Below are 340,085 nucleotides of genomic sequence, written 5' to 3'. Positions count from 1 at the left end.
ACGTTCGATTACTTGCAAGACCAGCGCTTCTGCACTTTGTCGGCTTGCTTTCCTTCGCCGTTGTGTTTACAGCTTATTTCATTTCCTTTTCTCTTGTCAAATCCTCTGCTTTGGCTTACTGCCTGCGGAAAGACATATGACAAGACAATCCCATGACAATTAGAGGCCAAATTCCGGGCCGCTTTAGAGCGCACGAACTGACCGCTAGTTTTTGAAGGGGTTGGCTACCCTCACCGGGGCAACTCATGAAACATTACACGCCGCTCAGCATCGGAGCAAACTGAGCGGACGTTGTCTACGTCACCCCTGGCCGGACCCCTTCTGGACGCCGTTCCCCCGAGTCGCTACGGGGATCACTCCGCCCCTTTTAGCCGCCGGAGCCTCCCTGGAACCTGGGGCTACACGCAAGGCTCTGCCAACCGCGGTTCCTCGAGGAGGGTGTCTCCCCCCCCCCCCCCCCCCCCCCCCCCCCCTTCCGCCACTGTGCTTCCGAGCGGGTGAAGGATTTCCTGGTCCCCTGGCTGTCACGGTCCGATGAGTACTCGATTCTGGCTCTCGCGGGCCGGCAAGCACCTGGCCTCGGCCGTTATGGTCCGACAAGTGGAATGCCCTGGCAGGGCGGGGGCGGTGCCTCGCCCTCTCCACCCACTCGGCTTCGAGCCGTGTCTTGTACTGATGGGTGTATCCAGCGTCGGGTGCAGCTCCATCTACTGGTCGTCGGGAATGCGATCTGCCCGTCACCGGCGGAGCTTCGGCCAGGGAGTACCTGCTTGCCGGTCTGCGGGGTGCCCGCGGAGACCGCCGCCGGGATCGACCGGGGCTGGACCGAATCGGTACAGCACAGCTCGGTACGGCACGGCACGGCACGGCACGGCACGGCACGGCACGGCACGGCACGGCACGGCACGGCACGGCACGGCACGGCACGGCACGGCACGGCACGGCACGGCACGGCACGGCACGGCACGGCACGGCACGGCACGGCACGGATGACGTGAGCCTGCCCGAAGGCTTGGGCACACCCCGGCCGACAGACACCCTCTCCAGTTGCCGGCAGGCCATCGTTCCGTAGCCCGTGGCGCCTGCCTGTCACCAGCGCCGGGCGAGTGCCGGCGCTGCCTCTATCTGCGTATCGTCCATGTCGCGTCTTCGTACCGCAGCGCAGCCCAGTTACCCATACGTCACCAGTTGAAGGTTCCTACGGGGTACTCCCTGTCTCCCGGCTCTGAATGTTGGCGGTCGAGCAGCCCGAAGCCTGCTCGATCTTCACCGGGCCCCGTATCCGCGATGCCACGACGAAGAGGCGCACCTCCCGGCAGCGCCAACCTATCCGGCGTCGGGCGTCGCCCTTTGCACTGTCGCGGCCGACAAGCCTGCGGCAAACAAAGCAGCCTCCAATCGGAACGACGTACAAGGCGTGGGCGGCGGCGTACAACTGAGCGTGCTCCTTCACCGGACGGTGCTCCATCGCTCCATCCGCCCCGCACCTCGAGGTGTGGGGCACTAGGGGAGCGCCAGAATCCCCATCACAAGCAAGCCTTGGCGCGGGCGAAGCACGGCGCTCTCGGATCCTTCCCATGACGCGGTCATCCAACTGAGGAGTGCGGCCGCACCTACTGGCTGCAGTAGTCCGCCCACCCGCCGCCGACCTGAAGTGGCTCGACACTCCACCTGCGGCTTCTGCAACTCCTGCGGCATGGACCATTGAGGATCATGCGACCCGATCAGGCTCCTGCCGACCCCACATGAAGCAACCCCGCTGCCGGTTAGCGGCACCATCGCCGTCGCCGTCCACGTTCCTGGATGCTGAAGTGCGAGTGTGTTGCATGACTCGCTGATGCCGGGTCACCTGCCAAGCGGCTGTGGGAGTCGCTGTACGAGAGCTGAATGAGTAGCGTGCGCGGCCCTCATGGTTCAGGAGTACCTCGAGTGCAGGCGCCCGAGCTGGTGGCGCAGCGTCGGGCGGTCGGCGGACGGTCGGCGGACGGTCGGCGGACGGTCGGCGGACGGTCGGCGGGCGGTCGGCGGGCGGTCGGCGGACGGTCGGCGGACGGTCGGCGGACGGTCGGCGGACGGTCGGCGGACGGTCGGCGGGCGGTGCTGAGCGTGATCGTTGCGTGTCGGGCAGCGCATGTGCCGATCCGGAGCGGGTGCGCCGCCCCGATAGTCAGCCTTGCTAGCAGCAACAAGAATCAAAGTCGCCGGCCGCGGGTACTGGCTCAGACGTACCGTGGGTGCCGGCTTGGTGTGCTGAGCTATCCCAAGTGGTAGCGGACATCACCGTTGCCGACCCAGGTCGTCGGCGATACGGCTCCGGAACGGGTGCACGGCACGGTTAGTCGGTCCGGACTATCGGCAACACGAAGTAAGGCCGCCGGCCGCGGGTAGCGGCCAAGACGTGCAGTGCGTGCCGGCACGCTCTGGTGGCCGATCCCAAGTGGTAGCGGGCTTCACAGTTGCCGACGCAGATCGTCGGCGCTGCAGCTCAGGTGCAGTGCCCGGTCCGAATGGCAGCTCCGTATGCTGCTCAGGATGCCGGCGGCAGCGCAGCATCGACACAGGGGCGTGCGTCAGCCGCCGGGTGCGGCACCGTCACCGGGCGCGGGCATCGCCGCCAGCCGCGGCACCGTCACCGGGCGCGGGCGTCAGCCGCCGGATGCGGGCATCGTCACCGCCTGCGGGCGTCGGCCGTCATCGTTATCGAGCCGGCTTGTTGAGGCGAAAAGAGATGGTCCCGCGTGCCATCGCTACCGGCCAAATCTGGTGGTGGGCGGCCCTGTTGCTGCCTGTGCAGGACCGAGGTCCGCTTCTGGCGTTACTGCCAGCGTGCCGGGCTGTAGCTCTCTAGTGGTTCATGGGTGTTTCGGCCGGATCCGCCGACGTGCTGGCCCCGGGGTTGCCGCGCGGTTGGTTTGCCGGCGGCTGGGTGGCATTGTTGCCGGGCTGCCTATGCCGGACAGAGGTCCGCTCCTGGCGCTACTGCCGGCGTGCCGGGCTGTAGCTCTGATGCATGGGTGTTTCGGCCGGATCCGCCGACCTGCTGGCCCCGGGGCTGCCGCGCGGTTGGCTTGCCGGCGGCCGAGCCGCCCGGGTTGCCGGGCTTCCTGGGGTGTCTGGGGGTGGTTAAAGGGGTGAGGCCCCACCGGTGGTGGGGCCTCGTCCTTGTAATGGTTGTCCGGCGGTGTCCTACTCTCCCACACTCTCTCGGGTGCAGTACCATCGGCGCTGTGGGTCTTAGCTTCCGGGTTCGGAATGGGACCGGGCGTTTCCCCCACGCTATGACCGCCGTAACCCTTGCTACCTGCCTGACCGGGCGCCCTGACCCCGTGGTGGACTGTGGTGTGCAGTGTCCGTGGTGGGGTTTCGGGTTCGGTGGCGGTAAATCTGTGGGTGTTGGTCGTGTTGTGCTGGTTGGACCTATTCAGTTATGTGTGCCCCCTGGTGTGGGGCCCGTGTCCTTGCCTGCCCTGGTGGGGGCGGGGTGGGGACGGGTCCCGGTGGGGGTGGTTCCTGTTGTTGGTTGGGAACCGCATAGTGGACGCGTAGCATGTCGATCTTTCACCTGCCCCTGTGTCACCGTTCGTGAGGGTGGTTCGGGGTCCTGGTTGCCCGGGATCCCGTGGCCACCGTGTGAAGGGTGGGGGTGGGTGTGTGGTGTAAGTTATCGGCTTATTAGTACCGGTCAGCTTCACAGGTCTTTAGTCCCTGCTTCCACGTCCGGCCTATCAACCCAGTGGTCTGGCTGGGGGCCTCTCACACTCTTGGTGTATGGAAATCTCATCTTGAAGCAGGCTTCCCGCTTAGATGCTTTCAGCGGTTATCCCATCCGAACGTAGCTAATCAGCGGTGCACTTGGCAGTACAACTGACACACCAGAGGTTCGTCCGTCCCGGTCCTCTCGTACTAAGGACAGCCCTTCTCAAATTTCCTGCGCGCGCAGCGGATAGGGACCGAACTGTCTCACGACGTTCTAAACCCAGCTCGCGTACCGCTTTAATGGGCGAACAGCCCAACCCTTGGGACCTACTCCAGCCCCAGGATGCGACGAGCCGACATCGAGGTGCCAAACCATGCCGTCGATATGGACTCTTGGGCAAGATCAGCCTGTTATCCCCGAGGTACCTTTTATCCGTTGAGCGACGGCCATTCCACAATGTGCCGCCGGATCACTAGTCCCGACTTTCGTCCCTGCTTGAGATGTCTCTCTCACAGTCAAGCTCCCTTGTGCACTTACACTCGCCACCTGATTGCCAACCAGGCTGAGGGAACCTTTGGGCGCCTCCGTTACTTTTTAGGAGGCAACCGCCCCAGTTAAACTACCCATCAGGCACTGTCCCTGACCCGGATTACGGGCCGAAGTTAGATATCCAGAGTGACCAGAGTGGTATTTCAACGATGACTCCACGTGAACTGGCGTCCACGCTTCACAGTCTCCCACCTATCCTACACAAGCCACACCGAACACCAATACCAAACTATAGTGAAGGTCTCGGGGTCTTTCCGTCCTGCTGCGCGTAACGAGCATCTTTACTCGTACTGCAATTTCGCCGAGTTTATGGTTGAGACAGCGGGGAAGTCGTTACTCCATTCGTGCAGGTCGGAACTTACCCGACAAGGAATTTCGCTACCTTAGGATGGTTATAGTTACCACCGCCGTTTACTGGGGCTTAAATTCCCAGCTTCGTCCCACGCAAGCGTGAAACTAACCGGTCCTCTTAACCTTCCAGCACCGGGCAGGAGTCAGTCCGTATACATCGTCTTGCGACTTCGCACGGACCTGTGTTTTTAGTAAACAGTCGCTTCCCCCTGGTCTCTGCGGCCCCGATCCGCTCCGGCGAGCTAGTCGCCTTCACAGTTGGGGCCCCCCTTCTCCCGAAGTTACGGGGGCATTTTGCCGAGTTCCTTAACCATAATTCTCTCGATCGCCTTAGTATTCTCTACCTGATCACCTGTGTCGGTTTGGGGTACGGGCGGCTGGAACCTCGCGCCGATGCTTTTCTCGGCAGCATAGGATCACCGAATCCCCCCTTGACGGGGGTCCCATCAGATCTCAGGCTCGTGACTGAACACGAGGACGCGGATTTGCCTACGCCCTGCCCTACATCCTTAGACCGGGACAACCATCGCCCGGCTCGGCTACCTTCCTGCGTCACACCTGTTAATACGCTTACCTCCCGAGATCAGGTCCCGCGATCCACAAAAAACCACGTCACCACAAGGGTGGGCGGTCATGCTTCTGGCGGTTAGTATCCCTCGATCAGTATTGGCGGTTCTTCGCCGGTACGGGAATATCAACCCGTTGTCCATCGACTACGCCTGTCGGCCTCGCCTTAGGTCCCGACTTACCCAGGGCAGATTAGCTTGACCCTGGAACCCTTGATCATTCGGCGGACGGGTTTCTCACCCGTCTTTCGCTACTCATGCCTGCATTCTCACTCGTGTAGGCTCCACCGCTGGTTTCCACCGCGACTTCACTGCCCACACGACGCTCCCCTACCCATCCACATCCTTGAACCAAGAGAACAAGTCTCCGGCTTGGGATCTATGTGAATGCCACAACTTCGGCGGTGTACTTGAGCCCCGCTACATTGTCGGCGCGGAATCACTTGACCAGTGAGCTATTACGCACTCTTTCAAGGGTGGCTGCTTCTAAGCCAACCTCCTGGTTGTCTGGGCAACTCCACATCCTTTCCCACTTAGCACACGCTTAGGGGCCTTAGTTGGTGGTCTGGGCTGTTTCCCTCTCGACTATGAAGCTTATCCCCCACAGTCTCACTGCTGCGCTCTCACTTACCGGCATTCGGAGTTTGGCTGACGTCAGTAACCTTGTAGGGCCCATTAGCCATCCAGTAGCTCTACCTCCGGTAAGAAACACGCAACGCTGCACCTAAATGCATTTCGGGGAGAACCAGCTATCACGAAGTTTGATTGGCCTTTCACCCCTACCCACAGCTCATCCCCTCCATTTTCAACTGAAGTGGGTTCGGTCCTCCACGACGTCTTACCGTCGCTTCAACCTGGCCATGGGTAGATCACTTCGCTTCGGGTCTAGATCACGCCACTCACTCGCCCTATTCAGACTCGCTTTCGCTACGGCTTCCCCACACGGGTTAACCTCGCGACGTAACACTAACTCGCAGGCTCATTCTTCAAAAGGCACGCCATCACAGCTACAAGGCTGCTCTGACGGTTTGTAGGCACACGGTTTCAGGTACTGTTTCACTCCCCTCCCGGGGTACTTTTCACCTTTCCCTCACGGTACTGGTCCGCTATCGGTCATCAGGGAGTATTTAGGCTTACCAGGTGGTCCTGGCAGATTCGCACGGGATTTCTCGGGCCCCGTGCTACTTGGGATCCTCTCCAAACGGCGTCACGCATTACGGTTACGGGACTAACACCCTCTCCGGCCGGGCTTTCAAACCCGTTCACCTATACGCACGCACTCATTTCACCAGTCCGGCAGAACTGGAACGGAAAGTCCCACAACCCCAGTGATGCAACGCCCGCCGGCTATCACACACCACTGGTTTAGCCTCGTCCGCGTTCGCTCGCCACTACTAACGGAATCACTATTGTTTTCTCTTCCTGTGGGTACTGAGATGTTTCACTTCCCCACGTTCCCTCCACGTACCCTATGTGTTCAGATACGGGTCACCCGGTCACTCGCGCGCCGGGCGGGGTTTCCCCATTCGGACATCCTGGGATCAAAGTTCGGTTATCAACTCCCCCAGGCTTATCGCAGATTCCCACGTCCTTCTTCGGCTCCTGATGCCAAGGCATCCACCGTGTGCCCTTAAAAACTTGACCACAAAAGATCAAAAAACATATCGAGAAAACCAGGCCCGAACATACGTCCGAAACCAGATTTATCTTAGAAATTGCTTCTTTTTAAGATGCTCGCGTCCACTATGCAGTTCTCAACCAACAACCCCGTCACACCCGAACACCCGACCCCACACCCCCCACAATGAGGAGAACCAGGGAACAAACCGGGCGCGCAGCATGCGCGGGAAAACCAGAAACAACCAAACCCCACCCCCCGACACGCGGCACCAACCCCACACCAGGAACACCGACACGCACGAAGGAAGAACCACCCAAGGAATCCCAAAGGACCCCCCACGTCGCCTTCCTCGCACACGCACCCGGTACCCGGTCCACGACCGACACCACCCACGAAGAACAGGGCCCTGTTATCTCAGGACCCAACAGTGTGCCAAACGATTACCCGAACAAACCCCGACACGCGCTTTCCAGACACCAGCCGGCCACCATCCCCTTCCAGGGACACCAGCACCACCGGTGCGTACTCACACGCCACCAGGACCCCTCCGGGACCTATCCGTTGATATTCCACCCATGAGCACCCACCGCGGAACAAACGCCCGCGCTATGGGCTGACTCCTGCAGGCCACACACCCACCACTGAGGATGGACGACATGAACCTGAGGCGCTCCTTAGAAAGGAGGTGATCCAGCCGCACCTTCCGGTACGGCTACCTTGTTACGACTTAGTCCCAATCGCCGGTCCCACCTTCGACGGCTCCCTCCCACAAGGGGTTAGGCCACCGGCTTCGGGTGTTACCAACTTTCGTGACTTGACGGGCGGTGTGTACAAGGCCCGGGAACGTATTCACCGCAGCGTTGCTGATCTGCGATTACTAGCGACTCCAACTTCATGAGGTCGAGTTGCAGACCTCAATCCGAACTGAGACCGGCTTTTTGGGATTAGCTCCACCTCACAGTATCGCAACCCTTTGTACCGGCCATTGTAGCATGCGTGAAGCCCAAGACATAAGGGGCATGATGATTTGACGTCGTCCCCACCTTCCTCCGAGTTGACCCCGGCAGTCTCCCATGAGTCCCCGGCATAACCCGCTGGCAACATGGAACGAGGGTTGCGCTCGTTGCGGGACTTAACCCAACATCTCACGACACGAGCTGACGACAACCATGCACCACCTGTAAACCGGCCACAAGTGGCTGACACATCTCTGCATCATTCCGGTTCATGTCAAGCCTTGGTAAGGTTCTTCGCGTTGCATCGAATTAATCCGCATGCTCCGCCGCTTGTGCGGGCCCCCGTCAATTCCTTTGAGTTTTAGCCTTGCGGCCGTACTCCCCAGGCGGGGCACTTAATGCGTTAGCTACGGCGCGGAAAACGTGGAATGTCCCCCACACCTAGTGCCCAACGTTTACGGCATGGACTACCAGGGTATCTAATCCTGTTCGCTCCCCATGCTTTCGCTCCTCAGCGTCAGTTACAGCCCAGAGACCTGCCTTCGCCATCGGTGTTCCTCCTGATATCTGCGCATTTCACCGCTACACCAGGAATTCCAGTCTCCCCTACTGCACTCTAGTCTGCCCGTACCCACCGCAGATCCGGAGTTAAGCCCCGGACTTTCACGGCAGACGCGACAAACCGCCTACGAGCTCTTTACGCCCAATAATTCCGGATAACGCTTGCGCCCTACGTATTACCGCGGCTGCTGGCACGTAGTTAGCCGGCGCTTCTTCTGCAGGTACCGTCACCCACCCAAAAGATGGACTTCTTCCCTACTGAAAGAGGTTTACAACCCGAAGGCCTTCATCCCTCACGCGGCGTCGCTGCATCAGGCTTGCGCCCATTGTGCAATATTCCCCACTGCTGCCTCCCGTAGGAGTCTGGGCCGTGTCTCAGTCCCAGTGTGGCCGGTCACCCTCTCAGGCCGGCTACCCGTCGTCGCCTTGGTAGGCCATTACCCCCACCAACAAGCTGATAGGCCGCGAGTCCATCCAAAACCACAAAAGCTTTCCACCAACATGGCATGCGCCAGAAGGTCGTATCCAGTATTAGACCCGGTTTCCCAGGCTTATCCCAGAGTCAAGGGCAGGTTACTCACGTGTTACTCACCCGTTCGCCACTAATCCCCCCACAAGTGAGGTTCATCGTTCGACTTGCATGTGTTAAGCACGCCGCCAGCGTTCATCCTGAGCCAGGATCAAACTCTCCGTAAATGCATTACAGACACAACAACACCACCCGGGAAAACGGGTGACACCATTGCACAAAATTCGAAACCAGCCAAAAAAACCAGCCACCACACGGGGTGCGGCAACCAGCAAATTCAACCAATCAAAAAACAATCGGTATCAACAAACTTGGCACACTATTGAGTTCTCAAACAACAGGAGCTACCGGCACCAAACACAACCAAACCGTCATGTTCTCGCTCCGAAGCAACTTTACAAGCCTACCCGCTCTGTCTCGGTTTGTCCAAATCGGCCGGTTCCCACATCTCCCGTTCTCCGTTCCCGCCCAAGCGGACAGGAGAGGCATCCAGGTTCTGTGGTTGTCGGCCGACCAGATAACTTCATCAGCGCGGATATAAACAGTAGCACCCCCTGCCGGTGGATGCAAAACAGCGGCGGCCCCCGATGATCGGGGGCCGCCGCCGTCGTGCCGACTCGGGGATCAGGACGTCGCGGGCTTCAGGTACAGCACGCCGAGAGGCGGCACGCGCACGTCTCCGTAGGCAGGCTGCCCGTTGTGTGCGCCCTCCCGGGCAGTGATGGGGCTGGCGTTGCCAACACCCGATCCGCCGAACTCGGCGGAGTCGGTGTTGAGGACCTCGGTCCACTCGCCCGCCCACGGCAGTCCGACGCGGAATCCCTCGTGCGGCCCTCCCGCGAAGTTGGCGATACAGACGAGCGGATTGCCCTGGTGGTCCCACCGGATGAAGGACAGGGTGTTGTGCTCGCCGTCGTTCTCGTCGATCCACTGGAAGCCGGCCGGCTCGTTGTCCCTCGCATACAGGGCCGGGGTGTCCCGGTAGACCGTGTTGAGCGACCGGACGAGTTCCTGCACGCCCTTGTGGGAGGGGGTCTCGGTGAGCCACCAGTCGAGGCTGTGGTGCTCGGCCCACTCGGACTCCTGCGCGAACTCCGAGCCCATGAAGATCAGCTGCTTGCCGGGGTGCGCCCACTGGAAGGCCAGGTAGGCGCGGACGTTGGCGAGCTGCTGCCAGCGGTCACCGGGCATCTTGCGCAGGAGTGATCCCTTGCCGTGCACGACCTCGTCGTGGCTGATGGGCAGCATGAAGTTCTCGGTGTAGGCGTACACCATGGAGAACGTCGCCTTGCCGTGGTGGTGCACCCGGTTGATCGGATCCTCCGAGATGTACTGGAGGGTGTCGTGCATCCAGCCCATGTTCCACTTGATGCCGAACCCGAGCCCGCCCGAGCTGGTGGGCCGAGTGACGCCGTCGAACGCCGTCGACTCCTCGGCGACCATGACGATTCCCGGCGCCCGCTTGTAGGCGGTCGCGTTGACCTCCTGCAGGAAGGAGATGGCCTCGAGGTTCTCGCGACCCCCGAACCTGTTCGGGCGCCACTGTCCTTCCTCCCGCGAGTAGTCCAGGTAGAGCATCGAGGCGACGGCGTCCACGCGGAGCCCGTCGATGTGGAACTCCTCGAGCCAGTACAGCGCGTTCGCCACCAGGAAGTTGCGCACCTCGCGACGGCCGAAGTCGAAGATCAGCGTGCCCCAGTCCTGGTGCTCACCGAGGAACGGGTCGCCGTGCTCGTACAGCGTGCCGCCGTCGAACTTGGCCAGCGCCCACGCGTCCTTCGGGAAGTGGGCCGGGACCCAGTCCATGATGACGCCGATACCGGCCTGGTGGAGCGTGTCGATCAGGTACTTGAAGTCGTCCGGCGAACCGAAGCGGGAGGTGGGCGCGAAGTAGGACGTCACCTGGTAGCCCCAGGACCCGCCGAACGGGTGCTCCGCGACCGGCATGAGCTCGACGTGCGTGAACCCCTGCCAGGTCACGTACTCCGCGAGCTGCTCCGCCAGTTCGCGGTAGCTCAGGCCCTGGCGCCAGGATCCGAGGTGCACCTCGTAGACGCTCATGGGGCCGTTGTGCGGATCGGCGGCCGCACGGGCCTGCATCCACTCGTCGTCCTTGAAGGAGTAGGTGGATTCGACGACCTTCGAGCCGGTGAGCGGCGGGATCTCGGTGCCGCGCGCCATCGGGTCTGCCTTCTCGCGCCACTGTCCGTCGCTGCCGAGGATCTCGAACTTGTAGCAGGTGCCCGCGCCGGCCCCGGGAATGAAAATCTCCCAGATGCCCGAGCTGCCGAGGGATCGCATGGCGTTGACGGTGCCGTCCCAGCCGTTGAAGTCGCCCATGACGCGGACGGCACGTGCGCTGGGCGCCCACACAGCGAAGGACACGCCCTCGATCTCGCCGAGGACGGACGAGTAGTGGCGGACGTGCGCCCCGAGGGCGGTCCACAGGGTCTCGTGCCGGCCCTCACCGATCAGGTGCATGTCGATCTCGCCGAGTGTCGGCAGGAACCGGTACGGGTCGTCGACGGTGATCGGGTCGCCCTCGTACGTCACCTCGAGCCGGTAGTCGGGGACGTGGCCCGGGTTCTCCGCCGCGAGGGCGCCGACCCAGATGCCGTTGTGCTCGTGCCGGAGCTCCGTACGGCCGGACCCGGTGACGACCACGACGGACCGCGCGAGACGGCGCAGCGTCCGGACGGTGACGACGTCGTCGCTGTCGAGGTGGGCGCCCAGCACCGCGTGGGGCTGGTGGTACACGCCCTCCGACACCTGCTGCAGGACGGACTGCTCGACAGGGGCGGGCGTGAGGTCGGCGGTGCCGGCCTCGGCCCGCGGCGCCTCGGTCGGGCCGGAGCCCACCTCGCGGGCCTTGTCCGCGACCTCCGCGGCGGCGCTGATGGCCTTGTCCGCTGCGGCCCTTCGCTGTCCCGGCGACGGTCTTGGCCGCCTTGGCGACGAGATTCGTCTGGCCCGCACCCTTGTCCGGGCCGGTGTTCTTCGGAGTGTTCATGTCAGCTGCTTTCGTTGCGTCGGCACCGGACTGTGCGCCCAGGGCGCGACGGACGTCCCGTGCGGGCATCTCGACCCAGTCGGGCCTGTTGCGGATCTCGTAGACGACTTCGTACAGGGCCTTGTCGAGCCAGAGGGCACGGAACAGCGGGCCGGCGGTGTCCACGGGGGCACCGATCTCCTCCGCGTACCCCTCGAGGAAGGCACCGCGTGCGGCGTCGGACCACTGCTCGGTCGCGGCGGCGTCGGGGGAACCGAGCGGAGCGGCGCCGCGGGACGCGGCCGCGTATTCGAGCGAACGGACCATGCCGACGACGTCGCGCACGGTCACGTCGGGCACGCTCCGCTCGGCGGTGGGCCGGAGTGGCTCCCCCTCGAAGTCGATGATGAGCCAGGCGCCGTCGGGTGCCTGGAGCACCTGGCCGAGGTGGAGGTCCGCATGGATCCGCTGCAGCGGGGGGATGCCCTCGACGGCCTGGATCTCGCGGATGATGCGCTCGACCTCGCCGTCGAGGGGACCGACGACGTCGCCGGCCTCCTCCCATGCCCAGCGGATGCGCTGTGCGAGGGCGTCCTTGAACTCCTTCTCCTCCACCTCGGTGGCCGTCCGGCTGCCGAAGGCGCCGTCGAGCTGCTGGTGGATGCGTGCCACCGCCCGGCCGAGGCCGCGCGCCGCCGCCGTGAAATCAGCGGCACTCGAGGCGGCGGCCGACGCGGTGCGCCAGGCATCGGTGCTGCCCTCGACGAAGTCCCGCAGCACGCTGACGTGGCCCGTCACGTGCTGGCCGGGTTCGCCGTCGGGTACCTGCCAGGTCCCCGTGACCCAGCCGAAGGTGTCGGGCGTGTCGGTGGACCCGCCGGCGGTGAGCTCGGCGCTGATCTGCACGTCAGGGCTCTCGCCGGCTGCGAGCACCCGGAAGAATTTCACGATCATCGATCCCGGTCCGGACCCGTAGACCACGGAGGTGTTGGACTGCTCACCCTGCAGCACCTTCACGGGCTGCTCGGTGCCAGGCTCCTGGCCGGCGGGCGCCTTGACGACGACGCCGGCGAGCCGGCCGTCGGGCGTGGACCGCCGCGACAGGATGAAGTCCACCCAGAGGCGCACGAAGTCCGCGTCATGGGTGGCGTCGTACGCCCAGCGCGCACCGAGCTCCGGGTGGTCCACCTGGCCGATGAGGCCGGCTGCGGCGTCGTCGAGCGGTCCGGAACGGTAGCTGATGGGCACGCTGACGACATCGGTGCGCTTCCCGGAGGTCACGGCCAGGAAGTGCACCTCGAAGCCGGCGTCGCCGGCCGGGTCCTCGAGGACGGTCCCGCCGACGACCGTCAGGTCGACCGTCTCCCCCTTCACGGGGAACCAGCGCTGCGCCGGGAGCCATTCGGTGAGGATCTCGGGGATGAAGGGCGTATGGGCTGCCACTACCTGACCGCCTCCGACATGGAGATGACGGGCATCGCCTCGGTGAGGGGCGATGACGCGTTGGAGTTCGCCGAGCGGACGCGGAGCCAGAAGAAGTCGTGGCTGCCGAGCGTCAGCGAGATCTCACCGTCCTCCCCGAACGCCGGGAAGATCGCGCCGCCGAACAGGTCACGCAGTCCGCGGCCCGCGAACTGCGGAAGGCGCATCTTCGCCGCGACGGGGTGCTGCGAGAGGTTGAAGACGCACAGCACCGACTCGGCGGGCTCGCCCTCGACGTTGCCCTCACCGATCTCGCGGAGGAAGGCCAGGACGGACTCCGACTCCACCGGGACGTTGCGGTAGCCGCCCAGTCCGAAGGCGGGGTGGGTCTTGCGCACGGCGAGCATCTGGCGGACCCAGTGCAGCAGCGAGCTCGACGTCGCCATCTGCGCTTCCACGTTCACGTGGTTGAAGTGGTAGACGAGCGACTGCACGACCGGCAGGTACAGCTTGCCCGGGTCCACCGGGGAGAAGCCGGCGTTGCGGTCCGGGTTCCACTGCATCGGGGTCCGCGACGCGTCGCGGTCCTCGAGCCAGATGTTGTCGCCCATACCGATCTCGTCACCGTAGTAGAGGAACGGGCTGCCGGGCAGGGACAGCAGCAGGGCGTGGATCAGCTCCACCTCCGCGCGGGAGTTGTCCAGCAGCGGGGACAGCCGACGGCGGATACCGACGTTGGCGCGCATGCGCGGATCCGGCGCGTACCAGCCGAGCATCGCCTCCCGCTCCTCGTTGGTGACCATCTCGAGCGTCAGCTCGTCGTGGTTGCGGAGGAACGTACCCCACTGGGCGCCGACGGGGATGTCCGGGGTCTCGGCCATCGTCTCGATGATCGGGGCTGCCTTCTGGTCCCGCAGGGCGTAGAACAGCCGCGGCATGATCGGGAAGTGGAAGGACATGTGGCACTCGGGCTCGTCCTCGCTGCCGAAGTACTCCACCACCTCGTCCGGCATCTGGTTCGCCTCGGCGATGATGACGCGGCCCGGGTAGTTCTCGTCCACCATGGCACGGAGCCGCTTGAGGAACTCGTGCGTCTGCGGCAGGTTCTCGCAGTTGGTGCCCTCCTCCTCGAAGAGGTAGGGGATGGCGTCGGCGCGGAAGCCGTCGATACCCTGGTCCAGCCAGAACCGCACGACGTCGAAGATGGCCTCCTGCACCTTGGGGTTCTCGAAGTTGAGATCCGGCTGGTGGCTGAAGAAGCGGTGCCAGAAGAACTGGCGGCGCACCGGGTCGAACGTCCAGTTCGACTCCTCGGTGTCCACGAAGATGATGCGCGCGTCCTCGTACTTCTCGTCGGTGTCGCTCCAGACGTAGAAGTCGCCGTAGGGGCCCTCGGGATCCCGGCGTGACTCCTGGAACCAGTGGTGCTGGTCCGAGGTGTGGTTCATGGGCAGGTCGATGATGACCCGGACGCCGCGGGCGTGGGCCTCGGCGACAAGCCTCTTGAAGTCCCCGAGGGAACCGAACTCGTCGAGGACGTCGTAGTAGTCCGAGATGTCGTAGCCGCCGTCGCGCAGGGGCGACTTGAAGAACGGCGGCAGCCACAGGCAGTCCACGCCGAGCCACTGGAGGTAGTCCATCTTCTCGATCAGGCCGGAGAGATCACCGGAGCCGTCCCCGTTCGCATCGGCGAAACCACGGACCAGGACCTCGTAGAAGACCGCCTTGCGGTACCAGTGGGGGTCGTGGGCCAGTCCAGGTGCGTTGAGCTGGAAGGGGTTGGGCACTAGCGCTGCCTCCTGATTGAGAGAATGTGGGCGGGTTCCACGTAGGGATCGAGCCGGACGTAGTTGTGCTCGCCCCAGGTGAAGGTCTGACCTGTGAGGAGATCGTCCACGAGGAACGTACCGTTCTCGTCCATATCCGCGGCATCGAGACCGAGACGCGCGAGATCCAGCGACACCGTGCTCTCCCGGGTACTATGCGGGTCCACGTTGACGACGACGATGACGGTGTCCTTGCCCTCGGCCGTCTGCTTGTGCTTGGCGAAGACCACGGTGGCGGGATCGGTGCTGCCGTGGATGGTGAGGTTCTCGAGGTCCCCCAGTGCGGGGTGCGCACGGCGGATCGCGTTGAGGCGCGTGATGAAGGGGGCCAGGGAGCGGCCCTCCGCCTCGGCGGCGGCGTAGTCACGGGGGCGGTACTGGAACTTCTCGTTGTCGATGTACTCCTCGGCGCCCGGCCGGGCCACGTGCTCGAACAGTTCGTAGCCCGAGTACACGCCCCACAGGGGGCTGGCCATCGAGGCGAGCACGGCGCGGATCTTGAAGGCCGCCGGCCCGCCGTACTGGAGGTACTCGGTGAGGATGTCCGGCGTGTTCACGAAGAAGTTGGGCCGGAAGTAGGCCGGCGAGACCGTGCTGATCTCGGTGAAGTACTCCTCGAGCTCCGTCTTCGTGTTGCGCCACGTGAAGTACGAGTACGACTGCTGGAACCCGGCCCGGCCGAGGGCGTGCATCATCGGCGGCCGGGTGAAGGCCTCGGCCAGGAAGATGACGTCGGGGTGCTTCTTGTTCACCCGGGCGATCAGCCACTCCCAGAACTGCACCGGCTTCGTGTGCGGGTTGTCCACACGGAAGATCTTCACGCCGTGCTGGATCCACATCAGGACGATCCGCAGGATCTCCTTCGACAGTCCCCCGGGGTCGTTGTCGAAGTTGATCGGGTAGATGTCCTGGTACTTCTTCGGCGGGTTCTCGGCGTAGGCGATGGACCCGTCCACGCGCGTGGTGAACCACTCGGGGTGCGTCTGGACCCACGGGTGGTCCGGCGCGGCCTGCAGTGCGAGGTCCAGGGCCACTTCGAGATCGAGTTCCCGGGCCCGGGCGACGAACGCGTCGAAGTCCTCGAACGTACCGAGATCGGGGTGGATGGCGTCGTGGCCGCCGTCCGCCGACCCGATGGCCCACGGCGAACCGGGATCCGCGGGCCCGGCCGTCAGCGTGTTGTTCGGCCCCTTGCGGTGCGTCCGGCCGATCGGGTGGATGGGAGGCAGGTATACGACGTCGAAGTTCATGGCCGCCACGGCGTCGAGCCGTTTCGTGGCCTCGCGGAACGTCCCGGAGGTCCACTCCGCCGTCTCGGGGTTGTAGGAGGCCCCTTCGGAGCGGGGGAAGAACTCGTACCAGGCGGCCCGTCCTGCCAGTTCGCGCTCGACGTTGATGGGGTACGCCCGGGAGGCGGTCACCAGCGACCGGATGGGCTTGCGTGCGATGGCCTCGTGGATCTCGGGGGACAGCCCGGCGGCGAGGCGGGCGTCGACGCCCTGATCGGCGTCGGCCAGCACCTCCGCTGCACGGCGGAACAGCGTCGCGTCCCGGCCGGTCCGCTCCCCGGCGGCCCTGGTGAAGAGTGCCGCGCCCTCGGCGAGCATCAGCTCGACGTCGACTCCAGCGGCGATCTTGATGGTGGCGTCGTGCTCCCAGGTGCCGAAGACGTCCGACCATCCCTCGATGGTGAACGTGTGCAGCCCCTTGGCGCGCGGCGTCAGCGTGCCGGCCCAGCGGTCGAGGCCGGATCCCACCGGCGTCATGCGGACGCGCTGCACCTCCTTGCCGCGGGGATCGTAGAGGACGGCCGAGACGCCGAGCTGGTCGTGGCCCTCCCTGAAGACGGTCGCGCCCACGGCGATGTCCGAGCCGGGGATGCCTTTCGCGGGGAAGCGGCCGTCCTCGACGACGGGACTGACCGCCGTGATGGGAATGCGGCCGAAGCGCAGTCCCTCGGGATACTGGGCATTTCGATTCTGCTCGGTAGTGGTGGTCACCCGTACGACGTTAGCGAGTAATGGCCCGAATTGCTAAGGGGGCTTGGCGTAATGTCAGCGACCCTCCCGTATTAAGCAAGCGTTTACGCATCCGCTCCCCAGGGTGGGGCAAGTGCGCTAGCGTAATCGGGGTGAAGGCCATCCGCAGATTTACCGTCCGAACCGTCCTCCCCGAGAACATCGCACCGCTGGGCAAGCTCGCCAGCAATCTGCGCTGGTCGTGGCATCTGCCCACCTCGCGCCTGTTCGAGGAGATAGACCCCGCAGCCTGGGAGGCGAGCGACCACGATCCCGTGTCCTTCCTCGGGTCCGTGACGCGCGAGAAGCTTCAGCAGCTCGCCGCCGACGAGAAACTGGTGCAGCGCATCCAGGAGCTCGGCGCCGACCTCGACAGCTACCTGACGGAACCGCGCTGGTACCAGGGCCTCGGCGAGGACGCGCCCCGCAGCATCGCCTACTTCTCCCCCGAGTACGGCATCAGCGCCGTCCTGCCCCAGTACTCCGGTGGCCTCGGCATCCTGGCCGGCGACCACCTCAAGTCCGCGTCCGATCTCGGCGTCCCCCTGATCGGCGTCGGCCTGCTCTACCAGGCCGGGTACTTCAAGCAGTCGCTCTCCCGCGATGCCTGGCAGCAGGAGACCTACCCCGTCCTCGACCCCGACGGCCTGCCGCTGACCCTGCTCCGCGAGGAGGACGGCTCCGCCGCGATGGTGGTGCTGCCCCTGCCCAACGGCCGGCAGCTGTCGGCGCACATCTGGCGCGCCGACGTCGGCCGTGTCCCCCTCCTGCTCCTGGACTCGAACGTGGCCGCGAACGACGATGCGGCACGCAACGTCACCGACCGCCTCTACGGCGGCGGCGGGGACCAGCGCCTCCAGCAGGAACTGCTCCTCGGCATGGGCGGGGTCAAGGCCCTGCGCATCTTCCAGCGCCTCACCGGCACACCCGCGCCGGAGGTGTTCCACACCAACGAGGGACACGCCGGCTTCCTCGGCATCGAGCGCATCCGTGAGCTCATGGACCCCTCCAACGAGTCGCCCATGAGCTGGGAGGAGGCGCTCACGGCGGGACGGGCGTCGACGGTGTTCACCACCCACACCCCGGTACCGGCCGGGATCGACCGCTTCGAGCGCTCCCAGATCGAGCACTTCTTCCACGCGGGCCTTGCGCCGGCCGTGCCCACGGACCGCGTCCTCGCGCTCGGGGCCGAGAACTACGCGGACGGCGACCCGACGAAGTTCAACATGGCCGTCATGGGCCTGCGTCTCGCGCAGCGCGCCAACGGCGTCGCGAAACTGCACGGCGAGGTCTCCCGCGGCATGTTCTCCGGGCTCTGGCCGGGGTTCGACACCCGCGAGGTCCCCATCACCTCCGTGACGAACGGCGTGCACGTCCCGAGCTGGGTGGATCCGCAGATCGCGGACTTCGCCCTCGAGCACTTCGGCGCCGAGTCCGTCCTCGACCCCCAGTGGGCCAAGGTCTACGACGTGCCCGACACGGACATCTGGGCGCTGCGCCGCCGCCTGCGCTCCAACCTGGTCGACGACGTACGCCAGCGGCTGCGCTCCTCCTGGAAGAAGCGCGGGGCGGCCGACGCCGAACTCGCGTGGACCGACTCCGTGCTGGACCCTGACGTCCTGACGATCGGCTTCGCCCGCCGCGTCCCGACGTACAAGCGCCTCACGCTCATGCTGCGCAACCCCGCCCGCCTCAAGGCGCTGCTGCTGCACCCGGAGCACCCCATCCAGCTCGTGATCGCCGGCAAGTCGCACCCCGCCGACGAGCAGGGCAAGCGCATGATCCAGGACCTGGTCCGGTTCACGGACGATCCCGAGGTACGCCACCGCATCGTCTTCCTGCCCAACTACGACATCGCCATGGCCCGCACGCTCTTCCCGGGCTGCGACGTCTGGCTGAACAACCCGCTGCGGCCCCTCGAGGCCTGCGGCACGTCGGGCATGAAGGCCGCGATCAACGGCGGCCTGAACCTGTCCGTCCTCGATGGCTGGTGGGACGAGATGTACGACGGCGACAACGGCTGGGCGATCCCGACGGCCAACAACGGCGCCTCGGCCGACGAGCGCGACGACATCGAGGCCGCAGCCCTGTACGACCTCCTCGAGACCCAGGTGGGCCCGCGCTTCTACTCGCTCGTCCCCGCCGAGGGTGCGGGAGCGGCCGGGCCGTCGGAGCCCTCGCGCGACGGCGTCCCGCACCAGTGGATCGCGATGATCAAGCACACCATGGCCACACTCGGCCCGGCGGTGTCCGCCGAGCGCATGCTGCAGGACTACGTCGAGAAGCTGTACCGTCCCGCCTGGCGTTCCGGGCAGGAGGCCGCCGCCGATTCCTTCGCCCTCGCGAAGCGGACCGCCGCGTGGCGGTCCCGGGTCCAGGGCAACTGGCCGGCCGTCCAGGTGGAACACGTGGACTCCACGGGCGTCTCGGAGAACCCGCAGATCGGTGACTCGCTGACCGTCAACGCGTACGTGTCGCTCGGTGGCCTCGACCCCGACGACGTCACCGTCGAGGTGGCCTACGGCCGCGCCCTCGACAGCGACGAGCTGAGCGACGTCACGGTCGAGGATCTCGACGTCTCCGAGAACCTGGGCAGCGGACGCTACCTGTTCACGGGCGGCGTCCGGATCGACCACTCCGGGTCCTTCGGCTACACCGTGCGGGTGCTCCCGAAGCACGCGACGCTGGCCACGAAGGCCGAGCTGGGACTCATCGTCAACGCCTGATCGGCTGCCCGACACCCAGACCGAAGCCCGGGACCCTGCGGTCCCGGGCTTCGTCGTTCCCGGGTCCCCTGCGTGCGTCGCTCCGGCGACTCGTCGTCGTTCCCGGGTTTCAGCAGACTCGGCCCGTGTTGCCCGCGCCACGCCGCTGATCGGCGGCGTGGCGCGGGGAAAAGCGGGAACGACGGCGGCTCCCGCCCGGGGGTCAGCGGGTGCAGGGAGCCAAGGGGGGGGTCAGCAGCGGTAGATGCGCACCGAGTCGCCGGCCACGGTATCGCCGTCACCCGAGAGCAGGCGTACCCGTTCCCCGAGCGGGCCGGGGACCGCCGAGTCGAAGGTGGGGCTGAACCAGCGCGGCTGCTCCCCCTCGACGCCCTGGCCCTGCAGGATCCATGCCGAGGGCAGGTGGATCCGGGTGGCCTCGAGCGAGCCGTTGATCACCACGAGCCCGTTGATGGTGCCGCCCGTCGAGCCGAGGAGGAGTTGCACGGTCCTCGTGTGCGGGTCGTTCCACTCCTGCGAGGTCATGGGCAGCCCGGCGGCGTTGAACCAGAGCAGCGTGGACTGGTCGCGGCGGGAGGGGAACGTGGCGGGCTGCCGGGCCAGGAAGTCCCTCCGGATGGACAGCAGCGTGCGCGTCGCCCCGAGCATGCGGCGCGACGCGGCGTCGTCGGGCCAGTGCACCCACGTGAGCTCGTTGTCCTGGCAGTAGGCGTTGTTGTTGCCGCCCTGGCTGCGTCCGAGCTCGTCCCCGGCCATCAGCATCGGGACGCCCAGCGAGATGAGCAGCGACGCCATGATGTTGCGGGCGCTCCGCTCCCTTCGGGCGAGGATGGCCTCGTCCTCCGTACGCCCCTCGGCACCGTGGTTGTAGCTGCGGTTGTCGTTGGAGCCGTCGCGGTTCTCCTCCCCGTTGGCCTCGTTGTGCTTGCGCTCGTACGCCGTGAGATCCGCGAGCGTGAAGCCGTCGTGCGCCGTCACGAGGTTGATCGAGGCCAGTGCACTCCGGCCGGACGCCGCGAACATCTCGGCGGACCCGGCCAGGCGTCCGGCCAGTCGTCCCAGTGAGGCCCCGGTCCCGCCATGCTCGATCGCGGCCACGTCGTGCAGCCAGAAGTCCCGCACGGTGTCCCGGAAGCCGTCGTTCCAGTCCGCCCAGCCGACGGGGAACTGCCCGGTGCGCCAGCCGTCCGGCCCGAGGTCCCACGGCTCCGCGATGAGCTTGGTGCCGCGGAGGGCCTCGGAGGCCCTGACGGCCACGAGGAAGGGATGCCTCGGGGTGAACGCGTTGCGCTCGTCGCGGGCGAGGCTCACGGCGAGGTCGAACCGGAAGCCGTCGATCCTGAACTCCTCGACCCAGTACCGCAGCGAGTCGAGCGCGAACTCGACGACGCGGGGCTCGGAGAAGTCCAGGGTGTTCCCGCACCCCGTCGTGTCGTCGTACCGTCCGGCGTCGTCGTGCCGGTAGTAGTCGTGGTCCCCCAGCCCGCGCCAGCACAGCGCGGGGCGGTGCTGCTCCCCCTCGGCGGTGTGGTTGTAGACGACGTCGAGGATCACCTCGAGGCCGGCGTCGTGCAGTGCGCGGACCATGCCCTTGAATTCGTCGAGCACGGCGGACGGCCCCGCCGCCCGGGCCGCGGCCGTGGCGTAGTCGGTGTGCGCCGCGAAGAAGCCGAGCGTGTTGTAGCCCCAGTAGTTGCTGAGTCCCAGGGGCTCGAGGTGCGGCTCGTCGATGTGGAAGTGCACCGGGAGGAGCTGGACGGCGGTCACCCCGAGGTCCCGCAGATGGGCGATCATCACGGGGTGGGCGAGGCCCGCGTACGTCCCACGGAGTTCCTCCGGCACGTCGGGATGAAGCTTCGTGAGGCCTTTGACGTGGGCCTCGTAGATGACCGTGTCCCGCCACGGGGTGAGGGGCCGCTCGCCCGTCCCCCAGTCGAACGCATGCTCGAGGAACACCGAGTAGTAGGAGCGCGACGCCGACTCCTCCGGATCGGCCTGGACGGTCTCGATGGCCCGGGCGTACGGATCGAGGAGCAGTTGCGCCTCGCCGACGGACCCCGGCAGGTCCCGGCCCGTGGGCCAGAACGCGTAGAGGGCGCCCGGCGCCACCGGACCCACCACACCGTGGTGGACGCCGCCGTCGAGCCCGACCAGCGTGTCCGAGGTCCAGGTCCCATCCGCGCGGCGCCAGTGCACGTCCATGGAGGCGATGCCCGGCGCCCACACCGCCGCATTGACGTGGTCGTCCCGGCGCCAGGCCCCCCTGACGGGATGGAGTCCGAGCGGGAACTCGCGGGAAGCGCGCGGCAGGGGCGCGGGGTTCGTCATGCCCGGGGTCAGGCGGAGCGCTGGCGGGACACCTCGTAGAGCGTGATTCCCACCGCCATCGACGCGTTCAGCGACTCCATGGCGGAGTCGATGGGGATGGACACGATCTGGTCGCAGTTCTCGCGGACGAGCCGGGAGAGCCCCTTGCCCTCCGAGCCGACGACGATGCAGATGGGATCGCGGCCGAGCGACAGCTCCGGCAGTGAGACGTCACCGTCGCCGTCCAGCCCGAGGACGAAGATGCCCTTCTCCTTGAAGGACTTCAGCGCGGCATTGAGGTTGCCCACACGGGCCACGGGTACGCGCACCGCGGCACCCGCGCTGGTCTTCCAGGCGGACGCCGTCACGCCGACCGAGCGACGCTCGGGCACGATGACGCCGTGGCTGCTGAAGGCCGACGCGGAGCGGATGATGGCCCCGAGGTTGCGGGGATCGGTGATGCCGTCCAGCGCCACGAAGAGCGGGGCGTTGCCGATGTGCCCGCGCCGGAAACGTTCGATGGTCTCGTCCACGAGGTCCAGCGCGTCGGCGTACTCGTACGGCGGGATCTGCAGCATGAGCCCCTGGTGCACGGCGCCGTCGGTCATGCGGTCCAGCTCCGGCTTGCCGGTCTCCATCACGGGGATGCCGCGCTCGGCGGCCATCTTCAGCGACTCGCGGACGCGGTCGTCCACCTCGATGCGGATGGCGACGTGGAGGGCCTTCGCGGGGATGCCCGCCCGCAGCGCCTCCACGACGGAGTTGCGGCCGGTGACGACCTCCTCGGCCGCCTTGCCCCGGGTACGACCGGTGCCAGCGCCCTTGCCGTCGCGCTTGGCGGCCGAACGCTCCGCCAGCTCCTTGTTCTTGTACGCCTTGTGGTACGGGCGGTCCTCCGCCTTGGGCGTGGGGCCCTTGCCCTCGAGCGACTTGCGCCCATGTCCGCCGGTGCCGATGGTGGGGCCCTTTTTCGTTTTGCGAACCGCGCCTGGACGTCCGTGACTGGCCATGGGAGAACACCTTTATATAGAGGAAGAATCGCCTCCAGTTTACGCGGACCCGACGGGGTGGACCGGCACGGGCGTCCGTCCGGCCGCGCCGGCGGCCCGGCGCAGGACGCCGACCGGGCCGGTCAGTCGCCCGAGAGGGACCACCGGACGCCGTCGGCGGCGTCCTCGAGGACGATCCCGGCGGCGGCCAGCGCATCGCGGATGGCGTCCGCCCGCGCCCAGTCGCGCGCGGTCCGGGCGTCGCCCCGTTCGGCGATCCGATCCCCCACCAGCGCCTCGAGGGCGCGGGTGGCGGCCGCATCCGCGGCCGTACCGGCGACGGCGTCCCCGGCGTCGTCGAGACCGAGCACGGCGGTCATGGCGACGACGGCGGCGAGAGCCGCCCGGGTGGCGTCGTCGTCGCCCGCGGCCAGCGCCGTGTTGCCGCCGCGCACCGTGGTGTGGAGGACCGCGAGGGCCTGGGGGACGTTGAGGTCGTCGTCCATGGCCTCCGCGAAGGCCGCCGGGAGATCGGCGGCGCGGACGGCACCGCGGGCCGGGGCACCGACGCGCGAGGAGGCCTTCGCGATGAACCCGTCGATCCGCGCCACCGCGGACGCCGCCTCCTGCAGCGACGTCCCGCGGTAGTCGAGGACGGACCGGTAGTGGGCCTGGCCGAGGTAGTAGCGCACCACCCGGGGCCCGGCCGCGTCGATCATCTCCTGGGGGCTGACGGTGTTGCCGATCGACTTCGACATCTTCTCGCCGCCGTACGTGACCATGCCGTTGTGCATCCAGAACCGGGCGAACGCGTGGCCTGCGGCCTGCGACTGTGCCATCTCGTTCTCGTGGTGCGGGAAGCGCAGGTCGAGACCCCCACCGTGGATGTCGAACTCCGTGCCGAGGTACTTGGTGACCATGCTGGAGCACTCGAGGTGCCAGCCGGGCCGTCCGGTGCCCCACGGGCTCGACCAGGACGCGCTCGCGGGGTCGGTGTCCTTCGAGCCCTTCCACAGCGCGAAATCGCGTGGGTCCCGCTTGCCGCGCGGGTCGGCGTCGGGCGCGGCCTGCATGTCGTCGATGTCCTGGCGCGTGAGGCTGCCGTAGGCGGGCCAGGACCGGACGTCGAAGTAGACGTCGCCGGAGCCATCCGGCGCCGGATAGGCGTGGCCGCGCTCGATCAGCCGCTGGATGAGGGCGTGCATCTCGGGGATGTGCCCGGTGGCCCGTGGCTCGTAGGTGGGGGGCCGGACCCCGAGGGCGGTGTAGGCGCTGTCGAAGGCGCGCTCGAAGCGGTAGGCGAGGGCCCACCACTGCTCCTCGGGCACCACCGTCGGGTCGTCAAGGGACGCTCCGTCGCTGAACGAGTCGGCGGACTTGGCGAGGATCTTGTCGTCGATGTCCGTGACGTTCCGCACCACCGTGACGCGGAGACCCCGCGCTTCGAGCCACCGCGTCAGCTGGTCGAACGCGATCGCGGAGCGGACGTGGCCGACGTGCGGCATGCCCTGCACCGTGGCACCGCAGTAGTAGAGACTCGCCCTGCCCGGTTCGAGGGGTTCGAAGGGGCGCACCTCGGCGCGGGCGGTGTCATAGAATCGCAGGCTCACCGGTCCAGATTACCCGGCGGGTCGGCTCAGCCCTGCGGGCCCCCGGGCGTCGCCTGCTCGCGGGAGCGCACGACGACGGCGGTCGCGATGGCCGCGATGCCCTCTCCCCTGCCGGTCAGGCCCAGTCCGTCCGTGGTGGTGGCGGAGATGCTCACGGGTGCCTGCGCGGCGTCGGACAGGACGGCCTCCGCCTCGGCGCGGCGGGGACCGAACTTCGGGCGGTTGCCGATGAGCTGGACCGCGATGTTGCCGATGTCGAACCCCGCCTCGCGGACGATCGACGCGGCCGCACCGAGGAGCGCATGCCCGGAGGCGCCCGCGTACTCGGGGCGGTCGGTGCCGAAGTGCGTGCCGAGGTCGCCGACACCGGCGGCGGAGAACAGGGCGTCGGCCGCGGCATGGGCGACCGCGTCGCCGTCTGAGTGCCCCGACAGGCCCCGCTCCCCCTCCCACAGCAGGCCCGCGAGCCAGAGGGGCGCCGGCGCGTCGGCCGGCGCGTAGGCGTGGACGTCCACGCCGATGCCCGTGCGGGGAAGGTGGGTGTGTTCGCTCAGGTACACGGCTGCTCCTGGTGCTGGTAGGGGTCGGCGGCCGAATCAGCCGGCGATGCGGGAGGCGGCGGGATCCCGCGCGAGGACCGCCTCGGCGACGACGAGGTCCAGGGGCGTGGTGATCTTGAAGGCGAGGGGGTCGCCCTCGACGACCCGCACGGTGGCGCCGTGCGCCTCCATCAGCATGGCGTCGTCGGTGACCGCCGGATCGGCCGGACCGCCTGCCGCGTGTGCCGCCCGCAGTGCCGCCGCGTCGAAGCCCTGCGGGGTCTGCACGGCCCGCAGGCCCCCACGGTCCGGCGTCGCAGTGACGACGTCGCCGTCCACCACCTTGACCGTGTCCACGACCGGCAGCACCGGGATCACGGCCGGGGCGCCTGCGGCGACGGCCTCCGCGACGCGCCGGAACACGTCCGGCGGGGTGAGGGCCCGGGCGGCGTCGTGGACGAGGACGACGGCGGTCGGGGGAGGGAGCGCATCGAGGCCGGCGCGGACGGAGGCCGTCCGCGTGGTGCCACCGGTCACGGCGACGATGGCCGGGCCGCCGGTACGCCGTGCGGCGTCGGAGACCACGGCGGCGAGGACGGCGTCGTCCTGCGGCAGGACCACGACGACATGCGTGGCGACACCGGATGCGATCACGGCGTCGAGGGAGCGTTGGAGGAGGGTGCGCCCACCGCACAGGACACGGGCCTTGGGGATGCCCTGGCCCAGGCGCTGCCCGGACCCTGCGGCCACGACCACGACGCCCACCCCGGCGGGGAGGGGATGCTTCTTCTCGGACACCCCGTCACCCTATGTCAGGACCACGAAAAAGAGGGACCCGAAGGTCCCTCTTCCGCGCCGGCCCGTCTCCTAGGAGGCGAGGACGTCGTCGAGAACGCTTGCTGCCTTCTCTTCGTCGGTCTTCTCCGCGAGTGCGAGCTCGGAGATGAGGATCTGGCGCGCTTTCGCGAGCATCCTCTTCTCACCGGCCGACAGTCCGCGGTCGTGGTCGCGGCGCCACAGGTCCCGGACCACCTCGGCGACCTTGATGACGTCGCCGGAGGCGAGCTTCTCGAGGTTCGCCTTGTAGCGGCGCGACCAGTTGGTCGGCTCTTCCGTGAACTCGGCCCGCAGGACGTCGAACACGTGCTCGAGGCCTTCCTTGCCCACCACGTCGCGGACCCCTACGAGGTCAACGTTCTCTGCTGGTACTTCTATCGTCAGATCACCCTGTGCCACCTTGAGCTTGAGATACATCTTCTCTTCGCCCTTGATGACGCGCATCTTGATCTCCTCGATCTTCGCTGCGCCGTGGTGAGGGTAAACAACTGTTTCGCCGACCTCAAAAACCATGTGGACTTTCCCCTTTCCCGGCCATCAGTTTATCACGGTAACGACACGCCGATGCCGCGTTTTCGCAGGTCAGACGGCCGAAACAAGCGGAAAGAACTATAGTTCGCCCCTTGACGACCGGAGTTTTTGGTGATCCGGGCTGCGGGTGGGCCACGAAACCGACACCACGATTCGACGGCGTTGCCGATAGTCTGTTGAGTAGGTCCGCTCCGGATTATCCACCCGTCCCACCTGTAGAACCCCCAGGAGTCTGTGCTGTGAATAGTGCACCGAAGAACCGCGTGCAGCAGTCCGTTGCTGCCGGCGCCGTACTGCTGATGCTGGGCGTCTCCGGCTGCAGCTTCACCGCCGAGCAGTCGACGACGACGCGATACGCCGCGTCCGACGGCATCGTCAAGGACCTCGGCCCGGTGCTCCTGCGCAACATCCTGATCGTCGGCCGCGACGACGAGACGGCCGGGCGCCTCGTCGGCACCGTGTTCAACACGAGCGACGACCCCGTGAGCCTCTCCATCCGCGCCGGCGGAGCGTCCACCGACGTGACGATCGAGGGCCAGGGCCAGTTCAGGTTCGAGGAGGAGTCCTCGGACGACGCCACCCTCGAGGGCCTCGACGACATCCCGGGCTCCCTGATCGACGTCGAGTTCGACGTCGAGGGCGAGCAGGCCGTCTTCGAGGTGCCGGTCCTCGACGGGACGCTCGAGGAGTACCGCGAGTACGTCCCGGGCGGGTACACCCCGCGTCCGAGCGAGCCCGCCGCGACCGAGGAAGCCGCCGAGGGCGAGTAGCCCCGCCCCACGTAGACGACTGCCCGCCTCCGGGATCCGGAGGCGGGCAGTCGTGTGTCCGGGACCGTCCCGGCGCCGCTCAGGGCTCGTACTTGTAGCCGAGGCCTCGGACGGTGACGAGGTAGCGCGGGTTGGACGGGTCGGGCTCCACCTTGCCGCGGAGCCGCTTCACATGGACGTCGAGGGTCTTGGTGTCCCCCACGTAGTCCGATCCCCACACCCGGTCGATCAGCTGGCCGCGCGTCAGGACCCTGCCGGAGTTCCGGAGCAGCATCTCGAGCAGCTCGAACTCCTTGAGCGGCAGTGCCACCTGCTCGCCGTCGACGCTCACCACGTGGCGCTCGATGTCCATCCGGACCGGTCCGGCCTGGATGGTGTTGGAGATCAGCTCCTCGGGGTCGCCCTGCCGCCGGAGCACCGCACGCACGCGTGCCACGAGTTCGCGGGACGAGTACGGCTTGGTCACGTAGTCGTCGGCACCGAGTTCGAGGCCCACCACCTTGTCGATCTCCGCGTCCTTGGCCGTCAGCATGATGACCGGCACGCTGGAGCGCTGGCGGAGCTGGCGGCACACCTCGGTGCCGGAGAGCCCGGGCAGCTGGAGGTCCAGCAGCACGAGGTCCGCTCCCGAGCGGTCGAACTCCGTGATGGCGTCGAGGCCGTTGTCCACGACGGACACCTCGTACCCCTCCTTGCCCAGGAGGTAGGACAGCGGGTCGCTGAACGATTCCTCGTCCTCGACGATCATGATGCGGCTCAAGCCGTGACTCCCTGCTCGTGGGCAGCGGTGCTGCCCTTCCTCGCCGACTTCCTGTCGGCGCCCTGCACCACCGCGCCGTCCGATCCGGCCGATGCGTCGTCCTCGGTGGACCCCTCCATCTCGGGCAGGCGGACCGTGAACGTGCTGCCCTGCCCGGTCTGCGACCACACGGTCACCTCACCGCCGTGGTTCGAGACCACGTGCTTGACGATGCTGAGGCCGAGGCCCGTGCCGCCGGTCTGGCGGGAGCGGGCGGCGTCGATCCGGTAGAACCGCTCGAAGATGCGCTCCTGTTCCTCCGGGGTGATCCCCGGGCCCTGGTCCGTGACCGAGACCTGCACGAGTCCCTCCCGCGACCGGACGCCCACCCCCACACGGGTGCCCTCGGGCGAGTAGCGGATGGCGTTGTCGATGAGGTTGCGGAACGCCGTCATGAGCAGGTCGCGGTCGCCGTACACGGGGGTGGGAGCCGAGCCGCCGACGACGATGTCGATCTGCTTGCTCTCGGCGGGCAGCTTGTTGCGGTCCACGGCCTCGGCGATGACCGAGTTCAGGTCCACGGCCTTGCCGCGGCGCACCACGTCGGCGCCCTGCAGGCGGGAGAGCTCGATGATGTCCTGCACGAGCGCCGAGAGGCGCCCCGACTCCTTGTGCATGCGCTGCGCGAACCGGCGCACCGCCACCTCGTCCTCGGCGGCGTCGTCGATCGCCTCGGCGAGGAGGGAGATGGCGCCCACGGGCGTCTTCAGCTCGTGGGACACGTTCGCGACGAAGTCGTTGCGGATCTCCTCGCTGCGGGTGATCTCGGTGCGGTCGTCCGCCAGGATCAGGATGTACTCGGCGCCCAGGGCCGCCACGCGGACCTGGACCACGATCATGCCCTGGCCGAGGGGCCCCCGGGGGAGCTCGAGCTGCTGCTGCTCGATCACCCCATCGCGCCGGACGCGGGCGGTGAGCTCCAGGAGTTCTGAATGGACCACGGTGTGGCCCCGCACGAGCCCGAAGGCGTAGGCCGCGGGGCTGGCGCGCACGACGCCGTCGATCGCGTCCACGATGACATACGCGCGGCCGATGATCGACAGGACCTCGGCGGGCGCCGTCGGGCAGGGAGGGCTCGTCCTCGTAGAGGAGCCGGAGCCGCTGCGCCTCACTCGCACGGAACGCCGCCATGCCGCTCACGCCGAGGGCAAGGCCGACCAGCCCGGCCACGAGCGTCAGGAGAAGGGGGTCCACGGTCATAGCTTATGCGTTGCGATTTCCGGTCCCGGCCGATCCGGTGGCAATAGCTCAGTGGTTCAACTAACGTTCACACAAAGCGGGGCAACCGTTCATCGCCGGCTGGAACGCTCGTCGGGAGACTGCACCGTTGGACGACACAGAATGGGAAGGACGCCTACGTGCGTAAGGTTTTTCAGGCCGAGCTACATCAGATCGGCGAGGAGCTGATCGAGATCTCGCAGCTCGTGTCCGAGGCGATCCAGAAGGCCAACACGGCCTTCCAGGGAGCCGACACCGAGCTCGCACAGGAAGTCATCGCCGCCGACGCGCGCATCGACTTCCTCCAGAACTCCCTCGACGAACGGGCGATCGACATCCTCGCCCTGCAGGGGCCCGTGGCATCCGACCTGCGCATGATCGTCGGCGCGCTGCGGATGAGCGCCTCCCTCGAACGGATGGGGGACCTCGCCCGCCACGTGGCCCAGCTCGCCCGCCTGCGCTTCCCCGCGAACGTCATCCCCGAGGGCATCCGGGCCACCTTCGACGAGTTCGCCGAGCTCGACGTGCAGATCGCCGCGAAGGTCACGGAGCTCCTCGAGACGCGCAACCTCGACCTGAGCAACGAGATCAACGCCGCCAACAGCCGGGTGAACGAACTGCACGCCAGCGTGTTCAGGACCGTCGCCGCCGAGGACTGGAACGAGACCGCACCGACCACCGTCGATGTCACCCTCGCCAGCCGCTACTACGAGCGCTTCGCGGACCACGGCGTCTCGGTGGCCCGCAAGGTCACCTACCTCGTCACCGGCGAATGGCAGCCCAGCGCACCGCTGAACTGACGCCCACCCGAAGCGACTGTACGACAGAACGACGGCGGCCCTGCGAGGGGCCGCCGTCGTTCCTGCGAATGCAGGGGTCAGAGAGTGCAGGGGTCAGTGCTTGCCCTGGTTCGCGACCGCCTCGATGGCGGCTGCCGCAGCGTCGGCGTCGAGGTAGGTGCCGCCGGCCTTGACCGGCTTGAGGTCCTCGTCCAGTTCGTACACGAGCGGGATGCCCGTGGGGATGTTCAGCGAGGCGATGTCCTTGTCGCTGATGCCGTCGAGGTGCTTCACGAGGGCGCGCAGCGAGTTGCCGTGCGCGGCGATCAGGACGGTCCTGCCGGCCCTGATGTCCGCCGTGATGTCGGACTCCCAGTAGGGCAGGAAGCGGTCGAGGACGTCCTTGAGGCACTCGGTGCGGGGGACGTCGTCGCCGAGGTCCGCGTAGCGCGGATCGTTCGCCTGCGAGTACTCGCTGGCGTCGTCGAGCGGCGGCGGCGGGGTGTCGTAGGACCGGCGCCATTCCATGAACTGCTCCTCGCCGAACTCCGCGAGGGTCTGGGCCTTGTCCTTGCCCTGGAGCGCACCGTAGTGGCGCTCGTTGAGCCGCCAGTTGCGCTTGACGTCGATCCAGCTGCGGTCGGCGGCCTCGAGGGCGAGATTCGCGGTGATGATGGCGCGCTTCTGCCGTGACGTGTAGACGATGTCGGGAAGGATGCCGGCCTCGACCAGCAGGTGTCCGCCGCGGGTGGCCTCCTCGCGGCCCTTCTCCGTGAGTGCGACGTCCACCCAGCCGGTGAAGAGGTTCTTCTCGTTCCATTCGCTCTGCCCGTGGCGCAGCAGGATCAGTGTGTAGGTCATGGGTTCCAGTCTGCCGTATCGCACTGCCGGCGGTCATGCCGCAGGCGTCGTATGACGATGGTCACGCGCCGGCCCGCTGCAACGGCGTGGACTGGGCGAAGGGCCCCTGTGGGGGCGGCCGCGCGGCGCGGCAACCTGCCGGCGGTGCCCTACCCTTGACGGGTGCCTTCGCGTCCCCGTCCCCCGAAACCCCTCGGGACCATCACCCGCGGCACCACCAACCCCAACCGCCTCCGGCGCATGGACCGCTGGCTGGCCGGCCCCCAGGGGCATCGCCTCCGCCGCGCCGCGGACCCGCTCGTCGTCGACCTCGGCTACGGGGCGGCCCCGGTCACCGCCGTCGAGCTGTTCACCCGCCTGCGCGCCCTGCGCGACGACGTCGAGGTGGTCGGCATCGAGATCGACCCCGCCCGGGTGGCCGCCGCGGAGCCGCTCGCCCGCCCGGGCCTCTGCTTCCGGCAGGGCGGCTTCGAACTGCCGCTGGACGGCCGGCGGCCAGTCGTCGTGCGCGCCTTCAACGTGCTGCGGCAGTACGACGAGGACGAGTACGCCGCCTACTGGGACGAGGTGCGTGCCCGCCTGGCACCCGGAGGGATGTTCATCGACGGGACGTGCGACGAGATCGGACGCCGCGCCACGTGGGCGACCCTCGACCGCGAGGGCCCGGTGTCACTGAGCATCTCGCTGCGCTTCGGGGCCTTCGGGCTGCCCTCCGACGTCGCGGAGCGGCTGCCGAAGGCGCTGATCCACCGCAACGTCCCCAGCGAACGCGTCCACGCGTACCTCCGGGCCCTGGACAAGGCCTGGCTCGACGCCGCGGCACTCGCGTCCTTCGGCAACCGGCAGCGCTGGATGGCGACGTGCGCGGCGATGAAGGCGGACGGCTGGCCGTTGCTGGACGGTCCGTCCCGGTGGCGGCTCGGCGAGGTCACCGTGGCGTGGGACGCCGTGCGGCCGGGCTGACGCCCCGGCCGGACGACCGGCCTACCAGGGGCCGTACGGTCCGTAGTTGCCGCCGCGACCGGTGGTCTGGCTGACGGCCGGCTTGACGTCGGCGAGGTACACGCACGCCGCGATGATGGCGACGAGCTGGAAGAGGTTGAAGCCGCCCTGGCTGCTCAGCGTGGACAGCAGGCCGACGACGACGGCGCCGCCCGTGAGGGCGAGCCAGAAACCCTTGGTCCGCTTGAAGGCGGCCTCGAAGGCCGTCCCGGGGCGCCGCACGCAGTCGGTGAAGGCCCACACCTCGATACCGAGCGCGACCAGGCCGAGCGCGAGGTAGAGGTAGTACTGGGTTGCGTAAACGAGAGCCACGGGTTCAGCTTAGCTGGCCCGCCTCGCGGGATGCACGGGAGGCGGTGAGCTCCGGGAGGACCTCCCCGCCGGCGGCCCGGCGGAGGGCCTGGTCGAGGTCCTCCCAGAGGTCGTCGGGATTCTCGATGCCGACGGACAGGCGCACGAGCGCCTCGGGCACGGTGAGCGGTTCGGCGGGCTGGCGCCGTCGTCGCTCGACCAGCGACTCGACGCCCCCGAGGGAGGTGGCGGGGAGCCACAGGCGGACGGCCGCGACGAGCGCGTCCGCGGTGGCGACGTCGTCGAGCTCGATGCTCACGATCCCGCCGAAGCCGTTGAACTGCGACGCCGCACGCTCGTGGCCCGGATCCGATGGGAGGCCCGGGTACCGCACGCGGCGGACGGCGGGATGCTCGGCGAGGCGGTAGGCGAGCGCCAGGGCGGTGCCCTGGCTCCGCTCCATGCGCAGCGCGAGCGTGCGCAGCCCCCGGAGCGCGAGCCAGACCTCGAACGGTCCCGCGATCGCGCCGTGCAGCGTCCGGTGGGCCAGGAGGCGCTCGCGCAGCGCGGCGTCGGACGTCACGAGCGCCCCGAGCACGACGTCGGAGTGGCCGGCCAGCCACTTGGTGACGGAATGCAGGACGACGTCGACGCCGGCCTCCAGGGGTCGGTGCACGATGGGCGTGTTGAACGTGTTGTCGGCGACGACGACGGCGCCGGCCGCGTGGGCGGCATCGGTCAGGACGGTGAGTTCGGCGACCTCGAGCATCGGGTTCGTGGGGCTCTCGAGCCACAGCATCACCTGGCCGGCGTCGAACCGCCCCGCGAGCGCGGCCAGTTCCGCGAGGACGGCGGCGGTGTCCGCGACGTCGACGACGCGCAGCTCGAAGCGGCCCTGGGCGGCGAGATCGGCGGCGAGGCCGAGCGAGCCGGCGTAGGCGTGGCGCGGCATGAGGACCGCTCCCCCGCCGGGGACGAGTGAGAGGGCGGCCGCCGCGGCCCCGAGGCCCGAGGAGAAGACGAGCGCCGGCAGCTCCGCCCCTTCGAGGGCGCCGAGCGCCTCCTCGAACGGGTCCCAGGTGGGGTTGGAGCCGCGCGCGTAGATGCGGTCGCCCGGCTGGGGGGCGCGTGTCTCGTGGTAGGTCGTCGTGAGGACGATCGGCGCGTTGACGGGGGCGTCGTGCTCGCGGGGAGGGCGCCCCGCCGCGACGGTGAGGGTGTCGGGGGCCAGGTCGGAGCGCAGGGATGCCATGGGCCGAGCCTAGCGCCGTGGCCGATCCCGCCTGCAACTGTTACCGGGCCAAAGGTCGCCGCCACTCGGTAGGCTGAACCTGTGACCTCTCACCTCCCGCACGGACTCCCCGGGCTCTTCGTCGCCCTCGAAGGCGGCGACGGTGCCGGCAAGTCCACCCAGGCGACGCTGCTCTGCCGGGCCCTCGAGGCCGACGGCCACACGGTGGTCCGGACGCGGGAACCGGGCGGCACCCCGATCGGCGAGGCGCTGCGCTCCCTCGTCCTCGAGCACGGCCACGGCGAGATCGACGCGCGGACTGAGGCCCTCATGTTCGCCGCCTCACGCGCAGCACACGTCCACCAGGTGATCCTGCCCGCCCTGCGGCGCGGCGACGTCGTCGTCTGCGACCGCTACATCGATTCCTCCGTCGCCTACCAGGGGGCCGGCCGCGGCCTCGGGACGGCTCCCGTCCTCGACGTGAACCTCTGGGCCACCGAGGGCCTCCGCCCGGACCTCACCGTCCTGCTCGACGTCGACCCGGCGGAGGGCCGCAGCCGGCGCACCGCCGGCGCCGCTCCCGAGGACCGCCTCGAGTCCGAACCCGACGGCTTCCACGCCAGCATCCGGGCCGCCTTCCTGGACCTCGCGCGCCTCGCCCCGGAGCGGTACCTCGTGCTGAACGCGTCCGGCGCACCCGAGGAACTGCACGCGGCGATCCTCGGGGCCCTGCCCCGGGTGTCCGCGTGAGCGCCGTCCCGCACACCCTGCCGACCACGGGCGTGTGGGCCGAGCTGCGCGGCCAGGAGCAGGTGGTGGAGCAGTTGCGCCGCGCCGCGGAGTCCGGTGCCCCCACGCACGCCTGGCTCTTCACCGGCCCGCCCGGCTCGGGACGCTCCAACGCCGCCCGGGCGTTCGCCGCGGCGCTGCTCTGCGAGCGGGAAGCCCTCACCGAGCGCGGGTGCGGCGTGTGCAAGGCCTGCCGCACCGTGCTCTCCGGGACCCACGCGGACCTCACCAACGTCACCACGGAGAAGGTGACCATCAGCATCGACGAGGCCCGTGAACTCGTCCGCAAGGCGCAGGACAAACCGTCGACGGGCCGGTGGCGGATCATCATCGTCGAGGACGCCGACCGCATGCAGGAGCGCAGCACCAACGTGCTGCTCAAGGCCATCGAGGAGCCGCCGCCGCGCACCATCTGGCTGCTCTGCGCGCCCAGCCCCGGCGACGTGCTCGTCACCATCCGGTCGCGCTGCCGGTCCGTGGGCCTCCGGCTGCCCCCCGTGCAGGACGTCGCCGATCTGCTCGTGGCCCGCGACGGCATCGATCCGGCCACGGCCGAGGCGGCCGCCCGGGCCGCGCAGAGCCACATCGGCGTCGCGAAGCGCCTCGCGACCGACGACGGCGCCCGTGAGCGGCGCAACCAGATCGTCCGGCTCCCGCTGACCCTGCGCTCCGTGGCCGGCGCCATGCGTGCAGCCGCCGACCTCGTGAAGCTCGCGGAGGCGGAGGCGCAGAGCTCCTTCGAGCAGCGCGACGCCGAGGAGCGGGCCGCCCTGCTGGCCACGCTCGGCGCCCCCGAGACGGGGACCCTGCCGCCGTCCCTGCGCGCGCAGATCAAACGCCTCGAGGAGGACCAGACACGCCGTGCGAAGCGCACCAAGAACGACTACTTCGACCGCGCGCTGACGGACCTCATCTCCTTCTACCGGGATGTCCTCATGCTGCAGGTGTCCACGGGGCAGCCGCTCGTGAACGAACCGCTGCGGCCCGAGCTCGAGGAGTTCGCGCGCCGCGAGAGCGCCGAGGACACCCTGCTGCGGCTCGAGGCCATCAACGAGGTCCGTACGCGGCTCGTGAGCACCAATGTGTCGCCCCTCCTCGCCATCGAAGCGATGACCGTCAGCCTGCTGTCCCGGAAGGACCTCGACCGATGACCCCTGGAACGCTCTCCCCCGGCCCGGCGCCGCGCCGTCGCCCCCTGAGCGTCCTCGCCGCGGCCGCCGCCGTCGTGCTCGGCCTGTCCGGGTGCACGCTGTTCTCCCCCGGGGACGCCGACGCTCCCGCGACCGGCGTGGAGACCGCTGATCCGGCGGCCATCGGCGAGGTGCCCGGAGACCTCCGCGGCTTCTACACGCAGGAGGTGCACTGGGAGGACTGCGAGGGGTCGTTCTCGTGCGCCACGATCGAGGTGCCACTGGACTACAGCGATCCCGGCCGCAGCAGCATCGACATCGCGGCCATCCGGTCCAGCGCCACGGGCGAGGCGCAGGGCACCATCCTCGTGAACCCCGGCGGGCCCGGGGGCTCCGGCGTGAACATCGTGAAGGACTCCCTCGACTACGTCACGAGCGAGCGGCTGCGCGAGGACTACGACATCCTCGGCTTCGACCCCCGCGGGGTCAACCGCTCCAGTGCGGTGAAGTGCCTCACGGACGCCGAGCAGGACGAGGCCCGGCAGGAGACCTTTCCGGCCGACGCCTCCGAGGACCAGATGCTGGCGCTGATGGTCGCGGACGCCCAGGAGTACGCGGACGCCTGCGCCGACCGCACCGGCGAACTGCTCGGGTTCGTGGACACCGCGTCCGCGGCGCGCGACATGGACATCCTGCGCGCGCTCGTCAGCGATCAGAAGCTCAACTACCTCGGTTTCTCGTACGGCACCCAGCTCGGGGCGACCTATGCGGACCTGTTCCCCGGGCGGGTGGGCCGTCTCGTGCTCGACGGCGCGATCGACCCGTCCCTGAGCAACGAGAACATCACCCTCGGGCAGGCGGGCGGATTCGAGCGAGCGCTCAGGGCGTACGTGACGGCCTGCCAGCAGGGGGCCGACTGCCCGTACACGGGCAGCGCCGACGACGGCGTGCGCCAGATCCAGGACCTGTTCGCCGCCGTCGAGCGGGAACCCCTGACGGCGAAGGACGGCCGCCTCGTGCCGATCTCCACCTTCGTGCAGGGCTTCATCCTGCCGCTCTACGACAACGGCAACTGGCCCACGCTCACGCAGGCGGTCACCGAGGCCCTCGGCGGTGACCCGACCAGCATGCTGTACCTCGCGGACCTCGCCGCCGAGCGTCAGCCGGACGGGACGTACGCCTCCAATGCGACGGCGGCCTTCCAGGCGGTGAACTGCCTCGACTACCCCATGACGAGCGATCCGACGCAGATGCGCGCGGACGAGCAGGAACTCATCGCCGCATCACCGACCTTCGGACGGTTCCTCGCATACGGCGGCATCACGTGCGCGCCGTGGAAGTACCCACCGGTCCTCGGCCCGGCTCCCCTGCGGGCGGCGGGCGCGGACCCCATCGTCGTGATCGGCACCACCGGCGACCCGGCCACCCCGTACGCATGGTCGACGGCCCTGGCCGAGCAGCTCGAGTCCGGCGTGCACGTGACCTGGCAGGGCGAGGGGCACACCGCCTACGGGCGCTCCAACGACTGCATCCTGGACCTCGTCGACTCCTACTTCATCGACGGGACGGTCCCCGCGGACGGTACACGCTGCTGATCGGTGCCGGCCCCTGACGGGAGCCACTGCGGCAGGTGGCACATGGAGGGCAGCACGACGTCCGCCCCGGCGAGCCGCAGCTCGGCCTCCGCATACACACCCGTCAGGACCCCGACGACCGCCCCCGCACCCGCCCGCCGACCCGCGAGGACGTCCGATGTGGTGTCCCCCGCCACCAGGACCGAGCGGACGTCCTCGATGTCGAGGGCGAGGACCGCGGTGAGGATGATGTCCGGGTACGGGCGGCCCCGGCCCGCGTCGGAGGGGCAGAGGCTGAGGTCGGCAAGGCCCATCCAGCCGAGCGAGTCCAGGATCATGTTCTGGGTGTGGCGGCCGGCGCCGGTGGCGAGGCAGATCCTCAGACCCGCATCGCGCAGGGCAAGGATGGCCTCCTCGGCGCCGGGGACGGGCTGCACGCCGTACCGGGCGAGCAGGGTGTCGTACGCCGCCTCGAAGGTGCGGTTCGCGTCGGCGGCCGTAGCGGCGTCGTCGAAGAGGCGGCGGAAGACGAGCTCCCTGGGGGTGCCCATCGCGCGGCGGGCGGAGGCGGTCATGGCGTCGAAGGCGGCCGTGCCCTCGTGCACCCCCTGCGCGCCGAGCGCACAGGTGAGGGCCTCCTCCTGCAGGGCGCCGTCGTCCACCGTGGTCCCCGCCATGTCGATCACGGCGAGCGAGAATGTGCGGTCGTGGGCCACGCGGCGTCCCCCTGTGCTGCCGGATCCGCTCCGGTGCGGGCCTCGGGTCCCCTCAGGGTTCCCGGTCCTGCTGACGCTGCCGCCTACGCGAGGCGGCATCGGGGTGAACAGGACGCGAATTCCCGCCCTGCGCGGCCATTTTGACCGCGGGCCGGGCACTCCTATAAAGTTGTGGCTTGTGGATCGGCCCCGGGTACTTCCCGGATCCGGGAAGCATTGCCTCCTTAGCTCAGTCGGTAGAGCGTCTCACTCGTAATGAGAAGGTCGCCAGTTCGACTCTGGCAGGAGGCTCTTTTCGAAGCCCCGGACGGTACGCCGCCGGGGTTTTTTCGTGCGCCGCTGTCGCTCGCGCCGTGCCGGGCAGCTGTGGCGGGTCCGGCGGGCCGCACACCCGCCACAGCTGCGGGCTCGGGGTCGGGCCCCGGTCAGCCCATCGCCGGACCGGACTCCGAGGACCCGGTCAGCTCCCCCAGGAACGCGTGGCACTTCGCGGCCCGCTCGGAATCCTGGGCCATGACCTGCTCGAAGAAGTCGGCGATGTCGTCACGGCCGGCGTTGCGGGCGTCGCGCACGTACTGGCCGTAATCGTGACCGGCCTTCAGGGAGTGGTACTGCAGGGAGATGAGGTCGAACGAGACGTCGTCGAATCCGGTTTCTCCAGTAGCCATGAGGCACCTCCGTGTCGATGTGAACAGGTGGTGTCAGGCTAGATCCGTGGATTTTCGGCGGCAACGGCGAAATGGGCCGACAGCGATCCTCGCCACGCCCCGGAGAGTCTGTTAGACGCCGGGCGGGTCGTCCTGGCCGCCGTCGGTACTGACCACCGCTCCGGACTGCAGCAGGGCCTTCAGGGCGTCGGCACCCGCGGCGTCGGCGGCCGCGGCGGCGAGGTTCGCCTCCGTGACGGCACGCAGGACCTCCTCGCGCTGGATCTTCACGCCCCGCGGCGCGTCGATCCCGATGCGGATGCCGTCGCCGCGGGAATCGAGCACCGTGATGACGATGTCGTCGCCGATCAGGATCTGCTCCCCGACCTTTCGCGTTAGAACAAGCATCGTGTCACTCTATCCCGGCCGGCCGGGCTCGTCGGCGACCGCCGGGCCTGGTGCGTCCCGGCCGCCCGTCCTGCCAGCCCACCGGCAGTCCCAGTGCGAGGACGGTGTCGGGCGTCGACGTCGCCCCCTGTCCGACGACGGCGAGGCCCGCCGGCTCGAGCCCGGCGCGCTCCATGCTCCTGCGCAGCGCCCCGGCCCAGGCGGCGGTGTCCGCCTCCTTGCGCCCGGCGTCGACCGCGAGCCACACCTGGTCCGGGCGCAGGGCGAGCAGCAGGCGGGCATCCTCCACGGGATCACCGGACCACAGCGCGAGGAACACCGGATGCCCGCCGTCCACTCCTGCGGCGCGGGCGGCGTTGGCGTCGAGGTGGTCCCCGATCCTGCGGGCGTCCGGTCGCAGCCAGCCCGTGGTCTCCCCCGCGACCGCGACCGCGGCGGGGGCTCCCCCGCCGAAGGCCGTGGCCATCGCCTGGACGACCTCCCAGCTCGCGGCGGGTGACCCGATGACGGTCACGAGATCGCCGGGGTCCCGGAGGACGGCGGGGACGGGTATCCGTACGGCAGACCGGCTGATGGCGTGTCCGCCCAGATCGGGCAGCATCGCGGGGTCGCCCGGCGCCGCGGCGAGATGCGGGACGACAGCGGGCGCGTCGTCGGCCCCGGCACTGCCCGGACCCCCGACCGCACTGCCGGCCGCGGCGGCACCCGCGTCGGGCTCCGCTGCCGCCCGGGAAGGGCGCGCCGCCGGACGGGCGTGCTGATCTCCCGCCGGGACGGCCGGTGCCGGGACCGGGCCCGTGGGGGACGGCGCCGGGTCGGTCGCGAAGGTCAGGTTGTCCATGAGCGCGGCGAAGAGGCCCGAGTCGGTGGAGACGGCGACGGGCGCCGGCTCCCCCTGCGGTCCGGGACGGCTGCCGGTGCCTGCACTGCCGGTCCCGGTGAGGCGCACCTCGTCGAGTTCGGCCTGTTCCAGGAGCGCGTGGATGCCGGAGGGCTGCGCTGCGGCGCTGCGCCGCCCGCGTGGACGCTCGGCGGCCGGGGCGTCGTCCTGCTGCGGCACTTCCACGAGGATCTCGTAGTGCTTGCGCGCGAAGACGCCGCGGATCCCGCCGACCGTCACGAGTTCGGCGGAGACGATGAGCGCGCGCGGCCCGTACAGGGCGGCGGCCTGCGCCTTCAGTTCCTCGAGGGAGGAACCCTCAAGATGAAACAGCTGCTGTGCCACGCACCACTCCTACGGTCTCGATGGCCACGTTCGCACTGGTGACCTCCTGGTAGGACAGCACGGGCAGTCCTGCGGCCTGCGGCCCGACGAGCCGCTTCAGCGCGGGCCGCAGCGCCGGCGCGCAGACGAGCACGGCGCTCTGCCCGGAGGCCTCGATGTCTCCCGCCGTGGAGCGGATGGAGGCGAGGACGGCCTCGGTCCGGGCAGGGTCGAGGAGGATCTGCGTGCCCTGGTCGGACGGGCGGAGGCCCTCGAGCATGGACTGTTCGAGCAGCGGGTCGATCATGATGACGCGCAGCAGGCTGCCGTCGAGGTACTGCTGCGTCACGGCGGGTCCGAGAGCCAGCCGGGCCGCCTCGACGAGGCCCTCCGGGTCCGACGACGACTTCGCCTTCAGCGTCAGGGCCTCGTAGATGCGCGCGAGGTCGTTGATGGGTACCTGCTCCGACAGCAGGCCCTGCAGCACGCGCTGCACCTCGGCCAGCGACAGCAGACCGGGCACGAGTTCCTCGACGGCGGACGGGTTCACCTGCCGCACGCCGTCGGTGAGGACGCGGACGTCCTCGCGGGTCAGGAGGCGGGCGGCGTTCGCGGTGATGACCGCGGAGAGGTGGGTCACCAGCACCGACACGCGGTCGATGACCGTGGCGCCGGAGAGCTCGGCGTTGTGGCGGAGCTCGGACGGCACCCACTTGCCCGCGAGGCCGAACACGGGTTCGACGACCGCGGTGCCGGGCAGGTGGGCGAGGTGGTCGCCCAGGGCGAGGACCTTGCCGCGCGGAGCCTCGCCCCGCCCGGCCTCGACGCCGGCGATCTTGATGACGTAGGTGGCCGGCGGCAGGTCGATGCTGTCCCGTGTGCGGACGGGAGGGACCACGACACCGAGTTCGAGGGCGATCTTCCGGCGGAGTGCGCGGACGCGTCCGAGGAGGTCGTCGGGGGCGCCGGTGACGACGTCCACCAGGTCCGGGGCGAGCAGCACCTCGAGGGCGTGGACGCGCATCTGCTCGAGCAGGTCGTCCGTGCTGTCGGTCGAGGGTACGGCGGCATCGGCCTCGAGCGCGGCGGCCGCCGTCCTGGCCTCGGCGTCGGACTTCCTGATCCGCTGCGCGATCACGATGAGCCCCGCGCCCACCACGATGAACGGCAGCTTCGGCATGCCGGGGATCAGCGCCATGACGATCGCCGCCGCTCCGGCGATGCGCAGGGCGTTCTGTGACTGGCCGAGCTGCTGCGCCGCCGTCGAGCCCATGTCCGCCTCGGCGTTCGAGCGGGTCACGATCATGCCGGTGGAGACCGCCATGAGCAGCGCCGGGATCTGGGTGACGAGGCCGTCGCCGATGGTGAGCAGCCCGTAGGTGGTGAGGGCTTCGGAGATGGGCAGGCCGTCCTGCAGCATGCCGATCGCGATGCCGCCCACGATGTTGATGATGATGATGATGATGCCGGCGATGGCGTCGCCCTTCACGAACTTCGACGCGCCGTCCATGGCCCCGTAGAAGTCGGCCTCCGCGGAGACCTCCGCCCGGCGCTCGCGGGCATGGGTGTCGGTGATCAACCCGGCGTTGAGGTCGGCGTCGATGGCCATCTGCTTGCCCGGCATGGCGTCCAGGGTGAAGCGCGCTCCCACCTCGGCGACGCGCTCGGCGCCCTTGGTGACCACGACGAACTGGATGACGACGAGGATCAGGAAGACGACGGCGCCGATGATGATCGACCCGCCGACGGCGACGTGCCCGAACGCGGCGATGACCTCGCCCGCATAGCCCTCACCGAGCACCAGCCGGGTGGAGGCGACGTTGAGGCCGAGGCGGAACAGCGTCGCGACGAGCAGCAGGGACGGGAACACCGAGAAGTCCAGGGGCTTGCGCACGAACATGGTGTTCAGCAGGATCACGAGCGCCAGCAGGATGTTCACGATGATCAGCACATCCAGCAGCACCGACGGCACCGGCACCACGAGGAGCAGGATGATGCCGACGACCCCGACGGGCACCAGGAACTTGGGCAGGGAAGAACGCATTATCGGAGGCCTCCGGCGGCTGCGGGTCGGGCGGGCAGGGTATGGACGCCGCGGGCGGCCCCCCTGGTCTTCAGGGACATGACGAACGCCAGGATGCGGGCCACCTGGTCGTAGTTCTCGAACGGGATCTCCTGGCCGAGGTCGCACGCCGCGTGCAGGGCGCGTGCGAGCGGGATGTCCGCCACCATCGGCACGTGCTTCTTCTCGGCCTCCTCGCGGATCTTCGTGGCGATCACACCTGCGCCCTTCGCGACGACGCGCGGCGCGGACCGGCCCGGCTCGTACTTGAGGGCGACCGCGACGTGCGTCGGATTGACGAGCACGACGTCGGCCCCGCCCACCGCGGCGATCATACGGTTGCGGCTCATGGCGAGCTGGCGGGAGCGCCGCTGCGACTTGATGAGGGGGTCGCCGTCGGAGTTCTTGTTCTCGTCCTTGACCTCTTTCTTGGTCATGCGCGTCTTCTTGCGGTTGCGGCGCATCACCACGAGGACATCGAGCGCCGCGAGGGCGAGGCCCGCGACGACGGCGGCCTGCAGCAGGGCGGCCGTCCCTTCCCCGGCGGTGGACAGGAGCGAGGCGACGGAGAGCCCCCCGGCCGCCATGAGGGCCGGCATGAGGTTCTGCACGACGACGACGAGCACCAGGGCGACCACCCCGGTCTTCAGGAGCGCCTTCGCGCCCTGCCACAGTGCCTGGCCGCCGAGGATCCGCTTCAGGCCCGTGACGATGTTGAACTGCTCGAACTTGCCCGAGAACTTCTTCACGTGGATGCCGCCCTGCAGTGCGGCGGTGCCGAGCACGGCCACGAGTAGCACGCCGAGGAACGGCCCCAGGATGGTGGCGAGAGAGGCGCCGCCGTCGGCGAGGGCGTCGAGGGCCGCCGCGGGGTCGGGGTTCGCGATGGTGTCCGTGACGCGCACGAGCTGCTCCGTGGCGACATCCGAGGACCGCGCGATGAGGGACGGCAGCATGAGCGCTGCGGCGCCGACGCCGATCCAGGCCGTGAAGTCCTCGGACTTGGCGAGCTGGCCCTTGGAGCGGACGTCCTTCATCCGCTTGTCGGTGGCCTGCTCGGTCCGCTCGCCGGAATCCTCCGCCATCGTCAGCCCACCCCCATCAGGGCCGCTGCGGCCTCGTCGGTGAGGGTCGCGACGACGCGGGGCAGGGCCACGAACACCACGCCGCCGAGGCTGAGCGTGATGAAGATCTTGAGCGGGAAGCCGAGCGCGAAGGCGTTCAGAGCCGGGGCGACCCGCGTCAGCAGCCCGAGGCCGACGTCGGCCAGGAAGAGGACCACGATGAGCGGGCCGGCGATCTGGACGGAGGCGAGGAAGAGCCCGGTGACGGCGCCGGTGAGGGCCTCGGCGGGCTCGGCGAGGTCGAGTGCGCCGCCGAGCGGCAGGGCGTTGAACGTCCGCATCAGGCCGCCGATGATGAGCTGGTAGCCGTCGGAGGTGAACAGCAGCGTCAGGGCGGTGAGCTGGAACAGGCGCGCGAACTGGGCGCCGTTGACCATGGACTGCGGGTCGAAGCCCTGCGCCAGCGAGAAGCCGCCGAAGAGGTCGATCAGGGCGCCGGCGGACTGGATGGCGGAGAAGATCACGAGCACGAGGAACCCCAGGGCCGCACCGATCACGAGTTCGAGGACGAGCGCGCCGACGTACTGTCCCGTACCGCCCGTGGCGTAGCCCTCGGTGACCCGCGGGGACACCACGAGGGCGAGCCCGACGGCGAGCATCGCCTTGATGCGCGCCGGGATGCCCTTGTAGGAGAAGGGCGGGGCGATCACGAGGAACGCGACGATCCTCACGCCGGCGAGCATCATCGCCTCGATGCGGGCCTGGTCGAGCTCGATGTCCATGTCAGCCGCCCCCGAGCAGGCCCGGGATGCGCTCGAACATCTCGTGGGTGAACGAGATCATCTCGGCGATCATCCAATGGCCGCAGATCAGCAGGGCGACGCACACGGCGGCGGCCTTCGGCACGAACGAGAGCGTGACCTCCTGGATCTGGGTGATGGACTGCAGCAGCGAGATGGCGAATCCCACCACGAGGGCCGTCAGGAGGACGGGCGCGGAGAGTTTCGCGGCGGCCCAGATGCCGGCGAGGCCGATGTCGAGGACGGCGTTGGTATCCACGTCAACCGCCCTGGTAGCTGTTGATGAGCGAGGTGATGATCAGGCCCCACCCGTCCACGAGGACGAACAGCAGGATCTTGAAGGGCAGCGAGATCATGACCGGCGGGAGCATCATCATGCCCATGGACATGAGCGCGGCGGACACCACGAGGTCGATCACGAGGAACGGCACGAAGATGACGAATCCGATGATGAACGCGGCCCGGAGTTCGGAGATCATGAACGCCGGGATGAGCGTGGTCAGCGGCACGCTCGCGGCGTCCTGCGGGTTCGGTTGTCCGGCCGCGCGGGTCATGAGCGCGAGGTCCTCCTCACGGGTGTGGCCCATCATGAACGTCTGCAGCGGCCCAGCGCCGTCGGCCAGTGCCTGCGAGAACGTCGTCGCGCCGTCGAGGTAGGGCTGCACGGCGAGGTCGTTGATCTCGGTCAGGACCGGCGCCATGATGAACAGCGACAGGAACAGGGCCAGCCCGGCGAGCACCTGGTTGGGCGGGATGGACGGCAGCGAGAGGGCGTTCCGGGTCATCGCCAGGACCACGAAGATCTTGGTGAAGGACGTCATCATCAGCAGCAGCGCCGGCGCCACCGAGAGCAGGGTGATGCCGATGAGTGTGAGGACCGCCGAGCTCGGTGCCCCGTCCACGCCGTTGATCTCGACCGACAGGCCGTCGTCGCTCCCGGGCGGGGTGGGGGCCGTGGGGTCGGCGGGGGCGGACGGCGCCGTGGGTGCCGGGACGGTCGGGTCCAGCTCGCCGGCGTGCCCCGCAGCCGCTCCGAGGAGGACGACGACGACGGCCAGCACGAAGGCGGCCACCACGGCGAGGGCGCGGGAGCGGCGGGCGGGGCGCGCCGGGAGGAGTGCGGCCGCGGTCACCCCGCCCGTCCCTGGCGCAGGAACGCTGCGGTCTGCTTCCAGGTGGCGGGCGAGAGGATCGAGCCGTTGAGCGGCGCTCCGGGACGCGCCGACTCCGTGGCCCGGGCCGCGCGGCGGCTCGTCGGAGACGCGGTGGCCGGCGCCGGAGCGACATCGGCCGCCGGCAGGGTGTCGACCGCCCCGCCGGCCAGCTTCAGCGAGGCCGCGAAGCGGGCGTCGGACGTCTCCGCCGGCCCGGCGACGGCGGGGGCCGTGCGTCCTGCAGCGTCGTCGGAACCCGGGACCGCCTGCAGTGCGCGCGGGGCGGCCGATGAGTGGAGGACCGACACCGACTGCTCGGTGACCCCGAGGTAGAAGCGGGTCCCCTCGGCGTCGAGCACGACCACCGAGGCCTTCGCGCCGATGCCCTGGCGGGCCACGACGGACACGAGGCCCGCTCCGGCACGGTTGCCGTTGATCCTCGAGACCTTCCGGTGCAGCACGAAGAGCAGCGCGAGGACCACGCCGAGGGACAGCAGCACGCGCAGCGCGAGGACCACCACGTCCACTAGAGGGTGCCGTCCGCGACGTCGAGGATCTGGGTGATGCGCACGGCGTAGTCCTGGTCCACGACGACGACCTCGCCGTGCGCGACGAGGCGCCCGTTGAGCAGGACGTCCGCGGGAGCGCCGGCGGACCGGTCGAGTTCGATGACGGCGCCCGGCTCGAGGTCCAGCACGTCGCGGACGGACATGCGGGTCCGTCCGATCTCGACGGTCATGGCCATCTCGACGTTGCTGATGCGGCCGAGGTTGGCGGCCCCGGCGGGTGCCGACGAGCGGCGCGGAGCCGCACCGGGCCGGGCCCCGCGCAGCCGCACGGCGAACCAGCCGACCGTGCCGGACGGGCCGGCGAGGCGGAAGACGGAGGTCTCGGCGTCGCGGAATAGGGGCAGCGCGTCCTGCACGGCCGGGACGCCGAGCACGCCGTCGCCGAGGGAGTTCGAGGCGGCTTCGAGGGCGGGCACGAGCACGTCGGCCGGGGAGACCAGCGGTGACGACGTGCCGGCGGCGACGGCGAGGGGCTGCGCGTCGATCAGGACGACGGCGAGGTCCGCGGAGAAGGCCCCCACGAAGGAGGCGACGACGGCGGTCGAGGCACTCGCGGGACGGCACCTCGGCGGCGTTGCAGGGCTCGGCCGTGAGCGGACCGGGAAGCGGCAATCTCGCTGCGAGGGACGTGGCGGCCTGGTGCTCGGCGGTGGTGGTGTTCATGGTGCGGTGTTCTCCTCGGTGGTCACTACTACGCAGGCCAGGCGTGAGCCGTTCTGGCCCAGGGCTGCCTCGCCGAGCCGCTGTCCGCTGACGGCGAGCTCGAAGGGTCGGTGCTGCGGGTGCGGCAGCTTCAGCACGTCCCCGACGGCGAGGTCGAGGATGCGGGACGGCAGGACGGGCAGGGCGGCGAGCTGCACCGACACGTCGACGGGCACGTGTGTCACCTGCAGTTCGATCAGCTCGCGGGCGTCCTCGCTCGTGGCCGTCGGGTTCGCGTCGCCGAGCTGTGCGAGCAGGAGGTGCGCCGGGATGGCGATGGTCGCCCGGCTGACGCGGTCACCCACGCGGATCTCGAAGACCCCGACGATCATGAGTTCGGTGGTCGAGGCCGCCTGGGCGAACTGGGCGTTGTACTGGATCGAGTCGATGCTCAGCTGGTGGGACAGGACGGACCCGAGGGAGTAGTGCAGCCCTTCGAGGGCGTCGTCCATGAGGCGGCGGATCAGGGCCTGCTCGATCTGCGTGAACTTCCGCTCCTCGAGGGGAACCGCGCCGTGGCCGCCGAGCATCGAGTCCACCCAGTACAGTCCCGCCGATGCGGGGAACTGGATGACCGCCTTGCTCGCGTGGCCGGTGACCGCGCACAGCACCATCGCCGTCGTGGGTGGCAGGGAGGCCGCGTACTCGTTGTACGTCTGCAGGAGGAGCTGTTCGCTGGTCACCTGCGCGATCGCGCGGATCTTCGCTGTCAGCTGCGTACCCCACTGGCGGGCGAGTGTCTCGAATCCGAGTTCGAGCACACGGGAGTGTTCACGCGCGAGCGTGGTGGGCCGGCGGAAGTCATAGACATCCACCGCCCGGGGCGTTGCCGAGGGCACGCCAAAGGAGAGTTGTTCCTGGACCGTCACGCCATCGACTATCGGACGCCGGGCACGGGGTGTTAGTGATCCGCGCGCGCGGTCAGCCGGCGGCGATCTCCGGGATCAGGGCGCGCACGCTCTCCGGCTGGTCGGAGTGCACCACGATGTCCACGCGCCGGTTCAGTTCGAGCTCCGCCGCCGTGGTCCCGGGAGCGAGGGGACGCGACTCGCCGTACCCGATGGCCGAGAGCCGGGGTGCCGGGACGCCGCCCGTGTCGATGAGGTGCCGCACCACGTTGACGGCCCGCTCGGTGGACAGCTCCCAGTCCAGCGGACGCGGGACGGAGTCTGGCAGGCGGGCGGTGTGCCCTTCGACGCCCACCTCGTTGGGGATGGACGCCAGGATGGGCCCCACCCCCTCGAGCACGCGGAGTGTCTGGTCGGTGAGCTGCGCACTGTCGGGGAGGAAGAACGTCTCGGACCCGACGAGGCGGATGGTGAGGCCGCGCTCGTCGATGACGTAGCGGACGGCGTCGGCGAGGTCGCGTCCGCGCAGCTCCGCGTCGATCCGCTCCTGCAGGGCACGCAGGTTCTCGACCTCCGCGGTGGCACGCTCGCGGTCCGTGGCGGGCTCGGCGGCGTCACCGCCCGCGGACGGCGAGGGCGACGGCGTGGGTGCGGCGACGTCGGCCGCTCCCGGTTCCTGCTTCTGCGTCTCCGCGTCCGTGAGCGCAGCTCCCCCGGCGAAGGACTCGCCCTCGTCGTTGGCATGCTCGGCGGGGACGATGGTGCCCTCGGCGGTGTCCACGGTCGCCGTCTCGACGGCACCGAAGCCCGTGGCCAGGGAGGTGCGCAGCTGCTCGAACTTCTGCTGGTCCACCGTGGACATGGCGTACAGGACGATGAACATGCACATCAGCACGGTGACCATGTCCATGTAGGACGCCATCCAGCGCTCGTCCGGGTGCTCCTCGCCGTGCTCCTCGCCGTGCCGCTTCCGGTGGGGGCGTCTGCTCACGCTGCGGCCTTGCCCTGCGCGGTGATCGTCTCGTCCGATCCCTTCGCGCCCTTTCCGCCGCCCTTGCCGTCTTTGCCGTCTTTGCCGTCCTTGCCCTTGCCCTGGGCGTGCTGCGGCACCATGGCCTTCAGCCGTTCGCCGAGCAGCCGTGGCTGGCTCCCGGCCTGGACGGCGAGGACACCCTCCATGAGGAGGGTCATGCGGGCGGTCTCCATCTCGCCGAGGCGCTTGATGCGTGTGCCGATGGGGAGCCAGAGGAAGTTCGCCGAGAGCAGGCCCCAGAGCGTCGCCACGAACGCCGCGGCGATCATGTGGCCCAGTTCGTCAGGCTTGGAGAGATTCTCGAGCACGTGGGTCAGGGACACCACCGTTCCGACGATGCCCACGGTCGGGGCGTAGCCGCCGAGGCTCATGAAGAATTTGGATGCGGTGCGGTGGGTCGCCGACGCGGAGTCGATCTCGTCCTCAAGGATCTCGCGCAATTCCTCGCCGTCGGTGCCGTCGGCGATGTTCTGCAGGGCGCCGCGGAGGAACGGGTCGGAGACGGTGTTGGCCTCCTCCTCGAGAGCCAGCAGCCCCTCGCTCCGGGCCTTCTCCGCGAGGACCACCACGCTGTCGATGGTGTCCTGGGGCGGGGTGCTCCTGCCCATGACAGCAGGTGGGACGGCCTTCACGGCGACCAGAAAATCCTTGAGGGTGCCACCGGCGATGCCGACGGCGATCGTCGCGGCGAACACCAGGATCATGGGCGCGGGCAGGAGGAGGGACTGGACGTGCGCACCCTCGAGGGTGATCATCGCGTAGAGCGCCCCGAAGGCGAGGAGAATGCCGACGAGTGTTGCGGGATCCATTACGTGTTCCTTGGTCGGAGCGGGACGGGAGCGCCGGCATCGGTCGCGTCGGAGGACCCGGCGTCATCTCCTGCATCACGGACGATGCCGAGCGGACGCGGGCCCGCCGGGTCCTCGTCGGCCGGGCCGGGCATGAACCGGGCGAGCGAGATGATCCGCGCCCGGTAGTCGGCGATCAGGTCGACCACTTCACCGAGCGACTCGGTGACGATGTACTTGGCGCCGTCGACCATCACGAGCGTGGTGTCCGGGTTCTCGTGGATGCGCTCGATGAGGTCAGGGTTCACCGCGAACTGGCTCTCGTTGAGCCGGGTCACCACGATCATCGGACATCCTGGGGTCGGGACGCCCCGGACGGGGCCTCTTCCCTCCACTGTCGGCACCCGCCGCGGCTTCGTAAGCACGTCGGAGGTGTCGGGGGTGTCGGTGACGAGCGTGGACGGGCGGCTGCGGTGCGCGGGCGGGTCCCCGATCTCCAGGGATAGTCCGCGGGCGGTGTTACGAAGCGAGCCGCTGACCCGTCCCGGACGCGGAGCCGGCCGTCTCGGCGCCCGGCCTGTTGATCTCGGCCCACACGTCGTCGAGGGAGAGTCCGACGACGGCGGCGATGGCCGCGATGGTCGGGAAGGCAGGGGTGGCGACCCGGCCCGATTCGATCTTCCGGAGCGTCTCCGGTGAGACGCCGGCGTCCAGGGCGGTCTCGAGCATCGGGCGCTCTCCCCTGGCGCGACGCAGCAGGGTGCCGAGGCGCTGTCCGCGCTCGACGTCCGCGGGGGTGAGTGGCAATCTGACCATGAGACAGAGTCTAGTCCTGGGATACTATTACCGGGATAGTTATTGGTCCTTCGGAGAGTAGGCAACGCATGATCGAGATCCTGAGCCCCGCCGAAGTGGGCCGGGCGAGAGCCACGGGCGCCCTGGTGGCCGACATCCTGCAGACGCTCAAGGGCCGCGCCACCACGGGGACCAACCTGCTGGACATCGACCGGTGGGCCCAGGAGATGATCGTCGAGGCCGGCGCCCAGTCCTGCTACGTCGACTACGCGCCCTCCTTCGGACGCGGTCCGTTCGGGCACTACATCTGCACGTCCGTCAACGACGCCGTCCTCCACGGACTGCCGTTCGACTACGCCCTGGCCGACGGCGACCTGCTGTCCCTCGATCTCGCCGTGTCCCTGGGCGGGGTGGTCGCGGACTCCGCCATCAGCTTCCTCGTGGGCGGGTCCGCTGACCCGGCCGGCACCGCGATGATCGCCGCGACGGAACGTGCGCTCGCTGCCGGGATCGCCGCCGCGCGGCCGGGCGCCCGCATCGGCGACCTCTCCCACGCGATCGGCTCGGTCCTCCGCGAGGCGGGATACCCGATCAACACCGACTTCGGAGGTCACGGCGTCGGGTCGACGATGCACCAGGACCCGCACATCCCGAACACCGGACGGGCCGGTCGCGGCTACGAGCTGCGCCCCGGGCTGCTGCTGGCGCTGGAGCCGTGGGTCATGGTGGACACCGCCGCGCTCGTCACGGATGCCGACGGGTGGACGCTCCGCAGTGCCACGGGTTGCCGGACGGCGCACACCGAGCACACCATCGCCATCACCGAGGACGGCGCCGAGATCCTCACCCTGCCCAGCCGGTAGGGAGCTCCACCCTGGCCGGCCGGACCGTTCCCTCGAGCGGTGGCGCCGGCCGGTCCGCCCGGCCGGCACCTACGCCTAGCGCTTCAGGTTCGCGAGTTCCTGCAGCACCTCGTCGGAGGTGGTGATGATGCGGGCGTTCGCCTGGAAGCCGCGCTGCGCCACGATCAGGTTGGTGAACTCCTGCGAGAGGTCCACATTGGACATCTCGAGCGTGCCCGCGTCGAGCGACCCGAGGCCGTTGGCGCCGGCAGCGCCGATCTCCGCCGCACCCGAGTTCGCCGTCGCGCGGTAGGACGAGGCTCCGGCCTTCTCCAGGCCGGCGGGGTTCACGAAGCCGGCGAGCGCCACGCGGCCCAGCGGCTGGCGGCTGCCGTTGCTGAACGCCCCCACCAGGGTGCCGTCGGCGCCGACCGTGAAGGACTCGAGGGTGCCGGCGGTGCGGCCGTCCCGCTCCGAGATGGAGACGGTCTTGAGCTGCGCGAAGCCGGTGACGGCGGAGAGGTCGACGGCGATGCCGCCCACCGTGACCGAGGAGCCCGCGGCGGCCTGGCCGTTCGGCAGCAGGAGTTCCGTGCTGCCTGCCGCACCGTTCGCGTCCTGACCGGCGACCGTCCAGCCCGTGGCCGAGCGGGTGAAGGTGAGCGTGAGGTCGCGGGCCGTCCCGTCCGCGCCGTAGACCTCCTTCTCCTGCAGGATCTGCGTGCCGACGGCCGCGTCGGAGGGCAGGTTGCCCGTGACCCGTGCCGTCGTCGTCGCCTGGGCCGGGGAGACCGCCCCCTTGGGCATGCGCAGGTCGCCGACCGCGCCACCCTGCTGGACGACGCCGTTGACGGCGGGCCAGCCCTGGACGAGGGAGCCGTCCGGGGTCACGAGGCGGCCCTCGGCGTCGGGGGTGAAGGCGCCCGCCCGGGTGTAGAGGGTCTCGCCGCCGAGGCGCGTGATGAAGAACCCGTCTCCGGAGATCATCATGTCCGTGGCACGGCCGGTGGCCTGGGCCGAGCCCTGGGAGAAGTTGGTGACGATGCCCGCCACCTGCACGCCGAGGCCCACCTGGGCCGGGTTGGTGCCGCCGAAGGCTTCCTGGGGTGCGCCCGCACCCTGTGTCAACTGGGACAGGGTGTCCTGGAACTGGGTGGCGGACGCCTTGAAGCCCGTGGTGTTGACGTTGGCGATGTTGTTGCCGGTGACGTCGAGCATGGTCTGGTGGGAGCGGAGCCCCGAGATGCCGGAGTAGAGCGAGCGAAGCATGGTGGTGCCTTTCGGTGCGGAAGGGGCGGAGCGGAAGGGTGCGTGGATCAGGGAGCGGCCGGAGCCGGCAGGGCGCCGACACCGGACACGAGGTCGAGCGCGATGCTCCTGCCGCCGATGGTGACGGTGGGGACGGGGCCGCTGTAGGAGACGGCGGTGGCCAGGCCACGGGCCTCGACGCCGTCGGTCCCCGTGTAGGAGACCTCGTTACCGATGAGCGCGGCCGCCGAGGACCGCATCTGGAGGTGGAAGTTCTCCTCGCTGAGGCCGGTCATCTGCGTGATCTTCTCCATCATGGCCAGCTGCGTGGTCTGGGAGATCATCTGGTTGGTGTCCATCGGGGCACTCGGGTCCTGGTTGCGCAGCTGGCTCACGAGCAGTGACATGAAGACCTCGGAGTCCATGGCCTGCTTCCGGGTTCCGGCAGCGGGTGTCGTGGTGGGGGCGAAGGTCGCGGACGCGACCGGATCTATGGGCATGGCTGTCCTTCCGGGTTCAGGCGAAGAGGTCGAGGGTCGAGGTGCCCGCCGCCGGGCGGGCTGCCCAGGTGGGTGGAGCCGGTGCCGGGCGTACCTCTGCTGTCCGGGCGTGCCGTGGGCCGTGGTCCCGCGCTCCGTCCCGAGGATCGTCGGGGGTGCCGGTGCCGAGATCGAGCGACGCGGACAGGCCCGACGACGACGCCTCCCGGCGCAGGTCTGGCAGCGCCTGCTTCAGGGCCTCCCGCCCGCCGTCGGTGGCCGAGAAGAACTCGATCCTGGCTCCGTCCGGCGACAGGCTCGCGCGGATGGTGATGGGCCCGAGATCGTCCGGCGCGACGGTGACGGTGATGGTGCTCGTCCCGCCCGGTGCGCCGGCCGCCGCCTGTGCGAGCGCGAAGGCGGGCCCGCCGAGCTGCCGGGGCAGGGGCGCGGCGTGGCGTGCGGGCGCGGGGGCGTCCGCCGGTGCGACGACGACGGACGGCGTCTGCTGCAGGGGCAGCTCGGCGCGGGCGGCCGGAGGAAGCTGGGGAGCGCCGGCCTGCTCGGTGGTCCCCGCTTGCGGTGCGGCGGCGGGCGTGCCGGGCTCCGCAGTCTGTCCTGCGTCAGTCCGTCCTGCGTCCGTCCCTCCGGCTTCCGTCCCTCCGGCTGCTGCCTGTCCCGCCGCATCGGTGACAGGGTGAATGCCCACCGGGAGGGAGTGGGCGCTGGCAGCGCCTGCACCCGCGGGGGTGGGCGCGGTGGACGGCACTCCACCGGCATCTGCCGCTACCGGCACGGGAGTCCCCGGGGCAACGGCAACGGCTCCGGCTCCCGGGAGCGGACCCGCCGCCACGCCCTGCGCCTCCGGGGCCAGGGCTCCTGCCGCGGGGTGTGCCGATGCCGGCCCGGTCGGCCCCGACGTCGGAGGGACCGCGCCCGACCGGATCTCCGGGACGGGCGTCGCGGTCGCCGTGGAGGTGACCGGTGACCCATCTGCAGCGGCCGTCGGCGCGCTCGGGGCGGCCACCGTCGGCGTGGCAGCCGGGGTCGTCAGCGGGGAGGCCGGCACGCCGGCGCCGGCGGCGCCGGCAGGATCGGAGGCATCGGCAGGGTCCGTATCCGCCGTCGGCTCCACGGGGGCGGCCGTTTCGACCGTGACGTGTTCTGCCGTGATGCCGGCCTTGACCCCTAGGGCCGTCGGGACGTCACCGGACGGTGCCTGCGGGTCCGCGGAGGCCTGGCGTGCCGCATGTGCCGCCGGATCCGATGCCGTCACGGCACCTTCCGCGGCCGAGGACTGCCGTGGGCCGCGGCGGGAGTCGGACCTGATCGCCGACGACGGGACTGGCTCCGCCTCACGGCGTATCGGGCCCGTCGATCCCCCGAGTCCTGCAGGTGTTCCAGCGGGCCCACCGGAGCGGGCGTCGTCGGCGGTCCGGGTCATGGGCCGGTCCAGGCGCTCCGCATGCCGACGGTACGCCTCGCCGAAGGACGATGCCGACCGGGACGTGGACCGGGATGCCGACAGCGACGACACCTCGGAGCCGTCGCGATTCCCGGCGGCCGGTCGGACGGCACGCAGGGTGTCGCGCGGAGCGGCCGTGGCGGGAGAACCCTGGACGAGGCTCATCGGGCCATGCTCGCGAGGAAGGCGGCCTGCGCCGCGTAGGCCGCATCGGCGGATCCCGAGGCGCTCGACGTCGACACGGAGGACGCCATGGCGGCGGGCGCCATGGACGCCGCCCCTGCAGGGGCCGCGGGCAGGATACGACGGATGGTGGTGATGTTCGCGTCCGTCTCCCACATGTCGCGGACGGCGACGGTCTGCCCCGGCTGGGGGGCGTCGATGGCCTTGCCTCCCCCGAGGTACATGGACACGTGCCCGCCGTCGTGGCTGAACATCAGGTCCCCGGGCTGCGCCTCGGCGAGCGACGGGACGTGCGTTCCGGCATTCATCTGGTCCCAGGTGACGCGCGGCAGCTGGATGCCGATGTCCGCGTAGGCGCGCTGCACGAAGCCCGAGCAGTCCAGCCCCGTGGCCGGGTCCGTTCCGCCCCACACGTACGGGATGCCCTCGTAGGAACGCGCCGCCTCGATGAGCCGTGCGGCGTCGCCCGAGGCCGGCACGGGAACGGGGGTGGCGCCGGTGACCGTGGCGGAGGAGTCCGTTGCGGCAGGTGCAGTGGCACCCGCGAGAGCGTCGGCGAAGAGATCGGCCGTCGCGGCCGGGGCGGCGGTGGAACCGGCCCCCGTCGAGGAGCCCGTGATCTTCGAACCGACCGGCGGGGTGATGCCGGCCGTGGACCGTGCCGGTGCGGCGAGCATGGTGAGGGTGGACTGGATCTGCTGGATGCGGCCCACCGCGTCGGTCATGGTCATGCCCGGTCCTTCCCTGTGTGCTGGAGTCTTCCGGCCGCGGCGATCTCGTCGAGGACCCGCTGTTCGGCGCCGAGCAGTGCGCTCGCCTCGCCCTCGCTGTGCCGTGCCTCGAGCTTCTCGAGGCCCTTCGTGTCGGCCCGGGCACCCCGGTAGGTGACCTGGGCACGCTCCCGCTCGGCCTGCAGCCGGCCCTCGAGCGCGTGCAGGTCGGCGAGCATGCTGCGGGCAGATGCGCGGGCCGCGGCCACCGCGTACAGCGACGCCGACCCTGCCGGATCGAGGTCGGTACCCTCGAGGGCCTCGCTGACGCCATGGGTCCGGGCCCTCGATACCCGCAGGCGCTCGTTGGCGTCGGCGAGCCTGCCGGCGGCTTCGTCCTCGCGTAGCTGCTTCAGCCGGAGCAGGCCTGCGAGGGGGAACTGTCGTGCCATCAGGAGATTCCCATCGATGCTGTGAGGTGGGCGAGCCGGTTCCAGGCGTCGTCGAACGGGGTCTGCTCGTCCATGCGCTGCTGCAGGAACGCGTTCACGGCGGCCTCATGATCCATCGCGGCGTCCACGAGCGGATTGGAGCCGCGGGAGTAGGCGCCGACGTCGATGAGGTCCTGTGCGGCCTTCCGCGCGGCCAGGGCTCGGCGGAGTACGGCGGCGATCCCCGCCTGGTCGCGGCTGGTGACACGGGAGGCCACCCGCGAGATGGACGCGAGCGGGTCGATCGACGGGAAGTGCCCGGCGACCGCGAGCTTGCGGTCGAGCACCACGTGGCCGTCGAGGATGGAGCGCGCGGCGTCGGCGACCGGCTCGTTGTGGTCGTCGCCGTCGACCAGCACCGTGTACATGCCGGTCACGGACCCCGTGGCTCCGGTGCCTGCCCGTTCGAGGAGCTGGGCGAGGAGCGCGAAGGTGGACGGCGGGTACCCGCGCGTCGCGGGGGGCTCGCCGACGCTGAGGCCGATCTCGCGCTGCGCCATCGCCACGCGGGTCAGCGAGTCCATCATGAGCATGACGTCAGCCCCGCGGTCGCGGAACGACTCGGCAATCCGCGTGGCGACGAACGCGGCACGCAGGCGTAGGAGCGCGGGCTCGTCGGAGGTGGAGACCACCACGATGGACCGCGCGAGGCCCTCGGGCCCGAGGTCGTCCTCGAGGAACTCGCGGACCTCGCGGCCCCGCTCCCCCACGAGGGCGATCACCGAGACCGCGGCGTCCGTCCCGCGCGCGATCATCGACAGCAGCGAGGACTTGCCGACGCCGGAGCCCGCGAAGAGGCCCATGCGCTGGCCGCGGCCCACCGTGGTGAGCGTGTCCATGACGCGGACACCGAGTTGCAGGGGTTCGGTGATGCGGGTGCGCTCGAGGGCCGCGGGCGGCGTGTTCTCGAGGGACACCCAGGAGACGTCGGTGAGGGGACCACGACCGTCGATGGGGCGTCCGACGCCGTCGAGCACGCGGCCGAGGAGCCCCGGGCCGGCCGGCACGAGGAGGGGCCGTCCCTGCGCACGGACGGGTGCACCGGCCTGGATGCCGACGAGGTGGGCGTAGGGCATGCAGCGCAGCCCGGTCAGCGACGCGGCGACCACCTCGGCGTCCACGGGTGAATCGTCGCCGATGGTCACGAGGTCGCCGATCGCGCAGTCGAGGCCCACGACGTCCACGCCGAGCCCGACGACGGAGGCCACGCGGCCCACGCGCTGGGGCGCTGCGGCAGTGCTGGCGAGCCGGATGGTCTCGTCGAAGGTGAGTGTCATGCCGCACCCTCCGTCAGTGCGGCGCGGACGCGTGCCAGCGCCACCCCGAGGCGTGCGTCGACGAAGCCGTTCGGGCAGTCGGCGACGGCGTCGCCGCGGTGCAGGGTGGCATCTGCGACGAGGGCGACGCCGGCGGGGACCGCGTCGGGTCCCAGCACGTCGAGGTCGGCCGGATGCAGCCGGACCGCACGGACCTCCTCGCCGTCCGCTGCGGTGAGGGCCCGCACGACGGCGGCCCGCGCCGAGGAGGGTGCGTCCTCCAGTGCACGCCCGAGCAGGGCCTCCGTGATGGAGAAGGCGGCGTCGAGGATGCGCGAGCGGGCCTGGTCGAGGACCGGCGCGGTCCGCGCCTCGAGAGCGCGTGCGGCGGTCTCGAGCACTCCGAGCTGCTGCGCAAGGAGCGCGTCCGCGCGGGCGCGGGCGGCGGCGTGCTCGGCGTCGAGCCGTGCGCGGTGCTCGGCGAGTTCGGCACGTGCGAGGACCAGCCCGTCGGCGTACCCGGCGGCATGCCCCTGGGCGAGGGCGGTGTCGTGGGCGGCCCGGCCGGAGCCGGGACCGAGGCGCGGGAAGGAGATCGGGGTGAGTGCGTCAGTCGACAATCTCGTCCTCCTCCCCGCGCATGATGGTGATGGTGCCCTGCGCCTCGAGATCGCGGATGGCGCGCACCACCTCGGCGCGGGCCTCCTCCACCTGCGACATCCGTACGGGCCCCATGCCCCGGATCTCGTCGTCGAGGATCTCCCTGTTGCGCTCGGAGACGTTCGCACGGATCACGGTGATCACGGCTTCGGCGGCGCCCTTCATGGCGAGTGCGAGGACGGCGGAGTCGATACCGCGCAGCACCTGCTGGACGTCGCGGCGCTCGAAGTTGACGATGTCCGCGAACGTCAGCATGCGGGCACGCACCTCTTCGGCGAGCGCCGGATCGCGGCTCTCGAGCCCGTCGAGCAGTTCACGCTCGGTGCTGACATCCGCACGGTTGATGATGTCGACGAGGGGCTGGATGCCACCGATCCTGGACGCCCCACGGTCGGGTGCGGCGACGGCGCCGGCCCTGATCTTGATGGTCTCGGCGACGACGGACACCGCCTCCGGCGTCGCCGCTCCCATGGTCGCGATGCACTGCGCGACGTCGGTCCGGGTCTCGGGGGCGAGCCCGGCGAGGACCGTGGAGGCCCGCTCGGGCTTCAGGTGGGCGAGGACGAGGGCGATGGTCTGAGGCAGCTCGTGCTCGAGGACCGTCTGGATCTGGCCGGGCTCCACGGTGTCGAGGAACTCGAAGGACTTGCCCGCCACGGTCGAGGCCAGGCGTCCCACGACGCCGGCGGCGCGTTCGGCGCCGAAGGAGGACTCGAGGAGCCCGACGGCCACCTCCATGCCGCCGCGGGTGCGGCGCCGTCCGCTCGTGGTTAGTTCGTGGAACTCCGCGAGCGCCTCCTCGGCCGCGGCCGGTTCGACGCGGCGCAGGCGCACGATCTCCGCGACGATCTCCTCGGCCTCCGCCTCGGACAACTGCCGGAGGATCTCGGCGGCGCGGTCCTGGTCGAGCTGCATGAGGACCATCGCGGCCTTCTGGGTACCGGTGACCGCCCGTACGGCACTCATACGCTCTGCCTGTCATCCATCATGCTGCGCAGGAACTCGGCGGTCTTCGCCGGGTCCTGCGTGGCGAGGGCGTCGATGTCGGCGCGCATGCGGTCCAGATCGGATTCCGCCGACCCCGCCTGCAGGGCACTCTGCACTGCAGCGACGTCGATCGTGGTGGTGTTCGGGGCCGGTTCCAGCGGGGTGAGGAGCGCGACGGCCGGATCGAGGGCCGGTGTCCCGGGGCCCGGAAGGGCCGGGTAGACGCCCTGCAGCTCGCCGAGGTCGAGGGGCTCGCGCCGCTGGCGGCGTGAGCGGCGGGCGTACACGATGAGCGCGACGATGACGACCACGAGGATGGCCGCGACGATCGACAGCGTGCGGATGAGGTCCGCCCGCTGCTGCGCCGCCTGCGCCTCCTCCGCCTCGGCGAGGGCCTCTGCTGCGGCGTCCGCGCCTGCCTCGTTGAACGGCAGTTCCTCGACCGTCACCACGTCGCCGCGGGCGGCATCGACGCCCGCTGCGCTGGAGACGAGGGCAGTCAGCGCCGTGACGTCCATGTTGGCGGTGGCGCCCTGGTTCACCGCGACGGAGATGGTCTGGCGGTTGATGCCGCCGGCCGGCACGGTGGTGGACTCGGTGGTCTTGTTCACGGCGTTGTTGCGCGTGCTGGTCTCCGAGTTGAACGTGCCGTCACCGTTCGCGCCGTCCTCCGGGACGGCGATGTTGTCCGGTCCGAGGATGCCGGCATTGCCCCCACCGGCCCCCTCGTAGGCCTCGGTGGTGGTGGATTCGTTGAGGGCGGGCGCGTTCTCGGGCGTCGTGAAGCTCTCCTCGACGCGTTCTGCGCTCTCGAGCTTCATGTCCGCGGCCACGGCGACGGTGGCGTTGCCGGCTCCGACCACGCGGTCCAGCATCGACTGAACGGAGGCCTGAATGCGCTGCTCGTAGTCGGAGGCCTGCTGGTCCGCTCCCCCGGTGGCGCCGACGCCGACGGCGGAGAGCACGTGGCCCTCGGCGTCGATCACGGCGACGTCCGCGGCGTCCATGCGGTCGATGGAGGCGGACGTCAGGTGGGTGATGGCCTGCACTTGGTCGCTCGAGAGCGTGGCGCCGGGGTTCGTCTCGACGAACACGGAGGCGGTCGGCTTGCCCTGCTCCGCGACGAACACCGTGTCCTCGGGGATGGCGAGGCGCACGGTGGCGGCCTTGACGCCGTCGATCGCGGACACCGTGGCGGCGAGCTCGCCCTCCAGGGCACGCTTGTAGGTGGTGGACTGCTGGAACTCGGACGACGTGACGCCCATGTCGTCGAGCAGCGAGTAGCCTCCGGTGGACGACGACGGGAGGCCGGCCGAGGCCGCCTTGATCCGCTGGTCGTACACGACGCCCTCGGGGACGAGGATGGTGCCACCGCCCTGCGTCAGCTCGTACGGCACGCCGTCGGTCTGCAGCTGGTCCACGATGGTGCTGGCGTCCTCGCCGCTGAGCCCGGAGAACAGGGGCGTGTAGGAGGGCTTGGACAGCCAGGACGTGAGCGCGATCCCGCCGAGCACGAGCATGGCGACGCCGATGATGGCGATGGTGCGCTGGGCGATGGTGAAGCTCTTCACGGCGTCGCCGAGGCGGGTCGCGGTGGCGGACAGGGGGGTGGGCATCAGGCCTGCATCCTCATGATCTCGTTGAAGGCGTCAACACCCTTGTTCCGGACGGCCGCGACGAGCTCGAGCGTCACCTGGGCACGGGTGGAGGCGAGGGTGGCGTTGTGGATGTCGGTCAGGTCGCCGGTGACGGCCTGCACGGCGAGCTCGTTGGACGTCGACTGCAGGGACCTCACGTTGTCCACGGCGGAGGTGAGCGACGTGGCGAAGCCCTGCCCGCCGGCGCCGGACACCGGTTCCGTGCCGACGGACGGCAGGTAGGTGGTGGCGGCGGGCTGGACCGCGCCGATCGCGGGAACAGGCATCAGGAACGTCCAATCTGGAGGGCGGCCTCGTAGGTGGCCTTCGCGCGGTCGACGACGGCGGCGTTGGCCTGGTAGCCGCGCTGCGCCATGATGAGCTGCCCCATCTGCGCGCTCATGTCGATGTCGGGGTAGCGGACGTAGCCGTCCTCGTCCGCGAGGGGGTGGTCGGGTTCGTGCACCAGGCGGCCCTCGGCGCTGCCGAACTCGGCCCCGGCCACGTAGGCGCCCTGACCGTTCTCGTCGGCACGCGCCGTGATGTAGCGCTGCTGGAACGCGGCGCCGTCGGTGGAGGTGACCGTGTTGGCGTTGGCCATGTTGTCTGCGACGGCGTCGAGCCATTTGCGGTGCAGGGTGAGGCCGGTGCCGGAGATGCCGATCGCGTCGAAGGTCATCAGGACGTCCTGAGGGCGGTGCGGATGCTGGTGAAGGGCCCCTCGACGGCACGCGCGGCGAACTGGAAGCGCAGCACGGTGTCGATGTTCGAGAGCGTCTCGGTATCCAGGTTGACGTTGCTGCCGTTCAGCCGGGTCGGTTCGAGGGATGTCTCCGTGGTGGCCTGCGCGCTGCCGTCGCCCAGCGACACCGAGCGGGCCAGGGCGTCCTCGAAGCTGACACGCTGGGCGTGGAAGCCGGGGGTGTTGACGTTCGCGATGTTGTTCGCGGTGACGCGCTGGCGCAGGGCGAGCCCATCGAGGGCGCTGCGCATGGCGAGCGAGGACACGGAATCGAGCACGACTGCAGAACCTCTTCCAACAAGGTCGAGCGGCCGATCCATGGCCTGAGGGTGAGCGATCCGTGCTCACCGGCGACTATCGGATGGCAGCAGGCCACCTGTTAGGAGCTCGGACGAAGAACTTTCAGCCCGTGACGTCGAGGTAGATGGACGACTGCAGCGGGGCCGTCGCCGCCCGGACCGAGCCGATGGCGCTCTGATGGCGGCGCAGGGTCTCGGCGTCGCCGGTCAGCCGGGTGAGCACGGCCTGCTGGCGCTCGCGGATGCGCCGGGCCCGCGGCACGAGCGACGCGGGGATGGGACCGTCGACCTGCGGCGGTGTCCAGTCCACGGAGGCGGCGGTGCGGCGCAGGAACTCCGGGTCACCTGCGGTCGCTTCAGCGGTACCGGCGGTGGGCGCAGCTGCGGAATCAGCGGAGGTATCGGCTGCGGAATCAGCGGTGGACTCCGAGGTGGTGTCGCCAGCGGTGTCCGCGGCAGCTTCGAGAGTGTCGAGGATCCTCTCCAGCGCATCGAGGGCGGAGGTCCAGGCCGTGAGGGCGGAGTGCTGGCCGGATTCTCCTCCGGTGGCCGCATCGGTTCTGGGATCGTCAGCCAACGCCGAGGACTCCGAGTGAGCGTGGCGCGTCCTGGTTCTGGGCCACTGGCGCCGGCTGGCCCGTGCGAGCGGCCTCGTGCCATGCCTGACGCAGGGGCTCCAGGATCTCGGCGCATTCCGCGGTCCTGGTGCGGTCCCGCCGGGTGTTGGCCTCGAGGAGCGTCTGGCGTACGTAGGTGTAGAGGGACATCAGGCCCTCCGCTCCGTCCCACACGTCGGTGCGGAGCGAGGACATGAGCTCGCCGACGATGTCCTGTGCGTGCAGCAGGTTCGACGAGGCCGTGCCCCAGTCCCCCGCCTCCTGGGCGGCACCGGCCCGGGCGAGGTCGAGCAGCAGCCGGTCGTAGAGCATGGTCAGCAGCCCCGCCGGCGTTGCGGACAGGACGGCGTCCTGCACGTACTGCGAGCGCTTGGCCTGGTATCCGTTCATCTGCAGCATCTTGACTAGCTTCCGGTGGTGGGCAGGCCGGCCAGCTGGGATGACAGCCAGTCGCCCTGCGATTGGAGTTGTGACAGTTGGACCTCGAGCGCCGAGTATGTGCGTTCAAGGGTCGCCCGGCGCTTCTCGAGCCGCTGGTCCCAGCCGGACACCTGGTCATTGAGGTTGCGGACCGTCGACTCCTGGCTCTTGATCCGGCTCGTGAGTTCGCCGTCGTACTTGTCCGAGGCCGCCTTCCCTGCATCGGCTACGCGGACGGACAGCTGCGTGAGGGCGTCCTTCACCTGGTCCGGGTTGGCGGCGAGTGCTTTGGCGAACTTCTCGGCGTCGAATTCCACGGTTCCGGAGCGGGTCAGCGTGATGCCGAGCTCCGACGTCGACCGCCCGTTGATGGGCGCCGTCGCCGCGGTGAGCACGGACTGGGCGATGCCCCGGACGGCACTGTCACCCGTGAATCGGCCCGAGATGGGGGCAGCACTGGCCGTCGCGCCCGGCGTGACCTTGGTGTTGGTGTCCACGAAGGAAAAGACGCTGCGCAGCGCCTCCACCAGTTCCTTCGCCTTCGCCGAGGTGGCTTCGGCGTCACGGGAGACGGTCACGGACACGGGTTCGGTGGTGGTCTTGCTGACCGTGACGGAGACACCGGGGAGGATGTCGGCGAAGGTGTTCGACGACGACGTGACGGTCTGCTCGGCCGCCGTGCCACCCCAGAGGACCACCTCGGCGTTCCGGGCAGTGCGGACGGTGGCGGCGCCGGTCTCGGTGAAGAGGTTGGTCGCGGTCCCTGCGGTGACGTCGGCGGCAGTGCCGCGGAACACGGAGAAGCCGTGTTCGGTGCCCGATTCCTTCGCGGTGAACTGCAGCCGGTACTGGGCGACGCCGTCGGCGTCCTTCCCGGCGCTGACCTTCGTGGCCGTGATGCCGACGTCGGCCTTGTTCACCTGGGCGACGACGTCGTCGAGGGTGCCGGTGGTCGCCACCTCGGTGGTGGTGCCGTCCGCCGCACGCAGGGTCAGGGTGGTGGGTCCCGGCGAGAACGCCGTCATCACGCCCGTGACGGAGGACTGTGAGGAGGCGAGCTGCTTCACGGTGAAGTCGAGGGTGCCGGCGCCGGCGGACGAGGTCGCCGTGGCGGTGACGGTGTCACTCGTGGAGGCGGCCTTGTAGAGATCGAGCGCCTGGGGCTTGGCGGTCTTCGTCGCGAGCTCGGTCAGGGAACTCAAACGGGTGTTCAGTTGCTGCAGGACCGTGATGAAGCCCTGCGTCGAGGTTGCCTTCGCCTTGAGCAGCGTCTGAGGGCGTGCTTCCAGCTGCATGAGCTGGTTGATCATGTTCGTGGTGTCCAGCCCGCTGGCGATGCCGTCGATGGAGAACGCCATGGGTCTACCTCTCGGGGCTGGATGTACTGCCGGTCGATCTAATGGTCTGTCAGGACTGCTATCTGGCGAATGCGCGGTGGGGGGACCTCTCGGTCCAGGATCAGTCCCGCCACCGTGCACCTTTCGCCTACATACTCACCGCTTAGCGGAGGAGCTGAAGGACACCCTGGTTCATCTGGTTGGCCTGCGCCAGCATCGCGGTGCCGGCCTGCGAGAGGATGTTCGAACGGGTGAAGTCCGCCATCTCCTTCGCCATGTCGGTGTCGGTGATGCGGGACTTGGCCGCCGAGAGGTTCTCCTGCGAGACGTTGATGCTGTTGATCGCCGACTCGAAGCGGTTCTGCACGGCACCGAGCTCCGAGCGAGCCTGCGACACCTTCTCAATCTGCGCATCGATCGCTGTGATCGACTTAAGCGCCTCGCCAGCTGAGTCAAACTTCAACCCACCTGTCCTCGCGCCAGGAGTGCCGTTAGCATCAGCGGCGCCCGGGGTGCCGCCGATAGCATTCGCGATCGTCGTGACGTTAGTCAGCTTGACACTGACCTGATCGTTTGATGCTTTGTCACCGGCGCCGACCTGGAACGTCAGGGACTTGTCCGCGGCGAGGAGGTCGATGCCATTGAAGTTCGTCGAGCTGCCGATCCGGGTGAGTTCGTCCGCGAGTGCGGTGACCTCGGTCTGGATCGCGATGCGCGCCTCCGTGTTGTTCGAGTCGTTGCCCGATTGAACAGCCAGGTCGCGGACGCGCTGCAGGATGCTGTGGACCTCGGTCAGTGCACCTTCAGCGGTCTGGACAACGCTGATGCCGTCCTGGGCGTTGCGGGCTGCAACCCCAAGCCCGCTGATCTGCGAACGCAGGCCCTCGGAGATGGACAGGCCGGCAGCGTCATCGGCTGCACGGTTGATGCGGAGACCGCTGGACAGCTTCTCGAGCGACTTGGACATGTCGCCCTGGGTGCTGGAGAGGTTGCGGTATGCGGTGTTGGCCGCGGTGTTGGTGTTGATCTGGAAACCCATGATGTATTCCTCCGTGAAAGGGCTGCTATCGCCGGCCCATCCATGGGCCTGCAACCGTAGCTATCGGAGGCATGCGGGAGAACGTTAGAACTCGGCGCAAACTTTTTCCGACGTCGCCCCTGGGATCTGAATAGGCGCAAGGTAGCCCAAGGTTTGACAGCAAGTTGGAGCGCAACAGGCCGAATCCGGGTTTGCGCCCGCGCCACCGCCCTAAGCTCGTCGATGGTCAGGTTCCTGATCGTCGATGCGAAGGATGTGCAGGGTGGGTGCTGATGCCCGTGTGGCCGGCAGGGCTGGTGCGATGCGGGCGGATGTCTCCCGCGTCCTGGTCATCGTGACCGTCATGGCGCTACCGCTGTACATCGCCGTCCTCCTGCTCGGCGACCCCGCCCGGTTCAACCTGTTCGGCGCATGGCTCGGCATGGTCGTGGAACTCGGTGCCGTCGCCGTGTGCGTCAGCGCACTTCGGCGGACACGCTGGTCCCAGTGGCAGATCCTGTTCGGTGCCGCCGCCGTCGCCGTCTACACCGCCGGGGACCTCTACTATCTCGTGGCGGCGAACGGGGAGGAGTCCCTCGCCGTCGTCTCGGTCGCGGATGTGGCGTACCTCCTGTTCTATCCGTTCATGATCGGCGCCCTCGCCGTGACGGTACGGAAGCTGAAGGGCGTGGCCTGGCCGCTGCTGCTGGACAGCCTCGTGGGGGCATTGGCTGCCGCCTCCCTCATGGCCGTGATCCTCGCGCCGGTCCTGCGCTCCGGGGCGACCGGCGGCACCACGCTCGAAGTGGTCCTCGCTGTCATCTACCCCCTGCTCGATCTCCTGCTCGTCACCACCGTGGGCGGCCTGCTGGCCTCCCGTGGGCTCGATCTGGGACCGCGCTGGCCACTGCTCATCGCCGGCCTGATCCTCTTCTCCGCCGCGGACATCGCCTATGCGCTGGGCATGGCGGACTACGCGGTCGGCACGGTCACCGACGCCGGTTGGATCGTGGGGCTCGTGGGGATCGCGGTGTGGGTCGACGGCGTCGCCCGGTCCGATCCGTCGGTCCGCCACCGTGACCGTGGCCTGCCCGCCCTCACCACGCTGATGGTGTCCACGGTGTCGGCGCTCGCCGTCCTGATCATCGGCTGCCAGGTCTCCATCCCGCTGGTCGCCCAGGTGCTCGCCGCCCTCACCCTGCTCCTGACGGCTGCGCCTCTCCTCTTCCGGAACCGCATGCTGGGGATCCTCGCGACCACGGACGAGCTGACAGGGCTTCCGAACCGCCGGGGGCTGGTCGCCGATCTTCCCCGACGCGTGGGCGGGAATCGCGTCGGCGCCCTGCTTTTCATGGACCTCGACCGGTTCAAGGACGTCAACGACGCGCTGGGACACGACGTCGGCGACGCCCTCCTCGTGCAGGTCAGCGAGCGCTTCACCCGGCAGGTGCGGTCCAGTGATCTGCTGGCACGCCTTGGCGGTGACGAGTTCGCGGTGTTCCTGAACGACGTGTCGAGGGAGGAAGCCCTCATCGTGGCCCGGCGGCTTGAAGCGGAACTCGACGAGCCGATCCAGGTGGGCACGGCCTCCCTGAAGGTGAGCGTCAGCATCGGCATCGCGCTCACCCCGGACAACGGCACCGACGTCACCCTGCTGATGCGCAAGGCGGACATCGCGATGTTCCGGGCGAAGTCGGACCGGAGCGGGCACCACATCTACAGCTCGATGGACGACGACGGCGGCGCACGGAAACTGAAGACCCTCGAGGAACTGCGCCTGGCGCTCGTCGAGGGCCAGTTCGAGCTGAACTACCAGCCCAAGGTGAACCTGCCCGACGGCGCCGTGACCAGCGTCGAGGCCCTCATCCGCTGGAACCACCCCCTCCTCGGGCAGCTGCCGCCGACGTCGTTCCTGCCCCTCGCGGAGGAGGCGGGCCTGATGCCGGCGATCTCCGCGCTCGTGCTCAGGGACGCCGTGGAGCAGGCCGCCCGGTGGAGGGCCGAGGGACTGGAGATCAGCGTCGCCGTGAACCTGTCCGGTTCGTGCATCCAGGACGGACTCCCCCGGCAGATCCGCCTCCTCCTCGAGGAGTGCGGGACCCTGCCCGAGTGCCTCATGCTCGAGATCACCGAGGACATGCTGATGAGGAACCCGGCCCATACGGCGAAGATCCTCGCGCGGCTTCGCGCGAAGGGCATCCAGATCTCCATCGACGACTTCGGCACCGGGTACAGCTCCCTGGCGTACCTGCGCGATCTCCCCGCCGACGAACTCAAGCTCGACCGGTCCTTCATCACGGCCATGCGGACCGATCGGCGCGCGCAGGGTCTCGTAGGCTCCATCATCGACCTGGCGCACAGCCTGGACCTGCGGGTGGTCGCCGAAGGAGTGGACAACGAGGCGACCCGGGCGGAACTGCGGGCGCTCGGGTGCGATCTCGCGCAGGGCTTCCACTTCGCCCGGCCCCTTCCGGCCGCCGGCGTGGCCCCCTGGATCAGCGCCCACGCCCTGGCCACGGACCCCGACGGCAGCCCCCTGGTGGTCCAGCGGGGCTGACGGACAGGGAAAAGTATTCTCGGCGTACAGACCGGTACAGGCGGATGAACTTCCGCTGAACGGGTAGCGTGGGAGTACCAGTATTTTCCGAGCCCTAGGACGGGTTGGATGTCAAGGGCCTTCGGCGAACATCGGCATCCTGAACGCGAGGTGTTGCCATGATCAGCCGGATTCCCCACGTCACCCGACGGGTCGGTCTCGTCGGCGCGCACCTTCTCGTGTACCTCCTCATCTGGGCAGGGCTCGCGCTGCTCATCGCCGGCATCGGCATCCGCGCCTACTGGGGCGAGATCTCCGTGGGCCAGATGCTCCTGAACCTCGTCACCGTCGACCCCGATGGTGGGGGCGGCGCCATCGTCTGGACCGGCATCCTGGGCATCGGCGTCCTGCCCCTGCTCATCACCGTGGGCATCGCCGTGGGACAGCACCTCCGACGCCGCAGGCGCCGGAACGACGACGTCGTCCGCCCCCGCCGCTCGCAGTGGGTCCTGCGCACCGTCTCCACCGCCCTGGTCGCCGCCGTGGTCGTCGGCGGCACCACGGCCTTCGCCACCGCCGTGGGTGTCGGGGACTACATCAGGGCCACGAACTCCGAGTACGACATCGCGGACTACTACGCGGAGCCGACGGTCACCGGCACCGAGGACAAGCGCAACCTCGTGCTGATCTACCTCGAATCCGGCGAGGCGACCCTGGCGGACGACGAGCTCTTCGAGAAGGACGCGTTCACGCCCCTCGAGGATGCCACCGAGGCCTCGGACGGCTGGCGGGGCGTGGACGATCTCCAGCAGTACAAGGGCGGGGGGTGGACCATGGCCGGACTGATCGGCACGCAGTGCGGCGTCCCCCTGAAGGGCGCGGGAGCCACCGCGGGCAGCAGTTCCAGCGGGTCCACCGAGCCCGCCGACGACGTCGAGAGCTATTTGGGCGGTTCCACCTGCCTGGGTGACATCCTGGAAGAGAACGGCTACACCAACGTCTTCCTGGGCGGCGCCAGCGCCTCCTTCGCCGCGAAGGGCACCTTCCTGGCCGGGCACGGCTACTCCGAGGTGAAGGACCTCTCCGACTGGCGGGCCGCCGGGGAACCGGAGACGAATTTCCGCAGCGACTGGGGCCTGAGCGACGAACGCCTCCTGGCGCACGCCCGGGACGAGATCGACCGGCTGTACGCCGAGGCGGAGCAGACCGGTCAACCGTTCAACCTCTCCCTGCTGACGCTGGACACCCACGAGCCCGTGCACGTCTTCGACTACTGTCCCGTGGACACGCAGAACGAGGTCACCTCCGTGTTCTCCTGTTCGCTGACGCAGGTGGCCGGATTCGTGGAGTACATGGAGGAGAAGGGTTACCTCGACGACACCGCGGTGGTGATCATGGGCGACCACCTCAAGCACATGAGTGCCGGTGACGCCTTCCACGAGCAGCTGGACGACCACCCCAACCGCACCATCTTCAACCGGATCCGGGTCCCGGGCCAGGACGGGAACAGCACGCTGCGCCCCGCCGTGGACCAGCTGAACATGTACCCCACGCTCCTGGAGGCCGCCGGCCTCACCCTGCAGGACCACGAGGCCGGGCTGGGCGTGTCCGCCTTCGCCCCGGAGGTACCGGACCATTCGGCGCAGGCGCTGGAACCCGACACCTACGCCGAACTGCTCGACTCCCATTCCCCCCGGTTCTACACCGAGGCCTGGGCCGACGGGGACGACCCCCGGTAACGCCGCCGATGAGCAGGGCGCACGCGGCATCGCTTACAACCGGGCACCCGGTGCCGATAGTTCTCCCGGTTCCACATGACGGTGGCACCGGGAGAGGAGGGGCACCGTGAGCACACAGGATCTGTCCGCCCTGCTCTGGCAGGAGCGTGAACTGCTCGAACTCCTCGTCTTCAAGCTCGAGGAGGAGCAGCTGCTGCTCACCTCCGGCAAGACCCGCTGGCTGCACCACGCCACCCGGGAGGTGGAGCAGGTCCTCGAACGGCTGCGTGAGACCGGCCTGGCCCGCGCCGTGCACGCCTCCGGTGTGGCCACCGCGTGGGGTATCGACGACGGCGCCTCCCTCCGCGAACTGGCGGCGGCAGCCCCCGACGGGCCCTGGCAGGAACTGCTCTCCGCGCACCTCCAGGCCATGACGGCACTGGTCGCCCAGATCGCCGCGCTGCGCGACACCAACCAGCAGTTCCTGAAGGCGGCCAGCCGGTCGACCCAGGAGACCCTCGCGGGCATCGGCACGGGAGCAGGCACCTATGCCGCCGACGGTGCAGCCCTGCAGGGCCACGGCCAACCGACCCTCCTCAACAAGGATCTGTAGCGGAACAATGAGCACCTTCAGCGGACTCACCACGGCCTACTCCGGCCTCGCCGCCGCGCGCGCGGGCCTGGACGTGACCGGGCAGAACATCGCCAACGCGACCACCCAGGGGTACACACGCCAACGGCTCGAGACGTCCGCGGCAGCGCCGGTCCGGGCCACGCTCTTCAGCACCGGCACCCGTGCCGGTGAGGGCGTGCTCGCGCAGGGCATCGCCCGCCTCGGTGACACCCACCTCGAGGCGCGGGTCCGCATCACGGCCGGCGCCGCCGGCTACACCGCCGTGCGCGCCCAGGCGTACTCCGCGCTCGAGGACGGACTGAAGGAGCCCGGCACCAACGGTGTCTCCGACTCCCTCCAGAAGTTCTGGGCGGGCTGGCAGGGCCTGTCGAACCAGCCCGACAAGGACGCCCCGGCGTCCGCGCTCCTCGCCTCGGCAGGGCAGCTCACCTCCCGCATCGCGGCGGGCTACCGCGAGGTCCAGACGCAGTGGGAGTCCACCCGGTCCTCGGCCGCCGGACTCGTCACCGAGGTCAACGACGCCGCAGCGCAGGTCGCCGACCTCAACCGGCAGATCCGCTCCAGTGTCGCCTCCGGCGCCCCCGCCAACGAGCTCGTCGACCGCCGCACCACGCTGACGGCGACGCTCGCCGGCCTGACCGGGGCCACCGTCCGCGACAACGCGGACGGAACCGCTGACGTCCTGCTGGCCGGCAACCCGCTCGTCGCGGGCACCACCGCGCGCGCGCTGCAGGTCACCGGTCCCCTCCAGCTCGACGGCACCGGCACGGTCCAGGTCGAGTGGACGCACCGGCCCGGCGCCTCCGCCGGCGTGGAGAGCGGCGAGCTCGCAGCGACGCTCTCCCTCCTCGCCCCCGCCGACGCGGGCGGTGCCCTCGCGCAGGCCGCCGCCGGCTACGACGCCTTCGCCGTGAAGCTCGCCGACCAGGTGAATGCACTCCATGCGGACGCGGGCAAGGGACAGTTCTTCGCCTACCAGCCCGACCGCCCCGCCGCGTCGCTCGCCGTCGTGCCGACGCGCCGAGAGGACATCGCGGCGGGCGCAGCCGGCGCGGGCGCCTTCGACGGCTCGGTGGCGGACGCGACCTCCGGACTGGGCACCGGCACGGCATCCCCCGACGCCGCGTGGTCCGCCTTCGTCACGGACCTCGGCGCCGCAGCACGCGCCGAACTGCAGGGCAACTCCCTCGCGGAGGTGTCGGCCACCACCGCGCTGCAGCAACAGCTCGGCGCCACCTCGGTGAGCATGGACGAGGAACAGGTCAACCTGCTGGAGTACCAGCACGCCTACCAGGGCGCCGCGCGCGTGATGACGGCCGTCGACGAGATGCTCGACGTCCTGATCAACCGCATGGGAATCGTAGGACGGTAGGAAGGCATCATGATCACCCGCGTCACCAACCAGACCATGCTGCACGGAGCCCAGCGCTCCCTGCAGGTGAACCTCGCCCGCCTCGCGGACCTGCAGGAGAAGGCGTCCAGCCAGAAGGCCATCGGCCGCCCGTCGGACGACCCCGCCGCCGCGGCCGAGGCCCTCCGGGTCCGCGCCGAGATCGGCGCCAACCAGCAGTACGGCCGGAACATCGCCGACGGAGAAGGGTGGCTGACCCAGCTCGACAACGCGATGACGATGTCGAAGCGGGCCCTCGACACCGCGAACGACCTGACGCTGCAGGGCTCCAACTCGGCCCTGCCGCCGACCGCCCGCGAGGCGCTGGCACTGAACATCGAGTCGCTGCGCACCGAGCTCATGGCCCAGGCCAATGCCACCTATGGGGGCCGCTTCCTGTTCGCCGGGAACTCCGACGCCCCCGCCGCCGTCGCACCGGATCTCACGTTCACGCCGGGCGGGACCGTCGAGCGCCGGGTCGGCTCGCACGAGACCATCCGTGTCGACGCCGACGGCGCCGCCGTCTTCGGGAGCGGACCCGGCTCGGCCTTCGCCCTGCTGGACACCATCGCCGCGGACCTGCGGGCCGGCAAGGACGTGTCCGTGCACCTCGCACCGCTGCAGCAGCGCATCCAGGACCTCACCGCCCACCACAGTGAGATCGGCACCCGCCACGCACGCCTGCTCGGTGCCAAGGATGTCGTCGCCGATGCCTCGCTGGCTCTCGAAGGAGAACGCGCCGCCGTGGAAGACGTCGACCTCGCGTCCATCATCCTGGACCTCAAACTGCAGGAGACCGCCTACCAGGGCGCGCTCGCCGTCTCGGCCCGCGTCCTGCAGCCCTCGCTGATGGACTTCCTGCGATGAGGGCCGCCTTCGTCACCCCTCCCCCGGGCCTCGCGCCCCGCACACGCTTCGACCTCGAGCAGGTGCCGGGCGCGGACGGGCTGTTCACGCTCACCGCAGCCGACGAGCCGGGCGTCCGCCTGTTCCTCCTGGACGCCGCCACCTATGTGCCGCACTACAGCCCGCGCTTCTCCGACGCGCAGCGCGACGTGCTCGGCTCCGACGTGCCGGAGGCGCACCTGTTCGTCGTCGCCAACCCGGGAACCGGGGGCACCACCGTCAATCTCGCCGCGCCGATCGTCCTGGATCCCTCGACGGGGCGCTGTGCCCAGCTGATCCTGGACGGGGCGGATTATCCGCTGAAGGCGGCGCTGGCCCAGGCCGCCTGAGGCCACGGGCAGGAACGAGAAGAGCCGCCCGGCGCGATGCCGGGCGGCTTTTCTCGTCTTCGGTCGCGCTGCGGCGGAACCCCGCCGCCGTGCGACCCCCGCGACGCGGGGAGGAACTACCGGCGCACGGGCCGGCAGGGGCTAGGCGAAGTCCGAGGTTGCCGGATCGGCGCCGATGCGGCCTGCGGCACCCTTGTCGAGGCCGTTGATGGCCTCGATGTCCTCGTCCTCGAGCTTCACGTCGAGCGACTCCCAGTTCTCGATGATGCGGGACTCGGTGACGGACTTGGGGATGACCACGTTGCCGAGCGCGAGGTGCCAGGCGAGGACCACCTGGGCGGGCGTCGCGTTGCGCTTCTGCGCGATGTCCTGCAGCACGGCGTCGTCGAGCAGTCCCTTGCCGGAGCCGATGGGCGACCACGACTCGTGCAGGATGCCCTTCTCCGCCTCGAAGGCACGCAGCTCGGCCTGGTTCAGGTACGGGTGGGTCTCCACCTGGTTGATGACCGGGACCACGCCGGTCGCGTCGATGATCTCGGTGAGCGCTTCGATGGTGAAGTTCGAGACACCGATGCTCTTCACGCGTCCCTGCTTCTGCAGTTCGATGAACGCCTTCCACGTGTCCACGTACTTGCCCTGCTTGGGCTGCAGCCAGTGGATGAGGTAGAGGTCGAGCGTCTCGAGGCCCAGGCGCTCCATGGACTCGTCGAACGCCTTCAGCGTGCTCTCGTAGCCCTGGTCAGCGTTCCACAGCTTCGTGGTGATGAACATCTCGTCGTGGCTCAGGCCCGACGACGCGATCGCCCGGCCGACGCCTGCTTCATTCCCGTAGATCTTGGCGGTGTCAATGTGACGGTAGCCGGCCTTGAAGGCCTTGCCCACGACGTCCTCGGCCACATTGTCCTCGACCTGCCACACGCCGTACCCGAGCTGAGGGATCGTGAGGCCGTCATTGAACGTAAGGTTTGGTGATGTAGTCATATAGGCGGGAACGAACGGGTCCGTTCATTTATTTCTGTTTCCACCGACAACTATCAGCCCGCGAGGTATTCGCTCCCCGGAGCCCACCACGCGGACCAGCCTGCGATGACGGAGGTATGGGATGAGCGCGGCTGATGATCCGGAACGGATCACCCTCCATGACGACGCCTACCGGTACGCGTTCCGCCGGTCCCGGTCCGTGCGGCTCGCCGCGCAGGCGGCCTTCGACGCCGTCGAGGCCGTCGAGGCCGTCGAGGCTACTCGGGACACCCCGGGCGGGGAGTCCGGGACGACGTCCGACGGCGCGGCGTCCACGTGCATCCTCCTGGTCGGTGCGGCCCGGGCCGTCCTCGAACGTTATCTCCCGCCGTCCCTGCCTCCGCGGGTCCAGGCCGGGCCCGGCCTCCAGGCAGCCCTCGCCGCCCTCACGCCCGCCGAGCGCGAGTTCCTCCTCCTCTGCCACTGGGACGGCCTCGACGTCGACGCCGCAGCGAGGTCCTCGGGGGAGGACCCCGGACGGTTGCACGACATCGAGACCGCCTGCGCACGCCACCTGCCCGCCACCGCGGGATCGTCGGCCTCCCTCACCGCCTCCCTCGCCGCCGTCCTCGCCGACGCCGACCCGGCCCGCACCGTCGCCGAGGAGGACCTCGGGCGCAGCCGTCGCGCACTCCCGGCCCGGGAGCCGCCCTCGCCCGGGCCCGCGGCGGCGGCAGCCCGCGAACCCGCCCCTGCCGTACCGGTGGAGGAGGAACGGCCCGCCCGGCCCCACGCCGACGGCGGCAGGTCCCGGACGCGGCGGATCCAGCTGATCGTCGGCGCCGCGTGCCTGCTGCTGGTCATCGCGGCCCTCACCACGGCGCTTCTCCCCCGCCGGGCCGCGGGACCGGCGGAGGAGACGGCCCGCCTGTACGATCTCGCCGACGTGGTGGCCGTCGTGGCCGCCTCGAACATCCAGCCGACGGTCGTCGACGGGGAGGTGCGGATCCTGCGGAGCGCCTCCGTGGTGCAGATCATCAAGGGCGAGGAGACGGGCCGGGTCCTCACGATCGACGTCACGGGTCGGAGCACCCTCGAGCGCACGTACAGCCGCAGCTTCTTCCCGCCCAACCAGCTCATGTTCCTCGAGCACGCCGAACGCGGCGTCCTCGCGCCGATCGAGGGCGAGGGCTCCGTGCTGACCCTCGTGAACCGCCGGGCGCCGGAGACCACGACGATCACGGGCGAACCCGTCCCCCTGCCGGACGGGCTGCGCGACGCCATCCGGGCCCTACCGGCCGGAGAACTGCCGCTCGAGACGAGTGGTGAGGCTCCCGGGGCCCTGAACCCCGCGGCCGTCGTGGGCGTCGAGCCACCGCCGGGCCGCGATCCGCAGGACATGCCGGGCACCCTGCTGGGCACCTTCCGCATCGAGGCGGCGGACGGGGAGGCGTGCGTGCTCTTCACCTTCAACGGTCGCGCGATCCTGCTGCGCTGGCCGGAGGGCTTCACCGCCTACGAGCGGGAGCAGTCGGGCTACGCCGACGGCGATCCCGCCATCGAGCGCCGCGTCCTCACCGTCCTGAACGAACGCGGATACCCCTACGTGGACGACAACCGGGCGGCGCCGTTCATCCGCGGCGTGCCGACAGGTACGCGGGGCGACTGCGACGGGCGGGAGGTCGAGGTGTGGGACATCTCCGTCGACCCGGGGAGCACACTGCTCTTCTACTGATCCCCCCACCCGATCCCGGTGTGGTGCCGCGCATCACGGGACCTGCCGGCCGGCATCCGGCATGGCCCGTTCGGCCTCCTCGACGTCGTCCGCCACGAGCTGGGCGCGGCGCCGTACGTTGTCGAGACCGGAGGACGCGATGCCCCACCGTTCGCCGTCGAGCCTCGTCATCGCGGCGGCCTCGGCCGTCGTCGCGAGCGTGTTGCCGGCGCGGGACAGTGCCCGGTGCACCTGCATGAGCGCGCCCGGGATGTCGAGTCCGGTGCTCGGCGAGGAGCTCTGGGCACGCACGCAGAGCTCCCGGACGCGCGGGAGCATCGCGCTGAGGTCGTTGGCGATCCCCACGAGCTCGTTGTAGACGTCGTCGTCGTCGATGCCCTCGAGGATCTGGTGGTAGCGGTCGAGCCCGCGGCGGAAGCGGTCATGCGCCCGCCGCCACACCCCGGTGCCCAGCTCGGCGTCGTCCTTCCGCCCCTGCCGTGCCGCCGCGAAGAACGCCACGGACGCCCTAGAGGTACTGGCCGGGCCCGTGGGTGTCCGCGGGGGACGCCTGGGCATGTCGTGCAGGCGGGATGCGCCTCGGCTCGCCGTCCTCGCCGACCACCACGCCGGGAGCGATCACCGTGCCGGGCGGCAGTTCACGCAGCTGGAGCCGGGCGGCGAGCTGCTGGTTCGCCATCTGCTGGGCCGCGAGCGCGGTCTGGATCCCGTGGAAGAGGCCCTCGAGCCAGCCGACGAGCTGAGCCTGCGCCACCCGCAGTTCCGCGTCGGTGGGAACGGCATCGCGGTCGAACGGCAGGTTGATGCGGTGCAGCTCCTCCACCAGTTCCGGGGCCAGGCCGTCCTCGAGCTCCTGGACCGAGCGCTCGTGGATGGAGGCGAGGCGGGCGCGGCCGGCGTCGTCGAGCGGGGCGGACCGGACCTCCTCCAGCAGCTGCTTGAGCATGGTGCCGATCCGCATGACCTTCGCCGGTTCGTCCACGAGCTCCGCGAGCGAGGCGGGCCGGCTGTCCGGGGCGGCGGGAGCCTCGGGCCCTCCGGCCTGCGAGGTATCCGGCGGGCCGGGAGCAGGAACCACGGGACCGGCCGGCTGCTGTTCAGTCATGACGCAATGCTCCCACAACAGCTGGAGGCCGGGCACGTCAGATCCAGCCTTGTTCCCATGCCCGGGTGGCGGCCTCGTGGCGCGACGCCGCATCGAGCTTCGCCATCGCGGAGGACACGTAGTTCCGCACCGTTCCCGGCGCCAGGTGCAGTTCGCGGGCGATCGCCTGCACACTGGCTCCCTGGCGGCCGTGGCGCAGGACGTCGAGTTCGCGCACCGTCAACGGGCAGGACTCCCCCGTCAGGGCGCTCGCGGCGATGTCCGGGTCCACGTACCGTCGCCCGGCGGCGACGTCCCGGATGACGTCCGCCAGCTTGTCCGCGGGCGTGGACTTCGGCACGAACCCTGAGACCCTGCTGGCGAGCGCGCGCCGCAGGACACCCGGCCGGGCATGCCGTGTGACGATCACGACGCGCGTCGCGACCGTCCGGAGGATCTCCTCCGCCGCGTAGATCCCGTCGGTCGGGGGCATCTCGAGATCGAGCACGCACACGTCCGGGGAGTGTTCCTTCGCGAGCCGCACGGCGTCCGCCCCGTTGTCGGTGCTCGCCACGACCGCGAGATCGGGTTCGAGTCCCAGCAGGGCCTCCAGGGCGCCGCGGATCAGGTGCTCGTCATCGGCGAGGATCAGGCGGATCATCGCCGATCCCGCCCTGCGCCGGCCGCGGAGGCAGGCGCATCGACGCGCCCGGTGCCGACGGCGTCCGGTCCGTCCCCGGCACGCGACGCGTTCCGCGACGACGCATCGCGCGAGGACCCATCGGCGGGCCCGGGGGCGGAGGCGGCCAGCACGAACAGGCCACCCACGAGGCCGGCATCGACCGATCCCCCGACGGCCTCGAACCGCTGCCGCAGGCCCTCGATCCCGGAGCCGCCGGTCCGGGGCGCGGCGTCGGCGACGCCGTCGTTCGTCACGGAGAGCACCGATCCCGCTCCGGTCCGCACGAGGCGGAACGTCACGCAGGTGGCCTCGCTGTGGCGCAGGATGTTCGTGGTCGTCTCCCGGATGACGAGCCCGAACAGGGTCCGTTCCTCCGGCGGCAGCCCGTCGGCGTCCACCTCGACGGAGGCTTCGATGCCGGCGGCACGAAGCACCTCCGCCGCATTGGCCGCCTCTGCGGCGAAGGACACCGCCCGGTAGCCGTGCACCAGGGCACGGGTGTCCTCCAGGGCCGTGCGGGCGAGCTGCTGGGCCTCGCCGATCTGCAGGCGGGCGGCCTCGGGATCGGTGTCGAGGAGGCGTCCCGCAAGCTCCGTCTTGAGGGCGATGACCTGGAGGTGGTGGCCCTGGATGTCGTGCAGGTCCGCCGCGAAGCGCAGCCGCTCCTGCGCCACGGCGAGCTCCCCGGAGGTGCGGCGGCTGTCGTCGAGGCGCAGCACGATCTCCCACCACCAGATGCTGCCGAGGAACAGCAGGGGCGTCATCAGCGCCCAGAGGCCGACCGAGAACAGCCCCCCGGCGTCGGAGACGGGACCGCCGGCAGGGGTGCCGAGGAGGATCCCGAGCATCCCGTGGAGCACCAGGGCGGCGAGCGCCGCCCCGAGCACCCACCAGCGGGCGCGGCGGCCGAGGACGACGGCGAGGGCGTTGGCCGCGAACCAGAGCGGCAGCGCGGCGACCCAGAGGGTGTGGGACTGGAGGAGCCCCAGGAACCACAGACCGGCAGGTGGCAGCAGGAGCCACAGCGTGTACCCCCGCTCCGGCAGCCCGCCGCCGAGGCCGCTCCGGAAGAACCAGCCGTAGCGGGTCAGGGCGATGACGGCCACGACGGCGAGCACGATGAGGACGATATCGAGGAACTGCAGCCCGTAGTCGCCGCCGGAGAGCATGAACAGCGTGTTCACGGCGCTGATGAGGATGCCGTAGAACACGATCGACGCGATGGTGTACCGCCAGGTGGCGCGGACCCCGCGTCCGGTCTCGGGGACCGGCGCCGTACCGGCCGCCCCCGGGTCACCGTCCCGGTCCCGGTCCCGGTCGGAAGCCTTGAAGTGCGCCATGCCGTCCATCGTAGGACCATGACATTTGTCATGGTCCCGGTGTGAGGACGGACAGGGGAAGAGGTGACGTGCGGGCACTGACCTCGTGCTGGGCGGCCCGGAAGGATTGAACCATGACCACTTCACCCGGAACTCCGCCGCTTCCCGCCCTGCAGGACCGCCCGGCCCCTGCGGCACCCGTGGACACCATCGCGGTGTCCGCCGAGGGCCTGCGCTGCTCCTACGGTTCGTACGAGGCCGTCCGCGGCATCGACCTGTCCATCCGCAACGGCGAGTTCTTCGCCCTGCTCGGCACCAACGGGGCCGGCAAGACCACCACCATGGAGACGCTCGAGGGCCACCGTGCCGCGACATCCGGCGCCCTGAGCGTGCTCGGTGCCGACCCCTACCGTGACAAGGCCTCGATCAGGCCCCGCCTCGGCATCATGCTTCAGGAGGCGGGCTTCGCCGACGACCTCACCGTGGAGGAGACGTGCCGGCTGTGGCTCCGGCTGTCCACGGGCGATCCGCGCGGCAGGCCCCGCGAGGAGGTCATCGCACAGGGCCTCGACGTCCTGGATCTCAGCGCGAAGGGCTCCACCCGCGTCAAGATGCTCTCGGGCGGGCAGCGCCGCCGGCTGGACCTCCTCCTCGCGACGGCCAACGAGCCGGACCTCCTCTTCCTGGACGAACCGACCACGGGCCTCGACCCGGAATCGCGCGAGCGGACATGGGAGCTCGTCCGCGGCCTGAACGACGCCGGGACCACGGTGGTCCTCACCACCCACTACCTCGAGGAGGCGGAGAGCTACGCGGACCGGCTCGCGATCATGCACGACGGCGAGATCGCCGTCGACGGCACGCTCGCGGAGGTCCTGCGGCGCGAGCCGTCGACCATCTCCTTCGAGGTGGAGGCCTCCGTCGACGTCGTCGAGCTCACGCGTCTCGGTCTGTCCCCCGATTTCGTGCCCACCCCGGCCAGCACGCAGGTGGCCGTCCCGTCGCTCGACCTGCAGCAGGACCTCTGGAAGGTCCTGTCCTGGGCCGATGCCCACCGCATCCGGCTGGACCGCCTGTCCGCCTCCGAGGCGTCCCTCGCCGCCGTCTTCCACCGGGTCAGCGTCGGCGACGCCGCCTAGTCTCCGCACGCCGAGACCACCGCCCCGACCAGGAGAGAACCATGACAACCCTCACCCACGCCCCATCCCCCTCCGCCGCCACCCGCATCGGCGCGATCGCGCTCATGGAACTGCGCATCATCTTCCGCAACAAGACGGTGCTGACCGGCGCGGTACTCATGCCCGTCGCCATGGCCGTCTACATGTTCTACATCGGTGCCGACCAGATGACGGGCCCGTCGGGAGCGGCCGTGCTGGCCGGGCTGACCCTCATGATCGTGGCTCTCCTGGGGGTCTATCTGACCGCGACGACGACCCTCGCGACGCGCCGGCAGGAGCTGTTCCTCAAGCGGCTGCGCAGCGGGGAATCCTCGGACACGGTCATCTGGCTCGGCATGCTCACGCCCATCGTGGCGCTCGTCGCGGCGCAGCTCGCGATCGTGGCCGCCGGCTTCGGCATCGCCGGGGTCGACGTCCCGGCCCGGCCGCTGGTCGTGGTCGGCGCGGTGCTCGGCTTCCTGGCGCTGTGCGCGACCACCGGCATGCTCACCAGCATCTACACGCCCTCCGCCGCCGCGGCGCAGATCACCACGCTCCCGTTCCTCGTCGCCGTGATCGGCTCCTTCTTCTGGACCGCGTTCGACGACGGCTTCGAAATGGTCTCCCGGCTCACCCCGGGCGGCGCCCTGCAGAACCTCCTGATGGCGGGCTGGGGTGTCGAGGCCCTCGACGCCTCGGTGGCCGGCGCCGGCGTCGTGCTGCTGGCCTGGGTCGTGCTGCCGTACCTGATCGCCGCGAAGCGCTTCCGGTGGGAGAAGCGCTGACCGACGACGGAGCCGGCACCCCCCGAGGGGGATGCCGGCTCCATGTCCCCGACCGGCAGCGTGCTCAGCAGCAGCGGCCCTCGGGGTTGGCGTCCTGGCGGTCCGTCTTGTCCCGCCAGAACTCACGCTCGGTCATGGGGAGTCCGCCGGGGTGGGTCCGCTCGTGGTGGTCGAGGTAGGCCTGGTAGGCGTTCTCCCCCATGACCCCCTTGAAGAGCCATGCCAGTTCGCGGGCGGTGTCCCGTGCCCGGTGGAGCACCTGTGGCACGGTCATCAGTGCCCCGTCCTCGCCGGACGCCTGCCGGGCTCCAGGGCCGCCCACTGCGCCTGCAGTTCCTTCTCGGCGGGGGTCGCGATCAGCCCGGCCGGCGCGAAGATGCGCGAGGCCACCGGGGCGTCCTCGTTCTCCTTGCCGCCGCCGTGCCGGTAGGCCCTGATGGTGGCGAGGATCGCCGTCAGGATCACGATGATGGAGAGCACCACGAAGAAGATCGACAGCGTGCCCTGGATGAACGTGTTGCGGACCACCGCCTCCATGGCGGCCACCGTCTTCGCGGTGCCGAAGCTCTCCTCGCCGGCGGCCAGCGCATTCTTGAACGCCGTGTGCTGCGCCCAGTAACCCACCGCCGGGACGGGGGAGAAGATCTTCTGGAACGACGCCGTGATGGTCACCACCGAGGCGAAGGCCAGCGGGAGGGCCGGGATCCACAGGAGCCGGAAGAGTCCCTTCTTGGCGCAGATCGCCATGCAGACCGCGAGGGCGATCGCCGCGAGCAGCTGGTTCGCGATACCGAACAGCGGGAACAGCGTGTTGATGCCGCCGAGCGGGTCCGTGACGCCCATGATCAGGATCGCCCCCCAGCCAGCCACCATGATCGCCGTGCAGATCCAGGCCCCGGCACGCCACGAGGTGTCGCGGAAGCGGGGCACGAAGTTGCCGATGCTGTCCTGCAGCATGAAGCGCGCGACGCGGGTTCCGGCGTCGACCGCCGTGAGGATGAACAGCGCCTCGAACATGATGGCGAAGTGGTACCAGAAGGCCATCATCGACGGGCCGCCGATGACGCTGTGCATGATCTGCGCGAGGCCCACGGCGAGGGTCGGGGCCCCTCCCGTACGGGACACGACGGTCTCCTCGCCGACGTTCGAGGCGAGGGTGCTCAGCATGTCCGGCGTCAGGTTGACCCCGGTGAGGCCGAGCCCGTTGACGAACGCCACGGCACCCTCCACGGTGCCGCCGGTCGCTGCCGCGGAGGAGTTCATGGCGAAGTAGATGCCGCGGTCGATCGACAGCGCGGCGACGAGCGCCATGATGGCCACGAAGGACTCCATGAGCATGCCGCCGTAGCCGATGAAGCGGGTCTGGCGTTCCTTCTCGATCATCTTGGGGGTGGTGCCGGAGGAGATCAGCGCGTGGAACCCGGAGAGGGCGCCGCAGGCGATCGTCACGAAGAGGAACGGGAACAGCGACCCCGCGACGATCGGGCCGTCGGCGCGTCCCGCGTATTCGCTGAACGCCGGCACGCTGATCTCCGGGCGGACGATCACGATGGCCACGGCGAGCATGACGATGGTGCCGATCTTCATGAAGGTGGAGAGGTAGTCGCGGGGGGCCAGCAGGAGCCAGACCGGCAGGACGGCGGCGATGAAGCCGTAGATGATGATGCCCCAGGCGATGGTGATGCGGTCCAGGGTGAAGAGCTCCACGCCCCAGGTGGTCTCCGAGATCCAGCCGCCGCCGATGATCGCGAGCATGAGCAGGACGAAGCCGATGATGGAGACCTCGGTGACCTTGCCCGGGCGCAGGTACCGCAGGTACACGCCCATGAAGAGGGCGATCGGGATGGTCATCGCGACGGAGAAGACGCCCCAGGGGCTCTCGCCGAGGGCGTTGACGACGACGAGCGCCAGGATGGCCACGATGATGATCATGATGGCGAGGGTCGCGATCAGGGCGGCGGTGCCGCCGATGACGCCGAGTTCCTCGCGCGCCATCTGCCCGAGGGACCGTCCGCCGCGCCGCATGGAGAAGAACATGACGAGGTAGTCCTGCACCGCGCCTGCGAAGACGACGCCGATGATGATCCACAGGGTCCCGGGGAGGTAACCCATCTGCGCCGCGAGGACGGGGCCCACGAGGGGGCCGGCGCCGGCGATGGCCGCGAAGTGGTGGCCGTAGAGGACCCGGCGGTCGGTGGCGGCGTAGTCCTTGCCGTCGGCCTTGTACTCGGCGGGGGTGGCTCGCCGGTCGTCGGGCCGCAGGAGGTGGCGCTCGATGAACTTCGAGTAGAACCGGTAACCGATGAGGTACGTGCAGACCGCCGCGAAGACGAACCAGATGGCGTTGACGGTCTCGCCGCGCACGATGGCGAGCATGGTCCAGGCGATCCCGCCCAGGAGTGCGATGCCCACCCAGAGGGCGATCTTCGCCGGGGTCCACCGACGGTCTTCTGCTTCGATCTCCTGCGGGTCGACGGCGACCGCGGGCAGGTCCGGATCCGTCACCAGCACGTCGGCGTGCCGGTGCGACCCGTTCTGCTTCTTACTCATGATGCTCCTCGGGTGCGAGAGTGTGTGCACTCGAAGGTAGCAACGTAGTGAGGCCGGCGTCACACCACAAGCAGGCAGGCCCGGTCATTGCGCCGAACGGCCCCGAGGGTGCGGCGAGCGGCCGCGCACAGGCAGCGGCGGAGCTGCCTGAGGAAGGACGTCAGGAGGTGCGGCGGGTGCTGCCGTCGGGGCCGTCGTCGAGCACGGCGGGCGGCTCGTCGTCGTCGTTCGCGTTCATGCCCTCGCTGATGCTCGCGTGCGTCCGGGTGCGATCGTCCGCGGGCTCGTCCGCGTCGTCCGTCGGCCCGTTGTCGACGCCGTCGGGCACCTGGTCGCCGAGGTTCTCGGCGAAGCTGTCGGCTGCCTGCGCGAGGCCGCTCTCCTCGCCGTCGTTCTGCGTGCTGGCCACGGTGCTCTCCTTCGGATTGGCTGTCCTGCCAGCCTCGCACAGCCAGCGGATAATCGAAAGCATGCTGATTGTCTTGCTCCGGCGGCGCCCGGCGGCAGGACGGGAGTAGGGTTGATCGGTGGCATTCCGCCACCCGATGCCAGCGGCGCCGATCCCTCCGACCGGAAGTCCGCTGTCCGTGCCCCTCCTCCGCGACCTCGTGCACATGGCCCCCTCGGCCTCCGACCACCACCCGGCGCTCCGCTGCGCCGTCGGCGTGGGGGTCCCCCTCTTCGTCGTCCTGCTCCTCGGCCGGCTCGACCTCGCCGTGTTCGCCACCTTCGGTGCCTTCGCCGGTATCTACGGGCGGAACGAGGCCCACCGTCCGCGCCTCGCCACCCAGTTGCGCGGGGGCGGCCTCATGTTCGCGGTGATCCTCGCGGCGGCGCTGACCGCACGCGCCGACGTCGGCCCGTGGGGCCTGGTCCTGCTGACCAGCGCGGTCGCCGGACTCGGCACCTTCCTCGCGGGCCTGTTCCGCCTGCGCCCGGGCGGGTCGCTGTTCCACATCTTCGCCTTCGCGGCCATCGCGTCCGTGCCGGTCCAGCCACCGCTGGGGCAGGGGCTCATGACGGCGGCGGCCACGGTGGTCTTCGCCGTGGCCCTCGGGCAGGCGGGCAATCTCTGGCCGAGCCACCGCACGGGCTGGCGCAGGGCACCCGCCGACCGGCCGACGGCCCGGCACCTCGCGGCCCTCGGGCGTGAGGCGGCCCTCTACGTCATCGCGGCCCTGCTCGCGGGCAGCGCGGCCACGCTGCTCGGGATCGGCCACACCTACTGGGCCATGGTCGCGGCGACCGTCCCGCTGGTCGGCCAGTCGGCGCGGGCACGCGTGACCCGGGGTCTCCAGCGTCTCCTCGGCACCGTCGCCGGGCTGGTCCTGACCGGGCTGATCCTGCTTCCGGGGCTTCCGGCCTGGCAGCTCGTCGTCGTGATCGCCGTCGCGCAGTTCGCTGCCGAGATGTTCATCCTCCGGCAGTATGCGCTCGCGCAGGTCTTCGTGACGCCCCTCGCCCTGGTGTCCACGGAACTGGCCCACCCCACCTCACCCGCGGGCCTCCTGACGGACCGGGCCGTCGAGACCGGCATCGGGGCGTTCGTGGGAATCGCCCTGGTGCTCGCGCTGCACCTCCGTCAGCGCGCGGTGCAGACGCGGTCCCGCACCGCCTAGCCCATCACGAGCAGGACCTTGCCGGTATGTTCCCCGGAGTCGAAGTAGGTGTGCGCCTCGGCCACCCGGGCGAGCGGGAAGGTCCGGCCGACGAATGGCTTCACCGCCCCCGTGGCAACCAGCGGCCACACGCTGTCGCGGACCGCCTGCATGATGGCCGCCTTCTCCGCCACGGGGCGGGCCCGCAGCGTCGTGCCGGCCACGCTCGCCCGCTTGCCCATGAGCATCCCGAGGTCGAGCTCCGCCGTCGCACCGCCCTGCAGTCCGATGACCACGAGCCGGCCGCCGGTCGCGAGGGATGCGACGTTCCGTGCGAGGTACTTCGCGCCGACGACGTCGAGGATGACGTCCGCGCCCCGGCCGTTCGTCGCCGCCCTGAGTTCCTCGACGAAGTCCTGCTCGTGGTAGTCGATGAGCGTGCGCACGCCGAGCGAGCGGGCGATGTCGAGCTTCGCGGCCGACCCCGCGGTCACGTGGGGTACCGCGCCGAGGGCGAGGCTCACCTGGACGGCCATCACGCCGATCCCGCCGGAGGCACCGTGGATCAGGACGTCGTCCCCCGCGGCCAGGCCCGCCTGCAGGACGAGGTTCGACCACACGGTCGCGGCGGTCTCGGGAAGGCCGGCCGCCTCGACGAGGTCCACGCCGTCCGGCGCCGGGACCACCTGCCCGGCCGGGACGGCGACCCGCTCCGCGTAGCCTCCGCCGGCCAGCAGGGCGACGACGGCGTCGCCCACCGCGAAGGCGGAATCCCCCGCCTCCGCGATGCGGCCGGACACCTCGAGGCCCGGCACCGACGACGCACCCCGGGGCGGCGGGTAGAGGCCGCGGCGCTGCTGGACGTCCGCCCGGTTCAGGCCGGCGGCGGCGACGTCGATGAGCACCTCGCCCGCCTGCAGGACGGGGTCGGGGACGTCCCGCACCGCGAGGACCTCCGGCCCGCCGGCACCCTCGATCATCACTGCACGCATGCCGGCCTCCGGTTCCAGGTATTTGGGCGTCGCCAGCCCTTCATGAAAGACTAGCGGCGGAAGGTTGTCCGAGCGGCCGAAGGAGCTGGTCTTGAAAACCAGTGGGCGGTCACCCCGTCTCAAGGGTTCGAATCCCTTACCTTCCGCTCCAGGAGAGGCCCCGCACTGCGGGGCCTCTCCTTTTCTGTCCCCGGCGCTCGCCTGACCTCCGCGGGCATGTGCCCGCGGTCCGAAGTGCGGTACTGTCCCGAGAAGCAACAGCCGTGCCACGCCCGCCGTGGCCGATGACGGGGTCTCCATGCGTACTGGACAACACACGAGGACCGGGCCGCGCCGCGGGACGGCGGCCCTGGCCGTGATCGGCCTGCTCGCGCTCGTCCCCGGGTGCAGCGTCTTCGGCTCACCCGGTCCGGAACGCGGCGCGGACGGCGCCGTGACCGCCGAGGCGCGCACCGATGCCTTCTCCCTCCAGGTGGGCGACTGCATCAACGACCCCGGGACGGAGGACGTCTCGGACATCATCGTGCTGCCGTGCGACGAGCCGCACGTCTTCGAGCTGTTCGCCCGCACCGACATGCCCGACGGCGACTACCCGGGCGTGCCTGCGGCCAACACCGCCGCGAGCGAGTTCTGCGCGCCGGAGTTCGCCACCTACGTGGGCCTCGAGTACGACGCCTCGGTCCTGGAACTGCTCTACTTCTACCCGGTCGAGGACAGCTGGACCGCGGCGGACGACCGCGAGATCGTCTGCTTCGTCGCGGAGCAGGGCGAGAAACCGGTGACAGGGACACTCCGGGACGCCCGCCGGTAACGCAGGACGTCCACAAAAAGCAGCCAAGAGCCCCGAATCTTCCGTAGCCACTGGTGTTTTGGTAACCGGGAGTTAACGATGTTCTGGTTGGCTACCACTGGGGATGGAATGTCACCTGCGTCACATAAGGTGCTCATGCCGAACACGCTCACCCATCGACGGGTCGGCGGGCTACACTCGCGGCCGCTTCGCGGCCATCGTCAAGGAGAAGAACGAACGAATGGTTTATTCGTCATGGAAGGGAGCGCTCGGTGCGGCGCTGTCGGTGGGGCTGATCGCCTCACCGATGATCGCACTGCCGGCCAATGCCGTGGAGACACCACCGGCAACGGCGTCCGCCGCGGGAACCGGCGTCATCATCAATGAGGCCTATCTGTCGGGTGGCTCGGCGGGGACGCCGTTCACCAACAAGTACGTGGAGCTCTACAACCCCACCGATGCACCGGTGAGCCTCGACGGCTGGTCGCTGCAGTACCGTGCCCCGGGATCCTCCGCGACACCCGCCGCGACCGCCCTCCGCGGCACCATCCCGGCCAAGGGCTACTTCCTGATCCAGGGTGGCTCCAACGGCACGGCCGGGTCCGCCCTGCCCACCCCCGACCTCGCGACGGGCCTCAACCCCGGCGCCGCGGGCGGAGTCCTCGTGCTGTCCGATCAGGCCGCGACCGTCGGCGCCCTCCGTATCGGCAGCATCGTCGGTACGCCCGGCGTCGTCGATGCCCTGGGCTACGGCTCGGCCAACGCGTTCGAAGGAACGGCCGCACCGACACCCGGCGCCGGAAGCACGAAGTCCGCCAACCGCACCGGCTTCGCCGACACGGACGACAACGGTGCCGACTTCACGCTGCAGGACACGACGCCGATGAACAGCGCGTCCTCCGGCTCCACCCCGACGCCGACACCGACGCCCACCCCGACCCCGACGGTCCCTCCGACGCCGGGCGCTGTCGTCCCCATCCGTGACATCCAGGGCACCGGGTCCGCCACGCCGCTGTCCGGCCAGACGGTCACCACGCGCGGCAAGGTCACCGCGGCATACCCCACGGGTGGATTCGCCGGCTTCTACCTCCAGACCGCGGGCAGCTCGGCGGCAGCCGACCAGACCGCGTCGGACGCCATCTTCGTCTTCTCCCCCGACTCCGTCGCATCCGTCGCCGTGGGTGACTACGTGGAGGTCACCGGCACCGCCGGGGAGTTCTTCAACCTGACCCAGCTCACCGTCCCCGCCGGCGGCACCACGAAGCTCACCGAGGCTGCCGAGGAGCCCAAGGCCTCCGCCATCGCGCTGCCCGCCACCGACGCCGCACGTGAAGCCGTCGAGGGCATGCTCTTCCAGCCCTCCGGCGCCTACACGGTCGCCGACAACTTCACGCTCAACCAGTACGGCGAGGTCACCCTCGCAGCCGGCACCGAGCGCCTCCTCCAGCCCACCGACGTCGCGCGTCCGGGCACCCCGGAGAACGCGGCCGTCATCGCCGACAACGCGGCGCGGAGCATCCGGCTCGACGACGGCGCCACGACCAACTTCTTCGCCCAGGCCAACCGCGGCAAGGTGCTCCCGTACCTCACGGCGTCCCAGCCGGTCCGCGTGGGCTCCAGCGCGGCGTTCACCTCCCCGGTGGTCCTCGACTACCGCAACAGCACCTGGAAGTTCCAGCCGCTCGCCGAGCTGAACGGCGCGAGCCCCGACGCACAGCCCGTGCAGTTCGCCGGTGAGCGCCCGGCCGCGCCCCAGCCGGTCGGCGGCAACCTGAAGATCGCCTCCTTCAACGTGCTGAACTACTTCCCCACCACCGGTGAGGAACTCGCCGGGTGCAAGTACTTCACGGACCGCGCGGGCAACCCGATCACCGTCGACGGCGGCTGCGACTCCCGCGGCGCCGCGAACAAGGAGAACCTCGAGCGCCAGGAAGCGAAGATCGTCGCCGCGATCAACGGCCTCGGCGCCGACGTCGTCACCCTCATGGAGGTCGAGAACTCCGCCAAGTTCGGCAAGGACCGCGACTTCGCCCTCGCGACCCTCGTCGAGGCGCTGAACGAGAAGGCCCCCGGCACCTGGGACTACGTCCGCTCCCCCGCGGCCGTCCCCGCCCTCGCCGACGAGGACTTCATCCGCACCGCACTGATCTACAAGAAGGCCGTCGCGGAACCCGTCGGCGAGTCGGTCATCCTCAACGACAACGTGGTGTTCTCGAACGCCCGCAAGCCCCTCGCGCAGGCCTTCAAGCCGGTCGGCGGCAGCGACGCGGAGACCTTCCTCGCGATCGTCAACCACCTCAAGTCCAAGGGCTCCGGCCCGAGCTCCGGCGGCAACGCCGACACCGGTGACGGCCAGGGCGCCTGGAACGCCGCGCGCGTCGCCCAGGCACAGGCCCTCGTGACCTTCGCCGACTCGATGAAGACGGCGGCGAAGACCGACAAGGTCTTCCTGACCGGCGACTTCAACGCCTACACGATGGAGGACCCCATGCAGGTCCTCTACGAGGCCGGGTATGTCGACCAGGGCAAGAAGGACGGCAAGTACTCCTACGTCTTCTCGGGCCTCAGCGGATCCCTCGACCACATCCTCGCGTCACCCGCGGCGGACGCCACCGTCACCGGTGTGGATACGTGGAACATCAACTCGGCCGAGTCGGTCGCCCTCGAGTACAGCCGCTTCAACAACAACGTCACCGACTACTACGTCGCCGATCCCTACCGCGCCAGCGACCACGACCCCGTGATCGTCGGCATGGACCTCGCACCGGCCGACACCACGGCGGAGCTCAACCTGCTCAACATCAACGATTTCCACGGACGCATCGACGCCAACACGGTGCGCTTCGCGGGGACCGTCGAGCAGCTGCGCGCCGAGTTCGGTGAGGACAAGACGGCGTTCCTCTCCGCCGGCGACAACATCGGCGCGTCGCTCTTCGCCTCCTCGCTGCAGGAGGACAAGCCGACGCTCGACGTCCTGGACGCCCTGGAGCTCAAGACCTCGGCAGTGGGCAACCACGAGTTCGACAAGGGCTTCGCGGACCTGACCGGCCGCGTCTCCGACACGGCGGACTTCCCGTACCTGGGCGCGAACGTCTACACCAAGGGGACCACCGAGCCCGCGCTCGATGAGTACTCCATCATCACGGTCGACGGCGTCGACGTCGCCGTGATCGGCGTCGTCACCGAGGAGACCGCGTCACTCGTCAGCCCCGGCGGCATCGCGAACGTCGACTTCGGCGACCCCGTCGAGGCCGTCAACCGCGTCGCGCAGGAGATCGAGGACCAGGACCTCGCCGACGTGATCGTCGCCGAGTACCACGAGGGCGCCGGCGACGGCGTCGTCGAGAAGTCGACCCTCGAGCAGGAGATCGCCGCGGGCGGAGCCTTCGCGAAGGTCGTCACGGAGACCACTCCCCTCGTGGACGCGATCTTCACCGGCCACACGCACAAGCAGTACGCGTGGGACGCCCCCGTCCCGGGCATCGCGGGCAAGACCCGGCCTGTCCTGCAGACCGGCTCCTACGGCGAGTTCATCGGCCAGATCACGCTGACCGTCGACAAGGCCACCGGCGACGTCCAGTCCTACACGGCCCGCAACGTCGCCCGCACCACGGAGGCCGACGCGGCCCTCGTGGCCGGCTTCCCGCGGGTCGCCGAGGTCAAGACCATCGTCGACGCGGCCGTTGCGCAGGCGGCGGTCATCGGCAACCAGCCCGTCGGATCCGTCACGAAGGACATCACGTCCGCCTTCACCGGCACGACCCGTGACGACCGAACCTCGGAGTCGACGCTGGGCAACCTCGTGGCCGACTCCCTGCGGGCGAGCCTCTCCTCCGCCGAACGCGGCGGAGCGCAGATCGGCGTCGTCAACCCGGGCGGGCTCCGCAACGAGCTCTACTACGCGCCCGACGGCGTCGTGACGTTCGCCGAGGCGAACGCCGTGCTGCCGTTCGTGAACGACCTCTGGACCACCACCCTGACCGGTGCGCAGTTCAAGGCGATGCTCGAGCAGCAGTGGCAGCCCGACGGCAGTTCGCGGTCCTTCCTGGCCCTCGGCCTGTCGGACAACGTGAGTGTCACCTACGATCCCACGCTCGCTCGCGGTTCGCGGATCACGTCGGTCCTGATCGACGGCGTACCGCTCGACCCGGCGAAGGGGTACCGCATCGGTACCTTCAGCTTCCTGGCCCAGGGTGGCGACAACTTCACGGCCTTCCGTGAGGGCACCGACACCCGCGAGTCGGGGCTGGTGGATCGTGACGCGTGGATCGACTACATCCGGGCGAACAGCCCGCTGTCGCCGTCGTTCGACCGACGCAGCGTGCAGGTGCAGGGCGCGCCGACCACGGTGAAGGCCGGCACGGCCGTCTCCTTCACGGTGTCGAAGCTGGACCTCACCTCGCTCGGCAGTCCCGTGAACACCACGCTGGCCGCGAGCTTCGTGGCCGCGAACGGCACCACCACGCAGCTCGGGTCCGTCCCGGTCGCGGGCGGTAGCGCCACCGTGAACCTCACGGTCCCGGCGACGGCGAGCGGCCAGGGGCGGATCGTCCTGACGGCCGCACCGAGCGCGACGACGGTGACCCTGCCGGTCACCGTGGAGGCCGGCGTGGTCTTCTCCGACATCCAAGGCAACCTCCACGAAGATGCCATCAAGTGGTTGGCGAACCGCGGACTCGCCGAGGGCTACTCGGACGGCACCTACAAGCCGCTGGGTGCCATCAACCGCGACGCCATGGCAGCTTTCCTCTATCGCCTGGCGGGGGAACCCGAGTACACGGCGCCGAAGGTCTCGCCCTTCAAGGACATCTCCCCGGATGTCCAGTTCTACAAGGAAATGTCGTGGCTCGCGGAAACCGGTATCACCACCGGCTTCAGTGACGGTACGTTCCGTCCCGTCACCCCCGTGAACCGCGACGCGATGGCGGCGTTCATGAACCGCTTTGCCGGCGACTACTGCAATATCGCCCAAGCTGCGGACTACCCGAACCCCACGACCTCCTCCTTCACCGACGTTCCCGCGAACCTGCAGTTCGCACGCGAGATCGCGTGGATGAAGAAGTCCGGCATCAGCACCGGCTGGCCGGACGGCACCTACCGACCGGTGGTACCCGTCGCACGCGACGCCATGGCCGCTTTCATCCAGCGGCTGGACGCGTACGAAGGTGCGAACGGGGGGTGCAGGCCCTGACACGATGACCGGGTCGGTCCGCTGACCCGGTCATCCCCTCCATAGAGAAGGGGTTGGACCCGTCAAGGTCCAACCCCTTCTCTGCGTCCGGCCTGCCGCCTGTGATGCGCGACGGCCCGCAGTGCCTAGTTCGCTGCTCGCTCCAGGAGGGCTGCGGCAATCAGGTCGGCGTCGAGCAGGGTCCGGCCGCCCGCTTCCAGCGGGGCCCCGGCCTCGGCCGCGATGGCCGTCCCCCACTGGACCGAGGACAGCTGGAGGCCGATCACGAACAGGTCGTCCTGGGCCGTGCCGGTGCTGTCGACGGCGCGGTAGGGCGGCAGCGTGACGTCCAGCCCGGCAGCGGTCACCGGCACGCCGTCCTCCCCCATGAGGGTCCGTGGGCGGACCGTGCCGTCCTCGAGGAGGGTCCGCATGAGCGGGGACAGGCTCGTGGTCACCCGGTTCGCGGGCATCATGGCCTCCACGAGGTAGCGCGCCGTGAACGAGTCGCCATGCACCCAGGGGGAGGTCGCGCGGAAGAGCCCCTCGTCCTGGTCGAAGCCGAAGCTCGGATTCGGTCCCACGAACCGCACGATCCCGGCGCGCACGAGCGCGGCGAGCTGCGCGATCCGCACCGGCGGCGGTCCGCTCGCGAGGCCTTCGACGAGCGGCTCGAACCATCCGCGGAGCTCGGCGTTCCACGACGAGTCCGAGATCCCGCCGTCCGCCACGGCCTGCTTGATGACCGACCTCCCGGCGTTCATCGCGCCGATCGCCATCTTCAGGGGGTCGTCCTCGCCGTCCGCGGAGCCCGCGGCGTCGGCGTCGAGGTAGGCGAGGACGGCCGCCGCGTACTCCTCGCCGTCCGCGAAGCGTCGCCGCGCGAACGGCTGCGCGAGGGCTTCGACGTCGAGCCGGAGGTCGGCGGGGACCGCGCGGGCGACGGCGTCCCCGGCCGCGGCCTCCCAGGCCGGGCCCTCCAGGCCCAACGCGGTGTCCAGTCCGGCGAGGAAGGCCTCGGGTGCCGCAGGTGCGCGGCCGGTGGGGCGGCAGAGCGTCGTGTAGTACGCCCACAGCACGTCGCGGTGCAGCAGCGGCCACAGGTCGTGGTCGAAGCCGGGTTGCACCCCTGACTGCCGGAACGCGAGGACCCGGGCCGGCGTGCAGAAGCGCAGCGTGACGGTGCGGGGGATGTAGGTGTCGAGGGACGCCTTGGCCCGGTACGGCACCCCGCGGCGGGAGGCCGCGACGATCCGGGGTTCCCGGCCGGACGGGGCGTAGTCGAGCCGTCCCCCGTCCATGGGCGAGAACGTCCCCCCGCGGCCCTCGGTCAGCTGGATCATGGCATCGAAGAAGTTGAGCCCGAGCCCGCGGACCAGGACGGTCTTCCGTGCGGGGAGGCGGGCCCAGGCGACATCGGCGGGGACGGCAGGCGGCCAGTACTGGAGCCCGTGGCGTGCCGCGACGTCCTGCAGTCTCTCCTGCTCCGGCGTGAGGGTGGCCGCCAGGTGCCCCAGCGCCAGGACGACGTCGTCGGCATGGAGCCGCGAGCCGTCGTCGAGGAGGATGCGCCACCCGCCGGCGGACCAGGGTTCGTCGTCGTCCTGGAGGTCGTCCTCCGCGGCGTCCTCGAGCCGCCGGAGCCCGACGGCCTCCTTGCGGTGGTGGACGACGGTGACCCCGTCCGGGGCCTGGCGCACGACCTCCGCGAAGATCCAGGCGAGATACCGGCCGTAGAGCGCCCGGCTCGGGAAGTCCCGTGAGGCCAGGCGGGCGCATTCGGCGAGGTCGTCGTCGCCCAGTCCGGGAACCAGGCCGTCATTGACGCGCGTCCGCCACGCGTCGAAGGAGATACCGCCGGGCGAGGCGGCGACGTCCGCGGCGGCCGGGCCGGCGGGGACGACCGTCGGGTACAGGCAGGGCGTGTTCATGAGGAACAGCCGCGACTGGCCGGTCTGCCAGACGTGTCCCGGACCGGGCTCGTAGGGCTCGATCACGTGCAGGGCGAGGGCGGGAGCCCCCGGCCCCAGGTCACGATGCTGCGCGATCAGCCGCTCCACCACGGAGGTGCCACGGGGTCCGCCTCCGATGACGGCCACGCGCCTTGCCTCCTGGTTCTCCACGCCGCAAGCCTATCCAACACCGCTCCCGCACCCTGCCGCGAACGTCGTCCCGTGATCGCTGCGCCTCCGGAGGGCTGCATAGGATGGGCGGATGACGCACTCGACGGAGACCACCGCGCCCACGGACGATCCCTTCCTCTGGCTCGAGGACATCTACGCCGAGGAAGGCCTCGACTGGGTGCGCGCGCAGAACGCGCTGACCGAGGACGCCCTGCTCACCCCGGACTTCGGCGTCCGGGAACGCGGCATCCTCGAGGTGCTCGATTCCACGGACCGTATCCCGATGGCGGGCAAGCACGGGAGCCACTACTACAACTTCTGGCGCGACGCCGAGCACCGGCAGGGCATCTGGCGCCGGACCACCTGGGACAGCTACGCCTCCGACGCCCCCGACTGGGAGATCCTGCTCGACGTCGACGCCCTGAGCGCCGTCGAGGGGACGGAGTGGGTCTGGGGCGGGGCGCTCTTCCTCCGCCCGGCCGAGGGCGCACCGCACGAGCGGGTCCTCGTGGTCCTCTCCCCCGACGGCGGGGACGCCGCGCGCTACCGGGAGTTCAGCCTCGAGACCCTGGCGTTCGTCGACGGCGGCTTCGACATCCCCACGGCGAAGAGCCGCATCAGCTGGGCCGCCCCGGACGCCCTCCACGTCGGCACCGACTTCGGGCCGGGGTCCATGACGTCGAGCTCCTACCCCCGGACGGTACGGACCCTGCGGCGCGGGGCCGGCCTCGCCTCGGCCGAGCCGTACTTCGAGGTGGAGGAGGACCACATGATGGCCCTCGTGCTGCACGATTCCACGCCGGGGTTCGAGCGCGACATCGCCGTCGACACCATCGACTTCTACACGCGCCGCACCTACCTCCGGCAGGACGGCGACTGGCGGCTCATCGAGGTGCCCGAGGACGCCAGCATCTCCCTGCACCGCGAGTGGCTGATCATCCGGCCCCGCACGGACTGGACCGCCGGTGGGACCATGCACGCGGCAGGGTCCCTCCTCGTCGTCCCCCTGGACGCGTTCCTCGCGGGAGAGCGGACCTTCGTGACCGTCTTCGCCCCCGACCCCTCCACGTCCCTGCAGTCCTGGAGCTGGACCCGCGATTTCCTCCTGCTGAACCTGCTGCGCGACGTGTCCTCGGAAATCCGCATCCTGGACCCCGCGAAGGACTGGGCCGCCGACCTGCTCGACGCCTGCCCGCCGCTGCACTCCGTGGACGCCTACGCGGTGGACGACGAGGACGACGCGGCAGGCAACGACTACTGGCTCGTCGCCACGGGCTTCCTGACGCCGTCGACGCTCTACCGCGGGACCATCGGCGGCGGGTACACGGCCGTCAAGTCCTCGCCGTCCTACTTCGACGAGGACCGCTTCGCCGTCGAGCAGCACTTCGCGGTCTCGGCCGACGGTACGCGCGTGCCCTACTTCCAGCTCGCGGCGAAGGGCCTGGTGCTCGACGGCGGCAACCCCACCCTGCTGTCCGGCTACGGCGGCTTCGAACACTCGATGACGCCCGCCTACAGCGGCGTGATCGGGCGCGGCTGGCTCGAACGCACCACGGAGGACGGCCGGAACGGCGTCTACGTGCTCGCCAATATCCGCGGCGGCGGCGAGTACGGGCCGCAGTGGCACCTTGCCGCGCTGCACGCCAACCGGCACCGGGCCTACGAGGACTTCGCGGCCATCGCCGAAGACCTGGTGCGGCGCGGCGTGACCTCGCCGGCACTCCTCGGCTGCACGGGCCGGAGCAACGGCGGCCTGCTCGTGGGCAACATGCTCACCACGTACCCGCACCTGTTCGGCGCCATCTCGTGCGGCGTGCCCCTGCTGGACATGCGCCGGTACACCAAGCTGTCCGCCGGGTACTCCTGGATCGCCGAGTACGGCGACCCGGACAAGCCCGAGGAGTGGGAGTACGTGCAGACCTTCTCGCCGTACCACCTGCTGCGGGACGACGTCGCCTATCCGAAGACGCTCCTCTGGACGGCGACCAGCGATGACCGGGTGGGGCCGGTGCAGGCCCGCAAGATGGCCGCGAAGATGAAGGACCTCGGCATCCCGGACGTCTGGTTCCACGAGGCGCTCGAAGGGGGCCATGCAGGCGCGGCCGACAACCGGCAGGCCGCGAGGATGCACGCCATGAGCTTCGAGTTCCTCTGGCGGGCCCTCACCGGTTCTCTCTGACACCCGCGCTCCGCGAGCACCTGCCCGGCAACGCGCCGAGGGAGCGGGGCGGTTTTGCTCTTGCCGTCCCCTTCTGGGTAACCTTGGGAGGCTAGAGATAGCCGATGGAGACGTGCCAGAGCGGCCGAATGGGCTTCACTGCTAATGAAGTGTGGGCCTAAAGCCTACCGGGGGTTCAAATCCCCCCGTCTCCGCGTCAGGGCCCCCGGTATTCCGGGGGCCCTTCTGCATGTCCGGGGCGGCTGCTACGCCTTGAGCGCCAGGGCGAACGGCAGCACTCCCGAGGCGCCCGCGGTGCGCAGCGCCCGCCCCGCCTCGGTGATGGTCCAGCGGCTGTCCGCGAAGTCGTCGACCAGCAGCACCGGCCCGGGATGCTCGGCGAACCAGGCGGCGCCGCCCTCGGGCACCGCGAAGTGGTCCCACACCGAGGCCAGGCGGAACGCACTGTTGCCCCCGGGCTGGCCCTGCGGGAAGCCGTGCGGGGTGGCCAGCTGACCGAGGTATGGGATGCGGCCCACCTGGGCGAGCGCCCGGGCGAGGGACCCGATGAGCTCCGGGCGGCGCCGGGAGGGGACGCTGACCACGGCGACCGGCCGCTCGTCCCAGCCCCACTGCGCCAGGACGCGGACCACGGCCTCGATCACCGCGGGGTCCAGCGGTGCATCCGGGGTGGTGTCCGCCATCAGCTCGCGGAGTCGGTTGCCCCAGCCGAGGTCGGTGAGCCGCGCCAGCGCCCGTCCGGGCAGGCTGACCTCGCCCGGCTTCAGCTTCCCCTTCAGGGGCACGCCCAGCTTGTCCATGCCGGACGGCCACTGGCCGCGGGGCTCGAGTTCCACGCCGACCCGGCTGAGGGCCTGGCTCGCTGAGTCGGATGCCTCGTGCGCCACCTCGTCGGAGTACCAGGGACCGGCGCAGTTGTCGCAGCGGCCGCACGGGCTGGCTGCCGGGTCGTCGAGGGACCGCGAGAGGAACTCCATGCGGCAGCCGGCGGTGTTCTCGTAGTCGAGCATGGCCTTCTGCTCCACGACGCGGGCCTCACTGATGCGGCGGTACCGCTCGGCGTCGTAGGTCCAGGGCGCCCCGGTGCTCTCCCACCCGCCGGTCACCTTGCGGACGGCGCCGTCGACGTCGAGCACCTTGAGGAGGAGTTCGAGGGGTGAGCGCTTCAGGTTGACCCGCGTCTCGAGCGCCGGCGTGGACAGGACGACGCCGGGCTCGAGCGCCTCGAGCACCCGCAGGGCGGCGTCCTGCGAGGGCATGGACGCGGTGGCGAAGTACTCCCAGATGTCGCGGTCCTCGGCGCCGGGCAGCAGCAGCACATCGGCATTCGGCGTCCCGCGGCCCGCACGCCCCACCTGCTGGTAGTAGGCCACGGGCGAGGACGGAGCCCCGAGGTGCACCACGAAGCCGAGGTCCGGCTTGTCGAAGCCCATGCCGAGCGCACTGGTGGCCACGAGCGCCTTGACCTCGTTGGCCTTCAGGGCGGCCTCCGCCGCCTCGCGGTCCGCCGGGTCGGTGCGTCCCGTGTACGCGCGGACGGCGTGCCCGTTCTCGCGCAGCAGGCGGGCGGTGTCCTCCGCGGCCGACACGGTGAGGGCGTAGATGATCCCGCTGCCCGGCAGGTCCGACAGGTGCGTGAGGAGCCAAGCGAGGCGCGAGCGGGGGCTCGGCAGGCGCAGCACCCCGAGGCGCAGGGACTTGCGTGCCAGCTCGCCGCGCAGCGTGAACACGTCCGTACCGCCCGCGCCGAGCTGCTCCTCGACGTCCTTCACCACGCGGGAGTTCGCCGTCGCCGTGGTGGCCAGTACTGGCACCCCCTGCGGCAGGCCCAGGATCAGCTCTCGCAGGCGGCGGTAGTCGGGACGGAAGTCGTGGCCCCAGTCGGAGATGCAGTGGGCCTCGTCGATCACCAGCAGGCCCGTGCGCCGCATGAGCTCCGGCAGGTACAGCTCCCGGAAGGACGGGTTGTTGAGGCGTTCGGGCGAGACGAGGAGGACGTCCACCTCGTCGGCCTGGAGCTTCGCCTCGATCTCCTGCCACTCGGTCTGGTTGGCCGAGTTGATGGCCTCGGCGCGCACCCCGGCCCGAGCGGCGGCGGCCACCTGGTCCCGCATGAGCGCGAGCAGGGGTGAGACGATCAGCGTGGGGCCGGCTCCGCGGGCGCGCAGGAGCAGGCTCGCCACGAAATACACCGCGGACTTCCCCCACCCGGTCCGCTGGACGACGAGGGCACGCCGCCCGCCTTCGACGAGTGCCTCGATGGCCTCGAACTGCCCCTCGTGGAACTGGGCCTCCGGTGATCCGACGAGGGTGTGCAGGATGGCTGTGGCTTGCTCGTTCAGCGTGGTGGTCGACGACATCTGCCCAGTATCCCAGCCGCCTCCCCCAGTCCGGGCGGGCGGTCTGGCCATGTGTGCAGCCGGGCCGCAGCCCCACCGATACACTTTCCAGCGTGACTACAACCTTCGATCTCTCACCATCCTTCAAGGCCTACGACGTCCGCGGCATCGTCGGCGAGACCATCACGGTGGACTCGGTCCGCGCGGTCGGCGCGGCCTTCGTGGACTCCCTGGAGCTGGCGGGCGAGACCATCCTCGTCGGCGGGGACATGCGCCCCTCGTCGCCCGAGTTCTCGAAGGCGTTCGCCGAAGGGGCCACCCTGCGCGGCGCGAACGTGCTCTTCCTCGACCTCATCTCCACCGATGAGCTGTACTACGCCAGCGGCACGCTGCGCGCGGCCGGCGTGACCTTCACGGCCAGCCACAACCCGGCACAGTACAACGGCATGAAGATGACGCGCCCGGGCGCCGTGCCCGTCTCCTCCGAGACCGGCCTGAAGGACATCCAGGAACGCGCCGAGCGCTACCTCGCGGACGGCTCCGTGCCGGCCGCGGCCGTGCAGGGCACCACCAGCGTCCGCGACGTCCTCGACGAGTACTCGCGGTTCCTCCGCTCGCAGGTGGACCTCTCGTCGTCGCGGCCGCTGAAGATCGTGGTCGACGCCGGCAACGGCATGGCGGGGCTGACCACCCCCGCCGTCCTCGGCGACCGGATCCTCCCCGCCCTGCCGTTCGACATCGTGCCCCTCTACTTCGAGCTCGACGGCTCGTTCCCCAACCACCCCGCCAACCCGCTGGAGCCGGAGAACCTGCTCGACCTGCAGGCCGCCGTCGTCCAGCACGGCGCGGACATCGGGATCGCGTTCGACGGCGACGCCGACCGCTGCTTCATCATCGACGAGAAGGGCGAGCCCGTCTCACCGAGCGCCATCACCGCGATGGTCGCGCGCCGCGAGATCGCGCGCGCCCAGGCCGCCGGTGAGGCCGAGCCCGTCATCATCCACAACCTCATCACCTCCCGCGCGGTGCCGGAACTGATCCGGCACGACGGCGGCCGCCCGGTCCGCACGCGCGTGGGCCACTCCTTCATCAAGGCCGTCATGGCCGAGGAGGGCGCGGTGTTCGGCGGCGAGCACTCGGCGCACTACTACTTCCGCGACTTCTGGAACGCCGACACCGGCATGCTGGCCGCGATGCACGTCCTCGCGGCGCTCGGCGAGCAGGACGGCCCGCTGTCCGAGCTGGGCCGCGAGTACGAGCCCTACTTCTCCTCGGGCGAGGTCAACTCGAAGGTTCAGGACCTCCAGGGGGCCATCGCCCGGGCACGCACCGAGTTCGAGCAGGAGGGCGTGGTGGTGGACGACCTCGACGGCCTGACCTTCACCCCGGAGCACGGCGACTGGTGGTTCAACCTCCGCCCCTCGAACACCGAGCCCTACCTCCGGCTCAACGCCGAGGCCGTGGATCCGCAGACGCTCGAGGACCTCGTGCAGCGCGTCCTCGTGGTGATCCGCGACTGACCCGGATCACGAGCATGAAAGAGGCCCCTTCCCGCCGGGAAGGGGCCTCTTGTCGTCAGGGGCGGCTCAGGCGACGCTGAAGCGCTGCTTGAGCTCCTCGAGCTGTCCCTTGAGCTCCTCGGGCAGCGAGTCGCCGAAGCGCTCGTACCACTGCTCGATGCCCTCGAGCTCCTGGGCCCACTCCACGGCGTCGACGTGCACGGCGGCCTCGACCTCGGCGGGCGTCATGTCAAGCCCGGTCAGGTCGAGGGCGTCGCCCGTCGGGACGAACCCGATCGGCGTCTCGACGGCGTCGGCCGTGCCCTCGAGCCGCTCGATGACCCACTTGAGGACCCGCGAGTTGTCACCGAAGCCCGGCCAGGCGAAGCCACCCGAGGCGGTCCGGCGGAACCAGTTCACGAGGAAGATCTTCGGCAGCCGCGCCTGGTCCGCGCCGGCGCTGAGGGTGAGCCAGTGGCGGAGGTAGTCGCCGGCGTCGTACCCGATGAACGGCAGCATGGCCATCGGATCGCGGCGCACCCGCCCCACCTGGCCCGCGGCCGCGGCCGTGGTCTCCGAGGACAGGGTCGAGCCCATGAAGATGCCGTTGGCCCAGTTGCGGGACTGCGTCACGAGCGGGACGGTCGTCTTGCGGCGGCCTCCGAAGAGGATCGCCGAGAGTTCCACGCCGTCGGGCCGGTTGTACTCCTCGGCGAGCATGTCGATCTGGTCGATGGGCGTGCAGAACCGGGCGTTCGGGTGCGCGGCCGGGTGATCCATGTCCGGCGTCCAGTCCCGGCCCTGCCAGTCGGTCAGGTGCGCCGGCACCTCGTCGGTCATGCCCTCCCACCAGACACCGCCGTCGTCGGTGAGTGCCACGTTGGTGAAGACAGAGTTTCCCTTGGCGATGGCGCGCATGGCGTTGGGGTTGGTGCCCCAGCCGGTGCCGGGGGCGACGCCGAAGAGGCCCGCCTCGGGGTTGACCGCGCGGAGCTCGCCTTCCTTGCCGAAGCGCATCCACGTGATGTCGTCGCCCAGGGTCTCGACCTTCCAGCCCTCGATCGTGGGATCGAGCAGCGCGAGGTTGGTCTTGCCACAGGCGGAGGGGAACGCCGCCGAGAGGTAGTAGGTCTTGTCCTGGGGAGAGGTGAGCTTGAGGATCAGCATGTGCTCGGCCAGCCAGCCCTCGTCGCGGGCCATGACGGACGCGATCCGCAGCGCGTAGCACTTCTTGCCGAGCAGGGCGTTGCCGCCGTAGCCGGAGCCGTAGGACCAGATGGAGCGCTCCTCGGGGAAGTGGACGATCCACTTCTCCTCGTTGCACGGCCACGGGACGTCGGCCTCACCCTCGGCCAGCGGTGCGCCGAGGGAGTGGAGCGCGGGGACGAACGGCGCGTCGAGCTCCGTCATCCGGTCGAGGACGGCCGTGCCGATGGTCGCCATGATCCGCATGGAGGTCACCACGTAGGCGCTGTCGGTGATCTCGACACCGAACTTGGGGTCCTCGGCGTCGAGGTGGCCCATGACGAAGGGGATGACGTACATGGTGCGCCCGCGCATCGACCCCGAGAAGAGGCCCGTGAGCTTCGCCTTCATCTCGTCCGGGTCCATCCAGTTGTTGGTGAAGCCGGCCTCGCGTTCGTCCCTGGAGCAGATGAAGGTCTGCTCCTCCACACGGGCCACGTCCTTGGGGTCCGAGAACGCCGCGAAGGAGTTGGGGAACGTCTCGGGGTTCAGCCGGACGAACGTCCCGCTGTCCACGAGCCCGTCGGTGAGCCGCCTGTTCTCCTCCTCAGAGCCGTCCACCCAGACGACATCGGCCGGCTGCGTGAGCTCCCGCACCTCCCGCACCCAGTCGAGGAGGGCCGGATGAGTGGTCGGCGCTGCGCCGGAGGCATCCGGCAGCGAGCTGCCGTCAGGATTTATGGGGGGTGTGCCGACCTCATCAAGCTGACGCGCAGTATGGCCCATTAGTCTTCCCTTCGTCGGGTGTTCGGTGTACCGATGCTAGGGGCGCCGTATTTCAGGCAAAGGTCCCGCCTGCGAAACACTCCCCAGAGCATTTCCACGATCCGCGTCATGACGGCGATGTCCAGCGCTTACGTGACAGTCGTTTGTGACAAAGGTCACGTAGACCGGTCTAGTTGTGCCGGGAGGAATGAGCTGATTAGGCGTCCCGCGGATTCCACGCTAAAGTTGTCTACGGCCAAACGGCCCGCTTGTAGGACTCATCCGCTGGTCGGTTTGAAGGTCTACGGATGCGTGCGTAGCTCAACGGATAGAGCATCTGACTACGGATCAGAAGGTTGGGGGTTCGAATCCCTTCGCGCGCACCACGGTTGAGAACAACCACTGAAAGGCCCCGGCTCCGGCCGGGGCCTTTCCTGTTGGGTTGCTCCCCCGCAGGTCCGATGGAAGGCTCTGCCTATGAGCGAACCCCAGAGCATCGATGTCATCGTGATCGGAGCCGGCGCGGTCGGCGAGAACGTCGCAGGGCGGGTGGTCGAGAAAGGCCTCTCCGCCGTCCTGGTCGAGGCCGACCTCGTCGGTGGTGAATGCTCCTACTGGGCGTGCATGCCGTCCAAGGCGCTGCTCCGGCCCGGCACGGTCCTCAACGCCGCCCGCGGCGTCGCCGGGGCGCGCGAGGCGGTCACCGGCTCCCTCGATGCGCAGCAGGTCCTGGACCGCCGCACCTCCTTCACCTCCGACTGGGACGACTCCTCACAGGAGGAGTGGGTCGCCTCCGCCGGCATCACCCTGGAACGCGGCTGGGCGCGGATCTCCGGCGAACGGGAGGTGACGGTCAGCCACGACGACGGTTCCGAGACGCGCTACCGCGCCGGCCACGCCGTCGTCCTGGCCACCGGTTCGACACCGACCGTGCCGCCCATCGACGGTCTCGCCGAACTGGACTACTGGACCACCCGCGAGGCCACCTCGGCCAGGGAGGTGCCGGCGAGCCTCGCCGTCCTCGGCGGTGGCGTGGCAGGCGTCGAACTGGCCCAGGCCTACGCCCGGCTCGGCACGGAGGTCACGGTCGTCGCGCGCAGCGGCATCCTCGGCAACTATCCGAAGGAGGCGTCCGGTCTCGTCCTCGACGCGCTCCGCGGCGAGGGCATCACCATCCTGACGGACACCGCGACGGCGTCGGTCCGCAAGGAGGACGGCCTGTTCGTGCTCGACGTCGGCGACGGCCGGACCGTCACGGCCGAGCGGCTCCTGGTCTCCACCGGCCGCCACCCCCACACCGCAGGGTTCGGACTCGAGGAGCTCGGGCTGGACGTCAGGAAGATCCGGGCCGACGACACCGGACGCGTGCCCGGCGCCGGCGGCTGGCTCTACGCCGTCGGCGACGCCGGCGGCAGGGTGCAGCTCACCCACCAGGGCAAGTACGAGGCGCGCCTGACGGGAGACGCCATCGCCGCCCGGGCCGCCGGCTCGCTCGGTGACACCGCGGCGGACTGGAGCCCGTACACCGCCACCGCGGACCACGCGGCCGTGCCTCAGGTGGTCTTCACCGACCCTGAGATCGCGATGGTCGGCCGCACCCTCGACCAGGCACGGAAGGACGGCGTCAACGCGTCCGAGACATCGCTGCCCATCTCCGTGGCCGGCTCCTCACTCCACTCCGACGGCTACACCGGCTGGGCGCAGATGGTGGTGGACGAGGACCGCAAGGTGCTCGTCGGCGTGACGTTCGCCGGCCCCGAGGTCTCCGAGCTGCTGCATGCCGCCACCATCGCCGTCGTCGGCGAGGTACCCCTCGACCGGTTGTGGCACGCCGTCCCCGCCTACCCGACCATCAGCGAGGTCTGGCTGCGGCTGCTCGAGCAGTACGGGCTGTAGCGGCGGCGGACGGCTACACGCACGTCAGGCGGGCCGATCCGGAATTGCCCCGCCCAGCACCTCCGAACGACGGAGCACGGCGCACCCGTCCGGCGATCGGCGCGCCCGGGTGCGGTCAGCGCAGGGTCGACGCCCGGCGCACCACGAAGTCGGTGACCTCTGCGTCACGCCCGTCGAGCTCGGCCCACTCGCCGTCGTAGGACAGGACCGTGAGCCCGGCGGTGGGGTAGTCGGTGGCGAGATCCATGACGGCGTGCTCACTCGACCGCACCGACGCGAGGCGCATCGCGAGTTCCTGGATGCCGGGATTGTGCGCGATGACGAGGAGGCTCGTCACGGTCGGCGGCACGTGGTTGATGAGCGCCAGCATCTCCGAGGGATGTGCCGCGTACAGGTCGTCCTCGAGCTTGGGCGTGGGCGCCTTGTCCCCGAGTTCCTTGCACACCCAGGTGCAGGTCTGCCGGGTCCGGAGGGCCGAGGAGACGAGGATGAAATCGGGCACGGAGTCGTGTTCCACCATCCACCGGCCCACCAGCGGGGCGTCGGCATGCCCCCTGGAGCTGAGCGACCGCTCGTGGTCCGGGACACCCTCCTGGAACTCGGCCTTCGCGTGGCGCAGCAGCATGAGCGTCTTCCGGTGGTGGGCCATCCCCGCAGTCTATGGCGTCCGGGCAGCAGCCAGAGGCGCTAGATCGAGTACTCCGGAGCAGCCCAGACGATCACTTCGGGGTGGTCGTAGAAGCGGTAGCCCTGTCCGCGCACGGTGCGCACGGTGTTGGCCAGACGACCGAGCTTGGAGCGCAACCGCCGGATGTGGACGTCGATGGTGCGCTCGTTCGGCACCTCGTCCGCGTTCCGCCACAGCCCGCTGAGGAGTTCCTCGCGGCCCACGGTGCGGGTCGCGTTCTCGACGAGGTAGTTCAGGAGCTCGAACTCCTTGAAGGTGAGGTTCAGCGTCTCGCCGTCGAGGTGGACCTCGCGCCGGGAGAGGTCGATGAGCACACCCGTCGGACGCGCCGGCTGGGCCTGCGGGGCCGCCGGGGCGGCGTCGGGGCGGGGACGGCGGGCGACCGTGGGATCACCGAGCGCGGCACGGACGACGTCGATATCGGATCCGGGGGCGTCCGCCGGTGCGAGCGCAACGGCGGCATGGCTCTCCGCGGTCGGCACGAGCGAGCGCACATAGGCACGGACGTCCTGCGCGAGTTTCGAGAAGGTCGTCCCGGCGGCCGCGGCCGTGGCTTCGTCCAGCGCGACATAGAGCACGAAGCCGCGCGCTGTCGTGTCCCCCGTGACGACCTGCGGACCGGGGACCCCGTTGGGTGCGACGACGGGGACGGGAGCGCTCAGGTGCTGCACGTCGCCGGGCACCGCCTGGAGACGCGAATGCTGGCGCGGCACCTGCTGGCCCTGCTGGGTGAACGACGGCGCGAAGGACTGGCGTGTCTGCGCGCCCTGCGGGGAGCGGAGTGAGATATGGACGTAGCCCGGATTTACTGACATGAAAACCACCTCGTGAAGTGTGCCGTCATCGCGGCTCGAATGCGGGATGAGCCCGGTCGGGATGAAGAGGAATGCCCGCCGTTGGGCTCTAGGTGCGTAGGAAGAGGTTGGGTGTAACCGCTACGCGTGCATTCGACGACAGCGCGGCCCGTTCCCGGACATGACGTTCGGGGCAGCAGGCCACAGCTGCAGATGCGAGTGAGTGGGTGTTCACGCAAGGAATTATTGCATGTAACAATCGCCTACGCGCAAGTAACAAAGGAACTTTGTCCGCCATGCGAGACGGCTGAGGCAGCGGCCGGCGGTGACGCCGGCACCCGTGCCGGCTACTGCGACACGCGCCCCTCGCGCTTCCGCCCGGCGCGGGCTGCCAGGAACAGCCCCGACCCGACCACGATGTACACGATGGAGGCCAGCCAGACGACCCCGCTCTGCTGGGTCAGCAGCGCGATGCTCGCGATCATCGCGAGCATGGGCACGATCCGTGGGGCCGAGAAGTGCGCGTGCTCCACCTTGTCCTTCTTGAGGACGAGCACGCTGATATTGGCCGAGAGGAACACCAGCAGCAGGAGGAGCACCGTGGTCTCCGCCAGAGTGGCGAGGTCCCCGACGAGGGTCAGCACGATGGTCAGCCCGGCGACGACGACGATCGAGACCCACGGCGTGCGCCGGTTCGGCAGCACCCGGGCGAACGCGCGCGGCAGGAGGTCGGCCTCCGCGAGTCCGTAGCCGACGCGGCTGGCCATGACCATGAACAGCAGCGCGCCGTTGGCGATCGCGACCAGCGCGATCAGGCCGAACAGCCACGGAGGGATGGCCACCCCGCTGGCGTTCACGACGTCCAGCAGGGGTCCGGTCGACTGGGCGAGTTCGGTCGGCGGGAGGACGATGACCGCGCCGATCGCGATCAGGAGGTAGACGACCGCCGCCGTGCCGATGGCACCGAAGAGGGCCCGGGGATACGCCTTCGAGGGGTTGCGCACCTCCTCGGCCATGTTCGCGGCGGCCTCGAAGCCCAGGAAGGAGAAGAAGGCGATGACGGAGGCCGCGAAGGCACCCTCCAGCGGGGGCACGTCGGGGGCGAACTCGAGCAGCCGGGCCGGCTGCCCGTTGCCGCTGCCGAGGACGATGGCGGCAAGGACGATGACGAGGACGAGGCCGCTCACCTCGATGATGGATGCCACGAGGTTCGCGGTGAGGGATTCCCGGACGCCACGGAGATTGATCAGCGTCAGCAGGATGATGAAGACCACGGCGGCCGGAGCGGCCGGGACGTCGATGAGTGCGGCGAGGTAGTCACCGGCGAAGGCGTTCGCCAGGGCCGCCGCGGTGGTGATGCCCGAGGCCATCATGAGGAAGCCGACGAGGAACGAGACGTACGGGATGCCGAAGGCCCTGTCGATGTACCGGGCCGCACCGCCGGCGTGCGGGTACTTGGTGATGAGCTCCGCGTACGTTCCCGCAGTGAGCAGCGCCAGGACCAGGGCGATGAGCAGCGGCAGCCAGATCACGCCCCCGACGTCGTCGGCCATGGTGCCCACGAGCGTGTAGATGCCCGCCCCGAGGGTGTCGCCGACGATGAACGCGAACAGCAGCGGCGCACCGATCGCCCGCTTCAATCCGCCCTGAGTGCTCGCCTCGGTCGTGCCGCTATCGGTCGCCATCGCACCATTGCAGTCGTTCACACGCGCCGGCGCAACCCCTTGCGCGGTTCGGGAGGTTGTGTTGCCCGGGATGCGCCGGAGGCGGGAGAACCCGTCCGCGGCGCCGGCCGTCGCTAGCCGACGACGCCGTAGAGGCGGTCTCCCGCGTCTCCGAGGCCCGGCACGATGTACGACTTCTCGTTGAGCTTCTCGTCGATCGAGGCCAGCACGATGGTGACGTTGCGGCCCTCGAGCTCCTCCTGCAGCGTGGCGAGGCCCTCGGGCGCGGCGAGCAGGCAGATGCAGGTGATGTCGGCGGCGCCGCGGGCGAACAGGAACTTGATGGCCTCGCGGAGGGTGCCTCCCGTCGCGAGCATGGGGTCGAGCACGAAGACCTGGCGGCCCGTGAGGTCGTCCGGCAGACGCTCGGCGTAGGTGATGGCCTCGAGGGTCTCCTCGTTCCGGGCCATTCCGAGGAAGCCGACCTCCGCGGTCGGTACGAGGCGCGTCATGCCCTCGAGCATCCCGAGGCCCGCGCGGAGGATGGGGACCACGAGCGGGGTGGGCTTCACGAGCCCGGTGCCCTGGGTGGCCGTGACGGGCGTCTCGATGGACACGGTCTCCACGCGGACGTCGCGGGTGGCCTCGTAGGCCAGCAGGGTCACGAGTTCCTCGGTGAGGAGCCGGAACACCGGCGACGACGTGTCCTTGTCCCGGAGAACCGTGAGTTTGTGGGCTACCAGGGGGTGGTCGACTACCAGTACACGCATGGGTCAAAAGTACCATTGTGCCCATGAACCCCGCCCTGCCGCCCGTGGATCCCGAGCACCGGGCGTGGATGGGCCTGGCCCTGAAGGCCGCCCGGCTGACGAGCGTGAGCGCGGACGTGCCGATCGGCGCCGTCGTCATCGGCCCGGACGGTGAGGTGCTGGGGATGGGCTGGAACCAGCGTGAGGAGCTCGGGGACCCGACGGCGCACGCCGAGGTGCAGGCCATCCGCGCCGCCGCGGCCCGGCTCGGCGCCTGGCGGCTCGAGGGCTGCACCCTGGTGGTGACGCTGGAGCCCTGCGCCATGTGTGCCGGGGCGTCCGTCCTGGCGCGCATCCCCCGCGTGGTGTTCGGCGCCTGGGACGAGAAGGCAGGGGCCTCGGGTTCGGTGTTCGACGTGCTGCGCGAACGACGGCTGAACCACTGGACGGACGTCGTCCCCGGCGTGCGGGAGGACGAGTGCGCGGCGCTGCTCAGGGACTTCTTCGCCGCCCGCCGGTCCGGTTCCGGCGCTCTCTGATACTGCGTAGGCTGATGAATACGCAGCATCCCTTCGAGAAGGAGTAGACGTGGCAGATCAGCAGGACGGTTTGAAGGAAGTACAGGACATCCTCGGCAAGGCCGACATCGCGATCCTCACCACGGTGAGCCTCGACGGGCAGCTCGTGAGCCGTCCTCTCGCCCTGCAGGCGAAGGACTTCGACGGCGACCTCTGGTTCTTCACCGAGGACCCCTCCCCCAAGGCCGACGAGATCCGCGCGAACCCGCAGGTCAACGTCTCGGCGAGTACGGGCAAGGGCTATGTCTCCATCGCCGGCACCGCGACGCTCACGAAGGACCAGGCGAAGATCGACGAACTCTGGGGCCCCTCGGTCTCCGCATGGTTCGAGAACGGGCGCGACGACCCCGCCGTCGCACTCATCCACGTCGACGCCGACACCGCCGAGTACTGGTCGATGGACGCGCCGCGCGTCGTCTCTGCCGTGAAGATGGTCAAGGGTCTCGTGACGGGCACCAAGCCGGACTCCGGCAAGAACGAGGTCATCGAGCTTCCGTAGGTCCGTACCGGCCCGTTTTGGGTCTGGAGCGTTGCAACCGGTAACGTAGAGGCGTTGGTGACGTGTCCGAGCGGCCGAAGGTGCAACACTCGAAATGTTGTTTGGTGTAAAAGCCAACGTGGGTTCAAATCCCACCGTCACCGCCACCTGAGAAGGCCCCTGCTTCCCCGTATTCCTGGGGAGGGAGGGGCCTTCGCTTTGCCCGGAGAGATCAGGCAGGCTTGGCGTAGACGGCCGCGCTCATGACCTCGTACCCCACGAACGTCTCATCGTTCTGGACCCAGGCGTCATGACCGGCGGGGATCGAATAGGCGTCGCCGGCATGGATGGTGGTGCGGGTACCGTCTTCCATCTCCACTTCGAGCGTCCCGGCAGCGCAGACCCCCAGGTGGTTGTTCTGGCAGCTCTCGGTGTGCACCACCGTCTTGACGGTCTCGGACCATCGCCAGCCGGGCTCGAAGGTGAACCTGCCCAGTGTGGTGTTGCCGAGGCTGACCACGTCGACCTTGGTCTTGGGCGGACGGCGCTCCTCATCGGGATCGTCGAACGACCTGGACTCAAGGGCATTGACAGTGATTGCGGACATCGTGTCCTCCTCGGTGAGCGGGTTCCAACCATGGGTCCGGAGGAGAGACCGGGTGCTCCGGCGATGAGGGTTCGGCGACGACCGGTCGGGTCCGGGCCGAACACGTGCGAGCGAGGCTCACAGCCTGCTCCCGGCCGGAGCGGATGTCAGTGCACGTACACCGGCCTCATGACCCAGTACACCCGGCCCAGGATCACCTGGCCACTAGCGAACCATCCCCGGTGGGTGAACATCAACGCTGCACTCTCCCGGCTTCCTGGTCGAGCACTGCGGGTGATGTGGTGTTGAGATGGAGTGGGTCACCGACCCATTGAGGTGACCCGAACATCGGATGGGTGGCCGGAGAACCTCACCACCCCCACCTTCGACCCGGAGACAGGAAGCCCACATGAGCGAGGACCGCAGACGGGAACTGGGCGAATCGAACGCCCCGGTCGAGGACGAGCTGAAGGAGTCCTTCGACAAGACGGTGGGAGAAGGAGCCGAAAGACTCCACCGCACCCTGAGGAACGTCCTCGTGACCGGGGTGTTCGGAGGGTTCGAGATCGGCCTCGGCATCATGGCCTACCTGGCCGTCATGCATGAGACGGGCGATCACCTGCTGGCCGGCCTCGCGTTCAGCATCGGCCTCGTGGCACTCCTGCTGGCCCACAGCGAGCTCTTCACCGAGAACTTCCTCATGCCCGTCGCCGCCGTCGTCGCCAAGGAGGGAAGCATCGCACAGCTCGGAAAACTATGGGCTGGCACCCTCGTAGCCAATCTCGCCGGCGGGTGGGTCTTCGTCTGGATCGTCATGCAGGCCTTCCCGCAGTGGACCGACACCGTCAGCGAGAGCGCACACCACTACGTCGATGCACCCTTCTCCCTGCAAGCCGTGGCCCTCGCCGTCCTCGGGGGAAGCACCATCACCCTCATGAGCCGCATGCAGCAAGGGACCAGCAACGATGTCGCCCGGATCGTCGCTACCATCATCGGCGGGTTCCTCCTGGCCGGGCTCCAGCTGTTCCACTCCATCCTCGACTCGCTGCTCATCTTCGCGGCCATTCACGCGGGTGCCGATATCAGCTACGGGCAGTGGCTCGGCTGGTTCGGCTATACCCTGCTCTTCAACATGCTGGGCGGTCTGGTGCTGGTCACCCTCCTCCGGCTCGTGCGCACCAAGGAGCTCCTCGAGAAGCGCAGGGACGAAGCACCCACCGACCCGGCAGCACCCCACGACCGCTAGCTGAACCGTAGATCTTCCGCCTCGCCGTCCGACAGCCTCGGCAAGGGTCGTCCTCAGCGGCCGCGGAAATGGAGCTGCGAGGCCTGCGTCCGATCAGTCCAGCACGGCCGTGGCTTCGATCTCGACGAGGAGGGCGGGGGCCCACAGCGACTGGACGCCGATGACGGTGATGGGCGGCAGCGGCGAGCCGAAACCCTCGGACTCCTGGGCCCGCGCCGTACCCGCCCAGAGGTCATCGGCCCGCTCCGGTGTCCAGTCGACGACGTAGAAGGTCAACCGGGCGATGTCCCCGACATCACCTCCTGCACCCCTGACACCCGTTGCGACATTGCGCAGCGCGGAGTGGACCTGGCCCGCCAGATCCGTCGATGTCGGAGCCCCGGCGGATGTCACCGCCACCTGCCCGGCGAGCAGGAGCAGGCGGGTCCCGGTGGCCAGGGCGACGGGTGCGTAGTCGGTCTGCTCGAGCAGGCCGTCCGGATGGCTGAGGTGCACGGTCATCTGCGTTCCTTCGATCGATAGGGGTCGGGGCAGCAAGGGCCTCGCCCACACCAGCGAACACCCTGTCCCCGCCATAGGGTCAACGCGGGTGACCGGACCGTCGTGAGCCAGGGGGAGGCCGGGTGGCCCCTGGCGAGCGGTGTGGCGCATCCCTCATCCCGGGGCCTTGACCCTGTTGTCGGCACAGCCTCTTCAATGGTCATCACATGGAATAATCCAGCCCGGCACAACGCTCTTGACTTCACAAGCGAAACGTGCTAACAGGCGGTGGAGCAATCCGCGCTCACCGCCGGAGAGACGAAGGAGAACGAGATGGCCAACCCGTACGAGGGCATGCAGGAATGGGTGCAGCAGCTACCCGAGATCGTGCAGCCGTTGGGTGTTGCCGTTGCCGGCATGATCCCCTACATCGAAGGCGAGGGTGCTGCCGGGATCGGCATCATCCTCGGGATCAATCCGGTCGTGGCGGCGCTCGCTGCCATGGCCGGCAACTTTCTGAGCGTGCTCGCCGTCGTCGTCATCAGTTCCCGGGTCCGCGAGAAGGTCGTAGCCGGTCGAGGAGGAGAGGACAGAGCGGCGGATCCTGCGTCCGCCGCTCCATCGGCCCGGCGCGTGAAGGGACAGCGCCGCCTGCAGGGCTGGCTCTCCCGATTCGGTGTACCGGGCGCGAGCCTCCTCGCCCCGCTGGCCCTTCCCACGCAGCTCACCGCAGCCTTCTTCGCGGCGTCGGGGGTCAGGAAGGAGCGGGTCCTGTTCTGGCAGGCGATCGCCATCGTCCTCTGGACCGGCGGCATCGCGGTGCTCGCGACAGGGCTCGTCGGAGTCCTCGGGTGGTAACTTCAGGGCACCGTGGCCGGTGGGACGGGTTGTCCCGTGGAAGGCCGACCGTCGGACAGCAGGCGCGCCACGACCGGGCCGGCGACCGGTGACACGGAAGGACTGACGGGAATGGCGTGGAGCACCCGGGAGATCGCCGAGCTGGCGGGGACGACTGTGAACACCGTGCGCCATTATCACCAGGTCGGGCTTCTCGAGCAGCCGGACAGGATGTCCAATGGCTACAAGCAGTACCAGGTCAGGCACCTCGTCCGTCTCCTGAAGATCCGCCGCCTGCGGGATCTCGGCGTCCCGCTCGACCAGATCGACGACGTGACCCTCGATGGCGATTCCTCGTTCGAGGCGCTGAGGGCGATCGACGCGGACCTCGCGGTGAGCATCGAGAGGCTGCAGCGCGCCCGGGCGGAGATCCAGGCGATCCTCCAGGGCTCCTCGGTGACGGGCGTCCCGGCAGGATTCGAGGACGTGGCGCCGCGGTTGTCCAAGCCGGACCAGTCCCTGATGCTGATCTACTCCCAGCTCTACGACGACGACGCGATGCAGGACCTGCGGACCATGATCCGGGAGGATCCGGAGTCGCCGAGCAAGGAATTCGACGGGTTGGCCCCTGACGCCGACGAGACGGTACGCGCCGAACTCGCCGAACGCTACGCACCGACCATTGCAGGTGCCCTCAGGGACTACCCGTGGCTCTCGGAGCCCGGGAAGCACCTCTCGAAGAGCCTCACGGTGACCCGGGACACGATCGTCGAATCACTCTCGGCGCTGTACAACCCGGCGCAGCTCGACGTCCTCGCGCGGGCAAGCGTCATTGCCGGCGCCCTCCTCGAGCAGGAACAGGGCACGAAGGACGAGCAGACGCCCTGAGGCGGGCCACCCGCCGGCGGGCCTCCTCGGGCCCGAACGGCACCGGAACGCCGGAGCGCCGGCACATGAACCCTCACCGGGGGAACGACGGAGCGGACGCCGTGGCTCCCCCGGTGAGTCCGGCGGCCCTCAGTCCTCGTCGCCCGCCGCAGCAGCCTTGATCGCGTCCTTCTCGGCGCGCAGGGCCTCCGCCTCGTGCTGTTCCTCGGCCTTCTCCCGGTGGATGACCTCCGCGAAGAGCTTCTCCATCTCCTTGGCCACTCCGGCGGCCGAGGCCGGGTTCTGCCCGGTCACCAGCCGGCCGTCGACCACGACCTGCTCCTCGAAGACCTCAGCGGCGACGTGGGTGGCGCCCTGTGCCTCGAGGCGGTCCGCCAGGAAGAACGGGATGACCCCGTCCTTGCCTGCGGCGACCTCCTCGTCGTTGGTGAAGGCAGCCACCCTGCGGCCCTCGACGAGACGGAACCCGTTCCCCAGTTCCACGTTCACCAGGCCGGCCGGCCCGTGGCAGACAGCGCCCACCAGGCCGCCGGCGTCGTAGATCCCGGCCACCAGCTGCTGCAGCCCCTGGCTGTCCGGGAAGTCCCACATGGTGCCGTGGCCCCCCACGAGATACACGGCGTCGTACTGGTCCGGATCGATGACGTCGACGCGGGCGGTGTTGTAGAGGCCGGCGCGCGTGGTCTCGTCCTCCGTGAAGGCGACCTGCACGGGATCGGACGTGTCCACCTCGTCACGCGGGGGCACGCCGCCCTGGATGGATGCGAAGTCGACGAAATGCCCCGCATCCTTGAAGACCTTCCACGGATGGGCCGCCTCGGCCACGTTGTAGCCGGTCTTCTCCCCCGTATCGCCGATCTCGGAAACGCTGGTCAGAACCATGAGGATTTTCTTCATGAAGTGCTCCTTTCGCCCGCCCTCCACCCTAAGCCCGGGCGGGCCGCACCTCAGTGACGCGTCGGACTCACCTCCTGAGCCGCTGCCAGACGTCGTCGCGCCTCCTCCGGCGCCACGTACTGGCCCACGGTCGGGTAGGACCCGATGGTCGCGACCGACGAGACGACCGTGTGCGGGTAGACGTGGACCAGGTTGAAGCCCTGCGCCCCGTCCCGGCCCCGGATGCCGCCCTCCGGGACGTTGAGGTCCTGGGTGTAGCACGTGGACGACGCCACCGACACGGGGATCCCGGCGAACAGCGACGACGACGGGAAGTGCACGTGCCCGGCGAGGATCAGGCGGATGTCGGTGCCCGCCACGACCTCCGCGAGCCGGTCCTGCCGGCGGAGCTCCGTGAGCACGGCGAGGTCCTGCACCATCGGGATGGGCGGGTGGTGCAGGGCGAGGATGCTGCCCTCGGGCGCGGGCCGCGACAGTTCGGCCGCGAGCCAGGCGAGCTGGACGTCGTCGATCTCCCCGTGGTGGTGCCCGGGCACGGAGGTGTCCAGCGCGATCACGCGCAGCCCGCCGAGCCGGTAGCTGCGGTAGAGCGGCGTGTCCTCGGGCGGTTCGCCGAGCAGCGCGACGCGCAGGGCCGACCGCCTGTCGTGGTTGCCCATCAGCCAGATCACCGGCGCACCCAACGTGTCGGCGAACGGCTCGACGAGCTCGCGCAGGGTCGCGTAGGCGTCGGGGTCCCCCTTGTCCGTCAGGTCGCCCGTGAAGATCAGCGCATCCGGCCGGACACCTGAACCCCCGATCTCCGCCAGCAACTGGGCGAGCCGGCCGCGGGCGTCCACGCCGCCGTACAGCAGCCCGTCGGCCATGAAGTGGGTGTCGCTGAAGTGGAACAGGAGGTGGTCGGCGGGAGGATGCTCGCGGGACACCGGAGCGTCCTCCCGCCTGCTGTGGGTCGGCATGGCTGCTAGGCGGTTGCCTCGGCCGTGGCGCGCTCCGGCGCCGACCGCTCCTGATCGAACACCGTCTTGTCCATGAGCTCGGCGATCCTGTCCCAGTCGTGGCGCCTGAGCAGCGTGCGCAGCTCGGGTGACGGCGGTTCGCCGGCCCTGCCCCGGAGGGCCTCGCAGGCGGCGGCGAAGCCCGCGGCGTCGTCCTGCAGCTCGACGACGCCGGGGAAGTCCGCGACGACGTCGGGCACGCGCGTGGAGACCACCGGCAGCCGGGACGCCAGGTATTCGAGCGTCTTGGTGGGGCTGATCGACTTCGTGGCCTCGTTGAGGGCGAACGGCATCAGGGCGACGTCGAACTCAGCCATGAGCGCCGGCAGGTCCTTGTAGTCCTGCTGGCCGTAGTAGGTGATGTTCGGCGCCTGCGGCAGGTCCGATTCCTCGATCTTGCAGATGGGGCCGATCATCCGGATCTCCCACTCGGGCAGGCGCTCGGCGAGGCCCGCGACGAGGTCGAGGTCGAGCCGCTCGTCCAGCACCCCGACGTAGCCGGCCACCGGCTTGCTACGGTCGGGGGTCGCTGCCCGCGCAGCCGCCGCGTAGTGCGCCACGGACACGCCGCTGGGCACCAGGTGCGCGTCCTCCCGCCCCTGCTTGACCACGGACCGGTGCAGTGAACGGCCGCCCGCGAACACGACGTCGGCCCGCTTCAGCGCCTGGCGCTGCCGCACGAGCAGCTCGGGGGCCGCATTCCTGAACGCGGCGAGATCGTCCATGACGTCGTAGACGAGCGTGGTCGGCTCGAGGGCGAGCGCCGCCTCCAGCACGAGGGGCGTGTAGATCCACACGACCCGCTCACCGGTGGGCGGGCCGAGGAGCTGGGGCAGCTGCGCGATGTAATCGGGCATGACCTCGTCGAAGAAGCCCACATGGTGGCCCTGCTCCGGGATCTCGAGGTAGACGCGCGTCAGGCCGTCGATCTCCGTGGTCCCCAGCCGGTTCTCCGTCAGCTCGACGTCGGGCGGGGTGAGGGGTTCCTCGACGAAGTACGTCGTGCGTCCCGGCGTCCGGTTCAGGCGGGAGACCAGCTGCTGAGGCCGCTGCCAGACCCATTCCCACCGCAGGTGGGACAGAACAATGAGTTCACTGTGCATCGACGATCCTCAATTCCATTCGAGTGGTTGTACGGGGGAGACGCGAACCGAGATCGCTCTCGGGAGGCTGTTGCCAGTCCCAGTGGGACATCTGCTCCCGGTAGCCCTGCAGCCAGGTGGCCACGGGTTCACCGAGGAGATAGGCGGGGAGCTCGCCGGAACGCACTCCCCCGGCCGCGAGCGCGTACGACGTCGACATCACCGATGTACGCCGCTCGAGGTCCTCGTCGAGCCAGTACACGCCGACGGGGTCCACGTGGCCCTCGCAGCGGAAGAGCAGCGAGTTCCAGTCCGTGGAGTCGACGACGGGGAACCAGCACACCCCCTCCAGCACGACGCCGCGCGCCTGGGCCTCCTCGCACTGCTCGAGCACGTACTTGAGCCACGTGGCCCGATCGGAGGTACGCCCGCGCACGTTGGTCTCGGTGATCATGCAGGGCAGTCCGTAGCGCTGCCAGTACTGCTGGATCTGGTCGGCCAGGGGCAGCGGGGTGGGTGTGGGCGCCGTCCCTCCCTCCACTCCGAAGTTCCACTGGCAGTGCGCGTAGTAGTCCAGACCGAGGACGTCGATGGTCCCCGCGGGCAGGGAGAGCAGTCGCTCACCGCCCACCGGTGCCAGGTCGCGGCCGAGCTGGCTGTCGACGTCGTACCCCCGGCCGAGGAACGCGTCGAGGGCGAGGAAGCGGCGGTCGTTGGCCATGTCCGCGTACCGCTGCCCCGACGCGTCGGAGCCCGTGTGGAACTCGCAGGTGTCCACCCAGACGTGCCGGGCGCCGGGCAGCAGCTCGCGGTACAGGGCGCCGGCCTCGGCGACGGCCGGGAGCACGTTGACGAGGAGGTCCACGAACCCCTGCAGCCCGGAGTGGTACGGCGGCCAGATGGCCTCGTGACCGCAGAGGAAGAGCGTGGCGAACGGCTCGTTGAAGAGCGTGTACTCCTCCACCCACGGGTAGCGGCGGGCGAAGGCCTCCGCGTAGCGCAGGTACGCCGCGCCGAAGCGGGCGTCGGCGAAGCCATCGGTCAGCCAGACCGGGTAGCTCGTATGGTGCACGAGGTCGATGATGGGCCGGAAGCCGTGCTCGTGCAGGTGGTTCAGGACCTCGTCCGTGGCGGACCAGTCGAAGACCCCTTCGGACTCCTCGATGCGGTGCCACCGCACCGGGTAGCGCAGCCGCGTGATGCCCGACCGTGAGAGCAGGTCGAGGTCCTCGCGCCAGCGGGTGTCGTGTTCCGTGGTCTCGAAGATGTCCCTGTCGTGCGCGGGCATGAAGGTGCTCTCGAAACCGCCGATGATCTCCAGCGGCGGTCCTTCCCCGCCCCGGGGGGTCACGAGGCGTCCTCCGACGCGGTGCGGCGTGCACCCAGTTCCTCGTAGACGACGTCGAGCAGCTCGGCCGCCCGCAGGTTGAGCCGCCGTGACTCGTCGAGGTCGGCATCGAGCCGGACGACGTCCGCCCGCAGCTGTTCCACCTCGGCCCGGAGCGCCAGCAGCTGCTCCGCCAGGCCCTCCGGCTCGGCGAACTGCAGCTCCATGTCCTGGGCCGTGGTGTGGGTCGTGTCGGTCATGCCCTCTCCCTTCTCACGAGCACGCGACGGCTCGTCGCCGCGCCTGCTCCGTCGTCGTCCTGCTCCTCAACACTCAGCGAGTACCGATGGAGCTGCTCCTGGAATCTCCTCCAGTCCACGGGCTGGTATTCGACCCAGCTCGCCGACCCCTCCGCGCCGGCCACCCCGACCTCGAGGAACGCAGTGCTCCCGGGGGCGGCGAGCAGGTGCTTGATGAGCATCAGCGTGGTGTCCCAGCCGAGCGGGCTGAGGGCGTTGAAGAGGTGGTTGGCGTGGACGTGCACCGTCGTGTCGAGCTCCGCGCACCGTTTCCGCAGGTGCAGCGCGTGGCGGGCCATGGTCAGGTTCGCGCGTTCGAAGCTCACGCCGCCGTCGTGCGCGAGATGCTCCTTCGCCCAGGCGAGCGCGGGTCTGCTGTAGTCGACGGCGAGCACGCGATGGCCGTGATCGGCCAGGTAGCGGGCGTCCGTGCCGAGGCCGCAGCCGAGGTCCAGCACGGTCGACGACGCCGGCAATGAGCCGGCGGCGGCGACGGCGAGGCCCGACGGCGCCCGGCCAGGACCCGCCTCGATCTCGGCGCGGTGGTGGTCCTCCCAGTTCTCGCGGTCCACGTCGAAGTGGTTGAGCCACCAGTAGTAGCGGCGGAACGCGGCGGGCGGCGTGACGAAGGCGAACGTCGGGTCGGGCACCTCCCAGGACGGCCCGTAGATCGCGGCGAGGAGCTCCGCGGGCTCCGCGGGCCCCGGCAGCATCCGGCCGTTCACGGCCAGCGGCTTCAGGGGGTGGATGGTGACCGTCTCCGCGGGCTCCCGGGCGTGGAACGTCCCGTAGAACCAGCCGTCGCACTCGAAGTAGGTGAAGATGTCGAGGTAGAAGCGGTCCGTCACCGTCCCGCCGGGGAACAGCAGCTGCAGGTGGCCGCTCGAGTGCCGGACCGTCTCGTACCCGTGTGCCGCGAGTGTCCGCTCGATGCCGAAGCTCTCGAGGGCGACGTCGGACGGGTTGGTATGCCTGCTGAGGTAGGCGAGGTCGGCGTCGTCGTCGTGCGGGAGGATGCGCCCGTTGCGGACGGGGCCGAGGAGCGTGCCGCCCGTGACGAACAGATCGATCCCGAGGGTGCTGTGCAGCACCTGGATGAGGCGTTCGGCCTCGTCGAGGACCTGCTCGATGAGCACGGCGTCCCGGCCCTCGAAGGACCGGGCGATGCGGCCCCACTTGTTGACCACCTGCGGGATCCCCGTGCCGGGCTCGGTCAGGACGAACTCGGACGGGTCGTCGTCGAACGCGACCGTCGCCGCGGCGACCTCCCGACCCGCGTGCTCCACCGCGAGCCGCGCCCGTCCGGTGAGGCGTTCCGCGAGGGACGGCGGCCACGCAAGGCTCAGTGCACCGTCGTCGTCCCGTTCCGGCGCGCGGACCGTCCAGATGCGGCGTCCGCCCAGCAGGACGGAGAAGGCATCACCCGAGGGGATGCGGGCGTCGGGGATCACCAGCCGCTGCGCGTCGGCTGTGAGGGGCGCCGCCCTCACCGGACGCTTTCGAACTGGCTGGGCAGGGGGTCGACGTGCTGCAGGCGGACGTCGAAGACCTGCCCGGTGATGTCGGAGGCGAGGACCTGGCCGCAGACGCGGGCGACATCGCCTGCCTGGACGAGGGTGGTCTCGTCCTCACGGCCGAACGCCTTCTGCCGCATGGGCGTCGCGGTGCGGCTCGGGCTGATGCAGTTGACCCGGATCGCGTCGCAGCTCCACTCGTCCGCGAGCGCCTGGGTCAGGTTGACGAGCGCCGCCTTCGTGGCCGAGTACACCGTGTACTGGGCACGTCCGCGCGTGTAGGAGCTGGAGGAGAACAGCAGCAGCGATCCTCGCGAGGCCGCGAGATAGGAGTGCGCTTCCTGCGCGACGACGAACGCGGCCATGAGGTTGACGCCGACATCGTGCTGGAGCTGCTCGTCGCTGAGGGCCACGAGGTCGCCGATGGTCAGGACGCCCGCGGTGAGCACCACGTGGTCGATCCTCCCGTACTCGGCGGCGGCACCGGCCAGGGCACGCGCGACGGAGTCGCGGTCCTCCACGAAGGTGCCGCTGCCGGTCCTGCTGTGGGGGACGACGTGCGCGCCCTCGTCCTCGAGCTGCCGGGTGAGCTCGCCACCGATGCCCGAGCTGCCGCCGAACACGACCACGACGGCGTCGCGGAGCGAGGCGGCAGGGACCGGTACCGGGTCGACGTGCTGGTGCTTGAGCTGGAACAGCTTGTCGGCCAGGTGGATGTCGATGGGGTGCGTGATCTTGATGTTCGCCTCGTGGCCCGGCACCACGATGATCGGGACGTCCGGGCTGTACTTCAGGACCACCGAGCAGTCGTCGGTCGCGGCGAAGTCCGGGTCGGCGTGCGCCCGGCCGTAGGCCTCCATCAGGGTCTCCCACCGGAAGGCCTGGGGTGTCTGTCCTCGGCGGAGGGATGCCCGCGGCGGGACCGCGCGGATGATGTCGTGCTCGTCCACCTGGATGATGGTGTCCGCGGACGGGATGCCGGTGTCGACGGCGTCGTAGGTGTCGAGGGCATCAACGCACGCCCGGACGATGGAGGGGTCCACGAGCGGACGGACGGCGTCGTGGAAGACCACCTTCGAGCCCGGCGTCGCGATCTCCCGGAGGGCGAGGTAGGACGTCTCGTTGCGGTCGCGCCCACCCGGCAGCAGCCCGGAGAGCTTGGGGAAGCGGTCCCGCGTCACGAGCTTCTCGGCGCGGTCCATGGTGCCGGGATCCATCATGACGATGATCTCGTCGATGAACGGGCACTGCTGGAAGATGTCGACGGTGTGCTCGAGGCTCGTCCGGCCGGCCACGGGTACCAGCTGCTTGGGGATCTCGAGGCCCATACGGGTGCCGACGCCGCCGGCCAGGATCACGCCGACCGTTCGTCGTCGGGGGCGTGCCACGTTGTCCGCTGTGCTCGGTTCGTCGATTCGGCCGGTGATGGTCGACATTGCCGCCTCCCTCATGCGCTTCGGGGTGTTCGGTTGGGTTCCGTCAGCGTACTGACGGCCCTCCGCGCCGGGCAGGAAAACTTGGGCCCGCGAAATCCTTGTGCAAGCGCTTGTTCTTTGCCTCGTGTTCATCCGGCGTCCACCTCCGGCAGGGCCCGTTCCGCCCCTCCGGTGCCGTGTGGGCACCCGGATCGGGGCGATAACCTGAGGTCATGGCAATCCGGGTGCTCGCAGTGGGCCGCAAGCACGAGAGCTGGGTGTCCGAGGGCATCGAGCGCTACGCGAAGCGCCTGAAGAAGCCGTTCGACCTGTCCTGGCAGCTCATCAACCACTCAGCGCGCGAGCACGACGCCGCGCGCAGGGAGGAGTCCGAGCGGCTCCTCGCACGGCTCGGCACCGACTACGTGATCCTCCTCGACGAGCGCGGCAAGGCCATCGACTCGCCCACGCTCTCCCGGACCCTGCTGCAGCCGCTCGAGGCGTCGCGCAGTGTCACGGTGATCATCGGCGGCGCCTACGGCGTGGACCCGCAGGTGCACCAGCGGGCCGACTTCGTGTGGTCCCTCTCCCCCCTGGTCTTCCCCCACCAGCTGGTGCGCCTCATCCTCGCCGAGCAGGTGTACCGCGCCCAGGAGATCGCCGGCGGCCGCTCGTACCACCACGAATAGGCGGCATCGGCGATGCTGCAGGTCCTGGGCACGTAACGATCCCGGCACGGCCGTGTCCGCCTACTGGCGCTCCGGGATCCCGGGGCTAATGTGAGTCCATGACTAGTCTGCTGGGGAGCAAGCGTTGGATCGTGGCCGTTGCGGCCGCCGGAAGCCTGATGGCGGTGAGCGGCTGCGCGTCGTCCGGGACGGACGACGGCGGGACGGCGGCACCGGGCCCGTCGGCGTCCTCGACACCGTCGGCAGCGCCGACGGCCGACACCACGAGCGAGGCGCCGTCCGAAGCGCCGACGGCAGCGCCGTCCGCAGCTCCGTCCACTTCGGCATCGGCCGCACCGACGACGGAGGCGCCGTCACCCGTCACGCCCACAGCCGCGCCCGCTGCGGGCGGAGCCTGCACGGCCGCGCAGCTGACCGGGAGCGTCGAGGACCAGCCCGGCGGCGGCGCAGCGGGCAGCGTGTACCGCACGCTCGTGCTGACCAACGCCTCCGACCAGGAGTGCAGGGTGGACGGCTTCCCCGGGGTGTCCTTCGTCGATGCGGCCGGCACCCAGATCGGGGCCCCCGCGGACCGCGACGGCTCGGCGTCGACCGTCGTGTCCCTCGCCCCGGGTGCCTCCGCCGCCGCGACCCTGCGGCAGACCAACGCCCAGAACTACGGTGCGGACTGCGGACTCACGACCGCCGCCGGCCTGCGTGTCTACCCGCCCGGAGACACCGACTCGCTCGTGCTGCCGCAGGAGATCCCGGCCTGCTCCGCGGCGTCCGTGGTGCTGATGACCATCGGGACGCTGCAGCCCGCGTCCTAGCGGGCCGTTCCAGCGGGCGGCGTGGCCGGCGGGGCGTTCCAGCGGCGGGCTCTCACTGGCCGTCATCGCGGCGGCCCGGCCGGCGGGCCGTTTCAGCGGCGGCGTGGCCGGCTGCCCTGGAGGGCCGGCTAGCGGCCGGCTCCGGCGGGGAGTCCGGCCTGCATCCCCAGGAGCCGGAGCCGCCAGGCCGCGAACACGAGCAGGGCTGCGCTGGCCAGTGCGAGCACCAGGGTCGGCCACGGCGCGGCCGTGACGATGGCGCCGACGCCCAGCAGCGCTGTGCCCGCCCCGGCAGTGATCATGACGCGCCCCCGCTCGAGGTACCCGTACACCGCGACGCCGATCCCGAGCACCACCCAGGCGCCGAGCCCCCGGAAGGCCTCCACGGCCCCGCCGAGGAGCGCGCCGAGCTCCACGACGACACCGAGCACCAGGTAGGCGCCCGCACCGGCATGCAGCGCCGGCGGGTGGCGGAGGAGCCACGGCGTGGTCAGGAGGATGAGCACCAGGGTGGCCACCACGAAATAGACGGCCGTCCGGCCCGTGTCGCCCTCGAACACGAGCGCTGCCGCGGCGCCGCCGAGGAAGAGCGATCCGACGCCTGCCACGGGCAGCCAGTTGTGGGACACGTGCCCGCGTGGTCCACGGGTTCCAGCCGTCCCTGCTCCTGCTGCCATGGCCGCTCCTCCCCCGGCCGCGCGGCGCGGCTCCCCTGAAACCTACTCCCGCCGGCCCCGCGGCGGGGGGAGGCCTGCGGTGCGCCGCCCCTCCGGCGAGTGTCGGTGCGCTGGGGCATGATGAGTGGGTGACGACGCAGGTACTGACGAGATTCACCCCGGCTACGCACGAGTGGTTCGCCGGGGCCTTCTCCGAACCCACGCCCGCCCAGGAGGGCGCCTGGTCCGCCATCTCCGCCGGATCCAATGCCCTCGTCGTCGCGCCCACCGGCTCGGGCAAGACGCTCGCCGCGTTCCTCTGGGCCCTGGACCGCCTGATCGCCTCGGGCGGGAGCGGCGAGGCCGAGCCCGAAGCCCCTGCACCGGCGAAGGGGCGGAAGGCACCGGCAGCACCCAAGCGCAGTACCCGCGTGCTGTACATCTCGCCCCTGAAGGCCCTCGGCGTCGACGTCGAGCGGAACCTGCGGGCGCCGCTGATCGGCATCACGCAGACGGCCAAGCGGCTCGGGCTGCCCGCGCCCAGCATCACCGTCGGTGTCCGATCCGGTGACACCCCCCAGGCCGAACGCCGCGCGATGCTCACGAGGCCGCCGGACATCCTCATCACCACGCCCGAGTCCCTGTTCCTCATGCTCACGTCGAAGGCGCGGGAGACGCTGATGGAGGTGGACACCGTCATCATCGACGAGGTCCACGCCGTCGCGGGCACCAAGCGCGGCGCGCACCTCGCAGTGTCCCTGGCCCGCCTCGACGCCCTGCTGGACAAGCCGGTGCAGCGCATCGGCCTCTCCGCCACGGTGGAGCCCAAGGAGACGGTGGCCCGGTTCCTGTCCGGCAACGCCCCCGTCGAGATCGTCGCGCCGCCGTCGAAGAAGCAGTGGGACCTCACCGTCACGGTACCCGTGGAGGACATGACGGAGCTCGGTGGGGCCGCGTCGAACACCGACGACGACGGCGACGCCGTGCCGCAGGCGAGCATCTGGCCGCACGTCGAGGAGAAGATCGTCGACCTCATCGAGCAGAACAGGTCCACGATCGTGTTCGCGAACTCGCGCCGGCTCGCCGAGCGCCTGACCGCGCGGCTCAACGAGATCCACGCGGAGCGCCTCGAGCGGGACGCCGTCTGGGCGGCCGGAGGCAACCCGGCCGCCGTGGAGCCCGCCGCGGCGCCGTCGTTCGCGCACACCACGGCGACCCCCGCGCAGATGATGGCCCAGGCGGGGCAGAGCAACGGCGCCGCCCCGCTGCTCGCCCGCGCCCACCACGGCTCGGTGTCGAAGGACCAGCGCGCGCTCATCGAGGACGACCTGAAATCGGGCCGCCTGCGCTGCGTGGTCGCCACCAGCTCGCTCGAACTCGGCATCGACATGGGCGCGGTGGACCTCGTGGTGCAGGTCGAGTCACCGCACTCCGTGGCGAGCGGCCTGCAACGCGTGGGCCGTGCCGGCCACCAGGTGGGCGAGGTCTCGCAGGGCGTCCTGTTCCCCAAGCACCGCGGGGACCTCATCAACACGACGGTGACCGTGGAGCGCATGCTCGCCGGGCAGATCGAGCCCCTCTACATCCCCACCAACCCGCTGGACATCCTGGCGCAGCAGACCGTCGCGGCGGCTGCGCTCGGCACCATCGACGTCGAGGAGTGGTTCGACGTCGTCCGCGCCTCCGCGCCGTTCGCCACCCTGCCGCGGTCGGCGTTCGACGCGACGCTCGACCTCCTCGCCGGCCTGTACCCGTCCGACGAGTTCGCCGAGCTGCGGCCCCGCATCATCTGGGACCGCGTGGAAGGGACCATCACGGGCCGGCCCGGGGCGCAGCGCCTGGCCGTCACCTCCGGCGGCACCATCCCCGACCGCGGCCTGTTCGGCGTGTTCCTCGTCGGGTCCGAGGGCGAGGGACCGCGCGCGGGAGGCCGCCGCGTCGGCGAACTCGACGAGGAGATGGTGTACGAATCCCGGGTCGGCGATGTCTTCGCATTGGGAGCCACCAGCTGGCGGATCGAGGAGATCACGCATGACCGCGTGCTGGTCTCCCCCGCCTTCGGGCAGCCCGGCAAGCTGCCGTTCTGGAAGGGCGACTCCCTCGGCCGCCCCGTCGAACTCGGCCGTGCGCTCGGCGCCTTCAACCGGGAGATGTCCGGCGCCACGCCGGAGCAGGCGCAGGAGCGGTGCGCGAGGATCGGCCTCGACGCGTGGGCGTCGGGCAACCTCATCACCTACCTGACGGAGCAGCGCGAGGCCACCGAGGTGGTGCCCAGCGACCGGACGCTCGTCGTCGAGCGGTTCCACGACGAACTCGGCGACTGGCGTGTGGTGCTGCACAGCCCGTTCGGCATGCCCGTGCATGCGCCCTGGGCGCTCGCCGTCGGAGCCCGGCTCGAGCAGCGGTACGGCATGGACGGCGCCGCGATGGCGTCCGACGACGGCATCGTGCTCCGCGTACCGCTCATGGAGGACGAACCGCCCGGTGCCGATCTCTTCCTGTTCGACGCCGAGGAGCTCGACGGCATCGTCACCGCCGAGGTGGGCGGATCGGCGCTCTTCGCCTCCCGGTTCCGGGAGTGCGCGGCCCGCGCCCTCCTGCTGCCACGCCAGAATCCGAGCAAGCGGACCCCCCTGTGGCAGCAGCGGCAGCGGTCGGCGCAGCTGCTCGACGTCGCCAAGAAATACCCGACGTTCCCGATCGTCCTCGAGACCGTGCGCGAATGCCTGCAGGACGTCTACGACCTGCCCGCCCTGAAGGAGCTCGCCGCATCGATCGAGCGCCGGGAGCTGCGCATTGTCGAGGTCACCACGCAGCAGCCCTCGCCCTTCGCACGGTCCATGCTGTTCGGGTACGTGGCGTCGTTCCTGTACGAGGGGGATTCGCCCCTGGCCGAACGCCGGGCCGCGGCGCTCTCGCTCGACCCGACGCTCCTCAACGAGCTGCTCGGCCGGGCGGAGCTGCGCGAGCTGCTCGACGCGCGGGTCATCGCCGAGACGGAACTCGAACTGCAGCGCCTCCGGCCGGACCGCCTGGCCCGCGGGCTCGAGGGGGTCGCGGACCTGCTGCGCCTGCTCGGACCACTCACCGTGGAGGAGATCGCCGAGCGGCTCGAGGCCCCGGCGGACGAGCAGACCGCCCTCACGTCCGTTGTCCCCGGATCCTCGGCGGCCGCGGGCGGGCGGGAGTCCGTCGACGTCCCCACCGGATCCCACGCATCGCCGGAGGCGTCCCCGTTCGCACCCACCGATGAGGACGCCTCGGATGAGGCGCTCATGGCTGCCTCCGTGACACCGGTCCCCGGGCGGGCATCCGTCGAGGTGGTCGGCCGGCACGTCGCGGCCCTCGTGAAGGCGAACCGTGCACTGACCGTCCACATCGCGGGCATCGAACGGGTCTCGGCCGTCGAGGACGCGGCCCGCCTCCGCGACGCCCTCGGCGTCCCGCTGCCCATGGGCATCCCGCTGGCGTTCATCGAACCGGTGGAGGACCCGCTCGGGGACCTCGTGGGCCGCTACGCGCGCACCCACGGACCGTTCACCGCCGCGGAGGCCGCAGCCCGCCTCGGCCTCGGTGTCGCCGTCGTCGCCGGTTCGCTGCAGCGCCTCGCTGGCGCCGGGCGCGTGGTGGAGGGCGAGTTCCGTCCCGCCGAGTCGGTGCCCGTCCTCGACATCTCGGCCGCGTCGGGTGCCGCTCCCGGCACCATCACCGTGCATGCGCCGGCCGCGAGCGAGTGGTGTGACGCCGAGGTGCTCCGCCGCCTGCGCCGCCGCTCGCTCGCCGCCCTCCGGCAGGAGGTGGAGCCCGTGGACCCGGCGGCCTACGGTCGGTTCCTGCCCGCCTGGCAGCACATCGGCTCCAGCCTGCGCGGCCTCGACGGCGTGATCACGGTCATCGACCAGCTCTCGGGTGTGCCGATCCCCGCCTCGGCATGGGAGCCGCTCATCCTGGCGCAGCGCGTCGCGAACTACGCGCCCGCCATGCTCGACGAACTGACCGCGACAGGCGAGGTGCTGTGGTCCGGTGCGGGGTCCCTCGCGGGCAACGACGGTTGGATCGCCCTCCACCTCGCCGAGAACGCACCCCTGACCCTGCGGCCCGATCCGGCCTTCGAGCCCAGCGCGCTCCATACGGCCCTGCTGGACCTGCTGGCCGGCGGGGGCGGCTTCTTCCTGCGGCAGCTCACCAACCTGCTCGACGTGCAGGAGGCCACTCCGGACACGGCCGTCGTCACCGCGCTGTGGGATCTGGTGTGGGCGGGCCGGATCAGCAACGACACCTTCACGCCGGTGCGCGCGCTTCTCGCCCACGGCAAGACGGCGCACAAGCAGAAGCCGGTCCCGGCCCGCGCACGGACGTCACGGGCGGGGCGGCTCGGCCGGGCGCCGGGCAAGTCCCTCACCGGGGCCTCCATGCGCCTGAGCGCGGCGACCGACGACGGCGGGAGCTACCAGCGGCCCACCCCTCCCCTGGCCGCCGGGCGCTGGAACATGCTGCCCGGGGTCGAACCGGAGACCACGCTGCACGCCCATGCCACGGCGGAGCTCCTGCTGGACCGGTACGGGGTCGTCACGCGCGGCGCCGTCGGGCAGGAAGGCATCCCGGGCGGTTTCGGACTCATGTACAAGGTGCTGGCGCGCCTCGAGGAGATGGGCCGGTGCCGTCGGGGGTACTTCATCGAGCACCTCGGCGCCGCCCAGTTCGCCGTCCCCGCCACGGTGGACCGCCTGCGCTCGTTCAGTGCGGACAACCAGCTGCCCACCGCCCAGGACGTCCTCGGCGGGGAGGCCCCGCCCCTGAAGGCCGTGGCCCTCGCGGCCACCGACCCCGCCAACCCCTACGGTGCCGCGCTGAGCTGGCCCCAGGCCGACGGCGGGCACCGCGCCGGGCGGAAGGCGGGTGCCCTGGTGGTGCTCGTGGACGGCGCCCTCGCCCTCTACGTGGAGCGCGGCGGGAAGACCCTGCTGGCCTTCACCGAGGACACCGCGGTGCTGCGCGCGGCCGCGCTGGCCCTGGTCACGATCATCCGCCGCGGTGCCGCGGACAAGATGGCGCTCGAGAAGGTGAACGGCGGGGAGATCCTGGACACGGACATCGGCCGCGCCCTGGCCGACGCCGGCTTCTACACCACGCCGCGGGGGTTGAGGATCCGTGCCTGAGGGGGATACCGTCTGGCGGGCAGCCCGTGAGCTGCACCGTGCCCTCGCGGGGAAGCAGCTCACACGGTGCGACATCCGCGTGCCCAAGTTCGCCACCGTGGACTTCACCGGTGACACCGTGCAGGAGGCCGTCGCCCGCGGCAAGCACCTCCTGATCCGCGGCGGGGGCGACGACGGGTGGGACATCCATTCGCACCTGAAGATGGAGGGGCTCTGGCACGTCTACGCGCACGGGGAGAAGTGGCGCCGGCCCGCCTTCAAGGCGCGGTGCATCCTGGAGACGGAGGACGCCGTCGTCGTCGGGTTCGAGCTCGGGTTCCTCCGCGTGATCGCACGCGCCGACGAGGAGGAGGCCGTCGGCTACCTGGGACCCGACCTGCTCGGGCCCGACTGGGACCCGGACGAGGCGCTGCGCCGGCTGCTCGAACAGCCCGACCGGCCCATCGGCCTGGCCCTGCTCGACCAGCGGAACCTCGCGGGGATCGGCAACGTGTACCGGTGCGAACTGTGCTTCCTGGCCGGTGTCCACCCGCTCACGCCCACCGGTGAGGTGCCCAACCTGCCGCGCATGGTCGAACTGTCCAAGAAGCTCCTCGAGGCGAACAAGGCACGCACCACCCGGGCCACCACGGGACAGCTGCGCGGCAACACCCTCTGGGTGTACGGACGGTCGCGGCGGGGCTGCCTGCGCTGCGGTACACCCGTGGCCCTCGAACAGCTCGGGGACCGGGAGACCGAACTGCGCGAGCTCTACTACTGCCCACACTGCCAGCCGCGATTGGAAACCCCGGCCGGGGCGGCACTACCCTGACGGGGTGGACGGCGACGGGCGGGTGGTGCGGTGATGGCGATGCGCTCTCCCCTGCCCGTGCGCAACGGCGTCAACGCGACCCGGCTCCGGCTGCCCGCCGAAGGCCCCTGGGCGACGGCGCTCGAGTACATCCTCGACCGGTTCGACCACGTGGACCCGGACGGCATCGGTGAGCGCTTCGACCGCGGCGAGGTGGTCGCGCTCGGGGGCGAGGTCCTGACCCGGTCCACCCCGCTGGGCGAGCACACCTTCGTCTGGTACTACCGGGAGCTGCCCGTGGAGGAGCGCCTGCCGGTCGAGCTGTCGGTGCTGCACCGGGACGAGCATCTGCTCGTCGTCGACAAGCCGCACTTCCTGCCCACCACCCCGGGCGGGATGTACGTCGCGGAGTCCGCCCTCGTCCGGTTGCGCGTCGGGCTGGACCTCCCGGATCTCATCCCCATGCACCGCCTGGACCGGATGACGGCGGGTATCCTCATGTTCTCCGTCGATCCGGAGACCCGCGGCGCCTACCAGTTGCTCTTCGAGAACCGGCGCATCAGCAAGGAGTACCGGGCGGTGGCGCCCGTACGGCCCGAACTGCACCTCGACACCGAGCCGCTCGACGTCCGGAGCCGGATCGTGAAATCGCGCACCTACCTCCTGGCGCAGGAGGTCGAGGGGCCCGCGAACACCCACACCACTGTGAGCCTGCTCGACCAGCGCGAGGACCGGGGGCTGTACCGGCTGCAACCGCACACCGGCAAGACGCACCAGTTGAGGCTGCACATGGCGTCGCTCGGCCTCGGGATCATCAACGACCCGTTCTACCCCGTGCTCCATCCGCAGGCGCCGGACGACTACACCCGGCCGCTGCAGCTCCTCGCGCACAGCATCGCCTTCCGCGACCCGCTGACCGGCGCCGAGCGGCAGTTCGAATCCGGCCTCACCCTCAGCGAATTCGCCTGAATCATTCCCTGCCGTCCGGCCCGGAGGCGCGGCCCGGACGGTAGATTTGCAGGGTGGAACTGCCCGGTACGGACATCCCAGCACCGCTCTACCTCCTCGTCATGTTCGCGGTGATCTTCGTCGACGTCGTGCTTCCCGTCGTGCCCTCGGAACTCCTCGTGATCGGCGCCGGGACCATGTCCGCCCACAGCCGGCTCCTCCTCCCCTTCGCCGTCGTCACCACGTTCGCCGGGAGCTGGCTCGGCGACGTCGCGATCTTCCTCCTGTTCCGGCGGCGGCTCACCCACTTCCTCGACCGCTTCCGGTGGGGTCGCTCCATCCACCGGGGGCTGCGCAGCGCCATCGAGAAGGCCGGCACCTCGCCCACGTACGCCGCCGTCGTCGCCGTCCGTTTCCTCCCCGGCGGGCGCACCGCGAGTGTGGCCGCCGCGGGCATCGCGGAGCTCCCGTTCCGCCCGTTCATGCTCGCGGCGGCGGCCGGAGGCGTGCTGTGGACCGCATGGCTCATCGGCCTCGGCTTCGTCGCGGGAGCCTCCACCGGCCTGCCCACCGGCGTCAGCGCCCTGCTCGGAATGGCGGTCGGTACGCTGGTGGGAGCCATCACCGCGGCAACCCTCGCTGTGAAGAAACACCGGAAGGCCACCAAAGCGCATGAGCACCCCGAAGACCCCGGGACCCCGGCTCCCTGACAAACCCGTCCGGCCGCCGACGATCGACCACAGCACACCGGCGGCGGGGCCGCCCTCCGACACGGCGAGCGTCCTCGAACGCCTTCGAGCCGCCCAGCCGCGCGCCGTGGCCGTGGCCGACGACGACGGCCCCGACCGGGCGCGTCCGGCGTCGGAGGCAGCTCCTGCCCAGCCACGACAGGTGACGCCCTCACACGCAGCCGTGCGGGGATCGGACGGTTCCGGCGACGGTTCGGGGTCCCCGGACCGGCTACGGATCGCCTCGGAACGGGCCGCGGGCTCGGCGAGGGTCGTCTCGGAACGGGCTGTCGGTTCGGCGAGGGTCGTCTCGGAACGGGCCTCCGAGTCGGCCAGGGTCGTCGCAGGCAAGGCGAGGACCGCCGCGGACGCGACCTACCGGGCGGCGCGCCGCGGCAGCAGTACGGCTGTGCGCCATGCCGGTACCTGGGATCGGGACGTCGTGCGGCAGGTCGTCGTCACGGCCTGCGCCCTGGCCTGCGTCCTCGGCTCGGCGGCGGGCGTCGGCGCCTTCGGCGGTCCGTCGATCAGGGACGCCGCGGGCGGCCTGTTCGCTCCGGACGCGACGCTGCTCGCGCCGTCGTCGTCCGCCTTCTCCATCTGGAGCGTCATCTATGCGGGGCTCGTGGCCTACACGGTGTTCCAGTGGCTGCCGTCGCAGAGGCGGACCGGGCGCCAGCGGCGCCTGGGCTGGATCGTCGCCGCCTCGATGCTCCTGAACCTCGCGTGGATCCTCACCGCCCAGGCGGGCCTGCTGGCGCTGAGCCTCGTGGTGATCATGCTCCTCTTCTTCACCCTCCTCGCGGCCGTCCGGACCCTGAACGACCATCCGAGCGAGACGCGGCTCGAGGGCGCTGTCGTCGACACGCCGATAGGGCTCTATCTCGGCTGGGTGCTGGTGGCCGCGGCGGCGAACGCCGCAGCGGTCCTGACGGCCGGCGACGTCGACCTGTTCGGCTGGGGCGGCAGGGCGTGGGCCAACCTCGGAATCATCGCGGTCCTGATGACCGCCGCCGTGGTCTGCTCGACCGACCGCGGACGGCTCGCCGTCGCCGCGGCCACGTCCTGGGGGCTGCTGTGGATCGCCGTCGAGCGGGCGCTCGGGCAGCCGTCGGCGCTGATCGTCGCCTTCGTGGCCGCGCTGGCGATCTTCCTGCTGCTCATCACCGCGGGCTCGCGCCGGCACCGGGTGGATCACGCCTACCGGCGCTGGCTGCGCGCCGAGGAGGACGCCCAGCGGGAGCCGATCGACCTCACCGGGGACGACTACGAGGACTCGCGCTACTAGGGGCGTCTGTCCCCACGGACTCCGCGGGTCCCCATGGCGGCCGCGTCCCGCCTGCGGGCCCGTGCGGTGGGGATACCGGCCCCACCGCACGGCGCCGACCGGGGTCGATCGGAGGACGTCCGGCCGGTCAGTGCCCGGAGGCGCCCTGCCCGCCTACCGTGACGGCGATCTTGCCGCGCACGTGACCGTCGATGCTGCTGCGGAAGGCGTCGGCGGCGCGCTCCAGCGGGAACGTCTCCGCGAGGACCGGCTTCACGCTCCCCGCCTCGACGAGCTCGGTGAGCGCGAGGAGGTCGGCGGGGTTCGGCCGGACGAAGATGTAGCGGCCGCCCGTGTCCTTGGCCTCGGCGTCGGCCACGGAGGCCGCGCGCGCCTGGTCCTTGAGGAGCTCCAGGGACGCGACCCTGTCGTCGCCGCCCACGAAGTCGACGACGGCGTCGAGCCCCTCGGGCGCCGCCTCACGGATACGCTCCGCCAGGCCGTCGCCGTACGTCAGCGGCTCGGCGCCGAGGGAGCGCAGGAAGTCGTGGTTCTTCTCCGACGCCGTGGCCAGCACGCGGGCTCCCCACGCCTTCGCGATCTGGATGGCGTAGGTGCCCACGCCGCCTGCACCGTTGTGCACGAGCACGGTATCGCCCTCCCCGGCGCCGACCGCCTGGAGGGCCTGATAGGCGGTGAGCCCGGCGAGCGGCATCGTGGCGGCCTCGGCCCAGGACACGTTGCGAGGCTTCCGCGCCAGGGTCCGCACGGGAGCCGCCACCTGCTCGGCGAACGTCCCGAGACCCACGGTGTCCATGCGGACGTAGCCGATGACCTCGTCGCCGGCCTCGAACTCCGTCACGGAGGGGCCCGGCTGCACGACGACGCCGGCCACGTCCCAGCCCGGGATCACCGGGAAATGGGTGGGCAGCGCGCCGTCGAGGTAGCCCGCGGTGATCTTCCAGTCCACAGGATTGACCGATGATGCGCGCACGTCGACGAGCACGGAATCCGGCCCCACCTTCGGGTCGGGCTGGTCACCGTACTGCAGGACGCCCGGATCGCCGTACTGCTCGTAAAACACTGCCTTCATGGTGCTCCTCCTCGGGGGTGGTCCGGCTGCCGCCGTTCTGCTTCCAGAGGCGGCAACCCATGCCGTCCGGCCCGTATTCCGGCGGGGCACACCCGGATCGGAGGCCAGGACGGCGCCGGGCCCCGATCAGCCCGTGTTGCGCATCCCCGCGGCGACGCCGTTGATGGTGATCAGCATGGCCCGCTGGAGCTGCCCGTCGGGACCGCCGTCGGATTCCGCACGTACCCGGCGCAGCAGTTCGACCTGGAGGTAGGAGATCGGGTCGAGGTACTGGTCGCGGACGGCCAGGGACCGCTTGAGCACGGGCTGGTTGTCGAGCAGTTCGTGCTCGCCGGTGAGCCAGCGGATCTCGGCCAGCGTGAGCTGGTACTCCTCGCGGATCACGCCGAAGAGGTGCTGCAGCTCACCCGGCACCAGGGCCTCGACGTAGTGTGCTGCGATCTCGAGGTCCGTCTTGGCGAGCGTCATCTCGACGTTCGAGACGACCGTGCGGAAGAAGTGCCAGCGGTCGAGCATGTCCGTGAGTAACGCCCCGTGGCCCGCCTCCCGTGCGGCCCGCAGCCCGGACCCGACGCCGAACCAGCCCGGGACGATCTGGCGCGACTGCGTCCACCCGAAGACCCACGGGATCGCGCGGAGCCCACCGAGTCCGCTTCCCGAGTCGGGACGCTTGGACGGCCGCGAGCCGATGTTGAGCGAGCCGAGCTGCTCGACCGGCGTCGAGGCGAGGAAGTACGCGGGCAGGTCCTCGTGGTCGATCAGGGAGCGGTAGCGGGTGAACGCGGCGTCGGACACCGTCTCCATGACTTCGGCCCAGCGCCCGCGGTCGTCGTCGGAGGTTCGGGGCGTGCGGTGCAGCGCGGATCCCTGCATGACGGCGGCGAGGGAGAGCTCGAGGTTCTCGCGGGCCAGGGCGGGCAGCGAGTACTTGTCGCTGATCACCTCACCCTGCTCGGTGAACTTGATCTCCCCCTCGAGGACGCCGTTCGGCTGGGCGAGGATGGCATCGTACGTGGGCCCGCCACCGCGGCCCACGGATCCGCCGCGACCGTGGAACAGCCGGAGGCGCACGCCGTGCTTCGCGGCGACGTCGCGCAGGCGGCGCTGCGTCTTGTGGATCTCCCACAGGCTCGTGAGGACGCCGGATTCCTTGTTGGAGTCCGAGTAGCCGAGCATGACCTCCTGCAGGTTCCCGCGCAGGCGCACCACCTCGCGGTACGTCGGGTCGGAGAGCAGGGTGTCCACGATCTCGGCGGAGACACGGAGTTCGTCCACCGTCTCGAGGAGCGGCGCGAAGCCGATCTTCGCGAACGCGCCGGAGTCCGGGCCTCCCGAGCCGTCCCCGACGACGTCGACCAGTCCCGCCTCACGGGCCAGCACCACCGGCGCGAGGACGTCGTCCGCCCCGCGGGTCATGGACACGATGTACGTCTCGATGACGTCGGGGCCGTAGGTCTCCAGCGCCGAGGCGATCTCGCGGAAGACGTCGAAGGTGCGCCTCGCGCCGTCGTCGAGCGGCGGGTTCACCGTGGCGAGCGGGCGCCGCGATGCGAGTTCACGGGACAGGGCCCGGCGTCGGTCCTCACGGCCCAGCTCGAGGTAGGGCCTGTCGAGCTCGCCGAGGCGGTCGGCCAGCTGGGCGACGACGTCGTGGTGCATGTCCGCGTGTTCACGGACGTCGAGGGTCGCGAGGTGCAGGCCGACGGAGGAGATGACCCGTGACGCGGTGGCGAGCGCGCCGTCCGCCGCGAGGCCCGCGGAGTGCTGCCGGAGGGAATCGCCGACGAGCCGGAGATCCGCGAGCACCTGGGCTGTCGTGTTGTAGTCGCGCCCGGGCTCGTGCGCGGTCTGGTTCTGGACCCGGGTCGCGGTGTTGAGGAGCTTCGCCTTCACGCACGTGAGCTTGAGCCGGTAGGGCTCCTGTGCGTTGAGTTCGAGGACGCGCTTGTCGAGCCGCGGCAGGTTCTCGAGGTCGCGTTCGATGGACGCGGTCAGCTCATCGGACGCCGCGACGATCGCCGTCGACGAGGACAGCGACGAGATCAGCCGGTCGAGGAAGTGGATGGCGATCCGGACGGCCTGCTGGTTCTGGATCTGCAGGATCTCGCGGGTGACGGCGGCGGTGACGTTCGGGTTGCCGTCACGGTCACCACCGATCCAGGAGCCGAACCTGAGCGGCGCCCCCTCGGCCGGCAGGGCGACGCCGTGTTCGGCCAGGAGGTCCGAGAGGTCCTCGAGCAGCTCGGGCATGGAGGTGGTGAGGATGTCGCCGAGGTAGTAGATGGCGTTGCGGGCTTCGTCGATCGGCGTGGGCCGCACCTGGCGCAGCTCGTCCGTCTGCCAGATCAGGTCGATCACCTCGGCGAGTCTCCGGTCCTGGCGGCGCCGCTGCTGCGAGCCCTCGGCCGTGGTGTCCGCGAGGATGTCGGAGAGCCGGCGTAGCTTGTCCAGCACGGAGCGGCGCGAGGCCTCGGTGGGGTGCGCCGTGAACACCGGGCGGACGTCGAGGGCCTGCACGACGTCCGCCAGCGCCTCGGGCCCGGCGTCCGCCGCGATCCGCGACACCGTGTGCGCCAGCCAGCCGTCCTCCTCGGGCCGCGTGCGGAGCCCGCGCACGCGGTGCACCTGCTCGGCGGCGTTGGCGAGGTGGAAGTAGGCGGCGAAGGCCCGCACCAGCTCGGTGGCCCGGTCGATGGGGAGGGCGGCGAGCAGCTCCCGCACCTGTTCCGTCAGGGCGGCCCGCTCGCCGGCGTCGGCACCGCTGCCGGACTCCTTCGACTGCTTGGTGAGCAGGCGGACCCTCTCCACGAGGTCGAGCAGCTCCTGGCCGTGCTGGCGCACGAGCGATTCACCGAGCAGCGTGCTCACGCGCCGGACGTCGGCGCGGAGATCGGAACTGAGGTCACCCGCGGCACCGCCGAACGGGTCGGCGGGCTGCAGCGGGGACACTTCGAGGGGCACTGTCACAACGGCCTGCTTTCAGGGCATGGAAAACGGGCGTATGCGGCACTGGATACGACGGATTGCTGTTGGGATACTACCCAGTAATGTGGCGGGCGCCTCACCCCGTCCGTCATGTGAAGCAGCCGCCGGGTACCACGGTCCCGATCGGGCTGCCCACCCGCCGTCGTTCCCGGGTTCTGCCTGCAGCACACCCGAGGTGCGGCGTGTCGTCGTCCGACGCGCCCGTGGTGGCCAGGAACCAGGAACGACGGGCGCTCCGACCCACCGGCACACACCCCGGCCGGCGAGCACGATGGAGGCCGGATCAGGCGAACGCGGAGATGCCGGTCAGCGCCCGGCCCACGATGAGGCTGTTGATCTCGTAGGACCCCTCGTAGGTGTAGACCGCCTCCGCGTCGGCGAAGATCTTCGCCATGCAGAAGTCCGTCACGATCCCGTTCCCGCCGAGGATGCCCCGCCCGAGGGCCACGGTTTCCCGCATGCGTGCGGTGGTGAAGGACTTCGCGAACGCGGCCTGGGGCATGTCGGACACGCCCTGCTCCTGCAGCTGGGCGACCCGCGCCATCACCGCGAGGCTCGCCGTCGTGTTGCCCATCATGGTGACGAGCTGGTCCTGGACGAGCTGGAAGCCGGCGATCGGCCGGCCGAACTGCCGGCGCTCCACGGCGTACTGGCGGGCGACGTCGAACGCGGCCAGCTGCTGGCCGACGGCCTGCCAGCCCACGAGGATGCGGGAGCCGAGCAGGAGCTGCCGGGTGTCGTCGAAGGACTCGATCCCGGCGAAGCGGTCGGCCTCCGGGACGCGCACATCCGTGAGGAGGATGTCGGCGTTCTGCACCGTCCGCAGCGCCGTCTTGTTCCCGATGGCGGTGCGGGTCACGCCGGGCAGTGTCGCGTCGAGGATGAAGCCGCGCACTCCCCCGGTCGCCGTGTCCCGCGCCCAGAGGAGCATGTAGTCGCAGAAGGTCCCGTTGCCGATCCACCGCTTCGCGCCGTTGATGACCCAGGTGTCGCCGTCCCGCGTGGCGGTGGTGGCCATGCCGCCGGCGACGTCGGACCCGTGCAGCGGCTCCGTGAGCGCGAAGGCCCCGGTGATCCGCAGGTCCATGGCGTCCTGCAGCAGTCGTGCCTTCTGCTCCTCGCTGCCGAAGGTGTGGAGGGCCTCGACGAAGAGGTCGTGGTGGACCATGAAGAACGTCGCGATCGAGGTGTCGGCCCGGGTCAGCTCGGCGATCACCATGCCGCTGAACAGGTGGCTGTAGCCCTGCTGCACGGGGGTGCTGAGGTTCAGCCCGGCGAGTTTCGGCAGCAGCTCGTGGGGGAACTCGGCGCGGTTCCACCATTCGACGGCACGCGGAGAGACCTCCTTCGCGAGGAAGTCCCGGACGTCCTGGAGTTTCTCCCGCTCGTGGGTGGAGAGGAGGGATTCGAAGCCGAGGAAATCGGCGGTGGGCAGTTGGCTCTCCATCGAGCCGTCCTTTCGATCGAACTGAGACCGGGGCGTGCTCTACTTCGGCGCCATGCGGATGGCGCCGTCGAGGCGGATCGTCTCGCCGTTGAGCATCTGGTTCTCGACGATGTGCGCGGCGAGCGCCGCGTACTCGACGGGCTTGCCGAGACGTGAGGGGTGCGGGACCTGGGCGCCGAGGGAGTCCTGGGCCTCCTGCGGCAGGCCGGCCATCATGGGCGTCTCGAAGATCCCCGGGGCGATCGTGACCACGCGGATCAGGGACCGGGCGAGCTCGCGGGCGATGGGGAGGGTCATGGCGGCGACGCCGCCCTTGGAGGCCGAGTAGGCCGGCTGCCCGATCTGCCCGTCGAAGGCGGCGACGGACGCGGTGTTGATGATGACGCCGCGCTCGTCGGAACCGCCGAGGCCGGTCACCGGAGGGGTGGCGGCCATGGCCTCCGCGGCGAGCCGGATGACGTTGAACGTACCCACCAGGTTCACGTTGATGACGCGGGCGAACTCCTCGAGGGGCAGGACGCCGTTCCGTCCGAGGACCTTGCCCGGCGTGGCGATACCGGCGCAGTTGACGACGATCCGCAGCGCGCCGAGCTCCGAGGCGGCAGAGACCGCAGCCTGCACCTGGGCCGGATCGGCGACGTCGGCGGCGACGAACCGCACGCGGGCGCCGGAGGGGTCGAGGTCGGCCGCGGCATCCGCACCGGCGGACTGCGGGAGATCGACGAGCACCACCGAGGCCCCGTCGTCGAACAGCCTCCGGGCGGTAGCGAGTCCGAGTCCCGAGGCACCGCCTGTCACGAGCGCTACCGCTCCCCTGCTATCCATGCCTGGTCCTTCCACGACGGGAGGACCGCCGTTGGTCCGTCCCCGCGCTCAGCGTACTGTGACGTGGTTCACTGCGCACCCGGCGGGGGTCCGATTGCGCATCCTGCGCAATCTTCAGGGTACCGGGCGTGGCTAGGGTGGTCACATGCCCATCCCTGACGACGCCGCCTCCCTCGCCGCCAGCAGCGTCCGGCGTCTCTACGCCCGCCGGAGCCTGCGTGTCCCCGGGACGAGACTCGGCGCCATCGCCTTCCCGCCCCCGACCGACCCGAGGAGCCACTGGCACTACTGGTGGCAGGCGCACTACCTCGACTGCCTCCTGGACGAGCATCTGCGCGATCCCCTCGGTGATGGCCTGGGCGAGGCGCGGAAACTGGCCCGCGGCATCTGGCTGCGCAACGGCGGCCGGTGGCGCAACGCCTACTACGACGACATGGCCTGGCTGGCCCTGGCCCTCCAGCGCCTCGGCGCGGTGGAGGGACGACGGCGGCTCAGGCGCCGTGCGCGCGTCCTCGGAGGAGCCCTGGCATCCGCGCACACACCGGACCTGGGCGGTGGTGTCTACTGGAACACCACCCGCGACTACAAGAACACCCCCAGCACCGCGCCCGCCGCACTCTTCTTCGCCCGGGCCGGGGACACCGCCCGGGCCCAGGAGCTGCTGGACTGGCTCCGGTCGCGTCTGTACGACCCCGTCACGGGCCTGTACCTCGACGGCGTGAAAGCCGACGGGAGCGCCGAGGGGACCGTGGAGCGCACCGTGCACACCTACAACCAGGGCACCGTACTCGGCGCGCTCGTGGCGACGGGCGGCGGGGCGAATCTCGGGCACGCCGCGCGCCTCGTCGAAGCGGTCGCGGGACACCTGGCCGGCGACGACGGCGTCCTGCCGCTCTCCGGGGGCGGTGATGCCGGGCTGTTCACCGGCATCCTCGCGCGCTACCTCGCGTCCACCGTCCGTGCTCCGGGGATGGACCCACAGGCTGCAGCGACGGCACGGGGCCTCCTCGGAGCCACGGCGGAGCGCCTCTGGGCGGACCGCACGGAGGTCGGCGGTCCCCAGGGTCGTTCCGGGCAGGCGGGCACCCCGGCGCTCCTGTTCCCGCCGCGGCAGGACGGACCCGTCAGCCTCTCCTCCCAGCTCCAGGCGTGGATGGTCCTGGAAGCGGAAAGGGCGTGCCGGCACCGGATCGTCCGGCACTGACACGCCCTCCGGCGCCCAGCGGATCAGCCGTCCACCGCGCGGAGCGAGGCATTCGGTCTCATCGTGCTCGGTCGACCAGCTGGTCCAGGGTCAGTGCCTGACGCTCCTGCGCATTCTGCAGCCGCACGGCCCGCGGCGGCCGTCCTGAGACCCACACATAGGCGCCCGCGCCCAGGATCACGCCGCCGGCGGTGACCATCCACCATGGGAAGCCGGGCACGTCGGGGGCGTCGCCCGCCGCGTCGATGTCGGCCTGGGGGGTGGGGATCACACGCTCCCCCGTGACCAGGATGCGGTGGCTGTTGATCCCGAGGGGAGTGCAGGTGACGAGGGTGATCAGATCCTTGCCCGGCTGCACGAGGAGGCTCTCGGTGTCCTCGGGCTCTACGACGAGGGTCTCGGCGACACGGTAGGCGAGGATCTCGCCGAAGACCTCGATGGTGAAAGTCTCGCCGACCGTGACCTTGTCGAGGTTGGTGAAGAGCTCCGAGGTCGCGAGGCCCCTATGGCCGGTGAGCACGGAGTGGGTCGACGGCCCGCCGACGGGGAGCGCAGTGCCTTCGAGGTGGCCGACTCCACGTTCCAGGACGGCGTTGCTCGTGCCGTGGTAGATCGGCAGGTCGAGTTTGATCGAGGGAATCCTGATTCGCGCCATCAGTCCCTGGGAATCTCCCCGGAGCATCGAGAGGTACTGCTGCTCGTCCTCGGAACCCGGTTCGTTGGCGAGCGGGAGCCGTTCGTTCGCCGCGACGGCCGCCCCGCCCCCGTTCATCGCCTGGTTGTACTCGCGTGCTTCGGCGAGCCTCTCGCGCAGGGTGTCGGCGCCGAGATCGTGGATTCCCTCGGTGAGCTTGTCGATCTCGCGCGACTGCTCGACCGAGCTGAACCACCCGGCCGCGGCCGGGTAGAGGAGGAGTGCCGCTCCGGCGACGACCGCGATCGCGATCAGCAAGGGCAGCACCGGGAGCCGCCACCGGAGGATCCGGTTCCGCTCGCGCCTGGTCGGACCCGGCGGAGCGGCGGACGATGGTCCGGATGTCTCGTCCGGGACGCGCGAAGGCGGGGCGCCTTCCTGACGCCCCGCCTTCTCATTCACGGTGCTACGTTACGCGCTTGCGAGTGCCGACGTGGCACGACGGCGCGCAGCGATGACGCCGGTCCCGAGGGCGATCACGATGAGCCCCGTACCGCCGACGGTGAACCACAGGGCGCCGTCACCACCGGTGAGCGGGAGCGCGAAGGCCGGAACCTGGTCATGCAGGAACTCGACGTAGTTCTGGACCGGCGCGACGGTGGAGCTCGGACCGGGCACGACCCGGACCGGCGCCTGGCTCGGCCGCGGCAGCAGGAATCCGGCCGGAGGGGTGAGTTCACGCACGTAGTAGTTGCCGGGCGTGATGATCGGGATTGCGACCTGTCCGTTCGCCCCGGTCGTCCAGTTCTGGACGCCGTCGATGAAGACGGGGTTCTGGCTGTTATTGGCGTCGTTCTCGTTGAGGAACACCTGGTACACGGCACCGGCGAGCGGGTTCCGTCCGTTGTTCTGGAAGGCGGCCACGGTGAGCTGGCCGATCGGGGTCCTGCCCTCGACCGTCGTGGAGCTGCCGTTCACGACGCCCGTCGCCGTGTTGACGATGAAGCCGCTGGCGGGGATCGTCACTGCACGGCTCAGCACGGTGAGCGTCACCTTTCCACCCGGGAATGACGCCAGTCGGGTACGGCCGGCAGGGGTGAAGTCAGCGGTGAGATTACGCGCGGTCGCGTCGTACACGAGTGTGTAGTCCGTGCCGGCGGTGAAGCCCTGGGTGACGCCGGCCGCGTTGACGACCTGCACGGCCGTCGGGGCGACGCCGTCCGGGCCGTTCGCGAGGTACTCGAGGTCCGTGGGCAGCGAGTCGGTGAGTGTGAACGTGTCGAGGGAGGTGCCACCCGCGAGCGTCGGCACGCTCTGGGTGATCGCCCAGCGGACCAGGTCGGGATTGCGGGCCTCGACCGAGTTGGCCGGAGCCGGCACGCGGGTCTTCGTAAGATCGGTGACGGCGTTCTTCGGGTAGGCGTGCACGTCGTAGATCCACTGGTTCGCCGGAGCGCCGTCCGAACCGGTCGGGAACGGCAGCGTGACGAGGAACGGCGCGGCCGGGTTGGTCGCCCCGGTCGGCAGCTTGGTCTCGGTCACGAGATACAGACCCAGAGGGAGACTGGCGCCGTCGTTGAACCGCGCCACACCGTCGCTGCCGGTGGTTGCCGTGTAGGTACCGGCAGTGTTGACACGGCTGGCAGCCGTAGCAGGGGTCAGGCTGGACACGGTGGTCCAGCCTCCCGGCGTGGTGAGGTCGACACCCTGAACCTGGGCCGCCGTGAAGGTCGCTCCTGCGAGCGGCGTACCCGGAACCGTGACCTCCTGGCCGGTGCCGATCTGCTGCCCGTTCTCGGGGCCCAGCGCGAACTTGTGGATGGTCAGGGTGCGGGGGATATCGGGGTTGATATTGCCCGGTTGGGTGACGGCCGACGCCGGCGAGACGGCGACGAAGGCTGCCGCCGTGCTCAGCGCCAGCACGCCGAGGGCGGCCGAGACCCGCCGGAAAATGGGGATGGACACGTGATTTCTCCTATGAGTGAGGTGAGGAATGCAAGGGTGGGACCGATGCGAGCGAGCGGGAAGAGTAGGAACGTAGGACGGGAAGCGGTGCGCGTATCACCGGAAGGCGCCTCGCATTCGTCGACGCCCGTGCCACACGAGGAGGGCGAGCGCCAGGATGAGCAGCAATCCCCCTCCGATGTAGTACGCGTCGGTGCTCGTGCCGCCGGTGAGCGGCAGTCTGGTGGGCTCCACGGGGGCGTTGACGAAGCGGTAGACCGCCGTCTGGCCCGCCGCAGGAGCGGAAATGGTTCGTGACGGCACCAGGGTCCACGTCGACCCTGTCAGCTGTTCGAGACGAAGTTCCTGGTACGCGAGGGGCCGCGTAGGATCCGTGGCCGCCTCGGACAGCGTGTAGCCGTGGCCCGGTCTCACGAAGAAGGTGTTCGCCGGGTTGCCCGAGGCGACGTACTCGGCGCCGAGCCGGCTTTCCGTCGGCAGGACTCCGCCTGCCAGTGCGGCCGGTGTCGCGGTGACCCTCCAGTCCGGGGCTCGGAAGCCCGCCCGTGGGTTCTGGACCTGCTTGAGCAGCGTGATGGACGCTGTCGAGTTCGTCACCGTACAGGTGATCGTGGCCCCCGCGATCGGGGTGACTTCCCCTGCAGCCGTGACGTCGACAGCTGCCCCGGTTCCTGTGCGGCACTGCCACGCCCCGGTCTGCACATAGGTGAGCGGACCTCCGGTTTCGCTCAGGCGGTAGGCAGCACCGGGTGTGACAGCGATTCCCGAGGCTGCTGCGCTGCCCGACCGCCCGGACGGTCCAGGCAGGGCCCCGTTGGGGCCGGTCGCGCTCAAGGTCCAGTCGGTCGGCTGCGCAGACCCGAAGGCCACCTGCTTGACGAGCGTGAGGGATGACGTGGGCCGGTTGACGAACTGGCACTCGACTGTCGAGGAGGGTGCGACGTCCGTGAGGTTGGCACCGATGGTCGACCCGATTTGAGTGATGGTGACCGTGCGGGATATGCCGTTCAGCGTGATGCGGCACGAGCCGCTGACGAACGCGAAACCCGTCTGTTGGACCTCGGAGACGACGATCGTTGCCCGGGACGTCGTCGAGCCGTACAGCACCGTCCAGCTCGCCCTACCCTCGGCATTCGTCTGCTGTGTCAGCGCCGGCTGTGTCAGGGCCTGGCTGGGCAGGGCGGTCGCACTGCCCGTGGTGCCCGCAGTCGCCGTCGTGCCAACGGTCCATCCGACACCGGGGCGAGGGAGGCCGGAGAACTCCTGAATGGTTTTCGTGATCTGCACACTCGAGACCGGAGCCGGAGAGTTGAAGTACGTGCAGTTCACGGCTGCGCTGAGCCTGTTCGGTATCGTGACGGTGCCGGTCGCGGTGGTGCCGGTGCTCAGCCGCACGCCGTCGGAGTAGCACTCGTAGATCGTGGTGTACGCCGTGATGGGGGAGGCCGAGGTGCCGGCCATGGCTTCGTTGATCGTGACCGCGGTGCCGATCGGGACGGGGAAGGGCCCGATCTGCGCAGCCTGCGGGCCGTTGGCCGCGCCGCTCGTCGTTGCCGTGGCGACCGCCGTCGACGGAGATCCTACCGCTACCGTCAGCGTGAACTGGTCGTTCGTGCTCTGGCGCCCCACCACGTTCTTCTGCACTGTGATCGTCGCGGGCGACGAGCAGCTCGCGAGGTCGAAAGAAGTGGACGTGGAAGGGATCGGAATGCGCGGTGTGCCACTCACGCGACTCCATGTCGTGGCGTCGAACTCGTAGGCACTGGTCGCATCGGCCAGATAGACGGTGCCACGCGGTGAGAACGCGACACCTCTGAAATCGGTGAAGGTGCCGTCCGTGCCGCTCAATTGCTTGACCGTCGACGTACTCATCACGAGATCGCCGCCGTCGGCCAGGGCCTTGGCGGTGACCGTGTAGATCGCTGCATTGGTTGCGGAGCTGACCGTAGCCGCGCCGATCACGGACAGGTTGCCGTCAGCGTCGAACGCCATGTCTCCGTTCCCGTTCGGCGCGGTGCCGGTGGGAAACGAACCCACATAAGCAAAGCTGGGGGCGTTCAAGGTGTCGGTGAAGCTCCAGATATGGAACCGCTGGTTGACGAACTTGCCGAAGAGAAAGCGGCCGCTCTTCGGGTCCACAGCGCCGGCAACGATGTCACCGGCGATCTCGACCCCGCCGGCCACGGTCAGGTACGAGGTGTTCGTCAGCGTCGCGAACCCCCCACCCGGAGTCCACTTGAGAATCGACGTCACGTCGCTTCGATCGGCCGATTGGTCGATCGCGTAGGCGACGTTCCCGCCCGAGCCGATACCGAGGGCGTTGGCCCCTGCAACTCCCGGCCAGGTGCCGACCGGGGCAAGACCCCCCGACACGATGTCGCCCTGTTCCAGGGCACCGGCGGTCGTTATGGAGTAGAAGTGGTTCGTGTCGCAGAAGAGGCGCGCAGTCTGGGCGGTGTTCGTGAAGGTACAGGTGACGTCGGTCCCTGCCTCGTTGGGCATGGTGATGGTGCCTGCTGCCCCTGACCCGGACGCGATCACGGTGCCGGCACGGGTGCACTCGTAGGCGTTGGAGTAGCCGAGGCCCGCGCCGGTGGTCTGTGCCTCGGAGATCGTGTACGTCGAACCGGGCTGCACGAATGCGCGGCGGATCTGCGTCTCTTGGATGCCGGTGGCGGTGCCGGACGTCGTGACCGACGCGAGCACGGTCGTTCCCGTTCGCAGCGACAGGGTGAACTGGTCGTTCGCCGCCGTTCGCGTCGGCAGGTTCTTGCGGACTGTGATGGTCACTCCGAGGGTGACCGTCGGCGTGATGGTGGACGTCGCGGTGGCACCGGACTGGTTGGCGACGCGGTAGGTCACCGGGCGGGCCGTCCCTGAGAAGGCGGGAACGGGGGTGAAAGTGACGTCACCGGCGGCGCTGACGGTGTAGGTGCCCTCGCCCGCGATGGTGAGGGTGGTACCGAACTGGCCGGTCGCGGGATCGAGGAGGCGGACGGAGGCCTTGTTGATGGGCGAGTCGACTCCGTTGTCGTTGACCGTGGGGTCGAACGTGACCGGCACGCCCTGACTGGTCGTGGGGGTGTCGGCAACAGGGCCGGGCGGGTCGGCGGTGACGGTGACCGTGAGGGTGGACGTCGCGGTGGAGTTGTCGGAGTCCGAGACGCGGTAGTTGATGGGCGTCGCGGTGCCGACGAAAGTTGCTACGGGGGTGAAGACGACCTGGCCGATCGCAGCGCCGGTTGTGATGACCGAATAAACACCCTGTCCCTGCACGGTCAGTGTCTTACCGTCGGTGCTGACGGTAGCTCCGGCAATGCCAGGGGCGGAGAGGACCACGGAGCCGGGAACGAGGGCCTTGCCGGCGCTGGGTGCATCATTGGTCAGGATCGACGTGGTCACCGGGGTGTTGCGCTTGGTGGTGTTGGTGTCCGGGGCGGCGACGGGAACGGGCTGATCCTGTAGCGTGACGAAGGCGTTGTACGCGTCCACATTGGTTGCAGTGAGCGTCGCGGTGCCGCCGAAGACCTTGAGTCCCATCGCAAAGGAGATCTGCGTCAGTCCCGTGCCGTTGACGACCATGCTGCCGCAGCCCGCAGGGATCGGAGCATCACAGGTGACGCCGGGTTGGTTGACACTGGTGCGGAACTGGTTGCCATTGACGACCTCGAGGCTAGTGGAACCTGAGGCCGGAGTGCCGAGGGTTGCACCGGAAGGCACAGAGCTGAGCGTGCCGTAGGCCGAGTAGCTGGTGACGAAAGCACCCGTGGTGCCATTGGTGATGCCGCCGCCGAGTCCGGCGATGTGGAATACGGGGTTGTTGACGGGTTTGCTGAAGTTCACCGTGATAGTGCCGGAGCCCGAGCAATACCGGGTGGTCGTGGTCGCCGTGCAGTTCGCGGGCGGCCCGGTATCGATCTGCGCGACCACCGTACCGCTGGGCAGGGCCGGTGTGAATGTGGTTGCGGACGAACCGCGTGCGGGCAGTGACGACGTCGGCGTGGATGACTGCGCGGTCGCGCCCGTGAGTCCCCAGGTCCCCGTGATGTTGTCCGTGTTCGCTTGCGTGAACACCTGCGTGTACCCGGTGCCGTTGTCCGTCACGCCTGCAATCCGTGCTGCGGAAGCGTCCGGCGCACTCGCAAGGGACAGCGTGAAGACGGAACCCGCGCCGAGCACGACCGCGAGGCACATCACGATGATGCGCTGCAGAAGAGCTCGAGAGACCGTGTGCCGGTGAGACCGCCGGCGCCCGCGAAGTGGCGGCAAGACTTATACCCCTGTAAAGAATCGCCGCGACCCGCTGGTCCCTGCGATGGATGCGAATGGAATTGTGCCGGCTCAGCCTCTGCTCCCCAGCAGCACGGATGGCGGGGCCGGATGGTCCTTCGGTCGGTGGCTGCACGCAGTCCGACCAGGTGTTCGGTCCTGGTTCGTTGCTCCTTCCGGATCGGATGGGAGCATTTCAGGATTTTCTTGGAAACCGGACCAGTCCCTCGACCATAGCGAGCGGATCCGCGGGAAAACCAGCGGGAACCCTTAAGGTCTGGTCAAGAATGACCGAGGAGCGTACTATCGCGCGCCTTCACCGTTCCTCTTGCCCTGCGGATAGAAGGTCTCGCCCCTGGACAGCATGGCGACGAACTTCGCGATGTTCCGTTCCTTCGCCGCATCGGTCTTCAATTGGGACAGGCGGAAGAACAGGGCGAACCGGTTCTGCGACGTCAGGGTGCGGTAGGTCGCGAGCGCATCGGTGTCGGCCTCGATCGCGGCCAGAAGCTCGGGGGGCATCTCGGCGGTCGCGGGACCGGCGTACGCGCGCTCCCACCGGCCGTCGGCCTGGGCCGCCGCGACGGCCCGCTCCCCCGCCTCGCGCATCCGTCCCTCGGCACGCAGCCTGTCCACATAGGTCCGGTTGCGCGCCGACCACATGCTCCGCGGACCGCGGGGGGTGAAGCGCTGCAGGTAGCTGCCCTCATCGCGACTTCTCGCCTGCCCGTCGATCCAGCCGAAGCAGAGTGCCTCGTCGAGGGCCAGCGCGTAGGTGAGGGCCGTCGTCGTCCCGCCCTTCTTGTGCTCGATCAGCCAGACGCCGGGCGAGGAGGCGTGGTTCTCCTCCAGCCAGGTCCGCCATGCGGGGGCGTCGGGCAGCAGGAGCTCGGGGAGTTCGGCCTTCATGCCAACACCTTAGGGCTCCTCGCTCCGACCGCCTACCGACTTGCTAGCATCCTGGGCGTGACCGACGAACCAAAGGGGCAGTTCACCATGGACCTGCCCCCGGACCCGGGGCGCGAGGTGGGGCACCGCGGTATCGACGAGCCCCCCCCCCCCCCCCCCCCCCCCGCCTGTCCGCGTCCGTGGAACAGTCCTTCCGCGCCTATCCCAGGGAGAACTGATGCTCCGCGTGCGCCTTCTTGTCCACACCTCCGATGTCCCCGCGGCCGCCGGTTTCCTCCGGGCCCTCGGACTCCACCCCGCGCAGGAGCCCTTCCCGGACGCGTCCCCCTCCGTGTTCGACGCCGGCAGCGGCAGGGTGGCCCTGCGGTCCTGCCGGGCGGGGAGTGCGGAAGACGGCCGCACCGCCCTCGCGTTCGACGTCGGTGACGTCCGCGAGTTCGCACGCCGGACGGTGGAGGCCGGCACCGCCGTCGAGCTGTCCGCGGAGGGTGCCGGCCTCTCCGCGCGGATCACGGCACCCGACGGTACGTCCTTCCTCGCGGACGAGGGTCCACGCGAGACGGGCGCGCCCGCGTCCCCGTTGTCGGTCCTCGCCCTCTGGCACACGCCCGATGTCCTTCCCGCCACCCGGGTCCTGGGTGACATGGGAGCCAGGTCCGGGAACAACGCGGGCGAGGGCGCGCGGCACGACTTCCGCGCGAAGAACGGCGGCATCGTGTCCGTCCGGCCCGCAGGACACCGAGACGTGGAGCTCGCGTTCGCGTACGACGGCGACGTCCGGGACCTCGCCGGGGACCTCGGCGCCGGTGGCTTCGACCCCGTGGTGGCCGACGAGGGGCCCGGGCGGTCCGTGTGGATCCGCGCGCCCTGGGGTGCCGGGATCCGGATCCACGAGGAGCAGCGGGACTCCTCCGGATGAACCCTCCCACCACCGGCGATGCCACCGGTGATGCCGCGGGTGGGCGCGGCCGTCGGCCACGGGACCGGCCCCCGCGATTCAGCCACGGGCCGAAGCACCGCGTGCCGCAGGGAGCTTGTCGGGAGTCTGCTATAGAACTGGGGTATGAACGTACGCACCCCTGATCCCAACCCGGGCTGGCTCTCCGAAGAAGACCTGTACGAGGCCCGCCGCCGCCTGCCGATGGTCTACGTGGAGGCGATCCCGGTGCGTTGCGACGCCCTGGGCTACGTCAACGAGGTGGGGCTGCTCCTCCAGGCGAACGAGCAGGGCGAGATGCTGCGCACCTTCGTCTCCGGCCGCGTCATGTACCGGGAGACCATCCGGGCCGCGCTCCTGCGCCACCTCGAGAAGGACCTGGGGCCGCTCGCCCTGCCGCAGCTGGCGCCGTCGCCCCTGCCCTTCACGATCGCCGAGTATTTCCCGTCCCCCTCCGAGACCGGCCTGACCGACGACCGCCAGCACGCCGTCGCCCTCGCGTACATCATCCCCGTGACCGGCGAGTGCGCTCCGCGGCAGGACGCCCTCGAGCTGTCCTGGCTGACGCCCGCCGAGGCACTGGGCCCCGCCATCCAGGCCGAGCTCTCGGGCGGGCGGGGAGACCTGCTGCGCCAGGCTCTCGCCCACGCCGGCTGGGGTCGCTAGACGGGACCGGGCACCCGCCGGCACCCGCGTTGACGTATCGTGAAACGGGCGCTCCGGGGCGCCGAAGCACATCCAGGGGGCTACTGGCAGAGGTTGGCACGACGTACATGATGGACAAAGGAAGCAGGACAGGGCTGCGCGCGGTCCCGGCCGAGGCGCTCACGGCCGGCGACGTCCTGGCACTCCCCGACGGCGACACACTGGCGGAGGTCTCCGCGGTCGCCGTGGAGAACGACGATTTTGGCGTACCCGCGCTCGTCGTCGCGACGGTCGCCGAGGGGCGCCGCATCTCGATCGCCACGGGATCGATGGTCTACCTCGAACCGGCGGACGCCGAGATCGGCGTGTCCGCCGTCGCCGCCGACCACGGCTCCCCCGAGGCTCTCGTGGCGCAGATCGCGCTGGGACACCCGGACAGCGCGACGGTCCAGGAGGTTGCCGGACGACTGGCGCGCGGCATCAACCTCAAGTCCGGCAGCAATCTCCAGGACCTGCACCAGCTCGCGCTCGCCCTGCTGATCGACGAGGGTGACACGGCGTCGGCCCTGACCGTCGCCGATCTGCTCGCGGACCTGCCCTTCGACGGCAACTTCGGGCGGTGGAAGTGGATCGAGGGCGGCCTCGCGATCGCCGCGTACCTCACGCGGCACGACGACGCCCGCTCGGCCCGCTACTCGGCGGCGATCCGCGCGGCCGACGACGCCGAGACGGACCCCCTGCGGGCCAAGACCGCCGCTGTGTACCGGCAGCGCCAGCTCAACGAGCCCAACGTCTACGACCCGGAGATCCTGCGTGCCTCCGCGGCGGGGAAGACCGACGTCGAACGGGACTGGCGGGTGCTGCGCATCGGCGTGCTGCTGTACCTGCGGGCACACGGCGGGTCCGAGACGCTGAGCCGCGACGCCCTCGAGCGGCGCATCGCGGCCGAACTGGCCGCCGTCGGAGCGCTCAACGACCAGCTCGCCGCCGACTAGTCCGGCCCCGGCTCGGGCTCTGCGGCGGGCCGACCGCCCGCGGGCTGGCAAAATAGGGTGGTGCACCCACAGTCCCAGCAGTCCTCATTCGCCTTCTCCGTCTCCAGCCGCCTCGAGGACACGACGCCCGGGGCGGGGAGCGGCGGACGGCGGCACGGGCGGACCGGGACGATCACCACGCCGCACGGCGAGATCCGGACACCGGCGTTCATCCCCGTGGGCACCAAGGCCTCCGTGAAGGCGGTCCTGCCCGGTTCGATGGCCGAGCTCGGCGCCCAGGCCCTGCTCGCCAACGCGTACCACCTGTACCTGCAACCCGGCGCGGACATCCTCGACGAGGCCGGCGGGCTGGGCGCCTTCATGAACTGGCCCGGTCCCACCTTCACCGACTCCGGCGGCTTCCAGGTGATGAGCCTCGGCTCGGGGTTCAAGAAGGTCATCACCATGGATGTCCCCGTGGACGCCGAGAAGGCCGGCGCCGACGACCGCGTGGCCGTCGGGAAGGAGCGCCTCGCGCACATCGACGACGACGGCGTCTGGTTCAAGAGCCACCTCAACGGCGACCGCCATCGGTTCACGCCCGAGATCTCGATGCAGGTGCAGCACCAGCTCGGCGCGGACGTGATGTTCGCCTTCGACGAGCTCACCACGCTCATGAATTCGCGCGGCTACCAGGAGGAGTCCCTCGAACGGACGCGCCTGTGGGCGCTGCGCTGCATCGCGGAGCACGAGCGGCTCACCGCCGAGCGCAGCCACCGCCCCTATCAGGCCCTGTTCGGCGTCATCCAGGGCGCGCAGTACGAGGACCTGCGCCGGAAGGCCTCCGCCGACCTCGGCGGCATGAACTTCGACGGCTTCGGCATCGGCGGCGCGCTCGAGAAGGAGAACCTCGGCACGATCCTCGGCTGGTGCAGCGACGAGCTCCCCGAGGACAAGCCCCGCCACCTGCTCGGCATCTCCGAACCGGACGACCTGTTCACGGGCATCGAGAACGGCGCCGACACGTTCGACTGCGTCTCCCCGACCCGCGTGGCCAGGAACTCGGCCTTCTACACGCCGGACGGCCGGTGGAATCTCTCGAACGCCCGGTTCCGGCGTGACTTCACGCCGCTGGTCGAGGGCTGCGACTGCTACACGTGCACCCATTACACCCGCGCCTACATCCACCACCTGTTCAAGGCCAAGGAGATGGTCTCCGCGACGCTCATCTCCATCCACAACGAGCGCTTCGTGGTGCGCATGGTCGGCGACGCTCGGGCAGCCATCGAGGACGGCACCTTCTACGACCTGAAGGCGGAGGTGCTGGGGCGGTACTACGCCTAGCGAGTCCGCACTGTTTCTGAACGTGTTCAATTCAGGGCTACACTGCGAATTGAACATGTTCAGAAGAGGAGCCCGATGTCGACCCCGACCGCCAAGAGCGAAGCCACCCGGGAGCTGCTGGTGTCCACCGCGCTCCGGCTCTTCCGCGACGTGGGCTACGAGAAGACGACCATGCGCGCCATCGCCTCGGCCGCGAACGTCTCCACCGGCAGCGCGTACTACTACTTCGCGTCCAAGGACGATCTCGTGCACGAGCTCTACCGCAGCCTGCAGGAGGAGCACCGCGCGCGCGTCCTTCCGTTGCTGCGTGAGGGCCAGAACCTCGGCGAGCTCCTGCGGCTCGTGCTGAACTCCGGCATCGACGTCATGGCTCCGTACCACGACTTCGGCTCGAACTTCATCAGCATCGCCATCAAACCCTCGGCGACGACGAGTCCCTTCGGCAGCGAGTCCGCCGTCGCACGCGCCCGGGCCATCACCCTGTTCCGGCAGGCCGTCACCCTGTCGAGGCCGCAGCCGCCGCTCGCCATCCGCGACGACCTGCCCGAGCTCCTCTGGTACGCCTACATGGCCGTGACGCTCTTCTGGGTGTACGACTCCTCCCCCGACCAGGTCCGCACGCGCCGGCTCATCCACCAGGCAGCGCCCCTGATCTCGAAGCTCGTGATCCTCTCCCGCCTCCCCGTGGTCCGGAAGATCGTCGAGGACATCGTGCAGCTGATCCGGGGGACGCGCGGATGAGCGAGGCGGCCGGGACACCGGACCACGAACCACCGGACGACGACGCACGGCCGGCTGCGCTCCACCGCGTGACCTTCGGCCCGGGCGCCGTCGCCGTCGGGTTCCTCGTGGGGCTCACCGTCCTCGCGCTCGCCTTCGCCTCCTCGTGGGGGGCCGACGCACCCCGGGTCTTCCTGCTGGCGCTCTGGTACGGCCTCGGCGTGGGCCTGGTCACGGGACTGCCACTCGGGATCGCCCTGGGGTTCCTCCTGCGGCCGGTCCGGAACCAGTGGATCCACGTCGGGGCCTTCTTCGCGGGTTTCGCGGTCGTGGCCTTCCTCGTCACCACCCTGCTCTCCCCCTCCACCCTCCTCGGGGACAGCCTCCCCGCCGCCCTCATCATCGGAGGCGCGGCCGCTGTGGCCCGCGCCAGTATCTGGAAGCTGGTCCGTGAGCCATGAACATCACCCCGGGCACTCCCGCCATCGGCACCGTCGTCCTCGCCGGTGCCTCGGGCTTCATCGGCAGCCACCTGGCCCGCCGTTTCGCCGAGGCCGGCGCCGAGGTCCGGATCATCGGCCGCTCGGGACCCGCCGTGTGGGGTGACACGAAGGCCATCGCCACCGCACTCGACGGCGCCGATTTGCTGATCAACCTCGCCGGACGCAGCGTGAACTGCCGCTACACCAGGCGGAACGCGGACGCGATCTTCTCCTCCCGCGTGGACACCACGGAGGAACTCGGCCGCGCCCTCGCCCTGTGCCGGACCGGCGGTGGCACACCCCCGCCGGTATGGATCAACGCCAGCACCGGCACCATCTACCGCCACGCGACGGACAGGCCGCAGACGGAGGACGACGGCGACCTCGGCACCGGCTTCTCCGTCTCGGTGGCACGGGCGTGGGAACGGGCACAGGCAGACGCCGACACCCCGGACGTGCGGAGGGTCGCGTTGCGCCTCTCGATCGTGCTCGGGCCCGGCAGCGTGATGACGCCCCTGACCGTCCTCGCGCGGACCGGGCTGGGAGGCCCGATGGGGAGCGGCGCGCAGAAGTTCAGCTGGGTGCACCTCGAGGACGTCTTCCGCGCGGTGGTCTTCATCGCCGACACGCCGTCCCTCTCCGGGCCCGTGAACGTCGCAGCGCCCGAGGTGGTGACGAACGCGGACCTGATGGCCGCCGTCCGGCAGCGCCTGCGCATCCCCGGGGGCCTGCCGACCCCCGCCTGGCTCCTGGAGCTCGGCGGGAGGATCATCCGCACCGAGCCCGAACTCGTGCTCAAGAGCCGCTGGGTGAGCCCGCGCAGGCTGCTCGACGCCGGCTTCGACTTCACCTACCCCACCCTGGCGTCCGCGCTCGACGACATCCTCGTCCGGGATCCAGTGGCCGCCCCGGAGCCGGTTCGGGCAGACTAGGGGAATGCCCGAGACCCAGACTCCCGTATCGCCCGCCGTCACGCTCACCATCGCCGGTTCCGAGGCGACGGGCGGCGCCGGCGCCCAGGCCGACCTCAAGACGTTCCAGGAGCTCGACGTCTACGGCATCGTGGCGCTGACCTGCATCGTCTCCTTCGACCCGAAGAACGACTGGCAGCACCGTTTCGTACCCGTGGACCAGCAGGTGATCGCCGACCAGCTCGAGGCCATCCAGTCCTGCTACCCGCTGCGCACGGTCAAGCTGGGGATGCTCGGTACCCCCGCGACCATCGACACCGTGGCCACTGCCCTGAAGAGCCAGGAGTGGGACAACGTGGTCCTGGATCCGGTCCTGATCTGCAAGGGGCAGGAGCCCGGTGCGGCGCTCGACACCGATCAGGCCCTGAAGGCGGCCATCCTGCCGCTGGCTACCTTCGTGACGCCCAACCACTTCGAGGCGGAGTCACTCTCCGGCATCACCATCGAGTCCCTCGAGGACCTCAAGGAAGCCGCCCGCATCATCCACCGGCAGAGCGGCGCCGTGGTGCTCGCCAAGGGCGGCGTGCGCATCGCGGGGCCCGACGCCGTGGACGTCTACTTCGACGGCGAGACCCTGGAGGTGCTGTCCGCGCCGAAGGTCGGCGAGGTCGCCGTCAGCGGCGCCGGCTGCACGCTCGCGGCGGCCGTCGCCGCCGAGCTCGCCAAGGGCGCGGCACCGCTCGACGCCGCCCGCACCGCCAAGGCCTTCGTGACCGAGGGCATCCGCAACCGGATCGCGTCCAACGCGCCGTTCGACGCGGTGTGGCAGGGCGGCGCCCGCTCCTAGCAGGGAGGAACGGCGCATCGTGAGCTCCGCCGCAGACCAGCACGGGGATGCATCCCGGGACGAACCCGCCGCGGGGCCGGCGTCGGACGACGACGGACGCGGTGAGAGCAGCAACCAGCGGCTCGACCGGAACTGGCAGGAGATGCTGCAGGAGCTGCGGGTCATGCAGACCGGCATCCAGATCCTGACCGGGTTCCTGCTGACCCTGCCGTTCCAGAGCCGGTTCGCCGAGCTCGACGACACGCAGGTACTGGTCTACCTGTGCCTGGTCTGCCTGTCGGCCCTGATCACGGCCCTGGTGCTGTCCTCGGTCAACCTGCACCGCGTGCTCTTCGGCCTGCGCGTGAAGGCGACGCTCGTGCGGCATACCGCCGTCATCATCCAGGCGACGATCGCGTGCGTGGGGCTCGTGCTCGCGGGCACCGCCTGGCTGATCTTCGACCTCGTGGTCGGCCGGACTGCGGGGTTCGTCGTGGCGGCTACGATCCTGATCCTGGTGCTGCTGCTGTGGGTGGTCTACCCGCTGGTCCTCCGCCGTCGTGCCGTGGCGAACCGCTCCGCCCCCTGAGCGCTCACGGTGCCGTGGGCGCGGGGCTGGGGGTCGGCGTCGCGCCGTCCTCGGGCGCACAGGTCAGCCCCGCCGGTGTGATGTCCACCCTCTCCGGCGGTACGAGGCCGGCGTAGGCGGTGCCGAGGATGACGTCGACAGTCCTGTCCTCCCGCTCGTCGGCCACGTAGATGGAATCCGGGAAGGCGCGCTGCACCGTGAACGCGTTGGCCCGCCCGCCCTCGCCCGAGACGATGATCGCCGTCCTGGCGGAGGATCCGCCCTCGCGGTTGCCGATGTCGCGTACCGCGAACGCCCGGCTGCGGAGCTGCTCCGCCGCCGCCCCGGCGAGCCCGTCGATCGTCGTGCTGTTGTAGACGTTGACGGTGATCGCGCTCGGGTCCTGATAGTCGAACGGACCGGTCGGGCAGGTCGAGGTGGGCTTCGGGATGGCCTCGGCGGAGCCGAGGCTGATGTCGCCGCGCGCGAGGCCGAGGGCCACGACGACGCCGGCGGCCACCAGCCCGACGAGCACCACGAGGACCACTCCGTGGCGTATCCGGCGCATCGACGAGCGTCTCCGGCGTGCGGCGTCATCCTCCTCGAAGACGGCCCCGAGGTCGGTCTCGGTGACGATGCGGTGACCGTGCCACTCGGTCGGGTCCCGCTTCGCCTCGGCACGCTGCCGGCGCGGCGAGTCCTCCTGCCGTCGCTGCGACTCCTGGTCAGTCATCGAGCACGAGGACTCTCGCGTGCAGGATGCTCCTCTGGTGCAGTGCGGTCCGGACGGCACGGTGCAGGCCGTCCTCGAGGTACATGACCTCGTTCCACACCACCACGTGCGGGAAGAGGTCGCCGAAGAACGTGGAGTCCTCGGCGAGGAGCGCTTCGAGGTCGAGGGTCGTCTTGGTGGTCACGAGTTCATCGAGCCGCACCTGCCGTGGAGGTACTTCCGCCCAGTCCCTGGGGGTCACATGTCCATGGTCCGGGTAGGGCCGTCCGTCGTGCACTGCTTTGAAGATCACGGCTACAGCCTAGGTTGTTGCTTCAGCCGATGAAACGTGGGGGGCTCGGCGCCGCGATCCCGTGGCTCAATGGTTACGTCGTGGGTGCTGGGGGGAGCTCGCTCTCGAGCGTCGGGTAGGAGGGCTGCGCACCGGCATGCCGGACCGCGTAGGAACCGACCCGCACGGCGAACCGGACGGCGTCCCTGAGCGGCTCACCGGCCGCGAGCCGCGCCGCGAGCGCCCCGACGAAGGCATCACCGGCGCCGGTCGTGTCGACCGGGGTGACGCGCGGCGCAGGCACCGCCACCACAGGACCGCCGTCGGACACCAGGGCACCGGCACCGCCCAGCGTCATCACCACGGATGCGAAGCCGCACCCGAGGAGTGCCTCGACGACGGCCGGGTGGCCCGATGCGTCCCCGGCACCGAACTGCGCGAGGACCAGGGCACCCTCGTGCTCGTTGACGACCAGCGGATCCGCGCGCAGGAGCACGGCGGGGTCGACGGCGATGACCGGTGCGAGGTTCACGATCACGCGCCCCGAGGCCGCGCGCACGGCCGCCTCGGTCGCGGCGGCCGGCAGCTCGCCCTGGACGACGAGGACGGCCGCCTCGCCGATGAGGGCGGCGGATGCCGTGACGAGGTCCGCCGTCATCCGGGCGTTCGCGCCGGGCAGCACCACGATGGTGTTCTCGCCGTCGTCGGACACCTCGACGACCGCGACGCCCGTGCCGCCGTCGGTCCGCTCGAGGGCGCGCAGGTCGACGCCCGCCCCGGCCAGCGCCGAGAGGGCGGTGTCCGCGTAGGCGTCCGTCCCCACGGCTCCGACCATGAGGACGTCGCCGCCGAGCCGTGCGGCGGCGACCGCCTGGTTGGCGCCCTTGCCGCCGGGCAGCACCGTCATCGACCGGCCCAGCACCGTCTCGCCGGGTCCCGGGTGCCGTTCGAGCGTGACCACGAGGTCCGCGTTGATGGACCCGACGACGACGATGCCCGCTTGTTCATGCCAGCAGTCTGGCATGCGGCGTACGCGCCCTGCGGACAGGGGCGGATTCAGGGAGCGGGCGGCTCGGGAACATAATGGGATCATGCCTACGGATGCCCCTCTCGACCTGCTCCCCGATGCTCCCCCCGCTGCCGTGCCGGGTGACGGGAGGCCCGCACAGGGCCTGCTGCTCGACGTCGACGGTCCGGTGGCGAGCCCCGTCACGCGTACCGTGCCGGCGGGGATCCTCACCGACCTGCTCACGCTCGCCTCCGCGGGGTGGCCCGTCGTCTTCAACACCGGCCGCTCGGACGCCTTCATCAGGGAGCAGGTCATGGAGCCGCTGCTCGCCCTGGGCATCCCGGCCGGGATCACGTTCCACGCCGTCTGCGAGAAGGGCTCCACCTGGTTCTCGTTCACGGCCGACGGCGCAGGCCAGGTCTTCGTGGACCGCGACCTCGCCCTGCCGACCAGCTTCGCGGACGACGTGCGGGACCTCGTGGAGGAGAAGTACGCGGACCTCATGTTCTTCGACGAGACCAAACGGGGGATGGTGTCCGTGGAGCAGTCCCTCGACGCCACGAACGCCGACTACCTCGAGGGGCAGCGCGCCTTCGACAACGACGCCCTCGACATCATGCACAGCCACGACATGGGGGCGTGCCGGCTGGACCGCGAGGAACCGAACAGCAACGGGGACATCGAGTACCGCGTGGATCCGACCATCATCTCCACCGACATCGAGTCGGTGCGGGTCGGGAAGGATCTCGGAGCCGAGCGCGGCCTCACGCTCGTCGCCCCGCTCATGGAGATCCCGCGGACGTGGTGGACGGTCGGCGATTCCCGCACCGACTACGCCATGGCGGACTACCTGCACGACCAGGGGTTCGACGTCACGCACGTGGACGTGCGCCCCGCCGACGGCATCCCCGCGAAGCCCTACGAGGTGATCACCGAGGGTTCCCTGATCCACGAGGAGGCGGGAGCCGCCTTCCTCGCCCGCTGCGTGGCCTCCCTGGGCTGAGGCCGCCCGCCCGGGGCGGTGCCGGCCGGCCCGCGTCCCACGGGACAGGACGGTCCCGGGGACGGCTCAGGCGGGGCGTGCCAGGGCGTCCTCGATGGCCGCGACGACCTCGGGGGCGTCGGGCTCCACCGTGGGGGCGAAACGCGCGACGACGGCCCCCTCGCGGTCGACGAGGAACTTCTCGAAGTTCCACTTCACGAGCCCGGGCAGGACACCGTTCCTGAACTTCGTCAGCTGCCCGTACAGGGGGTGCTGGTCCTTCCCGCGGACGTCGCCCTTGGACATCAGCGGGAACGTCACGCCGAACGTGGTGGAGCAGAACGCGGCGATCTCGTCGTCGTTCCCCGGCTCCTGGCCCATGAACTGGTTGCAGGGCATGCCGAGTACCACGAGGCCCTCCCCGGCGTACTTCCCGTAGAGCTCCTCGAGCCCGGCGTACTGGGGGGTGAAACCGCATTTGGACGCCACGTTCACCACCAGGACAGGCCGCCCGCGGAACGCGCCGAAGGACGTCCGGGTGCCGTCGGTCATGGTGAGGTCGATCTCGTACAGGTCGGACGAGGACATGGCTGCTCCCTGGTAGGTGGTGGTCCCCCTGCTTCGTCCCGCTCCGCGGTCCGGATGGCCGGACCGGCCTGGCAGGAGCAAACGGGCGCGGGGATACGTTGGAAGGAAGGGCGGCCGCACCGGCCGCCGGATCCGCTGCAGGTCACCAACAGGATAGGTCGTGGCATGGGAATCATCGACACGTGGAAGCTCCAGCTCAGAACCACGTTCACCGACGGCGACCCCGCGATCCCCCAGTGGCAGTTCGAGTTCGAGAACGGCGACGACGTCGGCTTCTTCCCCGTCGGTTCGGCGGTGTGGACGGTGCACAGCTCGATGACGCCGACCGTCGCCGGCATCCGCGCACTCCTCCTGCAGACGCTGCACCCCGGCGCGATGGCCGGCGTCCACGCGCACTCGAGTTTCCGTGAGGAGCCACTCGGGCGGCTCGCCAACACCATCCGCTGGATCTTCACCGTCACCTACGGTTCGAAGGTCGCCGCCCGGGAGGGGTCCGCGTTCGTCCAGCGGCTCCACACCCGCGTCAAGGGCACCTATACGGACAGCCGCGGTGCGGAGCGGCCCTATTCCGCGGCCGATCCTGATCTCACCCGGTGGGTGCACCTGGCGTTCACCGACGCCTTCGTGGCCGCCCACGCCGCCTACGGTGGCCCGATCCCAGGGGGAACGGACCGGTACGTGGCGGAGTGGGCGCACGCGGGCCACCTGATGGGCCTCGAGGACCCGCCACGGTCCGAGGCGGAGCTCCGGGAGCAGCTCGCGGCGTTCGACGGCGAACTCAGGAACAGCGACCAGGTGCAGGAGGCGCTCACCTACATCCGCCGTCCGCCCCTGCCGCGCTCGCAGCGCCTCGGGTACCGGATCCTCTTCGCGGGGGCGGTGGCGACCCTCGAGCCGAGGCATCGCGAGATGCTCGGACTCCGGGTGCCGTCCCTCGGGCCGATCCCCCTGCCCATCCGGACGGCGGTCCGGCTGGTCCTCGGGGTGATCCGGCTGGGGCTCGGCCCCGAGGGTCCTGCGGAGGCCGCCGCGAAGAAGCGCATCCGCCGCCTGGGCGGTACGGCCGACCCGTCGATCGCCTGATCTCATCGGGCGCTTAAAGCAGCTGAACCCCGGCCGCGGGGCCGGGGTTCAGCTGTGCTTCGAGCGGAGGATGGGGGATTTGAACCCCCGAGGGCGTTAACCCAACACGCGTTCCAGGCGTGCGCCATAGGCCGCTAGGCGAATCCTCCTCATTTGGAGCAGATACCAGAATACCCATACAAGCGGATCCTGCCGAATCGTCGGTGGGTGGCCCGTCGCGCCGCGTCGCGGCCACGGGCCTTGGGGAGCCGGTGGGACTGACCCATACTCGAGGCATGAACGAGCAGTTCCGTGCCCCCTAGCGACCTCGCCCCGACGAGACGGGCCTCGCCCGATCGGCCGCCGAGCCGCCCCGATCTCGCCCGGTTCCCCGTGCTGTCCGCCATGCTGGCCCTCGCGCTCACGCTCGCGCTGACCAGTGGCGGTTACGGTTATCACCGCGACGAGTTGTACTTCAGGATGCTCGATCCCGCCTGGGGATACGTGGACCAGCCGCCCCTGACCCCCCTGATGGTGCAGGCACTCAGCGCCATCGTGGACCAGCCCTGGGCCATCCGCGTGCCGGCCATCCTCGCAGCCGCGGGGTCCGTGCCCGTCATGGCGCTGATCACCCGTGAGCTCGGAGGGGGCCGGAATGCCCAGTCCCTGGCCGCGTGGGGCTACGCGTCCGCGTCCACCCCGCTGCTCATGGGGCACGTCATGCTGACCGCCTCGCTCGACCTCCTGGTCTGGCCGGCGATCGGGCTCCTCATGATCCGCGCGTTCCTGCGGAACCAGGACAGATGGTGGTACGCCACCGGCGTGGTGGTCGGCCTGAGCATGTACAACAAGCTCCTGGTAGCGGGCCTCCTGGTGTCGTTCGCCGTCGGGCTCCTGATCACAGGACCACGCACGGCACTGTGGTCGCGGGGTGCCCTCGCAGCGGCCGGGCTGGCGCTGGTGGTCGGCGCCCCGAACCTGCTCTACCAGGCCACGCACGGCTGGCCGCAGGTCACCATGGGCGCGGCACTGTCCGGGAACAACGCCGGCGAGGTGCGGGCCACCATGTGGCTGTTCCTGGTGGTGCTCCTGGGTCCGTTCCAGGTGCCTGTCTGGATCGCCGGGCTGGTCTCGCTGTGGTGCCGCCCCACCTGGCGCCCCGTCCGGTTCCTCGCCGCCGCGTTCCCCGTGCTGCTCCTGCTCGCCTTCGCGGTCGGAGGCCAGATCTACTACCCGTCCGGCTTGCTGGCCGTCCTCTACGCCGCGGGGTGCGTGCCCGCCGCGGCGTTCCTGGCGGGGCGGACCGTCTGGCGTCGGACGATGGTGGCCGGCCTCGCCCTCAACGCGGTGATCGCGGGCGTGATCGCCCTGCCCCTGCTGCCCGAACCGGTCCTCGGCGTCAGCCCCGTGCCCGGGATCAACCAGCTGGCGGCGGACCAGATCGGCTGGCCCGCGTACGTGCGCCAGATCGCCGAGGTCCATCGGACGCAAGCGCCCGGGACCGTCATCATCACGAGCAACTACGGCGAGGCCGGCGCCGTGGCGCGGTACGGCCCGGACCTCGGCCTGCCCCACCCCTACAGCGGGCACAACGAGCTGTACTTCGCCGCGCAGCCGCCCGAGGGCTCGACGACGGCGATCATCGTCGGCGGCCAGGCGGATAGCGTGCGTCGGCTCTTCGAGGCCTGCAGGGTGGCCGCCACCCTCGACAACGGCGTCGGTGTCGACAACGAGGAGCAGGGCCGGCCGATCATGGTCTGCACCGAACCCCTCCGGCCCTGGAGCGAGACCTGGCCGTCGTTTCAGCACTTCGATTGAGAGCCTGTACACTATTTCCCGGCCCCTCATGTGGTGTCATCCTGTGAACTCCCCCAGGACCGGAAGGTAGCAAGGGTAAGCGGGCTCTGGCAGGTGCATGGGGGGTCTTCACTTTAAGCGAGCGCGGCGGGAGGTCGGACGTGGCAGGCAAGGGCGCCGGCCGGTTTGCCCCCAGCCCCTCCGGGCAGCTGCACGTCGGCAACCTCCGCACCGCCGTCGTCGCCTGGCTCTTCGCCCGCTCGACGGGCAGGAGCTTCCTCATCCGGGTCGAGGACCTGGACCGCGTCCGGGCCGGAGCGGAGGCCGAACAGCTGGCTGAGCTGTCCGCGCTGGGGCTCGCGTCCGATGAGCCCGTCATCCGCCAGAGCGAGCAGGCGGACCGCTACGAGCGGGCGCTCGAGCACCTGCAGGCACGTGGACTGGTGTACGAGTGCTTCTGCACCCGCCGGGACGTCGCCGAGGCCGCCAGCGCGCCGCACGGCCGGCCCGGCTTCTACCCGGGCACCTGCCGGGGGCTCAGCGAGGACGAACGGGAACGACGGCGTACGCAGCGGCGTCCGGCGCTGCGCCTGGCCTCCGCCGTCGGGACCTGGAGCATCGAGGACCTGCTGGCCGGGCAGGTCACGGCACCGGTGGACGATTTCGTGCTGCGGAGGAACGACGGCGTCATCGCCTACAACCTCGCGGTCGTCGTCGACGACGCCGCCCAGGGGATCGACCAGGTGGTGCGGGGGGACGACCTGCTCGACTCCGCTCCACGGCAGGCCTATTTGGCCTCCCTCCTCGGGCTGCCGGCCCCCACCTACGCCCATATGCCGCTGGCCGTCTCGCCGGAAGGCCGCCGCTTGGCAAAACGGGACGGCGCTGTGACACTTGAGGACCTCGCGCGGCTGGGGTGGTCACCGCTCGCGGTGCTGGACGTCATCCTGGCGTCGCTCGGCCTTCCCGGCGGGTCGCTCGGGGCGGCGCTCGCCTCGTTCGACCCCGTCCGGCTGCCGCGGAACCCGTGGGTCGTGGACCCTGCAGCGTTGTTCTCCACCCCCGCCGGCCCGGCATGCAAACCGTCAGCACCAACCGATAAGGTTCTTCCGTGAGTACAGCCCTCTACCGCCGCTACCGCCCCGAGACCTTCGCGGACGTCATCGGCCAGGAGCATGTCACCGAACCCCTGATGGCGGCCATCGACAAGGACCGCATCAACCACGCCTACCTGTTCTCCGGGCCCCGCGGGTGTGGCAAGACCACGTCGGCGCGTATCCTCGCCCGCTGCCTCAACTGCGCCCAGGGGCCCACCTCCACGCCCTGCGGCACGTGCGACAGCTGCGTCGAACTGGCCCGCAACGGGTCCGGCAGCCTCGACGTCATCGAGATCGACGCCGCCAGCCACGGCGGTGTGGACGATGCCCGCGACCTCCGCGAGCGCGCCACCTTCGCGCCCGTCCGCGACCGCTTCAAGATCTTCATCATCGACGAGGCGCACATGGTCACGTCGGCAGGCTTCAACGCCCTCCTGAAGATCGTCGAGGAGCCACCGGAGCACATCCTGTTCATCTTCGCGACCACGGAACCGGACAAGGTGATCGGCACCATCCGCTCGCGGACGCACCACTACCCGTTTCGGCTCGTTCCGCCCGAACCCCTCATGGCCTACCTGGAGCAGCTCTGCCGGCAGGAGAACGTCCCGGTGGCACCCGGCGTGCTCTCGCTCGTGATCCGCGCGGGCGGAGGCTCCGTACGGGACTCCCTCTCCGTGCTCGACCAGCTGATGGCCGGCGCCGGCGAGAACGGCCTCGACTACGAGCTCGCGGTCTCACTCCTCGGCTACACGCACGCCACGCTGCTCGACGACGTCGTCGAGTCCGTCGCCGCCGGGGACGCCGCCACCGTGTTCAACGCCGTCGACCGCGTGATCCAGACAGGGCACGACCCCCGCCGCTTCGTCGAGGACCTGCTGGAGCGCTTCCGCGACCTGATCGTCATCAACGCCGTGCCTGAGGGTGCCGCGTCGATCCTGCGTGGCGTCCCGGACGACCAGCTGAACCGCATGCGCTCCCAGGCCAACCAGCTCGGGGCGGGAGAGCTGTCCCGAGCGGCGGACGTCACCAACACCGCACTGACCGAGATGACGGGTGCCACCTCGCCGCGCCTGCACCTCGAGCTCCTGTGCGCCCGGCTGCTGCTCCCCGCTGCGGATGCCACCGTCCGCGGCACCCTGGCGCGAGTGGACCGCATCGAGCGCCGCCTCGAATATGCCGGCGGCGCGCCCGTCCCCGAGGCCGGCACCCCCGCCGACGACGTGCCGAAGGCGCCCGCACGCCCCCGGCTCGACGTCCCCAGGACCGCAGAAGAGGCGGCGGCCCGCTGGTCGCTGCCCGCCGCCGATCCCGCGGCACCCGCCGTCCCTGCCGCGGCTCCGGGCGCCCACTCCCCCGCCGTCCCTGCAGCCTCCCGCGTCAACGGGTCGGGCGCGGCGGCGACGGCCGACTCCTCCCCCGACTGGGGCGGGAGCTGGGGCGTGTCCACGGACTCCGCGTTCGCCGATCCCGAACCGAAGAAGGGTGGAGCGACGCAGCAGCCGACGGCGGGCGGGCCTTCGGGTACCTCCGGCCAGGCCGCGCCTGCACCGGGAGCTCCCGCGACCCCGGGGTCCGGCACGACGACCGACCGGCCGGCGGACGCCCGGAGTCACACCACGGGTGACCCGGCGGCCCGGGCTGCTTCGCCGGAGACCTCGGCACAGCCCGTAGCACCGGCACCCCTGGGCGCGCAGCACGACGGGCAGGCCCCCACGGGCGACCTCGAGCAGCGGGCGTCGGGCGCCGGGCAGCCTTCGGGCGCCGACCGGCGTTCCGGTGCCGCGGACGGTCCCACGGCCGAGGCCCCGGCTCGCGGTGGCGATACCGCGCCGTCGTGGGGTGCGCCAGCACAACCGCAGGGACGGAAGCAGAGCCCCGCGCAGGCCTCACCCCACCAGGGCCCGGCGCAGCCCCAGCAGGATTCGGCGCAGCATGGTTCGGCGCAGCATGGTTCGGCGCAGCCTGGTTCGGCGCAGCATGGTTCGGCGCAGCCTGGTTCGGCGCAGCCACAGCAGGGCCCTGTGCAGCCACAGCAGGGCCCGCAGGTCCCGGCGCAGCCGCAGCAGGGGGCCCGCCGCCCGGAACCGGTCCAGACGGGGCAGACCGGCGCGCCTGCTCCTTCGGGCGGATCCGGCGGCAGCGTCGAGATGATCCGCCGGGCGTGGCCCGAGATCATGGACGAGGTCGCCCACATCAAGCGGGCCACCTGGCTGATCGTCAATGTCTCGGCGAAGCCGCGCTCCTTCGAGGGCAACCAGCTGGTCCTGGCCTTCGCCAATCAGGGCAACGCGATCGGTTTCCAGCGTGGCCCTCACATGGACAACGTGAAGCAGGCCATCCACAAGGTCCTCGGACTCACGTGTTCCATCGAGGCGGTCCACGACGCCGGCGGGGCAGGTGAGTCGGGCCCAAAAGTACCGGCCCGTCAGGCGGCCCCGGACAGTAACCCGGGCCTCGGCACTCCCGCGCCCCCGGTCGACCGGGGCGCAGCCAGTGGTGCCGGCGGCGCCCGGCGCGGCGACGCGCAGGCTCCCGCAGGCGCACCCGTCGAACCGCAGCCGACTCCCGGCGGCACCCGGCGCGGTGACGCGCAGGCTCCCGCGGGCGCACCCGTCGAACCGCAGCCGACTCCCGCAGCATCCGTAGCCCCTCCCGCAGCCGCCGCGGCCCCTCCTGCGGCACCGTCCACACCTGCGCCGTCCGGCGGTGCCGGCGGTGCCGGCGTCACGGGCGGCCCGGCACCGTCCTCCTCCACACCGACGCGCTCCGGAAGCCATCAGGCCACCCGTCCCGCGCCCGGAGGACCCCGACCGGCCGATATGTCAGACCCGCAGGGCGGATCTGCGGGCGACGGCAGGCCGAGGCGGACCAGCGCGCCGGAACCCCGCCGTGACGACACCCGCCGTCCGGGTCGCGCCGCAGCCTCCGCCGAGGCTCCCGCGCCCGAGGCCGTCAGCGCGTGGGATCCCTCGATGTCCGACGACTCCTGGGCGCTCGTCGAGCCCCCGGAGGAGGCCTTCGACCCCGGGGGCGACTGGGGTTCGGTACCCGAGGATCCCTACGACCGGCGCCCCAGGGAACCGCAGCGCGCGGAAGCTCGCCCTGCCGGCGCGCCCCCGGCACGCGGGGGCGGCTCTGGTGACGCCATGCAGGCCTCCGCATCTGCCCCTGCACCTGCACCTGCACCGAAGCGCGGTCCGGAAGCCGCTCCCGCAGCACCGATGACGGGACCGGCAGCGGAAGCGGCGCCGTCCCGGTCGGTGGTCTGGAGCCCTCCCGTGGCCGCGACCCCGCCCGCCTCCCCGGCAGCGGCCACACCGTCGTCGCCCGTGCTGCCGCGCGGGCTGGCAGGCGCGGGCCCCCGCGGCCCCGTGCCGGACGGGTCCCACCGGAGCGCCGGGCCCGTCGTGGCCCCCGGGCCCGGTGCGACTCCCGCACCGAACGGCGTCGTGACCGCCCCCGACCGCCCGGCTCCGGCCGAGAACATCCGGCAGAAGCCCATCAGCCGCTACCAGCAGCTCCTCGACGAGGCCGAGCGGAAGCGCGCCGAGGAGGCATCGGCCGCCCGGGGTGCCGTCGACCGCCGGTTCGTCGAGGACGAACCCAGCGCCGACGACGAGACGATCGAGGAGTCGGGGCTGGTGGGCCGTACGGCGATCGAACGCATCCTCAACGGACGGCTCGTCGAGGAACGCAGTATCGACGGACAGTGACGCGGCACCGCCCTCGCCTGCCAGACATGCCGAGGGCGGAATCAGGCCGTGGTATGCCCCGCCCCCAGCTACCCAGGGCGGACAATGGAAGGGCGCTCCCATGCCCCGGTGACGTGAGCGCAGCATACCGACGTCCGTGACGACGCCGGCCGACCAGACAGCAGAAAAGGGAACACCGTGTACGAAGGCGCAGTGCAGGAGCTGATCGACGAGCTCGGACGCCTGCCCGGGGTAGGACCGAAATCGGCCCAGCGCCTCGCGTTCCACATCCTCGAGGCGGACGGCGAGGACATGAAGCGCCTCGTCACCGCGATCACCACGGTCAAGGAGCGCGTGAAGTTCTGCACCGTCTGCGGCAACGTCGCGGAACAGGACCTGTGCGCCATCTGCCGCGATCCGCGCCGCGACCCGTCCATGATCTGCGTGGTCGAGGAGTCCAAGGACGTGATCGCCGTCGAGCGCACGCGGTCCTTCCGTGGCAGGTACCACGTCCTCGGAGGCGCCATCAACCCGATCGCCGGCGTGGGGCCGGACCAGCTGCGCATCCGCGAACTGCTGGCCCGCCTCACGGACGAGCAGATCAAGGAGATCATCATCGCCACGGACCCCAACCTGGAGGGCGAGGCGACCGCCACCTACCTGGTCCGCATGCTCAAGACCATCGGCATCCCGGTCACCCGGCTCGCCTCCGGCCTGCCCGTGGGCGGGGACCTCGAGTATGCCGACGAGGTGACCCTCGGCCGGGCCTTCGAGGGCCGCCGCGTCATGTCCTGACCCTCGCGGCGGCTAGGCGATGCGCGTCCCCTGCGCGAGACGCCGGGCGGGCATGGTCAGCTTCCGGCGACCGATGAACAGGAGTACGCCCGCGAGCAGGAGCTGCAGTCCGAGGCCGAGCGGCCAGATCGGGGTCTGCTGTGGCAGCGGCCGGAGTGACTGGGCGTACTCCTCGCAGGTCTGGTCGAAGTCGGGCCCGGCCTGAGCCGCACGGACGCCCTGACTGATCGTCTCCATCACACCCGGCGTGTAGTACGGCCCGCCGGGCGCGTACCCGTAGGGCCCGCTTCCCGCCGGCTCGGGAAGATCCTCGACACTGTAGGGCACGGCATCGGCCACCACGACGAACGGGTTGGCCGCGAGGATCCAGGTGATGTAGTCCGTCCGCGGGACCGGTCCGCTGCTCGTCTGCGTGACGCATTCCATCTCGGCCCCCTCCTCGGGCACGCCCGTGCTGTCCAGGCTGCCGGGCGAGTAGGTGTAGTAGGCCGTCGTCATCGTCCGCTGCTCCATGACGAGCGTGGTGCTCAGGCCGAAGACGATCACGGTGCCGAGCGCCAGCAGGGCCACCAGCATGTAGGTGATGACGATGGAGAACAGGGGCCGGCCGGCCAGCGCCGAGACACCGACGCCGATGGCGCAGACGACGCCGAGCTCCACCGCCAGCATCAGCAGCGAGACCAGTGCTTCCGCCGCGTCCACACCACCCAGGGCCAGGGCCCAGAAGATGAAGGGGCTGCTGACGACGAGGAAGGCGATCGATCCCACCCAGGAGGCGAGCCATTTGCCGAACAGGAGTTGCCCCGGGGTCAGGAGGGTCACCTGGAGGATCGCGAGGGTGCCGCCGGCGCGGTCCCCGTTGACCGCGTTCGCGGACAGGCCCGGCGCCACGAGGAGGCCGAACAGCAGGACGAAGCCGACCACCAGGTCGAAGAGGATGCCGCCCTCGTTGTCGGTCGCCCCGAGGAACGCCGTCCCGAGCACGAAGATGAAGGCGATCACGACGAACCAGATGGCGAGCATCCAGTACCAGCCCTTGCCCCGCAACCGCTGCCGCATCTCGAGGGAGAACACGGTGCGGACAGCGGACGGGAAGGGCAGCCTGGTCGAGGAACGGACGGGCTGGGGGGTCGAGGGTTCGGTCGCGGTGCTCATAGTCTGTCCGTATCCAGGCTCATGTAGGTCTCTTCGAGGGCGCCGCCGGCGGGCGCGAACGCGGTGACGACGACGTCGCCCATCACCAGGGTGCGCAGCAGCCAGGAGGCTTCCGCGGTGCTGCCGAGCTGGACGAGGTACTCCTCACGCCGGGAGTCCCCGCGCGTCTCGAACCGGACCCCGTAGCTTCCCAGGGCGGCGGCGAGCGCCGACATGGGCTGCGCCTGGATGTAGTAGCGGCGCGTCTGGCTGCCTGCCTCGTCGAGCGTCTGGCTCTTGACCGACTGCCCCCGGCTGACGAAGACCGCGCGGTCGGCGATCTCGTCGAGCTCCGACAGGACGTGGCTCGAGACGACGACGGTCTTGCCCGCCGCGGCCAGGGAGCGGAGCAGGGATCTCAGTTCCACCCGGGAGCCGGGATCGAGTCCGGAGGCGGGCTCGTCCAGGAGCAGCACCTGCGGGTCGTGGATCAGGGCCCGGGCGAGGCTCAGCCGCTGCTGCTGTCCCCGGGAGAGCACGCGGGCCGGCCGCCGGCCGAACTCGGTCAGGTTCACGGTGACCAGCAGCTCGTCGGCACGGTGGGCGCTGTCCGCCGCACTCATGCCGTAGAGGGACCCGATGGTCTTCAGCACTTCGAAGGCCGTGAGGGATTCCCAGACGCCGAGGGTGTCGGGCATCCACCCGATCCGGCTCCTCACCTCCGCGGGCTGCTTGACGGGATCGAAGCCCGCCACGCGCAGGGTGCCGAGATCGGGCGCCAGCAGGCTCGCCATCATCAGCATCAGAGTCGTCTTGCCGGAGCCGTTGGGACCGATCAGAGCGGTCACTTCCCCGGGCGGAGCCACGAAATCGATGTCGCGGATCGCCTGGACGGAACCGAAGCTCCTGGCGACCCCCTCGACAACGATTCCCCCAAATTCGTTGGTCATGGTACGAGCGTAGGCGACGGCGCGGCGTTCGACCCGCAGGGCGGCACGAAAAGGACCGCCCGGACGCCTGTTCTTAATCGGACCCAGACTTTGAGTGCGCAATCAGCCCGCCGCTACACTGGCACGGGTGTCGGATTCCCGTCCGACGTCCCCGAGGCGCCGGCGCTGCCGCCCCTGGATTCCAGTCAGCACGGCGAGGTCACACCGCCGCCGTCGTCCCCAGTGAGCGAGTGCATGAGCCTCATAGTCCAGAAATTCGGCGGATCGTCCGTTGCCGACGCCGAGGGCATCAAGCGGGTGGCGCGGCGCGTGGTGGACACGCAGGCCGCGGGCCACCGGGTGGTGGTCGTCGTCTCCGCGATGGGCGACAGCACGGACGAGCTGCTCGACCTCGCCGGCCAGGTCAGCGCCACGTCCGACGCCCGCGAGATGGACATGCTGCTCAGCGCGGGGGAACGGATCTCCATGGCCCTGCTGGCCATGGCCATCCACGGGATCGGCGCGTCCGCCCAGTCCTTCACCGGCAGCCAGGCCGGCATGATCACCGATGCGATCCACGGCAAGGCGCGCATCATCGACGTCTCGCCCCACCGCATCCTGACCGCCATCGAGAAGGGCGACATCGCGATCGTCGCCGGCTTCCAGGGCATGAGCCGTGAGAGCAACGACATCACGACCCTCGGCCGTGGCGGGTCCGACACCACGGCCGTGGCACTCGCCGCGGCCCTCGACGCCGATGTCTGCGAGATCTACACCGACGTCGACGGCGTCTACACCGCGGACCCGCGCGTGGTCCCCTCGGCGCAGAAGATCGACACCATCTCGAGCGAGGAGATGCTCGAGATGGCCGCCTCGGGCGCGAAGATCCTGCATCTGCGCTGCGTCGAGTACGCCCGGCGCTTCGGGGTCCCGCTGCACGTCCGCTCCTCCTTCAGCCACAACGAGGGCACCTGGGTGCTTCCCAGCCCCGACGACCAGATCAAGATTCAAGAGGGAGAACCCTTGGAACAGCCCATCATCTCCGGTGTCGCCCACGACCGCTCGGAAGCCAAGGTCACCGTCGTCGGGGTACCGGACATCCCCGGCAAGGCGGCGGAGATCTTCGGGATCGTCGCCGGCGCCAACACGAACATCGACATGATCGTCCAGAACGTCTCGACGCACGGCTCGGGCCGGACGGACATCTCGTTCACCCTGCCCATCGTCGACGGCGCCGAGGCCCTCGCCGCGCTCGGCGAGGCGCAGGACCGCGTGGGGTTCGAGGCGGTGGAGTACAACGAGAAGATCGGGAAGCTCTCCCTGATCGGAGCGGGGATGCGGTCCAACCCCGGCGTCTCGTACCGCTTCTTCCGCGCCCTGTCCGACGCCGGCGTGAACATCGACATGATCTCGACGTCGGAGATCCGCATCTCCGTGGTCACGGGAGCCGACCTGCTCGACGACGCCGTCCGCGCCGTCCATGCGGCCTTCGAGCTCGACGGCGACGCCACGGCCACGGTGTACGCCGGGACGGGCCGCTAGCCCGTCTCCCACCCGCCGTCGGGCGAACGCACCGCGGCACGCCCGCCGTCGTTCCTGGTTTATGGCACCCACGTGCGCGTGGTACCGCGACGTGCCGGGGAACCCGGCCCTGGAGCCGGTAAAGGCAGGAACGACGGCCGGTGCGCCCGGGTACCGCGACGACGGCGGGCACCGGAAGGCATGAAGAAGGCCGGCGGATCGATGATCCGCCGGCCTTCTCTTATGCCCGTTGCGGGCAGGTACTGCTCCTGGTGCTACTTGTTGCCGGTCGGGGTGATCGACTCACGGGGACCGGTCAGGAGTTTGTCCGCCGCGTTGACGGTGGGGAGCTGGGCCGTGGCCGCACCCTTCCCGTCGACGACGACCGTCACGTAGGTCACGGCCGAGGAACCGGCGTAGGTCACGCGGCCCACATAGGAGCCGGCGGCGAGGCCGGTCCACTTGAGGGTCACGGCGCCCGTACTGCCGTTCGCCAGGGAGAGCGGGTTCGGCGTCAGGGTGGCGTTCTTCTCCGCGCCCGTCAGGATCGCCGCGTCGATGGTGCCGGCGGTCGGCGCGTTGCCGGTGCTGGCGTACAGGTTGGCGATGATGCGGTACTTGCCGGGCTCCGGGTTCTCGAGCGTGATGGTCTCACTCGCGTCGGACGTCGCCACCTGGGTGACGGTGCCGCCCGGCGTGACGAGGAACATGTCGAAGTCGGCGGCCGGATCGCTGGAGAGGACCGAGAACTTCGCGACCGGGGAGCCGGCCGGGACGGTGACGTCCTTCACGGCGTTGGAGGCGTCGTTCCCGTTGACCAGGCCACCGGGGACCAGGCTGATCGCCGACGAGTCCGCCTTGGCGAGGCCCTGCAGCGTCATCTTGATCGGGGTGTTGGTCCCCGAGACGACGTCGAACGTGCCGCTGCCGTCGGGGCCAGCGGAGGTGAAGGCCGCCTCGGCGGGAGCGTTCACGGCCTGGGGACGGACCGCCACCGGCGAGGTAACCGTCTTGCCCTGGCCTGCCCAGGTGAGCGAACCGGAGGTGAACTTGCCGAACGCCGCGCTCTGGTTCTCGAAGGAGACCTTGAACGTGCGGGTCTCGCCCGGGGCGCTGAAGTTGAGGATCGACGGCGTGACCGTGACCTTCACGCCGGGGACGTTGGCGGTCGCACGGTAGATACCGGGGGTGAGGGCGGTGACCGTGCGGGTCACCTCGGTGCGTCCGGTCAGGTTGCCGAGGGCGAACGACGGCACGTTGGTGTTCTTCGCGGCGACGGGCTCGATGCCCGGGATGCCGAGGTCGACACCGGTACCGGCGATGAAGCGCAGGTAGTCGTCGCTGCTCTGGTCGTACACGAGGCCGGGGCTGAGGACGGAGGCCGGGTTGATGTGGCCTGCACCCACTGCGAGGACGTCGGTCTCGACGCCGCCGGTGGCGGTCTTCAGCGGGGTGGCCGTGGTCATCATGGCGGACTTCACGGTCGCCGGCGACCAGGTGGGGTTCTTGCTCAGCACCAGCGCGCCGAGACCGGCGACGTGGGGCGAAGCCATGGAAGTACCGGACAGGAACCCGAACTGGGCGCCGTTGGAACCGACCGTGGAGACGCCCGCGAGGACGGCCACACCGGGAGCCGTGATATCCGGCTTCAGAAGATCGGAGTCGGTGGCGAGCAGCGGGCCGCGCGAGGAGAACCCTGCGACCTGCGGTGCGGGCGGCAGCGGCTTGCCCGTGGTGTCCGTGGGCTTCAGGGTGACCGTGAGCGCCGGGTTGGCCGCGACCTTCGCCTTGAGCTCGAGGGACTCGGGAGCGTTGACGTGGACCGTGGGGATGACGTGCTGGTCGGTGTCGGCGGAGGAGTCGACGAGGTTCACGAGGATCATGCCCACGCCACCGCCGCGCTTGACCTCTGCGCTCTTGGCGGTGCGGTCGACGACGCCGCGGTCGCAGACCACGATCTTGCCCGCGACCTTCGCGGGATCCAGGGTGTTGGGACCGCAGAGTTCAGGCGTCACGGCGCCCGCGGCTGCGGCGTTCGCAGCGAGGACGACGGGGCTGGCGGGGACGCCGGTGCGCATGATCGAGGCACCGCGGTACTTGCTGCCGTCGGAGAACTCGGCGGTGCCCTGCAGCTCGTTGTTGAACGTGCTCGCGGCGACCGTGGTCATCCACGGAGCGCCGTGGTTCACGGTGCTGGCGGTGGGGCCGGAGTTGCCGGCCGACGCGGCGACGAAGATGCCCGCGGACGTGGCCGAGAGGAAGGCCAGGGACACGGGGTCCGTCGTCGTCGTGGTGCTGCCCGAGATCGAGTAGTTGAGGACGTCCACGCCGTCGAGGATTGCCTGGTTGATGGCCGCGATGGCGGAGGAGGAGTAGCAGCCACCGGTGTCGGCGTCGTTGTCCTCCCAGCAGGTCTTGTAGACGGAGATCTTGGCGGCCGGGGCCACGCCCGAGGAAACGCCGAAGTCGCGCCCGTCGACCGTCTGGGTCACACCGGAGTTGCCGGCGGCCGTGCTGGCCGTGTGCGTGCCGTGGTTGTCGATGTCGACCGGGGAGAGGACCTCCTGGGGCGCGCGGTCGGCCTCGGGGACGCTCGCGAGGAAGGGATCCGCGAAGTAGCGGGCCGAGATGACCTTCGAGTTGCAGAGGCTGCCGTCGAAGTCCTCGCCGACCTGGCATTCACCGACGAAGGTGCTGCCGTCGGACTTCAGCATGGCGATGTTGCCGTCCGCGTCACGGTAGGGCTCGCCCACCTTGGGCTTGGACTTGCCCTTCAGGGGCTTGACGGGGCTGCCGGCGAAGAAGGGGTTGTCGGGCGAGTAGCCGGTGTCGATGACACCCACGACGGTGCCCGCACCGGCGTTCTTCTCGCCACCGAACTGGCTCTTCCAGATTCCCTTGTTGCCGCCGAGGCCGAGGAAGTCGATGCTCGAGTAGTCCGGGGCGTTCTCGACGTCCGGTGCCACGAGCAGGACCTTGTCGCTCTTGGCGAGCTCCACGGCCTGGTCCGTGCTGAGGTCCGCGGCGAAACCGTTGAGCGCGGCCGTGTAGGTGCGCGTGATCTCGACGTTCTTCTCGGCTGCGACCTCCTGCTGCTTGGTCTCGAGGAACTCGGAGTACTGCTGCACGTTCTCGGCGGCGGCGTCGAGCTTGGCGCCCTGCTCCGGCTTCGTCGGTGCGATCCCGTCGACGCCGCCCTCGTAGGTGGCTACCGGCTTGTCGGCGAGGACGACGATGTACTTGCCGTCCGGGTACTGCGCGGGGGTCCAGCTCCTTGGTCGGAGCCTTCTGCGGTGTGATCGAACTGGCCGGCACGGGCGCTGCGAACGCAGCGGGCGCTACGGCCGTCGATGTCACCAGTAGCGGCAGGCCCAGAACGATAGCCGTGGCGGTGCGCAGGGTGCTGCGCCCCTGCCCGGCTTTTCTCCGTTGTGTCATTGGAAGGTAGTGCCTCTCGTGAAAGTGCGGGACGGCCGTGGCCGTTGCCCCCTGCGCCGTGGACTCCCTGGATAGGACCCCCTACTTGTGATCGCAATCACAAGTGCCACAGCAGTCACAACTTACCTGAGGCAACACATGCTGACCAGCGCGCCGCGGGGACGTTTCCCAGAATTTACACAGGCCATTTACCAATGGGGGTCAGGGTGATAATGGAACAATGCACGCCGGCCTCCTGACCCGCCTCCCCGAGGCCGAGTGGCAGCAGCGCGAGCGGCAGCACCGGGAGCGGGTAACCCGCTTCTCCGAGCCCTACCTGGAGCGGCGGTCCCGCGGGGCGAAGCATCCCGTGGAGGACTTCCTCTTCACCTACTACAACCAGAAGCCGGGACAGCTCCTGCGGTGGCACCCCGGGGCGGGCGTCGTGCTGACGGGACCGGCGGCAGCGGAGCGGGCCGGCTGGAAGTACTACACGGCGGACGACGGCGTGTACGCGGACGTCGCCAGGTTCGCGGACGAGCGGCGCGACGCCCTCGATTTCGCCCGGCTGATCCTCGGCGGCACCGCGGCGCGGCCGGCCCAGTTCGGTTGCTTCGGCCTCCACGAGTGGGCCATGGCCTACCGGTCGTCCGTCAACGGCGTGCGGCACGAGTACCTCGAGCTGCGCCTGGGTGCGGACGGGACCGACGCCGTGGTCGACTCCTCCCGCATCCGCTGCACCCACTTCGACGCCTTCCGCTTCTACACCCCGGAAGCCGTGCCCCTCAACGAGCATGCCCCCACCCGCGAGAGCCAGCGCGACCTCGAGCAGCCGGGCTGCCTCCACGCGAACATGGACCTGTACAAGTGGGCGTACAAGCTCACGCCGCTCCTGCCGAGCGAGCTCGTCATGGACTGCTTCGAGCTCTCCTGGCGCATCCGCACCATGGACATGCGGGCCTCGCCGTACGACCTCGACGCCTGGGGCTACACGCCGATCAGGATCGAGACACCCGAGGGCAAGGCGGAGTACGTGCGCCTGCAGCGCGGCTTCGCCGAGGAGTCGCAGGCGCTCCGCGCGACCCTCCTCCAGCACCTCGAGCGGGCCCTGGACCTCACCTGACCACGGCGGCGCCCGGACGGCGGGACTCCCCGCCGTCGTCCTTCGTTGTGATTCCACCAGCCGTTACGCTGGGAAGCCAGCCGAAGGGGACCCAGTGATGACCACCGCACCGACGCCGAGCCGACGCCGCACCCGCCGCGCCGTCGTGCGCCTCGCGCTCCCCCTCGCAGCCCTGTCCCTCGCCCTGTCCGCCTGCACCCAGGGCGGGCCGACGGCCGAACCGACCGATCAGGAGACCGCCGTGCAGTCCCCCACGCCCCAGCCCTCGACCACCGGCTCCCCCTCAGCGGAGGGGAGCCCCGCGCCCTCCACGACGCCGTCCGCCACACCGCCCTCCGAATCCTCGGCCCCGCCGGCCGTCCCAACGGACAACGCCCTGCTCACCATCTCGATCCGGCAGGACGCCGGGGCGCAGCCCGTGCAGTACGTCCTCGAGTGCGTCGACGGCGCACCCGGCCCCGCCTCGACCCTTCCCGGCGCCGAGGCGGCCTGCGGCGCCCTGGCCCGGCTCGGTACCGCGTTCTTCACTGCACGGCCGAACAAGGACATCGCCTGCACGCAGCAGTACGGCGGGCCCCAGACCGCCAGTATCACCGGCGAACTGAACGGCACCTCCGTCCTGGCGTCCTTCGCCCTCACGGACGGCTGCGAGATCTCCCGCTGGGACAAGGCACGGGACCTCCTGGGGACGCCCGGAGCCCAGTAGGGGCGTAGCGGGGGAAGCCCCGGATGATCAGCGCAGCACCTCGACGAGGGCGACCCAGGAGAACATGATGCCGCCGACGATCGCGAGGACACACCCGACGGCGAGCCAGGCGAGCCCGGCGACGGGCACGCCGCCGAGAAGGAGCGCGGCGCCGGCAGCGAAGGGGACGAGCGGGAGCACCCCGGCGACGAGCTTCACGCCGCGTTCACCGGCCGGCCGGTCCGGTTCGGCGACGATGAGGCGGATGGCGTGCAGTTCGAGGCCGAGCACGACGAGGAATGCGGCGAGGACCTCGAGTCCGTGGGCCCAGGCGGGCTGCGCGGGAGCGAGTCCGATCGCGCCGACCACGATCGCGAGGGTGAGGGTGCCGATCGCCGCTGCGGCACGTGCCGGCAGCGCCGTCGAGTCGAGGATGGCGGAGATGTTGACCGACATCGCCACGATGAGCAGGCCCGCGAGCGCGGCGGTGGCCCCGACCATGGCGACATTGAAGTCCGACCACGCTGCGAGCGACTCCGCCATGCCCCGCATCCTACGTGAGGCCGACGCGGGCGGACCCGGGTGCGTTGCAGGGACGGTGCTGCGGGGCGCCGGTCGGCGGGACAGGCCCGGTCCGGATCCCCGGTAGACTGGGACGGCAAGCTCGCGGAGCGCCAGTGTCAACCCGGATCATCCCGGATACGGCGTGAGACGGCACTTCCGGGCTACCGCTTACCCTCTGCTCACTCACAGGAGTTGCCGGATGCCCCGGATTGTTGTCGACGTCATGCCCAAGCCCGAGATCCTCGACCCGCAGGGTAAGGCGATCGCCGGAGCGCTCCCGCGGATCGGTCTCACCGGTTTCGCCGGCGTCCGCCAGGGCAAGCGATTCGAGCTGACCGTGGACGGTGACGTCACCGAAGAGGTCCTCGAGCAGGCCCGCCACGCCGCCGCCACGCTGCTGTCCAACCCCGTCATCGAGGACGTCACGCGCGTGGAGGTCCTCGAGGAGGGCGCCTCATGAGCACCTCGAACATCGAGACGCCCCTCATCGGCGGCCCCCAGCCGGTGGCCTCGAACAACGAGGACAGCCCGCTGAACGGCGTGAAGGTCGGCGTGGTCACGTTCCCCGGGTCGCTCGACGACCGCGACGCCGTCCGCGCCGTCCGGCTCGCCGGCGGCAGCGCCGTCCACCTGTGGCACGGCGACCACAACCTCCAGGACGTCGACGCCGTGATCATCCCCGGTGGCTTCTCCTACGGCGACTACCTCCGGGCAGGCGCCATCTCCCGGTTCGCCCCGCTCATGGAACAGATCACCGCGGCGGCATCGGGCGGGGAGGACGCCCTTCCCGTGCTCGGCATCTGCAACGGCTTCCAGGTCCTCACCGAAGCCCACCTGCTGCCCGGATCGATGATCAAGAACAACCACCTCCACTTCATCTGCCGCGACCAGCGCCTGCGCGTCGAGAACGCCGGCACCTCCTGGACCTCCGACTACGCGGAGGGCGAGGAGATCGTCATCCCGCTGAAGAACCAGGACGGCCAGTTCGTCGCGGACAACTACACCCTCGACGTGCTGGAGGGGGAAGGCCGTGTGGTCTTCCGCTACGTGGACGGCAACCCGAACGGCTCACGCCGCGACATCGCCGGCATCTCGAACGCGGCGGGCAACGTCGTCGGGCTCATGCCGCACCCCGAACACGCGGTGGAGGCAGGCTTCGGCCCCGACTCCTCGGCACGCGGGACCGTCGATGTCCGTGGCGGCACCGACGGGCTCGGCATCTTCACCTCGGTACTCAAGAAACTGGTGGGCTAGTGACCGCAGAGACGACGTCCAAGAAGTTCAACATCGACACCGTCGCGAACGCCGAGGCCACGCCCGGCCAGGCGCTCCCGTGGGCCGAGCTCGGCCTGAAGGAGAACGAGTACCAGCGCGTCGAGGAGATCCTCGGCCGCCGCCCCACCGGCGCCGAACTCGCCATGTACTCCGTGATGTGGAGCGAGCACTGCTCCTACAAGTCCTCCAAGGTGCACCTGCGCCAGTTCGGCGACAAGGTCACCGACGCCATGAAGGAGCACCTACTCGTCGGTATCGGTGAGAACGCCGGCGTCGTCGACATCGGCGACGGCTGGGCCGTGACGTTCAAGGTGGAGAGCCACAACCACCCGTCCTTCGTGGAGCCCTATCAGGGTGCCGCCACCGGGGTGGGCGGGATCGTCCGCGACATCATCTCGATGGGTGCCCGCCCGGTCGCCGTCATGGATCCGCTGCGCTTCGGCGCGATCGACCACCCCGACACCGCGCGCCTCGTGCACGGGATCGTCGCGGGCATCGGCGGGTACGGCAACTCCCTCGGCCTGCCGAACATCGGCGGCGAGGTGGTCTTCGACTCCGTCTACCAGGGCAACCCGCTGGTCAACGCCCTCGCGGTCGGCGTGCTGCGGCACGAGGACATCCGGCTCGCCAACGCGTCCGGCGCCGGCAACAAGGTGGTCCTCTTCGGTGCCCGGACGGGCGGCGACGGCATCGGTGGCGCCTCCGTCCTGGCGTCGGAGTCCTTCGACTCCTCCAAGCCCTCGAAGCGTCCCGCCGTCCAGGTGGGTGACCCGTTCGCCGAGAAGGTGCTCATCGAGTGCTGCCTCGAACTGTTCAAGGCCTCCGTGGTCGAGGGCATCCAGGACCTCGGTGCCGCGGGCATCTCCTGCGCGACGTCGGAACTGGCGTCCAACGGCGACGGCGGCATGCACGTGGAACTCACCAACGTGCTGCTGCGCGACCCGTCCCTCACCCCCGGCGAGATCCTCATGTCGGAGTCGCAGGAACGCATGATGGCCGTCGTGACGCCCGAGAACATGGCGGCGTTCGAGGCGATCATGGACAAGTGGGCCGTGGAGTACTCCTGGCTCGGCGAGGTCACCGACACGGGCCGCCTCATCATCGAATGGGACGGCGAGAAGATCGTCGACGTCGATCCCCGCACCGTGGCGCACGAGGGTCCCGTCTACGAGCGCCCGTACCACCGCCCCGAGTGGCTCGACCGCGTGCAGGCGGACAGCTTCACGCCAGAGCGGCCCGCAGACCTGCGGGAGGCCGTCCTCGAACTCATGGCCTCGCCGAACATGTGCGCCAAGAACTGGGTCACCGACCAGTACGACCGCTACGTGCAGGGCAACACCGCGCTCGCCATGCCCGACGACGCCGGCGTGGTCCGCGTGGACGAGGAGACCGGCCTCGGCGTCGCCATCTCCACGGACGCCAACGGCCGGTACTCCTATCTCCACCCGTACGAGGGCGCCCGCCTGGCCCTCGCCGAGGCCTACCGCAACGTCGCGACGTCGGGTGCCGTGCCCCTGGCCGTCACCGACTGCCTGAACTTCGGCTCCCCCGAGGACCCCGAGGTCATGTGGCAGTTCGCCGAGACCGTGCGGGGCCTCGCGGACGCGTGCCAGGAGCTCGGCGTGCCCGTCACCGGCGGCAACGTCTCGCTCTACAACCAGACGGGCGGCGTGGCCATCCACCCCACCCCGGTGGTCGGCGTGCTCGGCGTGTTCGACGACGTCGCCCGGCGCACGCCGTCGGGCTGGCGCGAAGACGGCCAGGCCATCTACCTGCTGGGTACGACGGCGGACGAACTGGACGGCTCCGAATGGGCCAACCTGCGCGGCCACCTCGGCGGGCAGCCCCCGGCACTCGACCTGAGCGCCGAGAAGACGCTCGCAGCGATCCTCGTGAACTGCTCGCGGGACGGCATGATCGACGCCGCCCACGACCTCTCCGAGGGCGGGCTCGCCGCAGGGATGAGCGAGATGGCGCTGCGCTTCGGCGTCGGCGCGCGGATCGGCCTCGACGAGCTGTGCGAGCGCGACGGCATCGACGCGTTCACCGCGCTGTTCAGCGAGAGCCAGGGCCGCGCCGTCGTGAGTGTGCCCCGCTCCGAGGAGGTCCGCTTCAACGACATGTGCACGGCGCGGGACTTCCCCACCATGCGCATCGGCGTGGTGGACACCGAGAACCAGGCGCTCGACGTGCAGGGCTACTTCACCCTGCCGCTGGACGTGCTGCGCGAGGCCCACGAGGGGACCCTGCCGAAGCACTTCGGCTGACCCTCCTGGCACGGCCGCCGCACCGGGTGCTCCCATCCGGTGCGGCAGGCACCCCGTGACGGACTCCGGGCCGGCCTACGCCGAGGCGGCCAACTCCCGCGCGGCCTTCACGTAGCGCGACAGCACGTAGCGCTGCGTCAGCCGGGTCACCGGCGAGGCGAGCCGGAACACGAGGGTGGCCGGGACGCTGTAGGCGGAGCAGATGAAGACCAGGCGGTTGTCCGCCGTCAGCTCGGCGTAGAACCCCTCCTCCCCCTTCACGGGGTGGCCGGGCAGCGTGCCGTACCCGAATCCGCCGCGCTGGCCCGGCACGGCCCGACCGGTGCCGTCGAGCTGCGGCCCCCGCGTCCAGAGGACCCGGCAGGGCGCCTTGATGCGGGCCGGCCCGACACCGAAGCCGGAGACGACGCGCACGGCCGGGGCGGCCCGCTCGGCGCCGGCGTCCATGGTGAGCCCGGCGCGCCGATGCAGCTCCCACGCGAGGATGCCCTCCGTCAGGGCGATGAAGGCCGCGGAGGGATCCTCGGCCTCGATCTCGTGGGACTCCACCATCACGGTGTAGCCGGCAGGCCAGCCGCCGTCGAACCGCTCCGGGAAGGGCCGGTCCGTGGCTCCCCGCTCCTCGTACGTGAACTGGTCCATGCGTACCTCTTCCCCTGCAGCTGCGGCGCCGGGGATCGCGCCCGGATCTTTCCGACCAACCTAGCCCGAAAGGGCGCGGAGCACGGGAAGCAGTGGGAGGATGAGGGTCCGGACCGGCGAAGGAGGCGGACCACGATGGCATCAGGGATGGCGTCGAACAGGCAGAACAAGGACAAGGACAAGGACAACGGGAAGTACAGGGGGAACGGCGGGCCCAGGGACGCGGGCGACAAGGCGACCGACGCGGCCGAGGATGCCGTGAACTCGAAGGGCTTCGAGCTCGCTGCCCGCGCCGGCTACGTGGCCGCGGGCATCCTGCACCTGCTGATCGGGCTCATCGCGCTCGGCCTCGCGCGCGGCGGGTCCGGGAGCGCGGACCAGAGCGGCGCGATCGGACAACTGGCGGGCGGCCCGGGCGGGACGGCGCTGCTGTGGTTCTGCTTCGTCGGCTGCCTGGCCCTCGCCCTCTTCCAGCTCGGCCAGGTCTTCTTCGGCGTGCGCGGACGCAGCGGCAGGGACAAGCTCAAGGCCCGCCTGAAGAGCGGCGGGCAGGCGGTGGTGTACGCGGCGATCGGTGCGACGTTCGGGCAGTTCGCGCTGGGCGGCTCGAGCAGCAGCAGTGGCAGCACGCGCTCCCTGAGCGCGACGCTGATGTCCAGCCCCGCCGGCGTGGCGCTCCTCCTCGCGATCGGGGTGGGCATCCTCGTGGTCGGCGGCTACTTCGTCTACAGCGGTGCCACGCGCCGGTTCCTCCGGGAGCTCCGGGGCCTGCCCGCGGGTGGTGCCGGGACGGCCGTCGTGGCCCTCGGGTCCGTGGGCTACATCGCCAAGGGCTTCGCGCTCGGGGTCCTCGGCGTGCTGGTGGTCGTCGCCACGGTGACGAACAACCCGGAGCAGTCCACGGGGCTCGACGGCGCCCTGAAGACCCTGCGCGATCAGCCCTTCGGTGTCTGGCTCCTCGGCGCCGTCGCGCTCGGCCTGATGGCCTACGGGGTCTTCATGATCGTCCGGTCCAGGTACCAGCGCATGTAGGAGCCCCTCGGGAGGCCTAGAGACCGAACGCGGGGGCCTCGATAGCGGGGCACGTGTCCATGACGACGTCGAGCCCCGCTGCCGCGGCGCGGCGGGCGGCGTCCTCGTCGATCACGCCCAGCTGCAGCCACACGGCGCGCGCGCCGACGGCGATGGCCTGGTCCACGACGTCCCCCACGCGGGTCGAGTTCACGAAGCAGTCGACGACGTCGATGGTCCCGGGGACGTCCGCCAGTCGGGTGTAGCCCTGCTGCCCGTGGGACGTCGTCGCCCTTGAGGCTCACCGGGACGACCTGCATGCCGAGGCGGTCCATCAGGAAGCGCGAGACGCCGACCGCCGCCCGGCGCGGGTTGTTCGACAGCCCCACCACGGCCCACCGGCCGGGCTCCGTCAGGAGCCTCTTGATCACCTGCGGATCGTTCTCGTGCGCCACGGCGCCTCCTGCTCCTCGTGCCCGATGCCGGACCGTTTATTACAGCGTTTGTTACACGCCCTATTTTGCTCCCGATACGGCGCGGGCGTTTCATGGGAGTGACCATCCCGAGCGGCCGAGAGACCTGGATCAGTGAAGCCGCAGCAACCCTGGTCGTCCGATGTCCCCCTGACGTCGGACGATAACGAGGTTCGAGCCACGGGCACCACCGCACACCGGTGGCGAAGGCTCGGTCCGTAGGGTGCTACCGCCAGGACCGATGGAGACACCATGACCGCAGTTCTGGCACACGGCAGCACCCAGCCCCATTCCAAGCAGGCCCTCGGCGTCCACTTCGCCGGCCTCGGCCGGAGCTTCGGCTCGCCCGCGGATCGGCGCACCGTGCTGCGGGACGTCACCGTGGAGGTGAAGCCGGGCGAGATCCTGGCCATCCTCGGTACCAGCGGCTGCGGGAAGTCCACGCTCCTGCGCGCGGCCGCGGGCCTCGACATCCCCGACAGCGGGGAGGTCCTGATCGACGGGACGCCCGTGACGGGCATCGACGAGCGCTGCGCCGTCGCCTTCCAGGAGCCCCGGCTGCTGCCCTGGCACACGCTGCAGGCCAACGTGGCGATCGGGTTGCCGAAGTCCTCGAGCGCCAGCGCGGGCAAGGCGAAAGTCCTCGAGCTGCTGAAACTCGTGGGCCTGGACAGCTTCGCCAAGCACCGGCCGCGCGAGGTCTCCGGCGGCATGGCCCAGCGCACGTCGCTCGCCCGCGCCCTGGCACGCAACCCGGGCGTGCTCCTGCTCGACGAACCCTTCGGCGCCCTCGACGCCCTGACCCGCATCAAGATGCAGGACCTCCTCCTGGACGTCCACCGCGCCCAGCCCACCACGGTGCTGCTCGTCACGCACGACGTCGACGAGGCCCTCCAGCTCGCCGACCGCATCCTGGTCCTCGGGCGGGGCGAGGGCGACGAGGCGGGTTCCACCGTCGCCGAACTCGTCTCCGTCCCCGGCGACCGGCCGCGGGACCGCAACTCCGCGGACCTCGGGACGCTCCGCAGCTCGCTGCTCTCGATGCTGGGCGTGACCGGGCACTAGCCCTCCCCCTGCTCCCCGGTCCCGCCGTCGTCGTACGACCGGTGCCACCAGAACTTTCCCCTGCCGCTCCATCCATCCGAAGGACCCCCATGAATCGCCATGCTCTCCTGCCGACCCTCGCCCTCGCCACCGCCCTCTCCTTCGGACTGACCGGCTGCCTGGCCGGCGAGAACGCCGCCGACACGCAGGCCGCCGCCGACGGCGCTGCCACCGAAGGCGGCGTCCTCAACATCGACTTCGCCACCTACAACCCGCTGAGCCTCGTCATCAAGGACCAGGGCTGGCTGGAGGACGAGCTCGCCGGCCAGGACATCACCGTCAACTGGGTGCAGTCCGCCGGCTCGAACAAGGCGAACGAGGCCCTGCGCGCCGGAGCCATCGACGTCGGGTCGACGGCGGGCTCCGCCGCCCTGCTCGCCCGCTCCAACGGCTCCCCCATCAAGGCCATCGACATCTACTCCCAGCCCGAGTGGGCCGCCCTCGTGACACTGCCCGGGTCCGGCATCACCGGCGTGGAGGACCTGCGCGGCAAGTCCGTCGCCGCGACGCGCGGCACCGACCCCTACTTCTTCCTGCTGCAGGCCCTGGAGGCGGCCGGCGTGGACCAGTCCGAGGTGACCATCGAGAACCTCCAGCACGCCGACGGCCGCGCCGCCCTCGCGAGCGGCGCCGTCGACGCGTGGTCCGGTCTCGACCCGATCATGGCCGCCGCCGAGCAGGACGGCGCCCAGCTGTTCTTCCGTGACATCGACTACAACACGTACGGATTCCTCAACGCCACGGAGGACTTCCTCGCGGAGAAGCCCGACGTCGCGCAGACCGTCGTCGACGCCTACGAGAAGGCCCGCGCCTGGGCGAAGGAGAATCCCGAGGAGACCGCCGCCATCCTCGCCGAGGTCGCCGCGATCGATCCCGCCGTCGCCGACTCGGTGATCATCGACCGGACCAACCTCGACGTCGACCCCGCCCCGGGCGAGGCCCAGCGGAGCGTCCTCGAGAAGATCGGGCCCGTGTTCGTCGAGACCGGCGACGTGCAGACCCAGCAGCAGATCGACGACGCCCTCGGGTCCCTGTTCGACGCCTCGCTCGTCGAGAAGGCCGACCCGGCGTCCATCGGGTCCGGTTCATGAGCGCTGATTCCGCCCTGCCCGTCACCCGGGAGGGGACCGCGGCCGGCGGCCCATCCGTGACCGGCGCCGGCGCCGTCCGCACCGCCGGTCGGCGGAAGCCGGCGGACCGGCGGCTCCTGACCGTCCTGCTCGGACTCGTCGTCCCCGCCCTGATCCTCCTCGCCTGGCACCTGAGCACGGCGTCGGGGTTCTTCCGGCCCTCCCAGCTGCCGTCGCCGGCGTCGGTCCTCGCGGCCGCCGTCGACCTCGTGCAGCGCGGGCAGCTGGCTACGCACATCCTGATCTCCACCCAGCGCGTGGTCCTCGGGTTCCTCATCGGCTCGGTGCTCGGCGTGCTGGCCGGAGCCCTCCTCGGCCTCTCCCGCCTCGCGGACATCCTCCTCACCCCGACCGTCGGCGCCCTCCGCGCCGTGCCGTCACTGGCGTGGGTCCCACTGCTGGTCCTCTGGATCGGCATCAACGAGGACTCCAAGGTCACCCTGATCAGCATCGGCGCGTTCTTCCCCGTGTTCACCACCCTGTACCTGGGGCTCCGGCACGTGGACCGCAACCTCGTCGAGGCGGCACGGGCGTTCGGCCTGAACGGGGTCCGCCTGCTGGCCACGGTGCAGCTCCCCGCGGTCGTCCCCGCCCTGTTCTCCGGCCTCCGGCTGGCCCTCGCGCAGTCGTGGCTGTTCCTCGTGGCCGCGGAACTCATCGCGTCCTCGATGGGACTCGGCTTCCTCCTCACGGACTCCCAGCAGACGGGACGCGTGGACCGCATCATCCTCGCGATCATCCTGCTGGCCGTCATCGGCAAGACGACGGACGCGCTCCTCGGTATCGCCGAACGATGGGCGGTGCGGCGATGGGCGTAGGCGCGGCAGGACCCAGAACGACGGACGACCCCGCGGTGCTGCAGGACGAGGCAGACCGGCTCGCGTTCTGGGCGGAGCAGGCCCAGCGGCTCGAGTGGGACACACCGTGGGACACCCTCCACACGTTCCGGAAGGCCACGCCCCGGGAGGACGGGACGCTCAGCGTGCCCGTTCTCGAGTGGTTCGCCGGCGGCAGGCTCAACGTCGCGGCCAACTGCGTGGACCGGCACGTGCGTGCCGGCAACGGCGACCGGGTGGCGCTCCATTTCGAGGGCGAACCGGGCGATCGTCGGAGCGTGACCTACGCGGAACTGCAGGACGAGGTGTCCCGCGCCGCCAACGCGCTCCTGGCCCTCGGCGTCGGGCGGGGCGACCGCGTGGTCGTCTACCTGCCGGTCCTCGTCGAGACGGTGGTCGTCACCCTGGCCTGCGCCCGCATCGGGGCCGTGCACTCCCTCGTGTTCGGCGGGTTCTCGGCCGAGGCGCTCCGCTTCCGCGTCGAGGACACCGGGGCCAAACTGCTGGTCACCACCGACGGACAGTACCGCCGCGGCACGGCCGTCCCGGTCAAGGACAACGCCGACGCCGCCGTCGCGGGCAGGAACAGTATCGAGCACGTCCTCGTGGTCCGCCGGACGGGCTCCCCGGTCGCCTGGACCGAGGGCCGCGACGTCTGGTGGCACGACGTCGTGGACACGGCCTCGCCGCACCACGAGCCGGAGGCGTTCGACGCCGAGACGCCGCTGTTCATCATGTACACGTCGGGGACCACGGGGAAGCCGAAGGGCCTCGTGCACACCTCGGGCGGTTACCTCACCCAGGCGTCGTGGAGCTTCGAGCACCTCTTCAGCAACCCCGATCCCACGGCACGGGACCGCGACGTCCACTGGTGCACCGCGGACCTGGCCTGGGTCACCGCCCACACCTACGAGCTGTACGGGCCGCTGTCCAACGGGGCCACGCAGGTGATCTTCGAGGGCACCCCGAACACGCCGCACCCGGGCCGCCACTTCGAGATCATCGAACGCTACGGCGTCACCAGCTACTACACCGCCCCCACCCTCGTCCGCTCGCTCATGGGCTGGTTCCCCGACGGCGTCCCGGCCGGCTACGACCTCTCGAGCATCCGCCTGCTGGGCACGGTGGGCGAGGCTGTGAACCCCGAGGCGTGGCGCTGGTTCCGGAGGAACCTCGGCCGCGACGAGGTGCCCGTCGTCGACACGTGGTGGCAGTCCGAGACCGGCGCCACGGTGCTCTCCCCCAGCCCCACCGACACCGACTTCAAGCCCGGCTGTGCTGCACGCGCCCTGCCGGGGGTCAGCACGCGCATCGTCGACGAGGACGGCCGGACTGTCCCGCCGGGCGAGCAGGGGCTGATCGTCGTCGACCGCCACGGACCCGCGATGGCCCGGACGGTGTGGGGGGACCCGCAGCGCTACCTCGACTCCTACTGGCGGAAGTTCGCCGCCCAGGGCTGGTTCCTCGCGGGTGACGGAGCGCGGTACGACGACGACGGCGACACCTGGATCCTGGGGCGCGTCGACGATGTGATCAACGTCTCCGGCCACCGCCTGTCCACCATCGAGATCGAATCGGCGCTCGTGGCCCACCCGCTCGTCACCGAGGCCGGCGCCTGCCCGGTCCCGGACCCGCTGACGGGTCACGCCATCGCGGCCTTCGTGGTCCTCGCGGCGGGCGCGGACCCGGAGATCGACGTCCCGGCGACGCTCCGCGCGCATGTGGCCGCCGCCATCGGGCCGATCGCGCGGCCCGCGGCCGTGGTGGTGGTGCCCGATGTCCCGAAGACGCGGTCGGGGAAGATCATGCGCCGCCTGCTCACCCAGCTGTACGAGGGCACGCCGCTCGGGGACACCACGTCCCTGCAGAACGAGGGGTGCATCCCCGGGATCCAGGACGTCCTGGCCGCGCGGGTCTGAGGAACACCCGTTAAAAGAAGGAAGCGGCAGGCGCCCCGTCCAAGCACCCGCCGCTTCCCGTGTGTGGTTCGTTCAGGTATCAGACCCGGACGAAGGATGCTCCCGCGAGATCCGAGAGGGGGTGCTGCATGGTGAGGTTCGAACCGTTCATCCCGCTGCTGATGACCTGGCCACCGCCGGCGTAGATGGCCACGTGGCCGCCGGTGATGACGATGTCGCCGGGGGCGGGGGTCGCCACGGTCGAGCCGTACTGGAAGAACTGCGACGGGCCGAGATCGCCCACGGCGATGCCGGCGGCACGCAGCGCGTTCTCCACGAGCACCGTGCAGTCCTGGACGGCTCCGGCGGCAAGCTGCGCCTGCGCCGATGCCAGGAGGGTTCCGCCGACGCCGCGGGCGGCCGCCGGGGTGACGGCGGCCGAGGCCAGGTAGACGCCCGAGTCAGGAGCTGCCGACACGGCCGGGGCCGGGGCGACGGCTGCTGCCGGCTGCACGACAGGAGCCGGTGCGACGACCGCTGCCTGCTCGACGGGAGCGGCAGGAGCGACGGCGACGGGAACGGAGACCGTCTGCGCCTGGACCGCTCCACCCGCGGGGATCGCGATGGAATCGCCCGGGAAGATGATCGAGGCCAGGGACAGCCCGTTGGCCGCGAGGACCGCGGTCAGGTCCGCACCGTACGAGGCCGAGATGGCACCGAGGGTGTCACCCGGGACGACGGTGTGGGTCGTGCCGGTTGCAGCTGCCGCCGGAGCGGCAGGAGCTGCGGCCGGAGCGGCAGGAGCTGCCACAGCTGCGGGTGCGGTCGTCGTGCCCTGCTCTGGTGTAGGTACCGGCGTTGGCGGTGCCGACGACGCTCAGCGCGAGGCCCGACGTGACGGCGACGATGGCGACGGGGCGGCCGATCGTGGTGGCGTGGGCCTTCGCGGCGCGGGACAGTCCCTGCAGCGCGAGATTGCCGTCGATAACGGCACGGTGGCGCGCCGAAGAGATGTTTCGTGACATGGTTTTATACCTCTCCCATGCCTGCGGGGTGAGCTGTCGGGTTCGGATGGGAGTCACCCGGCCGCGTGCATCAACTGGTGAGCGATGTGGTGCGGCTTAACCCCAAGGACGGCGTCAGCTCTTGCTGCGCGTCCACTGGACCTGTGGTTCCCCCGTCCCCGCCGTGAGGTGATCGTATCCGGGACGACGGCAGGGCTCGGCATTCCGTCCAGGAGCGCCCCACATAGGCTGAGGCACCAGAAGAACATAGCCACTGCTCGGACGGTTTGTCACATTCGCATAACGCCGGTTACCCTGCCCCTCCCGTGCGGGCCGAGCGCCGCCGGCGGAACGCGAGCGCCGTGCCTGCGACGCTGAGGACGAGCAGCACCGATTGCTGGAGGTAGAACCAGGGGCCCACCGCCGGGTCCGCGCTGATCACGGCCGCCAGGAGGCTGCTGGCCAGGGCGAGGACCAGCGCCAGTCCGACGCAGACCAGCGTGCTCCAGAGCCTCCGCTCGTGGGCACGCTGCGCGGACTTCCAGCTCTCCATGCCCCCAGCCTAGGCGGGCAGGGTGTGCGCGGTTCCGTGGGCCCGCACACACCCCTGCCGCATCAGCGCCGGACGGGTGCGCCGGCGTTCCGGATCAGGCCGAGGGCCTGCTCGGGGAACCATCCCCCGGCGGAGGGATCCAGACGGCCTGCAGCGTGGAGACCATGGCGCTGAGGCGATCGGCCGTCGCACGGTCTCCCGCGGACCGTAGCTGCGCGATCTGGCGCTGTGCCTCGTGGTTCGTCTTCGGGACGTAGAACGCGGCGGTCGAGGGACGCCCTCACACGGGGACACATTGTTTGGTTCCCCGGCGCCTCGGTGTCACACTCGATCTGACCATCCCGAGCGGCCGAGAGATCTGGCTCACTGACGCCGCAGCAACCCTGGCCTCCGCATCCCCTGCGGCGACAGAAGGGTGCTACTGCCAGACCGATGGAGGATCCATGAGCGTCGCCGACCTGTCGACCCCCCTGAAATTCGCCTACTGGGTGCCCAACGTGAGCGGTGGCCTCGTGGTCTCGACCATCGAGCAGCGGACGGGCTGGGACTTCGACTACAACAGGAAGCTCGCCCGGATCGCCGAGGACGCCGGGTTCGAGTACGCCCTGTCGCAGACCCGCTACGCAGCCTCCTACGGCGCGGACAAGCAGCACGAGGCGACGTCGTTCTCCCTCGCACTGCTCGCCGCGACCGAGAAGCTGAAGGTCATCGCCGCGGTCCATCCCGGCATGTGGCACCCGGGCGTGCTGGCGAAGTTCATCATCACCGCGGACCACATCTCCAACGGCCGTGCCGCCGTCAACATCGTCTCGGGCTGGCTGAAGGACGAGTTCGTGAACTTCGGCCTCGACTGGCTCGAGCATGATGAACGCTACGTCCGCACGGAGGAGTTCATCCGCGTGCTGCGCGGCCTGTGGACCGAGGAGGGCTACAGCCAGGCGGGCAAGTACTACGACATCCGGGACTTCACCCTGAGCCCCGGCCCCGTGGACGTCCCCGGCCGCCCGCACCCCGAGGTCTTCTTCGGCGGCAACTCGACCGCGGCCCAGGCCACCGCCGGCCGGGTAGCCGACTGGTACTTCTCGAACGGCAAGGACCTCGAGGGCTTCAAGGACAACATCGCGGGCGTCCGGGCCTCCGCTGCCCAGGCCGGCCGCACCCCGCGGTACGGACTCAACGGTTTCGTCATCGCCCGTGACTCCGAGCGGGAGGCACGCGACACGCTGCGCGAGATCGTCGAGAAGGCGCACCGCCCCGCCGTCGAGGGCTTCCGCGACGCCGTCCAGGAAGCCGGCGCCTCGACGAAGGACGGCAGGGGCATGTGGGCCGACTCCACGTTCGAGGACCTCGTCCAGTACAACGACGGCTTCAAGACACAGCTCATCGGCACGCCCGAGCAGATCGCGGAGCGCATCGTCGAGTACAAGAAGATCGGCGTGAACCTCTTCCTCACCTGCTACCTGCACTTCCAGGAGGAGGTCGCCGCCTTCGGCACGGACATCCTCCCGATTGTGCGGCAGCTCGAGGCGGACGCCGCACGCGCAGCCGGGGTCGACTTCGATCCGGACGCCACCCTGACAGTTCACCAATCCACCAAGGCAGGTATCTGATGGCAGAACGTTCCTTCGGCTTCCGCACGCGTGCCCTGCACGCCGGCGGCACCCCCGACGCCACGCACGGCGCACGCGCCGTGCCGATCTATCAGACGACGTCGTTCGTGTTCAAGGACACCAACGACGCCGCCAACCTCTTCGCCCTGCAGAAGTACGGCAACATCTACTCGCGCATCGGCAATCCCACCGTCGCGGCGTTCGAGGAGCGCATCGCCTCCCTCGAGGGCGGGATCGGCGCGGTGGCGACGGCGTCGGGCATGAGCGCCGAGTTCATCACCTTCGCGGCGCTGTGCCAGGCGGGCGACCACATCGTCGCCGCCTCGCAGCTGTACGGCGGGACCGTCACGCAGCTCGACGTCACGCTACGCCGCTTCGGCATCGAGACCACCTTCGTGCCCGGAACCGATCCCGCGGACTACGCGGCCGCCATCCGGGAGAACACCAAGGCCGTCTACGCCGAGGTCATCGCGAACCCCTCCGGGGAGATCGCGGACCTCGCCGGGCTGGCGAAGGTGGCGCACGACGCCGGCGTCCCGTTCATCGTCGACTCCACGCTGAGCACGCCGTACCTCGTGCGGCCCATCGAGCACGGCGCGGACATCGTCATCCATTCCGCCACCAAGTTCATCGGCGGACACGGCACCACCCTGGGCGGCGTGGTCGTGGAGAGCGGCCGGTTCGACTGGGGCAACGGCAAGTTCCCCACCATGACCGAGCCCGTGCCCTCCTACGGCAACATCCAGTGGTGGGCGAACTTCGGCGAGTACGGGTTCCTGACGAAGCTGCGCACCGAGCAGCTCCGCGACATCGGCCCCTCGCTCTCGCCGTCGTCGGCCTTCCAGCTCCTGCAGGGCGTGGAGACCCTCGCGCAGCGCCTCGACGAGCACCTCGAGAACGCCCTGGCGGTAGCCGAATGGCTGCAGGCCGACTCCCGCGTGGAGTACGTGAACTACGCCGGACTGCCCACGCACGTGCACCACGAACGCGCGAAGACCTACCTGCCGCAGGGCCCCGGATCGGTGTTCAGCTTCGGCGTCAAGGGCGGGCGGAAAGCGGGCCAGAAGTTCATCGAGTCGCTACAGCTCGCCTCGCACCTGGCGAACGTCGGCGATGCCCGCACGCTCGTGATCCACCCCGGCTCGACGACGCACCAGCAGCTCTCGGCCGAGCAGCTCGCCGACGCCGGTGTCCCCGAGGACCTGGTCCGCATCTCCGTGGGACTCGAGGACCTGGACGACATCCTGTGGGACCTCGACCAGGCGCTCGAGATCGCCGTGCATTCCTCGGACGCATCGTTCGAGGACCTTCCGCAGGAGGCCGCCGGACAGGACGACGACGACGCATCGGCGTCACGGGCAGTAGGAGTGGGAGCATGAGCGGCACAGCAGCACCGGAACGCACCTGGGAGGGGCCGTCGGCGCCCGAACGCCTGGCCCTGCTGAGGAACGCACGGTCCGTGGCGATCGTCGGTGCCTCGGACAAGCCCTCGAGGGCCTCCTACTTCGTGGCCACCTACCTGCAGTCCTCCTCGCCCTACCGCCTGTACTTCGTGAATCCGGTGGCGAAGGAGATCCTGGGGCAGCCCGCCTACGCGTCGCTGCAGGACCTGCCCGAGGTCCCCGATGTCGTGGACGTGTTCCGCAAGCACGACGACCTGCCCTCCGTCCTGCAGGAGACGCTCGCCGTCGGCGCGAAGACGCTGTGGCTGCAGCTCGGCTCCTGGCACGAGGACGTCGCGAGGGACGCCGAGGCGGCGGGGCTGGACGTCGTGATGGACCGGTGCATCAAGATCGAGCACGCGCGCTTCCACGGAGGGCTCAACCTCGCCGGGTTCAACACCGGGGTCATCTCCTCGAAGCGGCAGATCACCTCGTAGCGGCCGGCACCTACCGGGCGTCGCCGCTCCTCTGCCTCCCCGACCCGGCAGCGGGAGGTACGCGGCCCGGTCCGGCGGCCCGCCGCCCTATCCGGCCGGCGGTGCAGCCACCGGCGTCGACGGCGTCGACCCGACGGGTGGCGTCGCTGGACCGGCGGGCCCGGTCTCCGGGACGTGGCCGGAGAGAGGCTGCTCGGGCAGCTCCCCCGGCAGCTCCTCGGGCAGCTGCGCCGGACGCTGGAGATCCCCCGGAGGTTCCTCCAGCAGGGGTGCACCTCCCGGCGGCAGCTGGTCCGACACGTCGCCACCCCCGGGCACAAGCTCCTCGGACTCGGGCGTCCCTCCCGGCAGCAGCGCGTCGGGCTCCGGTTCCTCGGACAGCGGGACCGCGTCCGAGAGGAACAGCGCGAGCCACTCGGGATCCAGGGCCACAGGTGCGTCGAGGAAGACCACGGCGTCCGACGGAGCGGCGGGCGCACGGAGCCAGGCGACGCCGGGTCCGGCAGGAGCCGTTCCGTCACCGCCGTCCGTCCCGGGCACGACCCCGGCGCCGTCCTTCGGTATCCTCCTGTCGTGCCCCTGGCCGGTCCTGACGGGTCCCGACCCGTCCGGCGCCCTGTCACGGCCGGGCTTGATCTGCCCCTTGCCCTGACCTTGGCCCTGACCCTGACCCTGACCCTGACCGATCGTGCCCCTGTCGGGCGGCGCCGCCATCCGCGGCGCCGTTCCCGTGACGTCCGGCTCGACCGGCACCCCGGCCTCCCGCGCTTCCGGGGTATCCGGCGTGCGGGCGGGGTCGGCCGGCAGTCCACCGGCCGGTACCGGCACCGGCAGTGCGTCGGCCGGGACCGTCGGGGCAGCAGCGCCGCCGGCATCCGCGCCGGGCGCCGCAGGAACGGGAACCGGCACGGGAGAACTCCCCGATCCGCCGGACCCGGTCGTGGGCGGAGGCACTGCCGGGCCGGAGTCCGACGGCATGCCGTCCTCGCCGTCCCCTGAAGGAGCGGCGACGGGGCCCCTCCCCCGCGCTCCGTCGGCCTGCGGGTACGGGGTGCGCACGGTCCGGTCGGCCTCGTCGCGGATGCTGAAGCGGGCGAAGGAATCGACAGCATCGCTGAATCCGTCGCGGAGGTGCAGTGTCCCGGCCGCGACCCCGGACATCCCCACGCCCATGGACACCGCGAGGGCGCCGCCGATGAAGGTGATACGGCGCTTGTGCCGGCGGCTCTTCGGCGCCCTGCCGCCGTCGGCCATCAGCTGCGCCAGCTCGGCGGAGGCCTCCGGTACGGGCTGGTCACCGAGCGCGCCGATGGTCCGCACGGCATGGACGAGCGCCGGGTCCTCGGGGAGGCCCGCCTCCGCGAGGAGGTCCAGCAGCGGGTCCGGCGACGGGGTGTCACGTCCAGTCATAGCGCTTCCGATGTCTTGGGTTGTGCGATTTCCTTCAGCTTGAGCAGTCCCCGGCGCTGCAGCTGTTTGACCGATCCCGCCGACTTCCCGAGGATCTCCGCGACCTGCTCGATCGGCAGTTCCGCCACGATGCGCAGCAGGATCACCTCACGCTGCTCGGCGTTGAGCGCTGCCAGCATGCCCGTCGTCCCGTGGGCGTCGAGATTGCCCAGCGCCACCGACTCGGCCGACTCGGTGGTCCGCGCGTCGCCGTCGGCCTCGTACCCGACGAGGACCGGTGTCCGCAGCTTCCTCCGCACCTCGTCCACGTGCCGGGCGTGTGCCACGGAGAAGGTGAAGGTGCGCAGTCCCCGCAGCCCTCCGGAGACGGAGTCCAGCTTCGAGAAAGACCGTGAGGAAGACGTCCTGTGTCAGCGCCTCGGGATCGTCCGACCCCCGTCCCGCGAAGTAGCCCAGCACGCTCGGGCCCATCGCCTGATAGATCAGGGAGAAGGCTGCGGGTTCTCCGGCCTGTGCGCGGGCGAGCGCATCATCAGGCAGCGGTGTGACCACGGTCTATTCCTTGCTCGAGCGGGCGGCCAGATCATCGTAACCGGTGGCTCCCGTCCCCTGCCGCCGGACCCACCAGGGCCGTGGCAAGAAAAAGGCCGCACCGAGGCCCGTTGGGGGATAAGCCTCGGTGCGGCGCTTACACAGGGGTAATCGACGGGGAGCCCGGAAAGGTTACGGCGGTCCCGGAAATTCTTCCCGACGTTCCTTCCCCGCCCTACTTCAGGGCGTTTGAGGCCCGGCGCTTGTTGAAGACGTCGAACCCGACGGCGAGCAGGAGCACCATGCCCTTGATGAACTGCTGGTAGTCGATGCCCACGCCGAGCAGCGACATGCCGTTGTTGAGCACGCCCATGATGAGGCCACCGGTGATCGCACCGATCACGGTGCCCACGCCGCCGGTGACGGCCGCGCCGCCGATGAACGACGCCGCGATGGCGTCGAGCTCGAACAGGTTGCCCGCGCCCGGTCCGGCCGAGTTGAGGCGGCCGGTGAAGATTAGCCCGGCGAGCGCCGCGAGGACGCCCATGTTGACGAAGAGCATGAAGTCGATGCGCTTGGTGTTGATGCCCGAGAGCTGCGCGGCCTGCAGGTTCCCGCCGACGGCGTAGATGTGGCGGCCGAAGACGCTGTTGCTCATGACGAGGCTGTAGGCGACGATCAGGATGCCGAGCACCACGAGCACGATCGGCGTCCCGCTGCGGGAGCCCGCCAGCAGGTACGTCACGCCGAGGATGATGATCGCGATGAAGGCGAGCTTCGTGAAGAACCAGGCCTGCGGCTCGTCCTCGAGCTTGAGGCGGGCACGCGTGGCGCGCCCCCGCAGCTGCGTGACGACGAGGAGGAGGACGGCGATGAGCCCCAGTCCCACGGTGGTCCAGTCGAGGAAGTTGGTCTCGGGAGGGAAGAGTCCAGGGAACAGGAAGCCGCCGCCGAGCTGGCGGTACTCCTCCGGGAAGCCCGTGATGCGCTGGTTCTCGAGCACGATCTGCGTGAGGCCGCGGAACACGAGCATGCCTGCGAGGGTGACGATGAACGCGGGGATGCCCACGTAGGCTACCCAGAAGCCCTGCCAGGCGCCCACGAGACCGCCGATGATCAGCGAGCCGACGAACGCCGCCCACCAGGGGAAGCCCCAGTCCTGGATCATGATGCCGGACATGGCGCCCACGAAGGCGGCCACCGATCCGACGGACAGGTCGATGTGCCCGGCCACGATGATCATGACCATGCCGATGGCCAGCAGGAGGATGTAGCTGTTCTGCACGATGATGTTCGAGACGTTGTCCGGCTGCAGCAGCGCGCCGCCGGTCAGCACCTGGAAGAGGGTGACGATCACGAGGAGGGCGACGAAGATACCGATCTGCCGCAGCCTGCTCGTCAGGAAGGAGATCCCGTGCTTGACGGGAGGCGGTGGCGTCGCGACGGCGGCGTCCTTGACGGTGGTAGCCATGGAGTCAGTCCTTTTCCTTGGTCATGTACTGCATGAGGAGTTCCGGGGTGGCCTGCTCGATGGGCACCTCCGCGGTGATGCGGCCCTCGGCCAGGGTGTAGATGCGGTCGCAGATGCCGAGGAGCTCGGGGAGCTCCGAGGAGATGACGATGACCGCCTTCCCCTCGGCGGCCAGGCGGTTGATGATCGTGTAGATCTCGTACTTGGCGCCGACGTCGATCCCGCGGGTGGGCTCGTCGAGGATGAGGACATCGGGGTCCGAGAACATCCACTTGGAGAGCACCACCTTCTGCTGGTTGCCGCCGGAGAGCTTGCCCGTCACGGCCGTGACGGAGGGCGCCTTGATGTTCATCGACTTCCGGTAGTCACCGGCGACGACGGCCTCCCGGCCGCTGTCCACCCAGCCGCGCTTCGCGAGCTTGCCGAGGGCCGCACCCGAGATGTTGCGCTTGATGTCGTCGATCAGGTTGAGCCCGTACCGCTTGCGGTCCTCCGTGGCGTACGCGATGCCGTGCCCGATGGCCTCACCGACGGTGCGCGTGGTGATCGGCGTGCCGTTCTTGTACAGGGTGCCCGTGATGCGCGAACCGTAGCTCCGCCCGAAGATGCTCATGGCGAGTTCGGTCCGGCCGGCGCCCATGAGCCCTGCGATGCCGACCACTTCGCCCGCGCGGACGTTGAGGTTCGCCGCGTCGACGATCACGCGGGCGCTCTCCTGGGGGTGGTGCACGGTCCAGTCCTCCACCCGCAGCACCTCCTCGCCGATGGCGGGGGTGCGCTCGGGGTAGCGGCTCTCCATGTCGCGTCCCACCATGCCGCGGATGATGCGCTCCTCGGTGACGGAGCCGTCGTGGAGGCTGAGCGTCTCGATGGTGCGACCGTCGCGGAGGATGGTCACCGAGTCGGCAATCTCCCGGATCTCGTTGAGCTTGTGGCTGATGATGATGCAGGTGATGCCCTCGGTGCGGAGTCCCTTGACGAGCCCGAGGAGGTGCGCGGAGTCCTCGTCGTTCAGGGCGGCCGTGGGCTCGTCGAGGATGAGGAGCTTGACGTTCTTGGACAGCGCCTTGGCGATCTCGACGAGTTGCTGCTTGCCCACGCCGATGTCGCCGGCCCGGACCACCGGATTGAGGTCGAGGCCCACGCGACGCAGGAGCTTCGCGGCCTCCACGTTGGTCTCGTTCCAGTTGATGAAGCCGCGCGTCTCGCGTTCGTTACCGAGGAAGATGTTCTCCGCCACCGACAGGAACGGCGAGAGGGCGAGCTCCTGGTGGATGATCACGATGCCGTCGCGCTCACTGTCGCGGATGTCCTTGAACTCCACGACGGAGCCCTCGAACTCGATGTCGCCGTCGTACGTGCCGTGCGGGTAGACCCCGGAGAGCACCTTCATGAGGGTCGATTTGCCGGCCCCGTTCTCCCCGCAGATCGCGTGGACCTCGCCACGCTCGACGTCCAGGTTGACGTCCTGCAGTGCCTTCACGCCTGGGAAGGTCTTGGTGATGCGGCGCATCCTGAGGATGTTCTCCGCCATGGTCGAGCCTCGCTTACTGAAGTGGAAGTCCCGGCAACGGCCGGGCGAGGGCGCCTGTGGCTCCGGACCAGGACGGTCCGGAGCCACAGGCGCCAGGAGTGCCGGAAGGCTACTTGAGGTCGTCCTCGGTGTAGTAGCCGGTCTCGATGAGCGCGGCCTTGTAGTTATCCGCCGTGACGATCTCGGACTCGAGCAGGTAGGAGGGGACCACCTTCACGCCGTTGTCGTACGTCTCGGTGTCGTTGACCTCGGGCTCCTCGCCCTTCATGAGGGCGTCGACCATGGTGACCGCCTGCTTGCCGAGCTCGCGGACGTCCTTGAAGATCGTGGAGTACTGCTCACCGGCCATGATCGACTTCACCGAGCCGACCTCGGCGTCCTGGCCCGTGACGACGGGCAGGTCGTCGGTGGCGTAGCCGCCGGAGGTCAGTGCCGAGATGATACCGATCGACAGTCCGTCGTACGGGGAGAGGACGCCCTCGAGGCGCTCGCCGCCGCCCACGGTGAGGAGGTCCTCCATGCGGTCCTGGGCCGTGTCGGGCAGCCAGCGGAGGATGGCGGCCTGCTCGAAGTCGGTCTGGCCGCTGGGGACGCGCAGCACACCGCTGTCGAGGTACGGCTTCAGCGTCTTGATGGCGCCGTCCCAGAAGAACTTCGCGTTGTTGTCGTCCGGGCTGCCGGCGAAGAGCTCGACGTCGAACGGGCCCTTCGCGCCCGTCTCCTTGCCCTCGGCGTCGAGGATGCCGAGGCCGGTCAGCAGCGAGGTGGCCTGCTGGACGCCGACCTCCTCGTTGTCGAACGTGGTGTAGTAGTCCACGGTGTCCGACTCGTTGATGAGGCGGTCGTAGGCGATCACCGGGATGTCCTGCGATTCGGCCTGATCGAGGACGCTCGTGAGGGTGGTGCCGTCGATCGAGGCGATGACGAGCGCCTTCACGCCGCCGTTGATCATGTTCTCGATCTGGCTGACCTGCGTGGGGATGTCGTCGTTGGCGAACTGCAGGTCCACCTCGTAGCCGAGTTCCTCGAGCTGGCTCTTGACGTTCTCGCCGTCGGCGATCCAGCGCTCGGACTGCTGCGTGGGCATGGCCACGCCGATCTTGGCGCCCTCGTTGGAGCCGCCTTCGGCCGCGTCGCCGCCGCCACCCCTGCTGCCACCGCAGGCGGTGAGGCTGAGGGTCAGGATGCTGGCGGCCGCGATGCCGGCCAGGTATTTCCGATTCATGGTGGAACTTTCTTGTGAGTGGTGTCCGGCGGCAGTGCCGGCTTTCGGGAGTGGCTCCTAGAGTTTCTGCGCCAGCCGGTAGTAGGCCGCGTTCCAGCGTAGTTCGCGCTGGAAGTCCCGCAGCTTCGTGTCGGCGTCGATGCGCAGCAGTTCGACCTCGGCGATGTCCGCGAAGTCCTCGAAGACCTCGAGGCCCACGGCGGTGGTGAGGACGGTGTGGTGTGCGGCGCCGGCGCTGAGCCAGGCCGCGGCGGACGTCTCGAGGCTGGGCTCCGGCTTCCACACGGCGCGCGCGACCGGCAGGTTGGGCAGCGGGGCGTCCGGCGGGACGATCTCGACGGCGTTGGCCGTGAGGCGGAAACGGTCCCGCATGTCCGACATCGCGACGACGACGCCGGCGCCGGCGTCCGTGTCGAACACGAGGCGCACGGGGTCCTCCTTGCCGCCGATCCCCAGCGGGTGCACCTCCAGCGACGGCTTCGACGTGGTCAGGGTGGGGCAGATCTCGAGCATGTGCGCACCGAGGATCTTCTCCTCCCCCGGCACCAGGTGGTACGTGTAGTCCTCCATGAGGGAGGCGCCGCCGGGCAGCCCGGCGCCCATGACCTTCGCGGCCCGCACCAGCACGGCGGTCTTCCAGTCACCCTCCGCACCGAAACCGTAGCCGCGGGCCATGAGCCGCTGCACGGCGAGGCCGGGGAGCTGCCGCAGCGCACCGAGGTCCTCGAAGTTGGTGGTGAAGGCGCCGAACCCGCCGGCCTCGAGGAAGGAGAGCAGCCCGAGCTCCTGGCGGGCGCCGTAGCGGAGGGACTCGTGGCGCTCCCCGCCGCTGCGCAGTTCGGGGACGACGTCGTAGGTCTCCTCGTACTCGGCCACGAGGGCGTCGACGTCCGCCTCGGACTGCGCCTCGACGGCGGCGACGAGGTCGTTGACGCCCCAGGTGTTGATCGAGACACCGAACCGCAGCTCGGCCTCCGTCTTGTCACCCTCCGTCACGGCGACGTTGCGCATGTTGTCGCCGAAGCGGGCGACCTTCAGCTCGTGCACGGCCGCCCAGCCTGCGGCGGCCCGCTGCCAGGTGGCGACCTTCGCGCAGACGTCGGGGTTGGAGACGTGACCGACGACGGTCTTCCGCGGCACGCCGAGGCGTGACTGGATGTACCCGAATTCGCGGTCGCCGTGGGCGGCCTGGTTGAGGTTCATGAAGTCGAAGTCGATCTCGCCCCACGGCAGGGCCACGTTGATCTGGGTGTGCAGGTGCAGCAGCGGCTTGCGCAGCGCGTCGAGGCCCGCGATCCACATCTTCGCCGGGCTGAAGGTGTGCATCCAGGCAATCACGCCGATCGCGGAGTCTGCCGCGTTGACCTCGAGGGCCATGCGCCGGATGGACGCGGAATCCTTCAGGGTCGGCTTCCAGACCACCTTCACGGGCAGGCCCGCGTCCCCGAGCATCCGCACGATCTCCTGGGACTGCTCGGCGACCTGCTGCAGCGTCTCCTCGCCGTAGAGGTCCTGGCTGCCGGTGAGGAACCAGACTTCGTAGGCGTCGAGGGTGGTGCTGAGGGGGCTCATGCGGGGGCTCCTGGGGTCGAGGGCTGGCCGTACACGTTCTGGTAGCGGTCGAAGAGTGAGTCGATGTGCTCGGCCTGGATGCCTGCGGGCGCGCCGAGCTGGCGGGAGATGTGGACGGTCCGGGCGACGTCCTCGAGCATGACGGCGGCCTTGACGGCGTCCTTCGCGTCCTTCCCGATCGTGAACGGGCCGTGGCTCTTCATGAGCACGCCGCGGGAGCGGTGCCCGGCCAGGGTCTCCACGATGCCACGGCCGATCGAGTCGTCGCCGATGATCGCGAAGGGACCCACCGGGATCTCCCCGCCGAACTCGTCCGCCATGGCGGTGATGACGCAGGGGATCGGCTCGCCGCGCGCGGCCCAGGCCACCGCATAGGTGGAGTGCGTGTGCACCACACCGCCGACGTCGGGCATGTGCCGGTACACGTAGGCGTGCGCCGCAGTGTCGCTCGACGGCGAGCGCTCCGAGCCCGGGGTGCCCTCGATGACGTTGCCGTCGAGGTCGCACAGGATCTGGTTCTCCGGCGTCAGCTCGTCGTAGCTGACGCCGGAGGGCTTGATGACGAACAGGTCCGCGCCGGGCACCCGGCCGGAGACGTTGCCGCCGGTCCAGACCACGAGGCCGTAGCGGACGAGTTCGGCGTGCAGGGCGGCGACGTCCTCGCGGACGGCTGCGACGGCCGCCTCGATCTCAGGGGAGAACCTGCTCATGCGGTCACCGCCTGCTGCGTGCGGGCCGCGCGGCGGAGGGCCTTGAGCCGGTGCATGACGTCGTTGCCGCCGCGTCCGAAGTAGTCGTGCAGTTCGGTGTACTCGCGGTACAGGGCGTCGTAGGCGGCGGCCCGCTCGGGGTCCGGCGTGTAGGCCGCGCGGTCCAGGCGGCCCATCGCGGCGGCGGCGGCGTGGATGTCGGCGTAGGCGCCGGCGGCGACGGCTGCGTGGATCGCCGAGCCCAGCGCCGGTCCCTGGGCACTGCCGATCACGGAGATGGGCATGTTCAGCACGTCCGCGTAGACCTGCATGAGGAACGGGTTCCGGATGAGCCCGCCGGCGGGCGACGAACTCGGTCACCGGCACGCCGGAGGCGTTGAAGGTCTCGACGATCTTCCGTGTCCCGAACGCCGTCGATTCCAGCAGTGCGCGGTACACCTCGTGCGGCCTCGTGGCGAGGGTGAGGCCCACGACGGTGCCGGAGAGCTCGTGGTCCACGAGGACGGAGCGGTTCCCGGAGTGCCAGTCGAGGGCCACGAGGCCGTGCGCTCCCACGGGCTCGGCCTGCGCCTGCTCGGTGAGGTATTCGTGCACGCTCAGGCCCCGGGCCGTCGCGGCGTCCCGGATCTCGCCGGGCACCTGGTGGGCCACGAACCACGCGAAGATGTCGCCGACGCCGGACTGGCCGGCCTCGTACCCGTAGAAGCCCTCGACGATCCCGCCGTCGACGACGCCGCACATGCCGGGCACCTCGCTGAGGCGGTCCGAGTTCATGACGTGGCATGTCGAGGTCCCCATGATGGCGACCATCTGGCCGGGATCCGTGGCCTGGGCGGCCGGGGCCCGTGACGTGGGCGTCGACGTTTCCGACGGCGACGGCGATCCCCGCCGGCAGCCCGGTCCAGCCCGCGGCCTCCTCGGAGAGCGTTCCCGCCTGCGAGGCGAGCGCCCCGATGGTGTGCTCCACCTTCTCGCGGGCGAACCCGGCGAAGTCGGGGTTGAGGGCCGCGAGGAAGTCATCGGACGGGTATGCGCCGTCCTGGTAGATGCCCTTGTACCCTGCGGTGCAGGCGTTCCGGACGTACTGCCCCGTGAGCTGCCAGACGATCCAGTCCGCGGCCTCGACCCAGTGGTCCATGAGGTCGTACAGCTCACGGTCCTCCTCGAGCAGCTGGAGCCCCTTCGCGAACTCCCACTCGCTGGAGATCAGCCCGCCGTAGCGCGGCAGCCACGCCTCGCCGCGCTCGGCGGCGAGTGCGTTGATGCGGTTGGCCTGGCCCTGGGCTGCGTGGTGCTTCCACAGTTTCACGTAGGCGTGCGGCCGGCCCTCGTAGCCCGGCACCTCGTTGAGCGGCGTGCCGTCCGCGAGGGTGGGCACCATGGTGCAGGCCGTGAAGTCGGTGGCGATGCCGATGACGTCCTGCGGGTCGACACCCGCCTGCCGTACGGCCGCGGGGACGGCCTCGCGGAGCACGTCGACGTAGTCGGAGGGCACCTGCAGGGCCCACTCCGGCGGCAGCTGCTCCCCCGTGGCCGCGAGCGTCGCGTCCATGACGGCGTGCGGGTATTCGAGGGTCGAGGCGCCGAGTTCGGCGCCGTCGGAGACACGGACCACGACGGCGCGCCCCGACAGGGTCCCGTAGTCGACGCCGATGACGTAGGTGGGCCGGCCGGCGGCCGGTGCGCCCGGGGTGGAGTCACTCAAGGGAAGGACCTCTTTGTTCTTCTCGAGACCGCGCAAGCAGTGCTCTGGTGGATCGTCGGTGCGCCCGGTCATGTGACCGTTCACATTCGGGGGTTCCAGTGTAGGCGTCCGGTGGTGGGGCGTGTCAACGATGCAAGCGGAGGAACCGCGTCGTCAGGAGCCCGCGGGAGCCGTCGACGCGCGGATCACCAGCTCCGGGACGACGTCGGGAACGGTGCCCGGCGCCGGAGCGGAAGGGCCCCGCCCGGCCGGGTCCTCGCCGATGAGGCCCAGCAGCCGGGCCACGCAGCGCCGCCCGAGTTCCGGGAAGTTCTGCCGCACGGTGGTCAGGGGCGGCCAGTAGTGCGCAGCCTCCGGGACGTCGTCGAAACCCACCACGCTGATGTCGCGGGGCGCGTGGCGGCCGTGCTCGCGGAACGCGTGCAGGAGCCCGAGCGCCATCTGGTCGTTCGAGGAGAAGACCGCTGTGACACCCAGGTCGCCGGCCAGGGCGAGTCCTGCGCGGTACCCCGACTCGGCCGTCCAGTCCCCCGACAGCAGGGCCTCCGGCTCGCAGTCCCACGCCTCCATCTCGCCGCGGTAGCCCCGCACGCGCGCCTCCGTCTCGAACCAGCCGTCGGGGCCGGCGATGTGCACGATCCGCCGGTGCCCGAGCTCCAGCAGGTGGCGGGTCGCGAGCGCGGCCCCGCCCGACTGGTCCACGGAGAGGCGGTGGTCGTCGTGCGCCCGTGCGGAGTGGACCGTCACGAACGGCAGGGTGATCGACAGGCGCTCGATCTCCGCGAGGGTCTGCGTCTGCGGCGCGAGGATGATCAGCCCGTCCACGTTGCGGGCCAGGAGACGGTCCAGTGCCGCGCGGATCGAGCCGCCCTCGGCGTCGTCGAGGTGTGCGACGTCGACGGCGTACCCCGCGACGCGCGCGGCGCTGTCGATCGCCTGCAGGCTGGCGGCCGGTCCGTACTCGAAGCCCTTGCTCACGAGCACGCCGATGGTGGTGGACCGGCTGGTCACGAGCGCGCGGGCCGCCCGGTTGGGCCGGAAGCTGAGTTCGTCCATGGCGGCCAGGACGCGGTCGCGGGTCTCGGCCCGGAGGCTGGGATGCCCGTTGATCACACGGGAGACCGTCTGGTGGGAGACCCCCGCCCTGCGCGCCACGTCACGGATGTTCGCCGCGCGGGCCGTCTCCGCGGGCCGGCCGCGGCCCTCCGCGGCGCCGGTCACCGCGGAGCCCGGGGCGTCAGTGGGAGTCGACAATGGTGTTGTTCCGGCCGAACCGCCGGTTCCTGAGCACGGGCAGGAACTCGCGGACGTCGTCGACCCTCCGGCGCGACACCTCGGTGGTCACGACGCCGCGTTCCTCGTCCTCGAGGTGGGCCTGGGCGATCCCCATGGGATCGAGGATGGCCGAGTGGCCGATCGTGTGGCTGCTGGAGGTGCCCGCGGCCGCCACCCAGAGCGTGTTCTCGATGGCGCGGGCCTTCAGGAGCGTCTCCCAGTGCTCGATCTTGTAGTCGCCCTTGAACCAGGACGCCGGCACGCAGAGGAGGTCCGCCCCGGCGTCGGCGAGCGCGCGTGCCTGCTCGGGGAAACGGATGTCGTAGCACGTCATGAGCCCCACCCGGACGTCCCCGATCTCGGCGACCGTGATGCCGCCGTCGCCAGGTTTGATGCGCGTGGACTCGGAGTAGCTGAAGGCGTCGTAGAGATGCAGCTTGCGGTATGTATCGACGATGCGGCCGGTGGCGTCGATGAGGACGAGGGTGTTGAAGGGCCGCTCCTCGCCGCTGGGCTCGTAGCCGCCGGCGACGATCCCCAGGTTGTGCTCGGCGGCGATGAAGGACAGCTGCTGCACGAAGGACGTCCAGCCGGCCTCGACCGCCTCCCGGAGCGGACCCTCGACCGCGCCGATCGAGAACATGGACTCCTCGGGGAAGACGATCAGCTCCGATCCCTGGGAGGAGGCCTCGGCGGCGAGCTCCCGCATGACCGCCAGATTCGCCGGGGGGTCTCCACCCGGCCGGAACTGCCCAACGCTGACCAACATGTTCCCGCCCTCACGTCTGTGCCGTGCCTTTCGTCCAGCCTACAGACTCCGTGTCCGGCACGCGGGAGTAGCCTTCTTCCCATGAGGAAACCGATGGAGGGCCGGCGGACGCCGCCCGGCCCCGGCCAGGAGTCCGTCTGGGACTACCCGAGGCCACCGCGGGTGGAGCGGGCGACGGCGACGATCGAGGTGCGCTTCGGCGGGCAGCTGATCGTCAGCACGGACCACGCGGTGCGGGTACTCGAGACGAGCCATCCGCCGGTCTACTACCTGCCGATCGCCGATTTCGCCCCGGGCGTCCTGGTCCCGGTCGAGGGCACCACACACTGCGAGTTCAAGGGTGCGGCGAGCTACTATGACGTCGTCTCGGGCAGCGCGCGCAGTCCGCGGGGCGCGTGGACGTACCCCTCACCGGTGAAGGGCTACGAGGAGCTCGCCTCCCGGGCCGCCATCTACCCGTCGAGGATGGAGAGCTGCACCGTGGACGGCGAGGTGGTGCAGGCGCAGGAGGGTGATTTCTACGGCGGCTGGATCACGGCCGCGATCGTCGGGCCGTTCAAGGGCGGCGCGGGCACCTGGGGCTGGTAGCCCCCGATCCTGGGCGCCGACGCCCAGCGCGCGCTCAGGGTCCGCCGAGGTGGCGGGCAGGGTGCGTTGCTAGCATTGTCGGCCGACCCCGCACGCGACGTTAGGAACAGCCATGGCCAGCTCACGATCGATCCGGCGCGGGTGGTTGCTGACAGCGGCCCTCGTGACCTCGGCAGCATTCCTCGGCGGGTGCAGCGCCCTGGGCGATGCACCCGAGGACGCACCGGCGTCGGACACGGCGGCCGCATCGGCTGCGCCGGAGCAGGCAGCCCTCCCCGAACCGGACCTCGAGGGCATCCCGGAGGTCGTGGCGGTCGTCAACGGCACCGAGATCAGCCGCGAGCTGTTCACCACCACCTACCGGGGCCAGTTCAGCCAGGCCGCCGCCCAGGCGCAGGCCGGCGGCCAGGAGGTCGACCAGGACCAGCTGAAGACCACCGTCGCGGACAACCTCGTCAGCACCGAACTGCTCCGGCAGGAAGCGGACCGGCGCGGCATCGAGGCGAGCCCGGAGGCACAGGCCGCGGTGATCGACGACCTGCTGGAATCGAACCAGCTCGGGTCGGAGGAGGAACTCCGCGCCGCAGCCGCCGAGCAGGGGCTCGACGGGGCCGCGTTCGACCGCCAGCTCACCGATCAGGTGAAGCTCGACGCCTTGATCGCCGAGGAGGCCGGCGACACCACCCCCACGGACCAGGAGATCCAGGAGGCCTACGACGCCGTGGTCGCGCAGCAGCAGGAGGGCGGCGCCACCGCTGCGGCGGTCCCGCCGCTGGAGGACGTACGCCCCCAGGTCGAGGAGCAGCTGAGGGGCGGAAAGACCTCGGAGGCCACGCAGGCCCTGATCGGGCAGCTCCGCGAGGACGCCGAGATCACGGTCAACCTGTAGCACCCGACGACGACGAAGGGCGGCTCCCCGGGGAGCCGCCCTTCGTGCTGCGTGGACGGTGGTGTCAGCCGCCGATGAGGTCGTTGATGACGATCGTCTGGTCGCGGTCCGGGCCGACGCCGATCGCGGAAAACCGGGTGCCGGAGAGCTTCTCGAGCGCCCGCACGTAGGTCTGCGCGTTGTCCGGCAGGTCCTCGATGGTCCGGGCCCCGGTGATGTCCTCGGTCCAGCCGTCGAAGTACTCGAAGATCGGCTGGGCGTGGTGGAACTCGGTCTGCGTCATGGGCATCTCGTCGTGCCGCACGCCGTCGACGTCGTACGCCACGCACACCGGGATGCTCTCGATGCCCGTGAGGACGTCGAGCTTGGTCACGAAGTAGTCGGTGAAGCCGTTGACGCGCGAGGCGTGGCGCGCCAGCACGGCGTCGTACCAGCCGCAGCGGCGCGGACGTCCGGTGTTGACGCCGAACTCGCCGCCGGTCTTCTGCAGGTACAGGCCCATCTCGTCGAACAGTTCCGTGGGGAACGGCCCGGCACCCACGCGCGTGGTGTACGCCTTGATGATGCCGATCGAGCGGGAGATGCGGGTGGGGCCGATGCCCGAGCCCACGGAGGCGCCGCCGGCGGTGGGGTTCGACGACGTCACGAACGGGTAGGTGCCGTGGTCCACGTCGAGGAACGTGGCCTGGCCGCCCTCCATGAGGACCACCTTGCCGGCGTCGAGCGCCTCGTTGAGCACGAACGTGGAGTCGATGACGAGGGGCTTGAGCCGCTCGGCGAAGGACAGGAAGTACTCCACGACCTCCTCGACCTCGACGTCGCGCCGGTTGTAGACCTTCACGAGGAGTTCGTTCTTCTGCTTGAGGGATCCCTCCACCTTCTGGCGCAGGATCGACTCGTCAAACACGTCCTGGACGCGCAGGCCGAGGCGGGCCACCTTGTCCATGTAGGCCGGGCCGATCCCGCGGCCCGTGGTGCCGATGGCACGCTTGCCGAGGAAGCGCTCGGTGACCTTGTCCAGCACCTGGTGGTAGGGCGCCACGAGGTGGGCGTTCGCGGACACGCGCAGCCTCGAGGTGTCGGCGCCGCGCGCCTCGAGCCCGTCGATCTCCTGGAACAGGGCCTCGAGGTTGATGACGCAGCCGTTGCCGATGATCGGGACGGCGTTGGGGCTGAGGATGCCGGCGGGAAGCAGCTTCAGCTCGTACTTCTCGCCGTTGACGACGACGGTGTGCCCGGCGTTGTTGCCGCCGTTCGGCTTCACGACGTAGTCGACCCGGCCGCCCAGCAGGTCCGTGGCCTTGCCCTTACCCTCGTCGCCCCACTGGGCTCCGACGATGACGATTGCTGGCATGGGATCCTCCCCCATTCGGCACGACCGCCTCCCGCGGAACCGCGGCATGCACGCCGTGCATCAGAACGCCCCAACCGGCCGCACGGTGTGCGCCCACTGGGGCTCTTACCGTCCGAGTTTAGCCGAGAGCCGCTCGGGAGGCTCCGAAAAAAGCCGTGCGTGACGATCACCGGCCCGTGCGGCCCGCCCGCCGCGCCTCGAGGGGCCGTGCAGAATGGGGTCATGGACCGCTTCGAAGGACAGATCGCCGGTATCGGCACCACCTCGGGGACGCGGCTGGTGATCGGCCGGTGGGACGCCTCCCCGTTCGGGGCGTTCACGGACGTGATGCTGGAGGACGCCTCCGGCACGCGGACCCTGCTCGCGCCGAGCCCGGAGGTCGCGGAGTACGTGCGGGCCACCTACACGTTCGACGACGTCGTGGTCACCCCCGTCACCTGCACGCTCACGAGCGACCGGCTCGTCGTCGACGCCGGGGAGCTGCGGGTCCGGGCGGGGATCGGCGGCGTCACCCTCCTCGGCCGCCTCCTCGGCCTCGTCCCCTCCCGCCTGGCCACGCATCCCCGGTGGCTGGCGCTCATCAACCCGGTGGCAGCACGCCTCGTGAAGGGCGTCGCGACGGCGGGCTCGGCAGGGCACGGACGTACCGAGTACTACGGTGTCACCTCCGCGCGGGCCGTCGCCGGCGTGACCGCCACCTGGCGCGGCGCCGATCTCGGCGCCCTGGCACCGGTGAGCCCGCCGGTGCGGTTCGGCTTCAGCTCGGCTCCTCCGCGCCCGCAGCTGGTGTCGGTGACGACGACGATCCGCCACCCGGACCGGTAGCCGGCGCGCGCCGCACCCGGGCCGCGGCCACCCGGTAGTGGGGCCAGTACCGGACACCCCCGGGCAGCAGGGGGACGGCGATCCGGGCGACCCGGCGGGCGACGGCGAACACCGCGCGTTCACGCCGGCGCCACGGAAGCCCGTAGGCGTCGCGCAGGACGGGCGGCAGGACCCCCGCGGCCAGGATCGCGGGCACGCCCCGGAGTGGCCACGGCACGATCGGCGGCTGGGGCGCGAGGACCTGCCGGGCGATCTGCTGCCCGGCCGCACCGACCTGGAGCGTGGTCCGGATCTGTGCATCCATGTACCGCTCGAGCGCCGCGTAGCCGTCGGGCAGCAGCCGGTCCGGGACGCCGAAGACGTGGGCCAGCTGCCGCATGTCCCGGTAGTAGGCATCCCGCTCCCCCGCGAGGACCGGCCGGTGGAAGGCCTCCGTCACCTCGAGTGCGGTCCGGACGAGGGTCGAGAACACCCAGAGGGCCAGCCCCGGGTCGGTCGCACTGTAGGGCGTCCCGGCGGGCAGCGGCCCGCCGGCAGCGGGGAGGGTTCCGCGGACGGGCCGGTGCCTGCGGGCCACGTAGCCGGCGGCGGCCCGCACCTGCCCCCGGTCCCCGAAGGTGACGGTGAGGACGGCGTCGAGGGTCCCCCGCAGGCGCTGCAGCGGATCGTCCGTGAATCCGCTGTGGGCACGCACCCCCTCGGCCACGAGCGGATGGGCCACCTGCAGCAGGAGCGCCGCCGGGCCGCCGGCCACGATCAGCCGCTCGCGGGCGATCCGCCAGGCGGTGGAGTCGGGGCCGAAGAGTCCGGTGTCGCCGGCGGCGCCGGGTGCGGGCGCCGCCGGGAAGAAGCGGTCCAGCCCCTTCATGCGCCCTCCATGCGCACCGCACGGCCCGCGTCGTCGGTGCCCCCGCCGGCCTCCCCGTCGTCGACCCACTCCAGCAGGTCGCCCGGCTGGCACTCCAGCACCCGGCACATGGCCTCGAGGGTGCTGAACCGCACGGCCTTGGCCCGCCCGTTCTTCAGGACCGCCACGTTGGCCGGCGTCAGGCCCACCCGTTCCGCGAAGTCACCCACGCTCATCTTCCGCTTCGCCAGTTCGACGTCGATGCGCACCACGATCGGCATCAGATCACCTCGTCCAGTTCGGTGCGCAGCCGGCGGGCCTCGGCGTCCCGGTCCACCGCCTGGACGAGCAGCGCCCTGAGGACCAGGACGATCAGCGCCACGGCGGCGATCGACACCGCCACCCCACCGATGAGCAGCACCACGCCGGGAGCCACGGCCTCGCCCGGAGCGAGCGCGACGCCGAGCCCGAAGGTCAGCAGGCTCGCGGCGGCGAACGCCCCGATCACCACGTCCACCAGGCGGAAGGCCCCGCGCGAGAAGACGGTGCCCCGCCGCACCATGGTCAGCAGTCCCCAGACGCAGACCATCGCGGCCTGCAGGGCGAGGATCACGAGCACGGTGAGGACCACGAGCGGGGTGCGGATGAGCGCCACCTCCGGATCGGCCTGGTCCAGGTCGACCCCGAGCAGGGGGACCATCACCACCTGGATGAAGACGGACCCGGCGAACATCATGCACAGCACGATCCGCAGCGCGAGCACCGTGGGTTTTCTCATGACAGCTCCTTCTACTGAATGTCAGTACGAAGCTATCGTTAATCGACACCTTTCACAAGGATATCGATCCTCTCCTTGGTGGCTTGCGGCGCTGCGGCGGGCCTGCGTGACCGCACGGGCACCACGCCGGCAACCGATCCTGGAGCCCTGATCCGCGAGCGTGCCGCGGGGACGGCCGCGACCTGCCACGCAGCGATCAGATCGTGTAGTCGGACCCGGGGTTCGCCGTGTCGATGTAGTCCCGCACCGCGCTCTGCGGCACGCGGTAGGACCGTCCGAACCGGATGCTGTGGATGGTGCCGGACTGCACCATCCGGTACACGGTCATCTTGGAGACCCGCATCATAGCGGCCACCTCCGCCACCGTGTACAACTGTCCCGTACTTGCGCTCGTCGCCATTTGAGCCCCACTTCCATTCGCCTCACCACGGTCTGTGGAGTGATTAACTCTGGTCGCGCTGGTAACAGCGGCACAAGGCGGAGGACTACTCGTTTATCGCGGGGTACATCGAGTATGGGCGCGCGCCCGGGAGGACCCCGGCCCACCCGCCGGCGGGGCGGGAGGCACGCCGACGGCCCCCGGCGACGACCCGTCCACCGGGCGCGAAGAAGGACATGACGGGCCCGCCAAGGCGGAACCCGTCATGTCCTGTCCTTTTGAGGACGACCGTGCCCGGAAGGGTGCGTCAGCCCGCCAGGCGGGTGCTCGCCTCGGGATCGGATTCCTTGAGGAACACCGCGATCCGCTCGGCCTCCTCGATCTCCCCGATGGACGCGGCGGCCCGCCCGAGTGCGTAGAGCGCGCGGAGGAAGCCGCGGTTGGGCTCGTGCGAGTACGGGATGGGGCCTGCGCCGCGCCAGCCGCTGCGCCGGAGCGCGTCGAGGCCGCGGTGGTAGCCGGTGCGGGCGTAGGCGTAGGACTCGATGGTCCGGCCCTCGCCGTACGCCTCGTCCGCGAGGATCGCCCAGACGAGCGACGACGTCGGGTGCTTCGCCGCGAGGTCCACGGCTTCGTCGCCGGCCGCGAGGCGCTCGACGACGTCGGGCTCCTCGGGCAGGAGGGTGGGCTCGGGGCCCATGAGGTTCTTCCGGAATTCGTCCGACATGGCTACAGCTTCTTCCCGGCGGACCCGAGGGACGCCGCGGCCTCGACCACGCGGGCGGCGAGGCCGGCTTCGGCGGACGCACCCCAGACGCGGGGGTCGTAGGTCTTCTTGTTGCCGACCTCGCCGTCGACCTTCAGGACGCCGTCGTAGTTCTTCAGCATGTGGTCCGCGACCGGACGCGTGAACGCGTACTGGGTGTCGGTGTCGATGTTCATCTTGATGACGCCGTAGGACACGGCGTCGGCGATCTCCTGCTCGGAGGAGCCGGAGCCGCCGTGGAACACGAGGTCGAACGGCTTGTCCTTGCCGATCTTCCGGCCCACCTGGTCCTGGATGTCCTTGAGGATCTCGGGGCGGAGCTTCACGCCGCCGGGCTTGTACACGCCGTGGACGTTGCCGAAGGTGAGGGCCGTGATGTAACGGCCGTGCTCGCCGGCGCCGAGGGCGTCGATCGTGGCCAGGGCGTCGTCGACAGTGGTGTAGAGCTTGTCGTTGATGGCGTTCTCGACGCCGTCCTCCTCGCCGCCGACGGTGCCGATCTCGACCTCGAGGATGATCTTCGCCGCTGCGGCGCGGGGCAGGATCTCGCGGGCGATCCGCAGGTTCTCCTCGAGGGTCTCGGCGGAGCCGTCCCACATGTGCGAGTTGAAGATGGGGTCGCGGCCGTTCTTCACGGCCTCCTCGGAAGCGGCCAGCAGCGGCAGCACGAAGTCGTCGAGCTTGTCCTTGGGGCAGTGGTCGGTGTGCAGGGCGATGTTGACGTCGTACTTCTTGGCCACCTCCTTGGCGAAGGCCGCGAAGCCGAGCGAACCGGCCACCATGTCCTTGACGCTCGCACCCGACCAGTAGGCGGCGCCGCCCGTGGAGACCTGCACGATGCCGTCGGAGCCGGCCTCGGCGAACCCGCGCATCGCCGCGTTGAGGGTCTGGGAGGAGGTCACGTTCACAGCCGGGAATGCGAACCCGCCCGCCTTCGCGCGGTCGATCATCTCGGCGTAAACATCAGGGGTTGCGATAGGCATGCTGAGGACTCCTTAGTCGTGGTGAGTGCTGGCTTCATCCTAGCGAGCGGGTCTACCGGGCGCAGGAGGGGCCGCCGGACGACGGCGGCAGGAACGATGGCGGGATCGGCGGCGGGATCGGTGGCGGTCGCACCCCGCTCCCCGCCTGGTGTCCACCGGGTGTCCGCCGGGTCCCCCTGGCGGAACGACGGCGGCGGGTGCGGTCAGACGTGCTGGCCGAATACGTGCCGGCGCACCCAGCCGTGCATGGCGATCGCGGCGGCCGCGGAGGCGTTGATGGAGCGGGTGGACCCGAACTGGGCGATCGAGAGCGTGGCCTCGGCCGCCTCGTGGACCTCGGGGGTGAGGCCCGGGCCCTCCTGCCCGAACACGAGCACGCAGCGCTCGGGCAGGTCGTAGGTCTCCAGGGGCACCGAGTCGGGGAAGTTGTCGATCCCGATCACCGTCAGCCCCTCGGCCGCCGCCCAGGCCGTGAAGTCGGACACCGTGGGGTGGTGGCGGACGTGCTGGTAGCGGTCGGTGACCATGGCGCCGCGCCTGTTCCACCGCCGTCGGCCGATGATGTGCACCTCGCGGGCGAGGAAGGCGTTGGCCGTGCGCACCACGGAGCCGATGTTGAGGTCGTGCTGCCAGTTCTCGATCGCGACGTGGAAGCCGTGCCGCCGCTCGTCGAGGTCGGCGACGATCGCCTCGTGGCGCCAGTACCGGTACCCGTCGGTGACGTTGCGGGTGTCACCGGCCGCCAGCAGGTCGTGGTCCCAGTGGTCGCCGTCGGGCCACGCGCCCTCCCAGGGCCCCACACCGACCGCCGGGGCGTCGGGGGCGGGCAGGTCGGGGCTGGAGTTCGGCAGGGATTGTTCCACCGTTCAAGCCTAGACGGCGCCGGAGGTGGGAGACTGGCACCGGACGGTCAACTCCCCCGGAAGGACGCCCATGCGCGAGAACGAACACATCGAGTGCTGGCTCACCGACATGGACGGTGTGCTGGTGCATGAGAACCAGGCCATCCCTGGGGCGGCCGAACTGATCGAGAGGTGGGTGGCCACCTCCAGGCGGTTCCTCGTCCTGACGAACAACTCCATCTACACCCCTCGCGACCTCGCCGCGCGCCTGAAGGCGTCCGGACTCGAGATCCCCGAGGAGAACCTGTGGACCTCGGCCCTGGCCACGGCGCAGTTCCTGCGCGACCAGCTCCCCGGAGGCCGGGCCTACGTGATCGGCGAGGCCGGGCTGACGACGGCGCTGCACGAGGCCGGCTTCGTCCTCACCGACACGAATCCCGACTACGTGGTGCTCGGCGAGACCCGCACGTACTCCTTCGAGGCGATCACCAAGGCCGTCCGCCTGATCCTGGAGGGCGCCCGGTTCATCGCCACCAACCCGGACGTCACCGGGCCCTCGAAGGAGGGCCCCCTTCCCGCGACGGGCGCCATCGCCGCCATGATCACCGCCGCCACGAGCCGCGACCCCTACATCGTGGGCAAGCCCAACCCGATGATGTTCCGCTCGGCCATGAACCAGATCGACGCGCACTCGGAGACCACCGCGATGATCGGCGACCGCATGGACACGGACATCATCGCGGGCATGGAGGCGGGGCTGCACACGGTCCTCGTGCTGAGCGGCATCACCCAGCCGGAGGACATCAACGCCTATCCGTTCCGGCCCGCGCAGATCTGCGCCTCCGTGGCGGACCTGATCGACCAGGTCTGACCGGGCCCGTGCGCCCCCGTCAGAAGGGGCGCTTCGAGCCGCCGCCGCGCGAGACGCGGATGTACTCCCGCTGCACGGCGGAGACGATGCCCTGGTAGATGCCCGGGTTCCACTGCGGGCTGGCATGGGCGGGCAGGGCGCCCTCCGTCACGTGGTCCACGGACACCACGTTGTCCGGCAGCGCCTGCGCCCAGCCGGCGCGGGCCGTCGCGTAGTCGACGACGCCGTCATCCGGGTTCCCGGCGAACACCACCTTCGTGTCACCGAGGGAAAGCCGGAACCGCGTCACGTCGAAGTGGTAGATGTACGAGGACTCCGACTGGATGAGCTCGCTGCTGGGGGCCAGCGGTGAGAGCTGCTCGAGGGTCTGGTCCACGATCTGGCTCCAGGTCCGCTCGTTCTTGTGGACGATCCGCTCCCCCAGCTCGTAGGTACCGCGCACGCTGATGGGCACCCGCACACCCGCCTCGTAGAGCAGCACCACGCCGTCGAACATGCGCTGGTCCCGGACGTCGTACCGGCTGGACGGGGAGGAGTCGAGCAGGATCAGTTCCACGGGGATCCCGCGGTCGCGCAGGCGCGCGGCGACCTCGACGGCCACCATGCCGCCGAAGCTGTGGCCGTAGAAGTAGAGCTTCTCGAGCCGGAAGTTCTCCACGTAGCGGTTCATGGTGGCCACGACGTTGTTGATGTCCAGGCCGCGGTTGGAGTAGCCCATCACGGCCATCTGCGCCCGACGCGACAGCACCGGGCGCAGCGAGTTCAGGATCCAGAGGCCCTCCTCCCAGCTGGTCTTGTAGCCGGGGAAGAGGACCCAGCGGTCGTTCGGGAAGCGGGCACGCGCGGCGTCGTCGTCGAGCGGCAGGATGCGGGTCTGCTCCCGCTGCGACTGGATGATCCGTGTGAAGGCCAGATCGGCGGTCACCACCGCGGCAGCCGCCGAACCCATCAGGAAGGACCGGCGCGAGGATTCACGGAAGGCCTGCGCCCGCTGCAGCACCCGGCCGTCGTCGTCCTTCACGCGCCGGTTCCCGCGGCCGCCCGGACGTCCGTCAGGCCAGGCCGAGCTCGTCCTTGCCGAACGCGAAGAGGTACGGCACACCGGCTTCGGCCTCGATGCGCTCCTTCGACCCGGTGTCCCGGTCGACGATCACGGCGACGGCCTGCACGTCACCCCCGGCGCGGCGCACACCCTCGACGGCGGTGAGCGCGGAACCGCCCGTGGTCGAGGTGTCCTCGAGCACGACGACGGGACGCCCCGACACGTCCGGGCCCTCGACCTGGCGGCCCATGCCGTGGGTCTTCTGGCTCTTGCGCACCACGAACGCATCGATCGGCCGGCCCGCCTGCGCCGCGGCATGCATGACGGCCGTGCCCACGGGATCGGCACCCATCGTCAGGCCGCCGGCCGCCTCGAAGGCGATCCCGGCGTCGTCGAGCAGCTGGAGCATGACCCGGCCCACGAGGGCGGACGCCTCGTGGTGCAGCGTGATGCGGCGGAGATCGATGTAGTAGTCGGCCTCGACACCGCTGGAGAGGGTCACGCGCTCGTGCACCACGGCGAGTTCCTTGATGAGCTCGAGGAGCCGGGTGCGGTCGGTGGTCTGCGCGGAGGTCTCGGCGGTCATGCGGCCAGTCTATCGACGGCCGGGTGGCGTCCCGACACGCCGCGTCGACCGCGGCCGACGGTTGCCGGAGCGGAGGTCAGCCCGCCAGGCGCGCGCTCGCCGCGTCGATCGCCTCGGGCGAGAGCACGTGCGAGATGGCTAGCACCGCGGCCCCCGCGACGCCGGCGTTCTGCCCGGACACCGACGGGACGATGCGCAGGTGCTCGGTGGCGAGCGGCAGCGAACGCGTGTACACGACCTCGCGGATGCCGGCGAGGAGGTGCTCGCCGGCCTGCGCGAGGGCCCCGCCGACCACGATCACCGAGGGGTTGACGAGGTTGACGCACGTGGCGAGCACGTCACCGATGTCGCGGCCGGCCTGCCGCACGGCCTGGAGCGCCTGGATGTCCCCGGACCTGACCAGCTCGACGACGTCCTGGCTGCCGGTGGGGGTCCGCTCCCCCGATGCGCCCAGCGCCGCGGCCAGCGCGGGCCCGCCGGCGATGGCCTCGAGGCATCCCGCGTTCCCGCAGCGACAGAGGGTCTCCCCGCCCCGCGAGACGCGCACATGGCCGAGGTCGCCGGCCGTGCCCTGCGCGCCGCGCTGCAGCACGCCGCCCAGGATGATGCCTGCTCCGATGCCGGTGGCCACCTTGATGAACATCAGGTCCGCCACGTCGGGCCAGCTCGCGTCCTGTTCCCCGAGGGCCATGATGTTCACGTCGTTGTCCACGAGGACGGGGACGGGGAAGTCGCGCTGGATGAACCCCGGCACGTCGAACCGGTCCCAGCCGGGCATGATGGGCGGGTTGATGGGCCGGCCGGTGTCGTGTTCCACGGGCCCGGGGAGGCCGATGCCGACGGCGGCGAGATCGTCCGCCGTGCGGTCGTCCCGTTCCAGGAGGCCGGTGACGGCCGTCGTCAGCCAGCCGAGGACCGCCTCCGGTCCGTCGCCGATGCTCATCTGCTGCTGGGCCCGTCCGAGCTCCCGTCCGGAGAGGTCCGCGAGGATCACGATCGCGTGCGTGGCACCGAGATCGGCGCCGATCACCACGCGCGCCCCGGGGTTCAGGGCGAACAGCGACGGCGGGCGCCCGCCCGTGGACGCCGCACCACCGAAGGGGGCCACGAACCCGAGGGACATCAGCGTGTCGATCCGCGCCGCGACGGTGGAGCGGGCGAGCCCCGTGACCTGCGCCAGTTCCGCCCTCGTGCGCGGCCGGCCGTCGCGGAGCACCTGGAACACCTCGCTGGCCCCGGATGCGCCCGGCGCGGACGGGCGCTGGGTGAATCCCCCATCGCTGGGCATCCGGGCCGATGACGTGGTGAGCACCCTTTCAGTAAAGCACCCGGCACTTCCAATGGCGCCCCCGAGCTTCCATAACATTCGCGGAGCATCTTTTGACGGTCCCTCGACAAAAGTGGAGGGCCGTGTCACAGTGGCCGCGTGGACGACGAAGTCAACACCCAGGGGGCTCGCACCCCGATCCTGCGCGTGACAGGGCTCACGAAGAGTTTCTTCGGAGTGCCCGTCCTGCAGGACGCCTCGCTCGACCTCTTCCCGGGCGAGGTCCACGGGCTGGTCGGTGAGAACGGCGCGGGGAAGTCGACGCTCATGAAGCTCCTCGCGGGCGTCTACGTCCGGGACGGGGGGCGCATCGAGCTCGACGGCGAACCGGTCGAGTTCACGCACCCGGTGCAGGCGCACCAGGCGGGCCTGTCCACCGTGTTCCAGGAGTTCAACCTGCTGCCGGAGCGCACCGTCGCCCAGAACATCTACCTCGGCCGTGAACCGAGGAAGGGCCTGCTCGTCGACCGCCGGGCGATGAACCGGGCCACCACGGAGCTGCTGGAGGAGCTCGGCATCACGAGCATCCGTCCCACGGCGTCGGTGAGCTCGCTGTCGGTGGCGCAGCAGCAGATCGTCGAGATCGCGAAGGCCGTGAGCTACGACGCCCGGATCATCTCCATGGACGAGCCCACCGCGGCGCTGGCGGGTCCGGAGGTCGAGCTGCTCTACGGCATCATCGACCGCCTCCGGAAGCGCGGGACGGCGATCCTCTACGTGTCCCACCGGCTGAAGGAGATCTTCGACCTGTGCGACACCATCACGGTGCTCAAGGACGGCCGGATCGTCACCTCGTCCCCCGCCTCCGGGCTCGACGACGCCTCGCTGGTCCGCGCGATGGTCGGACGGCCCATCTCGGCCTACTTCCCGGAAGCCCTTCCGGGCACCACGGTCGGCAGTCCGCTGCTGCAGGTCAGCGGCGGCGGCAACGACCAGCTCGACGACATCGACCTGACCCTCCACGCCGGCGAGATCGTCGGGGTGGCCGGGCTGCAGGGCTCGGGGCGGACGGAGCTGGTGGAGGCGGTCTTCGGGGCCGCCGGCTTCACGCGGGGCACGATGACCCTCGAGGGCAGGCCGTACCGGCCGCGCTCCCCGCGGGACGCCATCCGGCACCGGATCGCGCTCATCACCGAGGACCGCAAGGCCCAGGGGCTGAGCCTCAACCAGTCGATCCTCGACAATGCGCTCAGCGTGGTGCGCTCCGTGGATCCCATGCGCACCGCCGTCGCCCGCCGACGGGCGCCCGGCGTCTTCTCGTCCCTCGAGGTCGTGGCCCGCGACCTCGACCAGGAGGTGCAGTTCCTCTCGGGCGGGAACCAGCAGAAGGTCGTCCTCGCCAAGTGGCTGGCGATCGACCCGCAGGTGGTGCTGCTCGACGAGCCGACGCGCGGGATCGACGTCGGCGCGAAGGTCGCCGTCTACTCGCTGATGCGCCGGCTGGCGCAGGAAGGCAAGGCCATCCTCATGGTCTCGAGCGAACTCCCCGAAGTCCTCGGCATGTCCGACCGCGTGATCGTGATGCGGGACGGGCGCATCGCCGGTGAGATCCCGCCGGCCGCGTCCGAGGAGCAGGTCCTCCAACTGGCGACGGGCGCCCGGGGCGTGGCGCCGTGAACCGCCTGACCTCGACGCACATCGTCTACCTCGTGGCCCTGGCGACCATCATCGCCGGCACCGTCCTCGTCGGCTCCACCGGCCGCAACTTCTTCAGCACCGGCAACATCTCCGACATCCTCACCGGGACGAGCATCCTCGGCTTCATCGCCATCGGCCAGACGCTCGTCATCCTCGTGGGCAGCCTCGATCTCTCCGTCCCCTACGTGATCAGTCTCTCGAGCCTCATCGGCGCGGGGATCATGGCCAACCAGGCCGGGAACATCCTGCCCGCGGTGCTTCTGGCACTCCTCGTGTCCGCCCTGATCGGCCTCGTCAACGGCGCCGTCGTGGCAGGACTGAAGGTGCACGGCTTCATCGCGACCCTGGGCATGGGGCTGATCGTGAGCGGCTACCTCGGGTCCACCTACCAGGGCAGCGCGGGGCAGGCGCCGCTCGCGTTCCGCCTCATCGGGGCCACGGGGATCGGCCCCGTCCCCGTCTCGACCCTCATCATGCTCGCGTGCGCCGCCGTCGTGCTCGTCCTGCTGAACACCACGCGCCTGGGCCACGCCATGTACGCGGTGGGAGGCGACGCCCCGGTGGCGAGGATGTCCGGCGTCCGCACGCTGACACCGGTCATCGCGGCACACGTGATCTGTTCCACGATGGCGGGCCTCGCCGGGCTGCTGCTGGCCGCCCGCCTCGGCGTGGGCAGCCCGACCATCGGCTCGCAGGGCGGGTACGACCTGCTGTCGATCGCCGCCGTCGTGCTCGGCGGGACGCTGCTGGCCGGCGGGAAGGGCTCGCTCGTGGGCACGCTCGGCGGCGTCCTCATCTTCGCGATGCTCGACAACATCATGAGCGTGCTGCAGGTCAACCCGTTCCTGAAGGACGTGGTCCGCGGCGTCGTGATCGTCGTCGCCGTGGCCGTCTACGCCCGGCGCAGGACCGTGCACCGGCCCGCGCGGTTCGGCCGGGGACAGGCCCACAGGGGCGACGCCGCCCCGCCCCGCGGGCCGGGTGCCTCCCGGCAGGGCGACGGGCCGGCACGCGGCGACGGCACCGATGCACGGAACGAGGTGCCGGCATGAGTGTCGCCACCGAACGCGCCGTCCTCCAGCAGAACCGCTCGTCCCGCGGCGAGCGCCTCCTGCGGGCCCTGCGCACACCCAGCGGGGCCATCTTCGTGCTCGTCGCAGTCCTCTTCGTCGCCGTCCTGGCGGCGAACCCCTCCTTCGGCGAACCGGGCTCCCTGATCCGGTTCATCGGGCGGACGGCCCCCATCGCCATCGCGGCGATCGGACAGTACTTCGTCATCGTGTCCGGGGAGTTCGACCTCTCGATGGGATCGGTGGTGACCGCGCAGGTCATCATCGCCGGGAACCTGATCGGCCAGGACGAGGCCCGGGCCCTCCCGGTCCTGGCCCTGATGATCCTGTTCGGGGCCTTCGTGGGGCTGGTGAACGGCCTGGTGACCACGCTCCTGAGGGTGCCGAGCTTCATCGTGACCCTCGGGACCATGCTGGCGCTGCTCGGCCTCGTCCTGTTCTGGACCGGCGGCGCGGCCACCGGCAACCCGGCGGACAGCTTCCGGCAGATCGGCCGCGGCGGCGTCCAGGACATCCCCGTCCTCGAGGTGCTGCCCTACCCCGTCATCATCCTCGCCGTCGTCGCCGCCGCGGCCTTCTGGCTGATGCGCAGGCCCTACGGGCGCACGCTCGTGGCCGTGGGCGACAATCCGCGCGCCGCCGCCCTGACCGGCGCCCCCGTCTGGTGGATCAGGACGCGGGCCTTCATGCTGTCCTCCCTCGCGGCCACCGTGGCCGGCGTGATCCTCGTGGGGTACGCGGGCGTCCACCCCTCCGTGGGCCAGGGCTACGAGTTCACGGCGATCACCGCCGTCGTGCTGGGCGGGGTGGTGCTGGGCGGCGGCCGCGGCTGGGTCCTCTCCGCCGCGGCGGGTGCGTTCGCCCTCGAACTGCTGTTCACCCTCCTGAACTTCCTCGGCGTCGAATCGACCTGGCGCGACAGCGTCCAGGGCGTCATCATCATCGTCGCCGTCGCCGCAGCGTCCCGGAACTGGCAGCGCAAACGCCGCGGCGCGAGCAAGCAGGCCCATGACGAGCACCGTCCAATAGCAGCACCCACGCCCGCACCGGGCACAGATGAGGGAGGAACATGATGCGTGGAAGCATCCTGGGCAAGGTCACGGTGATCGCAGCGACGTCGCTGCTCGCCCTGACGGCCTGCACCACCGATTCATCCATCGAGAACCCGCCGGCCGCCGAGGGCTCCGCGAGCGCGGAATCCACCGAGGCCGCGCAGCCCACGGAGGACGGCACGGAGTGGTTCGACCAGGCCGTCTACGACGAGCAGGACGCGCAGCGCTCGGCCACCTTCGAGGGCGACCCGGAGAAGCCGTACCTGCAGTACATCGACGGCGAGATGACGGACACCGCGGCCTTCGCCGCCGACGGACCGCAGAAGGCGTGCTTCTCGAACGCCTCGATCTCCAACCCCTGGCGCCAGACGGGCTGGATCACCATGAACCAGCAGCTGAAGGTGCTGCAGGACGCCGGTGTCGTCTCCGAGATGGAGACACGCGACGCCCAGGACGACGACAACACGCAGATCGCCGACATCGACTACTTCATCGCCGAGGGCAACTGCGACGCCTTCATCATCTCCCCCAACTCGACGGCGGCCATGACGCCCGCCGTCGAGCGCGCATGCGAGACCGGCAAGCCGGTGATCGTCTTCGACCGCGGCGTGCAGACGGACTGCGCCGTCACGTTCATCCACCCCATCGGCGGCTTCGCCTGGGGCATCGACACCGCCGAGTTCCTGAGCGAGCGGCTCGGGGAGGGCGACAAGGTGGTGGCGCTGCGCATCCTGCCCGGCGTCGACGTCCTGGAGCAGCGGTGGGCGGCGGCCGAACGCATCTTCGAGGAGAACGGGATCGAGGCGGTGGACTACTTCACCGGCGCCGACCCCGTGGAGATCAAGTCCATCATCTCGGACGAGCTCGCGACCGGGGACGTGCAGGGCGTGTGGATGGACGCGGGTGACGGCGCCGTCGCCGCCATCGAGGCGTTCGAGGACGCCGGAGCGGACCTCCCCGTGATGACGGGCGAGGACGAGATGAGCTTCCTGCGCAAGTGGGACGAGACGGGCATCGACGGCCTGGCCCCGGTGTACTCGAACTTCCAGTGGCGCACCCCGCTGCTCGCGCTGCAAAAGATCTTCGCCGGCGAGGAGGTCCCCGCCGAGTGGGTCCTCCCCCAGTCCCCCATCACCGAGGACGAGCGCGGCGAGTTCCTGACCGCGAACGAGGGCATGCCGGACGGGCACTACGCCAAGTTCGGCGGCGAGGACCTGCCGGGCTACCCGACGGTGTGGCAGGAGCGCCAGATCCCCTGACGACGTGACGCATCCCTGAAGCACGACGACGCAGGACGCAGCACGACGCAGCACGATCGGGAACCGACGGGGAAGGAGGCAGGACCATGGACGACGGCGCAGCCCGCTCCATCGGCATCAACACGTGGGTGTGGACGTCACCGCTGACCGACGCGGACCTGCCTCCCCTCCTCCGGCACATCGCGGACCTGGGCTTCGACGGCGTGGAACTCCCCCTCGAGAACGCGGGGGACCTCACGGCCGCAGCGGTGCGGAACGCCCTGGCCGCGACGGGGCTCGCACCGGCCGTGGTCGGCGCGATGGCCCCGGGCAGGGACCTGGTCGGGGCCTCGCCCGCCGCGACCCGCGAGACCCAGCGCTACCTGCTCGAGTGCATCGACCTCGCGCACGCGATCGGGGCCAAAAGCGTCTGCGGCCCGTTCTACTCCGCCACGGGCAGGGTGTGGCGGATGGACGACGACGAGCGCGCCGCGGCGTACGCGGAGCTGCGGGAGAACCTGGCGCCCGTCGCCGACCACGCCGTCGCCGCGGGGGTGGAGCTCGGCATCGAACCGCTGAACCGGTACGAGACGTCCCTCCTGAACACCGTGGGCCAGGCACTCGAGGCACTGGGGCCGCTGCTCGGCAGCGGCGTGGGTCTCGCGCTCGATTCCTACCACCTCGCCATCGAGGAACGATCCTCCGCCGGGGCCGTCCGGGCGGCCGGTCCGCACCTGGTCCACCTGCAGGTCTGCGGCAACGACCGCGGAGCGCCAGGGGGCGACCAGACGGACTGGCCGGGGCTCTTCGCCGCGCTCGAGGACGTGCGGTACGACGGACCGCTGAACATCGAGAGCTTCACCTCCGCCAACGCGAGCATCGCCGTCGCGGCGTCGATCTGGCGTCCGCTCGCCCCGAGCCAGGACCGTCTGGCCCAGGACGGGCTGGCCTTCCTCCGCCGGACGGACCCCAGCCAGGCACGACGCCGTCCCGTGCCGACCCTGCAGGGCCAGGAACCCTGACAGGACGGGAGACCTGCGGACGGCCGGCCCTTTTCCACGGGCCTGCACTTCCGATCAGCGCCCACACACTAATCGCCCGTTTTCCACCACCTTTTGCTCACGGCCCGGCAAAAGTCCGCCATACTGGACGCGAACCAGCTCACGCGGTCACACCGCCGACGCCCCCTCGTATCCCGGGAGACACACCATGACATCCCCCCTTTCCGGTCAGGCACCGGACGATCCCGCACCCCGGCCACTCGGCGTCGCCATGATCGGCTACGCCTTCATGGGCAAGGCGCACTCGGCGGCCTGGCGTACGGTCGGCAGCCACTTCGACGTCCCCGCCACCGCGCGGCGCGTCATCGTGGGACGGAACGCCGGGCAGACCGCGGAGGCCGCGGCGCGCTACGGATGGGAGGACTCCTCCACCGACTGGCGGGAGGCGATCCACCGGGAGGACGTCGACATCGTGGACATCTGCACCCCTGGCTACCTGCACGCCGAGATCGCCATCGAGGCGCTGAAGGCGGGCAAGCACGTGCTCGTGGAGAAGCCGCTCGCCAACACCATCGCCGAGAGCACCGCGATGGTCGCCGCGGCGGCCGAGGCGCGGGACCACGGCGTGCAGTCCATGGTCGGATTCAACTACCGGCGCGTCCCGGCCCTCGCCCACGCCCGGCAGCTCATCGCCGACGGGCGGCTCGGCGCCGTCCGCCAGCTGCGCATCGCCTACCTGCAGGACTGGCTGGTGGACGCCGCCTCCCCGATGACCTGGCGGCTCCGCCGGGAGACCGCCGGTTCGGGGGCGCTCGGCGACATCGCCTCCCACGCCCTGGACCAGGCGCAGTTCCTCACCGGCCGGAACGTCACGGAGGTCTCGGGCCGCCTGCGCACCTTCGTGGAGGAGCGGCCCGGCCCCGACGGCCCGGAGCCCGTCACCGTCGACGACGCCGCCTGGATCACCGCCGAACTCGCCGGCGGGGCCGTCGCCACGGTCGAGGTCTCGCGTATGGCCACCGGGGTGAAGAACGGGCTCCGCATCGAGGTGTTCGGTGAGCGCGGGGCGCTGCGCTTCGACCTGGAGAACCTCAACGAACTGTGGCTGATGGAGGCCACCGGACCGGTGACCGAGCAGGGCTTCCGCCGCATCCTCGTGACCGAGCCCGGACACCCCTACCTCGACGCGTGGTGGCCGCAGGGCCACATCATCGGCTGGGAGCACACGTTCACCCACCAGCTGCGCGACTTCCTCACCTCGATCCGCACGGGTCGGCCCGCCCAGCCGTCCTTCGAGGCCGGCCTGCAGATCCAGCGCGTCCTCGCCGCCGTCGAGGAGAGCGCGGCGGCCAAGAGCGCCGTCGTGCAGGTCGATTCCACCACCCCCACCCACTCGTCCGTTCCAGCCAAGGAGACTGCATGACCCGCAACTTCACCCTGTTCACCGGCCAGTGGGCCGATCTCCCCTTCGAGAAGGTCGCCGAACTCGCCGGCCGGTGGGGCTACGACGGCCTCGAGATCGCCGTCTCCGGCGACCACCTCGACGCCTGGCGCTGGGACGACGACGCCTACATCCAGGACCGGCTCGACATCCTCGAGCGCAACGGCCTGAAGGTCTGGGCCATCTCCAACCACCTCAAGGGCCAGGCTGTCTGCGACGACCCGATCGACTTCCGCCACCAGGCGATCGTCGGGCCGAAGGTCTGGGGTGACGGCGACCCGGAGGGCGTGCGGCAGCGTGCCGCCGAGGAGATGAAGCTGACCGCACGGCTGGCGAAGAAGCTCGGCGTGGACACCGTCGTCGGCTTCACCGGCTCGTCGATTTGGCAGTACGTGGCCATGTTCCCGCCCGTCCCCGCGAGCATGATCGAGGCCGGCTACCAGGACTTCGCCGACCGCTGGAACCCCATCCTGGACGTCTTCGACGAGTGCGGGATCCGTTTCGCCCACGAGGTCCATCCCTCCGAGATCGCCTACGACTACTGGTCCACGCAGCGCACCCTGGAGGCCATCGGGCACCGCCCGGCGTTCGGCCTCAACTGGGACCCGAGCCACTTCATGTGGCAGCAGATCGACCCGGTGGCGTTCATCTCCGACTTCAAGGACCGCATCTACCACGTGGACTGCAAGGACACGAAGATGCGCATGGGCGGCGGCCGCAACGGGATCATGTCCTCGCACCTGCCCTGGGGCGATCCTCGGCGCGGCTGGGACTTCGTCTCCACGGGCCGCGGCGACGTGCCCTGGGAGGACAGCTTCCGGGCGCTGACGGCCATCGGCTACACCGGCCCCATCTCGGTGGAGTGGGAGGACGCCGGCATGGACCGGCTCCAGGGCGCACCCGAGGCCCTCGCCTTCCTCAAGGGCTTCGACTTCGCACCGTCGGAGACCTCGTTCGACGCCGCCTTCAGCCAGTAGGCCCCGGCCCACGGGCCGCCGCACCGGATCATCCGGCGCGGCGGCCGCCGTCCTCGTGGCGGACAGGCAGGATTTCGTAACCTCGTAGAAATCGAAGCGGAGTAGCCTAGGGGTCATGCGTGAACTCCAGGCCCAGATCATCGAGGAAATGGGCGTCAAGCCCACCATCGACCCCGCTGCCGAGGTCCGCAGCCGGGTCGCCTTCCTGAAGGACTACGTCCGGTCCACAGGCACCCGCGGGTTCGTCCTCGGCATCAGCGGCGGACTCGATTCCACCCTCGCCGGCAAGCTCGCCCAGCTTGCCGTCGACGAGCTGCGGTCCGAGGGTGTCGACGCCGACTTCATCGCGGTGCGCCTGCCCTACAACGTCCAGAAGGACGAGGAGGACGCCCAGGCCGCGCTCGCCTTCATCCAGCCCCGCACGTCGAGGGTCTTCAACGTGGCGCCCGCGGTCGACGGCTTCCAGCAGGAGTACGCGGACACGACCGGCGAACGGATCTCCGACTTCACCAAGGGCAACACGAAGGCCCGGGCCCGCATGGTGGCGCAGTACGCGATGGCCGGCCAGCACAACCTCCTCGTGATCGGCACGGACCACGGCGCCGAATCCGTGACGGGCTTCTTCACGAAGTACGGCGACGGCGGAGCGGACATCCTGCCCCTCTTCGGCCTCGACAAGCGCCAGAACCGCGCCCTGCTCAAGGAACTCGGGGCGCCCGCGGCCCTGTACGAGAAGATCCCGACGGCGGACCTGCTCGACGACCTGCCCGGCCGCGCCGACGAGAACGAGCTCGGGCTGACCTACGAGCAGATCGACGACTACCTCGAGGGACGCGAGGTGGATCCCGATGCCGCGAAGGCCATCGAGCACCGCTACTGGATCACACGGCACAAGCGAACGGTGCCCGTGACCATCTTCGATTCGTGGTGGCGGGAGTAAACACCGCCGTTGGTAACGTAGGGTCCGTGAAGATCGCCACCTGGAACGTCAATTCCCTCCGTGCCCGTGCCGACCGCGTCGAGGCGTGGCTGAACAGGTCCGACGTCGACGTCCTGGCCATCCAGGAGACCAAGTGCAAGGACGACAACTTCCCCTGGGAGTTGTTCGAGAACAGCGGCTTCGAGGTGGCGCACTTCGGCCTGAGCCAGTGGAACGGTGTCGCCATCGCCTCGCGCGTGGGGCTCGACGACGTCGAGCGCACCTTCCCCGGCCAGCCCGCCTTCGGCAAGCCCGGGACCGAGGCGGTGCAGGAGGCCCGTGCCATCGCCGCGACCTGCGGCGGCGTGCGTGTGTGGAGCCTGTACGTGCCGAACGGCCGGGCGCTCGACGACCCGCACATGCCGTACAAGATCGAATGGCTCGACGTCCTCCGGGGCCACGCCCGGCGCTGGGTCGAGGAGGATCCGCAGGCGCAGATCGCCCTGATGGGTGACTGGAACATCGCGCCGCAGGACGAGGACGTCTGGGACATCGACCTCTTCGTCAACGGCGGCTATACGCATGTCAGCCCGCCCGAGCGTGCCGCGTTCCAGGCGTTCCTCGACTCCGGGTTCACGGACGTCGCACGCCCGTTCACCCCCGGCCCCGGGCTCTACACGTACTGGGACTACACGCAACTGCGGTTCCCCAAGAAGGAGGGCATGCGCATCGACTTCGTCCTCGGCTCGCCCGCCCTGGCCGCCCGGGCCACGAACGCGTTCGTGGACCGCGAGGAGCGCAAGGGCAAGGGTGCCTCCGACCACGCTCCCGTCGTCGTGGAACTCAGCGGGCCGTGAGCCCGATGGGCGGTGCCGCCCGGCCGTTCCCCTACGTCTCCTACCTCCGCGTGTACGAGCCGCTGGATGCGTTCTCCGACGCGCAGCAGCTCATGATCCTCGAGCAGCGCGCCCGGGAGCGGGTGCTGACCGAGACCCTCGAGCACGAGCAGTCACTGCGGCGCATCCTGCGCAGCGTGTCGGACCCCTTCCCCCACCACGAGCCGGACCTCGTCCGGGTCACGCACTTCCCCGGCCTCACCGGTGCGACGGCACCCTACTACTGCCCCAACCAGCTGGCCGTCCGCACCACGCTCGCCGCCGAGTCGCTCGACCAGAGCCTGCGCGGACCCCTGATCGACGTCCTCGTCCCCGAGGCGGCGCGCGAGGCGCACCAGGCGAGGCTCGACCCCGACACCTTCGCCGACACCGTCGCCAAGCTGCACACCCGCTCGGCCACCTGGGGAGTGCCGTTCGCCTGGTTCGTCCTGATCCACGAGGACGACCTCACGGAGGTGGTCGAGGACGACGGCCGCGTGTCCACGGTGCGGATCTCCGCGAGGATCGGCGACTGCATCGACCGGGGCCGGCGCTCGGTGGCGCAGCTCGCCATCGGCGCACCCGAGATGGACCTGCTCGACGAACTCACGGAGATCGTCGAGTGGCTCGAGGTGTTCCGGCGCGACGCCGTGGTCGAGGTGGACTACGGCCCCGTGGCGGACCGCGTCTTCCCGGACGACTCGCCGATGGACGTGCGGCTCGGCATCGAGAGCCTGGCCGAGGCCGACATGATGGGCGCCGCCGCCTCCTACCGGCGCCTCGCCTCCCGGTGGATCCCGATCCGCCAGCTCGCCCGCGCCTCCTGACGCCGCGTACCGGCCGGAGACCCGCCGCGGCGGGCGCCGTCGTCCGGTACGCGGAGGAGCCCGGCGGCCCGGCCCGGGCCGCGCCTGGGCCGTGCCCGTGCCCGTGCCTAGACCGGGGCCGGTCCCGTGGATGCCCGCTCGACGAGCAGATGGGGGCGTGACGGCGGGTACTCCGCCGGCTCGTTGCGCAGCAGCTCCCCCAGCAGGAGGTCCGCCGCGTAGGCGCCCTGGTCCGCCGGGTCCTGGCGGATGGTCGTCAGGCCCATGGGTGCGGCGAACTCGTGGTCGTCGATCCCGATGACGGACAGCTCCCCCGGTACACCGATGCCCAGTTCCGCCGCGGCCCTCAGCACCCCGAACGCCATCTCGTCGGAGGAGCAGAACACGGCCGTCGGCCGGTCCGCGGGATCGGCGAGCAGGGCCAGGGCGGACACCCGCGACGTCGCGAACGTGAAATCGCCGAAGGCCGACCAGTCCTCGCGGATGCCGAGGCCGTGGTCCGCCATGGTCTGCCGGAACGCCTGCTCGCGCTGGCGGGGCACCTCGAAGTCGATATCGAAGGATCCGCCGCCGCGCATGTGAGCGATCCGTGTGTGGCCGAGCGCGATCAGGTGCTCGACGGCGTCACGCGCCGCCTGCGCGTCGTCGATCCCCACGTGGCGCACCCCCTCGACCGCCCCGCCCACCACGATGTGGGGGTACTCGAGCTGCTGGACGGCTTCCCGCTCCTCGTCCGTCAGGTGCATGCACATGACCAGCAGGGCATCGATGCGCTTGCGGAGGATGGAGCGGTGGAACACGCGGTCGCGGTTGACGCCGTCGCCGCCGAGGCTGAAAACGATCAGGTCGTATCCCGCGGCACGCAACCGGCGATCGACGCCCTCGAGCACCGCCGAGAAGTACCAGCGGTCGATCGCCGGGAGGAGGACCCCCATCGCCATGGTGCGGCCGGAGGCCAGGCCCGACGCGGCCGACGACGGCACGTACCCGAGCCTCTTCGCGGTCGTGGTGACCCGGGCACGCGTCTCCTCGGCCACCCCCGGGAGCCCGCGCAGTGCGCGGGACACCGTGGCTGTCGATACTCCGAGGGCCGCCGCGACGTCGTCGATGCTTGTCATGCCTCAGCCTTTCAGACCACCTGCCAGAAGTCCCCTCACGAAGTAGCGCTGCAATCCGAAGAACACGGCCAGCGGGACGATGATAGACACGAAGGCTCCGGCGGTCAGCCGCTGCCATTCACCGCCCCTGGAGCCCTGGATCTCGGCGAGGCGCTGCGTGATGGGCGCGACGTCCGCGCCGCCCCCGGAGAACACGAGGGCCACCAGCAGGTCGTTCCACAGCCAGAGGAACTGGAAGATGCCGAAGGAGGCGAGGGCGGGTGTGGCGAGCGGGATGATGATGCGCCAGAAGATCGTGCTGTGGCCGGCGCCGTCGACGCGTGCCGCCTCGATGACCTCGCCCGGGATCTCGGCGATGAAGTTGTGGAGCAGGAAGATCGCCAGCGGCAGCCCGAAGATGGTGTGGGCCACCCAGAGCTGCGCATACGTGCCGCTGGGCAGGAGCTGGAAGTCCCCGATCTTCAGGACCTGCGTGAAGAGCTGGAGGAGCGGGATCAGCGCCATCTGGAGGGGCACGATCTGCAGGGCGAACACGACGATGAAGAGGCCGTCCTTGCCCTTGAACCGGCCCCAGGCGAACATGTAGGCCGCCATCGAACCGAGGACCAGGGTGAAGATGGTCCCCGGGATGACGATGGCCAGCGAGTTCACGAAGTAGGACAGCAGGTTCGGGGACTGGCTGCCGCCGGGGCTGAGGACGTCGGCGTAGTTCTCGAGGGTGAACTGGCGGTCGGTGAGGACGTTCCACCAGCCGTTGCCCTTGATGTTGTCCTCGGGGCGGAAGGACGAGACGAGCAGGCCGAAGGTCGGGATGGTCCAGATGACGGCGATGATCACCGCGGCCGCCGTCGCGGTGCGGGAGGTCAGGCGTTGCCTGACCCGCTTCTGCAGGGCGGGGCGTTCCTCCGGCCCATCGCCCCCGACGCTCGGCAGGAGGGGCTTGGTGTTCTCCAGGGGCACAGTGCTCATCGGATTTCCTTCTGCTTGCGGAGCAGCCGTGCGTTGTAGACGACCACGGGCAGCACCATCAGGAACAGGACCAGGGCCAGCGCGGCACCCCGTCCGGGTTCACCCGCCCTGAACGCCTGGGTGTACATCTCGTTGGCCACCACCGAGGTCTCGTACTGGCCTGCCGTCATCGTCCTGACGATGTCGAACACCTTCAGCGTGCCGATGGTGATGGTGGTGACGACGACGATCAGGGACCCCCGGATGGTGGGGATCGTGACATTGGTGAACTGCTGCCAGGCGCTGGCGCCGTCCAGTCGCGCCGCCTCCACGATCTCGGTGGGGATCCCCTTGATCGCGGCCGACAGCACCACCATGGCGAAGCCGGTCTGGATCCAGATCATGACGGCGATGAGGAACAGGGTGTTCTCGGGGGCGTCGAGCAGGAACTGCTTCGGTTCCTGGCCGAACCAGACCAGGATCTGGTTGAGGAGCCCGATCTGGTCCTGCTCCGGCCCCTTGTAGGCGTAGACGAAGCGCCAGATGACGCCTGCACCGACGAAGGAGATGGCCATGGGCATGAAGACGAGGGCCTTGAGCGCCTTCTCGCCACGGGCGCGGTCGATGAAGACGGCGTAGGCGAGGCCGATCGACGAGGCCAGCAGTGGCACGAGGACCACCCAGATGACGGTGTTGCGCAGCGTCACCAGCGCCTCGGGCTGCGTGAACATCCAGACGAAGTTGTCGAGACCGACGAAGTCGCCGTTGCGGTCGGTCAGTGAGAGGTACGAGGTCTGCAGTGCGGGGAACACGAGACCGACGGCGAGGAGCACGAGTGCCGGCGCCAGGAATCCCGCGATCTGGATCTTCTCCCGCCCGGATTTCGGCGCCCGGTCGACGAGCAACATGATGAGCCCGATGATGGCGGCGAAGACGGCGAGCCCCACCACCACCTGTAGCCCTTTTTCTGCAATGTCTTCCACAGCACAGCCTCCTTGGTGCACGTGAGCGAAGTAGGGGGTGGGTGACAGGGCGCCGCGCCGAAGCGCAGCGCCCTGTCACCCGGACCGCGGCCGGTGCCGCCCCTCGGGCCGGCGCCGGCCGTCAGCGCATCAGGAAGCGGGCCAGCTGTCCTCGACGGTCTGCGTGACTTCCTCCGTGGAGGAACCGTTGAGCCAGTTCACGATGCCGCTCCAGAAGGAGTTGGCTCCGACCGCGCCCGGCATGAGGTCCGAGCCGTCGAAGCGGAAGACCGTCTCGGGATCCTGGAGCAACTCGATGGACTGGCGGTCGAGGTCCGACGTCGCGACCTCGGGGTCGAGACCCTTGTTCGCGCTGATCGCACCGCCCTGGGAGACACGGGCGTTGGCGAACTCGGCGCTGGCGAGGTAGGCCTGCAGCGCCTGGACCTCGGGGCGGTCGTCGTAGGCGCCGATGAGCTCGCCGCCACCGGTGATGGCGGTCCCCTGGGAGGCGTCGATCGGAGGAGTCATGAAGGCCCAGACGTCGCCGTCCTCGGCCACGTTGGTTCCTTCGGGCCAGTTGGCGGCCTGGAACGATGCCTGGTGGTGCATGGCGCACTGTCCGTCGAGCACGGGCTGGCCCGCCTCGGCGAACGGCGTGGAGAGGATCGAGCGGACGTCGCCGAAGCCGCCGTTGACGTTCTTGTCCTCCTTGAGGATCTCGCCGACGCGGTCGAAGGAGTCGACGATCTTGGGATCGTTGAACGGGATCTCATGGGTGACCCACTGGTCGTAGACCTCGGGTCCGTGTTCGCGCAGGACGGCGTCCTCGACCCAGTCCGTACCCGGCCAGCCGGTGGCCTCGCCCGATTCGAAGCCTGCGCACCAGGGCTTCATCTCGTCCTCGTCGGCGATCTTCTCGGTCAGCGCCGTCATCTCGTCCCAGGTGGTGGGGACCTCCCAGCCCTTCTCCTCGAACGTGGCGGGGACGTACCAGACGTACCCCTTGACGTTGGCGAGCATCGGCGCGGCGTAGAACGTGCCGTCCACCGTCCCGTACTTCTTCCAGTCCGCGGACCAGTTCTTGTCCACGAGATCCGAGACGGCCTGCGGTGCGGGCTTCAGGTTCGGTGCCTGGTCCGCCAGCAGGCCGGGCTGCGGGAAGATGGCCAGGTCCGGAGCCGTGCCACCCTGGGCACGGACGCCGATCTGGGTCTCGAACTCCTTGGACCCCTCGTAGGCCACCTCGATACCGGTGCACTCCGAGAAATCCGTCCAGGAGTTCTCGAGCAGTTCGGCCTCGACGTCGACGATGGTCGAGTAGACGCTGACCTCGGCGTCCTCGAACGTCCCGTAGGACTCGTAGGCGGCGCAGTCCGCGTCACCCGAACCGCCGGCGCTGTCGGACCCTTCGGAACCGCAGCCGGCGAGTGCGAGGAGGGAAACGCTGAGTGCTGCGGCAGGCAGCAGGAACTTCCGTGAGCGAGTGGTCGCCATTGAAACAGACTCCTTTGTCCTGGGGCGCGTCGAGGGACCACTCGCAAGCCCGGAAAAGGCCTGCCATCGGTGTCCGCCAGCGTCCCGAATGATGGAGTCAGCGTAAGCGCTTACAACCGGTCGCGTGGCCGAAATCGGCGCCCGTCACTGCTTCGATACGAAATTGTGATGTGCTGCACAGCCAGGGGGTCAGTTCACGCGTTCCGCGCGCGTGAGGCGCACCCGGGCGCCCGATCCGATGCTGATGAGGACCGGCGGACGTGAACCGGTCACGGCGTCGAGGGCCTCGACGAGGCGGGAGACCTCGGCGGCCACCACGTAGGGGGGCACGCCCTTCCGGGGGAAGACACGGACGCGCAGTCCCGGTACACCGCGGAGCTGCCAGGTGCTCACCGATGCGCCCGCGAGGTCGGAGCGCTCGAGCAGGGCGGCCTTCAGGACCTGCTCCGCAGCGGCAGCAGTGATCGTCACCGATCCCTCGGGCCCGCTCGCTCCGTCCGCTCCGCCGGAGGGAGTGCGCGGGACCCTGCCCGTCGCCGGCGCCGTGGCGGTCGCGAACAGGCCCGTCCGCCCCCTCCCCTGGGAGGCGATCCAGACGACGAGCAGCACGATCAGGAGCACCAGGAGCACCGCGAGGACGATCCACAGCCAGGTGTCCGCCTGGCCCTCGAGCGTGGTCCGGGTCCGGAGCCCGTCAATGGCCGCACCGGCCCGTGGAGCGGCTGCCGCCCACCAGGCGGCGACGGCGGGCAGCGCCAGGACAGCGAGCCCGGCGGCCCCGAGGAGGAGGACCAGGAGCCCGACGACGGCGAGCACGAGACGGTTGAGCAGCCGCGGCGTGGTGTTCACTGCCCGATCACCCCCGATTCGGCCACGACGACGGTGATCCTCGGCTCGGGTTCCACGCTGGAGCGCCGGAGGTCGTCCGCGACGGCCGCGGTGACCGCGTCGGCGTCGACGGGGACGCCGGAGGTGGGCCTGATCTGCACGGTGACGGTGCTGCGTCCCACCGTGACGAGGACCTGCTCGGGGGCCACGCCGGCCGCGATGCGCGCCCTGCGGGCCAGCGACGACGCCACGACCTCCGCGTCGACGACCACGGCGGCGCGTCCGTTCGGGATCGTGTACCGCGCGCGGCGTCCGGGCAGGAGGGCGAGCAGGAGCAGCAGCCCGCCGACCACCAGCAGCAGGACGGAGGCCGCCCCGAGCAGCGTGCCGGGTGTGCCACCGGGAAGGGTGCCGAGCCACCGGGCCGCCGCCTCGACGTCGAGCAGGAACGGCTCGTCCCCCACCGCCTTGAGCACGGCCTCGAACAGGAGCAGCAGGCACCCTGCGACCAGGAGGACCGCGACGACCACCGACGGGAGCGCGCGGGAGGAGTGCAGCTCCCGGCGTACGAGGCGGGACGTGGACGCCGGCGCGGACGCGGCGCCGTCACGGGGATCGGCGCTCACAGTACCCTCGCCCCCCGGGTGACGGTGCTGCCGATGATCCGGATGTCCACCCGGCTCAGCCGGGCGCCGCTGAGCTCCTGGATCCGCTCGAGGATCGGGCTGCGGGCCGCTTCCGCCCGGACCAGGAGGGGGCCGCCGAACGCGTCGACGATCGCGGGCTCGTCGAGGACGCGTGTCAGGGGCGGGACGGGCAGGGACAGTGCGAGGAGGAGTGCGAGCAGTCCGCGATCGTCCGTGAACGTGGCCCGGACCTGCCCGGGCTGCACCCCGAGCACGTCGGCGGCGGCGGCACGGGCGAGGCTCGTGAGCGCCTGCGTGGTGATGCGGTTGTGTCCGGCCGGTGGAGCAGGTCGCCGCGAGGGTGGAGCCGGCGTCGGGGTGCGGACGGGCGCGGGAACCGATCGGGTGGTCACGAGGACGAGCGTCGGCCGGACAGGGCGTCGAGGACACCACGGAGGTCGAGCTTGCCCTCGGCGATCCGCCCCACGACGGCGCCGCACAGGACCAGCACCAGGGTGAGGAGGAAGCCCCAGAAGCCGAAGATCAGGGCGGCGAAGGCGAGGACGGCTCCGGCCGCCATGCCGGTGGTGGTGGGCGTCATGGCTTCCTCATTCGACCGATGGCTTGAGCTGCGTGGATCCCGTGGCCGCCGTGGGGCCCGCCGTGCCGGCGGCTCCGGTGCGGACGCGCTCGGCCCCCCTGGTCTCGGCCGGCTGCGGCAGGTGCACGTCGACCACCTCGACGTTGACCTCGATGACCTCGAGCCCCACGAGGTCGGTGAGGGCGTCGTAGACGGCGGAGCGCACGGCGTCGGCGAGGGAGTGGAGGGCGTAGCCGTACTCGGCGACGAGGCTGATGTCCACGGCGAGCTGGGTCTGCCCCACCTCGACCTTCACGCCGTGGGAAGGGTCGCCCGCTCCGACGGCGTCGCGGATGACGCCGAGCGCGCGTCCGGCACCCGGTCCCAGGGAATGCACTCCCGGTACGGAGCGGGCGGCGATGGCCGCGATCTTCACCGCGGCGGGATCACCGATGACGGTCCGTCCGGCAGGTGCGTCCGGCAGGACGGGCAACGGCCGCCCCATAGGTTGCTCGATCATCGAAGAAGGCCCCTTTCCCTTGCCCCCAGCCTAAGCCACCCTGCCCGGCACGGGGCGGGAGGCGACGCGGCGTCGCACGAAGCGCCACGGCGGGCGGGGCCGGGCCTCAGGAGTTGGCGCAGTGCTCCCCGAGCCAGTCCTGCACCGGCAGCATGGCCCGCCGGAAGCGCTTCTCGTCGAAGGTGCCGGAACCCTTCGGAGGAGCCTCCACGGAGTAGGCGAGGGTGGTGAAGTCGTCGTGCAGCTCCGCGGGCACCTTCTCCCGCAGATCGAGGATCTGCTGCTCGAGGGCGAGGAGTTCGTCGGGGTCCGTGTTGGAGCGCAGGCTCAGGGGGGCGAGCATCGCGGTGGTGACCCCGCCGGCGACGATGACGCAGTGCTCGGACGGATCGGACGCCGTCCCCGCCTCTGCGTCGGTGGTTCCGTCGGCCCCGGTCCCCGTGGCCGGCCCGGTGCTGGCGCCGGGTTCCGCCGAGGGGCTGGCCGGCATGGTGAGTATCGTCTCCTCGGGCGCGGGAGCGCCCTGGCCGCATCCGGTGAGGGCCACTGCGAGCGCACACAGCGCGACTGCGGAGTGCAGGAGTCTCACTGGTGCCCTTTCGTCTCGGTGCAATCCCGGAGGTTCAACGCGCGAGACCTCCACTACTATCCCAGGTGGTTATCCCAAGCAACTGGAAGGGCGGCTCATCGGCGCCCGGCGGGAGGCATCTGCCGGACATGCTACGGCGCGAACCACGGCGTTGGCTGGGAGGACGAGGGGCGCGGCCCTGTGGCGGAGCGGATCCGGAGCACCGGGGACGCGGAGGGCCGGCGGGCATCCGCCCGGCACGTGCCCGGCACCCATGAAAAAACCCCGCGTCCCGGGAAGGGAACTACGGGGTTTTGCGGTGGCTCCGACCGGCGTCGATCCGGTGACCTTTCGATTTTCAGTCGAACGCTCTACCAACTGAGCTACAGAGCCTTGCGACCATCGCGATGATGATCACCGTATCCAGCCCGACCGGCTCCCCGGGGGGATCCAGTCGCCTGAGCGACCCTGACGGGACTTGAACCCGCGACCTCCGCCGTGACAGGGCGGCGCGCTAACCAACTGCGCTACAGGGCCTTGCTAACTTCACTTGCTCATTCGCAAGAGTTCCAGCCTACCAGCACTTTTCGTACCGTTTGACCGCCCCTGGGGGCTGCTCCTGCGTACCCCCAACGGGATTCGAACCCGTGCCGCCGCCGTGAAAGGGCGGTGTCCTAGGCCGCTAGACGATGGGGGCCCGGACCACACTTCGGGTTCCTGCGACCTTCCGGAGGACGAGCATTTCCGGCGGATCACTCCCTGTCGTGGACCTATAAAACTATAGGGGCACTTCGATGATTACACAAAATCGCCGGCGTACGGGCTGCGGACGGGGCGGGCCCGGCCCTGTCCGCGGCCCAGCCCCGAGGGTGTGGTCTGTACGATCGGGGCGTGCCGTTCCAGATATCGCGTGAAGAGTTCGAGGAAGCCGTCGACGACGCCATCGACCTGATTCCCGACGACCTCGCCCGTGCCATGGACAACGTGGCCATCTTCGTGATCGAGGAGTACGAGCCGGCGCCGGGCGAGCCCGCCGACACGGAGCTGCTCGGCCTCTACGAGGGGACGCCGCTCACCGAGCGGGATTCGTGGTGGGACGCCGGGTCGCTGCCCGATCGCATCAGCATCTTCCGGGGGCCCCTCATGCGCCTGTGCGCCTCCCGCGAGGAGCTCGTGGAGGAGATCCTGGTGACCGTCGTCCACGAGATCGCCCACCACTTCGGGATCGACGACGAACGGCTGCACGAACTCGGCTGGAACTGACGCGACACGCCGTCGTCGTCCGACCGAAATGACACCCATGTTGTTTACGATACTGATGTGACCCCTGTTGCTTATGTGACTGAGGCACCCTAGGGTCGTCCCTGTCGGTCATCCCATCGACGACGGACCCGGGCGAAAGAGCGGCACAGCGTGCAGTCATCGAGAACCACCCTCCTGCGCAGGATCGCCCCTGTCCTGGCCGCCGCCGTCCTGATCGGGTCCACGGCCGGGACATCACTGGCCTCCCCCGCACCCGCTTCGCCCCGCGCCGCGGACATCCCCTCCACCGACGAGATCAGGCGCGCGCAGGACGACGCCGCGGCCGCAGCGGGACTCGTCACGGACATCGAGGGCATCATCTCGGCGGCGGGCGAGCAGCTGCAGGAGGCCCAGCTCACCGCGTTCAAGGCCCAGAACACGTACAACGTGGCCCTCGCCGTCCTGCAGGACCGGCGTGCCGCCGCGGAGCTGGCCGACCGGCGGGCCACGGAGGCAGCGCAGGACCACGACGCCGCCGAGGAGCAGGTCGGCCGGCTCGCCGGGGACCTCTACCGGTCGGGCGGGATGAACCCCGGCATCGAGAGCGTCCTCGACGGCAGCGACCCGGACGAGGTCATGTACCGGGCCTCGACCCTGTACGGGCTCTCGAGCAGCAGCACGCGGACGCTCGAGGAGGCCGAGACCGCCGGCGAGGCGTGGGCGTCCCTGACAGAGGACGCGCAGGCCGCGCGCCGGGCCGCCCAGGAGGCGGCCGACACGGCGGAGGCGGCCGGTGACGACGCCCGGAGCGCGGCCGCGGATGCCGAGCAGCTGGTGGCCGTGAAGGAAGCCGAGCGCTCCACCCTCGTCGGTCAGCTCGCCGTCCTGCGGAACACCACCGAGGCACTCGAGGACAAGCGTGTCGCCGGTCTCGAGCAGGCCCGGCGCGACCGGGACCTCGCGAGGACGATCGCGGAATCCGCCGCGGCGACCACGCCGGCACCGGCGGCAGAGCAGCCCGGCGACGCCACGAGCACGCCACCGCTGCGCGCCCCCGCCCCGGCTGCCCCTCCCCTGCGGACCCCGCCGGCCGCCACGGCTCCGACACCCGCCGTCCCCTCGCGGCCGGCGCCTGCGCCTGCCGCCCCGGCCCCGGTCCAGGTCCGGCCCGCTCCCGCTCCGGTCCAGCCGGCGCCCGCTCCGACCCAGCCCGCTCCGGCCCAGCCCGCCCCCGCTCCGGTCCAGCCGCCGCCCGCCCCGGTCGCCCCGGCTCCCGCTCCGCCGGCCCCGGTCCGGCCCGCCCCTGCTCCGCCGTCGGGCAGTGGTGCGGGAGCAGCGGCCCTGAGCTACGCGCTGTCGAAGACCGGCGCGGCGTACCACTACGCGTGGGGAGGCAACGGGCCGCGCGGCTACGACTGCTCCGGGCTCACCCAGCAGGCCTTCGCCTCCGCCGGTGTGTTCCTGCCGCGGACCGCCGCGCAGCAGTACGCGGCCGTGCAGCATGTCCCGCTGTCGCAGCTACAGCCGGGCGACCTGGTGTTCTGGGGCAGCGGTGCCGACATCTGGCACGTGGCGATCTATCTCGGCGGCAACAGGGTGGTCAACGCGCTGAACCCCGAGCAGGGCATCCTCGTCACCGACCTCGCCGCCATGGGCGGCATGGGCCCCCTGAACCCCTCCGCGGGACGCGTCTAGCGGCTCCTACCGGGTCGGGGCGATCATCGGACCGAACGAGCTGCGGTCCTCGAGGCGCGGATCGGCCTTGTCCGGTACGACCAGCACGGGACCGCGGGCATGGTGCAGGACGCCCTGGCTCGTGGAGCCCATCAGCATCCCGGCGAATCCCCCGCGACCCCGTGTGCCCACCACGAGCAGTTCCGCGGTGGCCGAGGCCTCGATGAGCACCTCCGCCGGAGGCCCGTCCACGAGGTCCACGCGGATGTCGACATCGGGGAAGTGGCTCTTGAGCCAGTCGCGGCCGGCGGCGAGCTGCACGGCGAGATCCGCGTGCAGGGCTTCCCGGTCCACGGGCGCCGGCACCCAGGCGAGCGAACCGTTGAAGGGGGCCACCGAGCAGATGACGGACAGCGGCAGTCCGCGCGACCGGGCCTCCTCCGCGGCAGCGAGCGAGGCCGTCCGGGCCTGCTCGGAACCGTCGACGCCGACGACGACGATCGGCTCCACCGGCGCCGCCTGCTGCTCCCTGTCCCTGCGCGGCTTCCTGTCCAGCTCGGGATGCCCGAGACGTGCCCCCGAGCAGACGGGGACGACCACCGTGGGGCATTTGGCGTGGGCGGGCAGTGCGCTGCTGACGGAGCCGAGGAGACGGCCGACGAAACCGCCGCGGCCCCGAGAGCCCACGACCATGAGCTCGGCCTCCTCGGAGAGGTCCAGGAGCACGCCTGCGGCGTCGCCCGTCTCGATCCTGGGGTGCACGTCGACGGCCATGCCCTCGACGTGCGTCAGCGCTTCGTTGAGGACCGCCTGCGCGCTCTCGCGGATCACGTCGTCGTCGACCGTCGCGTAGCCGGCGTCCATACTCGACGCCGCGAAGACGGGGACCGTGTAGGCGGTCACCACATAGAGCGGGGAGGCGCGGCGCTCCGCCTCACGCGCGGCCCAGAGCAGGGCGCACGTGCTCTGGTCGGACCCGTCGACGCCGACGACGATCCCGTGCTGCGCCAGTCCGTGCGACAGGCCTTCTGCATGCTCGCTGTCCACGGCAAGCCTCCCTCGGTTGCGTGTCCCCACCGCCCCTCGCGGCCGGTCCATCCTTTGTAGCGCACGGGCTCGTGATCGGTCCATCCACCGGCCTGTTCAGGGTCTGAAAAGTTATATAGGCTGCGAAGACCCGTTGCGGGTGCGAAGGCCGTAGGCCTTCTGCTCCCGTGCGTAGTGCTCTTGGTTGACCCGTTCGCAGCCAAGAGCCCGTACGGTCCGGAAGAGGCGCCGGACCGTACGGAACCAATACTTCGTGGAGAGGTACCCCGGTGGATTCCTTGCCGCTCGACCCGGTCCGCTCTGCGTCCATGCCACCCGCATCCGCGGAGCATACGAGCACCGTGGTCATCGGCTCCGGGCTCTCCGGCCTTGCCGTCGCCAGCGAACTCAGCCGCCGCGGTATCAGCTCGATCGTGGTGGAGAGCCTCGAGTGCTCGGACTCCGGCGCCATGCGCACGGTCATGACGGACTCCGTCTCCCTCTCGGAACGCACCGAACTCATGCGGCTCCTCCGCGCCTACGCCGCCGCCCACCAGCTCGACGTCCGCCAGAGCACGGTGGCGGAGCACCTCAGCATCATCGGGCACCCGAAGCTCATCAAGGGTCCCGTGGGACGCAAGAAGTGGGCCGTGCAGACCGCCGACGGCGTCCTCCTCGCCGACCACGTGGTCCTGACCAAGTACCCCCAGAACGAGCTGCGGAAGTTCCTGCGCTCCATGGGCATCGCGATCGGCAGGGACCTCAAGGCGGCCCTGCGCGCGATCGGCCTGCACCTGGTCGGTGTCGGCGAACTCCTGACGCCGACCACGCGCGAGATCGTACGCCAGGCGAAACTCGTGAGCGACGCGATCGTGGCCCAGGGGCCCGCCGCGCTGAACCGGATCGCGCCGCCGGCCGCGGCGATCTCCCCGTTCGGCGTCTGACCCGTTCCCGACCGCGGACCGCCGGGCGGACTGCCGGCCCGGCCTACTTCCCGGCGCCGAGCCGCCTGCGGGCGGTGACCGCGAGCGCGGCGGCGATGACCACCAGGGCGGCGATCATCAGCACGATGCTCCACGGGAAATCACTCACCCCGGCCGTCTGCGTCTCGTTGGCGGGGGGTTCCTCCGTGTCCACGGGACCGGCGGTGCTGGCCGCGTCCGGTACCGTCGTCGAACCCTGCTGGGTCCTGAAGGCGAACGTCCCCTCGATCGGGTGGGAGTCCGAGCTCACCACGCGCCAGTTGACGGTGTACTCGCCGGCCGGCGCCCCCGCGCGCAGCGGCTGGGTGGCGGACCGGTCGACGATCGCCACCGGGCCGTCGGCCCAGTCGGTGCCCGACTCGTCGAGGACCTGCACCTGCGCGCCGATCCCCGAGGGCACGTTCGAGAAGTCCAGTTCCAGGGCCGGCGGGAGCACTTCGACGGTGGCACCCTCGGCCGGGTCGGTCCCGGTCAGTTCGTCGTGCGCGCTCGCTGCGCCACCGGCGCCGAGCAGCATGGCGAGTGCCAGCAGGACGGCGGAGACGAGCCCGGCGGCAGCCGGGAGGGGACGACGCCCCAGCCGCGGTGTGGCCGGGTGCTGGGCGGGCGGGAGGAGGGAGGCAACCATGCTCCAACCCTACGCGGAGACCCTGAGGGGGTGCTGGGGAACCTGCAGCCGGCCCGTCGGAGGGGCCCGTAACGGACGCCGGGTCCAGGCATGCCCGCGATAGAATGTATCGCGATTGCTCCCCGACCCTACCGCCCTAGGATCCCCCATGCTCAAAACTGGTTCCGTGCTGGATCGCTACTTCGACATCACGCAGCGGGGGTCCACCTTCTCGCGGGAGATCCGCGGCGGTCTCGCCACCTTCTTCGCCATGAGCTACATCGTGGTGCTCAATCCCCTCATCCTCGCCGGGGCCGACTCCTCCGGCGCGGAGCTGGGCTTCGAACGCGTCGCCGCCGTGACGGCGCTGGTGGCGGGCATCCTGACGATCGTCATGGGCGCCTGGGCCCGGTACCCCTTCGCCCTGGCCACGGGACTCGGCGTCAACGCCTTCGTCGCCATCACCGTGGCGACCAACCCCGGCCTGACCTGGCCGGACATCATGGGCCTCGTGATGCTCGCCGGGCTCACGATGCTCGTCCTGGTCCTCACCGGATTCCGCACCGCGGTCTTCAACGCGGTGCCCGAGAGCCTCAAGACGGCGATCGTGGTCGGGATCGGCCTGTTCATCGCCCTGATCGGCCTCGTCAACGCCGGGTTCGTCCGCCGCGTGCCCGACGTCGCCAACACCACGGTGCCCGTGGGTCTCGGCTTCGGCGGCGTCCTGATCGGCTGGCCGACCCTGGTCTTCGTCTTCGGCCTGATCCTGACGATCGCCCTCGTGGTCCGCAAGGTACGCGGCGCCATCCTCATCGGCGTGCTCGCCGCCACCGCCCTCGCCGTCGTGCTCGAGGCCGTCTTCGATGTGGGCGCGAGCGTCACGCCGGGCCAGGACCCGAATCCCGCGGGCTGGTCCCTCGTGGTCCCCGAACTGCCTGCCGGCTCCTGGGTGGGGGTACCCGATCTCAGCCTCGTGGGCAATGTCAGCCTGTTCGGCGCCTTCGGCCACCTCGGCGGTACGGCCGCCGTCCTGCTGACCTTCACCATCCTGCTCAGCATCTTCTTCGACGCGATGGGCACGATGGTGGGCCTGGCGAACGAGGCCAAGCTCGTCGACGCGAAGGGCAACATCCCCGGCGTGGACCGGGTCCTCATCGTGGATGCGCTCGGCGCGGTGGCCGGCGGGGCGGGCTCGGTGTCGTCCAACCAGATCTACGTCGAGTCCGGTGCCGGGATCGGTGAGGGTGCACGCACGGGGCTCGCGAACGTCGTGACGGGCCTGCTGTTCCTCCTCGCGATGTTCTTCACGCCGCTCATCAGCCTCGTGCCGTTCGAGGCCGTGGCTCCCGCCCTCGTGGTGGTGGGCTTCATGATGGTGGCGCAGGTGGGGCGCATCGACTTCGAGGACTGGGGCATCGCGATCCCGGCCTTCCTCACGTTCACGCTCATGCCGTTCACCTACTCGATCGCCAACGGCCTCGGCGCGGGCTTCATCGCCTTCGTGCTGATCCGCGCCATCCAGGGCCGCGGACGCGAGGTGCACCCGCTGATGTGGGCCGTCGCCGCCGCGTTCGTCGTGTTCTTCGGCATCGGGCCCATCGAGCAGCTGCTCGGCATCTGATCCCCGGGTCCGCCGGGCCGGGGGCACTCCTGTTCAGCGGGCGGACCAGCCCCCGTCCATGACGTAGGAGGAGCCCGTCACCATCGCGGCGTCGTCGCCCGCCAGCCAGGCGACGAGCGCGGCGACCTCCTCCGGTTCCACGAGGCGCTTGATCGCCGACTCGGTGAGCATGATCCGCTCGAGCACCTCCTCCTCGCTGATCCCGTGCACGCGCGCCTGGTCGGCCAGCTGATGCTCCACGAGGGGGGTGCGGACGTAGCCGGGGTTGACGCAGTTGCTCGTCACGCCGTGGGCGCCGCCCTCGAGGGCCGTGACCTTGGAGAGTCCCTCGAGGCCGTGCTTTGCGGTGACGTAGGCGGACTTGAACGGCGAGGCCCGCAGTCCGTGGACCGAGGAGATGTTGATGATCCGGCCGAAGCCCCTCGCGTACATCCCCGGCAGGGCGGCGCGGATCAGGAGGAACGGCACCTCGACCATGAGCCGCTGGATGCGGCGGAAGTCCTCCGGATCGAAGTCCTCCAGGGGGCTCACCGTCTGGATGCCCGCGTTGTTGACCAGGATGTCCGCCTCGAGGGTCAGCGACTCCAGCGCCCGCGTGTCGAGCAGGTCCACCGCCCACGCCTCCCCGCCGAGATCGGCGGCCAGGCCGACGGCACCGGCTTCGTCCCGGTCCGCGACGACGACGTGCGCCCCGCGGCCGGCGAGCGCACGGGCGCTGGCCGCGCCGATCCCGCTCGCGCCGCCCGTGATCAGTGCGCGCCGACCGGACAGGGGCCCGGGGGTCAGGGCCTGCGCCGGCTGGGACGCCGTCGTGCTCATGGCGTGACCCGGCCCGCGAGGGGCGTGTCCAGTCCGTGGCGCCGTGCGTCCTCGGCGTCGACCTCGCGGAGGGAGGCCCCGCGGGTCTCCTTCAGGGTCAGGACCGCGACCAGGGTGATGGCGCAGGCGACCACGAGGTAGAGGGCCACGGGCACCCAGCTGTCGTACTCCTGCAGGAGGGCCGTCGCGATGATCGGCGCGAGGGATCCCGCGAGGATCGACGTCACCTGGTACCCGAGGGAGACGCCGGAGTAGCGCATGCGGGTGGGGAACATCTCCGCCATGATGGCCGGCTGCCCGGCGTACATGAAGGCGTGGAAGACGAGGCCGATCGTGACCGCGAGGATGATCAGGAAGGCGTTCAGGGTGTCGAACATCGGGAAGGCGAAGAACGCCCACGTGGCGCCGAGGACCACCCCGACCAGGTAGACCGGCCTGCGTCCGAAGGTATCGGACAGCCTCCCCACCTGGGGGATGACGGCGAAGTGGACGGCGTGCGCGATCAGGAGGGCGAGCAGCAGCTGCGAGGTGTCGTACTGGTGGACGGTCTTGAGGTAGACGATCGTGAAGCTGACGATGATGTAGTAGAGGATGTTCTCGGCGAACCGCAGGCCCATGGCCCCGAGGACGCCCTTCGGGTAGCGCTTGACCACTTCGAGGACGCCGTAGCCGACCTCCTTCTCGGATTCGATCTTCTCGCGCGCCTCGAGGAAGATCGGGGCCTCGCTGACGTGCGTGCGGATGTAGTAGCCGATCACCACGATGATCGCGGAGACCCAGAAGGCCACCCGCCAGCCCCAGCTGAGGAACTGGTCCTGCGGGAGGATCCAGCTCATGCCCAGCAGGACGAGCGTCGCGAGGAGGTTGCCCACCGGGACGGCCGCCTGCGGCCAGCTGGACCAGAACCCGCGCGACCGGTTGGGGCTGTGCTCGGCGACGAGGAGCACGGCGCCGCCCCATTCCCCGCCGACCGCGAAGCCCTGGATGAAGCGCAGGATCACGAGCAGCGCCGGCGCCCAGTACCCGATCGAGTCGAACCCGGGGAGGCATCCCATGAGGAAGGTGGCGACGCCCACGAGGATGATGGTGACCTGGAGCGTGTGCTTCCGGCCGAGCTTGTCACCGATCTGCCCGAAGACGATCCCGCCGAGCGGCCGGGCCACGAAGCCGACGGCGTAGGTGATGAAGGCCGCGATGATGCCGTCGAGTTCCGAGCCCGCGTTGGGGAAGAAGAACGCCCCGAACACCAGGCTCGCGGCCGTGGCGTACAGGAAGAACTCGTACCACTCGACGACCGTCCCGACCATGGCGGCCGCGACGATCCGCTTGAGGCCGGTCGTCTCGTCCGACGCTCCGGGGTCCTGCTGGTTACCAGGGGTGTTCGAGCGCTGATTGACGCTCATGGGATCTCCTCTGTCGACGCTGACACGGGTGCCGGCCCACGTGGAGGCTCCGGCGGTTCCTTCTGAGTATCCCTGCAGCTTTCCGGCCCGCCAATGGCCAGATCGGCACCCGGGCCCTGCAATACTGCAGATATGTCCGTGCCCAACGCCCAGGATCTCGTGGTGCTGCTCGCCGTCGCCCAGAGCGGGCGCTTCACCACGGCCGCCGACGCTCTGGGGCTGAACCACACCACGGTGTCCCGGCGGATCGAGGCCCTCGAGAAGGCGCTCGGGGGGCGGGTGGTGTCCCGTGGCAGCGGAGGGTGGGAGCTGACGGACCTGGGCCGGCGTGCGGCGGACGCGGCGGCGGACGTCGCGGAGGCGGTCGCCCGGTTGGGGAACGACGACGGCGCGCTCGCGGGCGTGGTGCGCATGAGTGCCACCGACGGTTTCAGCGCCTTCGTCGCCGCGCCGGCGTTCGCCCGGCTGCGGGCGGACAACCCCCGGCTCAGTATCGAGATCATCACCGCGACCCGCCGGGCCTCGCAGACCCGGACGGGACTCGACTTCGAGGTGGTGGTCGGTGAACCGCAGGTGCACCGGGCGGAGGCGGAGCGGCTGGGCAGCTACGTCCTCGGCCTCTACGCGTCGCGGGAGTACCTCGCGGCGCACGGCACACCGGGCACCCTCGGGGAGGCCATGGACCACCAGCTCGTGTACTTCATCGATTCGATGCTGCAGGTGGACAGCCTCGACGCGCCCCGCCGGCTCCTGCCCACCATGCGCGATGCCCTGGGCTCCACGAACGTCTTCGTCCACGTCGAGGCCACCCGGGCCGGTGCGGGTCTCGGCCTGCTGCCGTGCTTCATGGCGGATCGGCACGCCGATCTCGTCCGCCTCCTCCCCGCCGAGGTCGCGGAGGAACTCGACTACTGGCTCGTGGTGCGGACGGACGCGCTGCGCCGGCCGGCGGTGGCGGCCGTCGTCGACGCGCTGCGGCACGCGACCGCTGCCATGGAGACGCAGCTGCTGGGCCGCCGCTGACCGTCCGCCGGGTCAGGAACCGCCACTCCGGGGCCGGAGGCGGGTCTCCTCGACGTCCAGGATGCGCTGGGCCTTCGCCAGCACGCGCGAGGAATAGGTGCCGCGGGCCCGGGCCGCCAGCAACGCCTGCCGCTCCGCGTCGAGCACGGCCAGCCGGAGATCGCGGTACTGCCGGTGCGGCGACCGCACGAGCTTCTGCTCGGGCAGCCGCGCCTTCTCCCATTCGAACTCGGACCGCATCCCGGTGTCCGTCCGGACGCGCTCAAGGACGTCGTCGTCCACCTCGATGTCCTCGCCCATGACGGCCTGCGGATCCTCCAGGACGCGCAGGCCCTCGGTGCGCAGCTCGTCGAACAGGGTGGCGGACTCCTCGCGGTCGGACCCGGCGTCGATCCCCTCGATCCTCAGCACCCGGATGAGGGCCGGCAGGGTACTGCCCTGCACCAGCAGGGTGGTGACCGCGACGGTGAACGCGATCAGCACGAGCTGCTCCCGGTACGCGAACGATTCCGGCAGGGACTGCGCCGCCGCCAGCGTCACCACACCGCGCATGCCGGACCAGCCGAGGACCGTGGCGCCCCTCCAGCCGAACCCCTCCCGCCGTTCGAGTTCCAGGTCCGCCTTCCGTCGCTCCAGCATCCGCGTCAGGGCGCGCTTGCGCCTCTCCTGCCGTGCATCGAGGGTGGGCTGTCTCTTGAGGCGGCCGAGGCCCCGCCGCAGCTGCAGCGTCCGGCGTTCGGCCCGGCTCGGCAGCCAGCGCATCAGCAGCACGAGGGGGAAGACCCAGAGGAAGCGCAGCACGATCAGGGCGAGGGTGGCGAGGAGACCGATCAGCACCGTCTGCCCCACCGTCAGCAGCGACTGGTCGATGTTCTGCAGCAGGCTCCGGAGCTCGAGCCCGATGAGCAGGAACACGCCGTTCTCCAGGAGGAACTGCACGGTCCGCCAGTTCACGTTGTCGCTGATCCGTGCGCGGGCATCGAAGTGGCTCGCGCTGCGGTGGCCCGTGTAGATCCCCGCGACCACGACGGCGAGCACCCCCGAGGCACCCAGCTCCTCGGCGGGTATGAAGGCCACGAAGGGCACGGCCAGTGACAGGGCGGTGTCCAGCACGGGGTCGCCGAGCCTGGAGCGGATGAAGACCGTCACCATCCCGACGGCGTAGCCCACCAGCACCGCGACGACGACGGCGAAGGCGAAGTCGGCCACCGCCGACCCGAAGCCGCTCAGCGCACCGGCGGACGCGGCGATGGCGCTGCGCAGGAGCACGAGGGCCGTCGCGTCGTTCACCAGGCCCTCGCCCTCGAGGACCGTGAGCAGCCGCGGAGGCAGCCCGAGCCGCCGCCCGATCGAGGTGGCCGCGACGGCGTCCGGCGGGCTGATGACCGCACCGAGCGCGATCGCCGCCGCGAGGCCGAGCCCGGGCAGCAGGGCGTGGAGGAGCAGCCCGGTGGCGAAGGCCGAGACGACGACGAGCGCCACGGACAGGCTGGCGATCGGCGTGAAGTTCCGGCGGAAGTCCGTGACGGGCGTCTTGATGGCCGCGGCGTAGAGCAGGGGCGGCAGGATGCCGGTCAGGATCCACTCGTCGGGGATGCTGAAGCTCGGCACACCGGGAACGAAGGAGAGCCCGATCCCCACGACGACGAGGATGAGCGGCGCCGCGACCCCCACGCGCTTCGAGACCACGGCCACGCCGACCAGGACGGCGATCCCGATGATGCCCAGCAGTCCCAGTTCCACCCCGCCAGCCTAGTGGGCGGGCCCGGGGACAGGAGCCCGTGCCCCGGGCCGGGGACCACCCTTGACGTCGCCCGGCCCCGGCCCGCCCTCAGTCCGTGAGGACCTGGGCGCCCGCCGCGAAGGCCCTCACGCGGTCGTCCTGCCAGAGGTGCGCCGGCACTCCCCCGCCGAGCAGCTCGCGGGCCAGCCCCGGGTCCTCGCCGAGGGGCGCGTCGCTCCCGGCGATGATCACGTTCCCGTAGCGCCGGCCCTTGAGCATCGCCGGATCGGCGATGATCACCGTGCTGGTGAACGCGGCGGCGAGGGTCGCGGCCTCCCGCCGGGCCAGGGCGAGGTCTGGGCTGTCGCCGCAGTTGACCAGGTAGACGCCGTCGGCGGCGAGGACCCGCTTGGCCGCCCGCGCGAACTCCAGCGTGGTGAGGGGGGCCGGGGTCACGGCGCCGGCGAACACGTCGCGGATCACGAGGTCGCGGCTGTCCTCGCTCAGGGACTCCGTCACGGCACGCGCCTCCCCCACGCGGATGCGGACGAGGGGTGCCCGCGGGAGGTCGAACCACACGCGCACGAGTTCGGCGAGGCGCCCGTCGAGTTCGACGACCACCTGGCGCGCCTGGGGATGGCTGGCCGCGAACCGCCGGGCCAGCGAGCAGGCTCCCCCACCGAGGTGCAGCGCGCGGAGGCGGTCCGACGACGCCCAGCGGGAGTCGACGAGCGACGCGATCCACCGCATGTACTCGAAGTCGAGGTGCAGTGGGTCCGCCAGGTCGATGTGCGAGCTGGGCACACCGTTGATGCGCAGCACCCAGCCGTTCGGGTTGTAGGGATCGGGTTCGAGCTCGCACGTCCCGGTGTCGATCGGGAACTCGCCGATCTCGGGGCGGGGCCCTGCAGGTCTCGCCATCAGGAGGGCCTCACTTCTGGTCGGGGCGGTGCATCCGGAACATCGGCCGGTGGTGCCAGGTGGGTCCGCACAGCATGGCTGTCCCGTCCGGCGTGAAACCGTTGCGGACGTAGAAGCGTTCGGCCCGCGGGTTGTCGTTCAGGATCCACAGGTAGGCCGCCCTCGTACCGATCGCGGTGTCCAGCAGCCGCTGCCCGAGCCCGGTGCCGTGCGTGGAGCGCAGCGTGTAGATGTGGTGCAGCTCGAAGTCGGGCCTGTCCTCGTCGCGTCCGGGGCCCGACGTCGCGATCGCGACGGGCTCGCCGTCGTCGTCGAACGCCAGCCAGCTCCGCGCGCTGCCGGGGGTGCGTCCCGCTGCCTGGAACGCCTCCCGCTGCCGCACGATCATCGCGGGCAGCTCGGCGTCGTAGAACGCGTGGTACTCCGGCGGCATGATCTGCTCGTACGTCTCGTGCAGCCCTGCCACGTGCGTGCGGGCGTAGGCCTCGGCGTCGTCGACCGTGGCAGGCCGGATCACGTAGGGCAGCGTCAGCAGGGGCTGTGTCACGATGCCAGTTTAGTGGCCTGAAGCCACCGATCGGGCGTCCGGCGTGGGTCAGGAGTGGCCCTCGAACTGCTCCTGCTCGGCGAGTGCCGCCTCCAGCCGCTCCACCTTGCCGGTCAGTTCGCCGGTGTACCCGGGCCGGATGTCCGCCTTCAGCACGAGCGACACGCGGCTGCCGTAGCGGCCGACGGCCTCGGTGGCGTGCTTGACCACCGCCATCACCTCGTCCCATTCGCCCTCGATGGTGGTGAACATGGAGTCGGTGGAGTTCGGCAGCCCGGACTCGCGCACGACGGCGACCGCGGCGGCGACGGCGGCGTGCACCGACCCGTCGGGATTCTCGCGGGAGAGGTCGGAGGAACCGGACGGGGCGACGCTGAAGGCTACGAGCATGGTCCCAGTCTGGCACGCGGGCATCGACGGCGGGAGGCCGGCTCGGGCCGGAAGCCCGGCGCGGGCGTCAGGCTCCCGTGACCGCCTTGACGAGCTCGTTCGCGCCGAGCACCAGGAACACGATCGTCGTGACCGCGAGGAACACGTTCGACAGCCACTTGTTGCGCCACTCCTTCGCCAGGCGCGTGCTGTTGAGCAGGACCAGGAGCGTGATGGCGAGGAACGGCATGAAGAGCGAACCGAGGACGCCGTAGAGCAGGATCAGGAAGAACGGCCGCCCGAGGAGGAGCAGGAGCATCGGCGGGATGGTGAGCCACAGCATGTACGCGCGGGCGGGCTTGCTGTGGGTGCCCGGCGCGTCGTCGTCGGAGAGGTCGTCCGCCTTCTTCCGGAAGTTGGCCCAGAAGTCCGCGAACATAAGGCTCACCCCGTGCCAGACGCCGAGGAGGGACGAGAACGAGGACGCCCAGAAGCCGATCAGGAAGACCTTCGCCCACACCACGCCGTACCGGTCCTCGAGGACCACGCCCATGTCGAGCAGCCCGCGGTCACCGGTCTGCAGGGAGATGTTCGCGGTGTAGAGCAGTTCGGCGCCGAGGATGAGCATGCAGATCACGAAGATGCCGGTCATCGCGTAGGCCACGGAGTTGTCCACCCTCATGACCTTCATCCACTTCGGCTTGTTCCACCCCTTCTCCCGCAGCCAGTAGCCGTAGGCCGCGAGGGTGATGGTGCCGCCGACGCCGCCCGCGAGGCCGAGGACGTAGAAGACCGATCCCTCGGGCAGGGTGGGCACCAGGCCCGTGAGCATGGAGGGGATGTTCGGTGTGGCGAGGACGGCCGAGCCGACGACGGAGACGAACATGATGCCGACCATCACCGTCATGATCTTCTCGAACAGGCCGTACCGGCCGAACCAGACGAGGGCGAGGCCGATCAATCCCGAGGCGACGGCGAAGACGTTGAGTGGGATCGCCGGGAACAGCGCCTGCAGGGGCAGCGCCGTGGAACTCATCGCCGTCGCACCGTAGACGAAGCCCCAGATGACGATGTACGGGCCGAAGTACACGCTCGTCCAGCTGCCGAGGGTGCGCCAGCCCTGGAAGATCGTCTTGCCGGTCGCGAGGTACCAGCGGCCCACACCCTCGACGAGGATGATCTTCAGGACGCAGCCGATCACCGCGGCCCACAGCAGGGCGTACCCGTACTGGCTCCCGGCGATCAGGGTGGCGACGAGGTCACCGGCGCCGACCCCGGTGGCCGCAGCGAGCAGCCCCGGTCCGACGAGTCTCCATTTGGGCTTCTCGAGCCCTTCGACATCCACACCTCTGCGTTCAGCCACCGCTGCCCCCTCGACGTCGTGTTGGTCGCATCGAGCCTAGCAAGCCCCCTGACCATCCCGTCCAGGACAGGGCGATGGCCCGGACGTCGGGCGTCCGGGCCATCGCGTCGTCCAGGGATCAGGGACCGGTGACCCGCAGGGCCTCCCAGCCGTGGAGCTCGCCGTCGTCCGTGAAGACGACGATCCTGTTGTTCCCCGGTCGGGTGCCGGCCGGCGTGGTCACTGTGACCTCGCCGTCGTCGGACGCCTGCCGCCAGCCGAGGCCGGTGCTGTCGAGGTAGACGTAGTACCACTCGCCCGCCTCGAGGTTCTCCAGCGTGACCTCGCGGGCTCCGCGGCCGAACTTCTCGCCGGCGAGCCCGAGGTCCACGCGCGTCGAGGCCTTCAGGTCCTTCGCTGCCGCCGGGCCCGGCACGAAGGCCGGCTCCGGGTTGACGAGCTCGCCCGGCCCGCCGTCCGCCCCGGTGTAGGCGATGCTCGGCGCCGCCGGCGCCTGCATGCCTTCACCCAGGAAGTACGAGGTGTGCGGGGGCTGGTTGTAGGCCGTGTTCTGCCAGGCGACCCCGAGCCGGTACACGGGATCCGACTGCAGCGTGCGGAGCCGGTGGTCCGTGACGTCGACGGTCGTGGCGATGCGCAGGGCGGACGAATCGTCCGTGCGCGTCACGATCTCCTCGCGCCAGTCACCGAACAGGTCCGCCTGCAGGGCGGGGTTCGCCTTGGTGGTGTTGTTGCTCAGCGTGCCGTCGGCCCGGTAGATCTCCTCGGCCGCCTGCGCCGCGGGGTTCCACTTCGAGATGGTGGGCACCCCGGCGGCCGCCGCGGTGTCGTACTCGTTGTCCGTGATCTCGCGCAGCAGGTCGCCGTCCCACCAGGTGACGAAGTTCGCCGCGGGGATCTTCTCCGAGAGCAGCTCCCCGGAGGACGAGCGGAGCTGACCGACGGGCGAGTTGTAGGCCGCGTCACCGCCGATCGCCCAGCCCTCCGCGCCGGGGTGGTTCGGGTCGATGTCCGCCATCGCCGCGCGCCCGGTGTCGCGCGTCGCCGGGATGGACCAGAGGATCTCCCCCGTCGCCGCGTCGCGGTAGGTGGCGCCACGGTTGCCGGAGGATCCCATGTCCTCGTGTGCCGCGAAGACCTCGAGCCCGGGGTTGGCCGGATCGAAGTCGGAGACGTGGAGCGCGTCGCCATGGCCGAGGCCCGTGGTGTAGAGCGCCTCGCCGTCGTCGTCGATGGTCATGGAGCCGAAGACGATCTCGTCCTTCTGGTCGCCGTCGACGTCCGCCACGGAGAACTCGTGGTTGCCCTGGCTCCGGTACTGGCTGCCCGACTCGTCGGAGTCGAAGGTCCAGCGCGAGGTGAGATTGGTACCGTCGAAGTCGAAGGCCGCGATCACCGCGCGGGTGTAGTACCCGCGGCTGAAGACGACGCTCGGCTTCTCGCCGTCGAGGTACGCCACACCGGCGAGGAAGCGGTCCACGCGGTTCCCGTAAGTGTCGCCCCAGGCTCCGACGTCGCCGCGGGCCGGGACGTAGTCGATCGTGTCGATCGCCGCGCCCGTCATGCCGTCGAACACCGTGAGGTACTCGGGGCCGCTCAGCACGTAGCCGGAGGAGTTCCGGTAGTCGGCGGCGGCGTCACCGATGACGGTGCCCGCGCCGTCCACGGTACCGTCGGCGGTCTTCATCGTGACCTCGGCCTTGCCGTTGCCGTCGAGGTCGAAGACCTGGAACTGGGTGTAGTGCGCACCGGCCCGGATGTTCTTCCCGAGGTCGATCCGCCACAGGCGGGTGCCGTCGAGCTCGTAGGCATCCACGTAGACGGTACCGGTGTACCCGGCCTGTGAGTTGTCGCGGCTGTTGGTCGGATCCCATTTGAGGATCACCTCGTACTCGCCGTCGCCGTCGACGTCCCCCACGGAGGCGTCGCTCGCCTTGTACGAGTACGGCTGGCCGTCCTTGGTGACGGCATCGGCAGGCTTCTGGATCGGCACGTCGAGGTACTGCTGGTCCCAGACGCCGAAGTCCTCGGTCACCCACCGCTCCACGCCGTCCACCACCGAGCTGACCCGGTACACGGAGTCCGCGGCGCCGTCGGCGTCCAGCAGGTTGGTGCTCGTGGCGACGGGCTCGTCGGTGATGCGCTCGCCGTCGCGGTAGACGTGGAAGGCGATGCCGTCGTCGTCCAGCCCGAGCATGCGCCAGCCGACGTAGGTGCCGCCCTCACCCTGCACGGCGACGGGCGCGCGGTCCAGCCGCTCGGCCTGCCGCTGCAGCGTGGTGGCTGCCGGCGAGGTGAGGGTGGAGGAGCGGTCGGAGGCGCCGCCCGCATTCACCGCCGCCACCGCGTAGGTGTATTCGATGGTCGTGAGGACGTCCGTGTCCGTGAAGGAGGCGCCGTCGGCCCGGCCGGCGAGCTCGAACTCCCCGAGGGAACCGTCCGCCGTCGGTTCGGCCCGGTAGACCTGGTAGAACAGGGCGCCGTCGGACGGTGTCCAGCTGATCGTCACGTCGTTCTTGTTGACGGCTCCGAGGGTGAGTCCGGTGGGCACCGGTGCTGTGGCCACGTCGGGGTCCACGGTGGTGAGCACCAGTGCGTCGGAGGCCACCGACTCGGTGCCGCCGGCCGCGAGCGCGACCACTGTGTACGTGTACTCGAGTCCGACGTCGGCCGTCCGGTCCGTGAATTCGGGGACGGTGGTGTCGCCGACGGCCACGCGGTCGGCGGATCCCGTGGCGGTGCGGTACACGCGGTACCCGGCGGCGCCGTCGGCGCCCGTCCAGCCGAGGGAGACGGCCACGCCGGCGCCGTCGATGGTGAGGGCCGTCAGGGCGAGGTCCGACGGCGCCAGCTGCAGCGGCGTGATCTCGATCCCGTTGAGGCGCGAGGAGGTCCCCGTCATCACGAGGTTCAGCTGGCCGTCCGTGACGAGCACGGGTTCGCTGGTCTTCTGCGCGACCGCGGCGCGCCCTGCGTTGGCGGACCCGAAGTCCTTGCCCTCGAGCTGCACGTTGGACCGGCTGGTGCCGATCCAGTCGCCGCTGTAGGTGCGGACGGCGTAGGAACCGTTGGGCAGGTCCAAGGCGAAGTCGTGGCTCGGCGTGGGGAGCAGGAAGTCCCGTTCGAGGGCCGTGGGCGGCGGGGTGAAGGCGATGCCGCGGTCCCTGCCGGTCAGTCCGGTGGTGTTCAGGAAGCCCCAGCCGCGCTCCGCGGAGTAGGCGCTGGTCTGGTTCACCTCGGTGTAGCCCGGTTGTACGGGGGATCCGGCCAGCTGGACGTCGAACCGGTACAGCGGGGATTTGGCGGTGATCCGCACGGCCGCGGACGGCGTGGATTCCCCGCGCCCGTTCACTGCGACGACCCGGACGTCGTACTCCTTGCCCTCCGTCAGGCCGCCGACCGCGGTCTGCGGCAGGGTCGACGTGGCCACGAGCGCGTAGCCGGCGTCGGGTGCTCCGGCATCCTTCCGGAAGACCCGGTAGATGTCGGCACCCTCGACGGCGCCCCAGGTCAGCTGTGCGCTCGCATTCGAGACGCTCGCGACCACGACGCCGGCCGGGGCCGCGGGGACGGCGGCCGGCGGTTCCGCCTCCTCGACCTCGCCGGCGAGCGGGATGTCGAGATCGGCGATGCCGCCGGCGACGAGCCTGGCCATCTGGATGGCGCCGTACTCCTGGAAGTGGGTGTCGTCCACGGTGCCCGTGGGCCTGCTCGGGTAGACGCCTGCGGGGACGTGGAGGTAGACGGACTTCGCCGTCTCCGCACCGATCTCGTCGAGGTAGCCCCGGCTGGAGGCGGCCAGGTCCACGAGCGGCGTGCCGGTGTCCGCAGCCAGCTTCTGCGCCGCCTCGACATAGGCGGGGAAGGAGACCACGGCCTTGCCGTCGGGTCCGAACGCCCGGCGGGACACGGGGGTGACCAGCACGGGGGTGGCGCCGCGCTGCCGGGCTCCGTCCACATAGGTGCGCAGGTACTCGTAGTAGTCCGCGGGAGCGGCGAAGCGGTCGTCGACGCCGTAGCTGTTGTCGTTGTGTCCGAACTGGACGAAGAGGTAGTCGCCGGGCTTGATCCCGCGGAGCACCTCGTCGAGCCGCCCCTGGCTGATGAAGTTCTTCGAGCTGCGCCCGCCGATCGCCCTGTTGTCCACGGCGACGTCGTCGTCGAGGAAGCGCTCGATCATCTGGCCCCACCCCGCCTGGGGGGCGACGTCGGAGCGGTACGTCTGGACCGTCGAGTCCCCCGTGAGCCACACCGTCGGTGTCGGTGCCTGCGCCCGCTCGGCCTGCCGCGTGAGTGTCAGGGCGTTCAGGTTGGCGGCGGTCCCCGCGAAGTCGAGGTTGAGCTGTCCGTCCACCACGGCGATGTCGAAGGACATCTCGAGGTACTGTCCGGCCGTCCGGGTGGTGGGCTGCACCTTGGTCATCTGCTCGGCCACGATCGCGATGTCCGTGGGGCCGGCGGCATCGCCGGCGACGAGGGCCACGGTGTAGTCGCCGTTGGGCAGGTCCACCACCAGTTCGGTGTCACCCACGGTCACGAAGTCGGAGCGGGTGGCGTCGGCGGTTCCGCGGTCCGTCGCGGTGACCTTCGACGGATCGACGAAGCCGGTCCGCGAGCGGGGCCCGTAGGCGGAGGATGCGCCCAGCGCCGTGGCCCCGGGCGCGACGGCCCCGGACCCGAGGTCGAAGGTGAGCAGGCCGCTGTCGGGCAGGGCGGGCGGATTGTTGAAGAAGCTGGACGCCGTCGCGGCCGAGGGCGCGGTGATGCCGTCGGCAGCGCGCGCCTGGACGCGGTAGAAGTGCGGCGCCGAGGTGTCCACGGAGCTGTCCGTCACGAAGACGTCGCCGCTCGTCTCGGCGACTCCGACGTACTCGCCGTCGACGGCGTCGGCACGCGACACGACGTAGCCGGTGGCTCCGGCGACCTCGTTCCAGCGGAGCATCACCGAGCCGTCGCCGACGTGCGCCAGGCGCAGGTTCGTCGGGGCGGGCAGCGACGACGGCGCTTCCGTGGCCGCCGGGGGTGGTGGATCGAGGGCCAGCGCGGGCGTCCCTGCGAGCGAGAGCCCGAGGATCGTCACGCCGGCGAGCAGCGGAGAGTGGAAAAGGGCGCGGTTGAGACCGGAGTGGGGCATGAAGGGGTACCTTCTCGTTTCGTCATTGAAAACGGTGTCGGGAGTCGTTCCCGCCCTGCTCCGACGCCGGGTACGGCGGCGTCGGACAGTGAGACAACGGGGACTTGCCGTCAGCCTAACGGCGACCGGGACGAGGATCAAGGAATTTGGGAAAACGCTTCCCAAACGCGTCCGGATCAGGCGGGGACCGGCACCCCGCCCGTGGATCCGCGCTCCACCAGGTGCGTCGGCAGGATGATCGCCGCGGGATCCTCGCCCCGGATGACACCGAGCAGGATCCGGACCATCTCGTGGCTGATGCGTCCGAACGGCTGGCGCATCGTGGTCAGGGCAGGCTCGGTGTCCGTCGCGACCGGGGAATCGTCGAAGCCGGCCACGGCCACGTCCTCGGGAACCCGCCGGCCGGCGGCCCGCAGCGCGTCGAGCGCACCGGCGGCCATGAGGTCGTTCGCCGCGAAGACGGCGTCCAGGTCCGGCGACTGCTCGAGGAGCCGGAGCATGGCCAGGCGGCCGCTCTCCCGGCTGTAGTCGCCGGGGGCGGTCAGCCGCTCGTCGAAGTCGGGGCCCATCTCCTCGCGGTAGCCGCGCAGCCTCCCGACGCCACCGGAGGTGTCCATGGGTCCGGTGATCGTCGCGATCCGCGCGCGGCCGAGCCGACGGAGATAGGCGACCATGTCGCGGGCTCCGGCGACGTCGTCGGCCGCCACGTAGCCGATCTTGCCCTCGAAACCGAGCGGGATGCCGCACGCGATCATCGGCACGCCCGATCGGTGGATCTCGCCGACGATGGACTGGCCGCGCGCGTGCGAGGAGACCAGCAGGACGCCGTCGACGTGCCCGGCCGTGATGAAGTCGCGGGCCCGCCTCTGTTCGTCCTTGGTGCCGGCCATGATGAGGACGAGGGAGACGTCGTGCTCCCCGAGCGCCTCGGACGCACCCCGCATGAGGATGGAGAAGTTCGGGTCCTCGAAGAGGCGCTCCTGGGTCTCGCTCAGCAGGAACGCCACGGTGTTGGCCTTGCTCGTCGCGAGGCTGCGCGCGTGCGGATTGATGCGGTAACCGGTCCTCTTGATGGCCAGCTCGACCGCTGCGAGGGCATCCGGGCTGACCCAGTGGCCGCCGTTCAGCACCCGCGACACGGTGCCCCGGGACACGCCTGCCGCCTTGGCGACGTCGTCGATGGTGGGCCGCTTGGAGCCCCGGGCGCTGGTCACGGACATAGCGTATCCCGCAGCCCGCTCACGCCTTGACGGCGCCGGCAGCGAGGTCGACGCGCCAGAAACGCTGCAGCAGGAGGAACATCAGGATCAGCGGCAGGATGGACAGCAGGGCCCCGGTCACCACGAGGGTGTACAGCGCGGGCGCCGACGCCCCCTGGTTCAGCAGTCCGTTGAGGCCCACGGTGATGGGGAACAGGGAGTCGTCGCCGAGCATGATGTACGGCAGCATGAAGTTGTTCCAGATGGCCACGAACTGGAACAGGAAGATGGTGACAAGGCCCGGGAGCATCATCGGCATCGCGATGCGCGCGAAGATCCCCAGCTCGCTGGAGCCGTCCGTCCGGGCGGCCTCGACGACGTCGGTGGGGACGGCCGCCGCCGCGTAGATGCGCGCCAGGTAGATGCCGTAGGGGCTGATGATCTGCGGCAGGAACACGGCCCAGTAGGTGTTGGTGAGGCCGAGCTGCGCCATCAGGAAGTACTGCGGGATGGCCAGGATGACGCCGGGTACCAGCACGCCCATCAGGAGGATGTTGAACACCGCACCCTTGCCGGGGAAGGCGAACTTCGCCAGCACGTAGCCGGACAGCGCCGAGACGACGGTCGAGGCGATGGCCCCCGCCCCCGCGTAGAGCGCCGTGTTGGCCATCCAGCGCCAGAACAGGCCGTCGCGGTACCCACTCAGTTCGGCGATGTTGGCGAAGAGGTGCGAACTGGGCGCGAAGGTGAACGTGGAGAAGAGCTCGGAGCCGTCCTTGGTGGAGGCCATGAGGACCCACAGCACCGGGAGCAGGCAGTAGAGCGCTCCAAGGAGCAGCAGGGCGGTGGCCACGGGGCTCGGCTTCTCGTGGCCGTGGACGCTGTCGCGGCGGGACCGCAGCGAGGGGGTGAGCGTGGAGGGGGTAGCCATGTCAGTCTTCCTGTCCGAAGGCGCGCTTCTGGACCACGCGGAGGAATACGAAGGAGATCAGGAGGGTCGCCGCGGCGATGATGATGGAGCTCGCCGCCGCCGAGTAGATGTCGTCGCGGGTGAACGCGTCGCGGTAGACCTTCATGAGCGGTGTCCAGCTCGTCGAGAGGGTGTTGGTCAGCGGTCGCAGGGTGGTGGGCTCGGCGAAGACCTGGAGCGTCGCCACGATGGAGAACAGGGCCGTCATGATGAGCGACGGCATCACGATGGGGATCTTGATCCGGAGCGCGATCTGCATCTCGGTGGCGCCGTCGAGCCGCGCCGCCTCGTAGATGTCGTTCGGGACGGCCTTCAGCGAGGTGTAGATGACGATCATGTTGAAGCCCACGCCGCCCCAGAGGGCGATGTTGGCGATCCCGAACATGATGAGCCCGGAGGAGAGGATCTGCGGCACGTCGAGGCCGAGCCGCTCCGTGACGTAGTAGAACGGGCTGACCGAGGGCAGGTACAGGAAGCCCCAGAGCAGGGAGCTGATGACGGCCGGCACCGCGTAGGGCAGGAAGATCGAGACCCGGGAGAACGTGGTGGCCCTGGACCGCCTCGAGTCGAGCAGGAGCGCGAACAGCAGTGCGAGTCCGAGCATGCACGGGATCAGGATGAGCCCGTACAGCAGCACCCTGCCCACACTGGCGGCGAACTCGGGGTCGGCCAGGGCCGCGGTGTAGTTGCCCAGGCCCGCGAACACCTGCTTCCGCGCCCCCGAGCCGAGCCCGAGCCCGGACACCTCGACGCGCTGGAAGCTCAGGTAGAGCGTGTAGAAGATGGGGGCCGCCATGAACACGGCGAACAGGAGGATGCCGGGAGCGAGCATCAGGTACGGCGTCAGGACGCGCGACCGGAAGCGGTGCGACCGGCGCCGCGCGGGGCTGCCGCCGGTCCGGCCCGACGTCGGTGGGTCACCTGCGGGCCCGGGCGCCCTGTCGGCGCGGGCGGCGGTGCTCCCGGATACTGCTGGCTGAACGCTCACGGTGTTCCCCTTCGAACGTCGGTGCCGCCGCCCGCCCCAGGGGACGGGGCGGCGGCACCGCTGGTACTGGTGCGGCTACTTGACGTTGAAGCCGTTGTCCTTGAGATCAGTGACGGTGATCTCCTGCATGGCCTTCAGGGCGTCGACGAAGGCTGTCTCCGTCTTCGCGTCGGCGGCCTTGGCGAACTCGTCGTTGTAGGCGCTGAAGGCGACGTTGACGTTCGGTCCGTAGGTGAACGGGCTGACCGTCTGTGCCACGCCCGCGGCGACGTCGTAGAAGTCGGGCTGGTTGCTGAAGAACTCGGGAGCGGCGGCGAGCGACGCCTCGGCCTCGTCGGTGGCGGCGGGGTAGATGCCCGTCTCGTCGACGAGGGCCTGGACGGCCTCGGGGTCCGTGTTCAGCCAGGTCGCGAACTCGGTCGCTGCCTCGACGTGCTCGCTCTGCGACGTGACGGCCGTGGAGGATCCGCCCCAGTTGCCGGTGGCCTCCTCGCCGTCCCACTGCGGCATGGGGGCGGCCTTCCAGAGGCCGGCGGTCTCGGCGGCGTTGCCGGACAGGACGCCCGGCGCCCACACGGCACTCAGCCATCCGACCTGGCTGCCGTCGTTGAGGCCGGCGTTCCATTCGGGCGTGTACATGGGCTTGTTGTCGATCGCGCCTTCCTCGACGAGTCCGCCCCAGAAGGAGGCGACCTTCTCGCTGGCCTCGCTGTCGATGTCGACCCCCCAGGAGTCGCCGTCGATGCTCCACCAGGATGTCCCCGCCTGCTGCGCCATGCCGGCGAACCAGCCGGCGTCGTTCGCGGAGAACGTGCCGAGGTAGCGCTTGGGGTCGGAGGCGTGCACGGCGCGGGCGACGTCGGCGTACTCCTCCCAGGTGGTGGGCACCTCGAGGCCGAGTTCCTCGAAGACGTCCTCGCGGTAGTAGAACATCATGGGCCCGGAGTCCTGCGGCACGGCGTAGAGCGCGTCACCGCCGAGGGTCACCGAGGACCAGACGCCCTCGGGGAACTTCTCCTCGAGCTCCGCGCCGCCCTCGGAGATGTTGGCCAGGGCATCGGACGCGACGAGCGTGGGGATCTTCTGGTACTCGGCCTGGATCAGGTCGGGTGCGCCGCTGCCGGCGTTGATGGCGGTGAGGAGCTTGGTGATCGCGGGGTCTCCGCCGTCCTGCTTGCTGACGGTGACCTTGATGTCGGGGTTCTCCTCGTTCCACATCTCCACCACCTTCTCGATGTTGGGTGCCCAGGCCCAGAAGCTGAGCTCCACGGGGCCTTCCGCAGCGGGTGCGTCCGCGGCAGGGCTTGAGCATCCCGCGGTGAGCAGGGCGGTGGCAGCGACGGTAGCCATGGCACCGACGCGAAGAATTGAACGCATTTCGTCCTCCTTGTCGAAAGCAATCCAGTACGCCTCTCGAACACGTGCGGCGCCAGACTGTGAGCGGTTCCAGTAGGGCACAGGCTTATTCGTGCTGTCAAGACGGCGGCTTGGGACTAACGCCCCCTGGTATGTCCGTGCTACAACTGGGAGCGCACACAGTCGAAAGGGATTTTTCCATGTCGCTTGACCACCACGCGGTCCTCACCCAGGACGCCGTCCCGGGCGCCGCAGTTCCGGACACCGCCACCGCTCCCGCCGGCCGGTCCTGGCCCGCAGGAACCCAGCAGCTCCGGTACGGCGGGGACTACAACCCCGAGCAGTGGCCCCGGCACGTGTGGCTCGAGGACATCGCGCTCATGCAGCAGGCCGGGATCAACCTGGTCAGCATCGGCATCTTCTCGTGGGCCCTGCTCGAGCCCCGCGACGGCGAGTTCGACTTCACCTTCCTCGACGACATCATGGACCTCCTCGCCTCCGCCGGCATCGACGTGGACCTCGGCACCCCGACCGCCGCGCCCCCGGCCTGGTTCTGGAAGAAGTACCCGCAGGCCCGCCCCGTGACCCGCGAGGGCGTGACCCTCGGCCACGGCTCGCGCGGCATGGCATCCCCCAGCTCCCCCGAGTACCGTCGCCACGCCGCACGCATCACCGCGGAGCTGGCACGCCGCTACGCCCCGCACCCGGCGCTGCGCATGTGGCACGTGCACAACGAGTACGGCGCCCCTATCAGCGAGTGCTACTCGGAGCAGTCCGCGCAGGCCTTCCGCGCCTGGCTCGGCAGGCGCTACGGCTCACTCGACGCCGTCAACGACGCCTGGGGTACCACCTTCTGGGGCCAGCGCTACGGTGCGTGGGACGAGATCGACGCCCCCCGCCTGAGCGCGTCGGTGGTCAACCCGGCCCACCGCCTCGACTTCAAGCGGTTCACCTCCGACTCGCTGCTCGAGTGCTACGTCCTCGAGCGCGACACCATCCGGCAGTACACGCCGGACCTGCCGGTCACCACCAACTTCATGGCCACCAGCTGCCCCTCCCTGGACTACTGGTCCTGGGCGCGCGAGGTCGACGTCGTCGCCAACGACCACTACCTGACAGCTGAACGGGAGGACAACCACGTGCTCCTGGCGCTCGACGCCGATTTCACGCGGTCCCTCGCCGGCGGCAGGCCGTGGATGCTCATGGAGCACTCGACATCGGCGGTCAACTGGCAGCCGAGGAACATCGCCAAGCGGCCCGGCGAGATGCTGCGCAACAGCCTCAGCCATGTGGCGCGCGGCGCGGACGCCGTCATGTTCTTCCAGTTCCGCGCCTCCCGCTTCGGCGCGGAGAAGTTCCATTCCGCGATGGTCCCGCACCAGGGCGCCGAGTCCCGCATCTTCCGGGAGGTGACCGGACTCGGACACGTCCTCGGGCGCGCCGCCGGGGTCCGCGGTTCCACGGTGGGCGCGCGTGTCGCGATCCTCTGGGACACCGAGTCCTTCTGGGCGCAGGACCTCGAGTGGCGGCCCTCCGAGGACCTCGACCACCGCGAGCGCATCGAGGCCTACTACACGGCGCTGTGGAACCGGGGCGTGACCGTCGACTTCGCCCACCCGGAGCAGGACCTCGGCGCGTACGACCTCGTGCTCGCGCCCGCCCTCTATGCCGTCTCCCCCGCCGCGCGGCTGAACCTCGAGTCCTACGTGGCCGAGGGCGGCAACCTCGTGGTGTCCTTCTTCTCCGGTGTGGTGGACGACCACGACGCCGTCCCCGCCGGCGGCTATCCCGGACAGCTGCGGGACGTGCTCGGCCTGACGGTCGCCGAATGGCTGCCGCTGCGCCGGCACGAGTCCGTGACCCTCGACGGCGGTTCCACCGCTGACGTCTGGGCCGAGGACCTCGAGCTCGACGGCGCCCGGACGCATACCGCCTACGCCTCCGGCCCGGCTGCCGGCAAGCCCGCGGTCACCGTGAACGCTTTCGGCAAGGGCACGGCCTGGTACATCTCCACCCGGCCCGCGGCGTCGGCCCTCGATGCGCTGCTGGGCGAGGCCCTGTCCGTTGCCGGGATCCCGGACGGCCCGTCCCCGGCCGGCGTCGAGACCGTCAGCCGCACCTCGGACCGGGCGACGTTCACCTTCGTGCTCAACCACACCGACGCCGACGCGCCACTGCCCGTCGGCGGCACCGACCTCGTGAGCGGCAGGACCGTCACGGCGGGCGAGCTCCTCGCGGCGGGTGGTTCCGCCGTCGTGGAGCAGCAGGAACAGCAGGAGCAGTAACCGCACCACCGGCAAGCCCCGCCCCGGGGAACCACGTCAAGGAGGACGCATGAGAACGCAACGCACAGCCGGACCCCGTTCCATCCACGGGCGGACGACGGCGGCCCTCGCCGCGTCGCTGCTCGCCACGCTCGCGCTGCCCGCGGGCATGGCGACGGCCGCCCCGGCCCCGGGGAACGTCGGCATCACCAACCCGGGTTTCGAGGCCGGCCTGACCGGCTGGAAGACCACGGGCAGGCCGGCCTCCACCACCGTCGAGCGCGACGCCGAGGGTGCGCACCTCGCGCAGCGGCTGGTCGGGGACGCCACGGTCACCGCCCGCCAGAAGACCGGCCCGCTGGCCGAGGGCTGGTGGACCGTCTCCGCCCGGGTGAAGTCCGAGGGGACGCTGAAGGCGTCCCGCATCGGGCTGCGCAACTGCGGGACCGACGGCGAGACCGTCATCCCGTCCACCGCGCAGGACGGCGCCTGGCTCACCATCGCGGCCGACGCCTACGTCACCAGGGGATCCTGTGAGGTGGTCATCGAGACGCGCGGCACCGCCGGCGACTGGGTGGTCGTCGACGACGTGACGCTGACGCCCGGGTCCGTCTCGCGCACCGTCCGCGGGGCCGACCTGTCCAACCTGGCCAAGAACGAGGACAACGGCGCTCTCTACTACGACGCCGCCGGCCGGCCCGTGGACGCGGTGCAGGCATTCGCCGGCGCGGGCGCCACGATGGTCCGCCTCAAGGTCTGGGTGGATCCCGCGGACGGCTACAACACCACGGACGAGGTGGTGGCGACGGCGAAGCGCGCGAAGGCCGCCGGCCTCGAGGTGCTCGTGGACTTCCACTACAGCGACCGCTGGACCGATCCGGGGGCACAGGGCATGCCGGCCGCCTGGGTGGGACTCGCACCCGATGCCGTGGCCGACGCCGTGTACCGGCACACGCACGACGTCCTGACCGCGCTCAAGGACGCGGGGGCGACCGCGGACGCCGTGCAGGTGGGCAACGAGATCAACCCCGGCATGATGTGGCCCCTCGGCCAGACCTGGGACGTCCTGCCCGGCGACGGCGTGGAGGGCGCGCAGTGGGACAACCTCGCGCTGTTCCTCTCCGCCGGTTCCCGTGCCGTCAAGGACGTCAGCGCCGACACCGACGTGATCCTGCACCTGACGAACATCAACAACGGCATCGGCGGCCTCACCTGGTGGTTCGACGAGGTCACGGCGCGTGGCGTGCAGTTCGACACCATCGGGCTCTCCTACTACGGCTACTGGCACGGCTCGCTGGCCGACCTGCAGAACGCCGTCACCACGCTGTCCGGGCGGTACGGCCGGGATGTGCTCGTGGTGGAGAACTCCTACCCCTTCACGCTGGCCGACGACCCCGAGCACCCGTGGGCGAACGTCATCGACCTCGAGTCCGAACTGGTATCGGGCTACCCGGCGACCCCGGAGGGGCAGGCCGCGAACTTCCGCGCGGTGCAGGACGTCGTCGCCTCCGCGCCCGGCGGCCGCGGCATCGGCGTGGTGAGCTGGGAGCCCGCCTGGACCGCGGTCGACGGCAACGGCTGGGACCCTGCCGACCCCGCGAGCGGCAATGCGTGGGAGAACCAGGCGATGTTCGACTTCCAGGGCCGCGCCCTGCCGGCACTGGCCGAATTCGCCCCCGACCCCGTACCCCGCCGCACGCCGTAACCTGCGGCCCGCAATCCCCTGATGCGTCCACCGCCCGGCGGTGGACGCATTAGGTTCTTAAGGGGGCGCCGCCCGGGAGGGCCTGCGGCGCGGAAGGAGGACGCATGCTGGGAGTGCTGGGCGGGTTCGTCGTCGTCGGCGCCGTGATCCTCGTCGGCTACATCGCCGGGCGGCTCGTCATCGGCGGACCGCAGGCCGGTCTCGCACTGAACCAGGTGGCGTTCTTCGTCACCAACCCGGCCCTGCTGTTCACGGTCCTGGCCGACGCGGACCTCGGGTCCGTGTTCTCGGAATACGTGCCGATCGCGATCATCTCCTCCCTCGCCATCGCCGCCCTCTACGTAGCACTGAGCAGGTTCCTGTTCCGCAGGCCCGCCGCCGAGACGGCGATCGGCGCCATGGCGAGCTCCTACGTGAACGCCAACAACATCGGCATCCCCATCACCGTCTACGCCCTGGGCGACGCGACGCTGATCGCCCCCGTACTGCTCGTCCAGCTGCTGCTGCTGGCCCCGCTCTACCTGACGGTCCTCGACCTCACCTCCAGCCGGAAGCCCTCCGTGCGGGCCCTGCTGACCCAGCCGTTCCGCAACCCGATGATCATCGCCTCGCTGCTGGGTGTCGCCGTGGCCGCCACCGGTTTCCGCCCACCGCCGCCGGTCTGGGACTCGCTGGCGCTGATCGGCGGGGCCGCCGTGCCCATGGTCCTCCTCTCGTTCGGCATGTCCCTGCCCGGGAGCCGCCCGCTCCGCGCCGGGCCGGACCGCCTGCAGGTCCTCACGGCCACGACACTCAAGAGCACCCTCATGCCGGTGGCGGCCTACCTGACCGCGCATCATCTCTTCGGGCTCGAGGGTGAGCGGCTCCTGGGCGCCGTCGTCGTCTCCGCCCTGCCCACGGCGCAGAACGTCTTCATGTTCGCCGGCCGCTACGGCCGGGGGATCCCGCTGGCACGCGACACCGTCCTGCTGTCCTCGGTGCTCGCCATCCCGGCGCTGGTCGTCGTCGCGGCCCTCCTCGCCTGACCTGCGCCCGTGGCCGCGGCCAGGGCCCGCACGCACGGTGTGCAGGACGGTGTGCAGGACGGCGTGCAGGACGGTGTGCAGGAGAGCGAATCGGACCGGCAGGAATGCGCCACGGGATCCCCGCGTTACCACCGGTGGAGTCACGTCCCGAACGTACTCGACTCCGCCACGCCTTCCGGTTCTCAACGGCGCAACCGGGGCGATGACCGCCGGCACTCCCCATGATTGGTACCCCTTGTCTGTCTCCTCCCCGCCGAACGCCACTGCGAAAGCCTCCGCGCCGTTCCCCTACCTGGGGCTGCTGTCCCTCGCGGGGGCGATCTTCGTCTCCGTGACCAGCGAGTTCCTGCCCACCGGCCTCCTGCCGGCCATGGCCCGTGACCTCGACGTCGGCATCTCCACGGCCGGCTACCTCGTGACCATCTTCGCCGGGACCGTCGTCGTGGCGACCACACCGCTGGCCGCCGTCACGCAGCGGTTCTCCCGCAAGTCGCTGATCGTCGTCGTGCTCCTCGTGATCGCCCTCGCGAACGTCCTCGCGGCCGTCGCCCCGACCTACGGGGTGCTCGTCGCGGCACGCATCCTCGGCGGACTCGCGCACGGCCTCTTCTGGGCCGTGGTCGCCGCCTACTCCGCGCACCTCGTCCCGGCCCATCAACTCGGCAAGGCGGTGGCCATCACCGCCGGCGGCGGGACGGCGGCCTTCGTGCTCGGCGTCCCGGTCGGCACGGCCATCGGCAACGCACTGGGCTGGCGCGCCGCCTTCACGATCATCGGCGTGGTCGTGGCCGTCCTCGCCCTCGTGATCGTGAAGTTCCTGCCACCCGTGAACCACCACGTGGAGCGGAAGGCCGGTGAGGTGCACGTCCCGCTGCGCCGGGACCCGAGCTTCCGCGGCGTCCTGCTCCTGTGCACCGTCATCCTGATCCTGCTGACGGGCCAGAACACGTTCTACACGTACATCGCCCCCTGGCTCACGGACGTCTCGTCCTTCGAGCCGGGGTCCGTGGCCCTGGTCCTGTTCCTGTACGGCGGGGCGGGCATCATCGGGCTCGTCGGGGCCGGCTACGCCGCCGACCGCTTCCCCCGGAAGGCCTTCGCCGGCGTCGTGCTGGTGGTCATGGCCGCCGTCCTCACCCTCGCCCTCGCCACCACCAACACGGTGGTGGTGCTGATCGCGGTGATCGTCTGGGGGGCGGCCTTCGGCGGCATCCCGGCCATGCTGCAGACCAGGATGCTGCGCACCGCGTCCTACCGCACGCGCGACCTCTCGGCCGCACTGCAGACGACGGCGTTCAACGTGGGCATCGGCGGGGGCGCGCTCCTCGGCGGGCTCCTGCTCGAGGGGATCGGCCTCGACGTCCTGCCCTTCGTGATGATCCTCCTCGTCGCCGTCGGCCTCGGCCTGAGCCTGACCACCGACACCGCGAGGGATCGCCGGGAGCGCCGGCGGCTCCGCCCGGCCTGACGGCGCAGCCCGATCACACGACAGCGCCTCTGCGATGCGGTCTTGGTCACAGTCGGTGCGTGGCGCGGGGTGCCCGGGCCGACGCCGGGACGGGCACCCTCCGACGCCCCCGGACGGCGGGTCCCCCAGCCCCGGCCGTCCGGGCCGATCACCCCCGGGATCGCTGCAATGGCGGGGAAGCAGGACGGCCGGACGGGCCCTGCCGCCGGCCGCACCCGACGGCCCGAGCTGGTCCCCGAACCACCGCCGGAGGGCTCCGGCAAGCGGGTTCTGGCCCGGAACCGGCCCGGACCCGGTCCTCACCGCCCGCGTACCGTAAGCCGTATGTCTAATTCCACCGAGCCCATTCACGGATCACCGCCCAGCGAGGACACGCCCTTCGAGGCTCCTCCCCGAGAGGCGCCCGCGAAGGCTGCGCTGGACAGGCCCGTCCTCTTCGTCTCGCTCTCGATCGTCATCCTCCTGATGCTCGTGGCCGTCATCTTCCCCACGGGGTTCTCGGAGATCACCACCTCCGTGCTGAACGGGCTCGTGGCCAACTTCGGCTGGGCCTTCGTGCTCACGGCCACGGGCTTCGTGGTCTTCGCACTCTTCCTCGCCTTCAGCAAGTACGGGCGGATCCCCCTCGGCAAGGACGGGGAGAAGCCGGAGTACTCGAGGGCATCCTGGATCGCGATGATGTTCAGCGCCGGCATGGGCATCGGCCTCATGTTCTACGGCGTCACCGAACCCATCTCCCACTACCTGACTCCTCCGGTCGACGGCATCGAACCGGGCACCCCGGAAGCGGCGCGCCAGGCCATGAACTACACGCTGTTCCACTGGGCCATCCACCCGTGGGCCATCTACGCGGTGGTCGGCCTGGCCCTCGCCTACTCGGCCTTCCGCAAGGGCCGGGGCAGCGGATTCAGCGGCGCCTTCACGGCCCTCTTCCGCGGCCGCTCCACCCCCAAGGCCCTGCGCGCCATCGACGTCTTCGCGATCTTCGCGACCCTCTTCGGGTCGGCCACCTCGCTCGGCCTCGGCGTGCTGCAGATCAACGGCGGGCTCACGGAGGTCTTCGGCATGGGCAGCAGCCTGCCCCTGCAGATCACGCTGATCGCGATCCTCACCGTCTGCTTCATCGTCTCCGCCGTCAGCGGCGTGAGCCGCGGCATCAAGTGGCTCTCCAACGGCAACATGATCCTGGCGCTCGCCCTCCTGTTCTTCCTGTTCGTCGTGGGCCCCACGGTCTTCATCCTCGAACTCATCCCCGCCTCGGGCGGGAACTACCTCATCGGCCTGCCCCAGATGGCCTCGCGCACCGGCGCCTTCGGTGGGCACGAGTGGCTCGCCGCGTGGACCATCTTCTACTGGGCCTGGTGGGTCTCGTGGACGCCCTTCGTGGGCTCGTTCCTCGCCAAGATCTCGCGCGGCCGCACCATCCGCGAGTTCATCATCGGCGTCGTCGCCGTCCCCAGCGTCATCAGCGTGATCTGGTTCGGTGTCTGGGGCGGCTCCGCCCTCAACCTGCAGGACAACGGGGTGGACATCGCGGCGGCGAACGCCGAGAGCCAGGAGTCCGCGATGTTCGCGCTCCTCGCCCAGTACCCGCTGGCCTCCGTGACCTCCATCCTCGTGGTCGTCCTCGTCGCCGTCTTCTTCATCTCGGGAGCCGACGCGTCCTCGATCGTGCTCGGCTCGCTGTCCTCCTTCGGTGCGGCGGTCCCCCGCAAGTGGCTGACGATCCTCTGGGGTGCGCTCACCGGCGGTGTGGCCGCCATCCTCCTCTCCGTGGGGAGCCTGGAGGCCCTGCAGACGCTCACCATCATCGCCGCGGCGCCGTTCCTGCTCGTGATGATCGGGCTGTGCGTGGCACTCATGATGGATCTCGCGAAGGATCCCCTCATCACCGGTGCGCGGCGCACGGGTTCGCGCGCCGCCCGGAGGGTCCCGCCGCCGCAGGGCTGAGGGACCGGGCCCGCGGGCCCGGTGCGATGCACCGGGCGGGGAACGCGCGGGGCAGAATGGTGCGATGCGCGCTGTCTGCTTCGACGAGTTCTCCGCCCGCCCCGTCCTCCGGGACGTCCCCGCGCCCGTGCCCTCGCCGGGTGGCGTCGTCGTCCGCGTCGAGGCCACCGGCCTCTGCCGCAGCGACGTGCACGGCTGGCTGGGGCATGACGACGGCATCACCCTGCCGCATGTGCCCGGCCACGAACTGGTCGGCACCATCGAGGCCGCGGGCGCGGATGTGCACCGCTTCTCCGTGGGGGACCGCGTGACCACGCCATTCGTGTGCGCGTGCGGCCGCTGCCCGGAGTGCCTGTCCGGCAACGGCCAGGTGTGCCGCAACCAGACGCAGCCCGGATTCACGCACTGGGGCTCCTTCGCCGAGTTCGTGGCGCTCCACGACGCGGACACGAACCTCGTCGCCGTCCCCGGGTCCCTCGACGCAGGAGCCGCCGCGCTCCTCGGGTGCCGCTTCGCGACGTCGTACCGCGGCCTCGTCCACCAGGCCCGCCTCGGGGACGGCGAGGCCCTCGTGGTGGTCGGGTGCGGCGGGGTCGGGCTGAGCGCCGTCATGATCGGCGCGGCGCTCGGCGCCCGCGTGGTGGCCGTGGACATCGACGGCGCCGCCCTGGAACGCGCCGCCCGCTTCGGCGCCGTCCGCACCATCGACTCGTCCGGCCTGTCCCGCGCCTCCGTGCTCGCAGCCCTGGCCGAGGCAGCCCCCGCCGGCTTCGACGTCTCGGTGGACGCCCTCGGGCGGGAGGAGACCGCCGCCGTCGGCATCCTCTCGCTCCGGCCCCGCGGCCGGCACGTGCAGATCGGTCTCTTCCCCGCCGATCCCGTGATCCCCATGGGTGCCGTGATCGGCCGGGAGCTGTCCGTCCTCGGCAGCCACGGCATGCCCGCGCGGGACTATCCCGGGCTGCTCGATCTCGTGGCGGCGGACCGGCTGCGCCCGCAGGATCTCATCGAACGCCGGATCGCGCTCGACGAGGTCCCGGACGCCCTCGTCGCGATGGCCGGCGACCGCTCCGCGGGCGGCGTGACCGTCGTCGACCTCGGGTGGACCCCGCCTACGCGGTGAGGTCGAGGACGAAGCGGTAGCGCACGTCGTTGCGGCGTAACCGTTCCAGCGCCTCATCGACCTCGCCCACGGGCAGCACCTCGACGTCGGCCGTGATGCCGTGCTCACCGCAGAAGTCCAGCAGCTCCTGGGTGGCCCTGGTGCCGCCACTGCCCGCCGACGCGAGGCTCTTGCGCCCGATCAGCAGGGCCATGGGGTCGAAGTCGAGGCGCTCGGTGATGCCCAGGGCGCACAGGGTGCCGTCCATGGCCAGCGCCCGCAGGTAGGGCGTCAGGTCGTGCGGGGCGGGCGCCGTGTCCAGGATCAGGTCGTGGCTGTCGAACTGTGCCGCCATGGCGGCGTCGTCGGTGGTCAGCACGACGTCGTCCGCACCCAGCAGGCGGGCGGCGTCGGCCTTGGCGGGTGACGTGGTGAAGACCGTGACGCGTGCACCGAGTGCCTTGGCGAGCTTGACCGCGAGGTGCCCGAGCCCGCCGAGCCCGACGACGCCCACGGTGCTGCCCGGTCCCACCTGCCAGCGCCGCAGCGGTTCCCAGACGGTCACCCCCGCGCACATCAGGGGCGCGACGCCGGCGGGATCGAGCTGCGGCGGGACGGAGTAGGCGAAGTCCTCCCGGACCACGTACTCCTCGGAGTAGCCGCCCTGCGTGGGCAGCCCGTCGTGCCGGTCCACCCCGCCGTAGGTGAGGGTGGGGAATGCGTGGCAGTAGTTCTCCTGGTGGGCCAGGCAGGCCGCGCACTTGCCGCAGGAATCGACGATGTTGCCGACCGCGACCCGCCGGCCGACGGTGAAGCGCGTGACGTCGGAGCCGATCTCCGTGACCGTCCCGGTGAATTCGTGGCCGGGGACCAGCCGGCCACGACCCCGGGCTGCCGACGCGATCGCGTCGAGGTCGCTGTGGCAGACGCCGCAGTAGTCGATGGCCACGAGGATGTCGTCCGGGCGGAGCTCCCGCCGCTCGAAGGTCCACGGCGTCAGGCCGTCGCTTCCCGGGGCCGATGCGAATCCGTTGATGTGCCTCATGGGTCCTCCTAGAACCAACTGTTTGGTTTGTTGCACCCTACCCGGCGACGGAGCAGAAAGAAACCAAACGGTTGGAATAGGGTGGAGGAATGGGTAACAGCGAGGCGACCAGGCAGCGGATCCTCGGAGCGGCCACCGCGGAGTTCGCCGAGCGGGGGATCGCAGGTGCGCGCATCGACCGCATCGCCACCGCGGCCCGCGCCAACAAGGCGCAGCTGTACGCCTACTTCGGCAACAAGGAGCAGCTGTTCAGCGCCGTGCTCCGGGACCAGCTGCGGGCCATCGTCGACGCCGTGCCGATCGACGGCGAGGACCTCCCCGGGTACGCGGTGCGCCTGTACGACGACTACCTCGCACATCCCCTCGTGGTGAAGCTCGCCGCCTGGACGCGGCTGGAGCGCGCGCCGTCCGGCGGGCTGGGACCGGAGATCGGCATCCTGGACCGCCCGAAGTTCGAGGCCATCGCCGCGGCGCAGGAGCGCGGACTCGTCGATCCGGGGATCCCCCCGGCCCACCTGTTCTCCCTGGTGATCGCGCTGTCGATGACGTGGTCGCCCGTGAGCACCACCGTCGCCGCCTCGCCCGACGACGACGAGGCGCAGCACGAGGAGCGCCGGCAGCTGATCCGGCTGGCCGTGCGCCGCCTCATCACGCCCGACAGGTAGCACCCGGGGTTCCGGTGGGAGGTCGCACGTGGTGATACTGGGTCATGAATGCTCCCTCCCCCGCCGTGGACGCGCTCCTCGAACAGTCCGACCACCCGCTCCGGGACGCCCTCCTGTGCCTCAGGTCCTCGCTGCCGGCCCTGCCCCTCGCCCTCGGAGAGCACGTCACGTGGAACGCGCCGAGCCATGTGCATGACGGCGACGAGCTCGTGCTCGCCTGGCTCCGGGCGTAGGTGGCCGGCATGGAGACAGCAGCGAACTCCGTCACCCTGCGGTTCCTCGCCTCCCCCACCGACCTCGGCCACAGCGGATCCGTGGACGCCGGCACGGTGCTCGAGTGGGTGGACAAGGCCGCCTACGCCGTCGCCGTCGGGTGGGCGAAGACGTACTGCGTGACCGCCTACGTGGGGAACATCCATTTCGCGGACCCCGTGTCGGTCGGCGACCTCGTGGAGGTCGAGGCCACGATCGTGCACACCGGCACCTCCTCCATGCACATCCGCACCGTCGTCTCGTCCGGTTCGGTGTCGGGGGACGGTGGCGGGAAGCGCACCGAGTGCCTCGTCATCTTTGTGGCGGTCGGGCCGGACGGCAGACCTGTCCGCGTTCCCCCCTTCGAGCCGGGGACGGACGCCGAACGCCTCGACAGCGAGCACGCCGTGGCACGCATCGAGGTCCGGAAGCAGATCGTGGAGGAGATGCGCCGCCAGGTGTACACCGGTGCCGGCACCGCGGAGCGGACGGTCCTGCGGTTCCTCGCCGCACCCACCGATGTGAACTGGGGCGGGAAGGTGCACGGCGGCACGGTGATGGACTGGATCGACGAAGCGGCCTACGTCTGCTCCACGCGGTACTGCGGCCTGGACACCGTCGCCGTGTTCTCGGGCGGCGTCCGGTTCCTGAAGGCGCTGCACATCGGGGACGTCGTCGAAGTGGAGGCGCGCCTCGTCTACACGGGCGTGAAGGGCATGCACGTGGCGGTCCACGTGCGGTCGGGCAGCCCCCGGTCGCGGGAGATGGACCTGACGACCACGTGCCTGACGGTCATGGTGGCGCGCGACGACGAGGGTTCGGCGGTCCCGGTGCCGCCCTGGGTGCCGCGCTCCGAGGAGGACCGGCGCCTGCACGAGCACGCCCGGAACCTGGCCCTCATCCGCAGCAGGGCACCGGGCAGCCTCCTGCCCACCCATCTGAGGACGGCGGCCGATCCGGCGGAGGACCCGGCCGCGGGGTCGGTCAGCGGATCGGTCAGCGGATCGTCGCGGACCGGGCGGGCACGCTGAGCGTCTTCCCGTAGGCGGTGACGGAGCGGGTGGCGTTGGTGGTGTTGACCGCCACCACACTCCCGTTCGAGAGTTTCACGACGTTCACCCCGGTGAACCTCAGCGGTCCGGCGGCGGCATAGGCCCCGCTCGTCACGGCCTGGGTGAGCGCCGCGACCTGGGCGTCCGCGGCGTCGGTCGACGCCGTGGTGACGGTCTCGAGGTACGCGTCGTCGTCCCAGGCGTTGTCCTGGCAGGTGGGTTCCGCCTGCGAGAGGGTGGCCGTCATCGTCCGGGCGGCGGCGGTCCGGGTCTGCAGCAGGTGCCCGAGCGTCATGCGGTGGTCGAGTGTGCGGCGGACCGTGCCCGCGGTCACGACCGCGGCCCTCGATCCGTACCCGTCGCGCAGGCACGGGGCCGACGAGCCGACGTCGCTGCCCTGGCGGTAGGCCGTCGTCGGGAGTTCGCGCAGGGGTACGGAGTAGTCGTGTTCCACCACCGGCATCCCGGCGGCCGTGATGGCCCGGTACGCGGCGGTGGCCTGCTCCAGGTCGACGAGCGGCGCCGGGCGTCCGGTACCGTCGGCGACGACGTGCTCACGCAGCGCGAAGTCCACGCTGCGGGTACCGGCCAGCTGCCGCGCGAGGTCCACCTGGTTGCTCCACGCCGGGTAGACGCCGAGATTCACGGCCACGGGGACGTCGCGGCCCATGGTGCGGGTGAGCGTCGCGTCGAAGCGCTGCACGGCGGCGATGAGGGCCCTGCCGTAAGCGTCGTCACTGGCCCACGGTCCCCACTGCCCGACGTCGACCATGTCCTGGCCGTGCGAGGGCGACATGGAGGCGTCGTCGAGGAAGATGCCGTCGAACCGGGCGGGAGGCGCGTTCGTCGTGCCCCGCTGCGCGTCGGTGGTGAGGATGGTGCGCGCCGTGGCCGCACACGCATCGGCGTAGGCCGGGGACAGGTCCGCGACGGTCAGGTAGGAGAAGCCCGGATAGGTGGCGAAGCCGTCCTCGTTCCGGGCGACCTTCGGGTTGGGGGTGGTCACGGCGAACCGCTTCCCCGCCGCCGTCGCCGTGTCCGCACAGGAGTTCCGGAAGACACCGTTCCAGGTCTCGGCATCCCGCATGGCGCCGATGTTCAGGTAGGCGAGGAACCTGGTGCGTGGATTGGCGGCCTTCATGTCGGACAGCGTGCAGTCCCCCGGAGCGTCCGTGGTGGCCATCATCGGATCGACGATCGCCACCGACACCTTCCCGGTGAGCGCGGCCCCCGGACAGAGCAGCTGGCCCTGGCGGTAGCCCTGCAGGTAGGCGGGCAGCTGCTGCCCGGAGCTCGTCGTCAGGCTCGCCGCGTTTCCGGGTGCGGCGGACGAGCACACGGCGATGAGGGCGGCGAGTGCCACGGAAACGAGGGTTGCCCCGACGGCCTTCGGTGTCATATCCACATGATGGATGGGCCCGGGCGGTCAGGACAGGGCAGCCCCGCGACCGTCGGCAATCCTGAGCAGAACCTGCGCAAGGGCCATCAGGACCGGCCCGCAGCGGTCACGCGTCGGGGCGGCGGAACAGGACGCCGCGCTGTGGCTGCAGGACCACCGACGACGGCGCGGGCCGGCCCTCGCCATCGACGAGGCCGGCCGGGACCGGCACCCTGCGGCGTCGCCTGCCGTCCCGGTTGAAGTTCACCGCGGCGAAACCGCCCTCGAACTCCCGCCACCAGGCGTGGTTCCCGCCCTGCGGAGCGGTCCGCGGGGCGCCGAGCTGCCAGTCGAGCTCGGGCGCGTACTGGGTGCGGCTGTAGTCGTCGTGGGCCGTCGCCGAGTAGGCGCCCCGCCCCTCCCCGAAGATCCAGAACGCCGACAGGCCGTAGGTGAAGTTGGGATGCCTGTCGTTGCCGTCGGTCGGCACGCGGAGGATGGAGAGCCCGGGCCCGGCGGCCTGCGGCAGCTGCGCTTCGGCCGTGACCGGATCGAACAGGTGCACCGGGTCGTACCCGAGCCAGACCTCCTCGAAGCCGCCACCGAAAGCGGCGTGCGCGGTCCAGCGGCCGGGTTCCCGGCGTGCCTCGGCGATGTTGGGGACGAGGATCTTCCCGGCAGCGTTCAGGGCCGTGCCCGCGGCGTGCACGAGGTCGCCGAGAGCCTGCCGGAGGCCGGCGGGATCGGCGGCACCGGGAACGGGCAGGCGCAGGCCGTAGTAGTCGTCGAAGACGTCGTTGTCGGCCATGACGCCGTCGAACGGCGAGTCGCGCAGCTCCCCGACGACGTTGTCCACCCAGCGGCGCCGGTAGCCGGGGTTCCACACCTGCATCTGCCAGTGGCCCGGGTAGCGCTCCCACTCGATGCGGGTGCCGTCGAGGCGCGTGGCGAACCAGGCACCGTCCTCTTCCGCTTCTGCCTCCAGGGAGGAGACGCCGGAGGTGAAGATGGGCCCCGGCTCGTAGCTCCGCGTGGAGGACAGGCACTTGTAGCAGAGCACCGTCATGTCCGGGCGGAGCCGTTTCAGCTCCTCGGCGGCGTCGACCTCCCAGGGCTGGAGGATCGCCACCCGGTAGTGCCGGGCCGCGAACGCGAGCTGGTCCGGCAGCAGGGGGTCGCCGTACCGGATCCAGGCGCCGACGCCTGTCATGCCTCCGCCTGGACCAGGTCCCCGAGTTCCGCGATCGTGAGGTTGCGGAACGTGCCGATGTCCCCGACGTTCCGGTAGATCTGGTTGTAGGAGGACATGACCTCCTTCATCTGGAAGAACTCGTGGACACGGACGCGGGCGTTGTCCGCGTACTCGTCGTACAGGTCCGGGTTGCCGATCACCAGGCGGATGCTGTCCGCCATCTGCTGCACGTCACCGGCGACCACGAGCTCCCCGCACGCGCCGACGGAGCGCCCGTCCAGGGTCTGCAGCTGCTCGCCGACCAGCTGGCGCATGCCGCCCACATCCGTGCCGACCGTCGGGATGCCCGCCGCCATGGCCTCGAGCACCACGATCGGCTGCCCCTCGTTGTAGCTCGGCAGGACGAGCACGTCGAACCGGTCCAGCATGTCGCGGACGTTGACGGTCCCGTGGATCGTGACGTGGTCCTGCAGGCCCAGGCTCTCGATCTTCGCGAGGCACGCCTCGTAGTACTCCGGTACGTGCTCGGTGGGACCGAGGACGTCCAGGTGGAGGTTGGGGAAACCGCCGCGGCGCATGATGTCCATGCTCGAGAGGAGATCGAGCAGTCCCTTGATGGGGACCACGCGCGCGATGTAGACGAGCCTCCAGACATGCGTCGCCGCGTCCTCGGCGAGGTGCTGCCGGGCGGCGAGCCGGGCCCGGTACTTCTGCTCGAACTCCTCGATGACCATGGCGTTGGGCACGACGACGGACTTCTGCACGTCGGACCCGAGGCGCGCGGCCTCGGTGATCGCCGTCGGGTACAGGTAGGTGATCAGGCTGGCGCTGGGATAGCAGAAGTGGCCCATCTCGGTCCACCACGCCATCCATGCCCTCTGCTCGGCGGTGACATCGAACGTCCGGTAGTCCTCCGAGGTGATGGAGAGCGCCATGTTGCGGTCCAGCAGCGTGTTCACGGTGTCGCGCACGTACAGGTTGTGCTCGGTGAGCAGGAACGACGTGCCGTGGTCCCGGGCCGCCGCAGCCCCCAGGAGTGACGCGTAGCCCGTGGTGTGGGCGTGGTAGACGCGGGCCTTCGGCATGGTCTCGCCGAGGATGGCGTAGGCGAGCGAGAGGAAGTTCCGCAGCAGCCAGAACGAGTCCGCGAGGGACAGGTCGAGCTGGGGCATGCGCACGGAGAGCGCCTCCATGAACTCCTTCGACCCCAGCAGGGCCCAGAGCGGATAAGTGCGGGTGCTCTGGGTGAAGCCCTCGTCGATCAGCTGCCAGAGGGGCTCCACCTCCTGCTGCTCGGACAGCGCGTACAGCGCGTCGAACACGCGGTCCGCGAGCGCCGAGCGCTCCGCCGGGCTCATGCCGAGGTCCCGGGAGGAGACGGCCATGAAGTCGTGCCGGTGTTCCTGCATGCTCAGGTAGACGGGCCGCACCCAGGCCACGTTCTCGGGCATGCCGTACAGGTCCTCGTGGGGTGAGGAGGCGTCCCACGTGATGTGGATGATGCCGTAGGTGAGGTCCGGGTTGTGGGTCACGATGTCGTGCACCACCGCCGAGACGCCGCCCTTGAGATACGGGTAGGTGGACTCCATGACGATGGCCACGTCGACGTCCGCGTAGTGGGCCTGCGCCACGGCCTCGGCCGGCTGGAGTGCGGCCGGTGGCTGCTGGAGGGCGGCTCGACGGGCTTTCGGGGTCTTGAACACGTACATGGTTCTTCCTTGTCGCTGGGAGCGGGTCGGGCGGATGTGCGGGCGGCTACCAGGAGGGTGGCGTGGCGCCAGAACAGCGTGTACTCGGGCTGGGTCCAGTGGCGCTTGTAGAGGACCCAGGCGACGGCGACGAGCACGAGGTCCGCCACCACCAGTGCACCGTAGGCGAGCGGGGCGCCGATGGAGTTCTGCGTCACGCCGACCAGCAGGAAGGCGACCGCGCAGAGTGCCAGGTGGATGCCCCCCAGGACCTGCGGCAGGACCTTCTCGCCGATGTAGTCCAGTTCGTAGCTGAGGAGCGTGAGGATCATGAAGGCCCACGACGCGACGCCCACGGAGACGGCCAGGAGCACGTTGACGGGCTGGATCCCCCCGAGCAGCAGGGAGATGACGAGGGTGAGGACCATGCCGACGGCGCCCGTGCTGAGGATCGCGCGGTCCACGGTCCGGCTGAGCTGCCGGGACCTCGCCGCGAGCACGGTGAGCGGCTCCTCGGCGATGGTCCGGTGGAGCATGGCGACGGCCCGGTCCACCCGGGGGGCGAGGCTCACGAAGTAGTAGTTGTAGGCGATGACGGCGGGCAGCATCGCGAGGAACACGATCACCACCTGGAAGTTCCCGTCCGTCACGAGGAACAGGACGAACTTGTCGGCCCAGAGCACGGCGCCGAGCAGGAGCCCGCGGAGGAGGTCGGTCGAGAAGTCGCGGGCACCGAGCCGCCGCACGAGCGTGACCGCGGCCAGTCCGCGGCCCATGGCGGCGATCTGCGTGGACGCCCCGAGCAGCGGCGGGAGCCACCAGAGGGTGGGCGCCGCGAAGAGCGCCACGGCGTACGCCACCCAGGCGAGGGCCCAGAGCCCGCGTCGCTCCCCCACGTTGGCGAGGATGAGGGACTGGACGAAGAGCAGGTGGAGGGCGCAGAGGGCGGCGTAGGTGGCGAGCGCCGGGACGGACCAGCGCGTGGCGAGCCAGAGCGGCACGGCGAAGACGACGACGAGCGGCAGGGACTGCACGAACATCGCCGGCCAGGTGGCGCAGAAACGGCGCGTGATGGCGGCCATGTCCCGTTCCGCCATCAGGTCCCCGATCGCGCGGTACGCCGGGAGGCAGGCGGCCTGCGCCAGCCACGGGACGGTGATGGAGGATGCGAGCACCACGAGGGTGAGCTGCACGCCGCCGACGTCGACCGCTGCCATCGCGGGGCTGACGAGGGGGTACACGAGGTTCAGCAGGATGACCGGCGAGAGGTACAGCAGGAGCCCGGCGCCGCGCCGGTCGCCGTGATCGGAGTCGGCCGGTTCGGGCCCGGCACCGGAGATGACGGGGCGCGCGAGCATCAGCAGCACGACCATCACCACGAGGACCGCGGCGGCCAGCAGCACGGAGGACCAGCCGGCGGGGAGGACGGAATCGGCGAGCGGGACGAGGGCCGTCAGGACGAGCGCGACGATGATCGCCACCGTGCGACGCCGGGCGAAGGAGTCCTGAAGGAGGGACTGCAGAGAAGTCATGGTTTCCCCTGGGCCGCTCGCCGACGGAAGGGCGGGATCGGCCTCGTGTGAGACGGAAGGAGGACAGGAGGTCTTCCAGCGGCCACACCGGCGGAGGCCGGTCCGGTAGCTGCGTGCCTGCACGAGGCAGGACCGGTCCGTTCGCGTCCCCGAAGGGGGAGGGTGCGTCGTCGCCGGCTCTGCGGCGAGCACCTGGTTCAACGTATCCAGCAGGCGGCGAGCGCTTCACGAGTAGGGGTCCCCCGACCTCAGAGGGCCACCTGCGTCACTTCCTCCTCATGCCTACCTGCGCTCGGGTACGTGCGTACTCGCGAACCGGCCCCGGGACTACCTGCATCCCCGCCCGGGCGGGGATCCCGTCCGGCTGCTGCAGCCCCGCCGCGTGACGAAGCGCACAGACCTCCGCCAACTGGGGGATCACCGGCGGGAGGACGCCTGCCCGGCGATCCGGTACGACTCCTGGATCAGCTCCTCCAGCTGCCCGTGGTCGAGGCGGCCCAGGCGCACGAGCACCAGGGAGTCGTACCGCTCGTGGTGGGGGTGGAGGAGGAAGGCGTCCGGCTGCAGGGCCAGCAGCGCGGCACGCTCGTCCGTCTTGACCGTGAGGACGGCGTCGTCCCACATGCGCGCGAAGAGGGTCCGGGCGAACCAGGCCGGCCGGTTCCAGCTCAGCCGCTCCGACGCACCGGGCAGGGCGAGGCACGCGGACCGGACGTCGTCTTCGCTGACCATGGACCAACCTTCGCACCGGGTAGCCGGCCGGTCCAGTGCCTCCGGGACCGGCCGGGACGTCACGGATCGCTCACGGAGTGCACACGGAACCGCAACGATCCGGCAGCCCGGGCCACGGTTGTGTCTCCGGCCTGTTCCGACGCCGGGGCAGGCCGCATCATGGAACGACCCGCCCACGATACACAGGAGTAGCCATGGGTCGCCGTACCGCGCTCGTGCTGGTGCCAGCCGGGGCCCTGGGCCTCGCCGTCCTCCTCGCTTCCTGCGGTTCCGGTCCCCGCACCCCGCCCGGGGACCCGGTGTCGCAGGGGCCCCCGGCCCGTGCCGGCCGCCTCGACGGCGCCGCCGACCCCGGCCGCCGAGCCCCCGTCCGATGCCACGACGCGGGCGGACGGGTGGGCGACCTATACGACGGCGGACGGTGGGCTCTCCTTCGACCATCCGGACGGGTGGACCGTCGCCGATGCCCCGGAGCCACCGCCCGCCGGTGTCTCAGTCGTCGTCGGGGATGCCACGGGCCGGCATCTGGCGACGCTCAGGACGGACCTCGTCACCGGAGCGGTCTGTCCCGCGGAGATCCCCTACGCCCTGCTCGACGCGGAGCCGCTCCCGGCCCTCACCCAGGGCACGGCCACCCCGCGATTCGTGTTCGAGGGGCGCACCGACCCCGCGGTTCCCGATCCGGTGACGTCCTCCACGCTCGCCTACGGCATCACGTCGGCACCCGAACCGACGGGTCCGACGGCCTGCCCCATCGCCCACTTCTTCTCCTGGCCGCCGTCGGGTGCCGCCTTCGGCGGTGTCTACGACCCGCACCTGGTCTACCCGGGGAAGCCGCCGCACACCGACACGCCCCAGGCCTACATGGAGACGGAGGAGTACCGGGACCTCCGGGCGATGATCACGTCGCTGCGTCCCGCGGGCTGAGCGTCCCGGCGGCCGGCCGGTCCGCTCCGGACGCTCCGGACGCTTTGGGGACCATCCTCCGGCGCCGGTTCACCGGACGATGACGGTCGGCCGCTGACGGGCAGCACCGGGCAGCGCGAACGCGGCGATGGCGGCCGCGATCTTGGCCCCGCCCTGGACGGAGGGCTCGATGGGGTTCGCGTAGTCGCCGTCGTCGTCGCACACCAGCCGCAGGTCGACGACGGACACGCCGCGCGCGAAGGCCGCCCGGGTGATGCAGTCGTTGAAGAAGGTGAGTGCCGTGCGGATCACCGCGGCTCCCGGTTCGGAGGACGGCGTGTCGTAGATGGTGCAGACGCTCGTGGGCAGGCCGGCGGCCAGGACGGCGTCGAGCATGGCGCCGTAGTCCTCCGCGAACACCGTGCGGGGCGCCTCGAAGGCGAGCAGTGCCTCCACGACGCCGCCCACCGGGCGCTGCAGCAGGTGGCGGTACCCGAGCGCGTCGTTGCCGCCGGCGCTGACCACCAGGTGTGTGGCATCGGGCGGCAGGGCACGCAGCTGACGTGCGACGCCGGAGATGACGTCGCCGTCGACCGCGAGCAGGGTGGCCGCCCAGCCCGCGGGCAGGGCGGCCCGGACCTGCGCGACGACGTCGGGCCCGCCGTCCACGTACCGTCCGTTGTCGAGGATGGAGTCCCCGAGCAGTACCACGTGTCCCGTGCGGCCTCCTGGTGCGGTCATCCTCCCATCGTGGCCCTCGCCTCGGCTCGACCGCCAGCATGCAGTGCACGCACCACGACACCCGGATCGGGGTACAAGCGGTCGGAGCCCACCGTGCCCGCGGGGCGCCCGGGGGCGGATCCCGGCCCGCCCGCCGGCGATCCTGCCGCCGGACGGATGCCGTCATCCCGGCCGGCCGCGCGGCATGATGGTGGGAGGAACGGCGCAGCACCGCTCCCCGACCCCTGAAGGAAGTGCCGTGAAGACCCTGTCCGTCCGCAACGCCGTCGAGCTGCAGGGGATCCTGCCCCGCCCCGTCGACGGCGGACGGGCCCTGCTCGGGATCGTCGGCGCCCCGGGAGCCGGGAAGTCAACCGTCGCCGCCGCTGTCGCCGCGCTGGACCCGGGCGCCCATGCCCTGGTGCCCATGGACGGATTCCACCTGGCCGACCAGGCCCTGTCGGGTCTCGGGCTCCTCGACCGGAAGGGCGCGCCCGAGACGTTCGACGCCCACGGCTATGCCGCCCTGCTGGAGCGTCTGCGGAGGAACCCGGACCACACCGTGTACGCGCCGGCCTTCGAACGGGACCTCGAACAGCCGCTCGCCAACGCCCTGCCGGTCCCGTCGTCGTCGTCCCTCCTCGTCACGGAGGGCAACTACCTCCTGCTCGACGAACCCGGCTGGCGGGATGCACGGGGCCTCCTCGACGAGGTCTGGTTCGTCGATGTCGACCCGGAGGTGCGCCGCCGGCGGCTCGTGGCCCGGCATATCCTGTTCGGGAAGACACCGACCGCCGCCGAGGAGTGGGTGCGCCGCGTGGACGAACCCAACGGGGTGCTCGTGGCAGCCACCCGCGACCGCGCCGACCGCGTCCTGGACGTCTCCGACTGGCACCTGACCTGATGCCCGTCCCCTACTACGCGAAGGCGCCATGACCCAGCCCGCAGCCTCGGCCACCCCGCTCTCGGACTCGACGATGGCCTCTTTCGGCTCCACACTGCCCGTCCCCACCTATGACAGGTCGGGCCTGACCGCCGGCATCGTCCACTTCGGTGTCGGCGGGTTCCACCGCGCGCACCAGGCCATGTACCTGGACCGCCTGCTCAGCGGCGGGCAGGCCCGCGAGTGGGCGATCCTCGGCGTCGGGGTGCTCCCCTCGGACGCGCGGATGAAGAGCGTGATGGACAGCCAGGACGGCCTGTACACCCTGGTGTCCAAGGCGCCCGACGGTTCCCGGGACGCCCGGGTCATCGGGTCGATCATCGGTTATCTCCTCGCGCCGGAGGACCCGGAGGCCGTCATCGAGGCGATCGCCGCGCCGACGGTGCGGATCGTGTCGATGACCATCACCGAGGGCGGCTACTGCATCGACCCCGTGACCGGCGGGGTGGACCCGGACCATCCGGCGCTGCGCGCCGACCTCGCACCGGGCGCGGTGCCGTCCACCGTCTTCGGCCTCGTCACCGAGGCGCTGGCCCGACGCCGGGACCGCGGCCTGCCGGGGCTGACCGTGATGTCCTGCGACAACATCCAGGGCAACGGCGACACCGCACGGTCCGTCTTCGCCGCCTTCGCCCAGCGGCGCGACCCGGACCTCGCCGCGTGGATCGGGCGCGAGGTCACGTTCCCGAACTCCATGGTGGACCGCATCACCCCGGCGACGACGGACGCGGACCGCGAGCAGATCGCGGCAGACCTCGGGATCGCCGACGCCTGGCCCGTGGTGTGCGAGGACTTCGAGCAGTGGGTCCTCGAGGACGATTTCGCCCAGGGACGCCCCGCCTGGGAGGACGCGGGCGTGCAGCTCGTGGACGACGTCGAACCGTACGAGCTCATGAAGCTCCGGCTGCTCAACATCAGCCACCAGGCGCTCTGCTACCCCGGCTACCTCGCCGGGTACCGGCTCGTCCACGACGTCTGCCAGGACGCCGATTTCGCCCGGTACCTCCTGAACTACATGGAGCAGGAGGCCACCCCCACCCTCCGGCCCGTGCCCGGCGTGGACATCGACGCGTACCGGCACCAGCTCATCTCCCGCTTCTCCAACGCGGCCGTCCGCGACACCGTGCAGCGCCTCTGCGCCGAGAGCTCCGACCGCATCCCGAAGTGGCTCGTGCCCATCATCCGGGAGAACCTCGCTGCCGGCCGGAGCATCCGCTACGGGGCCGCGATCATCGCTTGCTGGACACGCTACGCGGAGGGGACGGACGAGGCGGGCGGGACCATCGAGATCGTCGACCGGTTGCGCGGGCAGGTCATGGAGGCGGCCGCACTGAGCCGGACGGAGCCGCTCGCGTTCCTCCGGCAGCAGGACCTGTTCCTCGACCTCGCCGAGCAGCCCGTGTTCGTGCAGGCCTACCTCGAGGCGCTCGGGATCCTGCGAACGCGGGGCGCCGCAGCGCTCGTCGGCGGCCTGGCGGGCTGAGCCGGCCGGGCCGGGCGGTCAGCCCAGGAACCAGTCCCGGGCCGGGTTCTCCACGCCCGGCGCTGCACGGCGCGCCCGCTCGGCGCTGGGCTGCGCCACCCAGTCGGTGGCATTCGCGAGGACGCGCTGGACCTGCGGGTGGTGGTAGACCGGGTACTCCTGGTCGCCGGGGCTGAAGTAGAAGATCCGGCCCTTGCCGCGCGAGAACGTGACACCGGAGCGGAACACCTCGCCGCCCTCGAAGGAGCTGATGAAGATCAGGTCGTCGGGTTCGGGGATGTCGAACAGCTCCCCGTACATCTCCTGCTCGGGGATGAGGATCGGGCTCTCGGTGCCCGCGGCGATCGGGTGCGACGGCTTGACCGTCCAGACCAGCTCGCGTTCGCCGTCGTTCCTCCACTTCAGCGAGCACGTGGTCCCGAGGAGGCGCGTGAGGATCTTCGAGAAGTGGCCCGAGTGCAGCACCACGAGGCCCATGCCGCCGAGGACGTGGCGGTGCACCCGCTCCACGACGTCGTCGGCCACCTCGCCGTGCGCGATGTGCCCCCACCACAGCAGCACGTCCGTCCCCGCGAGGCGCTCCTCGGTGAGCCCGTGCTCCGGATCGGCGAGGGTGGCCGTGGTGATGTCCGATCCGGGGAAGTAGCCGGCGAGGAACTCCGCGATGGCCCCGTGGATGCCCCGCGGGTACATCTCACCGATCGTGGCCGGTTCGTTGCGGGCCTCGTGGACGCCCTCGTTCCACACGACGATGGTGGGTTTGCCGTCGAAGGTCGTGGTGCTCGTTGCGGTCGTCATCAGAGCTGCACCTCCCGCTGCTGGGCTGCCGAGACGTAGCAGGCGTCGATGACGCGGGCACGGCTGAGCGCGAGCGAACCGTCGTGCCCACCCCAGGCGGACTGTCCGGCGCGGATGGCGGCGAGGAAGTCGTCGACGACGCCCTGGTGGCCGAGCGACGGGCCGACCTCCGGGTCGTGGTCTCCCTCCTCGCTGAAGACGCGCAGGGACTCCACGGCGTCGTCGGGTCCGCCGACCCGGGTCAGCTCCGCCCCGCCGTCCGTCCCGTAGACGCGGAAGTCCAGGAGGTCGTCCGCGTCGCGGTAGGCTGCCCAGCCCGCCTCGACCAGCAGTGTGGCTCCCCCTTCGAGGCGGATGAACGCCGTCGCGAAGTCCTCCACCTCGAACGCGGAGCCCATGGCCTGCGCGCTGTACCCGCCGCCGCCACCGCCGCGGCCCTGCGGTCCCAGCTCGGAGTAGGTCGACGCCGAGACGGAGAGGACCTTAGGCTCGCCGAGGAGGTGCAGCGCGTAGTCGATCACGTGCACGCCGATGTCCGCGAGCGGACCTCCACCGGCCATCTCCCGGTTCGTGAACCAGCTGCCCAGGGAGGGGATGCCGGAGCGGCGCAGCCAGGAGGCCTTGGCGTAGTAGGGACGGCCGAGCCCGCCGTCGTCGATCACGCGCTTGAGGGCCGTGATGTCTCCCCGGCGGCGGTGGTTGAAGGCGACCTCGAGGACACGCCCGGCACGGCGGGCGGCGTCGACCATGCGCTGGCCCTCGTCGCCGTTCCGGGCGATGGGCTTCTCGCTGAGCACGTGGAGGCCGCGCTCCAGGGCAGCGACCGTGATGGGTGCGTGCAGGAAGGTGGGGACGGCGACGCTGACGGCGTCCAGCCCGTCGAGGGCGATCAGGTCCTCCCAGCGCTCGACGGCGTGCGGGATGCCGTACTCGTCACGGAGTTCGGCGAGGAGGTCCGGCTCCATGCCGGCCAGCCCGATGATCTCGACGTCGGCGCTGGCGGCGTACGCCTCGAGGTGCTGGCGGCCGGCCCAGCCGATCCCCACCACCCCCACCTTCAGCGGGCGCTGCGGACTGGACGGGGTCTGGTGCACGGGGAGGATCCTTCGCTGTGGGTGCTGTCGTGTCCCTGCAGTCCTACCGCGTGGCCGCGGGCGCTGTCCACGCGGCACTCCGGGAAGTCTTTTCGGCCGTGGCCGGTTGGCGCTGGTAGACGTACCACCCGGGTGCGGAAACGGAAGGACAGCCATGACCATCGCCATCACCGGAGCCACCGGCCAGCTCGGCCGCCTCGTCATCGAACAATTGCTCGCGCGCGGCGTGGACCCATCGACCATCGTGGCGGGCGGCCGCAACGAGGACGTGCTCGCCCGGCTCGCCGGGCAGGGGGTCCGCACGGCGCGGGTGGACTACGCCGACGCGTCCACGCTCGACGCCGCCTTCGCAGGGGCGGACCGGGTCCTGCTCATCTCGGGCAGCGAGGCGGGCCGGCGGACCGTGCAGCACAAGGCCGTGATCGACGCGGCCCGGAAGGTCGGCGCGTCCCTGGTCTACACGAGTGCGCCGAAGGCCACGACGACGTCGCTCGTCCTCGCGCCCGAGCACAAGGCCACCGAGGGGCTGCTCGAGGGATTAGGCCTCACCTACACGGTGCTGCGCAACAACTGGTACACCGAGAACTACGACGACGCGATCCGCCAGGCCGCCACCACGGGCAGTGTCCTGACGGGCGCGGGCACCGGGAGGATCGCGAGCGCACCGCGGCGGGACTACGCCGAGGCCGCAGCCGTCGTCCTGCTGTCCGACGGGTACACCGGCGAGATCCTCGAACTCGGCGGCGACGAGCCCTGGACCTTCGACGAACTGGCCGCCACGGTCTCCGAGGTCACCGGGACGCCCGTCACCGTCAACGCGGTCTCCGTCGACGAACATGTCGCAGCGCTCACGGCCGCGGGGCTCGACGACGCGTCGGCGCGCTTCGTCGCCGCCCTGGACGCGAACATCGCCGAGGGGGCCCTCGCAGGGGGCGACACCACCCTGTCGAGCATCATCGGCCGCCCGACGACGCCACTGAAGCAGTACGTCGGCGAGCTGCTCGGCCGGTAGCGGGACGCCCTGCCGCCGGCCGCGTCCGTCAGCCGTCGGTGACGAGCGGCGCCAGCATCTCGTGCAGGGCGAGCCCGGTCTGCGCCGCGGACAGTTTCGACTCGAGGCGCAGGATGGCCCAGGTGCGGGCGTCGCAGACGGCGACGACCTGCGCCAGGCGGCGCTCCCGGGTGGGGCCGTCTCCGGCGGACGCGAGGTCGAAGGCGTCGGCGCACCAGCGGACGTGGTACTCCCGCCCGCGCACGGCGAGCTCGGCGAGCCCCGGCACCACGCGGACCTCTGAGTACATCTTCAGGATCAGGGCGCCGTACTTCTCGTAGTGCTCGGCGAGGCTCGCCATGGTCGCGGCGCAGCCGGCACCGGCGACCGACCCGCGTGCCGCCGCGATGCGGCCCAGCTCGCGTTCCGCCATGGCCACGGTCAGCCCGGCCTTGCTGCCGAAGCGACGGAGGACGGTCTGCGCCGTGACTTGCGCGTCGGCGGCGACGTCCTCGAGGCGGATCCGGTCGTACGGCAGGGCTCCGTACCGCTGGAGCATCGCGTCGATGATCCTGTCCCCGGTCCGCAGGGCCTCGTCCGCACGTGCCGTCATCCTGTACGGACGCTTGTTCATGTGATACACAGTAACATCAAATAGGACCGACCAGGATCGGACAGGCGATGGCACAGCTCCCGGCACCCCAGCAGGTCACGCGGATCGCGACGCGCCTCGGCGCGCTGCACGTCCGCACCATCGGCGACGGACGCACCACGGTGCTGTGGCCGTCCATGTTCGTGGACGGCACCACCTGGGATCCGCTCGTCGCCCACCTCGGTACCGGCCGGCGGTACGTCCTGGTCGACGGCCCCGGTCTCGGCCTCAGCGACCCGCTCACGCAGTCCACCGACATCGCGGGCGCAGCGGACGCGGCACGGGACCTGCTCGCCGGCCTGGGCGTCACGGAGCCCGTGGACTGGGTGGGCAACGCCTTCGGAGACCATGTCGGCTACAAGCTGGCCGCCGAGCCCGGCGTACTCCGCTCCCTCGTGGCGATCAGCGCGCCGGCCGAACCGATCCCGGCTGCGCTCCGCGCGAAGATCAACGTGCTGCTCCCCCTGCTCCGCCTCGCCGGACCCGGAGGGCCGGTGCGCGGCGCCGTCATCGGGGCGATGCTCACGGACGCATCGGCCCGTGACGAGGACATCCGCCGCATCGTGGTGGAGAGCCTGGAACGGCCCACCCGCCGGAGCCTCACCACCGCGATCCGGTCCTTCATCCTCGACCGCCGCGACGTGTCCGCGGAGCTCGGTGCCATCGATGTCCCGTGCCTCTACGTGGCCTCCGACGACCGCGGCGACTGGACCCCGGAGGCGGCCGCCCGGGCTGCCGCGCGGACACCCCGCGCCACCGCCGTGACCGTTCCCCGGGCGAGGACCCTGATCCCGCTCGAGCAGCCCGAACGCGTCGCAGAGCAGCTCCTCGGTTTCTGGGCGGACCTGGACGATGCGCACCGTGCCCCCTGACCAGGATCTGTCCGTGGGACAGCTGGCCGCGCGCAGCGGCATGAGCGTCTCCGCCCTGCACTTCTACGAACGCCAGGGCCTCATCCACAGCCGTCGCACCAGCGGCAACCAACGCCGGTACGACCGCGCGATCCTCCGCCGCGTCGCGGTCATCCGCGCTGCGCAGCGGGCCGGCATCCCCCTCGCCACGGTCGCGAAGGCCTTCGCCGAGCTGCCGAAGGACGGCGTCCCGGACCAGGAGGACTGGCAGCGGCTGTCCGCCGCGTGGCAGCAGGAGATCGAGCAGCGCATCGCCCAGCTGGAACACCTCCGGGACCGGCTGGGCGGCTGCATCGGCTGCGGCTGCCTCTCGCTGGCGACGTGCGGCTTCGTCAACCCGGACGACGCGGCCGGCCGGCGGGGCATCCCGTCCACCCTCCTCGACCCCTGACCGCGATTTGACCTCAACCTTTGTTGAGGTTCTAGCGTTGACGGTATGACTGCCCCCGCGGACCACGCCTTCCCCACCGCCGACCTCTTCAAGGACGCCTTCCGCGCACACCCGGCAGGGATCGCCGTCATCACCGCCCAGGGAGCGGACGGCCCGGTCGGCCTCACGGCGTCGTCGGTCTCCTCGGTCTCGGCCGAGCCGCCGGTCCTCGCGTTCTCCGTCTCCACGGCGTCCTCGTCGGCCGCGGCCCTCGTCGCCGCGGACACCCTCGTGGTCCACCTGCTGGGCGCCGATCAGCTCGGCATCGCCCAGCTGTTCGCGGCCCGCGGGGCCGACCGTTTCGGCGGAGCCGTCGCCTGGCGCCGGCTGTCCTCGGGCGAGCCGCTGCTGGTCGACGCGCCATGGGCCCTGCGCTGCCGCATCCTGCACCGGCTACCGGTCGGCGGGTCGATGATCCTCGCCGCGGAAGTCCTGTCCATCGAGCAGAGCGGGCACGACGGCGCCACGCCGCTCGTCTACCACAACCGCGCCTACCACCGGCTGGACGATCGGTCGATGCTGGACTGACCGGCGGGCACCGCCGCCCGCTCGACCGTCAGGGCACCAGCACCAGCCGGATCGGGTTGCCCTCCTTGCGCTCGAGCCGCTCGACGGCGGCCGCGGCATCGCGCAGCGGCAGCGTATCGCTGATCGAGCGCGCGAAATCGAGCCGCCCGAGCTCCGTCAGGGCCACGAGCTCCGGCACGTGGTGGGCCTCGGACCCGTAGTGCCCGCGGACCTGCTTGCGGGTGTACGAGAAGGCCGTGCTGTCCGAGACGGTGATGGGATTGCCGCTCAGTCCCACCAGTACGAGCCGGCCCCGGAGTCCAAGACCGGCGAGGGCCTGCGCGCGTACCGCGTCGACGCCCGCGAAGTCGAACGCGACGTCGAGCCCGCGCCCGGAGGTCGCAGCGGCCAGGGCGGCCGCGAAGTCGTCCGCCCGCGGGTCGAGAGCCACGTCGGCCCCGAAGGCGAGGGCCCTCTCGCGGGCCTCGGGCAGGGGGTCGACGGCGATGATCGGCGCCGCGCCCACCAGGCGCAGCAGTTGCACGCCGTGCGCGCCGAGCCCGCCGACGCCCCACACGCCGACCGCTTCGGCGGCCCGGACCTGCCCCGTGGACACGATGGAGGCCCACGGGGTGGAGACGGCGTCGGGGATGATGGCGGCCTGCTCGTAGGAGAAGTGCTCGCTCAGCCGGACCAGCACGCCGGCGGGCACCACGACGTACTCGGCCCAGCCGCCGTCGTAGTCGACCCCCATGGTGAGGGTGACGCCCTTGTACTCGTAGCCCGCCTGCAGGACCACGCGGTCGCCGGGCGTCCAGCCCTCGACGCCGTCGCCCGGCAGGTCGACGCTGCCGGAGACCTCGTGGCCCAGGGTGACCTCGTCCCCGCGGAGGTGCATCGGCTTCAGCAGCCCCTCGATCAGGTGGACATCGGAGAGGCAGACCCCGGCGGCCTGGACCTTCACGCGGACGAAGCCCGGGCCGGGCACGGGGACGGGCACCTCCCTGACGTCGAAGGATCCGGTGCTGACATTGAGCCGTCCGGCGAGCATGGTCTCGTTCATGGCGTCCTCCTCAGGTGTTGGCCCTCATGCTAGCCAGCGCGGGGTGCCCGGCGCGGGTGGGCGACGAGCCTGGACGACGGCCCGGGGACATGGTCCAAATTAGTTGCTTAGGCAACCTAAGGAGTAGAATGAGGTGTTATCGACAGAGGAGGAAAGCCCATGAGCGGAGCGCTACAGCGCCTCGGCTCCTTCACGATCGTGGGGACGATCGCATTCATCGTCGACATCTCGGTCTACAACGTCCTCGCCTCGGGGTTCGGCATCGGACCGATCACGTCGAAGATCGCCTCCGTGATCCTGGCCACCGGGGTCTCCTGGCTGGGCAGCCACTACGTCACCTTCCGCCAGTTCGCCGGCCGCCCCAAGCGCGAGGAGGCCGTCCTGTTCGGCCTGACGAATCTCGTGGGCCTCGGCATCGCCGCGACCTGCCTCTTCGTCTCCCACTACGTCCTCGGCCTCACGAGCCCCCTGGCCAACAACATCTCCGGGAACGTCGTCGGCGTCCTGCTCGGCAACGTGTTCCGCTACGTCGCCTACCGCTTCTTCGTCTTCCGCCCGGTCCTCGAACACGCCTGAGCACACCGCGACGCCCGGCCGGTCAGGACGACGCCCCCCTCGTCGCTCCCGGCTTTCACGGCGGAGACCGCGCGTCCTGTCCTGACACGCCGCATCCGGCGCCCGGGCCGCTCGAGAACCGGGAACGACGGCGGGCGCAGCCGGACACAGAAGGAGCCGGGAGTCACCTCCCGGCTCCTTCTGTGTATCGACGACGTCGACTGTGCGTCGACGGCGTCGACGAGGGCTAGCGGACCTGCAGGGTCAGCATGCCCGTCGAGTTGGACTGCACCACTTCGATCTTCGTCCCGCTCCCGGCGACGACGACGGAGCCCTGCGGGTTCGCGGCGTCGTAGTAGGCGTTGGGGTTGGTGTCGTCGAAGACGGCGACGCCCGGCCGCGACGGCACGATGGCCGTCGTCATGCCTGCCGGCGTCTCACGGTGCAGGCTCAGCGCGTCGGTCGCCTCCTTGCCGAAGGTGGCGTCGAAGCTCTGCATGCGGTTGCGGAGCACGGTGCCGTCCGACCAGGTGAGGGCCTTCGGGTGCGCGTCCACGGGCAGGGCCAGGCCGGCACCCGGGTGCTGGCGCGTGTTGTTGTTGGCCTGCGCGGTGTTCCAGTACGTGATGCTCAGCCCGTCCTGGTACTTGTAGTGCTCCACCGTATCGGGGGAGCTGATGCCCCAGCCGAAGTTGTACGGGCCGGTGGCGAGGGTGGCGTCATAGCCCGCGTACACGCGGTTCTCGGCGATGTAGAAGCGGTTTCTTGCCGGCGGCGTCCTTCGGCAGGTTCACGACGACGGCCTGCGGGGCCTTCGTGGCGTGGAACGAGGGGCCGATCTTGTGGGTCGACTTCACGCCCGCCGTGGCGACGTCGTAGTCGAGCCAGCCGAGCTGCAGCTTCTCCCAGGCGCCCATGTGGTTGGGGGTCGTGCCGATGGAGCCGTCGCCGTGGCCGAGCCATGAACCGGAGCTCATGAGGGTCCAGAAGCCGGTGCCGTTCTCGCCGCCGCTCGTGTCGTACAGGTCGGGCAGGCCGAGGTCGTGACCGTATTCGTGCGCGAAGACGCCGAGGCCGCCGTTCTCGGGCTCCGTGGTGTAGTCGCGGATCCAGACGTTGGACTTGCCGATCTTGATGCCGCCGTACGGGTTGGCAGCGGGGCCGGCGGTGCCGCGTCCCGCCTGGCCGACGGCCCAACGGTGCGACCAGATGGCCGACGACGCCGCACCGGCCTCCTCGCCCTCACCGGCGTGGATGGCCTGGAAGTGATCGATGTAGCCGTCGGCCTCGTCGAAGTTGCCGTCCTTGTCGAAGTCGTAGCGATCCCACTGGTCGAAGCTCGCGAGGTACGCGTCGATCTCCGCGGCGGTCTTGCCGGCGGCGATCTGCGAGTCGTACCAGGCGTTCGCGGTGTCCTGCACGAAGCGGGTCATATCCGCCTGGCTCTCGGTCTCGCCGTAGCTGGCCGAGGTGTAGGGGACGGTCACCCAGTCGCTGACGTCGCCGTCGACCGTGTAGCGGCCGCTGGACATCTCCTCGTAGACACCCTTCAGCGATTCGTCCTGCGTGCCGAAGAACATGTCGAGGTAGTGCTCGCGGTCGAAGCTGTCGGACCAGTAGGTGGAGTTGTCCACCGCGCGGTTCGGCTCCTTGATGGCGTTGTGCGTGGGGCCCGGCGTGGAGGCGGGGAAGCGGGGATCGACCTTGTCGCCGAAGTCGACGAGGAAGGACAGGATCTGGTCGCTGTCCTGCAGGCCGTACTGCGCCCACTGGCCGGGAGCGACCTTGACGGCCTTCGAGCCGCCGCGGCTCTCGACCTTCGCCTCGCCGGAGATGACCTTCTCCACGCCCTGCTGGTTGAGGTCGCGGCGCTCTTCGGCCGCGGGGTCGGAGCGGTCGTCGAGCTTCTGTGCGGCGCCGTCGGCGCTGGGTGAGGACGTGAACGACGACGTGGCGGTGCCTGAGCCCGCCGCGGTGCCGGTGGTCGCCTGCGCGCTCACGGGAGCGAGCACGACGGCGGTGGTCACGGCGAGCGTCATCGCGCACCGCAGCCCCCGGGTACGGGTGGTGAGATTCAAGGGTTCTCCTTAGTGAAATATCCCAGCTGATGCAGAACGGACCCAGGTGAGACGCCTGAGACCGTGAAACATGTTGCCTAGGTCACATGTTCTGGCTGGACGTTAGCACCGCCCGCAGACACTTCGAGGATTGGTTGCGTTCTGTTAACAAACTTTTTGCCGTCATCTGGCGCCAGGGCATGGCGCGGCCTATAGTGCCCGCCGTATCGCCATGCGCGGCGGACCCGGCGCCGCGCCTCAGGCGAACGGCGCCAGCACCGTCGCGGCCTCCCCGAACACCTCGGAGCGGGTGGTCGCGTGGACGGAGAAGCGGATGCGGTCCTCCCCGTGGAGCGTCGTGCTGATGGCGGCCTCCGCGAGGGCCGCGTGGGCTTCGGCAGCCCGTCCGGGGATCCCTGCCACGACGATCCCGGCGCTGTCCGCACGCTCCCTCGGTGAGAGGACCTGGATACCGGCGGCGTCGAGCTGCTCGATGAGCCCCTGCGCATGGGTGGCGACGATGCCCTCGATCGCCGGCACACCCACCGACTCGATCAGGGTGAGGGCCTCCGCGAAGGCGCCGGTCGCGTAGGGCGAGAGATTCGAGATGGAGAAGCGCTCCGCTCCGGGCAGCGGCGGATGCTCCTCGCCGTCGTACCGGCGGGAATCGGTGACGCCCGTCCACCCGGTGAGCAGCGGGTCGATCCGCTCGATCGCGCGAGGGGAGGCAGCGATGGCCGCGACACCCCAGCCCGCGCGGACCCACTTCTGCGCGCCCGCGATGAGTACGTCGGCCTGTGTCCACTCCAGGTCCGCGACCCCGAAAGCCTGGATGCCGTCGACCACCAGCAGCCGGTCGGGCCCGATCGCCTCACGGATCCCGGGAAGGTCCGCGCGGTAGCCGGTGCGGAAGTCGACGGCGCTGACGCTCACGGCGACGGTGTCGTCCGTCAGTCCGCGGGCGACGACGTCGGGCGTCAGGAGGGTCCCGGGTGCGCCGACCAGGTCGGCGCGTACCCGCCCCGCGGTGCTCGTGCGCAGCCAGGGGTAGGTGTTGGCCGGGAACTCCCCGGCGCTGACGAGCACCGACCCGCCGGTCAGGCCGAAGGCCACCTGGAACAGGCCGAGCGAGGTGCTGCCGGTCAGGCCGACGTTCTCCAGGGGGAACCCGCTGAGCTGCGCGAAGGCTTCCCGGGCGCGGAGGTCCTCGCCGTGCAGGGTCTCGCTCGCGTCAGCACCGCCGTCACCGGCGATCTCCAGAAGGTGGGCCACGCGCTCCCGGACCGTCCGCGACGGCGGGCCGTAGCTCGCGAAGTTCAGGTAGCCGTGTGCTTCGGCGAAGGATTCCTGATAGGCCGTGAAGGCCGCGGCGTCATCGTGCTCCGTGGAACTGTTCATCCGGCCATGATCCTCTCGAGCGCCGTCGTGTGTCCCAGTAGACCGGGCAGTCCCCCCGTGTGCCAGTACACGATGCGCTGCCCCCGGACCAGGTCACCGCGGCGTACCGCGCCCAGGAGGCCGGCCATGGCGCGGGCGGTGTAGGTGGGATCCAGCACGATCCCTTCGGTGCGGGCGGCGACGTGCATCGCCTCGAGGACGTCGCCGCTGACCGAGCCGTAGCCGTCGGCGAGCAGGGTCCTGTCGATCTGCAGGGCCGGTCCGTCCTCGGGCTGCCCGGTGAGCTCCGCCACCATCCGGGCGACGGCGCCGGACGGTTCGGGCAACGCGCCGGTATCCACGCCGAGGACGCGCTCCGCCCCGAGAGCGGCGACGAGCCCGGCCATGGTCCCGCCGGATCCGACCGCCACCACGACCTTCTCCACCGAGGGATCCTGTCGCAGGAGTTCGTCGCCGGCCCTCCGGTAGCCCGTGGCACCCAGCGCGTTCGACCCGCCGAACGGGATGACGCCGGGGTGCCGGCCCTGGGCGGTCAGTTCGTCCGCCACCTCCTGCACACGGGTGGCGAGCTCCTCGTCCGAGGCGTCCCCGCACCAGTGGACGGAGGCACCGAGCAGCGCGTCGAGGGCGATGTTCCCGGCCGGTGTGGGCTCCCCGGCCAGCACGAGGACGACGTCGACCCCCAGCCGGGCGCCGGCCGCGGCGGTGAGGCGGGCGTGGTTGCTCTGCGCCGCCCCACTGGTGACCAGCACGTCGGCGCCACGGGCGAGTGCCGTCCCGGCGGTCCATTCGAGCTTGCGGACCTTGTTCCCGCCGCCGCCGAGCCCGATCAGGTCGTCATGCTTGATCCACAGGTCGCCGGAATCCAGTCCGAGGGCGGCGGACAGGCGAGGCGCCGGTTCGAGCGGCGTGGGCCACGATCCGAGGTCGGCGCGGACCGGGGAACCCGCGGGTGGGTCGAGCGGACGCGTCATGTCTTCCTCCAGGTACTCGGTTCTGCCTCCCGCCAGAGGCTAGCGGATCCGCCGGCTGCCCGCGTGGTCGCCATCCCCTCGGTAGACGAAGGGCCGGCGGAGCGGAGAGTCAAGTGCCGGGCGGCGTGACCGGCTCCCGCCCGGTCACCGGGGCGTGCCCGGTGTCACCGCGCAGCAAGCGCCGCCAGGTGCTCGTCGGAGGCGGCGAGCGCCTCGAGGTCGTACGCCCCGCCGCTGACCAGCAGCTCGTCGGCGCCGGTGCGGGCCTGCAGTTCGGTGAGCTGCCGTTCCACCTCGTCCGCCGTCCCGTACACGGCCGCGGCGAGCGATTCCTCCACGAGGCCCTCCTCCCGCGCCGACCGGAGTTCGCCGGTGGCCTGGAGCGGCGGGAAGTACCCCCTGGTCCGCGAGACGGCGAGGGCCCGCGCCTCCGGCAGGAGCAGCTGCCGGGCCGCAGCCGTCGTCCCCGCCACGGCCACGTTCAGGGACGCCGTGACGTGCGGGCGGTCCCACCACGCGGACGGGCGGAAGGAGGCGCGGTAACGGTCGAGGGCGGGCTGGCTGTCCCGGAACAGGGCGGGGCCGCCGAGGACGACGGCGAGGCCGGCCCGCGCCGCGATGTCCACGCCCTGCCCCGTGGCGAGGACGAACACGGGGGTGCGGCCGGCGTCCTGCGGTCGGGCGGTGATCGGCGCCGTGCCGCCGAGGAAGGCGAGCAGTTCGGCGAGGTCGTCCCCGAACCGGTCCGCGTCCTCCGTGCCGCTCCGCAGCGCGGCACGCACGGCGGAGGTGAACCCGAGTGACCGGCCGAGCCCCAGGTCGAAGCGACCGCCGGAGAGGGCGGCCAGTGTCGCTGCCTGCTCGGCGACGACCAGGGGCTGGTGGTTCGGCAGCATGATGCCGCCCGTGCCCACGCGGATCGTCGTCGTACCGGAGAGGACGGCGGCGGCGAGCACGGCGGGCGCCGACCCCGCGATGCCCGGCACGCCGTGGTGCTCCGCGACCCAGAACCGCCGGAACCCGAGCCGCTCGGCCCGTTGCGCCCGCTCGATCACGGCCTGCAGGGTCTCGGCCTCCGAGGAGCCGAGGCGCGACTGCGCGCGGTCGAGGAGGGACACACCGACGAAGGGAAGGGGCATGTGTAGGGCAACCCTGCCCGGACCGGGAGCATTCCGGAGCCACGGCGGCGACACCCGTCCGTTCCGATAATGACGGTGGCACGCGTCAGGATGGGATCTCGTCGCCGGCCGTGATCCTGCGGGCCGGCGCGGTCTCACCGAAAGGACCCCCGCCATGATGGGCGCCCACCATGCTGCCTGCGGCGCCGCCGCCTGGGTTGCCGCCACCACCCGGATCGAGGTGCACCCCGGACACCTGCTGCCCGTGCTGCCCGACACCCTCACCCTCGGCCTCGGGCTGCTGGACGTCAGCCCGGTGGGCGTCGTCACCGGCGCCCTGGTGACCGCCGGGGCGGCGCTCCTGCCCGACGCCGACCACCACAGCGCCACGATCGCCCACTCCCTGCCACCGCTGTCCAACCTGCTGTGCGCGGGCGTCGGGGCCATCTCGGGCGGCCACCGACGCGGCACGCATTCGCTGCTCGGTGTCGCCGCCTTCGTCGCCGTCGCGTTCATCGCCGGGCTGTGGACCGTCGAGACGGCCGATTTCGGCACCATCTACCCGGGCGCGGGAGTGCTGACGGTGCTCCTCGTCTCCTTCGCGGCGAAGGCCCTGAAGATCATCCCGGACAGCATGCGCCGCTCGCCGTGGGCGGTCGGCCTGACCGCCGGCGCGTTCGTCACGGCGTTCGCACCCGAGGAGCAGTTCTGGTTCCCGCTCGCGGTCGGGATCGGCGTCGTCGCCCATATCCTCGGGGACATGCTGACCACGGGCGGCTGCAATCCGGTGTACCCGTTCCGGCTCCGCAGGCCGCGCAGCCTGGCGAAGGTGCCCGTGGTCGCCCAGGTGTGGCGGCCCAACGGCAATATCGCGGTGCCCCTGCTCGGCAATGCGGGCTCCGTCCGGGAATGGTGCCTGCTCGTGCCGATCTCGCTGTACGCCCTCGGCGGCATCGGGTGGGCCATCACCCGGTTCGACGACGGCGCGATGATGGTCGCGCGGATGGCGGGAGCCGGCTGACGGAGCCGAGTGCCGGAGCCGGCTGCCAGGGCCGATGCGAGTTCCCAGGCCGAGTGCCGGAGCCGTCGCGAAAAGTGCCGGAAACACGGCCGGGCTAGGGTCGGCCTGACACCGGATGAAGGAGAGACCCATGCACCGCGAAGGATTGTTCTTCGATCCCCTCGAGGCAGAGGAGGACGCGCCCGGGCAGCCCGGACCCGCGCAGGCCTCCGAGCCCGTGCGGCACCGGCGGCAGGACCCCGAGGACCTCAAGATCCAGCGACAGCGCGAGCTGGCCCGCGTGCAGGACGACCTGCGGAGGATGGCCTCGGGTCCGCGACGGCACTGAGGGGCCTGCAGCGGCGCTGAGGGGCCCGCGGCGGCGCTGAGGCCGGCGGGCGGCGTCAGCGCGCCTCGGTCGGACGCGTCAGCAGCCGTCCGGACCGCAGGCGGGGCCGTCGGCGGACGGCGTGAGTGACACCAGGGGGTGGGATTCCCGCCACGCCTGGTCGAGTGCCTGCCGGAACACCTCGACGGGCTGCGCGCCGGAGATCCCGTACCTGCGGTCGACGACGAAGAAGGGGACGCCCTGCACGCCGAGCGTGCGGGCTTCCTCGATGTCGTGGCGGACGTCGTCGGCGAACCGGTCGCCCGCGACGGTCGCACGGATCTCCTCCTCGCCCAGGCCGATGCCGGTACCGAGGGAGACGAGGACCTCGACGTCGGAGGTGTCGAGTCCCTGCTCGAAGTGCGCGGACATGACGGCTTCCTTCGCGGCGTCGCCCCGGCCGGAAGCCTTGGCGAGGTGGAGGAAACGGTGCGCGGTGAAGCTGTTGCCGACCATCACGCGGTCGAAGTCGAAGGAGAGGCCCTCGCCCTCGGCCTGCCGGGTGAGGTGCTGCCACATCTGGCGGACCTGCCCGGGATCGATGCCCTTGCGTTCGGCGAGGTACTGCTGCTCGGTACCGTCGTAATGGTCGGGGAGGGACGGGTCCAGCTGGTAGCTCTTCCAGGTCACCTCCACGCTGTCGCGGTGGGGGAACTCCGCCAGGGCCTTCTCGAAGCGGCGCTTCCCGACGAAGCACCAGGGACATTTCACATCGGACCAGATCTCTACCTGCATACCTGGCCCAACCGCGGAACGCTCAGGCCCTATTCCCGGAGGTCGAGGGCCTGAGCGCTGCCGCTACTTGCGGTTGAGGAGGTTGCGGATGAATCCGCCCGTCCTGCCGGAGGGAACGCGGGTCCCACGCCGGCCGGCGGCTCCCCCGGCGGGCTTGCCCGTCCCGGTGCCGGACCTGCCGAGGTAGCGGTTCGCCGTCGTCCTGATCCTGTCGCTGATGCCCATGCTGATCTCCCTTGATCGTCGCCTCGCCACCCGGGAACATCAGGTGGCTTACCAGTTTAGGGGCTGCAGCCGCGATCGTCATCAGGACCGAGGCGTGCCCGGGGGTTCAACCGTCAGTCCGGAGCGCTTCAGGAGGGCGTAGGTCTTCGGGTGTTTGGGCCGGAAGAAGACCTCGTCGGGTGTCCCCTTCTCGACGATGATGCCCTGGTCCATGACGACGATGATGTCCGCGATGTCGCGCGCGAACTGCATCTCGTGGGTGACGATCACCATGGTGGTGCCCTGGGCGGCGATCGCCTTGATCACTGCCAGCACCTCCTCCACGAGTTCCGGATCCAGTGCCGACGTCGGCTCGTCGAACAGCATGACGCTCGGATCCATGGCGAGGGCGCGGGCGATCGCGACGCGCTGCTTCTGGCCCCCGGACAGCCTCGACGGGTAGTTGTCCTTCCGGTCCAGCAGCCCCACCCTCTTCAGGTTCTCGAGCGCGTGCTGCTGCGCCTCGTCCCGGGACATCTTCTTGACGTCCTGCAGGGGCGCCATCACGTTACCGAGCGCGGTCTTGTTGAGGAACAGGTTGAACTGCTGGAAGACCATGCCGAGGTCGGTCCGTTTCCTCGCGGTGACGGACGCCTTCTCGTCGACGAGCTTCCCGTCGCGCTCCTCGTACCCGACGAGGTGGCCGTTGACGAGGATGCGGCCGCTGTCGATCGTCTCGAGCTTGTTCATGCAGCGCAGGAGCGTGCTCTTGCCGGAACCGCTCGACCCGAGGATGACGACCGTCTCACCCTTGTGGACGTCCAGATCGACGCCCTTGAGGACCTCGATCCGGTTGACCTCGCGCCGCCGCCCCCGGAGTCGCTGCAGCAGGCCCGGGGTCTTGGTCACCACGAACGTCTTGTGGACGTCCCGGACACTCACGATCACTTCGTCAGACATGGACCCTCGCTCGTTTCTCCAGGGCACTCACGATGCGGGACAGCGGGAGGCTGATCAGCAGGTAGAGCAGTGCGGCCGCGGTGTAGACCTGCGTCGTCTCGAACGTCTGGGCGTTGATGACGTTGGCCGTCTTCAGGATCTCCGTCACGGCGATCACCGAGGTGAGCGCCGTGTCCTTCACCATGGCGATGAAGTAGTTGCCGATGGGCCCCAGGGAGACGATGAAGGACTGCGGCAGGACGACCTTCCACAGCGCCTTGCCCGGTGTGTAGCCTAGCGACAGCGCGGCCTCCGTCTGCCCCGCCTCCACCGAGAGGATGGCCGAGCGGAACACCTCGGAGAGGTACGCCGCATAGTTGAGCCCCAGCCCCAGGATGCCCGCCGGGACCGGGTCGATGTTGACCCCGATCGCCGGCAGGACGAAGAAGATGTAGACGAGCTGGACCAGCAGGGGCGTCCCGCGCATCACCTCGACGTAGACGAGCGCGATCCCGCGGAGGATCTTCGACTTCGAGATCCGGGCGAGCGCCACCAGCAGGCCGAGCACGAGGGCCAGCGCCATCGCCCCCAGGGCGAGCTGGATGACGATCGGCGCGGCCGCCAGCAGGCGCGGGAAGTAGCTGAGGGTGCTCTCGATGAAATCGATGGCCGGGCTTCCTTTCAACCTCGGTGGAACGAAGGACGGTCAGTCGACGGCATTGCTCTCGGTCAGTCCGTACTTGGTGAGGATCTCCATGTAGTCGGGGGAGGCCTTCAGCTCGGCGAGGCCCGAGTTCAGCTCCTCGAGCAGCTGGGTGTTCTCCTTCGGCACGGCGGCACCGATCAGGCCCGGGAAGTAGGGCTCGTAGGGGTCCACGATCTTGATGGCGTCGTTCGGGTTCTGCACGAGGCTGTACGCCACCACGGCGGCGTCGGTGAAGACGACGTCGACCTGCTTGTTCTCCACGGCGGTCAGGAGTGCCGCCTGCGAGTCGAAGTACTTGATCTCCTTGGGCTCGAGGGATTCGGCGAGCTCGATGAACGTGGTGCCGGTCTGGACGCCGATCACGGTGCCCTTGGCGTCGTCGCGGTTGGTCATGGTCGAGTCCCCCGGGACCACCATGCCTTCGCCCTGCTGGTACCAGGTGTCCGTGAAGTTCACCTCTTCCTTGCGGACATCCGTGATGTACATGGCGTCGACGACGGTGTCCGCCTTGCCCGCCTTGATCGCGGGGATCAGGGTCGCGAACTCGGACACGAAGACCTCGACGTCCCAGCCCTTCTTGTCGGCGATCCAGTTGATCATCTCGCCGTCGATGCCCTGCAGGGCGCCCGCGTCGTCCGTGAAGGAGAACGGCGCGTCGTTGGAGGTGGCGATCGTGATGGTCTCGATGGCACCGTCATCGCCGCCACCGGCCCCACTGCCGCCGGAGTCCCCTCCGCCGCACGCCGTGAGCATGAGGGCGATACCCATCGCCCCGGCTGCGAAGGACGTCATTGCACGCCTGCTGTTCATGGTTGCTCCTTTGTCGATACGGTCTGGGTTTCGAATCGGGTGATGCGGAGATCGGCCGTGCGCTGGTGCGCCTCCATCTCCTCGTAGGCTGAGATCTCGGACACGAGCGGCGCCAGCTGCATGGTCGCCGCACGGTCGATGCGCTGGAAGGTCAGCGGTTTCAGGAACCGTGCGACGGAGAGGCCGGCCGAGGAGCGCGCGCCGCCGCCCGTGGGCAGGACGTGGTTGGTGCCGGTGATGCCCTTGTCGGAGTAGGCGACCGTGGACCATGGCCCGAGGAAGAGGGATCCGTAGTTCGTCAGGTTCTGCTGGAAATAGTCGTCGTCCGCCGTCATGACCTCGAGGTGTTCCGGCGCGAGCACGTCCATGAGTTCGACGGCCGTGGCATTGTCCTCGGCGACGTAGACGGTCCCGTAGTCCCGCCAGGCCGGGCCGGCGATCTCGCGCGTGCTCAGGTCCGCGAGCTGGCGGTCCACTTCGGCGATGACCGCGACGGCGAGTTCCCGGGACGTCGTGACGAGGGCTGCGGGTGACTGGGGGCCGTGTTCCGCCTGCCCGAGGAGGTCCGCGGCCACGATGACCGGGTCCGCGGTGTCGTCGGCGATCACGGCGACCTCCGAGGGACCGGCGAGCAGGTCCATGCCCACCCGCCCGAACAGCTGGCGCTTCGCCTCGGTGACGTAGGCGTTGCCCGCACCCACGAGCATGTCCATCGGCTGTTCGCCCAGCAGGCCGAAGGCCATCGCCGCGAGGGCCTGGACGCCTCCGACGACGAACGCGCGGTCCACGCCCGAGAGGTAGGCGGAGTAGAAGACGGCCGGGTTGCCGGCGGTCGGGGAGGTGGGCGGTGAGCACGCGATCACCGTGGGCACTCCTGCGGTCTTCGCGACGCCGACCGTCATGAAGGCGCTCGCGAGGATCGGGAACCGCCCGGCGGGCAGGTACGCCCCGACGCGCTGCACGGGGATGTACCGGTGGCCCACCGTCACCCCGGGCATCACCTCGGCCTGGAAATCCTGCAGGTGCTGGAGCTGGAGGCCGGCGAACGTCCGGGTGCGCTCCGCTCCGGCCTCCAGGGCGGCCCGCAGGTCCGGCGTCAGGGAGTCGCCGGTCCGGCGGAGGGAGGCGGCGTCCATCTCCACGTCGCCGCCGCTCCAGCCGTCGAGCTTCCGCGAGTACTCCGCGACGGCGTCGCGCCCGCCCTTCTCGATGACGGAGAGCATCTCCGAGACGGTCTCGACGACCTGGGGCAGCCGCTGCGCCGGCACCCCGCCGATCCCGGCGCTTTTCAGGCATTCGTAGGAGCCCGTGATGAAGGAGGCATGGTGCGCTGTCAGTTCCATGATCCGAAGCGTAGGACCGGCGTCAACATAGGGGAACCCACCCTTTCCCAGTGGAAGCTATAGGGTTTCCCTGTGACCCTGAATCAGCTCCGCGCCTTCCTGGCGGCCTACAGCTGCCGGTCCCTCAGCGCGGCGGCGAAGGAACTCGGCATCACCCAGGCGTCTGCCTCGGAGCTGATCTCGCGGCTCGAGCAGGAACTCGGCTCCCCCCTGTTCACCCGCACCTCGAAGGGGCTCTCCCCCGCACCGGCCGCCGAGGAACTGCACACCCATGCCCTGGACTGCGTGAACTCCGCCCGCCGCGGCGCCGAGGCCGTGCAGGCCCTGCAGACCCTCAACGGCGGGGTATCGACCTTCGGCGTGCTGCGGTACGCCGCGAACTACGATCTCGCCGACCTCGTGGTGCAGTTCCACCAGAAGCACCCGGGGGTCCGCGTGCGCATGATCGGCCTGAACTCGCACGTCGTCGCCGCGTCGGTGGCGAGCGGGGAGATCGAGTGCGGCCTGGTCGTGCTTCCGGTGGACAGCGAGAACCTCGACGTCCGGCGCCTCGCCCGTGACGAGGTCCGCTTCATCTCCTCCACCCGCGACCCCGACGCCGGCGCTGTGAGTATCGAGGAGCTCGCCGCCGCGAAGCTCGTCCTCTACGACGCCCATGCCGGGTGGAAGGACCCCACGCGACGCCAGTTGCGGGAACGCGCCAACGTCACGGGACTGTCGATCGAGGCGGAGATGGAGGTCGAGCATGCGGAGACGGCCTACGGGCTGGTGGCCGCCGGAGCCGGGGATTCCTTCATGGCGCGGGGGATCCTCGAATCCCTCCGGCGTGAGGACGGCGTGAGGAGCTTCCCCTTCGCCGAACCGCTCTACGACACGATCGCCCTGGTGCAGCGGAAGCACGGCTATCTCTCCCCGGCGACCCGCGCCTTCTCCGCGTTCGCGGAGCGCGCCGTCGCCGCCAGGAGCGGGCTGGCCAGCCTGGTATGACCGGCCGCGCCCGGTCCGTGACACCGCTGCAGAGCATGGCGCACCGGGACCTGGACGGGTGATCGAGGCCCGGTGCAACCCCCGCACCCGGATGTCCCCGGCGAAGCGCCCCGGCGTACGGTGGACGGATGAGCGTGCCCACAGAGTCCAAGGTCACCATCGACGGTCGCTTCGCGCGGGAACTGCCCGAGATGGCCGTCGCCTGGCAGGCCGACGCCGCCCCCGCACCCCGCCTCCTGGCCCTCAACGAACCGGTGGCCGCGGACCTCGGACTCGATCCGGAGTTCCTCCGCTCCCCCGACGGCCTCGCCCTGCTGCTCGGCACCACGGTGCCCGACGGCGCGACGCCGGTGGCCCAGGCCTACTCGGGCCACCAGTTCGGCAGCTTCAACCCGCGCCTCGGCGACGGCCGGGCACTGCTGCTCGGTGAGGTCACGGACGTCGCCGGCCGCCTGCGGGACCTCCACCTGAAAGGCTCCGGCCGCACGCCCTTCGCGCGCGGCGGTGACGGCCTCGCCGTCGTCGGCCCCATGCTGCGCGAGTACATCGTCAGCGAAGCCATGGAGGCACTCGGCATCCCCACCACACGCTCCCTCGCCGTCGTCGCCACCGGGCGCGACGTCCGCCGCGAGACCATGCTCCCCGGCGCCGTCCTGACGCGCGTCGCGAGCAGCCACCTGCGCGTCGGGAGCTTCCAGTACGCGGCGGCCACGGGCAACAAGGACCTCCTCACGCGCCTCGCCGACCACGCGATCGACCGGCACCACCCGCAGGCCGCGTCCGCCGAACGCCCCTACCTCGCACTGTTCGAGGCGGTGGTCTCCGCGCAGGCGTCGCTCGTGGCGCAGTGGATGCTCGTCGGCTTCATCCACGGCGTGATGAACACGGACAACATGACCATCTCGGGCGAGACCATCGACTACGGGCCCTGCGCGTTCATGGACGTCTTCGACTACGCCACGGTCTACAGCTCCATCGACCGCGGCGGCCGCTACGCCTATGCCAACCAGCCGCTGATCGCCGAGTGGAACCTCGCCCGCCTCGCCGAGACCCTGCTGCCACTCATCGACGACGACCAGGAACAGGCCGTCGCGCTCGCCGTCGGCGTGCTCGAATCCTTCCGCCCCCGGTACAGCGGCGCGTGGCTCACGGGCATGAAGGCCAAGCTGGGACTGCCCGGCGACCTCGAGGACGAGGTCGCCTCGGCCCTGGCCAACGACGTCCTGACCCTGCTGCAGGAGAACCACGTGGACTACACGTCGTTCTTCCGGGGCCTCGGCCCGGTGGTGCGCGGGGACGCACGTCCTGCACGGGACAAGGTGCTCGACGCCGCCGCCTTCGATGCCTGGGCCGAGCGGTGGTTGGCCCACGGGCCCGACGCCGACGCGATGGACCGCGTGAACCCCGTCTACATCCCGCGCAACCACCTCGTCGAGGAGGCGCTGGAGGCCGCGACCGCCGGAGACCTGGAACCGATGAACCGACTCGTCGACGTCGTCCGCAGGCCGTTCGACGAGCGGCCGGGGCTGGAACGCTACGCCGCCGGCGCCCCGGACGACTTCGGGAAGTACACGACCTACTGCGGCACCTGACCGCAGGAACACCTGATCCGACGCACCATCAGAACGCACCATCAAGGGGACACTTTTGACTCGATCCACCACCACGGACACCTGGGCCGACAAGGGACTCATGAGGTTCCTCGCCGCACCCCCGCCCGCCGAACGCCTCGACGACACGACCGTTCAGAAGCGGTACCCGAAGCTCCGCCTCCAGGTGTTCCTCGGCATCTTCGTCGGCTACGCCGGGTACTACCTCGTCCGCAACAATGTGCCGCTCGTGGCCACGATCCTGCGCGACGAGGAGGGCTTCAGCACCCTGGGCCTCGGCATCATCACCAACGCCGTGCTCGTCGCCTACGGCATCAGCAAGTTCCTCAGCGCGATCGTCAGCGACCGCAGCAGCGCCCGGCTCTTCCTGCCGATCGGGCTCGTCCTGTCCGCCGTGGCGAACCTGTTCATCGGGTTCGTGCCCGGCGTCGGCGCGAGTGTCGCGTTCTTCGCCGTCATCATGATCTTCAACGGCTTCTTCCAGGGCATGGGCTGGCCTCCCAGCGGACGCACCCTCGTGCACTGGTTCTCGACGTCGGAACGCGGGTCGAAGACGGCCCTCTGGAACATCGCCCACAACGTCGGCGGCGCCGGGTCCGGCGCCCTCGCGGGCCTGGCCCTGGCGACCTTCGGCACCTGGCAGGCCGCGTTCTGGTTCCCCGGCATCGTGTGCCTCGTGATCGCGGTCATCGCCTTCTTCCTCCTGCGTGACACCCCCGAATCCGAGGGACTCCCACCGATCGAGGAGTACCGGGACGATCCCGCCCCGGTGGAGTCCGACGCCGCCGACGCCGAGGCGACCACCTGGCAGACCGTCAACCGCTACGTCATCCGCAACGCGACCATGGTGAAACTCGCCCTCGCGAACGTCTTCGTCTACACGCTGCGCTACGGCGTGCTGGTCTGGGCCCCCGTGTACCTGGCGGACGAGCGTGGAGCCAGCCTCGGCGAGGGCATCGCCGGGTTCTCCCTCTTCGAACTCGCCGGCATCCCCGGCACCCTGCTGTGCGGTTACCTCAGCGACAAGGTCTTCCGCGGACGCCGCTCACCGGCGGGCATCACCTTCCTCATCGGGGTCTTCCTCGCCGTCCTCGTCTACTGGCTCTCGCCCGTCGAGTGGCCGCTGGGCGTCTCCTACGCGGCCCTCGTGGTCATCGGCGGACTGATCTACGGGCCGGTCATGCTCATCGGCCTGCAGGCCCTGGACCTCAGCCCCCGCAAGGTCGCCGGGACCGCCGCCGGCTTCACCGGGCTGTTCGGCTATGTCCTCGGGGCGACGCTGGCCTCGACCGGCATCGGCCTCGCGGTCCACACCTTCGGCTGGGACACCACGTTCATCCTGATCCTCGCCTGCGTGCTGCTCGCCATCGCCTTCATGTACTCGGTGGGCCGTGACGAGCGGGTCCTGCGGGAGCGGCAACTGGCCGACCACGCCTGACCCGCGACGAGCCCCGGTCCCCTGGCAGAAGCCATCGGGCCGGGGCTCTTCCACGCCACCGGTCAGTCCTGCGCCGGAGCGCTGCCGGTCACCGTCCGGGCGGTCGGCCCGACAGTGCTCGACGGCGGGGGCCGCTACAGCACCGGATCGCCGGAGTGAAGGGTTCAGACCGCCCAATTTCGACTGGAAGCCGGCCTGCAGGCTGCCTACCGTGGATGGCGCCACACACAGGGAGGTCATGATGACACCGGCAGACCGGACGACGGACAGCGCCGCCTTCACCGCTCCGCAGATCGAGACCGCCGAGGGGCGGAAGACCATCCGCCGGGCCATCGCGGCGTCCGCCGTGGGGAACGCGACGGAGTGGTTCGACTACGGCGTCTACGCCGTCGTCGTCGTCTACATCACCGCCAATTTCTTCCCGGGCGGGGACACCGGCTCCGGCACGGTCTGGGCCCTGGCCACCTTCGCGGTGTCCTTCCTGGTCCGACCGCTGGGCGGCCTCGTCTGGGGTCCGCTGGGTGATCGCCTGGGCCGGCGCAGGGTCCTCGCGCTGACCATCATGCTGATGGCCGGGGCCACGTTCTGCATCGGCCTGCTGCCCACCTTCGACCGGGTCGGCTACTGGGCTCCGGCGCTGCTGGTGTTCCTGCGCATGGTGCAGGGCTTCTCCACGGGTGGCGAATACGGGGGCGCCGCCACCTTCATGGCCGAGTACTCGCCGGACCGCAAGCGCGGTTTCTGCGGCAGCTTCCTCGAATTCGGCACTATCTTCGGCTTCGCCCTCGGCACCGCCATCACCCTGTTCCTCCAGATCATCCTGGGCGAGCAGGCCATGACCGACTGGGGATGGCGCCTGCCGTTCCTGATCGCCGGGCCCATGGGCCTCGTCGGGCTGTACCTCCGGTCGAAGCTCGAGGACACCCCGGTCTTCCGCGAACTCGAGGACAGCGCCGGGGTCGAGGCGAGCACGGGGTCCGCGCTGAAGGACCTCGTCTCCCGTTACTGGCGTCCGATGCTCGCCATGACCGGGCTCGTCATCGCCCTGAATGTCGCCAACTACACGCTGCTCGGCTACATGCCCACCTATCTGGAGAGCCAGATCGGGCTGACCGCCAACAGTTCGCTGACCCTGATCCTGGTGGGGCAGCTCGTCATGATGTGCCTCATCCCGTTCGCCGGCAGCCTGTCGGACCGCGTGGGCCGCAAACCGATGTGGTGGACCTCCCTGGTGGGCCTGTTCGTCGCCGCGATCCCCATGTACCTGCTGATCGGCACCGGTTTCGTCGGAGCCCTGATCGGCTTCGCCGTCCTCGGGATCCTGTACGTCCTGCAGTTGGCCACGATCTCGGCGACCTTCCCGGCGATGTTCCCCACCCACGTCCGCTTCGCCGGCTTCGCCGTCACCTACAACATCGCCACGGCGCTCTTCGGCGGCACGGCGCCCCTGGTCAACGAGGCGCTCATCGGTGCGACAGGCAATCTCCTCGTGCCGGCCTTCTACATGATGGCCGCGTGCCTGGTGGGGATGGCGGCACTCCCGTTCGCGAGGGAGACGGTGGGGTGCTCGCTCCGCGGTACGGACCTGCCGGGGGATCCGACGGCCGCGGAACGCCGCCAGCAGGTGGCGCCCGCCGGCGCATGACGACGGGCGTCAGCCGGCCGTCGAGCACGCGAGCAGGATGCCGCAGCGCCTGCAGCCCAGGCACTCACGCTCAGGCAGAATTCCGCCGGCCGTACAGGGAGATGACGAGCAGGATGATGACCCCGTAGATGAGCTGCTGGATGTTGGCTCCGAGGTTCAGCACGGCCACGAGGGTGGAGACCTGCGCGAGCACCAGCGCGCCTCCCACGGTTCCGACGACCGACCCTCGGCCGCCGAAGATCGAGGCCCCGCCGACGACGACGGCCGCGACGGAGGAGAGCAGATAGCTCGCCCCCATCGTGGCCGAGGCCTGCTGGTAGTAGCCCACGATGACCACGCCGGCGAATGCCGCCAGGACGCCGCTCAGCACATAGCCGCCGATCCGGATGCGGTCCACGGGAAGACCCCCGAGCCGCGCGACCTCGGCCGCTGAGCCGACGACGAAGAGCGAACGTCCCCACCCGGTGAAGCTCAGCACCAACTGCAGGACCCCCATGAGCACCAGTCCCAGCGGAAGCACTGCGGCCGTCTCCACGCCGAGCAGGGAGATCTTCGCCGACGTGATGGCGAGGAGTGATTCCGGGATCGCGGTGAGTTCGGAGAAGTTGAACACGAGGAGAATGGCGCCGAACAGCAGGCCGTTCATGGCGATGGTCGTCACGATCGGGGTGAGCCCGAGTTTCGAGATGACCACCCCGTTGAGGAGACCGATCACGGCCCCCGTCAGGAGTGCCGCCGCGAAGGCGCCGACGGGACCGAACGGAGCGACGAGCCCGAGGAACGCGAGGGCGGAGAAGGCGATCGTGTTCGGGACCGAGAGATCGATTCCCGCCTGGATGACGGCGATCGTCTGACCGAAGGAGGCGATCGCGAGGATGATCGCGAACGTCGCGGTCCCGACAAGGGAATCGATCGTGATGAGGTTCGGTCGGATGAGACCGCCGATCACGAACAGCACCACGAAGGCGATCAGGGGCCAGGTGCTGCGGGGGATGCGCGATCCCAACTGCCGGACGGATGCGGAACCCAATGGCTTCCCGCTCGGTGCACCGGCCGGGGACTGGCTGGCGGGTACGGTGCTGCTGGTCATGACCGGCGTCCTTTCAGGGCGAAGGTGATTCTGCCCCAGACCACCGGCAGTCCGACGACGACGAAGATGATGAGGGCGCTGATGACGTACTGCCAGTAGGAGTTGATGCCGGCGAAGAAGAGGAGGTTGCCGATCAGTCCGAGCGTGCAGGCGGCGAGGACGGTGCCGATGATGCTGCCCCGTCCGCCGGTGAAGGCGGCGCCGGCGAGCGCGACGGCGGCGATCGAGCTCAGGAGGTACGCGTCCCCGCTCCTGGGGTCCCCTGTGACCGTGGAGGCGGCGAGCATCATGGCCCCGACGGACGTGATCATTCCCGAGAGGCCGAACGCGAGCAACTTGGTGAGTCGCGCGTTGAGGCCGGCGGCCCTCACGCTCTCCATGTTCGATCCGACGCCGTAGATGTGGCGGCCGAGCGCGGTGCGCTGCAGCAGGAGCCACAGGAGCACGGCGACGACGGACAGCCACACCAGCGAGACGGGGAGGTAGGGCAGCAGTTCACCGCTCGTGGCGAGGTAGATCGCCTTAGTGATCCCTCCGCCGGGCCGGTCGAGCACTTCGCGGGCGATGGATCCGAAGATGAACGCACTTGCCAGCGTCACGGCGATGGCCGGCAGCCCGCCGTAGGCGACCAGAAGCCCGTTGAACAGTCCGCAGGCGAGTCCGACGCCGACCGCCAGGAGGATGGCGACGGGCACCGGGACGATCTCGAGCTGCGTCGCGAACACGACGTTGCAGAGGCTCATGATGGCGCCGATGGAGATGTCGATGCCGCCGACCAGCACGATGAGGAGCTGTCCCAGCGCGACCAGTGCCAGGGGAACCACGAGGTTCGCGGCGGTCTGCAGCTGGAAACGGGTGAGGAGCTCCGGGTTGATGATGACGTAGACGAGGAAGAACACGACGAACGCGGTGATCGGCGCGATAGCTCCCTCGCGGCGCAGCCGGGTGATCCCGGCGGAACGCGGTATCCGGGCGGAACGCAGGATCCGGGCCGGTGCGGCGACGCTCATGCGGCTGCCCTCAGTCCCATGGAGGCGCCGACGACGGCATCCCCGGTGAGTCGCGTGCCTGTCAGTTCATCGATGACAGTGCCCTGGTACAGGACGACGACCCGATGGCATACGTGCACGAGTTCCTCCACTTCGGTCGAGAACCACACGATGCCTACGCCCTGTTTCGCCAGGTCCACGATCGCCTCGTACAGTTCCTGCTTCGCCCGCACGTCGATGCCGCGGGTCGGATCATGCAGCAGGACGACGGTGCGGGCCCGGTTCATCCATCTGCCGAACACGAGCTTCTGCTGATTGCCGCCCGACAGCGCGCCCGAGAGTTCGTTCGGGCCGCGGGTACGGACCGACAGCGCTGCGAGGATGCCGTCGATCCACCCCCGCTCCCGGGCCACCCGTGGCCGTCCGCCGAGCTGGTAGGCCTTGAACCAGGGGACCAGGAGGTTCTCCCCGACGGTCATCTCCAGTGCCAGGCCCTCACGCTTCCGGTCCTCCGGAACGTAGCCGACGCCGTGCCGCACCGATCGCACAGGTGTCGTGCCCGACACGGAGCGGCCGGCGATCACCCAGGAATCGGCGGTCGCCGGGGCAGCCCCGAACAGCGCCCGCAGCAGTTCCGCCTGCCCATGGCCCTGCAGGCCGCCGATCCCGAGGATCTCGCCGGCTCCCAGGGAGAGGTCGATGCCGTGCACCCCCTCGGACCGGAGGCCGGTCACGGACAGCGCGGTCGCATCCGTCGTACGGGCCGGCGGGTCGGGGAAGAACCGTGCGGCCTCGCGGCCTGCCATCAGCGAGATGAGCTGGTCGTCCGTCCAGCTGCCGCGGACGAACTCCCCGGCGACCTTCCCGTCGCGGAGGACTGCTCCACGGTCGGCGATCTCGGCGATCTCGCCCAGGCGGTGCGAGACGTAGATGACGCTGCCGCCCTCGGCGGTGAGGTCCCGGATGCGCTGGAAGAGCCAGGCGACCCCCGGCGGGGTGAGGGCGGATGATGCCTCGTCGAGGATCAGCAGTTTCGGCCGCCCCGCGAGCGCCCGGGCGATCTCCACCAGCTGCCGGTCCGCGAGCGACAGGGTTCCCACCGTCGCCCGCGGATCGATGTGGGGGAGGTCGAAGGTCTCCAGGAGTTCGGCGGCCGCGACCACCGACTTCTTCTGCGAGAACCCGCGGTAGGGAGCACCGTCCGGGAGGCCGAGGTTCTCGGCGACGGTCCAGTCGGGCACCAGGGCGAGTTCCTGGAAGGCGCACCGGACTCCGGACTGCCTCGACTGCCGGACGCTGCCGGATGCGAGGGGCCGGCCACTGACGACGATGCTGCCCGAGGTCGGAGTCACGGCACCGGCGAGCATCTTGGCCACGGTGCTCTTGCCTGCTCCGTTCTCGCCGACGAGCGCAAGCACCTCCCCCGGGTTGCACTGGAAGCTCACGCCCTGCACCGCCTGCACCGGCCCGTAGCTCTTGACGAGGTCGGTCGCGACGAGCAGTGCCTCCACCGGCGACGGGTGGCCGTCCGGCGCACCAGGATGTTCGGGCGCCGCCGCTGGAGCAGCGGCGTCCATTCGTGCATCAGTCACTGCGACTCTCCTAGGATCCCGAGTAGTACTTCATGACGTCCTCGAGCGGCAGGTCGAGGCCCGGGAAGTCGTAGCCGAGCTGGAAGTTGCTCGGCTTGTCATCGAGGCAGTAGTCCTTGGCGTTGTCGTTGGTGATCTCCAGGGGTGGGAAATACTGTTGCTTCTCGATCTCCTCGCCTTCGAGGAGCTTCACGGCCTGCTCGAGGCCTTTCGCGTAGATTGCCGGCTGGCCGAAGACCATGTCTCCGGTGAGTCCTTCGCCGTCGTACTTGACGAGCGCGCAGGCCTCCCCGTTGTAACCGGAACCGCCGACCACGGGGACGAATGGCAGGCCCGCCGAGGCGAAGGCTTCGGGCACACCCTGACCGCCGGTCAGGAAGGAGTAGACACCGCCGACATCCGGGTTGGACCGGAGGATGTTCGACATGGCCTCCTGCGCGGTGGCCTCGTTCCAGCCGTTGGTGTCCTGGGCGACGATGGTTGCTCCACCCTTCTCGAGGGTCTCGGTGACGCCCGGCATCGAGCCCTCGTTCAGGGGGACGCCCGCAAGGCCTTCGAGCACCGCCACGTTCTTGTTCTCGCCGAGGTTCTCCAGGAGCCACTCCGCTCCTGTGGAGCCGGCAGTGGCCCAGTCGGTGGAGACGACGTACACGTCCTCGCTGTCGTACGGGCCGCCGTTGGCGATCACCGGGATCCCCTGGGTCGAGGCCTGGGTGATGGCTGCGTCCGCACCGCTCGAGGACGCGGGGTCGAAGAGGATCAGGTCCACCCCGTCGGCGATGAGGTTCTGCATCGCCGCGTTCTGCTGCGCGGCGTCATTGTCGTTGGTGCGGACGATCTTGAGCTCCACCTTGTCCTTGTACTCGGGGGAATTCGCGAGGGCCTGGAGCGACGCCAGCCCCATCTCCCGCCAGGCCTGCCCGCCCAGGGGCTGTTCGAAACCGATGACGAATTTCTCGTCCCCGCCTCCTGCGGGGGCATCACTGGAGTTGGCAGGTGCACTCGCGCACCCTGCGAGCAGGACGACGAGGGAGGCTGCCGCGCCCATGACGACGGCGCCGGGCAGTGAGGGACGCTGGAATCTACTCATGATTTCTCCTTTGAAATCCGGCCGTTCACAGTGTCAACACCCTTCCCGGAGTGCAAGGGATGCAGGTCGGGGAATGCTGGTTGACGGATGTATTGAGGGACATTACCGTACAGATGATAGCGCTGCCAGTAGCGCTATCATAAAGTTTTGGTAGGGTGAGGAAAACCAGCTTCCGCACCATGCCAGGACTGAGACAAGTCATCGCAATGACGCGATTGGAGTTCGCATGAGCAGCACAACCATGGCGGCAGAGCAGTCCGAGTTGTTCCCCGATGTCGAGATCCGTTGCCGCGATTATCGGATCGGCTGCATCGGTGCCGGCATGATCATGGCGGATGTGCACCTCGAGGCCTACCGCCAGGCCGGCTTCCCCGTCGTCGCCATCGCCTCGCGCACCGAGGCGAAGGCACGGGCCGTCGCGGAGCAGTACGGCATCGCTACGGTGCACGCCACTCCGGAGGACCTGATCGACGACGGGTCCGTGCAGGTCCTCGACATCGCCTACCCACCCGACCTCCAGCCCGCCCTGATCCGGCGGGCCCTCGAGGCCCCGCACATCCGGGCGATCCTCGCCCAGAAGCCCCTGGCACTCGAGCTCGGTGAGGCGATCGCCCTCCGTGACGAGGCGGCCGCTGCCGGGAAGATCCTCTCGGTCAACCAGAACATGCGCTACGACCAGTCCATCCGGGTGCTCCGCCAGCTCCTCGATCGAGGTGACCTCGGCGCTCCGGTCCTTGCCACCATCGAGATGCGGGCCATCCCGCACTGGCAGGGTTTCCTCGAGGGTTACGACCGCCTGACCCTCGCGAACATGAGCGTGCACCACCTGGACGCCCTGCGCTTCCTGTTCGGGGAGCCCACCGAGATCATGACCGTCGCCCGCGAGGACCCCCGCACCGCGTTCGACCACGAGGACGGCATCGTGGTGTCCACGCTGCGGTTCCCGCACAACGTACTCGCCGTATCGATGGAGGACGTCTGGAGCGGGCCCCGGGAAGAGGCTTCGACTCAGACATCTACATCAAATGGCGGGTCGAGGGGACGCGTGGCGTCGCCCAGGGCACCATCGGCTGGCCGACAGGGAAGCCCTCGACGCTCACCTACGCGTCCGCCCTGACGACCGGCGGACAGTGGGTGACCCCGACCTGGGACACCCACTGGTTCCCCCACGCCTTCATCGGTGTCATGGAGCAGGTGCAGTACGCGGTGCACACGGCCACGCCGCCCGAGCTCTCGGTCGCCGACAACGTCAGGACCATGGCCCTGATCGAAGCGGGCTACCGGTCGATCGCCGAGCGCCGGCCCGTCCTCCTCAGCGAGTTCGATCTCTGACCACCGGGAGGAATCGCAGCGACCCCTTTCGCCGTTCCTCCCGCCGATCGTCCAGTCCCCTTTCCAGTTCCCCTTTCCGGTTCCACTTCCATTTCGATCACAAGGAGCAATGACGCCATGATCCAGGTAGGTATTTTCAGCGGGTACTTCCCCTACGAGCTCGACACCACAGCGAAGACCATCCGCGACCTCGGCTTCAACACCGTGCAGCTCGACCTGCACTTCAAGGACCTGGACCTCTCCGCCGGCCAGATCACCAAGGAGAAGGCGAAGCGGGTCAGCGACACGTTCCGCGACAACGACCTGCCGATCTGCGCGATCTCCGGCTACACGAACATCGTCCACCCCGACCCGGAGCACCGGAAGGCGAACGTCGAGTACCTGAAGGAGATCCTCCGGAACGCACGCTCCTTCGGCACCCCCTACGTCATCAGTGAATCCGGCACCTTCAACCCGGACAGCGAATGGGACCACCACCCGCACAACCGCACCGAGGAGGGCTACGAGCAGGTGCGCAGCGTCCTGACGGAGCTTGCGCAGACCGCCTACGACCACGGAGCCACCTTCCTCCTGGAGACCTACGTGAACAACGTCATCGGCTCCGTCCGCGAGACGGTCCGTGTCTTCAACGACATCCGCACACCCGGCCTCGAGCTCCTCATGGACCCGACGAACTACTTCGACGGCAACAACATCGACGACATGGACGTGGTGCTGAACGAGGTGTTCGACACCCTGGGTGACCGGGTGCGGGTCGCCCATGCGAAGGACGTCAAGCGTTCCGGCGAGGACAAGAGCGAGAAGCACGCGGACATCGGCGACGAGAACGCGCTTGCCTCGCACACCTTCCGTGGGGTGGGAGACATCGAGCTGCCGGCGGCAGGCCTCGGCTCCCTGAACTACGACCTCTATCTCCAGCGGCTCGCCGAGCGCAATCCGAACGTGCCGCTCATCATCGAGCACCTGGACGAGTCCGACGTACCCCGCGCGAAGCAGTTCATCGTGGAGACCCTGAAGAAATACGGGATCTGACCATGGCGGGAGACGGCGTGCTGCACCAACGGGTTGCGGTGGTCACGGGTGCCGGAGGAGCGTTGGGTCGCGCCACGGCGCTCCGGCTGGGGGCGGACGGCTTCGCCCTCGGGGTCCTCGGACGCAAGGGCGCAGAACTGGAGGAGACCGCCGCCCAGCTCGAGGCGCTGTCGGTACCGACGCGCATCCTCGACGTCGACCTCCGGGAGGCTGATGCGATCGAGATCGCCATCACCTCGACGAACGAGGAGTTCGGCCCGATCGAAGCCCTCGTCAACAACGCCGCGATCTACCCCAGCACGCCGTTTCTCGACATCCCGCTGTCCGAGTACGACGACGTGGTGGCGGTCAACCAGCGCGCCTACTTCTACGCGGCGCAGGTGGCCGCCCGGGGCATGGTGGCACGCCGCTCGGGTGCGATCGTCAACGTCGGATCGATCACGTGGCACGGTGGCTGGTCGAACCTCGCCAGTTACGTGTCCACGAAAGGTGCAGCCGTGTCGCTGACCCGCGCCCTGGCGAGGGAACTGGGCGAGTCCGGTGTCCGCGTGAACGCCGTCTCGCCCGGCGCCTTCCCCACGAAAGCGGAGGCGATCCAGGGCGATGCGGCGGAATACGGCGCGCACGTCCTCGCGCACCAGGCGCTCAAGCGCCGCGGCACGGACGCCGAACTCGCCGCGGTGATCTCCTTCCTGGTCGGCCCTGACGCATCGTTCGTGACGGGGCAGACCATCAATGTCGACGGCGGATGGATCATGGAATGAGGATGCCCCGATGAAGATCTTCGGTTCGGAACTGACGCGTGCAGAGCTCGCGACACGCACAGGCGACCTCTCGGCCGTGGCGGGCATCCGCCAGGTCGTGCTGGACAACGGACTCGAACGCGGGGTGCGGGCCATCGACCTGCGCACCGCTGCGGGCCTCGAGGTCGAGGTGCTGGTGGACCGCGCGTTCGACCTGGGCTCGGTCAGGTACCGCGGAATGCCCCTCGGCTGGCGCTCCGGCAACGGCTTCCGGCACCCCGGCCTCCACGAGCACAACGACGAGGGGGGCCTCTCCTGGCTCCGGGCGCTCGACGGGCTGCTGGTGAGCGGAGGCCTGGACCATACCCTCTTCGGGGGTGAGGTGGAGGCGACGGGCTATGCCTATCCGCCGAAGCAGTCGGTGTCCCATGGTCTGCACGGCCGCCTCACCGCCATCCCGGCCCGCCTGCTCGAGGCGCGCGAGATCGTCGACGGGGACGGGTCCTCCGTCCTGAGGGTCGTCGGCGAAGTCGTCCAGGCCACCTCGTTCGGTGAGCACCTGCGCCTGACACGCAGCATCGAGCTGGACTTCGACGGCCGGGAGATCCGCCTGCACGACGTGGTGGACAATCTCGGCTTCGAGCGGACACCGCACATGTTCCTCTACCACCTGAACTTCGGCTGGCCGCTGGTCGACGAGGGCACCGAGTTCGTCGCCTCCATCGATTCCACCCTGTGGGCGTCCGACTCCGTCGCTGCCCAGGGGGTCTCCTACCGGAAGCTGCCGCAGCCGCAGAAGGGCTTCATCGAACAGGTCTTCGAGCACGAGCTCGTGGCGGACGCGGAAGGCCGCCACCGGGTCGCGCTGCTCTCCGCCGACAGCCGTCTCGGCGTCGAGGTGTCCTGGGACGCAGCGGGCATGCCGCACTTCTTCGAGTGGCAGAACCTGCGGAGCGGGCAGTACGCCATCGGCCTCGAGCCCTCGACGCACCATGTGGCAGGGGACGCCGCAGCCCGGGACGACGGTTCCATGATCTGGCTCGAGCACGGTGATACGCGCGAGTACCGCACCACCATCCGCGTCCTCGAGGGCACGGAGGCCACCGACACGGTGCGCCGTTCCATCCGGGCGGCCGGGGACCAGCCCGAGTAGGGCCGGATCCCGGCCGGCGCATCACACCACCCACACACGCCATGCCACGTCCCGTCCGCCGACGGATGCTGAGCTGAGGAGAACGAGGAACCATCATGAGGAACCCAACCGCCAAGGAAGCCCCCGAAGTACTCTCGGGCATCCGGGTGCTCGACTGCTCGATCGCGATGGCGGGGCCGTTCGCCGCACAACGCCTCGGCGACCTCGGCGCCGACGTGATCAAGGTCGAGCCGACTGCTGGAGAGTGGCAGCGCCACGCTGCGGCAGGCGGGGCGACGGGCAACCGCATCAACGTGTCCTTCCTGTCGCTCAACCGGAACAAGCGTTCCATCGCCGTCGACCTCAAGTCGGCCGAGGGCAGGGAGATCACCTACGACCTCGTGAAGACCGCCGACGTGTTCCTCCAGAACTACCGCCCCGGCGTCGCCACCAGGCTCGGCGTCGACTACGAGACGATCAGGGCCATCAACCCGGGGATCATCTACGTCTCGATCTCCGGCTACGGGGAGGACGGGCCGTACCGCAACCGTCCCGGGCAGGATCTGCTGCTCCAGGCGATGAGCGGTGCGATGCTCTCCTCGGGCAGCCACGGAGAGCCCCCGGCAGCAGCGGGCCAGTACCTCGTCGACGCCGTGACGGCCTCGACCGCGTTCGAGGGGGTCCTCGCCGCGCTGTTCCACCGCGAGCGCACCGGCGAGGGCCAGCTCGTCTCGGTCAACATGCTCGACGCCATCACCACCCTGCAGATGCAGGAGCTGTCGGTGTTCACCGTCGGCAAGGTCGCCCAGACGCGGGGCACGGAGCCTCATGCGCACGTCTACATCCGTGCACCGTACGGCACCTTCTCGACCGCGGACGGCTTCATCGCCCTGGCGATGCCCGACCTCCATGTCCTCGGGGACGTCATCGGTGAGCCATCCTTCCTCGGCATGGATTCCGAGACCGACAGCTGGACCAGTCGTGACGAGATCTTCAGGAAGACCGCCGAACGCCTCATCACCCGCACCAGCGGGGAATGGCTCGAACTCCTCGGCGCCGCCGGTATCTGGGCCGGCCCGGTCTACGACTACCAGGACCTCGTCGACGACGAGCAGATCGCCCACAACGGCACGTTCATCGAGTACGACCACCCGACGGAAGGGCTCGTGAAGACGCCGGGCTTCCCGTACCGCCTGTCCGCCACTCCCCCGCGGATCCACCGGGGTGCACCGCTGGCCGGCGAACACACGCGCGAGATCCTCACCGAGCTGGGCATCGCGGGCACGCGGGCCGAGGAGCTGCTCGAGGCCGGTGTCGTGGCCGACGAGGCGCCCATCAGCGCAGCGCCGGAACGGACATCGGCATGACCTCCTACCGGGGCATCACGTGGGACCACCCCCGGGGGAGGAATGCGCTCGTGGCCGCCGCCGGCACGGCGCAGGGGAGTGACACCGGCCTCCGCCTGACCTGGTCCGCGCACTCCCTCGAGGACTTCGAGTCGCATCCCATCGACGATCTCGCCCGGAACTACGACCTGATCGTCCTCGACCATCCCCACCTCGGCGAAGCGCTCGAGCACCGGTCGCTCATCCCCCTCGACGCTGTGGTGGGCACCGAACGCATCGACCGGTGGTCCGCCCAATCGGTCGGACCGTCCTTCGCGTCGTATTCCCTCGACGGGCTCCAGTGGGCCCTCCCGCTCGATGCCGCCACCCAGGTCGCGGTGCGCAAGCCCGCCCTGGTACCGTCACCACCGGCCACCTGGGACGACGTCGAGCTCCTTTCGGAGCGTGTGCCGGTGGCGTTGTCGCTGGCCGGCCCGCATGCGTTCCTCACCTTCGCGTCCCTCTGCGCCGCCTACGATGCCCCGGCGGGCGGATCCGACGGCGACGGCCCCGGCCTTCCCGGGTTCGTCCCGGACGACGTCGGCCACAGTGTCCTCGAGCGACTGCGGGTGATCGGTTCGCGCGCTCCCGCCGCCGCCGCCGGGCTGAACCCCATCGCCCTGCTCCAGCGCATGACGGACACCGACGAGATCGCCTACTGTCCGCTCGTGTACGGGTATGTGAACTATTCCTCGCCGACGCTCCGTTTCACGGATGCACCGTCCGTCGTGCCCGGAGGGCGCCGCGGGTCGACGCTCGGGGGGACGGGGCTCGCGGTCAGCTCCCGCGCGGACGTCACGCCCGCCCTCATCGACCACATCGACTGGCTGATGTCGCCCGAGGCGCAGCGCCGCTTCATCCCGCAGCATGACGGCCAGCCGTCCACCCGCAGCGCCTGGCTGGACGACGAGGTCAACCGGGCGTCGGCCGGCTTCTACCGGTCCACTCTCGCCACCATCGAGGATTCCTGGGTGCGGCCGCGCTTCCCCGGTTACATCGCCTTCCAGACGAGCGCGTCGGCCATCGTGCGCGCCGTCGTCGCCGGGCAGGAGAGCGTCGAAAGCGGCCTCACCCGGTTGCGTGCTGAATTCTCCCGCGCCCGCCCCCTGACAACGGAAAGGATCTGACCATGCTGTCCCCCCTCGAGCTGGACACGGAGGAGATCGTCGTCGACCACTCCGGATTCGTCGCGACGATCACGCTCAACCGCCCCCACAAGCTGAACTCCGTGACGCAGGGCATGTCCGACGCCCTCGTGATGGCCGCTGAATGGGCCAACACCAGCGACGAGGTCCGCGCCGTCGTCCTCACCGGAGTCGGCGAGCGCTCCTTCTGCACCGGATCGGACATCCGGCAACTCGACAAGTACGCCACTCCGTGGGATTTCCGTAACCGGGCGGACTACTGCGATGCGCTTCGCCTCCTGCGGAAGCCCGTGATCGCAGCGGTCAACGGCTACGCCTTCGGCGGCGGACTGGAGACGGCGCTAGCCTGCGACATCCGGATCGCCTCCGCCACGGCGTCCTTCGCTGCCCCGGAGATCAAGCTCGGCTGGATCGGCGGCGGCGGCGTGAGCACACTGTTGGCGCACTCCATCGGCGCGAGCAACACGGCCCTGATGCTGATGACGGGCGATGCGATCAGTGCCCAGCAGGCGCTCGCGTGGGGACTCGTGTCCGAGGTGGTCGAACCCGATGCGCTGCTGCGCCGGGCCGCCGAGCTCGCGGCCACCATCGCCTCTCGTCCGCCGATCGCCGCGGAGATGGCCAAGGCAACCCTCAGCGCGGCGTTCAACATGCCGCAGGACCAGGCGATGGCCTACGAACGGGACCTCCAGACGGTCGCCTTCGCCACCGAGGACGCAACCGAGGGCCGGACGGCCTTCGCCGAGAAACGGCAAGGCATCTTCGGGCGGCGCTGACCCGCCCGACGCACCCCCTTCCAGCATCGAACAATGGACATCACATGAGCCTCTCCCACACCGCCTCCACCCTCGCACCAGCACCCGCCCCAGCCCTGCTCGGCGACGGAGCCCAGGCCCTCCCGGCCGACGGCTATGCTGGAACGCTCATCGGACGTGTCTGGGACCCGGCCGCCGGAGGGCCCTCTCCGGTGCTCATCCACGAGGACGGCGTCTTCGATCTGAGCGCCACCTTCCCGACCGTGAGCGAACTCTGCGAGCACCCGGACCCGGCCTCCGCCGCCCGGGCCGGCGCAGGAACAAGGCTCGGAGCCTTCACCGACATCTACACCAACACCCTTCCCGGCCTGCAGGACACCCCGGCCCCCCGGCTCCTCGCCCCCGTCGATCTGCAGACCCTCCGGGCGGCCGGTGTCACCTTCGCGGTGTCGATGATCGAACGGGTCATAGAGGAGCGCGTGCGGGGGGACATCGAGGCAGCCGCCCGGATGCGCGAGAGCATCCTCGCCGAGATCGGTACGGACCTCCACAACGTGCGTCCCGGGTCCCCGGACGCAGTCGCCCTCAAGAACTACCTCGTGAACGAGGGCCTCTGGAGCCAGTACCTCGAGGTGGGCATCGGACCCGATGCGGAGATCTTCACCAAGGGCCCTACCCTGTCGGCCGTCGGCACGGCTGCGCAGGTCGGGGTGCTCTCCACCTCCCTGTGGAACAACCCCGAACCCGAGGTCGCACTCATCGTCAGCTCGACGGGGCGCATCGCGGGCACCACGCTCGGCAACGACGTCAACCTCCGGGATGTGGAGGGACGGTCGGCGCTCCTGCTGCCCAAGGCGAAGGACAACAATGCGTCCTGTGCGCTGGGGCCCTTCATCCGATTGTTCGACGACACCTTCGATCTGGACGCCGTCCGGCGGATGCGGGTGAGCCTGGAGATCGACGGTCGCGACGGCTTCCACCTCGAGGCGACCTCCGAGATGGCCCAGATCAGTCGTGATCCCGTCGATCTCGTCGCGCAGCTCACGGGGCCCCAGCACCAGTATCCCGACGGCGCCGTGCTGATGCTGGGCACGATGTTCGCGCCCATCGTGGACCGCGATGTCGAGGACCGCGGGTTCACGCACAAGCGGGGCGATGTTGTTAGGATCTCCTCCCGCGAACTGGGTAGTCTGGTCAATTACGTCGAGGAAAGCGAGAGGTGCGAGCCGTGGGAGTTCGGGATCGGCTCCCTGATGCGGAACCTCGCGAGCCGGAACCTGCTGTGAGCCGCGGAGGCGCCGTCGTGCCGGTCGATCCGCGGACCGAGGCCGGGGACGGTGAGGCCGACGGCGGTACCGGCACACCGATCGGACCCCGCCAGACCCGGCGCTCGACCAACACCGTGACACTCACGGATGTCGCGCAGCACGCCGGGGTGTCGCCGCAGACCGTGTCACGCTCGATCCGCTCACCGGAGCTGGTGTCGGAGTTCACGCTGCAGCGGGTCCGGCGGTCCATCGAGGCCACCGGCTACGTCCCCAACCTCGCGGCAAGCAATCTGGCCTCCAATCGCAGCATGACCGTCGCCGCCATCATCCCGGCCATCTCGGCCTCGGTGTTCGCGGACGCGCTGCACGGCCTCGACGAAATCCTCGCCCCTGCCGGCTACCAGTTGTTCATCGGCTCCACCGACTACCGGCCCGCCCACGAGGAGGAACTCGTCAGGGCCTTCCTGGGCCGCCGTCCCGACGGGATCTTCATCGTCGGAACGCACCACTCGCGGCTCACGGAGACGCTCCTCCGCGAGGCGCAGGTCCCGGTCGTCGAGGCATGGGACCTGACCGACAATCCCATCGACGGCCTCGTTGGATTCTCGAACAGCGACGCCCTCCGCTCCCTCGTGGAGTTCGCCGCCGCGCGGGGATACGCCCACCCCACGTTCGCCGGCTCGTTCCAGAGCGGTGACTTCCGCGCCGTCGCCCGGCGTGTGAGCTTCGAGGACGCGGTGCGTGAACTGTACCCGGGGGAGCCGATACGGGTCGTCGATTCGGGGACGGCGAAAGTCGACTTCGAGACCGGCCGCCTGCTGCTCGACCAGACACTGGGCACGCACCCCGAAACCGACCTGCTGATGTTCGCGAGCGACGTGTTCGCGGCCGGGGCACTCCTGGAGTGCGCACGGCGGGGCATCGATGTTCCCCAGGACATCGCCGTCACCGGGTTCGGCGACTTCGAGATCGCCCGGCACCTGATGCCCACCCTCACGACCGTTTCCGTACCCAACCGCGAGATCGGCACCACCGCCGGCCGGTTGCTGCTCGCCCGGATGACGGACCAGCCTGTGGCGACGTCGAAGATCGACCTCGGCTTCTCGGTCGTCGCGCGCGAAAGCGCCTGACGCCACCCCCCCCTCCCGCATCGCTTCCGACCTGCAAAAGGACACGCCATGTTGACGACCACCAACCCCCGCACCGGTGTCAGTGCTGCCACCACGCTCGAACCGACCACGGCCGAAGGAGTCGACGCTGCGGCACGACGCGCCGCAGCAGCGGCGGCAGAACTCCAGCGTCGCGGCCGCGAATTCCGGGCGACACTGCTGGAGGCGATGGCTGCATCCGTCGAGAACGCCCGGGGACGCCTCGTCGCGATCGCCGACGCCGAAACCGGGCTCGGCACGGTCCGCCTCAACAGCGAGGTCAGTCGCTCCGCGTTCCAGTTCCAGCTGTTCGCCGAGGCGGTCCGGGAGGGCAGCTACGTCGAAGCGATGATCGACCATGCCGCCGAGACTCCCCTGGGTCCCGCCCCGGACGTGCGGCGCATGCTCGTGTCGGTCGGGGCAGTCGCCGTGTTCGGCTCGAGCAACTTCCCGTTCGCGTTCTCGGTACTGGGCGGCGACACCGCTTCCGCCATCGCCGCCGGTTCCTCGGTGGTGATCAAGGCGCACGGATCCCACCTGCTGACCTCGCAGCTCTCGCTCGAGGTGCTGCAGGAGGCCGCGCGCGCCGTCGACGCCCCCGACGGCACCTTCGACGCCGTCTTCGGCCAGGAGGCCGGGCTCGCGCTCGTCGTGCATCCGGCGATCCGGGCGGCCAGTTTCACCGGCTCGCTCTTCGCCGCGGAGTCCCTGCAGCGTGCCATCAACACGAGACCGGATCCCATCCCGTTCTTCGGGGAACTCTCGAGCGTCAATCCGATCATCGTGACCGAGGGCGCAGCCCGTGCCCGCGGAGAAGCCATCGCCTCCGGCCTGTTCGCCTCCTTCACCGGCTCCGCCGGCCAGCTCTGCACGAAACCGGGCATCGCGTTCATCCCGGACAGCGCGTCCGGCCAGGCACTGGTGGAGTCCCTGAAGGCGCTCACGCAGGAAGCCCGCCCGCAGGTGCTGTTGAACGACCGCATCCGTAACTCCTTCGGTGTCATCTCGGAGCGTCTGGTCGGTGCCGGAGCCGTCGAGATCGCCGGCGGGTCCGGACGTTCGGAGCACGAACAGGACACGCCCGGTGAGGACCCGTCCCAGGGGTTCACGGTCGCCCCGACGCTGCTCGAGACCACGGCGTCCTCCCTGACCGGGGAGCTGGCAGAGGAGTGCTTCGGCCCGCTGATCGTCGTCGCCCGCTATTCCACGGTCGACGAGGTCCGTGATGCATTCGGCCAGGTCCCCCGGTCACTGACCGCGACCGTGCACGCCAAGGACGACGAAGGGCCCATCATCACCCGGCTCGCGCCGATCCTGGAGGCGAGTGCCGGCCGGATCGTCTTCAACAGCTATCCGACGGGCGTCCGGGTGACCTGGGCCCAGCACCACGGCGGCCCGTGGCCCTCGACGAACTCCCAGCACACCTCGGTCGGCGTCACGGCCGTACGGCGGTTCCTCCGGCCCCTGGCCTGGCAGAATGCGCCGCAGTCCGCCCTGCCGGAGGAGCTCCGCGACGGCTTCTCGACCATCCCGCGCCGTATCGACGGCGCCCTGGTGCTCCCTCAGTCCGTACCGCAGCCGGTGGGCGGCTGACGGCGCGCGCGCCGGTCGCGCGGTGATCGGCCTACCGCACCCCGGCCCGACGGCGGCGGTCGGTGTCCGAGCGCAGGTCCCGGTTCAGGCGGCGGTCGCCGTGGTAGAGGATGGACGCCCAGTCCGCCTCGGCCGCGGTCTTCGGGATCACCTTCGACTCCTCGACCTTCCTGGTCCGCGGCGCCACGTACAGCCAGTTCAGGACGCCGAGCCACATGTCCACGAGGGAGTTCTTGATCCCGATGTACGCGCGGATGGCGCCGGCCGCCAGGACGGCGTTCAGCCCGGCGAAGACGGCGTTGCCCCAGTTCTGCTCCAGGACGTCGCGGGCGAGCGTGAGCAGCGAGAACGCCACGATGAGGTACGGGATCACCACGTAGAGGCCCGGCGCCGCGGTGCGGTCCTTGACCTTGGGCGTCCGCACGAACGGGATCTTCTCCCCCGTGAACGCCTGCTGGATGGACTTCAGCACACCGGCGAGGTTGACCGGCAGCAGCACGAGGTTGAAGCCGTAGATCCGGAAGATGTCCGAGAAGCGGTGCCCGCAGTCGCGGAGGTCGCTGCCCATGGCGAGGAAGTACGGGGCGGCGGCGAGGAACACGACGGGGCTCAGGAGCCTGCTGTCGTAGGGGTAGGCGAGGAGGAACAGCAGCCCGAAGCTCGCCCACGCGATCGACGCCATGTAGTTGACCCGCAGCAGCACCTCACGGACGAGGACCTGCTCGCGGAGGTGCCGGCGTCGTCGCAGCTGGTTCCACAGCTTCGGCAGGATCAGCAGCCCGCCGTTGGCCCAGCGCCGGCGCTGGACCACGAGGGACCCGAAGTCCGGCGGGGTGGCGCTGTAGCTGAGGCGCTCGGGGTAGTTCATCAGCGTCCACCCGTGGGTGCCGAGGTCCACGCTGGACTCGGTGTCCTCGATGACGGTGCGGTCCTGGATGTAGGTCTTGATCTCGAAGCCGCCCACGTTCTCGACCTCGACGATGTCCTCCACCGCGCGCTTGCGGATGACGGCGTTGGCACCCACCCAGAAGGTGGACCCGTAGTAGGACATGCCCTGATGCAGGATGTGCTGGATGTCCGTCGTCGCGCCCGCCACCCGCTCGATGCGCGTCGGCGCTCCGCGGAAGGACGAGTACGGGGTCTGCGTGACCGCGATCCGCTCGTTGCCGGGTGATTCGAGCAGGTACACGAGCCGCAGGCAGTAGTCGCGCAGCAGCAGGGAGTCGGCGTCGAGCGTGAGCAGGTAGGTGGAGTCCTGGACGTCCAGGACGTCGTCGTCCTCCGCCCCCTCGCCGTCCGCGAGCGGGCGCAGCACCGTGCCCGTGGCCACCTGCTCCTTCCGCCAGCGTTGGCCCATGAGCGAGATGTAGGCGTTGAGGTTCATGGCCTTGTTCGCCTCGTGCGAGAGGGACGCGTAGGCCTTCCGCTCGAACGTCTCGAGCCGCGTGTTGAAGATCCGTACGAGGCGCACGTACAGCTCGCGGATACGGTCCGGCTCCGGGCACTGCCCCTGCACCAGGGCGGCGTCGAGCGCGTACATGGTCAGGCGGAGTTCGCGGGCGAGGCCCATGAGGACGAGGTCCACGAAGAACTCGTCCACGTGGTCCTCCACCGACTCGCTGTCGGCCATGTCCTCGAGCCAGACGGCGGCCGCCTCGTATGCCGCGATGAGCGGGGGCAGGTGGTCGTGCGACGGCGGGGCGTCGGCGTCGCGCCCGGCGAGCGTCGCCTCGAACGCCGCCAGGGCCGCGGTCGCACGGGTGGAGGGTTCGAGGAGCGCGGACTCGATCTCGAAGGACAGCGCCCGCGTGGCGTCCAGCCGCTGCCGGATCACGGGGTCCTTGGGGTGCGGGGGATCGTCGAGGAGGAGCACCACGCGGATGTTCGGGAACTCCTGCAGCGCCGCGGACCACAGGGTGGCGCGGACGACGGCGGGCTCCTCCGCGTAGGACGGCACCAGCACGGTGATGCCCTCCTCGTGGTGCGCGAAGTGGCGGTCCAGTTCGCCGCGGGGCACGCGCCGGTGATCCCGGAACCGGTACAGCGCGCCCTGTCGTGCCAGCAGGTACATGAGTGCCGAGAACGTCAGGAACGTGACGACGATCAGGTACGACGTCGCCTCCGCCTGGAACCGGAAGCCGACGTCGGGGTTGTTGGCGAACTGCCGCAGGATGGTCGTGACGATGTACGTGAGCCAGGCCAGCACCGTGACGACGATCCCGATGCGTCCGAGGGCGATCTTCCGCGACGACGGCGTCGGGTGCACGATCGACAGCGGCTCCGAGCGCCGTTCGGCGCCCCACTGGCGGCGTCGTGCCGGCGCGGCCCCGGGAGCTGCGGCGGCTGCCTGCTCGAGGACGGCGGCGGAGGCGACGGCCGATGACGGCAGCGCCGCTGCGCCGGCCCCGGACGGTTCACCGTCGGCGCGCGCTTCCGATGAAGGCGCGGACTCGGTGGCATCGCTGGATCTGGACATGGTTACCTCGGCAGGGGACGGAAGGGGCAACGCACGGAGTCGCCCCCGCGATACGCAGCGTCACTCTCCACCATCGGCCCGTTGCCCGTCAGCGTTAGGCAGAACAGTGACGACGACGGAAATATCCTTTACGCTTCAAGCGTCTCGCGCACCTGTGGTGCGCCCTCCCGCCTCGTTCGAGGCTGTTCTCCTGGGGTCCATGTGTCTGCACGCTTTCCCGGCCGGAAACTCTCTGTCCTTCGCCTCGCGCTCCTGTCCGTCGTGGTCGGCGGTCTCGCCGTGGGCGGCGTGACCGGCTTCAACCGCTGGGAGGACGCCCGGGTGGCCGAGAGCACGGGGGCGTTCTTCGCGGGCTACGTGGATGTCACAGCGACACCGTCCTACGAGTTCGAGGACCCGGCGGCCACGACCGGCGGCAGCGTGGTGCTGTCCTTCATCGTCGCGTCGAAGTCCGAGCCGTGCGCCCCGTCCTGGGGCACCTTCTACGGGCTGGACGAGGCGGAGGCCGCACTGGACCTCGACCGGCGCGTCGCACGGCTGGTGCAGGACGGCGGCGAGGTCATCGTGTCCTTCGGCGGCCTCCTCAACGACGAGCTCGCCACCGCCTGCACCGACCCGGAGGACCTGAAGGACGCATACGCGGAGGTCGTCGACCGGTACAGGCTCTCCACCGTGGACCTCGACATCGAGGGCGAGAACCTCGCCGACACGGCAGCCGGGGAGCGCCGCGCGGAGGCCCTCGCCGCCCTGCAGGCCGAGCGGGCGGACTCGGACACGCCGCTCAACGTGTGGCTGACCCTGCCCGTCGCGCCGACCGGGCTGACCGCCGAGGGGACCGCCGCCGTCGCGCAGTTCCTCGACGCGGGCGTGGACCTCGCCGGCGTGAACGTCATGACCATGGACTACGGGGGCAGCAGGCCCGAGGGCACGAGCATGCTGGCCGCGTCGCAGAACGCCGCCGATGCCACGCACCGCCAGCTGCAGGTGCTCTACGAGCGGGCAGGCATAGAGATCGGGCCGCAGGCCGCCTGGCGGAAGATCGGGCTGACGCCGATGATCGGGCAGAACGACGTCAAGGGCGAGGTCTTCACGCTCGACGACGCCAAGGCGTTCAACGCCTTCGCCGCCGAGCGCGGTGTGGGCCGCATCTCCATGTGGTCCCTGAACCGCGACGGCACGTGCAGCGAGAACTACGCCGACGTCACGGTGGTGTCCGACGCCTGCAGCGGCATCGACCAGGAGGGGCTCCAGTTCGCACCCCTCCTCGGCGACGGCTTCGAGGGCCGGGCCGCGACGCTCGCCGAGGAGCCGGCGGTCGAGGAGACGCCCGAGGCACTCGTCGAGGACGACCCGGAGACGAGCCCCTACCCCATCTGGTCCGACGTCGGCACGTACCGCGAGGACGACCGCGTGGTTTGGCACGGCAACGTGTACACGGCGAAGTACTGGACGCAGGGCGACCTGCCCGACGATCCCGTGCTGCAGGCGGAGGAGACCCCGTGGACGCTGCTCGGGCCGGTACTCCCGGACGAGCGGCCCGTCCCCGCGGTCACCGCACCGGCGGGGCTGTACCCGGAGTGGGATGCGAAGACCGTGTACGAGCGGGGCGACAGGATCCTGGTCGACGGCCGTGTGTACGAGGCGAAATGGTGGACCCAGAGCGACAGCCCCGAGGCCGCCGAGCAGGGCTCGGACGCGTCGCCCTGGCAGAAGATCGACGACGCCGCGGTGCTGAAGGCCGTCGAGGAGAAGGCCGGCTCCTAGCAGACCGGGCCGCGGGCTGACCGCCCGAACGACAGGCGGTCAGCCGGAGCGATGCCCTGACGGCCCGGTCAGGGCGAGGCGGCCAGTTGCTCCAGCGCCGACTTGCGGAGCAGTTGCAGGCGGATCTCGCGGGCGGTCCTCATGTGGCGGCCGGCGATCTCCCGGGCGCCGGCTTCGTCCCGCCGTTCGATGGCCTGGACCAGCTGCTCGTGTTCGTCGAGGGATTCCGCCCACCGGTCGCCCACGGAGAGGGTGGACTTGGGCGCGTGGATCAGGTGTGTCGAGAGGCGTTTGAGCAGATCCTGGAGGACGGGATTGTGGGTGCTCGCCCAGACGGCGGCGTGGAACTCGAGATTCGTGGTCCGGCGGGTCTGGTCGGTCGGCTCGACGAGGCACCGGTCCCGTTCCACGAGGGCCTCCAGCCGCATGAGGTTCGTGAACTGCCGTGCCGTGGCTGCCTGGGCAGCGGCTTCCTGTTCCAGGAGGATCCGCATGTCGTAGACATGGATGACCTGCTGGGGGTCGATCTCCGGCACCTGCAGGCCCCGGTCCACCCGCCTCAGGAGGTGTTCCTGCTGGAGGCGGGACAGCGCCTCCCGGATGGGGGTCCGGGAGACGCCGAATCGCTCCGCCAGCGCCACCTCGCGCATGGGGGTCCCGGGTTGGTGGACTCCGGTGAGGATCTCGTCGCGCAGGATGACGAAGATCGCGTCGCTGTCAGCACGTGCGGAGAGAGCGGCGTTCGTCACTGGGTTCCTTCTGCTGGTGAGCGACATCTCGTTGCTGAGTGTGCACAAATTTTACGCCAGGTCCCCAGCCCTCCGGCCGAACACGCACCCGGCTGCCAATCCCGTTCCGCCGGGGTAGTTCGTACTGAACAGGCCACCGAGCATCTCGCCGGCGGCGTAGAGGCCCCTGATGTGCTCACCCGCGGTGTCCAGTACCCGCCCGTGGGTATCCGTCCTGAGGCCACCGAAGGTGAAAGTGATGCCGCAGGTGACGCCGAAGGCGTAGAACGGCCCGGTCTCCAGCGGCGAGGCCCAGTTGCTCTTGACCGGGGTGGTGTCGGCCCTGCGGCCGTCCTTGACGGTGGGATCGAAGGGGACGCTGCGGTCGATCGAGGTGTTGTAGCTGTCGACGGTGCGCCTGAGAGCGTCCCGGTCCACACCGATCTTCGTCGCGAGTTCCTCGATGGTGTCGGCCGTCTCCACCGAGATCCTGGGCATGTCGTACTCCTCCGTGCGCAGCATGGGCCTCAGCTTCGCGTCGAAGATCTGGTAGGCGACGGAGCCGGGCTGCTTGAGGATCTCCTTGCCGTACTTGGCGTAGGTGTAGTTGCGGAAGTCCGCACCCTCGTCCAGGAACCGGTTGCCCTCGGTGTTGACGATGATGCCCAGAGGGTAGCTCTGGCGGGTGAGGCGGTTCGTCAGTTCCCGGTTGCTCTCGTTCGTGGCCGTGAAGGCATCCCACTGCACGCTGTGGCAGGTGTTCCAGTCCCCGCCCCTGTCGGCCCCGATCCGCAGGGCGGCGTCGATCATGTCACCGGTGTTGTAGGGCGTCCCACGGACCTTCGCGTTCTCCCATCCCTCACCGAGGTATTCCCGTCGCCGTGCGGGGTCGGATTCGAACCCGCCGGCGGTCAGGACGACGGATTCGGCCCTGACGGTCCGGGCCCCCTCGGCGCCCTCGACCACGACACCCACGACGCGCCCGTCCTCCACGACCAGGCTGGTGGCCCGCTGCCCGTACCGCACGTCGATACCGAGCTCGCCGGCGACGCGCGTGTGGTCCGCCATGAGGCCTTCTCCGCCTCCGACGTTCCCCACATGCAGACCACCCCAGAAGAGGTAGCTGCCGTCCGGGCGTTCGTAGGCCTGCCGCTCGTACATCAGCCGGTACTTCAGCCCGAGACCGTGGAGCCAGCGCAGCGTCGACTGGCTCTCCGCGATGAGCACCTTGGTGAGCTCGGGGTCATTGCGCCCCTCGGTGACCTTCGCAAGGTCGGCCGCGTACTCCTCGGCACTGTAGGCCGGGACGGTCGTCGTCCCGTGGCGCTCGCCGGCCTCGACGAGGTCCCGAAGATCGTCGAGCCCATCATGGACGATCCGCGTGGCCCCTGCGGTGTAGAAGCTGTTGCCGCCGGCCATGTCCTGCTCGCCCTTCTCGAGGAGGATGACGGCGCGGCCCCGCACAGCGGCGGCATGGGCGGCGGTGAAGCCGGCGTTGCCTCCACCGACGACGACGACCTCGGTGTTCTCGGTGAGCATTTCCGTGGGTGCAGCTGACATCCGTGCCTCCATGCTTTTGTGCACACAAGTGTATACAGACGCGAGCCTCGACGGAGCACCCTCTGTTCCAGTGGTCAATTGGGGCATCGTCGGCTGATCAGAGGGCGCACTGGCCCATCCCTCGCCGTGGCACCAGCCTCGGCGTAAAGCTGTTCTTTCTTGTGTACAAAGGCGCACGACACAGCGGATCGTTCAGACACGCCCAGACCCGATGGCACGTCCTGCCGTGCCCGACACTGTCGTCCATGGAACGAGGGCCAGGAGAAGCCCCATCCGCTCGGGCCTGTTCATCCTCTGGCCAGGACGCCCGAACCCGAAGGTCCCGGACCCGGAGGGGGGATCATTCCTGATTGACAGGCACTCCGCATGTAAAGCATCCTTGTCAGGACAAGGATGCTTTACATTATCGGAGGTGGGGGCCGCATGCAGAACAGTATCCGCGCGCTCCGCACCGAGGGCGGCGTGTCGCAGCGGGAGCTGGCCGAGGCCCTCGGGGTCTCCCGCCAGACCGTCAACTCGATAGAGACCGGCCGGTACGATCCTTCGCTTCCCCTTGCCATCGCCATCGCCCGCCATTTCGGACGTGCAGTAGAGGAGATCTTCCATGCGAGCTGACCTATCCGCCAAGCGCACCGCGATCGCGGCGGGCATCCTCCTGCTGGTCCTCGGACTCGTGGTGGTCGCCGTCCTCCTGCTGAAGGAGCACGCTCCCGGGAACATGGTGCCGGGGTTCATGGTCGGGCTCGGCATCGGTGGTGCCGGCGCCCTGGTGATGGCATGGCGGGTGATCCGCAGGCCCCGTCAGGCCTCGACGTTCGAGCGCGCCTGGACGCAGACCGGAGACGAGCGCGACGACAGCATCCTGACGCGGTCGCTCGCCCACGTCGGGCTGGCGTCGCTGCCCCTGGCCGGTGCGGCTACCCTCGCGATGGGCTTCGGGGCGGAGGCCCCGATGGTGATGACCCTGCTGATGGGAGCCCTCCTCCTCATCGGGGCGTCCTCCTTCGCCGTGCTCACCCGCCGGAGCTGAAGCCCCACGCCGTCGTACGCCACGCTGCCGGTGCTCCCCCGTGGTTCCGCGGCGGAACCCCCTGGCCCCGGGATCCAGCGGAACAGACCCGTCCGGACGGTTGTTGTACAGGGTGATGACAACCCGGGAATTGGACCTGACCACGCTCTCCCCCACGCGGCTGTGGATCCCCAAGCACGTGCTGATCACGCGGGCCGCCGCCGATCTTCCGCACACGGCCGAGATCGTCCGGCGATGCGAACTCGCCGGGGTGGACGACATCCGGTTCCTGTCCGGGAACGCACTGACCGGCCTCCGAGGTGCCACCGAGCGCGAGACCTACGCGTCGGCGAAGAACACGCTCGCCGTGGTCGTGGCCCCTCCCAGCGCGCTCAAGCCGCAGCCCATCCCGCCGAGCGCCGACTGGCGGATCGACCTCGCCAAGGGGTGCCCCGCGCACTGCCAGTACTGCTACCTCGCCGGCTCCCTGCAGGGCCCGCCGGTGACCCGCGCGTACGCCAATCTCGACGACGTGCTGGACGGGATCCGCACCCATGCCGGCAGGGGGTCCGTCACCCGCGGCACCCTCGAGCGCGGTGACGAGGGGACGACGTTCGAACTGTCCTGCTACACCGACCCCCTCGGCATCGAGAGCGTGACCGGTTCGCTCGCTGCCGCGATCTCCCGCGTCGGGGCGGGAGAGTTCGGCACCGACGTGCAGCTGCGCTTCACCACCAAGTTCGACGACGTCGGTGAGCTCGTGACCCTCGACCATGGGCGCAGGACGCGGATCCGTTTCTCGGTCAATGCCGCGGAGGTCGCCAACCGCTTCGAGGGCGGGACCGCGCGCATGCCCGCACGGCTCGCAGCTCTCCGGGCCGTGGCGCAGGCCGGCTATCGGGTGGGGCTGACGATTGCCCCGATCATGCCCATCCCCGGCTGGCGTGAGCAGTACGGGGCACTGCTCGACGACGTCGCCGCGGCCGTCGCCGGCATCGACGACCTCGACCTCACCGCCGAGATCATCACGCACCGCTTCACGCCCGCGAGCAAGGAGGTGCTGCTCGGCTGGTATCCGCGCACCCGGCTCGAGATGGACGAGGACCTGCGGAGCCAGAAGCGGTCCAAGTTCGGCGGCGTGAAATACGTGTACCCGAAGCAGACCATGACGGAGATGCGCGGCTGGTTCACGGAGGAGCTGGAGCGGCGCCTGCCGGCGGCCAGGCTCCTCTACTGGACCTGATCCAGCGGAACCGCGGGCGCCTAAAGCTTGCGACCACCGGAAGCTGGTGGCCGTAAGCATGCGGCGGTGGCCTACCCGGGGAGGGCCTTGCCGTCCGCGTCGAGGTAGTCCCGCCAGGATCTGTGCGGCGCCCAGCCGAGCATCGCCCGCGCCTTCCTGCTGGAGATACCTGACGCGTCCGTGCGGTCGAGGTCGCGCAGTTCGATCCGGTCGCCGTAGTACCTCGTGAGGATCTCGGCGAAGTCGTAGCCACCCACGTTGTCGGGCGATGCGATGTAGAAGACCTCGTGCCCCGGCAGGTCCGAGGCCGTGGCAAGGACGATGGCGTCGGCCAGGTCGTAGACGTCGACGTAGCTCCAGAGGTTGGGGCTCAGCACCGAGGCGTCGCGGATCTGCGGCCCGAGGTTGTGCTCGTAGTTGCCCTCGAACTGGACCCAGCTGGGCCGGATGGAGATGCAGCGGATGTCCGACCGGGCGACCGCGGCGTCCATGAGCTGCTCGCCGAAGTGCTTGGACAGGGCGTAGGGGTCCTGCGGGCGGATGGGGTGCTCTTCGTCGACCGGTGCGTACTCGGGCAGGAAATCGCGCTCGGGGAAGAAGAACCCGGGCACGGTCTCGCTCGAGATGTAGACGAAGCGCTTCACGCCGAAGCGGATCGCCGCTTCGAGGACGTTGAACGTGGCCATCAGGTTGGTCTGGAACACCACGTGCGGCGGGTTCCCGGTCGGCTCGGGGATGGCGGCGATATGCACGACGGCGTCCGCGCCGTGGACGACGGCATAGGCTTCACCCGCGTCGGTGAGGTCCGCCATCGTGTAGCGGGGGGCGTCGTCGGCCTTGCGTTCGAAGCCTGGACGGGTGAGGTCGGTGGCGTGCACCTCGTGCCCGGCGTCGATCATGGCCTGCGTCGTGACGCGACCGACCTTCCCGTGGGCTCCGGTGATGAGGACCTTCATGATGTCTCCTCGGGGTGGTGGGGCCGACCGAGGTGTTGGTCGGCCCGGGTGGAAGGGGAACGGGTGCAGCTACTCGGCGACAGCGGTGCTCTCGCTGACGTGCCGCCAGGCCTCAAGGGAGGCGAGCTGAGCCTGGAGGACGCCGACGTGCGCCGTGGTCGCGTCGGCCCCGAGCACGAGCACCTCGGGAGCCTCGGCGGAACTGACCGCGGTGATGATGGCCGCTGCCGCTTTGGCAGGATCCCCGGGCTGCGTCCCGTGGCTGGTGTCGTTCTCCTTGCGGCGCTTGCCTGCGGTGTCAGCGTAGTCGTGGATGGGCTCCGCGGACTGCTGGAGTGACCGGCCGGAGAAGTCCGTCCTGAATCCGCCGGGTTCGACGACCATCGCCGTGATGCCGAGGGGCTCCAGTTCCTTGCGCAGCGATCCGGTGAGCCCTTCGACCGCAGCTTTCGCGGCTGCGTAGTAGCCGGAACCGGCCGGGGTGATCCGCGCGCCGATCGAGGACAGGTTCACGATGGTGCCCGTACGGCGGGCGCGCATCTGCGGCAGTACGGCCTTGATCAGGTCCACCGTGCCGAAGAAGTGCGTGTCGAACAGGGTACGGACGTCCGTGTCGTCGCCCTCCTCCACGGCGGCGCGGTATCCGTAGCCGGCGTTGTTGACCAGGACGTCGATCGCGCCGAACCTGCCGGTGCCGCGCTCCACTGCCGCCTGGATGTGGCCGGCATCCGTCACATCGAGGGAGAGGGCGAGCGCCGTGTCCGGGTACTCCGCCGCGAGGTCCGCCAGGGTCGAGGCGTCGCGGGCCGTGGCGACCACGTTGTCACCGCGCTGGAGAGCGGCCTCCGCGAGGGCGCGTCCGAGTCCTGTGGAGCAGCCGCGTGATCAGCCAGGTGGCCATGATGTCTCCTTCGTAGCGCCGGCGCTCTGCCGGCTAGCAACCAGTCAACGGCATGATCCGCACCTGCAGGCCATCCGTGGCGAAATAAACCCCCGTGCCGCCGGTGCGGGTGGCGTCCCGCCCGGCGCGTCGTGCCCGAGGACGTGGTGGTGCCCTCGCGCACGGAAGGGCGATGATTGCATAGGAGCCGGTCCGCGGGCATCGAGCACGCGGACGGCCTGTCCTCGGACCATGAAGTACGAATCCCACGACCAACGAGGAGGAGGAACCAGCTATGAGCGAGAAGAAACTGCGCATCGTCATCGGCAGTGATGAGGCCGGACTGGACTACAAGGAGGTTCTGCGTAAGGACCTCGAGGCCGACGACCGGGTGGAGAGCGTGGTGGATGTCGGGATCTCACGCTCCGAGAACGTCGACTACCCGCACATCGCGGTGGACGCGGCCCGGAAGGTGGAGAGCGGCGAGGCCGACCGCGCCCTGCTGATCTGCGGCACCGGCCTCGGGGTGGCGATCTCCGCCAACAAGGTCGCCGGCATCCGCGCCGTGACCGCCCACGACTCCTACTCGGTGGAGCGTTCGGTCCTGAGCAACAACGCCCAGGTGCTCTGCATGGGCCAGCGCGTGATCGGCGTCGAGCTGGCCCGGCGCCTGGCCAAGGAGTGGCTCGGCTACGTGTTCGATCCCTCCAGTGCCTCGGCGGCGAAGGTGGATGCCATCAGCGGCTACGAGAAGGGCTGACCTTCCGCCTGGAAACACGACGGCCACCGGCTCCCGCAGCTGCGGGGGCGGTGGCCGTCGCCGGTGGGGCTACTTCGAGGCGCCCGCCGTGGAGCTTGTCGTCTCGCCGGCGTCGGGATCCCCCGCGCGGTCCTCCGGATCGGCCGCGGTCACCTGCGTGCCGTCCACTAGGTGGCGGTCGTTCCTGCCGTCGTCGCCCCGGGTCTTGAGCAGGCTCGCGATGGTGGCGACGGCGATCGTGGCACCGATGAACAGCAGCGAGAACCAGATGGGGATCTCGGGCACCCAGAGCAGCGGCTGGCCGCCGTTGATGAAGGACAGCTCGTTGACGTGCAGGGCGTGGAACACGAGCTTCACGCCGATGAACGCGAGGATGACGGCGAGGCCCTGCGCCAGGTAGACCAGGCGTTCGAGCAGCCCGCCGATGAGGAAGAACAGCTGCCGCAAACCCATGAGGGCGAACGCGTTGGCCGTGAACACGATGTAGGCCTCGTTGGTCAGGCCGTAGATCGCGGGGATGGAGTCGACGGCGAAGATCAGGTCCACGAAGCCGATCGCGATGATGGTCAGCAGCATCGGGGTGACGAAGCGCTTGCCGCCCTTCTTCACGGTGAGCTTGTCCTCGTGGTACTCGTCCGTGACGGGCAGCACCCGGCGGACGAGCTGCATGAACTTGCCGTCGGCCGGATTGGACTCATGGCTGCCGAACGCCTGCTTGTAGGCCAGGAAGAGCAGCAGGGCGCCGAAGATGTAGAAGACCCAGGAGAAGTTCTCGATCAGTCCGGCACCGATGGCGATGAACCCGCCGCGGAGGACCAGGGCGATGATGATGCCGATCATCAGCACCTTCTGCTGGTACTTCTTCGGCACCGCGAAGCCGGTCATCACGATGAGGAAGACGAAGAGGTTGTCGATCGACAGGGCCTTCTCCGTCAGGTAGCCGGCGAAGTACTCACCGCCGAAGGTCCAGCCGGACACGACGCCGATCCCGACGCCGAACAGCAGCGCGAGGCCGATGTAGAACGCGGACCACCGCGCCGATTCGGCGATGGTCGGCTCGTGGGGTTTGCGCACGTGCGCGAAGAACTCGTAGACGAAGAAGAGGATCGTCACGGCGAGGGTGATCAACCAGATCAGTGGTGTGACCTGCATGAGGGGGCTCCAAAGGGTAGGCGTCGGACAGAGGCGCCAAGGTCTCCTCCGCCCCGGACGGAACCGGAACCGATGGGCCCGGAATGCTTCAGTGCATCCGTATTGACGGGCCGATCACAGACGGGAGTACTCCCCTTGATATATCGAGCCTAACGCATGCCCGGCGCGGCTTGTTCCCCCGGGACCCGATCGACCGGGTCCTTCTGCGGCCGAGGTGCGGTCGCCGGCTGCCGGACGACGCCGTACCCCTCCCGGGCGTGGAGGCGGACTCCGCCGTCGGGCGGGTGGCTAGGCTGGGTGGATGGCCACAGTTCTCCTCGTGCGGCACGGCCGCACCACAGCAAATGCGTCCGGACTGCTGGCCGGACGGGCCGACGGCGTCAGCCTCGACGGGATCGGCCGCGACCAGGCGGTCGTGACGGGTGACCGGATCGCGGCCGTGCCCGTCGTCGGCGTGGTGTCGAGTCCCCTCGAACGGTGCCGGCAGACTGCCCAGTTCCTCCTCGACCGCCAGGGCGGCACCCCGCACGCACCGGTCGACCCCGATCTCACCGAGTGCGACTACGGCCAGTGGCAGGGCCGCATGCTCACCGACCTCGCGAAAGAGGCCCTGTGGCCGGTGGTGCAGTCGCAGCCGTCCGCCGTCGTGTTTCCCGGCGGCGAGTCCATGGCCGCGATGCAGGCGCGGTCCGTGGCGGCCATCCGCCGCCACGATGCGGCCTTCGAAGCGGAGTTCGGGCCCGGGGCCGTGTGGGTGGCGGTGAGCCACGGCGACATCATCAAGTCGGTCCTCGCCGATGCACTCGGCATGCACCTCGACCTCTTCCAGCGCATCACCGTGGGCCCGGCCTCCGTGTCGATCGTGAACTACGGCATCGGCCGGCCGACCGTCCATGCGACCAATACCGACGCCGGGGACCTCTCGTGGCTGGCGGCCAGCGTCCCCTCCGGTGATGCGCCGGTGGGCGGTGGCGCGGGGCACACGACGCCTCCGACCGCATGAGCCTAAAGTAGACCTATGCCTACAACTGTTCACGAGTTCGCCTGGCCTGACCGCGTCGTCGTCGGCACCATCGGCGATCCGGGGCAACGCACGTTCTACCTGCAGGTGCGCACGGGCAAGCAGATCGTGAGTATCGCGATGGAGAAGCAGCAGTCGGCCCAGCTCGCCGAGAAGATCGACGAGGTCCTCGACCAGCTCATCACCCTCGACGGCAACCCCTTCAGCATCCCCACGAGCACGCCCATCGAGCTCGTGGACAACGACCAGCTCGACACCGTGGAGGAGCAGTTCCGCACCGGCGTCATGAGCCTGGGGTGGGACCCGACGACGGCGCAGATCGTCATCGAGGCCTACCCGCTCGTCGACGACGAGAACGAGGACCCGCTGCTCGAGGACGATGACACCGACGCGCCGGAGATGCTGCGGGTGCGGATGCCGGTCGGCACCGCCCGCGCCTTCGCCAAGCGCACCCGCGAGGTCGTGGGCGCCGGGCGTCCGATCTGCGAGATCTGCGGCTACCCCATCGACGCCGACGGGCACACCTGCACCCTTCCCGAGGTCTGATGCCGGCACCCGACCTGGTGGCCGCCGAGCTGACGCTTACGGGCCGCATCACGACGGCATCGAACGCCACGTTCCTGGGCAGCGTCGGCGACACCGCGGTCGTGTACAAGCCGATCAAGGGCGAGAAACCGCTGTGGGATTTCCCCGACGGGTTCCTCGCCCACCGGGAGGTCGCCGCCTACCTGGTGTCGGAGGCTTTCGGCTGGAACATCGTGCCCCGCACTTGGCTGCGGAACGGTCCCTTCGGGGAGGGCATGGTGCAGCTCTGGCAGGAGACGGACCCGGACCAGGATGCCGTGGACCTCGTTGCCGCCGACGGGGTGCCGGAGACGGGCTGGAAGCAGGTCCTCGAAGGCCAGGACGAGAAGGGCCGCATGGTCGCCCTCGTCCACGAAGACACCCCTGCGCTGCGGCGGATGGCGGTGTTCGACGTCGTCGTCAACAACGCCGACCGCAAGGGCGACCACATCCTCGCGATGAGTGACGGGCACCGGTACGGCGTGGACCACGGGCTCACCTTCCATCGGGACCACAAGCTGCGCACGGTGCTGTGGGGGTGGGTCGGTGAGGCGCTGACAGCCGAGGAACTCGAGGGCATCGATCGTGTCCGCGAGGGACTTCAGGGGTCGCTCGGTCGTGAGCTTGCGGACCTGCTCACCGCGGAGGAGATCGCGTCGCTCACTGCTCGTTGCGCGGCCCTGCGAGCAACCGGGCGGTTTCCGGCTCCTCACGGTGAGATGCCGGCGGTGCCCTGGCCCTTGTTCTGAGCCCGTCTCAGCTCAGGGCGCCGACGCGTAGCGCCGCGGCTCCCCACGCCCTGCAACGTAGCGGGACCCGTCAGCGGCGAGCAGAAGAGGTGCGTTGATTCTGGCACTGAGTATCGCTGCGAAAGACGAGCGCTTTCGAGGAGATGGATCGCCTCGAAGACTGGTGCGACACGTACGTTCGTTTAGGCCACACGCGGCCAGCGCGGCAGTGGAGGTCTCTAGGACCACTTAGAGGTGTCCCGGTTAGGGCACCATCACCGGGCACTTTCTCGGGTGGGTCATACGGGAACCAGCCACGTCAGCATCTATGAGGACTGCTCTTCCTCGCTCATGCCGGTAAGCGGCGTCCCGGTGGAGGACCGGCTTGCGGGCACATTGCGCAAGCTCTCACCGAATACGGACGGGCCACAGCTGCACGTCCCCAAAGAAGCAGCAACTTGGCGGAAGATGGTCTAATGCCAAGACGCATCTTCGAAGGTGACTCAGAGGACTCCAAGGAAAGCTGGCGCAGAATTCGCGCGCTTCGCTCCAGACCTCCTACCTGGATGCCCGAGAGCCGGAAACAACTATTCGTGAGCGCTCTGGAACAGGCTGAGCAGCAGTTTAAGGCGGCTGAGCACATCGGTTACGAATCAAGGTCCCTCAACTTGTATTACGGGCTGTCTCAGGCAGGACGGGCGATATCAGCGGCGCTTACACCCACCGATAAGACGACTTCACCTGAGGTGCGGGGGCATGGGCTCAAACTCTTGCAGCTAGACAGCCTCAAAGCAGACGCTCTCTTTAGCTGCGAGGTCAGAGGAGACGGCGGAACTGACTCATCATTCGGTAGGCTCGCATGGTTGCTTAACTCAGATCCCCTAAAGACGCCTGTGTCTCTGGCTGCAATATGGAACATGGTTCTCGAAGTCTCTCTAGATTTCCCACAGCCCAACTATCCCCTTCCGCTCTTCGTCAATCGTGTCTATGACGGTTCGCTTCCGGGTCAGTACAGCCGGCGTCACTTCTCCATTCCTCTGAGCGAACAAGATGCAGAAAAGAACGGCGCGGCAATAAAGCGTCAATACCCGGACCTTGAACCGGCCCTACTCCTTACAACCACAGGCAACGGAGAGCACATCGATAATGAGGGCGTAAGGCTTGATCTAGCAAAGTTTGAGCTTGAAAACTTCGAATTACACCTTCGCGGCTATAGGAGGTCTACGGTACTCATGCCGTCGGTCGTCCCGGGGCAGAAATCACTGGATCCAATCCTTAGCTGGTGGGTACTGCTCTACGGACTGTCGATGATCACACGCTACAAACCCGTTGTGTGGACGCAGGCGGTCGATGTGAACCAATCGCATCACGCAGTACCGCTTGAGACAGTCCTTTCAAAGGCTAGTGATGCGCTACCAGACCAGATCCTGTCGCTCCTGAACCGACCACCACGATAAAAGGGCGAGGGCTGAGATGCCGCCAGCACCATTGTGCCCGCCTCAGAAGGTAATTTCACTCGCCGAGAATGTCGTACGTGCTCCGAATCATTTGACCGATTGGCGTATTGAGGTCCATCATGCGCGCATCGTGGTCGGAATATCCCAACAGGGGCGAAATGATTGAGTCTGCCCCACCATGTGACCATGAAGATACTACTGCCCCGACATGGTCACCGAACTCGTTGGGTACCGCAATTATGGGCCAAGCGGAGAGTTCAGTGGGTCGTCGCGGAAGTCTTCGGACAACTACGAGGCCTTGGCAATCGTCAACCTGTAGAGCGCACGCACTCCAGTTACCGAAGTCGCTCCACCCTGCATCCGTGTCCTCCCAGAAGCCCACGAGCAACGAAGGCTGATGATCGGTCGCTTCTTCGACGCCCACCGATTTTAACGCACTCACCGCGTTAATGAGTCGCTGGCGCTCACCGTGAATCTCTCGCTCGAGCATTTCGGGATCAGGGGCAAAAAGCACCGACCGGAGCCCTGAGTTGTACTTCTTACCAGCCGTGTCTATGTCATCCACAACTGCCGTCAGCGGATGGGGGATCGAAGACTTCGAGCCGTAATGAGTCGTCGTTCTAACGATGTGCTCCCTGCCAGCCAAGAAGCCATTGGCACGCAGCTGAAGCTCGAAAAACGGATTGTGAGCATCGGATGCGAAGGCCGCGATGTCTTGTGTTGGCCGCACGTTGTCCGTGCGTACCTCGAATGAGGTCCAAGAGTCAGAGCCTGTAGGTGTCTCAACGAGAAAGCGCCTGCGCCCCAAGTTGAGCACTTCAACCTCGTCGGCTGTACTGATCGTTCCTAGCGCTGTCGCGTACTGCGCCCTTAAATCGAGGAAAGTGATGATTTCCTCTGGGGTGGGCGATGAAGTTTTCGCCAGCTTTAGCCCCAGTAAGTCCATCGCCATCCGATAGCGTGCGTAGCGCAGACGCGGCTGTGGCAGGGGAAGCACTCTTTCGGGTCGTACACGCGGGGTGCGCTCGGCAATGGCAAGCACCGCTCGCTCTGCCTGGTCTCTAGCCTCAAAACTTCGGAATCTGGTAGTGAAGCTGAACTGCTGGCCATCGACGGTTACCGTCGCCCCGAGACCTATCAAATCGCCGGCACTCTCGATGACGTCGGGGTCACGCAACGCCCTCGCGTGGTCCTTATGCGCGGCGAGGCTTGAGGTGCCTAGGTTGATCACCGCTGCGCTAAACGAGCCCATTACGGGACGTATGAACGCGTTGAAGGTTGCTGTTGCGAGGCGTGGCCTCGGAGTGGCGTGAAAGCGTAGTTGAATCTCGCCGAGCAAAGCAGCATAGTCACTGTTCTGTTGAACATTGCTGCGTACGAGGCGAAGGTGATCTGCCTCTTCTGTTTGAATCAAGCCTTTTTCTTTTAGTTGCGCCATGGTAACCAGCGCATCTATCACTCGGCCCGACCGCGCCTCGGCATGACGCAGCACCTCCCCTATCTCGGCGAAGGGAGCGAGTAGTGAATCCGGCTCAATCACCTCAATCAGACCCCACAGCAAAGCGATGCCTTCGTCAGGCAGCGCAAGAAGATTCTGAGTGAGACTCCCGGCAGCCGATATCTCTGAGGCTCTCGCAAGAACCGCCGCTGCAGAGGGCACCCACAGCTCAAAATTACTCCGCCCGTCCACCCACGATGAGACGGCGGCAAACGCTTCTCCAGCAACGTGCTTTCGTGCCTTATCAGGGAGAACCCGCTCCCAAATGAAGGCACGCCGCCGATCGTGGAACCAGGCCTCACCATCAGAGCGACGGATAAAAATGCCCGATTCGAGCAACGAATCCGTCAGGATTCCCCATTCTAAAACATTGAACCCTAGATATTGAAGGATGAAGGCGTCACTTGGCGGGTCAATGAAGGGAGCTAGTCGGGCTGCAATTGCTCGAAGATTCTCAGGGATATTTTTCCAGGACTCACGCATGAGCACGTCAAAACCATTCGGGGCGGTGATCTTGTCGAGGGATGCCTCCGCGCCTGATAGTTGGATGGCATCGGCAATGAAGAACGGATATCCGCTTGAGAGTCGAACGATCGTATCCCAGTGAGCCGGGGGCACATGAGCGGAATTGAGCCACTCTTCGATGGCGGGCT

The 340,085-nt window shown here is 70.0% G+C and carries 294 protein-coding genes, 9 tRNA genes, 3 rRNA genes, 1 other RNA gene, 4 pseudogenes and 2 riboswitches (1 of these 313 cut by a window edge); of the genes and pseudogenes, 133 read left to right on the top strand and 178 right to left on the bottom strand.

Annotated elements, in window-relative coordinates:
* Window positions 1-3,173: 3,173 nt before the first annotated feature.
* The 6 genes and pseudogenes from rrf to QFZ50_RS18140 all read right to left on the bottom strand — a co-directional run bounded on the left by rrf (window position 3,174) and on the right by QFZ50_RS18140 (window position 17,067).
* Window positions 3,174-3,290, bottom strand: a 5S ribosomal RNA gene (gene rrf / locus QFZ50_RS18165).
* A gap of 361 nt (window positions 3,291-3,651) precedes the next feature.
* Window positions 3,652-6,807 (bottom strand): 23S ribosomal RNA (locus tag QFZ50_RS18160).
* A 655-nt stretch (window positions 6,808-7,462) separates the two neighbouring features.
* Window positions 7,463-8,997, bottom strand: a 16S ribosomal RNA gene (locus QFZ50_RS18155).
* The 16S, 23S and 5S rRNA genes sit together here, the layout of an rRNA operon.
* Before the next feature lie 457 nt (window positions 8,998-9,454).
* Window positions 9,455-13,262, bottom strand: a pseudogene (gene glgB / locus QFZ50_RS18150) (1,4-alpha-glucan branching protein GlgB).
* On the bottom strand, window positions 13,262-15,028 hold the full coding sequence (gene treS / locus QFZ50_RS18145; RefSeq protein WP_307086563.1) for a maltose alpha-D-glucosyltransferase: 1,767 nt from the start codon (window positions 15,026-15,028) through the stop codon (window positions 13,262-13,264). Before treS ends, glgB begins: the two are co-directional and overlap by 1 nt.
* Entirely contained in the window at window positions 15,028-17,067 is a 2,040-nt protein-coding gene (locus QFZ50_RS18140) for an alpha-1,4-glucan--maltose-1-phosphate maltosyltransferase (RefSeq protein ID WP_307086562.1), read from the bottom strand. The genes treS and QFZ50_RS18140 overlap by 1 nt, the downstream gene beginning before the upstream one ends.
* Before the next feature lie 131 nt (window positions 17,068-17,198).
* Here QFZ50_RS18140 and glgP point away from each other — a divergent pair, with 131 nt between their 5' ends.
* The gene (gene glgP, locus QFZ50_RS18135) at window positions 17,199-19,811 is read left to right on the top strand and encodes an alpha-glucan family phosphorylase (protein ID WP_307086560.1); all 2,613 of its coding nucleotides are present in this window, start codon (window positions 17,199-17,201) and stop codon (window positions 19,809-19,811) included.
* Between the two features lie 231 nt (window positions 19,812-20,042).
* Here glgP and glgX read toward each other — a convergent pair whose 3' ends face one another.
* The 6 genes from glgX to QFZ50_RS18105 all read right to left on the bottom strand — a co-directional run bounded on the left by glgX (window position 20,043) and on the right by QFZ50_RS18105 (window position 26,606).
* A complete protein-coding gene (gene glgX, locus QFZ50_RS18130) occupies window positions 20,043-22,139 on the bottom strand; it encodes a glycogen debranching protein GlgX (protein ID WP_307086558.1) in 2,097 nt (698 codons plus the stop codon).
* An 8-nt stretch (window positions 22,140-22,147) separates the two neighbouring features.
* Complete coding sequence (gene rlmB, locus QFZ50_RS18125) at window positions 22,148-23,128, bottom strand: 23S rRNA (guanosine(2251)-2'-O)-methyltransferase RlmB (protein ID WP_307086556.1); 981 nt, start codon at window positions 23,126-23,128, stop codon at window positions 22,148-22,150.
* 122 nt (window positions 23,129-23,250) lie between these two features.
* Window positions 23,251-24,717, bottom strand: coding sequence for a cysteine--tRNA ligase (gene cysS, locus QFZ50_RS18120; RefSeq protein WP_307086554.1), 1,467 nt, complete (start codon window positions 24,715-24,717; stop codon window positions 23,251-23,253).
* 26 nt (window positions 24,718-24,743) lie between these two features.
* Window positions 24,744-25,277: a 2-C-methyl-D-erythritol 2,4-cyclodiphosphate synthase gene (gene ispF / locus QFZ50_RS18115; protein ID WP_307086552.1), complete on the bottom strand. Its 534-nt coding sequence runs from the start codon at window positions 25,275-25,277 to the stop codon at window positions 24,744-24,746.
* A 36-nt stretch (window positions 25,278-25,313) separates the two neighbouring features.
* A complete protein-coding gene (gene ispD / locus QFZ50_RS18110) occupies window positions 25,314-26,054 on the bottom strand; it encodes a 2-C-methyl-D-erythritol 4-phosphate cytidylyltransferase (protein WP_307086550.1) in 741 nt (246 codons plus the stop codon).
* 69 nt (window positions 26,055-26,123) lie between these two features.
* Entirely contained in the window at window positions 26,124-26,606 is a 483-nt protein-coding gene (locus QFZ50_RS18105; RefSeq protein ID WP_104049001.1) for a CarD family transcriptional regulator, read from the bottom strand.
* A gap of 257 nt (window positions 26,607-26,863) precedes the next feature.
* On the opposite strand from QFZ50_RS18105, the gene QFZ50_RS18100 reads away from it, so the two are divergent.
* Window positions 26,864-27,394 carry a hypothetical protein gene (locus QFZ50_RS18100; protein WP_307086548.1) on the top strand — a complete coding sequence of 177 codons (531 nt, stop codon included), beginning with the start codon at window positions 26,864-26,866 and terminating at the stop codon, window positions 27,392-27,394.
* A 79-nt stretch (window positions 27,395-27,473) separates the two neighbouring features.
* Here the strand turns inward: QFZ50_RS18100 and QFZ50_RS18095 are convergent, their stop codons facing one another.
* Together QFZ50_RS18095 and QFZ50_RS18090 are read right to left on the bottom strand one after the other, a co-directional pair.
* Window positions 27,474-28,154 carry a response regulator transcription factor gene (locus QFZ50_RS18095; RefSeq protein ID WP_307086546.1) on the bottom strand — a complete coding sequence of 227 codons (681 nt, stop codon included), beginning with the start codon at window positions 28,152-28,154 and terminating at the stop codon, window positions 27,474-27,476.
* A pseudogene (locus QFZ50_RS18090) lies at window positions 28,151-29,387 on the bottom strand (sensor histidine kinase). The gene QFZ50_RS18095 and the pseudogene QFZ50_RS18090 overlap by 4 nt, the downstream one beginning before the upstream one ends.
* A gap of 164 nt (window positions 29,388-29,551) precedes the next feature.
* Here QFZ50_RS18090 and phoU point away from each other — a divergent pair.
* Window positions 29,552-30,211, top strand: a complete 660-nt coding sequence (phoU, locus tag QFZ50_RS18085; protein WP_307086544.1) for a phosphate signaling complex protein PhoU — start codon at window positions 29,552-29,554, stop codon at window positions 30,209-30,211.
* Between the two features lie 93 nt (window positions 30,212-30,304).
* On the opposite strand, the gene QFZ50_RS18080 is transcribed toward phoU, so the two are convergent.
* Entirely contained in the window at window positions 30,305-31,051 is a 747-nt protein-coding gene (locus tag QFZ50_RS18080) for a phosphoglyceromutase (RefSeq protein WP_307086542.1), read from the bottom strand.
* Between the two features lie 240 nt (window positions 31,052-31,291).
* Here QFZ50_RS18080 and QFZ50_RS18075 point away from each other — a divergent pair, with 240 nt between their 5' ends.
* Window positions 31,292-32,014 (top strand): class I SAM-dependent methyltransferase, encoded by a 723-nt coding sequence (locus QFZ50_RS18075; protein WP_307086891.1) that lies wholly within the window; start codon window positions 31,292-31,294, stop codon window positions 32,012-32,014.
* Window positions 32,015-32,035: 21 nt separating this feature from the next.
* On the opposite strand, the gene QFZ50_RS18070 is transcribed toward QFZ50_RS18075, so the two are convergent.
* Both QFZ50_RS18070 and QFZ50_RS18065 read right to left on the bottom strand, forming a co-directional pair.
* Window positions 32,036-32,365: a DUF2516 family protein gene (locus tag QFZ50_RS18070; RefSeq protein ID WP_307086540.1), complete on the bottom strand. Its 330-nt coding sequence runs from the start codon at window positions 32,363-32,365 to the stop codon at window positions 32,036-32,038.
* Between the two features lie 4 nt (window positions 32,366-32,369).
* Window positions 32,370-33,596 carry a trans-sulfuration enzyme family protein gene (locus tag QFZ50_RS18065; RefSeq protein WP_307086538.1) on the bottom strand — a complete coding sequence of 409 codons (1,227 nt, stop codon included), beginning with the start codon at window positions 33,594-33,596 and terminating at the stop codon, window positions 32,370-32,372.
* An 81-nt stretch (window positions 33,597-33,677) separates the two neighbouring features.
* On the opposite strand from QFZ50_RS18065, the gene tmk reads away from it, so the two are divergent.
* From tmk to QFZ50_RS18050, 3 genes are read left to right on the top strand one after another with little or no spacing between them, the layout of a single operon-like run.
* Window positions 33,678-34,325: a dTMP kinase gene (tmk, locus tag QFZ50_RS18060; RefSeq protein ID WP_307086536.1), complete on the top strand. Its 648-nt coding sequence runs from the start codon at window positions 33,678-33,680 to the stop codon at window positions 34,323-34,325.
* Window positions 34,322-35,515 carry a DNA polymerase III subunit delta' gene (locus QFZ50_RS18055; protein WP_307086533.1) on the top strand — a complete coding sequence of 398 codons (1,194 nt, stop codon included), beginning with the start codon at window positions 34,322-34,324 and terminating at the stop codon, window positions 35,513-35,515. Before tmk ends, QFZ50_RS18055 begins: the two co-directional genes overlap by 4 nt.
* Window positions 35,512-37,089 carry an alpha/beta hydrolase gene (locus tag QFZ50_RS18050; protein ID WP_307086531.1) on the top strand — a complete coding sequence of 526 codons (1,578 nt, stop codon included), beginning with the start codon at window positions 35,512-35,514 and terminating at the stop codon, window positions 37,087-37,089. Before QFZ50_RS18055 ends, QFZ50_RS18050 begins: the two co-directional genes overlap by 4 nt.
* Here the strand turns inward: QFZ50_RS18050 and QFZ50_RS18045 are convergent.
* A complete protein-coding gene (locus QFZ50_RS18045; protein ID WP_307086529.1) occupies window positions 37,044-37,784 on the bottom strand; it encodes an HAD-IA family hydrolase in 741 nt (246 codons plus the stop codon). The two genes, QFZ50_RS18050 and QFZ50_RS18045, sit on opposite strands and share 46 nt — an antisense overlap.
* A gap of 218 nt (window positions 37,785-38,002) precedes the next feature.
* Here QFZ50_RS18045 and QFZ50_RS18040 point away from each other — a divergent pair.
* Window positions 38,003-38,075, top strand: a tRNA-Thr gene (locus QFZ50_RS18040).
* A gap of 134 nt (window positions 38,076-38,209) precedes the next feature.
* Here QFZ50_RS18040 and QFZ50_RS18035 read toward each other — a convergent pair.
* The 15 genes from QFZ50_RS18035 to QFZ50_RS17965 form a co-directional block, all read right to left on the bottom strand.
* Window positions 38,210-38,452, bottom strand: a complete 243-nt coding sequence (locus QFZ50_RS18035; protein WP_307086527.1) for an acyl carrier protein — start codon at window positions 38,450-38,452, stop codon at window positions 38,210-38,212.
* A gap of 111 nt (window positions 38,453-38,563) precedes the next feature.
* Window positions 38,564-38,839 (bottom strand): carbon storage regulator CsrA, encoded by a 276-nt coding sequence (csrA, locus tag QFZ50_RS18030; protein ID WP_307086525.1) that lies wholly within the window; start codon window positions 38,837-38,839, stop codon window positions 38,564-38,566.
* Between the two features lie 4 nt (window positions 38,840-38,843).
* Window positions 38,844-40,064, bottom strand: coding sequence for a hypothetical protein (locus QFZ50_RS18025; RefSeq protein WP_307086524.1), 1,221 nt, complete (start codon window positions 40,062-40,064; stop codon window positions 38,844-38,846).
* Complete coding sequence (locus tag QFZ50_RS18020; RefSeq protein ID WP_307086522.1) at window positions 40,039-42,087, bottom strand: flagellar biosynthesis protein FlhA; 2,049 nt, start codon at window positions 42,085-42,087, stop codon at window positions 40,039-40,041. The genes QFZ50_RS18025 and QFZ50_RS18020 overlap by 26 nt, the downstream gene beginning before the upstream one ends.
* The gene (locus QFZ50_RS18015; RefSeq protein WP_307086520.1) at window positions 42,087-43,190 is read right to left on the bottom strand and encodes an EscU/YscU/HrcU family type III secretion system export apparatus switch protein; all 1,104 of its coding nucleotides are present in this window, start codon (window positions 43,188-43,190) and stop codon (window positions 42,087-42,089) included. The genes QFZ50_RS18020 and QFZ50_RS18015 overlap by 1 nt, the downstream gene beginning before the upstream one ends.
* Before the next feature lie 2 nt (window positions 43,191-43,192).
* On the bottom strand, window positions 43,193-43,951 hold the full coding sequence (locus QFZ50_RS18010) for a flagellar biosynthetic protein FliR (protein WP_307086518.1): 759 nt from the start codon (window positions 43,949-43,951) through the stop codon (window positions 43,193-43,195).
* Window position 43,952: 1 nt separating this feature from the next.
* A complete protein-coding gene (fliQ, locus tag QFZ50_RS18005; RefSeq protein ID WP_307086516.1) occupies window positions 43,953-44,228 on the bottom strand; it encodes a flagellar biosynthesis protein FliQ in 276 nt (91 codons plus the stop codon).
* A 1-nt stretch (window position 44,229) separates the two neighbouring features.
* On the bottom strand, window positions 44,230-45,102 hold the full coding sequence (gene fliP, locus QFZ50_RS18000) for a flagellar type III secretion system pore protein FliP (protein WP_307086514.1): 873 nt from the start codon (window positions 45,100-45,102) through the stop codon (window positions 44,230-44,232).
* Window positions 45,099-45,650: a FliO/MopB family protein gene (locus tag QFZ50_RS17995; protein ID WP_307086512.1), complete on the bottom strand. Its 552-nt coding sequence runs from the start codon at window positions 45,648-45,650 to the stop codon at window positions 45,099-45,101. Before QFZ50_RS17995 ends, fliP begins: the two co-directional genes overlap by 4 nt.
* On the bottom strand, window positions 45,650-46,213 hold the full coding sequence (gene fliN / locus QFZ50_RS17990; protein ID WP_307086510.1) for a flagellar motor switch protein FliN: 564 nt from the start codon (window positions 46,211-46,213) through the stop codon (window positions 45,650-45,652). The genes QFZ50_RS17995 and fliN overlap by 1 nt, the downstream gene beginning before the upstream one ends.
* 138 nt (window positions 46,214-46,351) lie before the next feature.
* Window positions 46,352-47,233, bottom strand: coding sequence for a flagellar motor switch protein FliM (locus tag QFZ50_RS17985; protein ID WP_307086508.1), 882 nt, complete (start codon window positions 47,231-47,233; stop codon window positions 46,352-46,354).
* 82 nt (window positions 47,234-47,315) lie between these two features.
* Window positions 47,316-48,233 (bottom strand): OmpA/MotB family protein, encoded by a 918-nt coding sequence (locus QFZ50_RS17980; RefSeq protein WP_307086506.1) that lies wholly within the window; start codon window positions 48,231-48,233, stop codon window positions 47,316-47,318.
* Entirely contained in the window at window positions 48,230-49,084 is an 855-nt protein-coding gene (locus QFZ50_RS17975) for a motility protein A (protein ID WP_307086504.1), read from the bottom strand. Before QFZ50_RS17975 ends, QFZ50_RS17980 begins: the two co-directional genes overlap by 4 nt.
* Window positions 49,084-49,410, bottom strand: a complete 327-nt coding sequence (locus QFZ50_RS17970) for a flagellar FlbD family protein (protein WP_307086502.1) — start codon at window positions 49,408-49,410, stop codon at window positions 49,084-49,086. The genes QFZ50_RS17975 and QFZ50_RS17970 overlap by 1 nt, the downstream gene beginning before the upstream one ends.
* Window positions 49,411-49,582: 172 nt before the next feature.
* Window positions 49,583-49,879, bottom strand: coding sequence for a helix-turn-helix transcriptional regulator (locus tag QFZ50_RS17965; protein WP_307086500.1), 297 nt, complete (start codon window positions 49,877-49,879; stop codon window positions 49,583-49,585).
* A 68-nt stretch (window positions 49,880-49,947) separates the two neighbouring features.
* Here QFZ50_RS17965 and map point away from each other — a divergent pair, with 68 nt between their 5' ends.
* Complete coding sequence (gene map, locus QFZ50_RS17960) at window positions 49,948-50,721, top strand: type I methionyl aminopeptidase (RefSeq protein ID WP_307086498.1); 774 nt, start codon at window positions 49,948-49,950, stop codon at window positions 50,719-50,721.
* 75 nt (window positions 50,722-50,796) lie between these two features.
* Here map and QFZ50_RS17955 read toward each other — a convergent pair whose 3' ends face one another.
* The 16 genes from QFZ50_RS17955 to QFZ50_RS17880 all read right to left on the bottom strand — a co-directional run bounded on the left by QFZ50_RS17955 (window position 50,797) and on the right by QFZ50_RS17880 (window position 64,270).
* Window positions 50,797-51,969, bottom strand: coding sequence for a flagellar hook protein FlgE (locus tag QFZ50_RS17955; RefSeq protein WP_307086496.1), 1,173 nt, complete (start codon window positions 51,967-51,969; stop codon window positions 50,797-50,799).
* Between the two features lie 47 nt (window positions 51,970-52,016).
* Window positions 52,017-52,448, bottom strand: a complete 432-nt coding sequence (locus QFZ50_RS17950; protein WP_307086494.1) for a flagellar hook assembly protein FlgD — start codon at window positions 52,446-52,448, stop codon at window positions 52,017-52,019.
* 16 nt (window positions 52,449-52,464) lie between these two features.
* Entirely contained in the window at window positions 52,465-54,057 is a 1,593-nt protein-coding gene (locus tag QFZ50_RS17945) for a flagellar hook-length control protein FliK (RefSeq protein ID WP_307086491.1), read from the bottom strand.
* Window positions 54,054-54,806: a C40 family peptidase gene (locus QFZ50_RS17940; RefSeq protein ID WP_307086489.1), complete on the bottom strand. Its 753-nt coding sequence runs from the start codon at window positions 54,804-54,806 to the stop codon at window positions 54,054-54,056. The genes QFZ50_RS17945 and QFZ50_RS17940 overlap by 4 nt, the downstream gene beginning before the upstream one ends.
* A complete protein-coding gene (locus tag QFZ50_RS17935; RefSeq protein WP_307086487.1) occupies window positions 54,803-55,237 on the bottom strand; it encodes a flagellar export protein FliJ in 435 nt (144 codons plus the stop codon). Before QFZ50_RS17935 ends, QFZ50_RS17940 begins: the two co-directional genes overlap by 4 nt.
* Window positions 55,237-56,553, bottom strand: a complete 1,317-nt coding sequence (locus QFZ50_RS17930) for a FliI/YscN family ATPase (RefSeq protein WP_307086485.1) — start codon at window positions 56,551-56,553, stop codon at window positions 55,237-55,239. The genes QFZ50_RS17935 and QFZ50_RS17930 overlap by 1 nt, the downstream gene beginning before the upstream one ends.
* A complete protein-coding gene (locus QFZ50_RS17925; protein ID WP_307086483.1) occupies window positions 56,550-57,152 on the bottom strand; it encodes a FliH/SctL family protein in 603 nt (200 codons plus the stop codon). Before QFZ50_RS17925 ends, QFZ50_RS17930 begins: the two co-directional genes overlap by 4 nt.
* Complete coding sequence (fliG, locus tag QFZ50_RS17920; protein WP_307086482.1) at window positions 57,142-58,158, bottom strand: flagellar motor switch protein FliG; 1,017 nt, start codon at window positions 58,156-58,158, stop codon at window positions 57,142-57,144. Before fliG ends, QFZ50_RS17925 begins: the two co-directional genes overlap by 11 nt.
* Window positions 58,155-59,795 (bottom strand): flagellar basal-body MS-ring/collar protein FliF, encoded by a 1,641-nt coding sequence (gene fliF, locus QFZ50_RS17915; RefSeq protein WP_307086480.1) that lies wholly within the window; start codon window positions 59,793-59,795, stop codon window positions 58,155-58,157. Before fliF ends, fliG begins: the two co-directional genes overlap by 4 nt.
* Window positions 59,795-60,103, bottom strand: a complete 309-nt coding sequence (gene fliE, locus QFZ50_RS17910) for a flagellar hook-basal body complex protein FliE (protein ID WP_307086478.1) — start codon at window positions 60,101-60,103, stop codon at window positions 59,795-59,797. The genes fliF and fliE overlap by 1 nt, the downstream gene beginning before the upstream one ends.
* Complete coding sequence (locus tag QFZ50_RS17905) at window positions 60,103-60,495, bottom strand: flagellar basal body rod protein FlgC (RefSeq protein WP_307086476.1); 393 nt, start codon at window positions 60,493-60,495, stop codon at window positions 60,103-60,105. Before QFZ50_RS17905 ends, fliE begins: the two co-directional genes overlap by 1 nt.
* Window positions 60,495-60,836 carry a flagellar basal body rod protein FlgB gene (locus tag QFZ50_RS17900; protein WP_307086474.1) on the bottom strand — a complete coding sequence of 114 codons (342 nt, stop codon included), beginning with the start codon at window positions 60,834-60,836 and terminating at the stop codon, window positions 60,495-60,497. Before QFZ50_RS17900 ends, QFZ50_RS17905 begins: the two co-directional genes overlap by 1 nt.
* A 124-nt stretch (window positions 60,837-60,960) precedes the next feature.
* On the bottom strand, window positions 60,961-61,434 hold the full coding sequence (locus tag QFZ50_RS17895; RefSeq protein WP_307086472.1) for a hypothetical protein: 474 nt from the start codon (window positions 61,432-61,434) through the stop codon (window positions 60,961-60,963).
* Window positions 61,427-61,864 carry a flagellar export chaperone FliS gene (gene fliS, locus QFZ50_RS17890; protein WP_307086470.1) on the bottom strand — a complete coding sequence of 146 codons (438 nt, stop codon included), beginning with the start codon at window positions 61,862-61,864 and terminating at the stop codon, window positions 61,427-61,429. Before fliS ends, QFZ50_RS17895 begins: the two co-directional genes overlap by 8 nt.
* 14 nt (window positions 61,865-61,878) lie before the next feature.
* Complete coding sequence (gene fliD, locus QFZ50_RS17885; RefSeq protein ID WP_307086468.1) at window positions 61,879-63,252, bottom strand: flagellar filament capping protein FliD; 1,374 nt, start codon at window positions 63,250-63,252, stop codon at window positions 61,879-61,881.
* 142 nt (window positions 63,253-63,394) lie between these two features.
* Window positions 63,395-64,270 carry a flagellin N-terminal helical domain-containing protein gene (locus QFZ50_RS17880; RefSeq protein WP_307086466.1) on the bottom strand — a complete coding sequence of 292 codons (876 nt, stop codon included), beginning with the start codon at window positions 64,268-64,270 and terminating at the stop codon, window positions 63,395-63,397.
* Between the two features lie 262 nt (window positions 64,271-64,532).
* Here QFZ50_RS17880 and QFZ50_RS17875 point away from each other — a divergent pair, with 262 nt between their 5' ends.
* The 6 genes from QFZ50_RS17875 to QFZ50_RS17850 all read left to right on the top strand — a co-directional run bounded on the left by QFZ50_RS17875 (window position 64,533) and on the right by QFZ50_RS17850 (window position 71,762).
* Complete coding sequence (locus QFZ50_RS17875; protein ID WP_307086464.1) at window positions 64,533-66,806, top strand: putative bifunctional diguanylate cyclase/phosphodiesterase; 2,274 nt, start codon at window positions 64,533-64,535, stop codon at window positions 66,804-66,806.
* A gap of 158 nt (window positions 66,807-66,964) precedes the next feature.
* The gene (locus tag QFZ50_RS17870; protein WP_307086462.1) at window positions 66,965-68,524 is read left to right on the top strand and encodes a sulfatase-like hydrolase/transferase; all 1,560 of its coding nucleotides are present in this window, start codon (window positions 66,965-66,967) and stop codon (window positions 68,522-68,524) included.
* A gap of 106 nt (window positions 68,525-68,630) precedes the next feature.
* Window positions 68,631-69,116: a flagellar protein FlgN gene (locus QFZ50_RS17865; protein ID WP_307086460.1), complete on the top strand. Its 486-nt coding sequence runs from the start codon at window positions 68,631-68,633 to the stop codon at window positions 69,114-69,116.
* A gap of 7 nt (window positions 69,117-69,123) precedes the next feature.
* Window positions 69,124-70,509 (top strand): flagellar hook-associated protein FlgK, encoded by a 1,386-nt coding sequence (flgK, locus tag QFZ50_RS17860; protein ID WP_307086458.1) that lies wholly within the window; start codon window positions 69,124-69,126, stop codon window positions 70,507-70,509.
* 9 nt (window positions 70,510-70,518) lie between these two features.
* Window positions 70,519-71,394, top strand: a complete 876-nt coding sequence (locus QFZ50_RS17855) for a flagellin N-terminal helical domain-containing protein (protein ID WP_307086456.1) — start codon at window positions 70,519-70,521, stop codon at window positions 71,392-71,394.
* Window positions 71,391-71,762: a flagellar assembly protein FliW gene (locus QFZ50_RS17850; protein WP_307086453.1), complete on the top strand. Its 372-nt coding sequence runs from the start codon at window positions 71,391-71,393 to the stop codon at window positions 71,760-71,762. The genes QFZ50_RS17855 and QFZ50_RS17850 overlap by 4 nt, the downstream gene beginning before the upstream one ends.
* Before the next feature lie 141 nt (window positions 71,763-71,903).
* Here QFZ50_RS17850 and QFZ50_RS17845 read toward each other — a convergent pair whose 3' ends face one another.
* A complete protein-coding gene (locus QFZ50_RS17845) occupies window positions 71,904-72,743 on the bottom strand; it encodes an aldo/keto reductase (RefSeq protein WP_307086451.1) in 840 nt (279 codons plus the stop codon).
* A 121-nt stretch (window positions 72,744-72,864) separates the two neighbouring features.
* Here QFZ50_RS17845 and QFZ50_RS17840 point away from each other — a divergent pair, with 121 nt between their 5' ends.
* Window positions 72,865-74,457 carry a hypothetical protein gene (locus QFZ50_RS17840; RefSeq protein ID WP_307086449.1) on the top strand — a complete coding sequence of 531 codons (1,593 nt, stop codon included), beginning with the start codon at window positions 72,865-72,867 and terminating at the stop codon, window positions 74,455-74,457.
* A 33-nt stretch (window positions 74,458-74,490) separates the two neighbouring features.
* Here QFZ50_RS17840 and QFZ50_RS17835 read toward each other — a convergent pair whose 3' ends face one another.
* From QFZ50_RS17835 to QFZ50_RS17820, 4 genes are read right to left on the bottom strand one after another with little or no spacing between them, the layout of a single operon-like run.
* A complete protein-coding gene (locus QFZ50_RS17835; RefSeq protein WP_307086447.1) occupies window positions 74,491-74,958 on the bottom strand; it encodes a hypothetical protein in 468 nt (155 codons plus the stop codon).
* A 7-nt stretch (window positions 74,959-74,965) separates the two neighbouring features.
* Window positions 74,966-75,562: a bacterial proteasome activator family protein gene (locus QFZ50_RS17830; protein WP_307086446.1), complete on the bottom strand. Its 597-nt coding sequence runs from the start codon at window positions 75,560-75,562 to the stop codon at window positions 74,966-74,968.
* Window positions 75,563-75,599: 37 nt separating this feature from the next.
* A complete protein-coding gene (locus tag QFZ50_RS17825) occupies window positions 75,600-76,202 on the bottom strand; it encodes a response regulator transcription factor (protein WP_307086444.1) in 603 nt (200 codons plus the stop codon).
* On the bottom strand, window positions 76,199-77,563 hold the full coding sequence (locus QFZ50_RS17820; RefSeq protein WP_307086441.1) for a sensor histidine kinase: 1,365 nt from the start codon (window positions 77,561-77,563) through the stop codon (window positions 76,199-76,201). The genes QFZ50_RS17825 and QFZ50_RS17820 overlap by 4 nt, the downstream gene beginning before the upstream one ends.
* 113 nt (window positions 77,564-77,676) lie before the next feature.
* Here QFZ50_RS17820 and QFZ50_RS17815 point away from each other — a divergent pair, with 113 nt between their 5' ends.
* Both QFZ50_RS17815 and QFZ50_RS17810 read left to right on the top strand, forming a co-directional pair.
* Window positions 77,677-78,681, top strand: coding sequence for an ABC transporter ATP-binding protein (locus tag QFZ50_RS17815; protein ID WP_307086439.1), 1,005 nt, complete (start codon window positions 77,677-77,679; stop codon window positions 78,679-78,681).
* Window positions 78,682-78,722: 41 nt separating this feature from the next.
* Window positions 78,723-79,484, top strand: coding sequence for a hypothetical protein (locus QFZ50_RS17810; RefSeq protein ID WP_307086437.1), 762 nt, complete (start codon window positions 78,723-78,725; stop codon window positions 79,482-79,484).
* Window positions 79,485-79,548: 64 nt separating this feature from the next.
* Here the strand turns inward: QFZ50_RS17810 and QFZ50_RS17805 are convergent, their stop codons facing one another.
* From QFZ50_RS17805 to QFZ50_RS17795, 3 genes are all read right to left on the bottom strand, one after another.
* Window positions 79,549-79,758, bottom strand: a complete 210-nt coding sequence (locus QFZ50_RS17805; protein WP_133080379.1) for a YbdD/YjiX family protein — start codon at window positions 79,756-79,758, stop codon at window positions 79,549-79,551.
* Window positions 79,758-82,034 carry a carbon starvation CstA family protein gene (locus QFZ50_RS17800; protein ID WP_307086433.1) on the bottom strand — a complete coding sequence of 759 codons (2,277 nt, stop codon included), beginning with the start codon at window positions 82,032-82,034 and terminating at the stop codon, window positions 79,758-79,760. Before QFZ50_RS17800 ends, QFZ50_RS17805 begins: the two co-directional genes overlap by 1 nt.
* A 160-nt stretch (window positions 82,035-82,194) precedes the next feature.
* Window positions 82,195-82,443 (bottom strand): hypothetical protein, encoded by a 249-nt coding sequence (locus QFZ50_RS17795; RefSeq protein WP_307086431.1) that lies wholly within the window; start codon window positions 82,441-82,443, stop codon window positions 82,195-82,197.
* 178 nt (window positions 82,444-82,621) lie between these two features.
* On the opposite strand from QFZ50_RS17795, the gene QFZ50_RS17790 reads away from it, so the two are divergent.
* Complete coding sequence (locus tag QFZ50_RS17790; RefSeq protein WP_307086429.1) at window positions 82,622-83,653, top strand: FUSC family protein; 1,032 nt, start codon at window positions 82,622-82,624, stop codon at window positions 83,651-83,653.
* Here QFZ50_RS17790 and QFZ50_RS17785 read toward each other — a convergent pair.
* The gene (locus tag QFZ50_RS17785; protein WP_307086426.1) at window positions 83,650-84,624 is read right to left on the bottom strand and encodes an NAD(P)H-quinone oxidoreductase; all 975 of its coding nucleotides are present in this window, start codon (window positions 84,622-84,624) and stop codon (window positions 83,650-83,652) included. The genes QFZ50_RS17790 and QFZ50_RS17785 overlap by 4 nt on opposite strands.
* 58 nt (window positions 84,625-84,682) lie before the next feature.
* Here QFZ50_RS17785 and QFZ50_RS17780 point away from each other — a divergent pair.
* The 3 genes from QFZ50_RS17780 (at window position 84,683) to QFZ50_RS17770 (ending at window position 90,605) form a co-directional block, all read left to right on the top strand.
* Window positions 84,683-84,770, top strand: a tRNA-Ser gene (locus QFZ50_RS17780).
* Window positions 84,771-84,922: 152 nt separating this feature from the next.
* Window positions 84,923-85,435 carry a septum formation family protein gene (locus tag QFZ50_RS17775; protein WP_307086424.1) on the top strand — a complete coding sequence of 171 codons (513 nt, stop codon included), beginning with the start codon at window positions 84,923-84,925 and terminating at the stop codon, window positions 85,433-85,435.
* A gap of 220 nt (window positions 85,436-85,655) precedes the next feature.
* Window positions 85,656-90,605, top strand: a complete 4,950-nt coding sequence (locus tag QFZ50_RS17770) for an ExeM/NucH family extracellular endonuclease (RefSeq protein WP_307086422.1) — start codon at window positions 85,656-85,658, stop codon at window positions 90,603-90,605.
* A 125-nt stretch (window positions 90,606-90,730) separates the two neighbouring features.
* On the opposite strand, the gene QFZ50_RS17765 is transcribed toward QFZ50_RS17770, so the two are convergent.
* Window positions 90,731-92,707: an FAD/NAD(P)-binding protein gene (locus tag QFZ50_RS17765; RefSeq protein WP_307086420.1), complete on the bottom strand. Its 1,977-nt coding sequence runs from the start codon at window positions 92,705-92,707 to the stop codon at window positions 90,731-90,733.
* 91 nt (window positions 92,708-92,798) lie between these two features.
* On the opposite strand from QFZ50_RS17765, the gene QFZ50_RS17760 reads away from it, so the two are divergent.
* Complete coding sequence (locus tag QFZ50_RS17760) at window positions 92,799-94,886, top strand: prolyl oligopeptidase family serine peptidase (protein WP_307086417.1); 2,088 nt, start codon at window positions 92,799-92,801, stop codon at window positions 94,884-94,886.
* Window positions 94,887-94,992: 106 nt separating this feature from the next.
* Window positions 94,993-95,080 (top strand) — tRNA-Ser (locus tag QFZ50_RS17755).
* Window positions 95,081-95,131: 51 nt separating this feature from the next.
* On the opposite strand, the gene QFZ50_RS17750 is transcribed toward QFZ50_RS17755, so the two are convergent.
* A complete protein-coding gene (locus QFZ50_RS17750) occupies window positions 95,132-97,246 on the bottom strand; it encodes a RecQ family ATP-dependent DNA helicase (RefSeq protein ID WP_307086416.1) in 2,115 nt (704 codons plus the stop codon).
* A gap of 92 nt (window positions 97,247-97,338) precedes the next feature.
* Here QFZ50_RS17750 and QFZ50_RS17745 point away from each other — a divergent pair, with 92 nt between their 5' ends.
* Entirely contained in the window at window positions 97,339-98,745 is a 1,407-nt protein-coding gene (locus tag QFZ50_RS17745; protein ID WP_307086414.1) for a phosphomannomutase/phosphoglucomutase, read from the top strand.
* A gap of 66 nt (window positions 98,746-98,811) precedes the next feature.
* On the opposite strand, the gene QFZ50_RS17740 is transcribed toward QFZ50_RS17745, so the two are convergent.
* Window positions 98,812-100,695: a phosphoenolpyruvate carboxykinase (GTP) gene (locus tag QFZ50_RS17740; RefSeq protein WP_307086413.1), complete on the bottom strand. Its 1,884-nt coding sequence runs from the start codon at window positions 100,693-100,695 to the stop codon at window positions 98,812-98,814.
* Between the two features lie 289 nt (window positions 100,696-100,984).
* Here QFZ50_RS17740 and QFZ50_RS17735 point away from each other — a divergent pair.
* Window positions 100,985-101,060: transfer RNA gene (locus tag QFZ50_RS17735), tRNA-Arg, on the top strand.
* Window positions 101,061-101,151: 91 nt separating this feature from the next.
* The gene (locus QFZ50_RS17730; RefSeq protein ID WP_307086411.1) at window positions 101,152-102,570 is read left to right on the top strand and encodes a dihydrolipoyl dehydrogenase family protein; all 1,419 of its coding nucleotides are present in this window, start codon (window positions 101,152-101,154) and stop codon (window positions 102,568-102,570) included.
* A gap of 115 nt (window positions 102,571-102,685) precedes the next feature.
* On the opposite strand, the gene QFZ50_RS17725 is transcribed toward QFZ50_RS17730, so the two are convergent.
* The 4 genes from QFZ50_RS17725 to upp all read right to left on the bottom strand — a co-directional run bounded on the left by QFZ50_RS17725 (window position 102,686) and on the right by upp (window position 106,486).
* Entirely contained in the window at window positions 102,686-103,219 is a 534-nt protein-coding gene (locus QFZ50_RS17725; RefSeq protein WP_307086409.1) for a SixA phosphatase family protein, read from the bottom strand.
* Window positions 103,220-103,257: 38 nt separating this feature from the next.
* A complete protein-coding gene (locus QFZ50_RS17720) occupies window positions 103,258-104,073 on the bottom strand; it encodes a winged helix-turn-helix domain-containing protein (protein WP_307086408.1) in 816 nt (271 codons plus the stop codon).
* A gap of 326 nt (window positions 104,074-104,399) precedes the next feature.
* The gene (locus QFZ50_RS17715) at window positions 104,400-105,737 is read right to left on the bottom strand and encodes an APC family permease (RefSeq protein ID WP_307086406.1); all 1,338 of its coding nucleotides are present in this window, start codon (window positions 105,735-105,737) and stop codon (window positions 104,400-104,402) included.
* 113 nt (window positions 105,738-105,850) lie between these two features.
* Window positions 105,851-106,486, bottom strand: a complete 636-nt coding sequence (upp, locus tag QFZ50_RS17710) for a uracil phosphoribosyltransferase (RefSeq protein ID WP_104048935.1) — start codon at window positions 106,484-106,486, stop codon at window positions 105,851-105,853.
* A 23-nt stretch (window positions 106,487-106,509) separates the two neighbouring features.
* On the opposite strand from upp, the gene tadA reads away from it, so the two are divergent.
* The 3 genes from tadA (at window position 106,510) to QFZ50_RS17695 (ending at window position 107,688) form a co-directional block, all read left to right on the top strand.
* Window positions 106,510-107,004 carry a tRNA adenosine(34) deaminase TadA gene (gene tadA / locus QFZ50_RS17705; RefSeq protein ID WP_307086403.1) on the top strand — a complete coding sequence of 165 codons (495 nt, stop codon included), beginning with the start codon at window positions 106,510-106,512 and terminating at the stop codon, window positions 107,002-107,004.
* Window positions 107,005-107,053: 49 nt separating this feature from the next.
* Complete coding sequence (locus QFZ50_RS17700) at window positions 107,054-107,542, top strand: pyridoxamine 5'-phosphate oxidase family protein (protein ID WP_307086401.1); 489 nt, start codon at window positions 107,054-107,056, stop codon at window positions 107,540-107,542.
* 56 nt (window positions 107,543-107,598) lie between these two features.
* Window positions 107,599-107,688, top strand: a tRNA-Ser gene (locus QFZ50_RS17695).
* 65 nt (window positions 107,689-107,753) lie between these two features.
* On the opposite strand, the gene QFZ50_RS17690 is transcribed toward QFZ50_RS17695, so the two are convergent.
* Window positions 107,754-108,128 (bottom strand): cupin domain-containing protein, encoded by a 375-nt coding sequence (locus tag QFZ50_RS17690; RefSeq protein ID WP_307086399.1) that lies wholly within the window; start codon window positions 108,126-108,128, stop codon window positions 107,754-107,756.
* 388 nt (window positions 108,129-108,516) lie between these two features.
* Here QFZ50_RS17690 and QFZ50_RS17685 point away from each other — a divergent pair, with 388 nt between their 5' ends.
* A complete protein-coding gene (locus QFZ50_RS17685) occupies window positions 108,517-109,353 on the top strand; it encodes a formate/nitrite transporter family protein (protein WP_307086397.1) in 837 nt (278 codons plus the stop codon).
* Between the two features lie 93 nt (window positions 109,354-109,446).
* On the opposite strand, the gene QFZ50_RS17680 is transcribed toward QFZ50_RS17685, so the two are convergent.
* Window positions 109,447-109,854: a RidA family protein gene (locus QFZ50_RS17680; RefSeq protein ID WP_307086395.1), complete on the bottom strand. Its 408-nt coding sequence runs from the start codon at window positions 109,852-109,854 to the stop codon at window positions 109,447-109,449.
* A 312-nt stretch (window positions 109,855-110,166) separates the two neighbouring features.
* Between QFZ50_RS17680 and QFZ50_RS17675 the strand changes: the two genes are divergently transcribed.
* Together QFZ50_RS17675 and QFZ50_RS17670 are read left to right on the top strand one after the other, a co-directional pair.
* The gene (locus QFZ50_RS17675; protein WP_307086393.1) at window positions 110,167-110,691 is read left to right on the top strand and encodes a small multidrug efflux protein; all 525 of its coding nucleotides are present in this window, start codon (window positions 110,167-110,169) and stop codon (window positions 110,689-110,691) included.
* A gap of 111 nt (window positions 110,692-110,802) precedes the next feature.
* Window positions 110,803-111,558: a MerR family transcriptional regulator gene (locus tag QFZ50_RS17670; RefSeq protein ID WP_307086391.1), complete on the top strand. Its 756-nt coding sequence runs from the start codon at window positions 110,803-110,805 to the stop codon at window positions 111,556-111,558.
* Between the two features lie 129 nt (window positions 111,559-111,687).
* On the opposite strand, the gene QFZ50_RS17665 is transcribed toward QFZ50_RS17670, so the two are convergent.
* From QFZ50_RS17665 to QFZ50_RS17635, 7 genes are read right to left on the bottom strand one after another with little or no spacing between them, the layout of a single operon-like run.
* On the bottom strand, window positions 111,688-112,455 hold the full coding sequence (locus QFZ50_RS17665) for a type 1 glutamine amidotransferase domain-containing protein (protein ID WP_307086390.1): 768 nt from the start codon (window positions 112,453-112,455) through the stop codon (window positions 111,688-111,690).
* A gap of 50 nt (window positions 112,456-112,505) precedes the next feature.
* Window positions 112,506-113,381: a phosphodiesterase gene (locus tag QFZ50_RS17660; RefSeq protein WP_307086388.1), complete on the bottom strand. Its 876-nt coding sequence runs from the start codon at window positions 113,379-113,381 to the stop codon at window positions 112,506-112,508.
* 38 nt (window positions 113,382-113,419) lie between these two features.
* Window positions 113,420-114,556, bottom strand: coding sequence for a glycosyltransferase (locus QFZ50_RS17655; RefSeq protein WP_307086386.1), 1,137 nt, complete (start codon window positions 114,554-114,556; stop codon window positions 113,420-113,422).
* Window positions 114,546-115,886, bottom strand: a complete 1,341-nt coding sequence (locus QFZ50_RS17650; RefSeq protein WP_307086384.1) for a family 1 glycosylhydrolase — start codon at window positions 115,884-115,886, stop codon at window positions 114,546-114,548. The genes QFZ50_RS17655 and QFZ50_RS17650 overlap by 11 nt, the downstream gene beginning before the upstream one ends.
* Window positions 115,883-116,122 carry a DUF6752 domain-containing protein gene (locus QFZ50_RS17645; RefSeq protein ID WP_307086381.1) on the bottom strand — a complete coding sequence of 80 codons (240 nt, stop codon included), beginning with the start codon at window positions 116,120-116,122 and terminating at the stop codon, window positions 115,883-115,885. Before QFZ50_RS17645 ends, QFZ50_RS17650 begins: the two co-directional genes overlap by 4 nt.
* Entirely contained in the window at window positions 116,119-117,651 is a 1,533-nt protein-coding gene (locus QFZ50_RS17640; RefSeq protein ID WP_307086379.1) for a class I SAM-dependent methyltransferase, read from the bottom strand. Before QFZ50_RS17640 ends, QFZ50_RS17645 begins: the two co-directional genes overlap by 4 nt.
* Window positions 117,648-119,111 (bottom strand): bifunctional cytidylyltransferase/SDR family oxidoreductase, encoded by a 1,464-nt coding sequence (locus QFZ50_RS17635; protein ID WP_307086377.1) that lies wholly within the window; start codon window positions 119,109-119,111, stop codon window positions 117,648-117,650. Before QFZ50_RS17635 ends, QFZ50_RS17640 begins: the two co-directional genes overlap by 4 nt.
* A gap of 212 nt (window positions 119,112-119,323) precedes the next feature.
* Between QFZ50_RS17635 and QFZ50_RS17630 the strand changes: the two genes are divergently transcribed.
* Both QFZ50_RS17630 and QFZ50_RS17625 read left to right on the top strand, forming a co-directional pair.
* A complete protein-coding gene (locus QFZ50_RS17630; RefSeq protein ID WP_307086374.1) occupies window positions 119,324-119,779 on the top strand; it encodes a 23S rRNA (pseudouridine(1915)-N(3))-methyltransferase RlmH in 456 nt (151 codons plus the stop codon).
* 98 nt (window positions 119,780-119,877) lie between these two features.
* Window positions 119,878-120,588: a DUF4232 domain-containing protein gene (locus tag QFZ50_RS17625; RefSeq protein WP_307086372.1), complete on the top strand. Its 711-nt coding sequence runs from the start codon at window positions 119,878-119,880 to the stop codon at window positions 120,586-120,588.
* A gap of 128 nt (window positions 120,589-120,716) precedes the next feature.
* Here the strand turns inward: QFZ50_RS17625 and QFZ50_RS17620 are convergent, their stop codons facing one another.
* A complete protein-coding gene (locus QFZ50_RS17620; protein WP_307086370.1) occupies window positions 120,717-121,265 on the bottom strand; it encodes a hypothetical protein in 549 nt (182 codons plus the stop codon).
* A 128-nt stretch (window positions 121,266-121,393) separates the two neighbouring features.
* Here QFZ50_RS17620 and QFZ50_RS17615 point away from each other — a divergent pair, with 128 nt between their 5' ends.
* From QFZ50_RS17615 to QFZ50_RS17595, 5 genes are read left to right on the top strand one after another with little or no spacing between them, the layout of a single operon-like run.
* Window positions 121,394-126,403, top strand: a complete 5,010-nt coding sequence (locus tag QFZ50_RS17615) for an Lhr family ATP-dependent helicase (RefSeq protein WP_307086369.1) — start codon at window positions 121,394-121,396, stop codon at window positions 126,401-126,403.
* Window positions 126,396-127,214 (top strand): Fpg/Nei family DNA glycosylase, encoded by an 819-nt coding sequence (locus QFZ50_RS17610; RefSeq protein WP_307086368.1) that lies wholly within the window; start codon window positions 126,396-126,398, stop codon window positions 127,212-127,214. Before QFZ50_RS17615 ends, QFZ50_RS17610 begins: the two co-directional genes overlap by 8 nt.
* A gap of 39 nt (window positions 127,215-127,253) precedes the next feature.
* A complete protein-coding gene (locus QFZ50_RS17605) occupies window positions 127,254-128,162 on the top strand; it encodes an RluA family pseudouridine synthase (protein ID WP_307086889.1) in 909 nt (302 codons plus the stop codon).
* Between the two features lie 53 nt (window positions 128,163-128,215).
* Complete coding sequence (locus QFZ50_RS17600) at window positions 128,216-128,851, top strand: DedA family protein (RefSeq protein WP_307086366.1); 636 nt, start codon at window positions 128,216-128,218, stop codon at window positions 128,849-128,851.
* Window positions 128,814-130,157 carry a TspO/MBR family protein gene (locus QFZ50_RS17595; RefSeq protein WP_307086364.1) on the top strand — a complete coding sequence of 448 codons (1,344 nt, stop codon included), beginning with the start codon at window positions 128,814-128,816 and terminating at the stop codon, window positions 130,155-130,157. Before QFZ50_RS17600 ends, QFZ50_RS17595 begins: the two co-directional genes overlap by 38 nt.
* A gap of 127 nt (window positions 130,158-130,284) precedes the next feature.
* Here QFZ50_RS17595 and QFZ50_RS17590 read toward each other — a convergent pair whose 3' ends face one another.
* From QFZ50_RS17590 to QFZ50_RS17575, 4 genes are all read right to left on the bottom strand, one after another.
* Window positions 130,285-131,229 (bottom strand): NADP-dependent oxidoreductase, encoded by a 945-nt coding sequence (locus QFZ50_RS17590; RefSeq protein WP_307086362.1) that lies wholly within the window; start codon window positions 131,227-131,229, stop codon window positions 130,285-130,287.
* Between the two features lie 126 nt (window positions 131,230-131,355).
* Window positions 131,356-134,190 carry a phosphoenolpyruvate carboxylase gene (gene ppc / locus QFZ50_RS17585; protein WP_307086888.1) on the bottom strand — a complete coding sequence of 945 codons (2,835 nt, stop codon included), beginning with the start codon at window positions 134,188-134,190 and terminating at the stop codon, window positions 131,356-131,358.
* A 307-nt stretch (window positions 134,191-134,497) separates the two neighbouring features.
* Complete coding sequence (locus QFZ50_RS17580; protein WP_307086359.1) at window positions 134,498-135,661, bottom strand: acyl-CoA dehydrogenase family protein; 1,164 nt, start codon at window positions 135,659-135,661, stop codon at window positions 134,498-134,500.
* Window positions 135,662-135,700: 39 nt separating this feature from the next.
* Window positions 135,701-136,486 (bottom strand): SDR family NAD(P)-dependent oxidoreductase, encoded by a 786-nt coding sequence (locus tag QFZ50_RS17575; protein WP_307086357.1) that lies wholly within the window; start codon window positions 136,484-136,486, stop codon window positions 135,701-135,703.
* A 145-nt stretch (window positions 136,487-136,631) separates the two neighbouring features.
* Between QFZ50_RS17575 and QFZ50_RS17570 the strand changes: the two genes are divergently transcribed.
* Window positions 136,632-137,690, top strand: a complete 1,059-nt coding sequence (locus QFZ50_RS17570; RefSeq protein WP_307086355.1) for a glycoside hydrolase family 76 protein — start codon at window positions 136,632-136,634, stop codon at window positions 137,688-137,690.
* A gap of 58 nt (window positions 137,691-137,748) precedes the next feature.
* On the opposite strand, the gene QFZ50_RS17565 is transcribed toward QFZ50_RS17570, so the two are convergent.
* The 4 genes from QFZ50_RS17565 to QFZ50_RS17550 form a co-directional block, all read right to left on the bottom strand.
* On the bottom strand, window positions 137,749-138,651 hold the full coding sequence (locus tag QFZ50_RS17565; RefSeq protein WP_307086353.1) for a class C sortase: 903 nt from the start codon (window positions 138,649-138,651) through the stop codon (window positions 137,749-137,751).
* A 144-nt stretch (window positions 138,652-138,795) separates the two neighbouring features.
* Complete coding sequence (locus QFZ50_RS17560) at window positions 138,796-140,289, bottom strand: SpaH/EbpB family LPXTG-anchored major pilin (RefSeq protein WP_307086351.1); 1,494 nt, start codon at window positions 140,287-140,289, stop codon at window positions 138,796-138,798.
* 96 nt (window positions 140,290-140,385) lie between these two features.
* Window positions 140,386-144,393, bottom strand: coding sequence for an Ig-like domain-containing protein (locus QFZ50_RS17555; protein ID WP_307086349.1), 4,008 nt, complete (start codon window positions 144,391-144,393; stop codon window positions 140,386-140,388).
* Window positions 144,394-144,861: 468 nt separating this feature from the next.
* Window positions 144,862-145,467 carry a YdeI/OmpD-associated family protein gene (locus QFZ50_RS17550; RefSeq protein ID WP_307086347.1) on the bottom strand — a complete coding sequence of 202 codons (606 nt, stop codon included), beginning with the start codon at window positions 145,465-145,467 and terminating at the stop codon, window positions 144,862-144,864.
* Window positions 145,468-145,684: 217 nt separating this feature from the next.
* On the opposite strand from QFZ50_RS17550, the gene QFZ50_RS17545 reads away from it, so the two are divergent.
* From QFZ50_RS17545 to QFZ50_RS17505, 9 genes are all read left to right on the top strand, one after another.
* A complete protein-coding gene (locus QFZ50_RS17545; protein WP_307086345.1) occupies window positions 145,685-146,386 on the top strand; it encodes a VOC family protein in 702 nt (233 codons plus the stop codon).
* Between the two features lie 144 nt (window positions 146,387-146,530).
* On the top strand, window positions 146,531-147,070 hold the full coding sequence (locus QFZ50_RS17540) for an NUDIX hydrolase family protein (protein WP_307086343.1): 540 nt from the start codon (window positions 146,531-146,533) through the stop codon (window positions 147,068-147,070).
* 107 nt (window positions 147,071-147,177) lie between these two features.
* Window positions 147,178-148,044 carry a DUF6707 family protein gene (locus QFZ50_RS17535; protein ID WP_307086341.1) on the top strand — a complete coding sequence of 289 codons (867 nt, stop codon included), beginning with the start codon at window positions 147,178-147,180 and terminating at the stop codon, window positions 148,042-148,044.
* 60 nt (window positions 148,045-148,104) lie between these two features.
* On the top strand, window positions 148,105-149,367 hold the full coding sequence (gene tgt / locus QFZ50_RS17530; RefSeq protein WP_307086339.1) for a tRNA guanosine(34) transglycosylase Tgt: 1,263 nt from the start codon (window positions 148,105-148,107) through the stop codon (window positions 149,365-149,367).
* 75 nt (window positions 149,368-149,442) lie between these two features.
* Window positions 149,443-150,108, top strand: a complete 666-nt coding sequence (locus tag QFZ50_RS17525) for a TetR/AcrR family transcriptional regulator (RefSeq protein WP_307086337.1) — start codon at window positions 149,443-149,445, stop codon at window positions 150,106-150,108.
* On the top strand, window positions 150,105-150,548 hold the full coding sequence (locus tag QFZ50_RS17520; protein ID WP_307086335.1) for a hypothetical protein: 444 nt from the start codon (window positions 150,105-150,107) through the stop codon (window positions 150,546-150,548). The genes QFZ50_RS17525 and QFZ50_RS17520 overlap by 4 nt, the downstream gene beginning before the upstream one ends.
* A complete protein-coding gene (locus QFZ50_RS17515) occupies window positions 150,545-151,501 on the top strand; it encodes a TIGR01777 family oxidoreductase (protein ID WP_307086333.1) in 957 nt (318 codons plus the stop codon). The genes QFZ50_RS17520 and QFZ50_RS17515 overlap by 4 nt, the downstream gene beginning before the upstream one ends.
* Window positions 151,502-151,505: 4 nt before the next feature.
* The gene (locus QFZ50_RS17510; protein ID WP_307086330.1) at window positions 151,506-152,327 is read left to right on the top strand and encodes a hydroxymethylpyrimidine/phosphomethylpyrimidine kinase; all 822 of its coding nucleotides are present in this window, start codon (window positions 151,506-151,508) and stop codon (window positions 152,325-152,327) included.
* Window positions 152,328-152,346: 19 nt separating this feature from the next.
* Window positions 152,347-152,895 carry a DUF6328 family protein gene (locus QFZ50_RS17505; RefSeq protein ID WP_307086329.1) on the top strand — a complete coding sequence of 183 codons (549 nt, stop codon included), beginning with the start codon at window positions 152,347-152,349 and terminating at the stop codon, window positions 152,893-152,895.
* Between the two features lie 4 nt (window positions 152,896-152,899).
* Here the strand turns inward: QFZ50_RS17505 and QFZ50_RS17500 are convergent, their stop codons facing one another.
* The 3 genes from QFZ50_RS17500 to QFZ50_RS17490 form a co-directional block, all read right to left on the bottom strand.
* Window positions 152,900-153,607 carry a LytR C-terminal domain-containing protein gene (locus tag QFZ50_RS17500; RefSeq protein WP_307086327.1) on the bottom strand — a complete coding sequence of 236 codons (708 nt, stop codon included), beginning with the start codon at window positions 153,605-153,607 and terminating at the stop codon, window positions 152,900-152,902.
* A complete protein-coding gene (locus tag QFZ50_RS17495; RefSeq protein WP_307086325.1) occupies window positions 153,600-153,899 on the bottom strand; it encodes a type II toxin-antitoxin system VapB family antitoxin in 300 nt (99 codons plus the stop codon). Before QFZ50_RS17495 ends, QFZ50_RS17500 begins: the two co-directional genes overlap by 8 nt.
* Window positions 153,900-153,972: 73 nt before the next feature.
* Window positions 153,973-154,902, bottom strand: a complete 930-nt coding sequence (locus tag QFZ50_RS17490) for a ribokinase (protein ID WP_307086323.1) — start codon at window positions 154,900-154,902, stop codon at window positions 153,973-153,975.
* Window positions 154,903-154,969: 67 nt separating this feature from the next.
* Here QFZ50_RS17490 and QFZ50_RS17485 point away from each other — a divergent pair, with 67 nt between their 5' ends.
* A complete protein-coding gene (locus tag QFZ50_RS17485) occupies window positions 154,970-155,890 on the top strand; it encodes a hypothetical protein (RefSeq protein ID WP_307086321.1) in 921 nt (306 codons plus the stop codon).
* Window positions 155,891-155,956: 66 nt separating this feature from the next.
* Here the strand turns inward: QFZ50_RS17485 and QFZ50_RS17480 are convergent, their stop codons facing one another.
* Window positions 155,957-156,457 carry a glutathione peroxidase gene (locus QFZ50_RS17480; protein WP_307086319.1) on the bottom strand — a complete coding sequence of 167 codons (501 nt, stop codon included), beginning with the start codon at window positions 156,455-156,457 and terminating at the stop codon, window positions 155,957-155,959.
* A 165-nt stretch (window positions 156,458-156,622) separates the two neighbouring features.
* Between QFZ50_RS17480 and QFZ50_RS17475 the strand changes: the two genes are divergently transcribed.
* The gene (locus QFZ50_RS17475) at window positions 156,623-157,540 is read left to right on the top strand and encodes an oxygenase MpaB family protein (protein ID WP_307086316.1); all 918 of its coding nucleotides are present in this window, start codon (window positions 156,623-156,625) and stop codon (window positions 157,538-157,540) included.
* A gap of 64 nt (window positions 157,541-157,604) precedes the next feature.
* Here QFZ50_RS17475 and QFZ50_RS17470 read toward each other — a convergent pair.
* Window positions 157,605-157,689, bottom strand: a tRNA-Ser gene (locus tag QFZ50_RS17470).
* Between the two features lie 142 nt (window positions 157,690-157,831).
* Here QFZ50_RS17470 and QFZ50_RS17465 point away from each other — a divergent pair.
* The 5 genes from QFZ50_RS17465 to recR all read left to right on the top strand — a co-directional run bounded on the left by QFZ50_RS17465 (window position 157,832) and on the right by recR (window position 164,900).
* Complete coding sequence (locus QFZ50_RS17465) at window positions 157,832-159,337, top strand: ArnT family glycosyltransferase (RefSeq protein ID WP_307086314.1); 1,506 nt, start codon at window positions 157,832-157,834, stop codon at window positions 159,335-159,337.
* Window positions 159,338-159,354: 17 nt separating this feature from the next.
* An RNA gene (ffs, locus tag QFZ50_RS17460) (signal recognition particle sRNA small type) lies at window positions 159,355-159,450 on the top strand.
* A gap of 27 nt (window positions 159,451-159,477) precedes the next feature.
* Window positions 159,478-160,431, top strand: a complete 954-nt coding sequence (gene gluQRS / locus QFZ50_RS17455; RefSeq protein WP_307086312.1) for a tRNA glutamyl-Q(34) synthetase GluQRS — start codon at window positions 159,478-159,480, stop codon at window positions 160,429-160,431.
* Entirely contained in the window at window positions 160,428-164,126 is a 3,699-nt protein-coding gene (locus QFZ50_RS17450; protein WP_307086310.1) for a DNA polymerase III subunit gamma and tau, read from the top strand. The genes gluQRS and QFZ50_RS17450 overlap by 4 nt, the downstream gene beginning before the upstream one ends.
* A gap of 177 nt (window positions 164,127-164,303) precedes the next feature.
* Complete coding sequence (gene recR / locus QFZ50_RS17445; protein ID WP_307086307.1) at window positions 164,304-164,900, top strand: recombination mediator RecR; 597 nt, start codon at window positions 164,304-164,306, stop codon at window positions 164,898-164,900.
* A gap of 12 nt (window positions 164,901-164,912) precedes the next feature.
* On the opposite strand, the gene QFZ50_RS17440 is transcribed toward recR, so the two are convergent.
* Window positions 164,913-166,055, bottom strand: a complete 1,143-nt coding sequence (locus QFZ50_RS17440) for an ABC transporter permease (RefSeq protein ID WP_307086304.1) — start codon at window positions 166,053-166,055, stop codon at window positions 164,913-164,915.
* Window positions 166,052-166,984, bottom strand: coding sequence for an ABC transporter ATP-binding protein (locus tag QFZ50_RS17435; RefSeq protein ID WP_307086303.1), 933 nt, complete (start codon window positions 166,982-166,984; stop codon window positions 166,052-166,054). The genes QFZ50_RS17440 and QFZ50_RS17435 overlap by 4 nt, the downstream gene beginning before the upstream one ends.
* A 234-nt stretch (window positions 166,985-167,218) precedes the next feature.
* On the opposite strand from QFZ50_RS17435, the gene QFZ50_RS17430 reads away from it, so the two are divergent.
* A complete protein-coding gene (locus QFZ50_RS17430; RefSeq protein WP_307086302.1) occupies window positions 167,219-168,505 on the top strand; it encodes an aspartate kinase in 1,287 nt (428 codons plus the stop codon).
* 254 nt (window positions 168,506-168,759) lie between these two features.
* Here the strand turns inward: QFZ50_RS17430 and QFZ50_RS17425 are convergent, their stop codons facing one another.
* Complete coding sequence (locus tag QFZ50_RS17425) at window positions 168,760-171,666, bottom strand: S8 family peptidase (protein WP_307086886.1); 2,907 nt, start codon at window positions 171,664-171,666, stop codon at window positions 168,760-168,762.
* A gap of 476 nt (window positions 171,667-172,142) precedes the next feature.
* On the opposite strand from QFZ50_RS17425, the gene QFZ50_RS17420 reads away from it, so the two are divergent.
* Window positions 172,143-173,024: a 3-methyladenine DNA glycosylase gene (locus QFZ50_RS17420; RefSeq protein ID WP_307086301.1), complete on the top strand. Its 882-nt coding sequence runs from the start codon at window positions 172,143-172,145 to the stop codon at window positions 173,022-173,024.
* 97 nt (window positions 173,025-173,121) lie between these two features.
* On the top strand, window positions 173,122-173,730 hold the full coding sequence (locus QFZ50_RS17415; protein ID WP_307086299.1) for a serine protease inhibitor: 609 nt from the start codon (window positions 173,122-173,124) through the stop codon (window positions 173,728-173,730).
* A 27-nt stretch (window positions 173,731-173,757) separates the two neighbouring features.
* Here QFZ50_RS17415 and QFZ50_RS17410 read toward each other — a convergent pair whose 3' ends face one another.
* Window positions 173,758-174,252 carry a hypothetical protein gene (locus QFZ50_RS17410; protein ID WP_307086297.1) on the bottom strand — a complete coding sequence of 165 codons (495 nt, stop codon included), beginning with the start codon at window positions 174,250-174,252 and terminating at the stop codon, window positions 173,758-173,760.
* Between the two features lie 220 nt (window positions 174,253-174,472).
* Between QFZ50_RS17410 and purS the strand changes: the two genes are divergently transcribed.
* From purS to purL, 3 genes are read left to right on the top strand one after another with little or no spacing between them, the layout of a single operon-like run.
* Window positions 174,473-174,733 carry a phosphoribosylformylglycinamidine synthase subunit PurS gene (gene purS, locus QFZ50_RS17405; RefSeq protein ID WP_307086295.1) on the top strand — a complete coding sequence of 87 codons (261 nt, stop codon included), beginning with the start codon at window positions 174,473-174,475 and terminating at the stop codon, window positions 174,731-174,733.
* On the top strand, window positions 174,730-175,527 hold the full coding sequence (purQ, locus tag QFZ50_RS17400; RefSeq protein WP_307086293.1) for a phosphoribosylformylglycinamidine synthase subunit PurQ: 798 nt from the start codon (window positions 174,730-174,732) through the stop codon (window positions 175,525-175,527). The genes purS and purQ overlap by 4 nt, the downstream gene beginning before the upstream one ends.
* Window positions 175,527-177,815: a phosphoribosylformylglycinamidine synthase subunit PurL gene (gene purL, locus QFZ50_RS17395; RefSeq protein ID WP_307086291.1), complete on the top strand. Its 2,289-nt coding sequence runs from the start codon at window positions 175,527-175,529 to the stop codon at window positions 177,813-177,815. Before purQ ends, purL begins: the two co-directional genes overlap by 1 nt.
* Window positions 177,816-177,890: 75 nt before the next feature.
* Here the strand turns inward: purL and QFZ50_RS17390 are convergent, their stop codons facing one another.
* Window positions 177,891-178,457 (bottom strand): DUF1990 family protein, encoded by a 567-nt coding sequence (locus QFZ50_RS17390; RefSeq protein ID WP_307086289.1) that lies wholly within the window; start codon window positions 178,455-178,457, stop codon window positions 177,891-177,893.
* A 135-nt stretch (window positions 178,458-178,592) separates the two neighbouring features.
* On the opposite strand from QFZ50_RS17390, the gene QFZ50_RS17385 reads away from it, so the two are divergent.
* Complete coding sequence (locus QFZ50_RS17385; protein ID WP_307086287.1) at window positions 178,593-179,489, top strand: DUF1206 domain-containing protein; 897 nt, start codon at window positions 178,593-178,595, stop codon at window positions 179,487-179,489.
* A 16-nt stretch (window positions 179,490-179,505) separates the two neighbouring features.
* Here QFZ50_RS17385 and QFZ50_RS17380 read toward each other — a convergent pair.
* Window positions 179,506-179,923: pseudogene (locus QFZ50_RS17380) on the bottom strand (CoA-binding protein).
* Between the two features lie 270 nt (window positions 179,924-180,193).
* Here QFZ50_RS17380 and QFZ50_RS17375 point away from each other — a divergent pair.
* The 4 genes from QFZ50_RS17375 (at window position 180,194) to acs (ending at window position 184,930) form a co-directional block, all read left to right on the top strand.
* Window positions 180,194-181,006, top strand: a complete 813-nt coding sequence (locus QFZ50_RS17375) for an ABC transporter ATP-binding protein (RefSeq protein WP_307086285.1) — start codon at window positions 180,194-180,196, stop codon at window positions 181,004-181,006.
* Between the two features lie 89 nt (window positions 181,007-181,095).
* Window positions 181,096-182,136 (top strand): aliphatic sulfonate ABC transporter substrate-binding protein, encoded by a 1,041-nt coding sequence (locus QFZ50_RS17370; RefSeq protein WP_307086284.1) that lies wholly within the window; start codon window positions 181,096-181,098, stop codon window positions 182,134-182,136.
* Window positions 182,133-182,993, top strand: coding sequence for an ABC transporter permease (locus QFZ50_RS17365; protein ID WP_307086282.1), 861 nt, complete (start codon window positions 182,133-182,135; stop codon window positions 182,991-182,993). Before QFZ50_RS17370 ends, QFZ50_RS17365 begins: the two co-directional genes overlap by 4 nt.
* Complete coding sequence (gene acs, locus QFZ50_RS17360) at window positions 182,984-184,930, top strand: acetate--CoA ligase (protein WP_307086280.1); 1,947 nt, start codon at window positions 182,984-182,986, stop codon at window positions 184,928-184,930. The genes QFZ50_RS17365 and acs overlap by 10 nt, the downstream gene beginning before the upstream one ends.
* Window positions 184,931-185,009: 79 nt before the next feature.
* Here acs and QFZ50_RS17355 read toward each other — a convergent pair whose 3' ends face one another.
* From QFZ50_RS17355 to QFZ50_RS17345, 3 genes are all read right to left on the bottom strand, one after another.
* The gene (locus QFZ50_RS17355) at window positions 185,010-185,720 is read right to left on the bottom strand and encodes a LysM peptidoglycan-binding domain-containing protein (RefSeq protein WP_307086277.1); all 711 of its coding nucleotides are present in this window, start codon (window positions 185,718-185,720) and stop codon (window positions 185,010-185,012) included.
* Window positions 185,635-185,934: a hypothetical protein gene (locus QFZ50_RS17350; protein WP_307086275.1), complete on the bottom strand. Its 300-nt coding sequence runs from the start codon at window positions 185,932-185,934 to the stop codon at window positions 185,635-185,637. Before QFZ50_RS17350 ends, QFZ50_RS17355 begins: the two co-directional genes overlap by 86 nt.
* Window positions 185,935-185,937: 3 nt before the next feature.
* Window positions 185,938-186,146: riboswitch (cyclic di-AMP (ydaO/yuaA leader) on the bottom strand.
* Between the two features lie 77 nt (window positions 186,147-186,223).
* Window positions 186,224-186,466, bottom strand: coding sequence for a hypothetical protein (locus QFZ50_RS17345; RefSeq protein ID WP_307086272.1), 243 nt, complete (start codon window positions 186,464-186,466; stop codon window positions 186,224-186,226).
* Between the two features lie 333 nt (window positions 186,467-186,799).
* Window positions 186,800-186,905: riboswitch (SAM riboswitch) on the top strand.
* Between the two features lie 4 nt (window positions 186,906-186,909).
* Here QFZ50_RS17345 and sfnG point away from each other — a divergent pair.
* From sfnG to QFZ50_RS17330, 3 genes are read left to right on the top strand one after another with little or no spacing between them, the layout of a single operon-like run.
* Window positions 186,910-188,076: a dimethylsulfone monooxygenase SfnG gene (gene sfnG / locus QFZ50_RS17340; RefSeq protein WP_307086271.1), complete on the top strand. Its 1,167-nt coding sequence runs from the start codon at window positions 186,910-186,912 to the stop codon at window positions 188,074-188,076.
* Entirely contained in the window at window positions 188,076-189,455 is a 1,380-nt protein-coding gene (locus tag QFZ50_RS17335) for an O-acetylhomoserine aminocarboxypropyltransferase/cysteine synthase family protein (protein ID WP_307086269.1), read from the top strand. Before sfnG ends, QFZ50_RS17335 begins: the two co-directional genes overlap by 1 nt.
* The gene (locus QFZ50_RS17330) at window positions 189,452-189,955 is read left to right on the top strand and encodes a CoA-binding protein (RefSeq protein ID WP_307086266.1); all 504 of its coding nucleotides are present in this window, start codon (window positions 189,452-189,454) and stop codon (window positions 189,953-189,955) included. The genes QFZ50_RS17335 and QFZ50_RS17330 overlap by 4 nt, the downstream gene beginning before the upstream one ends.
* A gap of 87 nt (window positions 189,956-190,042) precedes the next feature.
* Here QFZ50_RS17330 and QFZ50_RS17325 read toward each other — a convergent pair whose 3' ends face one another.
* The 10 genes and pseudogenes from QFZ50_RS17325 to QFZ50_RS17280 all read right to left on the bottom strand — a co-directional run bounded on the left by QFZ50_RS17325 (window position 190,043) and on the right by QFZ50_RS17280 (window position 202,157).
* The gene (locus tag QFZ50_RS17325; protein WP_307086265.1) at window positions 190,043-191,365 is read right to left on the bottom strand and encodes a hypothetical protein; all 1,323 of its coding nucleotides are present in this window, start codon (window positions 191,363-191,365) and stop codon (window positions 190,043-190,045) included.
* Window positions 191,362-191,691, bottom strand: a complete 330-nt coding sequence (locus QFZ50_RS17320; protein ID WP_307086263.1) for an RNA polymerase sigma factor — start codon at window positions 191,689-191,691, stop codon at window positions 191,362-191,364. The genes QFZ50_RS17325 and QFZ50_RS17320 overlap by 4 nt, the downstream gene beginning before the upstream one ends.
* Before the next feature lie 440 nt (window positions 191,692-192,131).
* Window positions 192,132-193,367, bottom strand: coding sequence for a multiple monosaccharide ABC transporter permease (gene mmsB / locus QFZ50_RS17315; RefSeq protein ID WP_307086262.1), 1,236 nt, complete (start codon window positions 193,365-193,367; stop codon window positions 192,132-192,134).
* Between the two features lie 4 nt (window positions 193,368-193,371).
* Window positions 193,372-194,901 carry a multiple monosaccharide ABC transporter ATP-binding protein gene (gene mmsA, locus QFZ50_RS17310; RefSeq protein ID WP_307086260.1) on the bottom strand — a complete coding sequence of 510 codons (1,530 nt, stop codon included), beginning with the start codon at window positions 194,899-194,901 and terminating at the stop codon, window positions 193,372-193,374.
* A 109-nt stretch (window positions 194,902-195,010) separates the two neighbouring features.
* Window positions 195,011-196,126, bottom strand: a complete 1,116-nt coding sequence (chvE, locus tag QFZ50_RS17305) for a multiple monosaccharide ABC transporter substrate-binding protein (protein ID WP_307086258.1) — start codon at window positions 196,124-196,126, stop codon at window positions 195,011-195,013.
* Between the two features lie 57 nt (window positions 196,127-196,183).
* Window positions 196,184-197,698: an L-arabinose isomerase gene (gene araA / locus QFZ50_RS17300; RefSeq protein ID WP_307086257.1), complete on the bottom strand. Its 1,515-nt coding sequence runs from the start codon at window positions 197,696-197,698 to the stop codon at window positions 196,184-196,186.
* The gene (locus tag QFZ50_RS17295; RefSeq protein WP_307086255.1) at window positions 197,695-198,408 is read right to left on the bottom strand and encodes an L-ribulose-5-phosphate 4-epimerase; all 714 of its coding nucleotides are present in this window, start codon (window positions 198,406-198,408) and stop codon (window positions 197,695-197,697) included. The genes araA and QFZ50_RS17295 overlap by 4 nt, the downstream gene beginning before the upstream one ends.
* Window positions 198,405-200,113, bottom strand: a pseudogene (gene araB, locus QFZ50_RS17290) (ribulokinase). Before araB ends, QFZ50_RS17295 begins: the two are co-directional and overlap by 4 nt.
* Window positions 200,114-200,266: 153 nt before the next feature.
* Window positions 200,267-201,334, bottom strand: a complete 1,068-nt coding sequence (locus QFZ50_RS17285) for a LacI family DNA-binding transcriptional regulator (RefSeq protein WP_373462317.1) — start codon at window positions 201,332-201,334, stop codon at window positions 200,267-200,269.
* 16 nt (window positions 201,335-201,350) lie between these two features.
* Entirely contained in the window at window positions 201,351-202,157 is an 807-nt protein-coding gene (locus tag QFZ50_RS17280) for a carbon-nitrogen hydrolase family protein (protein ID WP_307086251.1), read from the bottom strand.
* 81 nt (window positions 202,158-202,238) lie between these two features.
* Between QFZ50_RS17280 and QFZ50_RS17275 the strand changes: the two genes are divergently transcribed.
* Window positions 202,239-202,745 carry a DUF427 domain-containing protein gene (locus QFZ50_RS17275; RefSeq protein WP_307086249.1) on the top strand — a complete coding sequence of 169 codons (507 nt, stop codon included), beginning with the start codon at window positions 202,239-202,241 and terminating at the stop codon, window positions 202,743-202,745.
* Between the two features lie 112 nt (window positions 202,746-202,857).
* On the top strand, window positions 202,858-203,634 hold the full coding sequence (locus QFZ50_RS17270; RefSeq protein ID WP_307086247.1) for a SurA N-terminal domain-containing protein: 777 nt from the start codon (window positions 202,858-202,860) through the stop codon (window positions 203,632-203,634).
* A gap of 64 nt (window positions 203,635-203,698) precedes the next feature.
* Here QFZ50_RS17270 and QFZ50_RS17265 read toward each other — a convergent pair whose 3' ends face one another.
* Window positions 203,699-204,988, bottom strand: coding sequence for an adenylosuccinate synthase (locus QFZ50_RS17265; protein ID WP_307086245.1), 1,290 nt, complete (start codon window positions 204,986-204,988; stop codon window positions 203,699-203,701).
* Window positions 204,989-205,210: 222 nt separating this feature from the next.
* On the opposite strand from QFZ50_RS17265, the gene QFZ50_RS17260 reads away from it, so the two are divergent.
* Window positions 205,211-205,813, top strand: coding sequence for a hypothetical protein (locus QFZ50_RS17260; protein ID WP_307086243.1), 603 nt, complete (start codon window positions 205,211-205,213; stop codon window positions 205,811-205,813).
* Here QFZ50_RS17260 and QFZ50_RS17255 read toward each other — a convergent pair.
* The 7 genes from QFZ50_RS17255 to QFZ50_RS17225 all read right to left on the bottom strand — a co-directional run bounded on the left by QFZ50_RS17255 (window position 205,746) and on the right by QFZ50_RS17225 (window position 210,429).
* Window positions 205,746-206,681, bottom strand: a complete 936-nt coding sequence (locus QFZ50_RS17255) for an oxygenase MpaB family protein (protein ID WP_307086241.1) — start codon at window positions 206,679-206,681, stop codon at window positions 205,746-205,748. The two genes, QFZ50_RS17260 and QFZ50_RS17255, sit on opposite strands and share 68 nt — an antisense overlap.
* Window positions 206,678-206,941, bottom strand: a complete 264-nt coding sequence (locus QFZ50_RS17250; protein ID WP_307086239.1) for a helix-turn-helix domain-containing protein — start codon at window positions 206,939-206,941, stop codon at window positions 206,678-206,680. Before QFZ50_RS17250 ends, QFZ50_RS17255 begins: the two co-directional genes overlap by 4 nt.
* Window positions 206,941-207,438 carry a DUF2975 domain-containing protein gene (locus QFZ50_RS17245; RefSeq protein ID WP_307086237.1) on the bottom strand — a complete coding sequence of 166 codons (498 nt, stop codon included), beginning with the start codon at window positions 207,436-207,438 and terminating at the stop codon, window positions 206,941-206,943. Before QFZ50_RS17245 ends, QFZ50_RS17250 begins: the two co-directional genes overlap by 1 nt.
* Before the next feature lie 196 nt (window positions 207,439-207,634).
* Window positions 207,635-207,838, bottom strand: a complete 204-nt coding sequence (locus QFZ50_RS17240) for a helix-turn-helix domain-containing protein (RefSeq protein WP_307086235.1) — start codon at window positions 207,836-207,838, stop codon at window positions 207,635-207,637.
* Window positions 207,839-208,124: 286 nt separating this feature from the next.
* The gene (locus QFZ50_RS17235; RefSeq protein ID WP_307086233.1) at window positions 208,125-208,544 is read right to left on the bottom strand and encodes a DUF3151 domain-containing protein; all 420 of its coding nucleotides are present in this window, start codon (window positions 208,542-208,544) and stop codon (window positions 208,125-208,127) included.
* Between the two features lie 2 nt (window positions 208,545-208,546).
* A complete protein-coding gene (gene fbaA, locus QFZ50_RS17230; protein ID WP_307086232.1) occupies window positions 208,547-209,566 on the bottom strand; it encodes a class II fructose-bisphosphate aldolase in 1,020 nt (339 codons plus the stop codon).
* Window positions 209,567-209,769: 203 nt separating this feature from the next.
* Window positions 209,770-210,429 carry a TrmH family RNA methyltransferase gene (locus tag QFZ50_RS17225; protein ID WP_307086231.1) on the bottom strand — a complete coding sequence of 220 codons (660 nt, stop codon included), beginning with the start codon at window positions 210,427-210,429 and terminating at the stop codon, window positions 209,770-209,772.
* A gap of 70 nt (window positions 210,430-210,499) precedes the next feature.
* Here QFZ50_RS17225 and QFZ50_RS17220 point away from each other — a divergent pair, with 70 nt between their 5' ends.
* Window positions 210,500-211,279, top strand: coding sequence for an HAD-IIA family hydrolase (locus tag QFZ50_RS17220; protein ID WP_307086229.1), 780 nt, complete (start codon window positions 210,500-210,502; stop codon window positions 211,277-211,279).
* Window positions 211,280-211,298: 19 nt separating this feature from the next.
* Here QFZ50_RS17220 and QFZ50_RS17215 read toward each other — a convergent pair whose 3' ends face one another.
* The 3 genes from QFZ50_RS17215 to QFZ50_RS17205 form a co-directional block, all read right to left on the bottom strand.
* On the bottom strand, window positions 211,299-212,300 hold the full coding sequence (locus QFZ50_RS17215) for a thioesterase domain-containing protein (RefSeq protein WP_307086227.1): 1,002 nt from the start codon (window positions 212,298-212,300) through the stop codon (window positions 211,299-211,301).
* 31 nt (window positions 212,301-212,331) lie between these two features.
* Window positions 212,332-212,907 carry an orotate phosphoribosyltransferase gene (gene pyrE / locus QFZ50_RS17210; RefSeq protein ID WP_307086225.1) on the bottom strand — a complete coding sequence of 192 codons (576 nt, stop codon included), beginning with the start codon at window positions 212,905-212,907 and terminating at the stop codon, window positions 212,332-212,334.
* Window positions 212,908-212,983: 76 nt separating this feature from the next.
* Complete coding sequence (locus tag QFZ50_RS17205) at window positions 212,984-214,195, bottom strand: ROK family transcriptional regulator (protein ID WP_307086884.1); 1,212 nt, start codon at window positions 214,193-214,195, stop codon at window positions 212,984-212,986.
* Between the two features lie 138 nt (window positions 214,196-214,333).
* Here QFZ50_RS17205 and QFZ50_RS17200 point away from each other — a divergent pair, with 138 nt between their 5' ends.
* The 10 genes from QFZ50_RS17200 (at window position 214,334) to QFZ50_RS17155 (ending at window position 225,272) form a co-directional block, all read left to right on the top strand.
* The gene (locus QFZ50_RS17200; protein ID WP_307086223.1) at window positions 214,334-215,851 is read left to right on the top strand and encodes a sugar ABC transporter ATP-binding protein; all 1,518 of its coding nucleotides are present in this window, start codon (window positions 214,334-214,336) and stop codon (window positions 215,849-215,851) included.
* A complete protein-coding gene (locus QFZ50_RS17195; RefSeq protein ID WP_307086221.1) occupies window positions 215,848-216,924 on the top strand; it encodes an ABC transporter permease in 1,077 nt (358 codons plus the stop codon). The genes QFZ50_RS17200 and QFZ50_RS17195 overlap by 4 nt, the downstream gene beginning before the upstream one ends.
* The gene (locus tag QFZ50_RS17190) at window positions 216,921-218,015 is read left to right on the top strand and encodes an ABC transporter permease (protein WP_307086218.1); all 1,095 of its coding nucleotides are present in this window, start codon (window positions 216,921-216,923) and stop codon (window positions 218,013-218,015) included. Before QFZ50_RS17195 ends, QFZ50_RS17190 begins: the two co-directional genes overlap by 4 nt.
* A complete protein-coding gene (locus QFZ50_RS17185; RefSeq protein WP_307086882.1) occupies window positions 218,015-219,253 on the top strand; it encodes a substrate-binding domain-containing protein in 1,239 nt (412 codons plus the stop codon). The genes QFZ50_RS17190 and QFZ50_RS17185 overlap by 1 nt, the downstream gene beginning before the upstream one ends.
* An 86-nt stretch (window positions 219,254-219,339) precedes the next feature.
* A complete protein-coding gene (locus QFZ50_RS17180) occupies window positions 219,340-220,254 on the top strand; it encodes a sugar phosphate isomerase/epimerase family protein (RefSeq protein ID WP_307086216.1) in 915 nt (304 codons plus the stop codon).
* Window positions 220,255-220,441: 187 nt separating this feature from the next.
* Entirely contained in the window at window positions 220,442-221,656 is a 1,215-nt protein-coding gene (locus QFZ50_RS17175) for a Gfo/Idh/MocA family protein (protein ID WP_307086214.1), read from the top strand.
* Window positions 221,653-222,651, top strand: a complete 999-nt coding sequence (locus tag QFZ50_RS17170; protein ID WP_307086212.1) for a sugar phosphate isomerase/epimerase family protein — start codon at window positions 221,653-221,655, stop codon at window positions 222,649-222,651. Before QFZ50_RS17175 ends, QFZ50_RS17170 begins: the two co-directional genes overlap by 4 nt.
* Window positions 222,652-222,766: 115 nt before the next feature.
* Window positions 222,767-223,591, top strand: coding sequence for an ammonia-dependent NAD(+) synthetase (nadE, locus tag QFZ50_RS17165; protein ID WP_307086210.1), 825 nt, complete (start codon window positions 222,767-222,769; stop codon window positions 223,589-223,591).
* A 26-nt stretch (window positions 223,592-223,617) separates the two neighbouring features.
* Window positions 223,618-224,427, top strand: a complete 810-nt coding sequence (locus tag QFZ50_RS17160) for an exodeoxyribonuclease III (protein WP_307086208.1) — start codon at window positions 223,618-223,620, stop codon at window positions 224,425-224,427.
* Window positions 224,428-224,432: 5 nt separating this feature from the next.
* Window positions 224,433-225,272 (top strand): hypothetical protein, encoded by an 840-nt coding sequence (locus QFZ50_RS17155; RefSeq protein WP_307086880.1) that lies wholly within the window; start codon window positions 224,433-224,435, stop codon window positions 225,270-225,272.
* A gap of 107 nt (window positions 225,273-225,379) precedes the next feature.
* On the opposite strand, the gene QFZ50_RS17150 is transcribed toward QFZ50_RS17155, so the two are convergent.
* From QFZ50_RS17150 to QFZ50_RS17090, 13 genes are all read right to left on the bottom strand, one after another.
* Window positions 225,380-226,390: a LacI family DNA-binding transcriptional regulator gene (locus QFZ50_RS17150; RefSeq protein ID WP_307086205.1), complete on the bottom strand. Its 1,011-nt coding sequence runs from the start codon at window positions 226,388-226,390 to the stop codon at window positions 225,380-225,382.
* A gap of 3 nt (window positions 226,391-226,393) precedes the next feature.
* Window positions 226,394-227,359, bottom strand: a complete 966-nt coding sequence (locus tag QFZ50_RS17145) for a carbohydrate ABC transporter permease (protein WP_307086204.1) — start codon at window positions 227,357-227,359, stop codon at window positions 226,394-226,396.
* The gene (locus tag QFZ50_RS17140; protein WP_307086202.1) at window positions 227,356-228,321 is read right to left on the bottom strand and encodes a carbohydrate ABC transporter permease; all 966 of its coding nucleotides are present in this window, start codon (window positions 228,319-228,321) and stop codon (window positions 227,356-227,358) included. Before QFZ50_RS17140 ends, QFZ50_RS17145 begins: the two co-directional genes overlap by 4 nt.
* A gap of 129 nt (window positions 228,322-228,450) precedes the next feature.
* Window positions 228,451-229,797 (bottom strand): ABC transporter substrate-binding protein, encoded by a 1,347-nt coding sequence (locus QFZ50_RS17135; RefSeq protein WP_307086200.1) that lies wholly within the window; start codon window positions 229,795-229,797, stop codon window positions 228,451-228,453.
* A gap of 189 nt (window positions 229,798-229,986) precedes the next feature.
* Entirely contained in the window at window positions 229,987-230,646 is a 660-nt protein-coding gene (locus tag QFZ50_RS17130; RefSeq protein WP_307086198.1) for a hypothetical protein, read from the bottom strand.
* Entirely contained in the window at window positions 230,643-231,251 is a 609-nt protein-coding gene (locus QFZ50_RS17125; protein ID WP_307086197.1) for a DUF6286 domain-containing protein, read from the bottom strand. Before QFZ50_RS17125 ends, QFZ50_RS17130 begins: the two co-directional genes overlap by 4 nt.
* The gene (locus QFZ50_RS17120) at window positions 231,248-231,664 is read right to left on the bottom strand and encodes a hypothetical protein (RefSeq protein WP_373462291.1); all 417 of its coding nucleotides are present in this window, start codon (window positions 231,662-231,664) and stop codon (window positions 231,248-231,250) included. Before QFZ50_RS17120 ends, QFZ50_RS17125 begins: the two co-directional genes overlap by 4 nt.
* A complete protein-coding gene (locus QFZ50_RS17115; RefSeq protein WP_307086196.1) occupies window positions 231,661-231,852 on the bottom strand; it encodes a DUF2273 domain-containing protein in 192 nt (63 codons plus the stop codon). Before QFZ50_RS17115 ends, QFZ50_RS17120 begins: the two co-directional genes overlap by 4 nt.
* 7 nt (window positions 231,853-231,859) lie before the next feature.
* Window positions 231,860-232,351 carry an Asp23/Gls24 family envelope stress response protein gene (locus QFZ50_RS17110; protein ID WP_307086195.1) on the bottom strand — a complete coding sequence of 164 codons (492 nt, stop codon included), beginning with the start codon at window positions 232,349-232,351 and terminating at the stop codon, window positions 231,860-231,862.
* 106 nt (window positions 232,352-232,457) lie between these two features.
* Window positions 232,458-232,940, bottom strand: a complete 483-nt coding sequence (locus QFZ50_RS17105) for a hypothetical protein (RefSeq protein WP_307086194.1) — start codon at window positions 232,938-232,940, stop codon at window positions 232,458-232,460.
* A 299-nt stretch (window positions 232,941-233,239) separates the two neighbouring features.
* A tRNA-Phe gene (locus tag QFZ50_RS17100) sits at window positions 233,240-233,312 on the bottom strand.
* Between the two features lie 70 nt (window positions 233,313-233,382).
* Window positions 233,383-233,456: transfer RNA gene (locus tag QFZ50_RS17095), tRNA-Asp, on the bottom strand.
* 87 nt (window positions 233,457-233,543) lie between these two features.
* Window positions 233,544-233,616 (bottom strand) — tRNA-Glu (locus tag QFZ50_RS17090).
* 194 nt (window positions 233,617-233,810) lie between these two features.
* Between QFZ50_RS17090 and QFZ50_RS17085 the strand changes: the two genes are divergently transcribed.
* Together QFZ50_RS17085 and QFZ50_RS17080 are read left to right on the top strand one after the other, a co-directional pair.
* Window positions 233,811-234,182, top strand: coding sequence for a metallopeptidase family protein (locus tag QFZ50_RS17085; RefSeq protein WP_307086193.1), 372 nt, complete (start codon window positions 233,811-233,813; stop codon window positions 234,180-234,182).
* 150 nt (window positions 234,183-234,332) lie between these two features.
* The gene (locus tag QFZ50_RS17080) at window positions 234,333-235,856 is read left to right on the top strand and encodes a C40 family peptidase (protein ID WP_307086191.1); all 1,524 of its coding nucleotides are present in this window, start codon (window positions 234,333-234,335) and stop codon (window positions 235,854-235,856) included.
* A 6-nt stretch (window positions 235,857-235,862) separates the two neighbouring features.
* Here the strand turns inward: QFZ50_RS17080 and QFZ50_RS17075 are convergent, their stop codons facing one another.
* The gene (locus QFZ50_RS17075) at window positions 235,863-236,882 is read right to left on the bottom strand and encodes a universal stress protein (RefSeq protein WP_307086189.1); all 1,020 of its coding nucleotides are present in this window, start codon (window positions 236,880-236,882) and stop codon (window positions 235,863-235,865) included.
* 308 nt (window positions 236,883-237,190) lie between these two features.
* Here QFZ50_RS17075 and QFZ50_RS17070 point away from each other — a divergent pair, with 308 nt between their 5' ends.
* Window positions 237,191-237,805 carry an FAD-dependent monooxygenase gene (locus tag QFZ50_RS17070; RefSeq protein ID WP_307086187.1) on the top strand — a complete coding sequence of 205 codons (615 nt, stop codon included), beginning with the start codon at window positions 237,191-237,193 and terminating at the stop codon, window positions 237,803-237,805.
* Window positions 237,806-237,848: 43 nt separating this feature from the next.
* Here the strand turns inward: QFZ50_RS17070 and QFZ50_RS17065 are convergent, their stop codons facing one another.
* Complete coding sequence (locus QFZ50_RS17065; protein WP_307086185.1) at window positions 237,849-238,472, bottom strand: copper resistance CopC family protein; 624 nt, start codon at window positions 238,470-238,472, stop codon at window positions 237,849-237,851.
* A gap of 148 nt (window positions 238,473-238,620) precedes the next feature.
* Between QFZ50_RS17065 and QFZ50_RS17060 the strand changes: the two genes are divergently transcribed.
* Window positions 238,621-240,072: an NCS2 family permease gene (locus QFZ50_RS17060; protein ID WP_307086183.1), complete on the top strand. Its 1,452-nt coding sequence runs from the start codon at window positions 238,621-238,623 to the stop codon at window positions 240,070-240,072.
* A gap of 33 nt (window positions 240,073-240,105) precedes the next feature.
* Here QFZ50_RS17060 and QFZ50_RS17055 read toward each other — a convergent pair whose 3' ends face one another.
* Both QFZ50_RS17055 and QFZ50_RS17050 read right to left on the bottom strand, forming a co-directional pair.
* Window positions 240,106-240,891 carry a 3-hydroxybutyrate dehydrogenase gene (locus QFZ50_RS17055; protein ID WP_307086181.1) on the bottom strand — a complete coding sequence of 262 codons (786 nt, stop codon included), beginning with the start codon at window positions 240,889-240,891 and terminating at the stop codon, window positions 240,106-240,108.
* Window positions 240,888-242,294 carry an MFS transporter gene (locus tag QFZ50_RS17050; RefSeq protein WP_307086179.1) on the bottom strand — a complete coding sequence of 469 codons (1,407 nt, stop codon included), beginning with the start codon at window positions 242,292-242,294 and terminating at the stop codon, window positions 240,888-240,890. The genes QFZ50_RS17055 and QFZ50_RS17050 overlap by 4 nt, the downstream gene beginning before the upstream one ends.
* Before the next feature lie 132 nt (window positions 242,295-242,426).
* On the opposite strand from QFZ50_RS17050, the gene QFZ50_RS17045 reads away from it, so the two are divergent.
* The gene (locus QFZ50_RS17045) at window positions 242,427-243,317 is read left to right on the top strand and encodes a LysR family transcriptional regulator (protein WP_307086178.1); all 891 of its coding nucleotides are present in this window, start codon (window positions 242,427-242,429) and stop codon (window positions 243,315-243,317) included.
* Between the two features lie 12 nt (window positions 243,318-243,329).
* On the opposite strand, the gene QFZ50_RS17040 is transcribed toward QFZ50_RS17045, so the two are convergent.
* The 10 genes from QFZ50_RS17040 to QFZ50_RS16995 all read right to left on the bottom strand — a co-directional run bounded on the left by QFZ50_RS17040 (window position 243,330) and on the right by QFZ50_RS16995 (window position 257,908).
* Window positions 243,330-245,060 (bottom strand): cation:proton antiporter, encoded by a 1,731-nt coding sequence (locus QFZ50_RS17040; protein WP_307086176.1) that lies wholly within the window; start codon window positions 245,058-245,060, stop codon window positions 243,330-243,332.
* 88 nt (window positions 245,061-245,148) lie between these two features.
* Window positions 245,149-245,961 (bottom strand): spermidine synthase, encoded by an 813-nt coding sequence (locus QFZ50_RS17035; protein ID WP_307086174.1) that lies wholly within the window; start codon window positions 245,959-245,961, stop codon window positions 245,149-245,151.
* A 10-nt stretch (window positions 245,962-245,971) separates the two neighbouring features.
* Window positions 245,972-246,508, bottom strand: a complete 537-nt coding sequence (locus QFZ50_RS17030) for a GNAT family N-acetyltransferase (RefSeq protein ID WP_307086171.1) — start codon at window positions 246,506-246,508, stop codon at window positions 245,972-245,974.
* A gap of 48 nt (window positions 246,509-246,556) precedes the next feature.
* Window positions 246,557-246,898: a thiamine-binding protein gene (locus QFZ50_RS17025; protein WP_307086169.1), complete on the bottom strand. Its 342-nt coding sequence runs from the start codon at window positions 246,896-246,898 to the stop codon at window positions 246,557-246,559.
* Window positions 246,899-246,965: 67 nt separating this feature from the next.
* On the bottom strand, window positions 246,966-248,240 hold the full coding sequence (locus QFZ50_RS17020) for an Nramp family divalent metal transporter (RefSeq protein WP_307086168.1): 1,275 nt from the start codon (window positions 248,238-248,240) through the stop codon (window positions 246,966-246,968).
* A 118-nt stretch (window positions 248,241-248,358) separates the two neighbouring features.
* A complete protein-coding gene (locus tag QFZ50_RS17015; protein WP_307086166.1) occupies window positions 248,359-253,374 on the bottom strand; it encodes a rhamnogalacturonan lyase family protein in 5,016 nt (1,671 codons plus the stop codon).
* Between the two features lie 176 nt (window positions 253,375-253,550).
* Entirely contained in the window at window positions 253,551-254,594 is a 1,044-nt protein-coding gene (locus QFZ50_RS17010; protein WP_307086163.1) for a LacI family DNA-binding transcriptional regulator, read from the bottom strand.
* Between the two features lie 19 nt (window positions 254,595-254,613).
* Window positions 254,614-255,504 carry a carbohydrate ABC transporter permease gene (locus tag QFZ50_RS17005; protein ID WP_307086161.1) on the bottom strand — a complete coding sequence of 297 codons (891 nt, stop codon included), beginning with the start codon at window positions 255,502-255,504 and terminating at the stop codon, window positions 254,614-254,616.
* Window position 255,505: 1 nt separating this feature from the next.
* Window positions 255,506-256,531, bottom strand: coding sequence for a carbohydrate ABC transporter permease (locus tag QFZ50_RS17000; protein ID WP_373462290.1), 1,026 nt, complete (start codon window positions 256,529-256,531; stop codon window positions 255,506-255,508).
* Between the two features lie 75 nt (window positions 256,532-256,606).
* Window positions 256,607-257,908 (bottom strand): ABC transporter substrate-binding protein, encoded by a 1,302-nt coding sequence (locus tag QFZ50_RS16995; protein ID WP_307086159.1) that lies wholly within the window; start codon window positions 257,906-257,908, stop codon window positions 256,607-256,609.
* 179 nt (window positions 257,909-258,087) lie between these two features.
* On the opposite strand from QFZ50_RS16995, the gene QFZ50_RS16990 reads away from it, so the two are divergent.
* The 6 genes from QFZ50_RS16990 (at window position 258,088) to QFZ50_RS16965 (ending at window position 267,422) form a co-directional block, all read left to right on the top strand.
* Complete coding sequence (locus QFZ50_RS16990) at window positions 258,088-260,172, top strand: beta-galactosidase (RefSeq protein WP_307086157.1); 2,085 nt, start codon at window positions 258,088-258,090, stop codon at window positions 260,170-260,172.
* Window positions 260,173-260,221: 49 nt separating this feature from the next.
* A complete protein-coding gene (locus tag QFZ50_RS16985; RefSeq protein WP_307086156.1) occupies window positions 260,222-261,856 on the top strand; it encodes a glycoside hydrolase family 53 protein in 1,635 nt (544 codons plus the stop codon).
* A gap of 104 nt (window positions 261,857-261,960) precedes the next feature.
* A complete protein-coding gene (locus QFZ50_RS16980; protein WP_307086154.1) occupies window positions 261,961-262,881 on the top strand; it encodes an AEC family transporter in 921 nt (306 codons plus the stop codon).
* Window positions 262,882-263,116: 235 nt separating this feature from the next.
* Window positions 263,117-264,349: an MFS transporter gene (locus tag QFZ50_RS16975; RefSeq protein ID WP_307086152.1), complete on the top strand. Its 1,233-nt coding sequence runs from the start codon at window positions 263,117-263,119 to the stop codon at window positions 264,347-264,349.
* A gap of 324 nt (window positions 264,350-264,673) precedes the next feature.
* Window positions 264,674-266,299 (top strand): BCCT family transporter, encoded by a 1,626-nt coding sequence (locus QFZ50_RS16970; RefSeq protein ID WP_307086150.1) that lies wholly within the window; start codon window positions 264,674-264,676, stop codon window positions 266,297-266,299.
* A gap of 64 nt (window positions 266,300-266,363) precedes the next feature.
* Window positions 266,364-267,422: an alcohol dehydrogenase catalytic domain-containing protein gene (locus QFZ50_RS16965; protein WP_307086148.1), complete on the top strand. Its 1,059-nt coding sequence runs from the start codon at window positions 266,364-266,366 to the stop codon at window positions 267,420-267,422.
* Here QFZ50_RS16965 and QFZ50_RS16960 read toward each other — a convergent pair.
* Window positions 267,412-268,446 (bottom strand): NAD(P)-dependent alcohol dehydrogenase, encoded by a 1,035-nt coding sequence (locus QFZ50_RS16960; protein WP_307086146.1) that lies wholly within the window; start codon window positions 268,444-268,446, stop codon window positions 267,412-267,414. The genes QFZ50_RS16965 and QFZ50_RS16960 overlap by 11 nt on opposite strands.
* Window positions 268,447-268,535: 89 nt before the next feature.
* Here QFZ50_RS16960 and QFZ50_RS16955 point away from each other — a divergent pair, with 89 nt between their 5' ends.
* From QFZ50_RS16955 to QFZ50_RS16945, 3 genes are read left to right on the top strand one after another with little or no spacing between them, the layout of a single operon-like run.
* A complete protein-coding gene (locus QFZ50_RS16955) occupies window positions 268,536-269,111 on the top strand; it encodes a TetR family transcriptional regulator (protein WP_307086144.1) in 576 nt (191 codons plus the stop codon).
* Between the two features lie 44 nt (window positions 269,112-269,155).
* A complete protein-coding gene (locus QFZ50_RS16950) occupies window positions 269,156-269,344 on the top strand; it encodes a hypothetical protein (RefSeq protein WP_307086141.1) in 189 nt (62 codons plus the stop codon).
* A 9-nt stretch (window positions 269,345-269,353) separates the two neighbouring features.
* Window positions 269,354-270,394 carry an acyl-CoA thioesterase gene (locus QFZ50_RS16945; protein WP_307086139.1) on the top strand — a complete coding sequence of 347 codons (1,041 nt, stop codon included), beginning with the start codon at window positions 269,354-269,356 and terminating at the stop codon, window positions 270,392-270,394.
* Here QFZ50_RS16945 and QFZ50_RS16940 read toward each other — a convergent pair.
* The 5 genes from QFZ50_RS16940 to QFZ50_RS16920 form a co-directional block, all read right to left on the bottom strand.
* Window positions 270,360-271,814 carry a hypothetical protein gene (locus QFZ50_RS16940; protein WP_307086137.1) on the bottom strand — a complete coding sequence of 485 codons (1,455 nt, stop codon included), beginning with the start codon at window positions 271,812-271,814 and terminating at the stop codon, window positions 270,360-270,362. The two genes, QFZ50_RS16945 and QFZ50_RS16940, sit on opposite strands and share 35 nt — an antisense overlap.
* Window positions 271,815-271,920: 106 nt before the next feature.
* Window positions 271,921-273,003 carry a putative glycoside hydrolase gene (locus QFZ50_RS16935; RefSeq protein WP_307086135.1) on the bottom strand — a complete coding sequence of 361 codons (1,083 nt, stop codon included), beginning with the start codon at window positions 273,001-273,003 and terminating at the stop codon, window positions 271,921-271,923.
* Window positions 273,000-274,574: a GT4 family glycosyltransferase PelF gene (gene pelF / locus QFZ50_RS16930; RefSeq protein ID WP_307086873.1), complete on the bottom strand. Its 1,575-nt coding sequence runs from the start codon at window positions 274,572-274,574 to the stop codon at window positions 273,000-273,002. Before pelF ends, QFZ50_RS16935 begins: the two co-directional genes overlap by 4 nt.
* On the bottom strand, window positions 274,514-276,205 hold the full coding sequence (locus QFZ50_RS16925; RefSeq protein ID WP_307086133.1) for a hypothetical protein: 1,692 nt from the start codon (window positions 276,203-276,205) through the stop codon (window positions 274,514-274,516). The genes pelF and QFZ50_RS16925 overlap by 61 nt, the downstream gene beginning before the upstream one ends.
* Before the next feature lie 417 nt (window positions 276,206-276,622).
* Window positions 276,623-276,937 (bottom strand): MmcQ/YjbR family DNA-binding protein, encoded by a 315-nt coding sequence (locus QFZ50_RS16920; RefSeq protein ID WP_307086131.1) that lies wholly within the window; start codon window positions 276,935-276,937, stop codon window positions 276,623-276,625.
* 321 nt (window positions 276,938-277,258) lie between these two features.
* Between QFZ50_RS16920 and QFZ50_RS16915 the strand changes: the two genes are divergently transcribed.
* Complete coding sequence (locus QFZ50_RS16915; RefSeq protein ID WP_307086128.1) at window positions 277,259-277,864, top strand: hypothetical protein; 606 nt, start codon at window positions 277,259-277,261, stop codon at window positions 277,862-277,864.
* 69 nt (window positions 277,865-277,933) lie between these two features.
* On the opposite strand, the gene QFZ50_RS16910 is transcribed toward QFZ50_RS16915, so the two are convergent.
* The gene (locus QFZ50_RS16910; protein WP_307086126.1) at window positions 277,934-278,584 is read right to left on the bottom strand and encodes an SGNH/GDSL hydrolase family protein; all 651 of its coding nucleotides are present in this window, start codon (window positions 278,582-278,584) and stop codon (window positions 277,934-277,936) included.
* 238 nt (window positions 278,585-278,822) lie between these two features.
* On the opposite strand from QFZ50_RS16910, the gene QFZ50_RS16905 reads away from it, so the two are divergent.
* Window positions 278,823-279,467 carry a nucleoside/nucleotide kinase family protein gene (locus QFZ50_RS16905; RefSeq protein WP_307086124.1) on the top strand — a complete coding sequence of 215 codons (645 nt, stop codon included), beginning with the start codon at window positions 278,823-278,825 and terminating at the stop codon, window positions 279,465-279,467.
* 28 nt (window positions 279,468-279,495) lie between these two features.
* Window positions 279,496-280,989, top strand: coding sequence for a mannitol dehydrogenase family protein (locus QFZ50_RS16900; RefSeq protein WP_307086122.1), 1,494 nt, complete (start codon window positions 279,496-279,498; stop codon window positions 280,987-280,989).
* A gap of 18 nt (window positions 280,990-281,007) precedes the next feature.
* Here the strand turns inward: QFZ50_RS16900 and QFZ50_RS16895 are convergent, their stop codons facing one another.
* Both QFZ50_RS16895 and QFZ50_RS16890 read right to left on the bottom strand, forming a co-directional pair.
* Window positions 281,008-281,787 (bottom strand): ThuA domain-containing protein, encoded by a 780-nt coding sequence (locus QFZ50_RS16895; RefSeq protein ID WP_307086120.1) that lies wholly within the window; start codon window positions 281,785-281,787, stop codon window positions 281,008-281,010.
* Window positions 281,787-282,881 (bottom strand): Gfo/Idh/MocA family protein, encoded by a 1,095-nt coding sequence (locus QFZ50_RS16890; protein WP_307086118.1) that lies wholly within the window; start codon window positions 282,879-282,881, stop codon window positions 281,787-281,789. The genes QFZ50_RS16895 and QFZ50_RS16890 overlap by 1 nt, the downstream gene beginning before the upstream one ends.
* A gap of 154 nt (window positions 282,882-283,035) precedes the next feature.
* Here QFZ50_RS16890 and QFZ50_RS16885 point away from each other — a divergent pair, with 154 nt between their 5' ends.
* Entirely contained in the window at window positions 283,036-283,893 is an 858-nt protein-coding gene (locus tag QFZ50_RS16885; RefSeq protein WP_307086116.1) for an SDR family oxidoreductase, read from the top strand.
* A gap of 28 nt (window positions 283,894-283,921) precedes the next feature.
* Here QFZ50_RS16885 and QFZ50_RS16880 read toward each other — a convergent pair whose 3' ends face one another.
* Window positions 283,922-284,506 (bottom strand): TetR/AcrR family transcriptional regulator, encoded by a 585-nt coding sequence (locus QFZ50_RS16880; RefSeq protein ID WP_307086114.1) that lies wholly within the window; start codon window positions 284,504-284,506, stop codon window positions 283,922-283,924.
* A 47-nt stretch (window positions 284,507-284,553) separates the two neighbouring features.
* Here QFZ50_RS16880 and QFZ50_RS16875 point away from each other — a divergent pair, with 47 nt between their 5' ends.
* From QFZ50_RS16875 to QFZ50_RS16865, 3 genes are read left to right on the top strand one after another with little or no spacing between them, the layout of a single operon-like run.
* Window positions 284,554-285,396, top strand: coding sequence for an alpha/beta fold hydrolase (locus tag QFZ50_RS16875; protein WP_307086112.1), 843 nt, complete (start codon window positions 284,554-284,556; stop codon window positions 285,394-285,396).
* A complete protein-coding gene (gene soxR / locus QFZ50_RS16870) occupies window positions 285,377-285,826 on the top strand; it encodes a redox-sensitive transcriptional activator SoxR (protein ID WP_307086110.1) in 450 nt (149 codons plus the stop codon). Before QFZ50_RS16875 ends, soxR begins: the two co-directional genes overlap by 20 nt.
* A gap of 45 nt (window positions 285,827-285,871) precedes the next feature.
* Window positions 285,872-286,393, top strand: a complete 522-nt coding sequence (locus tag QFZ50_RS16865) for a flavin reductase family protein (RefSeq protein WP_307086108.1) — start codon at window positions 285,872-285,874, stop codon at window positions 286,391-286,393.
* Window positions 286,394-286,421: 28 nt separating this feature from the next.
* On the opposite strand, the gene QFZ50_RS16860 is transcribed toward QFZ50_RS16865, so the two are convergent.
* Window positions 286,422-287,435, bottom strand: coding sequence for a zinc-binding dehydrogenase (locus QFZ50_RS16860; protein WP_307086107.1), 1,014 nt, complete (start codon window positions 287,433-287,435; stop codon window positions 286,422-286,424).
* Window positions 287,436-287,594: 159 nt separating this feature from the next.
* On the opposite strand from QFZ50_RS16860, the gene QFZ50_RS16855 reads away from it, so the two are divergent.
* On the top strand, window positions 287,595-288,011 hold the full coding sequence (locus QFZ50_RS16855) for a GtrA family protein (RefSeq protein ID WP_307086105.1): 417 nt from the start codon (window positions 287,595-287,597) through the stop codon (window positions 288,009-288,011).
* A gap of 226 nt (window positions 288,012-288,237) precedes the next feature.
* Here the strand turns inward: QFZ50_RS16855 and QFZ50_RS16850 are convergent, their stop codons facing one another.
* From QFZ50_RS16850 to QFZ50_RS16830, 5 genes are all read right to left on the bottom strand, one after another.
* Window positions 288,238-288,726: an immune inhibitor A domain-containing protein gene (locus QFZ50_RS16850; RefSeq protein WP_307086104.1), complete on the bottom strand. Its 489-nt coding sequence runs from the start codon at window positions 288,724-288,726 to the stop codon at window positions 288,238-288,240.
* On the bottom strand, window positions 288,710-290,068 hold the full coding sequence (locus QFZ50_RS16845; protein WP_307086103.1) for an immune inhibitor A domain-containing protein: 1,359 nt from the start codon (window positions 290,066-290,068) through the stop codon (window positions 288,710-288,712). The genes QFZ50_RS16850 and QFZ50_RS16845 overlap by 17 nt, the downstream gene beginning before the upstream one ends.
* Window positions 290,069-290,305: 237 nt before the next feature.
* Entirely contained in the window at window positions 290,306-291,445 is a 1,140-nt protein-coding gene (locus QFZ50_RS16840) for an aminotransferase class V-fold PLP-dependent enzyme (RefSeq protein ID WP_307086101.1), read from the bottom strand.
* Window positions 291,442-292,419, bottom strand: coding sequence for a D-cysteine desulfhydrase family protein (locus QFZ50_RS16835; RefSeq protein ID WP_307086099.1), 978 nt, complete (start codon window positions 292,417-292,419; stop codon window positions 291,442-291,444). The genes QFZ50_RS16840 and QFZ50_RS16835 overlap by 4 nt, the downstream gene beginning before the upstream one ends.
* A gap of 164 nt (window positions 292,420-292,583) precedes the next feature.
* Complete coding sequence (locus QFZ50_RS16830; RefSeq protein ID WP_307086097.1) at window positions 292,584-293,558, bottom strand: MsnO8 family LLM class oxidoreductase; 975 nt, start codon at window positions 293,556-293,558, stop codon at window positions 292,584-292,586.
* Window positions 293,559-293,712: 154 nt separating this feature from the next.
* Here QFZ50_RS16830 and QFZ50_RS16825 point away from each other — a divergent pair, with 154 nt between their 5' ends.
* Both QFZ50_RS16825 and QFZ50_RS16820 read left to right on the top strand, forming a co-directional pair.
* On the top strand, window positions 293,713-294,558 hold the full coding sequence (locus QFZ50_RS16825) for a metal-dependent hydrolase (RefSeq protein WP_307086095.1): 846 nt from the start codon (window positions 293,713-293,715) through the stop codon (window positions 294,556-294,558).
* Between the two features lie 130 nt (window positions 294,559-294,688).
* Window positions 294,689-294,886: a hypothetical protein gene (locus QFZ50_RS16820; protein WP_307086093.1), complete on the top strand. Its 198-nt coding sequence runs from the start codon at window positions 294,689-294,691 to the stop codon at window positions 294,884-294,886.
* A gap of 78 nt (window positions 294,887-294,964) precedes the next feature.
* Here the strand turns inward: QFZ50_RS16820 and QFZ50_RS16815 are convergent, their stop codons facing one another.
* The 6 genes from QFZ50_RS16815 to hisD form a co-directional block, all read right to left on the bottom strand.
* The gene (locus QFZ50_RS16815) at window positions 294,965-295,660 is read right to left on the bottom strand and encodes a DsbA family oxidoreductase (RefSeq protein ID WP_307086091.1); all 696 of its coding nucleotides are present in this window, start codon (window positions 295,658-295,660) and stop codon (window positions 294,965-294,967) included.
* A 63-nt stretch (window positions 295,661-295,723) separates the two neighbouring features.
* Window positions 295,724-295,885 (bottom strand): hypothetical protein, encoded by a 162-nt coding sequence (locus tag QFZ50_RS16810; RefSeq protein WP_307086089.1) that lies wholly within the window; start codon window positions 295,883-295,885, stop codon window positions 295,724-295,726.
* 81 nt (window positions 295,886-295,966) lie between these two features.
* Window positions 295,967-296,824: an amino acid ABC transporter ATP-binding protein gene (locus QFZ50_RS16805; protein ID WP_307086087.1), complete on the bottom strand. Its 858-nt coding sequence runs from the start codon at window positions 296,822-296,824 to the stop codon at window positions 295,967-295,969.
* On the bottom strand, window positions 296,817-297,488 hold the full coding sequence (locus QFZ50_RS16800) for an amino acid ABC transporter permease (RefSeq protein WP_307086084.1): 672 nt from the start codon (window positions 297,486-297,488) through the stop codon (window positions 296,817-296,819). The genes QFZ50_RS16805 and QFZ50_RS16800 overlap by 8 nt, the downstream gene beginning before the upstream one ends.
* Window positions 297,489-297,509: 21 nt before the next feature.
* Window positions 297,510-298,319 (bottom strand): ABC transporter substrate-binding protein, encoded by an 810-nt coding sequence (locus QFZ50_RS16795; RefSeq protein WP_307086082.1) that lies wholly within the window; start codon window positions 298,317-298,319, stop codon window positions 297,510-297,512.
* Entirely contained in the window at window positions 298,316-299,662 is a 1,347-nt protein-coding gene (gene hisD / locus QFZ50_RS16790) for a histidinol dehydrogenase (protein WP_307086080.1), read from the bottom strand. The genes QFZ50_RS16795 and hisD overlap by 4 nt, the downstream gene beginning before the upstream one ends.
* Before the next feature lie 72 nt (window positions 299,663-299,734).
* On the opposite strand from hisD, the gene QFZ50_RS16785 reads away from it, so the two are divergent.
* The 4 genes from QFZ50_RS16785 (at window position 299,735) to QFZ50_RS16770 (ending at window position 305,342) form a co-directional block, all read left to right on the top strand.
* Window positions 299,735-300,649 carry a LysR family transcriptional regulator gene (locus tag QFZ50_RS16785; protein ID WP_307086078.1) on the top strand — a complete coding sequence of 305 codons (915 nt, stop codon included), beginning with the start codon at window positions 299,735-299,737 and terminating at the stop codon, window positions 300,647-300,649.
* Window positions 300,650-300,777: 128 nt separating this feature from the next.
* Window positions 300,778-302,241 carry a protein adenylyltransferase SelO gene (locus QFZ50_RS16780; RefSeq protein ID WP_307086076.1) on the top strand — a complete coding sequence of 488 codons (1,464 nt, stop codon included), beginning with the start codon at window positions 300,778-300,780 and terminating at the stop codon, window positions 302,239-302,241.
* A 100-nt stretch (window positions 302,242-302,341) separates the two neighbouring features.
* The gene (locus tag QFZ50_RS16775; RefSeq protein ID WP_307086871.1) at window positions 302,342-303,697 is read left to right on the top strand and encodes an MFS transporter; all 1,356 of its coding nucleotides are present in this window, start codon (window positions 302,342-302,344) and stop codon (window positions 303,695-303,697) included.
* Window positions 303,698-303,935: 238 nt separating this feature from the next.
* A complete protein-coding gene (locus QFZ50_RS16770; RefSeq protein ID WP_307086074.1) occupies window positions 303,936-305,342 on the top strand; it encodes an MFS transporter in 1,407 nt (468 codons plus the stop codon).
* Between the two features lie 70 nt (window positions 305,343-305,412).
* Here QFZ50_RS16770 and QFZ50_RS16765 read toward each other — a convergent pair whose 3' ends face one another.
* From QFZ50_RS16765 to QFZ50_RS16750, 4 genes are read right to left on the bottom strand one after another with little or no spacing between them, the layout of a single operon-like run.
* A complete protein-coding gene (locus QFZ50_RS16765; RefSeq protein WP_307086072.1) occupies window positions 305,413-306,432 on the bottom strand; it encodes an ABC transporter permease in 1,020 nt (339 codons plus the stop codon).
* Window positions 306,429-307,442, bottom strand: coding sequence for an ABC transporter permease (locus QFZ50_RS16760; RefSeq protein WP_307086070.1), 1,014 nt, complete (start codon window positions 307,440-307,442; stop codon window positions 306,429-306,431). The genes QFZ50_RS16765 and QFZ50_RS16760 overlap by 4 nt, the downstream gene beginning before the upstream one ends.
* Window positions 307,439-309,013: a sugar ABC transporter ATP-binding protein gene (locus QFZ50_RS16755; protein ID WP_307086068.1), complete on the bottom strand. Its 1,575-nt coding sequence runs from the start codon at window positions 309,011-309,013 to the stop codon at window positions 307,439-307,441. The genes QFZ50_RS16760 and QFZ50_RS16755 overlap by 4 nt, the downstream gene beginning before the upstream one ends.
* Before the next feature lie 10 nt (window positions 309,014-309,023).
* Window positions 309,024-310,103: an ABC transporter substrate-binding protein gene (locus QFZ50_RS16750; protein ID WP_307086067.1), complete on the bottom strand. Its 1,080-nt coding sequence runs from the start codon at window positions 310,101-310,103 to the stop codon at window positions 309,024-309,026.
* Between the two features lie 226 nt (window positions 310,104-310,329).
* Between QFZ50_RS16750 and QFZ50_RS16745 the strand changes: the two genes are divergently transcribed.
* The 11 genes from QFZ50_RS16745 (at window position 310,330) to QFZ50_RS16695 (ending at window position 321,636) form a co-directional block, all read left to right on the top strand.
* Window positions 310,330-311,220, top strand: a complete 891-nt coding sequence (locus QFZ50_RS16745) for a Gfo/Idh/MocA family protein (protein WP_307086065.1) — start codon at window positions 310,330-310,332, stop codon at window positions 311,218-311,220.
* A 17-nt stretch (window positions 311,221-311,237) separates the two neighbouring features.
* On the top strand, window positions 311,238-311,435 hold the full coding sequence (locus tag QFZ50_RS16740) for a hypothetical protein (RefSeq protein ID WP_307086064.1): 198 nt from the start codon (window positions 311,238-311,240) through the stop codon (window positions 311,433-311,435).
* A 117-nt stretch (window positions 311,436-311,552) separates the two neighbouring features.
* Window positions 311,553-312,467, top strand: a complete 915-nt coding sequence (locus QFZ50_RS16735; protein ID WP_307086062.1) for a sugar phosphate isomerase/epimerase family protein — start codon at window positions 311,553-311,555, stop codon at window positions 312,465-312,467.
* Between the two features lie 2 nt (window positions 312,468-312,469).
* A complete protein-coding gene (locus tag QFZ50_RS16730; RefSeq protein WP_307086061.1) occupies window positions 312,470-313,231 on the top strand; it encodes an SDR family NAD(P)-dependent oxidoreductase in 762 nt (253 codons plus the stop codon).
* Window positions 313,232-313,241: 10 nt separating this feature from the next.
* Window positions 313,242-314,363 carry an aldose 1-epimerase family protein gene (locus tag QFZ50_RS16725; RefSeq protein WP_307086058.1) on the top strand — a complete coding sequence of 374 codons (1,122 nt, stop codon included), beginning with the start codon at window positions 313,242-313,244 and terminating at the stop codon, window positions 314,361-314,363.
* Window positions 314,364-314,458: 95 nt separating this feature from the next.
* Window positions 314,459-315,709 (top strand): CaiB/BaiF CoA transferase family protein, encoded by a 1,251-nt coding sequence (locus tag QFZ50_RS16720; protein WP_307086057.1) that lies wholly within the window; start codon window positions 314,459-314,461, stop codon window positions 315,707-315,709.
* Window positions 315,706-316,854 carry an ABC transporter substrate-binding protein gene (locus QFZ50_RS16715; RefSeq protein ID WP_307086054.1) on the top strand — a complete coding sequence of 383 codons (1,149 nt, stop codon included), beginning with the start codon at window positions 315,706-315,708 and terminating at the stop codon, window positions 316,852-316,854. Before QFZ50_RS16720 ends, QFZ50_RS16715 begins: the two co-directional genes overlap by 4 nt.
* A 2-nt stretch (window positions 316,855-316,856) precedes the next feature.
* On the top strand, window positions 316,857-317,648 hold the full coding sequence (locus QFZ50_RS16710; RefSeq protein WP_307086052.1) for an enoyl-CoA hydratase/isomerase family protein: 792 nt from the start codon (window positions 316,857-316,859) through the stop codon (window positions 317,646-317,648).
* Window positions 317,649-317,692: 44 nt separating this feature from the next.
* Window positions 317,693-318,913, top strand: coding sequence for a fumarylacetoacetate hydrolase family protein (locus tag QFZ50_RS16705; protein WP_307086050.1), 1,221 nt, complete (start codon window positions 317,693-317,695; stop codon window positions 318,911-318,913).
* Window positions 318,910-320,025: a LacI family DNA-binding transcriptional regulator gene (locus tag QFZ50_RS16700; RefSeq protein WP_307086048.1), complete on the top strand. Its 1,116-nt coding sequence runs from the start codon at window positions 318,910-318,912 to the stop codon at window positions 320,023-320,025. Before QFZ50_RS16705 ends, QFZ50_RS16700 begins: the two co-directional genes overlap by 4 nt.
* Window positions 320,026-320,073: 48 nt before the next feature.
* Complete coding sequence (locus QFZ50_RS16695) at window positions 320,074-321,636, top strand: aldehyde dehydrogenase family protein (RefSeq protein WP_307086046.1); 1,563 nt, start codon at window positions 320,074-320,076, stop codon at window positions 321,634-321,636.
* Between the two features lie 31 nt (window positions 321,637-321,667).
* Here QFZ50_RS16695 and QFZ50_RS16690 read toward each other — a convergent pair whose 3' ends face one another.
* Complete coding sequence (locus QFZ50_RS16690) at window positions 321,668-324,112, bottom strand: glycosyltransferase family 2 protein (RefSeq protein WP_307086044.1); 2,445 nt, start codon at window positions 324,110-324,112, stop codon at window positions 321,668-321,670.
* A 201-nt stretch (window positions 324,113-324,313) separates the two neighbouring features.
* Here QFZ50_RS16690 and QFZ50_RS16685 point away from each other — a divergent pair, with 201 nt between their 5' ends.
* Complete coding sequence (locus QFZ50_RS16685; RefSeq protein WP_307086043.1) at window positions 324,314-325,876, top strand: chitinase; 1,563 nt, start codon at window positions 324,314-324,316, stop codon at window positions 325,874-325,876.
* Between the two features lie 68 nt (window positions 325,877-325,944).
* Here QFZ50_RS16685 and QFZ50_RS16680 read toward each other — a convergent pair whose 3' ends face one another.
* Window positions 325,945-326,625 (bottom strand): GntR family transcriptional regulator, encoded by a 681-nt coding sequence (locus tag QFZ50_RS16680; RefSeq protein ID WP_307086040.1) that lies wholly within the window; start codon window positions 326,623-326,625, stop codon window positions 325,945-325,947.
* 51 nt (window positions 326,626-326,676) lie between these two features.
* A complete protein-coding gene (gene tcuA / locus QFZ50_RS16675; protein WP_307086038.1) occupies window positions 326,677-328,164 on the bottom strand; it encodes an FAD-dependent tricarballylate dehydrogenase TcuA in 1,488 nt (495 codons plus the stop codon).
* A 423-nt stretch (window positions 328,165-328,587) separates the two neighbouring features.
* Here tcuA and QFZ50_RS16670 point away from each other — a divergent pair, with 423 nt between their 5' ends.
* From QFZ50_RS16670 to QFZ50_RS16660, 3 genes are all read left to right on the top strand, one after another.
* The gene (locus tag QFZ50_RS16670; RefSeq protein WP_307086036.1) at window positions 328,588-328,779 is read left to right on the top strand and encodes a helix-turn-helix transcriptional regulator; all 192 of its coding nucleotides are present in this window, start codon (window positions 328,588-328,590) and stop codon (window positions 328,777-328,779) included.
* A complete protein-coding gene (locus tag QFZ50_RS16665) occupies window positions 328,769-329,194 on the top strand; it encodes a hypothetical protein (protein ID WP_307086034.1) in 426 nt (141 codons plus the stop codon). The genes QFZ50_RS16670 and QFZ50_RS16665 overlap by 11 nt, the downstream gene beginning before the upstream one ends.
* Before the next feature lie 115 nt (window positions 329,195-329,309).
* Window positions 329,310-330,416, top strand: a complete 1,107-nt coding sequence (locus tag QFZ50_RS16660) for a spore photoproduct lyase family protein (RefSeq protein WP_307086032.1) — start codon at window positions 329,310-329,312, stop codon at window positions 330,414-330,416.
* A gap of 71 nt (window positions 330,417-330,487) precedes the next feature.
* On the opposite strand, the gene QFZ50_RS16655 is transcribed toward QFZ50_RS16660, so the two are convergent.
* Together QFZ50_RS16655 and QFZ50_RS16650 are read right to left on the bottom strand one after the other, a co-directional pair.
* The gene (locus QFZ50_RS16655) at window positions 330,488-331,372 is read right to left on the bottom strand and encodes an NAD-dependent epimerase/dehydratase family protein (protein ID WP_307086030.1); all 885 of its coding nucleotides are present in this window, start codon (window positions 331,370-331,372) and stop codon (window positions 330,488-330,490) included.
* A gap of 69 nt (window positions 331,373-331,441) precedes the next feature.
* Window positions 331,442-332,191, bottom strand: a complete 750-nt coding sequence (locus QFZ50_RS16650) for an SDR family NAD(P)-dependent oxidoreductase (protein WP_307086028.1) — start codon at window positions 332,189-332,191, stop codon at window positions 331,442-331,444.
* Window positions 332,192-332,547: 356 nt separating this feature from the next.
* Between QFZ50_RS16650 and QFZ50_RS16645 the strand changes: the two genes are divergently transcribed.
* Window positions 332,548-333,012 carry a ribose-5-phosphate isomerase gene (locus QFZ50_RS16645; protein WP_307086027.1) on the top strand — a complete coding sequence of 155 codons (465 nt, stop codon included), beginning with the start codon at window positions 332,548-332,550 and terminating at the stop codon, window positions 333,010-333,012.
* Window positions 333,013-333,081: 69 nt separating this feature from the next.
* Here QFZ50_RS16645 and QFZ50_RS16640 read toward each other — a convergent pair whose 3' ends face one another.
* Complete coding sequence (locus tag QFZ50_RS16640; protein WP_307086024.1) at window positions 333,082-334,164, bottom strand: TerC family protein; 1,083 nt, start codon at window positions 334,162-334,164, stop codon at window positions 333,082-333,084.
* A gap of 301 nt (window positions 334,165-334,465) precedes the next feature.
* On the opposite strand from QFZ50_RS16640, the gene QFZ50_RS16635 reads away from it, so the two are divergent.
* The 4 genes from QFZ50_RS16635 to QFZ50_RS16620 all read left to right on the top strand — a co-directional run bounded on the left by QFZ50_RS16635 (window position 334,466) and on the right by QFZ50_RS16620 (window position 337,934).
* Window positions 334,466-335,167, top strand: a complete 702-nt coding sequence (locus tag QFZ50_RS16635; protein WP_307086023.1) for an MSMEG_4193 family putative phosphomutase — start codon at window positions 334,466-334,468, stop codon at window positions 335,165-335,167.
* 15 nt (window positions 335,168-335,182) lie between these two features.
* Window positions 335,183-335,731: a DUF3090 domain-containing protein gene (locus tag QFZ50_RS16630; protein ID WP_307086021.1), complete on the top strand. Its 549-nt coding sequence runs from the start codon at window positions 335,183-335,185 to the stop codon at window positions 335,729-335,731.
* Window positions 335,731-336,498: an SCO1664 family protein gene (locus QFZ50_RS16625; protein ID WP_307086019.1), complete on the top strand. Its 768-nt coding sequence runs from the start codon at window positions 335,731-335,733 to the stop codon at window positions 336,496-336,498. The genes QFZ50_RS16630 and QFZ50_RS16625 overlap by 1 nt, the downstream gene beginning before the upstream one ends.
* A gap of 455 nt (window positions 336,499-336,953) precedes the next feature.
* On the top strand, window positions 336,954-337,934 hold the full coding sequence (locus QFZ50_RS16620) for a YaaC family protein (RefSeq protein ID WP_373462289.1): 981 nt from the start codon (window positions 336,954-336,956) through the stop codon (window positions 337,932-337,934).
* Between the two features lie 55 nt (window positions 337,935-337,989).
* On the opposite strand, the gene QFZ50_RS16615 is transcribed toward QFZ50_RS16620, so the two are convergent.
* On the bottom strand, window positions 337,990-340,085 hold the 3' portion of the coding sequence (locus tag QFZ50_RS16615) for a hypothetical protein (RefSeq protein WP_307086016.1). The gene runs 721 nt beyond the window's last position; only the last 2,096 of its 2,817 coding nucleotides appear in the window; the start codon falls outside the window, past its right edge; it ends in the stop codon at window positions 337,990-337,992.

It is taken from the genome of Arthrobacter agilis, assembly GCF_030816075.1.
Lineage (GTDB): Bacteria > Actinomycetota > Actinomycetes > Actinomycetales > Micrococcaceae > Arthrobacter_D > Arthrobacter_D agilis_E.
This window is presented reverse-complemented; position numbering and strand designations above follow the sequence as displayed.

Coding starts and splice junctions, on each gene's coding strand:
- glgX (WP_307086558.1), bottom strand. CDS start 22,139: ATGACGAACCCCGCGCCCCTGCCGCGCGCTTCCCGCGAGTTCCCGCTC.
- rlmB (WP_307086556.1), bottom strand. CDS start 23,128: ATGGCCAGTCACGGACGTCCAGGCGCGGTTCGCAAAACGAAAAAGGGC.
- QFZ50_RS18105 (WP_104049001.1), bottom strand. CDS start 26,606: ATGGTTTTTGAGGTCGGCGAAACAGTTGTTTACCCTCACCACGGCGCA.
- QFZ50_RS18080 (WP_307086542.1), bottom strand. CDS start 31,051: ATGACCTACACACTGATCCTGCTGCGCCACGGGCAGAGCGAATGGAAC.
- QFZ50_RS18075 (WP_307086891.1), top strand. CDS start 31,292: ATGGACCGCTGGCTGGCCGGCCCCCAGGGGCATCGCCTCCGCCGCGCC.
- QFZ50_RS18065 (WP_307086538.1), bottom strand. CDS start 33,596: ATGGCATCCCTGCGCTCCGACCTGGCCCCCGACACCCTCACCGTCGCG.
- QFZ50_RS18050 (WP_307086531.1), top strand. CDS start 35,512: ATGACCCCTGGAACGCTCTCCCCCGGCCCGGCGCCGCGCCGTCGCCCC.
- QFZ50_RS18035 (WP_307086527.1), bottom strand. CDS start 38,452: ATGGCTACTGGAGAAACCGGATTCGACGACGTCTCGTTCGACCTCATC.
- csrA (WP_307086525.1), bottom strand. CDS start 38,839: ATGCTTGTTCTAACGCGAAAGGTCGGGGAGCAGATCCTGATCGGCGAC.
- QFZ50_RS18020 (WP_307086522.1), bottom strand. CDS start 42,087: ATGCGTTCTTCCCTGCCCAAGTTCCTGGTGCCCGTCGGGGTCGTCGGC.
- QFZ50_RS18015 (WP_307086520.1), bottom strand. CDS start 43,190: ATGGCGGAGGATTCCGGCGAGCGGACCGAGCAGGCCACCGACAAGCGG.
- QFZ50_RS18010 (WP_307086518.1), bottom strand. CDS start 43,951: ATGGACATCGAGCTCGACCAGGCCCGCATCGAGGCGATGATGCTCGCC.
- QFZ50_RS17975 (WP_307086504.1), bottom strand. CDS start 49,084: ATGGATCCCGCAACACTCGTCGGCATTCTCCTCGCCTTCGGGGCGCTC.
- QFZ50_RS17970 (WP_307086502.1), bottom strand. CDS start 49,410: ATGATCGTGGTGACCCGGCTCAACGAGAGCCAGTTCGCGGTGAACCCT.
- QFZ50_RS17965 (WP_307086500.1), bottom strand. CDS start 49,879: ATGGTCAGATTGCCACTCACCCCCGCGGACGTCGAGCGCGGACAGCGC.
- map (WP_307086498.1), top strand. CDS start 49,948: ATGATCGAGATCCTGAGCCCCGCCGAAGTGGGCCGGGCGAGAGCCACG.
- QFZ50_RS17955 (WP_307086496.1), bottom strand. CDS start 51,969: ATGCTTCGCTCGCTCTACTCCGGCATCTCGGGGCTCCGCTCCCACCAG.
- QFZ50_RS17950 (WP_307086494.1), bottom strand. CDS start 52,448: ATGCCCATAGATCCGGTCGCGTCCGCGACCTTCGCCCCCACCACGACA.
- QFZ50_RS17945 (WP_307086491.1), bottom strand. CDS start 54,057: ATGAGCCTCGTCCAGGGTTCTCCCGCCACGGCCGCTCCGCGCGACACC.
- QFZ50_RS17940 (WP_307086489.1), bottom strand. CDS start 54,806: ATGACCATGACCGACGCGGTGGGCCGCATCCAGCAGATCCAGTCCACC.
- QFZ50_RS17935 (WP_307086487.1), bottom strand. CDS start 55,237: ATGGCACGACAGTTCCCCCTCGCAGGCCTGCTCCGGCTGAAGCAGCTA.
- QFZ50_RS17930 (WP_307086485.1), bottom strand. CDS start 56,553: ATGACACTCACCTTCGACGAGACCATCCGGCTCGCCAGCACTGCCGCA.
- fliG (WP_307086482.1), bottom strand. CDS start 58,158: ATGAGTGCCGTACGGGCGGTCACCGGTACCCAGAAGGCCGCGATGGTC.
- fliF (WP_307086480.1), bottom strand. CDS start 59,795: ATGCCCACCCCCCTGTCCGCCACCGCGACCCGCCTCGGCGACGCCGTG.
- fliE (WP_307086478.1), bottom strand. CDS start 60,103: ATGCCTGTTCCCGCGATCGGCGCGGTCCAGCCCGCCGCCACCACCTAC.
- QFZ50_RS17905 (WP_307086476.1), bottom strand. CDS start 60,495: ATGACCTTCGACGCGATCGGCATCTCCGGCACCGGCCTCACCCTGCAC.
- fliS (WP_307086470.1), bottom strand. CDS start 61,864: ATGAACGGATACCAGGCCAAGCGCTCGCAGTACGTGCAGGACGCCGTC.
- fliD (WP_307086468.1), bottom strand. CDS start 63,252: ATGGCGTTCTCCATCGACGGCATCGCCAGCGGGCTGGACACCACGAAC.
- QFZ50_RS17880 (WP_307086466.1), bottom strand. CDS start 64,270: ATGGGTTTCCAGATCAACACCAACACCGCGGCCAACACCGCATACCGC.
- QFZ50_RS17870 (WP_307086462.1), top strand. CDS start 66,965: ATGATCAGCCGGATTCCCCACGTCACCCGACGGGTCGGTCTCGTCGGC.
- flgK (WP_307086458.1), top strand. CDS start 69,124: ATGAGCACCTTCAGCGGACTCACCACGGCCTACTCCGGCCTCGCCGCC.
- QFZ50_RS17855 (WP_307086456.1), top strand. CDS start 70,519: ATGATCACCCGCGTCACCAACCAGACCATGCTGCACGGAGCCCAGCGC.
- QFZ50_RS17850 (WP_307086453.1), top strand. CDS start 71,391: ATGAGGGCCGCCTTCGTCACCCCTCCCCCGGGCCTCGCGCCCCGCACA.
- QFZ50_RS17845 (WP_307086451.1), bottom strand. CDS start 72,743: ATGACTACATCACCAAACCTTACGTTCAATGACGGCCTCACGATCCCT.
- QFZ50_RS17840 (WP_307086449.1), top strand. CDS start 72,865: ATGAGCGCGGCTGATGATCCGGAACGGATCACCCTCCATGACGACGCC.
- QFZ50_RS17830 (WP_307086446.1), bottom strand. CDS start 75,562: ATGACTGAACAGCAGCCGGCCGGTCCCGTGGTTCCTGCTCCCGGCCCG.
- QFZ50_RS17825 (WP_307086444.1), bottom strand. CDS start 76,202: ATGATCCGCCTGATCCTCGCCGATGACGAGCACCTGATCCGCGGCGCC.
- QFZ50_RS17820 (WP_307086441.1), bottom strand. CDS start 77,563: ATGGCGCACTTCAAGGCTTCCGACCGGGACCGGGACCGGGACGGTGAC.
- QFZ50_RS17815 (WP_307086439.1), top strand. CDS start 77,677: ATGACCACTTCACCCGGAACTCCGCCGCTTCCCGCCCTGCAGGACCGC.
- QFZ50_RS17810 (WP_307086437.1), top strand. CDS start 78,723: ATGACAACCCTCACCCACGCCCCATCCCCCTCCGCCGCCACCCGCATC.
- QFZ50_RS17805 (WP_133080379.1), bottom strand. CDS start 79,758: ATGACCGTGCCACAGGTGCTCCACCGGGCACGGGACACCGCCCGCGAA.
- QFZ50_RS17800 (WP_307086433.1), bottom strand. CDS start 82,034: ATGAGTAAGAAGCAGAACGGGTCGCACCGGCACGCCGACGTGCTGGTG.
- QFZ50_RS17785 (WP_307086426.1), bottom strand. CDS start 84,624: ATGCGTGCAGTGATGATCGAGGGTGCCGGCGGGCCGGAGGTCCTCGCG.
- QFZ50_RS17775 (WP_307086424.1), top strand. CDS start 84,923: ATGCGTACTGGACAACACACGAGGACCGGGCCGCGCCGCGGGACGGCG.
- QFZ50_RS17770 (WP_307086422.1), top strand. CDS start 85,656: ATGGTTTATTCGTCATGGAAGGGAGCGCTCGGTGCGGCGCTGTCGGTG.
- QFZ50_RS17760 (WP_307086417.1), top strand. CDS start 92,799: ATGACGCACTCGACGGAGACCACCGCGCCCACGGACGATCCCTTCCTC.
- QFZ50_RS17750 (WP_307086416.1), bottom strand. CDS start 97,246: ATGTCGTCGACCACCACGCTGAACGAGCAAGCCACAGCCATCCTGCAC.
- QFZ50_RS17740 (WP_307086413.1), bottom strand. CDS start 100,695: ATGGGCCATACTGCGCGTCAGCTTGATGAGGTCGGCACACCCCCCATA.
- QFZ50_RS17730 (WP_307086411.1), top strand. CDS start 101,152: ATGAGCGAACCCCAGAGCATCGATGTCATCGTGATCGGAGCCGGCGCG.
- QFZ50_RS17725 (WP_307086409.1), bottom strand. CDS start 103,219: ATGGCCCACCACCGGAAGACGCTCATGCTGCTGCGCCACGCGAAGGCC.
- QFZ50_RS17720 (WP_307086408.1), bottom strand. CDS start 104,073: ATGTCAGTAAATCCGGGCTACGTCCATATCTCACTCCGCTCCCCGCAG.
- QFZ50_RS17715 (WP_307086406.1), bottom strand. CDS start 105,737: ATGGCGACCGATAGCGGCACGACCGAGGCGAGCACTCAGGGCGGATTG.
- upp (WP_104048935.1), bottom strand. CDS start 106,486: ATGCGTGTACTGGTAGTCGACCACCCCCTGGTAGCCCACAAACTCACG.
- tadA (WP_307086403.1), top strand. CDS start 106,510: ATGAACCCCGCCCTGCCGCCCGTGGATCCCGAGCACCGGGCGTGGATG.
- QFZ50_RS17690 (WP_307086399.1), bottom strand. CDS start 108,128: ATGTCCGCAATCACTGTCAATGCCCTTGAGTCCAGGTCGTTCGACGAT.
- QFZ50_RS17685 (WP_307086397.1), top strand. CDS start 108,517: ATGAGCGAGGACCGCAGACGGGAACTGGGCGAATCGAACGCCCCGGTC.
- QFZ50_RS17680 (WP_307086395.1), bottom strand. CDS start 109,854: ATGACCGTGCACCTCAGCCATCCGGACGGCCTGCTCGAGCAGACCGAC.
- QFZ50_RS17675 (WP_307086393.1), top strand. CDS start 110,167: ATGGCCAACCCGTACGAGGGCATGCAGGAATGGGTGCAGCAGCTACCC.
- QFZ50_RS17670 (WP_307086391.1), top strand. CDS start 110,803: ATGGCGTGGAGCACCCGGGAGATCGCCGAGCTGGCGGGGACGACTGTG.
- QFZ50_RS17665 (WP_307086390.1), bottom strand. CDS start 112,455: ATGAAGAAAATCCTCATGGTTCTGACCAGCGTTTCCGAGATCGGCGAT.
- QFZ50_RS17655 (WP_307086386.1), bottom strand. CDS start 114,556: ATGCACAGTGAACTCATTGTTCTGTCCCACCTGCGGTGGGAATGGGTC.
- QFZ50_RS17645 (WP_307086381.1), bottom strand. CDS start 116,122: ATGACCGACACGACCCACACCACGGCCCAGGACATGGAGCTGCAGTTC.
- QFZ50_RS17635 (WP_307086377.1), bottom strand. CDS start 119,111: ATGTCGACCATCACCGGCCGAATCGACGAACCGAGCACAGCGGACAAC.
- QFZ50_RS17630 (WP_307086374.1), top strand. CDS start 119,324: ATGGCAATCCGGGTGCTCGCAGTGGGCCGCAAGCACGAGAGCTGGGTG.
- QFZ50_RS17625 (WP_307086372.1), top strand. CDS start 119,878: ATGACTAGTCTGCTGGGGAGCAAGCGTTGGATCGTGGCCGTTGCGGCC.
- QFZ50_RS17620 (WP_307086370.1), bottom strand. CDS start 121,265: ATGGCAGCAGGAGCAGGGACGGCTGGAACCCGTGGACCACGCGGGCAC.
- QFZ50_RS17605 (WP_307086889.1), top strand. CDS start 127,254: ATGCGCTCTCCCCTGCCCGTGCGCAACGGCGTCAACGCGACCCGGCTC.
- QFZ50_RS17595 (WP_307086364.1), top strand. CDS start 128,814: ATGAGCACCCCGAAGACCCCGGGACCCCGGCTCCCTGACAAACCCGTC.
- QFZ50_RS17590 (WP_307086362.1), bottom strand. CDS start 131,229: ATGAAGGCAGTGTTTTACGAGCAGTACGGCGATCCGGGCGTCCTGCAG.
- QFZ50_RS17580 (WP_307086359.1), bottom strand. CDS start 135,661: ATGGAGAGCCAACTGCCCACCGCCGATTTCCTCGGCTTCGAATCCCTC.
- QFZ50_RS17575 (WP_307086357.1), bottom strand. CDS start 136,486: ATGGATAGCAGGGGAGCGGTAGCGCTCGTGACAGGCGGTGCCTCGGGA.
- QFZ50_RS17570 (WP_307086355.1), top strand. CDS start 136,632: ATGCCCATCCCTGACGACGCCGCCTCCCTCGCCGCCAGCAGCGTCCGG.
- QFZ50_RS17550 (WP_307086347.1), bottom strand. CDS start 145,467: ATGAAGGCCGAACTCCCCGAGCTCCTGCTGCCCGACGCCCCCGCATGG.
- QFZ50_RS17545 (WP_307086345.1), top strand. CDS start 145,685: ATGCTCCGCGTGCGCCTTCTTGTCCACACCTCCGATGTCCCCGCGGCC.
- QFZ50_RS17540 (WP_307086343.1), top strand. CDS start 146,531: ATGAACGTACGCACCCCTGATCCCAACCCGGGCTGGCTCTCCGAAGAA.
- QFZ50_RS17535 (WP_307086341.1), top strand. CDS start 147,178: ATGATGGACAAAGGAAGCAGGACAGGGCTGCGCGCGGTCCCGGCCGAG.
- QFZ50_RS17525 (WP_307086337.1), top strand. CDS start 149,443: ATGTCGACCCCGACCGCCAAGAGCGAAGCCACCCGGGAGCTGCTGGTG.
- QFZ50_RS17520 (WP_307086335.1), top strand. CDS start 150,105: ATGAGCGAGGCGGCCGGGACACCGGACCACGAACCACCGGACGACGAC.
- QFZ50_RS17515 (WP_307086333.1), top strand. CDS start 150,545: ATGAACATCACCCCGGGCACTCCCGCCATCGGCACCGTCGTCCTCGCC.
- QFZ50_RS17510 (WP_307086330.1), top strand. CDS start 151,506: ATGCCCGAGACCCAGACTCCCGTATCGCCCGCCGTCACGCTCACCATC.
- QFZ50_RS17500 (WP_307086327.1), bottom strand. CDS start 153,607: ATGACTGACCAGGAGTCGCAGCGACGGCAGGAGGACTCGCCGCGCCGG.
- QFZ50_RS17490 (WP_307086323.1), bottom strand. CDS start 154,902: ATGCCAGACTGCTGGCATGAACAAGCGGGCATCGTCGTCGTCGGGTCC.
- QFZ50_RS17485 (WP_307086321.1), top strand. CDS start 154,970: ATGCCTACGGATGCCCCTCTCGACCTGCTCCCCGATGCTCCCCCCGCT.
- QFZ50_RS17480 (WP_307086319.1), bottom strand. CDS start 156,457: ATGTCCTCGTCCGACCTGTACGAGATCGACCTCACCATGACCGACGGC.
- QFZ50_RS17475 (WP_307086316.1), top strand. CDS start 156,623: ATGGGAATCATCGACACGTGGAAGCTCCAGCTCAGAACCACGTTCACC.
- QFZ50_RS17440 (WP_307086304.1), bottom strand. CDS start 166,055: ATGAGCACCGCGACCGAACCCTCGACCCCCCAGCCCGTCCGTTCCTCG.
- QFZ50_RS17435 (WP_307086303.1), bottom strand. CDS start 166,984: ATGACCAACGAATTTGGGGGAATCGTTGTCGAGGGGGTCGCCAGGAGC.
- QFZ50_RS17430 (WP_307086302.1), top strand. CDS start 167,219: ATGAGCCTCATAGTCCAGAAATTCGGCGGATCGTCCGTTGCCGACGCC.
- QFZ50_RS17420 (WP_307086301.1), top strand. CDS start 172,143: ATGCACGCCGGCCTCCTGACCCGCCTCCCCGAGGCCGAGTGGCAGCAG.
- QFZ50_RS17415 (WP_307086299.1), top strand. CDS start 173,122: ATGACCACCGCACCGACGCCGAGCCGACGCCGCACCCGCCGCGCCGTC.
- QFZ50_RS17410 (WP_307086297.1), bottom strand. CDS start 174,252: ATGGCGGAGTCGCTCGCAGCGTGGTCGGACTTCAATGTCGCCATGGTC.
- purS (WP_307086295.1), top strand. CDS start 174,473: ATGCCCCGGATTGTTGTCGACGTCATGCCCAAGCCCGAGATCCTCGAC.
- purQ (WP_307086293.1), top strand. CDS start 174,730: ATGAGCACCTCGAACATCGAGACGCCCCTCATCGGCGGCCCCCAGCCG.
- QFZ50_RS17390 (WP_307086289.1), bottom strand. CDS start 178,457: ATGGACCAGTTCACGTACGAGGAGCGGGGAGCCACGGACCGGCCCTTC.
- QFZ50_RS17385 (WP_307086287.1), top strand. CDS start 178,593: ATGGCATCAGGGATGGCGTCGAACAGGCAGAACAAGGACAAGGACAAG.
- QFZ50_RS17375 (WP_307086285.1), top strand. CDS start 180,194: ATGACCGCAGTTCTGGCACACGGCAGCACCCAGCCCCATTCCAAGCAG.
- QFZ50_RS17370 (WP_307086284.1), top strand. CDS start 181,096: ATGAATCGCCATGCTCTCCTGCCGACCCTCGCCCTCGCCACCGCCCTC.
- QFZ50_RS17365 (WP_307086282.1), top strand. CDS start 182,133: ATGAGCGCTGATTCCGCCCTGCCCGTCACCCGGGAGGGGACCGCGGCC.
- acs (WP_307086280.1), top strand. CDS start 182,984: ATGGGCGTAGGCGCGGCAGGACCCAGAACGACGGACGACCCCGCGGTG.
- QFZ50_RS17350 (WP_307086275.1), bottom strand. CDS start 185,934: ATGTCACGAAACATCTCTTCGGCGCGCCACCGTGCCGTTATCGACGGC.
- QFZ50_RS17345 (WP_307086272.1), bottom strand. CDS start 186,466: ATGGAGAGCTGGAAGTCCGCGCAGCGTGCCCACGAGCGGAGGCTCTGG.
- sfnG (WP_307086271.1), top strand. CDS start 186,910: ATGAGCGTCGCCGACCTGTCGACCCCCCTGAAATTCGCCTACTGGGTG.
- QFZ50_RS17335 (WP_307086269.1), top strand. CDS start 188,076: ATGGCAGAACGTTCCTTCGGCTTCCGCACGCGTGCCCTGCACGCCGGC.
- QFZ50_RS17330 (WP_307086266.1), top strand. CDS start 189,452: ATGAGCGGCACAGCAGCACCGGAACGCACCTGGGAGGGGCCGTCGGCG.
- QFZ50_RS17325 (WP_307086265.1), bottom strand. CDS start 191,365: ATGACTGGACGTGACACCCCGTCGCCGGACCCGCTGCTGGACCTCCTC.
- mmsB (WP_307086262.1), bottom strand. CDS start 193,367: ATGGCTACCACCGTCAAGGACGCCGCCGTCGCGACGCCACCGCCTCCC.
- mmsA (WP_307086260.1), bottom strand. CDS start 194,901: ATGGCGGAGAACATCCTCAGGATGCGCCGCATCACCAAGACCTTCCCA.
- chvE (WP_307086258.1), bottom strand. CDS start 196,126: ATGAATCGGAAATACCTGGCCGGCATCGCGGCCGCCAGCATCCTGACC.
- araA (WP_307086257.1), bottom strand. CDS start 197,698: ATGAGCCCCCTCAGCACCACCCTCGACGCCTACGAAGTCTGGTTCCTC.
- QFZ50_RS17295 (WP_307086255.1), bottom strand. CDS start 198,408: ATGAGCAGGTTCTCCCCTGAGATCGAGGCGGCCGTCGCAGCCGTCCGC.
- QFZ50_RS17280 (WP_307086251.1), bottom strand. CDS start 202,157: ATGTTGGTCAGCGTTGGGCAGTTCCGGCCGGGTGGAGACCCCCCGGCG.
- QFZ50_RS17275 (WP_307086249.1), top strand. CDS start 202,239: ATGAGGAAACCGATGGAGGGCCGGCGGACGCCGCCCGGCCCCGGCCAG.
- QFZ50_RS17270 (WP_307086247.1), top strand. CDS start 202,858: ATGGCCAGCTCACGATCGATCCGGCGCGGGTGGTTGCTGACAGCGGCC.
- QFZ50_RS17265 (WP_307086245.1), bottom strand. CDS start 204,988: ATGCCAGCAATCGTCATCGTCGGAGCCCAGTGGGGCGACGAGGGTAAG.
- QFZ50_RS17260 (WP_307086243.1), top strand. CDS start 205,211: ATGGACCGCTTCGAAGGACAGATCGCCGGTATCGGCACCACCTCGGGG.
- QFZ50_RS17255 (WP_307086241.1), bottom strand. CDS start 206,681: ATGAAGGGGCTGGACCGCTTCTTCCCGGCGGCGCCCGCACCCGGCGCC.
- QFZ50_RS17250 (WP_307086239.1), bottom strand. CDS start 206,941: ATGCCGATCGTGGTGCGCATCGACGTCGAACTGGCGAAGCGGAAGATG.
- QFZ50_RS17245 (WP_307086237.1), bottom strand. CDS start 207,438: ATGAGAAAACCCACGGTGCTCGCGCTGCGGATCGTGCTGTGCATGATG.
- QFZ50_RS17240 (WP_307086235.1), bottom strand. CDS start 207,838: ATGGCGACGAGCGCAAGTACGGGACAGTTGTACACGGTGGCGGAGGTG.
- QFZ50_RS17235 (WP_307086233.1), bottom strand. CDS start 208,544: ATGTCGGACGAATTCCGGAAGAACCTCATGGGCCCCGAGCCCACCCTC.
- fbaA (WP_307086232.1), bottom strand. CDS start 209,566: ATGCCTATCGCAACCCCTGATGTTTACGCCGAGATGATCGACCGCGCG.
- QFZ50_RS17220 (WP_307086229.1), top strand. CDS start 210,500: ATGCGCGAGAACGAACACATCGAGTGCTGGCTCACCGACATGGACGGT.
- pyrE (WP_307086225.1), bottom strand. CDS start 212,907: ATGACCGCCGAGACCTCCGCGCAGACCACCGACCGCACCCGGCTCCTC.
- QFZ50_RS17205 (WP_307086884.1), bottom strand. CDS start 214,195: ATGCCCAGCGATGGGGGATTCACCCAGCGCCCGTCCGCGCCGGGCGCA.
- QFZ50_RS17190 (WP_307086218.1), top strand. CDS start 216,921: ATGAGTGTCGCCACCGAACGCGCCGTCCTCCAGCAGAACCGCTCGTCC.
- QFZ50_RS17185 (WP_307086882.1), top strand. CDS start 218,015: ATGCGTGGAAGCATCCTGGGCAAGGTCACGGTGATCGCAGCGACGTCG.
- QFZ50_RS17180 (WP_307086216.1), top strand. CDS start 219,340: ATGGACGACGGCGCAGCCCGCTCCATCGGCATCAACACGTGGGTGTGG.
- QFZ50_RS17175 (WP_307086214.1), top strand. CDS start 220,442: ATGACATCCCCCCTTTCCGGTCAGGCACCGGACGATCCCGCACCCCGG.
- QFZ50_RS17170 (WP_307086212.1), top strand. CDS start 221,653: ATGACCCGCAACTTCACCCTGTTCACCGGCCAGTGGGCCGATCTCCCC.
- nadE (WP_307086210.1), top strand. CDS start 222,767: ATGCGTGAACTCCAGGCCCAGATCATCGAGGAAATGGGCGTCAAGCCC.
- QFZ50_RS17155 (WP_307086880.1), top strand. CDS start 224,433: ATGGGCGGTGCCGCCCGGCCGTTCCCCTACGTCTCCTACCTCCGCGTG.
- QFZ50_RS17150 (WP_307086205.1), bottom strand. CDS start 226,390: ATGACAAGCATCGACGACGTCGCGGCGGCCCTCGGAGTATCGACAGCC.
- QFZ50_RS17145 (WP_307086204.1), bottom strand. CDS start 227,359: ATGAGCACTGTGCCCCTGGAGAACACCAAGCCCCTCCTGCCGAGCGTC.
- QFZ50_RS17135 (WP_307086200.1), bottom strand. CDS start 229,797: ATGGCGACCACTCGCTCACGGAAGTTCCTGCTGCCTGCCGCAGCACTC.
- QFZ50_RS17115 (WP_307086196.1), bottom strand. CDS start 231,852: ATGACGCCCACCACCACCGGCATGGCGGCCGGAGCCGTCCTCGCCTTC.
- QFZ50_RS17110 (WP_307086195.1), bottom strand. CDS start 232,351: ATGATCGAGCAACCTATGGGGCGGCCGTTGCCCGTCCTGCCGGACGCA.
- QFZ50_RS17070 (WP_307086187.1), top strand. CDS start 237,191: ATGCCACCCGCATCCGCGGAGCATACGAGCACCGTGGTCATCGGCTCC.
- QFZ50_RS17065 (WP_307086185.1), bottom strand. CDS start 238,472: ATGGTTGCCTCCCTCCTCCCGCCCGCCCAGCACCCGGCCACACCGCGG.
- QFZ50_RS17060 (WP_307086183.1), top strand. CDS start 238,621: ATGCTCAAAACTGGTTCCGTGCTGGATCGCTACTTCGACATCACGCAG.
- QFZ50_RS17055 (WP_307086181.1), bottom strand. CDS start 240,891: ATGAGCACGACGGCGTCCCAGCCGGCGCAGGCCCTGACCCCCGGGCCC.
- QFZ50_RS17050 (WP_307086179.1), bottom strand. CDS start 242,294: ATGAGCGTCAATCAGCGCTCGAACACCCCTGGTAACCAGCAGGACCCC.
- QFZ50_RS17045 (WP_307086178.1), top strand. CDS start 242,427: ATGTCCGTGCCCAACGCCCAGGATCTCGTGGTGCTGCTCGCCGTCGCC.
- QFZ50_RS17035 (WP_307086174.1), bottom strand. CDS start 245,961: ATGGCGAGACCTGCAGGGCCCCGCCCCGAGATCGGCGAGTTCCCGATC.
- QFZ50_RS17025 (WP_307086169.1), bottom strand. CDS start 246,898: ATGCTCGTAGCCTTCAGCGTCGCCCCGTCCGGTTCCTCCGACCTCTCC.
- QFZ50_RS17015 (WP_307086166.1), bottom strand. CDS start 253,374: ATGCCCCACTCCGGTCTCAACCGCGCCCTTTTCCACTCTCCGCTGCTC.
- QFZ50_RS17010 (WP_307086163.1), bottom strand. CDS start 254,594: ATGTCCGTGACCAGCGCCCGGGGCTCCAAGCGGCCCACCATCGACGAC.
- QFZ50_RS17005 (WP_307086161.1), bottom strand. CDS start 255,504: ATGGCTACCCCCTCCACGCTCACCCCCTCGCTGCGGTCCCGCCGCGAC.
- QFZ50_RS16995 (WP_307086159.1), bottom strand. CDS start 257,908: ATGCGTTCAATTCTTCGCGTCGGTGCCATGGCTACCGTCGCTGCCACC.
- QFZ50_RS16990 (WP_307086157.1), top strand. CDS start 258,088: ATGTCGCTTGACCACCACGCGGTCCTCACCCAGGACGCCGTCCCGGGC.
- QFZ50_RS16985 (WP_307086156.1), top strand. CDS start 260,222: ATGAGAACGCAACGCACAGCCGGACCCCGTTCCATCCACGGGCGGACG.
- QFZ50_RS16980 (WP_307086154.1), top strand. CDS start 261,961: ATGCTGGGAGTGCTGGGCGGGTTCGTCGTCGTCGGCGCCGTGATCCTC.
- QFZ50_RS16970 (WP_307086150.1), top strand. CDS start 264,674: ATGTCTAATTCCACCGAGCCCATTCACGGATCACCGCCCAGCGAGGAC.
- QFZ50_RS16965 (WP_307086148.1), top strand. CDS start 266,364: ATGCGCGCTGTCTGCTTCGACGAGTTCTCCGCCCGCCCCGTCCTCCGG.
- QFZ50_RS16960 (WP_307086146.1), bottom strand. CDS start 268,446: ATGAGGCACATCAACGGATTCGCATCGGCCCCGGGAAGCGACGGCCTG.
- QFZ50_RS16955 (WP_307086144.1), top strand. CDS start 268,536: ATGGGTAACAGCGAGGCGACCAGGCAGCGGATCCTCGGAGCGGCCACC.
- QFZ50_RS16950 (WP_307086141.1), top strand. CDS start 269,156: ATGAATGCTCCCTCCCCCGCCGTGGACGCGCTCCTCGAACAGTCCGAC.
- QFZ50_RS16945 (WP_307086139.1), top strand. CDS start 269,354: ATGGAGACAGCAGCGAACTCCGTCACCCTGCGGTTCCTCGCCTCCCCC.
- QFZ50_RS16940 (WP_307086137.1), bottom strand. CDS start 271,814: ATGACACCGAAGGCCGTCGGGGCAACCCTCGTTTCCGTGGCACTCGCC.
- QFZ50_RS16935 (WP_307086135.1), bottom strand. CDS start 273,003: ATGACAGGCGTCGGCGCCTGGATCCGGTACGGCGACCCCCTGCTGCCG.
- pelF (WP_307086873.1), bottom strand. CDS start 274,574: ATGGAGTCCACCTACCCGTATCTCAAGGGCGGCGTCTCGGCGGTGGTG.
- QFZ50_RS16925 (WP_307086133.1), bottom strand. CDS start 276,205: ATGACTTCTCTGCAGTCCCTCCTTCAGGACTCCTTCGCCCGGCGTCGC.
- QFZ50_RS16920 (WP_307086131.1), bottom strand. CDS start 276,937: ATGGTCAGCGAAGACGACGTCCGGTCCGCGTGCCTCGCCCTGCCCGGT.
- QFZ50_RS16910 (WP_307086126.1), bottom strand. CDS start 278,584: ATGACCGCACCAGGAGGCCGCACGGGACACGTGGTACTGCTCGGGGAC.
- QFZ50_RS16900 (WP_307086122.1), top strand. CDS start 279,496: ATGACCCAGCCCGCAGCCTCGGCCACCCCGCTCTCGGACTCGACGATG.
- QFZ50_RS16895 (WP_307086120.1), bottom strand. CDS start 281,787: ATGACGACCGCAACGAGCACCACGACCTTCGACGGCAAACCCACCATC.
- QFZ50_RS16885 (WP_307086116.1), top strand. CDS start 283,036: ATGACCATCGCCATCACCGGAGCCACCGGCCAGCTCGGCCGCCTCGTC.
- QFZ50_RS16880 (WP_307086114.1), bottom strand. CDS start 284,506: ATGAACAAGCGTCCGTACAGGATGACGGCACGTGCGGACGAGGCCCTG.
- QFZ50_RS16875 (WP_307086112.1), top strand. CDS start 284,554: ATGGCACAGCTCCCGGCACCCCAGCAGGTCACGCGGATCGCGACGCGC.
- soxR (WP_307086110.1), top strand. CDS start 285,377: ATGCGCACCGTGCCCCCTGACCAGGATCTGTCCGTGGGACAGCTGGCC.
- QFZ50_RS16865 (WP_307086108.1), top strand. CDS start 285,872: ATGACTGCCCCCGCGGACCACGCCTTCCCCACCGCCGACCTCTTCAAG.
- QFZ50_RS16860 (WP_307086107.1), bottom strand. CDS start 287,435: ATGAACGAGACCATGCTCGCCGGACGGCTCAATGTCAGCACCGGATCC.
- QFZ50_RS16855 (WP_307086105.1), top strand. CDS start 287,595: ATGAGCGGAGCGCTACAGCGCCTCGGCTCCTTCACGATCGTGGGGACG.
- QFZ50_RS16840 (WP_307086101.1), bottom strand. CDS start 291,445: ATGAACAGTTCCACGGAGCACGATGACGCCGCGGCCTTCACGGCCTAT.
- QFZ50_RS16835 (WP_307086099.1), bottom strand. CDS start 292,419: ATGACGCGTCCGCTCGACCCACCCGCGGGTTCCCCGGTCCGCGCCGAC.
- QFZ50_RS16830 (WP_307086097.1), bottom strand. CDS start 293,558: ATGCCCCTTCCCTTCGTCGGTGTGTCCCTCCTCGACCGCGCGCAGTCG.
- QFZ50_RS16825 (WP_307086095.1), top strand. CDS start 293,713: ATGATGGGCGCCCACCATGCTGCCTGCGGCGCCGCCGCCTGGGTTGCC.
- QFZ50_RS16820 (WP_307086093.1), top strand. CDS start 294,689: ATGCACCGCGAAGGATTGTTCTTCGATCCCCTCGAGGCAGAGGAGGAC.
- QFZ50_RS16815 (WP_307086091.1), bottom strand. CDS start 295,660: ATGCAGGTAGAGATCTGGTCCGATGTGAAATGTCCCTGGTGCTTCGTC.
- QFZ50_RS16810 (WP_307086089.1), bottom strand. CDS start 295,885: ATGGGCATCAGCGACAGGATCAGGACGACGGCGAACCGCTACCTCGGC.
- QFZ50_RS16805 (WP_307086087.1), bottom strand. CDS start 296,824: ATGTCTGACGAAGTGATCGTGAGTGTCCGGGACGTCCACAAGACGTTC.
- QFZ50_RS16795 (WP_307086082.1), bottom strand. CDS start 298,319: ATGAACAGCAGGCGTGCAATGACGTCCTTCGCAGCCGGGGCGATGGGT.
- hisD (WP_307086080.1), bottom strand. CDS start 299,662: ATGGAACTGACAGCGCACCATGCCTCCTTCATCACGGGCTCCTACGAA.
- QFZ50_RS16780 (WP_307086076.1), top strand. CDS start 300,778: ATGAGCGTGCCCACAGAGTCCAAGGTCACCATCGACGGTCGCTTCGCG.
- QFZ50_RS16775 (WP_307086871.1), top strand. CDS start 302,342: ATGAGGTTCCTCGCCGCACCCCCGCCCGCCGAACGCCTCGACGACACG.
- QFZ50_RS16770 (WP_307086074.1), top strand. CDS start 303,936: ATGATGACACCGGCAGACCGGACGACGGACAGCGCCGCCTTCACCGCT.
- QFZ50_RS16765 (WP_307086072.1), bottom strand. CDS start 306,432: ATGACCAGCAGCACCGTACCCGCCAGCCAGTCCCCGGCCGGTGCACCG.
- QFZ50_RS16760 (WP_307086070.1), bottom strand. CDS start 307,442: ATGAGCGTCGCCGCACCGGCCCGGATCCTGCGTTCCGCCCGGATACCG.
- QFZ50_RS16750 (WP_307086067.1), bottom strand. CDS start 310,103: ATGAGTAGATTCCAGCGTCCCTCACTGCCCGGCGCCGTCGTCATGGGC.
- QFZ50_RS16745 (WP_307086065.1), top strand. CDS start 310,330: ATGAGCAGCACAACCATGGCGGCAGAGCAGTCCGAGTTGTTCCCCGAT.
- QFZ50_RS16735 (WP_307086062.1), top strand. CDS start 311,553: ATGATCCAGGTAGGTATTTTCAGCGGGTACTTCCCCTACGAGCTCGAC.
- QFZ50_RS16730 (WP_307086061.1), top strand. CDS start 312,470: ATGGCGGGAGACGGCGTGCTGCACCAACGGGTTGCGGTGGTCACGGGT.
- QFZ50_RS16725 (WP_307086058.1), top strand. CDS start 313,242: ATGAAGATCTTCGGTTCGGAACTGACGCGTGCAGAGCTCGCGACACGC.
- QFZ50_RS16720 (WP_307086057.1), top strand. CDS start 314,459: ATGAGGAACCCAACCGCCAAGGAAGCCCCCGAAGTACTCTCGGGCATC.
- QFZ50_RS16715 (WP_307086054.1), top strand. CDS start 315,706: ATGACCTCCTACCGGGGCATCACGTGGGACCACCCCCGGGGGAGGAAT.
- QFZ50_RS16710 (WP_307086052.1), top strand. CDS start 316,857: ATGCTGTCCCCCCTCGAGCTGGACACGGAGGAGATCGTCGTCGACCAC.
- QFZ50_RS16705 (WP_307086050.1), top strand. CDS start 317,693: ATGAGCCTCTCCCACACCGCCTCCACCCTCGCACCAGCACCCGCCCCA.
- QFZ50_RS16695 (WP_307086046.1), top strand. CDS start 320,074: ATGTTGACGACCACCAACCCCCGCACCGGTGTCAGTGCTGCCACCACG.
- QFZ50_RS16690 (WP_307086044.1), bottom strand. CDS start 324,112: ATGTCCAGATCCAGCGATGCCACCGAGTCCGCGCCTTCATCGGAAGCG.
- tcuA (WP_307086038.1), bottom strand. CDS start 328,164: ATGTCAGCTGCACCCACGGAAATGCTCACCGAGAACACCGAGGTCGTC.
- QFZ50_RS16670 (WP_307086036.1), top strand. CDS start 328,588: ATGCAGAACAGTATCCGCGCGCTCCGCACCGAGGGCGGCGTGTCGCAG.
- QFZ50_RS16665 (WP_307086034.1), top strand. CDS start 328,769: ATGCGAGCTGACCTATCCGCCAAGCGCACCGCGATCGCGGCGGGCATC.
- QFZ50_RS16660 (WP_307086032.1), top strand. CDS start 329,310: ATGACAACCCGGGAATTGGACCTGACCACGCTCTCCCCCACGCGGCTG.
- QFZ50_RS16655 (WP_307086030.1), bottom strand. CDS start 331,372: ATGAAGGTCCTCATCACCGGAGCCCACGGGAAGGTCGGTCGCGTCACG.
- QFZ50_RS16645 (WP_307086027.1), top strand. CDS start 332,548: ATGAGCGAGAAGAAACTGCGCATCGTCATCGGCAGTGATGAGGCCGGA.
- QFZ50_RS16640 (WP_307086024.1), bottom strand. CDS start 334,164: ATGCAGGTCACACCACTGATCTGGTTGATCACCCTCGCCGTGACGATC.
- QFZ50_RS16635 (WP_307086023.1), top strand. CDS start 334,466: ATGGCCACAGTTCTCCTCGTGCGGCACGGCCGCACCACAGCAAATGCG.
- QFZ50_RS16630 (WP_307086021.1), top strand. CDS start 335,183: ATGCCTACAACTGTTCACGAGTTCGCCTGGCCTGACCGCGTCGTCGTC.
- QFZ50_RS16625 (WP_307086019.1), top strand. CDS start 335,731: ATGCCGGCACCCGACCTGGTGGCCGCCGAGCTGACGCTTACGGGCCGC.
- QFZ50_RS16620 (WP_373462289.1), top strand. CDS start 336,954: ATGCCAAGACGCATCTTCGAAGGTGACTCAGAGGACTCCAAGGAAAGC.